Below are 447,565 nucleotides of genomic sequence, written 5' to 3' on the forward strand. Positions count from 1 at the left end.
GCCCGCGTAACGCCGGCTCCAGGTGGTGTCGGGGAAGACCTGGAAGCTCAGAGCCTAGCCCGTCGGGCCGCCGGTCAGCGTCATCCTGGCGATGACCGTCCCCGCGGTCCCGCCGTCAACTCCTGTGGGTTACATGCGTTGTTCGTAGCGTGTTCAGCCCCTGGTCGCCGGGGTGCCCGATGCTTCGCCGGGAGCGCGAGCGCGCTCCTCGCCTGTTCGATCCCCGACATGAGGAGCGGCCATCGTGCGCAAGCACCGGCGTAGCCAAGCCCCCGTCACCGCCGTCGTTCTGACCTTCCTGGCCTTCGGTCTGTCCGGTGCGCCGGCCTCGGCCCAGGCCCAGGCGGCCCCGGCAGCCCAGTCGACGGTTCGGATCAACGAGGTCGAGTCGAGCGACGGCAGTCCGGGTGACTGGGTCGAGATCGTCAACACCGGTTCCGCCGCCGTCGATGTGTCCGGCTGGCTGGTCAAGGACAACGACGACGACCACTCGTACAAGATCGCCAAGAAGACGACGCTGGGCGCCGGCGCCTTCCTGGCGCTGGACGTGGACCCGTCGTTCGGCCTGGGCAGCGAGGACTCGGCGCGGCTGTACAACGGCTCGACGCTGGTGGACTCGTACAGTTGGGACGACCACGCCGACACCACGTACGGCCGCTGCCCTGACGGCACCGGGGCGTTCACCACCACGACCGCCCCGACCAAGGGCAAGGCGAACGCCTGCGGTACGAGCGGCGGGGGCGGCGGCCAGCCGACCCACGGGTCCTGGCCGGGCGGCTCGGCCGTCACCGACGCCGACGGCTCGAACGTGTTCGGGGAGAACCTCAGCGGTCTGTCCTTCGAGAGCGCGGGCGTCCTGTGGGCGGTGAACAACGGCCCGGGGAAGCTCTACCGGCTCGTGCCCAACGGCGCGACCTGGCGCCCCGACACGACCGCCGGCTGGTCCAAGGGCAAGGCCCTGCACTACCCGGGCGGCAGCGGCGATCCCGACGCGGAGGCCGTGGTCAGCACCCCTGACGGGCTGTTCGTCGCCACCGAACGCGACAACGACAAGGACTCCACCAGCAAGCCCGAGATCCTGCGCTTCGACGGCTCCGCCACCTCGTCCTCGCTGAACGCGACCGCGGAGTGGAACCTCACGTCGGACCTGCCGTCCCTGCCCGAGAACGGCGGGTTCGAGGGCCTGTCATGGATCCCCGACTCGTTCCTGACCGCGCACGGCTTCCGTGACGCGCACATGGGCGCGGCCTACAACCCGGCGTCCTACCCGGGCCACGGCAGCGGCCTGTTCTTCGGCGGAGTCGAGGACAACAGCACGGTCTACGCGTACGCCCTCAACCAGTCCGGCGGCGGCTTCACCCGGATCGCGGCCTTCGCCAGCGGCCTGCCGGCCGTGATGGAGCTGGAGTTCGAGCCGGCCACCGGGCATCTGTGGGCGGTCTGCGACGACTCGTGCGAGGGCCGGAGTTCCGTGCTCGACATCAACGCCCAGGGCCAGTTCGCCGCGACCGCGGTGTACGACCGCCCCTCGGGGATGTCGAACTACAACAACGAGGGCTTCGCCATCGCCCCCCAGTCGGCCTGCGCCTCCGGCCACAAGCCGGTCATCTGGTCCGACGACGCCAACGACGGAGACCACGCGCTGCGCGCCGGCACCCTGAACTGCACCGCCTGACGCGTCGGTACGGGGGGCGGGGCGGTACGGGGGCGGTACACGGGGGCGGGGCGGCCGGTTTCCGCCCCGCCCCACCGGGCACCGGCATCACATGGACCGTAAAGAGGTGGAAAAGGCCCTGCTCGACGGCCTGAAGGTGGATGACAGCAGGCCCGAGCAACCGGTCCTCCTGGACGAGCACGGACAGACCATCGGCACGTGGCGGGAGAACCACCCCTACGACGAGAAGGTCTCCCGCAAGGACTACGACCGAAGCAAGCGCATCCTGCAGATCGAGATGCTCAAACTCCAGCGCTGGGCGAAGGAGAGCGGCGCGCGCATCGTGGTGGTGTGCGAGGGCCGGGACGCCGCGGGAAAGGGCGGCACCATCCAGCGCTTCACCGAACGGCTGAATCCGCGCGGGGCCCGGGTGGTGGCGCTCGACAAGCCGACCGACCGCGAGTCCGGCCAGTGGTATTTCCAGCGCTACGTGTCCCATCTGCCCGCGCGCGGAGAGATCGTCTTCTTCGACCGCTCCTGGTACAACCGCGCGGGCGTGGAGCGCGTCATGGGGTACTGCAGCCAGGAGCAGTACGAGCTGTTCCTCACGCAGTGCCCCGAGTTCGAGCGGATGCTCGTCGAAGAGGGCATCGTGCTGGTGAAGTTCTGGTTCTCCGTCTCCCGCAGCGAGCAGCGCACCCGCTTCGCCATCCGCCAGGTCGACCCGGTACGCCAGTGGAAGCTCTCCCCCACCGACGTGGCGTCACTGGACCTCTGGGACGCGTACACGACGGCGAAGGTCGACATGTTCCGCGCCACCGACACCGACCGCGCCCCCTGGACCGTGGTCAAGAGCAACGACAAACGCCGGGCCCGCCTCGAAGCCATGCGCAGCCTGCTGTTCCGCATCGACTACGCCAACAAGGACGCCGATGCGGTCGGCGAACCGGACCCCCGCATCATCGGCCCGGCCAACACCCTCCTGGAACCGGGCGAGGAAGACACCAGCCTCTCCCCCACGGTCCTCACGGAACGCACCGAGGGCCCGGGGGACCACCCCGAAGCGCCCGCCTGACCCGCCGGGCGCTCCGAGCGTGCGACCGACCCGACGGAACTTCCTGGTGCGTAAGGGACATTGATGGCAAGCAGACCTGCTGGGCCGACCGCCCAAGGGAATTCACCACGCGGGCGCGGCGCGGCGGGGACGCTCCGACGGTACGCGGCTGCGCCTCGGCGTACTTGTGTGCGCGTGGTGCGTCATTGCGCCCGCGCGATCGCCTCGTCGGGTCCCGAGCGCGACGACCTGCTGCTCCAGGCGAAGGGCGTCGTGGCGGCGGTGGCGGCCTGGATGCTGGCCAAGTGGCTGCTGCCGCCGGCGGTGACCACGTTCGCGCCGTTCACCGCCCTGCTGATATTGCAGGTCACGCTCTACAAGTCGTTCCGCGACTGCGTGCAGTATCTGACCGCGATGCTCTTCGGCACCGCGCTCGCCGCCGGCCTCGGGGAGACGGTCGGCGTGCACGCGTGGAGCCTCGCCGTCCTGATCCTCTGCGCCCTCGCGATCGGCAAGACGCAGCGGCTGGGCTACCAGGGGACGCAGGTGTCGGTGATCGGCATCTTCGCCTTCTCGGCGGGCCACGGCAGCATCGCGTACATCGGTCATCTGGTGGCGTCCGTGACGCTCGGCGCCGGCTGCGCCATCGTCATGCACCTGGCCATCGCCCCGGCCCGCCGCACCGGCCGCTCCGAGCAGGTCGTCGAGACGCTCTCCGCGCGAGCCCAGCACGTCCTCGTCACCATCGCGACGGCGACCGCTTCTGAGGAGAGCCTCGACGAGGAGGACCTTCAGGACTGGAACGACCAGTGCACGCGCATCTCGGCCGACGCCGCCCTGGCGCAGCATGTCATCGACGAGGAGACCGAGAACTCCCGGCTGAATCCGCGCCGTTCACTGCCCGACGCCCGTCGGCTGCTGACCCGCGCCCCGTCCGCCATCACCGTGGTCGACCGGGCTCTGTGGCACATCCAGTCCATCGTACGGAGCCTGTCGTACGCCGCGCGCACGGGCGACTACGACCTGCTGCCGCGCGAATTCCTCGACGCCTACGGGGACTTGCTACGCAGCTCGGCGGACATCCTGGACACGTTCATGCGGCAGCGGCACGATCCGGCCGACCTCGACGCCGCGCTGCGCGAGGCCGACGGCCAACGCGAGGCCCTGGAGAGCAGCAGCCACCGCCGCGGCTTGGAGTCGCCCGCGCAGAGCGCCTTGCGCGGCTCGCTCGTCACCGACATCGGCCGCCTGCTCCACGAGTTGCGCCGGACGGCGGGGCAGGACATGCCGACGGGGTCCGGCGGAAGGTGATTCCGCCGGACCCCGGTCGGTACTGAAGGGTGCCGTCACTCGGCAGGACAGGACCCTGTTTCCCGTTGCTCAACAACCGCGCAGGGTGCGGTTCTTAGAAGTAGTGTTTACGCCCACCGACCTTGCGTCCCGTCGAGCCAAGGATCCACAGGACCGCGCCGACCACCACAAGGATGCCGCCGACGGTCGTCAGCAGCGAGACACCGACCAGCAGGCCGATTATGAGCAGAATGACGCCAAGGACAATCATTTCAAATCCGATCTTCATATCTCTTCGGTACTCACAGATCCTCATTCCGACGGATCCGCAGCACCCTCTTCCCGCGTGGTCTCCGTGTGCCCCGCTCCCGGGCACCCATGCACGCGGACCCACATCCGTTTTTCGGCGTCTCGGAGGGCCGCCATCAGGGCCTGAACAGCACTGATCCCGGGAGCCAGTGCAAGGAGCGGCTGCCGGGACCGGTGGGTGGGGTTACTTGGGCTTGATCGCGTCCTTGGCCTTTTCCTTGGCCGAGCGCAGGTCGCCCTTCGACTCCTCGGCACGGCCCTCGGCGCGCATGGACTCGTTGCCCACAGCGCCTCCGACGACCTTCTTGACCTTGCCCTTGGCCTGCTCGCCCTTGCCCTGAGCCTTTTCGTCCGCAGCCACAATCACTCACACCCTGTCTTGCTCGAAGATGTTTCATCCAGGCGCCTCACCCCGAATTCCGCTCCTAAACCAGGAAAATTCGGGACCGGAAAGCGCGGGCGGGAATCATGGCGAACGGGACGCGCTCGCACGGGGCCATTCCGAGGGTGAGCGGCTCAGCCGGCCGTGGGGGTCAGCCGGTCGTGGGGGTCAGCCGGCCGCCGGGGTCAGCCGGGCGAGCGTCGTGATGATGCGCTCGGCGATGTCCGGCGGCCAGGGGAAGGCCGCGGCGACCGCACGCTGATGCGCGAGTCCGTGCAGCCCCAGCCACAGCGCGACCGCGTCGCTCGACGGGTCGGTGCTGGCGGACTCGCCGGCGGCGGCGCAGTCGGCGAGGGCGTCGACGAGGATCTTCATGGTTTCGTCGCCGAGCGCGGCCAGATCCGCCTCCGTCAGGGAGCTGTCGCTCAGGTCCGGCATCCAGAGGCCGCCGAACATCGTGCGGTAGCGCTCGGGGCGTAGCTGGGCGAAGTCCAGATACGTGTGGCACACGGCGTACAACCGCTGCCGGGGGTCGGTCCCGGCCTTCGCGACCGCGGCGCGCAGACCGTCCCGCAGCTCGGCGAACTCGCGCTGTACGACGGCGAGCATGATGGCCGGCTGGTCCGGGAAGTGCGGATAGATCGAAGGGGCGGCGATGCCGACCTTGCGGGCGACCGATCGCAGCGTGATGGCGCGTTCGTCGCCGGCCTCGTCGAGGAGTTCCACAGCGGCGGCGATGATGTCGTCGCGCAGCCGGCCGCCCTCGCCGCGGCGGTTGCGCGTACGGGCGGCCCGCTTCGGCGCGGCCTGGGCTGCTGTTCCGCTGGTGTCCATGGCGTCAGCTTACGCCGTGAAGCTTATCGTCGTAGCGCCACGGATGTTCCCGCCGTTCCGGGGAAGGCGTGGTTGCACACGGTCACAAGGACCGATGCCCTGTGTCGGGAGGTGCACCACCGGACGACCCGGGCAGAAGGTGAGGTGTGCGAGATGTTGGAGGCCATGGACAGCCATGACGAGACCGAGAGCCTCGGCGTGACGGACGGTACTGGTGGGACAGATGGTCTCGGCGGCGGCACGGAAAGCCCCGGCGCGACGAGCCGCACGACGACCGGCGTCCCCCGTACGTCCGAAACGCCACCCTCCCCGCAGACGGGTGATCTCCTCGCGGCCCTGACCCGCTCGCGGTCGAGCGTGGCCGAGCTGAAGCGACGCGTGGCCGAACTGGAGCAGGCGCACCTCCAGGTGACGGCCCTCAGCCAGGATCTGACCGAAGAGCTGGAGGAGACCAACCGCGGTGTCGTCGCGCTGTACAGCGAGGAACACCAGTTCGCGGTGACGCTCCAGCGCACCTTCCTCCCCGACTCGCTCCCCGACCTGCCCGGCGTGGAACTGGCCGTCCGCTACCTGCCGGCCGCCTCCCAGTCCGAGATCGGCGGCGACTTCTACGAGGCCGTCGAGACGCCGGACGGACTGCTGCTGGCCGTGGGGGACGTGGCCGGGCACAGCCTCCAGGCGGCGATCGTCATGGGCGAGCTGCGTCACGCACTGCGCGCGTACGCCAGCGAGGGCCATGCGCCGAACGTCCTGCTGTCACTGCTGGACAAGCTGCTGGTGCAGCACCGCCCCGGCTGGACAGCGACGCTCTGCATCGTCCTCGTCGAGCCCGGTGCGGGCCGGATCCACATCGCCAACGCGGGACATCTGCCGCCGCTGCTCATGACGTCGGACGGCGCGGCCCGCTACCTCCACGACCATGGCCCGCTGCTGGGGCTCGGGCTGCCCCACCCGACGCCCACGACCCAGCAGATCTCCCCCGGCGCCCGGCTGCTCATGGTCACCGACGGGCTCATCGAGGTGCCCGGCGACAGCATCGACCGCTCGCTCCAGGAGCTGAGCGAGGCGGTCGTCCAGGGCCCGCAGGACTCGCAGACGCTGTGCGACACCCTCCTGGAGACCTTCGCGGGACGGCAGATCGACGACATCGTCATCTTCACGGCCGTCGTCAAAGCCTGAGCCGGGACCCGCCCGGCCCACCTTTCAAGCACGGGCGTGCACCCCCATGCCCCCGGACACGACGAGGTCGTCACCGGTGATGTACCCGGCGGCGGCCGAGGCGAGGAAGGCCACGGCTTCGGCGACGTCGGCGGGAGCGCCTGCGCGGCCGAGTGGCACGTCGCGGCCCCAGGACTCGACCATCTCCTGCGAGACGCCCATCTTGCCGTAGGCGGGGGTGTTGATCAGTCCCGGGCTGACGGCGTTGACGCGGATGCGGCGGGGCGCGAGTTCGAGCGCGAGGGAGCGCATGAGGGGCAGCAGAGCGCCCTTGGCGGCCGTCATGGCGGCCCCGACCCCTTCGCCGGCGCCCACGGTGAACACGACCGAGGCGCCTTCGTTGAGGAGCGGGAGCGCCTTCTGCACGGTGAAGAAGGCGCCCTTGACGTTGACGTCGAACAGGGCGTCGAAGGCGGCCTCGTCGGTCGACTCGATCGGGCCGGGGCGCGAGATGCCCGCGTTGAGGTGGAGCAGGTCGAGGGAGCCGAATCGGCTGCGTACCTGCTCCATCGCGCGGTCGAGGTCCGGCAGGGACCGGGCGTCGGCCCTGACGACCGTGACGTCGTCCGGAAGTCCGGTACCGGTGCGGCCACTGTCGCCGGTGACGCCAGTGACGCCGGTGACGCCGGTGACCATGACGCGGTAGCCGCGGGAGTGGAGCAGTTCGGCGGTCGCCTTGCCGATGCCGCTGGTTCCGCCGGTGATCAGAGCCGTGAGCGGGGCTGCGGGTGCGGACATGATGCGTTCCTTCGCGTGCTTCAGAGAGACAGGGAGACAGAGAGACGGGGGGATTCCCCGGACGGCGGCGGCGAGCCGCGCTGCGACGACCGCCTTGTGGCAGCGTACGACTACGTGGCAGCGACTGCCAAACTGCGTGTGAGTGCCGCTCTGGCAGTGCTGAGCTAATCTGGGCGCATGACGCAGGAAGCCGAACCGGCGAAGGGCGCACCCGCGAAGGGCGCACCGGCCACGCTGTGGGACCGGACCCGGCAGCTCGCCTCCCGGGAGATCCTCGACACGGCACTGCGGCTGTTCACCGAGCAGGGGTACGACGAGACGACCATCGCCCAGATCGCCCGCGAGGCCGGGGTCTCCCAGCGCACCCTCTTCCGCTACTTCGGCACGAAGGAAGATCTGCTCGGCGGCGACCAGGAGTGGTTCCGGCAGGTCCTGACCGGCACGATCAGCGGACTGCCGGCCGACGTCGGCGTCTGGGCGGCCCTGCGTGCGGGAGTGGCCGCCGTACTGGCCCTGCACAACAGCCGCGAAGAGGCCCTGGAACGGTTCCGCCTCCTGCACAACACCGCCTCGCTGCGCGCCGGTTGGCTCGAAAAGCGGCTGCGGTTCCAGGAAGAGCTGCTGCCGCTCGTCGAGGCGCGCATGGACACCGCTACCGGCGGTACGAGCGCCGGCGGTACGGGCGCGACGGCGCGCGCGGTGATCGGGACCGCGTTCGCCTGCCTGGACGCGGCGTCGGTGACCTGGGTCGACCGCGACGGCAGGGGCGACATGATGGAGCTGTACGACGAGTGCGTCGCCGCGGTGCGCGGCTGACCGGTCGGCTGACGCGCCGCGCTAGGGCCTGTCTGACACATAGCGCCGTCCGCCCGCAGGGCGGGGCTTGCGGCGTCTGGTGCGTGCGATCGCAAGGCGGAGGTTCGTCCTCGTACTGGACATACGCCGACGAGCCCGCCGAGCCCGGCAACGCGGCGAGCGTGCGTGCCAGGCGTCGCAAGCCAGGCGGGATGTGTCAGACAGGCCCTGGGCGCGGTCCGGCAGGACCGGGTGGTCCGTCGGGTACAGGCCCGCCACGAAGCCGACGGCGACATCGACGCGGCACGAGCCCTGGTGGCCGGCGCGAAGGACGCGGAACTCTTCCTCTACCCGGGCGACAAGCACCTCTTCGCCGACGAGTCACTGGACTCGTACACCCCGGAACCCGCCGCCCTGCTGGAGGAACGGATCCACACATTCCTCGCGGCGACCGACCGGTAAGGCGGGTTTGCGGGGTCGCGGGGCAACTCGTGGTGGCGGCCGGGGCTCCGTGGCTTCGAACGGCCCTAGGCTACCGTCGTAGGATCACTGCCTGTGCCCGGCCCCCGCATGGATCGAGAAGCCCTTGACAGACAAGCCCGCGGTTGTCGCGGCCCACGGCGACGTCGACATCGACAGCCTCGGCCCTCTGGAGGACGAGCTGGGGAGCGCCGCCGCTTCGCATCGGACGGTCATCCTGGATGCCAGTGACGTCACGTTCTGCGACTCCAGCTTCCTGAATCTGCTGCTGCACATCCACCGGACGACCACCCTGCGGATCGCCGCTCCCTCCGAGCCGGTGCGGCGACTCCTCGAAGTGACCGGTGTGGACCGCGTGATGCATCTGCACCCCTCCACGGACGCGGCACGCGCGGCGACCGCGGGCACCGGTCTTCCCCTAACGCGGTGACACCGGACCCGCGGCCGATCGGTACGAACGGCTATATCAGGGCGGACGACGGCCGGGAGGGTCCGGCGCCGTCACACGCCTGACCGTCCCGGCCGCCGGCCGTCATCACACCGCCACCGTGGCTCAGGCGTTCATGAACTGCCCCGGCTCGAGGGCCCGGTCGGCGATCCGTACGTCCCCGATCGTGCCGTGGAAGACCTGGCTGACGGCGCCCGCCCACTGGTAACCGCCCAGCAGGAACGGCATGTTGAGGGTGGCGAGACCGACGGCGGGACTGGTCGGGTTGCGCCCTTCCTCGCAGCCGTTGACGTACAGCTTGCTGATCCGGCCGTCGTTGACGACGGCGACATGCCACCACTCGTCCTGCTGGAGCAGATGGCTCCAACCGGTGGTGGCACCCGTCTGGTTGAGCGGATAGGCGTTCCACTGGAGTTCGACGGAAGAGGACAGGCTGATGGTGAGGACGGGCTCCTCGGCCGTCGCCGACGGGCCGTTCTTCCCCGCCTCGGCCGCCGTGCCCCAGCGGCTGAGCATCGACGCCCAGCCGTTGCGGTTCGGGTCCCAGTCGGCCGGCACCTTGAAGAACAGCTCGAAGGTGAAACCGTGCCGGAAGGTCTCGCGGTTGATCGGGGCGCGGTCCAGCGTCTGGAGATACGCGCCGCTGACCGGGTTGCCCTGTCCCGCGAAGACCAGGGCGCCGTGTCCCGGCTGGTCGGGGTGGTGGTCGTCGGTCCAGGTCAGACTGTGCGCGGGGGTACCGGGGACAGTACGCGGCACGAGGTCGTTGCCGTGTCCCGTCAGATCCTTGATCGTCGTGTCGCCCGCGACGTCGCTGCCCGCGGCGGCGCCCTCGTCGAACCGCCAGTAGGCGAGCGTGCCGGGCACCAGCATCCGCCGGGCCGGGCGCGGCGCGCGCGGCGGTACGGGCGCGAAGCCGGCGAAGCGCTCGTCGAAGTCGATCGCCATGGAGAAGTGGTCGACGGCGGAGGTCAGTTCGATCTCCTGCGCGGCGAGGGCGTTCAGCTCGTCCTTCGCCGCCAGCTCCCGTATCCACGGCGAGAACGTGGCGATGTCGATCACACCGCGGTTGAGGTCGAAGCGGTAGGAGCGGATCATCCCGGCGCCGCCGTAGTACCGGTCCTGGTAGTTGGTGATGTGCAGATGCACGTCGTGGCCCGCGCTGTTCTTCAGCACGGTGTTCCCGGGCGGCCAGTAGTGCCCGTTGAGGGTGAGGAAGATCTGGTCGTTGTCCTTGATGAGCTTGTCCCACATCTGGTGCCCGTACTCGGACAGCGAGGCGTTGCCCTCCCCGTCGGAGTCGACGATCTCGTGCGTGGTCACGATGACCGGCAGCGTGGGGTTGTCGGCGATGACCTTGTTGGCCCAGGCGAAGCCCTTCTCCGAGAGCCGCCAGTCGAGGGAGAGGAGCATCCAGGACCGGCCGCCGGCCCGGAAGATGTGGCTGGTGTTGTAGCCGTCGGGGCTGGAGGAGTGGTAGCCGGGCGTCTTCCGCGCCCGCGCGGGGCTGAAGGTGTCGAGGTACGGGGTGGCGCCGCGCTGGTCGTCCGCGCCGACGTCGTGGTTGCCCGCCAGCACCCCGTACGAGGCGCCCGCACGGTCGAGCATGTCGAAGACCTTCGTCGCCGCTGAGTACTCCTCGGCGAGACCGTTGTTGGTCACATCGCCGAGGTGGGCGAGGAAGACGATGTTCTCGTCGTCGCCGCCGGCCCGGCTCTCGGGGTCGAGGACATAGCGGAAGGACGCCTCGACCGGGACCGGATGGATGCGGTCCTGGTCGAACATGTACTGGGTGTCGGGCATCACGACGACGGTGAAGCGCGCGTTCTCCGGGTCCGGACGCCACTTGCCGCGCGGCACGTGGGTCATCGTCGTCAGGCCGTACGGGTCCTCGTCGGACCGGCCACCGGCGGCGAACGCCGGTGCGGCGCCCAGCAGTCCGGCCGCCGCGGCGCCCGCCCCCACCGCGCCGGCGCCCCGCAGGAAGGTGCGCCGGCTCGAAGCGGCGCTGCTGTCCCCGTCGAGATCGGCCGTGCGGGGGCACCCGCAGGTGTCCGCGTGGTTGTCGACCGGTCTGGGTTTGCCGTCGCTGCCGACCGCAGGAGAGCCGTCCATGATTTCCGCTCCGCACGTTGAGATTTGGGGGATTCGAACGGCGTTACGGTACGGATCATGTCGGAACGGCGACATTGCCCATCGGCTGCCGACTGCCGAACACTCCCCCAACACCACAGCGGTCGGGGCGCCGGCCGGGTGCGGCGGGTCCGGGGCGGCCACCCGTGGTGACCGCCCCGGACCCCGTCCAAGGGTCAGGAGCCCTCGGCGGCCAGCTCCGTGCGGATTTCGCGGGCCGCCGCGACCAGGTTCTCCAGCGAGGCCCGGGTCTCGGGCCAGCCGCGGGTCTTCAGACCGCAGTCGGGGTTGACCCAGAGCCGGTCGGCCGGGATGCCCTCAAGTCCCTTGCGCAGCAGGGCCGCTGCCTCTTCGGCGCTCGGCACGCGCGGTGAGTGGATGTCGTACACGCCGGGGCCCGCCTCGCGCGGGTAGCCGTGCGCGGCGAGTTCGCCCGCGACCTGCATGTGCGAGCGGGCGGCTTCCAGGCTGATGACGTCGGCGTCGAGGTCGTCGATGGCCTGCACGATGTCGCCGAACTCGGCGTAGCACATGTGGGTGTGGATCTGGGTGGCCGGGCCGACGCCGCTGGTGGTGAGCCGGAAGGACTCGGTGGCCCAGTCCAGGTACGCGGCGTGGTCGGCCGCGCGCGGCGGCAGCGTTTCCCGCAGGGCCGGTTCGTCGACCTGGATGACCGAAGTACCGGCCGCCTCAAGGTCGTCGACCTCGTCGCGCAGGGCGAGGGCGACCTGGCGCGCGGTGTCGCCGAGCGGCTGGTCGTCGCGGACGAAGGACCAGGCCAGCATGGTGACGGGCCCGGTGAGCATGCCCTTGACCGGGCGGTCGGTGAGGGACTGCGCGTACGTCGTCCAGCGCACTGTCATCGGCTCGGGCCGTGAGATGTCGCCGGCCAGCACCGGCGGCCGGACGTACCGGGTGCCGTACGACTGCACCCAGCCGTGCCGCGTGGCCAGATAGCCGGTGAGCTGCTCGGCGAAGTACTGGACCATGTCGTTGCGTTCGGGCTCGCCGTGCACCAGGACGTCGAGCCCGGCCTTCTCCTGGAAGGACAGGACGTCCCTGATCTCGTCCTTGATGCGCTCCTCGTACCCGGCGGTGTCGATCCGGCCGGTCCGCAAGTCGGCCCGCGCGGTGCGCAATTCGCTGGTCTGCGGGAACGAGCCGATGGTCGTGGTCGGCAGCAGCGGGAGCCCGAGGTGCGCGCGCTGGGTGAGGGTCCGCTCGGGGTACGGCTGCGAGCGCCGCCCGTCGGCGTCGGTGATGGCAGCGGTACGGGCCCGCACGGCGGGGTCGCTGGTCAGTGCGGACCCGGCACGCGAGGCCAGATCGGCGCGGTTGGAGGCGAGTTCGGCCGCGATGGTGTCAGTGCCCTGCGCGAGGGCGCGCGCCAGGACGGCGATCTCCTGGGTCTTCTGCCGGGCGAACGCGAGCCAGCGGACGATCTGCGGATCGATGTCGCGTTCGGCGTCGGCGTCCAGCGGTACGTGCAGGAGCGAGCAGGACGACGAGACGTCGACCCGGTCGGCGAGACCGAGGAGCGTGCCGAGTGTGGCCAGCGACTTCTCGTAGTCGTTGATCCAGATGTTGCGGCCGTTGACGACGCCGGCGACCAGCCGCTTGCCGGGCAGTCCGCCGGCGGCTGCGAGGTCATCGAGGTTGGCGGCGCCCGACTCGGTGAAGTCGAGGGCGAGTCCTTCGACCGGCGCCTTGGCCAGGACCGGCAGCGCCTCGCCGAGCCGTCCGAAGTACGAGGCGACGAGCAGCTTCGGCCGGTCGGTCGCGGCTCCCAGGTCGCGGTAGGCGCGGGCGGCGGCGGCCAGCTCGGCGGGGGTGCGGTCCTGGACCAGCGCGGGCTCGTCGAGCTGCACCCACTCGGCGCCGGCCGCCCGCAGATCGGCCAGCACCTCGGCGTACACCGGCAGCAGCCGGTCCAGCAGGGTCAGCGGCTCGAAGTCGGCGGCGACGCCGGGCGCGGGCTTGGCGAGCAGCAGGTACGTGAGAGGGCCTACGAGGACCGGGCGTGCGGTGTGACCGAGCGCGACGGCCTCCGCCAGCTCGGTGACCTGCTTGCCGGAGTCGGCCGTGAAGACGGTGTCCGGGCCCAGCTCGGGCACGAGGTAGTGGTAGTTCGTGTCGAACCACTTGGTCATTTCTAGCGGGGCGATGTCCTGGTTGCCCCGGGCCATCGCGAAGTACCCGTCGAGCGCGTCGGCTTCGACCGCCGCGCGGTGCCGCTCGGGGACAGCGCCGACCATGACGCTGGTGTCCAGAACATGGTCGTAGTACGAGAAGTCACCGGACGGCACCTCGTGGATACCGGCCTCGGCCAACTGCTGCCAGTTCGAACGGCGCAGACCTGCCGCGGTCTCCCGGAGGGCGTCGGCGCTGACGCGGCCCTTCCAGTACCCCTCGACTGCCTTCTTCAGTTCACGGTTGCGACCCTGGCGGGGGTAGCCGTGGACGGTGGCGCGTGCTGCCGCGGCTGCGGGCTTCGCTGTCACGGAACTCTCCTTCGCGAGATGTGTCCTGGTGTCCCGGGGACGGGACCGCGGACGCGAAGGGACGGACCGACCGGGCGGCCCGCGAGGCTGCGCCGCCGCGAGTACCGCTCGATGTGTACGCCGACCCGCCCACGAGGTCACCGGGATGTCCGCGCGCGATCGGTCGCGCACGGGCGACGGGCAGGTCTTCGGACTCGCGGGCTCGTCTCGTGAAGGTCACGGGACACCTAATGGCCGTCGCTTCCCAGACCCGGCCGGGTCCAGTGCGTATGACGGCGGTCGTTCCCACTCACCGCTGCGGGGCAGTCCCGGATTCTCACCGGGTTCCCTCTTACGAAGCCCTCTCTGGCGGACAGGGCCAACCAGTCGCACGACCAGCCTAGAGGGAAGAACGGCCCGCGCGCACCCTTGCCCGTGATCCGGGCCGGGGTCGGGCACGCTCGGGTGGCCTGGTCCGTGTCCTCGGCCGTGCCCTAGTCCATGGCCTGGTCCGTCACCGGGGCCCCGTCCGGGGCCCTGTCCGGTGCCCCGTCCGGGGCCAGGACGCGGGTGAGCCAGTCGGTACGGGTCCGGCGGGCCGTGGCCGAGAGGTCGGCCTGCGGGTACAGCGCGTCGAATCCGTGGAAGCCACCCGCCCAGACATGCAGTTCGGCCTGACCCCCTGCCGCCCAGATCCCGGCGGCGTAGGCGGCGTCCTCGTCGCGGAAGACCTCGGCGGAGCCGGTGTCGATATAGGTGGTCGGCAGCCCCGAGAGGTCGTCCGCCAGGGCGGGTGAGACGTACGGGGAGACGTCAGCGCCGGTGAGATCGCCGAGGACGCAGCGCCAGCCGAACGCGTTCATCTCGCCGGTCCAGACGCCGGGGACACCGGAGTACTGGCGGCTGGAGACGGAGGTGTTGCGGTGGTCGAGCATGGGACCGATCAGGGCCTGGCCGGCGAGGGCCGGGGTGCCGAGGTCGCGCGCCAGCAGGGCGACACCTGCGGCGAGGCCGCCGCCGGCGCTGGCCCCCGCGACGACGATCCTGGCGGGGTCGACGCCCAGTTCGGCGGCGTGCCCGACGGTCCAGAGCAGCCCTTCGTAGCAGTCGTCGACCAGCGTCGTCCCGGTGGCCTCGGGTGCGAGCCGGTAGTCGACGGAAACCACGACGGCGCCGAGCGCGTCGAGCCACTCCAGCGGGATGTCGATCTGCGAGAAGCGGTCCCCCATGACCATCCCGCCGCCGTGCATCCAGTAGACACAGGGCGCGGCGGAGGGGTGATCACCACTCGCGGGGCTGAAGACCGAGAGCCGGATCGGGGTGCCGTCCTTGGCGGGCACGGTGACCTCCCGCCGGTCGACCTGCCGGTCGGCAAGGAGGGGTTCGACGGGCGCCGAGGAGAAGGGGCGTACCTGCGCGAGTATCTCCGGACTCAGCTCGGACATGAGGGGCATGTCGGCCAGCAGGCGACGCAGTTCGGGGTCCAGCTCAGGGCGTGCGGTGGTCATGGCGGGGCCTTTCGTAGGGCACGGGGGGGGAGGGCACAGGGCGCGGGCGGTGGCTACGGGTCAGAACGCGGCCTTGCCGCGCACCGGGACGTAGTCCGTGTAGGCGGACTCCTCGGCCAGCAGCCCGCCGATCCGCGCCACGATGGCCTGCGCGGCCTCACCGGAGAAGACCCGGTGGTGGTCCTCCTCGCTGGTCCAGCCCTCCGTGACATGGACGACGTCCGGGTCGGAGGCGGAGCGGGAGACGAGATAGACGACGCAGTACTCGCTGGCGCCGGGGCTGCCTTCGTCCAGACCGGTCAGCAGCAGGTCGACCAACTGGCCACCCGCTCCGGGCTTGGCGGTCAGGGTGGCGTTGAAACCGTACGTGGCATTCATGGTGGTCTTCTTCCGCGTTGTTGGAATGTGTAATTCCATTGAACGCGCTTGACCTGCGGAAACGTTAGACAGATGCTGGCGGGTATTTGCACGATCCTCTCGGATGTGAGACCCGTTGCTCGTGACGGCTCTTGCCGCCCGAGGACAGAGAAGGGCCACCACGCATGACCGAAAGCGAGCCGGCCGCCGCCCGTGTCCCCTGTCTCGTCTGCGGCAATCTGACACTGGCCGAGCGGGGCTTCTACGAGATCTGCCCGGTGTGCGGCTGGGAGGACGACGGCTCGGACCACAGCGATCCGGACCGGTACATCGGCGGCCCCAACCACGTCACGCTGCGCGAAGCCAGACAGAACTACGCGGCGTTCGGGGCGTCTGAGCAGCGCCGGGCGGGCCGGGTGCGGCGGCCGCTCCCCGAGGAAGTGCCCGGCGGGTGACGCGGCGGGTGACGGCGGAAGGGGGCCTTCCGCCCGCCGTCGTCACACCCGGGACTCCTCGTCGTAGAACGCCCGCGACAGCCGTACCCGCACCCGCCGGGCGAGGCCGGTTCTGCGGGTGACGCCGTTGCTGTCCGTCGCGGGGCCGAGCCGTAGCGGCTGCGGCTGTTCGCCCTGGGTCAGGGTGAACAGCTCGGCCGGCGAGAGCTGTTCGTGCACCTCGACGAACTCGCCGTGCGGCAGCCGCTTGACGATGCCGGTCTCCCTGCCGTTCAGCACCTTCTCCCGGTCGCGCTGCCGCAGCCCCAGGCAGACGCGTCTGGTGACGATGAAGACGATCACCGGCATCACGAAGAACGCCACCCGCACCGTCCAGGTGATGGTGTTGATGGAGAGATGGAAGTGGGTCGCCCACAGGTCGTTCCCGCCGCCGACGAGCAGGACGAGGTACTCGCTGATCCACGCGGCGCCGATGGCCGTACGGACCGGCCGGTTGCGCGGCCGGTCCAGCAGATGGTGTTCGCGGCGGTCGCCGGTTGTCCATGCCTCGACGAACGGATAGGCGCCGATGAACACCAGCATCAGCGGGAAGATCATCAGGGGCACGAACACACCGAGGACGAGTGTGTGTCCCCACGCGTTGATCTCCCAGCCCGGCATAATGCGGATCAGCCCCTCGGAGAAGCCGAGGTACCAGTCGGGCTGCGCACCGGTCGACACCTGGTCGGGGCGGTAAGGGCCGTACGACCAGACGGGGTTGATCGCCGCGACCGCCGCGATCACCGCGATCGTCCCGAAGACCAGGAAGAAGAAGCCGCCTGCCTTCGCCATGTACACCGGCATCAGCGGCGCTCCCACGACGTTCGTCTCCGTCCGTCCGGGGCCCGGGAATTGGGTGTGCTTGTGGTGGACGACGAGGATCAGATGGACGACGACGAGCGCGGCGATGATTCCCGGGAAGAGCAGCACATGCACGGAGTAGAAGCGCGACACGATGTCGTGTCCCGGGAACTCCCCGCCGAACAGGAACATCGACAGGTACGTGCCCACGACGGGCGTGGAGAGGACGGCGCCGTCCACGAACCGCATCCCCGTACCGGACAGCAGGTCGTCCGGCAGCGAGTAGCCGGTCAGCCCCTCGAAGAGCCCGATCACCAGCATCAGCCAGCCGAACAGCCAGTTGATCTCGCGGGGCTTGCGGAACGAGCCGGTGAAGAAGTGCCGCATCATGTGCACGAGCAGTGCGGCGAGGAAGACCAGGGCGGCCCAGTGGTGGATCTGCCGGATCAGCAGTCCGCCGCGCACGTCGAAGCTGATGTCCAGGGTGGAGGCGTACGCCTCCGACATCCTGATGCCGTTCAGCGGGGCGTAACTGCCGTGGTAGACCACCTCGTTCATCGACGGGTGGAAGAAGAGCGTCAGATAGACGCCCGTGAGGACGAGGATGATGAAGCTGTAGAGGCAGATCTCGCCCAGCATGAAGGACCAGTGGTCCGGGAAGACCTTGCGCAGATACGCCCTGCCCAGGCCGTAGACGCCGAGCCGGCCGTCCGCCCAGTCGGCCATGCGCTCACCCGCGGGTGCCTGTCGTGTCGTACTCATCCGTGTCCCCCAGAAACGGCCAGGATGGACAGTTCCGTCCGGACACATGACGGCGCGGGGGGTGCGGTTGTGACATCGGCGGGGTCCGATGTGGCGCAGGACACAGGGCCGTTGGCCGCGACGTACGGTGCGGTCCCAGCGACGTACGGTGCGGTCCCAGCGACGTACGGTGCGGTCCCAGCAGAGGGTCAGCCCGGAGTCACACCTTCCGTACGGAGACCCCTGCCGCGGTCAGCCCGTCGGTCTCGTCCTGCGGGGCGGACCGCTCGGTCACCACGGCGTGCAGCGCGGCGGCCGGGGCGACGAACGCCAGGGCCGTACGGGAGAGTTTGACGGCCTCGGCGACGGCGATGACCCGGCGGGCCGAGGTGATCGCGGCGCGTTTGATCGTCGCGTCGGCGAGATCGTACGCGGTCAGGCCGTCGGCGACGGTCAGGCCGCAGCAGCCGATGACGGCGGTGTCGAAGCGCAGGGCGGCGAGCGACGCCTCGGCCAGCGGTCCGGTCAGGGCCAGTTCACCGGGGCGCGGCTGACCGCCGGGCAGCAGCAGCGTCAACTGCGCACCGCCGGTGAGTTCGTTGGCCGCGTGCAGCGACAACGGCATGACGGTCAGCCGTCGGTGCTGAAGCGCGCGGGCCACTTCCAGGCAGGTGGTGCCGCTGTCGACGACGACCGACTCGCCGTCCGCGATCATCGAGGCGACCTCGGCGGCGATGAGCTGTTTGGCCTCAAGGCCTTCCTGGGTCCTGAGCGCGAAGGGCGGTTCCTCACCGCGCAGCAGCAGGCTTCGCGCTCCGCCGCGGTAGCGCTCCAGTACCCCTTGGTCGGCCAGCACCTCCAGATCGCGCCGGACGGTCATCTCCGAGGCGCCGGTGAGTTCAGCCAGCTCTGCGACACTGCGTCGGCCGGTCTCGCGCACCGCGTCGCTGATCTGCCTCAGTCGGTCTGTGCTCATACCCGGCATTGAACATCAGGCGCGTTCGAATCGCAATCTTGTGAACACTTTCCATGTTCGTTATGTTCGTAACCATGGACAGATCACTTCGGGCCGGCCGGCTGGCCACGTTCGCCTACTTCGTGCTCAACGGCTTCATCATGGGGATCTGGATCGTCCACATCCCCACCGTCGAGCAGCGGACCGGCGTCAGCCACGCACTGCTCGGCTGGCTCCTGCTGCTGCTCGGCGGCAGCGCCTTCGCCGGTATGCAGTTGGTGGGGCCGCTCACCGACCGGTTCGGCGCCCGCAGGGTCGTCCCGGTGAGCGCTGCCGTGTGCAGCGCGGCGCTGGTGCTGCCCGGCCTGGCCACCAACGCCTGGACGCTGGGCGGCGCGCTGGTGGTGCTGGGCTTCGGCAACGGCTGTCTGGACGTGAGCATGAACGCGCACGCGGTGCGGGTCGAGCGCGGCTACGGGCGGCCCATCATGTCCGCCTTCCACGCGCTGTTCTCCATCGGCGGTGTGATCGCCGCGCTCGTCGGCGCGCTCACCCTGCGCGCGGGCTGGAGCGCCGCGACGACGCTCGGCATCATGGCGCTGCTGGGCGTCGTCGCGGCCGCTCTCGTCGCCCCCGCGCTGCTGCGGCCCGAGCCGGCCGTCCATGAGGACGGCGCCGGCCCGGCGGCCTCGGCTGGCAAGCGCAAGACACCCCGGCGGATCTGGATCCTGGCCGTGCTCGCCTTCATGCTGATGCTCTGCGAAGGCGTGGCCAACGACTGGAGCACGCTCCAGCTCCATGACGTACTGGACGCGCCCGCCGCCACCGCCGCCTTCGCCTACGGGGCCTTCGCCACCGCCATGACCGTCGGCCGCCTGCTCACCGACCGGGTGGCCGCGCGGGTCGGAGCGGTCGCGGTGCTGCGCTGGGGCTCGGCCCTGGCCGCCGGCGGACTGACCCTGGCCGCGCTGTCCCCGGCCGTTCCCCCGGCGCTGGTCGGCTGGGCCCTCTTCGGAGCCGGTCTGTCGGGCTGCATCCCGCAGCTCTTCAGCGCCGCGGGCCACACCGACCCGGAAGCGGCCGGTACGAATGTCTCCCGTGTGGCAGGGCTCGGCTACCTCGGCATGCTCGCCGGACCTGCCGTGATCGGACCGCTGACCGCGTTCGTACCGCTCAACGTCACGTTCTTCCTGCCCGTGGCCTTCTGCGTACTGGCCTGCTTCACGGCCAGGATCCTCGACGCGAAGCCGTCGGCGCCGGCGGACGCGGCCGAGACCCCGGTCGCCAAGACGGCGGCGTCCCAGGAGGCATGAGCCGGCCCCGCGCCTGGCTATGCTCGACCCCATGCCGAGCCCTGCCGTGTCCTACTTCTCCGCCCCTGACGGTGTGCGCCTCGGCTACCGGGAACTGGGCGAGGGCAGGCCGCTGGTCCTGCTGCACGGCATCTCCCTGGACGGGACGATGTGGCTGCGCCACGGCCAGGCCGAGACGATCGCGGCGCACGGCTACCGGGTGATCCTGCCGGATTTCCGCGGGCACGGTACGAGCGCGAAGCCCCATGAGGCCGAGGCGTACCCCGCCGACGTGCTGACCGACGACGCCTTCGCGCTCCTCGACCACCTGGGTCTTGACGACTACGACCTCGGGGGCTATTCGCTGGGTGGCCGCATCGTGGCGCGGCTGCTGGTGCGCGGCGCCGCACCCCGGCGGGCGGTGGTCGCAGGCCAGGGACTGCGGCAGGTGCTGGGCTTCGGCGGCGGGGCGGGCTCGTTCATGCGGCGGGTCTACGCCGGGTCGGAGTCGTTCGCACCGGGTTCGCCGGAGGAGCGGGCCGCGCAGCGGCTGCTGGCGGGCGCCGGGGACCCCGTCGCTCTCGTCCATGTGCTGGATTCGATTGTCGCCACGCCCCTGGAACTGCTCGGCGGTGTGCACGTACCGACCCTCGTGCTGGTGGGCAGCGAGGACGAGCGGGCCGGTTCGGCGGACGAGCTGGCCGAGGCGCTCCCGTACGGGAAGCGGGCCGTGGTGCCCGGAAACCACGGGACGGCGACCGCCGTCCCTGAGTTCACCGCTTCGATCGTGGACTTCCTGACCGACCGCCGCTGATTCCCCTGTTCACCCAGTCCGTACACCGCCGGTCCTGGCGATAAACCTGATGCCTGGCGAGATCGCCGCATCGAAGTAACTCGACCTGCATCCCGGGCGAGTTGGACGTATGCCCCGTTACGGTTCCTTGGTGTCTGGACGGATTGCCGGCGATTCACCCCCTACCCCCTGCTATCTCCTCTTGTGCTCTCTCCGTCTTTTCTCGCCTGGCGCGCGTACGCCCATCACCGCCGTCGTAGAAGTCGTAAAGGAGCAGTCGCCCGATGACCGTAGAGACCAGTCAGGAAGCACCGGCGGAGCCGCCTCCGCAGTCCAGCCTGGGCACCGCCGCCGCGCGCAATCTCGCCACCACGACCAAGTCAGCGCCGCAGATGCAGGAGATCACCTCCCGCTGGCTGCTGCGGATGCTCCCCTGGGTCGAGACCAAGGGCGGCACGTACCGGGTGAACCGCCGGCTGAACTACACCGTCGGCGACGGGCAGATCGAGTTCGTCCAGGACGGCGCCGATGTCCGCGTGGTCCCCCGTGAGCTGTGCGAACTGGCCCTGCTGCGCGGCTTCGATGACGACGAGGTGCTGGCGGCGCTCGCCGGCCGGTGCGTCCAGCGTGACTTCCGCGCGGGCGAGGTGCTGGCCGAACGCGGCGCCCCCGCCGAGCAGCTCCATCTGATCGCCCACGGCCGGATCAAGCAGACCTCCGTCGGGAAGTACGGCGACGCGGTGACCGTCGCCACGCTCGCCGACGGCGGCAGGTTCGGTGAGAACGCCCTGCTGGACACCGAATTGACGTGGGACTCCACCGCCACCGCCGAGACCTCCGGCACCCTGCTCACCCTGTCCCGGGCCGACTTCGACGCCGTGCTGTCCTCGGCGCCGGGCCTCCGGTCCCATCTTCAGGAGTTCGGTTCGCTCTCCGACCGGCGGCAGAACCGGCACGGCGAGGCCGAGATCGCCATGTCGGCCGGTCACACCGGAGAGGCCCGACTCCCGGGCGCGTTCGTCGACTACGAACTCCACCCCCGCGAGTACGAACTCTCCGTCGCGCAGACGGTGCTGCGCGTCCACACGCGCGTCGCCGACCTCTACAACGGTCCGATGAACCAGACCGAGGAGCAACTGAGGCTCACGATCGAGGCGTTGCGCGAGCGCCAGGAGTACGAGCTGATCAACAACCGCGAATTCGGTCTGCTCCACAACGCCGCGTTCAAACAGCGCATCGAGACGCACTCCGGGCCGCCCACCCCCGACGACCTCGACGATCTGCTCTGCCGCCGCCGCGGCACCAAACTCTTCCTGGCCCACCCCAGGACGATCGCGGCGATCGGACGCGGGTTCAACGCCTGCGGGCTCTACCCGGACCACATCGACCTCGGCGGCCAGCGGGTGCCTGCCTGGCGCGGGGTCCCGATCCTGCCCTGCAACAAGATCCCCATCAGCAAGGAGAACACCAGCTCGATCCTCGCCATGCGCACCGGCGAGGAGAACCAGGGCGTCATCGGCCTGCGCCAGACCGGTCTGCCGGAGGAGTACGAGCCGGGCCTGTCCGTGCGGTTCACGGGCATCAACGAGCAGGCGATCATCTCGTACCTGGTCACGACCTACTACTCGGCGGCGATCCTCCTGCCCGACGCGCTCGGCGTGCTGGAGAACGTGCAGATCGCCCACCGGCCCGACTAGGGCGCCGCCCTGTCGGCGGCTTCGGCCCCATCGGCGCCGAAGCGCCACCAGCGAAACCCACCACCTCACCTAGGAGTTACGGATGTCCGATCCTGGGCTTTCCCCTCTGGAGCTGAGCCCCGTCCTGGAACGGCTCCTGTGCGGCCCGAGCGGTCTGGGCACGGCCGGTCTGCACTTAGGCCGCCGACGCGCGGAGCCACCGGCTCCTGCGGAGCCCGCCCCACCGACGGAGGGGGCGCCGGGGGCCACACCGGACAGCGCGTCGGACAGCACGTCAGTGTCGGACAGCGCGTCGGTGTTGGACAGCGCGGACAGCGCACCGGGGGCGGCAGCGGAGGCCGCTTCGGAGGGCACACCGATCCCGGGCCTCTACCACCACCCGGTGCCCGAGCCCGACGCGGCGCGGGTCGCGGAGGTCAGCCGCAGGATCAAGACCTGGGCGGTGGACGAGGTCCAGGCGTTCCCGCCCGAGTGGGAGGACCAGTTCGACGGCTTCTCCGTCGGCCGCTACATGGTCGCCTGCCATCCGGACGCGCCCACCGTCGACCACCTGATGATCGCCACCCGGCTGATGGTCGCGGAGAACGCGGTGGACGACTGCTACTGCGAGGACCACGGCGGCTCACCCGTGGGGCTGGGCAGCCGCCTCCTGATGGCGCACACGGCTCTCGACACCCTGCACACCACGAAGGAGTACGAACCGGCCTGGGCGCGGTCGCTGGAGTCGGACGGCCCCCGGCGCGCCTACCGCTCCGCCATGGCGTACTTCACCCAGAAGTCCACCGCCTCGCAGGCCGACCGGTACCGGCACGACATGGCCCGGCTGCATCTGGGCTACCTGGCGGAGGCCGCGTGGTCCGAGACGGACCACGTGCCCGAGGTGTGGGAGTACCTGGCGATGCGCCAGTTCAACAACTTCCGCCCCTGCCCCACCATCACCGACACCGTCGGCGGCTACGAACTGCCCGCCGACCTGCACGCCCAGCCGGCCATGCAGCGGGTCATCGCGCTCGCGGGCAACGCCACCACCATCGTCAACGACCTGTACTCGTACACCAAGGAACTCGACAGCCCCGGCCGGCATCTGAATCTGCCCGTGGTGATCGCCGAACAAGAAGGCATGTCCGACCAGGACGCCTATCTGAAGGCGGTCGAGGTCCACAACGAACTCATGCACGCCTTCGAATCCGAGGCCGCCGCCCTGGCGGCGGCCTGCCCCGTCCCGAACGTGCTGCGCTTCCTCCGGGGCGTGGCCGTGTGGGTCGACGGCAACCACTACTGGCACCGCACGAACACCTACCGCTACAGCCTGCCCGACTTCTGGTAAGGAGCGCATCTCACTGTGACCAGCACCGAACTCACCAACGGTACCTCTGTGTTCATCCCCACCCCCGCCTCTCCCTACCAGGGGGACATCGCCCGCTACTGGGACGGGGAGGCGCGGCCGGTGAATCTGCGCCTCGGCGACGTGGACGGGCTCTACCACCACCACTACGGCATCGGCGACGTCGACCACGCGGCCCTCGGGAAGCCGCACGAGAGCGGGTACGAGAAGCGGCTGATCGCCGAGCTGCACCGGCTGGAGTCGGCGCAGGCCGAGGTCCTCCTGGACCACCTCGGTCCCGTCGGGCGTGCCGACACACTCGTGGACGCCGGTTGCGGCCGGGGCGGTTCGATGGTGATGGCCCACCAGCGGTTCGGCTGCAACGTCGAGGGGGTCACGCTGTCGGCCAAGCAGGCGGACTTCGCCAACCGCCGCGCCCATGAACTCGGCATCGACGACCATGTCCGCGCGCGGGTGTGCAACATGCTCGACACGCCCTTCGAGACCGGGCAGGCGGCGGGCTCCTGGAACAACGAGTCGAGCATGTACGTCGACCTGGACGACCTGTTCGCCGAACACTCCCGCGTGCTCGGGGTGGGCGGCCGGTACGTGACCATCACCGGCTGCTGGAACCCGCGTTACGGCCAGCCGTCGAAGTGGGTCTCCCAGATCAACGCGCACTTCGAGTGCAACATCCACTCGCGCAGGGAGTATCTGAAGGCGATGGCCGACCACCGCCTCGTACCGCAGGCGGTCATCGACCTGACGCCTGAGACGCTGCCGTACTGGGAGCTGCGGGCCACGTCCGAGCTGGTCACCGGCATCGAGGAGGCGTTCATCAACTCGTACAGGGACGGCTCGTTCCAGTACGTCCTGATCGCGGCGGACCGCGTCTGACCGGCGCGTAGCACCGGCCGCCGTCCGGGAGGTCCGGGGTCCGGCACCCCGGGCTCCGGACCTTCCACCGGCGGACGGTGCCCGGTCGGCCGCGTCCGTACGGCGGGCTTCCTCAGCCGTCCGTGCCGGCGGGACCGGGGCGCAGCAGGTAGGTGTCCATGATCCAGCCGTGCCGGGCCCGCGCTTCGGCGCGTACCTGCTGGATGTGGTCGGAGACCTCGTCCAGCGGCCCGGCCACCAGGATCTCGTCGGGTGTGCCGATGTAGGCACCCCAGTAGATCCACAGGCCCCTGCCGGTCAGATGCCGGAACGTCTGGTGACCGTCGAGCATGACGACGATGTCGCCGTCGTCGTCGGGGAAGCCTTCGGCGAGGCGGCGGCCGGGGGTGATGTGGACGGGCCGGCCGACCTGGTTGAGGGGGACACGGTGGCGTGCGGCCAGGGCGGAGACGCTGCTGATGCCGGGGATCACCTCGTGGTCGAAGGGCACGTCGCCGCGGGCCTTGATGTCTTCGAGGATGCCGAGCGTGCTGTCGTACAGCGAGGGATCGCCCCACACCAGGAACGCCCCGCACTGACCGGGCGCGAGTTCGTCGCGGATGAGCCGTTCGCAGACGTCGGCGCGCCGCTCCCGCCAGTCGTGGACGGCCGTCGTGTAGCCGGCCCGTTCGTGCTGGGTGCGGTCACGCCAGGGGTCGTCGGCCTCGACGACGCGGTACGGGCCGGACGCGTGCGCGTCGAGCATGTCCCGGCGCAACTGGGTCAGGGCGTTCTTCTCCGGACCCTTGCCGAGTACGAAGAAGACCTGGGCCCTGCCGATGGCCTTCACGGCGGCGAGTGTCAGGTGGTCGGGGTCGCCTGCCCCGATGCCGATGACCAGGAGGTGCCGCGGCTCAGTGTCGCTCATGGGGCGATTGTCCTCGCTGTCCGCCTCAGCCGCCGAAGAAGTCACCCAGGGAAGCGGCGACGGCTTCCGGCGCCTCTTCGGCCATGTGGTGCCCGGAGTCGATGCCATGTCCGTGTACGTCGCCGGCCCAGCGCTTCCAGGGGTCCACCGGGTCGCCGTACAGGTCCTCCAGATCGTCACGTAGCGACCACAGGATCAGGGCGGGGCAGCGGAGCCGCGCACCGGCGGCGCGGTCGGCTTCCTCGTCGCGTCGGTCGATCGTGAGACCGGCGCGGTAGTCCTCCAGCATGGCCCGGACCACGGCGGGATTGCGGGTGGCCTGCCGCCACTCGTCGTAGTTCTCCTGCCCCATGGTCAGCGGATCGCCGCGGTACCAGCCGTCCGGGTCGGCGTTGATGACACGCTCCGGGATGTCCGGCTGGGCGAAGAAGAACCAGTGCCACCACCGCGTCGCGAACTGCACGCTGATGCGGGCGAGATGTTCGGAGAGGGGCACACCGTCCAGGAACGCCACGCGCGACACCGCTTCGGGGTGGTCGAGGGCGAGCCGGAACGCCACGTAGCTGCCGCGGTCGTGGCCGGCCAGTGCGAACCGTTCGTGGCCCAGCGCGCGCATCACGGCGACGAGGTCGTTCGCGACGGCGCGCTTGGAGTGGGCGGAGTGGTCCGCCGTCGGCGCCGGGCCCCGCGAGCGACCGTATCCGCGCAGGTCGGGGCAGACGACGGTGAAGCCGCGCCGGACCAGCAGCGGTGCGACGCGGTGCCAGGTCGCCGACGTCCGGGGGTGGCCGTGCAGCAGCAGCACCGGCGGGCCCTCCCCCGCGTGGCGGACGAAGATCGACGCGTCGTCGACCTGCCGGTGCTCAGCCGCGAAGTTGTCGAACATCGCCCCTCCTCTCGCACAAATGGCAGCCCCCTCACGTCCCGGTACCCGCGACGTCCGTGCACAGTCACCCTGGTCAGCGGGGGATGAGGTCAGCGCGGGCTGAGGCCGTGCACCGTCAGGCCGAGGAGGCGGTGCGCCTCGGCGACGGGGTCCTGGTGGTGCTCGGTGGCCAGGGCGATGCCGGTGACCAGCGTGACCAGGTCGGCGACCGTCACATCGGCCGGCACGGCGCCGGCCCGTGCGGCGTTGCGCAGCAGCGGGTCGACGGCCCCGCCGAGCTTCGCCGAGCAGACGTTGACGTGCTCGGCGTCGTCCGCCCCGTCCTGGACCAGCGCGTCGGCCATGCCCCGTGCGGAGGCGGAGTACGTGGTGAGGTCGCCCAGCCACTCCAGCAGTGCGGCCCGCGCGTCGGCCGCGTCGGCCAGCTCCGCCGCGCGGGCGCACAGGACTTCGACCCGCTCGCTGAACACCGCCTGCAGCATCGCGCGCCTGCCGGGGAAGTGCCGGCGCACGGTCGCTGAGCCCACTCCAGCGACGCGGGCGATCTGTTCGAGGGAGGCACCGCCGCCGTGCGCGGCGACCTCCGCCTCGGCGACGGCGAGGATGCGCGCGTAGTTGCGCCGGGCGTCGGCGCGCTGGACGGTCATGGCGTCATCTCCGGGGTTGCTAAGTGGCGGGGCCCTCCGTATCGTACCGGAAGGTAAGTGGCGGGCCTCGCCACTTAGCTGCGCTTCTTCACGACCCGAGGATCACCATGACGACACCATCCGCACCCGCCCTGGTCATCGGCGCCACCGGCCGGCAGGGCGGCGCCACCGCCCGCGCCCTGCTCGCTTCCGGCATTCCCGTCCGGGCGCTGGTCCGCGACCCCGCGACCGACCGGGCGAAGGCCGTCGAAGCGCTCGGCGCCGAACTGGTCACCGGCGACTTGGACGACCTCGGCTCGGTGACCCGCGCCGCCGAGGGGGCGCGCGCCGCCTTCTCGGTCCAGATGCCCGACATGAACGGGCGCGGCTTCGAGGGCGAGGTCGCCCAGGCGGCCAACCTGATCGAGGGCGCGCGGGCCGCGGGCGTACCGCAGTTCGTCCACACCTCCGTCTCGGGCGCCGGGCAGCACACGAGCTGGGTCAAGGACGACTGGGCCTGGATGGAGCCGTACTACACGGCGAAGTCCGGGATCCAGGACCGGGTGCGCGAGGCGGGCTTCGCGCACTGGACGCTGATCAAGCCGGGCTTCTTCATGGAGAACTTCCTGCCGTCCCTGGAGATCATGTTCCCGCGAGGAGTCGAGGGCGGCCTGGTGAGCCTGCTGAAGCCGGCGACCCGGCTGTCGCTGGTGGCGGTCGACGACATCGGCACGGCGGCAGCGGCGGCGATCGCGGAACCGGCACGGTTCGACGGGGTCGAACTGGAGCTGGCGAGCGACAGCCTGACGATGGCGGAGATCGCAAACGTGCTCTCCCGCGCCGCGGGGAGGGAACTGCCCGCGCCCGACATGACGAAGGAGGAGGCGCTCGCGGCGGGAATGCCCGACATGGGATTCGGGCAGTCCCACCTGAACGAGACCGCCCAGCCGGCGCACCCGGAGTTCGCGAGGGCCCTGGGCCTGCCGCTGACACCCTTCGAGACGTGGGTACGGACGAGTTGGCCGGCGTGACACCGACCGCATTCCCGTCCCTGCTGGGCGTGTTCGCCCACCCGGACGACGAATCCCTCCTGGCGGGCGGAGTGCTGGCCCAACACGCGGCCACCGGCGCGCGCACATCGGTCGTCACGACCACCTGGTCCCCGAACAGCCCCCGCGCCGCCGAACTGGCGTCCGCCTGCGCCATCCTGGGCGCCGGCCAACCCCACATGCTGGGCTACGCCGACGCCCGCAACGAAGCGTCGTCACCGGGCCGCCGACGGTTCGTCGACGCACCACTGGACGAGGTGATCGCCCAACTGGTCGAGCGGGTAAGGGCGTTCCGCCCGGAAATCGTGATCACCCACGACGCCCTGGGCCAACTAACAGCCCACCCGGACCACCGCCACACCCACCGGGCAACGCTGTTGGCGGTAGAGGCGTCAGCCCTCGCCCACCTCTACCCGGAAACAGGCGCACCCTGGCAACCGAAGGCCGTCTACGCAGCAACCCACCCGGCGTCCGGGGTGGCCGACTTGGGTCCGCTCCTGACGCAAGTAGGCAAAACGGTCATGACGGTGCCGGACGAATACGTGACGGCGACGGTGGACGTGACGGAGCGACTGAACGAAAAATGGCAAGCGATCCGCTCCCACCAAAGCCAGTTGAAAACCCCCCGCTCACTCCCCGCCCTCCTGTCCACCCTCGCGAAGGAGCCCCGCGACCGAATCCTGAGCACGGAGCACTACACCCGCATCAGCTTCACCCACCCCGGAGTCGGCCTGCGGCAACAACTCGACGGACACCCATGAGGGCAACGACGGCCGTATTCTGCGTCAGTGCCCGACTGACGGACCAACAGCTACACACCTGAGGAACGAGCCCTAATTGCCCGATATGCCGGATTCAACGAAGCTGGCGCGAACCTGGGCCCCGCACGACTAAAACCGCAGGCCACGAAGACTGCTCCCCGCCCACGCGGGGATGGTCCCGCGCGACCCGCAAAGGGCCGCACCCGGGACGTCTGCTCCCCGCCCACGCGGGGATGGTCCCGAGGCCAACCTCGCGGCACGCAAGCCCAAGACCTGCTCCCCGCCCACGCGGGGATGGTCCCGGTCGGCCGCGCGTGAGCCGCTGATCAGCCGGCTGCTCCCCGCCCACGCGGGGATGGTCCCACGATCTCAGGGGCTGCACGGTCGCTGTCTGCGTGCTCCCCGCCCACGCGGGGATGGTCCCCACGGCTTACACATTTTCCTGACCATCATCACGTGCTCCCCGCCCACGCGGGGATGGTCCCCCCTGACCTGCCGCCCCCGGAGCAGGTTGAGGGTGCTCCCCGCCCACGCGGGGATGGTCCCAGTGGCCCGTCGCTGGCGAGCCGCCCCTCGGCGTGCTCCCCGCCCACGCGGGGATGGTCCCGTCGGCCGACCAGACTGTGTCGATACCGAAGAGTGCTCCCCGCCCACGCGGGGATGGTCCCACGTGGCAAGGGCAGAGCAGCATGGGCAACTCGTGCTCCCCGCCCACGCGGGGATGGTCCCGTGTGCTTGGGCCAGAGCACCCACCCCGGCGGCTGCTCCCCGCCCACGCGGGGATGGTCCCGCGGTCGAGCAGGGCGTCTGGGACACCCTGCACTGCTCCCCGCCCACGCGGGGATGGTCCCTCGTCGGCCATGATTGCGTTGAAGGCCCGGTCCTGCTCCCCGCCCACGCGGGGATGGTCCCGCAAAGCACCGACTCTCCTTCTTCCGTGGCAACTGCTCCCCGCCCACGCGGGGATGGTCCCTCGCCCGGAGGGGCCACCTGCCCCGGCGCGGGGTGCTCCCCGCCCACGCGGGGATGGTCCCGAGGTCATGAAGTTCATCTCGCCGATCAAGGTGTGCCACGATTACGTCAGCGTGCTCCCCGCCCACGCGGGGATGGTCCCAAGGACTTCCAGTCGGGCACCGTGGAGACTTCGTGCTCCCCGCACGCGCGGGGATGGTCCCTCGGGAGCGGCTGCGTCCGCATGGACGGCGGTCTGCTCCCCGCACGTGCGGGGATGGTACCTGGGCGGCCTGGTTCTCCGCGGTGTACTGCGGCTGCTCCCCGCCCGCGCGGGGATGGTCCCATCGCCGCTAAGAACGGCCGTGGGCTACCGCCGTCCTCCGCCAGGGCGTCCAGGATCGGCCTGCCCCCGACCAGTCGGTCCGGGTGGAAGTTGAGCGTCACGCGCAGCGCCGGGTCCAGGGGGGCTCCGTAGGAGCACTCCGTGACGTGTCGCAGGGCCCGTTCGTACGGCGTCGAGGAGGCTGTCGAGGAGGTGGTCGAGGACGTTCGGGAACTCATCGGCGCAGTTTCGCGTACGCCCGGAACCCCGCGCACGCGCATTACCGCCTCGGTCCGGCGGCGATCTTGTACCGTTACGCGGCATGACGTCCTGGTTGCCACTGCACGCGCTCCCCCGGCTGATCGGCGCCGTGCTGTTCGGCGTCGTCGTGGGCGTGCTCGTCGGCATTCCGGCCGAGAACCCGGTCGGTCTCCTCACCGGCATCGCCGTGACCGAGACCGTCTTCGTCGTGACCGGCTGGTTCGTGCTGTGGCCGATGGACGCCGGCCGCACCCACCGCAACGCCCAGCGCGAGGACTTCAAGCCCGCGATCGAGGAACTCGTCGTCGTCGCGACGGCGCTGTGCGGGCTGGTCGGCATCGTCGTCCTGCTCCTCGCGGGGAAGTCGCGGCAGGGCAACGCCGCCGCCGCGCTCGCGCTCGCCGGCGTGTTCATGGCGTGGGCGGCGCTGCATCTGATGTACGCCTCGCGCTACGCGTACCTGTACTACAGCCCGTCCGACGGCGGCATCGACTTCAACTCCGACGAGCCGCCCGCGTACCGGGACTTCCTCTACTTCAGCTACAACCTGGGCATGACGTACCAAGTGTCCGACACCGGTGTGTCCGACTCGACGATCCGGGCGGTCGCGCTGCGGCACTGCCTGCTCTCGTACGTCTTCGGTACGAGCATCCTCGCCACCACCATCAACCTCGTCACCGGAATCGTCACCGGGTGAGTCTCGTCGTTCTTCCGTCCGTGCCTCGCAGCATGCTTCCCGCCCGCCCAGGCATACTCAGGCTCTGCGTGCGCACCGGCGTCCGCGATAAGCAGGAGGTGGGCGATGGTGTCGGCGTCGGGGACCGAACCCCGCAAAGTCACGATCAACGATGTCGCCAGATCCGCCGGGGTGTCCCGGCAGACCGTGTCGCGGGCCCTGAACGACAAGGGGGAGATCGACGGCTCGACCAAGCAGCGGGTGCTCGACGCGGCCCGTGCGCTCGGGTACCGGCCCAGCCGGTTCGCCCGCGGGCTCGTTCGGCAGGACACCACCACCATCGGGCTGGTCATTCCCGATCTGCTCAACCCGTTCTTCACCGAGGTCGCCGCCGCGGCGCTGGAGGCGGCCAGGGCCCGCGGCTGGCATGTCGTCGTGTACGACACCGCCGACCGGGCCGAGGAGGAGCTGGGCACGTTGCAGGTGATCAGCTCCCAGGTGGACGCGGTCGTCGGGTACTTCAGCCGCCCCGAGGACGAGCTGGAAATATTCACCCGCGGCATGCCGGTCGTGCTCATCGGCCGTGAGCACCACACCGCGCGGTTCAGCTCGATCTGGATCGACGGCGCCGAGGGCGTCCACGCCGCCGTCGCGCATCTGGTCGCCCAGGGGCACACGCACATCGGCATGCTCGACCACCACGGCCGCGCCGAGCCGAGCATCCGCCGCGAGTGGTTCACCACGGCGGCCAAGGCGTACGACATCGACGCCGGCAGAGTGGTGGGCGCCGACCAGTCGGCGGACGGCGGTGGTGCGGCGCTGGGGACCCTGCTCGCCACGTACCCCGACGTCACCGCGGTGTTCACGTTCAACGACATCATCGCCATCGGCGCGCTGCGCGAGGCGCGCAGGCTCGGCAGGAGTGTGCCGCGGGACCTGGCCGTGATCGGCTTCGACGGTCTGCAGCTCGGCGCGCTCGTGGAGCCGCCGCTCACCAGTGTCGCGCTCGACACACGCAAGCTCGGCGGGCTCGCCATCGAGCAGGTGGCACGGCTGCTGACCGGCGGGGATCCGCTCGGTACCGCCGGTCTCGTCGTACGGGCCGAGCTGCGACTCGCCGGGTCCGCTTAACCTGCTGGACTCGTGGGTGACTCGAAAGTCTTGACACTCGACCGCACGGGAGCGCAAAATTTCGAACACTTTCCACCACGTGAGCGTTCCCGTGAACGTTCACGGGAACGCTCACGGGCCAGGAGTACCTGCCTGAAGTACCTGCCCAGAAGGCATCCCGCCTTGAGGAGTCAACGTCGACCCGTCTAGCGCCTCCGCTAGTCGTTCTCTGGAACGGAAAATATGAGCAGCACAGTCACGCGCATCCGCCTCGCCGCCGTCGCGGCGGCAGCCGGTATCGCTCTCCTCGCCGGGTGCTCTTCGCCCGCTCCGTCGGACAAGGCGTCCGCGGCCTCCTGTGCGCCCGCCAAGGGCAAGGTCACACTCCAGTACTGGAACACCGTTCCCGGTATGGAGCAGGTCGTCGCCCTGTGGAACAAGAAGAACCCCGACATCCAGGTCCAGTCGAAGAACATCTCCAACGACCAGTACGGCACCATCGGCAACGCCCTCAAGGCGGGCAAGGCCCCGGACCTCGCCCAGGTCGGCTACGACGAACTGCCCGCCCTGCGCACCCAGAACGCGTTCGTGGACGCCTCCGCCTGCTCGGCGGCCAAGGACGCGCAGTCGAAGTTCGTGCCGTGGACCTGGTCGCAGGCCAGCTTCGACAACACCGGTGTGTTCGCCTTCCCGCAGGACACCGGACCGATGGCGCTCTACGTGCGCAGTGACCTCTTCAAGCAGCACGGCATCGCGATCCCGAAGACATGGGACGAGTACGCGGCTGCCGCCGAGAAGCTGCACAAGGCCGACCCCGCCCTCACCATGACGTTCTTCGACCCGAACAACGCCGAGTGGTTCAACGGGCTGCTGTGGCAGAACAGCGCGCACATGTACGACTACTCCGGTGACAAGTGGCACGTCACCGTCGAGTCCGCGCAGAGCAAGCAGGTCAGCGAGTACTGGCAGAAGCTGATCGACGACAAGGTCGTGCGCACCGACCTGGCCAACGGCTCGACGCAGATGTACGCCGCGTACCAGAAGGACCAGATCGCCAGTTACGTCGGCGCCGCCTGGGGTTACAGCATGTTCCGCGACAACCTGCCCAAGCAGGCGGGCAAGTGGTCGATCGTCCCGATGCCGACCTGGGGTTCGAACCCCGCGTCCGGCGACTGGGGCGGCTCCACCGTCGGGTTCATGAAGGGCAGCAAGCACCTGTACGAGTCGGTGAAGTTCAACTCCTGGCTGAACACCGACCCGGAGGCGCTGGCGCTGGAGAACAAGGTGGGCGGGCTCTACCCGGCGGCCACCGCCGGTACGAAGCTCCCCGCGCTCTCGCAGGGCGTCCCGTACTACAACAACGAGAAGATCTTCGACGTCTTCGCCGACTCGTCGAAGAACATCGACACCAGCTTCGCCTGGAGCCCCACGCAGAAGACGGTCAACCTGGCCCTCCAGGACGCGATGGCGAAGGCCGCGGCGGGCGACGGCACGCTCAGCGACGCCCTCGCCGCAGCCCAGGCCGCCGCGCTGAAGTCGATGAAGGATCAGGCGATCCCGGTTACCGCGGGCAAGTGACTGCCGCATGACTGACACCGCAACCCCAGCGACCGGCGTGCCGGCCGCACCCCGGGGCCGCCGCCGCCTCAACGGCGGCGGCCCGCGGGCGGGCACCATCGCCGCGTTCGTGACGCCGTTCTTCCTCCCGTTCGTGCTGTTCTACCTGGTGCCGGTCGGCTACGCGATCTGGCAGAGCCTGCGTGTGGTGCGCCGGACCGGCGGCCAGTACGGCACGTCGTACACGACCTTCGGCGGCTTCGAGCAGTACGGGAAGGTCTTCGAGAACACCGAGTTCTGGTCCAGCATCGGACGCATCGGACTGTTCGGCATCGTGCAGGTGCCGGTCATGCTGTTCGTGGCGCTGGTCATGGCGCTGCTGCTCGACACTCCCCTGCTGAGGCTCAAGGCGTTCTTCCGCATCACGGCGTTCACGCCGTACGCGGTGCCCGGTGTGATCGCCGCGATCATGTGGTCGTATCTCTACTCGCCGCAACTCAGCCCGCTCGTGGACCTGTTGAAGCACATCGGGCTGCAACCCGACTTCCTGGGACCCGGCGCCGTGCTATGGTCGGCGGCGAACGTGTCCACCTGGCTGTGGACCGGCTACAACATGCTGATCATGTTCTCGGCGCTCCAGGCGATCCCGCAGGAGCTGTACGAGGCAGCGAAGCTCGACGGGGCGAGCAACTGGACGATCGCGTGGCAGATCAAGGTCCCGATCATCGCCCCGTCCATCGTCCTCACCACGGTGTTCTCCATCATCGGCACCTTGCAGCTCTACGCCGAGCCGGCCGTGCTGCGGCAGATCTCCTCGAACATCTCCAGCACGTTCACCCCGAACATGCTCGCGTACGCCGTGGCGTCCGGAAACAACTACCAGCAGGCGGCGGCCATTTCCGTGGTCATCGCCGTCATCACCTTCGTCCTGAGTTTCGGCTTCATGCGACTGACCTCGAAGAAGGCCGGACTGTGAGCAACCAGACCCTGAACCGCGAAAGCCGCGTCAGCCGCACGGCCGTCATGGCTCTGATGTTCCTGCTGGCGATCTACTTCCTGCTGCCGGTCTACTTCCTGATCGTCGCGGCGACGAAACCGCAGGGCGACCTGGCCTCCACCAACGGTCTCGCATTCTCGCACTTCAACCTGTTCGACAATCTGAGCACCCTGTTCACCCGCAGCGACGGCATCTTCGGCCGGTGGGCGCTCAACACCGTGATCTACGCGGGACTCGGCGCCGCCGTCGGCACGCTGATCTCCGCACTGTGCGGCTACGCGCTCGCCAAGTTCCACTTCCGCGGGCGGGAGTTCCTGTTCTCGGTCATCCTCGGCGGTGTGCTCGTGCCCACCACGGCGCTCGCGCTGCCGCTGTTCCTGCTGTTCTCGGCGACCGGGATCGTCAACACCTACTTCGCGGTGTTCCTGCCCAGCATCGTCAGCCCGTTCGGTGTGTATCTGGCGCGTATCTTCGCCGCCGCCGCCGTCCCGCAGGAGATCCTGGAGTCCGCGCGGCTGGACGGTGCGGGCGAGTTCCGTACGTTCTTCTCGGTGGCGTTCAAGCTGATGACGCCGTCGCTGGTGACCATCTTCCTCTTCCAGTTCGTCGCCATCTGGAACAACTTCTTCCTGCCGATGGTGATGCTGCAGAAGGAGTCGCTGTTCCCGATCACCCTCGGCCTCTACGAGTGGAACGGCCAGACCGCCCGCGCGCCGCTGCTCCAGGAGTCCGTGATCACCGGCTCCCTGGTCTCGATCGTGCCGGTGATCATCGTGTTCATCCTCCTCCAGCGCTTCTGGCGTACCGGGCTCGCTTCCGGCTCCCTCAAGTAAGGTCCCCTTCCTCATGCAGAACTCCGCCGTTTTCGTGCCCCATTTCCATTGGGACCGGGAGTGGTACGAGCCGTTCCAGGTGTTCCGGCACCGGCTCGTCGCCGCCCTCGACACCGTGCTGGAGACGGCCGAGGCCGACCCGGACTTCCGGTTCACCGTCGACGGGCAGATGGCCGCTGTCGAGGACTATCTGGAGATGCGGCCGGAGAACACCGACCGGGTGAAGGCCCTGGTCGCGAACGGCCAACTCGCCGTCGGGCCCTGGCTGATCCTGCTCGACGAGTTCCTCTGCTCGGGCGAGACCATCGTGCGCAACCTGCAGATGGGCTGGGCGGCGGCGGCGAAGCTCGGCGGGTCGATGCCCGTCGGCTATCTGCCGGACATGTTCGGCCACGTCGCGCAGATGCCGCAGATCCTGGCGCGCGCCGGGATCGAGCACGCCGCGCTGTGGCGCGGGGTGCCGGGCTCCGTCGAGGGCCACGCGTTCCGCTGGCGCGCGCCCGACGGCTCGGAGGTGCGCACCGAGTTCCTCTTCGACGGGTACGACAACGGCCTCGACGTGCTGCTCGTGCCCGACCAGATCGGCCGGGCACTGGACGAGTACGCGCAGATGACGGCCGAGCGGTGGGGCGGCGACCCGCTGCTCGCGATGGCCGGCACCGACCACAACGCACCCGACCCGCGGCTCGCCGGCTGGCTGCGGAACGCGTCCAGTGAGCAGCGTCCCATCACCCTCGCGACCCTCGCGGAGTACATCAGCGAGCATGTGCGCGACGACGTCTCCGCCGTGGTCACCGGGGAGTTGCGCAGCCATGTGCGCGGCAACATCCTCCCCGGTGTGCTCTCCGTGCGGCTCGCACTCAAGCAGCGGATGGCCGTCGCCGAACGGACCGTCGACCACGCCGAGCGGATCAACGCGCTGTGGTCCGGGCGCGACGACTCGCCGTTCCTCGCGCTCGCCTGGCACAAGATCATCGAGTCGACGGCGCACGACTCGGTCGTCGGCTCCGGCACCGACGAGACCTCCGACCAGGTCGAGGCGCGGCTCGCGGAAGCCACCCACACCGCGCGTGCCGTACGGGACGCGGCCCTCGCCGAGCCCGCAGCCCGGGTGCCGAGCGACGGCTACCTGGTCGCCAACCCGCTGCCGTTCCCGCGCACGTCGCTGGCCGAGGTCGATGTCGCGGCGCCGCCGGAGGGCACCGGACTGGTCGCGACCGGCGCCGAAGGATCGGCGTATCCGGTGCAGTTGATCTCGACGGCGCCGACCGTGCTCAGCGACGAGCGCATGGACGCCTCGCAGCTCGAACGGGTGCTGCGCCGCATCCACCGCCGTGAACTCTTCGGCCGGCTGATCGACCGCTACGAACTCACCCCGGGAGCCCTGGTCTTCCACCTCGCCGAGGTGCCGGCCGGCGGGCCTTTCGACCTGCTGATCCTGCGCCGGGACGTGGCCGCCGCCGCTGCCGCGCACCCCGGCGAGTGGCGGGTGCTGACACTGGAGGAAGCCCGCGCGACCGCGCTGGTGCCGGTGCGCGTGCCCGCATCCGGGCTCACGAGTTTCCGGGTCGAACCGACCGCAGGAACCGCCGAGTTGGCGACGGATCTCACCCCGGCGACCGGCACGGACCGCACACTGTCGAACGGACAGGTCGCGGTGACGGTCGGAGCCGACGGCACGCTCGACGTGACCGGCGCCGACGGGACCGTACTGCGCGGAGTGGGCCGTCTCGTGGACGGCGGTGACCGGGGCGACAGCTACAACTACGCACCGCCGGGGGAGGATGTGCTCGTCTCCGAGCCGGTGGACGTCACGGTCGAACCGCTGGAGAGCGGCCCGCTGCGGTCGCGGCTGCGGATCACCCGGAGCTACGAGTGGCCGGCCGCGCTCTCCGCCGAGCGCGACGTGCGCGGCGACCGTACGGTCCGCACACCGGTGGAGACGCTGGTGGAGGTGCGGGTGGGTGAGCCGTTCGTACGGGTGTCCACGTCGTTCCTCAACCAGTCGGCCGATCACCGGCTGCGCTTCCACGTACCGCTGCCCGAACCGGTGGCCGGGTCGGCGTCCGCCGGGCAGTTCGCCGTCACCGAGCGCGGGCTGACCGCCGAGGGCGGCTGGGGCGAGTACCCGATCCCGACGTTTCCCGCGAGTTCGTTCGTCTCGGCCGGCGCGGCGAACGTCCTGCTGGACCACTCCACCGAGTACGAACTCGTCGGCGAAGGAAGCGAATTGGCCATCACGCTGCTGCGGGCGATCGGCTCCATCAGTGTCAACATCCATCCGCTGCGCGACGAGCCGGCGGCGAGCGAGATCCCCGCGCCCGGCGCGCAGGATCTCGGTGTGCGCATCGAGAACCGCTTCGCCGTCCTGCCGTCGGCGTCCGGCTGGCAGGGCGCACACGCGGTGGCCCTCGCCGAGGAGTTCCACAACGACGTGCTGGTCACCCGTGGGACCGGGGCGGCGGGCGGTCAACTGCCGCCCGCCGAGACGGGTGTGCGCGTCGAAGGGGCGGACGTTCTCGTGTCGAGCGTCCGCCGCCTCCCGGAAACCGGCATCGAGGTGCGGCTGGTCGCGATGAGTGACACCGGCTCGACCGCCCGGGTGACCGGCGCGTTCACCGAGGCCACCACCGTCGATCTGCTCGGCCGGCCGCTCGGCACGACACCGGTCAGCGACGCACTCGAACTCACCCTCGGGCCCTGGGAGATCAGAACAGTCGTGGTCCGGTGAGCCACGACAACGCGCGCACGGAATACTCCTGACCCTCCGCCACCTCCCTTTTCTTGAGAAAGAGTTGTGACCTCTTGGCCTCCGACGTTTCCGCCTATGTCTCGGACCTCGCCCCAGGACGGGGCGCCCTGCGCCCGGCGCGCTCGTGGCTGCACTCCGACGCCCCCTCCCGCTCGCTGAACGGGCAGTGGAGTTTCCGGCTGTCCCGGTCGGCGCCGGGTGACGGCGACTTCGCGGCGACGAGCTTCGACGACAGCGGCTGGGACAGCATCCCGGTGCCCGCGCACTGGGTGCTCCAGGGTGACGGGGCCTACGGCCGGCCGATCTACACGAACGTGCAGTTCCCGTTCCCGATCGATCCGCCGCACGTGCCGGACGAGAACCCCACCGGCGACTACCGCCGCCACTTCGACCTGCCAGGCGACTGGTCGGCGGCCGAGCGCGTCGTGCTGCGGTTCGACGGTGTCGAGTCGCTGTTCAAGGTGTGGGTGAACGGGGACGAGATCGGCAGCGCGAGCGGCAGCCGGCTCGCCCACGAATTCGATGTCACACCGTCCGTCCGGCCGGGCGACAACGTCATCGCCGTACGCGTCCACCAGTGGTCGGCGGCCAGCTATCTGGAAGACCAGGACCAATGGTGGCTGCCGGGCATCTTCCGCGATGTCACCCTGATCGCCCGCCCGGCCGCGGGTATCGAGGACCTGTGGCTGCGCGCCGGGTTCGACGAAGGACGCGGCCGGATCGAGCCGGAGATCACCGCCGACCCCGCCGCGTTCCCGGTCACCCTGCGCGCACCTGAACTCGGCGTCGAGCAGGTCTGGTCGACGGCGGCCGACGTGGCGCCGATCGACATCGCCGGTGTGGAGCCCTGGTCGGCCGAGCAACCGCGCCTGTACGACGTCACGGTGTCGACGGCGGCCGAGACCGTCACCACCCGCGTGGGGTTCCGCACGGTCGAGATCCGCGGCGACCAGTTCCTGGTCAACGGCCGCCGCGTGGTGTTCCACGGGATGAACCGCCACGAGACCCACCCGGAGCGCGGCCGTGTCTTCGACGAGGAGCACGCCCGCGCCGACCTGGCCCGGATGAAGCGGTTCAACGTCAACGCGATCCGCACCAGCCACTATCCGCCGCATCCGCGGCTGCTCGACCTCGCCGACGAACTCGGCTTCTGGGTCGTCCTCGAATGCGATCTGGAGACACACGGCTTCGACAAGGTCGGCTGGAGCGGCAACCCGAGCGACGACGTGGCCTGGCGTGCGGCGTACCTCGACCGTATCCGGCGGACCGTCGAACGCGACAAGAACCATCCCAGCGTCGTGATGTGGTCGCTGGGCAACGAGGCGGGCACCGGCAGCAATCTCGCCGCGATGTCCGCGTGGGTCCACGCACGCGACACCGGACGGCCCGTGCACTACGAGGGCGACTACACCGGCGAATACGCCGACGTCTACTCGCGGATGTACTCGTCCGTGCCGGAGACCGAGCAGATCGGCACCGACGGCTCGCGCACGCCCCTGCTGGGCTGCACTCCGGCGCAGGGCGCCCGGCAGCGCACCAAGCCGTTCCTGCTCTGCGAGTACGCCCACGCGATGGGCAACGGCCCCGGGGCACTGGACGATTACCAGGATCTCGTGCACACGTACCCGCGGCTGCACGGCGGTTTCGTCTGGGAGTGGCGCGACCACGGCATCCTGGCGAAGGCCCCGGACGGTACGCCGTACTACGCGTACGGCGGTGACTTCGCGGAGGTCGTGCACGACGGCAACTTCGTCATGGACGGCATGCTGCTGAGCGACGACGTACCGACGCCCGGTCTGTACGAGTACAAGGCGGTCGTCCAGCCGATCCGCTTCGCCTTCGAAGGCGACGACATCGTGCTGACCAATCTGCGGCATTGCGCCGACACGGCCGACCTGCGCTTCCGCTGGCGGGTCGAACACGACGGCGTGCTCGTGGACTCCGGGGATCTGGCGGTCCCCGCCGTCGCGGCGGGCACGTCGGCGCGGGTGCCGCTGTCCCCGGTATCCGTGGCGGACGGGGCGGAGACCTGGCTCACGGTCGACGCGGTGCTGGCGGCCGGCACCGCCTGGGCGGACGCGGGCCATGTGCTGGCGACGGCCCAGCTCGACCGGTCGACGCGCCGTCCCAGCAACGGCGTTCGCCCCACCGGTGTGCGGCCCGGCACCGAGTGGCGGCGGAGCGACGGCACCCTGACGCTCGGCATCGCCGAGTTCGTGAACGGCTCCCTCGTACGTCTCGCCGGACGCCCGGTGGCGGGTCCGCGGCTGGAGCTGTTCCGGGCTCCGACCGACAATGACGAAGGCACGTCGGGCGAGGTCGAGGAGAGCGACGCAGGTGTGGCCGGGGTCTCCAACGCCGAGCTGTGGCGCGCCGAAGGGCTCGACAGGCTGACCAGCCGCCTGGTGTCCGTGGAGAGCACCGCGAAAGGCCTGCGGACCGTCGCCAAGGTCTCGGCGGCGAACTCCGCCTCGTCGGTCGTCGTGGAGTCGGTCTGGTCGCTGGACGGCGACGGACTCGAACTCCGCGTGGAAATAGAGCCGTCGGGCGGCTGGTCGACGGTGTGGCCGCGGATCGGGATCCGGTTCGAGCTGCCGGACGGTACGGCCCCGGTGGACGGCGCCGAGTGGTTCGGGCTCGGCCCCTTCGAGTCGTACCCCGACAGCATGCGCGCGGCCCGTACCGGCCGCTTCGCCGCCTCGGTACGCGAGCTCTCGGTCGACTACGCGCGCCCCCAGGAGACCGGCCACCGCTCGCAGTTGCGCCGGCTCGCGCTGACCAGCGCCGGGCGTACGGTACTGCGCTTCGCGACGGTCCCGGACATCCAGGGCCGCCGTCCCGGCTTCACCGTCAGCCGGCACACCCCGCAGCAAATCGCCCTGGCCGACCACCCGTTCGAACTGCCCGTGTCGACCACGAGTCATCTGACGATCGACGCGGCCCAGCACGGACTCGGTTCGCGCGCGTGCGGCCCGGACGTACGACCGGAGTTCGCGCTGCGCCCCGAGTCCCGCACGATCAGGCTCCGTATCTCGGAGAGCTGAGCGCGGGGGGACGAAACCAGAAGCGTCCCGGACCGGACGGCCCTGAGGCAGTCCGGTCCGGGACAGCGGGGGTCCGGGACAGTGAGGGCGGTGCTCAGCCCTCGGTGCTCAGCCCTCGGTGCTCAGCCCTTCGTCAGCGGAAGGAGCGGTGCGGCTTCGGCAGGGTCACGCGAGCCGGGCCGTGCCAGGTCCGCTCTGCGGAGAAGAGCGGGTCGGCCGCGCGCCCGGTGACGACCGGCAGGGTGATTCCGCTGCCTGCCAGGTCGACGGTGATCTGGGCGCCGGTGGCCCGGTCGCTCTGGATGTCGGTGTCCGTGCCGACGAGCACCAGCGCGAGCCGGTGTCCTGCCTTGAAGACGTAGTCCTGCGGGAGTGTGTCCCAACGGACCGTCGTGGCGACACCCGGTGTCACCGGGGTCGGGTGGCTGAGCGAGTTCCGGTTCTGGGCGTCGACGTAGCCGCGCGCCACCACGTTGACGTCGGACGTCACCGTGTCGGTGACCACCTGCTTGTAGCAGGCGTCGTCCAGCGCCGTGCTCTCACCGTGGCAGTCCTCCGTGGTGAGGGTCTTCACCCCTTCCCTGCCGTTCAGGTAGTTGACCCGGGTGTCGGTGCCGTAGTCGACGAGGAGCGCGCCGAGGTTGGCCGTCGGCTTGTCCAGCGTGACCTTGAGGCTCACCTTCGGCGTACCGGACACCCGGGTGTCCCGCGTCAGCGGCGGTGTCGTATAGGCGAGGCGGTACGGTGCGGCGGCCGTCGGGTCGCTCACCGCCGTGGCCTCGTCCTGCGCGGTGTCGGTGTAGCTGCCGGTGCCGCTGGCCGATGCGAGGCCGAGCCCGCCGTCCGGCTGCGGACGCAGGGTCACCGCCTTGGCCTGCGGCGCCGGCCAGTCGGACTGGGTGGCCCAGGTGTCGGGGCCGACCTCCAGGTCCACCCGCGGCTTCTTCATGATGTCGTTGGGTATGCGCCACAGCCAGTGGTCGAACCACTGGTGCAGGGTGTCGACCCAGGCGTCGCGCCGGTAGTCGAACGGGTCGACATGGCCGTACTGCGACAGCCACACCTTGCGCGGGACGCCCTCCTCGGCCAGCCCCGACCACCAGGTCGAGAACTGGTTGGCCTTGACGTTGAGGTCGTTGAGGCCCTGCGTGGCGAACACGGACGCGTGCACCTTGCGCACGTCGCCGAGGGATCCGCCGCGGTAGTCCCGTTCCTTCCAGAAGGCGTTGTAGTTGCCGGTCGCGTCGTCCTGGCCGGTCACCAACTCCTGCTGCGTCGCGGCGCACTTGGCGGGCGGATCGGTGTCGACGGTGTCGGCGAGGCCGTCCTCCTGGTGCCGGGAGAACAGGGTGCCGCCCATGCGGCTGTAGTCGTACCAGGAGCTGATCGCCGAGATCGGCACGATCGTCTCCAGGCCCTCCACCCCGGTCGCGGCGACGCCGTTGGCCAGCGTGCCGTCGTAGGACTTGCCGATCATGCCCGTACGGCCCGTCGTCCAGCTCGCCTTGACCCGCTTGCCCTGCGCGTCGTACGCCGTGGCGCGGCCGTTCAACCAGTCCACGACGGCCTTGCCGCCGAGCACGTCGGAGGCGCCGCCGGAGGTCGGGCAGCCGTCGGACTTCGTCGTACCGTCCATGTCGACGTTCAGCACGGCGTAGCCGCGCGGCACGAAGTAGTTGTCGTAGTACAGCGGTGACTTGGTCTGGACCCCGGCGGCGTCGTAGACCTTGCGCTCCGACTCGTTGCCGCGGCCGAGATTGTCGTAGTACGGGCTCTCGTCCATGATGACGGGGACCTTGAGCCCCCGGCCGCTCTCCCTGGGGCGGACGATGTCCACCCTGATCAGGTCCTTCTTGCCGTCACCGTCGGAGTCGACGGTCGACTGCACCCGGACGTACTCCCTGATGGCGTCCTGGTACGAGAAGACGGGCTGCGTCCCGTCGGCGGTGACCTTGATGGAAGGTTTCTGCGCCGCGTGGGCGGCGGCGGGCAGTCCGGCAGCCGCGAGCGCGGCCGCGGCGGCGAGCGAGATGAGAGCTCTTCGGTGGGATGGGATCCGCATGCACTACCTCCTGGGGGGTTACGCGCGCAATCTCCCGCAGAAGATCACTCATCCACAAGCGACATTCACGCCACTCGCGGGGATTGACCTCCGCGAACCGCGAGGTAGGCTTGCCTAAGTTTTTCTCCGGTGAACTCGTAAGCGTTAACGTCAATCAACGCGTGAACCTTCAGCCTGCGACAACGGCTCGGGTAAGCGTGGACGGCGCTCAGTTGACCGTGGCGCGCCCCGGGCCGGGAACGGATCCGCCCGGTGGTACGGCACATACCCGAAGAGATACCCGAAGCGGCCCCCGAAGAGCAGGTGCCCCGGCGGCGCTCGCCCTTCTCCCGCCGGGTGCGGGGTCTCGCGATGGACACCGCGCCGCTGCGGATCGCGTCGTTCCGGCGGCTGTGGACGTCCACGGTCGTCACCTCGGTCGGCAGCCAACTGACGGCCGTCGCCGTCCCCTTGCAGATCTACGACGACACGCACTCGTCGGTCTGGGTGGGGGTCTCCGGCGTGGTGGCCCTGGTGCCGCTGGTGGTGTTCGCGCTGTGGGGCGGCGCCATCGCCGACATGATGGACCGGCGCAAGCTGCTGCTCCTCAGCAACTGCGGCATCGCCGCCACCTCGCTGCTGTTCTGGGCGCAGGCGGCGGCCGGACTGCACTCCGTGTGGGTCCTGATGGTCCTGCTCGGGCTCCAGCAGGGGCTGTTCGGGATCAACTCGCCGACCCGGACGGCCTCGGTCGCCCGGCTCGTACCGCCCGAGCAGTTGCCGTCGGCAACGGCGCTGACCTCGACCGTGACCCAACTCGGCCAGATCGTGGGCCCGATGCTGGCCGGAGTGCTGGTGCCGGTGGTCGGCCTGTCGAGTCTGTACCTGTGCGACACGATCGCGCTGTGCGCGACGCTCTGGGCGGTGTGGCAGCTTCCCCCGCTGCCGCCCCTGGGCGGTGTGGTCCGGCGGGCCGGGCTGCGGGACGTGGTCGAGGGGTTCCGGTATCTGTCGACGCAGCGGCTGCTGCTGGTGTCGTTCCTGGCCGATGTGATCGCGATGGTGTTCGGCATGCCGCGGGCGCTGTTCCCGCAGATGGCGCAGGTCGACTTCGGCGACCCGCCGGGCGGCGGCTACGCGCTCGGTGTGCTCTACGCCGCGATTCCGGCCGGCGCCCTGCTGGGCGGTCTGCTGTCCGGCACGTTCGCCCGGGTGCGCCGGCACGGGGCGATGGTGGTCGGCGCCGTGTGCGCCTGGGGGCTCGCGGTGGCCGCGTTCGGTCTGTCCGGGCCGCTGTGGCTGGCGGCGGTCGCGCTGGCCGTGGCGGGCGCGGCCGACATGGTCTCGATGGTCTTCCGCGGCTCCATCCTGCAGTTGGCGGCGACGGACGAGATGCGTGGCCGGATGCAGGGGGTGTTCACCGTGGTCGTCGCGGGCGGACCGCGACTGGCGGACGCCCTGCACGGCGTGACCGGCTCGTCGATCGGCCCGCGCGCGACCGTGACGGGCGGTGGGCTGCTGGTCGTGCTGGCCATGCTCGCGATGGCCGTGGCCGTACCGGCGTTCTGGCGCTACCGGCTGGCGGTGACACCCGCGGAGCCCCTGGAGAAGTGACCGGCCAGGATGGGAAGGCTGGATTTGCAAACTTACCTTTGGAAGGCTAGCCTTCCAAAATGTGACTGAGCCAGAGAAGTCCGCCGGCGAGAGCGCCGCGGTCCGCGCGACGGCGACACGACTGCGCGTCAGCGTCGGGGCGTTCAAACGCCGCGTCCACGAGACGGCGACCGACGGTGACCTGACGGGCCCGGAGCTGACGGCCGTCTCGCGGCTGGACCGAGGGGGTCCTTCGACCATCGCGGAGCTGGCCAGACGCGAGCAGATCAGCCCGCAGGCGATGGGCGCGACGATCGCTGGTCTTGAGCGGCGCGGTCTGGTCGTACGCGAGCCCGACGCCAACGACGGGCGCCGCTCGATCCTGACGCTCACCCCGGCCGGCCGGACCGCGATCCGGTCGGGCCGCAGCGCGATCGTGGACAAGATGGCCGTCGCGCTGGACGAGTCGTTCACCCGCGAGGAGATCGCCACCCTCGACGAGGCGGCGACGCTGATCGAGCGGCTCGCGGATCTGCTCTGACCGCCGACCTGCGCCCCGCCGGCCTCTCCGATCCCCTGGAGTTGTGATGTCTCCCGCCCGTCCCCCGGTCCCTCCAGCGCAGGCGCCGGCGGACGCCGCGCCCTGGGGTGACCGCCCCTTCTCGCGCAGATTCACCAGCCCGCTGTTCATCGGCTCGGCGCTCAACCCGGTCAACAGCTCGCTGATCGCGACGGCCCTGGTGCCCATCGCCCACGGGCTCGGCGTGTCGATCGGGCAGACGACCGCGCTGGTCACCGCGCTGTATCTGGCGAGCGCCATCGCCCAGCCCACCGCGGGCAAGGCCGCCGAGGTGTTCGGGCCGCGGCGGGTGTTCCTGGCCGGCATCGTGCTCGTCGCGGTGGGTGGTCTGGTCGGCGGCTTCGCCCAGAACCTGCTCACTCTGCTGGTCAGCCGGGTGCTGATCGGGCTCGGCACGTCGTGCGCGTATCCGACGGCGATGCTGCTGATCCGGCGCCGAGCCCGCGACGCGGGACTCGACCGGCCGCCCGGCGGTGTGCTGGGCGGGCTGCAGATCGCCGGTATCGCCACCGCGTCCCTCGGACTGCCCGTCGGCGGGGTCCTGGTCGGCGCCTTCGGCTGGCGCTCGGTCTTCTTCGTCAATGTGCCCGTCGCGGTGATCGCGCTGGTCGCGACCCTGGCCTGGGTGTCGCCCGACGGACCGCTCGACCGCTCGCGCAGCGCCCGTACCGTCGCCTCCAACCTCGATGTGACCGGCATCGGCGGCTTCGCGGCCGCGATGATCGCGCTGCTGCTGTTCCTCTTCGAACTGCCGACGGCGCACTGGTATCTGCTGGCCGTCTCGGTCGTGCTGTGGATCGCGCTCGTGGCCTGGGAGCTGCGCGCCCGCACGCCGTTCCTCGACATCCGGCTGCTCGCCGGGAATCTGGAGCTGACCAGGACATATCTGCGCTACGGGCTGGTGCTGCTCTGCGTCTACGTGGTCCTCTACGGCATCACGCAGTGGGTGGAGACCGTGCGCGGCCTGTCCGAGACGGCGTCCGGTCTGCTGCTCCTGCCCATGACGCTGGTCTCCGGACTGGTGATCTATCCGTTCTCCCGGCGCAATCTGGTCCGCAGCCCCGTCATCCTCGCGTCCCTGACCTGCCTGGTCGCCTCCGCCGGTGTGCTGATGCTCAGCGCGTCGGCCTGGATCGGCTGGATCGTCGTCATCACGCTCGTCTTCGGTGTGGCGATGGGCGCGGGCGCGGCGGGCAACCAGACCGCGCTCTACGCCCAGGCCCCGGCGGAGCAGCTCGGCACCGCCTCCGGGCTGCTGCGCACCTTCGGTTACGTCGGGTCCATCGCGTCCTCGGCCATCACGGGGATCGTCTTCCACACCCATGTCACGGACGGCGGGGTCCATCTGATCGGCTGGATCATGATCGGCGTCAGCCTCGTGCTGGTCGCGATGACCGTCACGGACCGCAAGCTGGGGACGGCGCGGACCAAGGGGTGACGGGACTTCGCCACGCTGGTGTCGGCCCGTAGCCGGGAGGCGGCCGTCGGTACCGCCTAGGCTCGGGCGCGCGCCCTGACGAGCCATCACGAGGTACGGAGACGGTCATGACCAGCATCGCCATCATCGGAGCGGGACGCGGTCTCGGGGCCGCCGTCGCCCGGCAGTTCGGCCGCGAGGGCTTCGGCGTCGCGCTGATCTCCCGTACGCGCGAACACGTGGACGCGCTCGCTGCCGACCTCGGAGCCGAAGGGGTGGAGGCGCGCGGCTTCGCCGCCGATGTGCGCGATCCGGCCGCTCTCGCCGCCGCCCTGGACGACGCCGCTTCGGCGCTGGGGCCGGTCGAGGTGCTCCAGTACAGCCCCCTTCCGCACCGGGACTTCATGAAGCCCGTCCTGGAGACGACCGCCGCCGATCTCCAGGGGCCGTTCGAGTTCTCCGTCCAGGGCCCGGTGACCGCCGTACGGCAGGTGCTGCCCGGGATGCTGGCAGGGGGCCGCGGCACGATCCTCTTCGTGAACGGCGGCACCGCCGTACGCCCTCACGCCGAGCGGGCCGGGACCTCCGTCGCGTTCGCCGCCGAAAGCGCGTACGCGCAGATGCTGCACGAGGCGCTGGCCGACCGGCAGGTGCATGTCGCGCAGCTCATCATCCCCGGCGCGATCACCCCCGGGGACCCGAGGAAGGACCCCGGTGTGCTCGCCGAGACCCTGTGGGCCGTCCACCGCGAGCGCACCGGCTTCCGCCACTTCGCCGATCCCATGGACGCCTGAGCCGCTGCCCCCGGCGCGCTCCTACGCCATGTCGTCGGCCATGGTGGACAGCAGGGCGAGCGCGTCGGCGGACCGGGAAGCGGGCTCGGCCTGGTAGATCACCAGGAGCTGGTCCTCGGCGCCTGCGACGACGAACTTGTCGTACCGCAGCTCCATCTCGCCGACCTGCGGGTGGTGGATGTGGTGGACGCCGCCGCCCGGCTGGGGGCGTACGTGATGACGCGACCAGAGCCGGCGGAACAGGTCGCTCTTCACGGACAGTTCGCCGACCAGCTCCGTCAGGCGCGGATCGTCGACGTCGGCGCCGGCCGCGGCGCGCAGGCTCGCGATCAGACCGCCGATGTTCAGTTCCGAGACGTTGAGGAGCGCCTGCGCCGCCGGGTCGAGGAGAGCGGCGCGCAGCAGGTTGGTGCCGGGGGTGTAGATCGGGGACAGTGCGACGGCCAGCCGGTTGGCGGCGAGCACGTCGAGGTAGCGGCCCTGAACGTAGGCCGGAGTCCGGTCCCACGAGGCGACCAGCCGGGCGACGGTCGGGCGCACCCGCTCGGTACGGCGCGGTGCGCGCCGTCGGCGGTGCGCCGGGTCGGCGAGGTCGTGCAGGTGCGCCGCCGCCTCGCGGTCGAGGCCGAGCGCCCGCGCGACGGCGTCCAGCACCTGGGCCGACGGGTGGCGGTCGCGGCCCTGTTCGAGCCGGGTGTAGTACTCGGTGCTGATACCGGCCAGCAGCGCCAGCTCGTCGCGGCGCAGGCCCGGCACGCGCCGGTGGCTGTTGACGGTGATCCCCACGTCCTCGGGGCGCACCTGTTCGCGCCTGGCGCGCAGAAACTCGCCGATCACATTGGCTGCCACCCCTCCACCATAGGTCGCCCCCGCCGCCGCGTGGGTGGCCCTGGCGGCACCCCCCTCAGCGGGGCGCTGGCTGCCGGGCACCCGGGCGGGCGACGCTCGGCGTATGACACGAAACTGGCTCATCACCGGCGTGAACACCGGCTTCGGCCGCCATCTGACCGAGCAGCTCCTCGCGCGCGGCGAGCGCGTGGCGGGCACCGTCCGCCGACCCGACTCGGTGGCCGACCTCACCGGCAAGTACGGCGACGCGTTCCATGCCGCCGTCCTCGATCTGACCGACACCGCGCGTATCCGGGAGGTGGTGGACGCGGCGCACGCCCGGTTCGGGCGGCTCGACGTGGTGGTCAGCAACGCCGGGTACGGCCTGATCGGCGCCGCCGAGGAGCTGAGCGACGAGCAGGTGCGCCATCAGATCGACACCAACCTGCTCGGCTCGATCCAGCTCATCCGTGCCGCGCTCCCCCATCTGCGCGCTGCGGGCGGCGGCCGGATCCTCCAGCTCTCCTCGGTGGGCGGCCAGGCCGCGTGGCCGGGCGGCTCGCTGTACCACGCCACGAAGTGGGGCATCGAGGGTTTCGCCGAGGCCCTGGCCGGTGAGGTCGCGCCGTTCGGCATCGGCGTCACGATCGTCGAACCGGGCGGTGCGCGCACCGAGTTCCGGTACGGCGGGGTGCGCACGGGTGCGCGGCTCGACGCGTACGACGTCTCCCCCACGGCGGCGGTCCACCGCATGCTGGAGGACAGGACGCGCCTGCCCGTCGGCGACCCCGCCCGGATGGCCACGCTCATGATCGACAGCGTCGACCAGGATCCCGCACCGCTGCGGCTGGCGCTCGGCAGCGACGCGTGGACGGCGATGACCACCGCGCTCGAAGGGCGGCTGGCCGCTTTGCGCCCGCAGCGTGAGTCGGCTGCTTCCACCGACTTCTGACCATCTGGCCTCAATCGTGGCGCATCATGCCTACAGGCTCGATCCCGACGGTGTGGAGGCTCCTTGATGGCGGACGCGGGCGGTACGGCGGCCGGTGCGGCGGAAGAACGGATACCCCGGCTGCGGCTCGACGAGCTGCTGGAGGAGCTGCAGGTCCGCATCAACGCCGTGCGCGGCACCCGGGACCGGGTGCACAGCCTGCTGGAGGCGGTCCTGTCCGTCGGGCGGGAGCTGGATCTGGCCCAGGTGCTGCGGGACATCGTCGAGGCGGCTGTGGTGCTGGTCGACGCCCAGTACGGCGCCCTGGGGGTGATCGGCGAGGAGCAGAGCCTGTCGGAGTTCATCACCGTGGGCATCGACGACGAGCGGCGGGCCAGGATCGGGGAGCTGCCCAGCGGCCACGGCCTGCTCGGCGAGCTGATCCGGCATCCCGTACCGCTGCGGCTGGCCGAGCTGGCCCACCACGAGTCGTCGTCCGGCTTCCCGCCGAACCATCCCCCGATGCGTTCGTTCCTCGGGGTGCCGATCCGGGTGCGTGACGAGGTCTTCGGGAATCTGTATCTCACGGAGAAGCGCAGCGCCAGGGAGTTCGACGCCGAGGACAAGTCGGTGCTGCGGACCCTGGCCGTGGCCGCCGGTGTGGCCATCGAGAACGCGCGGCTCTACGAGGCCGCGCGCAGCAGGGAGTTGTGGCTGTCGGCGAGTTCGGAGGTCACGAGCAGGCTGCTGTCGGGCGCGCCGCGCGCGCAGGTGCTTGAGCTGATCGTCGAGCGGGCGCGGGAGATCCTCTCCGCCGACGCGGGCATGGTCGCCGTGCCCGTCGAAGGCGGCGGTGGCCTGCGGACGGAACTGGCCGTGGGGCTCGACGCGTCGGCGCACGACGGCCTGTCGGGCAGCGGCCCGGCCACCGGGGAGGACGACTTCGTCGGGGCGGCGTTCGCCGGCACGGGACCGGTCGTGAGCAAGGACATCGCCGCCGATCCGCGGGTCAGGGGCGCTGCGGCCCGCTGGGCGGGGCTGGGTCCGGCGATGGCGGTGCCGCTGGGTACGGGGGCGGGCGTCCGGGGGGTGCTGGTGCTGGCCCGCGACGCTGGGCGCCCGGCGTTCGGGGCCGCGCAGTCCGCTCCGCTGCTCGGCTTCGCCGGACAGGCGGCGCTCGCGATGGAACTGGCCGAGCGGCGCAGCGACACCGAGCAGATCACCCTGCTGGAGGACCGCGACCGGATCGCGCGCGACCTGCACGACCTGGCGATCCAGCGGCTGTTCGCGACCGGTATGACGTTGCAGAGCGCCCAGAAGTTCGTCCAGCACCCGGAGGTCGCCGAGCGACTCGAACGTGCGGTGAACGATCTCGACGAGACCATCAAGATCATCAGGTCGACCATCTTCGGGCTGCGCGCGCACGAGCCGGGCCGATCGGGGGACGGCGTACGGAGCCGGCTCGCCGTCGTGGTGGAGCGGGCGGCGGTCTCGCTGGGCTTTCCGCCGGCGCTGCGGCTGGAGGGGCTGATCGAGACGGAGGTCTCGCCCACGGTCGCGGACCATATGATCGCGGTGCTGGTCGAGGCGTTGAGCAATGTGGCCCGGCATGCGCGGGCGCGGTCCGTCGACGTCCGTCTCACCGTCGCGGCGGGGATGTTGACGCTGAGCGTCACCGACGACGGGGTGGGCGTGGCCTCCGGAGCCGGCGCGGCGCGCGGCGGGCTGAAGAACATCGAGCAGCGGGCAACGGCGCTCGGCGGGACCTTCGTCCGGGACACCCCGGCCGGTGGCGGTACGCGTCTGGTGTGGCGGGTACCGGTACGGGGTGGTGCGTCCTGAGCGCGGAGCCGGTGGCGCCGGTCCCGACCGGGCTGCCGGAAAGGGCCGTTCGGCCCTCCTGCCGGAGCCGAAGAGCCGATGCGCCGGCGGGGGCGCCGGAGGAGATTGAGGACACGGACCCGAACTCCCCGCAGCACGCAAGCCCTTGAAAGGGATGTATCTCATGGCAGTTCACGAAAGCCCTCGGCCCGCAGGATTGCGCCTTCCCTCGGCGCGCAGGCACACGGCGGACACGACGACCGCAGCCGACCGGCCGCAGGCGATGTCGTGGGCGCTCGCCCGTACCGCCGCGGGTGCCCGCATCCTGCTCGGCTTCGTCTTCCTCTGGGCGTTCTTCGACAAGCTCTTCGGCTGGGGGTACGCGACGCCGTCCGCCGGCGCCTGGATCGACGGAGGCTCGCCCACCAAGGGCTTCCTCGGCGGCGTCTCGGCCGGACCGCTCCAGTCGGCCTTCCACGCGTGGGCGGGCCAGCCCTGGGCCGACTGGCTGTTCATGCTGGGCATGCTCGGCCTCGGTGTCGCCCTCACGTCCGGTGTCGCGCTGCGTATCACCGCCGTCGCCGGGACCGTGATGATGGCGCTCATGTGGGCGGCGGAATGGCCCCCGGCCAAGCACCTGGCGGACGGCTCACCCAGCATGTCGTCCAACCCGCTCGTCGACTACCACGTCATGTTCGCCGCGCTCATGATCGTCTTCGCGGTGGCGGCGGCGGGCCGCACCTGGGGGCTCGGCAAGGTCTGGCAGGAGCTGCCGTTCGTCCGTGACAACAGCCGCTGGCTGGTCTGACGCACCGCAGGTCCCCGCAAGCAGTCCCCCGAAGTACTCCCCAAGCACCGCGAAGGACGGCCATGACATCAGACGCACCGCAGGATCCCGTCCGGGTGTTCCTGCTCGACGATCATGAGGTCGTCCGGCGCGGCGTACGCGACCTGCTCGGCGCCGAGCCCGGTATCGAGGTCGTGGGCGAGGCGGGCAGCAGGGAGCAGGCCCTGGCCAGGGGGCCGGCGCTGCGCCCCGACGTGGCCGTGCTGGACGTGCGGCTACCGGACGGGAACGGGATCACGGTCTGCCGCGAACTGCGCTCCATGATGCCGGAGCTGGTGTGTCTGATGCTGACGTCGTTCGACGACGACGATGCGCTGCTGGACGCGATCATGGCGGGCGCCGCCGGATACGTACTGAAGGAGATCAAGGGCTCCGACCTGGTCACGGCGGTACGCACCGTCGCTTCGGGCCGGTCGATGCTCGACCCCGCGACCACCGCCCGGCTGATGAGCAGCATTCGCGGCGAAGCGGGGCCCGCGCAGTCCGAGTTCGCCGTGCTGGCCGAACTCACCCCGCGGGAGCGGGAGATCCTGGGGCTGATCGGCGAAGGGCTCACCAACGCCCAGATAGGCAAACGGCTTTATCTCTCCGAGAAGACGGTCAAGAACAACGTCTCCCGGCTGCTGGCGAAGCTCGGTGTCGAGCGGCGCATCCAGGCCGCCGTACTCGCCACCGCCGCCGACGGACCGGCGTCCGGTACGCGCACACGTGGCACGTACCGGACGCCGTAGGCGGGGCTGGTTCGCAGGGAGGGCTGGTTCGCAGCGCTGGTTCGCAGCGCTAGTGCGCAGCCCGGGTCAGTTCCAGGAGGTCAGTCCGGCGCCGTACGGGTAGAGCGGATTCCCGTACGTCGTCGGAACGGTTTGGCCCGCCTCTATCTTGGCGCGGATATCGGTGCGTTCAGCGGCTGTCGCCCCGAGGTCGTACGGCAGGTCCCAGCTCTCGTTGGCGTCCGCCAGGGTGTCGGCGCCGCCGGGCTTGAGCACCTGGTCGACGCTTCTGGGCATCTGCCAGGGCAGCTTGCCCCGCGGGGTGTAGTCGCCGAAGAGCAGGCTCGCCGTGGCAGGGCCGACCTCTTCACCGCCCCGGTAGGTGACCACGATGGCGTCCGCCACGTCGTTCCAGTCGCTCATGACGATGGGTCTCGGCAGCGTCAGCACGACCACCACCGGAATGCCCTGGGCCTTGAAGTTCTTGATCAGGGCGAGTTGGTCGGCGGGCAGATAGGGCTGGGTGTTGAGCCATGAGGTGGCGTGGGTGTAGGACGGCTCCCCCACCGCGACCACGGCCAGTTTCGGCGCGGGCCCGGTGTCCTGGTAGACGTTGACACCCGCTTTCGCCGCTCTGGCCTTGATGGCGTCCAGGGTGTTCAACGAGCCGTACTCCTGGTGGAAGTAGCTGGACCAGATGCAGCACGACGCGCCGTCGGTCGCCCTCGGTCCCGCGACGACGATGTTGTCTCCGGCGTTGAGCTTGACCGGCAGTACGCCGTTGTTCTTCAGGAGCGTGTTGGACTCGCGGGACGCCTGGTTGGCGAGCGCCGTGTAGCTCGGCTGGTGGAAGCGGTAGGGACCGTTCACCGGATCGCCGTACGGGTGCTCGAAGATGCCCAGTTGGAACTTGAGCGTGAGGATCCGGGTCACCGCGTCGTTGATCCTGGCGAGCGGCACCTGGGACTCGAAGCTCGCCATGGTGAAGTCAGCGGCGCCCGGGTCGGCGCCGCCCATCACGTCGGAGCCCGCGTTGGCCGCGTTGATCCAGTTGCCCGGCGGCAGCCAGTCCGTGGTGATCAGACCGGTGTAGCCGAGGTTCTGGCGCAGATACGCGAGGATCTTCGCGCTGTCGCCCGCGCCGGGGCCGCCCGGGTCGAGGAACGAACTCCCCGCGTAGCCGGGCATGATGTTGACGGCGCCCGCGTCCATCGCCGCACGGAACGGGATCATGTGGTACTTGATCGTCACCCCGTCGTAGACGATGCCGGCCTCGCCGCCCGCGCCTTCGCCGGGCCAGTGCTTGACCGTGGCGAGGACCGAACCGGGGTTCAGCTCGGGACCGCCCTGCAGACCCGCGACCAGGGCGCGGAGTTGGGCAGCGGCGACGTCGGCGTTCTCGCCGCCGCCCTCCTGGATGCGCGGGTAGATCACCTTCGTGCCGACCTCGGCGAGCGGCGAGAGCGTGCCGCGCGCGCCGACCTCCAGCTCCTCCTTGCGCTGCATGTCGCCGAGTTGGTAGTCGAGCGGATAGTCCTTGCCCGCCGCCAGGGCGCTCTGGAGCGGATACGTCGTCTGGTAGCCGGCGGTCGTGTCACCGGCGGAGACGGGCGGGATGCCGAGCCGGGTGGCCGCCGTCGACAGCAGGATGTTGTGCAGGTCGGCGGGCTGGGCGGGGCCGAAGTGCCAGCCGGACTGCGGGAACGTCTGGACGTTGTAGAACATTTGGTACGCCTTCTCCTCCAGCGTCATCCTGCCGAGGAGATCGTCGACCCGGGTGGCGACCGGCTGCCGCCAGTCCTCGTACGGCTCGACGGTGCCGTTCTTGTTCAGGTCGCGCGCGCCGTTGACGATGCCGACACCGTCGTCCGTCTTCTCGACGTCGGGCAGATAGACGCTGAACGAGCGGATGTTGGAGGTGGTCTTGGTACCGGAGCCGCTCACCGCGACGACGAACCACTTGTACGTCCAGCGGTCGGTGATGTCCCAGCTCGGCGTGTAGCTGGTGCCGGTGGGTTCGGCGACCTTGGTGTAGAGGTCGAGCAGCTTGCCGGACGCGGCGAAGTCGTAGTCGGTGCGGCTGATGTTGAGCCACACCTCGTAGTGGGCCGCGCCGCCGACGGCCGCCCAGGAGAGCGCTGGCCTGCGGGTGTTGGTCACCATCGCCTTGTCCGCCGGTGCGGACAGTGCGAACTGGTTGAGCGTGGCCGGTGCCTTGGTGGGCGCCGAGAGCAGCGGCGGGGTGGCGGTCGAGGTGTCGACCGTGCCGTAGACCTGGAACTCCCACAGGGAGTAGCCGTAGGCGGTCGCGCGGGCCGTGCCGTTGAACCGCACGTACCGGCCCTGTCCGGTGACCGGCAGTCTCTCGATGCCGCCCTTGCCCGTGGTGGTGGTGTAGATGGGGGTCCAGTTGGTGCCGTCGTCGGACACGTCGATGTGGTACCCGGTGCCGTACGCGGTCTCCCAGTTGACCACGATGCCGCTGATGGTTCCCCTGCCGCCGAGGTCGACCTGGAGCCACTGGTTGTCGCTGATCGCGCTGGACCAGCGGGTGGTGGTCCTGCCGTCGAGCGCGGCGGCCGGCGCGTTGCCGCCCTCGGAGGAGGATGCGGACACCGGCTTGTACGCGGAGATGACGGACCCGGAGAAGTCGCCGTCGTCACCGCCGGGGCCGCTGCCGGGTCCTGTGGTGTGCACGCTGAAGTCCCACAGGGAGTAGCCGTACGCGGTGGCGCGCGCGGTGCCGTTGACGCGCACGTAGCGGCCGGAGCCGCTCACGGCGAGGGTCTGCTTGCCGCCCGCGCCGGTGGTCGTGGTGTACACCGGCGTCCAGGTCGTGCCGTTGTCGGAGACCTGGATCTGGAAGCTTGTGGCGTACGCGGCTTCCCAGTTGAGGACGACCTCGCAGACGGTGGCGGTGGCGCCGAGGTCGACCTGGATCCACTGCGGGTCGCCGGGCGCGCTGGACCAGCGGGTGCCGGCGTTGCCGTCCACGGCGGCGGAGGCGGGGGTGCCGCCGTTCTCCGTCGAGGACGCGGTCGCCGGGTGGTTGAGGGCGGCGTCGGCCGTACCGCAGTCACCGGCCGAGGGGCCGCTGCCGCCGGAGCCGTAGACCTGGAACTCCCAGAGGGAGTAGCCGTATCCGGTGCCGCGCGCGGTGGCGTACAGCCGGACGTAGCGCCCGGAGCCGTGTGCGGTGAGCGTCTGCTTGCCGCCGGGTCCAGTCGTGGTGGTGTAGATGTCGGTCCAGTCGGTGCCGTTGCCGGACACCTGGATCTTGAACGACTTGGCGTAGGCGGCTTCCCAGTTGAGGGAGACGGACGTGATGTCGGCGGTGGCGCCGAGGTCGACCTGGATCCACTGCGGATCGGTGGCCGCGCTGGACCAGCGGGTGCCCGCGTCACCGTCCACGGCGGCGGAGGCGGGGGTGCCGGCGTTCTCCGTGGACGAGGCGGTGGCGGTCTTGCCTTGCGAGAGGAGGGTGTCGGCGGCCTGGGCCGTACCGGCGGTGGTGCCGACGGCGCCGCCGGTCGCGAGTGCCATGGCGAGGGCCATCGCGACCAGCGGTCTGCGCCGCCGGACGGAGCGGAGTAAACGGGACAAGCGGCTCATGTGCATCTCCATGGGCGGTGTGATGCCTGACCGCCCGTGAGACCGTCGCCGCGCTCTGTCCCGTCCGTTCCCGCACGGGCGCACGACAACGGCGTCACGGGCAGCCGCGGGTGGCTCCGGACCCTGTTCCCACAGTCCGGAGAAATGTCGGAGAGCGCTCTCTCGGGAGTTTCTTCTAATGACTGACCACTGTCAATCCCTGTGTCGACGAGCCTGTTGAGCCGCGCCCCGCTCAGCCGCGCGCGGGACGGACGAGCCAGCAGGCCGTCGCGGTGAAGGCGGCCGGTGGTAGCCAGTGCAGGGCTCCGTCGCGGAGTTCGGGGGGCGGGCCCGAGGTGACTGCGGTATCGAGGGTGAAGGCGGGGCCCGGTGGCAGGGGTACGCGGACGGGGGTGGCCGGCGGCCGGCCGAAGGCGTGCAGGACCGCGAGGACGCCGTCGCCTTCCGCGGTCGGCCGGACGAGCGCCTGCCACCCTTCGGGGCGGCGGTAGCCGGCGACGGGCGGTCCGTGGCGGTGCCAGCGGCCGGAGGCGAGCGCGGGGCGCGCCCGCTCGTAGAGTTCGAGGGCGCCCGCCACCAACTGCCACTGCTCGGGGCCGAGTTCGAGGAAGTCACCGGACAGGCAGAGCCTGCCGAGCAGCCCGGAGGCCAGCTTGTAGACCAGGGTGGAATCGCTGTCGCCGGTGCGGGGGACGGCCCAGACCAGTGAACGGGCGCCGGGCAGCAGCCGGTTGGTGTCGGCTGCGACGATCGGCAGGTGGTCGCTCTCCATCGCGTCGGAGAAGGAGGCGACGTCGCTGACGGACAGGGTGGCGGGCTCCAGGCGGTGGCCGCCGGACGCGCAGTGCTCGATCACCACGTCGGGCAGGCGCTCGCGCAGCCGGGCGTAGAAGTCGAGGGTGGCGGCGACCTGTTGGCGCAGGCCCTCGCCGACGGACTCGGCGCCGTCGCAGCCCGCGCCGAGCGGCTCGTTGTAGTCGATCTTCAGATAGCCGATGCCGTGGTCCGTGACGAGGGTGGTGATCCGGCCGAGCAGCAGCTCGGCCGTCTCGGGGCGGCGCAGGTCCCAGAAGCGGCGGCGTCCCGCGGTGACGGGCACACCGTCGCGGTGGAGCAGATGGTCGGTGAGCGAAAATGCGGTGGACTCCTCGTCGCAGGTCTCGGCCTCGACCCACAGTCCGAGCACCAGACCGTGGTCGCGTACCGCCTTCGCGGTGGCGGCGAGTCCGGCGGGGAACGCCGCCTGCTTGATCTCCGTCCAGTCGCCGTGGCCGCCGTCGTACCAGCCGGCGTCGGCCACCAGATATCTGACACAGGTGCCGGTCAGCCGCTCGGCCGTGGCCACCAGCCTGTCGTGGGTGGGACGACCCCAGGTGGTGGCGAACTCGTTCACCTGCGCGGGCAGTTCGCGTTCGGCTCCGCGGTCGTGCGGGCTGTGCGCGTCCTGCATCGCGACCAGCCGTTGGAAGCAGCCGTCGGCGGCCGAGGCGACGTCCTCCGGGGCCGCGGCGGTCGTCGTGGCCGGAGGAGTCGCTGCGGTCAGCCAGGCGCGCGGGGCGGTGAAGCCGTCGCCGGGGGCGAGGGCCTTGCGCCAGTGTCCGAAGTCGCCGTCGGCCAGACCACCGGCGACCGACAGCGCGCCGCCGTGCCGGAAGAGCTCGATCTGCCACGAGCCGGGCCAGCAGAGCTGCGCGCCCCGCACGGTGCCGGTCGCGCGGTCCTCGACGACGACGCTCGGCGCGAAGCCGCGTACCGGCATGGTGCCGAGCTGGCCGAACCGCTCGACGCCGAGCGCCTCGCGCGGCCAGCCCTCCAGATGCAGCTCCCGCAGGGTCTGGCTGACCAACTGCCCCTCGCTGGACCAGCCGCTGCGCAGCCGGTGCACGACGACATCGCCGGGTTCGCTCCCTTCGAGGTCGGCGGCGGCGCCGTCCAGGCAGAAGCTGCTGAGGAGTTGGAGGGTGAGCGGACGGTCGGTGCCGTTGACCACGCCGGTCTCGATCTCGACACACGACTCCCCCTGGCGCCAGCGCAGCACATGGGTGGCGCGTATCCCGTCCGGGGTGGCGAGTTCCACCGTGGCGGTGGTGGTGTCCGCGTGGACGTTCCTATGGTGCCCGGTCAGGGCGAGTTGCCGGGTCGTGGAGCGGTTGCGCAGTGTGACGCCGTCGGACCACTGCTCCACCGAGCGGTCGCCGGTGACCGAGAGCTGCACCAGCGGCGCCGTACCGGGCTCGGGCCGCCGCTCGTCGGCGGGTGCGGCGGGACCGGCGGGGGGAGCGGCGGCGGGGGCCAGCGTGAAGCCGACGGCGCCGGTTGCCTCGTCGTGGTCGTAGCGCGCGGTCATGTCGCCGCAGGGGACGGAGAACAGGTGCACGGTGGCCCCTTCCGATCGTCGGGACTCGCAGGTCAGAAGCGGCGGGGAGCGAAGCCGACGGTGTCCAGGTTCACGTACTCCCAGATACCGGCGGACACCGTCCGGTCGTCGTCCGGGTCGATCTGGACGGTGACGGTCGCACCGGCCGGGATCTCCACCGGTACGGTCACCATGGCGTATTCGGTGGGCAACGTGCGGTCGACGGCGGGCAGTTCGACATGGGCGACGGCCTTCGTGCCGTCGATGTAGAGGGACAGGTAGATGTCGCCGTTGACCGGGGTCTGGTAGCGCAGCATGAGCGAGGCGGCGGCCGGCACGTCGGCGTACGACACCGCGGGTGCGACCGGCGCGCCCGAGCGGATGAGGGAGGCGAGCATCCGGTCCTTCGCCCAGGGGTTCCCGTACGGCCGGGCCCTGGTACCGGCCGGCTGGGTGAACGTACCGCTGTGCGCTGCCCGTAGGGCGGTGCCGGGCGGAAAGGCGGTGGGTCCTGCCGCACCGGACGGGTGGACGGTGCCCGACGTGACGCGCCGTGGGCGGGGCAGCCGGCCGGACGGGTTCCAGAGGCGCTGGAATTCGGCGGACGCCTCGGGAAAGAGGTAGGTGTCGTACAGGTCGTGGTTGCCGTCGCTGGCGTACACGTTGAAGTACACGTTCCAGGCGACGTCGTTGGCGTTGAGCCAGTCGTACATCTGCCGGATGAAGTACGCGTTGTCGTTGCCGCCGTGCCCGGCGTTCTGCTGCCAGACGCCCCATTCGGGGACGGCGAGTCGTTTGCCGTGGTCGGCGGCGAGCCGCTGGATCTTGTCGATGCCCCAGTCGGGGTCGGTGCGCAGGTCCTGCCAGGCCCGCTCGCGCAGTTGCGCGGTCGGCGGGACGGTCGGGCTGTAGACGTTCCAGTCCTGGTCGTAGATGTCGATGCCGACGAGGTCGACGTACGGGTCGCCGGGATAGCAGGCGGCGAGGTCGACGCCGGACTGGCCGGGGACGGGGTTCCAGACGAAGGTGAAGTGCCCGCCGGGAACCGACCGGACGGCGGTGGCGAACTGCCGGAAAGCGGCGGCGAAGTCGCGCTCGCCCGCCCGCACTCCGTCGGGGTGGTTCAGGGGCGACCAGGGGTACCAGTTGCCGTTGAACTCGTGGCCGAAGCGGAGGACCGCGTTGTCCATGCCGGCCTGGACGAGGTTGGCGGCCAGCTCGGCGTAGTGGGTGTTGTACGTTCCCGCCGCGGCCTGGCCCAAGTCGCCCTGGCCGTCGGGGAACGGGTAGGCGGCCCACACCATCCGCCGTGCCCATGGGGTGTCCTGCCAGTACGACAGCCGTTCCGCGCCGGTCAGGGCCGCCCAACTGTCCCTGAGCAGGAAGTCCTCGGCGTAGTGGACCGGGCTGTTGATCCATTCGGCGAAGTCGCCGATCTGGCCGGGCTGCCGGTCCCAGTGGTAGACACCGATCCTGCGGGCCGACACATCGGTGTGCCCGTGCGGCCCGGTGCGCGGCGCGGCGAGCGCCTCGGACGGCAGCATGCCGGAGAGCGCGGTGAGTCCGGTGGTCGCGCCGGCCAGTGCGATGAACCGCCGCCGGTTGAGCGATCTCGTCACGATCAGTCCTTTCGGTAGCCGGTGGGTCAGGCGCCGGTGCCGCTGAACAGCTCCAGGTACTTCGCTGCGGAGTTCGGGAACTCGGTCGTCACCGGGTTGCCGTCGGGATCGACGCCCGGTGACAACTGGTGTGCGCCGTCGGATGCGTTGACGTCGAAGTACGACGCGTACGGGACGTTCGCCGCCACCAGGAAGTCGTGCATGTTCTGCACGAACGCGGGGTTGTCCAGGCCGCCGTGGGTGTCGCTGCGGTCGCAGACGCCCCACTCCGGGACGACCAGATACTTGCCGTGGCTGTCGGCGTAGGTCTTCCAGTAGGCCAGGCCGTGGTCGCCGCCGTAGATGTCGTTCGTCCAGGCGGTCTGCTGGGCGGCGGCGATCTGGGCGGCGGTCGAACCGGCGGGCCACGGATAGGTGTTGGCCGCCCATGACTGGTCGTAGACGTCGAGCCCGATGAAGTCCACGTAGGAGTCGCCGGGGTAGAGCTGGTCGGCGGGAATCTGCTGGTAGCCGATGGTGGGGTTCCAGATGAAGCGGAAGTCCGAGCCCGCCACCCCGCGCATCGATCCCACGATGGCCTGGAAGAAGGTCGCCCAGTGCGCGCTGTCGGAGGACGCCCGCCACGCGTACCAGCCGCCGTTGAACTCCCAGCCGATCCGCAGCCAGGCGCTGCCGAGTCCGGCGGCGACGAGGGATTCGCCGAGGGTGCGGAAGTAGCCGTCGTAGTCGCCCGCCGCACCGGCGGCGAGCGACACGGCCTGCCCCGCGCCGGTGCCCTTGGTCGGGCCGCTGAGGTCCCAGGGGCCCGGCAGCATGGGCACGGACAGGACGAGGTTGCGGCCGGCCCGCGCGCCGACCCACTTGCCCCACACGGGCAGTTCCCAGGTGGGGTTCATGATGTTGTCCCAGGTGTCGGTGGCCATGAAGTCCAGCGCCCATACGTCGGGTTCGCCGATCCAGGTGGCGTACGCGTCGACCTTGGCGGGTGCGTCGGGGGCGCCCCAGCGGTAGACGCCCAGATGCGGGACGCCGACGCGGGCGGCCGGGCGGGTCGCCGCCCCTGCGGGTGCTGACAGCATGCCGGTGGCGGCGAGTGACACCCCTGCGGCCAGACCGAGCGCGGCGCGCCTGCTGATCGGACGGGCGGCGGCTGCGGACGCGGCTGCGGCTCCGGCTGCGGCTGCGGAATGGGTGTGGGGGGAGGATGCGTCGTTCATCGTTCTCGGCCCTTTCTCGTACGGGAGGGGGACGGTCAGCCCTTGACGGCGCCGGTGAGGACGCCCTTCGTGAAGTACCGCTGCGCGAAGGGGTACACGGCGAGGATGGGGACGGTGGCGATGACCACCACGGCCATCTGGACGGTCTGCGACGGCGGCCTGGCCTGCTGCACGTCGGTGACCGTGGAGAGCTGGCCGCCTTGCAGCACGTACTCGTTGAGCACCTGGGACATCGGCCACTTGGTGCTGTCGTTGAGGTAGAGCATCGCGTTGAAGAAGTTGTTCCAGTACCCGACGGCGTAGAACAGCGCGATCACCGCGATCACCGCCTTGGAGAGCGGCAGGACGATCCGCAGCAGGATGCGCAGTTCGCCGGCTCCGTCGATCCGGGCTGACTCCATGAGTTCGGCCGGGATCTCCATGAAGAAGTTGCGCACCACGACGAGGTTGAAGGCGCTGACCATGCCGGGGAGCATCAACGACCAGTAGGAGTCGACGAGTCCGAGATTCCTGATCAGCAGGTACTGCGGGATGATCCCGGCGCCGAACAGCATCGTGACCAGGATCAGATAGAGCGCGACCTTCGACCCGGGCACGTCCTTGGTGCGGGACAGGCCGTAGGCGGTGGTCACGGTGAACAGCACCGACAGTGCCGTACCTCCGGCGGTCACCCCGATGGACACCAGCAGCGCGCGGGTCACCACGTTGCCGGAGAAGATGCTGCGGTAGGCGTCGAGCGAGAAGGCGGTCGGCAGCAGCCCGCCCGAGTTGGCGGCCGCCGGGGTGGCGAAGCTGGAGGCGACCACGTACACGAACGGGTAGAGCATCACCGTGACGATCGCCGCGATGACCACGGCCTTCATCAACTGGGTGAGCGGGGAGGGCTGTTCCATCCACACCGGGCGTTCGGTCCTGTTGCTGCTCATCTAGAAGACCCCTGCCGTTCCGAACCGTTTGGCGGTCTTGTTGGCGGCGACGACCAGGGCCGTACCGACCACGCCCTTGAAGATGCCGGCGGCGGTGGCGAGCCCCCAGTTCCCGCCGAGCACACCGTTGTAGTAGACGAAGGTGTCGACGACCTGGGCCGCGTCGTTGCCGACCGCGTTCTGCTGGAGGATGATCTGCTCGAAGCCGACGGAGAGCACATCGCCGATCCGCAGGATCAGCAGCAGTGCGATCACATTGGCGATGCCGGGCAGGGTGATGTGCCAGGTGCGCCGCCAGGGTCCCGCGCCGTCCACGACGGCCGCCTCGTACAGATCGGTATTGATGTTGGAGATCGCGGCGAAGAAGATGATCGTGCCCCAGCCGGTCTCCTTCCAGATCACCTGGGCGGTCAGCAGCCCTTTGAAGGTGCCGGCGTCGGTCATCAGATGCGACGTGCTCATCCCGATGTGCGAGACGAGCTGGTCGACGCCGCCGGTGTCACCGAGCACGTTCTGCCAGATCGAGATCACGATCACCCAGCCGATGAAGTGCGGCAGGTAGACGATCGACTGGACCAGCCGCTTGACGCGCGGCGAGATCAGGCTGTTGAGCAGCAGGGCGAGCGCGATCGGCGCGGGGAAGGCGAAGACCACCTGGAGCAGGCTGATGAGCAGGGTGTTCCTGATGGCGGTGATGGCCTGCTGGTCGGAGAAGAGGGCCTGGAAGTTGTCGAGGCCCACCCAGGGCGAGCCCTGGAAGCCGAGGAAGGGCGAGTAGTTCTGGAAGGCGGCGACGTTCCCCAGCAGGGGGACGTAGGCGAACACGACGAAGAACAGCACGCCCGGCAGGAGGAAGACGTACATCCATCGCTCACGCCAGATCCGCTTGTGCAACGGCCTTCTGCGAGGCGGCGGTCGGCCGGCCGGCCGCTCGGTGGTGGGGACGGGCGCGGGCCTGGCGCGGGCCGGCCGGTCGGTGCTGTGCAGGGTCACCGTCCGCCGCCCTACCGGCTCTTGGCCAGGGACTGCTGGAACTCCCCGCGGATCGCGTCGCCGCCCTGGCTCGCCCACCGGCCGCGTAGTTCTTTGAGCGCGCTGACCGGCTTGCGTCCGGTGACGATGCCGACGAAGGCGTCGTTGAGGTTCTGTTGCAGCGCCGGGCCCTTGGCGACCGAGGACTGCGAGATCAGGTTGACGGTGGGATCGGCGATGGTCCGCGGGATGAGCTTCTCGGCCTGCTTCTGCGCGGTGACCGACTTGTTGGGCGGCCCGGGGAGGTAGAGCACGGTCTCGGTCGGCTCGCAGAAGTACTGCCCCGCCAGCTCGGCGAGGCGGCCGGTGTTGGTGGACTTGACCGGGGCGCCGTGCGCCATGTCGTAGTTCCAGCCCTCGATGCCGTAGGTGAGGAAGGTGTTCTCCTCACTGCCGAAGGGCGCGCCGAGGTAGTTGAGGATGCGCAGCAGCTCCTTGACGCGCTCCTTGCCCTTGCCGGAGTTGCCGACCTTGGCGGGGATCGCGAACATCCCGAAGATGCCGCTGGACTGGTAGAGCGAGGCGACGCCGCCGTCGTGGCCCGGCGGGATGAGCGGCCCGAGGTCCGTGGACCAGTCCCGCACACCGGCGATCTGCGGCACGGAGCGTACGTAAGTGGTGTTCAGCGCGGCGCCCGACATGCCTATCTTGCCGGCGTTCCACAACGCCATCTGCTGGTCGTAGGTGTTGGCGGCGGCGTTGGGGTGGAAGGCACCGGCCTTCCACAGTTTGACGATGTACTCGGTGGCGGCCTCGAACTCGTCGGTCTCGACGTCCTTGGTGAGGCTGCCGTCCTTCTCCAGGCGCCAGTTGTTGGGGACGCCGAACATGTTGAGGATCGGGACCGACTGCCAGTAGACCTGGAGCGACGACAGCGCCCAGGTGTCCTTCTTGCCGTTGCCGTTGGGGTCGCTCCCGGTGAATCCGGTGAGCAGGGCGAAGAGTTCGTCGGCGTCCGCGGGCTGCTGCCGCATGCCGAGCTTCCGCATCCAGTCCAGCCGCAGGGTGGGGATGCCGCTCTGCAGCAGCGGGGTCGGCCGCGGCACGCCGTAGATACGGCCCTGGATCGAGGCGTTCTTCCAGGCGTAGGACGGGAACAGCGCCAGGTTGGGGTAGTCGCGGATCGCGTCGCCCGAGACGTACTCGGTCAGGTCGGTGAAGGCGCCCTGGAGCACCGACTGCGCTGCGGCGGGGGCCTGTCCGGTGGCGGTGTTGAGGTAGAAGAGGTCGGGGATGTCGCCGCCCGCGATGACGGTCGCGGTCTTCTGCGCGAGGTCGGCGGGGTTGACCAGGGTCGGTTTGACGTGCACGCCGAGCCGCTTGTCCAGCTCGCCGGCCCAGCGGTTGTCCGCCGGCGGCGGCGGTGTGTAGGTGATCTGGAACGTCGTCACCGTGCCGCCGCTGCCAGGCTTCTCGGTGACGGTCTTGTACGGCGCGGGGTAGCGGGTGAACGCGGCCGGTACGTCGGCGACGCTGCTGAGCACCTGCCCGGCGACCGGCTTCGGGTTCAGCCGCGTCGGCAGTTCGAGGCTTTTGACATCGCCTTTCGGTACGGCGTTCGTACCGCCGCCGGAACAGGCGGCGAGGGCGGCCATTCCCACCGCCGCGCCCGTCATGCCCAGTACCCGGCGTCTGCTGACGCCTTCCAGATCACGCCGGTCCGGTCCCGGTCCGCTCACTGCTGTCACCTCTTCCCGAAGGGGTTCGAACGTCGGCAGCGCGGGTGATGATGCGCTACATCAACGGCGGGCCTCAAAGTATGAGCCAGGCCACACAGGTGTCAACAGATGTGTACGATGACGTAACACTTCACTGAACCAGCAGCACGCTTGACCGGCCGTAACGGAATCCGTCGACCTCTGATATTGCGCAATATCATGTGAGAGAGTGTCCACGACCCGAGCAGTCTCGGCCGACCAGGGAGAGAGTCGTCGTCCATGGGAAACCCCCGATCGTCGCGCAGACCGACCCAGGCCGATGTCGCCCGCCTCGCCGCGGTGTCGCCCTCGGTGGTCTCCGCCGTGGTCAACGGCCGGCACGACGGCGCGGTGCGCGCCAGCGAGCAGACCGCGCAGCGCGTGTGGGACGCGGTCCGCACGCTCGGCTACACCCCGAACCTGGCGGCCCGCAGCCTGGCCGGCGGCCGCAACAACATCGTCGGTGTGTTCACGTACGAAGCGGTGTTCCCCACCGACCGGCTGAGCTTCTTCCACGACTCGCTGATCGGCATCGAAGAGGCCGCCGAGGAACTCGACTGCCATCTCCTGCTGTTCACCGGTTCGCGCGGGCGCGGACAGGACGACGGCAAGCGGCGCCGGTCGATCTACAAGGACGGTGTGAACACCCTCCAGGTCACCGACGGCGCCGTCCTGCTGGGCCAGGACGAGGACCGCGAGGAGCTGGCCGCGCTCGTCGACTCGGGCTTTCCTTTCGTCTACATCGGCCGCCGCGAGCTGAGTTCGGGCGAGATGTCGTACGTGACGGCCGACTACACGAGCGCCACCCGCGCCATGGTCGAGCGCTGCGCGGGGCTCGGCCACCGCCGGCTGGCCCTGCTGCGCAGCGCGGTCGCCTCCGAGGCCGTACTGGAGCGCGAGGCCGGGTACTTCGAAGCGTGCCGCTCCGACGCCCGCGTCGAGTCGGGCGCCGTCCACCTGGTGGACCCCGAAGGGGTCGGCACGGAATTGCTGGCGACGCTCGTCGACCAGGGCGTGACATGCGTGGTGACCGACGACTCGGACCACGCGGCAAGTGTGCGCGCCGGGGCGGGGCTGCTGGGTCTCCGGGTGCCGCAGGACCTGTCGGTGGTGGCGCTCGGCGACTTCGCGGGGAGCCGCCCGGACGACCCGACGATCACCTCGCTGCTCACCCCGCGCGAGGAGATGGGCGGGCAGGCGGTACGGCTGCTGGCCGACCTGCTCGCCAGGCCGCAGGACCAGACGCCCCGCAGGGCCGTCGCCGCCTGCGGTGTCCGCACAGGGGAGACCCTCCAGCCGCCGCCCGCCCGCCGATCCTGATGACCGCCCGCCGATCCTGATGAGGAGTGCCATGCGCGAAGACCGATGCGACGTCCTGGTGGTCGGCGGCGGACTCGGCGGTGTCGCCGCCGCGCTCGCCGCGGCCCGCCGGGGGTACGGAGTCGTCCTGACGGAGGCAACCGACTGGATCGGCGGCCAGCTCACCACCCAGGGGGTGCCGCCCGACGAGCACCCGTGGATCGAGGAGTTCGGCTGTACGAGCGGGTACCGCGCGCTGCGCGACGGCATTCGCGCTTACTACCGCCGCAACTACCCGCTGACCGCGACCGCCGCCGCCGACCCCCGGTTCAACCCGGGCAACGGGCGGGTCAGCCGGATCTGCCACGAGCCGCGGGTGGCCGTCGCGGTGCTGGAGGAGATGCTCGCCCCCTACCGGGCCGCGCGCCGTGTCCGGCTGCTGACCCGGCACGAGCCGGTGGCGGTGGGCCGGGACGGCGACCGGATCACCTCGGTGTCGCTCAGGGACGCCACGGGCGAGGTCGTCGAGATCGCCGCCGCGTACACCGTGGACGCCACGGAACTGGGCGAGTTGCTGGAACTCGGCGCGGTCGAGCATGTCACCGGAGCCGAGTCGGCGGCGGAGACCGGGGAGCCGCACGCGCTGGACGGCGAGGCGGAGCCGCTGGACCAGCAGGCGGTGAGCTGGTGCTTCGCGCTTGAGCACCGGCCCGGCGAGGAGCATGTGATCGACCGCCCGCGCGATTACGCCTTCTGGCGCGACCACCGGGCCGACTTCTGGCCGGGTCCCCAGCTCAACTGGGCCGAGATCAACCCCTGGGACCTGACCGAGCACCGCCGGGCGCTGTTCGAGGACTCCAGCGGCCGGCCCGACGGCTTCGGCCTGTGGGACTTCCGGCGCATCCTGGCCCGCGCCAACTTCGCCGAGTCCGCCGGGCTGGGTGATGTCACGCTCGTCAACTGGGCCCATATCGACTACTGGTTGGGCCCGGTCGTCGGCGTACAGCCCGAGGAGCGCGAACGGCATCTGGCAGCGGCGCGCCAGCTCAGCCGGTCCTTCCTGTACTGGATGCAGACCGAGGCGCCCAGGGCCGACGGCGGCACGGGCTATCCGGGGCTGCGGCTGCGCCCGGACGTCCTCGGCACCCCCGACGGGCTGGCGAAGGCTCCGTACGTACGTGAATCACGGCGCATCCAGGCCGAGTTCACCGTCACCGAGAACCACGTCGGCGCGCGGGCCCGCGAACCGCTCGTGGGCGCCGAGGCGTTCGCCGACACCGTCGGCATCGGCTCGTACCGCATCGACCTGCATCCCAGCACCGGCGGCAAGCGCGGCCCGCGCACCTTCGTCGACATCGAGACCTGGCCGTTCCAGATCCCGCTGGGCGCCCTGCTGCCGGTCCGGGTCGACAACCTGCTGCCGGCCGCGAAGAACATCGGCACCACCCACATCACCAACGGCTGCTACCGGCTGCACCCCATCGAGTGGAACATCGGCGAGGTGGCCGGCACCCTGGCGGCCCACTGCCTCGACACCGGGCTGATACCGCGTCAGATACGTGCGCGGGCGGACCGGTTGGCCGAGTTCCAGCGGCTGCTGGCCGCGGACGGGGTGGAGTTGGCGTGGCCGCGGGAGGTCAGGGGTCTGAAGCAGTACTACTGACCGGCCGGACGAGCGGTCCCCGGCCAACCTGGCCCTCATGGCCGGAGGCGGCGGCGGGGACCCGCCGCCAGGGACCTGGGCCGGCGCGTCGGCCGGGACCGCAGCCGGCTGTCGCACCAGCTCCGCCGCATGGAGCAGCGCGAACTGATCGACCACGAGGCAGACACGGATCGGGCGTGACGTCAGCGCCCGGTGTCCAGCAGCAGTTTGCCGGTGGTGGCCCGCGACGCGATGTCGGCGTGCGCCTGCCGCGCCTCGCCGAGCGGGTAGCGGCGGCTGATGTCGATGTGCAGCTCCCCGTCCCGGATCTTGTCGAACAGGTCCGCGGAGTGCTTCAGCAGCAGCTCCCGGGTGGGGATGTGGTCCGCGTACACGGCGTAGCTGAGCCGGATGCTCTTCGGCAGGTCGAACAGGTTCACCGTGGGGACGTCGCCGATCAGCGGCCCGTACCAGACGTGCGTGCCGACCCGGCGCAGGACGTCGAGCGACGGCTGGAAGGTGCTGGCGCCGCCCCCGTCGAAGACGGCGTGCACGCCTTCGCCGCCCGTCAGCCCGTTCACCCGGTCGGCGAAGTCGCCGCCCGACGAGATCAGCACCTCGTCGGCGCCCGCGGCCTTCGCTACCGGGACCTTCTCCTCGCGGGAGACCAGGCCGATCACCCGGACCCCGCGCAGCTTGAGCAACTGCACGACCGCCCGCCCGACGCCGCCGGCCGCCGCGTGCACGAGCGCCGTGTCGCCCGCGTTCAGCGGGGCGACCTCGTGGACGAAGTGGTGCGCGGTGAGGCCCTGCATCATCGTCGCGGCCGCGATATCGGTGCGGATGCCGTCCGGCAGCGGGACGGCGTTCGCGACCGGTACGACCAGGCGTTCGGCGTAACTCCCCCAGACGTAGACCCAGGCCACCCGGTCGCCGACGGCGAACTCCGTGACTCCCGCACCGAGGGCGGCGACCCGGCCGGCCCCCTCGACACCGGGGATGAAGGGGAGACGGCCGTGCGAGGCGCCCCGGCCGGCGGCCGCGGTGTCCATGAAGTTGACGCCGGCGTATGCGACATCGACCAGCACCTCACCGGGGCCGGGCACCGGGTCGGGCCACTCCCCCAGCTCCAGCTCGTCGGGTCCGCCGAGTTGTTCCACCACGATCGCACGCATATGCGGCACCTCCACTTGTCAGGTTTCTCAGCACTGCCACCGAACGTAGGCACACTTTTTTGGACCCGCAAGTCCAGAACACGTGGTACGTTCGAGGAGGTGGGACTGACGACGAAGGGCCGGGCCACTCGGCAGCGGATCATCGACGGGGCCGCAGCGATGCTGCGCGGTTATGCTCCCGGCGACATGACGCTCGACGACGTCCTGGCGGTCACCGGCACCAGCAAGGGCCAGCTCTTCCACTACTTTCCCGGGGGCAAGGAGGAGCTTCTGCTGGCCGTCGCGCGGGCCGAGGCGGACAAGGTCATCACCGACCAGCAGCCGCATCTCGGCGCGCTCACCTCCTGGGCGGCCTGGAGCGACTGGCGGGACGCGGTCGTGGCCCGCTACCGCGCGCAGGGGGCGAGCTGTCCGCTCGGCAGCCTGATGAACCAGGTCGGCGGCACCCCCGGCGCCGCCGAGGTGGTGACGACGCTGCTGCGTCAGTGGCAGGGCGACATCCGCCGGGGAATCACCGCGATGCAGGCGCGGGGCGAGGTGGATCCCGCGCTGGACGCCGATCGCATGGCGGCCGCCTTCATCGCCGGGATCCAGGGCGGTGTGCAGATGCTCCGGACGACCGGGAGCACCGCGCATCTGGAGGCGGCCATGGACGTACTCATCGAGCATCTGCGCCGCTGAGCCGCGGTCGTTGAGCCGCAGTCGTTGAGCCACGGTCGTTGAGCCGCCACCGTTGAGCCGCCACCGTTGAGCCGCCCGTCGCTGCGGCCCCGTCGCGCGGCCGCTACGCGGCCTGGACGGCGTGGAAGGTGTCCGGGTCGGCCGATTCCCAGTCCTGTCGCCAGGACGGCGGTGTGTCCGTGAGGAGTTGACGGGGCGTCAGCCAGTCGTAGAGGTCCGCGTAGCTCCGGGTGGTGTGGGCGTCCACGCGGTGCAGCAGCATATGGGGCCCCAGTTGGGCCGGTTCGGCCACGCCCATCGAGGCCATGATCTGCAGGGCGCTCTTGACGGTCGCCTCCTGGAAGCGGCGCACGCGCTGCGACTTGTCGCCCACGTCGACCGCGCGCCCCCGGCGCGGATCCTGCGTCGCGACACCGACGGGGCAGGTGTTGGTGTGGCAGCGCTGGGCCTGGATGCAGCCGACCGCGAACATCATCGCCCGCGCGGCGTTGGTGTAGTCCGCCCCTTGCAGCAGCCGTTTGACCACGTCACTGCCGGTGGCCACCTTGCCGCTCGCGCCGATCCGGATCCGTTCCCGCAGACCGGTGCCGACGAGGGCGTTGTGTACGGTCATCAGCCCCTCGGTCAGCGGCAGTCCGACGTTGTCGGCGAACTCCAGCGGCGCCGCGCCCGTACCGCCCTCCGCGCCGTCCACGATGATGAAGTCCGGTGTCACCTGCTCCGCCAGCATGGCCTTGCAGATGGCCAGGAACTCGTGGCGCGAGCCGACGCACAGCTTGAAGCCGACCGGTTTGCCGTCCGCCAGTTCACGCATCCGGGCGAGGAAGCGGACCAGTTCGCGCGGGGTGGAGAAGACCCGGTGGTACGGCGGCGAGGTGACCGTCTCGCCCTGCGGCACTCCGCGCACCTTCGCGATCTCCGCGTTGACCTTCTTGCCCGGCAGGACACCGCCGATGCCCGGCTTGGCACCCTGACTGAGCTTGAGTGAGACGCACTTGACGTTCTCGTGGCCGGCCTTCTCGGCGAACTGCTCCTCGTCGAAGCCGCCGTCCTCGGTACGGCAGCCGAAGTAGCCGGTGCCGATTTCCCAGACCAGATCGCCGCCCGGCCGCAGGTGGTACTCCGAAAGACCGCCTTCCCCCGTGTCATGGGCGAAGCCGCCCAGTGCGGCGCCCGTGTTGAGGGCGAGCAGCGCGTTGGGCGACAGCGAACCGAAGCTCATCGCCGAGACGTTCAGCAGCGCCATGTCGTACGGCTTCGTGCAGTCCGGGCCGCCGATCCGCACCCTGGGCGGGTCGGTGCGCACCGGGCGCGGGGCCATCGAGTGGATGAGGTATTCGCTGCCCACGTCGTTGAGCTGGCGCTCCGTACCGAAAGGCTCCTCGGCGTCGGTCCCCTTGGCCCGCTCGTAGACGATGCTGCGGGTGTCGCGGTCGAAGGGGCGGCCGTCGAAGTTGCGCTCGATGAAGTACTGCTGCAACTCGGGCCGCAGCCCCTCCAGCGCGAACCGCAGATGGCCCAGCACCGGATAGTTGCGCAGGATCGAGTGCCGGCGCTGGAGCAGGTCGTAAGCGGCCAGCAGCAGCGCGGCCACCAGCGGGACGCCGGCCGGCCACCACCACGGAGAGAGCAGCAGGGCGGCCAGCACCGCCGCGGCGGCCGTCACCCCCAGCAGAACAAGCGCAGATATTTTCGACACCCCAGCCACCTGTCCCCGTCCTGCGGACGCAATCCAGGAACGCGCGCCGAGAACGCCGACCGGGAGCGGTGGATCCCCCCGCCGAAGCGTTTGCGGGGGCCGACGGCACGGGGCACGGTGTGACAGATACGTCACAGCGGTGACTGTTGTGGCATTCCGTGGCGTTTGTGTCGAGTGGACAGGGGCAAGCGGCACTCCCCCGGTGCGACGACAGCGCCGGACCGAACACCTTCCCCATAGACCGAACACCTTCCCCGCAGACCGAACCCCTTCCCCACAGGAGGAACGAGTGACCGCTGAAGCGGCTGCCGCCACCGGCCGACCGGCCGGGCCCGGCACGGACCCCACCGACACCACGGGGGTACTCGATCCGGCCACGCTGCGCCAAGAGGTCGCCGCGCGGTTCACCGACCTCGTCGAGAGCGGTGGGCTCGTGGCGCCACTGCCCGGCGCCGGCAGGACCGGGGAGCGTTTTCGCGCGCTGTCGGACCTCGGCCGCGCGGACCTCTCGCTGGCCCGGCTGGGCGAAGGGCACCTCGACGCCGTGGCGATCCTCGACGAGCTGGACGGCCCGCGCCCCGGCCCCGGTGAGCGCTGGGGCGTCTGGGCGGCGCAGCCGCCGGGCCCCGGGCTGAGCGCCGAGCGGCGGCCGGACGGATGGCGGCTGTCCGGCCTCAAGCCGTACTGCTCCGGCGCGCACGTCTGCACGCACGCCCTGGTCACCGCCGACAGCGACGAGGGCCGGCGGCTGTTCGCCGTACGCGTGGCGGAGCGTGGGGTGAGTCCGGTGGCCGGCACCTGGCAGGCGGTCGGCATGGCCGGCAGCGACACCCCCGACGTCACCTTCTCCGACGTACCGGCCACCCCCGTCGGGGAGGTCGGGGAGTACGTCGAGCGGCCCGGCTTCCAGCACGGCGGGATCGGCGTCGCGGCCTGCTGGCTCGGCGGCGCGCGGGCCGTAGCGGACACACTGCTTGCCTCGGCGCGCAAGCGGACGCCGGACGCCCACACGGCGGCGCATCTGGGCTCCGTGGATGTGCTGCTCAGCACTGCCGAGACGGTACTGGCCCAGGCGGGCGACGACATCGACGCCGACCCGCTGGACGCCCTCGGCAACGCCCGGATGCGCAGCCTGCGCGTACGCGCCCTGGTCGAGCAGGTCTGTACGGACGTGCTCGGCCATGTGGGACGGGCGACCGGCGCCGGCCCGCTCTGCCACGACGCCCGGCACGCCAGGAACGTGGCGGACCTGACCGTCTACATCCGCCAGCACCACGCCGAGCGCAATCTGGCCGAGCTGGGCCACCTCGTGGCCGAGCGTGCGGAAGCCGGAGGCGACGGCACCACGCGCGAGGCGGGCCGGTGAGCGGCGCGCGGCAGGCGGCGGCCGACGCCATCGAGGCGCCCGGCACCCCGGAGGCGCGCTGGGCGTCCTGGGAGGGCCTCGACCGCCTCCCCGAGGCTCCGCTGCCCACCGCGGGACCCGTGGTGGTCGTGGCGGCGCATCCGGACGACGAGGTGCTCGGCTTCGGCGGCGCCCTGGCCACCCTCGCGGCGGCCGGCACCGAGGTCGTGCTGGTGTCGGTCACCGACGGCGAGGGGTCGCACCCACGCAGCCGCCGTACGGACTCGGCCCGGCTCGCCGAGACCAGGGAGGCCGAGCTGGCGGCAGCGCTGTCCGAGCTGGGCCTGCCCGCGCTAGCGACGCACCGGCTGCGCGTGCCCGACACGCAGGTCGACACGTACGAGCGGCGGGTGCGCTCGGCGCTCACCGAACTGCTCGGCGAGACGCACGCCGCCCGCTGTGTCGCGCCGTGGACCGGCGATCTGCACAGCGACCACGAGGCCGCGGGCCGCGCCGCCGTGGCCGCGTGCGCCGACGCGGACGTACCCCTGTGGCTCTATCCGGTGTGGCTGTGGCACTGGGCCGCGCCCGCCGACCCACGGGTGCCCTGGCACACCGCTGCCCGCATCACACTGACCGACGCGGCACACTCCCGCAAACTGCGCGCCGTCGAGCGGTTCACCAGCCAGATCGCTCCGCTCGGCGCGGGGCCCGGTGAGGAAGCGATCCTGCCTCCCGAGGAACTCGCCCACCACACAAGACCGTTCGAGGTGGTCTTCACATGAGCACGCCCGCAGGCTACTTCGAGGCGATGTACGAGAACGCGGCGGATCCCTGGGATCTCGCCGGCCGCTGGTACGAGCAGCGCAAGTACGCCATCACCCTTGCCGCGCTGCCCCGGCGGCGCTACCGCAGCGCCTTCGAGCCCGGCTGCTCGGTCGGTGTGCTGACCCGGCTGCTGGCCGACCGCTGCGAGCGCCTGCTGTCGACCGACCGGATTCCGGGCGCGGTCGCGACGGCGGCGGCGCGCTCCCGCGACCTTCCCGGGGTCGAGGTGCGCGAGTTGGCGGTCCCCGCAGGCTGGCCGGAGGGGACCTTCGACCTCGTCGTCCTGTCCGAGCTGCTGTACTACTTCGACGACACGGAACGGCAGGCCGTTCTCGACCAGTCGGTGGCGAGCCTGGAGCCCGGCGGCACCCTCGTCACCGTGCACTGGGACCATCACGTCCCCGAACACCGGTTCACCGGAACCGAGTTGGTCCCGCTGGTCGCCGCCACACCCGGCCTCCACCTGCTCACCGACCACCGCGATCCGGACTTCGTCCTCCAAGTGTTCGCCAAGCGGTACGCGGACGGCAGCCCCGTGAAGTCCCCTGCGGCGGACGAGGGACTGGTGTGAGCGGCCCGCCGGCTCCCCGCTCCGTCACCGCGTGCGCCGTCGTCGTACCCGCGCACGACGAGGCCGCTTCGCTGCCCGCCACACTGCGCACCGTACGGGCCGCCGCGAAGCACCCCGCGCTGGCCGGTGTGCGCGTACTGGTCGTGGTGACGGCGGACGACTGCCGCGACGACACCGCCGGCGCCGCTCGCCGAGGGGGCGCGCAGGTGGTCGAGGTCGCGCATCGCAACGTGGGCGCGGCGCGGGCCGCCGCGGCGGACGCGGCGCTCGGCCTGCTGGGTGCGGAGCCCGGTTCGGACGGCGGAGAGCACACCGGCGCCTCGGGGATCTGGCTCGCCACCACCGACGCCGACACGCTCGTGCCGCAGAACTGGCTGGCCCATCAGCTCCGGCACGCGCGCCGCGGCTGGGACTGCGTCGTCGGTACGGTACGGGTCGCCCCGCACCCCACCCTCGGCGCCGTGACCGTGGCGCGCCATGACGCGCGCTACTTCGCGGGGCGCCCGGTCGGCGCCGCGTGGGCGCATCCGCACGTCCACGGCGCGAATCTGGGCGTGGCGGCATCCGCGTACCTCCGGGCGGGCGGGTTCCCCGCCCTTCCGCACAGCGAGGACCACGCGCTGGTGGCGGCGCTGGAACGCACCGGCAGCACGATCCTGCGCACCGACGCGTGCCCCGTCCTCACCTCGGGCCGCGCCGATTTCCGCGCGCCGTACGGTTTCGGCGCCCTCCTCGGCAAGCTGGCGGCGCAGGAACCGACTTAGACGCTCAGTCAGAGACCGACGCGGTCGTCCCGGCATGTTGAGCATCCCGTCCGGCCTTTCTGAGTACGGGTACTCACGGCGCGGCAGCACCTCGACGGCGAGGGTAGGGGCACACCGAGCGACTGGAGAGAAACCATGGCCACGCCCCGCGTCAACCGGATCGCCTCCGCCCGCCGCCCCGGACGGGTCCGCGTCGTCGCGGCCGCCCTCGTGAGCGCCGCCGCGGTCGGCGTCCTCACCGGTTGCGCCGGCCTCGAATACAAGGAGGCCATCTGCAGCCACGGCGAGTACCCCACCCTGGCGGTAGGAAGTACGGGAGGAGCCTGCTTCTCGGACAAGGAAGAGCCCTCGGCGGGATACGCGCGCTACCCCGCAGGCAAGGTCCCCAAGCACGTCGACGACAAATGGGACGTGTACTGGAACACCCACACCCTCGACAAGGACGGCAAGATCATCACCGCCCCCGACGCGAGCTGACCGAACCGGTCACCCATGCGAAGTCGGCGAGTGTGAGGTGTTGGTGCCGACGGCACTTGCCCCGGTGTACCGGCGTGGGATTTACGCCCCTTCGGTCCGGGACACCGCGCCCGCCGGGCCGACCAGCGCCTCGATCGCGTCCTCGATCGCCGACCGCAGATCGTCGACGTCGGCCGTTGCCAGCGGTTCGACGGGGGCCATGGAGCGCAGCGCGATCACCCCGCTGAACAGGGCCAGTACCAGTTGCGCGCGCAGTTCCGTCTCGCGCCCCGAGCGCGGCGCCGTTCCTTCGGGGCCCGTGCCGCCCGCCGCGACGATCCGGGCGACCGCGTTGTCCATGGCCAGGGTGCGCAGTCCCTGGATCTCCGCGTCGACGCTGCTGTCGCGCAGCAGCAGGAGCATGGGGTGGCCGCCGAACTCGGACCAGGCGCCGGGGCGCAGACCGTCGAGGAAGTCGTCGACGATGCCCTCGGTCGAGGCCTCGCTGTCGGCCAGCGGGTCGGGGGACGCGGCCACGACCGCCTGGAACAGGCCCTGCTTGCCGCCGAAGTAGCGGTTGATCAGCATCAGGTTGACGCCGGCGTCCTCCGCGACGTCGCGTGTGGTCGTCCGGTCGTAGCCGAGGACGGCGAAGCGCCGTCTCGCCGATCGCAGCAGGGCCAGGCGGGTCGCTTCGGCGTCGCGCGGGCGGGGCTCCTTGGCGGGCGGCGTGGTGTGCATGTGACCATCCTCCCCCATGTAATCGCTTGATTGACTCACCGCGCCGCCGCTCGTAGGGTCTGTGCAGATGTAATCAAACGATTGCATCACTGATGAGAGCATCACTGTGAACGGGCAGGAAAACCGATGACCGAGACACCGGCAAGCCTCGAAAACCTCTCCCCGCCCGCGCGGGACAGCGAAGAGGGTTCGGGACTTGGCACAAACCTTCAGATCCTCGCCGTGGGTCTTGGCGCGCTCGCCGCCGCGCTCGCCCAGACCCTGATCATCCCGGTCCTGCCTGAGCTGACCGGCGACCTGCACACCTCGGTGGGCAACGCGCAGTGGCTGCTGACATCGACCCTGCTCGTCGCCGCCGTCTCGGTGCCGGTGCTGGGCAGGCTGGCCGACATGTTCGGCCGCCGTCTGGTGCTGCTGGTCAGCCTCGGCGGGCTCGCGCTCGGATCGGTGATCGACGCGCTCACGTCGAACTTCACCGTCATGCTCATAGGCCGCGCGGTGGCGGGCCTGTCGGCCGCCGCCATTCCGCTCGGCATCAGCCTGCTCGCCGTCGTCCTGCCGGAGCAGCGCCGCGGCTCGGCGACGGCGCTGGTGAGCGCGATGCTCGGGATCGGCAGCGCGCTCGGCCTGCCGCTGGCCGGGCTCATCGGGGACAACGCCGACTACCACATCCTGTACTGGATCGGTGCGGGCGGTGCGGTGGTCAGCGGGGCCCTCATCTTCGCCCTGGTCTCCGAGCCGCCGGCCGCCCGCGAGCGGCGGATCGACTGGCCGGGCATCATCCTGCTCACCCTCGGCCTTGTCTGCCTGATCCTCGGCATCTCGCAGGGCAGCGCCTGGGGCTGGAGTTCGCTGCGGATCATCGGGCTGTTCGTCCTCGCTGTCGCTTCGCTCGTCGCCCTGGCCACGGTGGAGTCCCGGGTCGCCAACCCGCTGATCGACATGTCGGCGCTGCGCCGCCCGCCGATCGCCCTGACCAACATCGCGTCGATGTTCGTCGGCTTCGCGCTGTTCGCGAGCTTCACCGGCACCACCTCGTACGTGCAGGCGCCTGAGGCGACCGGGTACGGCTTCGGCTCGTCGGTCCTCACCGCCGGGCTCTGCCTGCTGCCCAGCGGTCTGCTGATGCTCGTGCTGGCGCCCGTGGCCGCCAAGGTGATCGCGAGCTGGGGGCCCGCGCGCGTCCTGGCACTCGGCGGTGTGGTGATCGCCGCGGGGCTGGTGTTCCGTATGGTCTTCGTTGACTCGCTGTGGCAGGTCGTGGTGGGCAGCTCGATCATCGGGGCCGGTACGGGTGTCGGCTACGCCGCGCTGCCCGCGCTGATCAACACGCACACTCCCTCGTCGCAGCTCGCCGCGGCCAACGGGATCAACGCCCTCTCCCGCAGCCTGGGCTCCTCCCTGGCCAGCGCCGTCGGCGGCGCGATCCTGTCGGCCATCACACTGAACCTCGGCCCGGCCGAGCTGCCCTCCCTCAACGGCTACCGCGTCCTGTTCGCCATCTGCGCGGCTGCGGCCCTCACCGCCGCCGCCATCGGGCTCGTCGTCTCCCGGGAACCCGCGCCCGGCACCACCCTCAGGACCGCCGGGGCCTCGTCGCAGGACTGATGTGTCTATCCGCCTCGAACGCGGGCAGGCGAACAAGTAGCCAGCTCGTAGGTGTCCCACAAACGCACAGGCGGGTCGCACATCTCAAGGAGGTCCCCATGCTCAAGGCCATCGCAGACATGTTCAGGGCCGTCGGTGGTGCCATCGCCACGGTCGTGACCCTGCCTTTCCGTCTCGTCGCCCGGCTCTTCGGCGGCGCGTCGGACACGGCGCACGGACACCACTAGTTCGCTATACGGAACACTCGCTCGCGGTTGCCAGGGAATGGTTTCCACCATGTTTCCTGGCAATCGCTGCTTTCCGCTGCCCCGTTGACACTGCACTGCGGTAGTTCTACGCTCCGAGCGTTCGGCTTATGGAACGGCGACGCTCAGGAGGCAGTGCCACGTGAGGTCAGGTCTGATCGGCCGAAAGGCGAGAACGCTGGCGGTGGTGGCCGTCGTCGCGGGGGCCGCCGTGCTCGGCAACGCCGGTGCGGCGCCCGCGAGCCCCGTGGGCGCCGCACCGGCCGCCGCGCGGATCGGGGACCCGTTCGCCCCCGTCGACCCGCAGCATCCCGAAGACCAGCAGGACATGACCTGGAGCGACTACCAGGACGTGCCCGGCACGGACTGGGCGGATCCGGATCTGCGGCCCACCCGGCAGAAGCTGAGGATCGCGCTGGTCGCTGTCGACTTCCCGGACCAACCCTTTGTCATGACCCTGCCCAAAAAGAGCGATCCCTTCGGCAATCCGCAGATCGATCCCGTGGGGCGCGGCGACATCGCGACGTTCTACGCGGACTTCTACAACAAGCCCAGCGCGCTCAACCACGGCCACACCGTCAACCAGTACTGGATGGAGCAGACGAACGGCCGCATCGGCGTCGAGTTCGTCCCCCTCGGCCAGTACGAGGCGCCGCGCCCCTCGTACGAGTACGGGCTCAACGACATCGGCCAGGAGGGCACGGGCTGTCCGGGCGGCCACACCTGCGACGGCAGCATCGAGCGCGACATCGACCCGCTGTGGAAGGCGGACGTGGGCGCCGACCAGGCGAAGTCCTTCGACCGCGTGATGCGCATCTACGCCGGCTACGACGAGACGTCCGTCTGGCAGGAGTTCGGCGAGATGAAGTTCCAGACACCGGACGACGTCCCTGACGAGTGGGGCCCGCCGGACCCGGCGCTGCCCAACGCCGTACGCAGCCGCTACACCGGCTTCACCTCATGGAAGGCCGGCTCGCAGCTCTGGGGGAACTCCGGCATCCGGCAGGGCGAGAGCTCGGGGACCATCACCCACGAGATCACCCACACCTTCGACGTCGGCGACAACAACAACAATCCGTATGTGGAGCCCTTCCACCGGGCCGGCACAGGCCCCTTCGACGTGCTCGACCGCGGCTCCTTCAACGGTCCCGGCGGGCCGCACAACCGGTGGCAGGTACCGGCCACCGAAGGCGCGTCCATGCCGGCCGGGCAGACGGTCCGTACGAAGACCAAGCTCGGCTTCATCGACGACGAGCAGTTGCTGACGCTGTCCCCGCAGGCCCTCGCCGGCAACGGCCTCGCGGTGTTCGACGTGCGGGCCAGATCGGCCAAGGTGCAGAAGAACGCGCTGCAGGGCGTCCGGGTCGACCTGGGCACGGACAGGACCCCGGCCTGCGACGTCGCCAAGGATCCGTTCTGCGCGGGGCCCGGCTTCAGCGACTACACCATCGAGACCGTGCAGCGGATCGGCGCCGACTCCTTCACCCCCGACCACGGGGTGATGCTCACGAAGAACAAGCCCTTCGACGACGAGGGCGACAGTTGCGGCTACCTCTGCTTCAGTTGGATGATCGACGCCAATCCCCAGGACATCCGCATGGTCGACTTCACCAGGCCGGACGGTACGAAGGTGATGCGCTCGACCGGTGACTACCGCCAGCTCAACGACGGCCTGTTCCACGCGGGCACCGACTCGGGCAGCGCGTACGAATACACCGACAAGGCCAACCGGCTGCAGTTCTACGTCATCGGCAAGAAGACGACAGCGGCGGGCGAACTCTCCTACACCGTGGCGGTGCGCTCGCTCGACGGATCGGGGCCGCAGAAGCGCGGTGTGGCACTGACCCGCGGTACGCCGGGCGGCAAGGCGAGCGGCAAGGGCGCGGTCTGCACCTTCGGACTCGCCAACACCGGACACGCCGCACGGGGCGCTTCCGGGCCGGCGGCGGCGTACGAGAACGCGGACGTCTACCGGCTGTCGGCGAAGGCCGGGAGCAAGGGCTGGCGGGTGGCGCTGCCCAGCGCCCTGGCCACGGCGAAGGCCGGTGCGCGTACGACCGTGAACGTCGCGGTCGCGGCGGGCAAGGGCGCGGCCAAGAGCGGGAAGGTGACACTGACGGCGCGCTCGGAGAGCGACCCGCACAAGACGGCTACCGCGACCTGCACCGTACGGCGCTGACGGCGGCGTAAAGGCGTACGCGTGCGTATGACGCGGGCCCCCGAAACGGCCTGACCGTTTCCGGGGGCCCGCTTCCGCGTCTCGTGCCTCACACCGGCGGCAGCCGGCGCCGCACCGCCTCCACACTGTCGCCGCCGCTGGTGTTGAACGCGATGGCGGCCTTCGGCGCATGCCGCCGGACCAGGTTCACGACCTCCTCGAAGAAGGTCAGCAGGGGTTCCGGCTTGCGGATGCCGCCGCCGATGACCACCACGTCCCACTCCCGCTCGGACAGCGCCGCCACCACCGCGGCCTCGGCCGACGCGTCCGGTGCGAGCAGTGTCATGGCGGCGTCGATGCCGTGCTGGGCGAAGCGGGCGAGTTCGCCGTCCAGGACGGCGCGCAGGGCGTCGCCGTCCATGCCGGGCACCGTGTGCGGATCGAACCCCAGGATGAGAGCGGACGTCATACCCTCGAAGACGATCGGCCGCATGTGCCGGTTCCGGCCGGACCAGGGCTTCGGTCAGGAGCTTCGGTCAGGAGCTTCGGTCAGGAATCGAGAAGCACGCTCACCCGGGCAGCGACTAGCGTTCGTCGGTGTGCAGGCCGCCGCGACCGCGAAGCGGCGCCCGACAGATGGAGAGACGACACCCATGGCCAAGAGGACGAGCGCGCAGCCGCCCGCACCGCACGACGCCGACAGCCACGACCTGATCCGCGTGCACGGCGCGCGGGTGAACAACCTCAAGGACGTGAGCATCGAGATCCCGAAGCGCCGGCTGACGGTGTTTACCGGTGTGTCGGGGTCCGGCAAGAGTTCGCTGGTGTTCGGCACGATCGCCGCCGAGTCGCAGCGGCTGATCAACGAGACCTACAGCGCTTTCGTGCAGGGCTTCATGCCGACGCTGGCGCGGCCCGAGGTCGATGTGCTCGACGGGCTGACGACCGCGATCATCGTGGACCAGCAGCGGCTGGGCTCGGACCCCCGCTCCACGGTCGGCACGGCGACCGACGCCAACGCCATGCTGCGTATCCTCTTCAGCCGGCTCGGGCAGCCGCACATCGGCTCGCCCAACGCGTACTCCTTCAACGTCGCCTCGGTCCGTGCCACCGGTGCGATCACGGTCGAGCGCGGTACGGCCAAGACCGTACGGAAGACCTACACGCGGGCCGGCGGCATGTGTCCGCGCTGCGAGGGCAGGGGCGCCGTCTCCGACATCGATCTGGCCCAGCTCTTCGACGACTCGAAGTCGCTCGCCGAGGGCGCGATCACCGTCCCCGGCTACAGTATCGACGGCCACTGGACGCTGCGGCCCTTCACCGAGTCGGGCTTCCTCGACCCGGCCAAGCCGATCCGCGAGTACACCAAGAAGGAGATGCACGACTTCCTGTACCGCGAGCCGACGAAGGTGAAGATCAACGGCATCAACATCACCTACGAGGGGCTGATCCCCAAGGTGCAGAAGTCGTTCCTGTCCAAGGACAAGGAAGCGATGCAGCCGCACATCCGGGCGTTCGTGGACCGGGCGGTCACCTTCACCGCCTGCCCCGACTGCGCGGGAACGCGGCTCAGCGAGGCGGCCAGGTCGTCGCTGATCGGCGGAGTCAGCATCGCCGACGCGTGCGCGATGCAGCTCAGCGACCTGGCGGCCTGGGTGCGCGGGCTCGACGAGCCGTCGGTCGCGCCGCTGCTCACGGCGCTGCTGCGGACGCTGGAGTCGTTCGAGGAGATCGGTCTCGGCTATCTCGCGCTGGACCGGCCCGCGGGCACGCTGTCCGGCGGTGAGGCGCAGCGCGTCAAGATGATCCGCCATCTCGGCTCGTCGCTCACCGACACCACGTACGTCTTCGACGAGCCGACCATCGGTCTGCACCCGCATGACATCCAGCGGATGAACGGGCTGCTGCTGCGGCTGCGGGACAAGGGCAACACGGTGCTGGTCGTGGAGCACAAGCCGGAGACCATCGTGATCGCCGACCATGTGGTCGACCTCGGTCCCGGCGCGGGCAAGGCGGGCGGCAGTGTCTGCTTCGAGGGGACCGTGGAGGGGCTGCGGACCGGCGGCACCCTCACCGGCCGCCACTTCGACGACCGGGCGACCCTCAAGGAGGACGTGCGCAAGTCCACCGGGGTGCTGGAGATCCGCGGCGCGGCGGAGCACAACCTGCGGGACGTCGATGTCGACATCCCGCTCGGCGTGCTCACGGTCATCACCGGGGTTGCGGGCTCCGGCAAGAGTTCGCTGGTCCACGGCTCGGTGTCGGGGCGGGACGGGGTGGTCTCGATCGACCAGGGCGCGATCCGCGGTTCGCGGCGGAGCAACCCCGCCACGTACACGGGGCTGCTCGACCCGATCCGCAAGGCGTTCGCGAAGGCCAACGGCGTGAAGCCGGCGCTGTTCAGCGCCAACTCCGAAGGCGCGTGCCCCAACTGCAACGGCGCCGGGGTCATTTACACCGACCTGGCGATGATGGCCGGTGTCGCCACGGTGTGTGAGGAGTGCGAGGGGAAGCGGTTCCAGGCCGCCGTGCTCGAACACCACCTCGGCGGGCGCGACATCAGCGAGGTGCTCGCGATGTCGGTGGGCGAGGCCGAGGAGTTCTTCGGCGCCAGTGACGCGCGTACGCCTGCGGCCCACACGATCCTCGGCAGGCTCGCGGATGTCGGGCTCGGCTATCTCACCCTGGGCCAGCCGCTGACCACCCTGTCGGGCGGCGAGCGGCAGCGGCTGAAGCTGGCGACCCACATGGCCGAGAAGGGCGGCGTCTACGTGCTCGACGAGCCGACGGCGGGGCTGCATCTTGCCGATGTCGAGCAACTGCTCGGCCTGCTCGACCGGTTGGTGGACTCCGGGAAGTCGGTCATCGTGGTGGAGCACCACCAGGCGGTCATGGCGCACGCCGACTGGATCATCGATCTGGGTCCCGGCGCCGGACACGACGGCGGCCGGATCGTCTTCGAGGGCACCCCGGCCGACCTCGTGGCGGACCGCTCCACCCTCACCGGCGAGCATCTGGCGGCGTACGTCGGAAAGTGAGCGGGAGCGCCGGTCACACTCCTTCGCCGGGCTCCGTCAGAGCAGTGACGGCACCACGGAAACCCGAAGGGAAGACCATCATGCGAGCACGTCCCATCACGGCGGAAGTACCGGCACCGCCGCGGCTGGCCACCCGGCCCGAGGAGCTGCTGCCCGAGCTGGCGGAGGTGTCGGCGGCGCTGTTCCGGGCCACCGGCGGCCAGGCCGTGCCGCGCAGCACGATCGGGCTGGTGCACCTGCGCGCCGGCCAGATCGTCGGCAACACCTATCTGACCGTGCTGCACACCGGCCTGCTGCGGAAGGCCGGTGTGTCGGAGGAGCGGATCACGGCGGTGTCGTCGTGGCAGGACGCGACGTATTTCAGCGGCGCCGAGCGGGCCGCGCTGGCGCTGGTGGAAGCCGTGCTCCAGCCGTCCGCGCACGGCGAGCGGGTGCCCGACGAGTTGTACGCGCAGGTGTCCGAGTACTACGACGAGAAGGCGCTCGTCGCCTTGATCACCGTCATAGGACAGGTCAACTTCTTCATCCCGCTCGCCCTGATCGCCAAGCCCGTACCGGGCCGGTCGTTCGCCGACCCCTGGGTCTGACACCGGTCTCCCACCTGGCGGGTCGCGCCCTTCGCGTGGCGCCCGTCAGGTGTACGGCTGCCGGTCGCCGACGACCGACAACAGCCGCAGTTTCTCGTGGCTTTCGGTGCCGGGGGTCGCGGTGTAGACGAGCAGGGCCTGCGCCTGGTCTGCGTCGAAGAGGACCTGGCAGTGCAGTTCGAGGATGCCGAGATCGGGGTGCTGGATGCGTTTGCGGTCGTCGTCGCGGCGGATGCTGATCTCGTGGGCGCTCCACAGCCCGGCGAACTCCTCGCTCCGCGCCAGCAGGACGTCCACGATCTGCCCGGCGCGGGAGTCCGCACCCTGCCGGGAGTAGGCGGCCCGCAGTTCGGAGGCGAAGATCCGGCTGTGGGTCGGGTGGTCGGCCTCGGGGTAGATGCGCCGAGCGCCGGGATCGGTGAACCAGCGGTGGAAGAGGCTGCGGTCGAGCCCCGTGTACCTGGCCTCGTCGCCCAGCAGGGCGACGGCGGGCCGGGTCTGCACCAGGGTTTCCGCCAGCGAGGTGATGACCTGCGCCGGGGTGTCGTGGAGGCGGTCGAGGACCCGCATCATGCCCGGCGACACATGGTCGCCGCGCAGGCTCCGGGTGGGAGTGTTGTGTCCCGCCGTCCGGAAGAGGTGGTCGCGCTCGTCCAGGGACAGATGGAGCCCTCGGGCGATGGCCGCGAGCATCGGCTCGGAGGGTACGGGGCCGCGCTGCTGCTCGACGCGCGTGTAGTAGTCGACGGACATGCCGCACAGGGCGGCGACCTCCTCGCGGCGCAGCCCCCGGGTGCGCCGTCGGGGGCCACGGGGCAGGCCGACGTCCTCCGGTTGCAGCGCCTCACGGCGGGAGCGGAGGAAGTCGGCGAGTTGTGCTCGGTCCATGGCAGGATTCTCCCTCCGGTACGGCCCCGCGGACACCTCGGCTCAGAGCAGGGTGCCGCCGGACGCCTCGATGCGCTGCGCCGTGATCCAGCCGGTGCCGGGTGCGAGCAGGGCGGCGATCACCCCGCCGATGTCCGCCGGGTCACCCACCCTGCCCAGGGCGGTCTGCCCGGCGAGCTGCGCACGGAACTGCTCGTCGTCGCGCATCGCGCCCCCGCCGAAGTCGGTGCCGATCGGTCCCGGCGCCACCGCGTTGACGCTGATGCCGCGCCCGCCCAGCTCCTTCGCCAGATACGTGGTGTACGTCTCGATCGCGGTCTTGACCGACGCGTACACCGACCAGCCCTCCCCCACGAACCGGGTGAGACCCGTCGAGAGATTGATGATCCGCCCTCCGTCGGCGAGCAGCGGGAGCAGTTCCTGGGTGAGGAAGAAGACCCCCTTGAAGTGGACGTCCACCAGCAGGTCGAACGTCTCGGCCGTGGTACCGCCGACCGGTGTCACCGCGGCCACACCGGCGTTGTTGACCAGGAAGTCGAAGGTGTCCCGCTCCCAGGTGACGCTCAGCGCGTCCCGCACGGCGGCCGCGAAGTCCGGAAAGGTGCCGGACGCCGCTGTGTCCAGCTCCAGGGCGACGGCCTTGCGGCCCAGGGCGGTGACGGCGTCCACGACCGCCGCCGCCTCGTCCTTGTGCGACCGGTACGTCAGGATGACGTCGGTGCCGGCCTCGGCGAGCTGGAGGGCGGTGGCCCGGCCGAGCCCTCGGTTCCCGCCGGTGATCAGGGCAATGCTGTGCTCGCTCATCGAAGACTCCTCGTTACGTGGCAGGTGGATCGTCTGCAACGATCCCTCGCACGCGGAGGCGGATGAAGGCACAGCCGATCCAGGGACGGCCGGTCCCCCTGTCCCGGTGGCGGGCCCGGGACTCACCCGGTACTCACCCGTTCACCCGTTGCTCACCCGGTCGGTGCGAGTACGGCGGTACGGCCGCCCAGCGCGGCCGAGAACCGGTCGGTGACCTGGGCCAGTGCCTCGGCGGTGACCGGCTCGACGGTCAGGGAGCCGTCCTCGCCGACCGTGAGGTGCTTGTCGAGGGTGAACCAGCCGGGGGCGATGTGCCCGGCCCCCATGGAGCTGAGCACCGGGCGCAGCGCGTAGTCGATGGCGAGGACATGGGCCGTGGTGCCGCCGGTGGCCAGCGGCAGGACGGTCTTGTCGGCCAGCGCGTACTGCGGGAGCAGGTCGAGCAGCGACTTCAGCAGCCCCGAGTAGGCGGCCTTGTAGACGGGGGTGCCGATGACCACGCCGTCCGCCTCGGCGAACAGGGCCGTGGCGGCGACGATGGCCGGGTGCCCGAAGTCCGCGCCGAGCAGCGCTTCGGCGGGCAGGGTGCGTACGTCCAACGCGGTGACGTGGTGGCCCTGTTGGCGGAGCCGGTCGTCCAGGTGGCGCAGCAGGCGCGAGGTGCGGGAGGTGGCGGACGGGCTGCCCGATACGGACAGGATGGTGGCCATGGCAGGACCTTTCAGCGTCGGGGTTCGGGCGTGGGGACGGCGGCGGTGCTCACCACGCGCTGGTCTCCACCGCGATGAGCGGGACCAGTCCGGCCCGCAGTGTCTCCAGGAAGGTGACGGTCTCGGCGGCGACCGAGCGGTGCTGCAGGTCGTTCAGTACGTCGTGGTGGGCGCCCCGGACTACCGAAAGGCGGGCGCACTGCTGGGACTTGGCGGCGCGGACGAGTGCTTCGCTGTCGGCGAGCGGGTCGGCGTCGCCTATCAGGATCAGGGCGGGCACGGCGAGTTCGCTGTCGTAGGCGGCGGTGAGCAGGGCCTCGGGGACCGCTGTGCCGAGCGCGCCGCGCCGGACCTCGGCGTCGTCGGTGAGGGTGCCCCGGTGGGCGGGGCAGGAGGTGCGTACGTCGAGTTCGTCGTCCCAACCGCCCTCGCCGGAGGTGCTGTTGCGGCCGGGGAGCCCGGCGAGGACGACGGCGTCCGGCCGCCCGTCTGCCGCGGTCGCGTCCTGGCCGAGGAGCGCCGCGACGGCGACGGCGCCGGTGTCGGCTCCCACCACGACGACCGGGCGGACGACAGCGTCCTCGGTGGCCGTGTCCTCGACGGCCTCGGCGAGCCGCGCGCCGAAGCCGCGCAGCGAGCCGGTCAGCTCCCGGCTGTCCGGGGCGTCGACGACCCGTACGCGATAGGCGTCGGCGGCGAGCCGCTTGCCGAACCGGGCGTAGGTCGCCCTGGTCTCCCCCCGGCCGGGCACCACGATGACCGTGCCGCGGGTGCGCAGCCCCTCGGGGGCGTGGTGGTCGGTGTACTCGGTCATCTCATACTCCTGCGGGGTGGGGCACGGATGCGAGGTGGCGGCCGGGCTTTTCCGCCGGTGTCCAGCCCAGGGCCGGGGCCACCTCGGTCGCGATGAGTTCCAGGGCGCGGACCGCCGCTTCGTGGTCGGGGACGGCGGGGTTGAACTGGGTGATGAGGTCGGTCGCGACGGGCAGCACCTTCTCCTGCCGGAGCGCGGCGACGATCTCGTCGGGGTGGCCGTAGAACGAGTGGAAGCGGCGCAGTGCCTCGGCCACGTCGAGATCCTTGGGGAAGGCGCCGCTCTTCGCCATGCGCAGCGCCGCCCGGTGGACGTCGTCGCTGATGTGGCTGAGTGCGGTGCGGCGGTCCTTCGCCGGGAACACGAAGCGGGACAGCCCGATCCTGGGGCGTCTCGGCTGGTCCCAGGCGGCGAGGTACGCGTCGGCCCACGGCCGCTGGACCTCGTCGGTGGGCGCGTCGAAGCCGTACGCGGCGCGGTTGAGCAGCAGGTTCGAGCCGCCGGCCGCCGCGTACCCGGCGCCGCCGCCGCTGAAGACGCCCTGCCAGATCCGGTCGGTGAAGCCGGTAGGACGCGGTTGGATACGGAAGTCCGGTGTGCGCACCTCGTCGCCGGCCAGGGCGGTGCGCAGCAGGTCGAGGTGGTCGCTGGTCAACTCGCGCTTGCGGGCCACGTCCTTGCCGAACGCGGCGTACTCCTGGCTGTTGGCGCCGCTGCCCACGCCGATCTCGACGCGGCCCCCGCTGAGCGTGTCGACGGTGGCGACGTCCTCGGCGAGCCGGACGGGGTCCTCCAGCGGGAGGACCGTGATGGCGGTGCCGAGCCGAATGCGCTTGGTGCGCGCGGCGGCGTGGGCGAGGAAGGTCCACGGTGAGGACAGGCCGCCGCCGCCGAGCGGTACGTGGTGCTGGGCCACCCAGCCGACGTCGAAGCCGAGTTCGTCGGCGACGACGAAGAGGTCCTGGGCGTTGCGGTACGTCTGGGCGACGTCGTCGCCGCGGCCCTGGACGTGGGTGAGGAAGCAGAGCCGGAAACGCGGGGTCTCGGTGGTCATGGGATGCGTGCCTTTCGGACGGGTCCGGTCGGGTGCGGGCGCCGGTCGGGTGCGGGCGCCGGTCGGGTGCGGGCGCCGGTCGGGTGCGGGCCTCAGTCGTTGGCGAGCTGGGGCTCGCGGTCGTGCTGGTTGGCGGGGACCGGGAGGCCGAGGTTGCCGCGCAGCGTGTCGGCCTCGTACGCGGTGCGGAACAGGCCGCGCTTCTGCAGGAGCGGGACGACACCGTCCACGAAGAGGCTGATGTCGTCCTCGGTGCGGAAGGCCAGGTTGATGCCGTCGAAGGTGCCGGCGTCGAACCACTGCTCGATGGTGTCGGCGACGGTCTGCGGCGCGCCGACGAACGGGGAGCGACGGAACTGGCTCAGCCCCTCCGCTACTTGACGCAACGTCAGGTTCTCGGTCCGGGCGCGCTCGATGATCTTCGACGCGCCCGTCCTGCCGCCCTTCTCCGCGAGGTGGGCCACGTCGGGGAACGGCGCGTCCAGGTCGTGGCGGCTGAAGTCGTACGCGCCGAACGAGCGGCCCAGCAGCGCGAGATTGCGGTCGAAGTCGTTGTCCTCCTCGAAGATCTCCCGCTCGCGGATCCTCGCCTGCTCGTCGGTCGCGGCGACGACCGGGCCGCCGTGGATGAATATCTTGATGTGCTCGGGGTCCCTGCCGTACGCCGCTGTGCGCTTCTTGATGTCGGTGTAGTACGCCTGCGCCTGCTCCAGCGGCCCGCCGGGCGCGTAGATGCCCTCGGCGACCCGCGCCGCCAGGTCGCGGCCCTCCTCGGAGACCCCGGCCTGGAAGATCACCGGCTGGCCCTGCGGGGAGCGGGAGAGGTTGAGCGGGCCCGCCACACTGAAGTGCTCACCGACGTGGTCGAGCGCGTGCAGTTTGGCCGGGTCGAGGAAGACGCCCCGCTCCACGTCGGCGGGGAAGGCGCCGTCCTGGTAGGAGTCCCACAGCCCGCGGGCGACCTGGACGAACTCCAGGGCGCGGCCGTAGCGGGTGGTGTAGTCGAGATGCTCCTCAAGGCCGAAGTTCCTGGACGCGCCGGTGTCGAAGCTCGTCACCACGTTCCAGCCGGCCCTGCCGCCGCTGATGTGGTCCAGCGAGGCGAACCTGCGGGCGAGGTTGAACGGCGAGTTGTACGTCGAACTCGCCGTGCCCACCAGGCCGATGTGCTTGGTGTGGGTGGCGACGGCAGACAACAGGGTCAGCGGTTCGAGCCGGTTGAGGTAGTGCGCGGGGTAGGTGGCGTTGATGAACTGGCTGTCGACCACGAAGAGCGCGTCGAAGAGGGCGTGTTCGGCGGCCTGGGCCTGCCGGATGTAGTAGTTGATGTCGATGCTGGCGTTCTTGGCGACGCGCGGGTCCTTCCAGAGGCCGTGCTGGCCGGGGCCGCCGACGCCGTACGGGTGCAGTGCGAGATGGAGCTTGCGGGACATGGCTGTTCCTTCGCTGTGGTGGGCTGCCGGGGTTCGGGGCTGTGGCGGGTGCGGCTCGGTGCCGGGGTCAGGCGTGCAGCAGGGCGCGCAGGGCTTCGCGCTCGGCGCGGCCTGCGGCGGCGGTGTGCAGGGTCGGCGCCGAACTGACGAGCAGGCGGGTGTAGAGGTGTTGCGGTTCGTTGATGACGTCGCGGGCGGCGCCGACCTCGGCCAGCTCGCCCCGGTACAGCACCGCGATACGGTCCGCGATGCCGGCGACGGAACCGAGGTCGTGCGAGATGAAGACGAGGGCGACCCCGGCGGCCCTGAGTTCCTTGAGGATCCCCAGGATCTGCACGCGGTTCGCCGAGTCGAGGGCGCTGACCGGCTCGTCGAGGATGAGCAGCCGGGGTTCGGTGACCAACGCGCGCGCCACGGCGACCCGTTGGCGCTGCCCGCCGGAGAGTTCCCCCGGCAGCCGGCGGAGCAGTTCCTCGGGGAGTCCCACCCGGTCGAGTACCGCGCGGATCCGCTCCCCCGCCTCCTTGCGCGGCACACCCTGGATGATCAGCGGATCGGTCAGGGAGTCAGCGACGGTCAGGTCGGGGTCGAGGCTGCGCAGCGGGTCCTGGAAGACGTACTGGATCACCCCGCGGCGGCGCAGGGCGCGCCACTGCCGGTTTCCGTACGCGCTGACGTCCTCGCCGTCGATGACGATCGACCCCGCCGACGCGCGCACCAGGCCGAGCGCCGCGCGGGCGAAGGTGGACTTGCCCGAGCCCGTCTCGCCGATCACCCCGACGGTCTCGCCGGGTGCGACACTGAGCGAGACGCCGTTCAGGGCGCGCCTGCGCTTGCGGCGCAGGCCGTAGTGGACGTCGAGCCCGGTGACGTCCAGCACCGGTGCGGCGGGCCGCGGTTCGTCGGTCATGACGGCTCCTTCACCGTGCGGAACTTGTCCAGGCCGTACTGCTCGTGCTCGGCGATGAGCATCCGGGTGTACGCGTGCCGCGGCTGGTGGAGCACCGCTTCGGTCGGCCCCTGCTCGACCACCTCGCCCTGCCGCATGACGAGGACTTCGTCGCAGAGCTGGGCGACGACGGCGAGGTCGTGGGAGACGACGACGAGCGCCAGGCCCGCGCGTTCGCGCAGTTCGGCGAGCAGGTCGAGGATCTCGGCCTGGACGGTGACGTCGAGCGCGGTGGTGGCCTCGTCGGCGATGAGGAGCTGCGGGTCGGCGGCGATGGCGGCGGCGATGAGGACGCGCTGGAGCATGCCGCCGGACAGCTCGTACGTGTACTGGCCGCTGACCAGCTCGGGGTCGCTCAACTGGACCGCCCGCAGCAGCTCGACTGCGCCGTGCCGTGCTTCGCGCCGGGTCAGTCCCTTCTTGAGCCTGATGACTTCGGCGATCTGCGCGCCGACCCGGATGGACGGGTTGAGGTAGGACGCCGGGTCCTGGAAGACGGCGCTGATCGTGGTGCCCCGCAGGGCGGTCCACTGCTGCGGTGTGAGGGTGCCGATGTCGGTCCCGTTGATCGCGATCGAGCCGCCGGTGACCTCGAAGTGCGGCGGCAGGATGCCCAGGGTGGCGCGGCAGGTGATGGTCTTGCCGCTGCCCGACTCGCCGACGATGCCGACGGCCTTGCCGGGCGTCAGCTCGAAGCTCACCCCCTGGACGATCTCCCGGTCGCTGACGTGGTCGCTGACGCGTACGTCGCGCAGGGCGAGCACCGGCGGGGCGGGCGGCTCGGCGGTCTCGGGCGCCGGGAGCGGCCGGACGTCCTGCTGGGTGCGGTTCTTGGACAGCGTCGTCATCACGCACCTCCGGCGGGAGCGGGTTCGGTCTTGTCGAGTCGGTTGGCGCGGGCCTTGCGGTTGTTGACGAGCGCGCGGCCCGACTCGCCCGACACGTCGCGGATCGCGTCGGCCAGCAGGTTGCTGCCCCAGACCGTGATCATGATCAGCAGTGCGGGGGCGAAGGGCGCCCACGGCTGGTGGCTGAGGTAGCCGAGGTCGGAGGCGAGCAGACCGCCCCAGGTCGGTGCGGGCGGCTGGACGCCGATGCCGAGGAAGGTGAGGCTCGCGACGATCACGAACCCGACGCCGATGGTCTGGGCGAGCGCGACCGCGATCGGCGGCAGCACCTTGACCCAGACGTGCCGGCGCACCACCCAGCGGATGGAGGCGCCGGAGATGAGCGCGGCCTCCACGTACTGCGAGCGGGCCACCCCGAGCGTCGCGGCGCGGGACACCCGGTAGAACAGCGGTGACACCAGCGCGCCGGTGACGAGCATCGCCTGGGTGATGCCGTTGCCGAGCAGGGCGATCACGGCGACGGCGAACAGCAGGAACGGCAGGGCGACGAGGGTGTCGGCGAGCCGCAGCGTGAGCCATTCGAAGACCCGGCCGAGATACACCGACAGGATGCCGGGGACCGCGCCCACCGCCAGTGCCATCAGGGCCACTTCGACCGAGCCGAGGACGCTGACCCGGGAGCCGTCGAGCAGCCGGCTCAGCACGTCGCGGCCGAGGTAGTCCGTGCCCAGCCAGTGCGAACCGGAGGCGGCGGCCAGTGTGTTGTCACTGGTGGCCAGGGGGTCGTGCGGGGCGAGCAGCGGGCCGAAGACCGCCAGCAGGGCGATCACGGCGAGGATGACCAGGGCGATCCGGCCGGACGTGAGTGCGAGAACGCGGCGCACCATGGTTCACACTCCCCTCTGCGAAGCGGGCGTCACACGCGCCAGCACCACGTTGACGATCAGGTTGAACAGGACGACCAGGACGATCGACACCACGAGCACGCCCTGGACGGCGGGTACGTCACCGGCCTGGGCGGAGTCGTTGGCGAATCTGCCGAAGCCCTGGAGACCGAAGATCCACTCGGTCACGACGGAAGCACCCACCAGGGAGGGGAACTTGAGCCCCAGGGTGGCGAGCGCGGGACCCAGGCCGTTGCGCAGCACATGGCGGAAGAAGATCCGCCGGGGGCTCAACCCCCGTACCACCGCGCCGATCACGTAGTTCTCCTGGTAGGCGGCGATCAGACTGGTCCGCAACTGGCGGGCCACGTCGGCGATCACGTCGAAGCTCAGCGCGACGGCCGGCAGGGTGATGTGGGCGAGCCACGGGCCGAACCCCTGCTGGGCGGGGACGTAGCCGGCTGCGGGGAAGACATGGAGCCCGACGGCGAAGACCGCGACCAGCACGATGCCGACGACGAACGCGGGCATCACCGAGATGACGGTGACGAAGCCCGTGATCGTCCGGTCGATCCAGGTGGTACGGCGCAGCGCCGCCAGTGTGCCGAGCCCGAATCCGGCCAGTACGCCGATGATCAGCGCGAAGGTCGCCACCGACAGGCTCACACCGAGGCCGAGGCCGATGAGGGTGGAGATGTCGGCGCCGTTGGTCCAGCTCGACCCCAACTGGCCGTGCAGCACCCCGCTGAACCAGTCCCCGTACTGCACCAGGAACGGCCGGTCGAGCCCCCATTGGGCCTCGACCCGGGCGATCGCCTCGGGCGTCGCCTCCTCGCCCAACTGGATCCGGGCCGGGCTGAGGCCGCTCAGCGACCGCAGCGCGAAGGTCACGAAGGTCGCGACCAGGAAGACGGGTACGAAGATCGCGACCGACCTGGCGAGGGTGGCCAGGACCCGGCCCAGTGTGTGCCGCGTCCTGGCCGCGGCGGCGCCGCGACGGCGGGCGGGCGCGGCCTGTACCGCTGTCGTCGTCATGGGGTTGCCCCCTCTCATGAGTGATGGTGACGGATGGTCAGTTGCCGCCGATGGTCACGCCGTTCCAGTCGATGTGGGCCGGGTTCTTGGGCAGGTCGGAGATCGACTTGCTCTTGGCGATGAGGTTCGGTGACGAGTACGTGAAGACCAGCGCCTTGCTCGCCAGCCCCGCCCGGGTGGCCGCCTGGAGGACCTTCGGGTAGTCCGGCGCGTCCAGCGGGGTCTGCCGGACCTTGGCGATGGCCGCCTCGAAGCCGTCCGGCTCGTAGGGGGTGCTGAGGTTCAGCGGGCCGTTGGGTCCGAAGTGGGCGGTGAGGGTCTGCGCCGCGGAGTCCCGGCCGGTGGTGCCGTAGAGCGAGAACGTCAGGTCCTTGGCGAAGAACGGCGTCGCCCAGTTCTTGTCGACCTTGATCTTGACGGTCACCCCGACCTTGGCGAGCTGCGACTGGACGATCTCGGCGCTCGGGTCCTCGGCGGGGATGACCAGGTCGAGCTTGATGTCACCGGCCCGGTAGCCCGCTTCGGAGAGGAGCTTCTTCGACTTCGCCGGGTCGTAGGGGTAGTTGTCCGCCGACTGCGGGTCGTAGGCGACATAGCCCTTCGGGAACGGCTGGTTGGTCGCCTCGCCGTAGCCGAAGGTCAGCTTGTCGACGAACTCCTCGCGGTTGATCGCGTAACGCACGGCGTCGACGACCTTGGCGTTGTCGAACGGCGCCTTGTTGACGTTGAGGCTGATGTTCGACGCGTTGAACCCCGGCTGGACGAAGACGTCCAGCCCCGCCTTCTTCGCCGCGTCCGCCTGACTGGGTTCGATGTCGGCGAAGTTGTAGACGCCGGTCTGGAGTCCGGAGACGACGGTGGAGGCGTCGGGGGCGGACGTCAGCTCGACGTTGTCGATGTGGATGTTCTTCGCGTCCCAGTAGTCGGGGTTCTTCTTCAGCACGGCCTTGGTGCCGGGCACCAACTGGGTGACGATGAAGGGGCCCGCGCCGACCGGGGCCTGGTCGAGCTTCTTCGGCGCGGCCGCGGCCTTGGGGCTGGCGATCTGCAGCACCCGCTCGCCGAGCAACTGCGGTATCTGATAGTCGACTTGGCTCAGGTGGATGACCGTGTCGAGCCCCTGGGCCTCGACCGACTTGATCGAGGTCAGATCGCCGAAGAGCGCCGAGTCCTGCTGCTTCTTGGCCCGTTCGATGGCGGCCTTGACGGCGGCGCCGTCCACCGGCGTACCGTCGCTGAACTTCAGGCCGGGGCGCAGATGGAAGGTGACCTGGTCGCCCTCGGCGTTGTACTCCCAGCTCTTGGCGAGGTCGGGGACGGCCTTGCCCGTCTCGTCCGTCCGTGTCAACGAGGCATAGACGAGGGTGAGTTCGCGGAACTGGGCGCCGCTGCCCCCGACCACCGGGTCCCAGTGGGTGGGGAAGTACGAGGAGGTCCACTTGAGCGTGGAGGTGCCTGCGGTGCCTGCGGCGTCGCCGCCGCAGGCGCTGAGGGCCGGTACGAGCACGGCGGCGAACGCTGTCCCGAGGGCGGCGAGGCGCAGTCGGCCGGCCCCTCGGAGGGGGCGCGGGGCCAGTGGGCGGCGGGGCGTGGGTCGTCCGGACATCTCTTTGGCTTTCTTTGAGGGTCCCGGCCGCTGCCGGGAAGCGAGGGCCTGAATCGGAGTCCTGAATCAGGGGGTCTGAAACGGGGGCCTGGACACACCGGTGCGGCACACCGGATCACCCTGCGCGGGCATGCCGGCGACGGCTTCGTCGCACGTCGGACACACCGCACTCAGGGCATGAGGCGTCGGTGGTTTCGCGGGGTGGGCCGGAAGGCGGGAGAGGAAGGAGCCGCGAGCGGCGAGGCACGAGTGTGACGGCGAGCGAACGGACGCGGGGCGGCTACGCGGCGGGGCGGCCGGGTGCCGCGGGGGCGGTCAGATGCCTGTGGGCCGTGGGTGGCCGGCGGTCAGCGACAGAGAGCGCTGGAAGTGCGCCGCAGATCCACGTAGCGGCACACCACACCGGGGTGCGTCGTGAGCATGGTGCACATCCTGACGCGGACCGTCACCGCCTGTCAATGGACACCAATTGGTGTCTCATTGGCCGGGACGGCTGCCGAGGGCGGATCAGTGCCCGGCGGGGCCGGTGCGGGCGGTGGCGGGATGCACCGCAGCCTCCTGCGGATGCAGCCACAGCGGACCGTTGCCGGTGTCCACCCGGACCGCGTCAGGCGGCGGCCCGGACCCGTCCGTGAGCAGCCGGATCTCCGGCTCCGTCAGGCTCCGGTACCGCTCCAACGCCCTTACTGGGTCCGCCGGTTCGGGAGCCTTCAGCAGCCCAGGGGCGAGTTCGCCGAGGGCCGCCGCGTACGTGCCGAACGGCCGCAGTCCCGGGACCGCCCGGTAGCCGGCGGGGGCGCGGAACAGCAGGGTCGGCAGGGCGTAGCGGTGACCGCCGTCGGCGGTCTCCTTCGCCCCGCCGGGATGCGGCGAACCGTCAGGGGCGTCCCGTACGGCCAGCACCTCGGGAACCGGGCGGCGCGCCTCGGCGCGGTCGGCGGTGACCTGCGCCAGTACGTCTGCTGACGCGGCGTCAGCCGCCAGTCGCCGCAGGTCGAGGCCGGGCACACCGCGTACCGCCGCCTGGGCGAGCGCGCCGGTGTCCGCCGGTTCGCCCAGGACGAAGACGGTCTCCCGCAGCCGCCGCAGCGCCCGCTCCGCCACCTCGGCGCCCTGGCGTTCGGCGGCCTTGGCGACCAGCGAGGACGGCCAGGAACTCGCCGCGACCCGGCTCAGCCGGACGGCGCGCGGGGCCCCGGTGTGCCCGGCGACCTCCGCCACGTACCGCGCGTACCAGGCCGTCTCGGCGGCCGGATCGGGCGGCGGATCGTCGTCGTGGTCGAAGAGGACGGCGTACGCGCGCCGCCAGCGCACCCGGCCCGCCAGCGCCGCCCGCAGCGCGCGGAAGACGGGTTCGGAGCCCCAGGCCCACGGGCACAGCGGGTCGGTGTACTCGACCACCTCGACGGCGGGCGGCGGGTCCGGTCGGCCGGTCAGCGGGGCAGGCTCGCCGGTCATGTGACGCCGACTCCCGGCCGCCGCGCCACGGTGCCTGCCGGCACCAGCGCGGCCAGCGGCAGCGCGCCGAGCACCGCCGCCGCCTGCTCCTCGACCTGCCGCCACACCCCGGGCAGCGCGCCCGCCGCGCCGGGGTAGTCGAGCCCGGCCAGCGACTCGCCCCGCAGCGTGATGAGTTCACCGTCGACGGCGCGCACGACGTCCAGGAGGGTGATCTCCTCGGCCGGCCTGCCGAGCCAGTAGCCGCCCTCGCAGCCGCGCTGGCTGCGCACCAGGCCCGCCTTGCGCAACTCGCCCACCACGGATTTCAGGAACCGGAACGGAATGTCCTGCGAGGAGGCGATGGCCTCGCAGGTGAGCGGGCGGGCAGGCTCACACGCGAGCTCCAGAAGGGCTCGGGCGGCGTAGTCCGCCTTCGCGGAGATATGCATGTCCCCATCATGCCCGACGGCGCGGCGCCGGCCGAGGGGTCAGCCGGTCCGCGACCTACGTTGCGGCAACATTGCCGCAGGTGAAGGATAAAGGACACTTCTTGACATCCTTTTGGGGGCGGCTCTAACGTCCCCGCCATGAGCGAGCCGCCGACGACCCCGGGTGAGGGTTTCCACCCCCACTTCCACGACACCCAGGACCAGCACGCGGCGCCCCTGCGGAGCAGGCTGCACCACATCCGCGCCGACGCCCTCGACGGCGACACGGCGCAGACCGGCGGTATGCGCAGGTTCGCCGGTGTGAGCGGCAGGACAGCGGGGTCGGAAAAGCTGTGGATGGGCCAGACCCATGTGGCGCCAGCGACCTCGTCGTCCGACCACCACCACGGCGAGTCCGAGACCGCGATCTATGTGGTGTCGGGCCACCCGGAGTTCGTCTTCCTGGACGACTCGGGCGCCGAGCCGCAGGAAGTACGGCTGCGCACCTCCCCCGGCGACTACATCTTCGTACCGCCGTTCGTACCGCACCGCGAGGAGAACCCCGACCCGGCGGACGAGGCCGTTGTCGTGATCGCCCGCAGCACGCAGGAGGCGATCGTCGTCAACCTCCCGGGCCTGTACGCCCTGCCCGGAAACAGCGCCGGCAGACCCTAGACTCACCGGATGGCCAAGTACTTCGACGTCCACCCCGAGAACCCCCAGCGGCGCATCATCAGCAGTGTCGCCGACAGCATCCGGGCGGGCGCGCTCGTCGCGTATCCGACGGACTCCTGCTACGCGCTCGGGTGCCAGTTGGGCAGCCGTGACGGCATCAGCAGGATCCGGTCCATCCGCGACCTCGACGACCGTCACCACTTCACACTCGTGTGCCAGAACTTCGCGCAACTCGGCCAGTTCGTGCACATCGACAACGACGTGTTCCGTGCCATCAAGGCGGCGACGCCCGGCAGTTACACCTTCATCCTCCCCGCGACCCGGGAGGTGCCGCGCCAGTTGCTGCATCCGAAGAAGAAGACCGTCGGCGTCCGGATCCCCGACCATGTCGTCGCGCAGGCGCTCCTCGCCGATCTGGGTGAACCGCTGCTCTCCAGCACCCTGTTGCTGCCCGACGAGGAAGAACCGCTCACCCAGGGCTGGGAGATCAAGGAGCGGCTCGACCATGTGGTGGACGCCGTGGTCGACTCGGGCGACTGCGGTACCGAACCGACCACCGTCATCGACTTCTCCGGCGGCGAGCTGGAGATCGTACGGCGCGGCGCGGGCGACGTCTCGCGCTTCGAGTAGGACGGGCCGGTCAGCTCGGCGCGAGGATGATCCAGGTGCGGCCGGGGCTCAGCGGCAGCGTCCGGCCGTCGTGGCGGTAGGCCGTGCCCGACTTCTCCGACGGTCTGCTCCAACGGACGTCGTAGGAGCGGCCGTTCCTGAGCACCACGGCCGAGCCCTCGCCGACGGTCTGCGAGAACGGTACGAATCCGGTGCGGCTGTGGAACCGGGACTCCCTGATCTTCACGTGCTGGATGATCACGTTGTCCGCCGTCCAGGGTGAGCGCGCACCGTCCATGCTCACCCGGTAACCCGACCCGCTCCAGGTGAAGCTGAACCGCGCGCTGGGCATCCTCGCCGAGGCGGTCGTGTCGGGCGTGCCGCCGGCGGGGGTCGCCGCGGCGAAGGTCAGCCCGATGTCCTTCGCGGTCCCCGCGCCGTCGGTGAGCCCTTTGGTGTGCACGTACTCGTTGTGCGGCGCCGACCGGGTCGATCTGCGGAAGAAGGCGCCGGTGCCGGTCCTGGTGACCAGGTCCGACTTCTTGAGTACGGGCAGCAGCATGCTCTGGGCGCCCGAGAACGCGAGGGCCGGCCGGTCGTACTGGGCCAGCAGCTCCAGGTCCGTCTCCCGGGCGCTGCGCACCGGCCCGACCGTGCCGGGCAGGTGGTCGCTGTCGAAGACGGCCATCAGCCGGGAGAGGCCGCCTTCGACCTCGATCCCGTACACCAGGTCCGCGCTGTTGAGGCCGGTCGCGGGCCGGGCCGCGCGGACGTTGTCGATCTTCACGGCGAGCACCCGGCCCGCCGCGCCCGGCTCCCCCGTGAGCACCGAGCGCGATGCGCCCTCCTGCCGGTGGGCCGTGCCGTTCTCCGTCGGTGTGCAGCCGGCGGCCAGACCGGCGGCGAGCACCGCCGCCACACCCGCCGCGACGGCTCCGCGTCCGGTCATGGCGCTCCTCCCGTTCGATGGGGCTCCCACCGGGACCGTACCCGCCCCGCACGCCGATTCCCCGTCGCAGCGCGGTCAGACGGCGCCGAGTTCGGCGTCCCCCTCCGGCAGCGGTTCGAGCGCCTGCACGTCGACCGGACCCGCCGTGGCGCCCTTGAGCTTCGCGCCGAGCGCGACCAGCGCGGGCGCCCCGCTGTGCACTTCGAGCGCCTCGGCCGACGCCCAGTGCTCCACCATCACGAACGCGCCGGACGTGCCGCGGTGCATGGCGTACAGCAGGCAGCCGGGCTCCGCGTGCACGGCGGGTATCGCCTCCCGCAGCGCCTGTTCGACGTCGGCCTCCCGGCCCTCGGCGGGGGTGATCGTGGCGACCACGACGACGGTCTTGTCGCTCATACCGGTCCTCGATTCCTGCGGTTCGGGAACAATCAGCACAACAGTACGACCAGGCGTTCAGGACGTACGCAACCGCGTTGCAACGTTGCGGGGCGTTGGCTGGGACGATGAGTGACGAGCGGGTTCCGGACGAGCAGGCCGCGCGGGTGGAGGTGACGCCCGCTGCCGCCGAGTTGATCCGGCGGCTGCGGGCCGACCACGGGCCGCTGATGTTCCATCAGTCGGGCGGCTGCTGCGACGGCAGCGCCCCCATGTGCTACCCGGACGGCGAGTTCCGTACGGGCAACTCGGACGTGCTGCTGCAGTCCCTGCGGGTCGAGGGGGTGGCGGAGGCGGTCCCGTTCTGGATGTCGGTGAGCCAGTACGAGGCATGGAGCCACACGCGGCTCATTGTCGACGTGGTCCCCGGGCGGGGCAGCGGGTTCTCCCTGGAGGCTCCCGAAGGGGTGCGGTTCCTGATCCGGTCGCGGATGGTCGGCGCGTAACAGCCGCTCCGGGGCGGCCGCTTACGGCCGGACGCTGCTCACCAGCCCCGCGGTGGTCGAGATCCCGTCGGCGATGGTCGGCGCCATGCTCGTGCCGGCGAGGAAGAATCCGAGCAGGACGCAGACCACCGCGTGCGAGACCTTCAGTCCGCCGCTGCGCAGAAAGATCACAGCGAGGACGACGAGCAGCACCACCAGTGAGATCGAAATGGCCATCGACTACCTCCTCCGCCGCGTGACGATCGCGGCATTCGGCCGCCAGTGTGGCGGAGGAGGACGCCCGGACGGCCGACCGGCAGGCCTGCCGTACGGGTGATTGTTCCCGTCCACGGCTTCGGTTCGTCGCTCTTAGTTCGAGGCGGGCGGCCCGCTGCGGCGGCGCGGCTCCTACTGGGGCAGGTCGACCAGCTCGCCGATCGTCTCCTTGTGCCGGCCCGCCGAACCCAGGGCCACCGCGTCCGCCTTGGCGCGCTTGAGGTACAGATGCGCGGGGTGCTCCCAGGTCATGCCGATCCCGCCGTGCAACTGCACGCACTCCTCGGCGGCGTGCACGGCGACCCGGCCGCAGTACGCCTGGGCGACCGCGACGGCGAGCGCGGTCTCCGGGCTGCCGGTGGCCAGCGCGTCGGCCGCGTTGCGGGCGGCTGCGCGTGCGGAGACGACCTCGAGCCACAGTTGGGCCATCCGGTGCTTGAGCGCCTGGAAGGAGCCGACGGGACGGTTGAACTGGTGCCGTTCCTTGGTGTACTTGACGGTTTCCTCCAGACACCACTCGGCGATGCCGAGCTGTTCGGAGGCGAGCAGTCCCGCCCCGGCGAGCAGCCCGCGCCGTACGGCGGCCCGGCCCGTCGCCGCGTCGGCGATCCGGATACCGGCCGCCGGGTCGGGGGTGACGGCGGCGAGCGGCCGGGTCAGGTCGAGCGGCGTGAGCGGTTCGACCGCCACCCCCGGCCCCTCCGTCTCGGCCGCGTACAGCCCGTCCTCCCGCGGTACGAGGAGCACGTCGGCGCGTACGGCGTCGGCCACGCCTGTGACGGTGCCGGCTCCGGTCGGCCAGGGCCCGTCGGGCGGGGTGGTCAGCGGCAGCGCGAGGACGGCGACGCGGTGGCCGCCGGCGAGCGCGGTCAGCAGCCCGGCGACGTCCGTCGATTCCGTGTCGCAGCCGAGGAGCGTCTCGGTCGCCACGACCGAGCTGGTCAGATACGGCGCAGCGGTGACGGCGCGGCCCAGCTCCTCCAGCACGACGGCGGCCTCGCGGTGGCTCGCGCCCTGGCCGCCGAGCTTCTCGGGGACGAGCAGCCCGGCCGCGCCGATGCCGCCGGCCAGCGAGGACCACAGGTCGGCGTCGTACGGATCGCCCGACTCGGCGCGCAGCAGGGCGGCGGGCAGGTCGTACCGGTCGGCGAGCAACGCCCGTACGGCGGCGCGCAGATCGTCCTCGGTGTCCGTGTAGAGCAGGTTCATCGGGAGAGGTCCTTCCATGCGACGTCCTTGTCGTTGCGCGGCTCGGACGGCAGGCCGAGGACCCGTTCGGCGACGATGTTGAGCAGCACCTCGCTGGTGCCGCCCTCGATGGAGTTGCCCTTGGCCCGCAGATAGCGGTAGCCGGCGTCCCGTCCGGTGAAGTCCACCTGGTCGGGCCTGCGCAGCGTCCAGTCGGAGTACAGCAGCCCCTCGTCGCCGAGGAGTTCCACCTCCAGGCCGCTGATCTCCTGGTTGAGCCTGGCGAACGAGAGCTTCATGCCGCTGCCCTCGGGGCCCGGGTGCCCGGCGACGAGCTGCTGGCGCAGCCGCTCGCCGGTGAGGCGGGCGACCTCGGCCTCGACCCAGAGGGTGAGCAGCCGCTGGCGCAGCTCGTGGGTGCGCAGCTCGGGGCGCTCGCGCCAGGTGCGCGCCACGGGGCCGATCATGCCGCCCTCGCGCGGGATCCGGGAGCCGCCGATGGAGACCCGTTCGTTCATGAGCGTGGTCTGCGCGACCTGCCAGCCCTCGCCGATCTCGCCGAGCCGGTGCGCGTCGGGGATCCGTACGTCGGTGAGGAAGACCTCGTTGAACTCGGCCTCGCCGGTGATCTGGCGCAGCGGCCGCACCTCGACGCCCGGGTCGGTCATGTCGCAGATGAAGTAGCTGATGCCGCGGTGCTTGGGCAGCTCGGGGTCGGTGCGGGCGATGAGGATGGCCCAGCGGGCGACATGGGCGCTGGACGTCCAGACCTTCTGGCCGTTGACGACCCAGTCGTCGCCGTCCCGTACCGCCCGGGTGCCGAGCGCCGCGAGGTCGGAGCCCGCGCCGGGCTCGCTGAAGAGCTGGCACCACACCTCTTCGCCGATCCACAGGGGCCGCAGGAAGCGCTCCTTCTGCTCCTGGGTGCCGTAGCGCAGGACGGTCGGCGCCGCCATGCCGAGGCCGATGCCGATCCGCCGCGGGTCGTTGTCGGGTGCGCCCGCCGCTTCCAACTCGCTGTCGACCACGGCCTGCAGGGCGCGTGGCGCGTCCAGGCCGCCGAGCCCCACCGGGTAGTGCACCCAGGCGAGTCCGGCGTCGAAGCGGGCCCGCAGGAAGTCCTCGCGCGCCGTGCCGGCCGGCGGGTGGTCGGCCAGCAGGCGCGCGGTGCGCTCGCGCAGTCCCGCCGCGTCGGTCGCGTACCTCGCGTCGGTCATCGGGAGTCTCCTTCGGGGATGACGACCACACGTCCGGTGGTGGCGCCGTCGGCGACGCGCTGTACGGCGTCGGCCGCGCCCTTCAGCGGCACCCGCTCGCTGACGAGGGGTTTGACGACGCCCTGCGCGGCCAGTTCGGTCAGCCGCCGGTGGCAGCGCGGGATCGCGGCCGGGTCCTTCGCCGCGTACAGGCCCCAGTGCAGTCCGAGGATCGAGTAGTTCTTCACCATGGCGTGGTTGAGCGCGGGGGCCGGGATGTCGCCGCTGGTGAAGCCGACGATCACGATGCGGCCCTCGAAGGCGACGCACTTGGCGGATTTGGCGTAGGCGTCGCCGCCGACCGGGTCGTAGACGACGTCGGCGCCGCGGCCGCCGGTGGCGTCCTTCACCGCGGCGATGATGTCGTCGGTGTGCCGGTCGATCACGACGTCGCAGCCCAGCTCGCGAGCAACCGCGGCTTTCGCGGGGCCGCCGACGACGCCGATGACGGTGGCGCCCGCCGCCTTGCCGAGCTGGACGGCGGCGCTGCCGACACCGCCGGCCGCCGCGTGGACGAGCAGGGTCTCGCCCTTCTCCAGATGGGCGCGGCGGTGCAGGCCGAACCAGCCCGTCTGGTAGCCGATGTGCATCGCCGCCGCTTCGGCGTCGTCCAGGGCGGCGGGCGCGGGGAGCAGCCCCGCCGCGTCGGCGAGCGCGTACTCGCCCAGGCCGCCGTGCGGGAGGGCCGCCGTGGTGATGACCCGGCGGCCGTCCTCGGTCTCGCCGCAGATCTCCACGCCGGGGGTGAAGGGCAGCGGCGGTCGCACCTGGTAGTGGCCCCGGCAGAGCAGGGCATCGGGGAAGTTGATGTTCGCCGCACGGACCAGCACCCTGACCTGTCCCTCGGCCGGCTCGGGCCGCTCGACGTCTTCGAGTCGCATCACCTCGCCCGGCTCGCCGTTCCGGTGCACTCGCCATGCCTGCATCTCGGGGCCTCCACACACATTGGGCAGTACCGCGTCCACGGGCATACTAAGCGGTCGCTTGTGGGTGTGGGAACAGCCGCCACCGGACGGCTTCGGCCGGGTACGCGGCGCGTCAGTCGTGCAGTCCCGGGCCGACCGGCTCGGGGCCCGCGGGGAAGATCGGCATGGGCTTGATCTTGCGCAGATACGACTCGGCCTTGAGGATGGCCTCCCGCGCGGTGCGCTGCCCCATCAGCACGCACAGGGTGTACGCCACGTCCTCGAACCGCGCGCGGGTGGCGTCGTCCAGCGGATCGGCCAGTACCAGCCATTCCCACGCGCGGTATCGGCTCAGCAGGTCGGCGACCAGATGTCTGTCCGGCAGCAGCATGTCGACACCACTTCCAGCAGGCTGTGGGCAGGTCCGGAGGCGGTACCCGCGCACAGCGGAGCACCCGCCCCTCCCGGACATTCTGACCGCGACCCGGCGTCGGCGCGCGTCGAGAATTCCCCCCGGGCGGGGAATAGGGCGGCGCCCGCTCCGGCTGCCACCTCCATGAGCACTCTTGGACTGATCGGAAGCGGAAACATCGGCGGCACCCTCGCGCGGCTGGGCGTCGCGGCGGGACTTGACGTCGTCCTCAGCAACTCACGCGGCCCGGAGACGCTGTCCGCGCTGGTGGCGGAGCTGGGGCCGCGAGCGCGCGCGGCGACGGCCGCCGAAGCCGCCGAGGCGGGTGACTGGGTGGTGGTGACCGTGCCGCTGAAGAACTACCGCCAGGTGCCGGTCGCGCCGCTCGCCGGCAAAGTCGTCCTCGACACGGACAACTACTACCCGGAGCGCGACGGGCGGATCCCCGAACTGGACGCCGAGGAGGTGACCACCAGCGAACTGCTCCAGCGCCATCTCCCCGACGCGCAGGTCGTGAAGGCGTTCAACAACATCTACTTCAAGCACCTGGCGGCCCTGGCCCGACCCGCGGGCGACGCCGACCGTACGGCGCTGCCCATCGCAGGCGACTCGGCGCAGGCCAAGGAGTCGGCGACCCGGCTGATCGATCTGCTCGGCTACCACGCGCTGGACGCGGGCACGCTCGCGGACAGTTGGCGCTTCCAGCGCGACACCCCGGCGTATGTCGTTCCCTACGCGAAGAACCCGCAGGGCCTCGGCGTCTCCGGTGACGACCCGGGAGCCAGGGCCGACGCCGCGGCGCTGCGCGCGGCGCTCGACGCCGCCGTACGCCCGTCGCCCCAGGTGTGACGGACGGTCCTCGACGACCGGGAGCCGGCCGCCGTGACGTCATCGCGTCACGGCGGCCGGCTCCCGCCTGTGCGGGGTGTCAGCCGCGGGCGACCGCGATCTTGCCGGCCAGCCGCTCGCCCGACTCGTAGACCATGTAGGGCACTCCGCCCTCGGTGCCGAAACTCGGCGAGGCGCTGCGGCCGTTGTCGGGCGCTCCGCTCGACGAGTTGAAGAACACCCCCAGGTGGTCGCGGAGGGTGAAGTCGTTGCCGACCTCGGTGATCATCAGGTCGCCGCCGCTCTCCTTGTCCTTGTTGTAGACGACGTACGTGCTGCCGTCGCGCTCCAGCACGTGCGGGCCGCCCACGTTGACCGCGCCGACATCGGCGTGGCTGACGAGCGGCTTCTGGTCGAAGGTCCAGTTGCGCCCGTCGGCGGACCAGCCCCAGCAGATGTCCCGGTGGTTCGACGTGTTGTTGAGCATGAAGACCATCACGAAGTGGGCCTTCTTCGCGGGGAGTTCATGCGGGAAGACCCGGGCGTACGAGGTCTCGGTCGTACCGGACGGCATCATCGACGACGACAGGACCACCTTGTCGTAGGTGAAGTTGATGCCGTCCTTGGAGCGGGCGAGCCGGGTGGTGGTGTTCTCGCCGTGGAAGTACAGCCACATCTCCTTGGACGCCTCGATCCACATCACGTGCGGGGACGAGACATGGCTGACGGAGTAGTTCGGCGACCAGTTGTTGGAGACGATCGGGTTGTTCGGGTACTCCGTGAACGGGCCCTCCAGATGGTCGCCGTAGGCGAGGCAGATACCGCCGGGCGCGTCGTGCGGCGCGTAGTACAGGTAGTAGCGGCCGAGCGGCGCCGTCAGCCGGCCGGCCGTGCCGCGTATGCAGGGGAAGATGATCTCGCCGGTGGGGTTGTACTTGAGCTGAGAGGGCGTCAGAAGCGTTTTGACGTACTTGTAGTCGGGGAATCCGCCGGGCGCCGCGGCGACCGCGGGCGCGGCCTCCGGAGCGAGGGAGGACGCGGCGGCTGTGCCCGCCGTCGCGCCGACCGCGATGACGGCCGAGGTGGCGGCGGCGCCGCGCAGGAAGATCCGACGGCTGGGATTCTGCGGCTCGGACATGGAGAACTCCGTCCCTGGAGTGGGTGTCAGGACTGGCTGTCAGAGGTGCCGGGAGAGGGTCAGAGGTACAGGGCGGCGGTGACGCTGAAGCCGCCGAGGGCGACGAACCACACGTACGGAAGCGTGCGGGCCATCACCTTCTGCGGTGTGACGCCCGCGTACTGGGCGGCCCACACCGTCTGGGTACTGGTCGGGTCGGCGACGCCGAAGACCTGGTTGTACGAGGTGGTCAGGCCGAGCACGGCGATCGCCGGATAGACGCCGGCCGCGATGAGCACACCGGCGATACCGGCGCCGAGGCCGTACACGTTCAGCGGGCCCCGGTAGAGGCACAGCGGGACGAGGACGGTGAAGACCAGGACGAACACCAGCGGGTTCTGCGGGCTGACCGCCTTGACGAGCGGTTCCAACGCGTCGACGGCGCCCGGGAGTTTGACCGCTGCGAGCAGGATGCCGATGGCGACGAACAGCGCGATCGGCGCGGCGGCGATCTCGAAGCCCGCGTAGAGGGTGCGCAGCAGCCGCTTGTTCATGTCGCGCGGCCGGGTGGTGGTGACCAGCGCGAACAGCACACCGGCCAGCAGCGCCGGGATGATGGGTACGTCGAGGACGAGGGCGAGCACCAGCGGCACGATCGGGGTGAGCAGCGCGTACCAGGGCGCGTCGCCGAGCTGCTTGCGGCGGGAGGCCGCAGGGGCCGGCTTGGCGGAGACGGACTTGAGCGCCCAGGCGTGCTCGACACCCTTGCGGCGGGTCTCGATGAGCACGAACAGGATCGCGGCGACCAGCGCGAACGGGAACAGCTTGATCATGAAGCCGCGCACGGTGGGCACCGAGAGGTCGAGCGCGGTGGAGAAGAACTGCCAGATCGGCAGCTCGAACGGCATACCGGCGGCGATGCCCATCAGGATGGTGCCCGCCGCTGTGACCTTGGGAATCCCCACCGCTATCATCGCCGGGATCCCGATGATGCCCGCGAGCATCGCGGCGGGCGCCGACCCGGTGACCGTACCCACCAGCGTGGAGACGGCGAGCACCCCGAGGGCGACCACGACGGGTCGGTCCCCGCCGAACTCGACGATCTTGCGGACGAGTGTGCCGGCGATGCCCGTCTCGTCGAGCAGCTTGCCGAGCCAGGAGCCCAGCAGGATGGCGATCATGGTGGCGGCGAGCGCCGGTGCGCCTTCCTGGAGCACGGTCTGCAGCACACTGTTCTTGCCGCTCAGCGGCGCGCCGGAGACGAAGGCGATGACGACGGCCAGGATGACGAGTGCGAAGGCCGTGGGGAGTTTGCGGCTGAGCATCGCGGCGACTCCGGCCGCCATGATCAGCAGAATGACGACGCCCATGGCGTTACTTCTCTCTTCCGTGCGGTGAGCTTCCGTGCGCGGTGGCCGGCGGCGCCGCCGACTCGGCGAGCGCCGCCGTCAGCAGGAGCGGGGTCCGGCCGAGGCCGCAGACCTTGGCGGCGTAGGCGTGGGCGGCGATCTCGTCGGCCCCCGCGACATGCCCGTACACCCGGCGGCTGCCGAGGCGCAGGACGACATGGCCGAGCGCGCGCCGCAGCGCCGTCTTGGCCGGTCCGTGGTGGAGGTGTTCGTGGACGGCCTCGTGCGCGAGCGCCGCCGCCCTGACGGATCCGCGCGGGTACCAGTCGCGCCAGCCGAGCCGCTCGGCCAGGTCCTCGGCGGCGCCGATCGTGTCGGTGTACAGCTCGACCGTCTCGGGCCGCGAGCTGTAGCGCGCCAACAGCCCGATCTCCAGGCCACCTTCGCGCTCCACGATCCGCGCGGTGCACGGTACGGGGGCGAGCGAGGCGCCGAACTCGGCTGCGGCGTACGCCCATCGGCGCAGCAGCTCCGGGTCGCGCCCTTCGTGCGTGGGAGTGCCGGCGAGCAGTTGTACGCCGAACTCGACGTCGTCCAGCTCGGCGAGCCCGCGCAGCTTCCCCAGGCTGTCCAGGTCGGTGCGGGTGGCGGCGGTCATGTCCTCGCCTCCAGCACGGCGACGACCGGCTCGTCGGCGGCGCGCATGCGCAGTTCGCTGCGGGCCAGGGCGAGCAGCGGCTGCGGGTCGAGGACCCCCGACAGGTCGGCGATGCGGGAGCCGATCAGCAGCCGCAGCGCGGGGGCGCGTACGCCGCCGTCGCCGTACGACGTGGACTCGTCGACGAGCGTGGCGAGCACCTGGGCCGCGGAGCCGACGGTGGTGGTCTCGACGCGCGCGTCGGGCGCGTGCAGCCTGACGACGCCGTCGGCGTCGACGACCCGTACCGGACGGCGGGTCGCGCGGAACCTGCGGTGCACCTCGGTGCCGTACACGGTGTGCGAAGGGGTGCCTGCCAGCACCGTGACGTCCGCCGGGTCGGCCTTCAGGCTGGCGGCGGCCGCGCGCAGCCGCTCCTCGTCGTCGGCGCGGTGCGAGCGGTCCTGCGTGCGCAGTTCGGTCGCGCCGGTGGCGACGGCGCGCACGGTGTTGGTCTGCGGGTCGACCGTGACCTCCACCTCGACGCCGTCCGCCGCCGCGCCCTGCGCGATGACGGCCTGCTCGGCCTCGGCCCGTACGGCGAGGATCTGCTCCTGCCCGGCGCCCGGGATGATCCGCTCGATCTGCTCGCGGACCAGGGCGAGGGCGACCCCGATGGGGCTGATGACCTCGTTGTGCCGGGCGATCCTGCCTTCGTGCCCGGAGACGGCGGCCAGATGCGGGGTCACCGACGCGGCGCCCCCTCCCCCGCCGACCAGCACCGCGGTGTCCTTGTCGAGGCGGTAGTCGCTGATCATCGCGTCCACCACGGTCTTCACCTGCTCGGTGCCCGCGTCGAGCACGCGGGCCGCCGCCGTGGCGACGTCCACACCGAGCGCCGCGGCGAGCGGGGCCAGCGCCGCTTTCGCCACGTCCTGGTCGGAGCGGGCGAAGTCGCCCTCGGGGACCCGGCCGAGCGCGTTGGCGGCGCAGGTCATGGTGATCGCGTACCGGCCGCCGGCCGCGTCGATGACCGCGTAGTCGGCGGGGTCGCCCGCCAACGGGCTGACGGTGGCGAGCTTGGCGTCGCGCAGGTCGTCCGCCGTCGCGTAACAGGCGTACGGCAGGCCCGCGATGTGCGCGCTGCGCGGCCCGACGGCGGTGACCTTGCCGCCGTCGGTCCGCACCATCGACCCACCGCCGACGCCGACGGTCCGTACGTCGAGCGCGGAGAGGTACGAGGTCTTGCCGAGGATCGTCGCGTGCCGGACGGCCACCTTGCCGCGCCGTACGACGCTGATGTCGGTGGACGTGCCGCCGGTCTCCAGGAACAGCCCCTCGCTGATGCGCTCCTGCATCAGCGCGCCGGCGACCCCGGCCGCGGGCCCCGAGAGGACCGTGAGCAGCGGCCTGCGCCGCATCTCGTCCAGGGACATCACACCGCCGTCGCAGCGCATCACCATCAGCGGCGCTGTCACGCCCGCCTTGGTGATGGAGGCGTCGACCAGGTCGGCCGTGGCCAGCATCCGGGGCAGGATCGCCGCGTTGACCACGGCGGTACGGGTGCGCTTCTGCAGCCCGTACAGCGAGGTGATCTGGTGCGCGGCCGTCATCGGCAGCCCCCGGCCGGCGGCTGCCGCGAGTACGGCGTCCTCGCCCTCGGGCCTGTCGACGCTGAACGGCTGGCTGGCGACGAGGACTTCGGCGCCCTCCCTGACCACCTCGTCGACGGCGCGGCCCACTTCGGCGGCGTCGTCGGGGTCACCGACATGCGCGTAGGCGAGCGGCAGGTGCTTGCCCGGGGTGAGTTCGAGCTTGCGGAAGGCCGCGAGCCGGCGGGTGAGCGCCGCGCCGGGTCCTGTGCCGATGCCGATGAGTCCGACGGTGGCGACGTCGCCCTCCAGCAGGGCGTTGGTAGCCTGGGTCGTGCCGTGGGCCAGGAAGGCGACGTCCTCGGGGGCGTTTCCGGTCTGCTCCAGCAGGCGGTCGAGAGCTTCGACGATGCCGTGGGCGACCCCGTCCTCGTGGTGGTGGCTGGTGGGAACCTTCACCTGCCCCAGTAGTTCCAGGGTCGCGGCGTCTACGGCCACGGCGTCGGTGAAGGTTCCGCCCACGTCGATGCCGACGCGGATGCGGTGGGTGGTCATGGTCTGGGCACCTCCTTGTGCAGTGTTGGCGGGTACGCGGGCGGTGGGGCCGGGCGGGGCAGGTGGAGCTGCTCCCGTCCGGCCGGTACCGCCGTGGGTGCGCGGACTGTCAGTAGCCGCGTACGTCGGGCCAGTGGCGCTGGACCCCCGAGCGGTCGAGGACGGCGGCGAACTGCTCGAACCGCTTGTCCTCGGCCTGCACCTGACGGGGTTCCACGCCTTCGGTGAGGCAGTGCGCGGCCAGGGCACCGGCGACCTCGCCGATGTTCCATTCCACCGGGTGGAGCCGGTAGCAGCCGTTGGTGATGTGGGTGGTGCCGATGTTCTTGCCCGCGGGGAGCAGGTTGCGGACCCGGCGCGGCACGAGCGCGCCGAGCGGGATCTCGAACGGCACGGAGCCGATGTCGATGTAGTTGTCACCTCCGGTGGACGGGTGCAGATCGATGCGGTAGCCGCCGACGCCGACCGAGTCGCGGTACTTCGTGCCGCCGTGCGGGCCGACCAGGTCGATCGCGACGTCGTGCTCGGTGATGGTGGTGACGGCCTTGATCCGGCGCGATTCGCGGATGTACGGCGCCTTGGCGAGGCCGTCGGCGGTGCCGGTGACATCGGGCCGCAGCTTGAGGCCGGGGAATCCGGCGCCGCCGTCTGCGCGCGGTGCCTCGGTCTGCAGCCAGTACAGGACGGACAGCGAGAGCTGCCTGGCCTCGGCGACCGCCTGCGCCGTCGTCTCCTCGCCCGCGCCGATCAGCGGCTTGAGCCAGTAGTCGTTCAGCGGCCAGTTGACGAGGGTGATGTCGGAGTCGAAGGCGCCGGGACGGTGGAGTTTGCGGGCCAGCACCCGGCGGAAGCCGAACAGCTCCTTGTCGCCCGCGTCCGCCGACTGGTCGGCGGAGACGTCGAGCGGGTCAAGATCCGGATTGGGTACGAAGGTGCGCGGCACGGCCTCCAGCGTGCGCGGGTCGGGCGCGAGGAAGCCGAGCAGCGGCCCCGGCCAGAAGTCGGGCCGGTAGGAGCGCCAGAAGTCGTAGTCGGCGGGCTTGTCTGTCGTGTGGTCCTCGCCCTCGTGGTGGGAGAGCGCGAAGCAGACCGTGATGCCCTGCTGGTTGAGCGGGTCGGCGGTCTCGGGGGCGTGCGGCTCGCCGAACTCCTCGCGTGACTCGGCCCCGACGGCGTACTCGACCCCGGCCAGCTCCAGCAGCTCACCGGTCTCGGTCGCGTCGATCACGTACCGCGCGGTGACGGTCCGCCGGCTGCCGTCGCGCAGGCTCTCGACGGTGACGGACCGTACGGTGTCGTCCGCCGCCTCGGCGGCGACCGGGCGGTGCTCGGTGAGCAGGGTGAGCAGGCCGGAGGCGCGGTGCGGGGCGATCATCGCTTCGAGGACGGCGAGGGCGACGCGCGGCTCACCGCACAGCTTGCTGACCCGCCCGGCGCCCGGGTTGAGGTCGGTGAGGGCGAGCGCCTCCGAGCGCAGCGGGTACCACTGCCGGTAGTACGTCCTGATGGACTCGCGCAGCTTGCGGTACGAGGCGGTGGTGCCGAACTGCTCGACCCAGGGGTGTTCGTCCGGGGGGACGGCCTGTGAGGTGAGCTGGCCACCGATCCAGTCGGTCTCCTCGGTCAGGACGACGCTGCGCCCGGCGCGGCACGCGGCGAGTGCCGCTGCCACGCCGCCGAGTCCGCCACCGACGATGAGAATGTCCGGTTCGGGTGTCACGAGTCTCCTTGTGGTGCTGAGTGGTGCTGTGCGGTTCGTGTGCGGTTGGTGTACGGCCGGGCGCGAGGTCAGCCGTGCCCGGGGGGCGGGCCTGTGCTGGCGCCGGGTCTGAAGGCGCAGGGAACCAGGGGTTCGGCGGCTTCCTCACCGGCCACGAGCGCGGCGAGCATGCGTACCGCAGCCGCGCCGAGCTGGGGCCGCGGGACGTCGAAGCCGGTGGGCACCGGTTCGCCCGCGAGGTCGGGGGGCGGATTGCCGAGTACGGCCAGTGAGGCGTCCTGCGGGCAGTCGAGCCCCGCGGCAGCGGCGGCGGCGTGCAGCGCACGCCAGGCGCCGCCGGTGTCGGTCTCCTCTGCGACGAAGGCGGTCACCCCTTCGTCGAGCCAGCCGCGCAGCCGCTCGGCGGTCAGCTCGCTCTCGGGGGCGGCCGAGCGGAAGACGGCCTCGGGTCCGGCCGGCAGTCCGGCCGCCTCCAGGCCCTTCAGGAAGCCGTGTTCGCGGTCGGTCGACGCGGGCGCCTCGTCGTCCTCCCGTACGAGCACGATCCGCCGGTGGCCCAGCGCAGCGAGCCGGGTGACGACCTCGCTGCTGGCGCTGACGTAGTCGGCGCCGACCCAGGCCAGCCCTTCCAGCTCGTCCCTGCGGCCGACGTGGACCACCGGGAAACCGTCGCTGACCAGCCTGCGCAGCTCCTCGGCCGGGGCGTGCCGGCCGAGGAAGACGCAGCCGTCGGCCAGCCGGACCCGGCTCAGCGCGTCGGGCCCCGCGGCGCCCGCGCCGCCGGAGCTGGAGCCGGTGAACAGGACCAGGTCGTAGCCGCGTGCGGCGGCCTCCTGCTCGACACCGACCAGGAAGGGGTAGTACGAGTGCTGCACATCGGTGGGGAAGGTGGCGGTGAAGCTGAAGACCCCCAGCAGGTCGTTGCGGGCGGCGGCGAGCCGCCGCGCTGCCGGGTCGGGGACGTAGCCCAGACTGCGGGCCGCTTCGAGCACCTTCCGCCGGGTGTCGTCGGAGATCACGGCGCCCTGCTTCTTGCCGCCGAGCACCAGCGAGACCGTGGCCTGCGAGACACCGGCGAGCCGGGCGACCTCCGCCTGGCGCGGGCGTGACGTACGCCCCGCCGGCGCGGGTGCCCGACCTGGCCGGGATCGCTTCCTGGGTTCGTCCACCTTCGCTCCTCAGAGTTACTAATGCGCATTAGTAATGCGCATTAACGAGTACTGTGGGCCTACCGGCCGTGCGCGTCAAGAGGCTTGGCAGACTTTCTGGGAACTCGCGTCGCGGCCTTCTGCCACGGAGTATCTCGCCGTACGGTGTGACCTTTGCCCCGACGATCAAGGCGGTCCTGCCATGGCCCTCTTCGACCTGCCCCTCGACGGTCTCCGCGCGTACCGCAGCGCGTCCCGCGAACCTGCGGACTTCGACCGGTTCTGGGCGGACACCCTCGCCGAGACCCGGAGCCATGACCTCGCCGCCCGGTTCGAGCCGGTCGGTACGGCGCTGGCGACGGTGGACGTGTTCGATGTGACCTTCGCCGGGTTCGGCGGGCATCCGGTCAAGGGCTGGCTGATTCTGCCGGCCGGGACGAGCGAACCGCTGCCCGCCGTGGTGGAGTTCGTCGGGTACGGCGGCGGGCGCGGGCTGCCGCACACCCATCTGCTGTGGGCCTCGGCCGGCTTCGCGCACTTCGTGATGGACACCCGCGGCCAGGGCGCGGGCTGGGGCGGCGGGGACACCCCCGACCCGGTGGGCAGCGCCTCGGCCGTGCCCGGCTATCTCACCCGGGGCATCGACGATCCGCACGGCTTCTACTACCGCCGGGTGTTCGCCGACGCGGTGCGCGCCGTCGAGGCGGCCCGCTCGCATCCGCTGGTGGACGCCTCGCGGACCGCCGCCGCCGGGATCAGCCAGGGCGGCGGGATCACCCTCGCCGTCGCTGGGCTGGTGCCCGATCTGCTGGCCGTCGCGCCCGACGTGCCGTTCCTCTGCGACTTCCCCCGGGCGACCACGCTCACCGACCGCGAGCCGTACCGCGAGGTGGGCAGATACCTCAAGACCTTCCGCGGCCGGACGGAGCACGTCGCCCGTACGCTCAGCTACTTCGACGGGGTGCACTTCGCGGCACGCGGGCGGGCGCCCGCGCTGTTCTCGGTGGCTCTGGAGGACCAGACCTGCCCGCCGTCGACGGTCTTCGCCGCCTTCAACGCGTACGCGAGCGACGACAAGGCGATCGAGATCTACGACTTCAACGACCACGAGGGCGGCGGCCCCTACCAGCAGGCCAGCCAACTGAAATGGCTGCCAGGCCTGTTGAATCCCTGACTTGTGGAATCCCTGACGGCACAAGGGTGCGCCGGGCCGGGGCGGCTCAGCGGAGCACGACGCACCCGCGCCGGGCCAGGGCCTCGTCGAGCCGTGGCTGGGGCTCCAGGTCGTTCCAGCGCAGATCCAGTTTCTCCAGCGCGGGCAGCCGGTCCAGCCACTCCGGCAGCCGGCGGAGCCGGTTGGCCCGCAGGTCGAGCCGGCGCAGCAGCGGTAGCCCCGCCAGCGGTTCGGGCACCTGCGGGAGTTGGTTCTCCCGCAGGTCGAGCTGGCGCAGCTCGGTGAGTCCGGCGACGGAGTCCGGCAGCCGGTCGAGCGCGTTGCCGCGCAGCCACAGTTCGCGGAGCCGGTCGAGCCGGCCGACGCTGTCGGGCAGCGCCGTCAACCGGTTGTGCTGGGCGCGCAGTTCGACCAGTGAGGTCAGCTCTCCGATGGTGTCGGGAAGGGTGCGCAGGCGGTTCTCACCGATGTTGAGGTAGCGCAGCGCGGTGAGCCCGCCCAGCGCGGCCGGGAGTTCCGTCAGCCGGTTGTCGTGCAGATAGAGGTAGTCACTGAGGGCCGGAAGGTCGCCCAACTCGTCAGGTACAGAGGTGAGTTCGTTGTGCCCGAGGTCGAGGGTGCGCAGCTCGCGCAGCCGTGCGACGTCGGCGGAGACCTCCGTCAGCCGGTTGCCGGCGAGGATCAGGACCCGCAGTTCGGTGTCGTGCCACAGCGACGGCGGCACCTTCCCCAGGTCGCGCCGCCAGAGGTTGAGTGTGGTCGCCATGGCAGGCAACCTACCGGGTGGGTGCCGTCATCCGGTCGACGAGCCGCTCCGTCGCCGACCGGCGCGTGGTGACCCGTTCGGGTACCTCAGGCGTTGTGCTGCCGGTCCTCCCGGTGCTCCCTGTGGTCCGGCCTGCGCCCCGGCGGCTGGTCGGGGGCCGGGCGGGAGGGGGCGTGCGCGATGTGCCGGGTCTCCGGCGCCTTGCCCGAGACGGTGAGCGCCTCGCCGTGGTGCGAGATCTCCATCGGCGGCCCCGACACCAGCGTGTACGTGGCGGCGTCGTTCTTGATCTCCACCTTCAGCCGCCGCCCCCGCAGCTCCATCGTGAACGCCAGCCTGCTGAACCGCTCGGGCAGCCGGGGGGCGAACGCCAGCGACTCGCCGGTGTGCCGCATCCCGCCGAAGCCGGCGACCAGCGCCATCCACGTACCGGCGAGGGACGCGATGTGCAGTCCGTCCCGGGTGTTGCTCTCCAGGTCCTCCAGGTCCATCAGCGCGGCCTCGACCAAGTAGTCGTAGGCCAGGTGCAGATGGCCGACCTCGGCGGCGATGACCGCCTGGCTGCACGCCGAGAGTGACGAGTCCCGTACGGTGATCGGCTCGTAGTAGGCGAAGTTGCGGGCCTTGTGCTCCTCGGTGAAGAACTCACTGCACTTGTACATCGCCAGCACCAGGTCGGCCTGTTTGACCACCTGCTTGCGGTAGAGGTCGAAGTAGGGGAAGTGCAGCATCAGCGGGTAGTCCTCGGGGCGCATGGCCGCGAAGTCCCAGTACTGGTGGCCGGTGTAGCCGGCGGCCTGCTCGTGCACCCCCAGCTCCGCGTTGTACGGGACGTGCATCGCCTCGGCCGCGTCCCGCCAGGCGGCGCTCTCCTCGGCGTCCGCCCCCAACTCGGCGGCCTGGTGCGGATGCCGCTCCACGACGTCGGCCGCCGCCAGCAGGTTCGCCCGCGCCATCAGGTTGGTGTACGCGTTGTCGTCGGCGACGGCGCTGTACTCGTCGGGTCCTGTCACCCCGTCGATGTGGAAGGCGCCGTGCGGGTCGTGATGGCCGAGCGAACGCCACAACCGCGCCGTCTCCACCAGCAGTTCGACAGCGCACTCGCGCTCGAACCCCTCGTCCCCGGTGGCCGCCACATAGCGGATGGCGGCGTCGGCGATGTCGGCGTTCACATGGAAGGCGGCGGCGCCGGCCGGCCAGTAGGCGGAGCACTCGGAGCCCTCGATGGTCCGCCAGGGGAACGCGGCGCCCTGGAGGCCGAGTTGCACCGCTCGGTCCCGCGCGGCCGGCAGCGTGCTCTGCCGCCAGCGCAGCGCCTCGGCCACCGCGCTCGGCGCGGTGTAGGTGAGCAGCGGGAGGACGAAGGTCTCGGTGTCCCAGAAGGAGTGGCCGTCGTAGCCGGACCCGGTGAGCCCCTTCGCCGGGATGGCGCGCTGCTCGGCGCGCGCACCGGCTTGCAGGACGTGGAACAGCGCGAACCGTACGGCCTGCTGGATCTCCTCGTCACCGTCGACCTCGACGTCGGCGCGCTCCCAGAAGTCGTCCAGATAGGCGCGCTGTTCGTCGACGAGCCCCTGCCAGCCGGTGCTCGAAGCGCCGGCGAGCGCCGCGTCGACCTGGTCCCGCACGCCGGGCAGCGAGCGGATGCTCGACCAGCCGTAGGAGACCAGCTTCTCCATCCGCAGCTTCTGCCCCGCCTCCAGCACGGAGGTGACGGTGAGCCGGCTGACGTCGGCGCCGCTCTCGCTGCTGGTACGGGTCGGCGCGGGTCCTTCCACCACATGGTCGGCAGCGGCGGCGACCCGCAGCCCGCTCTTACGGGTGAGGTGGACCAGCCGCAGCCGGTTGCCGTCCGCCAGGTCCTCCTCGGCGTCGAGCGACGATTCGAGCGCCACGGCGGTGCGCGGGTCGCCCGCGGTGTGCGGGAGCTGTTCGTTGGCGACGAGCTCCGACTGGATGACGATCCGCACCTGCGAGTCGACCGCCTCGACCTCGTAGGCGACGGCGGCGATGGCGCGCTGGCTGAAGGAGACGAGCCGGGTGGAGCGCACCCGTACGACGCAGCCGGCCGGCGAGGCCCATTCGACGGTGCGGCGCAGCACACCGCCGCGCAGGTCGAGCACGCGCTCGTGGCTGATCAGCCTGCCGTAGCGCAAGTCGAACGGCTCGTCATTGACGAGCAGCCGGATGATCTTGCCGTTGGTGACGTTGATGACCGTCTGCCCGGACTCGGGGTAGCCGTATCCGGCCTCCGCGTACGGCAGCGGGTGCAATTCGTGGACCCCGTTGAGATACGAGCCGGGCAGCCCGTGCGGCTCCCCCTCGTCGAGGTTGCCTCGCCAGCCGACGTGCCCGTTGGAGAGGGCGAAGACGGACTCGCTCTGCGGCAGGACGTCCAGGTTGAGGCCCGTCTCGCGCAGGGCCCACGGCTCGACGGCGTACGAGGTGTGCGTGATCATCCCTGCGACTCCAGCTCGGCGAGGTCCTTGACGACGATGTCAGCGCCGTGGCTGCGCAGGGCGTCGGCCTGGCCCACCCGGTCGACGCCGACCACGTAGCCGAAATGGCCGGCCCGGCCGGCGTCCATGCCCGCGAGGGCGTCCTCGAACACGGCGGAGGCGGCCGCCGTCACGCCGAGGTCCTTGGCCGCCGCGAGGAACGTGTCGGGGCGCGGCTTGCCCGGCAGTCCGCGCTCGGTGGCGACGACGCCGTCGATCCGGACGTCGAACAGCGATTCGGCGTCGATGGAGCGCAGGATGTCCTGGCAGTTCGCGCTGGAGGAGACGACGGCGGTCTTCAGACCGCTCGCCCGGACGGCCTTGACGTAGCGCAGCGTGCCGTCGTACGCCTCGACCCCGTCCTTGCGGATCTTGGCGAGCAGCAGGTCGTTCTTGCGGTTGCCGAGGCCGTGCACGGTCTGCCGGTCGGGGCTGTCGTCGGCCTGCCCCTCGGGCAGTTCGATGCCGCGCGAGGCCAGGAAGGCGCGCACCCCGTCGGCGCGGGGTTTGCCGTCCACGTATTCGTCGTAGTCCGCGCCCTTGTCGAAGGGGCGGAAGCCGTCCCCGTCGCGCCGGCGCAGGAACTCGTCGAACATCTCCTTCCAGGCGGCCGCGTGCACGACGGCCGTCTTGGTGATCACACCGTCGAGGTCGAAGAGACACGCTTCGATCTCGTTCGGCAAACCGAGCTTCGTCATGCAGGGCACCTTCCCAGGGGCGGGACACTGCTGGTCCGGTCATCGTAGGCCGGGGCAGGTGGCCCGGCCCGTCAGCCCCGCCCGGCCGGGCGAAGCGACGGGTACGGACCGCGTCCAGTGTGATCGTCCTGTAACGGTTGCCCGGCGACGGCCTTACGACTCTTTCCGTCCGCCGCGGCCAACGGATACTGGCCTCATGCCGCGCGTTCTGCTGATCGAGGATGACCATGCCGTCCGACAGGGGGTGGAGCTGGCCCTGCGACGGCACGACCACGAGGTCATCGCGTCGGCGACGGGCGAGGAGGGCCTCGACCAGCTCCGCTCGTTCCGGCCCGACGTGGTGGTGCTCGACCTGATGCTGCCCGGTATCTCGGGCCTCGACGTGTGCCGCCGGATCCGGGCGCACAGCCAGATACCGATCATCATGGTCACCGCGCGGGGTGACGACATCGATGTCATCGTCGGCCTTGAGGCGGGCGCCGACGACTATGTGATCAAGCCGGTCCAGGCGCGGGTGCTCGAAGCGCGGATACGGGCGGTGCTCCGCCGGTTCACCGACCAGCCGCAGCAGCGGATCGAGACGCACGGGGACCTGACCATCGACCGCTCGGGCCTGGTGATCACCCTGCGCGGCGAGCAGGTCGCCCTCGCACCGTCCGAGCTGCGGCTGCTGCTGACGCTGTCGGCGGCGCCGGGGCAGGTGCTCAGCCGGCAGCAACTGCTGGAAGCGGTCTGGCAGCACAGCTACCACGGGGACGTCCGGCTGGTGGACGCCTGCGTCAAGCGGCTGCGGACCAAGATCGGCGAACCGCCGGGGCAGCCCCGCTACGTGCGGACCGTCCGCAGCTTCGGCTACCGCTTCCACTCCTCATGACGGCCTTCACCGCCCTGCGCGGTCTTCGTTTCCGGCTGCTGGCTGCGTTCGCGCTGGTCGCGGCCGTCAGCGCGGCGGCCACCGGCGCGCTGACCTTCCGCGAGGCCCGCACCGGTGTGCTCCAGCAGAGCCAGGACACGGTCGTCAAGCAGTTCCGGGACACCGTCGACGCCGAGGCGCCGCAGGTCACGATGCCGCTGACCGAGGAGCGGCTGGCCGAGCTGGTCACCGCGGTGTCCCGGGCGAACAGGTCGCAGCACTGGCGGGTGCTCGGCACGTACGGAGCGCTGCGGGCCAGCTCCGAACCGGGCGACGACTTCGAGGAGTTGACGCCCGAACTGCGCGAGTCGGCGCGCAGCCGCCCGGTCGCCGCCTTCCAGCGCGTCGCGCGGCAGGACGGGTCCGTGCTCGTGGTGGGGCTGCCGGTCACGTACAGCACGGCCGACCAGCCCACGTCCGGCGGTCCCGCTTCGGGTCTGACGCTGTACCTGGCCGTCTCGCAGAACACCGAACAGGCGTATGTGGACGCGCTGATCACGGCGATCGAGCGGGCAGCCGTACCGGCGCTCGGGCTGGCCGTGGTCCTCGCGCTGCTCGCGGCGCGCGGTGTGCTGCGGCCGGTACGCGCGCTGCGCCACGCCACCCGCAGTATGGCCGAGGGCCGGCTCGACACCCGGCTCGCCGTCAACGGCAGGGACGAACTGGCCGATCTGTCGGCCACGTTCAACGACACGGCAGCCGCGCTGGAGCAGTCCGTCTCGGAGCTGCGCCGGATGGAGGCGCAGGCGCGCCGCTTCGCCTCCGACGTCTCGCACGAACTGCGCACGCCGCTGGCCGCGATGTCGGCGGTCACCGACGTACTGGACGAGGACGCCGCGCAGTTGACGGGCGAGACGGCGGACGCGGTGCGGCTCGTCAGCGCGGAGACGACGAAACTGGTCCGGCTGGTGAACGACCTGATGGAGATATCCCGCTTCGACGCGGGGGCCGCCGAACTGGGCCTGGATGAGATCGATCTGGCGGAGTCCCTGCACCGTACGCTCGCCTCGCGCGGCTGGCTGGACGAGGTGGAGCTGGTGCTGCCGGCCGGCGGCACCCTGCGCGGGCTGGTCGATCCGCGCCGGATCGACGTGGTGGTGGCCAATCTCGTCGGCAACGCGCTCCGGCACGGCGCGCCTCCGGTGGAGCTGCGGCTCGCCGCAGCTCCGGACGGGCAGCGCGGCACGGCCGGCGCCCCGGTCGCGGTCATCGAGGTGGCCGACCGCGGCCCGGGGATCCCCGAGCGGGACATGCCGCATGTCTTCGAGCGCTTCTACAAGGCGGACACCACCCGCGCCCGCAGCGAGAGCAGCGGGCTCGGCCTCGCCATCACGCTGGAGAACGTACGTCTGCACGGCGGGACGGTGCGGGTGGCCGACCGGCCGGGCGGCGGGACGGTGTTCACCGTCCGGCTGCCGCTGGACGGCCCACCGCCCGGACGGCCGGCGGACCGTGGGGAGGATGTGCGGTGAGGGCGACCCTGACGAGCCCGGCAAGATCCAAACGACGAGCCCTGGGCCTGGCGCTCGGCGCCGCGACCGTACTCATGGCGTCGGGCTGCCGCATCCCGCCGTCCGGAGTCGTCCAGGCCGGTGAACCGGCGAACGGCCTGCGCGCGCTCGTCACGCTCTACTGGGTGGACAACGGATCGGCGGAGCGCGGCGCCCTGCACCCGGTCTCCCGCCCGAGCGACGGGGTGACCGGGGTGGCGGCGGCCGTCGCCGCACTCGCCGCCGGACCCACGGAGTCCGAGTGGCAGAGCGGCCTGGCCACGCGACTGCCGTTCCCGATGGCGGCGCCCCGGGTCACGGCCGAGGACGGCGCGGTGACCATCCAGCTCCAGCCGGGGTTTCCCCGGCTCACCGGCACGGCGATGGACCAGTTGGCGTGCACGGCGACGGCTGCCTGGCGCGGCGGCGGCCAGGCAGCCGCCGGTACGGACGTGCAGGTCACGGTCAGCTCACCCGCGGCGAAGGACACGGGGACGGAGGCGGAAGCGGGACCGGCGGCGACGGCCAAGGCGTCGGGATGGCGGGTCCGGTGGCACGGGGCCGACTGCCCGGCCGGTCCCGCGCCGACCCGCGCCGACCCCGCCCCGGCCCCACCCGCCGGTGGGACCGCGGGCGGAGTCGGCGGCGGGGGCGACGGTGTCGTTCCCCCGACCGCGCACCCGGCCGGCTGAGGTCCCGACAGCCCTGCTCAGCCTGCCAGTTCGCCCAGGAGCGCCCAGGTTCGGCGCCGGGCGGCCTCCCCCGCGACGTCGGTCCCCGAGAACACCACTTCGGTGGCTCCGGCGTCCCGGTAGCGCCGCACCTCGGCGGCGACCGTCTCCTCGTCGCCGATCACGGAGACGTCCGACGCCCGCTTGCCGCCGGAGAGTTCGATCACCCGGGCGTAGGACGGGATCGACTCGTAGAAGGCGAGTTGCTCCGTCACGGTCTCCCGTACCGATTCGACGTCGTCGGTGACCACACCGTGCACGAACGCCACGATCCTGGGTGCGGGACGTCCTGCCTCCGCCGCTGCCGCCGTCACGGCCGGGACGATGTGCTCGGCCAGCGCGCGCGGTCCGGCGAGATACGGCAGGATCCCGTCGGCCAGTTGACCGCTGACCCGCAGCGCCTGCGGGCCCATCGCGGCGACGAGCAGCGGCACACCGCCCTCGGCGCCCGGCACCCGCGCGGGCAGCGGTGTGACCGCCGTGAGCAGTTCGCCGTGGAAGTCCGCAGCGCCGGTCTCGGTCAACTGCCGCAGCACGGTGAGGAATTCACGCAGCCGCGCGATGGGCCGCTCGTGCGGGATGCCGAAGCCGCTCTCGACAAAACTCTTGGCACCGAGGGCGAGTCCGAGATGGTAGCGGCCGTGGGTGGCCGCCTGGGCGGTCTGCGCCTGGCTGGAGACGATCAGTGGATGGCGTCCGAAGATCGGGACGGCCGAGGTGCCCACCTGGAGGGCGGGCACCTCGCGCCCGACGATCGCGGCGAGCTGCGGAGAGTCGGCGCCGAAGGTCTGCCCGAACCAGGCCGACCGCAGCCCGGCGGCTGCGGCCTCCCCGGCGAGCTGAACGGTGGCGTCGACCTGGTTCTCGCTGTCGGCTTGGTGTAGTGCGACTCCGATAGTCATGCCGTGGAGAACCGGCGGTGGTTCACCGCGCATTCCAATTCGCCTGTGACAGCTTCATGTCGGTCGTGTGACACGTCGCCGGACGGGCTGCGGCTTACTCAACGGCCTTGCAGGGCCTTGACGTTGTTGCCGAAGGTCCAGTTCTTCGAACCGTCCCAGTTGAGCGACCACGTCATCAGGCCCTTGAGGGCGCCGTTGTACTTGTTCCACGCCTGCGCCACGAGGTTCGGGGCCATGTAGCCGCCGCCGGCCCCCGACTGGGCGGGAAGTCCCGGCACTTGCTTGTCGTAGGGCACCTTGACGGTGGTGCCCTGGACGACCAGGCCCTTGTTGAGGCAGTCCGTCTGCGCGGTGAATCCCGCGACCGTCCCCGCCTCGTACGAGTCGGCGGCGCAGCCGTACATGCTGCCGTTGTAGTACTGCATGTTCAGCCACCACAGCCGGCCGTTGTCCGCGTACTTCTTCACGATCGGCAGATACGCGCCCCAGATCGAGCCGTAGGTGATGCTGCCGCCGGTGACATAGGCCGTCTCCGGCGCCATGGTCAGCCCGAAGCCCGCCGGCATCTGCGCGAGCACACCGTCGATGATGCGGATCAGGTTGGACTGGGACGCGGAGAGCTGGTTGATGTTGCCGCTGCCGGTGAGGCCCGTCTCGATGTCGATGTCGATGCCGTCGAAGTTGTACTTCTTCAGAATCGGCACGACCGTGGCGACGAACCGGTCGGCCACGGCCGTGGAGCTGAGGTCGATCCCGGCGGTGGCACCGCCGATCGACATCAGTGTCGTCAGCCCGGCCGCCTTGGCCTGGCACATCTCGGCGGGCGTCGGCACCTTCACCGTGGCGTCCATCCCGTTCTCCCACAGCACCGTGCCGTCCGAACGGATCACCGGGAAGGCCAGGTTGGCCACGTTGTAGCCGTGTGCGGCGATCCTGCTGTCGGTGAGCGGGATCCAACCGAGCGGCGGGTGCACGCCGTTGGCGGCGCCGTCCCAGTTCTCCCAGTACCCCTGGAGCACCTTGCCCGCGGGCTTCGGTTTGAGGGCGCAGGTGTCTGCCTGGGCACCCGCCGGGGCCCGCCCAGGTCCGGGCGCGGGCGCGGCGGAGGCGGAGAGCTGGGGAAGTTGGACCGCGAAGGCGAGGGTCAGGCACGCTCCGAGCGTGCGCAGTTTCCGGCTGATCATGCGGTGCTCCCTTCTCGGCGCGGCTCACCGGAGGTAGCGGTGCGACGCCCGTGGGGGGTTGGGGACACACGTGAAAGGGTGCGCCACAGGCTAGATTGGTCCAGACCTTTCGTCAATGGGTTCGCGCCTGAAGGGAGTTGCACCGGACATCACGCAGGGGCCGACCGCCGTCAGGCCGGCGGGCCCTGTTCGACGCGGCGCAGTACCGGGCCGAGCTTGTCGAGTCCCGCGCCGCCCTGGAGCTGCCGTTCGTCCCACCAGGTGGCGCCCGCCTCGATCAGCGGCCCGAGCAGATCCTGCGCCTCGCCGGTCCCGGTGGGGCTCGCACCGCCGAGGACGATGTCGAAGGGGGCGTCCTGCGGGGCGGCGCGGTGCTCCCGTACGTACGCGACCAGGTCCCGCACCTGGTCGATCGGCGGCGCCTCGCCGTGCCGTGCCGTGGCGAACAGCGGTACGGCGCCGTCCCAGCGCGCGGCGCGCCGCATCGGCGGGCGGCTCGGCCAGAATCCGCCGATCCACACCGGCGGCCGGGGCCGCTGCACCGTGGCGGGCAGCAGCGTCACGTCCCGCACCTGGTGGTGTCTGCCCTGATGGGTGACCTGCTCGCCCGACCAGTAGTGGTCCAGCAGGTCGAGGCCCTCGTCCAGAAGCTCAGCGAGGACCACCGGATCGGTCGGCTCGCCGAAGCTCCCGTACTCGTCGTCGATCGGCCCGCCGAGCCCGGCGCCGAAGATCACCCGGCCGCCGCTGAGCGCGTCGAGGGTGGCGACCTGCCGGGCGAGCTGCTGCGGGCGCCGCCGGGCGACCGGGGTGACCAGAGTCCCCAGCTTGATCCGCGACGTCGACAGCGCGGCGGCCGTCAGCAGCATCCACGGGTCGGCGAAGGGCACGCCCCGGCGCAGCCGCTTGTCGTGCACCACGTGGTCCCAGACGAACAGCCCGTCCCAGCCCGCCTGCTCCGCCGCCGCGGCCAGCTTCGCCACGGTCCTGACGTCGGCGAAGTCCCCGAAGTTCGGAATGTTGATCGAGAAGCGCATCCGGGCATCCTGCCCGGCCGGTGCCGGAGTGGCAATCACCTTCAGGGCCGGTCGGGCGGGGTGTGCCTCTCATAATGGGAGGACCGAACTGCAGACGTTACCGAGAGGGGACGGTCTCCCGTGGCCGATGCGAGCGGCGAACGCCGACCGGCGGGCGAACTGGAAGCGAGCGTGCTGGCCGTGCTGTGGGCCGCCGAAGGGCCACTGACCGCCCGGCAGGTGCAGCGGGCCGTGCCCATGGCCCTGGCCAGGACCACGGTCGCCACGATCCTGTCCCGGCTCCACGAGAAGGGCACGGTCCTGCGCGAGCGCGCGGGCCGGGGTTACGCCTACTCCGCAGCGCAGGACGCGCCCGGTCTCACCGCGCGGCGCATGCACCGCGAACTCGACAAGGACACCGCGCGTGACGTGGTGCTCGCCCGTTTCGTCTCGCAGCTCAGCGCCGACGACGAGCAGGTGCTCAGGGCGCTGCTGGAGGCGGGCGACCAGTGATCGCCCTGCTCCTCGTCCCGCTGCTCGTGCCGTTCGCCGCGCCGGTCTTCGCGTACCGCGTCGTCGACCGGCTCCCACCGGTCGCCGCGCTGTGGACCCTGACCCTGACGAGCGTGGTGCTCGCCACGAGCTGCCTGGCCTCGCTCGGCGCGCTGCTGCTGCCCGGCGCGCTGCGTGTCCCCGTCCTCGCCCGGTTGGGCGAGCTGGTCCGCCCGCTGCACGTGGCGTCCAGCGCCGTCCTCGGCCCCACGGCGCTGCTCGGCCTCGGCGCCTTCGCCTTCGGGGCCCTCATGTGCTGCGCGGGTACGGTCGTACGCTCCGTACTGCGCCAGTGGCGGCTGCTGCGTACCGCCCGCTCGCAGGCCGCGACGCGCGGCCCCGCCGCCGGTGATCTGAGCGTCGTCGACGACGACAGGGCCGACGCGTACGCCCTGCCGGGCAGGCCGGGCAGGATCGTGGTCACCAGCGGCATGCTGCGCGTCCTCGCCCCTGCCGAGCGGGAGGCGCTGTTCGCCCATGAGCGGGCCCATCTGGCGGGCCGCCACCACTACTTCCTCGGCGCGGCGGAACTCGCGGCGCAGTGCCACCCGGCTCTGCGGAGGGTACGGGGCGCCATCGCGCTCGCCGCCGAGCGGACCGCCGACGAGGCCGCCGCGCTGGCCACCGGCGACCGGCGGCTGACGGCGCGGGCGATCGGCCGGGCGGCACTCGCCTCGCGCGCCACGCCGCCCGGCGCGCCGCCCGACCGGCCGGCCTTCACCGCCGCCGCTGCGACCGGACCTGTCCCCCGGCGCGTCGCCGCCCTGCTGCACCGGCCGACGGCACATGGCCGGCTGGCGCCCGCGATCGCCCTGGTCCTGCTCGTATGCGCCGGTGTCTCGTCCGGTGCGGCGGCAGCCGGGGCGATCAGTCTGCACACCAGCGTGGAAGTCGCCCAGGGCGAGGCCCGCGCGCACCACTGAACCGTCGCCGACGGCAGTGCGGTGTGGCCAGAGGGCGCGTGGTGTGACCCGAGGGGCCGTGGTGTGACCGAGCGCACAGGAACTGCCGGGGCCGTGCGGAGAGTAAGTGGTGTGAGGCATACAGAACAAGAGGATCCGATGCGGGCGCGCATCCGCGCGGGCGACCGCTCCGCGTTCGCCGAGCTGTACGAGGAGCACGCGCGGACGGTCTACAACCACGCCCTGCGGCTGACCGGCGACTGGTCGGTGGCCGAGGAGGTCATGTCCGAGACGTTCCTGGCCGCCTGGCGTACCCGGGAGCGGCTGGAGCCGGACGGCGGGTCGCTGAGACCGTGGCTGCTCGGCATCGCGACGCACAAGGTGCACAACGCCAACCGGAGCCGGCGCAGGCGGCTCGCCTTCCTGGCCCACCGCCCGCCGCCGCCCGCGGTGGCGGACTTCGCCGAGGAGACAGCGGGCCGGATCGACGACGCCCGTACGCTCGCGGCGGTGCAGAACGCGCTGGGCCGGTTGCGCCGCCAGGAGCGCGAGGTGCTGGCGTTGTGCGTCTGGGGGGGGCTGGACTACCCGCAGACCGCGCAGGCGCTCGGCATTCCGGTCGGCACCGTCAGGTCGCGGCTGTCACGCGCCCGCGCCAAGCTCAGCCGGCTCACCGAAGAGACCGCGAAGAACACGCAGAACACGGAACCGCGGCGCGACCGCGGAGAGGTAGCGAGTGAGGCCGTGTTCGCGGCCCTGCCCCTACGGGAGGAAACCCGATGAGCCCGACCACCCCGACCGGCCCCACCGACCCGACCAACTCCCATGCCCGGACCGCCGAACCGGAGTCGGACGTCGCCGTGTTGACCCGGCTGCTGCCCACGCTGCCCGAGCAGGACCTTCCGCCGGGGCGCCACCTCCACCACAGGAACGTACTGCTGCGGCGCATCGACGACGAACAGCACACCGCACGGCCGCGCCGCCGGCTGACCCGCCCCGCGGTGGCGCTGCCCGCCGTGGCAGTGGCACTCGCGGCGACGCTCGTCGTCACACTGGCGCCGCACAACGACACCGCACCCGCCGCCGGTTCGGACACCGGGCGCGGGGCCACCGTCCTGCTCGACCGGATCGCCGCCGCGTCCATGGCGACCGACACGAAAGCCGTGAAGGACAGCCAGTTCGTCTATGTCCGGAGCCTGGTCCGGTCGAACGAGGGCGTCCTCGACGGCCCGGTGAAGCTCACCCCTCCGTACCAGCAGGAGATGTGGCTGTCGCAGGACCCCACCCCCGTCACCAACATCGGCTGGACCCGGGAGTCCGGCAAGGGCGCGTTCATGCCGGGTGAGGACGTGCCGATCGAGGCGTCGGCCCCCGACGGTTCGGACGACACCGGCGCCGTACCGGCGGGCATCGACCGCCCCACGTACACATGGCTGGCGTCCCTGCCCACCGACCCCGACGCGCTGCTCGCCCTGCTCCGGGCCCAAGTGCGGCCCGCCGAAGGGGAGACCGAGGACCAGGCCGTGTTCCTCAGGACCGGCGATCTGCTGAGCCAGACGGTCATGCCGCCGGAGAACGCCGCCGCGTTCTACCGGGCCGTCGCGAAGATCCCCGGCGTGACGGAGATCCCCGACGCGGTCGACGCCGCGGGCCGCCACGGCATCGGCATCACCCTCCAGGACACCGGGACGGCGACGCGTGAGGAGTGGATCTTCGACGAGCGCAGTCTCGCCTTCCTCGGCTCACGCTCGTATCTGACCAAGGACCACAAGCCCGGCAAGGCCGACGTCCTGTTCGGCAGCCAGGCGATCCTGCGACGCGCGGTGGTCGACCAGCACGGCATGGAACCCGCCGCAAAGAACGGCTGACGCGGTCCGGCCAGTGCCGGTGGGGAATGAAGCGCCGTCAGCCGCCCCTGTCAAGCCAACAGGCACCGACGGGCGGCTGACCGGCGGTGACGGGGTGCTGAGGGCCTGGTGAACATCGGCGACGACAGTCGCGTCCCCGGGGGGCGGTCGCCTAGCGTCCTGACCGATCCCCCCTCGGAGGTGCCCATGTCAATCCGGCGAACCGTACTCGCCTCACTCGCCACCGCACTGGTGTGTGCCGCCGCACTGCTGGGCTCGCCCGCCCAGGCGCAGCCCCGCGCCGCGGCCCCGCGCGCGGCGGTCAGCGACGCCGATCTCGCCTACCGCTGGGCGCCGGTCCATTACCAGGACACCTCGTCCAAGTACTACACCGCCGACTACCTCGCGCCGGTGAACTACGACGGCGACTGGCAGACCCTGAACAACTGGGACGACCTCGACGCCAACACGGCGCACCTCACCGGCACCGTCTACTACTCGGTCGTGGAGACCAGCACCGACTGGTACCTGACGTACGCCTTCTTCCACCCGCGGGACTGGAAGGACTACCCGCTCAACCTCTTCTCCCACGAGAACGACATGGAGGGTCAGGTGGAGGTCGTGCACAAGGACGGCAGCGAGTACGGCACCCTGCGGGCGGTCGTCTCCCTCGCGCACGACAACTTCTACTCGTACGTCCCGGCCGGCAGCCCGTACACCGACGGCCGGGAGAACATCGACGGGAACCTGATCCTGCAGAGCTACGACGGCGCCCAGCACCCCACGAGCTTCCAGGAGGACCGCGGCCACGGCGCCTACGCCTGGAACGGCGGCGCGTTCCCCGGGGGCGACGGCATCGTGTACTACCCGAGCCGGGGCGCGGGCACCGTGCCGACCGGGGGCAACGACCGCAACGCCTCGTACCGGTTGGTCGACATCTTCGGCGCGGACGGCCTGTGGGCCCGTCGCAACAACACGGAGACGTACCGCGGTTGGGGCGCCTTCGCCGGTGACAACGGCCAGGACGACGCCGCCCACGCCCCCTGGGCCTGGGACGACACCACCGACGGCAGCGAGCTGCAGGCCGGGGCCATCGCCACCGACCCCGCGTACCTGATCTCCCGGTACTTCGGCAACACCGCCCCGCTGGACCTGAATTACACGCGCAACACCTACCGGCAGTAGGAGTCCCGGCGCGGAACCGCCGGCCCGGCCTGAACCGGGCCGGCGAACCGCGCGATGATGGGGCCGTGTCGAGCGCCCCGGACGAGATCGAACTGAGCCAGCACGAACTTCGCGAGATCACCGGCTACGCCGCCGCCTGCGCGGGCCGGGTCCTCTCCCTCTACGAGCAGGCCGTGCCCGCAGACCCGCGCCCTCGCGAAGCGATCGACGCGGCGCGCGCCTTCGCCGAGGGCGGCCGGCGCACGGCCGCTCTGCGGCGGTGCGGGTGGGCGGCGTTCAAGGCGGCGGGAGAGGCGGCGGCCTCGCCTGCGGCGGCCGAGGCGGCGCGCGCGGCGAGCCATGCGGCCGCCGCCGCGTACCTTCACCCCAAGGCGAGCGCCCATCAGGTGAAGCACATCCTCGGTGCGGCGGCGAACGCGGCGCGGGCGGCAGAGCTGGCCCCCGCGAGCGACGGGCGCGCCGCCGCGGAGACCCTCGACTGGGCCCGCCACCACGCCCCGCCGGCGGTCACCGCGGTCCTGTCCCGACTACCCGCCGCCCCGGCCGGCGGCGGTCGTGTGGGCCGGCTCGTCCGCGACCTCGACACCGCTCTCCGAGACTGAGCCGGGCGGTGAACAATCGAACTGCCGGGTCCATCGAGCAGAGTTCGCGTCAGGAGATCACTGTGCCCCTCGCCCTTCCTCCGCTGTTCCACGTCGGCATCGTGGTGCCGGACTTCGACCGCGCCGTCGCCGACTACGAGCGGCGGTGGGCCGCCACGACCGAGCGGGTCACCGATCTCAGCTTCACCGGCGCCCGGCTCCATGGGGAAGACGTCTCCTGTTCGGCCCGCTACGGCTTCATCAACACCGGAGCGTCCGAGATCGAGCTGATCCAGCCCCTGTCCGGCCGCTCGCCGTACGCGGAGTTCCTGGAGGCCAACGGCGAGGGCGTGCACCACCTCGCCTACGTCGTCGAGAGCGTCGACGCGTATCTCGACGCGCTGCGCGAGGCGGGCGAGGAACCGCGCGTGGTCTTCGACGCTGCCGTCGCGGACGTCACCCGCTTCGTCTACCTGGACGCTCTGGCGCACGGACCGGTCGTCGAGCTGATCGAGACCTATCTCCCGGGCGCCTGAATCGCCGCGCGACGCACGGTCGGCCGATCGATGTACCCGCACCGCACGTCCTCCTCCGTGCGGAGGAGCGGGCACGGGCCGAAGGGCGGGGAGTCGGTGCGGCGCGGGTGGTACCCGCGGACGAAATAACCCCGAGGCCGGGCCGTCGGGAGCCCGAGTACGTGTTTGGTGAGTGCTGCGGGGCGCACCGCCTCGTCGCCGTGCTCGCACACGGCCGACCAAGAGGAGCCACTCATGTCGAAACGCGCACTCACCCTCACCGCCGGGGCGGCTCTCACCGCCGTGCTGGCGCTCTCGGCGTGCGACACGAGCGCGAAGGAAGTCGCTGACGCGTCGCTGCGTACCTTGGTCTCGAAGCTGGGGGAAGCCTCGTTCGAGGAGGAGAACCACCCCATAGACGGGGAGTTGACGTGTGCCACCTCGAACGGGCGGTCCTACACGATCACGTGCACCGGGCGCGACACGTCGAAGAAGCCGGTACGTCTGGTGGTCAAGGCGGACAAGAAGAAGGACGTCTCGACCGGCAAGTCCGATCGCATAGAGGCCACGAGTGTGATCGGGACGGTCGACGGCAAGCGGGTGTTCAGCCGGAAGTGCCTCGGCTCAGCCTGCTGACACGCAGGGCCCGCGGCCTCGACGTCGGCCAGGGGGATGTCCCGTGGACATGCCTGGCCGACCCCGAGGGCCGCGAGTTCTGCGTCCTCGCCCTGTCCTGACCGGGCTACTTGGCGATGACGGCGACCGGTGCGTCCCACGCGTTGCGGTCGACGGTCAGGGTGACGCCGCCGTGGATCTCCTTGCTGTTGGCGATGTACTGGTGGGCGCGGCGGTGGCCGGTGTACAGCGACGTGCTCCAGCGCCAGTCGGTGGTCGTGGTCTTCTTCTTGTCCCACAGCGCGTACCAGAGGGCGTCGGGGAGATCGGTGCGGTCCTTGGCGGTCGCGACGGCCGCCGCGCTGGAGGACGTGAAACCGTAGTAGCCGGACCAGTACTTCTTCGCGTGCACGGCGCGGGTCCAGGCGCGGACGTAGGTGAGGACCGCGGTGTTGCAGGAGGCGTTGGCGGTGTCGTACGGCTCCATGTCGAGGTAGAGCGCACTGCCCGCCGTCATCTTGAGCGCGCTCGCCTTGGCGACGGCGTCGTTGCCGTCGCGGGTGCCCTGCGCCGCCGCCGTGGAGGCGACGATCCGGTCGGTGTTGCGGCTGGTCTGGCACGGCGGCTGCGCCGCCACGTACAGCGGTACGAGCTTCCAGCCGGAGGCGGAGACCGATTTAACCCAGGAAGCGGTCAGTTGCGGCTGGGCGCAGCCGCGGTTCTTCCCGCCGATGTAGACGGCGGCGGCGCCGTAGAACTTCGACGCCTTCCACGCCTTCATCGCGGCGAGCGAGGGCGCGGTGCAGGTGTCGAACGCCCGGCCCGCGTAGAGCGAGGGCGTGGGCAGCTTCATCGGGGCCGCCGTACCGGTGACGGCGTTGGCGGTGACCGCCCCGCCTGCTGCCAGCACGACGCCTGCGGCGCCCCACGCCAGCACGCGGTTGCGCTTGGACATACGGTGCTTGGACATTCTCTGTTCCCCCCACATGCCCGTCGGCAGACCCTGCTGCGACGGGCATCGATCCAGGGCCGTTCCGCACGGCCGATGGGGAGATCAGACCATTGACCCGCGGCGCGCGCCACAGCGGGTGGGCACAGCCGGGCAAACACCCGTGCGGCGCCGAACGGGTGGATTCGCGAGAACACGTTCGGAGGTGGGTCCCTCGCAGTGGGTTCCGGTGGTGATCTGACCGCCCGAGCCCTGACTGGAAGAGGTGCCACGGCATGCGACGTACGCCCCGCCGCCGACTGCTCGCCGCCACACTTTTCGTGGCATCCGTTGTGATTCCGATGACGGCGGCTCCCGCCACGACCGTCCAGGCCACGACCGCCCGAGCCACGACCGCCCAGGCCACGGCCGCCCGTACCACGACCGCCGAGGGGCACCCGGGGAGCCGGAGCCCTGCCGGTGGTCTCGGCCCCGTACTGACCGCCCGGCTGGACAAGGCGATCGAGGACGTCCGCCGGCAGGCGGACATTCCCGGGGTCGCGGTCGGCCTCTGGATGCCGGGCAAGGGGAGCTACGTCCGCGCGACCGGCGTCGCCGACACCGCCACCGGCGAGCCGATGACCGTCGGCCCGTACGTACGGATCGGCAGCGAGACCAAGACCTTCACGGTCACCGCGCTCCTCCAGCTCGTGGACGACCACCGGATCCGGCTGGACGACCCGATCTCCCGCTACGTCCACGGCGTGCCGAACGGTCACCACATCACGCTGCGCCAACTCGCCGAGATGCGCAGCGGCTTGTTCCCGTACACCTCCGACGCGGACTTCAACCAGGCCCTGTTGAGCGACCCGGAGCGCTACTTCACCCCGCACGAGGTGCTCGCGTACGGCTTCCGGCACCCGAACACCGCAGCTCCGGGTACGCAGTTCGAGTACTCCAACACCAACCTGGTGCTGCTCGGGCTCGTGATCGAGAAGGTCACAGGGCATCCGCTCGCCGACGTCATCGACCACCGGGTGCTGCGCCCCGCCGGCCTGCACGACACGCTGTTCCCGCGCGGCGCCGAGTTCCCCGAACCGCATCCGCACGGCTACACCGACCAGACCCTGAGCGGAGCGGTCGGCGACGCCACCGACTGGAACCCCAGTTGGGCCTGGGCGGCGGGGGCGATGATCTCGAACCTGCACGACCTGCGCCGCTGGGCGGACGTCGTCGCCACCGGAGAGCTGCTCAGCCCGCAGACCCAGGCACAGCGCCTCACGACACTACCGACCGGCTTCCCCGGCACCACGTACGGCCTCGGCATCTTCGAGACCAACGGCTGGATCGGACACAACGGCTCCATCCCGGGGTACGAGACGGTGACCGTCTATCTGCCCTCGCAGAAGGCCACTCTGGTGATCATGATCAACACGGACATCACCACTCAGGGCGCGGAGCCGTCCACCCTCCTCGCCCGCGCGATCACGGCGGTCGCCACCCCCGACAACGTCTACGACGGCTCGGTCGTCACCCGGTAGGACATCCGGAGCGGGTCGCGCCGCTCAGCGGGTCGCGCCGCTCAGGCCAGGACGCCCGCGGGGGTGCGTACGGCCCGACGCAACTGGGCGGCGTCCTGGCTCGGCGGGGCGCCGAACTGGCGGCGGTACTCCCGGCTGAACTGGGAGGGGTTGTCGTACCCGACCCGCTGGCCGACCCCCGTGACGTCGCCCGGGTGGGTGGCGAGCAGCAGCCGGGCCTCCTGCAACCGGATCTGCTTCTGGAACTGGATCGGGCTCATCGCCGTCACGGACTGGAAATTGCGGTAGAAGGCGGAGACGCCCATACCGGCCTGCCGCGCCACGTCCTCGACCCGGAAGGGCTGCGCGTAATGCTCTCGGATCCAGCGCACGGCCCGTGAGACATGGCTGAGACTGCTGTCGGCGAGACCGAGCTGGCGGACCGCCGCACCGTGCTCGCCGGTGATCAGGCGCCACAGGATCTCGCGCTTGATCAGCGGAGCCAGTACGGCCCGGTCGCGCGGCTCGTCCAGCAGCCGCAGCATCCGTACCACCGCGTCGAGCAGCGCGTCCGGGGCGTCGCTGACGGCGATCCCCGAGGGCGCGCCGCCGCCGACGGGGCGGGAGGTACGGAGGGTCTCCGCCGCCCCGGTCCCGAGCAGCAGCTCGGCGATGGCGGACGGTTCCAGGACGAGGCCGAACCCCAGCGCGGGCTGCTCGGGGTCGGCCTGGGTGAACTGTCCCGTGACAGGCAGGTCGACGGAAGCCACCAGATACTGCCCAGGCCCGTACTCGAACACCCGCTCCCCCAGGGCGAGCCGTTTGGCGCCCTGGACGATGACCGCCAGGACCGTACCGGACATCGAGGGCGCCGGCGGATCAGGGCGGTCGACCTTGGAGATGAGGACACCGTCGACGGCGGTGGTCCAGTCGGGCCGCGCGTGGCGGGCCAGCAGGGTGCGGTGCTCATCGAGGTTCATACTCCCATTGCAACACTATTGCGCCCCCTGGCCTCGATGGGCGAGAGAATTGTGCAAGAACGAGGCAGCATCATCTGCCTGCCGGCCGATCAGCTTGCCGGGCCCGAGGTCAGTCCGACCGGCCCGGGGCAGTTCCCTTCCTCCCCGACGACAGATGAGTTTGGCGGCAGCCGGGAGTCTGCATGAGCAGACGGGTCGAACGCGCGCCCGCAGGCGCGTCGCGCAGCGGCGCCGACCGGAGAGGACAGCGAACGTGACCATGCCCGAGGACGAAGAGCAGATCCGCGCCCTGATCGAGCGGTGGGCCGTTGCCGTGCACCAGAGCGACATGAGCGGTGTCCTGGCGGACCACTCCGACGACATCGTCATGTTCGACGTCCCACCGCCGTACGAGGGCGTCCACGGCATCGACGCCTACCGCGAGACATGGCCGCCCTTCTTCGAGTGGCAGGCGCAGGACGCCGTGTTCGAGATCGAGTCGCTGGACATCACCGCAGGGGACGAGGTGGCCTTCGCCCACGCCCTGCTGCGCTGCGGGACGCCGAAAGACCTCGCCGAGCAGCCGGCGAACCGGCTGCGGCTCACTCTCGGGCTGCGCAAGGAAGACGGCCGGTGGATCGTGGCTCACGAGCACCACTCGTTCCCCCACACCGGCGACGGGGAGACGGCAACCGCCCCCGCCGCCGAGCACGAGGTGCAGGCGGTCCACCAGCAGTGGTTCGACGGCACCGCCGCCAAGGACCTGGACGGGCTGATGTCCCACATCGCCGAGGACGTCGTCTCGTACGAGCACAGCGAGCCGCTTCAACACCTCGATCTGCGCAGCATCCGAGAAGAGTGCGAGCGCGGGCTCGAAGCGACGGCCGGAACCGTCGAGTGGGACGTCCCGGACCTCAGGATCCTGGTACGGGAGGACATCGCCGTCGCCTGGGGCCTCAACCGTATGCGGGCGGAGCAGCCTGACGGCGAGAGCGCCGAAAGCTGGTCACGGGGCACGCGGGTGTTCCAGCGGAGAGGCGGCGAGTGGCTGATGATCCACCAGCACGTCTCCTTCCCCTTCGACCCGGAGACCGGCCAGGCGAAAACCGATCTCCGCCCGTAGTCCGTCGTTCGTCGCCCGCAGTCCGTCGCCCGACGGGTCCGGTCAGCGCTCCATCATGCGCAGGCCGGCCTCGTCGTGGGTGGCGCCGGCGGCCGGGGGGAGGCTGGTGAGGGCGGCGAGTTGCGCCTCGCTGAGGTGGACCTCGTCGGCCGCGGTGTTCTCCTCCACCCTGGCCACCCGCTTGGTGCCGGGGATGGGTGCGATGTCCTCGCCCTGGGCCAGCAGCCAGGCCAGGGCGACTTGGGCCGGGGTGGCGCCGATCTCCCCCGCCACGGCGGCGACTTGGTCGGCCAGTCGCAGGTTGTGCCGGAAGTTCTCCTCGGTGAACCGGGGATTGCCGGCGCGGAAGTCGGTGGGGTCGAACGCGTCGGTGGAGCGGACCGTACCGGTCAGGAAGCCGCGTCCCAGCGGCGAGAAGGGTACGAAGCCGATGTTCAACTCGCGCAGCACCGGCAGGACTCGGGCCTCGGGGTCGCGGGTGAACAGCGAGTACTCGGACTGCACGGCGGTGACGGGGTGGACGGCGTGCGCGCGGCGGATGGTGTCGGGGCCCGCCTCGGACAGACCGATGTGCCGGATCTTGCCTTCGGTGACCAGGTCGGCCAGGGCGCCGACCGTGTCCTCGATCGGTGTGCCGGGGTCGACGCGGTGCTGGTAGTACAGGTCGATGTAGTCGGTGCCCAGCCGCGTGAGGGAGCCCTCAACCGCCTTGCGGATGCCGGCCGGACTGCTGTCCGTGCCGCCCTCGCGGCCGGTGTGGGAGATCAGGCCGAACTTGGTCGCCAGCACGACGCCCGCCCGGCGGCCCTTCAGGGCGCGGCCGACCAACTCCTCGTTGGTGTAAGGGCCGTAGACCTCGGCGGTGTCGAGGAAGGTGACGCCCAGTTCGAGAGCACGGTGGATGGTACGGACGGACTCGGCGTCGTCGCTTCCGGCGCCGGTGTAGCCGTGGGACATACCCATCGCGCCGAGGCCGATCCGGGCCACGTCCAGGTCACGCAGTGCGATGTGCTTCATTCGCTTCGCCTCTCCTCGTAGAACCGCTGCTACACCTCGGGGTCGCGCGCGATCCAGCCCGGCGAGTCGAGCCGGATCGCGGCGTCCCCGACGAGTGACCGGAGCGTTTTCTCGACCGCGGCGAGTGCGGCCGGGCCCACCTGCTTCTCCCACTCCGCACGCATCTCGTCGAAGATCGCTTCGCCCTCCCGCAGCATCGCGAGTCCGCGCTCGGTGACGCGCAGCCGCGTCCGCCGGCGGTCGGCCGGGTCCGGTTGGCGCGCCACGAAGTCGCGCTCCTCCAGCGCGGCGATCGTCTTCGCCGCCGCCTGTCTCGTCACCGACATCCGGCGGGCGAGTTCGGTGGCGCTGTCGGCGCCGGACAGGATCGAGTGGAGGGCGAAGTCGTGCACCGGCCGTACGTCCTCGTACCCGCGCTCGGCAAGCTCGGCGGTCGCTCGATCCGCCAGCGTTCGGAAGCCTGCGAGCAGGAGCAGCGCGAGATCAGCGCCTGATCTGGACATGCGGCCAGCATACGACCACCTTTGACAAGAGCAACCTGGTTGCCTATCTTGGTAAGCAACCAGGTTGCCTATTTAGGAGCTTCCCATGACCACCGTCACGCCCGCCGGCGCCACCCTTCCCGGCGTCACGCACCACCTCGCCGACCTCAACGGAACGCGCCTGCACTACGTCTCCGCCGGCACCGACGGCTCTCCGATCCTGCTGGTGCACGGCTGGCCGGAGACCTGGTGGGCGTTCCGCAAGCTGATCCCGCTGCTCGCGCCGACCCATCGGGTCTTCGCCGTCGACCTCCGCGGGTTCGGCGACTCCGGCAACGCCGACACCGAGTACGGCGAGGCGGCCTCGGCCGAGGACCTGCACCGTCTCGTCGCATACATCGGCGCGGGCCCCGTCCACCTCCTCTGCCAGGACATCAGCGGCGGCACCGGCTTCCGCTTCGCGGCGACGCACCCCGAGGACGTCATCAGCTTCACCGGGGTCGAGACGACCCTGGCCGGCTTCGGATTCGAGGCTCTCGCCGACGTGAACAACCACGGTTCCTGGCATGTCGGCTTCCTCGGCGCCCCGGGCATCGCCGGAATGCTCCTTCCTGGCCATGAGCGGGAGTTGCTGACCGACTGGGCCTTCCCGCTGATGAACGGGACGGCGGGCGCCATCGGCGAGGACGACGTCGACGAGTTCGTACGGAGCTACGCGCGCCCGAACGCCTGGCGGGGCACGGAGGGCCTGTACCGAGGCGTCCTCACCGACCGGGGCGCGACCAAGGCGCTGGCCGACGCGCACCCGATCACCGCGCCGGTACTGACCGTTGAGGCCGCCGGCCATGGCGGCATCACCGAGTCGACCTTCCGTCAGGTGAGCGCCGGCGAGGTCACCGCCGTACAACTCGACGGAGTCGGCCACCTCGTCGCGCAGGAAGCTCCTGACGCACTCGCGGCCGCCCTCCTGGAGTTCACGGGAAGCGTCGACGACGGGCGGGCCTGACCACCGGCCAGGACAGGTCACCTCGACGAGTGAGGCCGGACACACTCGCGCGTATCCGGGGCCGATGCGGGTACATGCCGGAACACATCACGCAATGACGCGCGAAGCGAAGCGATGCCGCGCGACCGAGCAGCAGCAATCGACGGGCGAATACCCGTCCCGCCGCTGGGCGCCGGCCCCGAAGTGACCATTGAACGTGAGGAAAGTGCCGTGCTGACACCCCACCCTCAGGACCTCCGAGTGGCCCTGGCTCGCTACGCCGACGCCCGCATCGCGGACGACCGCCACCCCACCGACGCCACCGCCCGCGCGGTCGAGGACGCCACGTACACCCTCTGCGTCATGACCGGCACCAAGGACATCCCGCAGGCCCTCAGCGCCGCCGACGCATGGCTCGGCCGGCAGAGCGCTTCGCTCCGCTCCAGCCGTCACGCGGTGCCCGCCCCGGGCAGCAGCCTGCAGACCACCTGACCGGAGAAGATCATCCGCGGTTCCGAGTGAGCGTGGGCGTTGCCTGTCACAGATGAGACGGCTGTTCTGTCTCTCCTTGTGCAACGCCCATGCGATCGGTGCGTACGAAGCCCGCGCCGCAAGGCGGCGGGCCGCACCGCGAAACGCTCCGGAAGGAACCCTGATGAAGATCGTCGTAATCGGTGGAACCGGCCTCATCGGCTCGAAGGTGGTCGCCCAGCTCGGCGAGAACGGTCACGAGGCGGTCCCCGCCTCGCCGAACACGGGGGTCAACACACTCACCGGTGAGGGGCTGGCCGGCGCTCTCGCCGGAGCCTCGGTCGTCGTCGACGTGTCGAACTCCCCGTCGTTCGACGACGACGCCGTCATGGAGTTCTTCCGCGTCTCCACCACCAACGTACTCAAGGCCGAGGCGGACGCCGGGGTGAGGCACCACGTCGCCCTCTCCGTCGTCGGTACCGACCGCCTGCAGCAGAGCGGCTACTTCCGCGCCAAGCAGCTCCAGGAAGACATGATCAAGGACGCGGGCCTGCCGTACACGATCGTGCACGCCACGCAGTTCTTCGAGTTCGCGAAGAGCCTCGCCGACTCGGCGACCGAAGGCGACACGGTCACCGTCGCGCCCATCCAGATCCAGCCCATCCACTCGGGCGACGTGGCTGCCGCCGTGAGCCGCGCGGCCGTCGGTGAACCCGTCAACGGCACGGTGGAGGCGGCCGGTCCCGACGTCTTCGAGCTGGCGGACTTCATCCGGCAGGGCCTCGCCGTCAAGAACGACCCCCGTACCGTGCTGACGGACCCGCACGGCCTCTACTGGGGCGCGGAACTCAAGCCGTCCGACCTCCTCCCCGGCCCCGGCGCGCACATCGCCGCGACCCGCTTCGCGCAGTGGAGTGCGCAGCAGCGGTAGCTGTATCGGAGCGTCGACGCGCCAGGCCGCCCGGCCGGGATCACACCGGCCGGGCGGCGAGTGCCACACGTCTTCCGTGGCCCGCGGGTGGTGCTACCTCTTGCGCGCCTTGCTCACCAGGAACGCCACCCCGACGATGACGACCAAGGCGATGGCAATGATCCAGAAGGACGGGGTGCCCTGCCCGGCTCCCTTGGCCAGGAAGTGACCGTATGGCATGTTCTTCTCCTGTCGCTCGTCACTGTTTGTCGGTATCCGGTTGTCTAGTTCAGGACACTGCTCGCGGCCTTCTCGCCCAGTTCGCCCGCGCCGTATCCGACGCCGAAGCAGGTGGCGCCGACCGCCAGCCCGCCCACGCCCGCCGTCGGTGCGCTGACGGCGGCGGCGACCGCGCCGCACGCGGCCTCGGCGGCGGCGCCTGCCGCCATGCCGACGGCCGAGGCCAGCGCGTCCTTGTAGTTGCCCTCGGACACGTCCTTGGCGATGCTGGCGATGTCGTAGAGGTCGAAGGCCTTGCCGACCCCGTCGAAGAAGGCCAGCCCGGTCGGGTCGATCCGGTTGACCGGGTCGGCGCCGGCGTAGAGGTAGGCGTTGTCCTCCTTGCCCGAGGGGTCGGGCTGGGAGAACCGGCCGAGGTTGGGGTCGTAGTAGCGGGCGCCCGTCTTGTACAGCCCCGACGGGTCCAGGTAGGTGCCGGTGTAGCGGTAGGGCTGCGACGTGCCGGTGTTGGTGCGCGGCTCGCCGTAGGGACCGTAGGAGTACGTGGCGGTGCGCTTGCCCGTCGCGTCGACCAGGCCGATGACGGAGCCCTGGACGTCGGTCAGGTAGTACTGGCTGCTCCCCCCGGTCCTCATGGCCACCAGAGTGCCCGAGGGTTCGCGGACGAAACCGGTACTGGCGCCGGCCGCGCTCTGGTTGCTCAGCCCGACCGCCGCGTTGGTGAAGGTGGTCGTGTCGCGGGTCAGGCGCTGGGTGTTGTCGGTGCCGGCGTAGGTCTGGTTCGTGGTCGCGCCGGACTGGGTGTAGGCGCCGAGCTGGGTGAAGGGGGTCCACGTCCCGCCAGTGCGGGTACCGGTGGGGCTGGCGGCGCTCGTCTCGTTGCCGGCGCCGTCGTAGGAGAAGCCGGTGTTGCCGTTGAAGGAGGTCAGCTCGCCCGCGTCGTTGTACTCCGCCTTCTGGGTGGCGTCGTCGCAGCTCGCGGGCAGACTGGTGCCGGATGAGCGGCCGGTGCGGTTGCCCGCCTTGTCGTAGCAGTAGGCCCAACCGGCGGTCGTGGTACCGCTCTTGGTCTCCACGGCCTTGGTGAGACGGCCGGCGGTGTCGTAGGTGTAGGCGGTGGCGGCACCGTCCGCTGTGCGCTTGCGGATCTTGTCGGTGTCCTTGCCCGCGCTCGCGTAGTCGTACGAGATCGAGGACAGGGTCGTCGTACCCGACACGGCCTCGATCTTCGTGGCCCGGCCTGAGTCGTCGGGGGTGACGGTCTGGGTGGTGCCACCGGGGAAGGTGGTCTTGGTGCGCTCACCGTTGTTGTTGTAGGCGTACGTGGTCTTCGCGCCGCCCGGTTCGGTGACGGAGGTGAGCTGGTTGGCGTCGTCGTAGCCGTAGGTCACCGTGCCGCCGGAGTCGGTCGCGGTGGCCAGGTTGCCGGTGGCGTCGTAGGTGATCGACGTGGCCGGGGTGCCGGGCAGGGTGCGGGTGCGTTCCCGGTTCTGCTCGTCGTAGCCGAACGTCGACGTGCCGGCCGGGGTGGTACGGGTCTTGAGGTTGCCGTCGGCGTCGTAGGTGTAGGCGGCGGTGGTCGAACCGGCGGTCTGGGTCTTGACCCGGTCGCGGTTGTCGTAGGTGTAGGTGGTGGTGATGCCGCGGCCGTCGGTCACCGTCTTCTGGCGGCCGAGGTCGTCGAAGGTGTACGTGCTCGGCTTGAGCGGGCTCGGCGGGGTGACCTTCGTCAGGTTGCCCGCGGAGTCGTACGCGTAACTGGTCTTCTTCTCCCGCGGGTCGGTGGCGGTGCAGCGCTGGCCGGGCAGGCCGCCGCACGTCATCGTCCCCGTCTTGGGGTTGTAGGTGTACGTCCACTTCGCGGCGGTGCCGCCGGAGGTGGAGTCCTGGGAGGTGAGCAGGTTGCCGGAGGTGTCGTAGCCGTTGGTGGTCTTCTCCGCCGAGGCGGAGGTCGCCGTCTCGGGGAAGTAGCCGCTGCCCTTCTTCACCCAGGTCGCCGTGGCGGAGGCGCCGGTCGGGATGGCGACGGAGGCCGGGTTGAAGGCCGAGTCGTACGTGTAGCTGGTGACGTTGCCGTCCTGGGGCGAGGCGCCCATCGCGTCGGTGGCGGTGGCGATGTCGTTGTCCGGGCCCCAGGACTTCGAGCGCTTGTGCCCGAGGGGATCCTCGGTCTTCTTGGTGCGCCAGTAGCCGTCGACCGTCTTGAGGGTGTTCTTCCCCCGCGGGTCGGTGATCTGGACGAAGCCTTCGGTTTCGGTGTTCTCCGGGCCCAACAGCCAAGTGAACACGGTGGTGTTGCCCGCCCCGGTGGCGTTGTTGACCACGCGGGTGAGGGAGGCGACCTTGGCGCTGTCCCAGGTGAACTTCGTCTGCCGCCCCTCCGCCGTCGTCACCTTGGTGAGGCGGTTGGAGGAGTCGTAGTCGAACGTGGTGGTCCTGGAGTCGGCGTCGGTGAAGGTCTTGATCAGGTCACCGGAGTAGGTGTAGCCGATCGACCGGCCGGTGTTGTCGGCGACCTTGGTGATGTGGGTGCCGTCGTTGGTGAAGGTCAGTGTGCGCCCCGACGCCGCGGTGATCTTGGAGGTGAAGCTGCCGGAGTAGGTGACCGTGGTGGCGTTGCCGTTCTTGTCCTCCACCTTCGACACCCGCGCGGCCCCGGTGGTGCCGGAGCGGGTGAAGGTGGTCTTCTCCCCGTTGCGGCGGCTCGTGAGGGTGAAGGACTTCTTGTCCGAGGCTTCGGTCAGGTCCTGCTTGTAGCCCTTGGCGGGGGTGAAGCCCGAGCCGTCGCGGGCGAAGACGGCGACGGTGCCGGACGGGCCCTCGACGGAGACTCCGTCGGGAGTGGGTTCCTCCACGTGCAGGTCGGCGCCCGAAGTGGCGTTCCAGCCGACGCTGTTGAGGCTGTTGAAGGTGTTGCCGTAGGACAGTCCCGGGCCGCCGTCGGCGATGTCGAAACCCCCGACGGTCAGGAGCAGGTTGCCGTTGCCGTAGTTGACCTGGGCGCTGACACCGTCGGAGAGCTGGGCGGAGAAGAAGTCGGACCAGGGGACCTGGCCGATGCCGAGGGCGTAGAAGCCGGGGTCGGCCGCGGCGGACTCCACCACCGGCCGGCCGGCGGTTCCCACCGCCTTCAGCGGGGTGCTCGCCGTCGCCCTCGTCACCCCCAGCGGCGAGGGCTTCGGCTTGGCCGTCGCGCTCGGCGCGGCCGGCGCCTCGACCGCACGCGGAGCCGCGACGGGCCGGGCGTTCGCGGGCAGGGCGGCGGTCATGGTGGCCGTCGCGGTGACCACGGTCAGGACGGACAGCGGCAGCCAGTGTCTGCGGCGCCGCATTGCGGGCATGCGAGGATGCATGAAGGTCTCTCCGATGCGTGAGATGGCGAAGGAGCAGGACCTACTGGGGCGGCACCCCTGCACGGGTGCCGCCCCGCCCTGTTCCTCGCGGGAAGTGATGTGAAAGACGGCGTACGGAAAGCCTGGTGACGGATCGTCAGCAGCGCTTGGACGTACGGGTGCTGAGCGGCGCGGGGTACCCCGGGATGTTGATCGTCCCGTCGGCGGAGGTGCACTCGTCGCCCGTGTCGGCCGCGTCGCTCCAGAACTCCTGCGCGTGGGTGTTGATCACCACGCGCTCACCGACCAGGGCGCCGCGCTCGTACGCCCACACGCCGACCGTCAGGTTGAAGTTGGTGTTCTGGTCCAGGAAGGACTTCCAGGCCCAGACGTAGCCGTAGTTCCTGTCGCAGCTCGGTGAGTAGAACTGCTTGACCGAGGCGATCGTCTCCGTACCCCGGTAGATGTACTCCGTCGTACCGATCTGGGCGGCGTCCGCACACACCTCCGCCGCCTTCGCCGCGGCACTGAGCGGATTGCCGGCCTCCGTACCCGCCGCCCCCGCCGCGGCGTTCGCGGCCCGCTGCTGCGGCGTCGGCGCCGGTCCTGTGCCCGCCGAAGCCACCCCCGTCCCCAGCAACGACAACGTTGCCCCGGCGACCATCGCCGCCACTGTCATGCGCGCACGTCTCACGTGCACAACCCCCTTGAACAGCGTGCGCCCGGTCACCCCGGAACGGGCCCGGGTAACGCACACATTGGAAGGCGCACCGGCCGGTGCGCCTTCCAATCCTCTCCGCAAGCCCCGCCGGAACGGCAAATTCCATCGGGATCACTACACCCTGTACATCTTATGACGCAACGTCACCCCACGGATTCGACGAACGCCCCCCTTTGCATCAGCGGCAAAAACGAAGCCTCGCCTCGCATCCCCAAGCCGCCAACGCGCATGGCTGACCAATGCGCAAGACGGGCCGTCAGGTGTGATGTACGCAACATGCATGACACTCCGCCAGGCGGGCACTCGTAGCAGTTTGCTCACGCCTCACGGCGTGAAGAGCACCTTGACCGCGCCGTCCTGCTTCTGCTGGAACATCTTGTACGCCTCCGGCGCCTGACTCAGCGGCAGCCGGTGCGTGGCGAAGTCGTCCACACCCAGCGGATCGCTGTCCGTGAGCAGGGGGAGGATGTCGTCCACCCAGCGCCATACGTTGGCCTGGCCCATGCGGAGCTGGATCTGCTTGTCGAACATGGTCAGCAGCGGCAGCGGGTCGGCCGCGCCTCCGTAGACGCCGGAGAGGGAGATGGTGCCGCCGCGGCGGACCAGGTCGATGGCCAGGTAGAGCGCGGAGAGGCGGTCCACGCCGGCGCGCTGCATCAGCTTGGCGGCGAACGCGTCGGGGAGCAGCGAGGTCAGTTGCTGCATGCCCTTGGCGATCGGAGCACCGTGCGCCTCCATCCCGACGGCGTCGATGACGGAGTCGGGCCCGCGCCCGCCGGTGAGGTCCCGTACGGCGTCGGTGATCTTGTCGCCGTACTCGTTGAGGTCGAGCGTGTGGACGCCGCGGGCCCGGGCGCGCCGGAGCCGCTCAGGTACCAGGTCGATGCCGATGACCTTTTCCGCGCCGCGGTGCAGCGCGATGCGGGTGCTCATGTCTCCGATCGGCCCGAGGCCCAGGACGGCCACCGTGCCGCCCGGCGGCACCGCCGCGTACTCCACCGCCTGCCACGCGGTCGGCAGGACGTCGGACAGGTAGACGAACCGGTCGTCCGAGGGGCCCGGAGGTACGGCGATGGGCAGCGTGTTCCCGAAGGGGACGCGCAGGTACTCGGCCTGGCCGCCGGGCACGTGGCCGTAGAGCTTGGTGTATCCGAAGAGGGAGGCGCCGGTGCCGTGTTCATGGACCTGGGTCGTCTCGCACTGGGACTGGAGCCCCTGCTCGCACATGAAGCAGGTGCCGCACGAGACGTTGAAGGGCACGACCACGCGGTCGCCCACCCGCACCGCCGTGACCTCGGCGCCGACTTCTTCGACGATCCCCATCGGCTCGTGGCCCAGAATGTCGCCGGCGTCGAGGAACGGGCCGAAGACCTCGTACAGGTGCAGATCAGAGCCGCACAGACCGGTGGTCGTCACCTTGACGATCACATCTGTCGGGTCCTGGATGACGGGATCGGGAACCGTCTCCACCCGCACGTCGCCCTTGCCCTGCCAGGTCAGTGCCCTCATCGTGCCTCCGTCGTCGCGTGGTCCCGCGGCCGTTTCGCGCTCGGCCCGGCGTTTTCTCCGTCTGGCCCGTCCTACCGGCTTCATGTCGGTACGACGTCCCGACGACACGTCGGAGGAGGTGGAACAGATGTGCGGCGCGGAGGTCAGGTGCCGCTCGTGTGCAGTCCGGCGAGTGCCGCGTCGATGATCGGCTGCCGGTATTCCGGGGTGCCGGGGATCTTCGCGATGGCCACCACGAGATCGAGGATCTGGTCGAGGTCGAGATCGGCGGCGATCTGGCCTGCGTCCTGGGCGGCGGAGAGCAGCGGCCGGCCCGCCGCGAGCAACCGGCCCCGGCTGTCGAAGACGGGATCGGTTCTGTCGGTGTGCTCCAGCAGCCCGAGGACGACCGGCCGCTTGGTGGTGACGTACTGGAAGAACCGGCGCAGCCAGGTCGTGAGCCTGTCCCCCGGGCTGTCGCCGTCGACCGTCGCGGCGGCGGCGCAGACCTCGTCGACCTCGTCGACGAGCAGCGCCTCCAGGAGTTCGTGGCGGGTCGCGAAGTTCCGGTACAGGGTCGCCGGGCCGACCCCGGACCGCCGGGCGATCTCGGCCATTGACGTCTCGACCGACGTCTTGGCTCCGGTGGCGGCGAAGGCGGTGCGTGCCGCGTCGAGGATCCGCTGGCGGTTGCGGGCGGCGTCGGCCCGTTTGGAGGGCGGCTGGTCAGTCATTCACGCGTCCTTGCATAACGGCCTTGCGTAAGTGGACAGGGTCTCCGTATATTGATGCGGACAGCCTCTCCGTTTCCACCGTAGACTCTATCGAACCTGTTCAAGGATCCGCCATGAGCGCAGCGAACACCCCCGGGCCGACGGCGACGACCGGCCCACCGCGTCCCGTTCACCGCCGGCTGGTGCTGGCGATCTGCTGTCTCAGCGTGTGCGTGACCGGCATCGACCTCACCATCGTCAACGTGGCGCTCCCGTCGATCAGCAAGGACCTGCACGCGTCGGACAGCAGCCTGCAGTGGACGGTCGACGCCTACTCCCTGGTCATGGCCTGCCTGCTCCTGCTGTCCGGCTCGATGGCCGACCGCTTCGGCCGCAAGCGGATGTTCCAGCTCGGGCTGTCGCTGTTCGCCTTCAGTTCGCTGCTCTGCGGCCTGGCGCCCACCGCCGGCTGGCTGATCGCCTTCCGCGGCCTGCAAGCGGTGGGCGGCTCGATGCTCAACCCCGTCGCGATGTCGATCATCGTCAGCGTCTTCACCGACCCCCGGGAACGGGCACGGGCGGTCGGCGTATGGGGCTCGGCGATCGGCGCCACCGTCGCGGCCGGGCCCGTGCTCGGCGGCCTGCTGGTCAGCGGTATCGGCTGGCGGTCGGTGTTCTGGGTCAACGCCCCGATCGGGATCGCCGCCATCCTGCTCACCCGGAGATTCGTCCCCGAGTCCAAGGCCGCCCGCGCCCGCGCCTTCGACCCGCCCGGCCAGGCGCTGATCGTCGTCCTGTTCGCGTCGATCATCGCCGCGACGATCGAGGGCCCCCGCATCGGCTGGGCAGACCCCTGGATCGTCGGGCTGTACGTACTCGCGGCCGTGGCCCTCGCCGGGATCCTCGTCGTCGAGCCCCGGCGCTCCGAGCCACTGATCGACCTGCGGTTCTTCCGCAGCCCTCCGTTCTCCGGCGCGAACACCATCTCCGTGGTGATGTCGGCCGGTCTCGGCGGGTTCCTGTTCCTCAACACCCTCTATCTCCAGGACGCTCGCCACCTCAGCCCCCTGCACGCCGGACTGATGATCATCCCGCTGGCCGTGGGCCAAGCGGTCGCCGCCAACCTCTCCGGGCGGCTCCTCGCTTCCCAGGGCGCCCGCCTCCCCCTCACCCTGGGCGGCGCGCTCCTCGCCGTCGGCGGCTTCCTCCTCGTCCCCCTGACCGCGCACACCGCGAGCGGCTACCTGCTGGCCGCCTACGCCCTCTTCGGCCTCGGCGCGGGCATGATCACCCCACCGATCACCAACACCGCCGTCTCCGGATTGCCACCCGACCAGGTCGGCGTCGCCGGCGCACTCGCCGCCAGCGCCCGCCAGTTCGGCATCTCCATAGGCGTCGCCGTCACCGGCTCGCTCGTGGCGGGCACCGGCGCCGACTTCATCAACTCAAGCCGCACCGCCTGGGCCGTCCTCGGAAGCTGCGGCCTCGTCGCACTCGCGCTCGGCGCCGTCTCCACCAGCACCTGGGCCAAAACCGCCGCAACCCGCAACGGCCGACGCCTCACCACCCCGCCGATCCCCGAACGCGGCGTCACCGAACCGCCTCCGGTTCCTGGGCCTCCGATTGGTGGGCCTCCGGTTGGTGGGAGGTGGCGGCCATGACCCTGTCGATGGTGAGGATGGGCAGGACCACTGACGACCCGCATGAGGTGAAACACGCGCTTGAAGCACGTGACGCACAGCGGGGGCTCCTCAGCCGTTTGCTCAGACCGGAAGTTGGGTGATGCCGAGGGCGAAGTCCAGGTTCCCCACTCCGTTGTTGGCGAGGCCCACCGTGACCAAGCCCGCTCCTTCCAGCCAGTGCGCCATCTTCAGGCCGCCGACGTCCAGCGGGCGCAGTCCGAGGCTCTCGACGAACGCCTCCACGCGTGCTTTGGCCCGTGCGTTGTCGCCGGCGATGAAGACGTCGGGCCGCCCCTTCTCCAGGACATGGCGGAAGACGGTGTTGAACGCCTTTACCACACTGGCACCGGCAGGGGCCGCCTTGGCGACTTCCTGCGCGATCGAGGTCTCCTCGCGGTGGGCCAGCCCGTCGAACGTGGCATTGAAGGGATTGCTGATGTCGACGATGACTTTGCCCGCGAGGGCGTCTCCGTACTGGGTGACCACGGGCACGACTCCGTCGTACAGCAGGGCCACGATGACGATGTCCCCGGCCGGGGCGGTGCCCCATTCTCCTGCCGTGGCGCCGCCGCCGAGGGCCTTGGCCAGGTCGGCGGCCTTGGACTGATCGCGGCCCATGACCTCGACGGTGTTGCCGCCCGCTGTTGCCCGCGCGCCGATGGTGCGGGCCATGTTCCCGGTGCCGATGATGCTGATGCTGATGCTGATGCTGCTCATGATGTGTCCTGCCCTGGTGGTGTGATGTCCGGTTCAGATGGCGGTGGTGCCGCCGTCGGCGACGAGTTCCATGCCGTTGACGTAGCTGGAGTCGTCGGAGGCGAGGAAGAGGGCGGCGGTGGCGATTTCGTCGGGGCGGCCCATCTGGCCGCGGGGGATGAGGGATTCGAACTGGCGCTTGGTCGCCTCGTCGAAGAGTTCTGCCTGCTTGGCGGTGGCGACCTGGCCCGGCGTCAGGACGTTGACGCGGATGCGGCGGTCCTTCAGCTCGTTGAGCCAGACCCGGGCCCAGGCCTGCTGGACGGCCTTGCTGCCGGCGTAGACGCTCCAGCCGGGGAAGGCGCCGAGGGAGGCGTTGGAGCCGGTCATGAGGATGGAGCCGCCGTCGTTGAAGAGCGGGAGGGCCTTCTGGACGGTGAACAGCGTGCCGCGGGCGTTGAGCCAGAACGCTTCGTGGAAGTGGGCCTCGGTGATCTCGCCGAGCAGGGCGGGCTCGCCCATGCCGGCGCTGGCCCACAGCACGTCGATGCTTCCCTTCTCCCGCTTGACCGTGTCGTACAGGCGGTCCAGGTCGTCCAGGTCGGCGGCGTCACCCTGGACGCCGGTGACGTTGCGGCCGATCTGCTGCACGGCCTCGTCCAGCGCGTCCTGGCGGCGGCCGGTGAGGAAGACGTGCGCTCCCTCGTCGACGAACAGCTTCGCGCCGGCCAGCGCCATGCCGGTGGTGCCGCCGGTGATGACCGCTACCTTGCCGTCGAGCTTTCCCATGGTCGCTCCCTTGGGTCGGTGGTGCCGTGTGCACCTGGGGTGACGGCTTTAAGTACACCGCCCTGTGTGCTTACGGTACGGGGCGGGCGACCGGGACGCAAACTATGTACACCGGTCGTTACCAGGCTGAGGTAGGCTGGGCTCATGACAGAGTTGGAGAAGGGCCCCACGGGCCGGCGCCGCGGCCGGGGCGCCCGGGAGCGCATCCTCGGCGCGTCCCAGCAACTGTTCCGCGAGCAGGGCATCAACCGCACCGGCATGGACCAGCTCTGCGCGGCGGCCCAGGTGTCCAAGCGCACGGCCTACCAGCACTTCGCCGGCAAGGACGAACTCGTCGCCGAGTACCTGCGCCGATTCGACCCCTCCGTGCTGTCCGGCGTGTTCGACCGCACCGACCTCACGCCCCGCGAACGGCTCCTCGCCGCCTTCGACGTCCCCTCCACCACTCCCCTGTGCCCCTACATCGGCGCCGCCGTCGAGCTTCACAATCCCGAGCACCCGGCGTCCCAGTACGCACGCGACTACAAGACGGCCGTCGCCGCACGGCTCGCCGACACGGCCCGCGAAGCCGGCGCCGCCGACCCTGAACAGCTCGGCGAGCAGCTCGCACTGCTCATCGACGGCGCCGCGGCCCGCACCCGGGTCCTCAACGCGGACGCCTTCCCCACCGCCGCCGCCATCGCCGCGGTCCTCATCGACAACGCCATCCCCGCCATCCCCGCCGCAGCCGGCGACGACGACCGGCGGCGGGAGGACGTGCCGAGTTGACTCGGCACTCCGCGGCGGGGCTTGGCGCGCTGCGCGAGCCACGCGGGCAAACGGTTCGCGGGGGCGGCTCGCCTGCCGACATCGGCTGCTGTGATTCGCCAGGTGCCTCACGACTCCGGCCCGCACACCCGGACTGAGCACAAGGGTCGCGATTCCTGGTTTATCCGCCTGTTTCCGGGAACCCATGATGGTCCAGGACCGAAGAGAGGCGCCATGGCGGACAACGGACAGGGCCGAGAAAATCCGGTGGACAAGCATCCGCAGCCGGAGTTTCCCCAGCAGGACCAGCAGCACCCAGGCTGGAGCGGCCCCATGGATCCGCCGCCGGACCATGGCGAAGAGTCCTACGAGGGGCACGGGACGCTGAAGGATCTCAAGACGGTCGTCACAGGCGGTGACTCGGGCATCGGCCGTGCCGTGGCTCTGGCGTACGCCCGGGAGGGCGCCGACGTACTGATCACCTACCTGCCGGAGGAACTCGACGAGGCCCGCGAAACCGCGCGCCTGGTCGAGGAAGCCGGGCGCAAGGCGGTGGCGGTGGAGTGCGACATCCGCGAGGAGAGTGCCTGCCGGGCGCTCATCGAACGGGCGGTCGACGAGTTCGGCCGGATCGACATCCTCGTGAACAACGCCGCCTACCAGATGTCCCAGCCCGAAGGCATCAGCGCCATCTCGACCGAACAGTTCGACCGCGTCGTGCGCACCAACCTGTACGGGATGTTCTGGCTCTCCAAGATGGCGCTGCCTCACATTCCACGGGGAGGCTGCATCATCAACTCGACGTCGGTACAGGCGTACAAGCCCAGCCCGCACCTGCTGGACTACGCGATGACCAAGGGCGCCATCGTCACCTTCACCCAGGGCCTGGCCCAGATGGTCGCCGAGGACGGCATCCGGGTCAACGCGGTGGCCCCCGGCCCGGTCTGGACTCCCCTCATCCCGGCGACCATGCCCGACACCGCCTCGTTCGGCAAGCAGGCGCCGTTGGGCCGCCCGGCCCAGCCGGCGGAAATGGCACCGGCCTATGTCTTCCTCGCATCGCCTCAAGCCAGCTACATCACGGCGGAAATCCTCAACGCCACTGGCGGCACGCCCCTTCCCTAGCGTGATCGCCTCTACGAAGAAACCTGGTCGGGCCCGGACAGTACGTTCCGACTGCGTCCACCGGCCTGCACATTCCCGCCGGTAATTTCCGGCAAAGCTCCGACAAGAATGGACGACGAAACCACCATGGCCGCTTCAGCACCGAAGTACACCGTTCCAGGAATGTCCATCAAGGAGGGCGGCGACGTCATCCAACTGCTTCATCTGCGTCTGCACGCCCTGAACGACCTGGCCCTCACCCTCAAGCACATTCACTGGAACGTGGTCGGTCCGCACTTCATCGCGGTACACGAAATGCTCGACCCGCAGGTCGAAGCAGTGCGCGCCATGGTCGACGAGACGGCGGAGCGCATCTCCACCCTGGGAGGATCACCCCACGGGACACCGGGCGCACTCGTGAGCGAGCGGACCTGGGACGACTACGCGGTGGGCCGGGCCGGCGCCATCGAGCACCTCGGGGCGCTCGATCTCGTGTACACGGGCATCATCGAAGAACACCGCAGCGTGGCAGAGGCCACCGACGAACCCGACCCCGTCACGCAAGACATGCTTATCGGTCAGCTACGACAGCTTGAACTGTTCCAGTGGTTCGTACGCGCCCACCTGGAGACCGCCGGCGGCGCGCTCAGCACAACGGGCGCGACCACTGAGCGCAAGGCGGCAGCGCAAGCCGGCAAGAAGGCCAGCCGAAAGCGCTGACCCCGTCACTACGATGCCGAGACCGGCTGGCCGCCTTCTCTGACGTGGACCGGAATGCCGCCCGCAAGGGTGCTCAGGTCGTTGTGCAGGGCGGCCGACCGGGCACCCTGAGCGGTGGTGGTGACGTCGATGCCTGAAGCGTCGTTGGCGGGACCCAAGGTGTAGATGGGGAAGCCGGCGACGGTGGTCTTCTGGCTCATCGTGTCCACCGCCCCCAGAAGGGTGCGCTCGGAGTAGCGGCTGCGGTAGACGTCCAGACGGCCGAGGTCGATGCCGGGGTGGGCCTTCTTGGCCGCCTCGGCCATCCGGTGACCCGCGGCCGGGTCGGTGAAGCACAGCGCGACGCGTCCGACCGGGTAGTCGACCACCAGATTGCCGTACGTGGCCGCGTACTCGGGGTACGAGTGCGGGTCGAGGGCGACGGCGAGGGCCAGGGCTTCAGGGGTTGTCTTCGCGGCCTTCGGCCGGTTCTGCCACGTGTCGCCGGACGGACAGGGGGCGGATGTCGTGGCGGACGGGACGGCGGCCCGAACGTCCGGCGTGGAAGTGTGCGGCGCGGCGCCGATACCTGCCCGACCGTGCTGTGCCGCGGGATCCGCACACCCCGCGATCAGGGCGACCGCGGCGGCGGTCGTACAGGCGACGAAAGCGGCTGAGCGGCGTAGGGCGTTCATGTCGTTCTCCTCTTCGGCACACGGCGAGACGGCCGTCCGTCTCTCCCCCCGGTGCCGGTGCAATGCCAGTTCGACGCGCCCGCCTTCCTCCCGGTTCCCCTGTCCACCAGATAGCGGACCGCATCGAGCCGGATCCCGGTCTGCTGCTGCCAGTTCGCTGTAGCCGCGGCGCGCCCCTGCCACAGCGCCACCTCTCCGACACGAACCACCTCAGCCGTTCAGGCTTCATTGTCAGCGAACCTGTTTGATCCTGGCCGGAGTTCCGTCCGGGGCGAACGAGTCGTGGAAGGTGAACGCGTGCGGCGCGGCGCCGTGGTCGTGGAGGTGCTCCAGTCTGGAAACCCCGTCCCGCCAGGTGGGTATCGCGTCGTCGGAGACCCACCAGCACACGTAATTCGGGTTTCCTGTCCGCTCGAACCAGTCGTAACGCCTGTTCAGCGCCTCACGGTGCAGACCGGTGTAGATGGCGTCGAAGGCGGGGCGCAGGCCGGTCCAGAGTGAGAGCGTCGTGGCCAGGGCGGTGGTTTCCACCGCACGGCCCTTGCCGTACCAGGTCGGTACGGCGAACTCTCCCCAGGCACCCCAGTCCGCCTCGAAGAGCACGCCCCGGTCGCTGTCTGCCGGTTCAGCACGCGCGAGGTATCCGGGGTGCCGGCCGATCTTCCCGTAGACGGCCTCACCGATGTCGTAGAACTCATGCGTGAGAGGTCCGGGATCGGCGAGAGGGGACTTCAGGACGCCGAATGTGTACAGCGCAAGGTGGGGCATGGGTCTCCCTGGTCGGGGGTGCCTGGTGTGGACCCCGTTCGGTGGCTTACGCACGGGCGAGGATTCATGGGGTGTGACCCACTCATCCCGTCGCGGGTGGCTCAGCCCGAAGGAACTCCCGCGCGACCGTGGGCGATCGCCGAGGACCAGGTGAAGGTAGCTGCCTCTGCGGGCCATGTCGAAGTTGCGATTTCCGTGTCCACGTGGCCTCTTGCGCCGGTCATTGCGGGGGGGGGCCGGCGCGGTGACGGGGCGCGGCAGGCTGTGGGGTGTCACCCGGCGGACCTGCCTGGGGCTCAAACGCCGTCAACGCTGCGGCCGCCCCGCCCCGTTCATGTCGTCGACCGCGCGTCGCCCCCCCCCCCCCCCAGGGATTCTCGCCAACGTGCCCGACCCGAAAGGGGCGTGCTCGCTATTTCCGGTCGGTGGCGCAGAGTTCCTGGTCCATCAGGGTGCGTTGTGCTTTTTCGGTGGAGAGGTCGGCCGCGCCGTCGCCGGTCGTCTCCAGTACGACCACGCGTCGGCCGTCGGCGCTGATGCCGTCGCGGGTGGTGTAGCCGGGGAGGTCGCCTCCGTGACCGTAGTAGGCGCCGCCGCAGGACAGCGAGATCTTCATCAGGCCCAGTCCATAGCCCGCGTCGGGCCCCAGGACGTCCAGGTCGGGGGCGCGTACGGTCGTCTTCATCTCGGCCAGCTCCGCCGGGCGCAGCACCTTGCCGCCCAGGAGCGCGGTGTAGAAGCTGGTGAGATCGGCGGTCGTGCTGATCATGTTGCCGGCGGCGTCGGCCGCCGAGGGGTTAAGGCCCGTGACGTCGATGGTGGGGCCGGTCTCGTAGAAGTTGGAGTAGCCGTGCAGGTGGGCGCCGGAGATGCGGGGGTCGGTCGTCGGGACGACGGTGTGGCTCAGGTGGAGGGGCTGGAGGATGCGCCGGGTTACCTCCTGCTGCCAACTGTGGCCGGTGGCCTTCTCGATGATCATGCCCGCGAGAATGTAGTTGGTGTTGGAGTACTCCCAGCCGGCGCCCGGTGCGAAGTCCGGCTTGTGGCGCATCGCTATCGCGACGAGTTGCTCGGGCGTCCAGGTGGTGTAGCGGTCGGCCTGGTATCCGTCCACACTGCTGACCTCGGGGAAGTCGCCCAGGTAGTCGAAGAGTCCGCTGGTGTGCTGCAGTAGCTGTCGTACGGTGATTTTGGTGCCGTCGTTGCCGTTTCCTGAGACCACTGCGGGCAGCCAGTGGTCGACGGTGTCGTCCAGCGACAGGCGTCCCTCGCCGACGAGTTGGAGTATCACGGTGGCGACGTACGTCTTGGTGGCGCTGCCGATCCGGAAGCGGTCGTCGGGGCGCACGGCGGTTCCGGTGGCCTTGTTGGCCGTACCGGCGGTGGCGTAGCGGGTTCCGTGCGGCCCCGTCGACTGGGCCAGGACTCCGACCGACCCGGTCCGCAGGATCGTGTTCACGTTGTCCTGCAGTGTGTTGTGACTCGTGTTCGAGGCGACCGCGGTTCGGTCCGGGGCGCCTGCCGGTGCCTGCTGCGTGGTACCGGCAGCCTGCCACGCGAGCCCTACGCCGGCCAGTGAGGCCACCAGTGTCGCTGCGGCGATGCGGGAGATGGTCCTGGTGCTGTGCATCATGGTGGGCAAGTTCCTTAAGCGGTGGGGGTATTCGGGATGTGGAACCACTACTGCGGGTTGCTGATCACATTAGGAGCAAGTGATCACGTCCCACCATGAGGTCTACGGGTCGATCATGGGTGGTGCTACCCCCCGGACGCGTGTGCGGCGGTCCCCACAACGGAGCGCCGACCACGGCAGATACCACTGACACCACCGCGCGGCGGCGGCCGGCGCCGCAGCTCTGCGGGTCAGGCGTGCAGGGTGACTTCGTAGGTCGCCAGGTGCTGTGCCGTGAGTCCCGTCGGCGCTGAATTGTGCTGTTCCCGGATACCGGACGGCCCTCCCCCGGCTGTGACTGCGTCCATCTGTTCACGGGTCTCCCACAGCGAGATGATGACGACCTTGCCGGTCTCGGCGTCAGTGAGCAGGTAATAACCTTGGAACCCGGGCATCTGGCGGGCGCCGGGCATCTGCTGCTCGGCACGGCGGACGGTACCGTCGAAGCCCTCGGCCCCTGCCTGGGCTGTGATCACACGCGCGAACATCGCTCTCCCTCGGGTCTGCGGCGTGTCGCCGCGGCGGCGAACGGGCCCGCGATTTCGCATTTCGACGATCAGGGAAGCAGCGGTGCCCGCGGCACGCCCAGGCTACGCAGCAGGCATGCCGCAGCCTCGTAGGCGGCGCGGTGGTGGCGTGCGGATGCCGCGCTGTCCGTCGGACATGGGCGATGAGCAGGGGGAGATCACAGAGCCGCGTCACCGGAGCCGACGCCGTCCGGGCGAGCAGGGCAGCACTGCTCACGTCAGCCGCCCCTCGGCCTCGCCGGCATGCCGTTCGAGCCAGTCGATGACGCGCCGGTTGACGTCGAGGCGGTGTGAGGGCGGGCCGTCGAGCGTGAACAGATGCGAACCGCCCGGGTAGAGCACCAACCGGGTCGGTACGCCCTGCTCGCGCAGCGCGGTGTGCCACTGCTGGGCTTGGCCCACCGGGCAGCGGATGTCCGCAGCACCATGGAGGATCAGCGTCGGCGTCCGTACCTGATCAACCCGCGTCAGCGGCGACATCGCGGCATAGCGGGCCGGGTCGGCCCACGCCGGGGTGCCGAGTTCGTAGGCGCTGATGAAGTGCCCCTCGTCCGACGTGCCGACCATGCTGGCCAGGTCGCTGACCAGTCCGCCGGCGACTGCCGCGGCGAAGCGGGAGTCGCGGCTGGTCAGGTAACAGGTCATGAACCCGCCGTAGCTGTAGCCGGTCACGGCGAGTCGCTTCGGGTCGGCGATCCCCTCGGCCACGAGCGTGTCGAGCGGTTCGAGGAAGTCTTTCGCGTCGGCCGTCCCCCAGGCGCCGATCGTCGCGTTGTAGAACCGCTCGCCGTAGCCGTCGCTGCCGCGGGGGTTGAGCAGCAGGACCGACCAGCCGCGGGCGACGAGATCCTGGTGGTAGAGGTGGACGTCGTCGGCGGCGGCGTTCCAGGCGTTGTGCGGGCCGCCGTGAATATCCAGCAGCAGCGGCTGCCGGCCGCCCGAGGCGTCCGGCTCTCGCATCAGCCAGCCTTGGACCACGGTGCCGTCGGAGATCGTGAACTCCCGCTCCACCCGCCGACGCATCGTCAAACCGGCCTGACGCGCGCCGTGGGACGAACGGACCGCCTCGGCCGTCGAACGGATGTCGACGGTGGCGATCTCGCCGAAGGAAGTCGGGCTGCTCACCACGACCGCCGCCCTCGACCCGCGCACTGACAGGCCCGACACGTTGCGGCCCTCCCCGCCCAGGATCAGTCGGGGCTCGCCGCCGCCGACGCCCACGGCGTACAGGTGGGAGCAGCCGCGATCCCGCACACAGAACAGCACGGTGCGCCCGGCGTCGGTCAAGACCGGCAGCGCCCCGGGGTAGGCCGGGGCGCCGGGCATGACGTTACGGTCCAGCGGCGCGGCCAGGTCCGTCACTTCGTCGATGTCGCCGCCGGTACGTTCACCGGCGCGGAGTGGGACGCGCAGCAGCCCGGCATGACCTACCGGCGCGCCGCGATGGCCGACGACCAGGAGCGCACCGCCGTCCGCGGTCCAGATGAGCGGGCCGGCCACCGAGTCGGCCGGCCCGACCGCGACCGGCGTGGCGTTTGCCACGCGCAGGTCCAGTACGTGGGCGGGGGTGCGCAGCGTCATGTCGCGGTCCGGGGCCATGCCGGCGGCGAAGGCCAGCCTCGTTCCGTCCAGTGACCACGCCGGCTCGCCCGCGTTCCAGTCCCCATCGGTCACCTGACGGCACTGCCGCGTACCGAGATCGAGCACGTGGACGTGTCGGCGGACGGAACGCAGCAGCCCGGTGCCGTCGGACTGGTAGTCCAACCGGTCGGCGACCACCGGAGCTGTGCCGTGTCCGGCCGCTGTTGCCTCGTCCTCACCCGTCCCTGCGGCCTCGACCGGGCGGGGCGTTTCGACGGGGCCGGTGAAGTCGACGGGGCCGGTGACGTCGACCGGGGCGGTGAAGGCGAGCTGGGTGCCGGTCGGGCTCCACCGCGGCGCGCCGGCCCCGAGTGGGAGCCGCGTGAGCTGCTCGGGTTCGCCGCCGTCGGTGGGCAGCAGCCACAACTGCCCCGGGTCGCCGGCTTGTGCGCGTACGAAGACCAACCGGGTCCCGTCCGGGGACCACTGGGGCGAGGTGTCGTCGCTGCCGCTGGTGAGTTGCCGCGCTGCGCCGTCGACTGCCCCGACGAGCCAGAGCCGGCGAATCGTCCGGTCGTTGTCGGCGTCGGCCGAGCGCAGCACGTAGGCGATCTGCGTGCCGTCCGGGGACAGCGCCGGCTGCTCGGGAACCTCGATGCCGGTGAGATCGGCGATGCCGAGCTGCCCCCGGCTTACGCCTGCCGCCACGGCCCGCTCCTCCTCGTCGAAGGTGCCGTCATGAGTGGGGTCCTTCCGTACGGGTGCGGTCAGGACCGGCCTGGGAGGCAGACGTCCTGGCGGTCGCTCCTGCCAGGTCGGCGGCGAAATGACAGGCTGCCCGGTTGCTGTGCTCGCTGGTGGGTTCGACCGTGCGGCAGATGTCGCGGTCGGGACGGGTGAGCGGCCCGATCGGGCACCGCGGGTGGTAGCGGCAGCCCGCGGGTGGGTGGTGCGGGTCGGCCGGTTCGGCCTGGGCGGCCTCGACCGGTGCGGGGTCCTGGTCGTCACCGGGGAGTGGACCGAGCACCGACAGGTTGGCGTGGCCGGGGTCGGGCACCGCGGCCAGCAGGTCGCGGGTGTAGGGGTGCTGGGGATCGTTCAGGACGTCGGCGGTCGGGCCGTGCTCGACTATCTGGCCGAGGTACATGACGGCGATGCTCGTCGCGACGTAGCGCACCACGGCCAGGTTGTGCGAGATGAACAGCATGGAGGTCCCCGTCTCGCGCTGCAGGTCGCGTACGAGGTTGAGCACGGCGCCCTGGACCGAGACGTCGAGCGCGGAGGTGATCTCGTCGGCGATCACGACCTCGGGGGCAGCGCCCAGCGCGCGAGCCAGGGCCACTCGCTGACGCTGTCCCCCGGACAGTTGTGCGGGATAGTCGCGGGCGCGGGCGGGCTCCAGTCCGACCATTTCGAGGAGTCGGGCTATCTCGCGGCGCCGGTCCACCGGCTCGCCGCCGGGTCGGCGCCGCGGGACGGTCTCGGCGATGGTCGCCCCGACGGTCATGCGCGGGTCGAGCGACGAGTAGGGGTCCTGGAAGATCATCTGCAGGGGCCGGCGGCTGCGGCCGCGGTGGCGCATCGGTCGGCCGTCGAGCAGAATCCGGCCGCTGTGCACCGGGGTCAGGCCGACCGCGGCTCGGGCCAGGGTGGATTTGCCCGAGCCGGACTCCCCGACCAGGCCGACGACCTGGCTGTCCGGGATGGTCAAGCTCACCCGGTCCACCGCGGTCACCCCGCGCCGAGTCTGGCCGTAGCGGACGGTGACGTCCTCGAAGCGGAGTTCACTCATGCCCGGTCTCCTGCCGTGTTGGCGGCGTGCCGACGGTCGGGGCGCTCGTCGCCGTTGCCGCTCGGAATCGGTTCCCCGGCGTGCCAGCAGGCCACCCGTCGGCCCGCCTCGTCGGTGGCCAGTGGCGGGTCGGCCCGGGTGCAGTGTGCGTCGGCCAGCGGGCAGCGCGGCGCGAACGCGCACCCCTGCGGCACGTCGGTCGGTAGCACGGGGCGGCCGGGGATCACCACGAGCGGCCGGTCCAGGTCGGTGTGCATGTCAGGGACGGCCGCGACAAGGGCACGCGTGTAGGGGTGGCGGGCGGCGGTGGTGAGTTCGGCGGCGGGCAGGTCTTCCACGATCCGGCCGGCGTACATGACCATGATGCGGTCGCAGAGCTGGCTGACGACGGTGATGTCGTGGCTGATGAACACGATCGCGGTGTCCTGGGCGGCGCGTACGGATTGCAGCAGCTCCAGTACCTGGCGTTGCACCGTGACGTCGAGGGCGGTCGTCGGTTCGTCGGCGACGATCAGGGCCGGCCGGCCGGTCAGCCCCATGCCGATCATGGCGCGCTGGCGCATGCCGCCGGAGAACTCGTGGGGGTACTGCCGCGCGCGCCGTTCGGCGGCGGGCACCCGCACCGCCCGCAACCTGTCCACAGCTCGGGCATGCGCTTGGCGTCTGGTCATGCCGTGGTGGTGGCGGGCGGCCTCGGCCAACTGCGGCCCGATCCGCTGGGTCGGGTTGAAGGAACTCGTCGGGTCCTGGAACACCATGCCCAGGGAGGTGCCCAGCAGGTGGCGGTGCGTGCGGGGCGGGCCGGTGAGCAGGTCGGCGCCCAGGAACCGCAGCCGTTCAGCGTCGACCCTGCCGGGTTCTTCGATGAGCCGGGCGACGGCGAGTGCGGTCAGGGACTTGCCGGAGCCCGATTCCCCGACCACTCCGACGGCCTCCCCGCGGTGCACGGTGAAGCTCACCCCCCGGACCGGGCGTACCGGCCCCTGACTGCCGCCGAAGGTGACCGACAGGTCGTGGACGTCGAGCACGATCTCGGGGGTGACCGGTGCCGGCCGGGTCGCCGGGTGGGGCAGGCCGGGCTTCTGTCGGACCGGCGGAATGCGGCTGGTCGTCGTGTTCAGCCCCATCGCCTTGGCCGCTGCCTCGCCGAACAGGTTGAACGCGAGTCCGGCGACGATGACCGCGATGCCGGGGGCCAGCGCGGCCACGGGTTGCGAGTAGATGCCGGTGAGCCCGTCGTTGAGCAGCTTGCCCCAGTCGTAGTGCGGGTCCTGCACGCCGAGGCCGAGGAACGACAGGCTGGCGAAGGACAGCAGCGCGCTGCCGGCCCCGATGGTCGCGTTCACGATCAGCGGTTCGGCGATGTTGGGCAGGACGTGCCGATACAGCACGCGTAGCCGTCCGACGCCGGCCACGCGGGCGGCGGCCACGAAGTCCTGTTCGCTCACGCCGGCCACCAGCGTCTGGACCAGCCGGGCGAACCACGGTGCGCCGGCGAAGCCGATCGCCAGCACCGCCCCTTTCATACCGACGCCGAAGATCACGGCGAAGAACAGCGCCAGCAGCAGTGCCGGGAACGCGACGGCAAGGTTCACCACCGCGGCGAACAGGCGTGCGGTGCGGCGCCCGGCCAGACTCGGTGCCGCGCCGAGGGCCAGGCCGGCCAGGACAGCGATCGCCGTCGCCAGGAGGGCCAGCTCGACGGAGAGCCGGGTGGCGACCAGCACCCGGAAGAACAGGTCGCGCCCCAGGTTGTCGGTGCCCACCCAGTGCGCGGAGGACGGGCCTTGCAGGATGTTGCTGGTGTCGATCGCGTTCGCCCGGTGCGTCCACACGATCGGGGCGATGATCGCGAGGACGAGCACCGCGGCCAACAGCAGGCCCGCACCGGCGGCGACGGGCGTGCGCAGGACAGTCAGCCGGCGCGACGCGGCGTCGCCGCGCGGGCGGCGGGGCCGGCCGACGGGGGTACCGATCGTGGATGTCGCTGCCATCGGTCAGCTCTCCCGGATTGTCGAGCGCGGGTCGAGCAGCGCCAGCGCCACATCGACGGCCAGGTTCACGGCGAGGACACCGATGCCGTACGCCAGCACGATCGCCTGTACGACCGGGTAGTCCTTGGCCAGGATGGAGTGAACGATCTCGCTGCCCAACCCTGGCCAGGCGAAGACGTTCTCGACCAGCACCGTGCCGGCGACCAGGGCGCCGAGCAGCAGTCCGGCCAGGGTGAGCACGGCGGTGAGCGCGTTCGGGAGGGCGTGCCGAAGGTAGATGGTGATCGCGGGGAGCCGCTTGGCCCGCGCCGTGCGTACGAAGTCGGCCTGCAGCACCCGGACCATTTCCACCCGGAGGATCCGCGACAGGATCGCCGCGGGTCCGATCGCGAGCGAGAGCACCGGCATGATGAACGAGTCGACGCCGGACTTGCCCGCGACGGGCAGCCAGCCCAGCCGGACACCGAACACGTAGACGAGCAGCACGCCGAGCAGGAAATCCGGGATGGCGCCCAGCACGACGCTGGTCGAGGTGAACGCCAGCTCGGTGCGGTGAGCGCGGCCGCCGCGGGTCAGTACGCCCATCAACACTCCGAGCGGGACAGCCAGTGCGACAGCGACCGCGAACGCCAGCACCGCGAGCTCCAGCGTGGCCGGTATCCGCGTACCGATCACCTGTGAGACGGGCATCTGCAAGGTGATCGACGTGCCGAGGTCGCCGCTGAACACGCCGCGCAGATAGTGCGTGTACTGCTGCCACAACGAATCGTTCAAGCCCAGTGCCTGGCGGCGCGCGCTCACCAGGGCGGCCGGGGCTGTCGGGCCGAGCGCCGCCCGCACCGGATCGCCCGGGATCAGATGGATGATCAGGAACGACGCGGTGATCAGTAGCCACACCGAGGCGACCAGCCGGCCGGCGCGGCGCGCCGCGAACCTGACCCATGGGTTGTCCATGACGCCCGAGACCGCTCGCGGTGGTATCGCGCTGACGTTGACTGCCACGTGTTCCTCTCCCACTTCTCGGTCTTCGCTGTCCGGCGGGCGACGCTCGCTCGCGGTGCTACCGGGCGAGCATGCGGATGCTGGTGGGGATCAGCGACAGGCTCTGGCCGAACCGGGCTCCGCTGCCGAAGGTTTTGACGATCTGGTTGGCGAACGGGATGACATCGGCGGCGCTGACCGCTTTCGCCTCCGCCTTGAGCCAGTCGGCGCAGCCCGCCGTACCGGATACGGCCGACGCCTTCGTGACGGCCGAGCTGTAGGCGGCGTTGGTGATGCCGGCGAAGTTGTTGCCGTTCGGTGGGGTGGGGCCGGAGAGGAAAGGCACAAGCTGATCAGGGCTGCTGACCCCGACCGGCTCCCAGGCGATGTCCCAGTCGCCGGTGCTGAACAGGGTGGTGCCGATCGCGGTCGAGTCCTGCGGTTTCGCGGTGACCTTCACCCCGAGCTGCTTCCATACGGAGACGGCGAGTTCGGCGGCGGCCGACCCGGCGGAGCCCGCCGCGGTGTCGTAGACGAAGGTCAGTGACAGGCTCTTTCCGTCCTTCGACCGGACGCCGCCTGAACCCTTCGTCCATCCGGCGTGATCCAGCAACTGCCCGGCCCTGGCGAGGTCATGGGCCGGGAGTGCGGCTCGGACCGACTGCCCGGGGCAGGCGACCGGCGGGCTCGCCGCGAGCGTCGTCGCCGGTGCACCGGTTCCCGCGGTGAGGACCTTCTGGAGTTGGGCCAGATCCAGCGCCTGGGTCAACGCCAGCCGGACGGACCGGTCGGCGGCTTCGTGGCCCTTGGACTGGTTGAACCACATTTCGCCGATGAGGTTCGTCTGGTCGCTGGAGAACAGATGGGCCGCGCCCAGTCGTTGAGCATCGGCGCCGTAGATCGTCGCCGCGTTCAGCCCTCCGGAGAGCAGCAGGTTCGCGGCGGTGGTCACGTTCGGGATGATCTTGAAGACGACCTTGGCCGGTAGCCCCCGGGTCGCGGTGCCGGCGCCGCCGGGACCCCAGGTGTAGTCGCCGCGCTTGGTGTAGGTGTACTGATCGCCGGGCGAGGCTTGGCTGAGCTGGTACGGCCCCGTGCCCTCGGTCCGGTGCGCGAGCGTGGCACGGTTCTTCATGCCCGCCGCGCAGACCATCGGAAGGTTGGCAAGTCCGTTGAGCAGGAACGGCGAAGCGGTGGGCGTGGTCAAGGTGACCGTTGCCGCGCCGGCGTCGGCCGTGGCATGCGCGCCGGTGGGCAAGTACAGCCCGAGGAAAGGGCTCTTGGACTTCGGGTCGGCGACGTAGTTGATGTTCGCCGCCGCGTCGGCGGCGGTGAAGGCGGAGCCGTCGGAGCAGGTGACCGCCTTGTGCAGGGTCAACACCGCCTGGTTACCCGTCACTTTCCAACTACGCGCGAGGCCGGAGACGATCGTGCCGGTGGCGGTCTCGTTGACCAGCGGGTCGTAGGCGAACGGGCTGATCTCCGTCACGTTGCCGGTGAGTGCCCCCTGCGGATCGAGGTTGCCGGGATCGGCTGTCAGCGCCGCGGTGAATGTCGCCCCGTCGACCGGCTTCGCGCCGGCGGAGGAGTCGGTCTTGGTGTTACCGCTGCATCCCGTGAGGACGAGTGCGCCGATACACGCCCCGGCGGCCGCTGCAATCAGTCTCATACCGCTCTCCCGTTCGTTGATTGCGTGAGGTGGAGGCGGGTCGCCGCCAGTTGCTGGTGGTACTTCTCGACGCTGCGCAGCTTGATCGATTCGTAGCCGCGGATACCGTCGGGCAGGTTCGCGAGCTGGACGACCAGGTGGGCGTTGTCCGGTCCGAGACCGGTCAGGGCCGCCTCGATGACGTCGCGGTACTCGGTGACGAGTCCGCGCTCGACCCGTCTGACCTCGGTGTGGCCGAAGGGGTCCAGCCATGTTCCGCGCAGTCGGCGCAAGATGACGAGCGCGCGGAAAGCGGGGGTGAACCAGGCGCCGAGGCTGAGCTTGCGACGCAGGCCGAGCGCCCGCAGCAGTGGCGGGTGCAGCCGGTAGGCAACGGCGATGTCCGGGCCGAACTGCGCCGCGAGAGCCTCGCGGACGTCCGGCGCGAGAGCGAGCCGGGCGATCTCGTACTCGTCCTTGTAGGCCATCAGCTTGTACAGATGTCGGGCGACTGCCTCGGCGACAAGGGTGGATCCCGGCGTGTGCTCGGCCTCGGCCCGCCGGACCCGCTCGACGAACTCCGCGTAGGTCCGGGCGTAGCGGGGGCTCTGGTAGGCGACCAGATCCGGAACCCGGACGGTGATCAGCCGCGACAACTCGCTTCCCGGCGGCGCGCCGACGAGCCGCACCAGCGTCTGCGTCGAAGGCGTGAGCGGCGGCGCGGCGACGGTGTCGGCGGCGGTGGCGGTGGCGGTGCCGGCGGCGGCGGTGGGGAGCGGTCCGGTAGCGACGCCGAAGGCGCCGGGGTCGCTGATGAGCTGGCGCCCGCGCCGGAACGCCTGGATGTTCGTCTCGACCTGGGCGGCGTTGAGTTCGACGGCCTGCTCGATCGCCTCGGCCGGGATCGGGACGAGCCCGGACTGGTAGGCCGCGCCCACCAGCAGCAGGTTGGCGAACTGGTCGTGCCCGAACAGGGCGACGGAGACGGCACGGGCGTCGAAGAAGACGTTCCTCGTGGCGTCGGTGCGCGCGCTGATCAGCTCGGTGAGCGCGGGGACCTCGGGGAAGGCCGCGGTGACGTCGGCGACCATCGTGCCGGTCGGCACTTTGGCGGTGGCTACGACCGCGACGGTCCGGCCGGGGTCGGTCGCACCCAGATGCGCGGGGTCGGCGGCGACGAGCAGGTCGGCGCCGAGGTAGAGGTCGACCTCGCCGGCGGCGGCCTTGTTCGCGCCGTGCAGCGCGGCGCGGCTGACCTTGATGTCGGACACGACCGCGCCGCCTTTCTGGGCCAGCCCGGTCTGGTCGAGTGACTGGACGTGCAGACCGGCCGCCGTGGCGGCGGCGCCGAGGATCTGGGCGGCGGTGACCACGCCGGAGCCTCCGATGCCCAGAATCCGCGTGGTGTGCTGCCCCTGCGCGGACAGTGGTGATCCCGGCGGGGCCGGCAGCGACGCCTGATCCACCCCGGACCGCGCTCGGGTGTCCGGCCGGACGGCGGACGGCATGGTCGTCGCGGTGGTGGCGCGTCGGGCCGATCGAGGCGTGCGCGGGGTGACGGTCATGAACGACGGGCAATCGCCCTTGAGACAGGAGAAGTCCTTGTTGCAGGAGGACTGGTCGATGCGGGTCTTGCGGCCGAACTGGGTGTCCACCGGCTGGACCGACAGGCAGTTGGACTGGACCCCGCAGTCGCCGCAGCCTTCGCAGATCCGTTCGTTGATCAGGACCCGTTGCGCCGGGTCCGGCGCGAGGCCGCGCTTGCGTTTGCGGCGAAGCTCGGTCGCGCACTCCTGGTCGTGGATGAGCATGGTGACGCCGCCGATCGCGGCAAGCGTCTCCTGCGCCTGCACCAGACGGTCGCGGTGCCACACCTCGACGCCGCGCGGCAGCGCCCGACGCTGCCGGCTCGGACGGCGGTAGGAGCGGGGGTTGTCGGTGGTGATGATGATCTTCTTGACGCCCTCGGCGGTCATGGCGTGCGCGATCTCGGCGACGCTCATCTGTCCTTCGGCTTGCTGACCGCCGGTCATGGCGACGGCGGAGTTGTACAGCAGCTTGTAGGTGATGTGGGCCCCGGCGGCGACCGCGGCGCGTACGGCGAGGCTGCCGGAGTGGTGGAAGGTGCCGTCGCCGATGTTCTGCAGCAGGTGGGTGCGGGTGAGGAACGGTGCCATGCCCAGCCATTGGGCGCCTTCGCCGCCCATCTGGGTCAGTCCGGTGATCTCCCCCACGAGGTCGGGGTCCATGAGCAGCGCCAGGCCGTGGCAGCCGATACCGGCGCCGACCAGGGACCCGGCCGGTGTCTTGGTGGAGCTGTTGTGCGGACATCCTGAGCAGAAGTACGGGGTACGGACGGCCAACGGCAGCAACGTCCGTGGCGCGGGCGAGCGGTTGCCGTCGCGCCACGCGGCGACGCCGGGCGCGTCGAGGTGGGCGAGGATGCGGTCGGCGAGCGCGGCAGCGATCGGCTCGGGGCCGAGTTCGCCGTGGGCCGGGAGCAGCGCGCTGCCGTCGGGCGCCTGTTTGCCGGTGATCTGCGGGGGGTCGGGCCGGTGGTAGAGCAGCTCTTTGACCGCGGTCTCCAGGAAGGGCCGCTTCTCCTCGATGACGACGATCTCGGTCAGCCCGGAGGCGAACCGGGTGATGATGTCGGGTTCGAGCGGCCAGATCATGCCCAGGTGCAGGAGGCGGATGCCGCGCCGGGAAAGCTCGTCGGCGTCCAGGCCGAGCATGCGCAGGCTCTGGCGGAGGTCGGCGTAGGACTTGCCTGCCGCGATGATCCCGATCCGGGCGTCGCCGGTGGCCCCGGTGATGGTGTTGAGGGCGTTGAGCCGGGCGTAGCGGCGGGCGAGTTCGAGGCGGGGCCCGTTGCGGCTGCGTTCGAGTTCCAGCAGGGCGGGTCCGGCGAGTTTCGCGGTGACGGTGTGGGTGAAGGGAACGCCGTCGATCTCGAAGCTCGGGGGTGTGCGGGTCAGCCGGTCCGGGTCGACCCGGACGGGGCCTGAGCCGTCGGCGACGTTGGTGACGATCTTCAACGCCGCCCACAGGCCGCTGGCGCGGGACAGAGCGACCGCGTGCAGGCCGAAGTCGAGGACCTCCTGCGGGTCGGTCGGGTACAGGGTGGGGATGCCCAGGTCGGCGAGCAGCATCTCCGAAGCACCGGGCAACGTCGAGGACTTGGCGGTCGGGTCGTCGCCGACGAGGGCCACCGCGCCGCCGGCGCGGTGGGTGCCGCACAGGTTGGCGTGCCGCAGCGCGTCGGCGGCGCGGTCCGCGCCGGGTGACTTGCCGTACCAGAACCCGGTCACGCCCTCGACGCGCTTGTCGCCGCGGGTCGAGGCGAGCTGGGTGCCCTCGACGGCGGTCGCGGCCAGCTCTTCGTTGACGGCCGGGCGGAAGACGATGTCGTGCTCGTCGAGGAGCCCGGCGTGTCTGCCGAGTTCGAGGTCGTAGCCGCCGAGCGGGGAACCCTCGTAGCCGGAGATGTAGAGCGCGCCGCGGTGGCCCGCGCGCGTGTCGGCGCGGCGTACGTCCAGCGCCAGCCGGGTCAGGGCCTGCACACCGCTGAGGTGGACGGTGCCCGATTCGGCGAGGTACCGGTCGGCGAGGGAGCGCAGGTCCGGTGAGCTGCTACGCGCAGGCCGGGAAGGGCGGTGTCGTGCGGCGGGCGCCGCCGCGGGGGAAGGTGGCTCGTGATCGGTCATGACGGCGGGCCTGCCGTGCGTCGGGCAGCCTGGTCGCCGACCCGCAGGTAGTCGGTTCCGTCCGCCAGCCGGTAGTGGACGACCGGCAGCCACCCCGGGCGACCCGGGACCTGGGTGAGGTAGGACTCCGGGGCGAACGGGACGAGGGGGGCCTCAAGCCGGTCGGTGCCCAGTGACGTGGCCAGGACCCCGCTGGGCCGTGCGGTCAGAACCAGCTCGCCGCCGCGATCGTGTACGTCGAAGCTCATCAGCGCGCGATCGTAGGTGCCGATGATGTCGGCAGATCCGCGGGATACCGGCTGCGTCGGCGGTCGCAGCGGCGCCGGCATGGTGATACCCGCGTGTTCGGCGAGCAGTTCGCCGAACAGGTCCTCGTAGAGCTGGTGGGAGTCGTTGCCGTTGGTGAGGAGCGCGACAGCGACCGGCACCGCGCCGGGCACGACCCGCAGGTACGCGGTCTGACCCAGCGTCTGCCCGTCGTGGCCGAACACCGGTCGGCCCCAGTCGTTCAGCATCCAGCCCAGGCCCACGTGCGATCCCGTCGTCCAGGGTTCGACCAGGGATGCCTGGGGCTCCCGCATGGCCCGTGCGGACCCGGCCGACAAGACGCGTGCCCCGGACGGGCCGACGCCGTCGGCGAGGTGCATGCGGGCGAAGGTGATCAGGTCTTTCGCACGCGCGTGGATCAGGCCGGCCGGCCCGATCGCGCGCGGCAGCCCCCACTGGTCGGTGACCTCGGCGCCGAAGTGCCCGACCGCGCTGCCCCACAGCAGCGCTTGCTCGGGGAGGGTTCCCGCCCTGCTGAGGCCGAGCGGTTCGAGCAGGCGTTCGTGGAGCACCGCGTCCCAGGTGTCGCCGCGCAGAACTTCCACCAGGCGCCCCAGTACCACGAATCCGGAGTTGCTGTAGCTCTGCGTCTCGCCCAGGGGGTGGCTTGCGGGCAGGTCGGCCATCTGGGTGACGTAGCGGGCGACAGCGTCGTCACCGCGGCCGGTGTCGGCGAAGAAGTCTCCTGCGATGCCGCTGGTGTGGTTGAGCAGATGACGGGCGGTCACCCCGGTGGTGATCTGTTCGTCGCGTACGCGAAAGTCGGGCAGGTAGGTGCTGACCGGAGTGTCCAGGTCCAGGCGGCCCTCGTCGACGAGTTGCATGGCCAGGGTGGCGGTCCAGACCTTGGTGATGCTGCCGATCTGGAACACACTGTCGCTGCCGGCAGGTGCGCCGGTACGCAGGTTGAGCACGCCGGTCGCGGCGAGCGCCGTGTCGTCACCGACGGCGAGGGCGAGGCTGGCTCCGACGACGTGGTGTCGGTCGGCCAGGGCGGTAAGTCGCTGGTGCAGCGCGGCGGCATCCATCATGACGCCGGGACGAAGATGCCGACCTGGTCGACGACGATGCGGGCCACGGTGTCGTCCGGGCCCAGCTCGGCGGTGACATCGATGCCCGGCAGGGTCGGACAGCGGAACGAGGTGCCGCCGCTGGGGGTCAGGACGAGGTCTCCGAGGATGCTGGAGGTGGCGGCAAGCTCGTCGCCGCGGCGATGGATGACCAGTGTGGTGGGGCCCATCTCGTACTTCCCGGCCATCGCCTCCAGCAGTGTCACCGCCACCGGCTCGGGGCGGCGGACGAAGACTGCCGGGGCGACCGCGGGTTCGAGCGTGGCGGCCAGACCGGTGATCTCGCCGTTCGCGTCTTGGGTGAAGACCAGCGGGCAGAGGCTCTCGTCCGCGATGAACTCCAGGTCCCATGCGTCGTGGCCGCGGTGGATCAGCCGGATCCGATCTGCGGGCACGTCGTGGAAGTCCGGAACGAGCCGGTCGCCGTCGACACGTACCGTCAACTCGCCGTAGGCCGGGTGGAGGTAGCTGCCGGCGAACTCGGCGAGGGCGCGGGAGACGGGTGCGGCGGAAGCGCGCGCCTCGCGATGGGCGCGGGCATCGTCGTGGCCGGCGCTGAGCGCGGTCTGCAGGTGATGAATGCGCTCGCCCCAGCCCGCGTCGGTGTCGCCGTGGAGCTGATCGATGATCGCGTACATCAGCGGCAGCCGGAGGTAGCTGCTGTCCATGTTGGTCAGGACAGCGATACCGATCCCGGACCCGGGAACGAGACAGACGTCGGAAGAGAAGCCGACGATGTTGCCGCCGTGATGGACGATCCGGCGCCCGCGGTAGCTCTCGACCTGGCAGCCCAGGCCGTATCCGAGGGAGGTGATCTCGTCGAACATCTCGATACTGATGCCGCCGAGCATGGCCGGTCGGTGCAACTGGTCCACGGCCGCCGCGGTCAGCACATCGGGGCGCCGACCCAGGCGGGCCAGGAGCCACTGGGCCAGGTCGGCGACGGTGGACACCAGACCGCCGGCCGGGCCGGCCTTCTCCGCGGTCGCCCGCGCCGGCAGCGCCTGCCGGACGAACCCTTCCTCGGCGGTCTTGTAGGGCTGAGCGAGCTGCGTGATGGCCGGATCCTGCACGGAGAAGACCGTGCTGGTCATCTCCAACGGCGCCAACAAGCGAGCGGTGACTGTGTCCTGCCACGAGGCGCCGGTCACCGCTTCGACGAGATGCCCGGCGGCTATGTAGCCCAGGTTGTTGTAGTCCCACTCGGTCCGCAACGGCCGCGACAACGGCAAATGCCGCAGCCGGCGGGTGATCTCCTCCAGCGACATCGGATTGTCGCCGAACCAGACCAGGTCATGGCGGGGCAGACCGGTGCGGTGGCTCAGCAGGTCGCGCGGCGTGACCAGTTCCGTGGCGTGCCGGTCGTGCATCTCGAACCAGGGCAGCACCTCGCGGACCGGGCCGTCGAGGTCGAGCAGCCCCGCGTCGGCGAGCAGGCAGACCGTGGCTGCGGTGAACGCCTTGGTGTCGGAGGCCAGCGGGAAGTGCGTGTCGGCGGTGACCGGTTCACCGCTGTCGAGGTCGGCGCGGCCGAATCCTTCGCACAACGTCACGGCGTTGTCCTGGACCACAGCGACGGCCACGCCCGGGACGGCGAATCGCTCCTGCTCGGCGACGACGAGCGCACGGATCGTGTCGATATCGCCCATCAGCGTGCCGTACCGGGGCGCCGGCAGCCGCGGTGGCAGCGAGTAACGTAGTCGGTCATGCGGACACGCTAGAGCCACCTCCACACCGCCGTCTTAGTGCCGAAGCGCAAACTCGGCGGTGCAGTTTGGTGGCCAGGCACCACGCCAGGTCGTGCCAGGCACGAGAGTGTGCCGGGGGAAGGAAGGTGGCGTTGTGCCGTTGGTGCATGATCTTGTGACTCGCCTCGGCTCCGACCTGGTCAGCGCACCTGTCGCGCCGGCCGGTCTCGCCGTCGAGTTCACCACCGTGGTGATCTACGACCCTCTGGAGGAGCCGGCCTTCCAGGCCGGTGAACTCGTGCTCGCCGTCGGTGTGAGCGCGGCCTCCGCACTGGCCGTCAAGCTGGTGGCGGCCCGGCCCACCGCGCTGCTCCTGCGCCATGACGGCCAGTTGGGACAGGCCCTGCTGGCCGAAGCGCTCAGCGCCGACGTGGCACTGCTCGTGGTGCCGAGCCGGTGCGGTTGGTCGAGCGTGCATGCCATCGCGACGTCGCTGCCCGCACGGGTCCCGACCGGCCGGAGCGGATCCACGACTGGATCGGCGGCCAGCTCCGTGACCGGCTCCGAGGTGATCAGCGACCTGTTCTCGGCGGCCAACGCGCTCGCCGACGCTCTCGGCGCGCCGATCACCGTCGAGGACAACCAATCGCGGCTGCTCGCGTACTCCGCCCGGCAGGGTGAGGTGGACGTGGCCCGAGCGGCGACGATCCTCGGTCACCAGGTTCCGGACACGTTCCGCGACCACGTACGCCGACTCGGCGTCGGCAAGCGAATGCTGACCGAAACCGAGCCCTTCTTCCTGGCCTCCTCCCTTCCGGAGATCAACTCCCGCACCGTGGTCCCGTTGCGCGCGCACGACGAAGTGCTCGGCTCGATCTGGGCCGTCACCGACACCCCCCTCGACGCGCGCCGCACCGCGACTCTGGCCGAGGCGGCCCGCTCCATCGCCGTCCGGTTGGCGCACCACCGGCTCGTCACCGATCTCCAACGTCAGCAGCAGGCCGCGACGATGACGCTGCTGCTGCGCGGGGATACGGCGGCGGTCGAGGCCGGGCGGCGGATCGGCATGCACGGCGCCGCCTACCGGTTGGCCGCCGTCGCTGCCACCCAACTCGACGGGTCCAGCAGCGACGCGCTGCTGGACCGCTGCGCGAGCGCGCTCGTTCGACAGCTCGCGCTCACCCCCACGGTCGGCGCGACCGCGCGCATCCACGACGTGGTCTACGCGGTGATCCCAGGACCTGCGGATCCCGCCGAGAGCCTGCGGTCCATACGCGGCCTGCTGCTGGCGGCCCGGACGGCGGCGCGACCGGACAACCCTGAACAGATCGCGATCGGCATCAGCGGGCCGGTGCTCAATCTGTCCGAACTGGCCGAGGCCCGGGAGGAGGCGGACCGGGTTCTGCAGGTCCTGGCCACTGCCCGCACCCGCGACGGCTGCGCCGAGGTCGGTGAGGTCGGGCTCGCGGTGAGCGTGCTCCGCCTGGTCGACCTGGAGTCCGGCCGCCGCGCGGGCCGGCGCAGCATCATCGACGACATCGATGACTACGACAGGGCGCACGCAGTGACCTACGGCCCCACCCTGCGGGTGTACTTGGCCTCCTTCGGCGACCCGAGCGTCGCCTCCAAGGCCCTCCACATCCACACGAACACGCTGCGCTACCGGCTGCGCCGACTGCACGAGATCTTCGGTCTGGACCTCACCGACGCCGACACCCGATTCGCCCTGATGGTGGACATCCGGCTCAAGACCCCCCTACAGGGAGAGCCGGGCCCACGCCGACGCACGGAGTCTCCCGGATAGCCGGAATCACCGGAGCCGGAATCACCGGAGCCGGAGTGACCGGACAGCCGGGTCAGCGCCCTCGGCGCAACCGCCGGCCCGGTCGGGCCGACAGCACGCGCCCGTCGGCCAACACCGGCTCACCGTTGACCAGGACGTGCCGCATCCCGGTGGCGTACTGGCGCGGGTCTTCGTAGCGGGCAAGGTCACGTACTGCGGCCGGATCGAAGATGATCAGATCGGCGAATCCGCCCGGGACCAGCCGACCGCGATCGGTCAGCCGCAACGTGTCCGCAGGCAGCGAGGTCATCTTGCGGATCGCCTCGGCGAGCGGAAACAGGCCCAGATCGCGGCTGTAGTGGCCGAGGACCCGGGCGAAACTGCCGTAGGCCCGCGGATGCGTCAGCTCGTCGGTCGCCGACCCTGGACCGACGGCCTCGGCGTCCGAGCAGATCGACACCCACGGCTGGACCAGGCCGAGTTGGACGTTGCGCTCGGACATCACGAAGTAGCACACCTGCTGGGTCGGATCCACGCGCACGATATCCAGCAGCGCGGCGGCCGCCCCGGCGGCCCCGCGGGCCGCGGCCACCTCGACCAGCGTCTGCCCGGCCGCCGGCGTGCCGTCGGCCAGATCGCGCAGGAAGACGATGCCGCGCCCCCGCTCAGCCCCGACGAACAGGTTCTCGAAGTCGCCGGAGTCCGCCTCCAGCTCAGCGACGATCTGGGCTGTGACGGCCGGATCGGCCAGCCGGGCCAGCAGCGCGGCCGGCCCGCCCGCGTGATGACGCGGCGGGATCGCCGCCGCCAGATCGGTGCAGGCGGCGACGTACGGATACATGTCGGCGCTGACCTGCTGGCCGCCGGCCCTGGCCGCGTCGATCCGCTCGATCGCCGACGTCATCTTGTGGTGATTGTGGGTACCGCCGGCCTTCAGGTGGTAGGCCTGCACGCGGCACTGCGCCGCCGTCCCGATACCGATCAGCTCGTCCAGGCATTCGAGGAAGCGGTCACCCTCGGAGCGCAGGTGAGAGATGTAGAGGCCGTCGTGCCGCCCGACCACCGTCGCCAGTCGGGTCAGCTCTGCCGTGGTCGCGTAGTTCTCCGGCGCGTAGATCAGCGACGTCGCGATACCGAGCGCGCCGTCGGCCATCTCGTCCTCGACGAGCTTGCTCAGCATGCTCAACTCGTCCTCGGCCAGCGGCCGATCGTCACCTCCCGCAGCCAGCATCCGCAGATTCTGCCCGCCGATGAACGAGGCGACGTTCACGCTTGTGCCCTGGGCCTCGATGTGGTCCAGGCCGTCGCCCAGCCGGGGGAAGTCCAGCCGCGCACCGGACCGCATGGGCACCATGTCGAGCAGTTCCGGACTCGCCGGGCCCAGCGACACGCCCTCGCCGAAGACCTCGGTCGTCACCCCCTGCACCAGATCCGACTGGCAGCTCCCGTCGAGCTGGATCGCTTCCCACGCATGGCTGAGCACGTTGATCAACCCGGGAGCGACGACGAGACCGGTCGCGTCGATCTCGGGGCAGTCGGCGACAGGAATGTCGCCGACCGCCACGATCCGGTCCCCGGCGATTGCGACGTCGGCCGGTCGCGGCTCCCCGCCCAGCCCGTCGTGGACCAGCCCATGACGGATCACCCGCGACAGGTTCATCGCGCGTCCCGCGGGAAGGGGACGTTCACCGAGTGCTCGTGGCGGCGCGGCGGGGCTGTCGACAACGGCGGGGCTGTCATGTCGGACTCCTCAGTGGCAGGTTGCTGGCGAGAGGTTGAGGGGAGTCAGTGTTCAAGGGCGATGTGAGTCCGGCGCGGGTCGATGGCCGCGGCCAGTGCCGCATCGGTCAAGCTGCCCGTCCGGAACAGTTCGGCGCCGACCTGGGCCAACGCCGGCGCCATCTGGATGCCGTAACCTCCCTGGCCGACGAAGCTGAACAAGGCAGGCTCGTCCGGATGCGGGCCGACGACCGGGGCCCGGTCCGGGGCGAAGGTCCGCAGTCCCGCCCAACTGGTGTGCACGCTGCGCAATCCCAGCCTGGTCACGGCATTCACCCGCTCCAGCACCGAGGCTACATCGAGCGGATCGGGCTTGACATCGCCGGGCGGCACCTCCGTCTCGTCGCACGGCGACAGCAGCAGCGCCCCGCCCTCGGGCTTGAAATACCAGCCCTCAGCGGCGTCTGCCACGACCGGCCAATCAGCCGGAATCGGGCGCGGGGAGCGGGCGATCACCACCGTGCGCCGCCGCGGGGACAGCCCATGCCCGGCACCGGCACACATCTCGGCCACCTCGTCCCCCCACGCCCCCGCAGCGTTGACCACCACGTCGGCAACCCACCTCCGGCCGTCCGAAGTCCGCGCCTGCCACTGCGACTTGACCCGGTCGGCCCCCACCAGCCGGGCTCCCGTCGTGATCTGCCCGCCGCGTTGACGAAGTACCGTCGCATAGTAGGCGTGCAGAGCGCTGACATCGATATCCCGCGCGTCTGGGTCAAACGCGCACGCGATCATGCCGTCCGCCCGCAGCATCGGACACAGCACCCGCGCCTGGTCGGCACTCAACGTGGTCATCGTCGGCTGGGCGGCGACGAGAGCCGCCAGAGCGGCGGCACTCGACTCGTCCCACGCGGTGAACAGCCCACCCCGGGGGGTCAACGGCGCGGGGACCCCGGGCAGCGTCGACAGCCGCACGAACTCCGCTTCACTGCGCTGGGTCAGCTCCCGCACAACTGCTGGACCGTACCCGGCCAGAAACAGCGCAGCCGACCGCCCCGTACTGTGCACAGCCAGCGACCGCTCAGCCTCGACGAGCACCACATCGTGATCGCGAGCGAGTTCACAGCCCAACGACACACCGGCCATCCCCCCACCCACGACAAGAACCCGCTGACGTGTCATGCCAAGATTCTGTAAGCCACCGCACCCGCAAGGCTTGTGCGTGAAGCGAAAATCGCGGCGCCCCGCATCAGCACTCCCAACAAGCGACCACCCCCGACCGGGCAGGCACGACGGCCCCGTCAGCGCACCCGTCCGAGCTGATCGCGGGGAACGAACGGGCTCCCGCGAACTGCTCGACCTCACGGTCGAGTTGTCCCGACGCCTCTTCTGAACTGCCAGAAGCCGGGCCCACCCCCGCGGGCGCGGGGAGCAGGAGGTCGCCCCCTGGACCGGCACGGTGAAGTCGGGTCCATCCCCGCGCGCGCGGGGAGCAGCCGAACGGCAGCCGCCTGTTCGCAAGCTCGGTGGGGTCATCCCCGCGCGCGCGGGGAGCAGAACGCCCGCACCCTGCCCCGCGTGGCCGGGCAGGGTCCATCCCCGCAGGCGCGGGGAGCAGTGGGCTTCGAGGTCTGCTTCGCCGGTCAGGTCGGGTCCATCCCCGCGGGCGCGGGGAGCAGGGCCGCGCGGCCACGGCTGACGAGATTCCGGAGGGTCCATCCCCGCGCGCGGGGAGCAGCATGTCGACGATGTTCGCCCATCTGGTTCGGCCGGTCCATCCCCGCGCGCGGGGAGCAGCTCCGCGACAACGCCGGGGTCAAGATCGAAGCGGGTCCATCCCCGCACGCTCGGGGAGCAGACAGCGGCCTGCACCCGTTCGCCCGGCTCCTTGGGGTCCATCCCCGCACGCGCGGGGAGCAGGCGTCGCGCACCCATGCCGGCCGGATGTGGAAGGGTCCAGCCCCGCACGCGCGGGGAGCAGGTGGCGCGCCAACGCCGGGCCGGGGGCTTGTTGGGTCCATCCCCGCACGCGCGGGGAGCAGTCGAGAAAAGAACTGCGACACACGCGGCGGGAGGGTCCATCCCCGCACGCGCGGGGAGCAGACCCAATGGTTATGGGGTGGTGACTGCGGATTGGGTCCATCCCCGCACGCGCGGGGAGCAGATCTGCGCGGCGGCGTGCATGGAGGCCTCGTCCTGGTGACCGCAGAGCAGATGCGCCGCCTCGTGCAGGAGGATGTGCTGTTGGTGGAACGGGGTGGTGTCGGCCGCGTACATCACGTGGTCGGCGGCTGCCGCGGTGAGCAGGAGTCCGCACGGGAGGTCCGGCCGCGCGTGGACGGGTGAGAGTTCGACCGTTCGACCGCGTCGCGCCCCGACGGCGCGGACGAACGTGGCGGCGTCGAAGGGATCGGGCAGGCGCAGGCCGTCCACGCGGCGGCGGCAGTCCCGCCACATGTCCCGCCGGACGCGCCCCGTCCCGGAGCGGTCGGCCGTCACGGCGGAGATCCTCCGCCCCGCTCCCTGCGGGCTATCACGTCGATCATGTCGCTGATGGTTCCGACCGCCTCGGGTGACAGGTTCACCGCGCGCAGCGCCATGCTCCGCACGCTCGCGTCCCGCAGGGCGCCGAGGAGTTCGAGTTCCTCCGCGATCGCGGACGCCTGGGCGCCGTCGAAGAAGTAGGTGACCGGCACCTCGAAGAACTGGGCGAGCGCTTCGAGATGACGCTTGGTCGGATTGTCGCGCCGACCGGTCCGCAACTGCCACAGATACGTCGCCGAGAAGCTTTCGCCCGTGGCCTCGCGGCACGCCTTGGCCACTTCTTCGTGGCTGTAGGGCTCGCGGTTGGGACGGCGTACGACACGGAAGAGCGCGTCGATCTTCCCGGCAAGCGTGTGCGGCTGCGCCGCCTCCGTCTCCGGCACGCCGCACCTCCGCTCCGGTCATCGGCAGCTCAAGCGTCCTGTCGCTTCGCCTCCATTCATTCTAGCTGTGCCGGTAGGGCGCAGGGATCCAGCGTCCCCTGCGCCCTGAAGCCCCTGCGCCCTGAAGAGAGGCCGGTCCGATCAGGCGCCCATGTCCTCAGGCGCGGCCCATGTGGTGTTCGAGTCGCAGAAGATCACGCTGAGCGAGCTGTCGCTCGTGGTGATCGTGGGGGGCAGCAGGCCGGCTGATTCGTCGGCCGCGCTCATGGTCTGGAGCTGCAGTACAGGGGGCATGGTGTCCTCCGGACAGCGGGGATGGGTGAACGAGCGTCGGCAGCCTACATGTACCCAATGACCGACGTCATTCACTTCAGTTGACGAGTTCTCCGTCATGGGCCATCGTGGTGGCGCACCAGCCGACTCGTCTCAGGAAGAGGGCAGATGCGGACCCCCTACACCTTCACGGTCGCGGACCCCGACTTCTACGAACCTCTGGACGCCACCCCGCCGGACGGCGGGGAACTGCGTCCCACCTCCGTACGAGCGGGCTGGCACGGCACGCCCTCGGGGATCTGGACCATGTGGCGGCACGACGACCTCACGGTCGCGCCGGCCGGCTGGAAGGTCCATGTCTCCGCGCGGCCGGGGCGCCTCACCCACGTCCTGGACGTGGTGGCCGGCATCTGCTGCGACCAGGATGTCGCCTTCAAGCACCTGTCCACCCGCCTCTTCTACGGCTGGACCCACCAGAAGCACGCGTCCCGCCCGCAGAGCGGCAAGTTCTGCGCCGCCTATCCCGGGGACCCCGAGGCCGCCCGCCGACTGATGGAGTCCCTCAGCGAGGCACTGGCGGACGAGGAGGGTCCTTACATCCTCAGCGACCGGCGGTTCGGCACCTCCCGCACGGTGCACTACCGGTACGGATCCTTTCTGCGCCGGCAGCAGGTGCGCGCCGACGGCACACCGATGCTGCTGGTTCCCGACGGCGCCGGGCGGCTGGTCGAGGACAGGCGCGGGGTGTCGTTCCACCTGCCCCCCGGCGTCGAGGACCCCTTCCTGGCGGAAACCCCCGCACTCGCGGGCGGGACCAGTTTCGGTGGCTACACCTTCGAGGCCGCGCTGCGCCACAGCAACGGCGGCGGCGCCTACCGCGGCCGCCATGAGGCCACCGGGAGGAAGGTCTTCATCAAGGAGGCCAGGGCGCACACCGGTATCGGCGCCGGCGGCGCCAACGCACAACAGCGGCTGCGCGCCGAGTGGGAGACGCTGCGGGAACTGCACGCCGCCGTCCCGGGCCTCGCGCCGGAGCCGCTCGCGTACTTCTCCGAATGGGAACACGACTTCCTGGTCACCGAGTTCGTCGAGGGTGAGTCGCTGAACGGCTGGACGGTGACGCACAACCCACTGATCCGCCGCGACGCGGAAGCCGCCGAATTCGCCGACTACTACCGCCGCTGCGAGGCGATCCTGGAACGTACCGACGAGGTCATGGACCGGCTGCACCGAGCCGGTTATCTCTTCGTCGATGTCAGCCCCGGCAACCTGCTGGTCTCGGACGACGACGAGGTCCGGCTGATCGACTTCGAATCCGCGCACCGCGTCGGCACCCCGTTCGTCGCCTCCGGCACCCCCGGATACACCCCGCCGGCCGCCCTCGTGGGCGACGACCCTGCCATCTACGACGCCTACGGGCTCAGCGCCCTGGCCCTGTTGATGCTGTGCCCCCTGCACCAGGTGGTCCAGCGTGCTCCGGCCGCCCTCAGCTACATACGCCACGGTCTGAAGCTGCGCGGCTGCGACATCCCGCCGGACCTGTGGCGGCGCGCCACGCGCTTCCACCACGACGACACCGACGCCGGGGGCCACGCCCCGGCCGGCGGACCGCTCGCCCTTCCCTCACCGGAGCGCGTCGTCGACGCCCCCGAGGAGAGCCTCGCAGCGCTGCGCGACCGCGTCGCCGACGCTCTGATCGCGATGGCCGATCCCGGGCATCCGCGCCGGGTGTTCCCCACCGTCCCCGAGGGCCATCTGGCCAACACCCTGTGTCTGGCCTACGGCACGGCCGGCGTGGTGCATGCCCTGCGCAGGTCGGGCAGGGCGCTGCCCGACACCGTCCTCGAACGGCTGCGCACGGACACGCTGCGTACCGCTGACACCCTCGGCCCCGGGCTGCAGACCGGACTCGCCGGCATCGCGTGGGTGCTCGCCGACTGCGGACACACACAGGAGGCCGTCGATCTGCTCGACACGGCCGACAGCCACCCGTTGACCAGGACGGACGTCACTCTCGCCGGTGGCGGGGCGGGCGTCGCTCTCGCCCGTCTCGCGCTGTACGGGCACACCGGTGACGCCCGCCACCTGGAACGGGCGGCCGAACTGGCCGACGGCATGTCCGGGGCGCCGCACACGCTGACACCCCGGCTGGGGCCCGACAACGCCACCGGACTCTGGCACGGCAGGACCGGTGTGGCGCTCATGCTCCAGCAACTGGCCGCTGTCACCGGCGACAAGAGCTACCTCGACCAAGGCCTGCCGCTGCTGCACGCCGAGTTGGACCGGGAGTGCGACCCGACAGCCGTCCACATGTCGTTCCCCGTCTCCACCACCGATGTGCGCCGCATGCCGTATCTGTACTGCGGCTCCGCCGGCGTGCTGCACGTCGCGACCCGCTACCTCCGGGACACGGACGACGAGCGGCTGGCCGGGGCGACACCACGCCTGTTGAAAGCGCTCACCACCAACTACACCGGTATGAGCGGCCTGTGCCAGGGGCTCTCCGGACTCGCGCTCACGCTCGCCGAACACGCCGAGCTGACCGGGTCCCAGGAGAGCCGGCGTCTCGCGGTCGAAGCGGCGGCCGGGCTGTTCGCCCACGCCGTGCCGCATCCCACCGGCGTGCGCTTCCTCGGCGACCAGATGCTGCGGATGAGCGCGGACCTGTGGAGCGGAAGCGCCGGTGTACTGCTCGCCCTCGACGAAGTCCTCGCCCCCGCGCCCGATCCGCTGTTCACCGTGGACGCCGTCGCGGCCTCCCGAGCCTGACCTGCCCCCCCGCACTCCCGGCCGTCACAAGGCGACCGGGTTCGTCCCACCGCACACACCAGAGGAGTTCACCATGCAGCAGGTACTCAACCTCCAGGAGCTGGAGACCGAACACACCGTGGACGAGAACGGCGTGATCATCGCGAGCGATTTCAGCACGTTCGCGTGTGACAGCAACGTCAGCGTTGTCGTCTGCTGACACGCGCTCCGGCCCGGCCGGGCCACGGCGGCGGCCCACCCCAGGACGGGTGAGCCGCCGCCGGCTTCGCCGCCCCCGCCCTGAGAGGGACCATGACACTCCGCTGTCCGGACGACGTTCACGATGCGCGCCCCGGCGCCCGCAGCACCGTGGCACATCTGCTCGCCCACGGCCCCGCCGGACCCGCTCGCCGGTCGCTGCTCCGTGAACTCGGCGCGGGAGAACCGGAGTGGGCGGCGCCCCTGTCCGCCCTGCCGGACGCCGCCCTGCGCGAACTGGCCCGCACCGGCCTGTGTTCACCGGCTCCGGTACCCGCCGCCGGCTCCCGGTGGCTGCGGGAATCCGCCGCGCTGACACCGGAGCAGACCGCCGCCAGCCAGTACGCCGCTGTGCTGGGCGCCCCCTTCTCCCCGACCCTGCTGACCGCGGTCAGCGGCCGGCCGCTCCGGCACGTTCTCGCCGTCCTCGACGAGCTCGTCGCACTGGGCGTCGTACGCGAGGACGAGTCAGGGGCACCGCTCTTCCGCTTCCGCCACCCGCTGACCCGCGTACTGACCTACGCGCGCGTCCCGCCCGGCCGTCGCATCACCGTCCACGCGGCGGCGGCCGACGCTCTCGCCCGGATCGGCGCCCCGCTCCCCCAGCAGGCAGCCCACCTCGCCCGATGCGCACCTCCCGGCGACACCGAGGCGGCGAGTCTGCTGTGCCGCGCCGCCCACCAGATCCTGGACACGCGGCCCGAGGACGCAGCCGACTGGCTCCGCGCCGCGCTGCGCATCCAGCCCGCCGACGAGGACGGCGCCGCCACGGTCCTGCGTATCCGGATCCTGTTGTGCGTCGCCGCGTCACGGTCCGGCCGGCGGGCCGAAGTACAGCGCCTGATGCCTCTGGTGCTGGCTTCGCCCGCCCTGCCCCCGGCCGGACGCGGCCGGCTCGTCGCCATGTACGCGCGCATGGAGGACAGCCTCGGCCGGCAGCGCGAGGCACGCGCACTGCTCGACACCGAACTGTCCGGCGCCGGAACACCCACCACCGGCCGGACGACGGTGTGCCCCTCCGTGACCGACACCCTGCGACTGCGGTCGGCGGCGCTGAGCGCGGCCACCGGCGACCTGCCCGCCGTACGCGCCCAGTTCGCCGCCGTCTCGGCCGGTCCTGCCGCCGGCGACATGGTCCGGCGCATGACCACGGCGGCGACCTGGGCACTGGGTACGGTCCTCTCCTCCGACAGTTCCGACCGGGAGGACGCGGTCGCCGACGCCACCCGAAAGGCCGACCTGCTCGCCGACGCGGCCTTGCAGGACGTCCTGGACGCGGCCGTCCGGCTCGGCCTGGCACAGAACTCGACGGGTCGTCACACAAGCGCCTCGCACCTGCTGTCCCGGGCACTGCGGTGCGCCCGCTCCGGCGGACGCACCGCCGACCTGCCCCGGTTGCTGCTCGGCCACGCCTGGGCCGAGGCCGCGCTCGGCAGACTCGCCACCGCGTCGGCATCGGCGGCCGAGGCGGAGGAGACCGCCCGACTGCTGGACTGCGTCGAACTCGCCCACCAGGCACGGCTGGTACGCGGCTGGGTCGTGCTGTGGGCGTCGGGCCACGAGGCGGCTGAGCCACTGGTACGCGACCTGCCGTACCGGAGCGACCTTCCCGACGGGATCCGGCGCTCGGCCACGGCGCTGCTGGCAACGCTCCATCTTGAAGCGGGGCGACCGGAGGAGAGCCTGCAGCTCATGCTGTCCGCCACCGCCGACACCCCCGTACTGACCGACCCCACGACACGACCGGCCCGCTGGTGGTCACTCGCGTCCCGCGCCGCGACAGCTTCCGGCCACCTCACCGCCGCGCGCAGGTGGGCGTCGACGGCTCGTGCCGCCGCTGATGCCTCGCGGCTCCCCGCCGACCGTGCCGCCGTACTCCTGGCCGAAGCGGCGCTCGCCCCCGATCGGGACGCGATCCCGTTGCTGACGGACGTGGTCGAACAGCACGCGCACGACGGGTCCCTGCTGCTGGAATGCCGTGTCCGCCTGCTGCTGGCCCGACGGCTGATCGGCACGGACCGCCTGTCGGAGGCCGCCTTCCACACCGGGCTCACGAAGCGCCGCGCCGAGCAGTGCGGTGCGGAGTACCTACGGCACCTGGCCGTCGACGTCCAGCGTGCGATCGGCGCCCGTCATCCGCGCGTGTCAGGTGACACGGACGGCGAGGACGCCCCGGAGACCGGTCTCTCGCAGCGCGAGCGCCAGATCCTGCGCATGGTCTGCCGCGGCCTGTCCAACCGGGACATCGCGGGCGCCCTGTTCGTCTCCGTCAAGACCGTCGAAGCCCATCTCACCCGTGTCTTCCGTAAGACGGGCACCCGGTCGCGAGCGGCACTGGTGGCCAGGTTCGCGACGGCGCGACCGGCCTTGGCCCGGTCCGACAGCCGGGGTCCTTCCGACCTCGGCCTGCGATCCGCGCCCCGAAGCTGATCGGCGTCCCGCTCTGCTCGGGCCGCCCGCTCCAGTCCTCACCCCGGCCGCTCCGCCGGGTCCGGCACGGTGGCGAGTACGGGGCGCGGGCGCGGAACGTGTGGCGCCGTGCCGTCCCAGTGGCCCACAAGCGCGGCATAGCCGGGCTCCGTGCCCAGCAGTTCGGCGTGCGTGCCGCAGACCACCCGGGTGCCGTCGAGCAGCAGTACGCGTCGCCCGCGCAGGGCTGACGCGAGGCGGTGGGCGACGACGACGAGCGTGCCGGGCCTGGCGGCGAAGGCCGCCTCCACCACTGCCTCACTCGCCATGTCGAGATGGCAGGTGGCCTCGTCGAGCAGGACAACGGGCGCGCTCGACAGATAAGTACGCGCGGCTGCGACGAGTTGGCGCTCGCCACTGGACAGCGAGGCCGCCGGATTGTCCAGCAGTACGTCGTAGCCGCCGAGCCGGTCCACCACGGGCCCGAGACCCACCGCGAGTGCCGCGGCGTCAACGGCCGCCGTATCCGCTTCGGGGGCGAGATAGCGGAGGTTGTCGCGGAGGGTTCCGCGGAAGACGTACGCCTCCTGCGGCAGCAGCGCGACGACGCCCGGACGCTCGGTCTCGGGGAGGTCGTCGACCCGCCGCCCTCCGATCAGGACCTCGCCGCCGGACGGCCGTTCCAGACCGGCGAGCAGCCCGGCCAGGGTCGACTTGCCGACACCGCTCGCTCCGACCACGACGAGATGGTCGCCCTCCGCGATGGTCAACCGCACATCCTTCAGTACCGGTTCGGCGTGCGGCCCGTAGGCGAACGTCAGATTCTCGACCCGCACGGCGTGGCCCGTCGGCGCGTCCGCGCGTACCTTGTCCGGCGCCGGGTCGCCGGACGGTACCGTCACGGCGGCCAACCGTTCCAGTACGACATGGAGTTGGCTCCACAGTCCGGCCACCGTGCCGGTCAGCATCTGCAGGGCGGGCACCAGGCTGCCGCTGACGTACAGCGTCGCTCCGACCACCTCACCGGCGCTGGCCGTCCCGCCGGTGACCCATACCGGGCCCACCAACAGAATCAGAAGGAGCGGCAGTTGGCCGCCGAGCAGGACGATGGGAACGCGCGCCGCGGCTGCCCAGGCCACCGCGACGGACGCCTGGGCGCTGGCCCGGACGCTGCGCTCGGCGCTCGCGCAGGCGAATTCCGTCGCGCCGATGGCAGCGATGTCCCGGCCGGCGGCCAGCACGGCCCCGGTGGACGCTGCCACGTCCTCCTCGGCGATGACCGCCGTTCTCCTGCGCCGGCTCACGGCCCTCATGGAGATGAGGAAGGCGACGAGCGCGGCGACGAGCGGCAGTACGACCACGGCGGCGAGCACCGGGGCGAGCGCGGCAAGACCTATGAGCGTGGCGACCAGGGTGACCGCGAGCGGACGGGCTGTCCGCATCAGCGCGCCCACGACGAGTCGCACCGTGTCGACCTGGCTCGTCATCCGCGACACACCGGCCGCGTCCGCGACACTGCCGTCCCGGACGGCCTGGCTGAGTGTCGCGCCGACCACGGTGGTCACGAGCGCGTCCCGCATCGGCTCGATACAGGCGGCGAGCGGGTCGAAGAGCGCACGCTCCGCCACGGCCCTGGCGACGTACAACAGGGCGAGAAGCCCGATCCACATCAGCCCCTCGGCGGGTTCACCCGCGAGGAACCCCCGGTCCAGCGCTGCGGCAAGCGTCCAGCCCGACGCCAGGGCAGGGCCTGCCTCCAGCACCGACCAGCAGGCGATCCGCCGCAGGGGGCGGCCTGAGCCGCGCAGCGACCGCGCGGACAACTGTGCCGCGGGGCTGCGGAGCGCCCTCGCGCGCAGTCTCGTGCTCACACCGGTGAAGGCCACGGCACCTCCCGCTCGGTCGCCGGATCACCGTCGGCCGAGAAGACCGCGCGGTAGTCGGGGTCGTGCCACAACTCGCGGTGCGGTCCCACCGCGCGGATCCGTCCTTCGTGCAGCCAGGCGACGGCGTCGCAGCGTGCGGCCGTGGTGACGCGGTGCGCCACGACGAGCCGGGTCCGCCCGGACAGCGCGCCGGTCACCGCCTCACTCACCTCGGCCTCGGTGACCGTGTCGAGCCCGGAGGTCGCGTCGTCGAGTACGTACACCCGGGCGGGCCTGACCAGCGCCCGCGCCAGTCCGAGCCGCTGTCGTTCCCCGCCGGACAGGGGCGCGTGGGCCGACGGCGTGTCGTAACCGGCGGGCAGCCTGCGGATGAAGCCGTCGGCCCGTGCCGCCCTGGCGGCCTGCTCCACCGCCCGGCGGCTCACCTCCGGTCTGCCGTAGGCGATCACGTCATGGACGCTCTCCCCGATCAGCGCCGGGCGCTCGAAGGCGTACGTCACGGCGTTCCGCAGTTCGTCGAAGGTCAGGTCCCGCACGGGGACTCCGTCGAGTACGACGTCTCCCTCGTCGGGGTCGCCCAGTCGGCCGAGCAGCCCCGCCAGCACGCTCTTGCCCGCGCCGGTCCTGCCGACCAGGGCCGTCGACCGGCCTGCGGGCAGGGCCAGGTGTGCCCGGTCGAGGACCAGGGAGCCGCTGGCGGAGCGGACGGTGACGTCCTTCAGCAGGACGGTCCCCGGCCCCGTCGTCCCGGTGACCGGGCCGGCAGCGGGCAGGGGATGGGCGAGGGCGCCGGCGATCCGGCCGGCGGCCGCGCGGGCCTGCGCGAGCGACAGCAGGGCGTCCACCTGCTGGAGTGCGCCGATGGCGAGTTTGACGTAGCCGGCCACGGCCAGGAGCTCTCCCGGGGACAACCGGCCCTGTGCGACGCCGAGTCCCGCCACGGCGAGTGCCAGCGCCTCGGTGAGCGACACCAGGAGCCCGAACTGCCATACCGTCGACTTCTGCAGGCGCCACATCGCGTGTCCGGCGGCCGACACGGCACCCAACGGGGCCAGGACGCGTTCGGTCTCCGTGGCCAGTGTTCCCGAGGCCCGGATCGTCCTCGCCCCGGCCAGCGCGCCGAGCAGCCGGGTCGCGAGGTCCGACTGCGCACCCAGATAGGCGCTCTGCGCCTCGGTGACCCGGCCGACGAACCGCCGGGCTATCAGCACCGACAGGGGCACGCCCAGGGTGAAGGCAGCCGCGGTCCGCAGGTCGATCGCCCAGAGCGCGCCGAAGCCGGCGAGCGCCCCCGCCAGTGAGACCGCGGACTGCGCAGCCGCTGCGGGCAGCGCGCCGGCCTGCGGTGCGGCCTGGGTGATCTGGGTGACCGCCTCCCCGGGGGAAAGCGGCGAACGTGGCTGGAGCGCGAGCAGTTGCCTGATGATCCTTCCGCGCAGCAGGCGCGTTCCGCGCCCTGTTCCGGCGGCTCCCAGCGGGCCCATCACCGCGTCGCACAGCGCGACGGCGGCGACGGCCGCGCCCCAGAGGAGCGCCCGGCTCCCGTGCCCGGCGCTGTCGCCTTCGAGCACCGCGTTGACGGCCTCAGAGAGCAGCGCAGGGACGGCGATCGAGATCCCGACGCGAGTGACCATCACCAGCACGAGCAGCGTCAACGGCCGCCGCGTGTCGTGTGCGACGTCCTTGAGCAGCCGCCCGCCTTGGGTGGCGGGGTCACGCCGTTCGAGGGTGGTCACCGCTCGCCTCCCCGGTGCGCGCGGACAGCACGCGTGCGGCGTACCGCAGCGTACTCAGCAGGGAGGGCATGCCGGCGGAGACCGGTGTGCCGTCATGTGCGGAGACCGCGGGTGCCATCGGGACGACATGATGACCGTCCTGCTCCAGCAGTTCCAGGTTGCGGCGGACCGACGGGCGGGCCAGGGCGCCTTCGGGGATCGCGGGGGCGAAGAAGGTGGGTGCGGAGGTGCAGATGACCGTCGTCAGGGCCAGGCTGTCGGTCATCCCCGCAGCGCACTTGGCGATGAAGTTGGTGGTCGCGGGAGCCACGATGACCAGGTCGGCCCACGCGGCCAGCTCCTTGTGCGGCACCACGCCCTGCGACGTGTCCCAGTCGGGGCCTTCGACCGGCGACTGGGCGACGGCGGCCAGCGCCTGACGGGACACCAGGGACGCCGCTGAGTGGGTCAGGCACACCCGCACCGACCAGCCGTACCGCGTCCGCGCCAGCATGACCCACTCGGGCAGAGCGGTGACGGAGATGCCGCCGGCCGCGACGAACAACAGGTGCCCGCGTGGCAGGACGAGCGGTGGCAGCCCGTCGCGTCGTGCGCCGCGTAGCTGTGGCGTGGGGTCGGTTGTCACCGTTGCTCTCCGCTCTTCTCCGGTCCGGTGACCGGTGCGCTCCCCCTGGCCGCACCGGTCGCCGGCCTCACGTCAGGTCAGTTGGTGACGTTGCAACTGATGGCACAGGTGCTGCCGCCGTTGCAGGTGTGTCCCTCGCAGAGGATCAGCGACTGCTCCTGGGCCTCCTCGCCCGTCAGCAGTTGCAGGGCATCGAGGTCGCTCTCCATGTCTTCTCCTTCTGGGGTGGTTCTCGGTCGGTGGGCGTGGGTGCCCGGTCAGCCGGTCAGCCGGTCAGCCGGTCACTGAACAGGTGCCGCCGGGAGAGCAGGAAACCCCGCAGGTCACGGTGCAGGCGATGGCGGTTTCCTCGGCCTCGGCCGGCAGTAGTTGCAGCGCTTCGAGCTCTGTTTCCATGAGTGGTCTCCGTTCCGGTGGAGGGCACCGCGGACGCGGTGTCCGGTTCGACGGGCCGGCCGCTCCCTGCGGCTCAGCGGGGGGTGTGAGCGGATTCGGCAGGCAGGTCGGCCATCCACGGCCGTGGTCCGCCGTGCGTGAGGCGCAGCAGGAAGGAGACGGCGCCGGCCAGGCCGGTCTGCGCGTCGGGGCGTACCGTCGTTCCGGACTCGTCCGGTACGACGAACAGCCCGTCGCGGAGCACGGCGCGCAGCCGCAGGACCGAGGCCAGGTCGCAGGCCCAGTCCCGGTAGGGACCTTCGGGTACGGCGTCGGCGAGGTCGAGGAGGAAGTCCCCGTCGCCCGCGATTCCGTGGCAGGCAGCGGTCGAGGCGGTCGAGCGGACGGCATGCACCGCCGCACCGGCCTGCTCCGCGAGGCGCAGGTGGGCGCTGTCGCCCGTCGCACGCCACAGGCGCAGCAGAAACGTGCCGATCCCCGACGCGCCGGAACACCAGTGGTACAGCAGGCCGGTCCCTGGCTCGTGATCCAGGTCGGAGCGCCAGCGCGCCCCCCACGGGCCCAGTTCGGCTTCCGCCGCGAGGGTGGCGCCTGCGGCGACGGCCAGCTCCGTGTACTCCTGGCGCCCGGTCGCCTGGCCCGCCCCGAGCAGGAAGGAAGCCACACCGGCCACGCCGTGCCCGAAACCGAGGTGCCGGATACCGGCGAGGACCGAGTCGAAGTCCTGGGGTACGGGCCAGACCGTCCGGCCGCGCACGGTCTCGGCGTGAGCGGTCAACCCGTCGGCGCAGGTGATGACGCGTTCGAGGAAGGCGGGCTCGCCGGTCGCCTGCCAGAAGTGCAACTGGGCCAGGCCCGCCCCGGCGGCGCCGTGGCACACATCGGGGTTGGGCCACTGTACGGGCACGGCCAGCGCCAGGTCGGCCGCCCTGCGGGCCATCGCCGGATCGTCCAGGCGGCGGGCCGCGTCGTACAGCGCCCAGGCCGTCCCCGCTCGGCCGAAGTACAGGCCTGGCAGCAAGCGCGGCACGTCTTCGCGCCGTTCGTCGGTCCACTGCGCCAACCACCGCAGGGAATGCCGCAGTTCGTCGCGGTCGAGGAGTTCGGATGCCCGGCCCAGCACGGCCAGCACGCCCGCCGAACCGTGCTGGACGGCACACGGGTCGGTGGTGTCTCCGAAGGAGCCGCTTTTCCAGAGCCGTTCACCGGGGTGCGGACGGAGTGCGTGGACCAGGTAGGTGAGGCCGTCGTCCAGGAGTCTGGGTACGTCGGGAAGGGGAGCGCGGACGGGTTCGACCGCTGGGCGGTCAGGTGACGCGGCGGTTGCCTCTGCTGTCGGCGTCCGACCGGTCAGGTATTCACTCAACCGCTCTTCGTTCCAGCGCAGTTCGGGGTCTGCCACCATCAGGCCGAGGATCGCGGGCGCCAGTGCCGGCACGGCCGGGCGCTCCGGGCGCATCAGGGCCAGCAGGGCGCTGACGCGCTCCTCCGGTGAGCGGGCGGCGCGGCTGTCCTCGGCCCCGTCAGCCGTGTCGTCGTCAGCCGTGTCGTCGTCAGCCGTGTCGTCGTCCGTCGTGTCGTCGTCCGCGACGAAGGCCGGTGCCACACCGGTGGCGAGGTAGCACAGGATGGCTCCCAGTGCGAACAGGTCGACGGCGGGCCCGTGGGCGGGTCCGATGCGCGGCGCCGCACACTGTTCCGGCGCTCCGAACCCCGGTGTGTAGGCACGATAAGTCCACTCGTCCGGACTTCTCGCCCACTCGGGGTCGATCAGCCAGAGCCGCTCGTCGTCGCCCACCATGATGTTGTTCGGGCTGAAGTCCTGCAGGACCAGGCCGCGTCGGTGCACTTCACCCAGCAGCCGGGCCAGCCGCGCCGCCATGGAGAGCGCCGTCGCCGGGTCCACACCGGGCGCGGCGTCGGCGTACCGGTTCCGGACCCACCGGGCGAGCGTCTCTCCGCTGATCAGCGTCTCCACCAGGAAGGCGTGACCGTCCTTCTCGAACTGATCGACGACATCGGGGCAGAGCCCGTTCAGCGCGGTCAGCATGGCGGCTTCCCTGCGGAGCTGATCCCGTGCGTCACTGCCCGTCAGCCCTCCCGCGACGTGGGCACGGGCCTGCTTGACGATCACCTCGGCCCCGGTGTGTTCGTCAAGCGCGCGGTACACACCGCCCCGTGCCGAGTGCCGAACCGCTTCCTTCACCACGAACCGGTCGGCCAGCAGCACCGACGAGGGCGCCGCCGGCGGCGCCGGAGCACGACCGGGCGTGCCTGCCAGGGGCAGTTCGGCCCAGGCCGGCGGACAGAACCACGGCTTGCGCGGATCGGGTACGGCGGCCCCGCCGGGCTCCCGCAACCGGGCCTCGAAGGAACCGTCGTTGGTGAGCACGGGAACGCCCCGGAAGGCGCCGTACCGGTAGTGCACGAGACTGCCCTTGCGCAGCGGCCGGTCGGAGAGGATCGCCGGTCCGGGCAGTCCGGCGGTCGCGGCGTCGATACGGTGGGCCAGCTCGCGCAGGTGGGCGTCGTCGTCGGGGTACGCGGTGAGGAACTTGCCGCACTGCGCGCGGTCGTAGGACGCCGAGGTCATCTCCTCGACGAGTTCAAGACTGCGGGCGTATTTGAACGAGCAGCCGCCCGCCGCGAGGATCCGCGCGGCCCGGTCGAGGACGTGCGGCGCGGACAGCGCGGTCGCCGAGACGTGGAGCTTCCACCCCTGGACGCGCTCGCCCGCCGAGGGCCGCGTCACCCGGCACCAGAAGTCCTCTTCCTCGACCGCCCATCCGGTCGCACCGACATCGTCGAGAGCCGCTCGCACCACACGCCGGAGGGAAAGGGACGACACGGCGCGGCCTCCTGTCTTCTGCTTCGGCGGTCCCGGGGAGACCGGGCCGTCCCACAGTGGCCCTCGGCGCGGGAGACGAGCATTGGGGAAACCCCTACATTGCGGCGTGCGACGCTTCGACCCCGAGACGTCTCAGTGGGCCGGCCGCCACCTCTACAAGATCCGGTACCGCGACGCCACGCAGAAGCAGACCGAGGAGTCCGGCTTCACCAGCAGGACGCCGCCATCGAGCGGCTCACCGAACAGCGCCACCTCGCCGACGGCTCGCCCCGTCACGTTCGAGAGCCGGCGGATGAGCAACTTCGACTACAAGGTCGAGTTCCACGGGGACAATCCTGTGGCAGGCGTCGTACCCGTCGCGGCCTCGGGGTGGCTTCAGGCGGTCTTGTCACGAGAGGCGGGGAGCGGGTGCATGCCGTAGCGGGCCCACAGGGTGCGCTGTACGAGGAGGGTGAGGGTGCCGGCGATGAGCATGCCCGCCAGGTTGACCCCGAGTTGCTCGAACGACGCGCCGACCTCGTGCCAGTGTGCCAGCGCGACGGCCACGGCGATGTTGCCCGCCGCGGGAACGGTGGTGACGGAGATGAAGACGCCGATCAATGCGGACGATTTCCCGGCTGTCAGGGAGAGGATCCCCGCTACGCCCGCGAGTACGGCGACGATGAACGACCACTTGTCCGGGTGGATGATGAAGTCGGTCAGGGGACGGTCGTCCAGCATGCCCGGCGTGATCCAGCCCAGCAGCCGGCTGACGGACGCGCATGCCAGCGTGATCGCGATGGCCACGGTGAAGCCGATCACGAGTGCCCGCACGGCAGCGCCGATCAGCCGCCGGTCGCCTCGCAGCAGTCCGAAGCAGATGGCCGCCACGGGGCCGAACTCCGGTCCGAGGACCATCGCTCCGACGATGAGGATGGGCTGGTCCAGCAGTGCGCCGATGGCCGCGATCTGTGTCGCGAGGGCGAGGAATGCCAGGAAGCCCCAGGTGACGCGGGTATCGGTGGCGGTCCGGGCGGCCAGTTCCTTCCAGACGACCGCGTCGTCCGGGTCTCCGGGGGCCACGTCCTCGGCCACCTCGGACGCGGTGGAGATGGACAGGTCCAGTTGTTCGACGGTGATGGCGCCGGTGTCCTTGAGGCCGAGGGCACTCAGTTGGTCGAGCACGCCGTTGGCGGCCTCCCGTGCGACGTCGAACTCCACGAAGTCGCCCTTGGGCGCGTGGGCGGCACCAAGTATCTTGACCACGTTGACGATCGCCGGATGGTCGTCGGCGATCCGCAGCACCTCGTCGGTACTGACGGCAGGACTGATCACACGTACATGCAGCACGCGGGCCATTGTGCCGTCACTGTTGCCGGTGCCGGACGCCGGTACGGCGCAACGCCACCTGGCAGAGGATCTGCAACGGGTCGTACGGTCGGACGGACTCAGGCGCGGTCGGGCGGGGTCTGGTAGACGTCGGGGATGCCGTCGTGGTCGGCGTCGACGGTCTCGGCCTCGCACAGCCGGCGGTACACGCCGTTGCGCCAGCGCAGTACGACGGCGGCCAGGACGGCCGCGGTCAGCGAGCCGAGCAGGATGGCGGTCTTGATGTGGTTCTCGCGGTCGGTACCCGGGTCGAAGGCGAGTTCGCCGATCAGGAGCGAGACGGTGAAGCCGACCCCGGCGAGCAGCGAGACGCCCAGGACGTCCCACCAGGACAGCTCGCTGTCCAAGGAGGCGTGGGTGAAACGCGCCAGCAGATAGGTCGAGGCGAACACCCCGACGAGTTTGCCGACGACGAGACCGAGGCCGACACCGAGTCCCGCAGGGTCGGTGAAGGTCGCTCCCAGGCCGCCGGAGAGTGAGACCCCTGCCGAGACCAGGGCGAACAGCGGAACCGCGACCCCGGCCGACACCGGCCGCCAATGGTGCTCGAACCGCTCGGAGAGGCTGACCTGTTCCCCGGAGCCGGCCAGCGCGGGGACGGCGAAGCCGAGCAGCACCCCGGCGATCGTCGCGTGCACTCCGGAGGCGTGCATCAGGGCCCAGGCCACGATTCCCAGTGGTCCCAGCAGCCACCAGTGGGTGACGCGCCGACGGGCCAGGAGGCCGAAGACGGCGATCACCGCGAACGAGCCGAGCAGCGGCCACAGGCTGATGTGGTCGCTGAACGCCACGGCGATCACCACCACCGCGAGAAGGTCGTCCACGACCGCCAGCGTCAGCAGGAACGACCGCAGCCCTGCGGGCAGGTGGGTGCTGATGATGGCCAGCACCGCCACGGCGAACGCGATGTCGGTCGCCATCGGCACCGCCCAGCCCTCCAGCGTCCCCTCGCTCATCACCGTGTTGACGATGACGTAGACGACGACGGGACCGATCATCCCGCCGACCGCGGCGATGATCGGAAGGGCCGCCCGGCTCGGGGAGCGCAGGTCGCCGGCGACGAACTCCCGTTTGAGCTCAAGGCCCACGACGAAGAAGAAGATCGCCAGCAGGCCGTCCGACGCCCACTGGGCCACGCTCAGATGCAGGTGCAACCCGTCCGGCCCGAACGTCGCGTGGGTGAAGGAGGCGTAACCGGCCTTCCACGACGAGTTCGCCCACAGCAGCGCGACCACGGCACCGGCCAGGAGCAGCAGACCGCCGACGGTCTCGCTGCGCAGCGCGGACGCCGTGGCCTGCGCACTGCGCCAGCTACTGGGACGGGCGAAGAGCCGTGTCACGGACCGGCGCGGGGGAAGCGGGCTGGCGGGCATGGATGACTCCCGAGGGGAAGAGGGCAGGCAGAAGCACTCGCCGACCAGACTTCCCGGCACACCACGATCAACCTAACGCATCCTTGGCGCTTCACCCCTGTCGAACGCCGCACGGTCCTGGTCGTCGACCGGATGGCGTTCGGGCCGCATCAAGAGGCAGGCCGGAGGACATAATCGAAAACGTAGCGGGACTTCGCGCAGGCAGCGCACGGAAGGGGATGTTCGGTGGGGGTTGGCGGCAAGGCGCTGGGCAAGGTCGAGGTACGGCTCAAGTGGGACCCGAGTCCGCTGGGCGAGCCGGCCCGTCATCTGGACATCGTCGCCGCGACGTATTCCACGGACGCCCCCTTCGGCACGCCGGTCTACCTCGTGCACTACGACAGCCGCTCGCCCGACGGCACCATCAACATGAGCCGGCACAGCCAGACGGGTCAGGGCTTCGGGTTCGTCGAGGAGATGTCCTTCGAGTTCGACCGCCTGTCCGATGCCTACACAAGGGTGGTCGTCGGCGTGGTCATCCACCAGGAACCGGTTCCCAGGACCTTCGGCGACATGTCGAACGCCGGGGTGGTGATTCTTGAGGGCTACGAGGAGTTGCTCACCGACGACTTCTCCGGCGTGGCCGGCGCGACCGCGACCACGCTCGCCGAGTTCACCCGTACCGACTCGGGCGAGTGGAGAATGCACGAGATGATCCGGGGATCCGACCGCGACCCGGCAGGCTTCATGACCGAGATGGGCAGCGTCCGCCACACCTGACGGCCGGCGACGCGATCGACCGCCGGCCAACACCGGCCCTTCGCGATCTGTGCGGGCCACGCACGACACGTCCCTCCGCACTTCATCAGGCTGCCGTGTCCGGCGGCCGATGCCGAGAGCCGAACGGCCCTGCCCGTTCACGGAGCCGGGCCCCAGGATCGAGTCGCCGCTGCTCGTGTTTGCGAGTCCCAAGATTCACGAGACACGCGGGGGCATCGAACAACGCCGGTGGGAGTGTCGGTCGGCTCAGGCAGGCTGTCCGTCACCGGCCTGAGCCAACCATCTTGGCAACGCGGGGCGTTGTGATGCGCGGGGTGTCCGTACCCGTGCCTGGTCGCTTACGGGGCGGGGATTTCCCTGACCAGGCGCGAGGTCCAGTCGCACCAGATCCTGCCGGGCAGGAAGGGGCCACCGACCTCGTCGAGGTGATCCTCGACGTAGGGGATGGAGGCGTCGCAGACCTCGATGGCGTAGTCGAAGAAGCTGGTCGAGTCGGCGTCGGCCTGGAAGCTCCAGCGCCCGTTGTAGGGGGCCTGACGCTTGATGATCCGCGTGAGCACATGGGGCCGTTCGTCGGTCGCGCCGCTGACGAGGTCGCGGGCGTGCTCGATGTCGTCGCTCTTCGTCAGCTTGATGACGAAGGTCTCCCTGGTGTTGTCCGTCATCTCGAAGTATGCCGGGCCCTCTGCGGCAGCTCGGGTCGGCGGCTGCTGCTGGGGAGTGCTGGCCTGAGAGGGCTGTGCTGCGGCCAAGGCGAGCATTCCGACGGCGGCCAGGCCTGCCGCTTTGGTGATTACACGTCGCATGAGGGTCCTCTCCTCGATATTGGTCGTCGCGCCCATCACGACGACTACGCCGAGTATTCAACCAGTAACTTGGAGTGATTCAGGCGATGTCGGTGTTCGGGTCGCGGAGGACGCTCACCGTCGTGACGCGTGCCGCCGCCGGACCGGCCGGGGGGATCAGCAGCGGCTTCGGAACGGAGTCCTGGCTCATTGCCGTACCCACCCGTGGGCAGGAACGCGGGTGGGCAGGACCGTCGTGCATCACCCCCGTAACAAAGTGATCTGTTTCCTTGTGCGGGCCGTGTCCACTCCCGTGCAGTGGGCTGATGCACTTTCCGACGGCAGCCGGTCGGCCCTTCCGCCACCTGCGCAGGTGGCATGTCGTGCCGGTCTCCCTCGTAGCGGTGGTGGTGATGGCGTTTCTCGTCCTGCTGCCGTCCGAAAGCGTGCGCTCGGTGCCCAACAGCCCCTGCCGGGCGGCAGATTCGACGCGCGTTGACACACCAGCGACTCCCGACCTCGACGGGGACGGCTTTGCCGATCTGGTGTACGAGAACGCCGACACGGAGAACTTCGACGTGATCGTCGTGCCCGGCTCCGAGCACGGTCCGGACCATGACCGTACGACCGTCCTCACCCGCGACGAGCTCGGTGTGCCGGATCGCATCCAGACGGGCGACGACCCGTGGCAGCCCACGGTCGCCGACCTGGACGGGGACGGCCACGCCGATTTCGTCGTCAGCGGCGCCGCCAGTGTGCTGTGGGGAGGCCCCAAGGGCCCGCGGGCCGAGATCCTCTCGGAGTGGAAGACCTATCTGGGCACCCGCAACTTCACGCTGCTGCACCAGATCCTGGATCAGCTCCGCGAGATCACCGACCCCTACGCCCGGTAGTCCCCGGCCGCGCCGAGCCGTCCGCCCCTGGATCCCGCACCCCCGGAGCCGACCGTACCCACAGGCTAGGACTGCACTGTTACGTAGTCAGCTTCATTGACCAACTCGTCAATGATCCTGACTCGGTCGGCGCGCGAGGGGCGCGGCGGCGGGCGTACGGAACGTCAGGATTCCGTACGCCCGGCCGACGCCGTGAGCAGAGCGAGGGGTGTCGCCGCTGCCCACGCCTGGGGGGAGTTGGCATGCGGGTAGGGGACGGCGCTTCGCGCCTCCTCGCGTCCGTAGCCGGAGATGACCTCGGGCAGCCGATGACCGTGCTGGGCCGCGACGCCAAGCAGGCCCCGGGTCACTGCAGCCGCCTCCGCGTGCAGGCCGCTGCGCGCCATCCCCAGGACGATGACCGCGTTGTCGTGCGGCCAGATGCTGCCGCGGTGATACGACAGGGGGTGGTACGATGTCTGGCCAGCCGCCAGGGTGCGGATGCCCCAGCCGGAGAAGAAATCGGGTTCCAGCAGGCGCCGGCCCACCGTTCGGGCGTCGTCGGTGTCCAGGATGCCCGACCACAGCAGATGCCCGGCGTCCGAGGCGAGCGCGTCGGCCTGCCGCCCGTCGCCGTCCAGGGCGAGCGCGGGGAAGTTCCGGGCCGGCATCCAGAAGTCGCCGCGGAACCGCTCGCGCAGCCGGGTCGCCGCGGACTCCAGTCCGTCCGCGTACATCGTGTCCTGCCATACCGTTCGCGCCAGAGCCGCGGTGCGGCGGAGCGCGTCGTAGGCGTAACCCTGCACTTCCGCCGCGGCGATGGCACCCGATGCCTGAGTTCCGTCGGCGAAGCAGACGGCGCCGGCGGAGTCCTTCCAGTTCTGGTTGAGGAGACCCTTCTCGTCGGCCTCGTAGACGAGATAGCCGGCGCTGTCGAGCCCGCCGTCGCGGAACATCCACTCCACGGCCGCGCGGGCGTGGCGCTCCAGTTGGAGGGCGAGTGCGGTGTCAGCCGTCCGGTCGACGTAGGCGTGGAGCAGCACGAGAAAGAGCGGGGTGCTGTCGACGGAGCCGTAGTACCGGCCGTAGGGGACCTGGCCGAAGTGGGCGAGTTCACCGTGCCGTAGTTCGTGGACGATCTTCCCGGGCTCGGCGATCCGGCCGGCGTCGTACGCCGTCGCCTGTGTCGCCGCGAGGGCGAGGAGTGTGGCGTGGGCGAGCCGCGGCCGGTAGGGCAGGGCGAAGTACGAGGTCAGCAGCGAGTCGCGGCCGAACAGCGTCAGAAACCACGGCACACCCGCTCCCGGCACGTGCAGGGTCTCACCGTCCGGGCCGGTGGCCGGGACACTCAGCCGGGCGAGGTCGGTCAGTCCTTGGGAGCAGGCACGGGCCAGGTCCGGGTGGGCGCCGGGTGCGATGAGCGCTTCCTCGTCGGCCGGCTCCCCCGCGGCGGGGCGGTCTCGGTCGTGGCCGGCCGTGGTTGGGGCGGGTGCCCGGCCGTCCGTACGGCCGGTGCCGCCCGCCCGGGGCGCGACGGTCACGGTGAGGTCCGCGCTGCCGTGTCCGGGGAGTGTGAGCTGCCAGCTCAGCAGCCTGGACGTGCCCTCGGGCGTTGGCGCCGTGATGACGGGTGCGGGCTGTGCCGTGATCGTTGTGGCCGCGTGCCATGCCTCGCGCCGGTAGGCGAAGGTGACGCCGTCGGGGCCGTCGCTGACCGTTCGGGCGGCTCCCGGTTTCGGGTAGGTCCGGCGGTCGGTGCGCAGCTCGAACTGGTCGGCGAAGTCGGCGTCGACACCGAGGGTGATGAGCGTGTCCGTGGTGTGGGCGACATTGCTCAGCACATGGATCCGCTCCGTCAGGATCCCCTCGCGCAGGGTCTGTTGCCGGAAGAGGGTGCAACGGGGCGGCTCGTCCCGGGTGCCGGCCGGCGTCAGGACGACGGGGGTGTCCTCGTCCTGTCCTGCCGCCACCAGTGTTCGCGGCGCGGCGCCGTCGACGCTGAGCTCCCAGCGGCTGAGATGTCTGGCGTCGTGGACGAACAGCCCGTCGGGTGAGGTCCCGTGGCCGCCGTGCGCGTCCCCCTGGGCATCGAGCACGGCGAACGTGCCCGCGTGGACCAGCAGCCGCCCGTGTTGTGTCATCGGTCTTCCTCCGTTGAGCGGCCCAGCAGATCGAGGACGACGGCGGCTGTCCAGCCGAAACTGGTCGTGCCGCGCGCCTGGCCGGTACGCGGGTCCACGTACTCGGCGAATCCCGACGCGGCGGACGAGGCGAGGACGGCCCGGGTCAGTGTGTCCGCGCTGTCGACGGCGCCGTACTGGCGCAGTCCGCGCTCGATGACCCAGTTGATGTTGAACCAGGCGGGGCCGCGCCAGTAGCGTGCCGGGTCGTACGCCTGCCCCCGCAGGTCGTAGCTGGGGACGAGCGCGGTGGTGGAACCGAGCCCGAAGTGCTCCCCGGCCGCGGTACGTTGCAGCGCCTCCGCGATGCCGTCGGGCAGTCCCGGGACCAGCAGAGGCAGCAGGCCCGTCACACTCTTCGCGTCGATCAGGCCGCCTGCCCGCACGTCGTAGCAGAGGAACAGCTCGTCCTGCGGGCTCCACAACCGGTTCACCAGGGCCCTCGTCAGCTCTTCGGCGCGCACCCGGTGGGGACGCGGGTCTTCGCCGAGCGCCCCGGCGATGGCCGAGAGTGCGTGTTCGGAGGCGATGAGCAGCGCGTTGAAGCCCGGATCTTCGACCGCGAACGGGTGCGGTGTTCCGGCGTCCCGGTAGCCGTTGTTCCGGTAGGCCGCCGCGAGACGGACGTAGCGCCCGTAGTCCAGGTCCGTCGGCCGGTCCGCCGCATCCGAGTGGACGAGGTCGGCGCGGCGGAACGAGGAGGCGGGAGCCGGCTCGACGCGGGACAACGGACCGTCCCAGCAAGGGCTGTTGTCCATACCGGGCTCCCACGGATGGATCACCGACACCAGACCGTGCCGCCCGATGTCCCGGTTCTCCACGAGATAGGCGTGCCACGCCGTCAGCTTGGGGTAGATCCGGCGCAGGAAGCCCCGTCGGCGCGAGGCGTCCGGGTCGGCCTCGTGGACGAGCCAGGCGGCCAGGGCGTGCACCGGGGGTTGCACGATGCCCGAGGTCTCGACCCCGCGCGGCGCCCCCGCTTCGGCACCTGCCGTGGACGAGCGCCAGAAGTCCGGGCTCGGGAAGTACGAGTCGAGGGGGACCGAGGAGTTGAAGACGATGTGCGGGACGCGACCGTCGTACCACTGCGCGCCCAGCAGCGTCTCCAGCTCCAACTGGGCCCTGCGCGGGGAGAGATGGCGTAGCCCGATCGCGATGAAGGCGGAGTCCCAGCTCCACTGGTGCGGGTAGAGCGTGGCCGAGGGAACGGTCGAGGCACCTGTCCAGTTGGTGAACAGGACACGGGCCGCGTCGTTGCGCAGCGTGCGCCGTTCGGCACCGGTGAGTGGATGTGCGGGGGGTGTCATGAGGGTGCCGGAGAGGGTCGTCGTCACGCGCCGGACCTGTGGAGGAAGGCGGGAACGGAGCGGACGGCCTCGACGGGGTCGCCGGTCAGCCTGCATTCGGCGGCGAGGTAGCCGTCGTAGCCGGCGGTGTGCAGAGCGCCGAGCCAGGCCGGCCAGTCGAGGTGCCCGGCGCCGGGCTGGAACCGGTTGGAGTCGCTGACCTGCGCGTGCCCGATGTAGGGCGCGGCGGCGATGATCGCGGCAGCGGGATCGCTCTCCTCGATGTTCATGTGATAGCTGTCGATGCCGATCTTCACCGAGTCGAGGCCGACGGCACGGATCAACTCGGCTGCCTGCTCCAGCCGGTTGACCATGTGGTCCTCGTACCGGTTGAGCGGTTCGAGAAACAGGGACACGCCCTCGCGCCGCGCGTGCTCGCCGAGTTCGGTGAGTCCCTCCAGCAGCACCGTACGCTCCTCCTCGGCGCCGCGCGGCGGCTGGAACGGCGGCAGACGCGTGGAGAACATCCCGTAGGACGCGGGTGTCTGGGCGCCGAGTCCGCCCAACTCGGCGATCACGGTGAGCTGGGACTTCATCTGGACGATCGCGTCGCGGCGCAGGTCCGCGTCGAAGGCACCGAAGAAGTGGAGCATGTCCACGCAGACGGTCGGCATGACCACACCGTCGGCGCGGGCCCGGCGCAGCTCGGGCAGCCGGCTCTCGAAGTGGAGATTGCCTCGGGCGCGCAGCTCGACGGCGTCGAACCCGGCGGCCGTCGCGAACTCCCACTTCTCCTGGAGGGTGTCCCCGGGCAGCAACTGCTCCTGGCAAGCGGTCTTGAGCATCAGAGATCAGGGCCTTTCAGAATCTCAGAATTCCAGGATGACCTGGAGGGCGTCGGCGGGACGCTCGTCCAGCAGGACATAGGCTTCGGCCGCTTCGTCGGCCGGTACGACATGGCTGACGAGTGAGGTCACGTCGACGCGGCCTTCGGCGACGAGTGCCAGGAATGTGCGCTGGAGACGCTCCACGGTCCAGCGGCCGGAGAGCTGCGGTGGCACACCACCGATCTGGGAGCAGATCAGTTGTACGCGGTTGTGGTGGAACTCGTCACCGAGGCGCAGGCCGACGGCGTCCCCCTGGTAGAACCCGGAGGCGACGACGCGGCCGCCGACGGTAACGGAGCGCACCGCCTCGTGCAGGGCCGGGTACACACCGCTGATCTCGATGGCGACGTCAGCGCCGCGCCCCTCGGTGGCGGCGCGGATCGACTCGGCGACGCGCCCGGTGACGGCGTTCAGGGTGGTGGTCGCGCCGTACCGGCGTGCGGTGTCGAGCCGCCCGTCCAGCGCGTCGACCGCTGTCACGCGACCGCCGTTGAGCTGGGCGAGCCGGGTGGTGAGCAGTCCGATGACGCCCTGGCCGAAGACGGCGACGTCCTCGCCGACGTGGATGTCGGAGGCCAGGACCGCGTTGTACGCGATGGCGCCGACCCGGGCGAAGGTGCCGGCGAGCGGGTCGAGGCCCGCCGGGAGCGTGTGCCCGGCCATCCGTTCCGCCGGGACGATGCCTTCGCTGCGGTGGCCCCAGATGCCCCAGACCATGTCGCCGACGGCCGGCAGTCCCGGTGCGCCGGCGACGTCGTCCGAGATCTCGGTCACCTCGCCGATCTCCGAGTAGCCCCAGCCGGCGACCGGATACTCGATGCCGGCGGCGCCGTCCCGGAAGATCCGTGCCTCCGGGTCCCAGGTGCGGGTCAGATAGGGGTTGGTGCCGCGGTACGCGGTGAGTTCGGTGCCCGCCGACACACCCGAGTAGCGCGTACGCACCCGGAGATGGCCCCGGGGCAAGGGGGCGCTGTCGTGCTCGGCGACTTCGACCTGTCGCGGGCCGGTGAACTGGACGACGCGTTCCACGGGGGGCTCCGAGAAGTTGACGCTGAGGGCTCGGCTGGGCTGCCGTACCACTTGACTTAGGTCGAAGATATCCCAGAGTTATGTCTTGTCAACACGCAAAAGTGATGCTGTGATGCGTGCATACGAAGCATAAGTAGCGTGAGGATGAGCCATGCGTACGTGGATCCGTCGGTCGACGAAGACCGCAGCGGGCGCGCTGGCGGCGGTGCTGGGCGTCGGCGTACTCGCCGGCTGCTCGACAGACACCGGCGCGGCCAAACCGGACAACAAGATCACCGTGTGGTCACAGGAGAACCTGCCGCCGCAGATGGCGGTGACGAAGAAGATCGTCGCCTCGTTCGAGAAGCGGACCGGCATCAAGGTCAAAGTGGTCGGGGTGGACGAGAACCAGCTCCCGCAGTTGATCATGTCCGCCGCGGCGGCCGGCACCCTGCCCGATGTCATCGGTGCCGTCCCGATCGGCCAGGTCTGGCAGATGTACACCAACGGTCTGCTGAACACCAAGATCAGCGGCCAGATCGTCGACAGCCTCAACCGCACGACATTCGACGCCAACGCGCTGCGGCTGACCAGCGACAGGACGACACAGCTCGCCGTGCCCTCCGACGCCTGGCTGCAGATTCTCGTCTACCGCAAGGACATGCTGGCCAAGGCGGGGCTGCCGGTGCCCGACACCTACCCCAAGCTGCTCAAGGCGGCACAGACCCTCAAGACTCCGAGCCGGTCAGGGATCTCGGTCGCCACCGACCCCAGCGACGTGTTCACCCAGCAGAGCTTCGAGGATCTCGCGCTCGCCAACGGCTGCGAGCTGGTGAACAGCGCCGGCGACGTCACCCTGGACTCCCCCGCCTGCCGGGACACCTTCGGCGTGTACAACAAGCTCGGCAGTACCTACGGCGCACCCGGCACCCAGACCGTCGACTCGACCCGCGCCACCTACTTCGCCGGCAAGTCCGGGATGGTGCTGTGGTCGACGTTCCTGCTCGACGAACTCGCGGGGCTGCGGAACGACGCACTGCCGAGCTGCGCGCAGTGCAAGAGCGACAAGCAGTTCCTGTCCGACAACAGCGGTGTCGTCACGGCCCTCTCCGGCTCCGCGGGCAAGGAACCGGCCCAGTTCGGCGAGGTCGCCTCGTGGGTCGCGACGAAGACGGCCGAGACCGCGGCGTCGACCACGTTCATCCGGTACATGATGGACCAGGGGCTCCAGGACTGGATCGGCATGGCTCCCGAGGGCCAGATCCCCGTACGGCACGGCACCGTGTCCGACCCCGACAAGTTCCTGACCGCCTGGCGGCACAGCACGATCGGCGTCGACGACCGCAAGCCGCTCGACCAGGTCTTCCCCGCCCAGCTCCTGGACCAACTCGTGGCCGGCGTCAGCAACATGCAGCGCTGGGGCTTCAAACAAGGCCAGGGCGCCCTCGTCGGCGCCACCAACGGCCAGCTACCCGTGCCGAAGGCGATCAGCGCCATGACCGGCGGCCAGATCTCCCCCGACCAGGCCGCCAAGGAAGCCGGCGACGACGTCTCCGCACTGCAGAAATCCCTCCAGTAAAAGGCCGTCGGCCGCCCCCGTCGAGGAACCCACATGAGCTCATATCCGCAGGCCGCGAAGAAGCGGCCTCCACTCACCGCCGGCCGCCGGGAGAACCGCGCAGGTCTGGCCTTCGTCACACCGACCTTCGTCGTCGTGCTGATCGTCGTCGTCATCCCGATCCTCTGGACGGTCCTGCTGGCCTTCCAGAACGCCAAACTGGTCGACATCCAGGGCATGGGGGTGTTCGGCAACTGGTCCTTCCACAACTTCGTCGAGGTGTTCACCTCCCCCGGCTTCTGGTCGAGCCTGGTCACCACACTCGTCTACACCGTCGGCGGCACCCTGGGCTCCGTCGTACTCGGACTGATCGCCGCCCTCGCGCTGCGCAAGCCGTTCCGCGGGCGTGGCCTGGTGCGCAGCACCATGCTCCTGCCCTACGTCGCCCCCGTCGTCGCCGTCGCCTTCGTCTGGCAGGTCGCGCTCAGCCCCCAGTACGGCATCGTCAACCACTGGGGCGGCGAACTGCTCGGCTGGGACAACCCCATCGCGTTCCTCTCCACCCGCAGCTACGAAGTGAACCTGTTCGGCGCGCACTTCGGGATACCGCTGGCGCTGCTGACCGTCATCGCCTTCGAGACCTGGCGGTACTTCCCGTTCGCCTTCCTCTTCCTCCTCGCCCGGCTCCAAGCCGTACCGGACGGACTCGAAGAGGCGGCCCGCATGGACGGCGCCACCCCCACCCAGCGGTTCCGGTACATCCTGCTCCCCCAACTGATGCCGGTCATCGCACTGCTGAGCGTGCTGCGCTTCATCATGACCTTCAACAAGTTCGACGACGTCTACCTGCTCACCGGCGGGGGCTCCGGCACCGACGTCGTGGCCGTGCGCGTGTACGACTTCCTGACCGCGAACTTCGACGTCGGCGCGGCAGCCGCACAGGCCCTGGTGCTCGCGGTCGTGCTCATGGTCCTGCTCGGCATCTATTTCAAGTTCTTCGCCAAGAAGGTTCAGGAGGAGGCGTGATGACCCGCACTCAGTTCGAGGAACGCCTCTTCGGCGTCCTGCGATGGGTCACCATCGTCTGCCTGGCGCTGATCACGCTCGTGCCCTTCTACTACATGCTGCTGCTGTCGGTGAAGCCCATCGACGCGCTCCTGCTGGACCCCGGTTCCCTGTGGGCCTCCGGCAAGGACTTCACCCTCGACACCTACAGGAACGTCCTGAAGTCCACCGACGACGGCGGCCAGGGCTTCCTGCGGATGATGCTCAACTCGGCGCTGGTGTCGCTCGGTACGGTAGCGCTCACCCTGGCCGCCGCCGTCCCGGGCGCGTACGCCATCAGCCGGCTGAAGTTCTTCGGCAGCCGCCACGTCAGCGCACTGTTCCTGGCGGTCTACCTCTTCCCCGCCACACTCCTCGCCGTTCCGCTGTTCGTGATGTTCGCGAAGATCGGACTCTCCGGGAGCCTGGTCGGACTGGCGATCGTCTACATCGCCCAGACCGTGCCCGTCTCGATCTACATGCTGAAGAACTACTTCATCACCATCCCCGTGAGCATCGAGGAGGCCGCCGCTCTCGACGGTGCGTCACGCTGGCAGACCGTACGCCGAGTGGTACTGCCGCTCGCGCTGCCGTCGTTGATGGCCACCGGCCTCTACGTCTTCATGATCGCCTGGAACGAATTCCTCTTCGCCCTGCTCTTCCTGGCCGCCGACCCCGACAAGTGGACGGTCTCCCTGGGACTGCAGCAACTGGCGAACGGCATCGAGGTCCCCAAGACGGTTCTGATGGCGGGGTCGGTGGTCCTGACCCTCCCCGTGGTACTCCTGTTCTACGCGGCGGAGCGGCTGCTGACCGAGGGCCTCACCAGCGGTGCGGACAAGGGCTAGTGATGAGAGCGGGAGCAGGGACGACGATGCCGGTGAACCGGGCGAGTGCGGGGCATCTGCTGCGGCTGATCCGCACGGGTGAAGCAGTGACACGCGGCGAACTCCAGCATGTGACGGGGCTGTCCCGGTCCACCGTCAGCAACAGGCTCGACCAGCTCTTCGCCGCCGGATGGCTGCGGGACGCGGCGGCAGGCGCCTCGACCGGCGGACGGCCCTCCGCGCGGCTGGAGTTCGACTCCTCGCACGCCGTGGTCCTCGCCGTCGACCTGGAGACCCGGCACAGCCGGGCCGCGGTGCTCGCACTCGACGGCACCCTCCTCGCCGACCGCTCGGAGCCCTTGCTCATCTCGGACGGCCCCGACCGGGTGCTCGACACCGTCGCGAGCTGGTTCCCCTCCCTGCTGGAGAAGGCGGGCACCGACGCCTCCCGCGTCTGCGGGATCGGTCTGTCCGTACCCGGCCCCGTGGACTGGACGACGGGACAGCTCGTCCAGCCCCCGATCATGCCGGGCTGGGACCAGTACCCGGTCCCCGTCCGGATGCAGGAGGCGTACGCCCGCCACGTCCCGACCCCCGGGACGCCGGTACCCGTACTCGTCGACAACGACGCCAACCTCATGGCCTACGCCGAACAACGCCTCTTCTACCCCGACTGCTCGGCGTTCGTGCTGGTCAAGGTATCCACAGGCATCGGCGCCGGCGTCGTCGTCGACGGAGAGCCCTACCGAGGCATCGACGGCGGCGCCGGCGACATCGGCCACATCCGGCTGCACGACAGGACCGAGGCGCTGTGCATGTGCGGGTCCTACGGCTGCCTCGCCGCCGTGGCCAGCGGCCGTGCGATCGCCGAGCAGTTGGCCTCCGCCGGCATTCCGACGACATCGGGCTCCGACGTACGGGAGCACCTGGCGGCGGGCCGGCCGGACGCCGTCAGGCTGGCCCGCGAGGCGGGCCAGCGGGTCGGAGAAGTACTGGTCACCGTCGTGACCCTGCTCAACCCAGGGGTCCTGGTCCTCGCGGGCGACCTGGCCGGCACCCCGTTCCTGACCGGTGTGCGCGAACTCCTCTACCAGCGCGCGATGCCGCGAACGACCGCCCATCTCAACGTGGTGACGTCCCGCCTCGGCGACCAGGCGGCGCTCAGTGGCGCGGCCGCCATGGTGGTCGAGCACCTCTACGCGCCGGACAGGGCCGACATCCGGCTGGCCGCACTCAACAGCGGCTGACACCTCCCGCCGACCGGCCGCTCCCCCGGCACCCGTACACACCAGTACCCCCATGGAGCCCCCATGCCACTCGACCCGCCGTCCGAACCCCCGCCCGGCCCGCACACCGCCGACCAGCCACCCGTACGCGTGGGCCTGGCAGGCGCCGGCCCCTGGGCCCGGACGATGCACGCCCGGATGCTCGCCGCAGGACCGGAAACCCGGCTCGCCGGCGTATGGGCGAGGCGCCCCGAGGCCGCCGCCGAGACCGCCGCACCGTACGACGCCCCGGTCGCCGCCTCGTTCGAAGAACTCCTCGACCTCAGCGACGCGATCGCCTTCGCCGTACCACCCGCCGTCCAGACCGAGTTGGCGGTACGCGCGGCACGGGCCGGCAAACCGCTGCTGCTGGAGAAGCCGCTGGGCCCCGATCTGGCGTCAGCACGCACAGTCGCCGACGCGGTGGCGGAACACGGAGTCGTCTCCCAGCTCGTCCTGACGAAGCGCTACCACCCGGTAACACGAGAGTTCCTCCGACTCGCCGCCCACACGGAAGTGACAGGGGCCCGCTCCTGCTACCTCCACGGCGCCTTCCTCGGCGGGGAGTTCGCCACACCGTGGCGCCTGGAACAAGGCGCCCTGCTCGATCTCGGGCCCCATCTGCTGGACCTGCTCGACGCCGCTGTCGGTCCGATCGCGTCCGTACACGCGACCGGAGACTCACGCCGCTGGATCGAACTGACCTGTGAACACACCAACGGTGCGATCAGCCAGGCCTCCCTCTCCGGCACCGTCCGCCTCCCCACGGCCCGCACACGCATCGAGCTCTACGGACCCGGCCAAGAGATCGTCTACGACACGGCGGAACTCGACCACGAGGAGTGCTGGCCCGTACTGCGCCGCGAATTCGCGTCCGCCGTCCGCTCGGGCGTTCCCACCCCGATGGACGCCGCTCACGGCCTGCACATCCAAGAACTCCTGGAAATGGCCGCGGCCGCACCTTCTCGTTGAGTCACGGGCCGGTGGTGAGTCCGTCGAACGCGTTCGCGGGCCCGAAGGCGAAGACCTTCTCGGTCGCGTGAGCTGCCCTGAAGTCGCGAACCACGAGTCCTTCCGGTCGAAGCACACGCGATCGGTCATGTGCGGTAAAGCTCGGTGAGAAGCTCCAGCACGGGGCGGGTGGCCGGGTGCGGGTCGTCGCGCCACCAGACCAGTCGTACGGCGATCGGTTCGGCGTCGCGCACCGGCAGGTAGACGATGCCGGGCCTTGGATACTGGTCAACGACGGACTGCGCGGTAACTCCCACGCAGCGGCCGGTGGCGATGACCGTGAGCCAGTCGTCGATGTCGCGGCTCTCCTGTGTCACCGGGCGCGCGTCCGCGGGCCACAGTTCCGCCTGGGTCGAGCCGGTGCGCTGGTCAACGAGCAGGACGCGGCTGCTGAGATCGGCCAGACGCACCGAGCGGCGCCGCGCCAGGGGGTCGGAGGCGGCCATCGCGCACCAGCGTGTTTCCAGACCCACGATGGCGCCCTCGAAGCGGCGGTCCTCCAGCGGCCTGCGCATCACCGCAAGGTCCGCGGTGCCTTCGGCCAGGCCGGCGCTCGGGGAGTTGATGCGCAGCAGGTGCAGTCGCGTTTCCGGGTGCGCTTCCCGCCACCGGTGCTGAAAGGCGGGTGTGAGCCGGCCGAGTGCCGACCAGGGGTGGCCGATACGCAGTTCGACGTGGCCCGATGTCGCTTCCTGAACCAGGTTGTCGACGTCGGTCAGCACGCGCCGGGCGTGCGCCACGACACGGAGTCCGATCGGGGTGGGCGACGTTTCGCGGGACGTACGCCTCAGCAGCCGTACGCCGAGGCGCTTCTCCAGCGTCGCAAGTGTGCGGGAGACCGCGGCCTGTGAGACACCCAGAGCGATCGCGGCGTCGGTGAACGTGCCCTCGTCCACGATCGCGACGAGGCAGCGCAACTGGCGCAGCTCGACATCCATAACCGAATCGTATAGCGGGCGGACTCCATGCATTTTGCGCATGGTCAGGCGCGGCACAGGATCGACGCATGCCAGCAGCCCCCACCCGCCCGGCCGACCGCGCCGCCCTGCCCGCGAAGCACGGCTCCGTGCCCATGGCCGGGGTCTGCACGATGCTCGGCAGCGGCCTTTCGACCCAGCTCGGCGCCGCGGTCGGGTCGCTGGCCTTCCCCGTGCTCGGCCCTGTCGGCGTCGTCGCGGTCCGCCAGTACGTCGCGGCGGCGGTGCTGCTCATCCTCGGTCGGCCCCGCCTTCGGTCCTTCACCCGGCGCCAGTGGGGGCTGGTGCTGCTGCTCGCGGCCGACTTCGGTGTGACGAACCTGTCGCTCTACACCGCGATCGACCGGGTCGGTCTCGGCCTGGCGGTGACCCTGGAGTTCCTCGGCCCCCTCACGATCGCGCTGGCCGGCTCGCGCAGACGCGTCGACCTGGGCTGCGCCGTACTCGCCCTGGCGGGAGTCGTCGCACTGATGCGCCCGCGCCCCACCGCCGATTACCTCGGCATGGGGCTCGGTCTGCTCGCCGCCGCCGGCTGGGCCGCTTACATCCTTCTCAACCGCTCCATCGGGCAGCGCATCCCCGGGGCACAGGGCACGGCCGCCGCAGCGGTGCTGTCCGCCCTGGTCTTCCTGCCCGTCGGAGCCGGCGTCGCGGTACACCACACACCTTCCGCCGAGGCGCTCGGTGCGGCTGTCGCGGCCGGATTCCTCTCTTCCGCTCTGCCGTTCCTCACGGACCTGTTCACACTGCGCCGCGTTCCCGCAGAGGCATTCGGATTGTTCATGAGCGTCAACCCGGTACTCGCCGCAGCCGTCGGTGCGCTCGTTCTGGGACAGCGACTCGACGTGGCCGCCTGGCTGAGCATCGCGGCGATCATCGCGGCCAACGCCATCAGCATCCTCGTACCGCCGAGACACACGTGACGCGGCGACGGTGCTTGACGCACGCCGAAGCAACGCCCGTAGCAAAATCACACCACTGCCGCAAAGGAGCCTTCCATGCCCGGTATCACGCTGACCGATCATCTCTTCGCCCTCCCCCTCGACCATGACCGGCCGGACGGCGAGCACATCGAGATCTACGCTCGCGAGGTCGTGGCCGCCGGACGCGAGCGCGAGGGGCTTCCCTGGCTGCTGTTCTTGCAAGGCGGCCCCGGCATGCGGCCGCCGCGGCCGGTCGGTCGGGACTCCTGGCTGGACCGCGCACTCGACGACTACCGCGTCCTCCTGCTCGACCAGCGCGGCACGGGCCGCTCCAGTCCGGTCACCCGTCAAACGCTCCCGGCCCGCGGCGAGCCCGCCGCTCAGGCCGACTACCTCACCCATTTCCGCGCCGACGCCATCGTCCGCGACGCCGAACTGATCAGGCGCGAACTCACCGACGAACCGTGGTCGGTGCTCGGCCAGAGCTTCGGCGGCATGTGCACCGTCACCTACCTCTCGTACGCGCCCGAGGGCCTGCGCGAGGCAATCATCACCGGCGGTCTCCCCGGTCTGCGCATTACCGCCGACGACGCCTACCGCGCCGCCTATCCGCGCGTGCGACGCAAGAACACCGCCTACCACCGCCAGTACCCGCAGGACGCCGCCTCGGTCCGCCGCATCGCCGCGCACCTGATCGAACACCCTGCGCCGATGCCGGACGGATCCCTGCTCACCGTCGAGGCCTTCCAGTCGCTCGGGATGATGCTCGGCATGAGCGACGGCGCGGACGCGCTGCACTACCTGCTCGAAGACACCTGGGCCGGAGCGGAGCTGTCCGACAGCTTCCTCGCCCGCTCCACGGCTCTCCTCAGCTACGCCCAACTGCCGCTGAACCCGCTCATGCATGAACTCACCTACGCCCAGCGCGGCACCGGCGCCACGAACTGGGCGGCTCAGCGGGTACGCGGCGAGTTCCCCCAGTTCGACGCGCGCACGGCGTTGGCAGGGGACGACCCGGTGCTGTTCACCGGCGAGATGACCTACCCCTGCCACTTCGACCAACCCTGTCTCGCACCCCTGCGCGAGTCCGCCGAGATGCTGTTCGCCCGCGCGGACTGGCCCGACCTCTACGATCCTCAGCGCTTGGCCGCGAACGACGTCCCCGTGGCCGCCGCCGTCTACCTCGACGACATGTACGTCGACGCCGCTTACTCGCTGCAGACCGTCGAGGCCATCAGAGGGCTGCGGCTGTGGGCGACCAACGAGTACGAGCACGACGGGCTCCGCGTCAGTGGCGGACGCGTCCTCGACCGCCTGCTCCGCATGCTGCGCGGGCAGATCTGACGCGGAGCGCCGACCGGCACTCGCCGGCTGGCCGGCTGGCCGGCTGGCCGGCTGGCCGGCTGCTGGCTGCTGGCTGCTGGCTGTTCAGCACACGGTGAGCAGGCCGTTCTCCTGCACGACGTCCAGGGACAGCGTGCGGTAGCCGACCGTTTCGAACAGCACGGTCAGACGCTGGTCCTCCTCGCTCATCACCGAGCCCTCCCCCCAGTGCTCGTGCCGGACCAGAGTGCCCGGCTGGAAGGAGTGCCGCCCGTCGGCCCGGGAAGAGTCGCGGGGCGCGGGGATCGGGCCGCCGGTGCCCGACAGGACCGCCGGGCCGCCGCCGCCACCCTGCTGGGCCAGCTCCGCCGCTACGCACCGGTCGCAGGATCCGCATCCTTCGGCCCGGTCCTGCGCCTGGCCGAAGTAGCCGAGCAGGAACTGGCGGCGGCAGCCGGTGCTCTCCGCGTAGCCCCGCATCATGTCCACCCGCGATCGTTCCAACTGCTGGTGGGCATCGGCGAGTTCGACAGCCTGTTGCGCGGCGCGGGCCGCGGTCTTGGCACCGGTCGGCTCCAAGTCGCCGTCGTCGGTGGTGCGGACGGCGTCGACCTGCTCCAGGAGGTTGACGACCGCGGTCAGCCGGCTGGCTGTCAGGTGGGTCTCGTCCCGCAGATCGCTGGGCGGTACGGGCCCGTCGTGGCTCTCCAGGGTGCTCGCCACCTGGGTGACGGTGTCCGGGTCAGGGCGGCCCGCAGCGAAGAAGCGCTGCATGCCGAGATCCTTCGGCCGGTAGGCGAGTATCGCGCGCGAGGGCTCACCGTCACGCCCGGCCCGGCCGATCTCCTGGTAGTAAGCGTCCAGTGACCCGGGGACGGAGGCATGGAGGACAAAACGTACGTCCGGCTTGTCGATCCCCATGCCGAACGCGGAGGTCGCCACGACCACGTCCAGCGAGCCCGCCATGAACCGGTCGTGCACCGCGCCGCGTTCGGCCCCGGGAAGCCCGGCGTGGTAGGCCGCCACATCCAATCCCAACGCACCGAGTTCTTCCGCGTACTCCTCCGCCTCCCGGCGCGTCGCCGCGTAGACCAGGCCCGGTTTGGGCTCCGCCGCAGCCCGCTCGATCACCGCCCGCTTCTTGGCCGCGGCGTCCTGGAAGGCGATGACCTCCAGATGGATGTTGGGACGGTCGAAACCGGTGACGACCTCGCGTACGTCGCGCATGCCGAGCTGGGCGACGATGTCAGCCCGTACGGGGGCGGCGGCGCTCGCGGTCAGGGCGAGCACGGGAGGCCGCCCGAGACGGTCGATGACCTGCCCCAGCCGCAGATATTCAGGACGGAAATCATGACCCCAGGACGACACGCACTGCGCCTCGTCCACCACGAACAGAGCCGGCTCCGCCGCCGCGAGCTGCTCTATCACGTCGTCCTTCGCAAGCTGTTCCGGCGCCAAGAAGAGGAAGTCGACACCGCCCGCGCTGATCCGGTCCCACACCGCCGCGTTCGCACTGCCGCTCTGCGTCGAGTTCACCGCCGCAGCGTCCGGGCCCTCCCGACGCAACAGCCCCTGCACCTGGTCCCGCTGAAGGGCGATCAGAGGCGACACCACAACGGTCGGACCCGGCATCAGCAGACCGGGCACCTGGTAGACGGCCGACTTGCCCGCTCCGGTCGGCATCACCACCAGCGTGTCCCGCCGCTCCATCACCGCTTCCATCGCCAGCAACTGCTCCGGGCGCAACCGCTCCCAGCCGAATACCTTCCGCGCGCTGCGCCGCAGCCGCCGCGATGACGAAATGACCATGATGCTCCTCGAACTCGGACCCCGACGCAGACCGCGACAGCAGCCACGGGTGACATCCCCTCTGCCCCCGCGATCACGCGTTAGCCCCCCGGAAGCCGACCGGTCGGAATCCCTCGACGACGCCCGGTTTTCCCGACCCCGCGCCTCCGCCTCAGGACGAGCTCGACCGCGTCCGACGGCGTAAGGATCGCGACGTCACGCACCTCCACCACCAGGTACGCCGACCGCGGGAGTCCGCCTCAGGAGTCCGCCTCAGGAGTCCGCCTCACAACTTCAGCGCAGCCAGCGGAGAGCCGCGTCGGCGCAGTCCTCCGGGGTGGTGTCGAAGGCGATGGCGGCGTCGGGAGCGTGTCGGCGGACCGTGTTGATCAGTCTCTCGAAGAACATCAGCAACGGCTCGTACGTCCGGATGCCACCCCCGATCACCACGCAGGTGTACTCCTGGCCCGCCAGGGCTTCGACGATCGTCTGCTCCGGGGCGGCGTCGAGGTCGACCAGACACCAGTCGGCCTCGATCCCCATCTCGACGAATCGGGCCCGCCCTCGTGCGATCCCGGCCAGGACCGGCTCCGGGTCCCACCCCGTGAGTTTCGCGGGATCCAGGCCGACGACGAGTACCCGCCGCGTTGCCACCATTTCACCTCGTACCAGACAGTCGATCGTCCGTTCTCTGATACCCCATGATGCCGCCACTTCGGAATCTTCTGACGATTGCGGCAGTTCCCTGCCCGCCGCGGCCTGACCACTCAACCCGGTGAGCCTTCCCGGTCACCGCGCACGCCGCGGGCCGGGACGTGACGGAGCCCGGGAGCATGTCCAGCTCCCGGGCTCCAGCTTGCCACCCATTTGCGCACACCGGCGGCGTTTAAGAGCCGCGGGTCATGTTGAGACCGACGTGTTCTGCCTTTGAACTACAGCGCCACGGAAGAGGCGCCGAGGGGACTTGAACCCCCATCCGTCGGTGTTCGCCCACGTTCGGTCGATCCGGTGTTCGGCGGCGAATACTGAGACTGGAGCGAGAATCTGAGTTTGACCGGGGCCGCCTCTGCCAGGCTTGGGCCACCCCCGCACGTGGTGCGGGGAGAGGGATTCGAACCCCCAACTGACACCCCTTCATCAGCTTCAACATCAGTTTCAGCTTGCGCTCATCGCGCACCCTCCGCTCGCGACGGAGGGCGTATGTGGGGCTACCGGAAGAGGTAGCCGAACACCGCGTCGCCGACCCGCTGGTCGGTGACCTCGGTGCTGTTCGCCTCCTCGCGGGCGAACTTGACGGACTGCTGGAGCTTCTCGACGCGGTCGAGCAGCTCGTTGACCCGGCGGGCGGGCAGCGCGCCGGAGAACTTCACCGTGGTCCAGTAACCGACCGGGACGTCCTCGTAGTACACCTCGACCTGCGCCGGGTGCTTCTCCGTGGCCTCCGCCTTCACGTGGTTGCGCGGGACCTTCTTCGTACGGATGGTCCGCACCGGGTCCGTCTTCCACGAGTCCGTCGAGGGGTCCAGGTTCCACGACTCGGAGGCGTCGAGCACCGGCAGCTTGCGCACGAAGGTGTGCAGGTCCGTGAGCTGCTTCTCCAGGAACAGCAGGTACGGGACGGGCACCTGGGGCAGCAGCACCGTACCGTCGACCACCACGTCCGCGACCGCGGACCGGTTCGCCCAGTCCTTCGTCGCGGTCACGTCGAAGAGCCGCGTCAGCGTCCCGGCCGTCGCCCGCAGCGCGTCCTCGGCCTTGATCTGCACCCGCGTCGACTCGGGCGGCAACTGCTCGCCCTCCTCGTCCTTGGGCTGATAGGTCCGGGAGATGCCGGCCAGCAGGGCGGGCTTCTGCACGTCCTGGTGAGCCTGGGTGAGCTCCTGGAGGGCCTTGGACTTGACGCCCTTTTCGACGGCGATGATCTGATTCAGCTTCGGCACACCGCGAATCTAACAACCCCGCGCCGCACGCACATCCGAATTAACGCCCGCCCCATCCCCTCCGGCCGAGAGGGCAAGGCGGCGGGTTGTACAAGCGCTGCGCCGCCCGCCTCTTGTTCCGACATCGCGCGCACGCTTCGCCTGTTCAAGCAGACGCCCGGGGGACCAAACCCCGGCTTCGCAGCTCGGACACAGGGGACTGTGCGCCATGACGTGCTGGATCACTCCGCATGGTTCAGCGCTTCCTTCTGCAGTTGCACCGCAGCCAGCAGGCTCAGTTTCGGCTCTGCCTGGCGCAGCGCCTTCACCGCCGCAACCGAGGCGATGTCTCCGGTGAAGCCGACGGCTGCCCACCGGGAGCGGACCCAGCGGGCCCGCATCTGGCCCTCGGTGGCTGCGGCGGTGGACTCAACGAGCGCGGCGGCGCGTTCCAGACCTGGGCGCTCCTCGGGCGATGCCTCGGCCAACGCCTGACGGAGGGCTGTCGCGATCACGTCCGCGTCCCGGATGACCGGCACGACGTTGTGCTTTTTGCTGAGTCCCGCGATGGCTGCCATGTGGATCAGCGTGACGGCCGTGCTTGCCGTATGGCAAGGCACTTGAGGATCTCCAGAGGCTGAGCGCGAGCGATGCCTCGCGCTCGACGACCGCTCGACGACCGGGATCAGAGCGTTGAACGACAAGCTGAGCCGTCCCCGGTCCGGCCGGCACCGTGAGTTCACTCCCACGCGGGTCTTCGCGGCGGCTGTCCTCAGGCGCGAGCACCGCGATCCGGGCGCTGTGCGTCGCCGTCCGCTACACGGTGAGCACGCCACTGGGCGACGTACCGGCCTGATGGTCGGCACCGACCTGGTATCGGCCCGGCTACTTCGCGGCGAGCACGTCGACAGACACGATCTCAGGGCTCCGAGCGAGCAGATCGGGAGTCGCTTCGCCCAGCGCCTTGGCGATTTCCCCGGCGAGGTGTGCCTGTCGGCCGTCCTCGGTCTCGAAGGTGTCGAAGATGCCGAACCCGCTCGGTCCCGTACGGAACGCGTACCAGGTCACCGTCCCGGACTCCTGCGTCGCGAGCGCGCGGCCGGCCTTGAGGAACGAGGCGAGTTCGTCTTCCTTGCCGGGCTTCGCTTCCATCTGTACGAGCAGTCCGACCGTAACGGTCATGGTGTCCACCTCGAAAGTCGTCGAAAATCGCCGGTTGACGGAGCATCCGCAGCAGGCGCTGGTACCGCCGCGAGGTGCCCTGCGCCAGGGTGCTGACAGCAGTATGGATCCGCACCGCCCGCTGTCGTTCCCTGTCCCATGAGTGTTCGCGCGCGTCCCTCGGACGGCGGTGCCGCCGCCGTCGGCGCCGACGGTGGAGCCGGTGGGGTAGCGGGATGCGCGCCGGTTCCGCCGGGTAAGCGGCCGTCCGGGATGTTTGTTCTAGTCCGTATAGGATTCTTCGCTGAAAGCCGGGAGACAAGTGATCGTGCCCGGAAGGGCGCGGGCTCTTGCCGCCTGACGAGAAGGAGATTCGGTGCGGGACAGGACGGACTCGATACGGGACGACCGGCCGGGGCGCGGGCTGTCGTGGCCGTGGTTCCTGGTAGTGGTGATCGTGTACGCGGGCATCATCCAGGGGCTGGGCCACCTGATCGGCGTGGACACCAGCTACTCCGACAGCCAGTTCCCCACCGCTGAGTCCCTGGTGCGCAACGCACTGATCCCCATCGGCGCCTCTATCGTGTTCGCCGCTGCCGTCGTCACCTGGCTCGGCTGGTGGGGCGAGGTCCTGCACTACCGTGCGCCCGTGCGGCGCTGGGTGCGCTGGGTACCGCTCTCGATGATCGCCGTCGCCCTGGTCGGCCTCAACTACGGACACCTCGCCGACCAGAGCGCTTCGCTTGTGGCGTGCCTGCTGCTCCTCGGGGTGTTCGTCGGCGTCGGCGAAGAACTCATGTTCCGGGGCATCGGCGTCCATGTCTTCCGCCGAGCCGGACTCGCCGAGAACAAGGTCGCCCTGTATTCCTCGCTCGTCTTCGGTCTCGTGCACGTCAGCAACGCCTTCGGCCAGGGCGCGCAGGCACTCGCGCAGGCCCTCGTCGTGTCCACCTCGGGCTACTTCTTCTACCTGTGCCTCCGCGTCGGCGGTGTCATCCTGCTGCCGATGCTCGTCCACGGACTCTGGGACACCAGCCTGATCTCCAACCTCGTCGGAGACGAACCTCAGGCGTCCTTGGGCATGGTCCTCGTCATCCTCCTCCAAGTCGTCCTCATCGTCGTGTTGCTCGTCAAGCGCCGCACGATCGAGACCGCGTCCCCGGCGATCCCGAACTGACCGCGGCACCCCCCGGACAAGCGGTGGTCGAGCACAGCCAGAAGCCAATGCTACGCAATTGGCTGGGCTGCGGGCCAAATAGCTTCCAACGCCATTTCCTGGCAGTAAGCTCATCGTGGCGGGCCCGAGAATTCTCGGGTCCGCCACGAATCACCCTGTGGACGAAGGAAAATAGAATGCCTAGACTCGGCTGGTCTCTGGAACAGCGCGCAAAAATGAAAGGTTGGTTTATATTCGTTTCGATATTCGCAGTACTGGGAGTTATTCTGTCCATTTTCCTAATTTCCGCAGGGAATGCGGGAGGTTGGGGTTTGCTTGGCCTGGTGGTGCTCCCATGTGCCGCAGCGTTTATTTATCTCAGAGGCATGAGGAAAGAGCAACCGTAATCGTTGAACGAATGAAACGCTACCCCAGGACAGGCTCACGAAAAGAGGTCTGGGGGCTGCGAGTGATATGCGCGAGCGGCAGGGTCGGAATGATGTTCATGGTGGCACCGGTGCACAATGAGACCCAGTTATGCAGGCCGCATGACCAATGGAACTCAACGACTCGCGTATGCGTTATTGGCGATCTGAGGTCCGGCTGCCGCCCAATGCGCCATCACCGCCGGCTGGTCCCGGCACGGGCGCCTTACCGCGGACCGGAAAGGCGCCCCCCTCTACGGCAGCGCGGGCTGGTGTGCACCGTCGAGTACAGGCTGAGCGATTACGTCGTCCAGGCCGAACTCCCGGATCACCGTGTCCTGGTCATCTCTCCGCCCCAGGAGCCTGCCACGGACCATCCGCCGGACTACCCGGAAAGCTGGCTGGTCATCCGTCGCCACCCTGACGACCTCACCGCCCCCCAAGTCATTTACAACTCCGAGCCTGGGGGGTGGACGCCCGCTTCGGCGGAAGCACTTCCACCGCGCCGGCTACATATGCGAAGTCACCTACGGCCTCGGGGTTTCAGTGGGGTCGGGGGGAGGTCGGGGGCCGGGAGGCGGGGGGCGGCGTAGCCGTGGACCTCGCCGAAGCGGGTGCCGGACATCCAGTCTTCGCGGGCCTGTTTGATCTCGTCGTTCGTTCGCGCGACGAAGTTCCACCACATCACGATCTCCTCCTCGAACGGCTCGCCGCCCAGGAGCATCAGGCCCGCGTCCGTCATGGCGCGCAGGGGGAGTTCGGAGCGGCCGCAGCCCAGGTAGAGCATCGAGCCCGGGAGTACGGGGACGCCGTCGACCGCCGCTTCGCCGGACATGGCGAGGACCGCGTACTCGAAGTCCGGGTCGAGGGGCAGTCGCAGTCCTGCGCCCGCGGTGAGGGACAGGTCGGCGGCGGTGAGCGGGGTGTAGGTGGTGCCCGGGGATGTGGCGCCGTCCAGGTCGCCGAGGATGACCGTAGCCGTCAGGCCGGGGGCCGTGACCTCGGGCAGGGCGGCGTGGTGTTCGAAGTGCGGTTCGGTGGCGCGGTGTTCGTCGGGGAGCGCGACCCAGAGCTGGGCGCCGTGCAGCAGGCGGGCGTGTTGGCGGGGGCTCTCCTCGGAGTGGGAGATCGCCCGGCCGGATGTCATCAGGCCCAGCTCGCGCGGGCGGACGGTCTGCAGGCTGCCGAGGCTGTCGCGGTGCAGGACCTCGCCGTCGTGCAGCCAGCTCACCGTTTGCAGGCCCATGTGCGGGTGGGGCGGCACCTGCATGCCGGGCTCGTCCGCGATGTCGTCGGGGCCGTAGTGGTCCACGAAGGCGAACGCCCCCACCATGCGGCGGCCCAGGTTGGGCAGCAGCCTGCGGACCTCGGTGGACTCCCCCAGTCGCACGCGGCGCGGGCTCAGCAGTTCACGTACCGGCTCGGCGACCACAAACCCGCGTCCCCCGGAGACGGCGAGGGCGGCCCGACGATCGAGATTGCTCATGGGGCCCAACCTAAGCCCGCCGCGCGCGGGCCGACAGTCTCCGGCGGCGACCGGTAGTGGAATGTTCAACCAAAGGGCGGTGTTATGGCGGGCAGGAAGATCGTGAGGAGGACACGTGGAGACCACCTACTACGAGTACGGAACGGCCGCCGAGCGCTGGGACCGTGCGCGGTTGTTCTTCGACGCGAAGGAGTACGGCACCGCCGCGCGCATCCTCGGCGGGCTCGTCGAGGAGGCCCCTGAGCAGGTCGGACCCCGGCTGCTGCTGGCTCGCGCGTACTACCACTCGGCGCGCCTGGTGAAGGCCGAGACCGAGCTGCGGGCCGTGCTGGAGCGCGATCCGGTGGAGCACTACGCCCGGCTCATGCTGGGCCGCACCCTGGAGCGCCAGGGCCGGGACGACGAGGCGGCCACGCACCTCCGGCTGGCCGACGCGCTGGCGGGTACGTTCACCGCCACCGCCTGACGCAGTCCTAGCGCAGTCGTGCCAGTCGCTTGCGCGCCGGGCCCAGGGCCCGGCCGCGGGCCGGTACGTCCGCCCACGGGTCCGTGCGCGCCTGCTCCAGGACGTCCGCCACCGTCCAGCGGCGGGCGGTGACGGCGGGGTCCTTGAGCTGGTCCCAACTGATCGGCGTGGCGACGGGCGCCTCCTGCCTGGCACGTACGGAGAAGGGGGCGACCGCCGTCTGCGCGTAGCCGTTGCGCTGGATGTCGAGGTAGAGCCGGCCCTCGCGCGCCTCGGTGCGCACCTCCGTGGTGAGCCGGTCCGGGTCGCGGGCCGCCAGGGTCGCTGCGACCTCGGCTGCGAAGTCCCGTACGTCGTCGAAGCCGGCGCGGCGGTCCAGCGGTACGACGACGTGCAGGCCCTTGGAGCCGGTGGTCATCAGCATGCTCGGCAGTTTCAACTCACCGAGCAGGTCGCCCAGTTGGAACGCCGCTCTGCGTACCGCCTCGAAGTCGTCGGCGGCCGGGTCGAGATCGAAGACCAGCCGGTCGGGCGCGTCGGGGCGGTCGGCGCGGGACTGCCAGCGGTGGAAGGTGAGACATGCCTGCCCTGCCAGGTACAGCAGCGTCGCCTCGTTGTCGCAGACCGGGTGGGCCACCGTGCCGCCCCTCTTGGTGACTTCGGCCCTGCGGATCCAGTCCGGATAGCTGTCCGGGGCGTTCTTCCGCATGAAGCGCGGGCCGCCCACCCCGTCCGGGTGGCACTCCAGCATCAGCGGCCTGCCCTTGAGCTGCGGCACCATCCAGCGCGCGACGCTCCGGTAGTACTCCAGCACGTCGGCCTTGGTGAGGCCGAGTTCGGGAAACAGCACCTTGTCGGGGCGGTTGACCTCGACGGTCCGCCGTCCCGACCGTACGCGCAGGGCGTCGCCGCTCATCGCCGGCCCGCTTCCCTGATCGCCGCTTTCCTCATCGGCGCTTTCCTCATCGCAGGTCCGCTTCCCTCGTCGCCGCTTTCCTCCGTCACCGGGTCCGCTCTGCTCAGCCCGTCCACTTCCAGTCGGCGACCTCCGGCAGGTCCGTGCCGTGCTCGCGGATCCAGGCGTGGTGCCTGGTCCGCACGTCCGCCATCGCCTGACGGACCGCCACCGCCCTTACGCCCAGGCCGGGTACGCGGTCGATCACGTCCATCACCAGCCGGTAGCGGTCCAGGTCGTTGCGTACCACCATGTCGAAGGGGGTGGTCGTCGTCCCCTCCTCCTTGTAGCCGCGCACATGCAGGTTGCTGTGGCCGGTACGGCGGTAGGCCAGCCGGTGGATCAGCCACGGGTAGCCGTGGTACGCGAAGATCACCGGCCGGTCGGTGGTGAAGACCGCGTCGTACTCGGAGTCCGTCATCCCGTGCGGATGCTCGTCGTGCGGCAGCAGCCGCGCCATGTCGACCACGTTGACCAACCGGACGGCCAGCTCAGGCAGATGGGTGCGCAGCAGGTCCGCCGCCGCCATCGCCTCCTGGGTCGGTACGTCCCCGGCGCAGGCCAGCACCACGTCCGGCTCGCGGGTGCCGTCCTCGGTGCCCGCCCAGTCCCAGACGCCGGCGCCGCGCGCGCAGTGGGCACGGGCCTGGTCGAGGGTGAGCCAGTCGAAGCTGGGCTGCTTGCCCGCGACGATGACATTGACGTAGTCCCGGCTGCGCAGCGCGTGATCGGCCACGGACAGCAGGGTGTTGGTGTCCGGCGGCAGGTAGACGCGGACGACCTCGGGGCTCTTGTTCAGGATGTGGTCGACGAAGCCGGGGTCCTGGTGCGAGAAGCCGTTGTGGTCCTGGCGCCAGACGTGCGACGTGAGCAGGTAGTTGAGCGAGGCGATGGGGCGCCGCCAGGGCAGTCGGCGCGAGGTGCGCAGCCACTTGATGTGCTGGTTGACCATCGAGTCCACGATGTGGGCGAACGCCTCGTAGCTGGAGAAGAGGCCATGACGCCCCGTCAGCAGGTAACCCTCCAGCCAGCCTTGGCACATGTGCTCGGAGAGCACCTCCATGACCCGGCCGTCGTGCGCCAGATGCTCGTCGGTGTCGAGTGTGCGGGCCTGCCAGGCCTTGCCGGTGGCCTCGTACAGCGCTTCGAGCCGGTTCGACGCGGTCTCGTCAGGGCCGACGACGCGGAAGTCCCTGCGGCCCGCGGTGGCTTCCATGATCGCTTCCAGCATGCCGCCCAGCACCCTGGTGGGTTCGTTGAGTACGGTGCCGGGCTTGTCGACCTGGACCGCGTACCGCTCAAGCGCCGGGATGGGCAGTTCCCGCAGCAGCAGACCGCCGTTGGCGTGCGGTGTCGCGCCCAGTCTGCGGGCGCCGTCCGGCACGCACTCCAGCACCTCGGGGCGCGGCGCGCCCGTCGCGTCGAAGAGTTCGTCGGGACGGTACGAGCGCAGCCACTCCTCCAACTGCGCCAGATGCGCCGGGTTGGTGCGCACCCCGCTGAGCGGCACCTGGTGCGCGCGCCAGGTGCCCTCGACCGGAAGCCCGTCGACCTCGCGCGGCCCGGTCCAGCCCTTGGGCGTACGCAGCACGATCATCGGCCAGTTGGCACGCTCGGTGGTGCGGCCCTCGCGCGCCTCGTGCTGGATCTGCGCGATGCGGTCGACGGCGCGGTCCATCGCCTCGGCCATCGCCCGGTGGACGGCGAGCGGCTCGTCGCCCGTGACATGGAGCGGCTCGTGGCCGTATCCCCGCAGCAGCGAGTCGAGTTCGGCCTCGGGCAGCCGGGCGAGTACGGCCGGATTGGCGATCTTGTACCCGTTGAGATGGAGGACGGGCAGGACGGCCCCGTCGTGCACCGGGTCGAGGAACTTGTTCGAGTGCCAGGAAGCGGCGAGCGGCCCGGTCTCCGCCTCGCCGTCCCCGATCACGCAGGTCACCAGCAGGTCGGGGTTGTCCAGCGCGGCGCCGTAGGCGTGGGCGAGCGAGTAGCCCAGCTCCCCGCCCTCGTGGATGGAGCCGGGGGTCTCGGGGGCGACATGGCTCGGCACACCGCCGGGGAAGGAGAACTGCCGGAACAGCCGCGCCATCCCCTCCCCGTCCCTGCTGACGTCCGGGTACGTCTCCGAATACGTGCCCTCCAGCCAGGAGTTGGCCAGCACGGCGGGTCCGCCGTGCCCCGGCCCCCACACGCACAGGGCGTCGATGTCACGCGCCTTGACGATCCGGTTGAGGTGCGTGTGGACGAGGTTCAGGCCGGGCGACGTGCCCCAGTGGCCGAGCAGCCGGGGCTTGATGTGCTCGGCGGCCAGCGGTTCCAGCAGCAGTGGGTTGGCCATCAGGTAGATCTGGCCGACGGCCAGGTAGTTGGCGGCGCGCCAATGCGCGTCGAGCGCCGCCAGTTCTCTCTCGTCGAGCCCCGCCCACGCCTCGTCGGTGTGCACCTCGTACATGCTGGTCTCCTCGCCCCGCGCCTGTCCCGGCCGCCGGTCAGCTCTGGTCGGGTTCGGCGCCGTGCCACACCGTGGTCACGTTGCAGAACTCGCGGATGCCGTGTCCCGACAGCTCACGCCCGTAGCCGGAGCGCTTGACGCCGCCGAAGGGGAAGGCGGGGTGGGATGCCGTCATACCGTTGAAGAACACACCGCCGGCCTGGAGGTCGCTGACGAAGCGCTCCACTTCCGCGTCGTCGCGTGTCCAGACGTTCGAACTGAGCCCGAACGGGGTGTCGTTGGCGATCGCCACGGCCGCGTCGAGATCGGCGGCCCGGTAGAGCGTGGCGACCGGGCCGAAGGTCTCCTCGCGGTGGATCCGCATGTCCTCGGTGATGTCGGCGAGCACGGTCGGCTCGAAGTACCAGCCCCGGTCGAACCCGGCCGGCCGGCCGCCGCCGCACAGGACCGTGGCGCCCTTGGCGACCGCGTCGTCGACCAGCTCCGCCAGATCCGTACGGCCCTGTTCGCTGGAGAGCGGACCGACGTCGGTGGACTCCTCCATCGGGTCGCCGACGGTCAGGGCCCGCACCCCCGCGGTGAACCGGGCGGCGAAGTCGTCGTACACGTCGGCGTGCGCGATGAAGCGCTTGGCGGCGATACAGGACTGGCCGTTGTTCTGGACCCGCGCCGTCACCGCCGTCTTCGCCGCCCGCTCGATGTCGGCCGACGGCATGACCACGTACGGGTCGCTGCCGCCCAGCTCCAGCACCGTCTTCTTGACCTCGTCACCCGCGACGGCGGCGACGGACCGGCCGGCCGGCTCACTGCCGGTGAGCGTGGCGGCGGCGACCCGGTCGTCGCGCAGGATCGACTCGATCGCGCCGGAGCCGACCAGCAGCGTCTGGAAGCAGCCGTCGGGGAAGCCCGCCCTCAGGAACAGCTCCTCCAGGTACAGGGCCGTCTGCGGAACGTTCGACGCGTGCTTGAGCAGTCCCACGTTGCCCGCCATCAAGGCGGGGGCGGCGAACCGTACGACCTGCCAGAGCGGGAAGTTCCACGGCATCACGGCGAGGACGACACCCAGCGGCCGGTAGTGGACGCGCGCGTACGAGCCGCCGGAGTCCTTCACGTCGGCGTCCGACGGATGTTCGTCGGCGAGCAGCTTCTCGGCGTTCGCCGCGTACCAGCGCATCGACTTCGCGCACTTCAGCGCCTCGGCGCGGGCCTGCGCGACGGGCTTGCCCATCTCGGTCGTCATGGTGCGGGCGATGTCGGGCGCGTCCTGCTCCAGCAGCTCGGCCGCGCGGTTCAGCAGCCGCGCCCGCTCGTCGAACCGGCTGTCGCGATAGACCCGCGCGGTGCTGTGGGCCGTCGCGATACGGCGCTCGATCTCCTCGGCCGTCAGCGGTTCGAACGTCCGGAGCGTCTCTCCGCTGGCGGGATTCACCGTGGCGATGGGCATGGGGCGATTCCTCTCGATTCGACAGTCAGACCTTTCCGCGACCTGCGGGGCCTCGCAACACGGGACGCCGGCCCGCCGGGCGCCGGTCGGTCCTGCGCCGCATCCTGCGCCGCTCGTCCTCGTCGGTGCCGCCCCAGACGCCGGTGGTACGGCCGGTGTTCAGCGCCCATTCGAGGCACTGCGCCTCCACCGGGCAGCCGTGGCACACCTCCTTGGCGCGCTTGGCCTGCGCGGCGGCGGGCCCGGACTCCCCCACCGGGAAGAACAGCTCGGGATCGGCGTCGGTGCAGGCGGCGTGCCGCAGCCACTCCCAGGTGTCGGGGTCAGGGACGAAGCCGGTGAGGCCGGCGTCGGTCTGGCTGTGGCCTGTCGGCATACGGGTGGTCATGCGGTTCAGTCCTCTCCTCGCGCTACGGGCTTTCTGATCGCGTACCCGTTGGCGCGCGGCGAAACGGTAAACGGCCCGCTGTCTGCGTCCGCGTCCGTAACCGCACCGCGCCGGCGTTCCGCGGCAGCACCGCGCCGCCCGGCCCGGCGGTCCGGGACAGGCGGCGCGGTGAGCGGTGGTTCGCAGGACGGAGAGCAGCCGCGGGCGTCAGTGGATGATCTTCTCCACCAGCAGCCGCACCCCTGCGGCGATCGACTCCGCGTCGATGCCCGCGGCCCGTAGCTGCTCGTCCGGCGTCGCCGAGCCCGGCATGTTGCCGACCGCGAGCCGCACGAACCGCTTGGGCGCGGGCCGGCCGTCCGAGAACGCCTCGGCCACGGCGTCCCCGATACCGCCCTCCGGGTGATGGTCCTCGACCGTGATCAGACAACCGGTGTCCTCGGCCGCCGCCTGGAGCGTCCGCTCGTCGACCGGCTTGACCGAGTACAGGTCAATGACCCGGACGGGGATGTTCTCCCCGGCGAGGAGATCGGCCGCCTTCAGGCACTCGTGGACGGTGGCTCCTGCGCCCACGAGCGTCACCTGGTCGGCGTCCGAGCTGCGCAGCACCTTGCTGCCGCCGACGGGGAACCGCTCGTCGGGCCCGTAGATGACGGGGGTCTCGCCGCGCAGCGTACGCAGATAGCGGATCCCCGCCAGTGAGTGCATCGTCGCGGCGAGCTGGGCCGTCTGGTTGGCGTCGCACGGGTGGAGGACCGTGCTGCCGTGGATGGCGCGGAACAGCGCCAGGTCTTCGAGGCCCATCTGGGACGGCCCGTCCTGGCCGATCGAGACGCCGGCGTGCGAGCCGACGACGTTGATCGAGGCGCGGCTGACGGCGGCCATCCGCAGGAAGTCGGCCGCGCGGGTGAGGAAAGCGGCGAAGGTCGACGCGTACGGGACGTGGCCGAGGGCCTGCATCCCGACGGCGGCGGCGATGAGCTGCTGCTCGGCGATGTAGCACTCGAAGAACCGCTCGGGGTGCTCGTCGGCGAAGAACTTGGCGCGGTCGGAGTCGCTGACCTCGCCGTCCAGGGCGACGATGTCGCCGTGCGCGTGGCCGAGCGCGGCGAGCGCCTTGCCGTAGGCGTCCCGGGTGGCGACCTCCTCGCCGAGGTCGAACGCGGGCAGCTTACCGCTGCCCTGCTGACCGGCGTCAGGGGCGGACTTCTCCGTCGCGGCCTGTTTGCCCTGTTCGCCGGGCTTGGCGGGCTTGGCGGGCTTGGCGGGCTTGTTGGCGTGCACCCGGATCGAGCGGCGGCCGCCCAGTTCGGCGATGGCGCTCTCCGCGTCGGGCAGCGGCTTGCCGTGCTTGCCCTCCTGGTCCTCGACGGCCGCGACGCCCTTGCCCTTGAGGGTGCGCGCGATGATCGCGGTGGGCCGGCCGGTGGTGGCGAGGGCCTCCGCGTACGCCTTCTCGACGGCCTCGATGTCATGGCCGTCGATCTCCACGGTGTGCCAGCCGAAGGCGCGCAGCCTGCGACCGTACGCGTCGAGGTCGTGCTCGTGGCGGGTGGGGCCGCGCTGGCCGAGCCTGTTCACGTCGATGATCAGGGTCAGCGCGTCGAGTCCCTGGTCGGACGCGTGCTCGACGGCCTCCCAGATGGAGCCCTCGGCCATCTCGCTGTCACCGGACAGCACCCATACGCGGAACGGGCTGCGCCCCAGGCGCTTGCCGGCGAGCGCCATGCCGACGCCGACGGGCAGGCCCTGGCCGAGCGATCCGGTGGCGACGTCGACCCACGGCAGCCGGGGTGTCGGGTGGCCTTCAAGCCGGCTGTCCAGCGTGCGATAGGTGGCGAACTCGTCCTCGTCGATGGCGCCCGCCGCCAGATACATCGAGTAGAGCAGCGGGGACGCGTGCCCCTTGGAGAAGATCAGCCGGTCGTTGCCCGGGTCGTCCGGGTGGTCGAAGTCGTAGTGCAGATGGTTGGCCAGCAGCACCGCCATCAGATCGGCCGCCGACATCGAGGACGTCGGGTGCCCTGATCCCGCCGTATCGGCGACACGTACCGAGTCGACCCTTAACTGCTGGCCGAGTTCGGTCAGTTGTCCGCTCTTCATGCCTATCGCTCCTTGCTGGGTGCACCGGGCACCCTGGCGAGTTCGGGGGAGGACGACTCCAGGGGCACCGTCCAGGACCGGACGAGGCCGAGTTGCACGGCCTGCCGGGGCAGCACCGCGTCGAGTGCCCAATCGGCGGCCACCCGCACCCGGTTGCCCGGCATGGCCGCCAGGTGGTAGCCGCGGGTGACGGCGCCGGCCAGCGGTCCTGCCAGCGGCACACCGAGGGGGTTGGCGGCGGCCTTGACCCCGCCGAGGTCGACGACGAAGCCCAAGTCGTTGTGCTTGTAGGCCCGTCGCTGCCCGATGCCGATCGAGGCGGCCACGTTGGCGCCCGCGACCTTGCCCTGCCGTCCGGCGTGCTGGGCCGTCATCGGGGTGATCTCGCCCGGCTTGGTGAGATCGGGCACGGCGGCAGCGTCGCCGCAGGCGAACACCTCAGGATGGCCGGGCACGTTGAGGTACGGGTCGACGACGAGCCGGCCCTTCTCGACGGGCAGGCCGATGTCGGAGACCAGCGGGTCGGGGCGTACGCCGACACACCAGATGAGCGTGTGCGTCTCGATGAACTCGCCGTCGACGAGGGTGATTCCGGCCGGTGTCACCTCCTGTACTGAAGTACCGGTCCGCACGTCGACGCCGCGGCTGCGCAGCACCCGGTCGGCGGTGGCGGAGAGATGGCGGTCCAGCTCGGGCAGCACCCGCGGCGCGATGTCGAGGAGCAGCCAGCGCGGCGGCCTGCTCAGCCGCCAGGCGGGCTGCTGGCGCACCAGCGCGTCGGTGAGCAGTTGGCCCTGGGCGGCGACCTCGGTGCCGGTGTAACCGGCGCCCACCACCACGAAGGTGGCGCGGGCCGCGGCCTCGGCGCTGCCCCGTACGGTGGCCAGCTCGATCTGCCGGGTCACGTGGTCCCGCAGGTACAGCGCCTCAGGTATGCCGCGGAAGCCGTGGGCGTACTCGGCGACGCCGGGGATCGGCAGCAGCTTGTTGACGCTGCCGACGGCCAGGACGAGCCGGTCGTACGACAGCTCGCCGCGCCCGCCCTCCGGGTCCGTGTAGGCGACCGTACGGGAGTCCAGGTGGACGCTGTCGGCCTCCCCGAGCACGAGCCGTACCCGGGGCAGGGTCCCCGGCAGCGAGACCGTCACCCTCCGTGGCTCCAGGATCCCCGCTGCCACCTGCGGCAGCAGCGGCAGGTAGAGGAAGTAGTCGGTCGGGTTGAGCAGGACGATCTCGGCCTGGCCGCGTACCCGCCGGGACAGTACCCGGGCGGTCTGGTAGCCGGCGAACCCCGCTCCCACGATGACAATGCGTTCTCGGCTCACGTTCGACTCCGGACGGTGACTTTGGGGTCGTACGGATGGACCCACCAGGTGCCCAGTCGGATGAGCCCCAAACACCGGATTTGTCCCGGCCCGGGGCGGCCGGCCTGTCGGTTGACAGGCCGATGATTGGTGGGAGGGTGGATTCAGCGGGTGCGAAGCCCCGCGCCGGCTCGTCTCCCCCAGGCCGTGTCCACCAGGCCGTGTCCACCAGGCCGTGTTCCTGGATCCGGTGGACGCGGTTGCTTGCCGACCGCCTCGGCGGGTAGCGGCACTGGCACGTCCGTACGGCGGTTGCCGTGCGGACGGCTGAGACGAACGATGCGAGGAGAGCGACGTGAGCGGCGACAGCAGTGAGATGGCCGACGATGTCTACCAGCCCGACGGTTCCGAAGTCATGGACGACGAGGGCATTCTCGACACCGAGGACACGCTCGTCGACCGCGGCTCCGACCCTTTCGACGAGGGCTGGTCGCCTCCGGAGCGCCCGCTCGGCGTGGAGCACACCGGTACGACTGCGGCGGAGCAGCACGAGGGCGAGACGCTCGACCAGCGACTCGCCGAGGAGATCCCGGACCGCACGGACGACGAGGACCCCGACTGGGACGGCATCGGCGATCTGACGCCCGGCGAGGGCGAGGCCCTGGACGACGAGGTCGGGGACGCCAGGGCGGGCCGCCTGGTGGCGCCCGACGAGGGCGCGCACGAAGACGCGGAGAAGGACATGATCGCCAGCGATGTCGGCATCGACGGCGCGGCCGCCTCGGCGGAGGAGGCCGCGATCCATCTCGTACCGGACTCCGACGACGAGTGAGCACGGACGAGTGAGCACGGACGACTGAGCAGCGCCGCGGTTGCGCGACGACCGGCCCGCTTCGCGCGGGCCGGTCGCGTGCTGCCGGAGCGGGTGTCAGCCCCGGACGGGTGTCAACCCCCGGGACGGGTGTCAGCCCCGGGACTCGGTCAGACGAGCGCCGCGGCCGGTTCGCGCGCGGGGAACGGCGCGAGCACCGGAAGGAACTCCCGGTCGGGGCCGGGGTGCCGCTGGGCCGCGCCGACCAGGGTGAGCGGGATCGTGGGCACCCGCGGGACGCTCTGCGGAGCCTCCACACTGCGGGTGAACCAGATGACTTTGCCCTCGGCGGTGGCGCAGGTGCCCCAACTGTCGCTGACAGCGGCGACGCGGGCGAGCCCGCCGCCGCCCGCCGTCAGCAGCCGGGGCATCCTCGGCCCGTTGTCCTCGACGGACGTCGTGAGATGGCGTCCGGTCCAACGCAGTTCCACAATGCACCTGTTGTCGTCGCCGACATGGCGGTGGACATTGGTCAGCAGTTCGTCGATGCCCTGGGAGACGGGTGCGACGTGCAGGTCGAGTTTCCAATAACGAAGGTGAGCGGCGACGATGCGCCGGATCTGCGATACGCGCTCCGCGGAGGCGTGCAATTCCACCTCGTAGTGCCGGTCGAGTGGAACTGTCATGTTTGAGGCTCCTCACAGAGAGGCCCACATGCTTCACGGCGTTGTACCAACGGCGTAGCAACGACCCCCGAACACGAAGCGTGAGCAACAGCCACTTCTGGGTCACCAACAGACTGACCCCGTTGCGCCGGATGCGCAACACAAGCGGCTGTCGCCCCGCCGCAGGACCCGTCAGCGGTGGCTTTCCAGCCGCAGCGTGACTTCCTCCTCCTGGTCGCCGGCCGCCGTGCCCACGACCCGCACTGAGAAGGCCGAGGCGAGCGCGGCGCGCAGCGCGTCCACCGCCTTGTGGCCGCCCTGGAGGGTGGCGGTGACGGGCGAGGACAGCTCGGCGGGCGCCGCTTCGCCGCGTACGTCAGCCACGTCGAAGGTCGCCGTCCACACGGCCTGCCGGTCGGCCGGCACGTCCTGGGGTACGTCGTCGGCGGCGCGGTCGGAGGCGAAGGCCGTGCCGAGGACGGCGAACACCGTCTGGGCGTCCTCCTTGACCTGCCCGCCGAGTTGCACCGCGACCGCGGTCGCCGACTGTTCAGCGTTGTTCATGGGGGTTGTTCCTCTCTGGGCCGAAGCTGTACGTGGAAGCCTGGGAAGGGATCGCTCCCAGGCTCTCCCCCGGGCCGTCGGAGTGCGACCGGAACCGGTCGGCCGGACGAAGCGCCGGCGGCCCGGGTACCCGCTGGGCACCGGGCCAACCACCGGCCCTGCCACTGGGCCCCTCGACGGGCTCCCGCATCTGTGTGCCCGTCAGGGCCGGGGGTACACGGTCGGCATGACCGTCGCCAAGACCAGCGTCCTCGTCCTCGACTGTGCCGAACCCGCCGACCTCGCCGAGTTCTACGCCACCTTCTTCGAAGCGGAGATCAGGATCGGCGCCGATCCGGACTTCGTGGAAATCGTCGGCCACACCGGCGTCCATCTGGCGATCCGCCGGGATCACGGCTACGCGCCGGCGAGCTGGCCCCGGCCCGAGACCTCTCAACAGGCCCATCTGCGGATCCTCGTGGCCCGCGAGGACATCGACGAGGCGGAGCGCGAGGCGATCAGCCTCGGCGCGCGCCCGCTGGACACCAAGGACAACGGCGGCCCGCGCGACACGCGCGTCTACTCGGACCCGGCGGGGCACTCCTTCACGCTGGCCGTCCAGCCGTAGCGCCGGTCCTGCCGTAACCGCCTGTCCTGCCACAACCCCTGCCCTGTCCTGTCATCACCCCTGTCCTGCCATAACCCCTGTCATGTGTCATGACGATGTCCGGCGCCCCGCGGTGGCGGGGCGCCGGACCGAGCCGAGCCGGCGCGGGGCTCAACCGCCGAACTGCTGGATGAACGCCTCGCAGAACGCCTTCAGATCGTCGGGCCTGCGGCTGGTGATCAGCGGGCTGGGCCCCGCCGTGCACACCTTGACCTGCTCGTCCACCCACGTGCCGCCGGCGTTGCGGATGTCGGTCCGCAGGCTCGGCCAGGACGTCAGCGTCCTGTCGCGTACGACATCGGCCTCGATGAGCGTCCACGGGGCGTGGCAGATGGCCGCCACCGGCTTGCCCGCGTCGAAGAACGCCTTCACGAAGGCCACCGCCGCCGGATCCGTCCGCAGCTCGTCGGGGTTGGCGACGCCGCCGGGCAGCACCAGGCCGTCGTAGTCCTCGACGGCGCTCTGCGCCACCGTGCGGTCGACGGGGAAGGTGTCCGCCTTGTCGAGGTGGTTGAACGCCTGCACCTGGCCGGAATCCGTCGAGATCAGCTCGCGCTCACCGCCCGCGTCCCCCACCGCCTTCCAGGGTTCGGTCAGCTCGACCTGCTCCACGCCCTCGGGAGCAACGAGAAATGCCACTCGCATCCGGATCACGTCCTTTCTCGTCATGCACGGGTGTGTTCGTCTGCCCGACGACGGGTCCCCGACACCGGACGGTGCGCGGGCCTCCCCGGCCGGCCCCGCACGATTCTTGCCGGAATGTGCTGGGCGGGCATGTCGAGGGGCGCCGGGGACGCCGGGACACGCCGACGGACGGACGCGTACGGCGTGAGCGCGCAGGGGGTGCACTGTGGCGTCACGGGGGTGACGGGCGGTACCGTGCCGATGACATGACGAGGGTGTGACGGAAGTCCGGTGAGAATCCGGCACGGTCGCGCCACTGTGGACCCGCGGTTCGCCGCGGGGAAGTCAGACCCGCCACCTTCGTCTCAGGCACCACGATCGGGACGCGTGTTCCCCAGGAGGTTCGGCCATGGCACAGTCTGCCGCCCCCACCACCGGCTCCGCAGCCGTCGCACCCATCTCGCTCAAGGCGATAGCGCCCTGGGCGGTCTTCTTCGGCGTACTGATGCTGTTCCTGCTGTACTTCGTCGGCGCCGAGCAGGGCGCCACCTCGGTCTTCTCCGGCACGGACATCCACGAGTGGGTCCATGACGGACGCCATCTCCTCGGCTTCCCCTGCCACTGAGAGACCGAGGAAATCCGTTCATGAACTCCATATCCGTCAGGGCCCTGTTGGTGCGCGGCATGCTCGCGGGGCTCGCCGCAGGCGTGCTCGCGCTCGTCGTCGCCTATCTGCTCGGTGAGCCGAGGGTCGACTCGGCCATCGCGTTCGAGGACGCGCACAGCCACGAGCACGAGATGGAAGTCGTCAGCCGCTCGCTCCAGTCCACCGCGGGGCTCGCCACGGGTGTGCTGGTCTTCGGCGTCGCCGTCGGCGGTATCGCCGCGCTCGCGTTCTGTGTCGCGCTCGGCCGGATCGGCGCCTTCGGGCCCCGGGCCACGGCGATGCTGCTCGCGGGCGGGGCGCTGCTCACCGTCTACGTCGTGCCGTTCCTCAAGTACCCGGCCAATCCGCCGTCGGTCGGCGATGCGGGCACCATCGGCAAGCGCAGTACGCTGTATGTGCTGATGATCGTGCTGAGTGTGCTGCTGGCCGTGGCGGCCGTCATCTTCGGCAAGCGGCTCGCGCCGCGGTTCGGCAACTGGAACGCGACGGTCGCGGCCGTCGTCGGCTTCGGTGTGATCGTCGGGCTCGCTTACGCGTTCCTGCCGGCCATCAACGAAGTGCCCAAGGACTTCCCGGCGCCGCTGCTCTGGCAGTTCAGGGTGGCCTCGCTGGCCATCCAGATCACGCTGTGGAGCGCGTTCGGGCTGATCTTCGGCCATCTCGCCCAGCGGCTCCTCGCTCCGGAGACCGTCCCGGCGGCGCGCCGGAGCAGTCCGGACGACCGGGTCGGCGCCCCGGTGAACTGAACCCCGACCACCGTCAGAAACCCGCCGGGACCTTTCCCGGCGGGTTTCTCCGTGAGGAGAAGCAATGGAGTACGTACGTCTGGGCCGGACCGGTCTCGAAGTGTCCAGGATCGTCCTCGGCTGCATGAGTTTCGGTGATCCGCAGTCAGGATCCCACCCCTGGTCCCTGCCGATCGAGGAGTCGAGGCCGCTGGTCCGGCAGGCCGTCGAGGCGGGCATCACCACCTTCGACACGGCCAACGTCTACTCGCTCGGGTCGAGCGAGGAGATCGTCGGGCAGTTGCTGGGCGAGTTCGCCAAGCGCGAGGAGGTCGTGATCGCCACCAAGGTGAACGGCCGGATGCACGCGGGTCCCAAGGGCGCCGGCCTGTCGCGTGCGGCCATCCTCAGCCAGGCGGAGGCGAGTCTGCGGCGGCTGGGCACCGACTACATCGATCTGTACCAGATCCACCGCTACGACCCGAACACGCCCATCGAGGAGACGATGGAGGCGCTGCACGATCTCGTACGCGCCGGGAAGGTGCGCTACATCGGGGCGTCCTCGATGTGGACGTGGCAGTTCGCGAACGCCCAGCACACCGCCGAACTGCACGGCTGGACGCCGTTCGTGTCGATGCAGGACCAGTACAACCTGCTGATGCGCGAGGAGGAGCGGGAGATGCTGCCGTTCTGTCTCAACCAGGGCGTCGGGGTGCTGCCGTGGAGCCCGCTGGCCCGTGGCCGGCTGACCCGCGACTGGGAGGACGACAGCACGTCGCGTGCGCGCAGCGACCAGTTCGGCTCCACCCTCTACCGGCAGGCGGAGGACTCCGACCGGGCGACGGTGCGGGCCGTGGCCGAACTCGCCGCCGAGCGCGGCGTGTCACGCGCGCAGATCGCGCTGGCCTGGCTGCTGCACCAGTCGGCGGTCACCGCGCCGATCGTCGGCGTCACGAAGGAGCGGCACCTCAGCGACGCGGTGGCCGCGGTGGAACTGCGGCTGGACGACGACGAGATCGGCCGGCTCGCCAAGCACTATGCGCCGCGCGCCCCCGAGGGCTTCTGACCGCCCCCCGCGGGGCGGCACACGGCCCAGGCCAGCGCGAGGGCCAGCAGATCCTCGGCCACGGCGCCCGGCCAGTCGCTCCCCGCCCTGTCGTGCGCCGTCCGGCGCCACCACGCCCCGGCGAAGGACCCGCCCACGGCGCCCGCGGCGCCCACCGCCGCGGCGAGGGCCGGGGGCGGGCCGCCGGGCCCGCGCCCGGCGAGCGCAGCGGCTGCCAGCCCGCCGAACAGGATCCGGGGCACCAGGCCGGCCGGGGCGAGTCTGCTCGGGGTCTGCGGGAGCTTGTCGCCCACCAGCTCGCCCACGGCGCCTGCGGCGGCGAGCGCCGTGGCCCGCCGGGAGGCGAGGAGAGCAGCCGGGCGCGACGTCTCCCCCGGCTCGGTCGTCAGCGCCACCGCCGCCGTGCCGAGCTGGCTGCGCAGCCCGGACACCGCTCCCACCAGTACTTCGCGGATCATGCGACACGTCCCCTCTCATAGGTGTGTGATGCGGGTGCATGGTGCACGAGTTCTATGTGGCGGTATGACCCGATTTTTCGGGGTACTCGCTCACCATGAACACGATGAACTGGGATCTTGCGTCCTCCCCCGGCGTGACGGCCATTCTCGTGCCCATCGTGGGCCTGATCGTGGTCGGAGTGCTGATCGGCGCCTTCCTGTGGGGACGCAGGATCAGAGACCATGAGTCCGTACCGCCCCGGCCCGACGAGCAGACGAAGCTCCCGGACGACGGCCCCGTCCGGGAGATCCTGGAGAACCGCGAACCGGACGCGGTACCGGAGTCCGACGAGCGGCTGATGCCCGGCGAGCTGAAGGGCAACGGCACGATCGGTTCGCGGTCCGCGCCGCTCAAGAAGACCCCGAAGTGGAACGAGGACTCCGGCGGCAGCTTCGGCAGCGGCGGGTTCCGCTGAGCGAACCACCCGCCACCGCACCGGCCCCGGGTCCCCGGGCCGCGCGGTCACGGCGACCCGTCGTCGTCCGCGACGATCCCGTCCAGGATCTCGTCCCTGATCCGCGAGCACGAGCCGCTGATCAGCCGGGACACATGCATCTGCGACATGCCCAGCTCCTCGGCGATCATGCTCTGGGTCATCCCGCAGAAGAACCGCAGATACAGGATCCGCCGGTCCCTGTCCGGCAGCGAGCCGAGTCCGGGCCGTACGGCCTCGCGGTCGACGACCACGTCCAGCGCGGGGTCGGGGCCGCCCAGCGTGTCGGCGAGCGAATGCGCGGCGTCGTCGCCCTGGCCGCGGAACTCCGCGTCGAGCGAGAGGGCCGCGAAGCTGTCGATGGCGCGCGTGCCGTCGATGACCTCCTGCTCCGTCAGCCCGGTGTGCGCGGCGATCTCGGCGGCCGTCGGCATCCGCCCGCCGACGCTCTGCGCCAGCTCCTGCCGTGCGACCCGGACCCGGGCCCGCAGCTCCTGGACCCGCCGGGGCACGTGCACGCTCCACATGTAGTCCCGGAAGTGGCGCTTGATCTCGCCGTCGATGGTGGGGATCGCGTAGCTCTCGAACGGCTTGCCGCGCGCCGGGTCGTACCGGCGCACCGCCTTGACGAGCCCCAGCGAGGCGACCTGCGTCAGATCCTCCAGGGACTCGCCCCGGTTGCGGTAGCGGCACGCCACGCGGTGCGCCAGCGGCAGCCACGCGGTGGCGACCTCCTGCCGGACGCGGACCTTCTCCGCACCCTCGGGAAGCCGCGCCAGCCGCCGGAAGGCGTCCGCCGTATCGGGGGAATCGTCATGCGGATGATTCGAGGTGACTTTTACACGCACACGAGAAGGCATTCACATACCCTCCTGTCGGAGCACGCCGAAATGTTTGCCCGAAGCGCGCCGATCCAAAACGCGGCCGGGATCCGTCCCATGATTAATCTTGGCAGGTCGGGGCACTCGGCGCGTATGTCAGAGACTTTTCCCCAGGGAACAGCGGGCCGAGCCGAACCGGAATTGCCGACGAGCCGGGGAGAAATCTCGGCCGCCGTCATCGGACTGCTCCGCAATTCGGGGGCGGCGCCCTCGGCGGAGGCCGTGTCCGCCGCCGATCCCTACGGAGACGATCTGCAACTCGCGCTCTATCTCTGCTACGAACTGCATTACCGGGGATTCGCCGGTGTCGCGGCCGAGCGCGAGTGGGATCCCGCGCTGCTCACCGTCCGGGCGGCGCTGGAGGAGCGGTTCCTGGCGGCCCTGCGCCGGGACGCGACCCGCCACGACGACCTCGGCGAGGCGCTGGCGGAGATCCTGGTGGAGCCCGTGGACGGCACGGGCGTCTCGCACTTCCTGCGCGACAAGGGCGAGCTGTGGCAGCTCCGCGAGTACGCGGCGCAGCGCTCGCTCTACCACCTCAAGGAGGCCGATCCGCACATCTGGGTGCTGCCGCGCCTCCGGGGCCGGGCCAAGGCCGGCATGGCGGCGATCGAGTTCGACGAGTACGGCGGCGGCCGGGCCGAGCGGATGCACCAGCGGCTCTACGCCGACCTGATGAGCGATCTGGACCTGGACCCGGCGTACGGGCGCTACCTGGAGGCCGGTACGGCCGAGATCCTGGCCACGGTCAACCTGATGTCGCTGCTCGGGCTGCACCGGGCCCTGCGCGGCGCGCTCGTCGGCCACTTCGCCACGATCGAGATCACCTCGTCGCCCGGCTCGCGCCGTATCGCCGAGGCGATGGAGCGCGCCGGGGCCGGGCCGGCGGCGGTGTTCTTCCACAGTGAGCATGTGGAGGCCGACGCGGTGCACGAACAGGTCGTACGGCACGAGGTCGTCGAAGGGCTGCTGGCGGACGAGCCGCATCTCGCCCCCGACATCGCGTTCGGCATCGACGCCACCGTCTACCTGGAGGACCGGCTCGGCGAGCGGCTGCTGTCCGCCTGGCGGGCGGGCGGCACGTCGCTGCGTACCGCACTGGAGTGAGCGCGCCCGCGCGCCCGCTGCCCGACGTCCCACGTCCGACGTCCCACGTCCGAGGAAGAGTTGGTGGTCAGTCATGACGTACGACCCCGCAGGCGAGCGGCCCCGTCCCGTCAGTGTCCAGCGCAAGGGCCCCACCCTGGTGGAAGGCCCGGTGGAGGTGCTGCTGGAGGACGGTACGACGGTCAGGTCCGACCGGTTCCGCGTGGCGCTGTGCGCCTGCGGGCGCAGCAGGCGCTACCCCTGGTGCGACACCAGTCACCGCAGGTGACAGCCGGTGCCGGAGCGTGATGCGAGTACGCTTCTCGGCGTCACCTCGTTGATCACACATGCTCCGGAGCCCTCGCATGACCACAGGCAGACCCAAGGACCAGGTCGACACCAGCAAGCCGCATCCGGCGCGTGTGTACGACTGGCTGCTCGGCGGCAAGGACAACTACCAGGTCGACCGGCAGGTCGGCGAGAAGCTGCCCCAGGAGGCGCGGGAGAACGCGGCGCGCAACCGGGCGTTCATGCACCGGGCCGCCGCCTGGCTCGCGGGTGAGGGCGTCGACCAGTTCCTGGACATCGGGACCGGCATTCCGACCGAGCCGAATCTGCACCAGATAGTCCAGAAGATCAACCCGGCCGCCCGGATCGTCTACGCGGACAACGACCCGATCGTCCTGCGGCATGCCGAGGCGCTGCTGATCAGCACCCCCGAGGGCGGCACCGACTACATCCAGGCCGATGTGCGCGACGCGGCCGCGATCCTCGAACACGCCCGCACCTTCCTGGACTTCAGCCGTCCCGTCGCGCTGTCGATGATCGCGCTGATGCACTTCATCACCGACGAGGAAGACCCGTACGCGATCACGCGCAGCCTCGTGGACGCGCTGCCCTCCGGCAGTTATCTGACGCTGTCGCACGGCACCACCGACGAGCACCCGGAGCTGGCCAGTTCGGTCAGGACGACCTACCGGGAGGGCGCGATCCCGCTGCGGATGCGCAGCCGCGCCGAGGTCGAGCCGTTCTTCGCCGGACTCGACCTCGTGAAGCCGGGCCTGGTGACGGCGACGCAGTGGTACAAGGACACCCCGGCCCCCGAGGAGGAGCTGAGCGGCTTCTACGTCGGGGTGGCCCGCGTCCGCTGAGCCTGCGGAGTACCCCGCGTCCGCTGAGCCCGCGTCCGCCGAGGAGGGGAGTGGCAGGTGACCGTCACCGCGGCTTCCCTGCTGCCCGTCAACACCACGCTGGGCGTCCTGCTCGCCGTGCTGCTGCTGGCGGCGGTCGTGGTGGCGGCGCGGTTCCACCTCGGGCCGGGCTCCGGGGCCGGCCGCTCGCGTGAGATCGCGGTCGCCGGGTTACGGGCCGCCGTCCAGCTCGCCGCCGTCTCGTTCCTCATCACCTGGGTGATGCGCTCGCTGCTGGGTCTGATCGCGTTCCTGCTGGTGATGTTCGCGGCGGCCATACGTACGGCGGGCCGCCGGATCACCGCCGACAGCTCCTGGTGGCGGACGTCGGCGCCGATCGCCGCCGGGGTCGCCCCGGTGGTGGCCGCGCTCCTGCTGACCGGGCTCGTGCCCGTCAAGGGCATCGCGCTCATCCCGATCACCGGCATCCTGCTGGGCGGCGCGCTGACCGCGACCGTCCTGGCCGGCCGGCGGGCCCTGGACGAGCTGGCGCTGCGGCACGGCGAGGTGGAGGCGGCCATGGCCCTCGGTTTCCTCGACCGGGACGCGCGCCTGGAGATCGCCCGCCCCGCCGCCTCGGACGCGCTGCTGCCGGGTCTCGACCAGACCCGTACGGTCGGTCTCGTGACGCTGCCCGGCGCGTTCGTCGGGATGCTGCTGGGCGGGGCGACTCCCGTCATGGCGGGGGCCGTTCAGCTCTTCGTCCTCATCGCGCTGATGGCGGTGCAGTCCGTGGCCGTGACGGTGACGATCGAACTGGTCGCACGCGGCCGTCTGCATCGGCCCGCCAAGAGCTGAGCCGCCGGGACCGGGTGGGGAAAAGCCCGGCGGGAAGGGCCGGAAATGGGCGAAGATGGCGGCTGTGGCCACCGTTGTCGAGCTGACTCATTACCCCGTGAAGGGCTGCGCGGGCGTCCCGCTGGACGACGCCCTCGTGACGCCCGCCGGGCTCGCGCACGACCGCAGCTTCCTGGTTGTCGACGACGAGGGCGTGTTCCGGACGCAGCGGCGCGATCCCGGGATGGCGCTGATCCGCCCGTACGTGAGCGCCGGCGGTGAGCGGCTCACGCTGCGCGCCGAAGGGGCCGGCGACATGGTCGTCGATGTGGATCTCACGGCGCCGCGCAGGACGGTCGAGATGTTCGGCACCCCGTATCAGGGGATCGACCAGGGCGGCGCGGTCGCCGACTGGCTCTCCGCCGTGCTGGGCGTGGCGTGCCGGCTGGTGCGCGTACCGCCCGAGCACGACCGGGTGACCGACGGGCAGACGCCGGGGACCTCCGGGTACGCGGACAGCTCGGCCGTCCACGTCGTCTCCCGGGCCTCCCTCGACCTGCTCAACGCACGGATGGCGGAGCGGGGCGCCCCGCCGCTGCCGATGGACCGGTTCCGGCCGAATGTCGTCGTCGACGGCTGGGACGAGCCGCATGTGGAGGACCTGGTACGGCGGGTCGAGGTGGGCGACGCGGAGCTTGGCTACACGAAGCTGGCCGTCCGCTGCGTGGTCACCACCGTCGACCAGCGGGAGGGGGCGAAGGCGGGCCCTGAGCCGCTGCGTACGCTGGCCGGCTACCGGCGGGCCGCCGGGGGCGGGGTGGCCTTCGGCAGCAAGTTCGCGGTGGTGCGGCCGGGCAAGCTGTCGGTCGGCGACGTGCTGACCGTGTCCGACTGGGGCCCGACCGAGCTGTAGATATCGCTGCCTGAGCTACGTGGCGGGCGACACGCCCGGGGTGACAATCGCTCCGCGGCCGAGCCCGGCCAGCAGCCGCTCCAGGACCAGACCCGCTTCCTCGCGGGCTTTGACATGGTCCTCGGCGCCCGCGATGTAGAGGCTGGCCTCCGAGATCAGCGCCGCCAGCATCCGCGTGAGCGGGGCGACCGGCAGGTCGTCGACATTGCCCTCGCGGATGGCCTCGGTCAGTGCCTCGGCCAGCAGTATGTAGCCGTGCTCCTCGACCAGCGCGTCCCACGCGCTGTGCCCCAGTACGGCCGGTCCCTCGATCAGCACGATCCGCTGGAACTGGGCGTCGTTGCAGGCGTCCAGGAAGGACTGGAAGCCGCTGCGCAGCAGGTGCCAGGCGTCGCCGGGGTGCTGCTCGGCGCGCGCGGTCTCCTGTTCGACCAGCCGCTGCGCCATCTCCTGGGCGCACTCCGCCATGACGGCGCGGAACAGGTCGGCCTTGTCCTTGAAGTGGTGGTAGAGCGCGCCCCGGGTGACGTCGGCGGCGGTCACGATGTCCTCGGTGCCGGTCGCGGCGAATCCGCGATCGGCGAAGAGTTCACGCGCGGCGCGCAGCAGCGCGCGCCGGGTGTCCGCGACGTGCTCCGCGCGACGGCTCCGCCTCTTCCCCGCTGGCATACCTACATCCTGTCTCATACAGTCTGTATGTTAGTAGAGGACTTCTTCCAACCCCGGGGGCCCGGGGGAACTGGAGACAGCGATCATGGGACTTCCGCTCAATCTGGCCGTCAAGAACGGCACGTATCTCATCAAGCAGAAGATCCTCCGGCGGAAGAAGTTCCCGCTGGTCGTGGAGATCGAACCCCTTTTCGCGTGCAACCTCGGCTGCGCGGGCTGCGGCAAGATCCAGCACCCGGCCAGCGTGCTCAAGCAGCGCATGCCGGTCGAGCAGGTCATGAAGGCCGTCAAGGAGGCCGGTGCCCCGACGGTCTCGCTGGCCGGCGGTGAGCCGCTGATGCACCCGCAGATCGACGAGATGACGCGCCAGCTCCTGGCGAAGGGCAAGTTCGTGGTGCTCTGCACCAACGCCGTGCTGCTGCCCAAGCACCTGCACAAGTTCAAGCCGCACCGCAACTTCGCGTGGATGGTGCACATCGACGGGCTGCGCGAGCGGCACGACGAATCGGTCAGCAAGGCCGGGGTGTTCGACCAGGCGATCGAGGCGATCAAGCAGGCGAAGGCGGCCGGGTTCAAGGTCTACACGAACTCGACCTTCTTCAACAACGACAGCCCGCAGGACGTCATCGACGTACTCCAGTACCTCAACGACGACCTCAAGGTCGACCGGATGCAGATCTCGCCCGGATACGCCTACGAGAAGGCCCCGGACCAGGACCGCTTCCTCGGTGTCGAGCAGACCCGCGCCATGTTCAAGAAGGCGTTCGGCGACGGCAGGCGCAAGGGCTGGCGGCTCAACCACTCGGCGCTGTACCTGGACTTCCTCGAAGGCAAGCTCGACTTCGAGTGCACCCCGTGGGCGATCCCCTCGTACTCCCTGAAGGGGTGGCAGAAGCCCTGCTACCTGATGGCGGACGGGTATGTCGAGACGTACCAGGAGCTGCTGGACACCACCGAGTGGGACAACTACGGCCGGGGCAAGGACCCGCGCTGCGACAACTGCATGGCGCACTGCGGCTTCGAACCCACGGCCGTGATGGCCACGATGGGCTCCCTCAAGGAGAGCCTGCGCGCCGTCACGACCACCTGACCGGGCCGCTCACCCGGTACGGGTCAGGCCGGCCGGTGCTCCCCCAGCCAGGCCAGCGCTTCGGCGCCGGCCGTGCCGAGGACCGAGATATGTCCGTCGGCCGGGCTCAGCCGCAGTTCAGCCGTCGGGCAGTGGGCCGCCAGCCACTGCCCGTGTGTGCTGGGCGCGATCCGGTCCTCGCCGCCGTGCGGCAGCAGGACCGGCACCTCGATCAGCGCCGGGTCGAAGCCCCACGGGGTCACGTACGCCAGGTCGTCGTCGATCAGCGCGCCGGGTCCCGCCGCCACGGCGGGGCCGACGACGTCCCCGAACCAGGACCACGCACCGGCGAGCGCCGCGTGGTCGGCGGGCGTGAACATCTCCGGGTCGTACGTGGCGTCCGCCTCGTGGGCCTCCTTCGCGGCCCGCCCGGCGGCGGCAGCGCCCAGGGACGCACGGCCCGGGTCGGCCATGCCGGCGAACCAGTCGAGCCCTTCGGCGCCGAAGGGCGCCAGGCCCGCGACGCTGACCGCAGCGAACACCCGGTCAGGCAGCAGGGCGGCGCAGGCCAGGGCGTGCGGTCCGCCGCCGGAGTGGCCCAGCACCGCGAACCGTTCGATGCCGAGCGCGTCGGTGACGGCCGCGACATCGGCGGCCACTGACGCCACGTTCCGGCCCGGGAGCGGGGTCGAGCCGCCGTAGCCGGGGCGGTCGTACGACACCCAGCGCACGCCGAGCCGGTCGGCGGCGGGGAAGAGCGGCGCGGGCGGCGCGCCGATGTTCGGGGTGCCATGGTGCCAGAAGACGACCAGCGGGTCGGACGCGCCGTCCGTACCGGCGGGCTCGCCCGTACCGGCGGCCGGCTCGCCCGTACCGGAGTCGTAGATGTGCGCCGTACGGCCGTCGGGCAGCTCCAGATCGGTCTCGTTCATACCCAGCACCGTACGGTGTGACCTGGCGGCCGGGTCTGCGGTGGTTGACAGCGCCGTTCGGCGGAGCCAATGATCACCGAGCCTCCTGACTCCGTCCGACGGGAAGAACACCATGGCCGACACCGAGGACACGAAGGACACCGAGGACACCGGCATGCGGCCGCGGACGGCGGCGGCCGGGCAGCGGACGGCGGTGTGGATCGGGTCCGTCGACTCCGACGAGCCCCACCTGCTCTTCGAGACGGCCGAACTGCTGCTTGAGGCGCCCAACTGGTCGCACGACGGGCGCAGTCTCCTGCTCAACGGCGCCGGACGGCTGTGGCGGCTCGACGTCGAGAACCCTTCGGGTCTGGTGGAGATCCCGCTCGACGGGGTGCCGGACATCAACAACGACCATGTGCTCTCCCCCGACGGCCGGACCGTCTACGTGTCGGGCATGGACGGGCATCTGTACGCGGCGCCCGCCGCCGGGGGCACGGGCGTCCGGCTGACCGCCGACGACGGGACGCTGCACTTCCTGCACGGCGTCAGCCCCGACGGTCGGACCCTCGCCTATGTCGAGATCCCGCGCGGGGTGGCCGGCTCGCCCGGCAGGCTGGCGCTGATGCCGGCGGCCGGCGGGCCCGGCAAGGCCGTCGACACCGGGGAGGGCCATCTCGACGGACCTGAGTACTCCCCCGACGGCGCGTGGATCTACTGCAACACGGAGAGCTTCACCGAGGCCCCCGGGCACGCGCAGATCGCCCGCCTGCCCGCCGCCGGGAGTGTGCTGCGGCGGGTGCGCACCTCCGACACGGTCGACTGGTTCCCGCACCTGTCACCGGACGGACGGCACGCCGCGTACGTGTCGTTCCCGCCCGGCACGCTGGGGCATCCGGCGGACCTCGACGTCACCGTGCAACTGGTGAGGACCGACGCCTGGGCCCTGCCGGTGCGCACGTTCCCGGTGTTCGGCGGGCAGGGCACGATGAACGTCAACAGTTGGTCCCCGGACAGCACCCGCTTCGCCTTCGTCTCGTACCCGCTCGGCGACCGGAACGGATGATCCGGTCAGGACCCGGTCGTCCGCACCGTCCGGGCGGGCCGGAAGCCGAGGTCGTCGATGGCGAAGGTGGGATGGCTGCGGCGGCGCACGGTCGCTCCGCAGCCCCGCTCCGACTCGGCCCAGCCGCCGCCTCGGAAGATGCGGTACGAGCCGTAGATCTCCGCGTCGTACAGGTCCCAGCACCACTCCCAGACATTGCCCAGCATGTCGTGCAGCCCCCACGCGTTGGGCGCCTTGCCGCCGACGTCATGTGCCCGGCCGCCGGAATTGCCGTCGTACCAGGCGATGTTGTCGATCTCCCCGTACCGGTAACCGCCGGTGCCCGCCTTGCAGGCGTACTGCCACTCCGCCTCGGTCGGCAGCCGGTAGCCGTCGGACGTCCGGTCCCAGGCCACGTCGTCGCTCCCCGCGGCGCGGGAGTACGCGGGGTTCAGCCCTGACAGCTCGGAGAGCCGGTTGCACATGTCGATCGCGTCGAGCCAACTGACGTTCGTCACGGGCGAGTCGGCGGACGCGGTCGGGTCGGGGTCCGCTCCGGTGACGGCCCGGTGGAGCGCCGTCGTGACCGGGTGGCGGCCGAGCAGGAAGGGCGCGACGTCGGCCCGCCAACAGGTGCCCCGCCGGTCGTCCCTGAGGTCGACCGTGCCGCCGGGCACGGGAATCATCGCGGGGACGGGGGGAGCTTCGGCCGGCGAACGCACGTCGCGCGCCTCTCTGTTCGGGAAGATCGCGGAATCCTTGGACTCGCACGATACGGGCCCGCGAGGTCGGTCGGCATCCGGGAACCGGTGCCGGGTCCGGCCATCGGCAGGGCGCCGGTGGCTCACCAGGTCGTGGCGAGCCAGGCGGCCACCCCGGCGAGTACGACGAGTCCCGCGTTGAGGCCGGTCTCCTTGACCTCGCCCCGGGACAGGTGCAGGCCCGCTGCCAGCACCTGGAGGACGAGCAGGCCGATCGCGGCCGCCATCGCGAGCACCGGCGCCGTCCCGGTCAGCGGCGGCAGCACGAGGCCGGCGACGCCGAGGATCTCGATCACACCGATGCCGCGGACCAGCCACATCGGCACCGTGTCGACCCAGCCCATCATGGGCGCCAGCCGCTCCTTGGACTGCGCGACCTTCTTGGCACCCGCGTACAGGAAGAAGACTCCCAACACCGCGGTGACGATCCAGTAGGCGATTTCCATTGCCGTCCTCCGTCATGGTTACGACTTGTAAGTAGGCACATGGTCGGTGACTATGGACCGGCTTACAAAAGGCACACCGGTGTGCGTGGCGGACAAGGGGCGACCATGTCGAAGTACCGCAACACCTGCCTCATCCGCGGCGACGGCGGCCGGGCGATCCGCGGCATCCTGGACCGCATCGGCGACAAGTGGACGCTGCTGGTGGTGGCCACGCTCGACGGCGAGCGCATGCGCTTCACGGAACTCCAGCAGCGGATCCCCGGGATCTCGCAGCGGATGCTCACGCGTACGGTGCGGCATCTGGAGCGGGACGGCCTCGTGGCCCGTACGGTGTTCCCCGAGGTGCCGCCCCGGGTCGAGTACGAACTCACCGCCACGGGACGGACCTTGATCGAGCCGGCGGTGGCGCTGGCGGAGTGGGCCGTCGACAAGAACCCCCAGATCGAGCGGAGCCAGGCCGCCTACGACGCGCGGCAGCCCTGACGCCCTGGATGCCGATCACCGCGGGCGACGCCGACGTACTCCTGCCTGACGCGTACGCCTCGGGGCGGGGGGCCGCCTCGGGGATCCCTGGGGGTTAACCCCCAGCCAAGTCCGGGGCCCACCCGGTTCGTTCGGGCGACGCGGGGGCCGTAGGTTCTGGGGTGGAATCAAGGCACCGTTCAACACCCCCTCCGGAGGCATCCCGTGACCGCGCCGGCGCACCGCCCGACCCGTACCGCCCACGGGCACGTCGCGGCCTTCGTGCGCTTCGTCGTGTGCGGCGGCGGAGTCGGACTCGCCTCCAGCGCGGCGCTCGTGGTGCTGAGCGGGCGGATGTCGATGGTCGTCGCGAACGCGCTGATCAGTGTGGTCTCCACCGTGCTGGCGACCGAGCTGCACAGCCGGATCTCCTTCCGCAGCGAGCGGCGGGGCTGGAGCGTCCATCTGCAGTCCGGTCTGACGGTCGCCGTGAGCTACGCGTTCACCACGGGCGCTCTGCTCGTCCTGCACGCGATGCAGTCCGCGCCGTCCGCTGTGGTCGAGCAGAGCGTCTATCTGTCGGCTTCGGCGCTGGCGGGGGTCGGCAGGTTCGCCCTGCTGCGGGTCGTGGTCTTCGCCGAGCGGGCGGCCAAGAACGACACCGTGCTCAGCAAGTCGTCCGTGGCCATGACCGCCTGAAGTACCGCTCCCCCGCTACCGGTTACCCCTTTTGGCCACTCACCGTCCGCAGGCAGTCGGCGGCCACCTCGGCGACCGCCGTGCGCGCCTGCGCCAGATAGGGGCGCGGGTCGTGCGCGTCGGGGGACGCGGCGAGCGCGGCGCGTACGGCGCCGGTGAACGCGACGTTGAGCATCGTGCCGAAGTTGATCTTGGTCATACCCGCACGCACCGCCGCCGTCAGCACATCGGCGGGGACGCCGGAAGAGCCGTGCAGGACCAGCGGCACCGGCACCGCCGCGCTGATCCGCGCGACGAGGTCGAGGTCGATCTTGGCCGTACGGTCCGTCATGGCGTGGGTGCTGCCGACGGCGACGGCGAGCGCGTCGACCCCGGTGGCTTCGACGAACTCCCTGGCCTGCTGCGGGTCGGTGCGCACGCCCGGGGTGTGCGCCGAGCCCTTCTTGCCGCCGATCTCCCCCAACTCCGCCTCGATGTAAAGGCCGTTGGCATGGGCCCAGTCGGCCGCCTCACGCGTCGCCCGTACGTTCTCCTCGTCGCTGCGGCGTGACGCGTCGAACATCACGGAGCTGGCGCCGCATTCGGCCGTACGGAACAGCAGGGCCGCGTCCTCGACATGGTCGAGGTGGAGGGAGAGCGACGCGCTGCTCGCCCGCGCTATCGCGGCGGCGGCAGCGGCGAGCGGAGCGACGTCGCCGTGGTGGCGCGCCGCGTTCTCGCTGATCTGGAGGATGGCCGGCAGTCCCGTCGCCTCGGCGGCGATGGCGACCGCCTCCGCGTGCTCGACGGCGATCACGTTGAAGGCGGCGACGCCGGTGTGCGCGGTGTGCGCGGCGGTGACGAGGGCGGAGGTGGTGGTCAGCACGGTGTGATGCTCCTGCGTACGGCAGCGCCGGGATGCGATGCGGTGAGGTCCGGTGCGGCGGTGGTTTCGGGGGATCGTCGCTTCGGCCCCCGGGTGGGGATGGCGGCCGGGCGCCCGGCGCGGTCCTGGGGACCACCGGGCGCCGGCCGCCGGCCGGGGTGTTACGGGCGGGCGTCCAGGACGACGGACCTGGTCAGATTGCGCGGGCGGTCCGGGTCGAGCCCCTTGGCGCGCGCGATGGCCTCGGCGAGGCGCTGCACCCGTACCAGGTCGACCTGCGGGTCCTGCGGGTGGTCGACGAAGGTGGCGCCGGTGGGGGCGACGTCCTTCGCCAACTCGCCGGTGTCCCGGCCGAAGTGCCAGACGAGGCGGTTCGGCGCGGCGATGCTGATCGGGCCGTGCCGGTACTCCATGCTCGGGTACGACTCCGTCCACGCCTGCGCGGCCTCGCGCATCTTCAGCCCCGCTTCCCGCGCGACACCGTGGGCCCAGCCGTCGCCGAGGAAGGTGATCTGCTCGGCGGTCAGCCACTCCTCGGCGAGTTGCTCGTCCAGTACGCTCTGCGCCGCGGCGGCCAGCGGTTCGACGTCCTCGCCGAGCGAGGCGCGCAGGGTGGCGAGGGCGGTCGTCGCGAACACCGTCTGGACGACGGAGCGTTCGTCGGCGAAGCCCAGGTCCACGATGTGGTCGGCGGCGTTCACGACGGGCGTGTCCAGATCCGCGGTGAGGGCAACGGTGGGGCAGATCTCCCGTGCGCGCCGCAGGACGTCGAGGACTTCGGTCGTGGTGCCGGAGCGGGTGATCGCGACGAGGCGGTCGTAGCTGCGGTCCTCGGGATAGGCGGAGGCCGTGAAGTAGTCGGTCTCCCCGTAGCCTCCCGTTTCCCGGAGGACGGCGTACGCCTCAGCCATGAACCATGACGTGCCGCAGCCGATGACCGCGACGCGCTCACCGCGCGCGGGCAGGCCGGCGGCGGACTTGGCCACGTCAGCGGCCTTGCGCCAGGCGTCCGGCTGGCGGGCGATCTCGTCGCTGGTGAGAGACATGTGCGTAACTCCTCGGTGCGGACTCGGTGGTGGGGTGTGCGGGTGTGCGGTCCTGCCGCCTCATTGGCTTCCCTGATGGGCGGCGAAGTACCGGACGAGGTCGGGTGCGGGTGGCGGTACGGGGGTGTGCGCGCCGGATGCGCGCAGCGAGGCGGTGGCGGCGGCGCCCGCGGCGACGGCTTCGCGTGCGGCGACGGGTGATGTCCGGGTCGGGCCGCCCTCGGCGGCGAACCGGAGGAATTCCGCGACGAGTTGGTCGTCGGCGCCGCCGTGTGTCGAGTTGCCGCCGGTAACGGTCTCGGTGTGGTCGGCGTCGGACCGGTAGCCGTGGCGGCGGCTGTTCCACACCTTGACGGTCGGGTTGTCGTCGTCGAGGCCGTCCCCGAAGTTCTCCAGCCGCCCCTCGTCGCCGATGACGGTGTAGTTGCGCCAGTAGTCGGGGGTGAAGTGGCACTGCTGGTAGCTGGCGAGGACGCCGTTGTCGAGGCGGGTGAGCATCATGGAGATGTCCTCCACGTCCACGACGGGGTTGAGCCCGGTCAGCGCCGACGGCGGCCAGATGCCGGGGTCGAACCAGTCCGGCATGCGCGCCGGGTCCTCGTCGGCCGAGCCGGTGTCCGGCGTACGGCGCGGGTTCGTGCCGTACACGGCCAGGTCGCCCATGGCGACGACCTCACGCGAGTAGCCGCCGGCCAGCCAGTGGATCACATCGAGGTCGTGGGCCCCCTTCTGCAGCAACAGCCCGGTGGTCCTGGCGCGTTCGGCATGCCAGTCCTTGAAGTAGAAGTCGCCGCCGTGGCCGACGAAGTGCCGGCACCACACGGAGCGGACCTGGCCGATGAGCCCTTCGTCGATCATCTCCCGCATTCGGCGCAGCACGGGCAGATGGCGGAGGTTGTGGCCGACGTAGAGCCGGGTGCCGGTGTCGAAGGCGCCGCGCAGCAGCCGGTCGCAGTCGTCCAGGGTGATGGCCAGCGGCTTCTCCACGAAGACCGGCACACCGGCGGCGAGGAAGAACAGGCTGGGTTCGACGTGCCGGTCGTCGGGGGTGAGGACGAAGACCGCGTCGAGCCCGTCGTCCACCATGTCGTGGTAGTCGGTGTGCACGGTGACATCGGCGCCGAAGAGGTCGACGGCGTCGGCCCTGCCGCGCGGCGAGGGGTCGGCGCAGGACACCACCCGTGCGACGCCCGGCCGGTTGGCGCCGGCCGCCAGCGGGGCCCGCTGGCCGATCCCGACGACGCCCACGCGCAGTTCACTCATCGTTTCTCGCAGCCTTCCGGTCGGATGAAGGGGACGTGCAAGGGACTTCGGGGGAACTTCAGTGGCCCAGGGTGGCGCGCAGCGACGGCTGGAGCAGTTCTTCGTGCGCGCGCACCATGTCGTCGCACAGGTCCCAGATCTGTTCGACGGTGAGGGTGGCGGCGGTGGCCGGGTCGGTCATGGCGGCGTGCCGGATGTGCCGCGGGTCGTCCTCGACGGCGGCCCGTACGACGAGGTCGTTCATGCTCAGATACGTACGGTTGAGCGCGGCGCACTGCGCGGGGAGGGCTCCGACGCGGGTGGGCTGGACGCCGAGGCTGTCGACGAGGCAGGGCACTTCGACGGTGCCTTCGGCGGGCAGGTTGTCGATCAGGCCGCGGTTGGGGACGTTGCCGTAGACGGTGCGCGGGGTGCCGGTGGTGATGCTGTGGATGACCTGCGGCGCGTACTCCATCGTGGCCTCGACGGGCAGGGGTTCGCCGGCTGCGAGGGCGCGGCGGGTCTCCTCGTACGCCGCGACGTTCTCGTCCACGATGCCGAGGTAGGCGCCGACCGGCAGCCGCAGCCGGTCGATCTCGCTGTCGTGGTGCAGGTACCAGGGCACGTACTCGCTGGAGTGCTCGCTGGTCTCGGTCGGGTAGTACCCGAGCCGCCGGTACATGTCGACGCGTACCCTGCGGCGCAGTTGGTCGTCCTCGGCGATGAGGGCGTCGAGCCGGGGGTAGAGGTCGGTGCCCTGGTGCTCGAAACGCAGCACCCACGCCTGGTGGTTGACGCCTGCCGCGTGGTAACTGATCTCCTCGTAGGGCACCTTGATCAGGTCGGCGAGGTCGCGCATGGTCCAGTACACCGAGTGGCACAGGCCCACGACGCGGGTGAGGCCGGTCGCCGCGGTGAGGTACTGGACGTTCATCGCCATCGGGTTGGTGTAGTTGAGCAGCCAGGCGTCCGGGCAGACGGCGGCGATGTCCTCGCCGAGCGCCTTGAGCACGGGGAAGGTGCGCAGGGCGCGGAAGATGCCGCCGATGCCGATGGTGTCGCCGATGGTCTGGCGCAGCCCGTACCGGGCGGGCACCTCGAAGTCGGTCCTGGTCGACTCGCCCATGCCGACCTGGATGATGTTGATGACGAAGTCGGCGCCTTCGAGCGCTTCCCGCCGGTCGGCGTGGGCGGTGATGCGCGGGGTGGCGCTCCGGTCGGCCGCGATGACGCGCGCCGCGCCGTGCGCGGTCGCCAGCCGCTCGGCGTCGATGTCGTGCAACGCGATGTGCACGTCCTTCAGTTCGGGGAACGCGAAGATGTCCGCGAGGAGCCCCTGGGTGAAGACGACGCTTCCGGCGCCGATGAACACGATTTTCTTGGCGGTCATCACTGGCTCTTTCCGTTGAGGGCGGCGGCTGCGACAGCCTCGTCCCAGGTGGGCTGCGCGGCGGTGCCGCCGTGGGCGCGGGTGGACAGGGAGCCGCAGACGGCGGCGAGTTCGAGGGCCCGGTCCGGCGGCTCGCCCGCGAGGACGGCCGCGATGTACCCGGCGTCGAAGCTGTCGCCGGCGCCGACGGTGTCCCGTGGCAGCGCGGGGACGCCCCGGGTGCTCCGTACGGTGCTGCCGTCGTGCGCGAGGGCGCCGTCGGCGCCGTTCTTGACGACGACGAGCGGCCCCTGGGCGGCGAGTTGGCGGGCCGCTGACTCCGGTGTGCCGTGCGGCTGTCCGGCGAGCGCCAGCGCCTCCTGCGCGTTGGGCAGCAGGAAGTCGAGGAGGGGCAGGACTGCGGCGATCCCGGTGGGGTCCCACTGCCCCGACGGGTCGTCGTTGGTGTCCAGCGACGTGGTGGCGCCGTGGGCGCGGGCGGTGCGCAGGATGCCGGGCAGGGCGGCGGCGAGTTTCGGCAGCAGGAAGTAGGAGGCCGCGTGCACATGCCGGCTGGTGGTGAGCAACTCCTCGGATATGTCGTCGGGTCCGGTGGCGGCGAGGGTCCCGGAGGCCGTGATGATGGCGCGGTCGTCGGCGCGTGCGATCACGGCGGTGAGCGGGGTCGGCAGGTCCGGGTCGGTGCGCAGCGCCGCGGTGTCGACGCCGCGCGCCTCCAGGGCGGCGCGTACGAAGCGTCCCGCGTCGTCGTCGCCGATCCGGCCGGCGATGGCGACGCTCAGTCCGAGCCTCGCCGCTCCGCAGGCCATGATCGCGGCGGAGCCGCCGAGGGTGAGTACGCCGGTGGGGACGAGTTGTTCGCGCTGCCCGAAGGCGAGCGGCTCGTCGAGGGGACCGAGCACGACATCGGGATTGACGTCTCCGATGACGAGAAGGTCGAAGGTGTGCGGCATGGGGCTTCCTGGCGAGGGGGCATGGGGCATGGGCCTGCGCGGTCTCTGCGGCTCCTCAGCCCTTGAGACCGCTGGAGGTGATGGACTGGATGAACGACTTCTGCGCGCCGAGGAAGGCGAGCAGGACGGGAAGTACGGTGATCACGTTGCCCGCCATGACGGCGGCCCACTGGGTGTGGTGCAGCCCCTGGAAGGTGGTCAGGCCCAGTTGGAGGGTGTACTGGGTGTCGTGGTTGATGGCGATCAGCGGCCAGGTCAGATCGTTCCAGGTGGTGAGGAACGTGAGGACGGCGACGGTACTCAGGGCAGGACGGGACAGCGGCAGCACGATACGGAACAGCACCCGCAGCCGTGAACAGCCGTCGATCCAGGCGGCTTCCTCCAACTCCCTGGGCAGCGAGAGGAAGAACTGCCGCAGCAGGAACACCGCGAACGGGGTCACCAGCGAGGGCACGATCAGGGCGCCCAGCGAGTCGATCAGACCGAGCCGCTTCATGACCAGGAAGGTCGGGATCATGGTCAGTTGGAAGGGGACGGCCGTCGTGGCGAGCATCAGGACCAGCAGGGAGCGCGAGCCGGCGAACCGCATCCGGGCGAAGGCGTAGCCGCCGAGCGAGCCGAGGACGAGGTTGGAGACGACCGCTGTCGCCGAGACGATCAGCGAGTTGGCGAACCAGCGGGGGAACATGGCGTTGCCGAGCACGTAGCGGTAGCCGCCGAGGTGGATACCGGAAGGCCACAGCGCGGGCGGGAACTTGTTGATCTCGGCGTTGGTCATCACGGAGCTGAGCAGCAGCCAGAACAGCGGCAGCGCGAAGATGACGGCGAGCGGCGCGAGCAGCAGATGCCAGGGGCTGAAGGGGAGCAGCCGCCGGCGCGGGCGGTCCTCGGCCGGCGGTGGTGCGGTGTGCGGCCGCACCGTCTCGGCGGGGGTGGTGGTCGCGGTCATCGGGCTGCTCCCTCAATGGTGTCGGACCTGCGGCGCCGGGCCAGCCGCATGACGCCCCCGACCAACAGCAGCGCCAGCGCGAGGACATACGCGGCGGACGCCCCGTAACCGGCGGTGAAGTTCTTGAACGCCTGCTCCCAGATGAAGTAGACGATGACGGTGGTCGAGCCGAGCGGTCCGCCCTTGGTGGTGACATACACCAGGTCGAACACCTGGAGCGCCATGAGGGTCTGCCACATCACCAGGAACACACTGACGGGGGTGAGCGTCGGCAGGACGACATGGCGCAGCAGGTGCCATCTCCCGGCGCCGTCCAGTTTGGCTGCCTCGATGAGGGTCGGCGGTACGTCCTGGAGCGCGGCGAGGTAGATCACCACGCAGAATCCGGTGCCGCTCCACAGCGAGATCAGCACCAGGACGGGCAGGGCCTGTCCCGGGTCGGTGAGGAAGCCCTGCGACGGCAACCCCACCGCGTGCAGGACCGAGTTGGCCGCGCCGAACTGCGGGTCCAGGATGAAGGAGAACAGCACGCCCTGCGCCGTCTCCGAGATGATGAAGGGGACGAAGATCAGGGTGCGGTACAGACCCACCAGCCGGATGCGCCGGTTCAGCGCGAGCGCGAGCAGCAGACCGAAGACGATGCTCAGCGGCACGTAGAGCACGGTGTACAGCAGGGTGTTCTCGACGGCCTGGCTGAAGTGCGGATCCTCGGTCAGCGCACGGTAGTTGTCGAGTCCGACCCAGCGGCTCGGCGTCACCAGGTCGTCGGCCTGGAACGACAGCAGCAGCGACCAGATGACCGGCACCACACTCAGGCCGAGGATCACGATGATCGCGGGCAGGACGAAACCGTACGCGGTGGCGGACTCGCGGCGGCGCCTGCTGCGCCGGGCGCGCAGTTGCCGTTCCTGGTCCGGCAGGGTGAACGGGGCGGGCAGGGATGTCATGGGAAGGCTCCTCAGCGGGGTATGACGAGAGCGGCCCTGGCATCGCCGGCGCAGCGGCGCATCGCCTGGGCCGGGGTGCTCTTGCCGAGCAGCACGGACACGACGGCCTGGCCCAGCGCGATCGACACCTGCGGGTAGGCGGGGTGTACGGGGCGGACGCGCGCCGTTTCGAGCGCCTTGGTGAACACGTCGAGCCCTTCGGTGTCCGCCGCCTGCGCCTGCCAGGCCGGCATGGCCTCACTGCGCCTGCTGAGCGGCAGGCTGCCGGCCTGGACGTCCCACTGGACGTCCTGCTCCGGCTGGGCCAGCCAGGACACGAAGGTGCGCGCCGCTTCGGCCCGCGCTTCTCCGTTGTCGAAGACCGTCCAGGTGTCGGGGCCCGAGATGGTGATGGGCTTGCCGCTGTAGCTGGGCAGCGGTACGACCGCGTAGTCGACCTTCGCCTCGCGGATGTCGGGAAGCTGCCACGGGCCCGTGACGACCATGCCCATCCGGCCGGAGGCGAAGACCTGGTACATCTGCTCGGTGCCGGGCTTCGGGTCGATGTAGACGCTGCGGGACTTCGCCAGCGCCTCGACCGTACCGAGGGCGCGTACCCCCGCCTCCTCGAAGCCGATGCTGCGGCCGTCGTCGGCGATGACATCGCCGCCGAGGTCCCACACCATCGGCCAGATCCGCCACACGGTGTCCTCGTCCCCGACACCCGGCCAGCCCGTGCCGAACGTGCCCCGGGAGGAGTTGGTCAGCCGGTGCGCCGTCTCCTCGAAGTCCTGCCACGTCCAGCCCGCTTCGGGCAGCGGGACGCCGGCCTCGCGGAAGAGCTTCTTGTTGCAGACCACGGCGAGGGTGTCGAGGAGCGCGGGCGAGGCGCGGACCCGTCCGTTGATGGTGACGGCTTCCCTGGCCGACGCCCAGTAGTTGTTCCAGGGCGTACGGCCCGAGTGCACCATGTCCGTCAGGTCGACCACTTGGGGACTCCGCGCCACCCCGGCGAGGTCGGAGCCGAAGATGTAGGCGATGTCGGGATAGGCACCGGACGCCAGCGCGGCGCTGACCTTCTGCAGCATCGCGTCCGACAGCACTCCCCCGCCCAGGTCGACGCGGATGTGCGGATGGGAGCGGGTGAACCGCTGCGTCAGGGCCTTGATGGCCTTGAGCCCGGTGTCGCTCTGGCCGTGCCACATCTCGATCGTGACGCGCCCGTCGGCGCCGACACCGTCGTCGGAACCGCCGCCGCAGGCGGACAGGGCGGTCGCTGCCGCCGCGCCCGCGCCGGCGCGCAGCACCGTCCGGCGCGAGTGACGGGTGAGGGCGTGCTGGCCAAGAGCCACTGGACCTCCAGGGAAGCGTCGAAAGGCGTGCGTGGGTGCGGGAGTCGGCGGGCGGTGGGCATCAGTGGGTACCGCACAGCCGCCGCGGGGCGCGCGCCGTGTCGAGTCGATCGCCGGAGGAGGCGGACCTTCATCATCGGACTCCGACTGAACGAGGGCACGTCCCCGCCTCGGGTGTCCACACCCTGGCGACTTTGTCCGGGCTCACGGCGTCACACCGTCTACCGGCTGGGCGTACCTCTGACGCCGAACGCTGTTGCGACGTCGGCAGCAGTAAATCGAGCAGTATTCGTCATGTCAAGAGATCGAATCTGCGCAAAACTGCGCACGGGCTTGCGCGGTACGGCGGTGGTGAGCCCGCGGTGGACGGCCAACAGCAGACCAGCGCACCGGAAAGCGCTCACCGGTCGGATCTGGTTATGCTGCGGGCATGCTGAGAACTGAGCGCCATGCGCGCATCCTTGAGCATGTCTCCGCGGAAGGCAGCGTGAGCGTCGAGGATCTGTCCCGGGTGCTGCGCGTATCGGGAGCCACGGTGCGCCGCGATCTCCAGCATCTGGACGGTCTGAATCTGCTGCGCAGGACCCATGGCGGCGCCGCCGTCGGGAACATCGGCCTCGAAGCGCCGCTGCAGTACCGCAGCGAGCGCCGCAGACCGGAGAAGCTGGCGATCGCCCAGGCCGCGGCGGCGCTGGTCCCCGCCGGTGCGGTCGTCGGGATGACCGGCGGTTCGACGGCGACGGAGATCGCCCGGATCCTCGCCGGGCGCGGCCCTGTCACCATCGTGACCAACGCGGTCAACATCGCCGCCGAGTTGATCCTGCACAAGGACGTCACGCTCGTCGTCGTCGGGGGCCTCGCGCGCAGCGAGAGTTACGAACTCGTCGGCCCGATCGCGGAGCGGACGCTCACCGAGTACCACACCGATGTGACGTTCCTGGGGGTGGACGGGATCGGCGCGGCGCACGGCTGCACGACGCACGACCAGCTCGAAGCCGCGACCGACCGGGCCTTCACCGCCAGCAGCAGCCTCACCGTCGTGGTGGCGGACAGCTCGAAGATCGGGAAGGTGACGCTGGCGAGGATCTGCCCGCTGTCGGCCGTGGGGCATCTGGTCACCGACGGGGACGCGGCGAAGGAGGAGCTGGCGAAGATCGCGGCGGCGGGTGTTCCTGTGACGACCGTCTGAACCGGCGGGTAACCTACGGGCGTCAGCGCCGCCTACATCTCTGGAGCTTCCGTGGCCGCACCCTCGCTCTCCCCCCGGCTGCTGGCCGGGCTGCTCGCCGGAGCCGGCGTGCTGCACCTGGCCCGGCCCGCCCTGTTCGAGGCAATGGTGCCCCGCTCACTGCCCGGCACCGGGCGCACCTGGACCTGTGCGAGCGGCGCCGTGGAACTGGCCCTCGCGACGAGCGTCGCCCTGCCGCGTACCCGCCGGTTCGGTGGACTGCTCGCCGCCGGGTTCTTCGCCGCCGTCTTCCCGGCGAACGTGAAGATGGCGTACGACTGGCGGCACAAGCCGGCGCCGCTCAAGGCCGCGGCGTACGCCCGACTGCCGCTCCAGGCCCCGCTGATCGGCTGGGCCCTGCGGGTGAGCGGCAGTCGGGACGGCGTCAGGACCTTCCGGGTCAGGAGCGCCAGTCGACCTTGAAGACCCAGACGTGCTCACCCGCGTCGCGCGCCGCCTTCGGTACGTCCACGACCAGTGAGCCGCCCGCCGTACGCCAGGTCAGCGGACGGTGGTACCCGAGCAGGGTGACGCGGTCGCCGGGCCTGATCGGCACCGGAGCCTCGACCGTCAGCGTGGCGCCCGGCCGTACCAGCGAGTGGATGTAGAACGCGTCGTTCGGCTTGACGGTGAAGCGCAGGTCGTCGCCGAGCTGCGGCATCCTCGCCCAGTACGTACTGCCGTAGATCGCCTCGCCGTTGACCTTGAGCCATGCCCCGGTCTCGCGGAGCCGGCGCTCCATGATCCCGGGGATCGTGCCGTCGGCGCGCGGGCCGATGTCGAGCAGGAAGTTGCCGTTCTTCGACACGATGTCGACGAGGGAGTGGACGACCTCCTCCGTCGTCATGTACTTGTCGTCTGGGGTCTCGGCGTTGTAGCCGTACGAGCGCGGGTCGAGGCCCCTGCTCGCCTCCCACTTCGCCGTGACGACGGTGTCGTACGTGGTGTATTCGGGCGTGGTGAAGTCGTGCGGACCGATGCCGGAGCGGTCGTTGACGGTCACCTCGACGGGCCTGGCCCGGTTCTTGGCGTGGTTGAAGTACTCCGCCAGCACATGGCGGCTGTCGTTGTCGCCGCCGATGTCGCACCAGATGACCTCGGGGCCGTAGTTCTCGATCAACTCCAGCATCTGCGGGGCCTGGAGGCCCTGGACGTAGTCCTTGCCGGCCGTATAACCGGTGTAGGGCAGCGGTTCGAGGGTGTACGGGTTGCGCGGCGCGTGCCCCTGCCAGGGGTTGTCCGGGTTGAACCACTCCGGCATCGAGAAGTACAACCCCCGGTGCAGCTCGGGCGCGTAGCGGCGCGACGCGTCGAAGAGTTCCCTGACGATGTCTCTCTTCGGGCCCATCTTCACCGAGTTGCGGTCGGAGAGCTTGGTGTCCCAGAGCGCGAAACCCTCATGGTGCTTGGACGTCAGGACGTGGTACTGGGCCCCCGCCTCGCGGAAGAGTTCCACCCAGGAGCGCGGGTCGAACTTCTCCGCGCGGAACCGCGGGATGAAGTCGTCGTACGCGAACGCCTCGCCGTAGGTGTCGCGGTGGTGTGCGTACGTGGGGTTGGCGGGGTCCTGCATCTGCGCCCAGTACCACTCCGCGTACTGCACGCCGACGGGCGCCCAGGCGGGAACGGAGTAGACGCCCCAGTGGATGAAGATGCCGAACTTGGCGTCCTGGAACCAGTACGGCGCCTGGTGCGAGTTGAGGGAGTCGTCGGTGGGCCGGTAGTCGGCCACACCGAGGGTGAGATCGCGCGCGGTGCGGGCCGCGCTCCGGCCGTGGCTGGTGGCGAGGACATGGCCGCCGCGTACGGTGCCGGGGGCGGTGCCAGGTGCGGACCTGATGCCGATCCTGACCCGGGCCTGGTCGCCCGGCGCGAGCCTGGTGACCTTCGCGGGGGCGACGGTGCGGGCGCCGGGGACGTCCACCGAAAGGGTGAGCGCGTCCGAGGCGATTATCCCGACGCTGCCCGCGTTGACGATCGTCGCCTCGACGCTCTGGGCGCCGTCGCCGAGCAGGGACGCCGTCGAGTGGGCGTCGCGCAGGGACACCGCCCGGCCCTCGGCGGCCGGTTGCAGGGAGAGCGCGAAGATGTGCAGCGACGCGCTGTTCTCGGTCGCCGCGTGGGTGACCGGCAGGGTGACGGCCACCGCCTCCCTGGCCGGGTCCAGGGCGAGTTCGGAGACACCGATGACGACCTGGTGCTGGTCCTTGGCACCGGTCGGGTCGTAGCGGTACGGGGAGGTCAGCGCACCGCTGCCGGCGTACCAGTCGGCGCCGCCGAGCCCGGCGCCGCCGGTGGTGCCGTCGGCGTAGTGGACGGTGGCCTGGCCCGAGGTGGCGCCGTAGCTGCACGAGGTGAGGAAGAGGGCGGACAGATAGCGGCCCGGGGGCAGGTCGAGCCGCTGCCCCATCGCGACGATGTTGTTCTTGACGCCGGCGCCCGAGCCGGGGAATACGTACGTGACGCCGTCGATCTCCTGCTCCCCCGGCGGCAGTTCCTCGCCGGGGAAGGTGTATCCGGAGCCGTCGAAGTTCCCGCCGGGCGCGCTCGCCGTGTCGATGCCGTCGTTGTCGTACCAGCGCTCCAGCGGCACCGGAACTGCGGCGGGCACCGTGCCCCAGTGGCTGTCGTCCACCGGGTGTCTCCCCTCGGCCGGCGGCCTCGCGGCGAGCGGGCTTGCCTCGGCTGTGGCCGGAACGATCATCGCGGCGCCGAGTGCCGCTCCCGCAGTCATTCCGATGACATGTCGCCTGGGAAGTTCGGTCATGACATCCGATGATTGGAGCGTGACGAGAACCTGTCAATGCTTTACGCACGAGGGAAGCGAACCGCTCCCCCGGACCCATCCGATGAATGACCGGGAACCGGACCGGGCAGGATTCGAGAAGCGCGGGCCGGGGAGCCGCCCTAGATTCATGCCATGACCTCCATCGATTCCGTCATTCTCGACGCGGCCGACCCTGCCGCCGCCGACCACTTCTACAAGACCGCCTTCGGCCTGGACAGCCAGGTGCGCCTACGGGCGGCCGAGCCGCCGACGACCGGCTTCCGCGGCTTCACGCTGTCCCTCACCGTCGCCCAGCCGGCGGATGCCGACGCCCTCATCGACGCGGCCCTCGGCGCCGGCGCCACGGCCGTCAAACCGGCCGCGAAGTCGTTCTGGGGGTACGGCGGCGTCGTACAGGCCCCCGACGGGGCGCTCTGGAAGATCGCGACGGCGACGAAGAAGGACAAGGGCCCGGCGAGCCGCGAGATCGAGCGGTTCGTGCTCCTGCTGGGCTGCGCGGACGTGACCGCGACGAAGCAGTTCTACGTCGACCAGGGGCTCACGGTGGGCAAGAGCTTCGGCAAGAAGTACGTCGAGTTCGCGCTGCCGTCGAGCCCCGTCCTGCTCGCCCTCTACGGCCGCAAGGCCCTGGCCAAGGACGCGGGCGTCCCCGCCGAAGGGACCGGATCGCACCGGCTGGCCATCGCCGCCGACGTCGGCCCGTTCACCGATCCGGACGGCTTCGCGTGGGAGCCGGTGCCTCACTGAGACCGTGGCAGAACCAACCGGCCGGCATCCCCGCGATGCCGGCCTTTTTGCGTCCTGCTGAGGCCTGTCACCCACCTGGCGACCCGTCAGCCAGGCACGATGCAACATGCTTTTAATATTAAATCCAAGTTCGAACCGTTGCCTTGACTCGACATCGGCTGGCACATTGCGTTCGCGGACAACGTTTTCCGCCCGCTTTTCTCGCACGGTTCTCAGGCCCGTGGCGCAGCGTCGCGCCGCGTGCGGCATTGCACGACACCCCGCAGACCAGCGGAGCCGGCCCTCCCCGGCCCCGCGACGGACAACGGCCCGGCACACGCCGGACCGTGAAAGGCGATGTCGGTAGATGACCAGCAGCGAAAGCTCAAGACTCTCCCGCCGAACGCTTCTTCGCACCACCGCGGCGGCCGGCGCCGGTGCGGCGGCGACAGTGATGCACCCGGGCTCCGCCTCCGCGGCCCCCGCGATCCCCCCAGGACACGACCAGCCGGGCACAGCGAAGCAGAACAAAGGGCCCATCCCGACCCCGGCGAAGTACTTCGGCACGCCGATCGGGACCGACGGCTATCTGGCCCAATGGAAGGACATGGTCCCGTACTTCGAGCTGATCGGGGCCCGCAGCGACCGGGTGAAGTACGAGGAGATCGGCAAGACCACCCGGGGCTACCCGTACGTCCTGCTGACCATCAGCTCGCCGAAGAACCTGGCCAATCTCGACAAGCTGGTCGCCAACAACGCCAGACTCGCCGATCCCCGTGGCCTTTCGGAGGCCGAGTCGAAGCAACTGGCCACCAAGAGCGTGCCGTTCTACTACGTGCAGGCGGGTATCCACTCGACCGAGGTCGGCAACTCCCAGGCCGCCATCGAATGGGCGTACCGGCTGGCCACGGAGAAGTCCGACTACATCGAGAAGATCCTCGACAACCTCGTCATCCTGCTCCAGCCGTGTCAGAACCCGGACGGACTCGTCCTCGTCAACGACTACTTCGCCGCCACGGCCGGCACCAGCTACTCGCGCACCTATCCCGACCTGTACAACAAGTACACCGGCCACGACGACAACCGCGACTGGATCATGCTGACCCAGGTCGAGAGCAAGTACAACGTCTCGATCCTGAACAAGTACCGGCCCCATGTCTTCCAGGACTCGCACGGCGCGAGCAGCGGCTCTCCGCGGCTGTTCACACCGCCGTACCTGTCGCCGTACGACCCCAACATCGACACCATCCTGGTGCAGCAGACCGACACGGTGGGTCTGGCGATGCAGCGGGGCATGACCGTCGCCGGTATGAAGGGCAACGGCTGGGGCTCGGAGTACGACTACTGGTCCCCGTCCCGGCAGTACTGCGTCTACCACGGCGCGGCGCGCATCCTCACCGAGGCGGCGTCGGCGTCCAACCTCGCGTATCCGCAGGTGGGTTCGAAGCCGCTCGGCCAGCAGACCACGGACATCAACTTCATCGAGCCGTACGACTCGAACACCTGGACCCTGCGCAATATCATCGACTGGGTCTCCCAGGCCTTCTACTCGGGTCTGGAGAACGTCGCGTACGACACCTACAACTGGCTGTACAACTCCTACCGCGTCGGGCTCAAGGCGGTCACCCGGACCAGCCCGTACGCCTATGTCATCCCGGCGGGGCAGCGCGACCCGCAAGCGGTGCGGGACGCGCTGGAGATCTTCCATCTCGGCGCGGTGGAGATCAGCCAGGCGCAGACCTCGTTCAGCGCCGACGGCAAGCAGTACCCGGCGGGCTCGTACATCATCTATCTGCAGCAGCCGTACGCCGGGTTCGCCAAGACGCTGCTGGAGGTGCAGGAGTACCCGCAGTTGCTGCAGTACCCCGGCGGCCCGCCGCAACGGCCGTACGACACCACGGCGCAGACCCTGCCGATGCTGCTCGGCTTCGAGGCCGACCTCATTGCGACGTCCTTCACGACGAGGACGAAGCGGCTCAGCTCCGTCAAGCCGCCGGCGGTCACCACACCGTCCGCGCCGCCGCGCACCGGGGCGTACGCGATCGGCCCCGAGTCGTACGGGGTGTTCCGGATCGTCGCCGCGCTGCAGAAGAAGAAGATCCCCACGTTCCGCGCCGCCGCCCAATTCACCGACGGCGGGCGCACGTTCCCGGCCGGCACGTTCCTCGTACCGCCGTCCTCCGCGGCGCGTGAGCTGCTGCAGGCGCAGTCGAAGGCCACCGGCATCCCGGTGGCCACCCTCCGCACGGTGCCTGCCGTGGCGGGCGTCCAGCTCAAGCAGAACACCAGGATCGGCCTGCTCAAGCCGCCGGACAACATGCCGTCCGGCTGGCTGATGTGGACGTTCGAGCAGTACGGGGTGGAGTACTCCGTCGTGTCGGCGAGCGACTACGCGCATCTCGCCGACACGTACGACGCCATCATCATGCCGGAGGGGGTCAGCAAGAACTCCATCGTCAACGGCCTGAACCCGAAGAACTACCCGGCCGACTGGGCCTGGGCGTTCGGTGTCGGCACGGCCGGCTGGACCCAGCTCCACGACTTCGTGACCGGCGGCGGCACCCTCGTCAGCTTCGGCAGCGGGACCTCCACGGCCACGTCGCTGCTCGGCCTGCCGCTCACCTCCGCGCTGCCCGGCGGCTCTTCCTCGGACTTCTACTGCCCGGGGTCGCTGCTGAGCCAGGAGTTCGACACCGACAACCCGGTGGCGTGGGGCCTGCCGGCCAAGAACCCGGTGTGGTTCGTGTCGGACGACGCGTACAAGCTGTCCGACACGACCACGTACCCGGTGGACGTGGTGGCCAAGTACCCCGACAGCGGCGAGCAGTTGCAGAGCGGCTGGCTGATCGGCGGCGAAAGCCTCAACGGGGCGGTCAACGGACTGTCCTGGACGGTCGGCAAGGGGTACGTCGTCACCTTCGGCAGCGAGATCGGCTTCCGCACCTGGAACCGGTCCGAGCAGCGGGTGCTCTTCAACGCCGCTTACCACGGGCCTTCGACGAAGCTCACCGCCGGCCAGTTCCAGCGCCTCGGGACGTAACTCGCCCGGTGGGGGCGGGTGTTGCCCGCCCCCACCCGCAGAGAGGAAGGCACCGGTTGAACGCCGACAACTCCGTCAACGCGGTGGACGCCGTCGAGGCTGACGGTCCGATGGTGGAACTGCGCGGGGTGCACAAATCGTACGGCGACGTCGAAGTCCTCAAAGGCGTCGACCTGGCCGTGGCGCGCGGTGAGGTGGTCACGGTCATCGGCCCGTCCGGTGGTGGCAAGAGCACCCTGCTGCGCTGCGTCAACCTGCTGGAGCCGGTGACCTCGGGGCAGGTGCTGCTGGAGAACGAGGACCTGACCGGCCCTGGCGTCGACCTCAACAAGGTGCGCCGACGTATCGGCATGGTGTTCCAGCAGTTCAACCTCTTCCCGCACCTGTCCGCCGTCGACAACCTCACCCTGGCGCCGCGCAAGCTGCTCCAGACACCCAAGGAACAGGCCCGCGAGCGGGCGGCCACGCTGCTGGCCCGGGTAGGGCTGGCCGACAAGGCCGACGCGTACCCCCGGCAGTTGTCGGGCGGGCAGCAGCAACGGGTCGCCATCGCCCGCGCGTTGATGATGGACCCGCACGTGATGCTGTTCGACGAGGTGACATCGGCACTGGACCCGGAGCTGGTCAGCGAGGTGCTCGACGTCATGCGGGACCTCGCCGGGTCCGGGATGACGATGCTGTGTGTCACCCATGAGATGGGTTTCGCCCGGGAACTCGGCGACCGCCTGGTGTTCGTGGACGGCGGTGTGATCGCGGAGCAGGGGCGCCCTGCCGATGTGCTGGACCGGCCGCAGCACGCCCGGACGAGCCAGTTCCTGCGCAAGGTCCTCAGATAGCGCGCACCCCCCGCACACTCCTCAACACCCAACAGCCTCATACCCAAGAGCCTTACACCCAGCAGAAGGAAGCTAAGCCGTGAGATCGAAATTCGGCATGGTCGTCGGTGCCGCGATGGCCCTGGTCCTCGCCGCCGGCTGTTCCTCTTCGTCCGACGACTCATCGAACTCCGCCAAGGACGGGGGCGGTTCAAGCGCCACCTCCGGCAGCCCCGTGGATGTGGGGGCGCCGCTGCCCGCCGAGGTGAAGAGCAAGGGCAAGCTGACCGTCGGCGTCAAGTGCGACTACCCGCCGTTCGGTTACATCGACGAGTCGTCGAAGAACGCGGGCTTCGAGATCGACATCGCCCACCAGATGGCGGCGTACGCGTTCGGTGACCCCGACGCGCTGACCCTGACCTGTGTGACCGGCTCCAACCGCGTGTCGTTCCTTGCCTCCAAGCGCATCGATCTGATCGAGGCGACGATGAACTACACGGCGGAGCGCGCCAAGACCATCGACTTCTCCACTCCCTACTTCGACAGCGGTGTGAAACTGCTGGTGCCGAAGGACTCCCCGATCAACTCCTTCGACCAGTTGGCCGGAAAGAAAGTCATCAGCATCTCCGGTGCCACCGCCAGTCTGTGGCTGACCCAGTGCATGAAGGACGTCAAGCAGACGCTGTTCACGGAGACCAGCCAGGCGCTGACCGCCCTGAACCAGAAGCGCGGTGCCGCCTTCGCCCAGGACGACACACTGCTGCTCGATCTGGCGGCGAAGAACTCCAGCCTCAAGGTCGTCGGCGACGCGAAGGCCGACAGCCCGTGGGGCATGGGCGTCCGCAAGGGCGACGCGGAGATGCTCGCGTGGGTCAACGGCGCACTGGCCCACATGCAGCAGGCCGACTTCTTCTGGACCGAGTTCCAGAAGACCGTCACCGACCCGTCCGTACAGCAGCAGTTCGCGAAGTACCTGCCGCGGCCGGGCAAGAAGCTGACCTACCCGACCGGCTCCACCATGCAGTGCTGACCATGCCCGAGACCTCCGGTTACCACTTCGACGCGGGCTTCGTCGTCGACCATCTCGGCGAGCTGGGCACCGGCCTGCTGCGGACGCTGGCCATCAGCGCCATCGGCATAGCCGGCGCCCTGCTCGTCGGCGTGCTGCTCGGTGCGGTCAGCGCACTGCGGATCCCGGTCGCCCGGCAACTCGTCACGGTGTACGTCGAGGTGTTCCGCAACACGCCGCTCCTGGTGCAGATCTTCTTCCTGTTCTTCGCGCTGCCCGACATCGGGCTGCGACTCGACGGTTTCACCGTCGGCTGGCTGTCCCTGGTCCTGTGGGGCGGCGCGTACAACGTGGAGAACTTCCGGGCCGGCTTCGAGGCGGTCGAAGGCGGCTACGCCGACGCCGGACGGGCCCTCGGCTTCCCGAGGCTGGCCGCCTTCCGGCATGTCACACTGCCGCTCGGCGCCCGTATCGCCGTGCCGTCGGTCACCAACATCCTCATCTCCGTCTTCAAGAACTCGTCGTTCATGGTGGCGATCAGCTACCCGGAACTCACCGAGACGGCGGTCAACATCGTCGCCGTCACCTTCCGGACCTTGGAGATGTTCCTGGCCATCGGCGTCGTCTACCTGGGTCTTGTCTGGCTCATGTCACTGGGCGCCGGGGCCGTCGAACGCCGCTTCGCGATACCGGGAGAACACTGATGCCCCCATGGGTCGGACCTGTCGCCAGTTACGTCGCCAGTGGGCTGCGCGAGACCGCGCTGCTGGCGCTGGTCAGCATCGCCGCCAGTCTGGTGATCGGCACCCTGCTGGGCACCGTACTGACCCTGCCCAGCAAGCCGGTCAGGGCGGTGGCGCGGGCTTACGTGGAAATCTGGCGCGGCCTGCCGATCATCATCATCCTGTACTTCATCTTCTTCGTCCTGCCCGTCATCGGGCTGCTGGTGAACACCTTCGTCGCCGCCGCGGTGGGTCTGTCGCTGTGGGGCAGCGCCAACATGGCCGAAGTCGTGCGCGGCGCCGTCCAGTCGGTGCCGCGCGGGCAGGCCGAGGCGGCGTCGGCGCTGGGCTTCTCCTGGACGGGCCGCATGCGGCACGTGCTGCTGCCGCAGGCGGCCCGGCGGGCGATACCGCCGGTGATCGGACTCGTCGTCAACCTCACCCAACAGACCTCGCTGGCCGCGGTGATCGGGGTGCTGGACATCCTCGAAGCGTCACAACGCTCCATCGAACGGCTCACGTTGTCCGGCGGCTCGTCGCACGCGGTGCCGATCCTCGGCGCCGTACTCGCCGTCTTCTTCGTCATCTGCCTACCATTGACGCTGCTGTCCCGCTGGTACGAACGCAGACTCCGGTAACGCACCCGGGAAGCAGCGTCCTCGGAACCGACACCGTCACGGATAACAAGGGGGGTGCCGGCGACGATGACCGTCCCGCGCCACACACTGCTGAAGGCTGCCTACGACCATCTGCGGGCCGCCATCCTCGACGGCACCCTCCCCCCGGGCTCCCGCGTCACCGTCCGCCCCCTCGCCGAACAACTCGGCCTGAGCCCGACCCCCATCAAGGCGGCCCTGGCAGCGCTCGAACGCGAAGGCTTCCTCCTGGCCGTCCCGCACCGCGGCTACTTCGTCCCCGAAGTCAGCACCGACGACCTGCTGGAGCTGTACGAGCTGCGCGAGGCCCTGGACGGCATAGCGGCCCGCCGCACGGCGGGCGCACCGGACCACGACCGCATCGCGGCCCAACTGCGCCGGCTGCTGACCAGGCAACGCAAGGCGATCGAGGCCGACAACCTGCACGCGTACGGCGAGTTGGACCTGGCCTTCCACCGCCTGATCTGGGAAGGCTCAGGCAGCCGCCGCCTGATCCCCATCGCGGAGAACCTGATAGCCCAGGTCCGCCTGGGCAACCGGCTGTCGGCCCAGGCCCCGGGCCGCCTCCCGGTCGCGGTGGACGAACACGAGGCCATCCTGGAAGCCATCCTGCGCGGCGACCCCAAAGCAGCGGAACAACACATCCGCCACCACGTCCACGAGGCGGGCCAGGCACTACGCCGCTACCTGGAACTCCAGTCGACCCAGGACGGCCACTGACCACGGCCGGGGTTACACCGTGAATCCGTCCAGGGTGGTGTACTGGCCTGACAGCTTGGTCACCACGATGGTGTGGGTGCCCGAGGCGAGCGAACTGGTTTTGTAGAGCGGGACGTTCGCGTGGCGTGTGCCGTCGCTCGGGAGGGTGGTGACCGTCTGCTGGGGGCCGCCGTCGATGGTGACGGCGATGGTTCCCTGGTCGGTGTACTGCTCGCCGTACACCGTGACGGTCGTACCGGTGAAGGCGAGGGACGCGGTCGAGCCGTTGGCTGTCGCGTAGTGGATGTCGCCGCGGTAGTCGCCGTACGAGCGGCCGGACGCGTAGCTGAAGCCGGTGTAGGTGATTCTGCTGTCGTCGTCGTTGAGGCGGATCGAGCCGGGGACCTGCGGGGTGACGGAGATCTGCCCCGCTGTGGTGCCGGCCGGGATGGGGACGATCATGAAGCCGCTCGACAGGTGCGTCACGTTGCTGACCGGGGTGGTGCCGATGTACACCGGCGTTGTCGGGCCGAAGCCCTCGCCTGCGACGAGGACCTGGGTCGCGTTGGCCGTGGGTGACACGTAGAAGATGCTCGCGGGGACGGAGAGGACCGGGGTGAAGGAGCCGGAGCCCGCGCCTGCCGCGCGGAGCAGGGCGTTGGGGATGTCGGTCGGCTTGGGGGTCGCCGGGATGGTGGTGTTCCCGCTCGCGTGCGTGTCGACGGGCTGGGCGCACGGGTAGGACTGGACGCCGGCGGAGAAGTAGTTGCCGGTGATCCAGAAGTGGCCCGTCGGACTGCAGCCACCCTGGGAGCTGGCGCCCGCGCCGAAGGCCACGTTCCCCTGCCAGTTGACCCATTCCGAGCCTGCGTCGTCGTAGTACGTGAAGTTGGTCGACGGGCCGTCGTACGCGATGTTGCCGGTGACCTGGAGGCCGTTGGCCAGGGTCCGCACCGGGTCGATCGTCTTCCCGTCCGCCTGGTACACGTACTGCGCCTGGTGACCCTCGACGTAGATGGCGCCGCCGTCGCTGCGGACGGACAGGTAGTCGTGGAAGACGTTGTCGCTGATGGTGTTCGAGCTGTTGATGTTCGTGCTGTTCTGCGGGGTGCTCGCCTGGTCGACGTGGCCTTGGACGACCCCGGCCGTGATGCCGGTGTAGGGCAGGTCGTAGAGGTTGTTCCGGGTGATGGTCGTGTGCTGCGAGAACAGCAGGGTGATGCCGCTGGCCGAGGAGTAGTCGGTGCCGATGTGATGGATCACGTTGTCCGCCACGGTGGTACCGGTCAGGATCTCGTTGGTGCCGATCGCGGTGGTGTCATTCGCGCCGTTGGGGGTGCAGTTCTGCTTGATCCCTGCGGCTTCGGACGGGTCGGTCGGCAGCGGGTCGTAGGTGCAGCCGAGGAGGATCGCGGTGGAGGCGATGTCGGTGAACTCGTTTCCCTGGATGAGGGTGTTGGCCGCTCCGTACATCACGTTCAGTCCTGCGCCGCCGAGTTCGGCGAAGCGGTTGCCGGTGAACGTGATGTTCTTGGACGCGGTGAACGAGACGTTCGCCAGGGGCTGGGTCAGTGCTCCCCAGGGGCAGCTTCCGGCGGGCGTCGAGAACCCGCACATGCCTTGGTTGTTGGCGCCGGTCATCCGCAGATTGCTCTGCACGTCGGAGAACCCGGCGCTGGTGGAGGGGGCGTTCCAGGTCGCGTACGAGAACTGAAGTCCGCCGAAGGTGATGTCGTGCACGGGCGCGGCGAGCGTACCCGCGCCGCGCACCAGGGTTTCGAGGCGCGGCAGTTCCACGTCGAGGGCCGACATCTGCCGGCCTGCGGAAGGCTTGTAGAAGAGCGTGCCGCCGGCGCCGTCCAGGAACCACTGCCCGGAGCCGAGCAGGGTCTGCGCGTTCTCGATGAGCGCGGGCATCGTGTTGGTCGACATGGACGGCAGGCCGCCGCTGCCCTGCGCGAAGGACGCGCGCGCGGTCACGTTGGTCCAGCACGGCTGGCTCATCTTCAGCGCTCCGGTCGAGGCGGAGAAGCTCGCCACTCGGCATCTCGACTCGGTCCAGGGCCCGTTGCCGCCGGGGTAGTCGAACTCGACTCCCGCCACCTGGCTCGCGGTCAGCGAGCCGAACCACGCCATCGCGGCCTGGTCGCCGGAGATCGTGTAGCCCGTCGACGATCCGGTCCACGAGCCCCGGAACCCCAGACTCGCCGGGGTCGCCTGCGCGATCGGGGCCGCGTGGCCGCCCACGTACAACTGGCGGCTGTCGCTGCCGCTGGGTACGGGCGCTGACCACACCCCGCTCGTTCCGCGCTGCGTCCATCCGGTGACCTGCGAGGCTCCCGAGATCACCGGATGCGCCCCCGGCGCTGCCCGCCACACCACGGGGTGGCCGGGTGTGCCCGAGTCCGCCGGGCCGAGGGACCAGGTGCTCGACAGGCGGTACACACCGTCGGCCAGCAGGACGCCGACGTCGGCGGACGGCTCCGCGGCGAGTGCGGTGCGAACCGCCTGCTGGGCTCCGGACAGCGAACACGGGGACGAGGAGGAACAGGTCGAACCCGCCCCGGACGGCGCCGCGTAGAGCGTCACGGAGGATGCGGCGGAGAGTATGGGGGAGGGTGTGGGGGCGGGCGCGGCGGTGGCGGGCGTGGCGGTGGCGGACTGCACGACGGGCGCCGCCAGCATCAGACCGAGGGCTGCCGCGATCGGGCCGCCGCGGCGCAGCAGCCTCCGCGTGATCGAACCTTGTGGTGACACGGGCGGGTCCTTCCCAGGCGTGGCGTCCGCCGGAAGACCAGCCTGCGTCTGGACGTCTGCTGCCGGCGAGCGAGGTGGGGGGCGAAATGGAGGCGCTGACCGTCTCTTACATCCGATGTCTGGTGCATATTCGATCCGGCCGCACTCTCTGTCAAGGGACCGCACACCGACAATCCATGTGCGTGCAGCCGATTCATCGGGTCTCTGAGCCGGTCAGCTCCCCCGCCGAGCGAATCCCGGCCTCGCGCAGTGCGCTGCCGTCGCGGGCGGTGAGGCGGAAGATGCGGGCCTCCCCCGGGTCCAGGAGAGGGACCAAGGCGCGTACGAGAACGCGGGACACGGCCTGCTGCTCGGGGGCGCTCGGGTGTACGGCTGACAACGCGCGGCCGCAGGTGCCGGGGCGGCCGGGAGCGGTGGCCCCGGTACCGTCATGTCGGGCGTCGGTCCAGGCCACGACGTACCTGGTGACGTACCTGGTGCTTCGCAGCGCCGGGAACAGCCGGTGCCGCCGGCACGGTTGCACCGACCGAGGGACCAGCGCCGGTAGGCCCGCCGTGCACTCGGACGAAGACGTATTTCTGCAGGAGGACTGTTTTTCATGACTGACCGGCCCTTGACGCTCATGGCGGTACACGCCCACCCCGACGACGAGGCCACCGGAACCGGAGGGGTCCTCGCGCGCTATGCGGCGGAAGGCATCCGCACGGTTCTCGTGACGTGTACCGACGGCGGCTGCGGTGACGGACCAGGGGGTGTCAAGCCGGGCGATCCCGGACATGATCCGGCGGCCGTCGTCGCGATGCGCCGCCGGGAGCTGGAGGCGAGCTGCGAGGTCCTGAAGATCAGCGATCTGGAGACGCTCGACTACGCCGACTCCGGGATGATGGGCTGGCCGACCAACGACGCCCCCGGCTCGTTCTGGCAGACCCCCGTGGCGGAAGGCGCGGCCCGGCTGGCGGACCTCATGCGCCGCTACCGGCCCGATGTGGTCGTCACCTACGACGAGAACGGCTTCTACGGCCACCCCGACCACATCCAGGCCCACCGCATCACGATGGCGGCGCTGGAGATGATCGAGGAGACACCCAAGGTGTACTGGACGACGATGCCGCGCTCGGCGATGCAGCGGTTCGGGGAGACCCTGCGTGAACTCGGGGAGGACATGCCTGAGCCGGACCCGGCCGAGACCGCCGCGATGGCCGAGATCGGCCTCCCGGACGACGAGATCACCACCTGGGTGGACACCACGGCGTTCAGCGGTCAGAAGTTCGACGCACTGGCCGCGCACGCCAGTCAGGGCGAGAACATCTTCTTCCTCAAGATGGGCAAGGAGATGTTCGGCGAACTGATGGGCACGGAGACGTTCGTACGCGTCAAGGACGCCACCGACGCGCCCGTACCCGAGACGGACCTCTTCGCCGGCCTGCGCTGACCCGCCCGGTCCCACCTGCGAGACGCGGGTTCGGAGCAGCCGTCCGAGCGGCGGCTGCTCCGAACCATCAGTCTTGACAAATGAGTTGACGGCCGGTCAGTTGACGCTCAGGACCGCCGTGTTGTTCGTGAGGTCCGGGTCGAAGTCGTAGGGGTACGTGCCGAACTCGCCATACCCGGGGTGCAGGCTCACAGCGCCGGTCGCGCCGGGCACCACGGTGTCGACGCGCACGGAGAAAGCGAACGTGCGCTGTGCGTCTTCCCGCACCCAGTACGGCAGGTCGCAGTCGTAGCGCGGGGCGCCCGTCCGGTGCGGGTAGTAACCGCCGCCGAGGGTGTGCGGGTAGCAGTCGTCGGGCACGCCGGTGACCTTGGCGCCCTGGGGCACGATCAGCCGCACACTGGCGACCGGATCACCGGAACCGAGGTTGCCGAACCAGGCCGGGCCGTTGTTCTTGAACGTCAGCTCGGCCGTGACCGTCTCCCCCGCGGCGCCGGAGACGGCGTCGCCGGTCACGGAGAAGTCCGCGGTGTTCTCCGCGTTGAGCTGGAGGACCGTGTAGTCGTTGCCGGTGTCGATGTCCTGGGCGCCGTCGCCCGGCTCGACACCGATGTCGAGCCGCTCCCTGAGCGCGTGCGGGGCGAGCCGTACCGTCAGCGGCTCGGGCAGCTCGAAGGAGTCGCCGGGCGCCAGCACCTGGTCGAACACGCAGATCACGTGGCTCGTCGGCGCGTAGTCGCCGTCGTCCCCCGTGGGGTAGGCGCAGTCGTCGTAGCGGGTCAGGTCCGTCAGACCGTACGAGGCGTACAGCGTGACGGTGAACCCGTTCGCGTTCGCGTTGCCCTTGTTGGTGATCTCGACCGGGATCGTCCGCTCGTCGCCGGGCTGACCGTCCTCGATGTCCCCGACGGGCTCGATGGCGAGGTCGGGCCCTTCGCCGACGGTGAGGGTGGTGTCGAAGCTGTCGTGCGGCGCGGTGAGCGTGCCGTGGGGGCCGCCGGTGGCCGTCGCCTCGTAGGTGATCCTGCCCCGCGCGCCGGTCTCGGCGCCGTCCGCCGCGCGTACGGTGAGGAACACCTGGTCCTCGTAGTCGCCACCGATCGCCGGCACCACGGGGATGTCGCACACCGCGCTCGTACCGCTCGGCGCGCAGTTGTCGGGCCAGGTCACATCGGCGACGCCGGCGAGGTCGGAGATGTCGACGGTGAGCTTCCCGTCGGTCACCGTGAAGTTCTCGTTGTCGTGGTAGATGCCGACGCCGAGAGTGCGGGACTCCGGCTGGCCGCCGCCGGTGCCGAGCGGCAGCGTCTGCTCGTACGGCTCGTTGATCCACAACTGGTCCGACTGCGGCGGATCGTCGGCGGCGAACGCCGGCCCGGCCGGCCCTGCGGCCAGCAGCCCGGCCGCCAGCGCGACGACGGCGCCGGATCTGAGACGTACCGGGCGTCCAGCAGAGAACAGTCTCATTGCTACCCCCCAAGGTGAGATGACACGACTGACGCACCGCCAACTCCGGTGCGTCGGAAGGATCATGGCATGGCGGTCCGGCCCGCCGCGCGGCGGTTTTTCGCCCCTTCGGGCGGCGCGTAGGCTCTCCCTCGGCCTGATGTGACGAGGCATCACCACTCACCTCCCTCCATCTCCCCTCACCGCAGGAGTTCTCGTGGCTCACCCTGCCATCGGCAGCGCGCATTCCCTCTTCAAGGTCATAGAGACCGGCGACGCGGCGCTCGCCGCCGAGGTCGTCGGCGCGGACTTCCGCAACCGGGAGGCGTTCAACTCCCCTGTCGCCTGCGCGATCCCCGGTCCTGCCGGTGTGCTCGCCTCCGGGGCCTGGATGCGCTCGGCATTCGACGGCCTGCGCTTCCCCGTCCTCGACACGGGCGTCGACGAGGAGCGCGGGCACGTGTTCGTCCGGGTGCGCATGCAGGGACGGCAGACCGGACCGTTCGTGCTCTTCCGCGACGAGAAGCTGGACAAGATCGTCCCGCCGACCGGCCGCGAGATCGACTACGAGCAGATCCACCTACTGACGGTGCGCGACGGGAAGGTGGTCAACCACGAGGCCGTCCGCGACGACCTGACCATGCTCGGCCAGCTCGGCGTCTTCCCGCCGACCCCCGCCATGGCCGCGCGACTCGCCGCGTGGAAACTCACCGGCCGCGACCGACGCGCGGCGGCCGAGGTCTCGGCGCTCTCGGCGCGCGCCGCCGAGACCGCGAAGTAGCTGAAGCACCGGACCAAGGCCGGTCGGACGGCCGCCAGTTCCTAGCGGGGGTCGGGGGCGGCCGGCTCCGGATCGGCGTCGAACGCGTCGAGCGCCGCGTCGCCGGTCGCCCGCGCCCCCCGCTCGCGGGTGCGGAGCGTGTCGAGGGCGATGTCGACGAGCATGTCCTCCTGGCCGCCGACGAGATGGCGGCTGCCCGCTTCGAGGAGCAGGGTGCGTACGTCGACGCCGTGGCGGGCTGCGGCGGTCTCGGCGTGGCGGAGGAAGCTGGAGTAGACGCCCGCGTAGCCGAGGGTGAGGGTTTCGCGGTCCACCCGCACCGGGCGGTCCTGGAGCGGGCGGACGAGGTCGTCGGCCGCGTCCTGGAGGGCGAACAGGTCGCAGCCGTGTGTCCATCCCTCCAGCGTGGCGACGGCGATGAACGGCTCGACCGGGCAGTTGCCCGCTCCCGCGCCGTGGCCGGCCAGTGAGGCGTCGACACGGGTCGCGCCCTCTTCCGCCGCGGCCAGTGAGTTGGCGACCGACAGCGAGAGGTTCTCGTGCGCGTGGATGCCGATCTCGGTGCCGGGGTCGAGGACGGCGCGGTAGGCGCGTACCCGCTCGCGTACCCCGCTCGTCGTGAGGCGGCCCCCGGAGTCCGTCACGTACACGCAGTGCGCACCGTAGGACTCCATCAGGGCGGCCTGCTGCGCGAGTTGGGCCGCCGGTGTCAGGTGGCTCATCATCAGGAAGCCGGAGACGTCCATGCCGAGTTCCCGGGCGGTGGCGATGTGCTGGGCCGAGACGTCGGCCTCCGTGCAGTGGGTGGCGATCCGCACCGAGCGGACACCCAGCCGGTACGCGCGCTTCAGGTCCTTGATCGTGCCGATGCCCGGCAGCAGCAGGGTGGTCAGCCGGGCGGTACGCAGGTTCGCCGCCACCGCCTCGATCCACTCCTGGTCGGTGTTGCTGCCGGGGCCGTACGTGAGGCTGCCGCCCGCGAGGCCGTCGCCGTGGGCGACTTCGACGGCGTCCACCCCCGCCGCGTCGAGCGCGGCGGCGATCTCCGCGGCCTTCGCGGGGTCGAGCCGGTGGCGGGTGGCGTGCATGCCGTCCCGCAGTGTGACGTCCTGGATGAAGAGTCGCCTGCTCATCGGGTGGCCTCCAGGGCGCGGGCCGCGATCCGCTCGCCGACGCGCAGGGCGGCCGAGGTCATGATGTCGAGGTTGCCCGCGTACGGGGGGAGGTAGTGGCCGGCGCCCTCGACTTCGAGGAAGACGCTGACCTGGTGGGTCACCGGACGGTCGCCGACGAGCGTGCGCGGGTGCCCGGTGACGGCCGTGATCTGCACCGGCTGCTTGAGGCGGTAGCCGGGGACGTACGCCGCGACGCTCCCGACCATGGACTCGACGGCATCCGCGATACGGGTGTGCAGGCCGGGGTCCGGCGCGTCGACCAGGCAGAACACCGTGTCCCGCATGATGAGTGCCGGTTCGGCGGGGTTGAGGACGATCACCGCCTTGCCGCGGCCCGCGCCTCCGACGGACTCGATGGCGGCGGCTGTCGTCTCGGTGAACTCGTCGATGTTGGCGCGGGTTCCGGGCCCTGCCGACCTCGACGCGATCGACGCGACGATCTCGGCGTACGGTACGGGCGTGACCTGCGCGACCGCCGCCACGACCGGGATCGTCGCCTGGCCGCCGCAGGTGACCATGTTGAGGTCGGGCGCGTCCAGATGCCGTTCGAGATTCACCGCGGGCACGACGAACGGTCCGGTGGCGGCCGGGGTGAGGTCGACCAGCCGCTTGCCGTACGGGGCGAGCGCGCGGGCGTTGGCGCGGTGGGCGGTCGCCGAGGTGGCGTCGAAGACGATCCGGATGTCCGCGAAGCCGGGCAGGGCGATGAGGCCCGCGACGCCCTCGGCTGTCGTCGGCACGCCGAGCCTGGCTGCCCGTGCGAGGCCGTCGGACGCGGGATCGATGCCCACCATCGCGGCCATCTCCAGATGCTCGGCGAGCCGGAGCACCTTGATCATGAGGTCGGTCCCGATGTTGCCCGAGCCGATGACGGCGACCTTGGTCCTGTTCATGACGGGCCTCCTGTGAAGATGACGCCGACGTCGCCGATCCCGCTGATGTGGGCGTGGAAGGCGTCCCCCGGCTCGACCGGCACCATGGGCCCGAGCGCGCCGGACAGGACGATGTCCCCGGCCCGCAGCGGCCTGCCCCGGTCGCGCGCCGTCGTGGCCAGCCAGGCGACGGCCGCCAGCGGGTTGCCGAGGCACGCGCTTCCCGAGCCGGTCGAGACCACGTCGTCGCCGCGCCGCAGGGTCATCGCGCAGCCGGTCAGGTCGAGGCCGTCGAGCCCGCGGGGCCGGTCGCCGAGCACGAACAGGCCGGAGGACGCGTTGTCGGCGACGGTGTCGACGATGTCGATGTCCCACCCGGCGATCCGGCTGTCGACGATCTCCAGTGCGGCGACGATGGACTCGGTGGCGGCCGCCACGTCGGCGATGCCGATCTGCCCGCCGCCGGTCTCGGCGCCGCCGGTCTCCGCACCGCCGGTCTCCGCGCCGCCGGTTTCCGCGCCGCCGATCTGCCCGCCGCCGGTCTCCGCGCCGCCGATCTGCGTGCCGTCCAGGTCGTGCCCCAGGATGAACGCGATCTCCGCCTCGATCTTCGGCTGGAGGGTGCGGGTGATGTCGACGGGCACCCCGGCAGGGCACTTCATGTCGGTCAGCAGGACACCGAAGTCGGGCTGTGCCACACCGAGTTGGGCCTGTACGGCCGGGTTGGTGAGGCCGATCTTGTGACCGACGACGCGGGCGCCCGCCGCGACCTGGCGCGCGACCCACGCGGACTGGACGGCGTAGGCCGTGTCGACGTCACCGGCCGGCAGTAGGTGCCGTACCGGCGGGCAGGGATACTGGCGAGCCCTGGCCACGGTGAGCCGTTCGAGCGCCTCGGCGGGGCGGGTGCCGAACGCGTCCGTGTGCGCCGCCATGTCAGCCGACCTCGAAGGTGGTCCCGATGCCCATGCCCGTGATCCACTCGGGCACCGGCTCGTAACTGGTCCACACGAGCGGCTTCCGTACGGCGGCCAGGCCCGTCAGCCAGGTGCGGATCTCGTGCCCGCCGCTGCCGGCGCTCTTCTCCAGGCTCTCGTCGCCCAGATCCGCGATCGAGGCGAGGTCGCCCGAGGTGAGCCGCTCCAGGAACCACCCGTCCCAGGTGGAGTTGACGGGGCGGGTGGGGTCGCCGCCCATGGCCCGGACGCGCGGCTCGCGCGCCGAGGCGAACGCGTGGGCGTCCTTGCGGCCGTGGATCATCGCTTCGCGGCGTTCGCCGACCACCGAGGGGTCGCGCGGGTCGTTGGACGGCAGCCAGTGCGACAGTCCGCCGCTGGCCACGAGGAGGACCCGGCCGGGGAACGCGGACCCGCGGATCGCGGAGCCGAGCGCCTCACCGATGAGGACGCAGCGCCGCATGCCGGGCAGCGGCGGGGCGGCGGTGTTGACGACCAGCGGCACCAGCGGGATGTCGGCTCCGCCGGTGGCCATCTCGTAACTCTGCACGACACCGTGGTCGAGGGTGAGCGCGTACGACAGCGCCACGTCGAACCCGGCCTCGTCCAGGCCGTCGCGTATCGACCACGCCAGCTCCGAGGCGACCGGCAAAGGGCCCGCCCTGCTGCCGAAGTCGCCGAATCCGTCGGCCTCTTCGACGCCGAGGACGAACGGCGGCATCACGTCGTAGAAGTTCGCGTGGAAGTGGTCGGGGCCGATCGCGACGACGGCGTCGGGCGCCAGCCGGGCGACGGCCTCGGTCACCCGGGCGGCCTCGGCGAGGAACGTCCCCCCGGGTTGCGACGGCTCCTGCGGCGGCAGCAGGGTCGCGAACGGGGAGTGGGACATGGCGACGAGGCCGATGATCTCGCTCATGCCGGGTCCTTTCCGTGGATGAGGAAGTCGCGGTGGGCGCGCAGGTATTCGTCGGGCTTCTCCCACTGCGGCCAGTGGCCCGCGTCCGCGATCACGTGCAGCCGGGCGTCGGGCAGCCACTCCAGCAGCATGGCGGCCTCGTCGAGCCCGCCCGTCGGGTCGTGTTCGGTCCACAGGAGCAGCGTGGGGGCGGTGACGTGGCCGACCCACGCCGGGTCCCAGGCGAAGTCCTTGCGGATCTCCGGGTCCTGCAGGACGAGTGTGTTGGTCATGGCCCGCAGAAAGCCGGGCCGGCCGTAGACCGCGCGCCGCAGGTTGACCAGCTCGTCCGTCACCATCTCCTTGTGGTGGAACAGGAATTCGACACGACGGCGCACCGTCTCGTCGCTCGGGTCCCGCACGGCGGCCAGGGTGCTGTCGCGCATCTTGGCCATCACGTCCGGCTTGTTGGCGATGTTGCCGGGGGTGTTCAACACCAGCCGGGCCACCCGGTCCGGGTGGTGCGCGGCCGTCCACGCGACGACCCAGCCGCCGAGCGACTCACCCGACAGGTGCGCCGCTTCGATGCCCAACGCGTCCATCGTGCCGAGCAGATGGCCGGACAGCACGTCGATCGTGTACGGCCGGTCCGGCAGCCCGGACCAGCCGTGGCCGACCATGTCGTACGCGGTGACGCGGAAGTCCGCGGCCAGTTCCGCGATGTCGCGGGCGTACGCCTCAAGGTGTCCGCCGGTGCCGTGCAGCAGGACCAGGTCGGGGCCCGAGCCGGCGCGCAGTACCCGGGTGCGGACACCGTCCACCTCGACATGGCGCAATTCGTGGTCCACATCGCCGAGTTCGCCCCAGATGCTGATGTGCGCGGGCAGCTCGCTCATGATGTGTCCTCCCCGAACCGGGCGCGGGCCTCTTCGACGGTCACCAGTCCGGCGCTCTGCCGGCGGCCGACGCCCAACAGGCCCAGCAGGCGGGAGTTCTCGATGGTCAGGAACTCGACCGGGTGCTCGGTCGAGTCGTTGTAGTGGCGGTGCCAGGTCCACGGCGGGGTGTAGACGAAGTCCCCGGCCGACCAGGAGGCGGTCTCGTCCTCGATCTCGCTGTGGCCGTCGCCCGAGATCACGAAGTGCACCGTCTCGTGGTGGTGGCGTTGCATGTCCGAGCTGAGCCCCGGCGGGATGGTCTGCCGGAAGATCTCGAAGGTGGCGGTCGGCAGCTTGCCCGCGATCGACAGGGTGGTCGGGTTGTGCACCTGGTCGGCGGGAAGCGTCTCCAGCTCCGCGGCCCGTACGACGACGGGGTGCGCCGTGCTCGGCCTGACGGTGCTGGAGATCGCGCCGAGGAAGTCGGCCATGGTGAAGTGGGGTCCTGACTGGGCCATCAGATCGTTTCCGTCCTTCCGCCGTCCACTGTGAGAACGGTTCCGTTGACGTAGCTCGCGGCGTCGGAGGCCAGGAAGGCCACGGCTGCCCCGATCTCCTCGGGGTGCCCGGCCCGCCCCGCGGGGACGCTCGCCGCGTCGGCCGCTTCGAGATCGGCGTAGTCGGTGCCGGTCGCCCTGGCGCGGCCGTCCAGGATCTGCGTACGGCGTTCGGTCGCTGTAGCGCCCGGTGCGACGCAGTTGACGGTGACGCCCTCGGCCGCGAACTCCCGGGAGAGCAGCTTGGCGGCGGCCGTGAGCGCGGACCGCAGGACGACGGACACCGCGAGGTCCTGCTGCGGCTGCCGCACCGCCGTGGAGGTCACGAAGACCGCCCGGCCGAAGCCCCTGGCGGCCATGGGCGGGAGCGCGAGCCGGGCCAGCCGCAGCGGTCCGAGGACGAGCAGTTCGTACGACTCCCGCCACTGCTCGTCCGTGACGTCCAGGACCCGGCCGGGCGGCGGCCCGCCCGCGTTGAGCACCAGCACGTCGAGAGCGCCGTACAGGCATTCCGTCTCCTTCAGCGCCGCCTGCGCCGCGCCGGGGTCGGACACGTCGTTCACCAGGGTGTGGACAGGGGCGCCGGTCTGCTCGCGGAGCCGGGCGGCCGCGGCGTCGAGCGCGTCGGCGCGGCGGCCGGTGATGACGACGCGGTGGCCGGCGCCGGCCAGTTGGGCGGCGGTCGCGTAGCCGATGCCGGCGGCGCCGCCGCCGACGAGAGCGGTCCGAGTGGTGATGGCGGCCTCCCGTATCCGAATGCCTTTCCGCTGAACGCGGTTGGCGCTAGCGTGCCCCCTGTGAACGCGCGGAGCCAACGATGAGTCCCGCTCAGCGGGACGGCGACAGCAGCGCCGGAGCGATGGGCGGCCTCGACCGCGCCGCGGCGATTTTTGACGCCTTCGACGCCACGCACCGCGAACTGACCCTCGGGGCCCTGGTCGCGCGGTGCTGCATGCCGCGGTCGACCACGCACCGCACCGCCGACCGGATGATCCGTATGGGCTGGCTGGACAAACCGGCGGACCGCTACCGGATCGGCAAACGCCTCTTCGAGATCTCCAGCCTCGCCCCGATCCGGCACGAACTGCGCGAGGCTGTCCTGCCGTTCCTCCAGGATCTGCACCACGCGACCAGGATCACCGTGCAGCTCGGGGTGCTCGCCGAAGCGCAGATCCTGGTCGTCGAGAAGATCACCGGACACCTCGCGATGCCCATGCTGTCGCAGGCCGGTGGCACCATCCCCGCCTACTGCTCGGCGCTGGGCCGCGCGATCCTCGCGTACGCGGACGCCGCGACCGTCGACTCGGTCCTCGAAGCGCGGCTGCCCGCGCGGACACCGCGCACGCTGACCAGCGCCGTCGCCATCAGACGCGAGCTGGCCGAGATCCCGGCCCGCGGCTGGGCGGTGGAGCGGGAGGAGGGCAACATCGGGGTGAGCTGTGTGGCAGCCCCGGTCTTCGGGCCGCTCGGGGAGGTGGTCGCGGCGCTGTCCGTCACCGGCCCGAACCGGCTCGTACGGGCCGACCGGATCGGTCCCGCGGTCCGGCTGGCGGCGGCCGCCGCGTCGAGGGCGTACTCGACCCGCCGCTGACCCCCGCCGCTGACTCCCGCCAAGGCCCGCCGCCGAGGCCCGCCGCTGACGCCTGCCGAGGGAACCGTCCCGGTGAGCGGGACGGTTGTTTGCGCAACTCCCGTGGCGGACCCACGCTGTGACCAATCACACCGACGACATGGCGGTGCGGCGACCTCAAGGAGACGATGGTGACTCTCGGCGGTGGCTACATGCTCCCCTCGCGCGACGGCCGTTCGATCGCGGCGATCGGGCTCGGCATCACGGTGAAGACCGACGGCAAGTCGACGCACGACGCCTACTCGCTCTTCGAATACGCGGTCCCGCCGGAGACCGCGGGTCCGCCCCCGCACATCCACACCCGCGAGGACGAGTCCTTCATCTGCCTCTCCGGACGGCTCGACGTCCATCTCGGCGGCGAGGACTTCGTACTGGAGCACGGCGACTACCTGTTCCTGCCGCGCGACGTGGTGCACACCTTCCGCAACTCCTCCAAGGAGGAGTCGCGGGTCATCTCCGTGGTCTCACCGGCAGGTCTTGAGGGGTACTACCAGGCGCTCGCGGACATGCCTCCCGGTCCCAAGGACATCTCCGTCATGAAGCGGATCATGGGCGACTTCGGCATCGAGCTGCGACTGCCCCCCGAGGTCCAGTAGCCATGAGGATCGCGATCATCGGCGCCGGCGTCGCCGGCCTCGCCACCGCCAAGGTGCTCACGCAGGCCGGGCACGAGGTCCGGGTCTTCGACAAGTCCCCTGACGTCGGCGGAGTCTGGAGCCGTACGCGGCGCTACCCCGGCGTGACCACGCAGAGCCCCAAGACGCAGTACTCGCTCTCGGACTTCCCGATGCCCAAGGACTACCCCGAGTGGCCCACCGGCGCGCAGATCCAGGCGTATCTCGCCGCGTACGCCGCCGAGTTCGGCCTCGAAGGCAGCCTGCGGCTCGACACCGAGGTGACGGCCGCCGAGCAGGCCGCCGACGGCCGGTGGACGATCGAGACCCGGAGCCCCGAGGGCGCGGAACCGGGCGAGACCTTCGACCGTCTCGTCGTGGCCAACGGCGTGTTCTGCGAGCCGGCCGTACCGTCCTACCCGGGCACGGCGGAGTTCACGGCAGCCGGCGGACGCCTCTGCGCGGGCTCCGAGTTCCACGACGCCGAGGAGGCTCGCGGCAAGCACGCTCTCGTCGTGGGCTACGGCAAGTCGGCGTGCGATGTCGCCGTGCCGATCAGCAAGGTGGCGGCGGACACGCACGTGATCGCCCGGCAACTGCTGTGGAAGGTGCCGCGGAAGATCGCCGGGTTCCTCAACTTCAAGATGCTGCTGCTGACCCGCCTCGGCGAGGCCCTGTTCCGCTACATCCGGCTGCGCGGTTTCGAGAGGTTCCTGCACGGCCCCGGCAACGGTCTGCGCCGCAGGATGCTCAACTCCATCGGCTCGGTGTCGGTACGGCAGTTCAAGCTCGGAAAGCTCGGTCTGACACCGCAGGGCGACATGGAGGACATCGTCCGCGGCGCGATCGGGCTGGTGACGGAGGGATTCTTCGAGGGCGTCGCCGACGGCACCATCTCCGTCCACCGCGACCGGACCATCACCCGTCTCCTCGCCGAAGGCGGCTCCCCGTACGCCGAGTTGAGCGACGGTACGACGCTCAGGGCCGACCTCGTCGTCTGCGCCACCGGCTACACCCAGGGCGTCCCGTTCCTCACCGCCGACGTGCAGAAACGGCTGCTGGACGAGCGCGGGAACTTCATGCTCTACCGGCAGATCCTGCCCGTAGACGTGCCCGGCCTGTACTTCAACGGCTACAACTCCTCGTTCTTCAGCCCGTTGAACGCGGAGATGGCCGCGGTCTGGATCGCCGCAGACCTGGCGGGCGCGGTACACCTCCCCGACCCCCCAGCAGTCCGCCAGGCGGTCGTCGACCAACTCGCCTTCCTGGACGCGGCCTTGAACAAGCACCACTGCCGGGGCACGAAGATCATCCCGTTCTCGATGCACAACGTGGACGAGGTACTGAGCGACCTGGACCTGAACATCAAACCACTGTCCCGGGCGTCCCACTGGCTCAACCCGATCGACCCGGCGGCGTACCGGGACGTCACACCAACGCTCCTGAAACGCCTGGCATCCGGTCGGCAGCAGCCTGGAACGACGGCCGCCGCCGACCGTGCACGACAATCCACTGACGGGGCGTCAGCCCCGGTACGTCTCCAGTAGGCGGAGCCAGATCTCGCTGATGGTGGGGTAGGCAGGGACCGCGTGCCAGAGGCGGTTGATGGGGACCTCGCCGGCTACCGCGATCGTCGCCGAGTGGAGCATCTCGCCCACCGCTGGGCCCGCGAAGGTCACGCCGCGGAGGATTTCCTCGTCCAGGTCGACGATCATGCGGGCGTGGCCGGTGTAGCCGTCCGCGTAGAGGCCCGCGCCTGCTACGCCGCTCATGTCGTAGTCGACCGCGCGGACGCGGTGGCCCGCCGCTTCGGCTTCGGCGAGGGTGAGGCCCACCGAGGCGATCTCCGGGTCGGTGAAGACGACTTGGGTGACGGCCGCGTGGTCGGCGGTGGCCGAGTGGGCGCCCCAGCGGTCGGTTTCCAGGAGGGGGACGTGCTGGGCCCTGGCGGCGATGGCGGCGCCGGCGATACGGGCCTGGTACTTGCCCTGGTGGGTCAGCAGGGCGCGGTGGTTGACGTCGCCGACCGCGTAGAGCCAGTCGCTGCCCTTGGCGCGGCAACTGTCGTCGACCTCGATCCAGTCGCCGGGCTTGAGGCCGACCGTCTCCATGCCGAGGTCGTCGGTGCGCGGGGCGCGGCCGGTGGCGAAGAGGATTTCGTCCGCCTCGATACGTTCGCCGCTGTCCAGCACCGCGGTGACGGGGCCGCTGCCGCCGTCCCGTTCCACCTGGGTGACGGAGGTGTTCGTACGGACCGACACGCCGGCCTCGGTCAGGGACTCGGCGAGCAGCTTGCCGGCGAAGGGCTCCATGTTCGGCAGCAGCCCGTCGCCGCGTACCAGGAGGGTGACCTCGGAGCCGAGCGCCCGCCATGCCGTGGTCATCTCCACGCCGACCACTCCGCCGCCCACGACCACGAGCCGGTCGGGGACATGCTGGGAGCTGGTCGCCTCGCGGCTGGTCCAGGGTTTCGCGCCAGCCAGGCCCGGCAGGTCGGGCAGGACCGCGCGGCTGCCGACGCACACGGCGACGGCGTGCCGGGCGGTGAGCACCTGCTCATCGCCCTCCGGCGTCGTGACCACGACCTTCTTCGGTCCGGCGAGGCGCCCGTGGCCCCGGTAGAGGGCGGTGCCGGTGCTCTCGACCCACGCGACCTGGCCGTCGTCCTTCCAGTCGGACGTGTATTCGTTCCGGTGGGCGAGTACGGCGGCGGCGTCGAGCGGGCCCTGCACGGACTGCCTGAGGCCCGGCACCCTGCGCGCCTCCGCGCGGGCGATCGCCGGGCGGAGCAGTGCCTTGCTCGGCATACAGGCCCAGTACGAGCATTCGCCGCCGACCAGCTCGCTCTCGACGATCGCCGCGCTCAGCCCATTGGCCCTGGCGCGGTCGGCCACGTTCTCCCCGACCGGTCCCGCACCCAGCACCACAACGTCGTAATCCATGGCATCCGTCATGGGGTCAGTCTGGTCCGGGCGGGCCCGCATGGCCACACGATCTTCGGGAACGGTCCAGGAATACGGCTCAGGAATACGGCGGTGGCAGCAGCCGTTGTGCGAGGCGGCTCCCACCGGTGAATCAGGAAGAGGTAGCAGGCAATGGCCACAGTGGAACTCACGAAGGAAAACTTCGACCAGACCGTGTCGGAGAACGACTTCATTCTGATCGACTTCTGGGCTTCCTGGTGCGGACCGTGCCGCCAGTTCGCCCCCGTCTACGAGTCGGCGTCGGAGCGCCACGGAGACCTCGTCTTCGCGAAGGTCGACACGGAGGCCCAGCAGGAGCTGGCCGCCGCGTTCGAGATCCGCTCCATCCCGACGCTGATGATCGTCCGTGACAACGTCGCGGTGTTCGCCCAGCCGGGTGCGCTGCCAGAGACGGCCCTGGAGGACGTGATCGGCCAGGCCCGCGCGCTGGACATGGACGAGGTCCGCAAGTCCGTCGCGAAGGCCGAGGCCGAGGGCGACAACAAGCACGTCGAGAACCAGGGCTGAGCCTGACCGCCAGTAGCCCTTGCCCTCGGCGGTCCCGTCAGCGCTCCAGTACCAGCGCCAGGCCCTGGCCCACCCCGATGCAGAGGGCTGCCAGGCCGGTGCCCGCACCGGCCGCGGCAAGCTGATGGGCCACGGCTCCCGCCAGCCGGGCGCCTGACGCGCCGAGCGGATGGCCGATGGCGATGGCGCCGCCGCGCGGGTTGACGAGCCGCGGGTCGAGTTCGGGCCATTCGGCGAGGCAGCCGAGCGACTGGGCGGCGAACGCCTCGTTGAGTTCGAAGGTGGTCAGGTCGGCGAACGACCGGCCGGCCTTCGTGAGCGCCCGCTGGACGGCTTCGACCGGGCCGAGCCCGAAGAGCTGCGGCTCGATGCCGGTGACGGCGGACGCACTGATCCGGGCCAGGGGTTCGCGGCCCGTCTCGCGCAGCCCGTCCTCGTCCACGATGAGCAGGGCCGCCGCGCCGTCGTTGAGCGGGGACGCGTTGCCGGCCGTCACCGTACCGCCGCCCTCGGTGCGGAAGGCCGGCTTGAGCTTGGCCAGGGCCTCCATCGACGTACTGTCGCGGATGCACTCGTCGCGGGCGAGTTCCACGCCCGGGTACGGGACGACCTCGCCCTCGTAGAGTCCGGCGGCCCACGCCTCGGCGGCCTTGCGGTGGCTGGCGAGCGCGAAGGCGTCCTGCTCCTCGCGGGTGATGCCGTGTTTGTCGGCGATCTGCTCGGCGCCCTCGCCGAGCGCCACGGTCCACTCGGCCGGCATGGCCGGGTTGGTCATCCGCCAGCCGAGCGTCGTGGAGTGCAACTGCTGGTGCCCGGCGGGAAACGCGCGCTCCGGCTTCCGCAGCACCCAGGGCGCGCGGGACATCGACTCGACGCCGCCCGCCAGGACGACGGAGGCGTCGCCGAGCGCGACGGCGCGCGCCGCCTGGATGACCGCCTCAAGTCCGGACCCGCAGAGCCGGTTGACCGTCACACCCGGCACGGAGACCGGCAGACCGGCCAGCAGGACGGCCATCCGCGCGACGTCCCTGTTGTCCTCGCCCGCGCCGTTCGCGTCCCCGAAGATCACGTCGTCGATCCTGGCCGGATCGAGCGCCGGGGTGCGTTCGACCAGCGAGCGCACCACCTGGGCCGCGAGATCGTCGGGACGTACGGAGGCGAGCGCCCCGCCGAACCTGCCGATCGGGGTGCGGACGGCGTCGACGACGTAGACATCCCGGATGGTGGTCATCGGATCTGCGGACCCCTTCGACGCGGCGGCTCTGCCGGGAAACCCGGCCGGGCGGCCGTGCGAACGGTCGTTCACAGCGGCCAGCGCGAGTCTCCGCCCGTCGGCGGGCCACTGTCAACGCGCCTTCAGGACGGCCTCGGGATCAGCTCGGGCTCGCGTCCACCACCCGCGCCGACAGGCCGTAGTCCACTTCCTGGCCGTCGATCAGCAGCGCCTCCACGGTGTGGGTCTGCGGATCGATGTCGGCCTCCATGCCGTTGCCCGCGTAACGCGGGTAGCCGGAGGCACCGATGTCGCCGGTCGCCTCCACGACGGCCGAGCGCAACGCCTGCGCGTCGTCGGGCGGTCCTTCGGAGCCGTCGGCGTGCTCGGCGTGTTCTGCGACCAACAGGATCTCGAAGCGCTGCGGAACGATAGTCATGCGGGTGACGCTAGCCCCTTCCCCGCCCCGTTCGGCGGGTACGGCGCGCGGGCCGGTGCGCGGACCGGTACGACCGGCGCGTGGACACGCCCCGGATCGTCCGGCATCGTCCCGGATCGTCGGGGTGACCCGCCCGGCGGCGGGCCGCACGCAGGTCCTAACGTCTTGCGGATGACGCCCTTTCCCAGCGCCCAGGACCATGCCGACAGCGACTTCCCCGGCCGCGGCGGCCCCACCGCCACGACGGAGGCCGAGCCCCGCGAGGTGGGTCCGGTACGCACCGAGTACGCGCCCGCCCACGACGGCGACCCCGACCCCGGCGAGATCGTCTGGACCTGGGTGCCGTACGAGGAGAACGACGGACGCGGCAAGGACCGGCCGGTCCTGGTCGTCGCCCGTGAGCGCGGCGGCACGCTGCTCGCCGTCCAGCTCTCCAGCAAGAGCCACAACCAGGACCGCGACTGGGTGCCGATCGGGGTCGGCCCGTGGGACCGCGCGGGCCGCGACTCGTGGGTGGCGATCGACCGGGTCATGCGGCTCCACGAGGCAGGCATGCGGCGCGAGGCCTGCGCCCTCGACAGGGGCCGCTTCAACCTCGTCGTGAACCGGCTGAAGGAGCGCTACGGCTGGACCTGAGCGGTCCGGAGCCCAGCGGCAGGCGCCGGGGTGAGGTCCGCCGCCCCCGGCGTGGCAGGACCGCGCGCCGCTGGCAGACCGGCCTCTGCCGCCCGCCGCCCGCCGCAAGGGCGTAGGCGCGGCCGGGCCCGGTGTGCGCCGGGCCGCCCTGCGCGTAGCGCCAGCGCTGCCCCGGCACGGGCCAGGTCCGGCGGCCAGGTCCGGCGTTCAGACCCTGCGGTCACGCCAGCACCTCGCGGAACGCCGACAGCGTCGTACCCGCCTTCGTACGGTCCAGCACCGCGAAGACCGTCTCGTCGAAGTGCCCGGCGAACCGCCCCTCCCCGGTGAGCAGCGCCCGGAAGGTCTCGGCCACCTGGGCGGGGTCGTTCTGGAAGACCCCGCAGCCCCAGGCGCCCAGCACCAACCGCCGGTATCCGCACTCCGCCGCCGTCTCCAGGACCCGCGCGGCCCTGGAGGCCAGCGCGGCGGGGACGCGGTGGCTCTCGTCGGGGACGCGCCGCGCGATCACTCCGGCGTTCGGCGCGGGCGACGTGAGGAAGCCGGCCTGGAACGGGGCGGCAAGCAGCCGGCCGCTGTCGTCGCGGAAGACCGGCACTCCGGGCGAGTGGATCACCCGGTCGGTGTAGAACGGGTCCCGGTCTTCGCGGTGGTGTGCGTAGAACTCGGGCGCGCGCAGCAGCGTGGCGTAGAGCGCGGAGGCCCGGCAGAGTGCTTCCTCCTGGGCCTGTGCGCCGTTCAGATAGCCGCCGCCGGGGTTACGCGCGGAGGCGAAGTTCAGCACGGCCACCGGGCCGGGCGCCGCCGCCGTCAGCCGCGCGGCGGCCGCCAGGCTGCTCTCGCCCGTCACCTCGACGGCCCCCTTTCGGCCACCGTCCAGGGCGACGGTGACCGGCTCGGGCCCGTACATCCGGGTGGCGGCGAGCGCGGCGTCGAGCGCCGGGCGTATCAGCACGTCAGAGCCGTCGGGGCCGCGGTAGCTGCCTGCCCCGACGATCTCCTCGGTCTCCTTTGCGATCCCCCGCAGTCGCGCACTCATGTGCGGGATCATGCGTGAGCGATCACCTCCGGGGCAACCGGATTTCTGACGATTCGGTGACTCAAGGGCACTCTTGTGCGAACTGGCAGGAGTGGCCTTAGGTTGGACCGGAGCGCTTCGTCCCGACCCCGGGACGAAGTCGGTCACGGTCTTCGACAGGAGGATCCGGCCATGCCATCCGACCGTTTGATCGACGCGGAACAACCGCTCGGCGAGGACGACGCCGAGGCGCTGTTGCGCGGCATATGTTTCAAGACCGGGCCACCGCGCACCGTGGGTGTGGAACTGGAATGGCTCGTACACGATCTGCGCGACCCGCGAAACCCCGTCCCTGTCCACCGCCTCGAAGCCGCCTTCGACGGCCTGCGGACCCTGCCGCTGACCTCGGCACTGACCTTCGAACCCGGCGGCCAACTGGAGCTCAGCTCCCAGCCCGCCGCCTCCCTGATGGAGTGCGTCGCCACCACGTCGGCCGACCTGGATCTCGTCCGCCCGGCGCTGCGTACGGCGGGCCTCGCACTCGCCGGTTTCGGACAGGACCCCTGGCATCTTCCGCAGCGCATGCTGCACGCGCCCCGCTACGACGCGATGGAGGCGTATCTCGACCGGATCGGCACCGCCGGCCGGGCGATGATGCGCACCACCGCGTCCGTCCAGGTGTGCCTGGACGCGGGGCACGAGGAGCCGGGTCCGCTCGGCTACGCGCGACGCTGGCAGCTCGCCCATCTGCTCGGGGCGGTGCTGGTCGCGGCCTTCGCCAATTCGCCGATGCGCGAGGGGAGGCGGACCGGCTGGCGCTCCACCCGGCAGGCGATGTGGGCCGAGCTCGACCCGGCCCGCACGGCCGCGCCTTCGCTGCGGCTCGAACCGCGGGCCGCGTGGGCCGCGCACGCCCTGGACGCGCCGGTGATGTGTGTCCAGACGCCGGAGGGCCCCTGGCACGTGCCGGACGGGGTCTCGTTCCGTGACTGGATCAGATCGGGGCTGCCGCGCCCGCCGCTGCGCGCCGATCTCGACTACCACGTCACCACGCTCTTCCCGCCGGCCAGACCGCGCGGCCATCTGGAGCTGCGGATGATCGACGCGCAGCCGGGTGAGGACGGGTGGCTGGTGCCGCTCGCCGTCACGACCGCGCTGTTCGACGATCCGGAAGCGGCCGAGAGCGTGTACCGCGCCGTCAAGCCGCTGGCCGACGCCGCGGGCCCCGGGCCCGCGCCCGGCAACCCGCTGTGGGTCAGAGCGGCCCGTGACGGACTCGCGGACCCCGAACTGCACGCGACGGCCGTCACCTGTTTCGCGCTCGCCCAGGAGGCGCTGCCGCGCGTCGGGGCCAGTACCGCGATCCAGGAGGCCGTCGCCGCCTTCACCGAACGCTTCGTGGTGCGGGGCCGATGTCCCGCCGACGAGCTGCGCGTCTCCGGAAGCGTCCCCGAACGCGTCTCGGAACGCGTCTTCGAACCTGAGAAGGATCTCCGCTCATGACCGACCGAACCGCCGGGACCCCGCAAGCTCCGCGGGCCCCGCGAGCGACCATCACCGAGATATCCGCCGACTCCGCCGAGGCGCTGCGCCGCCGCGCCGTCGAGTCGCTGACCACCGCACGTGCCCGTACGGCCCTGCTGACCTCCTGCGTCGACGACCACGACCTGACGGCGCAGCACTCGCCGCTGATGTCGCCCCTGGTGTGGGACCTGGCGCACATCGGCAACCAGGAGGAGCAGTGGCTGCTGCGCACCGTCGGCGGCGGTGACGCGCTGCGCCCCGAGATCGACTCCGTCTACGACGCCTTCGAGCACCCGCGCTCCGAGCGGCCCACGCTGCCGCTGCTGGCGCCCGCCGAGGCGCGCGCCTACGCCTCCGACGTACGGGGGCGGGTGCTCGACATCATCGAGCGCGCGCCGCTGAACGGGGGCGGCGGCGCGCTGCTGGACGCCGGTTTCGCCTTCGGGATGATCGCGCAGCACGAGCAGCAGCACGACGAGACCATGCTCATCACGCACCAGCTCCGCACGGGCCCTGCGGCGCTGACCGCGCCCGAGCCGCCCGCCGGTGGCACGGCGGGGCTGCCCGCCGAGGTGCTGGTGCCGGCCGGGCGCTTCACGATGGGCACCACGGCCGAGCCGTGGGCGCTGGACAACGAACGCCCGGCGCACCAGCGGCTCGTGCCGGCGTTCTTCATCGACACCGTGCCGGTGACCAACGGCGACTATCTGCGCTTCGTCGAGGACGGCGGCTACACCGACGAGCGGTGGTGGGCCCCGGAGGGCTGGGCCCAGATCCGCGAGCACTCCATCGGCGCGCCGCAGTTCTGGCGGCGCGAGGCAGGCCAGTGGCTGCGCCGCCGCTTCGGCGCGGTCGAGCCGGTGCCGATGGACGAGCCGGTGCTGCATGTGAGCTGGTACGAGGCCGACGCGTACGCCCGCTGGGCGGGGCGCAGGCTGCCCAGCGAGGAGGAGTGGGAGAAGGCGGCGCGCTGGGACCCGGCCACCGGGCGCTCGCTGCGTTTCCCGTGGGGCGACGAGGAGCCGACGCCGGACCACGCCAACCTGGGCCAGCGCCATCTGCGCCCCGCGCCGGCCGGCAGCTATCCGCGCGGGGCTTCGCCGCTCGGGGTGCGCCAGCTCATCGGGGACGTCTGGGAGTGGACGTCGAGCGACTTCCTGCCGTACCCGGGCTTCGTCGCGTTCCCGTACCGGGAGTACTCGGAAGTGTTCTTCGGCAGCGCGCACAAGGTGCTGCGCGGTGGTTCGTTCGCGGTGGACGCCGTCGCCTGCCGGGGCACGTTCCGCAACTGGGACCTGCCGGTCAGGCGGCAGATCTTCGCCGGGTTCCGCACGGCGCGGGACGCGGCTCCAGGGGAGGGCGCCTGATGTGCCGCCATCTCGCCCGGCTCGGCCCGCCGGCGGCGCTGGGCGAGGTGCTGGTGGCACCGGCCCACGCGCTGTACCGGCAGTCGTGGGAGCCGCGCAGGCAGCGGCACGGCACGGTGAACGCCGACGGGTTCGGGGTCGGCTGGTACGCGGAAGGCGATCCGGCGCCGGCCCGCTACCGGCGGGCCGGGCCGATCTGGGCCGATCTCGGCTTCACCGATCTGGCCAGGGTGGTCCGTACGACCGCGCTGCTCGCCGCCGTACGGGACGCGACGGAGCCGGGCGCCGACGGAGAGGCGGCGGCCGCGCCCTTCGCCTCCGGGCCCTGGCTGTTCAGCCACAACGGGGCGGTCAAGGGCTGGCCGGGGAGTCTGGCGGCGCTCGCCGCCGGGCTGCCCGCCGAGGAGCTGCTGTCGCTGGCGGCCCGCACCGATTCCGCACTCGTGTGGGCGCTGATCCTGCACCGGCTGCGGCGCGGCGACTCGCTCGGCGAGGCGCTGGCCGACACCGTGGCCGAGGTGGCCGCCGCCGCGCCGGCGTCCCGGCTCAATCTGCTGCTCACCGACGGCGGCACGATCGCGGCGACCGCCTGGGGCGACACGCTCTGGACGCTCGTCGGGCCCGACGAGGGTGTGGTGGTCGCCTCCGAGCCGTACGACGACGATCCGCGCTGGCGCGAGATCCCCGACCGGACGCTGGTCGTCGCCACCCGCACCGACCTGACGCTGACCCCCCTCAAGGAGCCCCCCGCGTGAGCCCCTTCCACCTGACCCGCACCCTGCCCGAGGACGCCACGGACGCCGCGCTGCGCGCCGATGTGCGCGCGGGCCTGACCCGTACGCCCAAGACACTGCCGCCCAAGTGGTTCTACGACGCGCGCGGCAGCGAACTGTTCGAGGAGATCACCCGGCTGCCCGAGTACTACCCGACCCGCGCGGAGCGGGAGATCCTGCTGGCCAGGGCCGGGGAGATCGCGGCGGCGAGCGGCGCGAGCACCCTGGTCGAGCTGGGTTCCGGCTCGTCCGAGAAGACCCGCCACCTGCTCGACGCGCTGAAGGGACTGCACAGTTACGTGCCGGTCGACGTGAGCGGGAGCGCGCTGACCGGGGCGGCGGAGGCGCTGATCGCCGACCGCCCCGACCTGCGGGTGCACGCGCTGATCGCCGACTTCACCGCCGGTCTGGAGCTGCCCGCCACACCGGGGCCGCGGCTGGTCGCCTTCCTCGGCGGCACCGTCGGCAATCTGCTGCCCGCCGAGCGCGCCGGGTTCCTCGCGTCGGTGCGCGCGCTGCTGGAACCGGGCGACACGCTGCTGCTCGGTACGGACCTGGTGAAGGACGAGTCCACGCTGGTCAGCGCCTACGACGACGCGGCCGGTGTGACGGCGGCCTTCAACAAGAACGTCCTGACGGTCATGGACCGCGAGCTGGGCGCCGACTTCGACCCCGCCGACTTCGAGCATGTGGCGCGCTGGGACCGGGAGCAGGAGTGGATCGAGATGCGGCTGCGGGCGCGCCGCGCCCTCACCGTGAAGATCCCCGAGCTGGATCTGCTGGTCCACTTCGAGGCCGGTGAGGAGGTCCGTACGGAGGTGTCGGCGAAGTTCCGTCAGGACGGCGTACGCGCGGAGCTGGCCGCGGCGGGGATGGAGCTGACGCACTGGTGGACCGATGAGGCGGGACGGTTCGCGCTGTCGCTCGCGACGGTGAGCTGACCCGCGAGGGCGAGCGTGCGGCGGTCGGTGTGCAGACCGGCGGGGATCAGCGGCAGGACCGTGATCTCCGCCGTGAGCCCGCCGGCCGTCGCGATCCGCCACAGCGAGGCGGTCAGGGTGTCGTCGCCGACGAACGCCGGCGCACCGGAGCGGTGTCCTTCAGGCCCCCGGTAGGTGATCCGGACGGGCCGTACGGGCACCCCCGCGTTCAGCGCGGCCTGGAACACCGCCGGGGTGAAGCGGCCGCGGCCGCCGCCGCACCAGGTGCACGCCTCGGGGAAGACGATCACCCGTGAGCCGTCGGTGAGCGCCCCGGCGAGGGTGCGTACGGTCGCGGGCAGCGCCCGCAGCCGCTCGCGCTCGACGAAGAGGGTGCCGCCGCGCGCCGCCACCCCGCCGAGGACGGGCCAGTGCCGTATCTCGCTCTTGGCCAGCATCCGGCCGGGCAGGACGGCCGCGATCAGCGGGATGTCGAGCCAGGAGATGTGGTTGGCGACCACCAGCACCCCGCTCCCCCGCCCCGGCGGGTCCGGGCGCCCGGCTCCGACGATCCGCACCCGCAGGCCGAACGCTCTGAGCAGGGCGCGCGCCCAGTGCCGGGTGAGCCGGTCACGGGGCGCCGCGCCGAGCGTGGCGATCAGCGGCGCCGCCAGGACGCCGGCGAGCAGGACGGTCAGCCCCGTCAGCACCCGGCCCGCCGCCACCGCCGTACGGGCGGCGGGGCCGTGGTGCGTGCCGCAGCCGCGCGGGGTGCAGGGCGCGGTGGGCAGCCAGCCGCTCATGCCGCCGGTACGAGCGACAGGAAGTGCCGCAGGTAGCGCGGGTCGGTACGGCGCATCGACAGCAGGACGTAGAGGTCGGCGACGCCGAACTCGGGGTCGTGCGCGGGCGCGCCGCACACCCAGGCGCCGAGCCGCAGATAGCCGCGCAGCAGGGGCGGCAGCTCGGTCCTGGGGGCGGGGCGCCCGGTGTCCTGCGGGGTCCACGGGCGCAGCGGGGTGACCCGGTACTCCTCGGGTGCGAGGTGCTTGTCGCGTACGGTGCGCCAGGTCGAAGCGGCGAGCGCGCCGCCGTCGGCGAGCGGGACCGAGCAGCAGCCGGCGAGCCAGGTGTGGCCGCTGCCGGTCATGTAGCGGGCGAGTCCGGCCCAGATGAGGCTGATGACGGCGCCGGTGCGGTGCGCGGGGTGGACGCAGGAGCGGCCGACCTCGACGAGGTCGTCGCGGATCGGGCCGAGCCGGGAGAGGTCGAACTCGCTGTCGGAGTAGAGCCGTCCGGCGGCGCGTGCGCGGTCGGGGGGCAGCAGCCGGTACGTGCCGACGACTTCGCCGGTGCGCTCCTCGCGTACCAGCAGGTGGTCGCAGTACGCGTCGAACGCGTCGCTGTCGTGGCCGGGTTCGGAGCTGTCGAGTTTGGCGCCCAGTTCGCCGGCGAAGACCTGGTGGCGCAGCCGCTGGGCGGCGCGTACGTCGGCCAGGTCGCGGGCGAGGGAGACCACGTAGCGGAGTTCGGCGGCGGGCCGGCCGGGGACGACCGGGGCGGGTGCGGCGGGTGCGGTCGCCGGGGGTGCGGCGGGTGCGGTGGGGAGGAGCGGGGCGGGGACGGCGGCGGGCATGGGTGTCTCCTGTGCCGGTGGGAAAGGCGGCGACCGGGCCCGCCGCGTGCTGCGGCGGTCCGGCACCTCGTTTCTTCCGTCACCGGCTGGATTTGACATGACCACACGGCGGAAAGCGGATGTGGGACGGCTGAATGCCGGGGGTGGTGCACCGGCGCGCGCCTCCGCCGGCGCGTCCGACCCGTGCGGCCCACCGGTGGTCCGCACCCGGTGATGCCACCCGTGCGCCCCCGGATCAGCCGGAGGTGAGCGCCGTGGTGATCAGCTCCGACGCCGCCTTGGCGGCCTTCTTCGGGTCCTGGCCCTCCAGCACGTCGGTCATGTACGGCTTGATCGGGTTCTTGGCCTCGACGCTGGCCCACTGCGGCGAGTTGGGGGTGGCCCGGCCGCGCGCGGCGCCGACGGCCATCGCCGCCGTACTCTCGTCGCCGCTGATGACCCCGGCGAGGGTCGTCTTGTTGGGGACGTAGCTCATGGTCCGCGCGAGGTCCGTCTGCCACTTCTCGCCGGCGAGCGCCTCGACCACGTCGGTGGCCGCCGTGCCGTGGCTGGTGTTCTTCGGGACGATCAGGTCGGATCCGCCGGTGAACACGGCGCCGGGCGCGTCGGCCGTCTTGCCGGGGATCGGGAAGAAGCCCAGCTTGCCCTTGAGGTCGGGGTTCTTCTCCTCGATGATCCGGGCCGAGCTGGGGGTGGAGATGATCTGGGCGACATCGCCCTTGGCGAAGACGTCGGCCTGCGGCGGCGTGGCCTCGTCGGAGTTCTTCGGCCCGTCGCCCAGGGCCTGCAACTGCTTGTAGAAGGCCATGCCCCGCAGCGCCGCGGGGGTGTCGAGGGTGCCGCGCCAGTTGCTGCTGCCGTCCTCGACGGCCAGCTCGCCGCCCTCGTCCCAGATGAAGCCGGCCAGGCTGTACCAGTCCTGGCCCGCGAGGTAGATGCCCTGCGTCTCACCGGTGTTGAGCGCGGTGGTGTCGGCGATCCATTCGTCCCGGGTCTTGGGCAGTTTGTCGATGCCGGCCGCCTCGAACAGGTCCTTGTTGTAGATCACGATGCGGTTGGCGGCGTACCAGGGGATGCCGTACTGGTCCCCTTCGATCCGGCCCGGCTGGGCGAGGCCGGGCAGCCAGTCCTCGCTGCCGAGGTCGCGTACCGACTCCAGGGTCAGCCCGCGCAGGTGCGAGGTCTCGGCGTACTGGGCGACCTGGGTGTTGCCGACCTCGATGACGTCCGGCGGGTCCTCGCTGTCCAGCGCCGCCAGGACCTTGTCACCGATCCCTGTCCACTCCTGGATCTTGACGTCGAGGGTGACCTTGGGGTGCGACTTCTCGTACGAGGTCACGAAGCGCTTGAGGAACGCGTCGGACACGCTGTCCTTCATCAGCCAGACCGTGACGGTCGGCGAGTCGTCCTTGCCTCCCCCCGGCAGCGAGCCGCAACCGCTGAGGGCGACGGCGGACACCAGCGCCGCGGAACAGACAAGACAGCGGTTCTTCACGTAGGTCACCTTCTGCGTGATGGCACGGGAGCGTGGCGCAACGAGGAAACCCGACATGGGGGGAGCGAACATTGTTCGCACGGGTGTGCCGATTTTGGTATGTACCAATGGGTCGGTCAAGTCCCGGCCCCGGACACCGGGGTGCGGGCGCCGTCCGGCACCCGCACCCCGGCCCCTCGTGACTACCTCTGACGACCCGTCAGCCGCCGTTCGGCACCGTGTCCTGGAACACCGTCCCCGCGCTGCGGTACGCGTTGACCTTGGCGCTGACCTGCGCGGGAGTCAGTACCTGGTCCTTGACGTGCAGGACGTAGTCGACCTTCTGGTCGTAGGCGCGCGGGGTCGAACTGGACTGGCCGCCGAAGTCGATCAGCCATTGGTTGAAGTTGATCGACATGGGCCGCTCGGGCAGGTACTGGGCGTCGTGCGTGCCGAAGAGCTGGCCGTCGATGTAGTACGTGATCGCGTTGTTGTCGATGGTGAGCACCAGGTCGTGCCAGCCGTTGTAGCTCGACCGGCCCTCGGTGTGCTGGTTGACCGCGACCCAGGGGTCGGGATTGTAGGTCTCCCATGAGGTGGTGTAGAGGATGTTGGACGACTCGCCCCAGCCGCCGTTGGGCAGGTACTCGAAGTCGTACTCCGCGTAGTCGTCAGCCATCGGCGCCTTGAGGTCGTTGATGGTGAAGAAGGTCTGGACGAGATGGTCGCCGTCGGGACCCGACTTCGGTGTGTCCGCGAACTTGACCCGGGCGGCGTAGGTCCCGTTCTTGAACTTCGTTGCCTGGGTGAGGACTTCGGTCTGTTCGGTGGTGCCGCCCGTGCCGGCGGTCGAGGTCTCCAGATTCATGATCGAGTTCGTCCCCTCCTTGGCGAAGGTGACGTTGTCGGGGGCCCAGGTGGCACCCGGGATGCCGGGTCCGCCCGAGTTGGCGCGCACACTCCAGCCGTGGCCGCTGATCGACGGGTCGGTGTACGAGGTGTAGTTGAAGTCGTCGAAGAGCGTCGCCCCGCCGGTGGGCGGATCGGTCGGCGGGTCGGTGGGCGGATCGGTGGGGCCGCCGGGGTCGTTGCCCGCGGGGGCGGTGCCCCAGACGAGTGCGCCGCCCACGGTCGCCGTGGCCTTGGTCCAGTCGCCGTACGAGGTCTGTGCGGGACCGAAGGAGTAGTCGTCGTTCTGGTTGAGCGACGCCCAGTTGGAGCGGTAGAAGCGCAACTGCATGTCGCTGGTGTCGGCGCCGGGCGCGAGGGTGCCGGCGCCCGCCGTGAAGCCGATCTCCAGATAGCGGTCGGCCGTCGCCGTCGGGTGGGCGAGGGTCCCGAAGGTGCCGGTGATGTTGCCGCAGCCCTTGACCGCCCAGGAGCAGGCGAAGGTGTACGAGGCGCCGGCGTCGGCCTTGAAGTAGTAGCGGACCTTGACGGTGCTGAGCGAGAGCGCCGAGCCCGAGGTGTTGACCACCTTGAACCACGGCTCCACCTGGTCGGATCCGGTGGAACTCTGGCGGTACTGCACCTTGACGGTGGGCGTGGCCGCCGAGGCGGGCAGGGCGGTGAGGGCGGCGCAGCCGAGGCCGGCCGCCGCGCCGAGCGCGACGGCGGTCCTGAAGCGTGCGGTGGCGGTCCTGCGTCTGTTCATCGACCGGTTTCCTCTCCTGACAGGGATGGTGCGGGGAGGTGGTGCGGTGGGCGGCCGGGCACATGGAGTGCGTCGAGCCGGGTTCGGTGGTGTGCGAGGCGGTCCTGGAATCCCGGCCAGTCGCGGTGGGCGGACCAGGCCGTCTCGGCGAGCGCGCACAGCCGGGGGAAGGCGAGATATTCGGCGTGCGCCTCGGTGGGGACGTACTCGGCCCACAACTGCGCCTGGGTGCCGAGGACATGGGCGGCGGCCTCGGGCTCCCAACCGGGCGGCGCGGGTTCGAGTGCGTACACGTCCCGCAGGGTGACGACCCCGCCGGGCTGGCCCGGCGGTTCGCCGGGGCGCTCGCTCTGCGGGTAGTCGAGGAAGGTGGACCGGTGCGGGGCCATGATGATGTCCTGGCCGCGCCGTGCGGCGGTCAGGCCGTGCGACTCCTCCAGCCACGGGGCCGCGGTGAAGCCGTCGGGCAGATCGCTGCCGGTGTCGGTCCAGCCGAGCGGGCGCCGGCCGTTCGCTGTGAGGTGCGCGCCGACCCGGCCGAGCAGCCAGCCGCGCAACGCCTCGGGATCGGCGAGTCCTTCGTCCGCGACCCTGCGGTGGGCGGCGGGCGACTGCCGCCACTCGACCATGGGGCACTCGTCGCCGCCGAGGTGCACGTAGCGCGAGGGGAAGGTGTCCATCACCTCGTCGAGCACGGTGCGGAAGAAGTCGACGACCTCGTCGTGGACGCCGAAGATGTTCTCGCTGACGCCCCAGCGGTCCCATACGGGGAGCCGGCGTCCTGGGACGTTGCCCAGCTCGGGGTAGGCGGCGAGCGCGGCCCGCGCGTGGCCGGGCAGCTCTATCTCCGGTACGACGGTGACGCCGCGCTCCGCCGCGTAGCCGACGAGGCCGGCCAGTTCCTGCCGGGTGTAGGCGCCGCCGTGCGGCAGACCGCCGATCTCGGTGAGTTTCGGGTAGCCGGCGACCGGCATCCGCCAGCCCTGATCGTCCGTCAGATGCAGGTGCAGCACGTTGAGTTTGTGCAGCGCGAGCAGGTCGGTGAACCGGTGCAGGAAGGAGATCGGCCGGAAGCGCCGGGCGACGTCGAGCATCACACCGCGCCAGGCGAACCGCGGCACGTCGGTGATCTGGACGCAGGGCAGCGTCCAGGGCGTACCGCGTACCGGGGTGTCCGACAGCGCCTGGGGCGGCAGGAGTTGGCGGATCGTCTGGATGCCGCGCAGCAGCCCGGCGGGGCGCGCGGCGCGCAGCAGGACGGCGTCGGTGCCGACGGTGAGGCCGTACCCCTCGTCGCCGAGGCCGCCGAGCGCCGGGTCGACGACGAGCACGACGCGGCCGTCGTCGGAGGCGGGCAGGGGCAGTCCGGTGGCGGGTGCGAGCAGGGTGCGCAGCAGGGTGGCGGCGGCGGTGGCACCGCCGGGCGCGGCCCGTACGGCGGTGTGGGCGTCGAGGGTGAACCTCCCGGGCAGTGTGCCCAGATGGGTGGGGCGTGGGACCAGTGGGGGTGCGGTCATCTCGGTGTTTCCCCTATCCCTTGACGGCGCCGCTGGTCATCCCGGTGGCGACCCTGCCCTGGAGCACCAGGAAGAGGGCCAGCACGGGCAGGGCGAAGAGGGTGGAGGCGGCCATGGTGGCGCCCCAGTCGGTGCCGAACACGTTGGAGAAGGACGACAGCCACACCGGCAGGGTGCGGTCGTCCTGGTTCTTGATGATGAGCATGTTGGCGAAGGCGAACTCGTTCCAGGCGGTGATGAAGCCGAAGAGCGAGGTGGCCAGCAGCCCGGGGGCGAGCAGCGGGAGGGTGATCCGGCGGAAGGCGTCGGCGCGGGTGCAGCCGTCGACCTGGGCCGCCTCCTCCAGCTCAACCGGGATGGCGGTGAGGAAGCCGCGCAGCGTGACGATGGTGAAGGGCAGTGTGATCATGAAGTAGATCAGCGTGAGCATGGACAGCTTGTCGAGCATGTCGGTGTCCCTGGCGATGATGTACATCGGGATCAACAGGGCTTCCCAGGGCGCGACCTGCGCGATGAAGACCATCAGGATGAAGCCTCTGCGGCCCCGCCAGCGCAGCCGGGCGACGGCGAAGGCCGCGCCGAGGGCGACGATCAGCGCGAGGACCACGCAGCAGCCGGTCACCAGGAGGCTGTTGCGCCAGAACAGCCAGAACCCGTCGGCGTGCACGGCCTTGTCGAAGTGGTCGAGGGTCAGTGAGGTGGGCAGGAAGACGGGGGTCTCGGACTGGATGTCGACGGTCGGCTTGAACGCGGTCAGCACCATCCAGTAGACGGGGAAGACCGAGCAGACGAAGACCAGCAGCGCCACCGCGTTGAGCGGCAGCCGGCGGGTGCGGCGGCGGATCATGCTTCTTCTGCCTCCTGCCGGAACATCTGCCGGAAGTAGACGACGAGGACGGCGACGAGCAGCAGCACGGTGATGGTGGAGGCGGCGGCCGACAGGTCGTAGCGGTGCAGGGACTGGGCGACCCGGTAGGCGTAGACGGGCAGGGTGGTCGTGGCGTCGCCGGGGCCGCCCTTGCTGATGGCCCAGATCTGGGCGAAGCAGCGGAAGACCCAGATGACTTCGAGGCACAGCACGAGCCCGAACAGGGGCCGCAGCATGGGCAGGGTGACGGAGCGGAAGATCCGGGCGGCGCCGGCGCCGTCGATGCGGGCCGACTCGTACAGCTCGGCGGGGACGGTCAGCAGCGCCGCGTGCAGGGTGATGGCGGCGAACGGCACGGACTGCCAGACGACGAGGGTGACCAGGATGGTGAAGGTCGCGCTGCCGTCGGCGAACCAGGAGTAGTTCTCGTACGAGTCGAAGCCGAGCTGGACCAGCAGCCAGTTGACCACGCCGAGCCGGGAGGCGAACAGCCACTGGAAGACGGTGGTGGTGGCGATGACGGGGCTGGCCCAGGCGAGGACCAGGCCGCACATCACCAGCAGCCGCATCTTCCGCCCGAGGTGCTGGAGCAGCAGCGCGACTCCGGTGGCCAGCACCATGATCAGGACGACATTGATCCCGGTCCACCAGAAGGTCCGCCGCACCACCTCCCAGAACTCGTCGTCGTCCAGGATCTCCCGGTAGTTGGCGAGCCCGGCGAACGAGGCGCCGCCCCTGATGAGTTCGCCGAGGCCGTAGTGCTGGAAGGAGATGACCAGGTTGCGGACGAGCGGATACGCGAGGAGGTAGCCGGCGCCGAGCACGGTGGGGGCGATCAGCAGATACGGCCAGAGCGCCCCGCGTGCGGCCCTGGGGGCCGCCGTCATGAGCCGAGCGTCTTGGTGATGCTGGTCGAGGCGGTCTTCGCCGCCTCGGCGGGGTCGCTGCCGGTGAGCACCGCCGTCATGTACTGCTTGATCGGGTTGGTGGCCTCGACGGCCGCCCACTGGGGCGAGTTGGGGGTGGCCCTGCCGCGTGCGGCGCCCGCCGCCATCGCGGCCGTGCCCGGGTCGCCCTGGACGGCCTTGGCGAGCGAGGTCCTGTTGGGGACGTAGCTCATGGTCCTGGCCATGTCGGTCTGCCACTTGTCGCCGGTGAGTGCCTTGACGACCTGGTAGGCGGCGTCGTGGTGGGCCGACGCCTCGGGGATGACGAGGTCGGAGCCGCCGGTGAAGACGGAGCCGGGGGTGCCGGCGTCCTTGCCCGGTATCGGGAAGAAGCCGATCTTCCCCTTGAGCGCGGGGTTGGTCTCCTCGATGAGCTTGGCCCCGCCGGGTACGGAGATGATCTGGGCGACGTCGCCCTTGGCGAACACCTCGGCCTGCGGCGGTTTGGCCTCGTCGGAGTCCTTGGGGCCCTTGCCGAGCGCCTGGAGGCGCCGGTAGAAGTCCATGCCGGCCAGCGCCTGGGGGGTGTCCAGGGTGCCCTGCCAGCTCCCGCCGGTACGGGTGGCGAGGTCGCCGCCCTCGTCCCAGATGAAGCCCGCCAGGGTGTACCAGTTCTGCCCCGGCAGGTAAATCCCTTGCGTGGCACCCTTGTTGAGCTTCGCCGTGGCGGCGAGCCAGTCGGCCTGGGTGGTGGGCGGCGCGGTGACGCCGGCCCGGGTGAAGAGGTCCTTGTTGTAGACGACGACCCGGTTCGCCGCGTACCAGGGGATGCCGTACTGCTTGCCGTCGATCTTCCCGGGGCCCGCGAGCCCCGGCAGCCAGTCGGCGCCTGACAGGTCCTCGGTGCGGTCCGTCAGGTCCTCGACGCCGCCGCTGGCCGCGTACTGGGCCACCTGGGTGTTGCCGACCTCCATGACGTCGGGGGCGTCCTTGCTGGCCAGGGCTGCGGTGATCTTCTCGCCTATGCCGTCCCACTCCTGGATCTGGATGTCCAGGTCGATGTCCTTGTGGGCCTTGGCGAAGTCCTGCTCGAAGCGGTTGAGGAAGGCGTCGGTGACGCTGTCCTTCATGATCCAGACGGTGAGTTTCTGCGGTCCCGCGGACGTGCCGGAGGACGAACTGCAGGCGCTGAGTGCCAGGGCCGCAGCGAGTGCTGCGGAACCGGCGATGAAGCGGATCTTCACGGACCACCCCGATGGGATACTGACCAATTGGTCAAGTGGTAAAGCGCGTGACCAGAAGGTGGCATGGACCAATGTTGCCGTCAAGACCCTTGAAAACATTGACCTTCGTCGTCACATGGGCGGTACGTGCCGGTTACCATGACACTTACCAGTTGACCAGTTAGGATCGCCGTAGCGCGGCACAGCCCGCCAGAAGTAGGAGAGGTCAAATCCATGGGGAGTGGCTCGTCGGGTGGTGGCGTGCTCAAGCGGGAGCGGGTACGGGAGCACCTGCTCGGCCTGATCGAGGCGGGCCGCCCGGGGGACGCCATCCCGTCCGAACGTACGCTCTGTGCCGAACTCGGCGTGTCACGGCCCACGTTGCGGATGGCCGTGGACGAACTCGTCGCCACGGGGCAGCTCGTCAGGGAGCACGGCCGCGGCATGTTCGTCGCGCCCGCCAAGATCACCCAGGAACTCACCTCGGACGACACCGCGTTCGTCGTCCCGCGCGCGTCGGGCGCCTGGTCGAGCCGGATCCTGGAGCGCGCCGCGATCCAGGCGGGCGCCAGGATCGGCCGCAAGCTGCGGGTGTCCCCCGCCGCCGAGCTGATCTACATCGCCCGGCTGCGCCTGGTCGACGGCGCGCCCATCGCGATCGAGCACCTGCACATCCCCGCCGAGCTGGCCCCCGCGCTCACCCCGCAGGAGCTGGAGGCCGGCGATCTCTACGACCATCTGCGCGAGCACCACCAGTTGTACGTGCACGAGGCCACCCAGTCGATCGAGCCGACCGTGGTCAACGAGGCGGAGGCGGCCGTGCTCGACGTACCGGTGCTCTCCCCCGCGCTGCTCATCGAGCGGCTGACCCTGGACACCTCGGGCCGGCCCGTGGAGTACGTGCACTCGCTCTACCGCGGCGACCGCTACCGGATCGTCTCGCGGCTCGCGCTCGGCAGCCCCGCCCCGCGCGCCCGTACCGGCGGCCACCATCCGGGCATCCCGCCGGGCGACTTCGCGCACGACGGGATCATCACGTCGTCCACCACGGGAGACGCCTACTGACCCGCGGTGCGCGGGTCAGCAGGCGTCATCCCGTCCAGGAGAGCCGGTCAGGTCAGTCCTGCGGCTGCTTGGCGGGGTCCGGTCCGTCCCCGCTCACCGGGCCGCCTTCGTCGGGCACGACCAGCTCCGACAGGGTGAGTCCCGACTCGCCGGACACCGCGGCCAGTTCCGAGCCGAGGGACTCGGGGGCGACCACGGTGTGCTTGCGGCCCAGCGGGCCCGTCAGCAGCGAGGAGACGGCGGCGACCACGCAGGCGGCCACCGCGAACCAGAAGGCGATGACGAGGCCCTGGTGGAAGGGGCCCGAGATCAGATGCGGGAAGAACTCCTTGCCGGTGACCTTCGCGCCGCCGTCGGGCAGCTTGGACAACTGGTCCCCGAGCAGTTCCTTGAACGGGTTGTAGCCGAGGAACGCGGCGAACAGCACGGCGATCGGCGGCAGATGGGAGACGTTCTGCGCGACGCTCTCCGGCACCCCCTGGGCGAGCAGCCCGTCGTGCATCGCGCTCGGCAGGTTGCTGGACAGGCCGACGATCATCAGGCTGAAGAAGATGCCGATGGACAGCACGGACGACGAGTTCTGGAAGGTCGCCGTCATCCCCGCGCCCACCCCGCGCGACCTGGCGGGCAGCGCGTTCATGATCTCGGCGCGGTTCGGGGAGGAGAACAGACCCGAGCCGAGGCCGTTGACGAACAGCAGGACCGCGAAGATCCAGTAGTTGAAGTCGGTCGGCAGCTCCATCAGGGCCACGAACCCGGCGCCGGTGATCAGCGCGCCGACGACGGTGAACATCCGGGCCCCGAAGCGGTCGGAGAGCCAGCCGGAGAGCGGCGCCGACAGCAGGAAGCCGACGGTCAGCGGGATCATGTAGATGCCCGCCCACAGCGGGGTCTTCTCGAAGCTGTAGCCGTGCAGCGGCAGCCAGATCCCCTGGAGCCACATGATCAGCATGAACTGCAGACCACCGCGGCCGAGCGCCATCAGCAGGCTGGCGATGTTGCCCGCGGTGAAGGCGCGCAGCTTGAACAGCGAGAGCCGGAAGAGCGGCTCCGCCACCTTCATCTCGATCCAGACGAAGATGCCGAGCACCGCGAGGCCGCCGATCAGGGCGGCGAGCACCATCGGGTTCAGCCAGCCCATGGTGGACGAGCCGTAGGGCTGGATGCCGTACGTGATGCCGACGAGCACGGCGATCAGGCCGACGGCGAAGGTGATGTTCCCCCACCAGTCCATCTTGGCCTTGAAGCGCGCGCCCGTGTCGTGCAGCTTCATGTACGCCCAGATGGTGCCGAAGATCCCGAAGGGCACGGAGACCAGGAAGATCAGCTTCCAGCTCACCGGCGCCAGCACGCCGCCGAGGATCAGACCGATGAACGAGCCCGCGATGGCGGCGATGGAGTTGATGCCGAGCGCCGTGCCCCGCTGGTGCGTGGGGAAGGCGTCGGTCAGGATCGCCGTCGAGTTGGCGAAGAGCAGTGCGCCGCCGATGCCCTGGGCGATGCGCCAGCCGATCAGCCACAGGGCGCCGGCGCTGCCGTCGAAGTAGGTCAGCGAGAGGGCGATCGAACAGAGGGTGAAGACGGCGAAGCCCATGTTGTACATGCGGACCCGACCGAACATGTCGCCGAGCCTGCCGAACGTCACCACGAGCACGGCCGTGACGACCATGAACCCCATCAGCATCCAGAGCAGATAGCTGGTGTTCGCCGAGTCCAGCGGATCCAGATGGATACCGCGGAAGATGTCAGGCAGTGCGATCAGGACGATCGACTGGTTGATCATCACCATCAGGACACCGAGGGTGGTGTTCGACAGCGCGATCCACTTGTAGTGCTCTCCTGGGCCGTCGGTCCGCGGTGACTTCGCGGCGCTCTGGTGAGTTATGCCCACAATTGCCGTTGCTCCTTCACGTACGCCCTGCCCCCCGCTGACCGCAGATGCAGACCGATGGTCAATGCATGCAATCTATCCCTTGCGTGTGACTTACATATGTCCGGGAGATAGGAACATCCGATCGGACGGGGTTCGACCGGCCTGGGCAGGCCGAATCCGCAGGCCGAACCCATGACGCAGATCACACGACGGTGTCCGCATCGCGGACCACCGGGGTGTACGGCACGGTGGAGTGGACACCCGTCACACCCGTACCGCGCGACGAAGTGGAGTCCAGCCCATGTCTGAGCACACCTACCGGGTCACCGAGATCGTCGGCACCTCCCCCGAAGGCGTCGACAAGGCCATCCGCAACGGCATCAGCCGCGCCTCGCAGACGCTGCGCGGCCTCGACTGGTTCGAGGTGACGGAGGTACGCGGCCACATCGTCGACGGCGAGATCGACCACTACCAGGTGGGGCTCAAGGTCGGCTTCCGCCTCGACGACGGCGAGTGAGGCCGCTCCCGGCCCGGCGGGGAATCCCCCCGGGCCGGGAGCGTTGGACTGAGGGTGAGCATCACGGCCGGCATCCCGTTCTCCGTACTGGACCGCTCCCGGACCCGGCAGGGCAGGGACGGTCCGCAGGTGCTGCGCGACACCGTGCGGTTCGCCGGGCGGATCGAGGAGCTGGGCTACCACCGGTTCTGGGTCTCCGAGCACCACAGCGTGCCGGGCGTCGCCGGTTCGGCGCCCACCGTGCTCGCCGCGGCCGTGGCGGCGGCCACAGCCACGATCCGGGTCGGCACCGGCGGGGTGATGCTGCCCAACCACCAGCCGCTCGTCGTCGCCGAGCAGTTCGGCGTGCTGGAGTCGCTGTTCCCCGGCCGGATCGACATGGGCCTCGGCCGGTCCGTCGGGTTCACCGACGGGATACGCAAGGCGCTCGGCCGGGACAAGCAGGACGCGGACGACTTCCCCCGGCACCTCGCCGAGCTGCTGGGCTACTTCACCGGCGAGCAGAGCGCCCATCCGCAGGTGCACGCCCACCCGGCGGAGGGGCTGCGGCTGCCCGCGTTCGTGCTGGCCACCGGAAAGGGCGCGCAGGTGGCCGCTGATGCCGGGCTGCCGCTGGTCATCGCCGCCGTACGGGGCGAGGACGCCATGGTCCGGGCCATCGAGGGGTACCGCGCGCGGTTCCGGCCGTCCGCCTGGGGCGAGCGGCCGTACGTGGTGGTCTCGGGCACCGTCGCGGTCGGCGCGACGACGGAGGAGGCCCGCCGGCTGCTGCTCCCCGAGGCGTGGTCGACGGCGTACTCCCGCACCCATGGCGCGTTCCCGCCGCTCGTCCCCGTCGAGACGGTGCTGAACACCCCGATGAGCGAGCGGGAGCGCACGCTCTTCGAGGAGGCGCGGCGCGGTCAGCTCCACGGCACGGCCGACGAGGTGTCCGCGGCGCTCGACAAGCTGCTGGCGCGCACCGGGGCCGACGAGTTCCTGGTCACGACCAGCACGTACGACGGCGACGCGCTGCTCGACTCGTACCGCCGGCTGGCGGAGCTGCGCGAGCTGCGTTAGCGGGCGGGCGTCAGCGGGCGACCTTGCGGTTGGCGCGCAGCCACTCCTTGTTCATCGACGTGATCGACATCAGCGGGATCCCCTTGGGGCAGGCCGTGGCGCATTCGCCGGCCAGGGTGCAGCCGCCGAAGCCCTCGTCGTCCATGGTCGCGACCATGTCGAGCACCCGGGTCTCACGCTCGGGCGCGCCCTGCGGGAGTACGTTGAGGTGGTTGATCTTCGCCGAGGTGAAGAGCATCGCCGAGCCGTTGGGGCAGGCGGCCACACACGCGCCGCAGCCGATGCACTCGGCGTGCTCGAAGGCGAAGTCCGCGTCCGGCTTGGGCACTTGCGTGGCGTGCGCCTCGGGCGCGGCACCGGTGGGCGCGGTGATGTACCCGCCGGAGCCGATGATCCGGTCGAAGGCCGAGCGGTCCACCACGAGGTCCTTGACGACGGGGAAGGCCCCGGCCCGCCAGGGTTCGACGTCGATGGTGTCGCCGTCCTTGAAGTGGCGCATGTGCAGTTGGCAGGTGGTGGTGCGCTCGGGGCCGTGGGCGTCGCCGTTGATGACGACGCCGCAGGCGCCGCAGATGCCCTCGCGGCAGTCGTGGTCGAAGGCGACCGGCTGGTCGCCCTTGAGGATGAGTTCCTCGTTGAGGGTGTCGAGCATCTCCAGGAACGACATGTCCTCGGAGATGTCGTCGATGGCGTAGGTGACCATCGCGCCGGGCGCCGCCGCGTCGCGCTGACGCCAGACGCGCAGGGTGAGCTTCATGCGTAGCTCCGCTGAGTGGGGTGGACGTACTCGAAGACGAGGTCTTCCTTGTGCAGGACGGGCGCCGCGCCGGTGCCGTGGTACTCCCAGGCGGCCGCGTACGAGAACTCCTCGTCGCGGCGGGCCGCCTCACCGCTCTCGGTCTGCGACTCCTCGCGGAAGTGGCCGCCGCAGGACTCGGCGCGGTGCAGCGCGTCGAGGCAGATCAGTTCGGCCAGTTCCAGGTAGTCGACGATGCGGTTGGCCTTCTCCAGCGACTGGTTCAGCTCCTCGCCGGTGCCCGGCACCTTGATCCGGCGCCAGAACTCCTCGCGGATCTGCGGGATCCGGTCGAGCGCCTTACGCAGCCCGTCCTCCGTGCGGGCCATCCCGCAGTATTCCCAGAGCAGTTCGCCGATCTCCTTGTGGAAGGAGTCGGGGGTGCGGTCGCCGTCGACGGCGAGCAGCAGCCGCAGCCGGTCCTCGGTGTCGGCGACGGCCTCCTCGACGGCCGGGTGCGTGTGGTCGACGGGGTCGAGGTGCGGGTTGCGCGCCAAGTAGTCGTTGAGCGTGGCGGGCAGGACGAAGTAGCCGTCGGCGAGGCCCTGCATCAGCGCTGAGGCGCCGAGCCGGTTGGCACCGTGGTCGGAGAAGTTGGCCTCGCCGATCGCGAACAGCCCCGGCAGCGTGGTCTGGAGGTCGTAGTCGACCCACAGGCCGCCCATCGTGTAGTGGATGGCCGGGTAGATGCGCATGGGCACCTCGTACGGGTTCTCGGCGGTGATCCGCTCGTACATCTCGAAGAGGTTGCCGTACTTCTCCTCGACGGCCTTGCGGCCGAGCCTGCCGATGGCGTCGGCGAAGTCGAGGTACACGCCCTGGGCGCCGGGACCGACGCCGCGGCCCTCGTCGCAGACGTTCTTCGCGGCGCGTGAGGCGATGTCGCGCGGGACGAGATTGCCGAAGGACGGGTAGATCCGCTCCAGGTAGTAGTCGCGCTCGTCCTCCGGGATCTCGGCGGGCGGCCGGGCGTCGCCGCGCGCCTTGGGCACCCAGATCCGGCCGTCGTTGCGCAGCGACTCGCTCATCAGGGTCAGCTTGGACTGGTGGTCGCCCGAGCGCGGGATGCAGGTGGGGTGGATCTGGGTGAAGCAGGGGTTGGCGAAGTAGGCGCCGCGCCGGTGGGCCCGCCAGACGGCGGTGGCGTTGCTGTTCTTGGCGTTGGTCGAGAGGTAGAAGACATTGCCGTAGCCGCCGGAGGCGAGCACGACGGCGTCGGCGAAGTACGTGGAGACCTTGCCGGTGATCAGGTCCCGGGCGACGATGCCCCGTGCCCGGCCGTCCACGACGATCAGGTCGAGCATCTCGGTGCGCGGATGCATCTCGACCCCGCCGGCGGCGATCTGCCGGGACAGCGCCTGGTAGGCGCCGAGGAGCAGTTGCTGGCCTGTCTGGCCGCGCGCGTAGAACGTACGGGAGACCTGGACGCCGCCGAAGGAGCGGGTGTCGAGCAGGCCGCCGTACTCGCGCGCGAAGGGCACGCCCTGGGCGACGCACTGGTCGATGATCTCGACGGAGACCTCGGCGAGCCGGTGCACGTTGGACTCGCGTGAGCGGAAGTCGCCGCCCTTGACGGTGTCGTAGAACAGCCGCTGGATCGAGTCGCCGTCGTTGCGGTAGTTCTTGGCCGCGTTGATGCCGCCCTGGGCGGCGATGGAGTGGGCCCGGCGCGGGGAGTCCTGGTAGCAGAACTGGACGACGTGGTAGCCCTGTTCGGCGAGGGTGGCGCCGGCGGCTCCGCCGGCCAGGCCGGTGCCGACGACGATCACGGTGTGCTTGCGGCGGTTGGCGGGGTTGACGAGCTTGGCCTCGAAGCGGCGCCGGTTCCAGCGCTCGGCCACCGGGCCCTCGGGGGCCTTGGTGTCCGTGATCGGCTCTCCGGTGGTGTACTCGGTGTAGTCGTTGGGTTCGCTCGGTGCGTTCATTTCAGTTCACCAGTCCGGTCATCACGGAGACGGGCACGACGATGAAGCCGGCGGTCAGCACCAGCGCCAGCAGGTTGGCCGCGGCCTTGAGCACGCGCTCCCTGGTGGGGCTGCCGACGCCGAGCGTCTGCGCCGCGCTCCAGAAGCCGTGCTGGATGTGCAGCCCGAGGGCGAGCATCGCGACGATGTAGATGACGTCGTTCCACCAGCGGGAGAAGGTGTCCACGACGTTCTCGTACGGGTGGCCCTCCTGGAAGCCGCCGGAGTGCACGGTCCCCGTCGTCAGGTCGAGAATGTGCCAGACGATGAACAGGGCGAGGATGATCCCGCCCCAGCGCATGGTGCGGGTGGCGTAGCTCGCGCGCTGCCGCTTGTGCGCGTACTTCACCGGCCGCGCCGCGAGGTCGCGGCGGCTGAGCTGGTAGGCGCAGACGCCGTGCAGGACGACGGCGGCGACGAGTGCCACGCGGAGGATCCACAGGGCCCAGGAGTAGTGCAGCACCGGCTCGCCCATGGTGCGCAGCCAGTGGGCGTAGCCGTTGAAGCTGTCGAGGCCGAAGAAGATCTTGAGGTTGCCGTACATGTGGGCGACCAGGTAGCCGAGCATGACAAGCCCGCTCACTGCCATGATCGTCTTCTTGCCGACCGTCGATCCCCACAGGGTGCGGGGCAGGGACGGGCGTTTGTCCGTCCGCGTTGCCAGAGCCATGTGCATGACGCTAAGCGCCACAGATCGAGAGGTCCAAGACATGGTGCGGCTTATGTCGATAGGCGGGGCCTATCATGTCATCGTGCAGTTCCATCAGCTTCACTACTTCGTGGCCGTCGCCGAGACCCGGCACTTCACGCACGCGGCCGAGCGGGTGCATGTCGCGCAGCCCTCGCTGTCCCAGCAGATCAAGTCGCTGGAGAACGAGCTGGGGGCCGAGCTGTTCAGCCGGGCGCGCGGCAATGTCTCCCTCACCGAGGCCGGCGAGGCGCTGCTCCCGCTGGCCCGGCGCATCCTCGCCGACGCCGAGACCGCACGGCGCGAGGTGCAGGAACTGGTCCAGTTGCGGCGCGGCCGGATCAGGCTCGGCGCGCCGCCCAGCCTGTGCACGGGGCTGCTGCCCGAGGTGCTGCGCGCCTTCCACGACCTGCACCCCGGTATCGAGCTGCTGATCGAGGAGAGCGGCTCGCACGACCTGGTACGCGACCTGGCGCGCGGCGCGCTCGATCTGGCGCTGGTGGTGCTGCCGCTGCCGACGCCCTCACCGGCGCTGAGCACCGTCGAACTGCTCCAGGAGGACCTGGTCGTGGTCTCGTCGGCGGCGAGCCCCGCGCCGCGCAGGCCGGTGCGTATCGCGGATCTGCAGGGCCAGCCGCTGGTGATGTTCCGGCACGGCTACGACCTGCGCGAGCTGACCGTCGCCGCCTGCCGGGCTGCCGGGTTCGAGCCGTCGTTCACCGTCGAGGGCGGCGAGATGGACGCCGTCCTGGGCTTCGTACGGGCGGGCCTCGGGGTCGCCGTCGTACCGAGCATGGTCGCGACCCGCGCGGGCCGCGACCTGCGCGTCACTCCCCTGGCCAGACCGGGCCTGCGCCGCACGATCGCCCTCGCCCACCGTACGGACGTGGCACCGCCGCGCGCCGCGCGGGAACTCCAACGGGTGCTGCTGTCAACCCAGGCGGCCCGCCCGGCCGGGACCGAAGCGGACGGCGCCTGGGGCCTGTCTGACACATAGCGCCGTCCGCCCGCAGGGCGGGGCTTGCGGCGTCTGGTGCGTGCGATCGCAAGGCGGAGGGTCGTCCTCGTACTGGAGATACGCCGACAAGCCCGCCGAGCCCGACGAGCCCGCCGAGCCCGACAACGCGGCGAGCGTGCGTGCCAGGCGTCGCAAGCCAGGCGGGATGTGTCAGACAGGCCCTAGACCGCGTCCACCAGCAGCAGCCTGTGCAGTTGGCTCGGTGGGCCCGGCCGCGCGTAGTACCAGCCCTGTGCCGTGTCGCAGCCCAGCCGGCGCAGGTGGTCGGCCTGGGCGCCCGTTTCGACGCCCTCCACCGTCACCGCCAGATCCAGGCTGTGCGCGAGCGAGACGATGCCCTCGACGATCTTGAGGTCGACCACGTCGGCCGGGTGCTGCTGCATGCCCTGCGTGAAGGAACGATCCAGCTTGAGGACGCTCACCGGCAGCCGGCGCAGGTTCGCCAGGTTCGAGTAGCCGGTGCCGAAGTCGTCCAGCGCTATCTCCACGCCCATCTCGGCGAGTTGGCGCAGCGGCTTGAGCAGGTCCTCGTCGGCGCCGATCAGCGCCGACTCGGTGACCTCCAGGCAGAGCGCGCCCGGCGGCAGGCCGACGCGTTCCAGGATGTCGACCGTGTCGGCGACGAGCCCGGGGTGGTGCAACTGGGTCGGCGAGAGGTTGACGTTGACGGTCAGCAGCCCCGGCGCCGCGCCCTCGGGGCGGTCGTCCTGCCACAGCATCGCCTGGCGTACGGACTGCTCCAGCACCCAGCGGCCGAGCGGCACGATCAGCCCCGTGCGCTCGGCGAGCGCGATGAAGCGGTCGGGGGCGAGCACGCCGTGCTGCGGGTGGTGCCAGCGCACCAGCGCCTCCGCGCCGTGCACGGTGGCGTCGTCGAGCCGTACCAGCGGCTGGTACTCGATGAAGAACTCGTCGCGCTCCAGCGCGGCCGGCAGCGCCGTGGTCAGGCCGTGCCGGGTGATGGCGCGGGCGTCGGCCTCCGGGTCGGCCAGCTCGAAGCGGTTGCCGCCCGCCGCCTTGGCCCGGTACATCGTGATGTCAGCGCTGCGCAGCACCGCCGCCGCCGTGTGGTCGGCGGCGAGTCCCTCCACCACGCCGATGCTGCCCCGGACGGTGAACTCCCTGCCGTCGAGCCGGATCGGGGTGGCGAGCGCGCCGAGGATCCGGGAGGCCAGGTCGGCGACCTCGGTCTGGGTGTCGGGCCCGGTGGTCAGCGCCACGAACTCGTCGCCGCCGAGCCGCGCGACCATCTCGCCCGGCGCCGTGGCGCAGCTCTGCAGCCGGTCGGCGACCTCGACCAGCAGCCGGTCGCCCGACGAGTGGCCGAGGCTGTCGTTGATGGCCTTGAAGCCGTCGAGATCGAGGTAGCAGAGTCCGAAGCGCGCGTTGTCGGGCGCCGCGAGGGTCTTGTCGAGCCGTTCGAAGAACAGCGTCCGGTTGGGCAGTCCGGTCAGCGCGTCGTGCGTCGCCTCGTAGCGCAGCCGCAGATTGAGCAGCCTGCGCTCGGTGGTGTCCTCCAGCAGCGCGAGCTGGTACTGCGGCTGCCCCTCGGCGTCCCGCAGCAGCGAGAACGTCAGATTGGTCCACAGGACCGTGCCGTCGTTGCGGTAGAAGGGCTTCTCCGCCCGGAAGTGCTCGCGCTCGCCGCGCACCAGTTCGCCGTGCAGCCGCCAGACCTGCGGGCGGTCCTCGGGGTGGACCCACTGGTTGACGTTGCGGCTGCGCACATGGTGTTCGAGCCCGCCGAACATCTTGGTGAGGGTGTCGTTGACCTCCAGCACATTGCCTTCGAGGTCGGCGATGACGATGCCGATGGCCGCGCCCTCGAAGACGGCCAGGAACCGGGCCTGGGTGGCGTGCAGCGCCTCCTCTGCGCTGCTGCGCGCCGAGAGGGCCGAGCGGGCGATGGCCTCCTGCTCGGCGAGGGTGCGCTCGCGCAGCGCCTGGGCGAAGCCGCCGGCCAGCGCGTGCTGCAGCCGGGCGCAGCGTGCCCTGCCCTCCTCGGCGCCGAGTTCGTCCGTGCCGCAGTAGAGGACCAGGTACGAGTCGACGACGCCGAGCGTACGGGCGAGCGCCTCGGGGTCGGTGCAGCGCAGCGCCACCAGGGCGGTGCCCACCCGCTGCGCCGGCGCGTTGTCGAAGTGGCGCGCGTGCAGCGCCAGGTTCAACTCCCGGGCCAGCGGCAGCAGGAGCTTCTCGAACTCGGGGCGGGTCAGCGACGTGGCCGCCGACGGGAAGACCGCCCGGCTCCAGATCGTCGCGAACCGGCGGAGTCTGTCTTCCAGGCCGTCCGGGTCCGCTGCGGAGCCCGACGCCTGCGACGGCACCATCACGCCGTGCGCCCCACCCCGGCGAAGCCCGCGAAGGCGAACGGATCCGCCTGGGCCACGGGGGTGTCGGGCCGCCACTCGGGCATCGCGACCAGCCCGGGTTCGACCAAGTCGAAGCCGTCGAAGAAGCGCGCGATCTCCGCCCGGCCGCGCATCACCAGCGGATTGCGGATGGTGCGGTAGACGCCGACGGCGCCGTCCGTCTGCTCCTCGGGGACGGGGATGCCCTCGTACGAGGCGTGCGTGAGGATCAGCAGGCTGCCGGGGGCGAGCGCGTCCCGCAGCTCGGCGACGGCCTCGTACGGCTTGTCGGCGTCCTCCAGGAAGTGCAGGACGGCGACGAGGAGCAGCGCGACCGGCCGCTCCAGGTCCAGCAGCCGGGCCTCGGCGCCCGCCAGGATCTCCTGCGGCTTGCGGAGGTCGGCGGCCAGCACGACAGCGTTGTCGTTGTCGGCGAGCACCGCCTCGCTGTGGGCGACGGCGACCGGGTCGTGGTCGACGTACAGCACGCGTGCGGCGGGCTCGGCGGCCTGCGCTACCTCGTGCACATTTCCGAAGGTGGGAATGCCGGAGCCGATGTCGAGGAACTGGGTGATGCCGTCGTCCAGGGCGAAATTCACGGCGCGGCGCAGGAATGCGCGGTTCGCCTTCATGATCGCCGGAAGACCCGGCACGAAGCCGATTGCCTTCCGCGCGGCTTCCCTGTCCACCTCGAAATTGTGCGAACCGCCCAAATAGTAGTCGTAAATGCGGGAAACGCTCGGCATCGATATGTCGATGCCTCGCGGGGCCCAGGCGGGACGCTCCATCGATGTCTCCAACAAGTCGCCACGGTTGCGGCCGGGACGCGGCCGGTTGTTCGAAGCGAGGCTACTGATCGACCGCCAAGAGAGCGAGCCCAAACGGAAATTAGAGATCCGTTCTTGGTCACACACCGGTGGCACATGCGGCCGGTCCGCCCTCGTGCCGGGGGGCAGGAGGGCGGACCAGTGGGCCGAAGGCGCGACGTGGGGACTACTTGGGCGCTCCGACCGGCTTGGCGTCGGGCGATGCGGCGAACCAAGTGCCGCCCACGCCCTGACCATTGACATCACCGGGCTTCTTGTCACCGGCAAAGGTATAGACGGGCCAGCAGTCGACACTCTGCTGCTTGAGTCCGTCGGGACGGTTGAAGGTCACGAATCCCTTCTTGATGATCCCCTTCGTGTCCTTAATGTCGAGGGGGGCGACAACCGGCCACTTGTCGAGGCAGGCCCCGGTGCAGGCGGACTTCATCGGCCAGGCCGAGTCCTTGGTGAACCGGTAGACCGTCATTCCGCGCGCGTCCACCATGATGTCGCCGAGTTTCGGGTCCTTGCGGACGGAGAGTCCCGGCAGGTCGGCGGTGGCGGCGGCCGGTGCGGCCTTCTTGCCGTCGGGGGCGGCTGCGAACCACGTTCCGCCGACGCCCTGCCCGGTCGCGTCACCGGGGTTGGCGTCCTTCGCGTAGCGGTACATCGGCCAGCCGGCGATGGTCAGTTGCTTGGTGCCGTCGGCCCTGGTGACCTCGCCGATCAGCGAGGGGTCGACGCCGGGGGCCGCCTCGGCGCCGTCGGCGGCGACGATCGGCCAGGCGGTCGCGCAGGCGCCCTCGCAGTTCGACTTGGGCGGGCTCGCGGTGTCCTTGTCGAACCGGTAGAGCGTGAATCCCGCGCTGTCCGTGACGACCTTGCCGAGCTTCCCGCTGTCCCAGACGGCGAGTTGACCTGCGGGCTTGGCCGCCTCCGCCTTGGTGTCGGCGCCGTATCCGCTGTCCGTCCCGTAGCCGCCCGCAGCGGGCTGGGCGGCCCCGACGGACTGGCCGTTGGTCTGCGTGCCCTTTTCCTGACCGCACGCCGTCGTCAGCGCCAATACGGCCACCGCGGCCACCACGAGCGAGGCGTTCCGCCTGCTGTTCATGTCAACTCCCGTTTTCTGCAAGCTAGTTGAAGCGCCCGGGTGCGCCGTTCATGGCCCTAGGTACGGGCGGCGGGGTGCTCAGCGTTCAAAGCGGCCGAAAAAAACTTGTGAATCGAGAATGCGTGCCCACCAAATCCCCCTATCTGGGGGAATCCAGCGGACTACCGGCGCGCCGCGAGAAATCCGAGTCCAATATCTCGCCCGTGTACGGATCCCACGCCGGACGGCTGCTGGCTGCCTCGGCGCTCCTCTGGCTGCTCGCGGCTCCGGTGCCCGCCACCGCCGATAGCTGCGCCTATGCCTCGCTCGGCCCCGGCGGGTGGACGGCGGTCGCCCACGCCGGCGACAACGACTGCTGGCCGACGCCCACCCCCACCCCGCCGCCCGAACCGCCACCGCCGCCACCGCCCCCGCCACCACCGCCGCCGCCTCCGCCGAAACCGCCGAAGCCGAAGCCGCCGGCTCCGCCGCCGAAGCCGACCCCGCCGCCCCCGCGGGTGACGCCCCAGCCACCGCCGCCGCGCCCCGCGCCCCGGCCGCCGAGGCCGACGCCACCGCCCCCGGCGCCGCCACCGGCTCCCGAACCGGCTGCCCCGCCGCCGCCGAAGCCGAAGCCGACCCCGTCACCGACCCCGTCCGTCACCCCCTCGCCGTCCCCGGTGGCGCTGCCCGCCTACCACAAGGCAGTACGCAAGCAGCCGAGGAAGGGCACATCGCCCGTCCTGATGATGCTGATGATCACGGCTCCGGCCGTACTCGCCGTGGCCGTACTGCGGCCACGTGCCCGCTGAACCATGGAGACCCCATGCAGGAATGGCTCGTTCTGAGCATCGCGATGGCCGCCGCGTGCGTCGTCGTCCTCACCATCGTCATCATCAACAACCGCCGTATCGGAGAGGACGACGATCCCACCGAGACCCCCGACGTCATGGACTACATGACGATGATGATCGGCGTGATCTACGCGATCGTGCTGGGTCTGGCGATCGCCGGCGTCTGGGAGGCGCGTGGCAGCGCCCAGGAGAACGTGCGCCAGGAGGCCCAGTCCCTGCACGAGGTGCAGCAGCGCGTGCAGGTCTATCCGCCCGAGGTACGCGACCGGATCCGCGGCGACATCGACACGTACGTCCAGTACGTCGTGAAGACCGAATGGCCGCACATGTCCGAGCACGAGGCCCTGAGCAAGCGGGGCACGACGCTCTTCGACCAGATCCGCCGCGATGTCACGCAGTACGCGCCGAAGACCGACCTGGAGGGACAGGCGTACCAGCCGCTCGTCGACGCGGTGGCGGCGGCGGACGACGCCAGAGGGGCGCGCGGGGAGAACGCGGGCGCGACCATGCCGGGGGTCGTCTGGTTCGGGCTGATCATCGGAGCCGTGGTCACGGTGGGGCTGATCTTCCTGCTGCAGATCCGGCGCACGTTCCGGGAGTTGCTGCTGGCAGGGCTGTTCAGCGTGCTGATCGCCTTCCTGCTCTTCCTCATCTGGGACTTCGACGCCCCCTACGGCCGCGGCATCGCGGCGACGGCGGGGCCGTTCCTCGATCTGTTCCCCGGCATCAAGTCCTGATCCGTCCTCATCCCGCCCGTACACGTCAGGTCCGGCACGGATGTCCGCCGCCCGGGGGACATCCGTGCCCCATTCGCCCGACAGCGTTCGCGGGTGTGATAGTGCGCTCCTAGCGTTTCGGGCATCGAGGTGCATTCCACGCCATGTGCGGAAATCGGTTCCGCGACTGCTCCTCGGGGACCCGGAGGACTCACCATGCGCGTGATACGTGCCGCATCCGCCGCTCTGCTGGGAGCGGCGGCGCTCGCCCTCACCGCCCCCGTCGCCACCGCGGCGCCCGAAGGCAACATCACGCCGTTCGGCTTCTCCGTCACCCCGTCGACGATCGCGGCGGGCGGCAAGGTGACGCTCTCGGTCACCGACTGCGACGAGAGCGCGACGGCGTCCTCCGCCGTCTTCGACAACGTGACGATCCCCAAGGGCCGGACGGCGACGGCCACCGTCGACTTCGACGCCAAGCGCGGCGCCGTCTACAAGGTGACCTTCACCTGCGACGGCAGCTCGGGCACGACCAACCTGACCATCGCGGGCGCCGGCCCTTCGCCGCGGCCCACACCGACGGTCAGCGCGGCCACGATCGCGCCGACCGCCGGGGTCAGGGGCGGTCTCGGCGGCAGCGTCGGCGGGGTGTCCACGGCGCAGATCGTCGCGGGCACGGCGCTGGTGATGGCCGCGGCCACCGGCACCATCTACGTGGCGCGCCGGCGCGCCGAGGGGCGCGGTCACTGACCGCGCAGCCGACCGCACGACAGCCCGTCGCCCCGGGTCCTGAACCAGGACCCGGGGCGACGGGCGTTCGGGGAGTACGGGAAGCGGGTCAGACGGCCGAGCCGCTCATCCGGCGCCGGCGTGCGATGAACAGCGAACCGCCGACGGCCGCCGTCGCGACGAGGCTCGCGCCGATCGCCATCTCCGTCGAGCTCGGTCCGACGCTGCCGCCGAGGCCGCCCAGCGCGCCCCGCCCGGAGAGGACGGTGAACTGCTGCGACACCGTGTTGGGGTTGTCGTTGCACTTCACGGTGAGGCTGTACCGGCCGGGGGTGGCGTTGTTGTAGATCCGCGCCGTGGTGCTGACGTGCCCGGACTCCACCGACGGCAGCTTGGCCTTCGGGAAGGCGTTGGACGAGACCCAGCCGCCGTGGCCGCAGCCGTCGGCGGAGATCTGGATCGTGCCGCCCGGGTGGACCGCCGACGGGTTGACCATGACGTTGGAAGGACCGTTGTTGGCGGCGGCCAGTGGGGCGGAGAGCGCCACGGCCGCGCAGGCGGTAGCGGTCACCGCGAGAGCGCGTGAAGCACGCATCGTTGAACCTCCAGTGGAAGACGCCCCAAAGCGGTGCTCCGGGAAATTCGACGAGTACGCCTTCCATGACGAACCATCACCGGACGCCACATCCGTCGCATGTCGGCACTGGTCCACCCCGGTGAGCCGACACGCCGTCAGACGGCCTCGCGCCGTGGCCCAGCCGCAGGTCACGGCCCATCAGAAGTTTTATGTGCCGAATACTCTGATGGGTCACCGCGGGCCCGGGGGCCACCCGTTCGCCCGCCAGTGATCGCCGCGGCGGCACCGCGCGCTTAGCGTGCCGTACAGGTGCCGACGAAGGGAGAACCATGGGCCAGGACCACAGCGGCCCGGAGTCCAGGAAACGGGCGCCCTGGGGCGTGCTGGCTCTCGTGATGCTCACCGGGATCGCGCTGATGCGCAACGGCGTCGACGTACCGCTGGGACCCCCGCAGCCCGCCTCCGCCGCCTCGCTGGACGGTCTGCACCGGGACCCGGCCGCCGCAGCCGTGCCCGCGACCCGGGTGAAGCCGCTGCCGTACGCCCCGATGTCCCGGGTGCGGATCCCCGAGATCAAGGTGGACGCGCCCGTGATGGAGGTGGGTACGGACGCCGACGGCTGGATCGAGGCCCCGCCGCCGCAGGACCCGAACATGGCCGGCTGGTACCAGAACGGGATCGCACCGGGCCAGCGCGGCACGTCGGTGGTCGTGGGCCATGTCGACAACGAGTCGGGGCCCGCCGTCTTCTACGGCCTCGGGGCCCTCAAGAAGGGCGAGCACGTCGAGGTGAAGCGGTTCGACGACAAGGTCGCCGTGTTCAAGATCTACGGGGTCGAGGTCTTCGCCAAGAAGGACTTCCCCGGCGCCCGGGTGTACGGCGACACCGGGTACCCGGAGCTGCGGGTGATCACCTGCGGCGGTGGCTACTCGAAGGCCGGCGGCTACGACGGCAACGTCGTGGTCTTCGCCCGGCTGGTCAGCACCCGCTGACCAGCCGGGTCAGGGGGCCGGCGGATCAGGGGTGCGGCAGCACCGCGCTGTAGCCCGCGTCGACGAGTTCGGGCAGATAGCGGCGGAGCGCCGCCACGCTCTGGTCGCGCTTGCCGCCCCCGTCGTGCGAGAGCACCACCACGCCCGGCTTGGCGCCGCCGAGCACGGTACGCACGATCTTGTCGGTGCCGGGCCGGGTCCAGTCGAGGGTGTCGACGGTCCAGGCGAGCGGCTCCATGCCCAGGGCGGCGCCGAGTGCGAAGGCCTGCTTGTTCCAGGCTCCGTAGGGCGCGCGGAACCAGGACGGCGCGGTGCCGGTGGTCTTCTCGATCAGCTCGCTGGTCCGCTCCATCTCGCTCTTGATCTTCGCGGGGGTGAGGGTGGGCAGCTCGGGGTGGGTCCAGGTGTGGTTGCCGATGAGGTGGCCCTCGTCCGCCGCACGGCGCAGCACGTCGGGGTAGTACGAGGCCATCTCGCCGCAGACGAAGAACATGGCGTGCACGTCGTGCTCGCGCAGCACGGTCAGGATCTCGGGGGTCCAGGTGGGGTCGGGGCCGTCGTCGAAGGTGAGCACGACGGACCGGCCGAGGCCGGTCAGTTCCAGGAAGGGCTCCTTGCGCACGGGCGGCGCCGGGGCGCGGTAGCCGGGCGGGTTCTCGGCGGTCATGGGGCGCAGCCGGTAGGCGGACGGTTTGAGCTTCGCCGCCGCCTGCGGCCCGGCGGCCGGCGGGGGCGCGGCCGGGTGGCCGGGGGTCTGGGCCTGTCCCGCGCTGATGACCCTCGCGGTGACGGCGGCGGCTCCGAAGCAGGCGGCGATCCGCAGGACGCGTCGGCGGCCCGGGATCATCTGGTCCTTTTTCATGACCAATGGCTCGCACGGTGCCCGCTCACGGGGGCTGACCAACACGGGTGTCGGGGTGAAAGCACCCGATGGAACCAGCCTGACCGGCGCTTGAGTCCGGCCGAAGGGGAGACCGGAGGTGGACACTCCGGCGGGAGCGGATAGCCTGCGTGCCGTGACTGACCAGCAGCCCACCCAGTTCGAACGCGGTACCGACGGTCCGAAAGTGATCGTCGTGGGCGTGGACGGATCCCAGTCGTCGTTCCGTGCCGCCTCCTACGCCGGGGGCCTCGCCCGCCGGCAGAAGGCGCTGCTCGCCATCGTCTACGTACAGCCCGTGCTGCCGGCCGGAGCGTCGCTCGGCGCGCCGGTCGCCGACACCACCGGGCAGATCGCCGAGGAACTGATCGAGGAACTGCGGCAGTCCACCGAGCGGGTCAAGGACATATGGGATGTGCGCTGGGAGTTCCACACCTTCCGCGGCGATCCGTTCAACGGCCTGGTCACGGCGGCCGACGAACTGAAGGCGGACGCGGTGGTCGTGGGCGCTTCGGAGTCGGCGGGGCACCGGATCGTCGGATCGGTCGCGGTACGGCTGGTGAAGGCGGGCCGGTGGCCGGTCACGGTCGTCCCGTAACCGGCCGGTCGGCCTGCGCGGCGGCCCGTACGGCGGCCGCCGCAGGGGCGGGTCAGTGGCCCATCGTGAGTCCGTCGGCCGCGGCGCCGCGGCTGAGCACCGCCTCGCTGATCGCGGACTGCGCCTCGCGGTAGTCACCGCGCCCGGGTGAGCGGTCGAGCGCGGCGGGCAGGTTGACCACGCGGCCCGCGTTCGTGTCCATCCACTCGGGGATGAACTCGGCCTTCTTCACGGTCCAGCGCGCGCCCTCGGCCGCCGGTGGCGCGAAGGTGAACCGGCCGATGGAGCCTTGGTCGCCGCGCGGGTCCTGCTGGTCCTGGTAGTTGACCATCGAGCCGGCGATCTGGTCGCCCATGCCGTAGATCACCCAGGTGCCGTTGACCTTCTCGTACGCCTGCGGGACGTGCGCGTGCGTGCCGAGGATCAGATCGATGTCGGGCCTGCCGTCCGTGGTGGCCGCGGTGAGCGCCTTGGCGAGGCTCAACTGCTGTGCGTCGGGGGCCGGTTCCCACTCGGTGCCCCAGTGCATGCTGACCACCACCACATCGGCCCCGGCCTCGCGGGCGGCGCGCGCGTCGTCGATGATCTTCCGCTGGTCGATCAGCCCGACCGCCCACGGCTGGCCGTCCGGGAGCGGGATGTCGTTCGTGCCGTAGGTGTAGGCGAGTTGGGCGACCTTCGCGCCGCCCGCCGTCATCATGGCCGGGCGCCTGGCCTCGGCCGCCGAGCGGGCGGAGCCCGCGTGCTTGACGCCGGCCTTGTCGAGCGCGTCGAGGGTGCGGCGCACGCCCTGCGAGCCGTCGTCGAGCGTGTGGTTCGAGGCGGTCGAGCAGGAGTCGTAGCCGGTGTCCCGCAGGGCGCGGGCGATCTCGGGCGGGGACTTGAAGGACGGGTAGCCGGTGTACGGGCCGCCGTCGGCGCCGTACACGGTCTCCATGTGGCAGATCGCCACGTCGGCGCCCGAGACGATCGGCCGTACCGCCGAGAGCATCGGCCGGAAGTCGTAACCGGCGCCGTTCGCGTCGGCGTTCGCCTGCCGGATGACCGAGTCGTGCGGCAGGACGTCACCGGAGGCGACGAGGGTGAAGCCGCGCCGGGGGACGGCGCCGCCCGCCGCTGACGGCGGTGGTGAGCCCGCGTGGGGCGATTCGGGAGGAGGGGCCTTGGCGGGGGCCCCGCAGGCCGCCACGGCGGACCCGAGGAGGAGCGCGGCGACCGCCGCCGCTCCCTGTTGTGTGCGCTTCGTCATGAGGCACTCCACTGCATGAGGGATATAAACGTAATAAATCCCTATAGGCATATAAAAGGACTTCAAGGAGCCGGGCCGGACGAGTCGCCGGAATGGTCGAACGCCGCGCCTACGAGCCCCCGCCGGACCGTTCACCGCACCACTCGTCGCAGTGAGCGACCGCTCGTCGCACGTCCTTGTGAGCTGTCTGTCACTCGCCGCCCGGATGCGTTCATATACGCGCCAGACGGGAGACAGGAGCGTGCATGATGACCACCGCCACCGCGACAGCGGCCAGCAGGACCGACGAGCGGGCGCTGACGCAGTTGCAGCGCGAACACGGCCCCGCACTGCTGCACTTCCTGCTGGGTCTGACCTACGGGGACCGGCAGCGCGCCGAGGATCTGCTCCAGGAGACCCTGGTGCGCGCCTGGCTCCACCCCGAGGCGTTCGACGCGCCGTACGACTCGATGCGGCCGTGGCTGTTCACGGTCGGCCGACGGCTGGCGATCGACGCCCGCAGGTCCCGGCTCGTCCGGCCGCCGGAGGTCAGTGACGGGCTGCTGGCGGCGACGCCCGACCCGCAGGACCGCACCGAGAGCGCGGCCGCCGTCCTGGACGTACGGCAGGCGGTGCAGGCGCTCAGCCCCGAGCACCGGGCCGTGCTGGTGCAGATCTACTTCCGCGGCCTGAGTGTCGGCGAGGCGGCGGCCGTCCTGGACATACCCCCTGGCACGGTCAAGTCCCGCTCGTACTACGCGCTGCGCGCCCTCGGCCGGGCGCTGCCCGGCTACAGCAGGTCGTCCTCGTCGAACAGCGCGAGCAGTGACGGCGTGTCGGCCACCTCCAGATAGGCGGCGGCGCAGGCGTCACAGCCGTCGAGATGCTCCGCGACGCGCCGGTCCTCGTCCGGCGCGAGCGCCCCGAGGACATAGGCGCCGAGGAGTTTGCGCACATGTGCGCCACCACCGGCCCCATCCGTCACAATCCGCTCCTGTCCGCCGCCCGATCCCGCACTTCTGGCCACGCGGAGCAGCCGCCGCCGGTTCAATGCTCCGTGAAGCGATACGCGCGGAGGGGAAGGAAGGCGAAGAGCGATGCGTCCGGAATGTACCGAAGGGGCCGGTGGGGGTGGCCTGCTGGTGCCGATGGCGTGGATGTACGCGGAGTACATCGCCGACGAACTGCTGCGCACCGGCCGGCTGATGCCGCCGACGACGCTCGAATACCGGGCGGGACGTGACGCGCTGGCCCTGACCATCTTCCTCTCGGACAGCTCGGCCGACGGCCCGCGGGTGGCGGCCAGGATGGAGGAGTGGCGCTCGCTGACCGCGTACGGCACGTCCTGGCGTGAGTGGGTGTGCGAGCGGCTCGACAGGCTGACGGCGGCCGCTTTCGAGGCGGGCACCGGCAGTCCCGACCCCGATCTGGAACTGGCGGGCGCCGCCTGGCGGTGGCTGGAGGAGACGGAACTGCTGGCGCCCGACCTCGACGGGGTGGCGCCGGCCGGCGGCCGGGAGGCGTTCAGGGCGGCCGAGCAGGAGGGACCGCAGGTGTGGACCCCGGCCTGGCAACTGGGGCTGCCGCTGGGCCATCTGGCGATCCACCTGTTCTGACGGCCCCCGGGCCACCGTCGTTGACGGGTGATCAGCCGTGGACGCCCGCGCGGTACTTGGGAATCCGTACGGTGATCTTCATGCCGGCGCCCACGCCCGTCTCGATGACCAGCCCGTACGTGTCGCCGTAGACCTGGCGCAGCCGCTCGTCCACGTTGAGCAGCCCTGTCCCGGTCGATGCGCCGCCCTCGCCGCGCAGGATCTGCCGCAGCCGGTCGGGTTCCATGCCGGTGCCGTCGTCCTCGATGACCACTTCGGCCTCGGACCCGGCGTCGAGTGCGCTGATGGTGATCCGGCTGCCGGTGACGGCCCCTTCGAGGCCGTGCTTCACCGCGTTCTCGACGAGCGGCTGCAAGCACAGGAACGGCATCGCCACCGGCAGGACCTCCGGCGCGATCTGGAGCCGCACCGACAGCCGCTCGCCGAACCTGGCCCGCACGAGCGCCAGATACTGGTCGATGGAGTGCAACTCCTCGGCGAGCGTGGTGAAGTCGCCGTGCCTGCGGAAGGAGTAGCGGGTGAAGTCGGCGAACTCGAGCAGCAGTTCCCTGGCGCGCGCCGGGTCGGTGCGGACGAACGAGGCGATGGCGGCGAGCGAGTTGAAGATGAAGTGCGGGGAGATCTGGGCCCGCAGCGCCTTGATCTCGGCCTCGATGAGCTGGGTGCGCGAGCGGTCGAGTTCGGCCAGCTCCAGTTGGACGGAGACCCAGCGCGCCACCTCGCCCGCCGCCCTGGCGAGCACGGCCGACTCGCGGGGCGCGTAGGCGACGAGCGTGCCGAGCACCCGGTGGTCGACGGTCAAAGGCGCCGCGACGGCCCAGCGCATCGTGCAGTCGAGGTCGGCGCACCCGTCGGTGAACGCCGTACCGCGCCCGCTGTCGAGCAGCCCCTTGACCCGGTCCATCACCTCGGCGCCGTGGTGCTCCCCCGTGCCGTCCCAGACCAGCACCCGGTCCCGGTCGGTGAGGCACAGCGCGTCGGTGCCCAGCAGCGAGCGCAGTCTGCGGGCCGCCTTGCGCGCGCTCTCCTCGGTGAGCCCGGCGCGCAGCGGCGGCGCGGCGAGCGAGGCGGTGTGCAGCGTCTCGAAGGTCGCGTGCTCGACGGGGTTCCCGACGTCGCTGCTGCGCTCGGGGCGGGCGGTACGCCGGCCCAGCACGAAGCCGCCCGCCAGCAGCAGCGGGCCGAGCACGATCAGCGCGGCGAGCGCGGCCCCGCTCATCGCGCGCCTCCCTCAGGCCGGGTCCGCAGGGTCTCCGGCAGGTGGAAGCGGGCCATGGCAGCGCTGGTGCCCGGCGGGATCCGGTGCCGGGTGGCCAGCGAGACCAGGATCATGGCGAGGAAGCCGACCGGCACCGACCAGACGGCGGGCCAGGCGAGCAGGGCGTGCGCCCAGCCGTCCGGTACGGTCCCGCTGACCGTGACCACGGTCGCGACGAAGGCGAGTCCGCCGCCGAGCAGCAGCCCGGCGACGGCGCCGGGCGGGGTCAGTCCGCGCCACCAGATGCCGAGCACGAGCAGCGGGCAGAAGGACGAGGCGGAGACGGCGAACGCCATGCCGACCGAGTCGGCGACCGGGATGCCGGTGACCATCAGCGAGCCGCCGAGGGGTACGGCCATGGCGAGCGGGGTGGCCAGCCGGAAGTGGCGGACGCCGCGCGAGGGCAGCACGTCCTGGGTGAGCACACCGGCCACCGCCATGGTCAGTCCTGAGGCGGTGGAGAGGAAGGCGGCGAAGGCGCCGCCCGCGACGAGCGCGCCGAGCAGTTCGCCGCCGAGCCCGCCGACGGCCCGGCCCGGCATCAGCAGCACGGCGGCGTCGGAGTCGGTGCCGAGGGGCAGTTCGGGCACGTAGAGCCGGCCCAGTGCGCCGTAGACGGGCGGCAGCAGGTAGAACGCGCCGATCAGCGCGAGCACGACGACGGTGGTGCGGCGGGCGGCCCGGCCGTTGGGGCTGGTGTAGAAGCGGACGACGACGTGCGGCAGCCCCATCGTGCCGAGGAAGGTGGCGACGATCAGCCCGTAGGTGGCGTACAGCGGGTGGTCGGCGCGGCCGTCGATCCCCGCCGCCGCCAGGTCGACGCGCGGCCGTCCTTCGCCCTGCCAGGCGAGCAGCAGGAAGGCGGCGGGCACCAGCAGCGCGGTCAGCTTGAGCCAGTACTGGAACGCCTGGACGAAGGTGATGCTGCGCATCCCGCCCGCCGCGACGGCGATCACCACGACCAGCGCGACGAGCAGTCCGCCGCACCAGTCGGGGGCGCCGGTGAGGATCTTCAGCGTCAGCCCGGCCCCCTGGAGCTGCGGTACGAGGTAGAGCCAGCCGGCGCCGACCACGAACACGCTGACCAGACGGCGCACTTGGGCCGACTCCAGCCTGCCTTCGGCGAAGTCGGGGAGGGTGTAGGCGCCCGAGCGGCGCAGCGGGGCGGCGACGAAGACGAGCAGCACGAGATAGCCGGCGGTGTAGCCGACCGGGTACCAGAGCATGTCGGGGCCGTGCAGCAGGACGAGTCCCGCGATGCCGAGGAAGGAGGCTGCGGAGAGGTATTCGCCGCTGATCGCCGCCGCGTTGAGCGCGGGGCGCACGGTGCGGGAGGCGACGTAGAAGTCGGAGGTGGTACGGGAGATGCGCAGCCCGAAGCCGCCGACGAGGACCGTGGCGACCACGACGGCGGTCACGGCCGCGACCGTGTAGCCCTGGCTCACGGCGGCGGCCGGCCCTCCACGAGCCGGGCGAAGTCGCGTTCGTTGCGCTCGGCGCGCCGTACGTACCACCAGCCGAGCAGGGTGAGCAGCGGGTACGCGCCGAAGCCGAGCACGGCCCACACCACGGTCCGCTGGCTCAGCGCCGCGAAGGCGAGCGGCAGCGTGCCCGCGACCAGCGCGAGAACGGCGAACGCGGTCATGCCGGCGCGCAGTTGACTGCGCATCAGGGAGCGTACGTAGGCGTCGCCGAGCGCGGTCTGCTCGTCGATCTCCGCCTGGGCGCGGTAGCGGGGCAGCGGCCGTACCCTGCGGGGTTCGCCGGTGACGACCTCGCGCCGGGGCGCGGCCTGCCGGGGCACCTCCGCCGTCATGGCGTCCCCTCCCCCGTCGTCACCACCGCACTGTAGTGTCCGGGCCCGGAGTGTACGGGCGGCGCCGACGCCCGGGGAAGATCGCGCGCGCCGGTCAGCGGGCGGTCCTGCGCATCAGCAGGTCCCGCAGGGCGCGCGCGTGCCGTCTGCTGACGGCGAGTTCGGCCGCGCCGACGCGTACGCTCATCGCCCCGGCGTCCAGCCGCAGTTCGTCGATCCTGGCGAGCGCGACCAGATGGCGGCGGTGGATCCGGACGAAGCCGCGGCTGCGCCAGCGCTCCTCCAGCGTGGTCAGCGGGACCCGGACCAGATGGCTGCCTGTGTCGGTGTGCAGCCGGGCGTAGTCGCCCTGCGCCTCGGCGTACGCGATGTCCTCGACGGACACGAACCGGATGACGCCGCCGAGTTCGACGGGGATCTGGTCGCTGTGGGCGGCGGCCAGCGGGGTCCGCTCCCCCACCAGTTCGGCGACGCGCCGCACGGCTTCGGCGAGCCGTTCCCTGCGGACCGGTTTGAGCACGTAGTCGACGGCCTTCAGGTCGAACGCCTGGACGGCGAAGCCCTCGTGGGCGGTGACGAAGACGATCAGCGGCGGCTCGGCGAAGCCGGCCAGCAGCCGGGCCACGTCGAGACCGGTGAGCCCCGCCATGTGGATGTCGAGGAAGACCACGTCGACGGCCGCGTCCTCGCCGGGACCCGCTTCGAGCGCGGCCCCGATCAGCCGCAGCGCCTCGGTCGCGCTCGTCGCGCCCTCGGCCGCGGTGATCCGGGGATCGGCGCGGAGCAGATACAGCAGCTCTTCGAGGGCCGGTTCTTCGTCGTCCACAGCCAGTACGCGCAACATGACGCCGGAGTGTAGGCGGCCGGGCACCGGCTTGAGTGATTTGCCGCCGCGCTCCGTACCACACGGCATGCGGACCCTGGATCTCCATCGCGATGTCGGCGCCTACGCACTCGGTGTGCTGGATGCCGCCGACGCCTTCCGCTTCGAGGATCACCTGATGGAGTGTCCGAGCTGCGCCCTGCGCCTTGACGGGTTCGGTGAGGTGCGGACGCAGCTCGACGCGTACGCGCGGCAGACCCCGGCGGGCGTCGCGCCGGTCGCCGTCGCCGGGCAGGAGCTGCTGTACCGGCTGCTGGAGCGGGCCGACGCGGTGCGCGGCAGGGGCAAGGCGCGCCGGCTGCTGCTGGTGGCGGCCGCCGCCGTGCTGGCGGTGGGCGGTCCGCTGGGCGCGCTGGCGGCGGCGCCGGGCGGCGGCCACGCCGGGAGCCTGCGCTGGGCGGCGGCCGACGGCGGTACGGGGACGGCGGCCGTGGTGACGGCGGCGGCGAAGGCATGGGGAACGGATGTCGCATTCGAGCTGAGCCGTCCCGCGGCGCCGGGGAGCTGCGCGCTGGTCGCCGTGGGGCGGGACGGGTCGCGGGAGACGGTGACGACCTGGGCGGCGCCGGCGGGGCAGCCGAAACCGCTGGTCACCCGGGGCGCCGCCGCGCTCCAGCCGGACCAGATCGACCACTTCGAGGTACGGGCCTCCGACGGCAGACGGCTGGTGACGCTCACGGAGCGCGGCACGGTACACGGCACCGGCCACGGTGCGGGACCGCCGTGAGCGCGCGGGCCCGCCGGGCGGCTTGTCCTACTTGAGCAGCCGGGACAGCCGCCGGTCGGCGAGCGGTTTGCCGCCCGTCTGGCAGGTGGGGCAGTACTGCAGCGACGAGTCGCTGAAGGACACCTCCCTGATGGTGTCGCCGCAGACCGGGCACGCCTGCCCCGCGCGGCCGTGCACCCGCAGACCGCTCTTCTTCTCCGCCTTGAGCCGCCCCGCCGCCACCCCGCGCGACCGTTCGACCGCCTCGGTCAGCGTGGTGCGCATCGCCTCGTAGAGGGTGCTGATCTCGTCCTCGGTGAGGTTGTGCACGGGCTTGAAGGGCGACATCTTCGCCGCGTGCAGGATCTCGTCGCTGTACGCGTTGCCGATCCCGGCGATCAGCCGCTGGTCGCGCAGCGCCCCCTTGAGCTGCCGCCGCTCCCCCGCGAGCAACCGGGCGAAGGCGTCGCGGTCGAAGGAGTCGTCGAGCGGTTCGGGGCCGAGCGTCGCGATGGCCGGCACGTCCGCCAGGTCGCGTACGAGATGCACGGCGAGGCGCTTGGTCGTGCCCGCCTCCGTCAGGTCGAAGCCGTCCCCCTCGGCCAGCACGGTCCGCAGCGCGAGCGGGCCCTTGCCCGGCCGGGGCGGCGCGGGCGGGAAGGAGTCCTTCCAGCGCAGCCATCCGGCGCGGGCCAGATGAATCGCGAGATGCAGTCCCGCTTCGCCCGCGACGATGTCAAGATATTTACCCCGCCGCCCGACGGCGGTGACACTCTCGCCCTCCAGGGCGGTGAGCGGCGGATCATAGGTCTTGAGGACATTGACCGTCAGAGGCAGCACGCGCACGATCCGCTTGCCCACCAGATGGCCGTCGAGGAATTCTCGCAGCGCTTCGACTTCGGGTACTTCCGGCATGCTTCAAGCGTGCCGCACGCCCCGAGCGGTTGCCCGGCGAGCCGGTGAAAGGAAGACCACAGGTGCTTGTACGCGATCGCCACGCCACCGTGCGGCCTGCGCTGCTCATCGACAGGACGGTCGCACGCCCGCGGGCCGCCGTCCTGCTGCTGCACGGGGGCCGCGCCGACGGCGAGGAACCGCCGCCCCGGCTGAATCTGCCGGGGGCCCGGCTGCGGCCCTTCACCAGGGCCGTGCTGCGGGCGACCGAGGGGCAGGACGTGCTGGTGGGCCGGGTGCGCTACCGCTACCGGGGCTGGAACGGCAGCCGCGCCGACGCGGCGCGCGACGCGCGCAGGGCGCTGGACGAGCTGGCGCTGCTCGCGGGCAGCGTGCCCGTGGTGCTGGTCGGCCACTCGATGGGCGCGCGTGCGGCGCTGTCGGCGGCCGGGCACGACCTGGTGACGGGCGTGGTCGGGCTCGCGCCGTGGTGCCCGCCCGACGAACCGGTCGACGCGCTGACCGGCCGCCGGGTGGTGCTGCTGCACGGCGAGGGCGACCGGGTGACCGATCCGCGCGGCAGCGTCGCGCTGGTGGCGCGCGCCCGCGCGGTGGGCGCCGAGGCCGGCGCCGTGCTGCTCGCGCACGGCGACCACGCGATGCTGCGCAGGGCCGGGGTCTGGCACGCGCTCGCCACGAGCTGTGTCACGGCGCTGCTCGGCCTCGGCCCGTTCCCCGACGTGGTGCGGCGCGCCCTGCTGGGCGGTGAGGGCCCCGTCCAGACCGTGTAGCGGCTCTCTGTGGCGTGGACCTCAGAGCGAGTAGACGCGCCGCGCCGTACCGCCGAAGACCGCCGCGCGCTCGTCGTCGCTGAGCGCGTCGGTCACGGTGCCCGCCGCCTCCAGCACCTCGGTGTACGAGGCGGCGAGCCGGCACACCGGCCAGTCGGAGCCGAACATCAGCCGGTCGGGGCCGAAGGCCTCGATCACGGTGTCCGCGTACGGCCGCAGCCCGTTCGCCGTCCAGGTGCCCCAGTCGGCCTCGGTGACGAGACCGGAGAGCTTGCACACGGTGTTGGGCCGGGCGGCCAGGGTCCTGACGTGGTGCGCCCAGGGCTCGATGGATCCCGCCGCGATCGGCGGCTTGCCCGCGTGGTCGAGTACGAACGTGAGTCCCGGCAGCAGGTCGGCGACCCGGGCGGCTGCGGGCAACTGGTGCGGCAGGACGACCAGGTCGTAGACGAGCCCCGCCGCCGCGACGGCCGCGAGGCCGCGCTTGACCTCGGGGCGCAGCACCCACTCGGGGTCGGGCTCGCCCTGGATCTGGTGGCGGATCCCGGTCAGCTTCGCGCCGCCGGGCCGGGCGCGCAGCGCGGCGAGCGTGTCGGTGATGTCCGGTGCGGTCAGATCGGTCCAGCCGACGACGCCGGCCACCAGGTCGCTGGTCCCGGCGGCGGCCAGGAACTCGGGGGTCTCGGCGGCGACGGTGACGGTCTGGACGAGTACGGTCGCGCTCACCCCCGCCGCGCGCGCCTCGGGTTCGAGGTCGGCGAGGGAGAAGTCCCGCCGGATGGGGGCCATTTCGGGCCCTTCGAGCCACTCCTGGCCGCGTACGGACAGGTCCCAGATGTGGTGGTGCGCGTCCACGATGTCCGGCGGGTTCATCACGCGGCTCCGTCCTCGGTGAGCAGCCCTTCGGCGCGCAGTTCGGCCCACAGGTCGTCGGGGATGCGCCGGCCGAACTGCTCGGCGGCGTCCCGTGCCTCGTCGGCGGAGCGGGCGCCGACGAGCACGCTCGCGACGGCCGGGTGGCGCAGCGGGTAGTGCAGGGCAGCGGCGCGCAGCGGCACGCCGTGGCGGCGGGTCACGGTGTCGATCCGCTGGGCCCGCTCGACCAGTTCCTGCGGCGCGGTGGTGTAGTCGTACGTCGCTCCGGGGCGCGGGTCGGCGAGCAGCCCCGAGTTGAAGACCCCGCCGGCGACGACGCTCTTGCCGCGCGCGGCTGCCTCGGGGAGCAGCGCGGTGAGCGCGCTGTTGTCGAGGAGGGTGAAGCGGCCGGCGCACAGGACGACGTCGACGTCCGTCTCGCGCAGGAAGCGGGTGAGCATCGCCGTCTGGTTCATGCCGGCGCCTATCGCCCCGACGAGCCCTTCGGCGCGCAGCTTCTCCAGCGCCGGGTACGCCTCGTCGAAGGCCGCTTCCTCGTGGTCGTCCGGGTCGTGCAGGTAGACGATGTCGATGCGGTCGAGGCCGAGCCGCTCCAGGCTGTCGTCGATGCTCCGGCGTATCCCGTCGGCGCTGAAGTCCCAGACGCGGCGGTGCGTGGCGGGGACGGCGAAGCCGTTGGCGAGGTCGTCGGAGGCGGGCGCCGGCGTCCCTGCGGGGACGGGCTCCAGCAGCCTGCCCGCCTTGGTGGAGACGGTGTACTCGTCCCTGGGCCTGGCGCGCAGCGCCTCGCCCGTACGGCGCTCCGAGAGCCCGGTGCCGTAGTGCGGCGCGGTGTCGAAGTAGCGGATGCCCGCGTCCCAGGCCGCGTCGATCGCGGCCCGAGCGTGCTCGGGCGCCACCGGGGTGTAGAGATTGCCGATCCCGGCGGCTCCGAAGGACAGTTCGGTCACCTTGACCGGACCGCTTCCGAGCGTGGTGTGCCGCATACCGCTGCCGCCTCCTGAGGGTTCCGTCGCCGACCGCTCTGTCGTCGATCACCGCGCCGTCAATCAGGACGAATATTCATCGGATGACTGGACGGCGTCAACACCTGTGAGGAAGCTGTTTCCGGGCTCTTGCGGTTGAGCAGTCCGATCTATCGGCTCTGCCGGCCCGACTCTACCGGGTGACCTGGAGCAGCTCGGCCAGTTCGGCGTGCAGCGATCCGGCGAGCGCGCCCAGGTCGGGGACGGCTTTGCCGTCGGCGACCAGGCCCACATGCACCCGGCCGCCGTACGAGGACAGCCCGACGGCCAGCGACTGGCCGCGCGCGAGCGGCGCCAGGGGGTAGATCTCGCTGAGCGGGCAGCCGCCGAGCGTGAGCGCGGAGCGCGGCAGCGGCACGCTCGTGACGAGGATGTCGAAGAGGAACCGGGCGGCGCTGCCGGCCAGGGGCGCGCCGAGCCGGTGGGCCAGCGGCGGGAGCTGCCCGGCGAGTACGGCGACGGCGCCCGCGCCGCGCGAGGGGCCCTCGGCCTTGTTGCGCTCCATCTCCCTGCGCACGGAGCGCAGCCGGGCCAGCGGGTCGGCCTCGGTGACGGGCAGCCCCAGCAGGTATGCGGAGAGGCTGTTCGCCGAGCCGGCGGGGCTGCCGGGGCGGCGCCTGGAGACCGGCACCAGGGCGCGCGGCGGGGCCGTGGGCAGCGGTTCGCCCCGGCCGAGCATCCAGCGGCGCAGCGCCCCCGCCACGGTCGCCAGCAGGACGTCGTTGGCGCTGCCGCCCGTCGCCCTGCGCACGCGCAGCACGTCGTCGAGGTCGAGCACGGCGGTGCCGAGCTGCCGGGTGCCGCTGGATCCGGCGGTGAGCGCGGAGACGCCGTACGGGTCGAACCTGCCCGCCCGTACGACGGACGCGCCGATCCCGACGGCCCTGCCCAGGTCGGTGAAGCGCTCCCTGGCCAGCGCGGCGACCCGGCCGGGGCCCGGCAGCCAGGACCGGGGCGGCACGGGCCGGGCCCGCCGTACTCCCGCCGTCCGCACGTCGGCGATCTGGTCGAAGATCCCGGCGCCGATGGCGACGGCCCGCATCCCGTCGGCGAGCGCGTGGTGCAGCTTGACCAGGACGGCGAAGGGCCGCTCGGCCGCGCCGTCGGCCGGCGGCGTCAGCACGTACATCTCCCAGGGCGGCACCCCGCGCTCCAGCGGCCGCTCCATCAGCTCGCCGGCGAGCCGGGTTGCCTCGGTGGCGAAGTCGCCTTCCGGCAGGGTCAGCGGCCGTACGTGCCGGGTGACGTCGAAGTCCCGGTCGACGGCCCAGGCGGCGGCGCCCACCGGGAGCAGCACGTCGCGTACCCGCATGCGCAGCCGGGGGACGGCGGCGGCGCGCGCGGTGAGCAGGTCGCGCACGGTGGCAGCGCCGGGGCCGGGCTCGAACAGCGCGAGGGCGCCGAGGTGCATGGGGTGCCCGGCGGACTCCAGATGCCAGAAGGCCAGGTCGAGCGGGGTCAGCCGCTCGGCGACCGGATCGCCCGCCGGGTCGGCGGTGCGCGCCGGGTCGGGACCTGCGGCCGGCGCCGCGGTGGTGGCGGGTTCCGCGCTCGGTTCGGCGATCTGCTCAGTGCTCAACTCGGCGGTCAAGAAGTTCCCCATGTCCTGGAAGGTCGGTGCGGAATGGCGAATTCGCACCACACGCATTTGCCGCTGCCGCGGGACTCCACACCCCATTGGTCGGCCAGCCCGTCCACGAGCATGAGCCCGCGGCCCGAGACTCCCGAGTCGGTGGCCTCGCGCCTGCGCGGCAGCACGCTCGACCGGTCCTCGACCTCGATCCGCAGCCGCCGCTCGGAGTTGGTGAGCACGCGTACGGTCACGACGGCGCCGCCGTCGGTGTGCATCAGCGCGTTGGTGATCAGCTCGTCGGCGGTCAGTTCGATGTCGTCCGAGCGCTCCCTGGCCGCCCAGGCGCCCACGGCGGCCCTGATCATCTGGCGGGCGGACCTGAGCGCCTCGGGGTCGTTCTGGGCGACATGCTGCTGGAGCCTGCCGCCGGTCTCCGGCGTGTAGGCGCCCCTGCGGCGCAGCAGCAGTACGGCGACGTCGTCCTCGCCGCCGCGCTCCTCCACCAGGTCGCAGAGCTGGTCGGCCAGCACCTGGAGGTCGTGCGGCCCGTCGCGGACGAGCGCGGCGAGCAGTTGCATGCCGTCGTCGAGGTCGGCGCCGGGCTGCTCCACGAGTCCGTCGGTGTACAGCAGCATGGTCTGGCCGGGGTCGAGTTCGAGGGTCTTGACCGGGTAGTCGAGCTGGCCGAAGAGGGCCGAGAGGCCCAGCGGCATACCGCCGGGCACCGGGAGGCGGCGGCAGCTCCCGTCGGTGTCGCGCAGCAGCGGGTCGACGTGTCCTGCCCTGACGAGCTGCACGACGCCGGTGGTCAGGTCGGCCTCGGCGTAGGTGCAGGTGGCGAAGCGGTCGGTGTCGAGTTCGTGCAGGAAGACCGAGGCGCGCGCCATCACGGTGGCGGGCGGGTGGCCCTCGGCGGCGTACGCGCGCAGCACGATGCGGAGCTGGCCCATGACGGCGGCTGCGTGCGTGTCGTGGCCCTGTACGTCCCCGATGACGGCGCCGATCCGGCCGCCGGGCAGCGGGATCACGTCGTACCAGTCACCGCCGATGTCCCTGCCGAGCCGGGCCGAGCGGTAGCGGACCGCGATCTGGGCGCCGGGCACGGCGGGGATCCGGCGCGGCAGCATGGCCTGCTGGAGCCCCTCGGCGAGGTCGTGCTCCTGCTCGAAGAGCATGGCGCGCTGGAGGCTCTGCGCGATGCTGCTGCCGAGGGCCACCAGCAGGTTGCGGTCCTCGGCGTTGAAGCCGTTCTTGTCGCCGTAGAGCAGCCCGAGCGCCCCGATGGGGCGGCCCTGCGCGATCAGCGGGAGATAGGCGGCGGCTGTGATGCCCAGACCGCTGATGTGCGGCCACAGCACCGGGTAGTACGCGGCGAACTCCTCGGCCGACTCGATGAAGCGGGGGCTGAGCGTGCGCACCGCCTCGCTCATCGGGTACTGGTCGTCGATCCGGGTGATCCGGGTGCCGGGCACGAACGAGCCCTCCGGGCCCTCGGCGACGAGATGGATGCGGCCGGACTCCAGCAGCCCCATGACCAGGCTGGTGGCGCCGAGGTGTTCCAGGCCGTGCGACTCGGTCAGTACGTCGATGACGTCCCGCACGGTCCGCGCGTGCGCCAGCGCCGCCGTGGTGCTCTCGACGACGCTGGTCTGCACCCGGCGGACCGCGTCGAGTTCGAGCCGCGCCGTGGAGTCGGCCAGCTCCTGGGCGGCGTCCCTGACGATGCCGATGACGCGGTGCGGGCGGTCGTCGGCGTCGCGCCGGATGCAGCCCTGGGTGTGCGCCCAGTGCACGGAGCCGTCCCTGTGGGTGATCCGCATGTAGGCGCCGTAGGCCTCGCTGCCGTCCTTCAGCGCCTGTTTCACCACGCCGGCGAGCCGGCCGGCCTCCTCGGCCGACACGCGCACGGCGAGTCCGCCGGGCGTGCCGTCGAACTCGTCGGGCCGCAGGTCGAAGACTTCGAGGGCCGGCCCGTCCAGATGCATCAGTTCTCTGTCGAGGTCCCAGTCGAAGGTGCCCATGCGGTTGAGCGCCAGGCTCAGGTCCGGGTGGGCGGGCCAGTCGTCGGGGAGCGACAGGGGACCTGCTGCCCGATCAACCATGGGGACACTCTGTCATCATTTGTCGGAATCTTCGAGTGGTCGGGGCGGGGGTCGGGTCAGCCCTGGAACGTCACGGAGGTGGCCGAGTCCCCGTCCGGCTGGGGCGCGTCCGGCATCGGCGGCAGATCGCCGTCGGGGCCGGGCGGGGTGTCCTGGTCGGAGGGGCCCGGCGGGATGTCGGGCGTGACGACGTCGCCGGACGGGTCGGCCGGGGGCTGCGTGGACGGCTCCACCGGGGACGGCGTCGGCGGCTCGGCGGGCGAGGGGGTGACCGGGGCGTCGCCCGACGGCTCGGGCTCGGGCGGTTTCACGGCGCCCGGGTCGGTGATGTCGGCGTTCGGCGCGTACGGCGGCCGTACGACGGGCGGGCCGTCCTGGTCGCCGTCGCTGCCCACGGGCCGCTGGAGCCAGGTGTCGTTGAGCGCGTTGACGACGACGAGGCTGGTGAGGGCCTGCGGGGCGCGGGTGATGACCACGACCCGCTCGGGCCGGTAGCCGGACCAGGGCTTGCCCCGGTGGGTCACGCCGCCCTGCATGGCGACGGCGGGCCGCAGCGGGTTTCCGCAGGCGCAGCGGACCCTGGGCAGTCCGTGGTCGTCCACCAGGACGGCGGTGCCCGCCTGGAGCACGGACTGGAAGGAGGTGGCGGCGCCGCTGTGGTAGCCGTGGCTGGTCACCCGGGTGTCGGCGCGCAGGGTCACCGGGGTGAGGCCGCGCAGGAACGAGGGGACGGACGCGTCGCCGATGGCGGCGCCCTGGGCGAAGGCGCGGGCCTTGCCGTGGTTCTCGGTGAGGAAGCGGACCTGGCGCTCCACGTCGCAGGCGGACTTGGCTTCGATGCCGCCGTAGAGGCCCGGCGTGGAACCGGGGAGCGAGCGGGCGGCGCGGGTGGCGGCGTCGGGGTCGGTGCGGGCGCCCGTCGAGGGCTTGGCGCTCGGCGCGGCACCCTTGGGCAGCCGCACGGCGGTGGAGGCGGTGAACGGGTCAGGTCCGCGCGAAGCGACCGGCTGCAGGAAGAGTTTTTTGGCGTCCGACGCGTCCTGGCCGCTGACGTCACCGCCGCATCCTGCGGTGACCACGATGCCCACGGACAGTGCCACCAGCGCGGCATACCGACGACGGATGGGTGAACGCACCAGATTCTCCCGTTTCTTCCTCCGGATATGTCTTCCCATATCTGCCGGATCGTCAGCGCGCCCGCAAGCCGGGCCGGATCGGCCGCCGGGCGGTCTTGAACGCGTTCAGGGTGAGGCATAAGCTCGTACCAGGAATTGAACATGTTCAAGACCGAGGGTGGTGGAGGGTGTCCGTGCTGGTCAGCCTGGTGGTGATGGTCGGCATGCTGGTGACAGTGCCGCCGGGGCTGCGACTCGTCGAACAGCCCGGCACGCCCGGCGGCGCCCGGCCATCCGGTCCCGCCGCGCTACGCCGCCTGTGGCCGGCGCCGGCCGCGCCGGGCGCCCTGGCCCGGAGGGCGGCGTCCCATGGCGTCGGCAAGGCGCTCGGTCTCGCGCCCTGTTCGATCCTGGCCCCGCGACGACTCAAGGAGAGCACCGAATGAACACCCCGGTCACCGGCCCGAGCCCCTTCAGCTACCCCGAGGTCGGCGCCACCCGGCTAGGCCCGCTCCCCGACGGCTACCACCATCTGCACCGCACGGTCAGGATCGGCAGGGGCCGCGCCGTCTTCGAGGCGGCCGGAGCCGCCGTGACGACCTGGCGGATGCACCGGGGCTCCGGCGCCCGGGTACGGGCCGAGCGGGCCTGGGCCGAGCAGGGCACGGCGGTCGAGGTGTCCGTCGGGGTGGGGCCGCTGCGGCTGCGCGCCCCCTGCCAGGTCGTCTGGGCCGTCTACGAGAAGGACCGCACGGGCTTCGGCTACGGCACCCTCACCGGGCACCCGGAGCGCGGCGAGGAGTCGTTCGTCGTCGACCTGCGCGACGACGGCTCGGTGTGGTTCACCGTCATGGCCTTCAGCCGGGCGGGCCGCTGGTACACCCGCGTCGGCGGGCCCGTGGTGCCGCTGCTCCAGCGGTGGTACGTGGGACACCTGGGCAGGACGCTGCGCCGGCTCGCCGGGGCCTGAGCGGAGCCGCCGGTCAGGCCAGCAGCGTGCGGCCCAGCCAGTCGGACTCGCCGCGCGCACCGGGCAGCGCGTAGAAGTAGCCGCCGCCGTAGGGCCTGATGTAGTCCACCAGGGGCTCCCCCGCGAGCTTCTTCTGCACGGCGGCGAACTGCCGGTCGAGGTCCTGCTGGAAGCAGCAGAACACCAGCCCGGTGTCGAGGTCGCCGTTGTCCCGTATCCCCCGGTCGTAGTTGTAGCCGCGGCGCAGCAGCCGGGTCCCGGCCGTGCCGGGGGTACGGGGGTTGGCCAGCCGGATGTGCGCGTCCAGCGGGATGCTGCTGCCCTGCGGGTCCTTGGCGTACTGCGGGGCGTCCTTCTCGTGCCGGCCGTCCAGCGGGGCGCCGGTGTCCCGGGCGCGGCCCATCATCCGCTCCTGCTCGTGGAGCGAGACCCGGTCCCAGAACTCCACCAGCATCCGGATCAGCCGGACCACCTGGTAGCTGCCGCCTACCGCCCAGTCCGGTTCGCCGGCGTCCGCGCCGACCCAGACGAGCTGGTCCATCAGCCGGGCGTCGTGGGCGTCCGGGTTGGCGGTACCGTCCTTGAACCCCATCAGGTTGCGCGGGGTGCCCGAGGGGCGCGGCGGGGAGACGAAGCCCGCCGTCCGCCAGCGGATCTGCATACCGCCCCGGGTGTGCCGGGCGATGTCGCGCAGCGCGTGCACCACCGTGTCGGGGTTGTCGGCGCACAGTTGCAGCATCAGGTCGCCGTGGCACCAGGCGTCTTCGAGGTCGTCGTCGGGGAAGACGTCCATCGCGCGCAGCCTGCGCGGCTTGCGGGCGCCGAGGCCGTACCTGCCGTCGAAGAGCGAGGCGCCGACCGCGAGGGTGCCGGTCAGTCCGTCGGCGGGTACGACAGGGCCGAGGACGCCCGAGTCGGGCAGCGGGGCCGAGATGCCCAGCGGCTCGGGGACCCCGCCCGCCGTCAGGAAGTGCAGCCGCTCGCTGACCGTGCGCAGCAGCTCCGCCAGATCCGCGCGGCTGCGGGCGGTCACGTCGAAGGACGTGAAGACGGCGTGCCGCTGGAGCGGGGTGAGGATGCCTGCCTGGTGGACGCCGTGGAAGGGCACCACGCGGTCCGCGGGGGCGGCGTCAGGGCCCGGCGAGCCCTGGCCGCCGTCGGTCGCGCGGGCGACGGCTACCCTGCCGCCCGCCCCCGCGGCCGCGCCCGCCGCGCCCGCCACCGCCGCGCGGCGCAGGAAGGACCGCCGCGCCACGCCTGCGCCGGGCCGCCGGCCGGGGATGCCGTCGCCGGTCATGAGGTCCTCCGAATGTCGAAGATGACGGCCACCGGGGCCAGTTGCTCGGCCAGGTCGCCGAAGTCGCCGTTGATCCGCTCGCGTTCGGCGCGGGTGAGGGCGCCGGGTGGGCGCAGGCCGCCGTGCTTCTCCAAGGTGTCCAGATCCTGCCGCGCCGTGGCCAACGCACTGTCGAGCAGCGGGAGCTGGGGGTCGCGGGACGCCAGCAGCGGGCGCAGCACCGCGAGCAGTTCGACCGTGCCGTCGAGCCCGGCGCGCGCCGTGGCCAGTGAGGTGCCGCTGCCGAAGTCGGACCGTCCGGTGAGGTCGGACTGGCTGCTGTCCTCGGTGATCTCGTGGGCGCGCAGACCGGTGTCGAGAGGGTCCATCCGGGTGTCGGCCCACTCGGCGCGCAGCGCCCTGATGTCCTTGGCCAGTTGTCCTGCCGGGCCGCGCAGGCTCTTCGCCCGCTCACCGTGCCACAGCCCGTACTCGACCCGGTGGAAGCCGGTGAAGTCCTTGTCGTGGACGCCGCCCGGCAGGCCCGCGTCCGTGCCGTCCACGGCGCCGCCCAGCTCGCCGAAGGCTCCGTAGGCGCCGCCGAGCCGGGTGAAGGCCAGATGGGCGGGGAGCCAGGCGGTACGGGCGGCGGGCAGGTCGCCGTCGTCGACGGCGGCCCGCAGGGTGTCGATCTTGCGCACGACGTCGCCGAAGCCCGCGGAGACCCACTTCTGGTAGGCGAGCGTCGGCGGGATGAGGTCGTGCTGGTTGACGGGCTGCACGGCGGGGCCGCCCTTGGCGGCGCCCTTGCTGATCCGTACGGTGCGCCCGGTGACGGCGTCGGTGTCCTCCACCAGGCAGCGGAAGGCGTAGCTGCCCCGGCCCAGCGACACCTCGATGGGCCGGGTCGTGCCGGGCGCGAGCCCGTCGACCTCACCGAGCAGCGCGCCCGAACCGTCCGTCAGATAGACCTCGGCCGCTTCGGTCGCGCCGTTGTGCACGTCGAAGACCTGGAGGCCGGTGACGGGAGTGCGCCAGCCCTGTCCGCAGCGGTCCGCGGCCGAGGAGGCCTCGACGGCGGTGTGCGGCAGGCCGTCGGCCAGGTTCACGGTGGAGGCGGCGGGCCGCGAATCGCCTCCGGTGAGCGTGCGGGCCACCGCGCCCGCCACGACGGCCACCACCGCGAGGGCGACGAGGAGGACCAGGCCCCGCCCGCGCCGCGACGGCCCGGCGGGCCGGCTGGAAGAGATGCGGGGAATGTACACGGATTCGGATGCTAGTTCCGGGGGCCGGGATCGCGGCGGACGTCCTGAGAAGTTCGCCGAAAGTTCAGGTGCCCTGACGGCGGAACGCCCCGCACCGCCGTGGTCGGCGGTACGGGGCGTCGGTGCGGCGGCCGGCCGGACGCCGGCCGGGCGGCTCAGTCGATGCCGGGCAGGATGTGCGGCTCCGCGAGGTCGTCCTCGTAGCCGGCCAGCCGGATCGGGGCCGACCTGGCCCACACCTCAAGATTGCCGATCTTCTCGGGCCTGCGGGCCCGTCCGGTGGATTCCGGCGGTCGCTGTTCGTGCTTCGTCAGATCTGGTGTCACCGCGCACTCCTCTGCGTCGCGCAACTCTGGGACAGGACAGTTCCGTCGCGGTGGCGCCGTTACTCGGACGGGACCGCGGCCTTGGTAGTGGGCCTGTCCCGCGAGCGTCCGCGGGGATGGTGGTTCCCCTGTTGGCCGTCTCTTCGCCCCAGATTAACCAGATGAGCGGCTGCCCGCTCTATAGGGATCGCATTCGAGTGAGATTTCAGGCCACTCGGCGGTCACCATTTGGCGGGTGCGTAGTCCTTGAGGAAGAGGCCGTAGAGGTCTTCGCCGCCCTCACCGCGCACGATCGGGTCGTACACCCGCGCCGCGCCGTCGATCAGGTCGAGCGGGGCGTGGAAGCCCTCGTCGGCGAGGCGCATCTTGTCGGGGTGCGGGCGCTCGTCGGTGATCCAGCCGGTGTCGACGGCGGTCATCAGGATGTTGTCCGTCTCGAACATCTCCTGCGCGCTGGTGCGGGTGAGCATGTTCAGCGCGGCCTTGGCCATGTTGGTGTGCGGGTGGCCCGCGCCCTTGTAGCCGCGGCTGAAGACACCCTCCATCGCGGAGACGTTGACCACGTACGCGCGCCCGGCGGCGGCCGCGGCCATGGCCGCGCGCAGCCGGCTGATCAGGATGAAGGGCGCCGTGGAGTTGCAGAGCTGCACTTCGAGCAGTTCGACGGCGTCCACGTCGGAGACGGTCTGGACCCAACTGTTGGTGTGGTGCAGGTCGGGTACGAGCCCGCCCGCGTCGATGGCGGTGCCCGCCTCGATCCTGGCGAGGGTGGCGGAGCCGCCGACGAGGGCGAGCCCTGTGACGTCGGCCGCGCCGAGCGCCTCGGCGCCCGCGGCGGGCAGCACGGCCTGGGCGCCGCTGCCGAACGCCCCGATGACCTCGGACGGGGGGAGTTCACCCGCGGGCAGCGGCGCGGACTCGGCCGCGAGGAGTTCGCTGTAGGCGCCGGGCGAGCGGCGCACGGTCTGGGCCGCGTTGTTGATGAGGATGTCCAGCGGGCCTTCGGCGGCGACGGAGTCGGCGAGGGCGACGACCTGCGCCGGATCCCTGAGGTCGATCCCGACGATCTTCAGCCGGTGGATCCAGTCGGCGCTGTCCTCCATCGCCTTGAAGCGGCGGATCGCGTCGACGGGGAAGCGCGTCGTGATGGTGGTGTGCGCGCCGTCGCGCAGCAGCCGCAGCGCGATGTACATCCCGATCTTGGCCCGGCCGCCGGTGAGCAGCGCGCGCTTTCCCGTGAGGTCGGTACGGGCGTCGCGGCGGGCCCGGTTCTCGGCGGCGCAGGGCTGGCAGAGCTGGTGGTAGAAGGCGTCGACCTCGACGTAGCGGGTCTTGCAGATGTAGCAGGAGCGGGCCCGCTGGAGGAGTCCCGCGATCTCGCCCGCGGCGCGCGAGGACGGCAGCAGCCCCTGGGTCTCGTCGTCGATGCGCTCGGCCGAGCCGGTGGCGGTCGACTCGGTGACCGCCTTGTCGTGGGCGGTCTTGGCGGCCCTGCGCTCCTGGCGGCGGCGCTGCTTCACCGTCCGGTAGACACCGGCGGTGGCGCGCCGGACGGCGACGGCGTCGGGGTGGTCGATCTCCAGCTTGTCCAGCTCTTCGAGCACGCCGAGGCAGACCGCGAGCCGTTCGGGGTCGATACCGGGACCGTACACCTGGGTCCCGTCGGACGCCGGGCTCTCCTCGAACGCCGGGCCGTCGTCGAACGCCGCGCTCCCGTCGGACGCCGGGCTCCCGTCGGACGCCGGGCTCCCGTCGGACGCCGGGCTCCCGCCGTCGTACGCCGGGCTGTCCTGTGTGACCGTCATCGCCGCTGCCGTTCCTCGATCGCTCGTGCGCCGGAGTCCCCGATGCGCCCCTTTGTGGGATTTTGCGACTATCCCCGCAGGTGAGGAGCATACCGACGCGGGGAAGGCCGGCAAAATCCCGTCATTCTATCCGAGCGCCCCGACCGCCCGCGCGGGTCGCCCGCCCGGGTCCGCCGCGCGACCGGCAACACCCCGTGGATAACGTTGTACACATTGGGCAGGGGGCGGGCCGCGGGGGCCGGCCTCGGAGGGGAATAGCGGTGAGCGTCAGCCTCAAGGACGTCGCGGAACACGCGGGCGTCTCCATCAAGACCGTCTCGAACGTGGTCAACAACTACCGGCACGTCACCCCGGCAATGCGGACCAAGGTCCAGCACGCCATCGACGAGCTGGGCTACCGGCCGAACCTGACGGCCCGCCATCTGCGCAAGGGCCGCACCGGCATCATCGCGCTGGCCGTCCCCGAGCTGGGCAACCCGTACTTCGCCGAGCTGGCGGGCGCGGTCATCGACGCGGCGGCCGAGCACGACTACACCGTGCTGCTCGACCACACGAGCGGCAGGCGCGAACAGGAGATCCTGGTCAGCCAGGGGTTCCGGGCCCGGGTCATCGACGGGCTGATCCTCAGCCCCATCGAGCTGGAGCCCGAGGACCTGCTCGGCCGCGACCACGACGCGCCGCTGGTGCTGCTCGGCGAGCGGGAGTACGGGCTGCCCTACGACCACATCGCGATCGACAACGTCGCCGCCGCGCGGGCGGCCGTGCGCCATCTGCTGGACCTCGGCCGGTCCAGGATCGCCTTCCTCGGCGCCCGTACCGACCGGGTGAACGAGCCGTCCCATCTGCGGGTGGACGGCTGGCGCGCCGAGCTGACGGCGGCCGGGCTGCCCGCCCCCGACGCACTGGTGGCGGCGACCGGCGGCTGGGACCACGCGGACGGCGCCGCCGCGATGGCGCGGCTGCTGGACTCGGGCGAACTGCCCGACGCCGTCTTCGCGTACAACGACCTGATCGCCATCGGCGCGATGCGGGTGCTCTCCGAGCGGGGGCTGCGGATCCCCGAGGACGTGGCCGTGGTGGGCTTCGACGACATCACCGAGGGCCGCTACGGTCTGGTCACGCTGACCACGATCTCCCCGGACAAGCAGACCATCGCGCGGCTCGCCGTGCGCTCGGTGGTGGAGGGGCTGCTCGGCACGGAGGAAGGGACAGGCCCCGGCGGCGGGCGCGAACTGCGCGCCGAGTTCCGGCTGGTGGAGCGGGAGAGCACGCTGGGCAGGCGCTGAGCGGCCGGGCCTGTCGTGTGGATCTTGCCGGGCCCGCGTGGCCTGGCAAGATCCAGACGACAGGTACTAGGGAGTGTCCGCGAAGTATCGCCGTCCGCCCGTGGGGCCGGCCACCGCGAGCCGGACGAGACTTCGCGGACACGACCTAGGCCACCACATATCCCGCGCTACGCCACCACTTGGCCCTTGCCGAGCGCGACGATGCCGTTCTTCGACACCGTGTACAGCGCGGAGTCCCGCTCAGGATTGACGCCGATGGCCGCGCCGGGCGGCACGTCCACGTTCTTGTCGAGGATCGTGCCGCGCACCACGGCGCCCCTGCCCACCCGTACGTTGTCGTGCAGCACCGACCCCTGCACCACCGCGCCCTCCTCGATCACCACACCGGGCGACAGGACCGAGCGGGTCACCTGGCCCCTGATGACGCAGCCGGGGCCGACGATCGAGTCGCTGGCGATGCCGCCGGCGACGAACCGGGCGGGCGGCAGCAGGTCGTTGTGGGTGTAGATGGGCCAGCGTCTGTTGTCGAGGTTGAACATCGGCTGCGGCGAGATGAGGTCCATGTGCGCGTCGTAGTACGTGTCGAGCGTGCCGACGTCGCGCCAGTAGCCGTGCTCCCTCGGGGTCTCCCCCGGTACGTGGTTGTCGCTGAAGTCGTAGACCTGGGCCTGGCCGCGCTCGGTGAGCATCGGCAGGATGGAACCCCCCATGTCATGGACCGAGTCCGCGTCCTCCGCGTCCCGGTACAGCGCGTCGATGAGCACCTTGGTGGTGAACAGGTAGTTGCCCATCGAGGCGAAGACATGGCCGGGGTCGCCGGGCAGTCCCGGCGGATCGGTGGGCTTCTCCAGGAACTGCTCGACCTGGAGGCCGTCGGAGGCCGGGGTGATGATCCCGAACGACGAGGCCTCGGCGCGCGGCACCCGGATCCCGGCGACGGTGACCCCGGCGCCGTTCTCGATGTGCTGGGCGAGCATCTGGCGCGGGTCCATCCGGTACACGTGGTCGGCGCCGAACACCGCGATGTAGTCCGGCCGCTCGTCGTGGACGAGGTTCAGGGACTGCAGGATCGCGTCGGCGCTGCCGAGGTACCAGTGCGGTCCGAGCCGCTGCTGGGCCGGTACGGGCGTGACGTAGTTGCCCAGCAGGCTCGACATCCGCCAGGTCGTGGAGACGTGCCGGTCCAGCGAGTGCGATTTGTACTGCGTGAGCACGCAGATACGCATGATGTCGGCGTTCACCAGACTGGACAGCACGAAGTCCACCAGCCGGTACGTGCCGCCGAACGTCACCGCAGGTTTGGCCCGGTCGGCGGTGAGCGGCATCAGGCGTTTGCCCTCGCCGCCCGCCAGTACGATCCCGAGCACGGAAGGTCCACCACGCATCGCCGCTCCCATTGTTCGCGATCCCGTTTATGAGGCTATGAGGACTGGAGCAGGTCCTGGTACACGCCGTACGTACGGCGTGCCACCTGGTCCCAGCCGAATTCCCGCACGGCCCTTTCCCTGCCTGCTGCCCCCATCCGGCCCGCCGACTCCGGATCGTCGAGGACCCGGTTGAGGGCTTCGGTCAGCGCCGACTCGAAAGCCTCCGGCGACTTCTCGTCGTACGGCACGAGCAGGCCCGTACGTCCGTCGTCGACGACCTCGGGAATCCCGCCCACCGCTGAGGCGACCACGGCGGTGCCGCAGGCCATCGCCTCCAGGTTGACGATGCCCAGCGGCTCGTAGACCGAGGGGCAGGCGAAGACGGCCGCGTGGGTGAGGAGCTGGACCACCTCGGGTCGCGGCAGCATCTCCGGGATCCAGAACACCCCGTCGCGCTTGCTGCCCAGCTCACCGACCAGCTCGCGGAACTCCCGTTCGATCTCGGGCGTGTCCGGGGCACCCGCGCACAGCACCAGTTGGGCGCCGGGGTCCAGCGCGCGGGCGGCGCGCAGCAAATGGGGCACCCCCTTCTGGCGGGTGATGCGGCCGACGAACAGCACGTAGGGCCGGTCCTTGTCGATGCCGAACCTGTCGAGGACCGTGGTGCCGTGGTCGGGCCGGTAGAGCGCGGTGTCGATGCCGTTGTGGATGACATGCACCCGGGCGGGATCGAGGGCGGGGTAGCAGCCGAGGATGTCGGCGCGCATGCCGCTGGACACGGCGACGACCGCGTCCGCCGCTTCGACCGCCGTACGCTCGGCCCAGCCGGAGAGCGCGTAGCCGCCGCCGAGCTGCTCGGCCTTCCAGGGCCGCAGCGGCTCCAGCGAGTGCGCGGTCACCACGTGCGGGATGCCGTAGAGCAGTTTGGCGACATGGCCGGCGAGATTCGCGTACCAGGTGTGCGAATGGACCAGTTCCCGCCCTTCGGCGGCCGCGGCCATCGCGAGGTCCACCGAGAAGGTGCGCAGCGCGTCGTTGGCCCCGTCGAGGGAAGCGGCCGCGCGGTGCCGGGTCACGCCGGGCGCCTCGGCGGCGGGCGCGGTGTCGCCCGAGCCCCAGCAGTGCACCTGGAGATCGGTGAGCGCGCGCAGTTCGCGGGCCAGGAACTCCACATGGACGCCGGCTCCGCCGTACACGTCCGGCGGGTACTCCCGTGTGAGCAGCCCGACCTTCACGCCATGCCCCCGTCGTCGTCCAGTGATCGTCAGCCCTGCCATGGTCACCCGGAAACGTCCTGTACGGAAGAGCGTGCGGGTGGCTGGTTGAAGACACAGTCGCCGCAGAGGCCTCCGCCGGGGCAGCGGTAGTAGAGGCAGCAGCTCCGCCGCCGGAACCCGCCGTGCCCGCTGAGGGCCCCGGTCGTACGCAGGTCGGGGTGGTCGAAGAGGGCCGCGCCGTACGCGCCGGCCAGCGCGGCGGCCTCGGGGCGGCCGTGCGCCGCCGCCCAGTCGGCGAGTTCCCTTACGGCCCCGGCGAGCGCCGATCCGGCGTTGCCCCACAGCAGCCGTGCGGCGACAGGACCGTCGGCGCGTACCGCGGCGGCGAGCGGTTCGAGATGGCCGGACTGGACGGTCGCGCGTACGGCTTCCGGGGTCGCGGGCAGCGCGGGGCCCGCGTCGAGCCACAGGTCGTCCGGCGAGGTCAGCCGGGGGTCCCAGTACAGCGAGCGGGCGTCGAGGTCGGGCACGGCGCCGGTCAGCACGGCGCTGCCGAGGGCGACCGACCAGAGCCGGGCGGCGAGGCCGAGCTGGGCCACCGAGGCGGCGACCCGGCGCTCGGGTGCGCGCAGCCGCTCCGCCACCCGGTCGATCCGCAGAGTGAGCGGCGCGGTGTCGCCTCCGTACACCCGGGCCGGTGGAATGTGTGCGCCTTCGCGGGGTGGCTCGGTGCGCAGCGCGAAGAAGCCGCCCACCGTGGCGACCAGCGCCAGGTCCACCGGACCGGTCCCGCCCACTCCACTCCACCCCCGCCTCGCGCCCCGGACGACCCTCTCTCGACCATCTCTGGGGGGACGCCCGGTCCCATCCTGTACTACGACGGCAGTACGCCCGATTGACCTCTTCAGGACGACGCAGAATCCGTATCGACAAGAGATCGTGGAAGACATGAGTGCCTTTGCGCTGAGCGTGCTTCTCTCGCTGGTCTCCGCGGTCGCCTATGCGGCCGGGGCGATCCTCCAGGAGCGCGTCGCCGCCGACACCCCGGCCCGCCCCTACGCACCCCTGCACCACGGCGTGTGGTGGGCCGCCGTGGGCCTGAACGGGGTCGGCGCGCTGCTGCATGTGGTGGCGCTCGCCTACGGGCCGCTCAGCCTGGTCCAGCCGCTCGGCGCGCTGACCATCGTGTTCGCGCTGCCGATGGCCGCGCTGTTCGTGGGCCGCAAGGCCGGACACACCGCCTGGCGCGGCGCGCTGATGGCGACGGTCGGTCTCGCGGGGCTGCTCGCCCTGACGGAGGGCAGCGACTCGCACTCCCTGGACGGCGGGCAGCGGCTGATGCTGGCGCTGGTGACCTTCGGCGCCGTGGCCGCGGTCTTCGTGGCGGCGCAGGTCGTGCACCGCCCGGCCGTGCGGAGCGTGCTGCTGGCCGCCGCCGCGGGGGTGGCGTTCGGGATCGCTTCCGTCTTCACCAAGACCGTCGCCGAGGACTGGCGGTCGGCGGCGGCAGGTGTGCAGGTGCCGAGCCTGGCGGCCATCGCCGTGCTCGCCGCTGCCGGGCTGCTGCTCTCCCAGGCCTCCTACCGGGGGGCCGGGCTCGCCGCGCCGCTGGCCGTGGTGACCGTGATCAACCCCGTGGTGGCGGCGGCCGTCGGGATCACCCTGTTCGGCGAGGGGTTCCGGTACGGCGTGACGGGCACGGTGCTGGCGCTGGGCTCCGGGGTCGTCGCCGCGGGCGGGCTGATCCTGCTCACCACGGACCGGATCGGTGCCTCGCGGGGTTCGGCGTCCCGGTCGTCGTCAGAGGACCGGCCGCCCCGTGCGGTGGGCCCGCCTCCGGACGGGGCCGCCGTACCCACCGGGGTGCGTCCGGACCGTGCCGACCCTGAGCGGGGCGGTTCAGAGCTTGACGCCGTGGGAGCGCAGGAACGACAGGGGGTCGATGTCGCTTCCGTAGCCCGGCCCCGTACGCATCTCGAAGTGGAGATGCGGTCCCGTCACGTTGCCAGTGGCTCCTGATCTGGCGATCCGCTGGCCCTCGCTCACCCGCTGCCCGTCGCGCACGTTGAGCGCCGACAGATGCGCGTACTGGCTGTACTTCCCGTCGGGATGCCGGATCACGACCTGGTAGCCGTACGACTCGGCCCAGCCCGCCGAGACGACCTCGCCGGCGCCGACGGCCTTCACCGACGTGCCGGTGGGGACCAGGAAGTCCACGCCCGTGTGATAGCCGCTGGACCAGGAGCCGCCCGATGTGCGGTACTGCGTGCCGACCGATGCGTGCACCGGGGCGGTGAAGCCGCTCGACTTCGCCTTCGGCTTCTCCGTGTGCGCCGCGGGCTTGGCCTTCTGCGCCGGCTTCTCCGCCGCCTTCGACTTCTGAACGCTCTTGGGTTGCTCGGCCGCCTTGGGCTTCGCCGCCGGGACCGGCTCGGCCCTGTCCTTCGCCTTGGCCTTCGGGGCGGCGGTCTTCGGGGGCGCGCTCTTCGGGGCGGCGGTCCTGCCCTCCGCCGGGACGCGCAGCACCAGCCGCTGCCCGGGGAAGATCAGGTCCGGGTCGCTGCCGACGACGCCGCGATTCTCCTCGTAGAGCCGCTGCCAGCCGCCGAGCACCTGCTCATCGACGGCGATCTCCGAGAGCGAGTCGCCGCGGGCCACGGTGTAGCCCTCGCGGTGGGTCGGCACATGCGTGGGTGAGGCGGTCTTCTTCGGCTCGGCCTTGGGCTTGGCCTCACTCTTCGGCTCGGCCTCCGCCTTCGGCCTGGTCTCGCTCTTCGGGACCGACCGGGGCTTGGCCGCGTTCTTGTTCCCGATCTCGCCCTTCTCGCCGCCCTGCGCCTGCTTGCCGCCGGTCGAGATGTCCGGCGCGTCTCCCCCGCGGGTCAGCCCCGCGCGGACCGAGCAGGCGGGCCACGCTCCGGGGCCCTGCCCCTTGAGCACCTTCTCGGCGACGGCGATCTGCTGGTCCTTCGTGGCGAGATCGGCGCGCGCCGCGTAGGCACGGCCGCCGTACGCCTCCCAGGTGGACTGGGTGAACTGGAGGCCGCCGTAGTAGCCGTTACCGGTGTTGATGTGCCAGTTGTTGGTCGACTCGCATGCGGCGACCTTCTCCCAGACGTCGACCGGGGCCGCGTGCGCGGCGACAGCGCCGATGAGGGGAAGCGCCATTCCGGCGCCGCCCGCCGTGACGGTCAGCGACGCGCGGTTGATGCGGCTCGGCTGATATCTGCGGTGCCGACCGGTTACGGCCATGAGTTCACTCCCCCGACTGACAGGTAGGACATGTCGCAATCGGCCAACTTAGGCGCGGCGTACGGACCGTGACAAGGGCTCACTCTCCGTCTGGCTCTTTCTCGCCACTCGGCGTGCCGTGTCCGGCATCCGCGCGCCCGCCCCGCCCCTGCTGCCATTGACAGCGCCCGCCCGGTCCGGGGAGTCTGGGCCATGCGAGCCGGAGAGCGCTCTCCGAGGGGTGGGAGAAGGGGTTGGGTATGACTGACGAAGAGATCGACCATCTGCTGGAGAAACTGGACCTCGCGCAGAAGGTGCGCCTGCTGACCGGCGCGAGCAACTGGCGGACCCATGCCGAGCCGGCCGTCGGACTGCGCCCTCTCGCCTTCTCCGACGGCCCCGCGGGGGTGCGCGGCGACGCCTGGGACGAGCGGGACACCTCGCTCGTCCTGCCTTCGCCGACGGCGGTCGGCGCGGCCTGGGACGACGAACTGGCCACCGCGCTCGGTGCGCTGCTCGCCGCCGAAGCGCGGCGCAAAAGCATCGACGTACTGCTGGCGCCGACGCTCAATCTGCACCGCTCGCCGCTGGGCGGGCGGCACTTCGAGTGCTTCTCCGAGGACCCGCTGCTGACCGGGCGCACCGGCGCCGCGCTCATCAGGGGCATCCAGTCGGGCGGCGTCGCGGCCACCCCGAAGCACTTCGTGGCCAACGACTCGGAGACGGATCGGCTCACGGTCGACGTACAGGTCGACGAACGGACCCTGCGCGAAGTGTATTTGGCGCCTTTCGAGGCGGCGGTCGAAGCCGGCACCTGGGCCATGATGTCCTCATACAACCAGGTCAACGGGGTGACGATGGCGGCGGGGCCGCTGCTGCGGCGGCCGCTGAAGAGCGAGTGGGGCTTCGCGGGGCCCGTGGTCTCCGACTGGGGCGCCGTGCGCTCCCTGCTCGACACGGCGCGCTCCGCACAGGACTTGGCGATGGGCGGCCCTGACAGCCCGTGGTCCGCTGGGCTGCTCGAAGCGGCGGGCAAGGGACTTGTCCCGCCGGAGGCCGTCGACGACAAGGTGCGCAGACTGCTGCGGCTGGCCGACCGGGTGGGCGCGCTCACCCCTGGCCGGAACGAGCCCCCGCTGGTCTGGCACCCGGTGAGCGCGCCGTCCGACCAGCGCGCGCTGCTGCGCCGCGCGGTGGCCGCCGGGTCCGTACTGCTGCGCAACGAGGGCGAGTTGCTGCCGCTCGACCCGGCGCGGCTGCGCTCGGTCGCCGTGGTCGGACCGCATGCCGCGTCGGTCCGCATCCAGGGCGGCGGCAGCGCCGAGGTGTTCCCCGACTCGGTCGTCTCGCCGCTGGAGGGCATCGTCCACGCGCTGCGCGGCACGGCCGAGGTGAGCCATACGCCGGGACTGCCGGCCGGCCGGCTGCCCCGGCCGCTGGAGCGGGCGTTCGTACGGGACCCGCGCGACGGCGAACCGGGTGTCCTGGTACGGCTGCTGGACGAGGCAGGCGGCGAACTCCACGCCGAGCACCGGCTGTCGGGCCGGATCGTGGAGCCCGGCCTGGTGCCGCCCGGCGCGCACACGGTCGAGATCCGGGCGCTGCTCCGCCCGGACGAGAGCGGCAGGTGGACCTTCGCCGTCGGCGGCTGGGGGCTGATCTCACTGTCGGTCGCCGGCGAGACCCTGCTCACCGGGACCTTTCCGCTGGACTCCGACGATCCGACCCGGGTCCATGTGGCGCCGCCCTACCGCAGCGCGAGCGCCGAACTGACCGCGGGCGACGAGGTGGAGGTGGTCGCCAGGCGCCGGCTCGATCCCGGCTCGGGGGTGGCCACGATCCTGGCGGCGGCCCGGCCCGCGGGGGACGCGGCGCACGCACTCGCCGCCGCCGTGGCGGCGGCCAGGGCCGCCGATGTCGCCGTGGTCGTCGTCGGTACGACGGAGGAGAGCGAGTCCGAGGGGCGCGACCGCGAGACGCTCGCCCTGCCGGACGGCCAGGACGAGCTGATCAGGGCCGTGGCCGAGGCCAACGAACGCACGGTGGTGATCGTCAACTCCGGCGGGCCCGTGCTGCTTCCGGACACCGGAAGCCGGGCGCCGGCGCTGCTGCTGGCCTGGTTCCCCGGCCAGGAGGCGGGGCACGGTCTCGCCGACGTGCTGTTCGGCCGGGCCGAGCCGGGCGGCCGGCTGCCCACCACCTGGCCGGCCGCCCAGCACGACGTACCGGTGCTCCGCACGGAGCCCGAGCAGGGCCGGCTCAGCTACCGGGAGGGGCCGCACATCGGGTACGCGGCCTGGCTGCGCGCCGGCACCCCGCCCGCCCACTGGTTCGGGCACGGCCTCGGGTACACGACCTGGGCGTACGAGTCGATGGAGACGCCTGTCGCCGTGGCCGAGGGGAACGGGTTCGAGGTGCGGGTGACGCTGCGCAACACCGGGCGGCGGCGCGGACGCGAGGTCGTACAGCTCTATCTGGCCAGGCCCGACTCGGCGGTCGAGCGGCCGATGCGGCGGCTCGTCGGGTACACGGCGGTGACCGCGGGGCCCGGCGAGGAGGCCGTCGCCGTCGTCCACGTGCCGGCCAGGGCGCTGGCGCACTGGTCGGTGGAGCGGCAGCGCTGGGAGAGCGAGCCGGGCGAGTTCCTTCTGCTCGGTGGCCGCTCGGCCGGGGACCTGCCGCTCACCGGCGTGGTGTCCGCTTCGGCGCCCCTCCCCGCTGTCACCAGGGGCGACCACGGAGAGCGCTCTCCTCTAATGCTATAAATGCGGTCATGACGGAAGACGTGCGCTCGACCGGCGCACCCACCCTGGAGGATGTGGCGCGGACGGCTGGTGTCTCCCGCGCCACGGTCTCGCGTGTCATCAACGGTGTCCGGAATGTCGACCCGACGATAGCGGACGCGGTCCGCAAAGCCGTGGCCAGCACCGGCTACACGCCCAACCGGGCGGCCCGTTCCCTGGTGACGCGGCGGGCCGACACGATCGCGCTGGTCGTCTCGGGGGCGGGGGCCGATCCCGATCCTGACGACCCCACGGGTGGCAGCAGCATCTACCGGGACAGCGAGGGGAGCGACGCCGACCTGGGGGCGCCGGACGGCGGCAGCGACTCGTTCACCGCCGAGGTCTTCTCCGACCCGTTCTTCGGCCGGGTGGTGACCGGTGTCGTCAACTACCTGAGGCCGCGCGGGATGTTCCCCGTGCTGATGTTCGCGGAGACGGCGCGCGCCCGGGAGGAGATCGTCTCGTACATGCGCCAGGGCAGCGCCGACGGCGCGCTCGTCGTGTCGACGCACGCCGAGGACCCGCTGCCCGCCATGATCACCGAGGCGGGGCTGCCCGCCGTGCTGTACGCGCGTCCGGCCAGGCCGGTGCGGATCAGTTACGTCGACCTCGCGCACCAGGACGGTTCGCGGATCGCGGCCGAGCATCTCGTCAAGCGCGGCTGCCGCAGGATCGCCACCATCACGGGCCCGCTCGACGTGCCGGCGGGGCAGGACAGGCTCGCCGGGTTCCGCACCACGATGACGCGCCAGGGCCATCCGTACATCCCCATCGCCGAGGGCCGGTTCACCCAGGAGAGCGGCGAGGCGGCCATGGAGCGGCTGCTGGCCGAACACCCCGATCTGGACGGCGTGTTCGCCGCCAACGACCTGATGGCCGTGGGCGCCTGCCATGTGCTGCGCGAGCACGGCAAGCGGGTGCCGGAGGATGTCGCGGTGATCGGCTTCGACGACAGCAGCGCCGCTGCCGCCTGCCGGCCGCCGCTGACGACGGTGCGCCAGCCCGTGGAGGACATGGCGGCTGAGATGGGACGGCTGCTGCTCGACCGGCTCGCCCGCCCCGACCGTCCTGTCACCTCGGTGATATTCGAACCCACCCTGGTGATACGGCAGTCGGCCTGAGTCAGGTCGCGGAGGTCAGCCGGGGATCGGTTCGCCCGACGCCTCCCCCGCGGTCGCGGGAGCGCGCCGCCAGCGCCTCGGTACGCCCACGGCGCCGCTCTGCGGGACGCTCTCGTCCGGCGTACGGGGACGGCTGCCGCCGCGCGCCAGGAAGGCGGCCAGCGGCAGCGTCGCGGCCCCCACCGTCACCGCGTCGGGGCCGAGTTCGCCGATGTCGATGGTGGTGCGCCCGGCGGCGTGGCTGAGCGCGTACTGCGCGGCGTGCCGGCGGATGGCGGGCAGGATGTGCGGGCCGACCAGCAGCCCCGCCCAGCCGCCGAGCAGGATCCGGTCGGGCAGGAAGAGGTTGATCAGATCGGCGAGTGCCGCGCCCAGGCACTCGGCGGTGTCGTCGAGGAGGGAGACGGCGAGCGGATCGGGCACCGCGCCCTCGGTGTCGGGGAACGCGGCGTCCAGCAGGGCCGCCAGGGCGCTCTCGTCGTCGGTGTCGTCCGGGAGCGGACCTCCCAGCTCGTGCCAGCGCTCGCGCATCGCCTCGGCGCCCGCGTACGCCTCCAGACAGCCGATGGAGCCGCAGCGGCAGCGGCGGCCCCTCATGTGCACGGTGGTGTGGCCCCATTCGAGGGCCGTGCCGCGTCTGCTCTCCTCGACCAGCGCGCCGCCGTGTATGACGCTCGCGCCGACGCCGGAGCCGATCAGCGCGATGGCGGCGGTGCCGGCGCCCCTGCCGCCGCCGAACCACATCTCGGCCTGGCCCAGCGTCTTGGCGCCGTTGTCGATGAACAGCGGTACCTCGGGCGGGACTTCGACGGCCTCGCGGAGCAGCCGCTCGAACGGTACGGCGCTCCAGCCGATGGTCTGGCCGTGCACGACCGCGCCTTCGGGGCCGCCGCGCTCGATGATGCCGGGCACCCCGATGCCGATACCGAGGAGCTGGTGCGGATCGGCGCCCGCGTCCCTGATGACATCGGCGACGCCGGTGCGCACATGCGCGACGATGCGGTCGACGTCGTAGCCGTGCTGGGCCAGCAGCCGGTCGGTCCTGGCGAGTTCGGTGAGCGACAGGTCGAACAGCTCGACCCGCACCCGGGTTTCGCCGATGTCGATGCCGATGAGCAGTCCGCCGGCGGGGGCGACACGCAGCAGGGTACGGGGGCGGCCGCCGTCGGAATCGACCACTCCGGCCTCCTCCAGGAGACCCTCGGCGGCGAGTTCGGCGACGACGTTGCTGATGGATCCTGAACTCAAGCCGGTCGCGGATCCGAGCTCCTGGCGGCTCAGCGGGCCATCGAAATACAACCGTTGCACAACCCGGGCGCGGTTGCCGCGTCGCAGGTCACGCACTGTTCTTCTGTTGCGTTCCGCCATGTTGCTCCTTCCCTGGACGCAACATACCCCCGTCGCAGCCCTTGACGCGACCTTCTCTCACCTCTTAAATCACGGCATAAATTAAGTCATGGAGACCGTTCGACTCTCGAACGATGCCACCCCCGGAAAGGGGCCACCTCACATGCGCAAGATCAGAGCCGCAGCAGCCGTCACCGTCGTCACCGCCCTCGCGGCAGCAGCCACGGGCTGCGGCGGAGGCTCGTCGGACAGCGGCGACAACTCCGCACCGAAGACGCTCACCTACTGGGCGTCCAACCAGGGCCCCAACATCGACGCCGACAAGAAGATCCTGACCCCGGAGCTGGCGAAGTTCCAGAAGCAGACGGGTATCAAGGTCAAGCTCGAAGTCGTCCCGTGGTCCGACCTGCTCAACCGCATCCTCGCGGCCACCACGTCGGGTGACGGCCCCGACGTGCTCAACATCGGCAACACCTGGTCGGCCTCTCTCCAGGCGAGCGGCGCCCTGCTGCCGTGGAACGCGAAGAACTTCGACGCGATCGGCGGCAAGGACCGCTTCGTCACGTCGGCGGTCGGCTCGTCCGGCGCCGAGGGCAAGGACCCGTCGGCCGTACCGCTGTACTCGCTGGCGTACGCGCTGTACTACAACAAGCAGATGTTCGCCGACGCGGGGATCAGCAAGCCCCCGACGACGTGGGACGAACTGATCGCCGACGGAAAGAAGATCCACGCCAAGGACGCCAACAAGTGGGGCCTCGGCGCTGAGGGTGGCAACCTCTCCAACAACATCCACCAGGCGTTCGCCCTCGGGCAGCAGCACGGTGCCGACTTCTTCGACAAGTCCGGCCAGCCGACGTTCACCTCCGACGGCGCGGTGGCCGCCGTGAAGCAGTACGTCGACTTCATGGCCAAGGACAAGATCATCGCTCCGGGCAACGCGGAGTACGCGCAGAACCAGTCGCTCACGGACTTCGCCAAGGGCAAGACCGCGATGGTGCTGTGGCAGGCCGCGGCCACGAGCTTCGCCTCCCAGGGCATGAAGCCCGACGACTGGGGCGCGGCCCCGGTGCCGGTCCAGTCCGGCGTTCCCGGCACGGGCACGAACGTCAACTCCATGGTCGCCGGTATCAACATCGCGGTGTTCAACAACACCAAGAACGTCGACGGCGCCAAGAAGTTCGTGAAGTTCATGACGAGCGACGCCGAGCAGGTGTACCTCAACAAGAGCTACGGCTCGATCCCGCCCGTCAAGGCCGCCCAGGCCGACCCGGCGTTCTCGGCGCCCGACCTCCAGGTCCTGCGTGACACGCTCGCCAAGAGCGCCGCGCCGCTCCCCCAGGTCGCTGCCGAGTCGCAGTTCGAGACCACCGTCGGCACGGCCATCAAGGGCCTGTGGGCGGACGCCGCGGGCGGAAAGCCGGTGACCACCGAGTCCGTCAAGGCAGCCCTGACCAAGGCCCAGCAGCAGATGACGCAGTGAGGCTCTCTCCATGACCGCCACCGTGACACCCCCCAGTGCGCAGGCGGGCAGCAAGGAGACTTCGGGCAGTGGGGGTGCGCGCAGACGACTGCCGCGCATCCCCGACCGGATCCGCCGCGGCGGTCTGCCCTATCTGCTCCTGCTGCCGGCGATCCTGCTCGAACTGCTCATCCATCTGATCCCGATGGCCGTCGGGATCGTGGTCAGCTTCCGCAAGCTGACCCTCTTCTTCATCCGCAACTGGGGCCAGGCTCCCTGGTCCGGTTTCGACAACTACAAGGTCGCCGTCGACTTCGACGCGCCGATCGGCCAGGCGCTGCTCCACTCGTTCTGGGTGACCTGCGCCTTCACGATCCTGTCCGTGGGACTGTGCTGGCTGTTCGGCACGGTCGCGGCGATCATGCTCCAGGAGACCTTCCGGGGCCGCGGACTGCTGCGGGCGATCTTCCTGATCCCGTACGCGCTGCCCGCGTACGCCGCGATCATCACCTGGGCCTTCATGTTCCAGCACGACAACGGCCTGGTGAACCATGTGCTGCACGACCAGCTCGGGCTCACCGACAAGCCGTCGTTCTGGCTGATCGGCAACAACAGCTTCATCGCGCTGGTCGTCGTGTCGGTCTGGAAGGGCTGGCCCTTCGCCTTCCTGATCATCATGGCGGGGCTGCAGAACATCCCGCGCGACCTGTACGAGGCGGCGTCCATCGACGGCGCCGGCATGTGGCAGCAGATCCGCAAGATCACCCTGCCGTCGCTGCGTCCGGTCAACCAGGTGCTGGTGCTGGTGCTGTTCCTGTGGACGTTCAACGACTTCAACACGCCGTTCGTGCTGTTCGGCAAATCGGCGCCGGAAGCGGCGGATCTGATCTCGATCCACATCTACCAGTCGTCGTTCGTGACCTGGAACTTCGGTTCGGGATCCGCGATGTCGGTGCTGCTCCTGCTGTTCCTGCTGGTCGTCACCGCGATCTATCTGCTGCTCACGTCACGAGGGAGGAAGAGCGCCGATGTCTAGTCACAGCAAGTCTCCGATGGCTTCGCCGCAGTCCTTCCTCTGGACGCGCCGTATCGTGCTGACCCTGCTGGCCGGCTTCGTGCTGCTGCCCGTCTTCGTGATGGTCAGCAGCTCGCTCAAGCCGCTCCAGGACGTCAACGGCAAGTTCCAGTGGATCCCGAGCGGGCTCACCATCCGGCCGTACTTCGACATCTGGAAGACCGTCCCGCTCGCCAAGTACTTCGCCAACTCGCTGATCGTGGCGGGTACGGCGACGGTGGCCTCCGTGATCATCGCGGTGTTCGCCGCGTACGCCGTGAGCCGCTACCGGTTCGCGGGCAAGCGGGTCTTCACCGTCACGGTGCTGTCGACCCAGATGTTCCCCGGCATCCTCTTCCTGCTGCCGCTGTACCTGATCTTCGTCAACATCGGCAACAGCACCGGCATCACGCTGAACGGCTCGCGCGGCGGTCTGATCCTCACGTATCTGACCTTCTCGCTGCCGTTCTCCATCTGGATGCTGATCGGGTACTTCGACTCCATCCCGAAGGACCTGGACGAGGCGGCGCTGGTGGACGGCAACGGCCCGCTCGGCGCGCTCTTCCGCGTCGTCGTGCCCGCCGCCATCCCCGGCATCGTGGCCGTCGCCGTGTACGCGTTCATGACGGCCTGGGGCGAAGTCCTCTTCGCCTCCGTCATGACCAACGACAACACCAGAACGCTCGCCATCGGACTGCAGGGGTACTCCACGCAGAACGATGTGTACTGGAACCAGATCATGGCCGCCTCGCTCGTCGTGAGCGTGCCCGTCGTCATCGGGTTCCTGCTCCTCCAGCGCTATCTCGTCGCCGGACTGACCGCGGGTGCAGTGAAGTGACCGATTCAGAAAGGAAGTCAGTGAACCAGCTCAGCGCCCTTCCGGCCGACTTCACGTGGGGCGTCGCCACCGCCGCGTACCAGATCGAGGGAGCGGTGGCCGAGGACGGCCGCGCCCCCTCCATCTGGGACACGTTCTCCCACACGCCGGGCACCATCGACGGCGGGGACACCGGCGATGTGGCCTGCGACCACTACCACCGCGTGCCCGAGGACATCGGGCTGATGAAGCAGCTCGGTGTCGACGCGTACCGCTTCTCGCTCGCCTGGCCGCGGATCGTGCCGGACGGCAACGGCGCGGTGAACAAGGCCGGTCTCGACTTCTACGACCGGCTGGTCGACGGTCTGCTGGAAGCGGGCATCAGCCCGTTCGCGACGCTCTACCACTGGGACCTGCCGCAGGCGTCCCAGGACAGGGGCGGCTGGCCGGCCCGCGAGACCGCCGAGCACTTCGCGCGGTACGCGGGCATCGTCGCCGAGCGCCTCGGCGACCGGGTCAAGGACTGGGCGACCCTCAACGAGCCGCTGTGCTCGTCGTGGATCGGCCACCTCGAAGGCACGATGGCGCCCGGCGTACGGGACCTGACGGCCGCCGTGCACACCTCGTACCATCTGCACCTCGGCCACGGCCTCGCGGTGCAGGCGATACGCGCCGTCTCCTCCGACGCGCGGATCGGCATCGTCAACAACCTCAGCCCGATCGAGCCGGCCACCGACAGCGAGGCGGACCGCGCGGCGGCCGTCCGCGCCGACGGACACACCAACCGCTGGTGGCTGGACCCGATCCACGGCCGCGGCTACCCGCAGGACATGGTCGACCTGTACGGCGTCGACCTGCCGGTGCGCGACGGCGACCTGGAGACCATCGCAGCGCCGCTGGACTGGCTGGGAGTGAACTACTACTTCCGCCAGATCGTCCGCGACGACCCGACGGGCATCGCCCCGTTCGCCAAGCAGGTCGAGGTACCCGGCGCCCGGCTGACGGCCATGCCGTGGGAGGTGCACGCCGACGGCCTTGAGCAGCTCCTGCTGCGGGTGACCGAGGAGTACGGCGCGCAGCGCATCTTCGTCACCGAGAACGGCTCCGCCTACCCGGACGTCGTCCAGCCCGACGGCACGGTCGACGACCCGGAGCGCGTGCGGTACCTGGAGGAGCACCTGGCGGCCTGTGCGCGGGCCGTCGAGAAGGGCGCCCCGCTCGCCGGGTACTTCGCCTGGTCGCTGCTGGACAACTTCGAGTGGGCGTACGGCTACGACAAGCGCTTCGGCCTTGTCCACGTCGACTACGACACGCAGGTCCGCACGATCAAGAGCAGCGGCTACCGCTACGCGGACATCGTCCGGCAGACGTCGGGCCGGGGCAGCCAGGCCGCGTAGAGCCGCCTCGGCAGCAGTCCGCGCCGGACAGGACCGGAGCCACCGCCCTTTCGGGGAGGGCGGTGGCTCCTGTGTGTCCGGGGGCGGCCCGGGTGTGCGTCAGACGCCGGCGGCCAGGGTGATCTCCGTGCCCGACACCGCGACGACCGAAGCGGCGGCCTCGGCGGCGAACTCCAGCATCGGGCGGGCCGCTTCGCCCGTCGGCACCGCCCCGCCGGCGGCGAGCCGGCTCAGCAGCGCCGCCATGAACGCGTCGCCCGCGCCGATCGTGTTGACCACCTCGACGGGGACGGCGGGCACCGAGACCGGCTCCCCCGAGCCGGTGTACGCGGTGCTGCCGTCGGCGCCTCGGGTGAGGACCACCAGCCGTCCCTCAGCCGCGAGTTCGCGGCAGGTCTCCTCGGGGTCGGCCGCAGGCCAGAGCGCGGCGACGTCCTCGTCGCTCGCCTTCACGACCTGGGCCAGTTCGCACAGCTCCCGCAGCATGGCCAGACTGCTCGCCCGGTCGAGGCCGCGGTCCTCCCGTACGTTGGGGTCGACCACCAGGACCGAGTGCTCGGCCGCCGCCGCTGCCGTGGCCGCCACCGCTGTCGCGGCCGGTTCGACGACGGCGGCGAGTCCGCCCACGTACACCGCGCCGAACAGGCCGACGTCGCCGGCGTGCGCGGGGATCCGGAAGGTGGCGGTGTCCCGCAGATGGAAGTGGTACCCGGTGCCGTCGGGGCCGGGGTCCGCGACCGCGAGCGCCGTCGGCAGCGGGGAGCGCGCGCACAGATCGAGCCGTACGCCCGCGGAGACGAGCCGCTGTTCGAGCGTACGGGCGAACGCGTCGGCCCCCAGCGCACCGGCGAACCAGCTCGGCGTACCCAGCCGGGCCAGACCGTCGGCGACGTTGGCCGGGGCGCCGCCCGGCTGGGCCCGGTAGGTGCCCGGTTCGCCGGGCGCGGGCACCAGGTCGATCAGCGCCTCCCCGAGCACCAGGACGGCCCCGGGGCCCGGCGCGGGCCCCGCGTCCTGGGTCATGGCTCCACCACGATCTTCCGGCCCTGTCCCGCCTTGAACTTCTCCAGCGCCTGCGGGTACTCGTCGAGCGGCAGCCGGTCGCTGATGAAGACGGCCGGGTCGAGCACACCGGACGCGAACAGCGCGGCCGCCCGCTCGTAGCTGTGCAGCACCGCCATCGAGCCGGTGATGGTGATCTCGTGGTTGTAGATCTTGTACGGCTCGATGAGCGCGGTCGTCGCGTAGTCGGAGACCCCGAACTGCAGGAACGTTCCCCCCTTGGCGACCCTGCCGAGACCGTCCTGGATGGCGCCCGCGTTGCCGGTCGCGTCGATGACGAAGTCCCAGCCGCGCACCGTCTCCAGCTCGTCGGCCGTCGCGGCCGACCGGGAGACCCCGAGCTTGGTCGCCGTGGCCAGCCGGTCCGGGTTGATGTCGAGGATGTCGACGGAGGCGGCCCCGGTGCGCTTGGCCAGCTCCAGCATCATCAGGCCCATCGTGCCCGAGCCGTAGATCAGCACCTCCGCGCCGAGCGTGCTGCTCAGCACGTCGTAGCCGCGCACCGCGCAGGACAGCGGTTCGATGAGCGCCGCGTCCTTCACGTTGATGTGGTCGGGCAGCTTGACGCAGTTCGCCACGGGCGCGAGCGCGTACTCCGCGGCCCCGCCGGGTTTACTGACGCCTATCGCGTTCCAGCGTTCGCAGAGGTTGCCCCGGCCGATCCGGCAGTAGTGGCACTCGTGGCAGTACAGCGAAGGGTCGACGGCGACGAGGTCGCCGATGGACAGTTCCGTGACGTCGGAGCCGAGTTCCACGATCTCCCCGGCGAACTCGTGCCCGGGGACGATCGGCAGGGTCGGCGCGAACTCGCCCTGCAGGATGTGCAGATCGGTGCCGCACAGGCCGCATGCCGCGACCTTCACGACGACGTCCCTGGGTCCCGGGGTCGGATCGGGAACCGTCGTCACGGAAACCTTGCCGACGGACTCGACGATCGCAGCCCTCATTTGACAGCTCCAAGAGAAAGGCCCTGGACGAGTTTGTCCTGGGCGGCGAAACCGGCGGCGAGCACCGGCAGGGACACGACCACGGAAGCGGCGCAGAGCTGGGCGAGGAACAGCCCCTGGCTCGTGACGAATCCGGTCAGGAAGACGGGCGCTGTCTCCGCCTTCACACTGGTCAGCACCCGGGCGAACAGCAGCTCGTTCCAACTGAAGATGAAGCAGATCAGCGAGGTGGCCGCGATACCGGGCGCGGCGACCGGCGCCACCACCCGGGTCAGGATGGTGACCAGCCGCGCCCCGTCGACCTGTGCGGCCTCGATGATGGAGACCGGCACGTCCGCGAGGAAGGACTGCATCATCCAGACCGCGATCGGCAGATTCATCGAGGTGTAGAGGATGACGAGCAGCCAGATGTTGTCGAGCATCCCCGCGTTCTTCGCGAAGAGGTACACGGGCAGCAGCCCGGCGACCATCGGCAGCATCTTGGTGGAGAGGAAGAAGAACATCACGTCCGTCCACTTCTCCACCCGCTTGATGGACAGCGCGTACGCCGCAGGAAGCGCGAGTACGAGCACGAACAGCGTCGAGAACAGCGACGCCATCAGCGAGTTGATCAGCGGCGGCCAGGGGCTGGGCCCCCCGCCGGAGCCGAAGAAGATCCGGTAGCTGTCGAGGGTGAGCGGCGCTCCGATCGACGGCGGGTTGGTGGCGGCGTCGGGTTCCGAGTGGAACGACGTCACCAGCATCCAGATGGCCGGCAGGCAGAAGACGACGCCGACGACCCACGCCAGCAGGCCGAGCGAGGCGGAGCGCCGCCTGGCCTTGCGTTCGACGGGGGCCTTGGTGCGCCGGCGCTCGGTGGCGGCCGGCGGGACGTCCGTTGCGGTCAGGGTGCTCATGCGCGGTTCGCCTCCTCACTGAAGAGGGACGAGACCACGCGCAGGGCGAAGGTCGCGACGATGATGGTGCCGATCACCACGACGACTCCTGCGGCGGACGCCAGTCCGTATTCGTGAGCCTGGTAGAAGGTCTGGTAGATCGTGTACGGGAGGTTGGCGGTACCGAGCCCGCCCGCCGTGATGGTGAACACCGCGTCGAAGTTCTGCACGATGTTGATCGAGCCGAGCAGGATGCCCAGTTCGAGGTAGCGGCGCAGATGCGGCAGGGTCAGGAACCGGAACATCTGCCAGTTGCTGGCGCCGTCGAGCCGCGCCGCCTCCATGATGTCGAGCGGCCGGCTCTGCAGCCCGGCGAGCAGGATGAGCATCATGAACGGGGTCCACTGCCAGACGAGCGCGACCTCGACCGCCGTCAGCGGCATCTCCGAGATCCAGTCGGGCTGCCCGGGGTTGTCGACGCCGAACAGGCCGGTGAACCAGGCCCAGCCGCCGTTGAGCAGACCGTACTCGGGGTTGTAGAGGACGTGCTTCCACAGCAGCGCCGCCGAGACGGGCACCAGCAGGAACGGGGTGATGAGCAGGGTGCGGACGAAGCCGCGCCCCATGAACTTCCGGTCGAGCAGCAGCGCGAGGAGCAGCCCGAGGATGACGCTGGCCAGCACGACGGTGACGGTCAGCTCGATCGTGGTGAACACCGAGTCCCGCAGGTCGGCGTCGGAGAACACCGAGCCGTAGTTGGAGAACCCGGTGAAGCTGCGCGAGTCGGGGGCGAGCGAGTTCCAGTCGAAGAGGGAGATCAGCAGCGTTGCCACGAAGGGCAGTTGGGTGACCGCGATGAGGAAGATCAGCGCGGGCAGCAGCGGGGCGCGGGTCGCCCAGGCTCGCGCCCGGGTGCCCGGCCCCCGGCCGGCCGTGCGGGGCGCAGGGGAGTGCGCCTGGCCGGCCGGGGACAGCGACGGTGTTCCGACAGAGGTACTCACTGCTGCTCCTTGCCGACCTTCTCGGCGAGCGACTGCGAGTTGTCCAGTGCCTGGTCGACCGATTGCTTACCGGCGATCGCGGAGCTGATCTCCTGCGAGACCTTGGTGCCCAGGTCGATGAATTCCGGGATGTCGACGAACTGGATGCCGACGGTGGGCCGGGGCTGGGTGCCCGGGTTGTTGGGGTCGACGCCGGCGATGGACTTCTGGGTGATGTCGGCGAACGCTCCCGCGTCCTTCAGGTAGTCCTGGTTGGCGTACGTCGAAGCGCGCTTGCCCGCGGGCACGTTGGGCCAGCCGATCTTCTTGCCGACCAGCTCCTCGTACTTCTTGCTGGACGCCCAGGAGATGAACTTCCAGGCGTTGTCAGGGTTCTTGGACGCCTTCTGCACACCCCAGGCCCAGGTGTAGAGCCAGCCGGAGCTCTTGGTCTTGTCGACCGGCGCGGGCACGTAGCCGATCTTGCCCTTGACCGGGGAGTTGGCCGCTTCGAGCGAACCGGCGCCGGACGTGGCGTCGTACCACATGGCCGACTTGCCCTGCGTCATGTTGTTGAGGCACTCGGCGAAGCCGGCCTGCGGCGCGCCCGCCTCACCGTGCTTGCGGACCAGGTCCACGTAGAACTGGGTGGCCTTCTTGAACTCCGGGGAGTCCAGCTTGGCGTTCCAGTCCTTGTCGAACCAGGTGCCGCCCATGGTGTTGACGACGGTCGTCAGCGGCGCGATCACCTCGCCCCAGCCGGGCAGACCGCGCAGGCAGATGCCCTTCAGGCCGGGCTTGGCGCCGTCGGCCTTCTCCGCGAGATCGGCCACCTGGTCCCAGGTGGGGTTCGGCGGCATCGTGAGCTTCTTCTGGTCGAAGATGTCCTTGCGGTACATGAGCATCGACGACTCGCCGTAGAAGGGCTCGGCGTAGAGCTTGCCGTCCTTCGCGGTGAGCGACTCCTGAAGGGGCTTGAGTATGTCGCCCTGGTCGAACGCCTTGTCCTTGGCGACATAGTCGTCGAGCGACGTCAGCCAGCCGTTCTTCGCGTAGAAGGGCACCTCGAAGTTGCTGATGGTGGCGACGTCGTACTGGCCGGCCTGGTTGGAGAAGTCCTGGGTGAACTTGTCCCGCGCGTCGTTCTCCGGCAGCACGGTGAAGTTGACCTTGATCCCGGTCTCCTTCGTGAAGTTGCTCGCCGTCAGCTTCTGCAACTCCACCATCTGCGGGTTGTTGACCATGAGGACATTGATGGTGTCGCCGCCGCCGGAGGACGTGCCGCCGCCGCCCGCGCCGCTGCACCCCGCGAGGAGCGCGGCCAGGGCGGCGCCTGCGCCCACCCGCACATAGAGTCCACGTCGTCGTTCCTGGAGGGGCATGGAATTCTCCTGATCATTCGATGGGGCAGGAATAGGGGCGTACTCGGCCGGCCCCCCGGCCGCACAAGGCCGGGGAACGGGAGTCACATCTCATGGGGCACAGCGGTTCAGACGCGGATGACCTGCGGGCCGAGCAGCGAGTAGCGCTGCGCCTCGGCCGACGGCAGTCCAGCGTCGGTCACGATGGTCTCGAAGTCGCCGACCTCGGCGAAGCGGCAGAAGCTCACCGCGCCGAACTTGGTGTGGATACCGGCGAAGACCCGGCGGCGCGCGCTGCGCATCACCTGTGCCTTCACCTCGCTGACGGCCGGATCCGGTGTGGTCAGGCCGTATTCACGGGAAATTCCGTTGGCACCGACGAAGGCGAGGTCGATGACGAATTCGGAGAGCATACGGGTCGCCCAGTGATCGACGGTTGCCATGGTGGAACCGCGTACCCGGCCACCGAGGAGCAACACGGCGATCTTTTCGGCGTCCGCGAGCGTCGTCGCCACGGCGAGGGAGGCCGTCACGACGGTCAACTGCCGGTCTTTCGGGAGCGCTTCGGCCACGAGTTGGGGGGTGAACCCCTCGTCCACGAAGACCGTCTCCGCGTCGCCGAGCAGATCGGCCGCGGCGGCCGCGATGCGGGACTTCTGCGGTACGAGCCGGGTGGTGCGCACCGCGAGCGTGGTCTCGAAGCCGGCGCTCTCCACCGGGTAGGCGCCGCCGTGCGTACGCCGTACGAGACCGTGCTCCTCCAGCACGTGGAGATCGCGCCGGACCGTCTCCTTGGCCACCTGAAGCTTCGCGGCCAGTGCGGTGACTTCCACTGACCCGTCGCGTCGGGCGATCTCAAGAATTTCTCGTCGGCGTTCGTCGGTGTCCACGACACACTTCCCTGCTCTGGCTCCGCTGTCCTTCAGCACCCGTTCGGGCTCATGCGTCGTTTGTACAAGCAATAACCCCACTGCGACCAGGCTATTCGCCGGACCGACTGTGCCCGTTCATGCCCGTTCCGCAGGATGAACCGGTGCAGGTCACACCGCCGACGAGGGGTGGTGTAGCGCAGATCACTGCCCGCTTCACGCCCGAAGCATGCCCGATCGGAGCCCGAAGCGGAATCTGTCGCTCGACCGGCAAACCGGTTGCGGGCCCATCGGGCCTCTGCTGTACTCCCGGCAACAGCCGTCGACCCTGGAGCTGATCATGCGCGGAACGTCACTGCCCATCCAGAAGGTTCTTTTCGCCTATCTAGAGGACATGACGTTCGTTGAGTACGTTGAATTTGGGCATTCTGGCGCATGTCGACGCCGGTAAGACGAGCCTGACCGAGCGGCTGCTGCACGCGGCCGGGGTTATCGACGAGGTCGGAAGCGTCGACGGGGGCAGTACGCAGACCGATTCGCTGGCGCTGGAGCGGCAGCGGGGCATCACGATCAAGTCGGCGGTGGTCTCGTTCGTCGTGGACGGGGTCACGGTCAACCTGATCGACACCCCCGGGCATCCGGACTTCATCGCCGAGGTCGAGCGGGTGCTGAGCGTCCTGGACGGCGCGGTACTGGTCGTCTCGGCGGTCGAGGGCGTGCAGGCGCAGACCCGGGTGCTGATGCGGGCATTGAAGCGGCTGCGGATCCCGACGCTGGTCTTCGTCAACAAGATCGACCGGGCAGGCGCCGACCCGGCCCGGGTGCTGCGCCAGATCAGCGAGAAGCTGACGCCCGCCGTCCTGGCGACGGGCTCGGTGCACGGTGCGGGCGCCCGCACCGCCGGCGTACGGCCGTACGGCTCCGGTGACGCGGGGTTCGTGGCGCGGTTGGCGGAGGTGCTGGCCGAGCGGGACGACGCGCTGCTGGCGGCGTATGTGGCCGACGAGCGGGCGCTGCCGTACGGGCGGCTGCGCGGTGAGCTGGCCGCGCAGAGCGGGCGCGGTGAGGTGCACCCGGTGTTCTTCGGCTCCGCCATCACCGGCGCGGGCCTGCCCGCGTTGATGTCCGGCATCACCGAACTGCTCCCCACCACCCGGGCGGACCCGGACGGGCCGTTGTCCGGGACGGTGTTCAAGGTGGAGCGCGGTCCGGCCGGGGAGAAGATCGCGTACGTGCGGCTGTTCTCCGGCACCCTGCGCACCCGCGACCGGATCGCGCCCGGCGGCGGCGCCGAGGGCAAGGTCACCGCCCTGACCGTCTTCGACCGGGGCACCGACCGGCGCACCGACACCCTCACCGCCGGACACATCGGGCGCCTCTGGGGCCTGCCCACCGTCCGTATCGACGACCCCCTCGGTGACCCGCCCACCGGCCCCCGCACCGCCCACTTCGCCCCGCCCACCCTGGAAACCGTCGTCAGCGCCCGCCGGCCGGCCGACAAGGGAACCCTGCATGTCGCCCTCACCCAACTCGCCGAACAGGACCCGCTGATCAACCTCCGCCAGGACGACCTCCGCCAGGAGACCGCCGTCTCCCTCTACGGCGAGGTCCAGAAGGAAGTCATCGAGGCCACCCTGGCGAACGACTTCGGGGTGGAGGTGGTCTTCCGGGAGACGACGACCATCTGTATCGAACGCCCCGACGGCAGCGGCGCGGCGGTCGAGTTCAACGGGAAGGACCCCAACCCGTTCCTCGCCACGGTCGGGCTGCGTATCGACCCGGCGCCGCCGGACAGCGGTGTCGAGTTCCGGCTGGAGGTCGAACTCGGCTCCATGCCCTACTCGTTCATCAAGGCGGTGGAGGAGACCGTACGGGAGACACTGCGCCAGGGCCTGCACGGCTGGGAGGTCCCGGACTGCACCGTGACCATGACCCACTCCGGGTACTCGGCGCGGCAGAGCCACGCCCACGCGGTCTTCGACAAGAGCATGTCGAGCACGTCGGGCGACTTCCGCAATCTGACCCCGCTCGTGCTGATGGACGCGCTGAAGCAGGCGGGCACGACGGTGCACGAGCCGATGCACCACTTCCACCTCGACGTGCCGGCCGACACCTTCGGAGTGGTCCTGCCGCTCCTGGCGCGGCTGCGGGCGGTACCGGGCTCCCCCGTACCGCACGGCGCCTCGTATCTGCTGGACGGCGAGATCCCGGCCGCGCATGTGCATGAGCTGGAGCAGCGGCTGCCGGGGCTGACCAGCGGCGAGGGCGTACTGGAATCGGCGTTCGGCAGCTACCGGCCGGTCGCCGGCGCCGTGCCCGACCGGGCCAGGACCGACCACGACCCGCTGCACCGCAAGGAGTACCTGCTCAACGTGGTCCGCCGGGCGGGCGTCGGCGCGAGCCGGCCGAGCGGCTGATCTTCGCCGCGCGCCGCCCCCCGACGGCGCGGACGAGTCCACGGCGGGCCACGGATGGCCGTGACCCGCCGTGGGCGCCGCGCCGCGCCGACAGCGGGGAGAAGACGGCGCGGAACGGGTCCTGGAAGTTCGGACGCGTCCGGGAGAGCGCTCTCCGAGATCGGGTCAGTCTTGCGCCGATGCTGAGAGGGTGTCAATAGTTCGTGAACGATCCCCGCGGCAGGCCCGGTTGCCGTGCGCCGCTCGCGCCTGGCCGGGGAAACCGGCACGATGCGACAGGCCCGGAATGCGGAACCTCCCGGGCGGCTTGACGATTGAAGTACAGCCATGGCACGACCGACAGACACCAGGAGCACAGGCATGAGTGGTACTGCCCAGATCGGCGTCACCGGGCTCGCGGTGATGGGCCGCAACCTCGCCAGGAACTTCGCCCGCAACGGCCTCACCGTCGCCCTGCACAACCGTACGGCGGCGAAGACCCGCGCGCTGGTCGAGGAGTTCGGCGACGAGGGCACCTTCGTCCCCGCCGAGTCGGCTGCGGACTTCGTCGCCGCGCTCGAACGCCCCCGCCGCCTCGTGATCATGGTGAAGGCCGGCGAGCCGACGGACGCCGTGATCCAGGAGTTCGCCCCGCTGCTGGAGGAGGGCGACGTCATCATCGACGGCGGCAACGCCCACTTCGCCGACACCAGGCGCCGCGAGAAGGAACTGCGCGAGCAGGGCATCCACTTCGTCGGCGTCGGCATCTCCGGCGGCGAGGAGGGCGCGCTGCACGGCCCGAGCATCATGCCCGGCGGTTCCGCCGAGTCGTACAAGTCGCTCGGACCGCTGCTGGAGAAGATCGCCGCCAAGGCGCCCGACGGCGCCCGTACGGTCGCGCACATCGGCCCGGACGGCGCCGGGCACTTCGTGAAGATGGTGCACAACGGCATCGAGTACGCCGACATGCAGCTCATCGCCGAGGCGTACCACCTGCTGCGCGCGGTCGCCGGCTACTCCCCCGCGAAGATCGCCGAGACGTTCCGGACCTGGAACACCGGCCGGCTCGACTCGTACCTGATCGAGATCACGGCCGAGGTGCTGGCGCACACGGACGCGGAGACGGGCAAGCCGTTCGTCGACATCGTCACCGACCAGGCCGAGCAGAAGGGCACGGGCCGCTGGACCGTGCAGATCGCACTCGACCTCGGGGTGCCGGTCTCCGGCATCGCCGAGGCCGTCTTCGCCCGCTCCCTCTCGGGCCACGCGGCACTGCGTGAGGCGTCACGCTCGCTGCCGGGCCCGACGGCCACGCCGCTGGGCGAGGAGGCGGCGGCGCGCTTCGCCGACCAGGTCGAGCAGGCGCTCTACGCGTCCAAGATCGTGTCGTACACGCAGGGCTTCCACCAGATCCGGGCGGGCAGCGACGAGTACGGCTGGGACATCGACCTCGGTTCGGTCGCCGCCATCTGGCGGGCGGGGTGCATCATCCGGGCGGCGTTCCTGGACCGGATCCGCGAGGCGTTCGACACGCAGCGCGACCTGCCGAGCCTGCTGTCCGACAAGCAGTTCGCCGAGGAGATCGGCGCGGCGCAGGACGACTGGCGCGCGGTGATCACGGCCGCCGTGCAGCAGGGCGTGCCGACGCCGGGCTTCGCCGCCGCGCTGTCGTACTACGACGCGCTGCGCGCCGAGCGGCTGCCCGCAGCGCTGACCCAGGGTCAGCGCGACTTCTTCGGCGCGCACACGTACACGCGCACCGACCGGAAGGGCTCGTTCCACACGCTGTGGGGCGGCGACCGTTCCGAGGTCTCGACGGACTGACCGGGCTCACCGGGCCGATTGAACGGACCGGGCTGCACACACGACTGCGGGCGGACCGGGCTTGCTCAGCCCGGTCCGCCCGCGGTCGTGTCGTCAGCCGAGCGGTCCAGGCGCGGGTTCCGGCTCCGGTACGGGGTCGGGACCCGGCGGGCTCGGTACCGGGCTCGGCGGCGGCGCCGGTACCGGCGTGGGGCCGGGACCCGGCAGCGGCCCCGGCTCGGGTCCGGGCGGACCCGGGGTCGGCGTGGGCGACGGCGGTACGGGATCCGGGTACGGGCTGGTCATGCCTGACCTCCAAGAAGTGCGGAGACGTGCGTTCCCAATGTCTCCCGGTGCACGTGCCCGCGCGCGCCGGAAGCAGTCATGATCCGCGGCGCGTAACAGGAGAGCGCCGGCCTGCCGGCCCCGGCGCACCGGCCTCACCAGAGCTGGGCGTTGGCCTTCAACTGCGCCTTGGCCTCGGCCACGAGGCCGGGGTCGGCCGGCGGTGCCTCGTCGGGGTGGCGCTCCGCCCATTTGGCGGCGTACGGGCACAGCGGCACGACGGGTACGCCCTCGCGCGCCGCCATCGCGTAGAACTCCCTGACCAGGGCCCCGGCGACGCCCTTGCCCTCGTGCCCCTCGTCCACCACGGTGTGTACGGCGACCAGGGCGGGCGGGGTGCCGTCCAGGGTGAAATAGGCGACGACACCGGCGGCCTCGCCGTCCTCGTACGCCTCCAGGCGGCCCTGCTGCCGGTTGTCGCGGATGTCGACGTGGTCTGTCATGGCGGGTCAGGCTCCTTGGATCGAGCGGATGCCCGCCAGGGTACGTCCGGCGGCCGACCCGGAGGGGCGGGTCTGTTCGAGCCCTGCGCCGTCTCCTGGGTCGTGTCCTACACGGGGCCGATGTCGCCGCCCGCCGCGTCCTCGCCTGGCTCCGCCTCGGCCCGCTCGGCCGCCTGCGCCGCGAGGCGCTTGCGGATGACCGCCGTCGCGGCGCCGGCTCCGACGACGAAGGCGACGGGGACCATCCAAGGCTGGTCGAACCGGTGCCCCGTGGCGTGGTCGAGCGAATAGCGGCCGGCGCCCATGAGCCCGATACAGGCCGCGGTCCAGCCGAGGAAGCCGGGGTGTTCGAGACCGCCGTCCTGGTTGAAGAAGCCGTTCGGGGCGTGCACGGACACGGCTGCCGCCATGCCGCCCGCGGCGGCGGCGCCGGCCGCCGGGGTGGCCAGGCCCAGTGCCAGCAGCGCGCCGCCGCCCGCCTCGCCGAGCCCCGCTGCGATCGCGCTCTCCTTGCCCGGTGTGAAGCCCATGGACTCCATGCCCTGCGCGGTGCCCTCGATCCCGGGGCCGCCGAACCAGCCGAACAGTTTCTGGGTGCCGTGCGCCACGAGCACGGCGCCCGCTCCGATCCGCAGGGCGAGCAGTCCGACGTCGCGTCGGTTCACACAGGTCATCTCGGGACTCCGGGGGTGCGGGGTGGTCGGGCATGTTCCCTTCCACCGTGGGGTGCGCGGTGTCACCGGGGAGAGCGTTGTTGGGCCGTACGGGTCCGCCGCGCCGTTGTGTGCGTGCGCCCGAACCGGGCACCCGAGCGGCGTGACCAAAAAACAGAAACTCACCCTTGCCTACCGGCCGGCCGGTTTCGTGCTCGGCTGGGTCGGCGGCGCGCTGGCGCGACCGCTGTTCCGCTCGGCCTGGAAGGCGCTGCGCCACGAGGACGACGCGCCCGACGCACTCGACCGCGACCGCGGCTGGGGCGAGGTGCTGCTCGCCGCCGCTGTGGAGGGCATGATCTTCGCCGTCGTGCGGACGGCCGTCGACCGCTCGGGTGCCAAGGCCATCGAGCGTGCGACGGGCACCTGGCCGAGCAACAATGAAGGACGCAAGGAGTAGTCGGCGCGATGCCGCCCCGGCGCGGCAGGGGACGGGCTCGGTACGTCGCGGTACGGCGGTGACGGCTCCGGCAAGGGAGGCATGCCATGGCACGGGCCGAGGACCGGGAAGCCGTGCGGGATCTGCTGAAGACCCACGGCCGCACCTACGCCGAGGAGGCGGACATCCGCCTCAAGGACACCCCCCAGCCGCTGTACCGGCTGCTGGTGCTCGCGAATCTGCTGAGCGCCCGCATCCGCAGCGACATCGCGCTCGCCACCGCACGCGCGCTGGCCGACGCGGGGCTGCGCGGGCCGCGGCAGATGGCGAAGGCGAGCTGGCAGCAGCGGGTGGACGCGCTGGGCCGGGGCGGCTACCGCCGCTACGACGAACGTACGTCGACCCAGCTCGGCGAGGGCGCCGAGCTGCTGCTCGACGAGTACGGCGGCGATCTGCGGCGGCTGCGTACGGCCGCCGACGGGGACGTCGACGAGCTGCGCTCGGGGCTGCTGCGGACGCCGGGGCTCGGCCCGGTCGGCGCCGACATCTTTCTGCGCGAGGTGCAGGGAGTGTGGCCCGAGGTCGCCCCGTATCTGGACGCGAAGGCCCAGGAAGGCGCGCGGCGCGCCGGTCTGCCGGACGACCCGGAGGCGCTGGCACGGCTGGCCGACGACACGGACACCGATCCGGCGACGTTCGCCGCGGCGCTGGTACGGGTTGGGCTCGAACCGTCGAAGGCGTGACGGCGAAGGCGTGACGGCGAAGGCGTGACGGCGCCCGAGACAGCCGATGGCCCCGCACACACGGCTCTGTGGGTGCGGGGCCATCGGCTGTCTTGGGTCTTGGGGCGGCGGGCTCGCGGCCCGCGACCGTCAGTTCTGGGGCGGGCGGCCGCCGGAGTCTCCGGAGCCGAGCTGGTCGTCGATCTTCTGCTGGGCGGAGTCGACCTGGCCGGTGTACTTGTTGCCGGTCTTCTTGTCGACCGCGTCGCCGGCCTTATCCACGCCCTTGCGGGCCGTGTCCTCATGCCCCTTGACGAGGCCCTTCAGCTTGTCGAGCATCGACATGGCTAGCTCCTCACTCGGAATACCTCCCACCACGATCCACGCTGCCGGGCCATCCCGCATCCGCAGCGAACGGACGCGGGCAACGGGCCCGGCGGAGGTCGGTGGCGGAGATCAGCGGCGGTGATCAGCGGCAGTGATCAGCGCGAGTAGGCGACGCCGTGCCGGGTGCAGGGGTCGGTCACCCTGCTGCCCTCCGCTTCGGCGGGCAGCGCGGCGACGGCCTGGAGCGCGGCGCTGACGAGCGTCGTGAGCAGATCGATGTCGGCGCCCGTGTCGAGCCGTACGGTGACCCAGCCCGAGCCGGTCCTCATCCGCAGCGCGCTGGAGTTCTTCAGCGCCGGACGCAGCTTGGCGATCATAGGATTGGTGAGATGCACATCGGCCTCGTTCTCGCCGTGGAAGTGCACGATCTCCTGGGTGCCCGTGCGTACGCACAGGTCCGTGCCGCAGTAAGCCCGGCCGACGCTGAGACCCGGCCAGGTCATCAGCCGTTCGCCGGCATGTCTGGCAGCGTTCATACCCATCAGCGTGCCGTACCGAAGCCTGTTGGCACAGGGAAAACGGATAACAGATCGGACGGCTCGTCCGACGGCATTTGTTCGCCACGCGTTCAGTCCGCCGTTCGGCGACGCGTTCACCCCTTCGTGATCTGCTCGGAAGGGCGACGGCAGAGATTCCCTGGACGAGAGAGGCTGCCCATGGCTGCGAAATCGGTCGACGAGCTGATGGATCTCCTGCACGCGTGTCAGGGCGCCTGGGACACACCGGACCGCAGCGGGGATCCGGTGGATCTGCACGATCACGCGCTGCAGACGGCGGCGCTGCTGCGCCGCGGTCGCCCCGCCGACAAGGAGCTCCAGGTGGCCGGGCTCGTCCATGACCTGGGACATCTGCTGCTGCCCGGTGACGACGCCGGGCACGCGGACCGGGCGGCCGACGCCGTGCGCCCACTGCTCGGCGAGCGGGTGGCCAGGCTCGTACAACTGCATGTGCCGGCCAAGCGCTATCTGGCCGCCGTGGAGCCGGGCCGGCCGCTGTCGGCGCAGAGCGCCCGCACTCTCGCGGCGCAGGGCGGCCCGATGAGCCATGACGAGGCGTCCCGCTTCGCGCTCGACCCGCTGGCCGAGGACGCGGTACGGCTGCGCCAGGCCGACGACGAGGGCAAGACGGTGGGTCTTGACGCGGGGGTACTGGAGGACTGGCGGCCTGTGCTCGAATCGGTGGCGGCGGCGCACGGCCGGCAGCTCCAGTACGGGACGGGCCCGCGCTGAGGCCGGTGGACCGACATCTTTCGGTGGCCGACACGCCACCGGACAGGCGGCCGAACGGCCCAAGCTCGGTGTGATGCGCCGTCAGGTCGCGGATGCGATGCCGGTTTTTCTCCCTTTTGATGGTTCATGACCCCGGTCGGGGATCGCCGAGCCACGAAGGAAAACCGCCATGGACGACACCCTGCCCGCGCGCACCGGCAGCCCGGAGGCAGGTCTGACCGTGCCCGTGGTGGTCAGGGGCGCACCGTCGCGGCGCCCGGCGGACACGGCTCCGCCGCAGTGGCACCGGGGCATCACCCTGCTGGCGGTCATCAGCCTGTTCATCGGTACGCGCGGTGGCTGGACCCGGGCGATGGTGACGCATCCGCCGGTGGCCGTCGTCATCTCCGTCTGCTACCTGGGCATCCTGGTCTGCGGCGTGCTCGCGCTGGCCGTGCGGGGCCGCCGCGCCCTGACCCGGGTGGACGCGGGTGTGCTGGTACTCGCCGTGACCCTGGCGATCTGCGGCTACGTGCTGCGCAGCGAGGGTACGGACGAGGGGGTGCTGACCGCGCAGGCGGCGCTGGAGATCCTGCGCGGCCATACGATCTACGACCGCCCCTGGCCGTGGCTGTTCGGCGGTCCGCGCGTCGGCCTCACGAAGACCATGTCCGGCGGCGCCGATCTCACGTACGCCTATCCCCCGCTGGCCGCGCTGCTCACCGCGCCCGTGCGCACCCTCGTACCCTTCACCTCGGCCGCCACCGGGGTGACGACGGCCGCCCTGCTCGCCGGTACGGTCACGCTGTGGCGGCTGCTCCCCGCGCCGTGGCGGTCGGCGGCCACCGCTGTCTGCCTGGGCTTCGGCCTGCTGCCCGGTTATGCCCGTTCCGGCTATCCGGCGATCCTCGCCCTGGCGCTGCTCGTCCCGGTGGTGGTCCGCTGGCAGACGACGGGCGCGGGCGGCCGGCTCGGGCGGTACGGGGTGCTGCGCGCGTGCTGTCTCGGCGCCGCGTGCGCGAGCCAGCAACTGGCCTGGTTCCTGCTGCCGTTCCTGCTGGTCGGCCTGCACGCGGTGCGCCGCGGTGAGCTGGGCGGCCGGGCGGCGCTCGGGCTGCTGGCCCGCTACTGCGGTCTCGCCGCGCTGACCTGGCTGCTGATCAACGCGTACTTCATGGTGCTCGACCTCCCCGCCTGGTTCGACGGCACGCTGCTGCCGCTCACGCAGGGGGCGATCCTGCACGGCCAGGGCGTCATGGGCATCTCGTACTACCTCACCGGCGGCAGTTCGCGGCTGGACTTCTACTCGTACGCGGCGTTCCTGCTGCTCCTCGGGCTGCTCGCCGCCGCCGTGCTGTTCGTGCGCAGGCTGGGGCCCGCGCTGACCGTGCTGCCGTGGCTGGCGTTCTACGCGGCGACCCGTTCCCAGGACGGCTACTTCCTGCTGATGACCCCGCTGTGGCTGGCCGCCGCCGCGACGGTCCCCGCTGCCGCGTTCGCGACGGCGTGGCAGCCCGCGCTGCCGCGGATCAGCGGTATCAGGGGGAAGAGGGGCTTCCGGGCGCGGGTGGTTGTGACGGTGGCGCTGCTCGTCCCCTCCGCGGTGTGTGTGGGCGTCGCGGCGCTAAGTCCCGCGCCGCTGCGGATGAGCGCCGAACCCCGGTTCGCGGTACGTCCCGGGCTGTCGCGGCCGGTCGTCACCCGGGTGGTGGTGCGGGCGGTGAACAGCTCGGGCAGCGTGCTGGAGCCGCACTTCGCCAGCCGGTACGGCCAGGGCGCCTCGGCCTGGTGGACCGTACGGTCGGGGCCCGCGCGGCTCGCTCCGGGCGCCGCCGGGTCGTACGTCCTGACGCCCCCCGGCGGCTTCAGGGAGCTGCCGGGCGGCGGGCATCCCCGTCTCCGTCTGATCGCGGTCACCGGCACGCCGATGACGATCAGCTCACTGCGGCTCCCGACCCCGTGAACCGGTCCGGGCCGCCCGCCGGCTCCCCTGTCAGGCAGATGCGTCGGCGCGCAGGCCGAGGGCCGCGCGGCCCGCGTAGCGCGCCTGGTCGCCCAGTTCCTCCTCGATGCGGATGAGCTGGTTGTACTTGGCGGTGCGGTCGGAGCGGGAGAGCGAGCCGGTCTTGATCTGGCCGCAGCCGGTGGCCACGGCGAGGTCGGCGATCGTGGTGTCCTCCGTCTCGCCCGAGCGGTGCGACATGACGACGGTGTAGCCGGCGCGGTGGGCGGTGGCGACGGTGGCCAGGGTCTCGGTGAGGGTGCCGATCTGATTGACCTTCACCAGGATCGAGTTGGCGACGCCGTCCCTGATCCCCTCGCGCAGCAGGGTCTCGTTGGTGCAGAAGACGTCGTCGCCGGTGAGCTGGCAGCGGTCCCCGAGTCGCGCCGAGAGCAGCCGCCAGCCGTCGTGGTCGTTCTCGGCCATCGGGTCCTCGATGGAGGCGACGGGGTAGCGGTCGACGAGCGAGACCAGGTAGTCGGCGTGCTCCTCGGTGCTGCGGCGCACGCCCTCGCCCGCGTAGTCGTAGACCCCGTCGCGGAAGAACTCGGACGTGGCGGGGTCCATCACGACGGTGATGTCGGTGCCGGGCTTGTAGCCGGTGCGCTCGACGGCCCGTACGACGAAGTCCAGCGCCTCGTCGGCGGTCCGCAGATCCGGGGCGAAGCCGCCCTCGTCGCCGACGCCCGTGCTGTGGCCCGCGGCGATGAGGTCGCGGCGCAGGGTGTGGAAGACCTCCGAGCCCATCCGGACCGCCTCGGCGAAGGTGGCGGCGCCGATGGGCGCGATCATGAACTCCTGGAAGTCGAGCGGATTGTCCGCGTGCGCGCCGCCGTTGACGATGTTCATCATCGGCACGGGCAGCAGGCGCGCGTCGACCCCGCCGACGTAGCGGTAGAGCGGCAGCCGATGGGCCTGCGCTGCGGCCTTGGCGGTGGCGAGGGAGACGCCCAGGATCGCGTTGGCGCCCAGTCTCACCTTGTCGGGGGTGCCGTCCAGGTCGATCAGCGTGGCGTCCACCGCTGCCTGGTCCTCGGCTTCGAGGCTGACGACCGCGTCGGCGATGACCTCGCTGACGGCGTCGACGGCACGCCGGACGCCCTTCCCGTGGAAGCGGGTCGGGTCGTCGTCGCGCAGTTCGACGGCTTCCCGGGCGCCGGTCGAGGCGCCGGACGGCACGGCGGCCCGGCCGGTCGAACCGTCGCTGAGTTCGACGTCGACCTCGACGGTCGGGTTGCCCCGGCTGTCGATGATCTCGCGCGCCGCGATGCGGGTGATGGCGGTCATGGTGCTGCTCCTCACGTTCGGCAGATACGACGGTTGGTAAGTTCCCACCCGAAACAAAGTGAGTTCTGAAAGGGAACGTACTATGGGTGGATGAGGATGCACAACGCTGACGAGACCTGCGGCATCGCGCAGGCCGCGGTCGTGACGGGTGACTGGTGGAATGTGCTGGTGCTGCGTGAGATCGCGCGCGGGCATGTGCGGTTCGACGCGCTCGCCACCGAACTCGGCCTCTCCCGCAAGGTCCTCACGGAGCGGCTCGGCAGGCTCGTCGCCCGCGGGGTGCTGCGCCGCACGCTCTACCAACGGCGCCCGGTCCGCTACGAGTACCTGCTCACGGAGTCCGGCCTCGCACTGCTGCCCCTGCTCGTGGCCATGCAGGAGTGGGGCGACCGCTGGGTGCTCGGCGACGGGAGCACCACCGCCACGGCGGCGGCGGACGGCGCCGAGCACACGCGGGTGCACGGCCTCGTCGGCACCCGGCTGCCGGCGGACCTCCAACTGCCGGGCGCCGACGGCAAGATGCACGATGCTGTCGCACCGGAGGCCGCTTCGACCGTCCTCTTCACCTATCCCGGCACCGGGGTGGAGTGGGGCGACGAGCCGATCCCCGGCGCGCCCGGCTGCACCCTGGAGAACCGGCTGTTCCGCGACGCCTGGCCGCGATTCCGCGCCGCCGACGCGGCCGTGCACGGCGTCAGCACCCAACTCCCCCACGAACAGGCGGCGTTCGCGCGCGCCGAGGCGGTGCCGTATCCGCTGCTCTCCGACACCGAACAGCGGCTGGCGGCGGCGCTGCGCCTGCCGGTCTTCCGGGGCGCGGGCCGGCTACGCCTGAAGCGTCTCGTCCTCGTCGTGGACGCCGAACGGACCGTACGGCACGCGCTGTTCCCGGTGGACGACATACCGGAGGCGGTCGACCGGGCGCAGCGCTGGGCGGTCGCGGCGCAGGTACGGTGACGCCAACGAAAGCCGCCCCGCCGACGGCGCCGGCAGGGCGGTAGTGTGCGCGATGCACTGTGCGAGCTTGCGCCACCGCATAGTGCGCGGCGGGCCGGTCAGATGGACTGCGCCCCCACTGACGCGAAGAAGTGAGCCGCGCCGAGAGCACACGGGATGCAAGCGAAGACGACGATGGCGCGAATTGCGTTGGCAATCTTGCGGATACCACTCACGTTATGTGCTCGCTCTGTTCGGTTCCGTTATTGATTGCGCTATGTCTATTCGAGAGCAGACGCGAGCACAAAACGTCCTCCCTCACCCGATATAACCAATATGTTCCTATGGATTATGACGGAGGCATAAATAACGGTCGGAGATTTGCGGTGCTTTGTAACAGCGGTGTACGGACAACGGCGTTTCGTAAAGCTTCGATCACAACCCGCCGGTAACTCACCTCGCGACGCGGCCCCTTCCAGTCAATCCACGGTCGCCGCCTGTCGTACGACCCTCACGCTGTGTCATGCTCTGCTCAATGGCGCGGCGCATCGCCGACGAGGGGAGCGCGCTGGTGGACTGCCGGATTCTCGGACCTGTCGAGATCGCGCACGGCCCCCGCGTACTCTCCCTGGGCTCCACGAAGGAGGCCCATCTCCTCGCCGCGCTCGCCTACGAAGTCGGCCGACCGGTCGGTCTCGACACACTGATCCGGCGGGTGTGGGCCGACGATCCGCCCGGCAGGCCGCTCAGCAGCCTTTACGCCAACACCACCCGGCTTCGGCGGCACATGGCGGAGGTCCAGGCCGGTGAAGGCCCGGTGCCCACCGTCAAGCGGCGCTCGCACACGTACACACTGGAGGCGGCGCCGGAGAGTGTGGACTGGCACCGCTTCCAGCGTCTGGTGGCCGAGGCCCGTGCCGTACCGGAGGCGGAGGACGACCGGGCGCTCGACCTCTTCCGGCAGGCGGACGCGCTGTGGCGCGGCGAACCGCTGGCCGGGCTGGTCGGCCCGTGGGCGGAAGGCGTACGGAGCGCGCTGTCCGAGAAACGTGCCGACGTCGCGAGCGGCCGGATCGCGGTGGAACTGCGGCTCGGCCACTTCTCCGAAGTCATCGGCGAACTCACCGAGTTGGTGGCCGAACGGCCGACCGACGAGGTGCTCGTCGGACAGCTCATGATCGCCAGCCATGGCCGCGGCCTGCACGCCGACGCGCTGCGGCTGTACGCGAATCTGCGCCGCCGGCTGCGCGACGAACTCGGCTCGGACCCCGGGCCCGAGCTGGCCGGCACCCACCAACTGATCCTGTCTCACGCACCGGTCAGCGCGCTGATCCCGTCGGGCCGGAGGCCCGCTTCGTCGGTTCCCGTGCCGCAGCTCATCCCCCAGCACGCCCAACTGGTCGGCCGGGACGAGGAGATGCACACCCTCATGGCCCGGCTTGAGGCCGCTGCCGACTCCGGGTCGGCTGCTCTCCAGTCCATCTCGGGTATGGCGGGTGTCGGCAAGTCACTGATGGCGTGGAGTGCCGCTGAGCGGCTGGCTGAGCGCTTTCCCGACGGCCAGCTCCATCTCGATCTGTGTGCCCACGCCCTCACCCAGGAGCCGGTGGCCCCGCTGGCCGCTCTGAACCGGCTGATGCGCGCCCTGGGCGCCCCGCCCGCCAACCTGCCGGACACCGTGGACGAGTTGTCCGCGCTGTGGCGCGCCACGATGAGCCGGCGGCGGATGGTCATCGTCCTCGACGACGCCTCGGGCCCCGACCAGATATGGCCGCTGCTGCCCGGCAACTCGCCCTCCCTGGTGCTCATCACCAGCCGCCGCCGGCTGTCGGGGCTGCCGGGCGTGCGCCCGCTCGCGCTCGACGTCCTGCCGGCGCGGCAAGCCGTCGCGCTCTTCCGGCAGTTGATCGGGGACGAGCGCGCCGATGTGCCGGAAGAGGTCGCCACGGTCGTCTCGCTCTGCGGTCATCTTCCACTGGCGGTCGAGATCGCGGCGAGCCGGCTGAACTCGCGGCCCGGCTGGAGCCTGGCCTATCTGATCCAGCGGTTGTCGAGGGAACACGCGCGTATCGAGGAACTGCACGACACCGACCGCGAGATAGCCGCCGTCTTCTACGTCTCGTACGCCACGCTCACCGGTGAGGAACGCGCCGTGTTCCGCGCGCTGAGCCTGCATCTCATGGCGGAGTTCGGCCCGTACAGTGCCGCAGCGCTGACCGGCCTTCCGCTGCACCGCGTGGAGCGGGTGATCGACACACTCGTGGACGCGCATCTGCTCCAGGCTCCGGCGCCCGAGCGCTACCGCTATCACGACCTGCTGGGCGAGTTCGCGCTCAGTCTTGAGTCGGCCGAGGACTCGGCCGCCGACCGCGACGCCGCGCTGCGCCGTCTCGTCGACTTCTACATCGCCGCCGTCGAGGCTGCCGACCGGCTCACCCACCCCGAGGGGACCCGGCGCGAACCCCCGGTCGAGCGGGCCTTCCAGGGATGTGTCCCACCGTGGCGGGACGCGCAGGAGGCCGAGGACTGGCTGGCGGCCGAACAGCTCGCGCTGATCAACGCCGCCCGGTACGCCCGTAGACACGGCCTCCAGGAGCGGGCCGCCGTTCTGGCGTACGTCATGGCCGGGTTCCTGCAAGCGGGCGGCTTCTGGGCCGAGGCGGAGCACATCCACCGGGAGGGCGTGCGGCACTGGAGCAAGAGCGGCGAACCGGCCGCCGAGGCCCGTGCCCGCATCGACCTGGGTACGGTCTACGCCGGATCCGGACGCTACAAGCAGGCGATGAGCATGCTCCGCACCGCCCTCACCGTCGCCACGGCCACGGGCGACACCACCGCCGAACTGGAGGCGCTGCTCCAACTCGGCACGGTGCACTGGCATCTGGGCCGGCCCGACGCCGCGTTGGAGGTGCAGCGCCAGGTGCTCGCGCTGAGCGAGCAGGCGGGCGACCGGCGGCAGGCGGCCCGCTGCCGGAACAACATCGGCATCACCACGCTGTACCTCGGCAGATACGGCCATGCGCGGCTCGCGCTGGAAGAGGCGCTGAACGAATTCCGGTTGGCGGGTGACCGGGTGTTCGAGTGGCGCGCGCTCAACAATCTGGCGGACTTATACATCCGGATGGGCGACAAGGCCGTCGCGCGGAATCATCTCGCCGAGGCCCGGAAGATCAAACTGCCGAACATCCACAAGTCAGATCTCGCCGTCATCGACATCACCCAGGCGAGCGCGCTCGAACTGCCGGGCCAACTGGACGACTGCCTAAGCCTGTTACGGCAGGCACTGGAGTCGTCACGAGAGCTGGGCGACCTGCGCAACCAGGTCATCTGCCTCAACGAGATGGGCCGGGCCTACCGCGAGTCGGGGCAGCCGGACGCGGCGCTCGGCCCGCACCGCAGCGCGCTCGACCTCGCACGGCACATCGGCAGCGCCATCGAGGAGGTGCAGTCGCTGCTGTTCCTCGGCATGGCCGAACGGCTGCTCGGCCGCCGCTCGGCGGCCATCGGCCATCTGGGGACGGCTGTTGAACTCGCGCGACAGGCACACCTGCCCGTCGAAGCGGCGCAAGCCGGCGCGGAACTCGAACAGGCCGAGGCGGCGCTCCCGCCCGGTGGCTGACGCGGGGCTTCTCAGCCGGTTCGCCGCCAGCCGAGGGCCGGGCCGAGACGGGTGGCGATGTCGGTGAGGATCTGGACGTAGTCGTCGTGGTCGAAGGTGAAGGGCAGCGCGAACGCCACTTCGTCGATCTCCCGGAAGGCGGCGTGCGCGTAGAGCTGTTCGGCGATCTCCGCCGATGTGCCGACGAGGTCGCGGGCGAACAGCATGCGCGCCGGACCCTGCGGTGCGGCCGTGCGCGGCGTCCGCTTGCGAGCGAACTCCTCGTACTTCGCGCGCTGTTCGGGCGAGGCGGAGTCGGTGGGGATGACGACGAGCCCCTGCGAGACGCGGGCGCTGTCGCCGTCGGGGTGGTGGGCGCGGAAGGTGCGGACGTGCCCGAGCTGGATGTCGGCGAAGTCCTCGGACTCCTCCGCCTTCACCACACTGCTGGTGAGGAAGTTCATGCCGTGCTCACCGGCCCACTGCGCCGAGCGCGTGCTGGCGCCGCCGTACCACAGGCGCCGCCCGAGACCGGCGGACTGGGGCTGGACCCGGTCGGAGAAGACCTCGAAGCCCTCGGTCCCGGCCGAGTCGGTGGCGGGTACGCCCCGTACGAAGTCCAGCAGCCGGCGCACCCGCTCGTAGCTGAAGTCCTCGGTGTCGGCGGTGTCCGGGTAGAGGGCCTGCTTGACCCGGTCGTAGTGCATGGGCGGGCCGACGCTGACGCCCGGGTTGAGCCGGCCGCCGGACAGCAGGTCGACCGTCGCCAGGTCTTCGGCGAGCCGCAGCGGATTCTCCCAGCCGAGCGGGATGACGGCGGTGCCCAGTTCGATACGGCTGGTGCGCTGCGAGGCGGCCGCCAGGACGGCGACGGGCGAGGAGATGCCGTACTGCAGATGGCGGTGGCGCACCCACGCGCTGTCGAACCCGAGCTGCTCGCCGAGCTGGATGATCTCCAGCGTCGACTCGTGGCCGCGCCGGGGGTCGGCCTCGTCGAACAGTCCGATGGTCAAGAACCCCAGTCTCCGCAACGGCTCCGACGGCAGCGGCACGGGCTCCTCCAACGTCCAGGTCAGGGCAGGGTCCCCACCATCCTGCCAGGCCCCGCCGTACACCGGCGCTCTGCCCCTGACGCCCGTGCGGGTGGTACAGGCCCCTTGGCCCGTACCACCCGCACCGCCGTATCAGGTCGTGCCACCCGCGTCAGCTCACGCGGTCGCCAGCGTCAGGCCGAAGGTGTTCAGGATCTCGTTGATGGGCTGGTGCCAGGTCTGGCCGCCGCTCGTGCAGTTGCCGAAGCCGCCGGACGTCACGCCCTGGGCCTGGTCACCGCTGATGAACGAGCCGCCGGAGTCGCCGGGTTCGGCGCAGACGCTGGTGCCGGTCATCTGGGTGACGGCGCCCTGCGCGTAGTTCACGGTCTCGTTCGTGCCGAGGACGTTGCCGCAGTGCCAGTGCGACGTGGATCCCGATCGGCATATCGAGGCGCCGATCGGGGCCTCGGCCGAGCCGCGCACCAGTTGGTCGGGGACGGTGCCCCAGCCGAGGACGACGGGGACGGTCCACCAGCCGTTGCCGACGCTCACCCAGGCGTAGTCGTTGCCGGGGAACGAGGAGCCCTGGAAGGAGCCGATGGCCGAGCCGTCCCAGCCGCTGACGCCCGCGCCGGCCTGGCCGCAGTGTCCGGCCGTCACGAAGCCGCCGTTGACGGAGAAGCCGATCGAGCAGCGGACGTTGCCCGTGTAGTACGGGTCACCGCCCACGGTGCCGGCGGCGAAGGTCGTGGGCGCCTGGGCCGTCTCCTTGACCGTGACGGGCCCGGTCTTCCTGGCCTTCGCGAGGAACGCCTGGACGTCGCTGTCGGACTTGTGCGCGGCGACGACGTCGACGACGACCCCGTTGGCCCGGGGGTCGACGCGCCAGGCGGCCACGCCGGACGGCGCGGAGAGGGCGTCGATCTTCGCCTTGGCAGCGTCGAGTTGGCGGGCGCTGCGGGTGACGAGCTTCACCGTGGCGCCGGTGGCCCGTACCGCGTCGGCGCGCTGCTCGCCGGTGACGGCGACGGTCAGCCGGCCGGTCTTCGCGTCGAACCACGAGCCGCCGTACGCCGATCCTGCGGCGGTCTTGGCCTTGCCCTGGGTGGCTGTCGCCGTCTTCTCCGCGGCGAGGCGCGCCTTCGCCTGCGGCGCGGTGAGGCCCAAGTCCCGCTGCATGGCGGCGAGCAGGCCGCCCGAAGCCGGGGCTTCGGAGGTGACGGCGGAAGAGGTGGAGGGGGAATCCGCGGCGGCGGCGGGTACGAGCCCGGCGGTCGCCCAGGTACCTAGGAGGAGGAGTGCGGACAGTCCTGTGCGGACAACTGTCGTGCGTCTCAAGGGTTCAACCCTTCTGGTGTTCCAGAGATGTGGGGGTGGAACAGCAGGCATCGCTGAGCGCTCCGTGGAGGATGCCGTTCCGGACGATAGCCCAGACACATGATCAGGTCCATGCCAATTCCATCGTTGTCAAAAGTCTGCGCCAATCCCGGGTCAGGACCGCAGCCGGCCGGACCACCGCCCGGGAACATGGATTCATCGGACTAATGCCTGCGTGAAGCCTTGTAATCGTTAATTAGTAGATTTAGCTTGACCGATGGCTCAGACGCCCCCAGGACACGCATCCGAGCGCGCAACCGACCAGGCGCACCGCGTAGACATGAGCAGGAGACATCGCCCGTGACCTCTTCCCAGCCACTCCCCTCGTCCCCCAGTCGTCGGACCAGTCGTCGGACCTTTCTTGCCGCAGCGGGGGCCGGATCACTGGCCGCCTTCGCCGGGCTGCCGGCGTTCAGCGCGGCAGCCGCTGAGCCCGACCGGCCCTCCGGCGACCCGCGGGTCCCCGCCGACCGGGCCGTCACGCTCTGGTACCCGGCGCCCGCCGACCCGGCGCGCATGATCCAGGAGGGACTGCCGATCGGCAACGGACGGCTGGGAGCGCTGGTCGGCGGCGGCCCCGCCGAGGAGACGCTGTACGTCACCGACGGCACCCTGTGGACCGGCGGCCTCAACGACGCCCTCGACGCCGACGGCCAGTTCCCTTACGAGCGCGTCCAGTTCGGCTCGTTCACCCAGCTCGCCCATCTGACGGTCGCCGTGCCCGGCCACACGCCCGAATCGGTCACCGACTACCGCCGTACGCTCGACCTGAGCAACGGGCTCGTCACGGCCTCCTACCGGCAGGGCGGCGCCACGTACCGCCGCGAGGTGTACGCCAGCCACCCGGACGACGTCGTCGTGGTCCGCATGACACAGAGCGGCACGGGCCGTTACACCGGCAGCGTCCTGCTGGCCGGCACCCACGGCGAGAGCGTCACGACCGACACATCCGCCACCGCGGCGAGCCTGGCGGCGACGCTCGACAACGGGCTGCGGTACGCCGGGGCCGTCACGGCGACGAGCAGCTCCGGCCGGGTGACGGTGTCCGGCGGCCGGCTGGTCTTCACCGACTGCGCCGATCTGACCGTGGTCTTCAGCGGCGGCACGAACTACTCCCCCGACGCGGCCCACGACTACCGCGACCCCTCCCTGCGGCCCGAGGCCCTGGCGCTGCGGAAGGCGCGTACGGCCCTGCGGCACGCGCCCGCGCTGCTGCGCGCCACCCATGTGGCCGACTACCGGCGGCTGTTCGACACGATGTCCCTCTCCCTCGGCGTCTCCGACGCGGGCCGGCGCGGTCTCGACACCTGGCGGCGCCTCACGGCGCGCGCGGCGCAGGGCGCGGCGCCCGACCCGGAACTGGAAGCCTCGTACCTCCAGTTCGGCCGGTATCTGATGATCTGCGGATCGCGCGACAGCGTCCCGCTCAATCTCCAGGGCCTGTGGCTGGACGGCAACGACCCGGACTGGATGGGCGATTACCACACCGACATCAACGTACAGATGAACTACTGGATGGCGGACCGGGCCGGTCTCTCCTCGTGCTTCGACGCGTTCACCGACTACTGCGTCTCCCAACTCCCTTCGTGGACGGAGGTAACGGCCAGGACCTTCAACGACCCGCGCAACCGGTTCCGCAACTCCTCGGGCAAGCTGGCGGGCTGGGCCGTCGCGTTCTCCACCAACATCTACGGCGGCTCGGGCTGGTGGTGGCATCCGGCGGCCAACGCCTGGCTGTGCAACACCCTCTTCGAGCACTACGAGTACACCCAGGACACCCGGACGCTGGCCCGGATCTACCCGCTGCTCAAGGGGGCCTGCGCGTTCTGGGAGGCCCGGCTGATCACGACGACGGTCGACGACCCCGAGGCGCCGTCCGGCACGCGCGAGGTCCTCGTCGACGACAAGGACTGGTCGCCCGAGCAGGGGCCGCAGGACGCCATCGGCAACACCTACTCCCAGGAGCTGGTGCACGCCCTGTTCGGCAACTACCGCACGGCGGCGGGGATCCTGGGCAAGGACCGGAAGTACAGCGAGGTGATCGGCGGGCTGCGCGAGCGGCTCTACCTGCCGCGCGTCAGCCCCACCACGGGCTGGCTGGAGGAGTGGATGTCGCCGGACAACCTCGGCGAGACCGAGCACCGCCACCTCTCGCCCCTGATAGGCCTGTTCCCCGGCGACCGCATCCGCCCCGACGCGTCCCCCGACACGATCCTGGCGGGTGCGCGCCAACTGCTCACCGCGCGCGGCATGGACAGCTACGGCTGGGCCAACGCGTGGCGTGCGCTGTGCTGGGCGCGGCTGAAGGACGCGGAGACCGCGTACCGTCTGATCGCCACCAACCTGCGTCCCTCGACCGACAACTCCAACGGCACGGCGGCCAACTTCTTCGACATCTACCAGGTCGAGGCCAATCGGAGCATCTTCCAGATCGACGCCAACTTCGGTACGCCTTCGGCCATGTTGGAGATGCTGGTCTATTCGAGGCCGGGCCACGTCGAGCTGCTTCCCGCACTGCCGAAGGCGTGGGCGGCGTCCGGGCATGTGACGGGTGTGGGCGTACGCGGCGGCTTCACCGTGGACCTGCGGTGGCGCGACGGGCGGGTGGAGGAGGCCGTGCTCCGCAGCGTCGGCGGCCGCAGCACGACCGTGACGGCGGGAAAGGCGTCCCGTACGGTGCGGCTGGCCGAGGGAGCGTCCGTCACGCTGCGGAACTTCGGCTGACGAGCCGACCGGCTGAGGGCGGACGGCTGACCGGCGAACGGCGGACGGCTGACCGGCTGACCGGCTGACCGCCACCGGGCCTCGGCCGAGGGGCGGTTCCGGAAACCTCCGGGACCGCCCCCGATCAGCGCAGGGGGCCTACTCGGCGACGCGCACCGCGCCCGAAGGGCAGAGCATGCCCGCCTGACGTGCCGCTGCGAGGTCGTCGCCGCCGGGGTCGGCGGCCAGTACCGTCACCACACCGTCGTCGTCCTGGTCGAATACCTCGGGCGCCGTCATGGCGCACAGGCCCGCGCCTACGCAGACCCCGCGGTCGGCTGTCACACGCATGGCTGCTCCTTTCGCCGCGGTCACCAGGTGACCGGGAGTTCGTTCACACCCTGGATCGTCGTACCCGGCCGCAGGGTCAACTGATCGACCGGCACCGCGAGACGCAGGTTCGGCAGCCGCGCGAACAACGCGGCGAGGATGACTTCGAGTTCGAGCCTGGCCAGGTTCTGGCCGAGGCACTGGTGCACCCCGTAGCCGAACGACAGGTGGTGGCGCGCGTCGCGCCGTACGTCGAAGGTGTCGGGCTCGGCGAAGACCGAACCGTCCCTGTTGGCGATGGAGTTGGTGACGATGACGCCGTCACCCGCCTTGATGTGCGCCCCGTCGATCTCGATGTCGGCCGTCGCGACGCGTCCCCCGGCGATGTCGGCGATGGCCAGATAGCGCAGCAGCTCCTCGACCGCGCCCGGCACCAGCGCCGGGTCGGCGCGCAACGCGGCGTACTGCTCGGGGTGTTCGAGCAGGGTGACGACGCTGAGCGAGGTCATCGACGCCGTCGTCTCGTGTCCCGCCACCAGCAGCAGGATGGCGGTCGCCACCAGCTCGTCGCGGTCGATCGTGCCTTTGTCGAGCTGCTCGGTGATCAGGGTGTTCAGCAGCCCGGGTCCCGGGTTGCCGCGCAGGGTGTCCACCAGGCCGTTGAGGTAGCCCTCCAGGTCGTCCCGCGCGGCGCTCGACTCCGCCGCGTCCGTGGACTGGATCAGCCGCCTGCTGGCGTCCTGGAAGAAATCGTGGTCGGCGTAGGGCACGCCGAGCAGCCGGCAGATCACCATGGACGGCACGGGCAGCGCGAACTTGGCGACGAGGTCGGCGGGCGGCCCCCCGGCGATCATCTCGTCCAGGAAGCCGTGCACGATCTGTTCGACGTCGGCCCGCATGCCCTTGATGCGCCGGACCGTGAAGTCGCTGATGGTCATGCGCCGCTTCGGCCCGTGCTCGGGCGGGTCCAGGCTGATGAAGGCCTGGGTGCGGTCCCGGATGCTCACCAGCCGCTCGGAGGTCGCGGGGAAGGACAGGTGCGTCCGGTCGGACGACAGCCGCGGGTCGGACAGCAGCGTGCGCGCCGTGTCGTACCCGGTCACCAGCCAGGCCTGCCGGCCGTCGTAGAGGGTCACTCGCTGTAGCGAGCCCTCCCGGCTCCGGAGGTCGTTGTACTGGTCGGGCAGGTGGTACGGGCAGGTGCGGTCGCTGGGGAAGGCGGGGGCGCCGGATGGGGGCGTCGCAACGGTCTCGGTCATCGTTCCCTCGCTGTTCTCGACGCTTAAAGAACGGTCAGTTCTCTAATCGGAGGCTAGGCTGAATGACCTGATGTTCACAACGGGTGATCGATAAATGGCTGGGAGTTATGCCTTCCATCAACGGGGACGCGCTGGACCTGCCGGTCGGCGACCATCGAAGAAACCCTCGCCGCAGGGGCGAGGCGCTGGAGAAGGCCATCCTGACGGCCGCCCTCGAAGAACTCGCCGAGGTCGGTTACGCCAGACTGACGATGGAGCGCGTGGCCGCGCGGGCCCGTACCGGCAAGGCCGCGCTGTACCGCCGGTGGCCCGGTCGGGCCGAACTCGTCGTGGACGCCTGCGCGGCCAACCGGCTGTCCGAAGCCGACGTTCCCGATACCGGTGTACTACGCACCGATGTCCTCGCGGCGCTACGGCAACTCTCCGCCAAGTTGGCCACCTCGCACGGCGACATACTCCGCGGCCTGCTCACCGAGATCATGCACGACCCCGAATTCGCCCGGCTTGTGCGCGAACGGGTGCACACCGCGGGCCCCGGGCCGATCCAGGGAGTCCTGTGGCGGGCCGTCAGACGCGGCGAACTCGCGCCGTGGGTACCCGCGTCCCGGCGCGCCGGGGTGGCGGTCGACCTGCTCCGCAACCACTACCTGCTGTACGGGGCCCCGATCCCGGAGAGCGTCATCACCGAGATAGTCGACGACGTCTACCTGCCGCTGCTGCTCGCGCCGCCGACTGCCCCGCCGACCGCCCCGGGGAACACGTAAGAGCCGGACACCGCTCACATTGCACAGAGAAACTGATCAGAAGGCAAGGTAACGAACACCGTTGATGTTCCGTTTGTTCGAAGATACGGTGTGAGATCGCTGAGCTTGATCTCCCGGGGGCCTGCCTTGTCACGCATACTCGCCGCCGACGGCGTCGCGGCCGCACCCTCCGCGACGCTGTCGGTATGGCGTTCGCCGCTCTACCGGGGCGCGACCGTCGCGTTGTTCCTGTCCGGTCTCGGCGCCTCGGCCGCCGCCCCGCAGATCACCCTGTTCCTCGTGGACGACCTGCATGTCTCGCTGACCACGGCAGGTCTCTACTACCTCACGAGCATCACAGCCCCGGTCGCCGGCTACCTCATCGGCGCCCGCTCGGACCGTACGGGCAAACGGCTCGGCCTGTTCCGGCTGTGCGCCCTGGCGGGGTTCATCGGCTGGTCCGCCATGGCCCTGTCGACCCAGGTGTGGATGCCGTTCGTGATCAGCGCCGTGGTGCTGGCCTTCGCCGGCGCCGCCGGGTCGCAGTTGTTCGCCGCGGTCCACGACGATCTGCGGGCGACCGCCAGCCCGGTCGGCGACGGGATCGTCTCCATCGTGCGGATGGCGCTGACCGCCGGCTGGATCGTGGGTCCGGTTGCGGGCTCACTGCTGGCCACAGCGGCCGGACCGCGCGCGATGCTGGTGGCGACCGGGGTGTGCACCCTGGCGCAGATCGCCCCCATGGGGTTCGCGCGCACCCGCCCGGCGCCGGCCGGGCCGCCCACCGGAGCCACCCCCGAGGCGCCGGAGGTGCAGGTCGAGACACCGGTCGTACGCCCGGGGCAGCGCGTCGCGACGCGGGCCATGCTGCCGCTGCTCGCCTTCACCGGGCTCTACGTGCTGGTCTACGCGGGCGAGCCGATCAAGTACGGCTACCTGACGATCTACATGCACAACGACCTGCGGCTGCCGACGGCCGTCAGCGGCGCGGTGATCGGCATCCAGCCGCTGATCGAGCTGATCCTGATGCCGGTGGCCGTGATCGTCGCCCGCAGGATCGGCATGATGCGCCTGATGGTCTTCGGCGCGGCCTTCGGCGTCGGCGCGAACCTCTGCTTCGCCCTGACCGGCGGCGCGTTCGGCATGTTCGCCGGGCAGATCCTCATGGGCGGCGTATGGGGCGTCTTCGCGGGTCTCGGAATCATCGTCGCCCAGCGCCTGCTGCCCGAGGCCGTCGCGACCGCCTCGGCCGTCTTCATGAGTTCGACCGCCATCGCCAGCGCCCTCGGCGGGCTGACCGGCAGCCTCGGCGTGGCGGTGCTCGGTCTGCCCCACGTGTTCCTCGCGCCGGCCCTGTACGGCATCGTGGCGACCGTCGGCATCGCCGCGATGAGCCGCTCGCGGCACGCCGTCGGCCAGGGCCTGATCCGAACGACAGGCCCGAGGACCTGATCCGAACGACGCGCCCTGGGACCCGTACCGCGCAACGGCGCGCGACCGGCGGGCCCTTCCGGCGCCGCGCAGCCTGCGAGATCGTAGACCGTCCCCCGCACCTCACATCACGAAGCCGTGAAGGGAAATTCCTGTGCCGTCCTCTCCGCCCTATCTCGACCCCGCTCTGCCCGTCGCCGAGCGGGTCGACGACCTTGTCGGCCGTATGACGCTGCCCGAGAAGATCGGCCAGATGCTGCAGTTGAACGCCAAGGAGGGCGTGCACGTCGTCGCGGACATGCATGTGGGCTCCCTCGTCCACGCCTCGCCCGAGCGCGTCGTCGAGGCGGCCGAACTCACCGAGCAGTCGCGGCTGCGCATCCCGCTGCTGGTGGCCGAGGACTGCATCCACGGCCACTCCTTCTGGGAGGGCGCGACGATCTACCCCACGCAGCTCGGCCTGGCCGCGACCTGGGACCCGGACCTGGTCGAGCAGGTCGGCCGGGCGACGGCGGTGGAGGCGGCCGCGACCGGTGTGCACTGGACGTTCTCGCCCGTCCTGTGCATCGCACGCGACCTGAGATGGGGCCGGATCAGCGAGACCTTCGGCGAAGACCCCTTCCTCATCGGTGAGTTGGCCTCCGCCATGGTCCGGGGCTACCAGGGCGAAGGGCTGGACGACCCGACGGCGATCCTCGCCTGCGCCAAGCACTTCGCGGGCTACTCCGAGACCCAGGGCGGCCGGGACGCCAGCGAGGCCGACATCTCGCGGCGCAAGCTGCGCTCCTGGTTCCTGCCGCCCTTCGAGCGCGTGGCCCGCGAGGGCTGCCGTACGTTCATGCTCGGCTACCAGTCGATGGACGGTGTGCCGATCACGGTCAACAACTGGCTGCTGAACGACGTGTTGCGCGGTGAGTGGGGATACACGGGCACGCTCATCACCGACTGGGACAACGTGGGCCGCATGGTGTGGGAGCAGCGCATCCACGCCGACTACGCCCAGGCCGCCGCCGCGACGGTCCGCGCGGGCAACGACATGGTGATGACGACGCCGAAGTTCTTCGACGGGGCGCGGGAGGCCGTCGAGCAGGGCGCGCTCGACGAGGCGGAGATCGACCAGGCGGTACGCCGGATACTCACCCTCAAGTTCGAACTCGGGCTGTTCGAGGACCCGCGCAGGCCCGACCGCGCCCGGCAGGCCGAGGTGATCGGCAGCGCGGGCCACGCCGCGCTGAACCTGGAGACGGCGCGTCGCTCGCTCGTCCTGCTCACCAACGACGGCACGCTGCCGCTGGCGGGCGGATTCGCCGCGGGCGCCGACGGCCGGGCCGTCGCCAGCCGGGCCGTAGGCGGCACGGAGAGCGCGCCGCGTACGGTCGCCGTCATCGGCCCGAACGCCGACGACGCCCAGACCCAGCTCGGCGACTGGGCCGGCTCGTCCGGCCAGGCCGACTGGCTCCCCGACGGCCAGCCGCGCGCGATGATCACGACCGTGCTGGAGGGGCTGCGCGCGCATGTCCCCGAGGGCTGGGACGTGACGTACGCCCAGGGCGCCGACATCCTGACCGTCGACGCCGACCCGGAGGGCGCGTTCTTCCCCGACGGGCAGCCCCGCCCCAAGGTCGTCGTCCCCGCCGAACCGTCCGGGACGCTGATCGCCGAAGCCGTGGCGCGCGCGGAGGCGGCGGACTATGTCGTCGCCGTCGTGGGCGACCGTATCGAACTGGTCGGTGAGGGCCGGTCGACGGCGACGCTTGACCTGGTCGGGGCCCAGGTCGCGCTCCTCGACGCGCTCACGGCGACCGGCAAGCCGCTGGTGGTCGTGGTCATCAGCTCCAAGCCGCTCGTCCTGCCGCCGTCCGCCCGCGACGCGGCGGCGATCGTGCACGCCTTCAACCCCGGCATGCTCGGCGGGCAGGCGGTCGCCGAGCTGGTCCTCGGCCTCGTCGAGCCGACGGGCCGGCTGCCGATCTCCTTCGCCCGGCACGCCGGCCAGCAGCCGACGTACTACAACCAGGTACGCGGCCAGCACGGCACCCGGTACGCGGACCTGACGCAGCGTCCGGCCTTCGTCTTCGGCGAGGGCCTGAGCTACACGACGGTCGAGTACCGGGACCTGGAGATCCGCACCACGGAACTGACGGCGGACGACTCGGTGCACGCCCGGCTCACGGTCGCCAACACCGGCACGCGCCCCGTCCTGGAGACCGTGCAGGCGTACATCAGCGACACCGTCACCTCGGTGACCTGGGCGGAGAAGGAGCTGAAGGCGTACCAGCAGGTGTCCCTGGCGCCGGGCGAGTCACGCGAGGTCCTGATCGACCTGCCGGTCGCCGCGTGCACGCTCGTGGACGCGGCGGGCGAACGCGTCGTGGAGCCGGGCGCGTTCGAGCTGCTGGTCGGCCCTTCGTCCCGCGACGAGTCGCTGCTGCGGGCGGGCTTCACCGTCAAGGACTGACGGCCGACGCGCGTGCAGGGCCGGTTCCGGGCGCCCCGGAACCGGCCCTGGTTCCGCGCGGGACCGTGACTCCGCGCGGGGCCGTGTCGGCGTTTCGGCCATGCCGCGCCGCCGGCCGCCCCGCGCCGGACCAGGGATCCCACTCGCGCGGCTCCCCCATACGCAGGTTCGCGGGCTCCCGAGCACGACCGAATGACGTGTGTTCGAAATTCCCGCCGGGTCGTTGGTCCTCGTGACTCTGTCGCAGCGACCGTCTCAGGGGGGAACGATGACCTCGGCCATCACACAGGAGCAGCCGCCTCAGCCACCGGACGGCACGTCACCGGACGACGGGCCGGAAGAGGCCGGTGTTCGAGAGGAGGAGTTCCTCTACCGCGACGAGTCCCGGCTCCAGGCGGGATCGCTGCTGACGACCCGCACGATGGCTCGGCGGCTGCCCGCGCTCGCGGTGCGTTCCCTGAAGATGGCATGGCGGGTGGACCGCGGCGCGACCGTCGGGCTGCTGGTGTGCCAGATCGGTACGGGCGTGCTCGCGGCCCTCGGCCTGCTGGCCGTCACGGGCACGATCACCGCGCTGATCTCCTCGGGGGCCATCACCGACCGGCTGTGGGACGCCGCCCCGCAACTGTCCGTCATCGCCGTGGCGACCGGACTGCGCGCGCTGCTGGGCATCGTCGTGGTCTGGCTGACGGGGCGGCTGCGCCCGGTTCTCGCACGGGCGGCGGAGCTGACGATGGTCGAGGCCGCCCTCGGCGCGGAACTCGCCGCCAACAACGAGCCCGGGTACAACGACGCCTACGACATCGCCGACCGCGGCGCCCAGGTCACGCCCGACCTGGTGGAAGAGGCCCAGGACGTGCTGGCGGCGACCGCGACACTGGCGGCGGGCGCGACCGTCCTGACCGTCCTGCACCCGCTGCTCCTGCCGCTGCTCTTCCTGGCGTGCCTGCCGCAGGCCGCCGCGTACGTCCGGTCGGCGCGGGTGATCTACCTGGCGGGCCTGGAGACGTCCGGACGGCGGCGGATGCTGGGCAAACTGCGCTGGCACATGGCGTACATGGAGTCCAGCGAGGAGATGCGCGCCTGCCTGGCAGGACCGTTCCTGATCGGCCGCTACCGCAAACTGGCCGCGTCGGTGAACGCGGCCGAGCGCGGGGCGGCGAACACGGGTGCCTGGATGGGGCTGGCCGGTGCGCTGGCCGGCGGGGTGGCGTCGATCGCGGTGTGGGCGGCGCTGCTGTGGCTCCTCGCCTCCGGCCGTATGAGCCTGGCGGCCGGCGGGGGCGCCGTCTTCGCGCTCCAGACGGCGACGAGTTCCGTGCGCGGCATCATCAACGGCGGGGCGCGCCTGGTGCGCACCGGCTGGTACGTGCAGGACTGGCAGAACTTCCTCGACAACGCGCACGGCCAGGCCATGACCGACTCCCGCGGCACCGCCGCCCTCCCCGCCGTCCCGGAGCGCTTCGAGGTCCGCGACGTCACGTACCGCTACGACGGCGCCCCGAAGGACAGCCTCAGCGGAGTCTCCCTCCAAGTGCGGCGCGGCGAGATCGTGGCCCTGGTCGGGGAGAACGGCTCAGGCAAGTCCACCCTCTCCCGCCTGCTGTGCGGCCTGCTGCTGCCCACCGAGGGCGAGGTGGCCTGGGACCACGCCGCCACGACGGAGCTGGATCCCTGGCAGGCGTGGCAGCACGTCGCCCTGGTCCCGCAGAAGTACACCTACCTCCCGCTGACGATGCGCGACAACATCACCTTCGGCCAGGGCGACACGAGCGACGCCGCGCTGCTCGCCGCGTGCGAGGCGTCCGGCGCTGCCGAGATGCTGCCCAACCTCCGCTCGGGCCTCAACACCCTGCTGACCAGCGAGTGGTTCGGCGGCCAGCAGCTCTCCGGCGGCCAGTGGCAGCGTCTGGTCCTCACCCGCGCCTTCCACCGGCAGGCGGCGCTCCTGGTGATGGACGAACCCACGGCAGCCCTCGACGCCCGTGCGGAGCACCGGATCTTCTCCGGCCTCCGCGAACTGGCCAAGGACCGCGCCGTCCTGCTGATCACACACCGGCTCACCAACGTGGCCGTCGCCGACAGGATCGTGGTCCTGGACGAGGGCCGCATCGTCCAGGAGGGCACCTACGCCGACCTCACCCGGTCCCCCGGACTCTTCAAGTCCTTGTGGGAGTTGCAGCGCCGGATGAGCGAAGGAATCGCCGAATGACCGGCACCCGCTGGACGCCTGCCGCCGCGAGATCACCGGGCAACTGGCCCTGCGGGACCTGGCTTTCTCCCGGACAGTGTGCGGACACTGCCTAGGCGGCGGAGCGTTCCTCGAGTGTGCGGCGGCGCAGGCCGACCTGCTGGAGCGCTTCTGGCTTGTAGGCCATGTCGAGCTGGCTGACGTCGGTGCCGGGAGCGACGACGGCGTCGATCTCGTCCAGCAGGGCGTCGTCCAGCGTGGTGCCGGCGCCGGCGAGCAGGTCGTCCAAGTGCTCCATGGTGCGCGGGCCGATGATGGCCGAGGTGACCCCGGGGTGGGAGACGGCGAACGCCATCGCCAGGTGGGTGAGTTTGATGCCGGAGCGTTCGGCGAGTGGGATGAGCTGCTCGACCGCGTCGAGGCGGCGCTCGTCGGTGTAGTGCTTGAAGAGTCCGCCGCGGTGGGTGTCGGCCTGCTGTCCCTTGCGGTAGCGGCCGGTGAGCATGCCCTGGGCGAGCGGGCTCCAGACGAGGGTTCCGATGCCGTACTTCTGTGCGACGGGCAGGATCTCGCGTTCGATGCCGCGGTCGAGGATGGAGTACGCGGGCTGTTCGGTGCGCAGGCGCTGCAGTCCGCGGGACTCGGCGATCCACTGGGCTTCGACGATGGCGGAGGCCGGGAAGGCCGACGAGCCGACGGCGCGGACCTTGCCGCTGCGCACCAGGTCGGTGAGGGCCGACAGGGTCTCCTCAAGGTCGACCGTGGGGTCGAGGCGGTGGAGCTGGTAGAGGTCGATGTGGTCGGTGCCCAGGCGGCGCAGCGAGTCTTCGACGGCTGTCATGATCCAGCGCCGGGAGTTGCCGCGCCGGTTGGGATCGTCGCCCATGGCGCCGTTGAGCTTCGTGGCGAGGACGACGTTGTCGCGGCGGCCTTTGAGTGCCTTGCCGACGATCTCCTCCGACTCGCCGCGGGAGTACACGTCGGCGGTGTCGATGAAGTTGATGCCGGAGTCGAGGGCCTTGTGGATGATGCGGATGGAGTCGTCGTGGTCGGGGTTGCCGATGGCACCGAACATCATGGCCCCCAGGCAGTAGGGGCTGACCTGGATGCCGGTGCGGCCCAGGGTGCGGTACTTCATGGCTGTCCTCCGGGGCTGCTGTTAGGATCGGTAAAGCGGAACGCCTTACCACTTAGACGATACGGAACACTTTCTCAGTTAGCAACCGGAGGGACCCATGAGCACGCCCCGGCCCGAGCGGGCCCGTCGGGTGCGCGCAGACGCGCAGCGCAGTGTCGACGCACTGGTGGAGGCAGCTCGTGAGGTGTTCCTCGAAGCGGGGGTGGATGCCCCCGTGCGCCAGATCGCGGGCCGTGCCGGGGTCGGTCTCGCCACGTTCTACCGGCACTTCCCCGAACGCTCGGACCTGGTCTCGGCCGTCTTCCGGCACGAGGTGGACGCCTGCGCCGACGAGGCGGCCGTCCTGGCCGCGACCCAGGAGCCCTTCGAGGCCCTGGCCCGCTGGCTGCACCGGTTCACCGGGTTCGTCGGAACCAAACGCGGGCTGTCCGCGGCCCTGCACTCGGGCAACCCGGCCTTCGAGCCGCTGCCCGCCTATTTCCAACAGAGATTCGAGCCCGCCCTGCGCCAACTCCTCGAAGCGGCCGCAGCCGCCGGGGAGGTCCGCGCCGACATCGCCCCGCTGGACCTGCTGTACGCCATTTCCCGGATCTGCACAGGAGGCGTGGACCGCACCGCCGACGAACGGATGGTCACACTGCTCGTCGACGGACTCCGCTACGGAGCCCGACGCGACCACTGAACGGCACCTGCCGCGATCCGTCCCGAAAACGGCCGAGGGCCGGGTTCGGAATTCTCCGAAACCGGCCCTCTCCTACGACTGTCTCCAGTCGGGACGACAGGATTTGAACCTGCGACCCCTTGACCCCCAGTCAAGTGCGCTACCAAGCTGCGCCACGTCCCGATGCGTGCCGTGTACGGATGTCGCCGTGCGGTCACGCAGCGCCAACGTTACCGCACTTCGGGGAGGGCTTGTCCAACGCGGTGCCAGGGCCTGATCCACGCGACCGGCCCTAGTCCGTGCCCGGGAGGCGGGCGGCTGCCAGGTCGCCGCTTGTCACCGCGTAGTACTGGAGGTCCTGCGACTGGGCCGGGGGGCCGACCGGGTAGCGGGTTGTCACCTCCGTCGACTTGCGGGCGTCGCGTACGACGGCCGCCGAGCTGTGGCCCGGCCGCAGGGGCAGCAGTGTCGTGTTGACGCCTGTCGGCAGGTCGAAGCTCTGGTGGTCGTTGCCTACGACGGTGTCGACCCGCGCGGGCGCCGGGAGGAAGCTCAGCACCTCCACCTCGTCGCGCGGCTGCGCGGTCCCGGCGCGGGGGCGCATCAGTCGCTGCCCGGCGGCTCCCGGCGGGACGGCGGCGGCGAACTGGACGCGGGAGGTGATGTAGAGCCGGTCGCGGACGAGTTGGGGCCATGTGCCCGTCTTGAACCGGGTCAGGTAGTACGAGGAGATGTCGAGGTAGGCGTAGCCGTTGTGGAGCGACGGGGCGAACTGGCTGCCTTCCGAGTAGTCGTTCCAGGTGGTGAGCTGGACCCAGTCGGCGCCGTCGTCGATGGCATGGCCCCAGGTGGCGCGGAGGTTGGCGGTGTTGCCCGCCTCGTCGTAGACGCCCTGGTTGGGCCGGGCGTCCTGGACGGAGACGGGCTGCATCCACACCTTGCCGAGCCGGTGCGCGAGGGCGGTGTCGGCGCTCGCGCCCGCCTGGGCGGTGTAGCTGCGGTTGCCCCACTCGGAGAATCCGTAGCTGATGGGCGCGTAACGCTCCGCGTTGGCGCGGAGGTTCAGGAACAGCGGGACCAGCGCGGTCCTGGTGCCGTGCTGGCCGTCCAGCCGCGCCATCATCTGCGACCACCAGCCGGGGTCCACGGCCTCGGCCTTGAACGGGGAGACCACGAGCCGGCCGTCGGCCAGCCGGTGCGCCGCCGGCGAGGCGGCGAGCTTCGCCAGGGCGTCGGCCAGGGTCGCCGGGTCGGTGTGCAGGGACGTCATGTCCGGCATCAGCATGATCCGGAACGCCGGGTCGACCTCGTGCGCGGCCTTGAGCAGCAGGTTGACCCGGTCCCAGTTCGGCCCCGACAGCGAGAGGATGTCGACGCTGAATCCGTCGATCCCGGCGTCCCGCGCGGTGCGCACTTCCTGTTCCAGGTTGGCCAGTTGCCAGTCGCCCTGCTGCTCGGCGACGGGCAGCGGGCGGTCGCGCAGCAGGCCGCCGTACGCGGCGTGCTTGCCGTTCTCGCCTCGCACGGTGAGGTAGTTGCGGCTGTAGTAGTCGCTCTGCGCCGGCTGGTTGTCGAGCGAGAGCGGGTACGGCGTGAAGTAGTGCGCGAAGACCAGGTGCGGGCTGTCGCGCAGTTCGGCGGCGGCCGGCAGGTCGAACGGCAGCGCGTCGCTCGCCCTCGGCGGTGGCACGCTCGCGCCGCCCGGGGTCTCCTGCCCGCCGTTCGTGTCCCCGGCCATGCCCACCCCGGCCCAGGCGCCGAGCAGCAGCACGCCGAGTAAGGCGCCGAGCACCGCGCGGCGCTTGCGGCGCGCGGGGTGGCGGCGGTGTGAGGCGGGCCCCGCTGTCGGCTCGGCCATCGTCCGTCCTCCCCGAAGATCGTCCCGTAATACGGGTATTGCGCAGTAGTAGAGCCGATCCGCGGCCCGGGGGCAACCGGCCCCGGGTGTCCCCGGGGCCCGTCCTGTCCCGCTAGGTCCTGTCCGGCCGATCTTCGCGGATCAGCCCGCGGCGTCTGGTGCGGTGCATCGCAAGGCGGAGGATCATCCCCGTACTGGTTGTACGGGGATCGGTCCGACAACGCGGCGAGGTGCCGTGCCAGGCGTCGTGGGCCGCGAAGATCGGCCGGACAGGGCCTAAGGGGTGGTCGTGCCGAGGCGATCAGTGCGGTGACCGGCGACGTACGACTTGAGGGTGTCCGCGCGCATCGCGTCCCACAAAGTGCGGTCCTTGGCCTCGTCCAGGAGGACGACGGACTGTCCGTCGATCGTGTCGGTCCCGGTCACCGGAGCGTTCATGAAGACCATTCCGGCGGGCCTGATGTCCCGGGAGCCCCACAGCAGATCGCGCAGATCGCCGTTGCCGAGCCGGTCGTCCACACTGACGCTGTCGGTGAGGTTGTTCAGCACCTCGCCGGTCTTCAGCGGGTTGGTGAGGTTGCCCGGGGTGAGGACCTTGCTGAGCACGGCGCGCAGGAAGTTCTGCTGCCGGTGGGTGCGGTCGAGGTCGCCGCGGGCCAGGCTGTGCCGCTCCCGTACGTAGACCAGGCCCTGGGTGCCGTTCATGTGCCGGCGCACCCCGTCGACCGTGAGGTCGACGCCGCCCACCGAGTCGGTGAGCTTCTTGAAGCCGTCCCAGTCGATGACGGCCAGATGGTCCACCTTGACGTCGGTGAGCCGCTGCACGGTGTCGATGAGCAGCGGCGGGCCGCCCCAGGAGAACGCCGCGTTGAGCTTGGCCTTGCCGTGGCCGGGGATGTCGACCCAGGAGTCCCTGGGCAGCGAGACGACGTAGGCGTTGGAGCGGTCCTCGGGCAGATGGACCAGCATCATCGTGTCGCTGCGCTGCGCCCCGTACGTCCACTGCGGGGCCTTGGCGTCCTTTCCTGTCGTGGGCAGGTCGGAGCGGCTGTCGACCCCGACGAGCAGGAAGGTCTCGCCGCCCGCGCTCTCCTTGGGCTGCGCGGAGGCCGGGACCTTGGTGGGGAAGGCGTTCGGGATGCGCTCCACCCGGCCGGTGTAGTGCCCGACGGCCCACCAGCCGGCGCCGGCCAGCAGCAGGACGCCCACGCCGACCAGCGCCAGGCCGCCCAGCAGGAATTTACGCCGCTTCGTACGGTGCTCGGGCGCGGACGGCGGCGGCGTTCCCGCCGTAGTATCCGCTGTGGAATCCGGCGCCGCGGCCGGTTCCGCCGGGTCGAGCGGCCCGGCGGATCTCCTGTCGGCTGACTCGTTCATGATCTTGTTTTCTTCCCCCCTGCCGCCTCGGCGGCAACTCCAGTGGGCACCGATGTGATGTAACGGACGTCAACCGATAGGAACGATTCCGTAAACAGCGGTGCATGCGCACAAGTTTGTCGTACTGTTCCCTGTTGCGACACCTGTTCGTCGATCGGGGAATCGACTCACGGTGTGTAGCACGTCAACACGTGCCGGGGGGGTACATGTGGCATGTCCATCCATCTGAGACAAGCGCGCCCGGAACCAGAACCGGGCCGGGGGCGGTCCCGCGCGGGATGCGTCACAAGGCGGGCTGGTATCTGCCCGTCGCGCTGCTGACCGACCTGGTCGGAGCGGCCGTGCCGGTGGCACTGCTGCTCTACCGGAGCGGTGAGCCCTACGCGCTGCGGAGCGCCTTCGTGGCCGCGCTGGCCTGGACGGTCGTCCAGCTCTGCCGGCTCAGGTACGCGGCGCGCACACTCGGCGAGTCGCGCGGCGCGCTGCCCGTGCTGCACGACTGGCTGATCCTGGTCGGCACACTGGCCGTGGCACGGGCCGCCTTCGAGCTGCATCACGCGCCGTTGCGCTGCCTGCTGGCACTGCTACCGGCGTTGTTCCTCACCCTTGCCTGCCGCAAACTGACGTACCGTCACCTGGCGCGGGCCCGCAGAAAGGCGCAGGTGGTGACGCGGGTGCTGATGATCGGCGAGCCGTCGGCCGCCGACGATCTCGCGGAGCACCTCGCGGCTCGCACCGACCATCCGTACATCGTGGTCGGGGTCGTCTCGATCGGCGACGGCGAGCTGGCGACGGGGGCCCGGCTGTCCTGCCGGCTGCCCTCGGGCACACCGGCCGAGCCGGCCGACGACAGCGGTCCTGTGCTGGCCGCCGTCCGCGAACTGCCCGCCGACGTGGTGCTGATCGCGCCGGGGGCCGGGATGTCGGGCGAGCGGCTGCGGCGGCTCTCCTGGGCGCTGCACGACGCGGGTGTCGAGATGGCCCTGGCGCCAGGACTGCTGGAGATCTCCGTCAAGCGGCTGGAGACCACGTCGGCGGCGGGCCTCGCGCTGCTGCGGGTCGTGCCGCCACTGCGGCGCGGACTCCAGCCGGCCCTGAAGACTGTCATGGACCGCACAGCGGCGGCGCTGGGGCTGCTGGCCCTGTCACCGCTCTTCGTGGTCGTGGCGCTCGCCGTGGGACTGACGTCGGCCGGCCCGGTCTTCTACCGGCAGCGGCGGATCGGGCAGGCGTGTGTGCCGTTCGTGATGTGGAAGTTCCGCACCATGCATGTGGACGCGGACCTGCGCAGGGCCGAGCTGGCGTCGGTCAACGAGATCGACGGGCCGATGTTCAAGATCCGCAGGGACCCCCGGGTCACCCGGGTGGGCAGGCTGCTGCGCCGGGCGTCACTGGACGAACTGCCCCAGCTCATCAATGTGGTGCGCGGCGAGATGTCCCTGGTGGGGCCCCGTCCGCCGCTGGCCGACGAGGTCACGCACTACACCGAGACCGAACTGCGGCGGCTCGCGGTACGGCCGGGGATGACCGGGCTGTGGCAGATCAGCGGACGGTCGGACCTCTCCTGGGACGAGACCGTCCAGCTCGATCTCAGCTACGTCGACAACTGGTCCTTCACCAGCGACGTCGATGTCATGGCCCGTACGCTCCGCGCCGTCGTCGACGGTCGCGGAGCGTACTGAGAGGGGCGGGACATGACTTCACGTGCGCTGCCAGTCGGCGTAGGTGGCGGCGATGCCGTCCCGCAGCGGGATGCCCGGCTTCCAGCCGAGCGCGGAGAGCCGGGAGATGTCCAGGAGCTTGCGGGGCGTGCCGTCGGGCTTGGTGGTGTCCCACCTGAGAGTGCCCTGATACCCCGTCACCTCCGCTACGGTCTCGGCCAGTTCGCGGATGGTGAGGTCGGCGCCGCAGCCGATGTTGACGGGTCCGTCGGCGTCGTAGGAGCGGAGCAGCACGGTGCAGGCGGCGGCGAGGTCGTCGACATGCAGGAACTCCCGGCGCGGTGTGCCGGAGCCCCACAGCACCACCTCGTCCCTGCCCTCGGTGCGCGCCTCGTGGAAGCGCCGGATCATCGCGGGCAGGACGTGCGAGGTCTCCAGGTCGAAGTTGTCGCCGGGGCCGTACAGGTTGGTCGGCATCGCCGAGATGTACCGGGCGCCGTACTGCCGCCGGTACGACTGGATCTGGATGATGCCGGCGATCTTCGCCAGCGCGTACGCCTCGTTGGTCGGTTCGAGCGGGCCGGTGAGCAGCGCGTCCTCGCTGATCGGCTGCGCCGCGTGCTTGGGGTAGATGCAGGACGAGCCGAGGAAGAGCAGCCGTTCGACGCCCGCCTGGTGGGCGCCGGCGATGACACTGAGCTGGATCTGCAGGTTGTCCTCGATGAACTGGACCGGGTACGTGCTGTTCGCCATGATGCCGCCGACCTTGGCCGCCGCCATGACGACGGCGTCGGGTCTGGCGTCCTTCAGCCACGCGGCTGTTCCGGCGGCGTCGAGCAGGTCCAACTGGTCGCGGGTCCGGGTCAGTACCTCGTAGCCCTCGGAGGTCAGGTTCCGCGCGACGGCGGAGCCCACGAGGCCTCGGTGGCCGGCGACGAATATCCGGGCGCCGGCCGGCAGGAGCGGTTCAGTCATGTCAGTCATGAGCCGGATCATGCCAGGAAATCACTACATATACCCAGGGGGCATCGGTCATGAGCAAGTCCGCGCTGATCACGGGCGTGACGGGACAGGACGGTTCGTATCTGGCGGAGCTGCTGCTCGCCAAGGGATACACGGTCCACGGTCTGGTCCGGCGGTCGTCGAGCTTCAACACCGAACGCATCGACCACATTTACCAGGACCCGCAGCAGGCGAACCGCTCGTTCGTGCTGCACCACGCGGATCTGTCGGACGGTGTGGCGCTGGTGAACCTGCTGCGGGAGATAGGCCCGGACGAGGTGTACAACCTCGGTGCCCAGTCCCATGTGCGGGTCTCCTTCGACGCGCCGCTGTACACCGGTGATGTGACCGGCCTCGGTGCGCTGCGGCTGCTGGAGGCCATCAGGGCGAGCGGGGTGCAGACCCGGATCTACCAGGCGTCCTCGTCGGAGATGTTCGGTGCCACTCCCCCGCCGCAGAACGAGGACACCCCGTTCCATCCGCGCAGCCCGTACGGTGCCGCGAAGGTCTTCGCCTACTGGACGACGGTCAACTACCGCGAGGCGTACGGGATGTTCGCCGTCAACGGGATCCTGTTCAACCACGAGTCGCCGCGCCGCGGTGAGACGTTCGTGACCCGCAAGGTGACCCGCGCGGTCGCCCGGATCAAGGCGGGTCTGCAGGACCGGCTCTATCTGGGCAATCTCGACGCCGTGCGCGACTGGGGATTCGCGCCCGAGTACGTCGAGGCGATGTGGCGGATGCTCCAGCACACCGAGCCGACCGACTACGTGGTGGCCACCGGAGTCCCGGCCACGGTACGGGAGTTCGTTGAGACGGCGTTCACGCACGCGGGTCTGGACTGGGACCGGTATGTACGGTATGACCCCAAGTACGAGCGGCCCAGCGAGGTCGACTCACTCATCGGAGACGCCGGCAAGGCGCGGGAGCTGCTCGGCTGGAAGCCGACGGTGCTCGTCGACGAACTGGCCCGGATCATGGTCGACGCCGATCTCCGCCAACTGGACGACCAGTTGGCGGGCACAGCGGTCCGCATCGACCGCTGAGCGACCGCGGAGGGGGCGGTCGCGGCACAGTACCCGCGCGGGGGCGGCGCGGGTGAGCAGGGCGAACCACACGCACAACAGAACTCCGGCCGTAGGCCGGGCTATCCCGCCTGGGGGGTACATGCGTAGAACCTGGGGGCTTTCGGCGGCCCTCATCCTGTCCGTCACCGCCGGCATGGGGGTGACCGCCGTGCCGCAAGCAGCGGCGGTGACACCTCCGGTGGCGTTCACCGCCGACGATCTGCCCACCTGGCAGACCAACGGCATCGTCTGGGCACTCGCCCAGGCGGACGACACCGTCTTCGTCGGCGGCACCTTCTCGCAGGTGCGCCCGCCGGACGGCGTGAGCGGCGCCGCGCAGAGCGCGGTCAACTTCGTGGCGATGAACGCCGCGACGGGCGCGCCCACTTCCTGCACACTCTCGTTCACCATCGGCAGCGGTACGGCGACGGTACGCGCGCTCGCCGTCTCGCCCGACAAGCAGACGCTGTACGCGGGGGGTTACTTCGGCGCCGTCAACGGCACTCCGGTGAGCAGTCTCGCGGCGATCGACATCGCCACCTGCACCCCGAAGGCGGCCTTCCACCCGAGCTTCGCCGCGACGGTACGGGCGCTGTCCGTCACCGACGACACGGTGTTCGCCGGCGGCGACTTCGGCACCGTCCAGGGCCAGACCCGGCAGCGGTTCGCGGCCGTCGACAGCACGAGCGGCGCACTGCGGCCGTTCACCGCCGACGCCGACGCACCGGGGCGGGCCGTCGCCGTCACCCCGGACGGCGACCATGTCGTGGTCGGCGGTGACTTCACCACCGTCAACGGGGCGGACTCGCACGCGCTCGCCGTGGTGGACTCCACCACCGGCGCCAACGTGCAGACGTATCCGAACAACTTCGTGCCGGTGAACTCGGTCGTCAAGGCCATCGGGACCGACGCGACCGGCTTCTACACCGGCAACGAGGGCACCGGCGGCGGCGTCTTCGACGGCCGGATCGCGGTGGATCTCAGCAACTTCGGCCAGCGATGGCGCGACACGTGCCTCGGCGCCACCCAGGCGGTCGAGTCGTACCAGACGGTGCTCTACAGCGCCTCGCACGCCCACGACTGCTCCAGCATGGGCGAGTTCCCCGACGGGCCGCGCAACCATCTGCTCGCCGAGCCGACCAGCACCCCCAGTCTGCTCGGCTGGTTCCCGAACACCAACGACGGTCTGGGCGAGGGCATCGGCCCGCGCGCCCTGGCCATCTCGGGGTCGGGGGCGACCAAGTACCTGTGGGTCGGCGGCGAGTTCACCACGGTCAACGCGGCTCCCGCGCAGGGTCTGACCCGGTTCGCCTCAGGGCCCGACACCGGGGTGCCGGCCGTGCCGCAGGCGAGCGCTTCGAGCGTCAAACCCGTTGAGGTGCAGGTGCGGTGGCGCTCCAGCACCGACACCGACGACAGCACGCTGACGTACAAGGTCTACCGCAACGGCTCGTCGACACCGATCCGTACCGTGGACGGCGACTCGCTCCCGTGGTCCCGGCCGCAGTTGTCCTTCACCGACACCACGGTGACATCGGGGCAGACGTACACCTACCGGGTCACGGCGACGGACGCGGCCGGCAACGCGAGCGGGCTCTCCCCGACCGTGTCCGTGACCGTACCGACCTCGGCCGAGGCCTATCCGGCCGCCGTGCTCGACGACGGCGCCTCGCTGTACTGGCGCTACGACGAGGCGTCCGGCGCGTTCGCCGGGGACTCGTCCGCGTCGAACAACAGCGGTGTCTACCTCAACGCACCGGCCCTGCGGCAGACGCCCGCAGCGGTCAACGGACCCAGCACGGCGCTCGGCCTCAACGGCACCAACGAGCAGGTCTACAGCGACCGGCCGACGACCGTGACCGGGCCCTACAGTCTGGAGACCTGGTTCAAGACCACCACGACCAGCGGTGGCAAGCTGATCGGCTTCGGCAACAACACCACGGCCAACAGCGGCAACTACGACAAGCACATCTACCTGACCAACGCCGGTAATCTGGTGTTCGGTGTGTACACGGGCTCGACCCAGACGGTCGTGTCGCCCGGCACCTACAACGACGGCACCTGGCACCACGTGGTGGGAACACAGGGCCCCGGCGGGATGTCGCTCTACGTCGACGGCGCGCTGGTCGGCTCCAACGGCGTCACCACCAACCAGTCGTACACGGGCTACTGGCACGTCGGCGCGGACAATCTGAACAGTTGGCCCAGCCAGCCGACGAGCACCTTCTTCGCCGGCCAGATCGACGAGACCGCCGTCTACCCGTCGGTGCTCTCGCCGACGCAGGTGGCCAACCACCACACGCTGGCGTCCGCTCCGGCCGACACCGTCACCACCGTCCAGGCGGCGGAGGACAGTTACGTCAACGCCGGTGCGCCCAGCACCAATTACGGTACGTCGAGTTCGCTGGCCGTACGCGGCACCTCCGCGTACACCAGCTACCTGCGCTTCACCCTGCCCGCCGCACCCAGCGGCACGGTACTGAAGAGCGCGCGGCTCGCGGTCAAGACGAGCACCATGGCCGGCGCCGAGTCGGCGGACAGCCAGTCCGTCGTACCGGTCACCGGGGCCTGGACCGAGACGGGCGTGACGTACAACAACCGGCCCGCCCTCGGCGCGGGCACGCTGGGCACGCTCAGCGGGGCCTCTGCCGCGTCGAGCGTCTACTCGACGGCGCTGAGCACCTCGGCGCTGTCGGCGGCGCTCGGCAGTTCGTACAGCCTCGCGCTGACGAGCACGGGCACCGACCCGCTGTGGCTGTGGTCGAGCGAGGCCACGGCGAACGAGGGCACACCGCAACTGGTGCTGACCTTCGGCGCGCCGTGACAGGCCGCTGACCGCAGCGCGATGACGGGGTGCGGGGCCCGGGAACACACCGGGCCCCGCACCCGCCCGCGTCACCTGTACTGCCTGCCCGTACTACCTGCACTGCCCGTACTACCTGCACTGCCCGTACTGCTGTAACACCCGTACCGCCCGTGCCACAGGAGCCACTTGATGCGTCCGTTCTCCCGGCGTCCGGCAGCCGCCGCCGCGCTGGCCGCCGCCCTTCTCGCGCTGACCGCCTGCAGTTCGTCGCACGACAGCGAGGACGCCGCCGCGCCACCGTCGAGGACGCCGACCGGCAGCGCTCCTTCGGCAGCGGTCACGCCCTCCCCTGAACCGCCCGACGCGCAGGCCGGGCAGAGCGCAACGCCTTCCCCGTCCCTGGGGCCCGTGCTGCCCGACGCCCAACTGACGCCGGTCACCGGCTCGTTCACCAAGAAGGAGAAGCACTACCTCAGCGGCAAGGTGCCGAAGAACATGGACCCGGCGGCCGTGCTGCAGACCGGTCAGGAAGCCTGCCAGCGGGTCGCGCTCACCGCGAAGCACAGCCGCGACGACGCCGTGGGGGCGGTGATCGCAGGTGACATCCCGGACGCCGCCGATGCCATCAACCAGCTCTGCCCCGACCAGAAGCCGGTGCTCGCCGCCGCCAAGACCGGCTTCCCCGACGGCAAGCACGAAAAGCCGGCGGCCGGCACCTACCGGGCGCTGACCACGGACCCGTCGTGCACCTGGCGTGCGCTCGGCGCCGGCGGCAAACCGCTGGCCTCGGGCCCGGCGACCGGCTCCAAGGGCAAGGTGACGGCCAAGATCCCGGCGGGCACGAAGGAGTTCATCTCCTCGGGCTGCTACGCCTGGCTGCCCGCGTAGGGCCTGACAGGGCTGACAGGGCTGACAGGGCCTGATCCAACCGCCAGACCCTGCGGCCCGCTCAGAGCTTCGCGTACGTCTCCAGCAGGGTGTCGAGCACGGCGTCCATCGAGAACGACTCCGCCGCCAGCTTCCGCGCAGCCGCCGATGCGGCCGTCGCCGTGTCCGGGTCCAGCAGTTCCAGTACGGCGGCGGCGAGCCCCGACGCCTCGGCCACCACCCGGCCCGCACCGGCCGTACGGATGTCGCCCGCCAGCCCGTTGGACGTCGTGACGACCGACGGCACACCCACCGACAGCGCCTCCAGCACGGACATCGGGAACGGCTCGTCCACCGACGGCAGGACGTACACATGCGCGCGCCGCAGCTCGGCGAGCATCTCCTCGCCCGACAGCGGCCCCGGGCAGCGCACCTTCCCGCCGAGCCCCAGCTCGGCGATCAGCGCCTGGACGGCGGCCAGTTCACCCTCGTCGGGGCCCGCGACCACGAACTCGGCATCGGGCAGCGCCCGCAGGATCTCCGGGACAGCGGCGACGAAGTCGCGAGGCCGTTTGCGGGCCTGCAGCCGGGCCGCGTAGAGGACGCGCGGCGGCCCTTCGGGGGCGGTCCGCGCCTGCTGCGCCGGTACGCCGTTGACCAGCCGGACCGCGTGCTCCAGCGCGGGCGGTCCGGCCACCGCCTCCAGGCCACGTCGTTCGTGGTCCGTCAGGTACAGCAGGGCCGAAGCCCCGTGCAGCAGCCTGCGGACGGCGAGCGCGTCCAGCGCCTTGGCGAGCAGCCGGTCGCTCGGGTCGACCATGCCGTGCGTCTGGAGGACCAGCGGCCGCCGGTGCCGCAGCGCGGCGAGTGCGACGGGCAGGGTCACCAGATCGCGGGCCAGGTGTACGTGCACGACGTCGGCGTCGCGTACGAGCCGTCCAGCGGCGGCCAGCAGCCCGGGTGAGGTGATGCCGCTGAAACCCACCGGGAGGATTCTGCGGGCCTGGTGGAGCTGGGCGGCCACGCCCTCGACCGAGGAGGGCAGCGGCTCCTCGAAGCCGTCGCCGAGAGCCAGCAGCCGCGCGTCGTGGCCGCGGGCCCGCAGTCCCTTGGAGAGGTTGAGCGCGACCCGTACCGGGCCGCCGAAGGCGTGGGTGGGGCTGTGCAGCGTGACGGCGTGCAGCACCCTCATACCGGCTCCTCGACCGGTCGGCGGCCGGCCGCGGTGTGCAGGGTGAGCGGGGGCAGGTCGTTGTGCAGGACCGTACCGGCGGCGACGACGGAGTGCGCGCCGACGGTGACCCCGGCCAGTACGACGGCGCGTGCGGCGACCCAGGCGCCGTCCTCGACGACGATCGGGGCGTTGCGGTAGCGGAAGTCGGCGGCGCGGTGGTCGTGGCTGCCGGTGCACAGCAGCGCTTCCTGCGAGACGCAGACGTGCGCGCCGATGGTGACAGGCTCCAGGTTGAGCAGCCAGGCCCCCTCGCCGATCCAACTGTGGTCGCCGATGGTCAGCTTCCACGGCCACAGGATCCGCACCCGGTGCCGGATCAGGACGCCCTCGCCGATTCGCGCGCCGAAGGCCCGCAGCAGGGCGACCCGCAGCCGGGCCGGGCAGAACCACACCATGAACACCGTGTTGAGCACGGCGAACCACAGCGCCTGGACCAGTTTTCCACGGCCCTTGTCGTATCCGGCCAGCGTGAAGGCCCTGAGATCCCGCATCCGTCCACCCCCCACGGGCGCCTCCCCTGGCGACCCGGACGCTCAGCCTAGTGGTTGACGCAAGGTGACAGCGAGGTGGAGGCACAGCAGGCTCCAGATGGAGGCACGGCAGGCTCTAGACTCCTCGTCGGGGGAACGTGGGGAACTTTTCGAGGGGGGCGGGGGCCTGTATGGCGACAGACGTGAACGAGGCCACCGGGCCGCCCGTTCCGGTGACGGCCGACGCGCCGTCGCCGGTGGTCTCGCCGCGCACCCTGCTCTCCCGTGCGCTCTCGGTGCCGCTGGTCCTCGGCCTCTCCCTGGTCCTGCCGGTGGTGGTCGCCTCTCAGCCGGGCGGCGGGGTCCACGACGCCGCGTACTGGCTCCAGCTCACCCTGACCATGTACGCCGGGGCCCGGCTGTGCGCCATGGTGATGACCACCAGGCGCAAGCTGCTCCAGGGGTCGTTCTGGCTCTTCGTCTACATGGCGATGGGGGTGGCCCCGCTGGCTCAGCTCGTGCTCGGCCAGGAGCCCACCCCCGTGGTGGGCCCCCGCTCGGATCTGACCGAGGCCGTCGCGCTGATCCTGATCGGCTGTGTGGCCTTCGACGTGGGCGCGCTGCTGGCGCGGCACCGTCCCGGCGGTACGGGGCGGGGGGTGACCAGGCCGGCCCTGGTGCACCGGCGGCGGCTGTACCTGCTCGTGGTGGCGGCGTTCGTGTGCAGCGCCGCTTTCGTCGTCAAGCTCGGCGGCCCCGCGGTCTTCTTCAGCAGCCGGCAGGAGATCATCGCCGGGATCGCCGACGCGGGGCTCTCGCAGGCCGACTCGCAGGCGGGCCAGGCGCTGCTGCGCGGCTTCGGCACCGTACCCGCGCTGCTGGCGCTGCTGGTGTACACGCGGTGGCTGGTCACCTCGCGGCGGGCCCGCCGCTCGGCTCCCGTCATCGCCACCTGGCTGGCGCTCTGCGCGCTCAACCTGGTGGTCAACAACCCGATATCCAATCCGCGTTACTGGTTCCTGACCGTGCTGTTCTCGCTGCTGTTCACGGTCTTCCCGGTGAGTGCGGCGATGTACCGGGCGGCGCTGAGCCTGGGTGTCGTGGTGGCGCTGGTGGTCTTCCCGTTCGCCGACCGCTTCCGCTACGACGCGAAGAACTACCGGCCGGTGGAGACGACGTCGCTGCTCCAGCCGCTGGCGCTCAAGGACTACGACCAGGTCGGCATGTTCGCCAACACGATCACCTTCGTGCGCTCGGGGCACGGCCACAGTTTCGGCCGCCAGATGGCCGGTTCCGTGTTCTTCGCCGTGCCGCGCTCCGCCTGGCCGGGCAAGCCGCGCGACACGGGCGTGATGGTCGGCCAGTGGATGGGCACGGTCAACACCAATCTCTCCTCGCCGGTGTGGGCCGAGCTGTGGATCGACTTCGGCCCGCTGGGCATGTCTCTCGGGCTGCTCGGCATGGGGTACGCGGCGGCCAGGGTCGACGGCAGGTACGCCCGCAGGGCGACCCGGCGCGCGCCGCCGGGGAGTCTGATCGCGCTGGTGGTGCCGTTGGTGGCCGGCTACTCGTTCATCCTGCTGCGCGGGCCGCTGCTCCAGGCGTCGGGGCGGATCGCCATCGCCGTGCTCTGTGTCGCACTCGTCATGACGTACCGTCAGGACAAGGAAGCGGCGCTGCGCTGATCGTCGGCGAGCCGGTCCGGTTCGGTACGCAGTCGGCTGACCCGGATCCAGGCGGCGAGGGCCTTCAGGGCGGAGCCCGCGGCCAGGCCCCAGGCGGCGCCGAGCGCCCCGTCGACGGCGTAACCGCCGAGCATCAGCACGACGGTGAGCAGTGAGAAGACGATCTGCAGGGGCAGGGTGGCGCGCGGGCTGAGCACCCGCAGGGTGACCAGGGCGCAGGTGCCGAGGGCCATGAAGGCGTACTGGGTGCCGGTGGCGGGGAACATCTCGGACGCCGACTGCCAGGTGGCGCCGAGGAGTTGGTGCCCGACCCGGTCGGGCAGCGCGTACAGCACGGCCGCCCAGCCGAGTCCGACGACGGAGAGCACACCGCCCAGCACCGCGGCCGAGCGTGCGGTGGCCCGCCGGCTGCCGAGCCGGCCGAGCACCGGCGGGCCGAAGGCGTTGACGGAGTTGAACAGGACGTTGAGCGGCCCGAAGACGGTGGTGGCGCCGCGCAGCGCGCCGACCGTCAACGGGCTGGCGAACAGGCCGAGTCCGAGCACCGCGAGCTGGCTGGACGCGTTGCCGACGGCGAACTCGACGACAAACCGCATCCCGAGGTGGCCGCGCCGCAGATAGCGGCGTACGTGCGTGGTGGCGCCGGCCACGAGGGGCCGCAGCAGCAGGAGTCCCACCAGCAGCGCGGGCAGCGCGGAGAAGCCCCACACGGCGACGAGCCGGGCGGGCGCCGCGTGGTGCGGCTGGAGCAGCAGGGCCGGTACGACGCACACCAGCCGCAGGACGTCGGCGGCGAGCGCGCGGTGCGGCTGGCGCAGCGCGGAGAACGAGTAGCGCAGTCCGTCCTGGACGAGCACGACGGGCAGGACGAGACCGAGCGCCAGGAAGGCGCCGCCCGCCCGGCCGCCGGTCACCGCGCCGCCCGCCACCAGCAGCGCGCCGGCGACCAGGGAGGCGCAGGCGGTGAAGACGGCGGCGGAGCGGCAGGCCGAGGCGAGCGTCCCGTCGTCGTCACCGCGCTCCAGGACGACGGCCTGGCCCACGTACGACATGTTGAGGCCGAGCAGCACGGTGAAGGTCAGGTAGACCATCGAGAAGGCAGCGAAGCCGGCCGCCGTGGAGACCCGGGCCGCCATCACGAGCACCAGGATGTTGGTCAGGCTGGAGGCCGCCTGGTCGAGTACCGAAGCCGCGACGACGGCCGAGCGTCTCACCGCAGATCGCCGGCGCGTACGGTGCGCAGTCCCACCGTGTCGCTGCCGTCCCCCATCGGGGGCTGCTGCGGCTCCTGGGCCGGTCCGGCCGGCGGCGGCGGGCCGCTTCCCGGGCCCCTGGCGCTGCGGTGCCCCGAGCTGCCGCCCTTGCCCGCCCTGCGGCGCGGTTTGGTGTGCACGACGGCGCCGAGCACCGTACCGCCAGCGCCGCTGATGAGTTCGCGGATCCTGGCGAGGTCGGCGCGGTGCACGGACGCCGGGTCGCAGACGACGAGGACGCCGTCCACCCGGTCGGCCAGTGCGAGCGCGTCGGCGTAGGCGAGGACCGGCGGTGCGAGGACGACGACGGTCGCGTTCGGCGAGTCGGCCTCGTCGATCAGCCGGGTCATCCGCGAGGAGGTCAGCGCGCGGGCCACGTTGCGCACGCGCTCGCCGGGTACCAGGTCGAAGGAGCCCGACTCGCCCGCGTCGACGGAGAGTTGCCGGGTGCCCGGCCAGCCCGCCTCGTCCGGGTCGGTCGGCAGGCTCCAGCTCGGCCGCGCCGCCGCGTTGACCCGCAGCCGTCCGGCGAGCGAGGGGGTGCGCAGATCGGCCTCGATGAGCAGTACGTCCTTGCCGGTCTCGGCGAAGGAGGCGGCCAGGTTGGCGGCGACGGCCGCCGCCGCGTCGCTGCTGCCCCGCGGGGCCACCACGAGCAGCCTGCGCCGGTCGGCGAACCGCTGGTCGTAGGCGAGCCGGAAGGCCACCGAGCGGTACTCCTCGGCGATCCGCGAGTCCGCCTGGTCGGCGAGGAGCGGCCCTGACCCGGCGCGCGGCAATGTGCCGAGGACGGGGGCCCGTACGGCTCGGACGATGTCGCTCGCCGAGCGCGGCGAGGGGTCGAACACCAGCCGGACCCAGGCGCCGAGCAGGCCGAGCGCCACCCCGACGGCGCCGCCGAGTCCGACGGAGAGCGGCAGTCCGAGCCCCTGGGAAGAGGCGGGCGCGGTGGCGACGGCGATGACGTCGCCGGGCGTCATGTCGAGCGACTTGAGGCTGCTGATGTTGCTCTGCAAGTCGTTGATCTTGTTGAGCAGGTTGGCCCGGACCGTGTACGCGGAGTCCGAGGCTGCCGTGTCCTCGGGCAGCTCGTTGATCTCCTTGGTCAGTTCGTCCTGCTGCTTGCCGAGCGGGTTCAGCTCGTCGGTGTAGTTCTTGACCATGCTGTCCCTGATCCCGGCCCACTGCTTCTTGCGCAGGTCCAGATAGGCCTTGGTCAGGGCGTTGGCACGGCGGGCCGCCTCGGTGGGCGTGCTCGCCGTGTACGTGAAGTGCAGCACCATGGTCTGGGGCGGGTTGGTGACCTGGATCCCCGAGCGCAGCTCGCCCGATCCCCCGGTGATGCCGAGCCGGGCGGCCGCCAGGTCGAGGACGCTGCCGCTGATCGCGGTCTGCCGCTCGGAGCCCATGTCGACGCTCTTGTCCACCGAGACGGCGGAGTTGAACGGGTCGGTGCTGGGCGCGCGCAGTCTGACGTCGCTGGACGCCGCGTACGACTCGGCGGACGTCACGCCCAGCCAGGCGCCGCCGACCAGGCCGATGCCGACGCCGCCGCCGATGAGCCAGCGGTAGCGCAGAAGCTGCCGGAACTGGTCCCTGAGCGGATTCGGTTCGTCGTCACCCGCAGCGGAGACATGCATGTCCGTCACGTCAGTGGACCCCCCATGGCCTCGTCGATGAGTGCGTCGATCCGGGCGAGGCCGTCGGCCCGCGACAGATGAGCCGTCACATGGCGTGGTCCCGCCGCCCCCAGAGCGTCGGCGCCCGCCGGATCTTCGGCGAGTCTACGCACCGCCTTCAGCAGATCGTCCGGGTCCTCGGGCGGTACGAGCACCCCGGCGCCGGAACGCAGCACCTCGCGGGCCGTGCCGCCCTCGGCCGCGACCGAGGCGACGACGGGCCGCCCCGAGGCGAAGTACGAGGTCAGCTTGGACGGCACGCTCATGTCGAGCACCGAGGCCCGCTGCGTGACGGCGAGGACGTCGGCCGCAGCGAGGATGTCCGGAAACTCATCATCCCCGGCGGGCGGCAGGAAGTCCAGGTTGGGTATGCCGTCGGCGGCCCTGCCCAGCGCCTCGCGCTGGCTGCCGTCGCCCATCAGGACCACCCGCACCGCCGGATCGCGCCTGGCCGTCTCGACCAGCACGTCGAGCCCCTGCTTCAGGCCCATGTTGCCGGAGTGCAGCAGGACCGTCTCGCCGTCGGCCCAGCCGAGCCGCTCGCGGGTCTCGGCGCGTGCGCGCGAGGGTCCTGGCACGTGCGACCAGTTGGGCACGACCCTGATGCGGCCCGGGTCGACGCCCATGGCCCGGACGGGTTCGACGAAGGTCTCGTGGATGACGCCGACCAGCCGGCCGCGCCGCAGGGCGTACGACTCGGCGCGCCGCACGACGGCGGCGGCGCGGTCGCCGCCGCGGATTCCGCTCTGGGCGGCGGCAGCCCCCATCAGGTCCTGTACGACGGGTATGTACGGCACCCGCCAGCGGGCGGCGAGCCGCGCACCGAGCACCCCGCCGGCGAGGCTGGGCAACTGGGCCAGTACGGCGTCGGGCCGGCCCATCCGGGGCGGCGCCGCCGTACCGTGCAGCAGGATCGTCCCCTCGAACAAGGCGCGCCTGACGGCGGTCTGCCGGGGCGGCACGGTGTGCCTGCGCCGGTGCACGACGACCCCCCGCAGATGTTCCGTACGGCGCCAGACGCCCGCGTACGCCGGGTCCAGGGACCAGGAAGGGTAGTGCGGCATTCCGGTCAGTACGTGCGTCTCGTGCCCGCTGCCTGCCCAATGCTCGGCGATCTGTGTAGCGTACGGGCCGATGCCCGCGTGCTCGGGCGCGTAGTTGGTGGACACCAGCAGCAGCCGGCGCGCACCCCCGCCCGGCGCGCCGGTATCGCGATGTGCTTTCACGAAGCGGTCTCTTCCCCCCAGAGGTGAACCTGATCTCGCCCTCATTGTTCACCCTTACGGAAGGGAATGTGCACGCTATCGTCAGTAGCTTCAGCCGCGCCCGGGGGGGTGCGGCCCGTGGGGGGTTCATTTCATGGCACACAGCAGGACGAACGACATGCCCTATCGCGTCGGCTACGCGCCCGGTGCTTACGATCTTTTCCACATCGGGCACCTCAACATCCTGAGACATGCCCGCAGCCGGTGCGACTACCTGGTCGCCGGGGTCGTCTCGGACGAGATGGCCGAGCTGGCCAAGGGGCGCCGGCCGATGATTCCGCTTGTCGAGCGGCTGGAGATCGTCCGGAGCGTGAAGTACGTGGACGCCGCCTTCGTCGAGACGGTCCCCGACAAGGTGGAGACCTGGCGCCAGGTCCGGTTCGACGTCCTGTTCAAGGGCGACGACTGGCGGGGCACGGCGAAGGGCGACAGGCTGGAGCGGGACTTCGCCGAGGTCGGCGTCGAGATCGTCTACTTCCCGTACACCGTGCACACGTCGAGCACCCAGTTGCGCCGGGCACTCGACGTACTGGCCGAGCCGGAGCCGCAGTTCAGCGCGGAACTGCGGTCAGTTCCCGGAACCACTTCGTGAGGAAGGCCAGCAGGAACAGCACGGAAGCGACACCCAGGGCCGTATAGGCCCAGCGGAACCAGCTCCCGCCGCCCAGCAGCAGGAAGACCAGGCAGAACATGCCGTGGTCGACCGGCAGCAGGGCGACGGCGCGCAGGGTGGACGGCGCGGGCGCCGCAGCGCCCGGCGCGGGACGCGGCTTGAGCTTCTCGGTGAGCAGGCCGCCGAAGAACGTCACGACGGCGGAGAACTGGAAGCCGAGCGGCACCAGCAGCCAGGCCTCCTCCGGTATCCCGTAGTGCTCGGGGTACCGGAAGAAGGAGATCAGTACGGCGGTGTGCAGCGCGGTGATCTTCGCGCAGTCCACCACGTGGTCCAGCCACTCCCCCGCGGCGCTGCCGCTGCCGCGCAGCCGGGCGAGCTGCCCGTCGGCCGAGTCGAAGGCGAAGCCGACGGCGAGCGCGGCCCAGACGGCGATGCCGAGGTCCCAGGACGGCCGGCCCACGGCCAGCGCGATCACCGCGGTGAAGCTGAACGCCGCGCTGACCAGCGTGACTTGATTGGGCGTCAGACCGATGCCGTGCGATCCGGCCGCCAGGTAGCGGCCCACCGGCCTGTTCACGAAGCGGGAGTAGAGCGAGACTCCCTTGGCCGACTTCTGGGCCGTTCTCAGTTCCAGCAGTGCCGTACCGACGTTCCCCATGTCCCCCCCAGGTCATTTGTGTGCACGTCTCGTGAACATCATCGCAGTTGCCCTGCCCCCCGCAAGGCCCGGTACCGGCCGGGCGGAGGGACAATCGGAGGATGGACGACGATCTGCGGGAGACACGGGACCGGGACCCGGCCGGGCGCGCGCGCAACGCGCGGCCACGGGACGGCCTGGGGCGGCCACTGCCGTACGGGACACCGGGGGTCGAACGGCAACCGGAAGGGCTCGTCCGCACGCCCGAGGAGACGGTCACCGAGGCCCAGCGGCTGCTGGCGGCGGGGATGCCCTTCCACGCGCACGAGGTCTTCGAGGACGCGTGGAAGTCGGGCCCGGACGGGGAACGGGCGCTGTGGAAGGGGCTGGCCCAGCTCGCCGTGGGGCTGACGCACGCCGCGCGCGGCAACAGCACGGGCGGCGTGCGGCTGCTGCTGCGCGGCGCCGCCCAGATCGAGGGGTACGGCGCCGGCGCCGCGCCGGGCAGCGCCGCGGCGTACACGATCGACGTGCCCGGACTGATCGGCTGGGCGCGGGAGCTGGCCACGCGGGTCTCGGGGGGCGGCGGCCCGGTGGACGCCGCCGCCCTCGCGCCCCGGCTGCGCGGCTAGGGCCCGGGGCTGCGCGGCTAGGCCCTGTCCGGCCTAGTCGGCGGTCACCAGGATCACTTCGAGGGTGCGCGGGCCGTGCACGCCCTCGACCCGGTCCAGTTCGATGTCGCTGGTGGCCGAGGGGCCTGAGATCCAGGTCAGCGGGCGGGTCGGGTCGAGCCGGGGCATGGCGCGCGGCACCGAAGCGACGACCTGGTCCGGCACTCGTACGACGCAGATGTGGTGGTCGGGGACGAGGGTGATCCGCCGGCGTCCCTGGTCGGGCGAGCCGTCGAGGACGATCGTGCCGGTCTCGGCGACGGCCACGGCGCAGCCGGTGACGACGCTGTCGACGTCGTCCAGCCGCTGGGCCGTCTCGTCGGCGCTGTCCGGCACCTGGCTGGTGTCGGACTCCGCCAGCCAGTCCGCGGGGAGCAGGGGCGGTACGGCGACGGTGCGCGCGCCGCGTTCGGCGAGCAGCCGGGCGATGACGGCGGGTAGTCCCGCCCGGTCGGTGCGGTGGACGAGCGCGCGGTAGTCGGCGAGGTTCTCGGCGAGCAGTTCCACGATCCGCTCGTCGGGGGTGTGGGTGTCGAGGTAGTCGCGCGCGGCCTCGGGGGCTTCCGGCGCTTCGGCGACCGCGCTGCGGATCCGGGCGAGGATCCGCTCGCGCGAGCCGGAGGCGGCGCTCGCGGGCCGGGGGCTTTCCGGCTGGCGGCTTTCCGGTGCGGTGGTCATGATCCGGTGTCCTTCCGGCCGTTCTCGCGGTTCTTCTTCCACCAGTCGCGGAACGACTCGGCGGGCATCTCCGGCAGGTCCCGGGTGTTGGTCCAGGCACTCGCGCCGGGCAGCTTCGCGGGGTGGAGCTTGCGGGTCCTGTTGGCGGCGCGTTCCCCCGCCGCCATCACCCGGGGGTGGTCGAAGACCCAGCCCGCCGCCTTCATCGCGGCCTTCTCCAGCCGGTGCCCCTTGCCGCCCTGGTCGGCGACGCGCTCGCGCAGGTGCACCAGCACCTCGGGGATGTCGATGGCGACCGGGCACACGTCGTAGCAGGCTCCGCAGAGCGAGGAGGCGAACGGCAGCGAGGCGTCGATGTCGCTCTGCGTACCGCGCAGTTGGGGGCTGAGGATCGCGCCGATCGGGCCCGGGTACACCGAGCCGTAGGCGTGGCCGCCGGCCCGCTCGTACACCGGGCAGACGTTCAGGCACGCCGAGCAGCGGATGCAGCGCAGCGCCTGCCTGCCGACCTCGTCGGCGAGTGTCTGGGTGCGTCCGTTGTCGAGGAGCACCAGATGGAAGACCTGCGGGCCGTCGGTGTCGTGCGTACCGGTCCACATGCTGGTGTACGGGTTCATCCGTTCGGCGGTCGACGAGCGGGGCAGCGTCTGCAGGAAGACTTCGAGGTCCCGCCAGGTCGGTACGACTTTCTCGATACCGACGACGGAGATCAGGGTCTCCGGGAGCGTCAGGCACATCCGGCCGTTGCCCTCGGACTCGAAGACCGCCATCGTGCCGGTCTCGGCGACCATGAAGTTGGCGCCGGAGATGCCGACCTTCGCGCGCAGGAACTTCTCGCGCAGATGGAGCCGGGCGGCCTCGGCCAGTTCGGCGGGGGTGTCGGAGAGCCCGTCGGGGGCGGCGCGGCCCCAGTTGCCCATCTCCTTGGTGAAGATGTCCCGGATCTCGCCGCGGTTGCGGTGGATGGCGGGGACGAGGATGTGCGAGGGCCGGTCGTGGCCCAACTGGACGATCAGCTCGGCCAGATCGGTCTCGTACGCGGAGATGCCCTCCTCGGCGAGGGCTTCGTTGAGGCCGATCTCCTGCGTGGCCATCGACTTGACCTTGACGACCTCGGTCTCGCCTGTCGCCTTGACCAGTTCGGCGACGATCCGGTTCGCCTCGGCGGCATCGGCCGCCCAGTGCACCACGCCGCCCGCCGCCGTGACGGACTCCTCCAACTGGACGAGATAGCGGTCCAGATGGCGCAGGGTGTGGTCCTTGATCTGCTTCCCCGCCTCCCTGAGCTGCGCCCAGTCGGCCAACTCGGCGACGGCGGTGGCCCGTTTGTCGCGGATGGTGTGGGTGGCGTGGCGCAGATTGCCGCGCAGGGTCTCGTTGGCGACCGCTTCCCTCGCCGCCGCGGGGAAGGCGGGCATCCCGACAAATGTGCCGCTCATGACCAGGGCTCCTCTTCGGTCGACGCAAGGATCTCCGCGAGATGCAGGGCGCGCAGCGGGGCGTCGGCGCGGCTCAGTACGCCGCCGATGTGCATCAGACAGGAGTTGTCGGCGCCGCAGAGCACTTCTGCGCCGGTCTCGACGGCGTGCCGCACCTTGTCCTGACCCATCGCGGCGGAAACATCGGAGTTCTTCACCGCGAAGGTGCCGCCGAAGCCGCAGCATTCCTCGGCGCCCTCCAGCTCGCGCAGCTCCAGGCCCTTGACCGCGCGCAGCAGGGCGCGGGGCCGTTCGCCGAGTCCCAGCATCCGCAGTCCGTGGCAGGACGGGTGGTAGGTGACGGTGTGTGGGAAATACGCCCCGACGTCGGTCACGCCGACCACGTCGACCAGGAACTCGGTAAGTTCGTAGGTGCGCGCGGCGAGCGCGGCGGCGGCCGCGTCACCGATCTTCGGATAGTGGTTCCTGACCATGGCGGCGCAGGAGCCCGAAGGCGTCACCACGTAGTCGTAGCCGTCGAAGGTCCGCGCCATCCGGCGTACCAGCGGCTCGGTCTCGCGGCGGTAGCCCGTGTTGAACTGCGGCTGGCCGCAGCAGGTCTGGGCCTCGGGGAAGTCCACCTCGACGCCCAGGCGCTCCAGGAGCCGCACGGTCGCGATGCCGGTGGACGGATACACGGCGTCATTGACGCAGGTGACAAAGAGAGCGGCACGCATGAGCGGAGCATATGCCGCCGGTGGCGGCCCCGGTAAGAGCGGTGCGCGGACCCCTTCCCCTCAGACATCCGATGAATAGGGCTACGTGATCTGTCAGGTCGCGGAATTTTGCTTTCGCCTTCATTTTTTGCGCAGATTCATAGACTTCCTGCGCTACTGCTCCTAGCCTTTTCGCGTCCGCAGAGTCCCCCACGAGCCGCAAGGACGTATGTCTGTGACACCTCCCCCTAGACGCCGCCTGTTCCGCCGCGGCATATCCGCATCTGTCTCACTGGCCCTCGCCGTGGCCGGGACGGCCACGGCGGTGGTCCTGTCCACCGCGCCCGCCGCCCAGGCGGCGGGGGTCCCCGCCCCCTCGCCGGTCGGCGTGCCCGGCCGCGGCGCGACGGTCCCGTTCAAGGAGCAGGAGGCGGAGTACGCAGCCACCAACGGCTCCCTGATCGGACCTGACCGCCTCTACGGCCACCTCCCCTCGGAAGCCTCGGGCCGCCAGGCGGTCACGCTCGACGCGACCGGCGAGTACGTGGAGTTCACCCTCACGGCGCCGGCGAACGCGATGTCGTTCCGCTACTCGCTGCCGGACACCTCGAACGGTGCGGGACGTGACGCCAGCATCGACCTGAAGGTCAACGGCAATCAGCTCAAGAGCGTGCCGGTGACCTCCAAGTACAGTTGGTACTACGGCGGTTACCCGTTCAACAACAACCCGGGCGACACCAACCCGCACCACTTCTACGACGAGACCCGCACGATGTTCGGGTCGACCCTGCCGGCCGGCACCAAGGTCAGGCTGCAGGTCTCGTCCACGGCGCAGTCGCCCACCTTCACCATCGACCTCGCCGACTTCGAGACGGTGGCGGCGCCCATCGCCAAGCCGTCAGGGGCGCTCGACGTGGTCGCCGACTTCGGCGCCGACCCGACGGGGGCAGCCGACTCGACGGCCAAGATCCAGGCGGCGGTCGACGCGGGCAAGGCCCAGGGCAAGGCGGTCTACCTCCCGCAGGGCACCTTCCAGGTACGCGACCACATCGTCGTCGACCAGGTGACGCTGGCGGGTGCGGGCCCCTGGTACAGCGTGCTGACCGGGCGCGACCCGTCCAACCGGGCCAAGGCCGTCGGGGTGTACGGCAAGTACGCCAACGCGGGCGGCAGCAAGAACGTCACCCTGAAGAACTTCGCCATCCTGGGCGACATCCGGGAGCGCGAGGACAACGACCAGGTCAACGCCATCGGCGGGGCCATGTCCGACTCCACGGTCGACAACGTGTGGATGCAGCACACGAAGGTCGGGGCGTGGATGGACGGCCCGATGAACAACTTCACCATCAAGAACAGCCGCATCCTCGACCAGACCGCCGACGGCGTCAATTTCCACATGGGCGTCACCAACTCGACCGTCACCAACACCTTCGTACGCAACACCGGTGACGACGGTCTGGCCATGTGGGCGGAGAACGTCCCGAACGTCAACAACAAGTTCACGTTCAACACGGTGATCCTGCCGATCCTGGCGAACAACATCGTCACCTACGGCGGCAAGGACATCACGATCTCCGACAACGTGATGGCCGACACCATCACCAACGGTGGCGGGCTGCACATCGCCAACCGCTATCCGGGGGTCAACTCCGGTCAGGGCACGGCCGTCTCCGGCACCACGACGGCGGCGCGCAACACCCTGATCAGAACCGGCAACAACGACTTCAACTGGCAGTTCGGCGTCGGCGCCGTCTGGTTCAGCGGTCTCAACGAGCCGGTCAACGGCAACATCAACATCACCGACAGCGAGATCCTGGACAGCTCGTACGCCGCGATCCACCTGATCGAGGGCGCGACGAACGGGCTGCACTTCAACAACATCAGGATCGACGGGGCGGGAACCTACGCGCTGCAGATCCAGGCGCCGGGCACGGCCTCGTTCACCAACGTCAAGGCCACGCACATCGCCCAGTCCAACCCGATCCACAACTGCATCGGCTCGGGCTTCCAGATCACCCAGGGGACCGGCAACTCCGGCTGGTACGCCAACCCGCCGGTCTGCACGGGCACCTGGCCCACCCCGATCTGGACCAACGGCGGCGTCGCACAGGGCGGCAACCCGCCCACCGACCCGCCGACGGACCCGCCCACCGACCCGCCGACCGACCCGACGGACCCGCCCACCGACCCGGGCGACCAGGGCAACATCGCGCAGGGCCGGCCGATCGCCGAGACCAGCCACGCCGACGTGTACGGCGTGGGCAACGCGGTCGACGGCAACGCCAACACCTACTGGGAGAGCAGGAACAACGCCTTCCCGCAGTCGGCCACGGTCGACCTCGGCGCGAACAAGGCCGTCAAGCGGCTGGTCCTGAAGCTGCCGCCGGCGGCTGCGTGGGCCACCCGTACGCAGACCCTGAGCGTGCTCGGCTCCACCGACAACAACACCTTCACCTCGCTGAAGGGCTCGGCGGGCTACACGTTCAACCCGTCGAGCGGCAACACGGCGACCGTCACCCTGCCCGGCACGTCCGCCCGCTACATACGGGTGACATTCACCGGCAACACGGGCTGGCCCGCCGCACAGCTCTCCGAGCTGGAGGCGTACACGAGCTGACCGCCACCACTCGGTGACACGCGTGCGGGCCCGGCCGCGAAGGTCGGGCCCGCACTGCCGTGTCCGGCCGGGCGGCGGCCGAATGTCCGGGCGGTCCGCTCAGCGGGCCAGGACGGCGCTGATCGTCTTGCCGCCGCCGGGCCCCGGCAGCACGGTGACCTTCTGGGCCAGACTCTTGATCATCGGCCAGCCGAAGCCGCCGTCGCGCCCGGTGAGATCCGGGACCCGGTCCTCGGGCGCGGCCGGGCTGGGGTCGTCCACCGCGATCTGCAGCGAGCGCCGGTCGGCGCGCAGCCGCATCGAGGTGACCGCCCCCGCGTGCCGCAGCGCGTTGGTCACCAGCTCGGAGACGACCAGCACCAGATTCTGGGCCGTTCGGGTGGAAGGTGTCGGATCGAGCTCGGCCAGGAAACCGTAGGCGGCATCGCGTGCCTCGGCCGCGAGCAGCGGCCGGGTGTCGCGTTCCGCGGACGGCAGATGCCGGTCGTCGCTCGCGTGCGGATGGTGCATCGTGGCTCACCCCGGAGATATGGGCTGTGGCTCTGGCCTGTCCTTTCCCCGCCTACCCCGGAGAGCGCCGCCGAACAGTGCCGGAGTGAAGCCAGTGGCGATCGAGGCATTCCCCTAGGGCCTGATCCACACGACAGGCCCTAGGCCGGACAGAACCTGGCGGGGGCTGCGGCGGCTGCCGTGTGAGAAGCGCCTCAGCGGGCAGAGCAGTGGCATGGAAGGCCACCTTCCCGAGGAGCGGGTCCCGCCGGGGTCCGGGGACGACGACCCCGGAGTTTCGGCGGAGACCGTCGCTGACATCTCGGTGCGGGCGGCTGTCGCCCTGGACCCGCAGCTCCTGCCGCACCGGCTGCGGGTGCTGTACGTGGTCGGGGAGCGCCCCGGAATCAATCTGACCGGTCTGGCCAAGGCCGTCGGTCTCACGCTCCCCCGGGCCAGCCGGCTCTGCGGGCGGCTGGCGTCGACGGGCCTGCTGACCCGTACGGCGGTGGCGAGGGACCGGCGGGGTATCGAGCTGGCGCTCACCCCGGAAGGCGCCGCCGAGCTGGCCGGTCATCTCGCGGGACGGGCGGCCGAGCTGGCGGCGGTCATGCGGCTGATGTCGGTGGAGGAGCGCCGCGACCTGCTCGCGGGGCTGCGGTCCTTCGTCGTCTCACTGGGCGACGTCAGACGCGGCAGGCCCTGACGCGCCGGGTGCGGCCAGGGCCGCCTCGACCGTCTCGTACACCGGCAGGGCGCTGCCCAGGCCGATGACCTGGAAGAGCCGTGCGACGAAGGCCGAGGGCCTGGCGACCCGCAGCCGTGCGCCCAGCTCGCTGCGCGCTTTGAGCAGCACGTTCACCGTCGTGGAGTCGGCGAAGCCGACGCCGGACAGATCGAGCACGACGGGCCCGGGACAGCTCTCGCCCGCCTCGGTGAGCGCTCCGGCCAGCGGCGCGATGTTGTCCAGGTCCAGGTCACCGCTGACGGTGAGAACGACCGCGTCACCGGCGTGGCCGGCAACCAGTCCCATGACTTGGCCTGCACTGTCGGGAGGGAGCACGGAGATCCTTCGAGCTGACGGTGGGACGGTGTGGCGCGGACCCCACGATAGAAGCGATAGTTGTCATTTGACAACATTCTCTGGTGAGCAACAATCTGTTCACTGTCTCCGCACGACGCTCCGCGCGGAGAGTAACGTGCATGGGGCGGGAGATGGGGCCGAATGGAGCTATGCGGTGTCCGCGACCTCGTTCTGCGCCGCTCCGGGTCCCTCCTGGGCCGTGCCCAGCCGGGTGCGGGCCGCGGCGCGGAACGCGGCGAGCCCTTCGGCGAGCATCATGATGTCGGAGGGGTCCATCTGCGCCAGTACGGCCTCGACCTCACGGGAGCGGAAGGCCCGGTACTCGTCGAGCACCAGATGGCCGCGCCTGGTGAGCCTCAGTTCCACCTCCCGGCGGCTCGTCGGACTCTGCGAGCGCTGGACCAGGCCCATGGCCTCCATCCGGTCGCAGAGCCTGCTCAGCGAGGAGGGGCGCGAGCCGAGCACCTCGCTCAGCGTTCTGAGGTTGGCACCCTCGTGCTCCTCGATGACGAGAAGGGCTCTTAGCTGGGAAGGCGATACGGGCCCCGAGGGCGCGGCGTCCTGGCCTCGCCCCCACAGCACCTCAAGCAGCTCGGAGGCGGCGCAGGCGGCCTCGGCAACCTGCTCACGCTGGCGCGACTGACCGGTGAAGCGGGACATCGATCCACTCTTTCATCCGGCACGGGCCTTTGTCAGCCCGGACGGATCCGCCCCTGGACGAAGAAGGCCTGAACAAAAGTGACTGTACTCGCGGATGTGGAGAGAGCGGTGCGCACGGCGGCGCCGCACGCCCTGGTGGAGGCCGTACGCGGGGTGCTCGAAGCCGCGTACGGGGCGACATCCGTACAACTGCACCTGGTCGACTACGGGCTCACGGTGCTCCAGCCGGTCGGCGGCGGCACTTTCGTCGGCCGCCCCGACGAGGCCCTGTCGCTGAACAACACGCCCGAGGGGCGCGCCTTCGGCAGCCAGGAGCCGAGCGAGCGCGAGGTCAGGCACACGGACGCCGTCGACCACCATCTGCCGGTCACCGTGCGCGGCGAGCGGCTGGGGATCCTGACCGTACGGCTGCCCGCCGACCGCTCGACGGCGGCGACCACCGAGGAGCTGACCCAGGTCGCCGAGCTGTTCGGTCACGAGATCCTGGTGGCCGAGCGCGACACGGACCTCTACCGGCGCGCGCGCCGGGTGAACCGGCTGACGCTGGCCGCCGAGATGCAGTGGGAGCTGCTGCCCGCGCGGGCCTGCGCGGCGCAGGAGTACGCCCTGGGCGCCCAACTGGAGCCGGCGTACGCGATCCACGGCGACAACTTCGACTGGTCGGCGGACGCCGAGACGCTGACCCTCGCGGTGACCAACGGGATGGGTGAGGGCATCCAGGCCTCGCTGCTCACCAACCTCGCGGTCAACGCCCTGCGCAACGCCCGCAGGGCCGGGATCGGCATCGCCGACCAGGCGGCGCTGGCCGATCAGGCCCTGTACGAGCAGCACAGGGGCGCCTCCCACGTCTCGACGCTGCTGCTGCGCTTCGAGCTGGCCACGGGCCAGGTCGAGGCGGTGGACGCCGGCTCCCCGCAGCTCTGGCGCCAGCGCGGCAAGAACGTGGAGCGCGTCGAGCTGGAGGCGCAGCTTCCGCTCGGCATGTTCGAGGAGTCGGACTATGTGGCGCAGACGTTCCAGGTCGAGCCGGGCGACCGGCTGCTGTTCGTGAGCGACGGCGTCTACGCGGCGGTCTCGCCGCGCGGTGAGCTGTACGGGGACCGGGCGCTGAGCCGGGCCGTCAACTCCACGAGTCTGCTGCCCGCGCCGATGGTGCCGCGCGCCGTACTGCGGGAGCTGGCGCTGCACCGCGACGCCGAGTCCCTCGACGACGCGCTGGTGCTGTGCCTGGACTGGTTCGGCAGGAAGGACGACGGTACGAGCGGCGGACGCCCGTACGGCGGCCCTGGGGCGCTCGACGGCTGACCGGGCCCGGACGTGGGCCCACAGGGAGCGGCTCAGGGCTTGCGGCGGCGCTCCAGGTCGAAGACGGCCTGGACGCGCTTGCCCACCGGGACGCGCTCGGCGCTCAGCCGGTCGCTCAGCGCGTGGACGATCTCCATGCCGTGGCCGCCGAGCCTGCTGGGGTCCTGCTCGTAGCGGCGCGGCAGGGTGGCGCTGCTGTCGTACACCGTGACCGTGACCTGCCGGTCCGTGCCTTCGAGCTCAAGGAGGTACGGGCCGTGGCTGTGCCGCTCGGCGTTGGTGACCAGTTCGCTGACGACCAGCAGCAGATCGTCATGGGTGCGGCCGCCGAGTTCGGCGAGCCACTCCGCCTCCAACTGCTGGAGGAATCGCACCGTGAGCTGCCGGGCCTCGGCTATGCATCCCGGTTCGCCACTGAATTGAGCCGCTCGTCGCAAAGGCTGCACAGAATCCGCCGCGGTGGGCGCGTACTCCGCGCCGATAGTGATCTGTTCGTTCATTCGCTCCTGCCCTGCCCGGCACCGGTGAGAGTGGTCGGGGACCCCCTGCTCCGGTTGCCCTTCTGCCCTCGCACGCCGCGGGTATGCCCCCGGCTTTCGTGAAGGGGTTCACTGGCGGCCCGGCAGCCGGACCACGGTGACGAAGAACTCGTCGATCTGCCGGACGGCCGCGATGAACTGGTCGAGGTCGACCGGCTTCGTCACGTACGCGTTGGCATGCAGTTTGTAGCTGCGCAGGATGTCTTCCTCGGCGGACGACGTGGTCAGCACGACCACCGGGATCAGCGCCAGCTCGGGGTCCGTCTTGATCTTCTCCAGGACCTGGCGCCCGTCGTACCTCGGCAGGTTGAGGTCGAGCAGGATGAGGTCGGGGCGCACCGCGTCCGTGTGGTCGCCCCGCCGGTACAGGAAGTCCAGGGCCTCTTCGCCGTCGCGCACCACATGCAGCGTGTTGCGGATCTTGTTGTCCTCGAACGCCTCGCGCGTCATCAGCTCGTCGCCGGCGTCGTCCTCGACCAGGAGTACCTCGATGGACTGCATGCGGGTGTTCACGTGGCGGCTCCCGGCAGGGTGGTGGCAAGTGCGGTGGTGGTGCTGCGGTCGGGCTGGACGGGGACGGTGAAGTGGATGCGCGTGCCGCCCTCCTGCACGGACTCCAGCCAGATCCTGCCGCCGTGGAACTCGACGATCTTCCGGCACAGCGCGAGACCGATGCCCGTCCCCTCGTACTCGTCCCTGGCGTGCAGCCGCTGGAAGATGACGAAGACCTTCTCGGCGAACTCCGGAGCGACCCCGATGCCGTTGTCGGTGACGCTCAGATGCCAGTCGTCCTCCTCGCGGACACAGCCGACGGTGATCACGGACGGCTCGTCGGCCCTGCGGAACTTTATCGCGTTGCCGACGAGGTTCTGCCAGAGCATCGCGAGCGTGGTCGGGTCACCGCTCACCTCAGGCAGCGGCTCCTCCCTGACGACGGTGACCTCCGCCTCCTCGATGATCAGGCCGAGGTTGCCGAGCGCCCGGTCGAGGGCCTTGTCCAGCGGCACCATCTGCCACGCGTCGAGCACCCGGCCGACCCGGGAGAACGTGAGCAGGTCGTTGATGAGGACCTGCATCCGCTTGGCGCCGTCGACGGCGAAGTCGATGTACTGCTTGCCGCGGCCGTCGAGCTGGTCGCCGTACCGCTTCTCCAGGAGCTGGCAGAACGAGGCGACCTTGCGCAGCGGCTCCTGGAGGTCGTGCGAGGCGACGTAGGCGAACTGCTCCAGCTCCGAGTTGGAGCGGCGCAGTTCCTCGGCCTGTTCGCCGAGCAGCGTCTCGCGCGCCCGGGTGACGGCGAGTTCGTCGGCGAGCCGGCCGCGCATGTCCTCGACGGCGGCGCCGACGGCCCGTACGTCGGCGGGCCCGAGGACGGCGATACGCCGGTCGAAGGCGCCCGCGCGCACCCCGTCGGACGCGGCGCGCAGCGCGCTCAGCGGGCGGCCGACCATCCGGTGCACGACGAGGCCGAGGCCGAGGACGGCGACGACGAAGACGCCCAGCATCGTGAGGAACAGCGCGTCGCTGACCCCGCGTGCGTGGTTGAGTTCCGCGCGTGCGGTGTCCCTGGCCGCGTCGAGGTGGTCCTCCTGCTGGGTGAACCGGCGCCGCAGCGCGTCGAACGCGGACTTGCTCCGGGTGAGCTGCTCGGCCGAAGCGGCTTCGGCGCCCCGGGTCCGCACGGAGGTGATCAGCGGCTCGGCCACCTGGCTGCGCCAGTCGGCCGCCGCCTTGGTGATGCCGGCGAGATCGGCCTCGGACCGCGGGTCGCCCGCCACGAAGCGTGCGACGTTGGCGGTGAACCGCCGCTCGTCAGCGCGGCCCTGCTGGTAGGGCTGGAGGAACGAGGGTTCGGCGGTCAGCGCGAAGCCGCGCACGCCGGTCTCCTGGTCGAGCAGGGACTTCTGCAACTGGAAGACGGCGGAGCGGGCGGGCTGGATGTGGTCCACGAGCTGGGCGGTGCGCTCGTTCGTACGGGACAGCAGCACGCTGCCGACAATGGCGCAGCCGGAGACGACCAGGACCATGGCGGCGAGGATCAGCCAGACCCAGCCCTGGACGGAGAGCCGCGTGCGCGCGGTGCTCCACAGGCTCATAGGGCATCGTCCCAGCCGAGGTGGAGCACGGCCACGTCGTCGGCGAGTCCCCCGTAAGGCGCGGCCCCGCGGGCCGCCCCTTCGACCAGGGCGTCCACGAAGGCCTGTGCGGGCAGCGCGCCGTGCCGGCGGGCCAGCTCCAGCAGGCCGTCCTCGCCGAGCCGGGTGGTGGGGCTCGTGCGCCCCTCGAAGAGGCCGTCGGTGAACAGGACCACCGACCCGTCGGGCGGCAGCGGCAGCACCGCCTCGGTCCAGCGGCCCATGCCGGGCATCAGTCCGAGCGCCATGCCCACGTGCGGTTCCTCCCAGTTCACCGAAGTCCCGTGCCGGACGAGCAGCCCCGGGTGGCCGGCGCGGACGACCCGCACCTCGTGGCGGCCCGGGGGGAAGACGAGCGAGCTGACCGTGGCGAAAAGATGGTGGTCGGTGCGTTCGGCGACCAGAATCTCCTCCAGCAGCCGGACCTGTTCCAGCGGCTGGGTGCCGCACAGGACGGCGGTGCGCCAGGCGACCCGCAGGCACACCCCGAGGGCGGCCTCGGCCGCGCCGTGGCCCGACACGTCGCCGATGACGGCGTGCACGGCCCCGTCGGACGTCTGCACGACGTCGTAGAAGTCCCCGCTGAGCAGTCCGTGGACGCGGCCCGGCTCGTACCGGGCGATCGCCCCGAAGTCCTCGCCGCGCAGCAGCGGCACCGGCAGCAGACCGCGTTCGAGCCGGGCGTTCTCCTGGGCCATCAGTTCGTTGGCCCGCAGCGCCGCGGTGGCCCGCTCGACCTGCTTGCGCTGGAGGGCGTACCGGACGGCTCTGCTGAGGGTCTCCGGGTCGAGTCTGCCCTTGACGAGGTAGTCCTGGGCGCCGGTCGCCACGGCCTGCAGCCCGGTCTCGCCCTCGGCCATGCCGGTCAGGACGACGATGGCGGCGTCCGGCGCGCTGCGCACGATACGGGTGACGGCGTCCACCCCGTGGACGTCCGGCAGATGGAGGTCGAGCAGCACGCAGACCGGCTGGGGGCAGGTCAGCAGGAACCCCTGGGCCTCCGCCAGCGTCTTGCACCAGGTGAGGGTGGACTCCAGGTCGCTGTCGGCGAGCATCTCCTCGACGAGCAGCGCGTCGCCGGCGTCGTCCTCGACCAGCAGCAGCACGGCGTCCACGGCCCGCACGGAGCCACGTACGACGGCGGCGTCCTGCGCCGGCACGCCGGGCGGCGCCACGTTACGGCGGCGCTGTCCGGGACGCGCCGAGACGCCCATGGGCAGCTCGGCCACACTCCACCCCCTCAGCAGACGACGTCGGCGGTAGACGTCGTTTCGGCCGGAAGCATATGCGACAACCGGAGCATCATTCCGGCCACGGTCCGAGAACGACCCGGGCCGCCGGTACCGCCACGAGTTGTCGCAAAGCGGCAGGACCGGGAGCCGGATTCGAGCACACTGGCACCGTGCGACGCTCACGGCCGGTCGGGGACCGAACGCTTGATCCGGCACCACGAGGGCAGACGCACGGCAGAGAGCCCAGCCGCGTACGGGGGTGCAGGCCCAATGACAACGGTTGACGACGGAGCCGACAATGCCGTCGCCGGAGCACTGAGATGGTTCGACGCCCTCCCGGTCAGCGCCGCCGAGGCACGCGCGCTGACCGGCGAGTTTCTGGCGCATTATGAGCCACCGGTCTCCCAGCGCACGCTCGGGGACATCCTGCTGGTCGTCTCCGAGCTGGTGACCAACGCCGTCCGGCACGCCGGGGGCGTGACCGCCATGCGGATCACCGCGGGGGACGGCGTGGTCGAGGTGGCGGTACGGGACGCGAGCGCGACCGTACCGACGGTCAGGGACCACGGGTCCGGCGGCCGGGAGCCCGACTGGCTGCCCGGTGGCTACGGCTGGCCCCTGGTGCGGCGGCTGGCCGACGTGGCCGTCGTCCCGCTCCCCGAGGGGGGCAAGTTCATCCGGGCGACGCTGGCCTGGTGAGCGCGCAGGGCCGTACCCGTCCGAGGCCGCAGGGCCGTACCCGTTGCCTCCCGGGCCGCGGCTCGCCTTTTCCTCGCTCGCCACAAGTGAATACGGCAGTCCCGGCGGGCGGTTATGGCAACGCGAGATCGCGGAACACCGGAAACGGAATTCAGGCGTTTCCGAGCTTGAACCCCACACCGCGTACGGTGATGATCCAGCCGCTTCCGCCGAGTTTCCCGCGCAGGCTGCTGACGTGGGTGTCCACGGTCCGCCGGGACCACGAGTCGCCCCACACCTGTTGCAGCAGCCGTTTGCGGGAGATCACGGTGTCGGGGTGCGAGGCGAGCAGGCAGAGCAGGTCGAACTCCTTGCGGGTCAGCCCCACGTCCTGCCCGTCCACGCTGACTTCGCGGGAATTCACGTCGATGTGCAGCGGCCCGTGGTCTATCGCGTGCCCCAGTCTGCGCTGGGTGCTCACCCGTCTCATGACCGCGTCGATACGGGCCATCAACTCGCGGAAGCCGTACGGCTTCACCAGATAGTCGTCGGCGCCCGCCTGCAGTCCCAGCACCCGGTCAAGTTCGGAGCCGCGTGCGGTGACGACGATCATCGGGACGCAACTGACCGAGCGGATGGCCTTGCACACCTCCAGGCCGTCCAGGTCCGGCAGTTCGAGGTCGAGCAGGACGAGGTCCACACTCTCGTGCGCCTCCAGGGCCAGGCTGCCCCGGTCCACCGCCGCCACCTCGTGGCCGTGTCTGCGCAGCCCTTCCTCCAGCGCGCAGGCGTCGGCGGAGTCGCTCTCGACGATCAGAATGCGCCAGCCGCCGGAGGAAGGCGTTCCCGCCTGCAACGGACCCGGCAGGAGTTCGGTGACCGATCGCTGCACCGACGATCGTTGCGTCATGCTCTCCCCCGGCAGGTCAAGTTCGTCGTACGAAGCGAAACTTGACACAAAGATACAAATCATGGTGCTGAATTCAAAGACTCTTCCAGTGAATTCACTGTTGCAGTCATATGAAGCGGCATTAAGCCATCGAGAACCGCCGGAACTACCTTTCCGCAATTCGGTCGTCGGCGTCCAGCAGCCGCCGGAGCAGGCTCGTCAGCGTCTCCCGCTCGGCCTGGCTGAAACAGCCGAGGAAGGAGTCCTGGGACTCCTGGGCCACCCGCCACAGCCGGCGCTGGAGCGCGACGCCCTCGTCGGTCAGCTCGACCACCTGCCGGCGCCGGTCGGCCCTGTCCCGGGTGCGGCGCACCAGACCCCGCTCCTCGATCGCGTCCAGATAGCTCCCCAGGTGGCTGCGCTGGAACCCGAGCCGGTCGGCCAGCACGTGCTGGGGCAGCGGGCCGAAGTCCGAGAGCGCGGTCAGGGCCGCGAAGTGCGGCAGCCGGAGACCGTTCCTGCCCACCGCCTCCACCAGGGCGTCGTGGCCGATACGCGCCGCGTGGCCGGCGAGGTACGACGGCAGCGCCAGCAGGCTCGGCGGGCGCAGCACCGCTTCGGCCTGGCCGACCGCGCCGCCCGGGGCGGATTCAGGGGTTTCGCTCATGCGTTCACGATACCGGAATATAGTGGCTGGACGTAAGGATGACATCATGGAATCATTCCGTGGTGATACCAGTTCGGCGCTCGCTCCCTCCGTGTTCCCGCACGCTCCCGGACCGGACGGCGGCGCCCCTTCACGGAGGACCGCTCCATGACCGACACACCCACCCGGACCGGGGCCCCGGCCACCGGTGCGCGCGGCGGCACCGCGGCGCCGTTCGCCGCCCTGCTCCTCGCCGTCCTGTCCTTCTCGCTGATGCAGACGATGGTCGTGCCGGCGCTGCCCGACCTCCAGCGCGAGTTCGACGCCTCCACGACCGGCGTCTCCTGGGTGCTCAGCTCGTTCCTGCTCACCGCTTCGGTGGCCACGGCGCTGCTGGGGCGGGTCGGTGACATGTTCGGCAAGCGCCGGGTGCTGATAGCCAGCCTCGCCGTCTTCGCCGCGGGCACCCTGCTCGCCGCCCTGTCCAACTCGCTGCCCCTGCTGATCACGGCCCGCGCGGTGCAGGGTGTCGGCTCCGCCGCCTTCCCGCTGGCGTTCGGCATCGTGCGCGACCAGTTCCCGCGCGAGCGGGTGCCCGTCGCGATCGGCCTGATCTCCTCGACGTTCGGCATCGGCTTCGGTGTCGGCCTGGTCATCCCAGGACCGATCGTCGACGCCCTGAACTGGCACTGGATCTTCTGGCTCGGTCTTGTCGTGATCCTGCTCGGCATCGCGGCCGTCGCCGCGTTCATCCAGGAGTCCGCCGTCCGCTCCCCCGGCCGTATCGACTGGACCGGCGTGGTCCTGCTCAGCGCCGGTGTGGTGGCGCTGCTGCTCGCCATCAGTGAGGGCAAGTCGTGGGGCTGGGCGTCGGGCGGGGTCGTCGGGCTGTTCGTCGGCGCCGTCGTGCTGCTCGTGGTGTTCGTGTACGTCGAGACCAAGGTGCGCGAGCCGCTCATCGACATCGAGCTGCTGCGCAGGCCCGCCGTGCTGACCAGCCACATCACCGCGCTCATCATCGGTTTCGGGATGTACGGCGCGTTCACCCTGGTGCCGCTGCTCGCCCAGACGCCGTCGAAGGTCGGCTACGGCTTCGACGCGTCCGTCACCGAGTCCGGTCTGTTCATGGTGCCGATGGCGGTGACCATGCTGATCGCCAGCCCGCTCGCCGGACGGATCGGCGCGGCCGTGGGCTGGAAGCTGCCGCTGGTGCTGGCGTGCCTGATCGGGGTCGTCGGCTTCGTCATCTACGCGGGGGCGCACGACACCGAGTGGGCGATGTACGCGGGCTCGGCGGTGCTGGGCATCGGTGTCGGCTTCGCCTTCGCCGCCCTGGCCAATCTCGTGGTCAGCGCGGTCGACCGGAGCCAGACCGGTGAGGCGACCGGCATCAACACCATCATGCGGACCATCGGCGGCTCGCTGGGCGCCCAGATCGCCGCCTCACTGGTCGCGTCCAAGACGATCGCCGGCACCCGGATCCCGGCCGAGTCCGGCTACACCACCGCGTTCGTGATGTCCGCCATCGCGCTCGGGGTCGCCACCCTCGCCGCCCTCGCCGGCCCCGGCAGGCTCTGGCGCAAGGCCGCCGCGCCCGCACCCGCCCCAGCCCCCGGCGACGGCCGGACCGCCGCCTAGGAGTTCGCACACATGCCTGACTACGGACACGACCTCCTCTTCGGCGCCGTCCTGGTGCCGGCGGCGGGACACAGCGACGACGCGGTGGCGCTGGCCCGGGTCGCCGACCGCACCGGACTCGACCTGGTGAGCGTGCCGGACCATCCGTACCGGCCGGAACTGCTCGACGCCTGGGTGGCGCTGGCGGTCATCGCCGCCTCCACCACCCGGGTGCGGGTCTTCCCCAACGTGGCGAACCTCCCGCTGCGACCGCCCGCCGTGCTGGCGCGCACCGCCGCGGGCCTCGACCTGATCAGCGGCGGCCGGGTCGAACTGGGCCTCGGCGCCGGGTCGTACTGGGACGCCATCGCCGCCGACGGCGGGCCGCGCCGCAGTCCTGGCGAGGCGGTCCGTGCGACCCGTGAGGCCATCGAGGTCATCCGGGCGCTGTGGACCCCGGGCGGCCGGGCCCAGGTCGAAGGCAAGCACTACGGACTCGACGGCGCCGCCCCGGGCCCCGCGCCCGCGCACCCCATCGGGATCTGGGTCGGCGCCGTCGGTCCGCGCATGCTGAAGCTGGTCGGCGCGTCGGCCGACGGCTGGCTGCCCAGCGTCCCGCACGTACCGCCGGGCCGCCTCGCCGAAGGCCACGGCATCGTCGACGAAGCGGCGCTCGCGGCGGGGCGCGAGCCAGCCGCTGTGCGGCGGCTGTACAACCTCTCACCGGGGCCCGGCGGCTTCCCCCGGGGCGCGCCGGACGCCTGGCCCGAGCAGTTGGCGGCGCTCACCCTGGAGCACGGCACGAGCGCGTTCCTGCTGCCGGCCGGGCAGCCCGCCCTGCTCCAGGTGTTCGCCGCCGAGGTGGCACCCGCCACCCGGGAGCTGGTCGCCGCGGAACGCGGCAGGGCGGCAGAGCTACCGGATCCGCAGCCCGCCGTGATCGGTGCGGCGGGCGGCGCCGGTGACCGGTCGGTGCCCGTGGCTGCCTCCCCGGCTGCGGGCACCCTCGCCCGCGACCGGAGCCGGGCCGGCGGTTCCGGGGACCGGCTGTCGGTACGGGCCACCCCGGACCCCGGGGTGCGCAGGTCCGCGGAGCGGCTGTGGGACGAGTCGACGCGCCCCACAGGTCCGCCCGCAGAGCCGGGTCGGCGCTATCCGCGCCGCGAGCAGGAACCGGCCCGCAACCTGGTCGCCGCGCACGACCAGCTACGCGCCGATCTCGACCAACTCGGCGCCGTGGTAAGGGAGGTGCTGGCCGACACGCGCGACGTGGGCGAGGCGCGCTCCGAGATCCAGAAGCTGAGCCTGCGGCAGAACATCTGGACGCTCGGCGCGTACTGCGCCTCGTACTGCCGGGTGACCACCCTGCACCACACCCGCGAGGACCAGGACCTCTTCCCGTATCTGCGCCGCTCCGACCCCCGGCTCGGCGCGGTGCTCGACCGGCTCACCGAGGAACATCACGCCATACAGGGCGTGATCGAGCGGATCGACCGCGAACTGGTCGCCTTCGCAGGCGAGGAGCAGGACCGCGCGGGCCTGCGCGCGGCCATGGACCTCCTCACGGACACCCTCCTGTCGCATCTCGCGTACGAGGAGAGTGAACTGATCGAGCCCATGGCACGCTTCGGCACCGGCTGGTGAACTGCCGTCTCTGCTACCCGGGTTCCTGTCCCGTCGCCAGCGGGCGGGACAGGTCCGCCGACCAGGCGGACCAGGAGCCCGGGTAGAGGGCAGCGCCGGTGATCCCGGCGCGCTCCAGGGCCAGCAGGTCATGGCAGGCGGTGACCCCGCTGCCGCAGTAGACGATGACCTCCGACCCCTCGCTCACCCCCAACGCCTCGTAGCGCTCCCGTAGTTGCTCGGGCGTCGCGAACGTCCCGTCCTGCGTGATGTTCGCGCTCCAGGGCGCGCTCCGGGCCCCGGGGACATGGCCGGAGCGGATGTCCGACGGCAGGACCGTCTCGCCCGAATACCGGTCGGCCGCGCGGGCGTCGAGGACGACGGCGCTGCCCGCCGCGACCTCGTCGGCGCTGCGCAGCGCCTCCTTGGGCCACTCCACCGGGGTCAGCCGCGCCTCGGGGAGCGTCACCCCACCGGTCTCGGTCGCGCCGGTCCAGCCGGCCAGTCCGCCGTCCAGCAGGGCGGCGGCCCTGCCGGTGCGGCGCAGCAGCCACACCAGCCGGGCCGCGTACGGGCCGCCGTCGGCGTCGTACGCCACCACCGTCGTACCGTCGCCGATTCCGAGCGCGCCGAGCGCCCGTGCGAAGTCGGCCGGATCGGGCAGCGGATGGCGCCCCTCGGTCCCGCTGGGCGGCGCCGACAGGACGGTGTCCACATCGACCCAGACAGCGCCGGGCAGATGGCCGGCGAGATAGGCGTCGTAGCCGCTGCGGCCGTCCAGGAACCAGCGCACATCGGCCAGGACGAGGTTTGCGCGGTGCTCGCGCACCCAGGCGGCGTCGACCACCGGAGGGAGCGCCGAGTCGTTGATGTCGTCGTCAGGCACCGGCTGCCACCGTTCCTGAGCCAAGTCCTTTGACCTGGGGCAGCACTTCGGACGCGGTCAGCTCACTGGCCGCCTGCACCTCGGCGTACGGGATGCCGCCGACGTCGATGGCGAGCAGATGCAGGTCGTGCCCCCACAGCTCGTGCAGCCGGCCCAGCTTGTCGACGACCTCGGCCGGACTGCCGCAGATGGCGGGCCCGTTGGCGCCGATATAGGTGTCGAAGTCCGGCGGGGTGGAGAAGTGGGTGTTGCCGGGCTTCTTCACGGTCAGGTAGTTGTTCATGTACGAGGCCCACACCGAGCGGGCCCGCTGGGACGACTCGGCGACGAAGACATGGCTGGCGGCGCCGAGCCGGCCGGGCGGGTCGGTGCGCCCGCTCTCGGCCCACTGCGTGCGGTAGGCGTCGAAGACCGGTGCGAACGTGCCCGGTTCGCGTGCGGTGGTGCCCACGACCAGCGGCAGTCCGTGCTCCACGGCGAGATGGACGGACTCCAGGCCGACGCCGCCGCTGATCCAGAACGGCGGCCGGGGCTGCAACGGCCGCGGCTGGACGGTGACCTCGTTCAGCGCGGGACGGAACTCGCCCTGCCAGGTGACCCGTTCCTCGGTCCACAGCCGCAGCAGCAGTTCGGTGTTCTCGCGCTTGCGCGCCGCCTTCGACTCGGGGGACTGGTCGAAGACCGCGTACGGCTCGGGGAAGAAGGAGCCGCCCGCCATGAGTTCGAGCCGGCCGCCCGACAGCAGGTCCACCAGCGCGTAGTCCTCGGCGACCAGGATCGGGTCGCGGTTGGCGACGAGCGTGGTGCCCGTGGCGAGCCTGATCGTGGAGGTGTGCTCCGCTATCGCGGCCAGCACCAGCGCGGGTGAGGAGATCACGTCCCGCTCGCCGAAGTGGTGTTCACCGACGGTGTACCAGGCGAATCCCGCCTGCTCCGCCTCGGCGGCAGCGCGCACCACGTCCCGCAGTCGCTGCTGCTGGGTGAGGGTCTCACCGGTGAGCGGGTCCGGGAGAAGGCTGCCGAACGTGATGAGCCCTAGCTCCATGGGGTGTCCTCCGTTGCGCTGTGGTTGCTTCGGTCGCCGGGCACGGCGGCCAGCAGTTCTTTGGTGTAGGGGTGGCTCGGCGAGCGCAGCAGCTCGTCGGCGGGGCCGCTCTCCACGATCCGGCCGTCGCGCATGACGGCGATCCGGTCGCTGACCTGGGCGACGACGGCCAGGTCGTGGGAGATGAAGAGATAGCTCAGACCGTGCCGCTCCTGGAGGCCGACGAGCAGTTCCAGGATGCGGGCCTGGACGGTGACGTCGAGCGCGGAGACCGGCTCGTCGCAGACCAGGAGTTCGGGCCCGAGGGCGAGCGCGCGGGCGATGGCGACCCGTTGGCGCTGGCCGCCGGAGAGTTCGGCGGCCTTGCGGCGCTCGGTACCGGTCGGCAGGGCCACGTCGTCCAGCAACCGCCGTACGGTGCCGGCCCACTCGTCCTTCGTGCCGATGCTGTGGTTGCGCAGCGGCTCGGTGAGCAGTTCCCCGACGGTGAAGCGGGGGTTCAGCGAGGCGTACGGGTTCTGGTAGACGAACTGGATACGGCGGTGCAGTGCGCGGCGCGCCGCTCCCCGGGCGGCGGTGACATCGGCGCCGTCCAGCAGGACCGTGCCGCTGTCGGCCCGCTCCAGGCCGAGGATCATGCGCGCCGTGGTCGACTTGCCGGAGCCCGACTCGCCGACGAGGCCCAGGGTTTCGCCCCGGTCCAGCTCGAAGTCGACCCCGTCGACGGCGATGCGGGAGCGGCGGCGGGCCAGGGCCGCACCCCGTACGGGGAAGGCCCGGGTCAGTCCGGTCACCCGCAGGAGCGGGGCGGCCGTGGGGTCGGGCCGAATGTCCGCGGGCGCGGTGACAGCGGCACGGGTACGGTGCGGGGCGCGGCCCGCGATGGTGGGTGCGTCGGCCAGCAGCCGCCGTGTGTAGGGGTGTTGGGGATCGGTGAGCACCTGCTCGGCCGGGCCCGCCTCGACCACCCGGGCCTGCGACATCACCACCACGTGCTGGGCGCGGTCGGCCACGACCGCCAAGTCGTGGGTGACCAGGAGCATCGCGGTCCCGGTGGTGGTCACGACCGCCTGGAGGTGGTCGAGGATTGCCGCTGCACCGTGACGTCGAGCGCCGAGGTGGGTTCGTCGGCGACCAGCAGGCGCGGGCGTGCGGCGGTGGCGACGGCGATGAGGACCCGCTGGCGCATCCCCCCGGACAGCTCGTGCGGGTACTGGCGGGCCCGCTGCGCCGGGTCGGGCAGCCCGGCTTCGGCGAGCAGGTCGACGGCGCGTGCGTCGGCGTCCCTGCGGGTCGCCAGACCGTGCACCCGCAGCACCTCGGCGACCTGGCTGCCGACCGGTTTGACGGGGTCGAGGGAGACACCGGGGTCCTGCGGGACCAGCCCGACGCGCCGCCCCCGTACCTCGCGCCAGGCCCGCTCGCCCAGCCCGGTCAGCTCCTCGCCCTGGAGGCGTACGGAGCCGCCCAGGACCCGGCCGCCGGCGGGCAGCAGACCGATCAGCGCGTGGGCGGTGCTGCTCTTGCCCGAGCCCGACTCGCCGACCACGGCGGTGATCTGTCCCGCCGCCGCCGTGAGGTCGAGTCCTTCGACGGCGACATGGGTGCCGCCCTCGGTGCGGTAGCCGATCCGCAGTCCTTCGACGGCCAGCAGCGGGGTGTCGGCGGCGGTACCGGTCGGCGCCGCTGTGCGGGGAGCCGGGTTGGTCACGTTCACCGGTTTCTCCCTTCGGCTTCCAGTACCCGCGAGAGCCGGTTGGCCGCGAGTACGACGACGGTCACGGTGAGACTGGGCAGGGTGGTGAGCCACCAGGAGGTGGCCAGGTAGTTGCGTCCGTCGGCGACCAGGGACCCCCACTCGGGGGCGGGCGGCGGCTCCCCGTACCCGAGGAAGCTGAGGCTGGAGATGGCGAGGACGACCAGCCCGAAGTCGAGTGCGGCCAGGGCCAGTACGGGTCCGATCGCGGCCGGCAGGATGTAGCGCGGCAGGATGCGCCACCACCGGGTGCCGCAGAGGATCGCCGCTTCGACGTACGGCGCCGTCCGCACCCGCAGGACCTCGGCCCGCATGACGCGGGCGAAGGCGGCGACGCTGGTGACACCGATCGCGACGGCGACCTGCGCGGTGCCGAAGCCGAGCGCGGTGATGATGGTGAGCGACAGCAGCACCGGCGGCACCGACAGCATGACTTCGACGATCCGCATGATGACGGTGTCCGTCCAGTGGCCGAAGAAGCCGGCGACCAGGCCCAGCACCACGCCGCCCACCAGGGCGATCAGGATGGCGGCGACGGTGGCGCGCAGCGACAGGGCGGCGCCGTGCACCACCCGTGCGTAGATGTCGCGGCCCAACTGGTCGGTGCCGAAGAGGTGTTCGGCGCTCGGTGACTGGAACCGCTCGGCGGGGACGCCGGTGAGGGGGCTGCGGCTGGTGAACCACTCGGGCACCAGGGCCCAGCCGAGCACCAGCAGCAGCACCAGGACGGAGAGGGTGACGCCGGGGGAACGCAGCGGGGCGGTCAGGATCCGTCGGATCCTGGCGGGCTCCTCGGCGCCGTGCCGCTCGGCCGGGACCGGCGCGGGTTCGGCGGTGACGGGGGTCTTCGTCAGGTTCGTCAGGTTCGTCATGTGGTCACCAGCCGTCCCGTCGAGCGGATTCGCGGATCGAGCACGGGATAGACCAGGTCGATCAGCAGGTTCACCACCGCGAAGGCGAGGGCGGCGACGACCACGACGCCCTGGACGACGGGCAGGTCCTGCGACGAGACGGCGGCCTGGGTGATGCGGCCCATCCCGGGACGCGAGAAGACCGTCTCGACCACGACGGCGCCGCCGATCAGATAGCCGACGAGCAGCCCGACCACGGTCACCGCGGGGATGGCCGCGTTGCGCAGCCCGTGCCCGAACAGCAGCCGGGCCCTGCCGGCGCCGGTGGCCCGCACGGTGTCGGCGTACGGCTCCTGGAGGGTGGTGTGCAGGCTCTTGCCGAGCACCTGCGCCACCAGCGCTGCCCCCGGGATCGCGAGGGTGAAGGCGGGCAGGATCATGCTCTGCACACCGGTGTTGCCGAGTGAGGGGAACAGGTGCCATTGGAAGGAAAGCAGTTGGATCAGGATGAGCCCCACCCAGAAGGACGGCAGCGACACCGCGAACGAGGGGATGGATCGCAGCAGTTGGCGCAGGGCGGGGCTCGCGGTCAGGTTGGCGGTCACCCCGGTGAGGGTGCCGAGCACCAGCGCGAGTGCCAGTGCGAGGCTGCCGATCTGGAGGGTCGGCGGGATCGCTTCGGTGATCATGTGGGAGACCGGCTGGCCGCTCTGCAGGGACGAGCCGAAGTCGCCGTGCAGCGCGTCGCCGAGCGCCGAGCCGTACTGGACGATCAGCGGTCGGTCGAAGCCGAGGTCGGCGCGGGTCCGGGCGATCTGCTGGGGCGTAAGACCGGCGAACCCGCCGCGCCCGCTCAGCATCAGCGCCACCGGGTCGCCGGGCAGCAGCCGCAGCGCGACGAAGGTGAGCGTGAACGCGGCCCAGACGACGAACAGCGCGCGCAGTGTCCGGGTGACCGCGTACAGGGCCGTGTTCACTGTCGGACCCTCCCTCAGCCGAGCCAGGCGTCGTGCAGGTCGAGCCGGTTGGAGGCGTCCAGTTTCAGGCCCTTGACCTTGTCGGACACCCCGTGGACGTTGGCTCCCTCGTACAGCGGGACGGTGTCGGCGTGGTCGAGGATCCACCCGACGGCGTTGTTGACCGCGGTCTGCCGGGCGGCTTCGCTCGTCGCCGAGACCTCCTGCTCCAGATAGCTGTCGAGCTTGCTGGGCGGCAGATGCCAGAGGTTGTCGCCCTTGGTGTAGAAGATGTTGCGCAGCACGTCAGGGTCGGCGCGGGTGACGCCGACGGCGGTGAGGTCGAACTGCCCCTTCTGCTGCTGCTCGACATAGACGGCGGGTGCGACGGGCTTCAGCTTGACGTCGACGCCGATCTTGCGGAGCTGCTGCTGCACGGCTTCGTCGACGGGCGGCATGGGCGCGGGGATCAGCCAGTTGAGCGCGAGCGGCTTGCCGTCCTTGACCCGGATGCCGTCCTTGCCTTCCCGCCACCCCGCGCTGTCCAGCAGTGACTTGGCGCCCGCCGCGTCGTAGCGCAGCTTGTCGGAGAAGTCCTTGTAGTACGGGGTGCCCGAGGAGAGCGCGCTGGTGGCCGGCTTGTAGGAGCTGCTGAAGACGGAGTCCACCAGGCCCTGCCGGTCGATGCCCTTGAGCAGCGCCTCGCGTACCTTGAAGTCGGCGAGGATCCCCTTGTGGTTGAGGGAGAGCGGCGGTACGAGCCCGGGGCTCGGCGCCGACAGGATGCTGAAGCCGTTGCCCTTGAACTGGGCCTCGTCCGTGGGCAGAAGGGCCTTGGCGACGCCGACCTGTCCCGAGCTGAGCGCGCCGGTGCGGGCGCCGCCCTCGGGGATGAAGGAGAACTTCACCTCGTCGAAGTGGCCCGCGCCCTTGTTCGTGGCGATGGCCGAGGGCCAGGCGTAGTCCTTGCGCTTCTTCAGGACCACTTCCTGGTTGGTGGTGTAGTGGTCGAGGACGTAGGGGCCCGAGCCGGTGAACTTGCCGCGGCAGCGGTCGGCGGCCGACGCGGTGAAGGTCGACGGCGACAGGATGCCCAGGCCGACGGTCGATGTGGCCTGGAGGAACTGGGCGTTGGGCGTCGCGAACTTCACGGTGACCCGGTGCGGGTCGGTCACGGTGGTGCCCTTGTAGCCGATCAGATAGCTGGGGGCGCCGTTCGCCGGCAGCTTCACCAGATTGTCGAAGGTGGCCTTCACGGCCGCCCCGTCGACGGGCTTGCCGTCGCTGAAGGTGGCGCCGTCGCGCAGGACGAAGGTGAACGCGCTGCCGTCGGCGCTGGTGGTGAAGGACTTGGCCAGCCAGGGCACGATCTTGCCGGTCTTCGGGTCCTGCGAGGTGAGGCCGTCGACCACGGACCGCGAGATGTCCACGGCGCCGAGCTGGCCGGTCTGCTGCGGGTCGAGGCAGCTCGGGTCCGCCTCGCTGCCCACCAGCAGGGTGCCGCCGTCACGCGGTGCGCCGTCGCTCCTGCCCCCCGAGTCGGTCCCCTCGCCCGAACAGGCCGCGACGGGCAGAACGACCGCGAGCAGTGCGATCGCGAGACGGAGCCGTGGACGCGAGCCGGTGGTTCGTGTGGACATCTGAGGACCTCTCCGAAAAGTGCTGTGGTGCGGACGTGCGGGGGGTGGCAAGTGAAGGGGTGGCAAGTAACAGGGGACGGGGGCGCGTTGAGCGGGGCCGCGGCCCGGGGGCGCGCCGGCGGCGGGCGGTCAGCCCTTGGCGACCGCCTCGCGGACGGCGGGCACGATCTCCTCCGCCCAGCGCCCGAGGCCGACCTGGCCCGAGGGGTCGCCGGAGGAGAAGTAGACGAATCCCGAGGCGCCGTGGTCCAGCACGGCCTCGGTCAGTTCGGTGATCCACTGGTCGACCGAGCCGCCGAGCCAGCGGCCCGACGGGTCGCGCGGGACGTTGACGGGGGCGTCGGTGATGCGGGCGGGCAGATTGAAGATGGTGGTGACGTCGGCGGGGTCGCGTCCCGCGGACCGGGCGGCCTCGTCGATCAGCGGCCGCGACTGGCGGTAGCGCTCGCTGTGCCAGTCGGCGGCGTTGCCCGGGATCCAGCCGTCGGCCGAACGCCCCGTGACGGCGAGGGACTTGGGCCCCACGGAGCCGGTCCAGATCAGCGGCGCCGGAACCGGCGCCGGGTCCAGTGCGAGCACCTGCGTGAACTCGCCGTCCAGGGTGACGGGTCGTACGCCGCCGGACAGCGACCTGACCAGACCGATGGCCTCCTCCAGGGCGCGTACGGCGGCGGCGGGGTCGAGCCGGGTGGCGCCGAAGCGCGCGATGTCGTCCCAGTACCCGCCGGCGCCGAGGCCGAGGACGACCCGCCCGCCGCTGAGCGCGGACAGCGTCGACAGGGTGCGGGCCAGCAACGGCACAGGCCGCGTCGGCAGGTTGGTGACGGTGGTGACACCCGTGATGTTCCTGGTCCTGCCGAGGAGCAGTCCGAGGGCGCCGTAGGCCTCCAGCCGGTCGCCGTAGTACGGGTGGTCGGACAGGGCGAAGAAGTCGAGTCCCGCGCGGTCGGCGTACTCGACCCTGCGCACGACCTCCGGCGCTTCGGCGACGGCGATTCCCGGGCCGATTCCGAACCACAGCTTGCGTGCGAGCCGTTCTGGCATGGCTGGTGCCTACTCTTTCCTTGGTACTGATCACGGGAGAGCGCGCCCGGCGCCGGACATGACGGGGCACCGGCGGGTCCGGCGCCGGGCGGGTTTTCAGGCGCGTACGGCCTCGACGACGCTGCAGTGGCCGCCGGGCACGATGCGGGACAGCTTGAGGCCGGAGTCGGCCAGCAGGGACTCGAACTCGGCGGCGGTGCGCTGCTGCCCGCCAGCCACCACCAGCATGTCCAGGTCCATCAGGGAGACCGTGGGCGAGGGGCGCGGCCGGTCCGGCAGCACCGCCTCCACCAGCAGGACATGCCCGCCCTCGGTGAGCGCGTCCCGTGCGTTGCCGAGGATGCGCCGCGACTGCTCGTCGTCCCAGTCGTGGATGATGTTGGACAGGATCACCGCGTCGGCGCCTGCGGGGACGGAGTCGAAGAAGTCGCCGGCGACGAGTTCGGCGCGGTCGTCCACACCGGCGTCGCGCAGCGGCTGCCCCGCGCCCGCGATGACCTCCGGCCGGTCGTAGAGGACGCCCCGGGTGCCGGGCGCCGACGCCAGTACGGCGGCCAGCAGGGCGCCGCGCCCGCCGCCCGCGTCCACGACGGTGCCGAACCGGCCGAAGTCGTACGCGGCTACGACGGGCGCGATGATCTGCCGGGACGCCTCGGTCATGGCGCGGTCGAAGACGCCGAGCACATCGGGGTGGTCGTGCAGGTAGTCCCAGACGGGCTTGCCGAGCACATCGGCGAACGCGGTGTTGCCGGTCCGTACGGCGTCGGTGAGGCCGGCCCAGGCGTGCCGTTCGGCGGGCAGCCCGGTCCAGATGGCGAAGTTGCGCAGGCTGGTCGGGGAGTCGGCGCGCAGGGTGCCGCCGAGTTCGGTCAACTCGAAGACACTGCCGTCGTGTTCGGTGAACAGGCCGATGTCGGCCCCGGCCCGCAGCAGTCGGTAGAGGCTGGGGGCGTGGGTGTCGGTCGCCGCGGCGATCTCGGACACCGGTCGGGGTCCTGCGGCCAGGACGTCGGCGACGCCGAGTTCGGCGGTCGCGCTGACCGCCTGGGCGAGCCAGCCGGCGGTGATGATCTGCAACACCTGTGCGGGCAGCGGCAGTTCGTTGGTGCCTGGGGGCATGGCGGGGCTTCCTCCTTGGTACCGGGGGTGGCCGGTGGTTTCGGTCCTGGACGCACCGACAGGCCCAGATGAAGTGTGTTCCGGGTGGCTGGGCGGTTCAAGGCGCGCCGGTGTCAGGTCTTTGTGCTCTACGTCAGATCTCTGCAGGTTCCGAGGTCAGTGGCCCGGAGCGCCCTGCGGGCCCTGTCCTTCGTGCCATACCAGCTCGAAGACGAACCGGTTGATCCGCCAGCCTTCGGCGGTGCGGACGGCGTCGGCCTCGTAGTGGCCGCCGATGGTGAAGTGGGTGCCGGGTTCGGCGGCCGTGCGTACGTGTACGGCGGTCAGATGGGCCCGGATCCTGGCCCGGTCGCCCGCGAGGTCGACGGTGTAGTTGGAGGCGGTGTGGTGGGTGCGTTCGAAGGTGGTGCGGGCCAGCTCCTGGAACTCGGCGAGCCCCGCCGTCCCCTTGTACTCGCCCATGGGGAAGGTGAGATGGACGTCGTCGGTGAAGACCGAGCCGAACCAGTCGTCGCGGTGCCGGTCCCGGTCGAGGTGGGTGACGTAGCGGTCGGCGAGAGCGGTGAGTTCGGCCCGGTCGGTGAGGTCGCGCAACTGGGCCCGCAGCGCGGCGACGGTCTCTTCGGTGGTGGTGACGGCACTCATGCCGGTACTGCCTCTCGGTGGTGGTGGTCGTGGTTGTGGTGGTGGTTGTGGTCTGGCTGCGGTTGCGGTGGGCTTGCGGTCGTGGGGTGCCTGCGGTCGTCAGCTCCTGGGGGCGGCGCCGGCCCGCCAGCTACGCGGTCCTTCGAACATGGCGGCGCGCTCCGGTCTGCGCCAGCCGGCCGACGAGCGCCGGCGTACCGGACCGCTGCCTGGTCCCGCTGCGGTGAGACGGGTGAGGAGCGCTGCGGTGAGCGCGGCGAGTTCCTCAGGACGGGGGTTGCCGCGCTGTACGCGCAGGATGTGCTGGTCCATCGCGATCACCTCAAGAGGGTTGTCACTGGGGCGGGTTGCCGTGCTTGCGGCGCGGCAGGTCGGAGTCCTTGGCCAGCAGCATCGCCACGGCGCGGGCCAGGACACGGCGGGTCTCACGGGGGTCGATGACGTCGTCGACGAGCCCGCGCTCGGCCGCGTAGAAGGGGTGGACGAGTTCGGCGCGGTATTCGTCGATCTTCTGGCGCCTGGTGTGCTCGGGGTCGTCGGCGGCGGCGATCTCCCGGCGGAAGACGACGTTGGCCGCGCCTTCGGCGCCCATCACGGCGATCTCGTTGCCCGGCCAGGCCAGCGCGATGTCGGCGCCGATGGACCGGGAGTCCATGACGATGTAGGCGCCGCCGTACGCCTTGCGGAGCACCACCGAGATCCGGGGCACGGTCGCGTTGCAGTACGCGTACAGCAGTTTCGCGCCGTGCCGGATGATGCCGTCGTGCTCCTGGCCGACGCCGGGCAGGAAGCCGGGAACGTCGACCAGGGTGATCAGCGGGATGTTGAACGCGTCGCAGAACTGGACGAATCTGGCCCCCTTCTCGCTGGCCTTGATGTCGAGGACCCCGGCGAGCGCGGCCGGCTGGTTGGCGACGACACCGACGACATGTCCGTCGAGCCGGGCGAGCGCGCAGACCAGGTTGGGCGCCCAGCCCTCGTGCACCTCCATGGAGTCGCCGTCGTCGACGAGTTCCTCGATCACGGGGCGTACGTCGTAGGCGCGGCTGCCGTCGGCCGGCACCAGCTCGGTCAGCGCGGGCGAGGTCCGGTCGGCGGGGTCGTCGGCCGGTTCGTACGGCGGCATCTCCCGGTTGTTGGCGGGCAGCAGGGTCAGCAGATGGCGCACCTCGGCGATGCAGGTCTCCTCGTCGTCGTACGCGAAGTGCGCGACGCCGGAGGTCCGCGCGTGCACGTCGGCGCCGCCGAGGCCGTTCTGGGTGATCTCCTCGCCGGTGACGGCCTTGACCACGTCCGGGCCCGTGATGAACATCTGCGAGGTGTCGCGGACCATGAAGACGAAGTCGGTCAGCGCCGGGCTGTAGGCCGCGCCGCCGGCGCACGGGCCGAGCATCACGCTGATCTGCGGGATCACCCCGGAAGCCCGGGTGTTGCGCTGAAAGATGCCGCCGTACCCGGCGAGCGCGGAGACACCTTCCTGGATACGGGCGCCCGCGCCGTCGTTCAGGGAGACCAGCGGGGCACCGGCCGAGATGGCCATGTCCATGATCTTGTGGATCTTCGCCGCGTGCGCCTCGCCGAGCGCGCCGCCGAAGATCCGGAAGTCGTGCGCGTACACGAAGACCGTCCGGCCCTCGACCGTGCCCCAGCCGGTGATCACACCGTCGGTGTACGGCTTCTTCGCCTCAAGGCCGAACCCCGTCGCCCGGTGCCGGCGGAAGGTCTCCACCTCGGTGAAGGTGCCTTTGTCCAGGAGGAGTTCGAGGCGCTCCCGTACGGTCAGCTTCCCTTTGGCATGCTGCCGTTCCGTGGCCGCGGCGCCGGGTCCTTCGTACGCCTCCTTCCTGCGCGCTGCCAGATCGGCGAGCGGTCCCGCGACGTCGGGGCTGGGCTGAGCGGTCGCCATGGCGCTCCGTCCTTCGGGTGGGCTCGGTCGGGTCGGCTCAGTCGGGCCGACTCATTCGGGGTCGGACCGGTCGGGCAGGCAGCCGCCCAGGAAGTCCAGCGCCCGCAGGTGGTAGGCGCGGGCGGCCAGTCCGAGGCTGATGTTGTGCCCGGAGCCTGGCTGCCGTTCCGTACGGACCCGGGACGCCCCGGTCAGCGCTGCGGCGAGATCGGCGAGGTCGTCGTCGCCGTGCAGCCAGGACCGTTCGTGTTCGGCGAAGGTGAAGCGGGCCGGTACCCGCACCTGGGGCGCCAGCGCGCCGAACTGCTCGGGCCAGCGGGCCAGTTCGGCCGCCTCCCGGACCGGGACCGGCGCCGCTGGTATCCGGTCGCGGCGGAAGGTGCCCGCCGGGTAGAGCCGGAGCGGGCCCCACAGCCGGGTGGTCTGCATCTGGCCGCCGCCGAAGGGGAGTTGCCCCGGCAGCAGGGCGCTGCGATGTCCGCAGCCCGAGATGTCGAGACCCCGCAGGTCGCGGAGGCCGCCGGCGGCGAGGTGCAGGGCGAGCTTGCCGCCGAAGGAGTGGGCCAGCAGCAGGAGTCCGGCACCGGTCGGATGGCGCGCGGCGAACGCGCCGAGCGCGGCCCGCACCATGGCCGCCTGATCGGTGAGGGACAGCCCTTCCGGCAGATGCGCGGCGGAGCGCCCGTAGCCGGGGCGGTCCAGCGCCAGGACGGTGTACCCGCGGCTCGCCCCGAGCGTCAGCAGCGAGAGGGAGGGGTGGGCCTGCCCGTCGAAGTAGCCCGAGGTGAGGCCGCCGCCGTGCAGGGCGACGATGACGGCGTGCGGCGCGGTGGCCGGTTCGGCGAGCAGCGCCGAGAGGGGCGCTTCGGCGCCGTTGAGGGTGATGCGGCGCACCCCTGACGACAGTTCGGGGGTGGCGGCCTGCCTGGTGGGGTTCATCCGGCGCTCCCTGTGGTGGCCCGCTCGATGCCGGCGCCGAGCGGCCCGGCCAACTCCGCTGCCGCCGGCTCGCCGTGTGTCCGTTTGACGCGCAGCAGCAGGTCGTCGGGGTCGAGTCGGTAGTCCTGGGTGCCGACCGTCTCCAGCACCACGGTGGCGACCGCGCAGCCCAGCCGGGCAGCGGCTGCGGGCGGCAGCGACCAGGAGAGCCCGGCGAGGTAGCCGGCGCGGAAGGCGTCGCCCACACCGGTGGGTTCGGCCGGTGCGTCGGCGGGCACGGCCCGGATCCGCAGGGGCGCTTCCCCGGTGCGCAGCAGCTCGACCCCTTCGGCGCCCCGGGTGACGACCCAGGTGCCGACGTGTGCCAGCACCTGCTCGTCGGTCCAGCCGGTGCGTTCGCGCAGCAGGCCCGCCTCGTACGCGTTGGTGAAGAGGTGGGTCGCTCCGTCGACCAGCCGGCGGGTGGCGGCCCGGTCGACCCGGGCGAGTTGCTGCGAGGGGTCGGCGGCGAAGGGCAGGGCGGCGGCGCGCGCCTCCGCGGTGTGCCGGAGCATCGCCTCGGGATCGTCCGGTGCGATCAGCACCAGCTCCGGTCGGCCGGTGCCGGCCACGGTCCTGGTCAGTGAGATGTGCCGCGCCTCGGCCATCGCCCCGGCGTAGAACGTGGCGATCTGGTTGTGGTCGGCGTCGGTGGTGCACACGAAGCGGGCCGTGTGCAAGGTGTCGCTGACCCGTACGGGGGTGATGTCCACGCCCTGTCCGGCCAGCCATGCCCCGTACTCGGCGAAGTCGGCGCCGGCGGACCCGGCCAGCACCGGAGCCAGGCCGAGCCGGGCGAGGCCGAGGGCGATGTTGGCGCCCACCCCGCCGCGCCTGATCTCCAGAGTGTCGGCGAGGAACGACAGCGAGACGCTTGCCAGTTGGCCGGTGAGCAACTGCTCGGCGAACCGGCCCGGGTAGGCCATCAGATGGTCGGTGGCGATGGACCCGGTGACCAGCACCCGGTGGCCGCGAGGCGCCCGGCTCGTGGGACGTGCCATCACACGTCCTCCGTCTGCGGGGCCGCCGGGGCGGGCGGTCCGAACCAGCGGTGCAGGGCGGCGGTCAGTCCCTTGCCGCCCCGCTCCGTCGACACCCAGCCGGCGTGGCCGTCGGGACGTATCAACAGGGCGCTCAGGCCGTGCAGTTCGTCGTCCTGGTCGTCGAGTGGCTTCGGGGTCGCGGTGGTGACGGCCACCCGGTCGGCCCAGGGTGCGGCAGCGGCTCGTACCGCAGCTTCGTCGGCGAGGTCGAGCAGGACACCGCGCGCGGGACGCAGCAACCGGGTGGTGCTGGTCTCCCCCGCGGGCCCGACCAGCACGCGGTGCGCGACGCGTCTGCCGACCAGCGGGTGGTCGGCGCCGAGGTCGTAGCGGACGTCCAACCCGCTGACGACACCGGCGAGATGGCGTTTGACGTCGTCGTACTCGATGAGTTCGGCGAACAGGGCGCGCAGCGGGTCGGACTCCCGGCCGCCGAGGAACACCGTTCCCTGGGCGCGGGTGTTCACCAGCAGTCGGGCGCCGACCGGGTGGCGCTCGTCGTGGTAGGTGTCCAGCAGGGCGCCGGGCGCTGTGCCGCGGCTGACTGCGGCGAGCTTCCAGCCGAGATTGCCGGCGTCCAGGATGCCGGTGCTCATCCCCTGGCCCCCGGCGGGCAGATGGACATGGGCCGCGTCCCCCGCCAGCAGGACGCGCCCGCGCCGGTACGCGGCCGCCTGGCGGGTCGCGTCCGTGAACGAACTCACCCATCGCGTACCGGCGTCGGCGATGTCCTCGCCGGTGAGCCGCAGCCATGCCGCCGCCACTTCGGCGAACGTCACGGGCGCCGCGTCCGCGCGCGGCGGGGCGCCGTCCGGGCAGACGATGATGCGGTCCACCCCGTCGCCGAGCGGCGCCGCCATCACCATGCCGTGTTCCAGGCGTTCGCCGAGCGGCCGGGGGCGCAGCGAGCGGCCCACCACGTCTGCGAGGTACATCACACGGGACGCCGGTGTGCCGGGGAAGTCGATTCCGGCCGCCGTGCGCACGTGACTGTGGCCGCCGTCGGCGCCCACCAGATACCCGGCGCGCAGCCGGCGCGGGCCTTCCGGGGTCCGTACGGTGATGTCCACCGCGGCGTCGTCCGGCCCTGCTCCCGCGTGCAGTTGGCTGAACTCCCAGCCGCGGTGGATCTCCGCTCCGAGGTCGGCTGCCCAGCTCTCCAGCACCGACTCGGTCAGCGACTGGGGTATGCCGCGGGCGCCGAAGTGGGCGCCCGGCAGCACGGTGTAGTCGAACCGCACACCGCCGAAGTGGCCGACCGGGCTGATGTCGAGGCTGTCGCCCTGCCCGAACCGGGGCAGCAGGCCCCGCTGGTCGAACGCCTCCATGGCGCGGGCCGTGAAGCCCAGCCCCCGGGACTGCCCCGTGGGTGCGGTCAGCCGCTCCACGACCGTCACGCGGGCTCCGCCCAGGCACAGTTCACCGGCGAGTGTCAGCCCGGTCGGTCCGCCGCCGACGACGATGACGTCCGTGACGTCCGTGACGTCCGTGCCGCCGGTGCCTGCTGCGTCCGGCGCGGTCCCTGCCTCGGGTGCCATGCCGGGTCAGCCTTTCGCGGAGCGGGAGTGGGTCACCCGGTAGGTGTTGGCCTGCCGGTTGGTGACCAGCGAGCGGGCCCGGTGCCTGCCGTCCCTGATGTCGGCCGGCCTGTCCTCCTCGGGCAGCGTGTGGAAGGCGTCGTACAGCTCCTTGCTCTCCCACTGGGCGTAGTTGACGACGAAGCTGCCGTCCACACCGCGGAAGTAGGTGTGCGACCGGTACCCGGGCACGGTGGTGATCCACTCGTCGGGCTTGGCGA

At 70.9% G+C, this 447,565-nt stretch carries 405 protein-coding genes, 1 tRNA gene, 3 pseudogenes, 1 CRISPR repeat array and 1 riboswitch (2 of these 411 cut by a window edge); of the genes and pseudogenes, 173 read left to right on the forward strand and 236 right to left on the reverse strand.

Annotation, left to right across the window (positions count from 1 at the left end):
* The 4 genes from ACZ63I_RS16860 to ACZ63I_RS16875 all read left to right on the forward strand — a co-directional run.
* On the forward strand, positions 1-10 hold the final stretch of the coding sequence (locus ACZ63I_RS16860; RefSeq protein WP_469339340.1) for an ABC transporter ATP-binding protein. The gene continues 1,979 nt to the left of window position 1, outside the view; 10 of the gene's 1,989 nt are visible here — the last part of the coding sequence; its start codon lies beyond the left edge, outside the window; the stop codon is at positions 8-10.
* 234 nt (positions 11-244) lie between these two features.
* Positions 245-1,675 carry a lamin tail domain-containing protein gene (locus tag ACZ63I_RS16865; RefSeq protein ID WP_469339342.1) on the forward strand — a complete coding sequence of 477 codons (1,431 nt, stop codon included), beginning with the start codon at positions 245-247 and terminating at the stop codon, positions 1,673-1,675.
* A gap of 91 nt (positions 1,676-1,766) precedes the next feature.
* Positions 1,767-2,729, forward strand: coding sequence for a polyphosphate kinase 2 (ppk2, locus tag ACZ63I_RS16870; protein WP_469339344.1), 963 nt, complete (start codon positions 1,767-1,769; stop codon positions 2,727-2,729).
* 174 nt (positions 2,730-2,903) lie between these two features.
* On the forward strand, positions 2,904-4,019 hold the full coding sequence (locus ACZ63I_RS16875) for an FUSC family protein (protein WP_469339345.1): 1,116 nt from the start codon (positions 2,904-2,906) through the stop codon (positions 4,017-4,019).
* Positions 4,020-4,113: 94 nt separating this feature from the next.
* Here ACZ63I_RS16875 and ACZ63I_RS16880 read toward each other — a convergent pair whose 3' ends face one another.
* The 3 genes from ACZ63I_RS16880 to ACZ63I_RS16890 all read right to left on the reverse strand — a co-directional run bounded on the left by ACZ63I_RS16880 (position 4,114) and on the right by ACZ63I_RS16890 (position 5,523).
* Complete coding sequence (locus tag ACZ63I_RS16880; protein ID WP_107070236.1) at positions 4,114-4,269, reverse strand: DUF6131 family protein; 156 nt, start codon at positions 4,267-4,269, stop codon at positions 4,114-4,116.
* A gap of 222 nt (positions 4,270-4,491) precedes the next feature.
* Positions 4,492-4,668: a CsbD family protein gene (locus ACZ63I_RS16885; protein ID WP_078863838.1), complete on the reverse strand. Its 177-nt coding sequence runs from the start codon at positions 4,666-4,668 to the stop codon at positions 4,492-4,494.
* Positions 4,669-4,857: 189 nt separating this feature from the next.
* Positions 4,858-5,523, reverse strand: a complete 666-nt coding sequence (locus ACZ63I_RS16890; protein ID WP_469339347.1) for a TetR/AcrR family transcriptional regulator — start codon at positions 5,521-5,523, stop codon at positions 4,858-4,860.
* A gap of 153 nt (positions 5,524-5,676) precedes the next feature.
* On the opposite strand from ACZ63I_RS16890, the gene ACZ63I_RS16895 reads away from it, so the two are divergent.
* Positions 5,677-6,702: a PP2C family protein-serine/threonine phosphatase gene (locus tag ACZ63I_RS16895; RefSeq protein WP_469339349.1), complete on the forward strand. Its 1,026-nt coding sequence runs from the start codon at positions 5,677-5,679 to the stop codon at positions 6,700-6,702.
* A 24-nt stretch (positions 6,703-6,726) separates the two neighbouring features.
* On the opposite strand, the gene ACZ63I_RS16900 is transcribed toward ACZ63I_RS16895, so the two are convergent.
* The gene (locus ACZ63I_RS16900; RefSeq protein ID WP_469339350.1) at positions 6,727-7,479 is read right to left on the reverse strand and encodes an SDR family oxidoreductase; all 753 of its coding nucleotides are present in this window, start codon (positions 7,477-7,479) and stop codon (positions 6,727-6,729) included.
* Between the two features lie 177 nt (positions 7,480-7,656).
* On the opposite strand from ACZ63I_RS16900, the gene ACZ63I_RS16905 reads away from it, so the two are divergent.
* The 3 genes from ACZ63I_RS16905 (at position 7,657) to ACZ63I_RS16915 (ending at position 9,184) form a co-directional block, all read left to right on the forward strand.
* Positions 7,657-8,295: a TetR/AcrR family transcriptional regulator gene (locus ACZ63I_RS16905; RefSeq protein ID WP_469339351.1), complete on the forward strand. Its 639-nt coding sequence runs from the start codon at positions 7,657-7,659 to the stop codon at positions 8,293-8,295.
* Positions 8,296-8,460: 165 nt separating this feature from the next.
* Complete coding sequence (locus ACZ63I_RS16910) at positions 8,461-8,736, forward strand: hypothetical protein (RefSeq protein WP_469339352.1); 276 nt, start codon at positions 8,461-8,463, stop codon at positions 8,734-8,736.
* Positions 8,737-8,860: 124 nt separating this feature from the next.
* Complete coding sequence (locus tag ACZ63I_RS16915) at positions 8,861-9,184, forward strand: STAS domain-containing protein (protein ID WP_469339354.1); 324 nt, start codon at positions 8,861-8,863, stop codon at positions 9,182-9,184.
* 123 nt (positions 9,185-9,307) lie between these two features.
* Here ACZ63I_RS16915 and ACZ63I_RS16920 read toward each other — a convergent pair whose 3' ends face one another.
* From ACZ63I_RS16920 to ACZ63I_RS16935, 4 genes are all read right to left on the reverse strand, one after another.
* Positions 9,308-11,317: a LamG-like jellyroll fold domain-containing protein gene (locus ACZ63I_RS16920; RefSeq protein ID WP_469339355.1), complete on the reverse strand. Its 2,010-nt coding sequence runs from the start codon at positions 11,315-11,317 to the stop codon at positions 9,308-9,310.
* 194 nt (positions 11,318-11,511) lie between these two features.
* A complete protein-coding gene (metE, locus tag ACZ63I_RS16925; RefSeq protein WP_469339357.1) occupies positions 11,512-13,836 on the reverse strand; it encodes a 5-methyltetrahydropteroyltriglutamate--homocysteine S-methyltransferase in 2,325 nt (774 codons plus the stop codon).
* Between the two features lie 162 nt (positions 13,837-13,998).
* Positions 13,999-14,218: riboswitch (cobalamin riboswitch) on the reverse strand.
* A 91-nt stretch (positions 14,219-14,309) separates the two neighbouring features.
* Entirely contained in the window at positions 14,310-15,323 is a 1,014-nt protein-coding gene (locus ACZ63I_RS16930) for an alpha/beta hydrolase fold domain-containing protein (protein ID WP_469339358.1), read from the reverse strand.
* Positions 15,324-15,383: 60 nt separating this feature from the next.
* Positions 15,384-15,701 carry a putative quinol monooxygenase gene (locus ACZ63I_RS16935; protein WP_469339360.1) on the reverse strand — a complete coding sequence of 106 codons (318 nt, stop codon included), beginning with the start codon at positions 15,699-15,701 and terminating at the stop codon, positions 15,384-15,386.
* Positions 15,702-15,865: 164 nt separating this feature from the next.
* Between ACZ63I_RS16935 and ACZ63I_RS16940 the strand changes: the two genes are divergently transcribed.
* Positions 15,866-16,135 (forward strand): CPCC family cysteine-rich protein, encoded by a 270-nt coding sequence (locus tag ACZ63I_RS16940; protein ID WP_469339362.1) that lies wholly within the window; start codon positions 15,866-15,868, stop codon positions 16,133-16,135.
* Between the two features lie 42 nt (positions 16,136-16,177).
* On the opposite strand, the gene qcrB is transcribed toward ACZ63I_RS16940, so the two are convergent.
* Together qcrB and ACZ63I_RS16950 are read right to left on the reverse strand one after the other, a co-directional pair.
* On the reverse strand, positions 16,178-17,737 hold the full coding sequence (gene qcrB, locus ACZ63I_RS16945) for a cytochrome bc1 complex cytochrome b subunit (protein WP_469339364.1): 1,560 nt from the start codon (positions 17,735-17,737) through the stop codon (positions 16,178-16,180).
* 199 nt (positions 17,738-17,936) lie between these two features.
* Positions 17,937-18,692 carry a DeoR/GlpR family DNA-binding transcription regulator gene (locus tag ACZ63I_RS16950; RefSeq protein WP_469339365.1) on the reverse strand — a complete coding sequence of 252 codons (756 nt, stop codon included), beginning with the start codon at positions 18,690-18,692 and terminating at the stop codon, positions 17,937-17,939.
* Positions 18,693-18,766: 74 nt separating this feature from the next.
* On the opposite strand from ACZ63I_RS16950, the gene ACZ63I_RS16955 reads away from it, so the two are divergent.
* From ACZ63I_RS16955 to ACZ63I_RS16975, 5 genes are all read left to right on the forward strand, one after another.
* Positions 18,767-19,984 carry an MFS transporter gene (locus tag ACZ63I_RS16955; protein WP_469339367.1) on the forward strand — a complete coding sequence of 406 codons (1,218 nt, stop codon included), beginning with the start codon at positions 18,767-18,769 and terminating at the stop codon, positions 19,982-19,984.
* 31 nt (positions 19,985-20,015) lie between these two features.
* Complete coding sequence (locus tag ACZ63I_RS16960) at positions 20,016-20,777, forward strand: alpha/beta fold hydrolase (RefSeq protein WP_469339368.1); 762 nt, start codon at positions 20,016-20,018, stop codon at positions 20,775-20,777.
* A 263-nt stretch (positions 20,778-21,040) separates the two neighbouring features.
* On the forward strand, positions 21,041-22,453 hold the full coding sequence (locus ACZ63I_RS16965; RefSeq protein WP_469339369.1) for a family 2B encapsulin nanocompartment shell protein: 1,413 nt from the start codon (positions 21,041-21,043) through the stop codon (positions 22,451-22,453).
* An 82-nt stretch (positions 22,454-22,535) separates the two neighbouring features.
* Positions 22,536-23,780 (forward strand): family 2 encapsulin nanocompartment cargo protein terpene cyclase, encoded by a 1,245-nt coding sequence (locus ACZ63I_RS16970; RefSeq protein ID WP_469339370.1) that lies wholly within the window; start codon positions 22,536-22,538, stop codon positions 23,778-23,780.
* A 15-nt stretch (positions 23,781-23,795) separates the two neighbouring features.
* Complete coding sequence (locus tag ACZ63I_RS16975) at positions 23,796-24,674, forward strand: geranyl diphosphate 2-C-methyltransferase (protein ID WP_469339372.1); 879 nt, start codon at positions 23,796-23,798, stop codon at positions 24,672-24,674.
* Between the two features lie 112 nt (positions 24,675-24,786).
* Here ACZ63I_RS16975 and cobF read toward each other — a convergent pair whose 3' ends face one another.
* From cobF to ACZ63I_RS16990, 3 genes are all read right to left on the reverse strand, one after another.
* Positions 24,787-25,581, reverse strand: a complete 795-nt coding sequence (gene cobF, locus ACZ63I_RS16980; RefSeq protein ID WP_469339374.1) for a precorrin-6A synthase (deacetylating) — start codon at positions 25,579-25,581, stop codon at positions 24,787-24,789.
* A gap of 25 nt (positions 25,582-25,606) precedes the next feature.
* On the reverse strand, positions 25,607-26,467 hold the full coding sequence (locus ACZ63I_RS16985) for an alpha/beta fold hydrolase (protein WP_469339376.1): 861 nt from the start codon (positions 26,465-26,467) through the stop codon (positions 25,607-25,609).
* 89 nt (positions 26,468-26,556) lie between these two features.
* Positions 26,557-27,114, reverse strand: a complete 558-nt coding sequence (locus tag ACZ63I_RS16990; RefSeq protein WP_469339377.1) for a TetR/AcrR family transcriptional regulator — start codon at positions 27,112-27,114, stop codon at positions 26,557-26,559.
* A 107-nt stretch (positions 27,115-27,221) separates the two neighbouring features.
* Here ACZ63I_RS16990 and ACZ63I_RS16995 point away from each other — a divergent pair, with 107 nt between their 5' ends.
* The 9 genes from ACZ63I_RS16995 (at position 27,222) to ACZ63I_RS17035 (ending at position 41,409) form a co-directional block, all read left to right on the forward strand.
* Positions 27,222-28,124, forward strand: a complete 903-nt coding sequence (locus ACZ63I_RS16995) for an NmrA family NAD(P)-binding protein (RefSeq protein WP_469339379.1) — start codon at positions 27,222-27,224, stop codon at positions 28,122-28,124.
* Positions 28,097-28,903, forward strand: coding sequence for a PIG-L deacetylase family protein (locus ACZ63I_RS17000; RefSeq protein ID WP_469339381.1), 807 nt, complete (start codon positions 28,097-28,099; stop codon positions 28,901-28,903). Before ACZ63I_RS16995 ends, ACZ63I_RS17000 begins: the two co-directional genes overlap by 28 nt.
* A gap of 151 nt (positions 28,904-29,054) precedes the next feature.
* Positions 29,055-30,200: a CRISPR direct-repeat array (repeat unit 29 nt; unit sequence GTGCTCCCCGCCCACGCGGGGATGGTCCC).
* Between the two features lie 301 nt (positions 30,201-30,501).
* Positions 30,502-31,137, forward strand: coding sequence for a DUF1345 domain-containing protein (locus ACZ63I_RS17005; RefSeq protein ID WP_469339383.1), 636 nt, complete (start codon positions 30,502-30,504; stop codon positions 31,135-31,137).
* Positions 31,138-31,242: 105 nt separating this feature from the next.
* Positions 31,243-32,247 carry a LacI family DNA-binding transcriptional regulator gene (locus ACZ63I_RS17010; protein ID WP_469339385.1) on the forward strand — a complete coding sequence of 335 codons (1,005 nt, stop codon included), beginning with the start codon at positions 31,243-31,245 and terminating at the stop codon, positions 32,245-32,247.
* A gap of 222 nt (positions 32,248-32,469) precedes the next feature.
* The gene (locus ACZ63I_RS17015) at positions 32,470-33,804 is read left to right on the forward strand and encodes an ABC transporter substrate-binding protein (RefSeq protein WP_469339386.1); all 1,335 of its coding nucleotides are present in this window, start codon (positions 32,470-32,472) and stop codon (positions 33,802-33,804) included.
* Between the two features lie 7 nt (positions 33,805-33,811).
* A complete protein-coding gene (locus tag ACZ63I_RS17020) occupies positions 33,812-34,759 on the forward strand; it encodes a carbohydrate ABC transporter permease (RefSeq protein WP_469339387.1) in 948 nt (315 codons plus the stop codon).
* Between the two features lie 47 nt (positions 34,760-34,806).
* The gene (locus ACZ63I_RS17025; protein WP_469339943.1) at positions 34,807-35,613 is read left to right on the forward strand and encodes a carbohydrate ABC transporter permease; all 807 of its coding nucleotides are present in this window, start codon (positions 34,807-34,809) and stop codon (positions 35,611-35,613) included.
* A gap of 13 nt (positions 35,614-35,626) precedes the next feature.
* Positions 35,627-38,344 carry a glycoside hydrolase family 38 N-terminal domain-containing protein gene (locus tag ACZ63I_RS17030; protein ID WP_469339389.1) on the forward strand — a complete coding sequence of 906 codons (2,718 nt, stop codon included), beginning with the start codon at positions 35,627-35,629 and terminating at the stop codon, positions 38,342-38,344.
* Between the two features lie 74 nt (positions 38,345-38,418).
* Positions 38,419-41,409, forward strand: a complete 2,991-nt coding sequence (locus tag ACZ63I_RS17035; RefSeq protein ID WP_469339391.1) for a glycoside hydrolase family 2 TIM barrel-domain containing protein — start codon at positions 38,419-38,421, stop codon at positions 41,407-41,409.
* A gap of 133 nt (positions 41,410-41,542) precedes the next feature.
* On the opposite strand, the gene ACZ63I_RS17040 is transcribed toward ACZ63I_RS17035, so the two are convergent.
* On the reverse strand, positions 41,543-43,471 hold the full coding sequence (locus ACZ63I_RS17040) for a Xaa-Pro dipeptidyl-peptidase (protein ID WP_469339393.1): 1,929 nt from the start codon (positions 43,469-43,471) through the stop codon (positions 41,543-41,545).
* 303 nt (positions 43,472-43,774) lie between these two features.
* On the opposite strand from ACZ63I_RS17040, the gene ACZ63I_RS17045 reads away from it, so the two are divergent.
* The 4 genes from ACZ63I_RS17045 (at position 43,775) to ACZ63I_RS17060 (ending at position 47,834) form a co-directional block, all read left to right on the forward strand.
* Positions 43,775-45,064: an MFS transporter gene (locus tag ACZ63I_RS17045; RefSeq protein WP_469339945.1), complete on the forward strand. Its 1,290-nt coding sequence runs from the start codon at positions 43,775-43,777 to the stop codon at positions 45,062-45,064.
* Between the two features lie 61 nt (positions 45,065-45,125).
* On the forward strand, positions 45,126-45,584 hold the full coding sequence (locus ACZ63I_RS17050) for a MarR family winged helix-turn-helix transcriptional regulator (RefSeq protein ID WP_469339394.1): 459 nt from the start codon (positions 45,126-45,128) through the stop codon (positions 45,582-45,584).
* Positions 45,585-45,630: 46 nt separating this feature from the next.
* Positions 45,631-47,061: an MFS transporter gene (locus ACZ63I_RS17055; RefSeq protein WP_469339396.1), complete on the forward strand. Its 1,431-nt coding sequence runs from the start codon at positions 45,631-45,633 to the stop codon at positions 47,059-47,061.
* A 107-nt stretch (positions 47,062-47,168) separates the two neighbouring features.
* The gene (locus tag ACZ63I_RS17060; RefSeq protein ID WP_469339398.1) at positions 47,169-47,834 is read left to right on the forward strand and encodes an SDR family NAD(P)-dependent oxidoreductase; all 666 of its coding nucleotides are present in this window, start codon (positions 47,169-47,171) and stop codon (positions 47,832-47,834) included.
* 21 nt (positions 47,835-47,855) lie between these two features.
* Here the strand turns inward: ACZ63I_RS17060 and ACZ63I_RS17065 are convergent, their stop codons facing one another.
* Positions 47,856-48,683 carry a helix-turn-helix domain-containing protein gene (locus tag ACZ63I_RS17065; protein ID WP_469339399.1) on the reverse strand — a complete coding sequence of 276 codons (828 nt, stop codon included), beginning with the start codon at positions 48,681-48,683 and terminating at the stop codon, positions 47,856-47,858.
* A gap of 103 nt (positions 48,684-48,786) precedes the next feature.
* On the opposite strand from ACZ63I_RS17065, the gene ACZ63I_RS17070 reads away from it, so the two are divergent.
* The 4 genes from ACZ63I_RS17070 (at position 48,787) to ACZ63I_RS17085 (ending at position 52,992) form a co-directional block, all read left to right on the forward strand.
* Positions 48,787-49,614 carry an SDR family oxidoreductase gene (locus ACZ63I_RS17070; protein WP_469339401.1) on the forward strand — a complete coding sequence of 276 codons (828 nt, stop codon included), beginning with the start codon at positions 48,787-48,789 and terminating at the stop codon, positions 49,612-49,614.
* A 66-nt stretch (positions 49,615-49,680) separates the two neighbouring features.
* The gene (locus ACZ63I_RS17075; RefSeq protein ID WP_469339402.1) at positions 49,681-51,435 is read left to right on the forward strand and encodes a sensor histidine kinase; all 1,755 of its coding nucleotides are present in this window, start codon (positions 49,681-49,683) and stop codon (positions 51,433-51,435) included.
* Positions 51,436-51,598: 163 nt separating this feature from the next.
* A complete protein-coding gene (locus ACZ63I_RS17080) occupies positions 51,599-52,222 on the forward strand; it encodes a hypothetical protein (RefSeq protein WP_469339404.1) in 624 nt (207 codons plus the stop codon).
* 62 nt (positions 52,223-52,284) lie between these two features.
* Positions 52,285-52,992, forward strand: coding sequence for a response regulator (locus tag ACZ63I_RS17085; RefSeq protein WP_469339406.1), 708 nt, complete (start codon positions 52,285-52,287; stop codon positions 52,990-52,992).
* A gap of 66 nt (positions 52,993-53,058) precedes the next feature.
* Here the strand turns inward: ACZ63I_RS17085 and ACZ63I_RS17090 are convergent, their stop codons facing one another.
* The 7 genes from ACZ63I_RS17090 to ACZ63I_RS17120 form a co-directional block, all read right to left on the reverse strand.
* Complete coding sequence (locus tag ACZ63I_RS17090) at positions 53,059-56,583, reverse strand: discoidin domain-containing protein (RefSeq protein ID WP_469339407.1); 3,525 nt, start codon at positions 56,581-56,583, stop codon at positions 53,059-53,061.
* A 232-nt stretch (positions 56,584-56,815) separates the two neighbouring features.
* The gene (locus tag ACZ63I_RS17095) at positions 56,816-58,960 is read right to left on the reverse strand and encodes a glycoside hydrolase family 36 protein (protein WP_469339409.1); all 2,145 of its coding nucleotides are present in this window, start codon (positions 58,958-58,960) and stop codon (positions 56,816-56,818) included.
* Positions 58,961-58,992: 32 nt separating this feature from the next.
* Positions 58,993-60,558, reverse strand: coding sequence for a glycosyl hydrolase (locus ACZ63I_RS17100; RefSeq protein WP_469339410.1), 1,566 nt, complete (start codon positions 60,556-60,558; stop codon positions 58,993-58,995).
* Between the two features lie 26 nt (positions 60,559-60,584).
* The gene (locus ACZ63I_RS17105; protein WP_469339411.1) at positions 60,585-61,775 is read right to left on the reverse strand and encodes a glycosyl hydrolase; all 1,191 of its coding nucleotides are present in this window, start codon (positions 61,773-61,775) and stop codon (positions 60,585-60,587) included.
* A 35-nt stretch (positions 61,776-61,810) separates the two neighbouring features.
* Positions 61,811-62,701 (reverse strand): carbohydrate ABC transporter permease, encoded by an 891-nt coding sequence (locus ACZ63I_RS17110; protein WP_469339413.1) that lies wholly within the window; start codon positions 62,699-62,701, stop codon positions 61,811-61,813.
* Entirely contained in the window at positions 62,702-63,565 is an 864-nt protein-coding gene (locus ACZ63I_RS17115) for an ABC transporter permease (RefSeq protein WP_469339415.1), read from the reverse strand.
* Positions 63,566-63,705: 140 nt separating this feature from the next.
* A complete protein-coding gene (locus ACZ63I_RS17120; RefSeq protein ID WP_469339417.1) occupies positions 63,706-65,412 on the reverse strand; it encodes an extracellular solute-binding protein in 1,707 nt (568 codons plus the stop codon).
* 258 nt (positions 65,413-65,670) lie between these two features.
* Between ACZ63I_RS17120 and ACZ63I_RS17125 the strand changes: the two genes are divergently transcribed.
* Positions 65,671-66,750 carry a LacI family DNA-binding transcriptional regulator gene (locus ACZ63I_RS17125; protein WP_469339418.1) on the forward strand — a complete coding sequence of 360 codons (1,080 nt, stop codon included), beginning with the start codon at positions 65,671-65,673 and terminating at the stop codon, positions 66,748-66,750.
* A gap of 31 nt (positions 66,751-66,781) precedes the next feature.
* A complete protein-coding gene (locus tag ACZ63I_RS17130) occupies positions 66,782-68,392 on the forward strand; it encodes an FAD-dependent oxidoreductase (RefSeq protein WP_469339420.1) in 1,611 nt (536 codons plus the stop codon).
* A 182-nt stretch (positions 68,393-68,574) separates the two neighbouring features.
* On the opposite strand, the gene ACZ63I_RS17135 is transcribed toward ACZ63I_RS17130, so the two are convergent.
* Positions 68,575-69,546 carry a quinone oxidoreductase family protein gene (locus ACZ63I_RS17135; RefSeq protein WP_469339422.1) on the reverse strand — a complete coding sequence of 324 codons (972 nt, stop codon included), beginning with the start codon at positions 69,544-69,546 and terminating at the stop codon, positions 68,575-68,577.
* A 99-nt stretch (positions 69,547-69,645) separates the two neighbouring features.
* Between ACZ63I_RS17135 and ACZ63I_RS17140 the strand changes: the two genes are divergently transcribed.
* Positions 69,646-70,227 (forward strand): TetR/AcrR family transcriptional regulator, encoded by a 582-nt coding sequence (locus ACZ63I_RS17140; RefSeq protein WP_469339424.1) that lies wholly within the window; start codon positions 69,646-69,648, stop codon positions 70,225-70,227.
* A gap of 103 nt (positions 70,228-70,330) precedes the next feature.
* On the opposite strand, the gene ACZ63I_RS17145 is transcribed toward ACZ63I_RS17140, so the two are convergent.
* Complete coding sequence (locus tag ACZ63I_RS17145) at positions 70,331-71,926, reverse strand: FMN-binding glutamate synthase family protein (RefSeq protein ID WP_469339426.1); 1,596 nt, start codon at positions 71,924-71,926, stop codon at positions 70,331-70,333.
* Between the two features lie 289 nt (positions 71,927-72,215).
* Here ACZ63I_RS17145 and ACZ63I_RS17150 point away from each other — a divergent pair, with 289 nt between their 5' ends.
* The 5 genes from ACZ63I_RS17150 to ACZ63I_RS17170 all read left to right on the forward strand — a co-directional run bounded on the left by ACZ63I_RS17150 (position 72,216) and on the right by ACZ63I_RS17170 (position 75,911).
* Positions 72,216-73,292: an acyl-CoA dehydrogenase gene (locus tag ACZ63I_RS17150; RefSeq protein WP_469339427.1), complete on the forward strand. Its 1,077-nt coding sequence runs from the start codon at positions 72,216-72,218 to the stop codon at positions 73,290-73,292.
* Entirely contained in the window at positions 73,289-74,056 is a 768-nt protein-coding gene (locus tag ACZ63I_RS17155; RefSeq protein WP_469339429.1) for a PIG-L deacetylase family protein, read from the forward strand. The genes ACZ63I_RS17150 and ACZ63I_RS17155 overlap by 4 nt, the downstream gene beginning before the upstream one ends.
* Positions 74,053-74,670, forward strand: coding sequence for a class I SAM-dependent DNA methyltransferase (locus ACZ63I_RS17160; protein ID WP_469339431.1), 618 nt, complete (start codon positions 74,053-74,055; stop codon positions 74,668-74,670). The genes ACZ63I_RS17155 and ACZ63I_RS17160 overlap by 4 nt, the downstream gene beginning before the upstream one ends.
* Positions 74,667-75,434, forward strand: coding sequence for a glycosyltransferase family 2 protein (locus tag ACZ63I_RS17165; RefSeq protein WP_469339433.1), 768 nt, complete (start codon positions 74,667-74,669; stop codon positions 75,432-75,434). The genes ACZ63I_RS17160 and ACZ63I_RS17165 overlap by 4 nt, the downstream gene beginning before the upstream one ends.
* A gap of 135 nt (positions 75,435-75,569) precedes the next feature.
* On the forward strand, positions 75,570-75,911 hold the full coding sequence (locus ACZ63I_RS17170; protein WP_469339435.1) for an SCO0607 family lipoprotein: 342 nt from the start codon (positions 75,570-75,572) through the stop codon (positions 75,909-75,911).
* Between the two features lie 81 nt (positions 75,912-75,992).
* On the opposite strand, the gene ACZ63I_RS17175 is transcribed toward ACZ63I_RS17170, so the two are convergent.
* The gene (locus ACZ63I_RS17175) at positions 75,993-76,631 is read right to left on the reverse strand and encodes a TetR/AcrR family transcriptional regulator (protein ID WP_469339437.1); all 639 of its coding nucleotides are present in this window, start codon (positions 76,629-76,631) and stop codon (positions 75,993-75,995) included.
* Positions 76,632-76,757: 126 nt separating this feature from the next.
* Between ACZ63I_RS17175 and ACZ63I_RS17180 the strand changes: the two genes are divergently transcribed.
* The 3 genes from ACZ63I_RS17180 (at position 76,758) to ACZ63I_RS17190 (ending at position 80,663) form a co-directional block, all read left to right on the forward strand.
* A complete protein-coding gene (locus tag ACZ63I_RS17180; protein WP_469339438.1) occupies positions 76,758-78,239 on the forward strand; it encodes an MFS transporter in 1,482 nt (493 codons plus the stop codon).
* A gap of 98 nt (positions 78,240-78,337) precedes the next feature.
* Positions 78,338-78,466 (forward strand): LPFR motif small protein, encoded by a 129-nt coding sequence (locus tag ACZ63I_RS17185; RefSeq protein WP_469339440.1) that lies wholly within the window; start codon positions 78,338-78,340, stop codon positions 78,464-78,466.
* A 160-nt stretch (positions 78,467-78,626) separates the two neighbouring features.
* On the forward strand, positions 78,627-80,663 hold the full coding sequence (locus ACZ63I_RS17190) for a metallopeptidase domain-containing protein (RefSeq protein ID WP_469339442.1): 2,037 nt from the start codon (positions 78,627-78,629) through the stop codon (positions 80,661-80,663).
* 88 nt (positions 80,664-80,751) lie between these two features.
* On the opposite strand, the gene ACZ63I_RS17195 is transcribed toward ACZ63I_RS17190, so the two are convergent.
* A complete protein-coding gene (locus ACZ63I_RS17195) occupies positions 80,752-81,111 on the reverse strand; it encodes a hypothetical protein (RefSeq protein WP_469339443.1) in 360 nt (119 codons plus the stop codon).
* A gap of 184 nt (positions 81,112-81,295) precedes the next feature.
* Here ACZ63I_RS17195 and ACZ63I_RS17200 point away from each other — a divergent pair, with 184 nt between their 5' ends.
* Together ACZ63I_RS17200 and ACZ63I_RS17205 are read left to right on the forward strand one after the other, a co-directional pair.
* A complete protein-coding gene (locus tag ACZ63I_RS17200) occupies positions 81,296-83,680 on the forward strand; it encodes an ATP-binding cassette domain-containing protein (RefSeq protein ID WP_469339445.1) in 2,385 nt (794 codons plus the stop codon).
* A gap of 80 nt (positions 83,681-83,760) precedes the next feature.
* Positions 83,761-84,267, forward strand: a complete 507-nt coding sequence (locus ACZ63I_RS17205) for a carboxymuconolactone decarboxylase family protein (RefSeq protein ID WP_469339447.1) — start codon at positions 83,761-83,763, stop codon at positions 84,265-84,267.
* Between the two features lie 45 nt (positions 84,268-84,312).
* Here ACZ63I_RS17205 and ACZ63I_RS17210 read toward each other — a convergent pair whose 3' ends face one another.
* The 13 genes from ACZ63I_RS17210 to ACZ63I_RS17270 form a co-directional block, all read right to left on the reverse strand.
* A complete protein-coding gene (locus ACZ63I_RS17210) occupies positions 84,313-85,155 on the reverse strand; it encodes a helix-turn-helix transcriptional regulator (protein WP_469339449.1) in 843 nt (280 codons plus the stop codon).
* Between the two features lie 42 nt (positions 85,156-85,197).
* Complete coding sequence (locus ACZ63I_RS17215; RefSeq protein ID WP_469339451.1) at positions 85,198-85,959, reverse strand: SDR family NAD(P)-dependent oxidoreductase; 762 nt, start codon at positions 85,957-85,959, stop codon at positions 85,198-85,200.
* Positions 85,960-86,111: 152 nt separating this feature from the next.
* Complete coding sequence (ssuE, locus tag ACZ63I_RS17220) at positions 86,112-86,669, reverse strand: NADPH-dependent FMN reductase (RefSeq protein WP_469339452.1); 558 nt, start codon at positions 86,667-86,669, stop codon at positions 86,112-86,114.
* Between the two features lie 49 nt (positions 86,670-86,718).
* Positions 86,719-87,483, reverse strand: a complete 765-nt coding sequence (locus ACZ63I_RS17225; protein ID WP_469339454.1) for an alpha/beta hydrolase — start codon at positions 87,481-87,483, stop codon at positions 86,719-86,721.
* A 1-nt stretch (position 87,484) separates the two neighbouring features.
* Positions 87,485-88,537 carry an LLM class flavin-dependent oxidoreductase gene (locus tag ACZ63I_RS17230; protein WP_469339456.1) on the reverse strand — a complete coding sequence of 351 codons (1,053 nt, stop codon included), beginning with the start codon at positions 88,535-88,537 and terminating at the stop codon, positions 87,485-87,487.
* Between the two features lie 92 nt (positions 88,538-88,629).
* A complete protein-coding gene (locus ACZ63I_RS17235) occupies positions 88,630-89,970 on the reverse strand; it encodes an LLM class flavin-dependent oxidoreductase (RefSeq protein ID WP_469339457.1) in 1,341 nt (446 codons plus the stop codon).
* A gap of 67 nt (positions 89,971-90,037) precedes the next feature.
* The gene (locus ACZ63I_RS17240; RefSeq protein ID WP_469339459.1) at positions 90,038-90,880 is read right to left on the reverse strand and encodes an ABC transporter ATP-binding protein; all 843 of its coding nucleotides are present in this window, start codon (positions 90,878-90,880) and stop codon (positions 90,038-90,040) included.
* A complete protein-coding gene (locus ACZ63I_RS17245; RefSeq protein ID WP_469339460.1) occupies positions 90,877-91,767 on the reverse strand; it encodes an ABC transporter ATP-binding protein in 891 nt (296 codons plus the stop codon). The genes ACZ63I_RS17240 and ACZ63I_RS17245 overlap by 4 nt, the downstream gene beginning before the upstream one ends.
* Complete coding sequence (locus ACZ63I_RS17250) at positions 91,767-92,654, reverse strand: ABC transporter permease (protein WP_469339462.1); 888 nt, start codon at positions 92,652-92,654, stop codon at positions 91,767-91,769. The genes ACZ63I_RS17245 and ACZ63I_RS17250 overlap by 1 nt, the downstream gene beginning before the upstream one ends.
* Before the next feature lie 3 nt (positions 92,655-92,657).
* Complete coding sequence (locus ACZ63I_RS17255; RefSeq protein ID WP_469339464.1) at positions 92,658-93,686, reverse strand: ABC transporter permease; 1,029 nt, start codon at positions 93,684-93,686, stop codon at positions 92,658-92,660.
* A 37-nt stretch (positions 93,687-93,723) separates the two neighbouring features.
* Positions 93,724-95,292, reverse strand: coding sequence for an ABC transporter substrate-binding protein (locus ACZ63I_RS17260; RefSeq protein ID WP_469339465.1), 1,569 nt, complete (start codon positions 95,290-95,292; stop codon positions 93,724-93,726).
* A 507-nt stretch (positions 95,293-95,799) separates the two neighbouring features.
* Positions 95,800-96,750: a DsbA family oxidoreductase gene (locus ACZ63I_RS17265; RefSeq protein WP_469339466.1), complete on the reverse strand. Its 951-nt coding sequence runs from the start codon at positions 96,748-96,750 to the stop codon at positions 95,800-95,802.
* On the reverse strand, positions 96,747-97,181 hold the full coding sequence (locus ACZ63I_RS17270) for an RrF2 family transcriptional regulator (RefSeq protein ID WP_469339468.1): 435 nt from the start codon (positions 97,179-97,181) through the stop codon (positions 96,747-96,749). Before ACZ63I_RS17270 ends, ACZ63I_RS17265 begins: the two co-directional genes overlap by 4 nt.
* Positions 97,182-97,319: 138 nt before the next feature.
* Here ACZ63I_RS17270 and ACZ63I_RS17275 point away from each other — a divergent pair, with 138 nt between their 5' ends.
* Together ACZ63I_RS17275 and ACZ63I_RS17280 are read left to right on the forward strand one after the other, a co-directional pair.
* The gene (locus tag ACZ63I_RS17275; protein WP_469339470.1) at positions 97,320-97,835 is read left to right on the forward strand and encodes a cupin domain-containing protein; all 516 of its coding nucleotides are present in this window, start codon (positions 97,320-97,322) and stop codon (positions 97,833-97,835) included.
* A 9-nt stretch (positions 97,836-97,844) separates the two neighbouring features.
* Positions 97,845-98,465: an L-threonylcarbamoyladenylate synthase gene (locus ACZ63I_RS17280; RefSeq protein ID WP_469339472.1), complete on the forward strand. Its 621-nt coding sequence runs from the start codon at positions 97,845-97,847 to the stop codon at positions 98,463-98,465.
* A 10-nt stretch (positions 98,466-98,475) separates the two neighbouring features.
* On the opposite strand, the gene ACZ63I_RS17285 is transcribed toward ACZ63I_RS17280, so the two are convergent.
* Positions 98,476-99,393, reverse strand: a complete 918-nt coding sequence (locus ACZ63I_RS17285) for a DUF3048 domain-containing protein (RefSeq protein WP_469339473.1) — start codon at positions 99,391-99,393, stop codon at positions 98,476-98,478.
* Between the two features lie 75 nt (positions 99,394-99,468).
* The gene (locus ACZ63I_RS17290) at positions 99,469-99,789 is read right to left on the reverse strand and encodes a putative quinol monooxygenase (RefSeq protein ID WP_469339475.1); all 321 of its coding nucleotides are present in this window, start codon (positions 99,787-99,789) and stop codon (positions 99,469-99,471) included.
* Between the two features lie 107 nt (positions 99,790-99,896).
* Between ACZ63I_RS17290 and ACZ63I_RS17295 the strand changes: the two genes are divergently transcribed.
* Positions 99,897-100,274: a DUF779 domain-containing protein gene (locus ACZ63I_RS17295; RefSeq protein WP_469339476.1), complete on the forward strand. Its 378-nt coding sequence runs from the start codon at positions 99,897-99,899 to the stop codon at positions 100,272-100,274.
* Positions 100,275-100,295: 21 nt separating this feature from the next.
* On the opposite strand, the gene ACZ63I_RS17300 is transcribed toward ACZ63I_RS17295, so the two are convergent.
* The 5 genes from ACZ63I_RS17300 to ACZ63I_RS17320 all read right to left on the reverse strand — a co-directional run bounded on the left by ACZ63I_RS17300 (position 100,296) and on the right by ACZ63I_RS17320 (position 104,269).
* Complete coding sequence (locus ACZ63I_RS17300; RefSeq protein WP_041994067.1) at positions 100,296-100,490, reverse strand: hypothetical protein; 195 nt, start codon at positions 100,488-100,490, stop codon at positions 100,296-100,298.
* Positions 100,491-100,661: 171 nt separating this feature from the next.
* Positions 100,662-101,756, reverse strand: a complete 1,095-nt coding sequence (locus ACZ63I_RS17305; protein WP_469339479.1) for an acyl-CoA dehydrogenase family protein — start codon at positions 101,754-101,756, stop codon at positions 100,662-100,664.
* Positions 101,735-102,934, reverse strand: a complete 1,200-nt coding sequence (locus ACZ63I_RS17310; RefSeq protein WP_469339481.1) for an acyl-CoA dehydrogenase family protein — start codon at positions 102,932-102,934, stop codon at positions 101,735-101,737. The genes ACZ63I_RS17305 and ACZ63I_RS17310 overlap by 22 nt, the downstream gene beginning before the upstream one ends.
* Positions 102,931-103,899, reverse strand: a complete 969-nt coding sequence (locus tag ACZ63I_RS17315; protein WP_469339482.1) for an NADPH:quinone oxidoreductase family protein — start codon at positions 103,897-103,899, stop codon at positions 102,931-102,933. Before ACZ63I_RS17315 ends, ACZ63I_RS17310 begins: the two co-directional genes overlap by 4 nt.
* 112 nt (positions 103,900-104,011) lie before the next feature.
* Entirely contained in the window at positions 104,012-104,269 is a 258-nt protein-coding gene (locus ACZ63I_RS17320; RefSeq protein ID WP_469339484.1) for a DUF5133 domain-containing protein, read from the reverse strand.
* A 165-nt stretch (positions 104,270-104,434) separates the two neighbouring features.
* Here ACZ63I_RS17320 and ACZ63I_RS17325 point away from each other — a divergent pair, with 165 nt between their 5' ends.
* Positions 104,435-105,139 carry an NADPH-dependent F420 reductase gene (locus ACZ63I_RS17325; RefSeq protein WP_469339486.1) on the forward strand — a complete coding sequence of 235 codons (705 nt, stop codon included), beginning with the start codon at positions 104,435-104,437 and terminating at the stop codon, positions 105,137-105,139.
* A gap of 79 nt (positions 105,140-105,218) precedes the next feature.
* Here the strand turns inward: ACZ63I_RS17325 and ACZ63I_RS17330 are convergent, their stop codons facing one another.
* The 6 genes from ACZ63I_RS17330 to ACZ63I_RS17355 form a co-directional block, all read right to left on the reverse strand.
* Complete coding sequence (locus ACZ63I_RS17330; RefSeq protein WP_469339488.1) at positions 105,219-106,256, reverse strand: hypothetical protein; 1,038 nt, start codon at positions 106,254-106,256, stop codon at positions 105,219-105,221.
* Between the two features lie 59 nt (positions 106,257-106,315).
* On the reverse strand, positions 106,316-107,605 hold the full coding sequence (locus ACZ63I_RS17335) for a TRAP transporter large permease (RefSeq protein WP_469339490.1): 1,290 nt from the start codon (positions 107,603-107,605) through the stop codon (positions 106,316-106,318).
* Positions 107,606-107,609: 4 nt separating this feature from the next.
* Positions 107,610-108,242 (reverse strand): hypothetical protein, encoded by a 633-nt coding sequence (locus ACZ63I_RS17340; protein WP_469339492.1) that lies wholly within the window; start codon positions 108,240-108,242, stop codon positions 107,610-107,612.
* Positions 108,239-110,368 (reverse strand): hydantoinase/oxoprolinase family protein, encoded by a 2,130-nt coding sequence (locus ACZ63I_RS17345; protein ID WP_469339494.1) that lies wholly within the window; start codon positions 110,366-110,368, stop codon positions 108,239-108,241. The genes ACZ63I_RS17340 and ACZ63I_RS17345 overlap by 4 nt, the downstream gene beginning before the upstream one ends.
* A gap of 109 nt (positions 110,369-110,477) precedes the next feature.
* Positions 110,478-112,088 (reverse strand): FAD-dependent oxidoreductase, encoded by a 1,611-nt coding sequence (locus tag ACZ63I_RS17350; RefSeq protein WP_469339495.1) that lies wholly within the window; start codon positions 112,086-112,088, stop codon positions 110,478-110,480.
* Between the two features lie 68 nt (positions 112,089-112,156).
* Positions 112,157-113,257 (reverse strand): LacI family DNA-binding transcriptional regulator, encoded by a 1,101-nt coding sequence (locus ACZ63I_RS17355; RefSeq protein ID WP_469339497.1) that lies wholly within the window; start codon positions 113,255-113,257, stop codon positions 112,157-112,159.
* A 181-nt stretch (positions 113,258-113,438) separates the two neighbouring features.
* On the opposite strand from ACZ63I_RS17355, the gene ACZ63I_RS17360 reads away from it, so the two are divergent.
* Complete coding sequence (locus ACZ63I_RS17360) at positions 113,439-114,410, forward strand: acetylxylan esterase (RefSeq protein ID WP_469339498.1); 972 nt, start codon at positions 113,439-113,441, stop codon at positions 114,408-114,410.
* Positions 114,411-114,456: 46 nt separating this feature from the next.
* On the opposite strand, the gene ACZ63I_RS17365 is transcribed toward ACZ63I_RS17360, so the two are convergent.
* The 3 genes from ACZ63I_RS17365 to ACZ63I_RS17375 all read right to left on the reverse strand — a co-directional run bounded on the left by ACZ63I_RS17365 (position 114,457) and on the right by ACZ63I_RS17375 (position 118,372).
* Complete coding sequence (locus tag ACZ63I_RS17365) at positions 114,457-115,176, reverse strand: leucine-rich repeat domain-containing protein (protein WP_469339500.1); 720 nt, start codon at positions 115,174-115,176, stop codon at positions 114,457-114,459.
* A gap of 86 nt (positions 115,177-115,262) precedes the next feature.
* Positions 115,263-117,635, reverse strand: coding sequence for a glycoside hydrolase family 65 protein (locus ACZ63I_RS17370; RefSeq protein ID WP_469339502.1), 2,373 nt, complete (start codon positions 117,633-117,635; stop codon positions 115,263-115,265).
* Entirely contained in the window at positions 117,632-118,372 is a 741-nt protein-coding gene (locus tag ACZ63I_RS17375) for a beta-phosphoglucomutase family hydrolase (protein WP_469339503.1), read from the reverse strand. The genes ACZ63I_RS17370 and ACZ63I_RS17375 overlap by 4 nt, the downstream gene beginning before the upstream one ends.
* Positions 118,373-118,568: 196 nt before the next feature.
* On the opposite strand from ACZ63I_RS17375, the gene ACZ63I_RS17380 reads away from it, so the two are divergent.
* From ACZ63I_RS17380 to ACZ63I_RS17390, 3 genes are read left to right on the forward strand one after another with little or no spacing between them, the layout of a single operon-like run.
* Positions 118,569-119,246 (forward strand): response regulator, encoded by a 678-nt coding sequence (locus ACZ63I_RS17380; protein WP_469339504.1) that lies wholly within the window; start codon positions 118,569-118,571, stop codon positions 119,244-119,246.
* Positions 119,243-120,757 carry an ATP-binding protein gene (locus tag ACZ63I_RS17385; RefSeq protein WP_469339506.1) on the forward strand — a complete coding sequence of 505 codons (1,515 nt, stop codon included), beginning with the start codon at positions 119,243-119,245 and terminating at the stop codon, positions 120,755-120,757. The genes ACZ63I_RS17380 and ACZ63I_RS17385 overlap by 4 nt, the downstream gene beginning before the upstream one ends.
* Positions 120,754-121,467, forward strand: coding sequence for a hypothetical protein (locus ACZ63I_RS17390; protein WP_469339508.1), 714 nt, complete (start codon positions 120,754-120,756; stop codon positions 121,465-121,467). The genes ACZ63I_RS17385 and ACZ63I_RS17390 overlap by 4 nt, the downstream gene beginning before the upstream one ends.
* A 17-nt stretch (positions 121,468-121,484) precedes the next feature.
* Here ACZ63I_RS17390 and ACZ63I_RS17395 read toward each other — a convergent pair whose 3' ends face one another.
* The 3 genes from ACZ63I_RS17395 to ACZ63I_RS17405 all read right to left on the reverse strand — a co-directional run bounded on the left by ACZ63I_RS17395 (position 121,485) and on the right by ACZ63I_RS17405 (position 124,629).
* On the reverse strand, positions 121,485-122,408 hold the full coding sequence (locus tag ACZ63I_RS17395) for an LLM class F420-dependent oxidoreductase (protein ID WP_469339510.1): 924 nt from the start codon (positions 122,406-122,408) through the stop codon (positions 121,485-121,487).
* A gap of 98 nt (positions 122,409-122,506) precedes the next feature.
* A complete protein-coding gene (locus ACZ63I_RS17400; RefSeq protein ID WP_469339511.1) occupies positions 122,507-123,592 on the reverse strand; it encodes a chitinase in 1,086 nt (361 codons plus the stop codon).
* 170 nt (positions 123,593-123,762) lie between these two features.
* Positions 123,763-124,629: an LLM class flavin-dependent oxidoreductase gene (locus ACZ63I_RS17405; RefSeq protein ID WP_469339513.1), complete on the reverse strand. Its 867-nt coding sequence runs from the start codon at positions 124,627-124,629 to the stop codon at positions 123,763-123,765.
* Positions 124,630-124,749: 120 nt separating this feature from the next.
* On the opposite strand from ACZ63I_RS17405, the gene ACZ63I_RS17410 reads away from it, so the two are divergent.
* The 9 genes and pseudogenes from ACZ63I_RS17410 to ACZ63I_RS17450 form a co-directional block, all read left to right on the forward strand.
* Positions 124,750-125,121 carry a BlaI/MecI/CopY family transcriptional regulator gene (locus tag ACZ63I_RS17410; protein ID WP_469339514.1) on the forward strand — a complete coding sequence of 124 codons (372 nt, stop codon included), beginning with the start codon at positions 124,750-124,752 and terminating at the stop codon, positions 125,119-125,121.
* The gene (locus ACZ63I_RS17415) at positions 125,118-126,083 is read left to right on the forward strand and encodes a M56 family metallopeptidase (protein WP_469339516.1); all 966 of its coding nucleotides are present in this window, start codon (positions 125,118-125,120) and stop codon (positions 126,081-126,083) included. Before ACZ63I_RS17410 ends, ACZ63I_RS17415 begins: the two co-directional genes overlap by 4 nt.
* A gap of 138 nt (positions 126,084-126,221) precedes the next feature.
* Positions 126,222-126,845: an RNA polymerase sigma factor gene (locus tag ACZ63I_RS17420; protein WP_469339518.1), complete on the forward strand. Its 624-nt coding sequence runs from the start codon at positions 126,222-126,224 to the stop codon at positions 126,843-126,845.
* Positions 126,842-127,930 (forward strand): CU044_5270 family protein, encoded by a 1,089-nt coding sequence (locus tag ACZ63I_RS17425; RefSeq protein ID WP_469339519.1) that lies wholly within the window; start codon positions 126,842-126,844, stop codon positions 127,928-127,930. The genes ACZ63I_RS17420 and ACZ63I_RS17425 overlap by 4 nt, the downstream gene beginning before the upstream one ends.
* Positions 127,931-128,116: 186 nt before the next feature.
* Positions 128,117-129,094 carry a hypothetical protein gene (locus ACZ63I_RS17430; RefSeq protein WP_469339521.1) on the forward strand — a complete coding sequence of 326 codons (978 nt, stop codon included), beginning with the start codon at positions 128,117-128,119 and terminating at the stop codon, positions 129,092-129,094.
* A gap of 65 nt (positions 129,095-129,159) precedes the next feature.
* Positions 129,160-129,696: a putative immunity protein gene (locus tag ACZ63I_RS17435; protein WP_469339523.1), complete on the forward strand. Its 537-nt coding sequence runs from the start codon at positions 129,160-129,162 to the stop codon at positions 129,694-129,696.
* An 8-nt stretch (positions 129,697-129,704) separates the two neighbouring features.
* On the forward strand, positions 129,705-130,211 hold the full coding sequence (locus tag ACZ63I_RS17440) for a VOC family protein (protein WP_469339525.1): 507 nt from the start codon (positions 129,705-129,707) through the stop codon (positions 130,209-130,211).
* 234 nt (positions 130,212-130,445) lie between these two features.
* Positions 130,446-130,826 (forward strand): hypothetical protein, encoded by a 381-nt coding sequence (locus tag ACZ63I_RS17445; RefSeq protein ID WP_469339994.1) that lies wholly within the window; start codon positions 130,446-130,448, stop codon positions 130,824-130,826.
* Positions 130,802-130,927 (forward strand): annotated as a pseudogene (locus tag ACZ63I_RS17450) (VOC family protein); the annotation flags it as partial. The gene ACZ63I_RS17445 and the pseudogene ACZ63I_RS17450, both read left to right, overlap by 25 nt.
* Before the next feature lie 5 nt (positions 130,928-130,932).
* On the opposite strand, the gene ACZ63I_RS17455 reads toward ACZ63I_RS17450, so the two are convergent.
* Positions 130,933-131,775, reverse strand: coding sequence for a glycoside hydrolase domain-containing protein (locus ACZ63I_RS17455; RefSeq protein ID WP_469339527.1), 843 nt, complete (start codon positions 131,773-131,775; stop codon positions 130,933-130,935).
* A gap of 254 nt (positions 131,776-132,029) precedes the next feature.
* On the opposite strand from ACZ63I_RS17455, the gene ACZ63I_RS17460 reads away from it, so the two are divergent.
* Complete coding sequence (locus ACZ63I_RS17460) at positions 132,030-133,274, forward strand: serine hydrolase domain-containing protein (RefSeq protein WP_469339528.1); 1,245 nt, start codon at positions 132,030-132,032, stop codon at positions 133,272-133,274.
* Between the two features lie 41 nt (positions 133,275-133,315).
* On the opposite strand, the gene ACZ63I_RS17465 is transcribed toward ACZ63I_RS17460, so the two are convergent.
* A complete protein-coding gene (locus ACZ63I_RS17465; RefSeq protein WP_469339529.1) occupies positions 133,316-134,233 on the reverse strand; it encodes an AraC family transcriptional regulator in 918 nt (305 codons plus the stop codon).
* Positions 134,234-134,492: 259 nt separating this feature from the next.
* On the opposite strand from ACZ63I_RS17465, the pseudogene ACZ63I_RS17470 reads away from it, so the two are divergent.
* Both ACZ63I_RS17470 and ACZ63I_RS17475 read left to right on the forward strand, forming a co-directional pair.
* Positions 134,493-134,882, forward strand: a pseudogene (locus tag ACZ63I_RS17470) (YybH family protein); the annotation flags it as partial.
* A gap of 45 nt (positions 134,883-134,927) precedes the next feature.
* Entirely contained in the window at positions 134,928-135,335 is a 408-nt protein-coding gene (locus ACZ63I_RS17475) for a YybH family protein (RefSeq protein WP_469339947.1), read from the forward strand.
* A 42-nt stretch (positions 135,336-135,377) separates the two neighbouring features.
* Here the strand turns inward: ACZ63I_RS17475 and ACZ63I_RS17480 are convergent, their stop codons facing one another.
* Together ACZ63I_RS17480 and ACZ63I_RS17485 are read right to left on the reverse strand one after the other, a co-directional pair.
* Positions 135,378-136,352 carry an aldo/keto reductase gene (locus tag ACZ63I_RS17480; protein WP_469339531.1) on the reverse strand — a complete coding sequence of 325 codons (975 nt, stop codon included), beginning with the start codon at positions 136,350-136,352 and terminating at the stop codon, positions 135,378-135,380.
* 29 nt (positions 136,353-136,381) lie between these two features.
* The gene (locus ACZ63I_RS17485) at positions 136,382-136,855 is read right to left on the reverse strand and encodes a MarR family winged helix-turn-helix transcriptional regulator (RefSeq protein ID WP_469339533.1); all 474 of its coding nucleotides are present in this window, start codon (positions 136,853-136,855) and stop codon (positions 136,382-136,384) included.
* A gap of 85 nt (positions 136,856-136,940) precedes the next feature.
* Here ACZ63I_RS17485 and ACZ63I_RS17490 point away from each other — a divergent pair, with 85 nt between their 5' ends.
* The 3 genes from ACZ63I_RS17490 (at position 136,941) to ACZ63I_RS17500 (ending at position 139,221) form a co-directional block, all read left to right on the forward strand.
* Positions 136,941-137,840 carry an alpha/beta fold hydrolase gene (locus ACZ63I_RS17490; protein ID WP_469339535.1) on the forward strand — a complete coding sequence of 300 codons (900 nt, stop codon included), beginning with the start codon at positions 136,941-136,943 and terminating at the stop codon, positions 137,838-137,840.
* A gap of 210 nt (positions 137,841-138,050) precedes the next feature.
* Entirely contained in the window at positions 138,051-138,311 is a 261-nt protein-coding gene (locus ACZ63I_RS17495; RefSeq protein WP_469339536.1) for a DUF5133 domain-containing protein, read from the forward strand.
* Positions 138,312-138,474: 163 nt separating this feature from the next.
* Positions 138,475-139,221, forward strand: coding sequence for an SDR family oxidoreductase (locus ACZ63I_RS17500; RefSeq protein ID WP_469339538.1), 747 nt, complete (start codon positions 138,475-138,477; stop codon positions 139,219-139,221).
* A 93-nt stretch (positions 139,222-139,314) separates the two neighbouring features.
* On the opposite strand, the gene ACZ63I_RS17505 is transcribed toward ACZ63I_RS17500, so the two are convergent.
* The 5 genes from ACZ63I_RS17505 to ACZ63I_RS17525 form a co-directional block, all read right to left on the reverse strand.
* Positions 139,315-139,440 carry a hypothetical protein gene (locus tag ACZ63I_RS17505; protein WP_469339540.1) on the reverse strand — a complete coding sequence of 42 codons (126 nt, stop codon included), beginning with the start codon at positions 139,438-139,440 and terminating at the stop codon, positions 139,315-139,317.
* 44 nt (positions 139,441-139,484) lie between these two features.
* Positions 139,485-142,781: an RHS repeat-associated core domain-containing protein gene (locus ACZ63I_RS17510; protein ID WP_469339541.1), complete on the reverse strand. Its 3,297-nt coding sequence runs from the start codon at positions 142,779-142,781 to the stop codon at positions 139,485-139,487.
* Positions 142,782-142,929: 148 nt separating this feature from the next.
* Complete coding sequence (locus ACZ63I_RS17515) at positions 142,930-143,466, reverse strand: hypothetical protein (protein WP_469339543.1); 537 nt, start codon at positions 143,464-143,466, stop codon at positions 142,930-142,932.
* 351 nt (positions 143,467-143,817) lie between these two features.
* Entirely contained in the window at positions 143,818-145,002 is a 1,185-nt protein-coding gene (locus ACZ63I_RS17520) for a zinc-dependent alcohol dehydrogenase (RefSeq protein WP_469339544.1), read from the reverse strand.
* A gap of 143 nt (positions 145,003-145,145) precedes the next feature.
* The gene (locus ACZ63I_RS17525; RefSeq protein WP_469339546.1) at positions 145,146-145,715 is read right to left on the reverse strand and encodes a TetR/AcrR family transcriptional regulator; all 570 of its coding nucleotides are present in this window, start codon (positions 145,713-145,715) and stop codon (positions 145,146-145,148) included.
* Between the two features lie 113 nt (positions 145,716-145,828).
* Here ACZ63I_RS17525 and ACZ63I_RS17530 point away from each other — a divergent pair, with 113 nt between their 5' ends.
* A complete protein-coding gene (locus ACZ63I_RS17530) occupies positions 145,829-147,355 on the forward strand; it encodes an MFS transporter (protein ID WP_469339548.1) in 1,527 nt (508 codons plus the stop codon).
* A gap of 102 nt (positions 147,356-147,457) precedes the next feature.
* On the opposite strand, the gene ACZ63I_RS17535 is transcribed toward ACZ63I_RS17530, so the two are convergent.
* Positions 147,458-148,093 carry an NADPH-dependent F420 reductase gene (locus tag ACZ63I_RS17535; RefSeq protein ID WP_469339550.1) on the reverse strand — a complete coding sequence of 212 codons (636 nt, stop codon included), beginning with the start codon at positions 148,091-148,093 and terminating at the stop codon, positions 147,458-147,460.
* Positions 148,094-148,126: 33 nt separating this feature from the next.
* Positions 148,127-148,861 (reverse strand): SDR family NAD(P)-dependent oxidoreductase, encoded by a 735-nt coding sequence (locus ACZ63I_RS17540; RefSeq protein WP_469339551.1) that lies wholly within the window; start codon positions 148,859-148,861, stop codon positions 148,127-148,129.
* A gap of 144 nt (positions 148,862-149,005) precedes the next feature.
* Here ACZ63I_RS17540 and ACZ63I_RS17545 point away from each other — a divergent pair, with 144 nt between their 5' ends.
* From ACZ63I_RS17545 to ACZ63I_RS17555, 3 genes are all read left to right on the forward strand, one after another.
* The gene (locus tag ACZ63I_RS17545) at positions 149,006-149,629 is read left to right on the forward strand and encodes a TetR/AcrR family transcriptional regulator (RefSeq protein WP_469339552.1); all 624 of its coding nucleotides are present in this window, start codon (positions 149,006-149,008) and stop codon (positions 149,627-149,629) included.
* A 213-nt stretch (positions 149,630-149,842) separates the two neighbouring features.
* Positions 149,843-150,733 (forward strand): SDR family oxidoreductase, encoded by an 891-nt coding sequence (locus ACZ63I_RS17550; protein WP_469339553.1) that lies wholly within the window; start codon positions 149,843-149,845, stop codon positions 150,731-150,733.
* 108 nt (positions 150,734-150,841) lie between these two features.
* Positions 150,842-151,432 (forward strand): Dps family protein, encoded by a 591-nt coding sequence (locus ACZ63I_RS17555; protein WP_469339555.1) that lies wholly within the window; start codon positions 150,842-150,844, stop codon positions 151,430-151,432.
* 8 nt (positions 151,433-151,440) lie between these two features.
* On the opposite strand, the gene ACZ63I_RS17560 is transcribed toward ACZ63I_RS17555, so the two are convergent.
* The 12 genes from ACZ63I_RS17560 to ACZ63I_RS17615 form a co-directional block, all read right to left on the reverse strand.
* Positions 151,441-152,106: a hypothetical protein gene (locus ACZ63I_RS17560; RefSeq protein WP_469339556.1), complete on the reverse strand. Its 666-nt coding sequence runs from the start codon at positions 152,104-152,106 to the stop codon at positions 151,441-151,443.
* Between the two features lie 231 nt (positions 152,107-152,337).
* Positions 152,338-152,874, reverse strand: coding sequence for a DUF3291 domain-containing protein (locus ACZ63I_RS17565; protein WP_469339558.1), 537 nt, complete (start codon positions 152,872-152,874; stop codon positions 152,338-152,340).
* A 412-nt stretch (positions 152,875-153,286) separates the two neighbouring features.
* Positions 153,287-154,507, reverse strand: coding sequence for a serine hydrolase domain-containing protein (locus tag ACZ63I_RS17570; RefSeq protein ID WP_469339559.1), 1,221 nt, complete (start codon positions 154,505-154,507; stop codon positions 153,287-153,289).
* A gap of 230 nt (positions 154,508-154,737) precedes the next feature.
* Complete coding sequence (locus ACZ63I_RS17575; protein WP_469339560.1) at positions 154,738-155,022, reverse strand: antibiotic biosynthesis monooxygenase family protein; 285 nt, start codon at positions 155,020-155,022, stop codon at positions 154,738-154,740.
* Between the two features lie 264 nt (positions 155,023-155,286).
* On the reverse strand, positions 155,287-157,362 hold the full coding sequence (locus ACZ63I_RS17580) for a S9 family peptidase (RefSeq protein WP_469339562.1): 2,076 nt from the start codon (positions 157,360-157,362) through the stop codon (positions 155,287-155,289).
* Between the two features lie 28 nt (positions 157,363-157,390).
* Positions 157,391-158,446 carry an ABC transporter ATP-binding protein gene (locus ACZ63I_RS17585; RefSeq protein ID WP_469339563.1) on the reverse strand — a complete coding sequence of 352 codons (1,056 nt, stop codon included), beginning with the start codon at positions 158,444-158,446 and terminating at the stop codon, positions 157,391-157,393.
* Positions 158,443-160,440 (reverse strand): dipeptide/oligopeptide/nickel ABC transporter permease/ATP-binding protein, encoded by a 1,998-nt coding sequence (locus ACZ63I_RS17590; protein ID WP_469339565.1) that lies wholly within the window; start codon positions 160,438-160,440, stop codon positions 158,443-158,445. The genes ACZ63I_RS17585 and ACZ63I_RS17590 overlap by 4 nt, the downstream gene beginning before the upstream one ends.
* A gap of 3 nt (positions 160,441-160,443) precedes the next feature.
* Positions 160,444-161,442: an ABC transporter permease gene (locus ACZ63I_RS17595; RefSeq protein WP_469339567.1), complete on the reverse strand. Its 999-nt coding sequence runs from the start codon at positions 161,440-161,442 to the stop codon at positions 160,444-160,446.
* A 58-nt stretch (positions 161,443-161,500) separates the two neighbouring features.
* On the reverse strand, positions 161,501-163,090 hold the full coding sequence (locus ACZ63I_RS17600) for an ABC transporter substrate-binding protein (protein WP_469339569.1): 1,590 nt from the start codon (positions 163,088-163,090) through the stop codon (positions 161,501-161,503).
* Positions 163,087-166,776 carry an indolepyruvate ferredoxin oxidoreductase family protein gene (locus ACZ63I_RS17605; protein WP_469339571.1) on the reverse strand — a complete coding sequence of 1,230 codons (3,690 nt, stop codon included), beginning with the start codon at positions 166,774-166,776 and terminating at the stop codon, positions 163,087-163,089. The genes ACZ63I_RS17600 and ACZ63I_RS17605 overlap by 4 nt, the downstream gene beginning before the upstream one ends.
* Entirely contained in the window at positions 166,773-168,134 is a 1,362-nt protein-coding gene (locus ACZ63I_RS17610) for a serine hydrolase domain-containing protein (protein ID WP_469339573.1), read from the reverse strand. Before ACZ63I_RS17610 ends, ACZ63I_RS17605 begins: the two co-directional genes overlap by 4 nt.
* The gene (locus tag ACZ63I_RS17615) at positions 168,131-169,822 is read right to left on the reverse strand and encodes a serine hydrolase (protein WP_469339575.1); all 1,692 of its coding nucleotides are present in this window, start codon (positions 169,820-169,822) and stop codon (positions 168,131-168,133) included. Before ACZ63I_RS17615 ends, ACZ63I_RS17610 begins: the two co-directional genes overlap by 4 nt.
* Before the next feature lie 202 nt (positions 169,823-170,024).
* Here ACZ63I_RS17615 and ACZ63I_RS17620 point away from each other — a divergent pair, with 202 nt between their 5' ends.
* Entirely contained in the window at positions 170,025-171,665 is a 1,641-nt protein-coding gene (locus ACZ63I_RS17620; RefSeq protein WP_469339577.1) for a PucR family transcriptional regulator, read from the forward strand.
* 52 nt (positions 171,666-171,717) lie between these two features.
* On the opposite strand, the gene ACZ63I_RS17625 is transcribed toward ACZ63I_RS17620, so the two are convergent.
* From ACZ63I_RS17625 to ACZ63I_RS17645, 5 genes are all read right to left on the reverse strand, one after another.
* Positions 171,718-173,304, reverse strand: a complete 1,587-nt coding sequence (locus ACZ63I_RS17625) for an N-acyl-D-amino-acid deacylase family protein (protein ID WP_469339579.1) — start codon at positions 173,302-173,304, stop codon at positions 171,718-171,720.
* A gap of 125 nt (positions 173,305-173,429) precedes the next feature.
* Positions 173,430-174,545 (reverse strand): NAD(P)/FAD-dependent oxidoreductase, encoded by a 1,116-nt coding sequence (locus tag ACZ63I_RS17630; RefSeq protein WP_469339580.1) that lies wholly within the window; start codon positions 174,543-174,545, stop codon positions 173,430-173,432.
* Between the two features lie 930 nt (positions 174,546-175,475).
* The gene (locus ACZ63I_RS17635) at positions 175,476-175,862 is read right to left on the reverse strand and encodes a hypothetical protein (RefSeq protein WP_469339581.1); all 387 of its coding nucleotides are present in this window, start codon (positions 175,860-175,862) and stop codon (positions 175,476-175,478) included.
* The gene (locus tag ACZ63I_RS17640) at positions 175,859-176,290 is read right to left on the reverse strand and encodes an XRE family transcriptional regulator (RefSeq protein ID WP_469339583.1); all 432 of its coding nucleotides are present in this window, start codon (positions 176,288-176,290) and stop codon (positions 175,859-175,861) included. The genes ACZ63I_RS17635 and ACZ63I_RS17640 overlap by 4 nt, the downstream gene beginning before the upstream one ends.
* Before the next feature lie 141 nt (positions 176,291-176,431).
* Positions 176,432-176,584, reverse strand: coding sequence for a hypothetical protein (locus tag ACZ63I_RS17645; protein ID WP_469339584.1), 153 nt, complete (start codon positions 176,582-176,584; stop codon positions 176,432-176,434).
* Between the two features lie 147 nt (positions 176,585-176,731).
* Here ACZ63I_RS17645 and lanKC point away from each other — a divergent pair, with 147 nt between their 5' ends.
* The 3 genes from lanKC (at position 176,732) to ACZ63I_RS17660 (ending at position 181,999) form a co-directional block, all read left to right on the forward strand.
* On the forward strand, positions 176,732-179,332 hold the full coding sequence (gene lanKC, locus ACZ63I_RS17650) for a class III lanthionine synthetase LanKC (protein WP_469339586.1): 2,601 nt from the start codon (positions 176,732-176,734) through the stop codon (positions 179,330-179,332).
* 73 nt (positions 179,333-179,405) lie between these two features.
* Positions 179,406-179,531 (forward strand): SapB/AmfS family lanthipeptide, encoded by a 126-nt coding sequence (locus ACZ63I_RS17655; RefSeq protein ID WP_107070269.1) that lies wholly within the window; start codon positions 179,406-179,408, stop codon positions 179,529-179,531.
* A 149-nt stretch (positions 179,532-179,680) separates the two neighbouring features.
* Positions 179,681-181,999: a helix-turn-helix transcriptional regulator gene (locus ACZ63I_RS17660; protein WP_469339588.1), complete on the forward strand. Its 2,319-nt coding sequence runs from the start codon at positions 179,681-179,683 to the stop codon at positions 181,997-181,999.
* A gap of 38 nt (positions 182,000-182,037) precedes the next feature.
* Here ACZ63I_RS17660 and ACZ63I_RS17665 read toward each other — a convergent pair whose 3' ends face one another.
* From ACZ63I_RS17665 to ACZ63I_RS17690, 6 genes are all read right to left on the reverse strand, one after another.
* Positions 182,038-183,864 carry an ATP-binding cassette domain-containing protein gene (locus ACZ63I_RS17665; protein ID WP_469339590.1) on the reverse strand — a complete coding sequence of 609 codons (1,827 nt, stop codon included), beginning with the start codon at positions 183,862-183,864 and terminating at the stop codon, positions 182,038-182,040.
* On the reverse strand, positions 183,846-185,600 hold the full coding sequence (locus tag ACZ63I_RS17670; RefSeq protein ID WP_469339591.1) for an ABC transporter ATP-binding protein: 1,755 nt from the start codon (positions 185,598-185,600) through the stop codon (positions 183,846-183,848). Before ACZ63I_RS17670 ends, ACZ63I_RS17665 begins: the two co-directional genes overlap by 19 nt.
* A complete protein-coding gene (locus ACZ63I_RS17675) occupies positions 185,578-186,225 on the reverse strand; it encodes a flavoprotein (RefSeq protein ID WP_469339592.1) in 648 nt (215 codons plus the stop codon). Before ACZ63I_RS17675 ends, ACZ63I_RS17670 begins: the two co-directional genes overlap by 23 nt.
* 77 nt (positions 186,226-186,302) lie before the next feature.
* Positions 186,303-186,434, reverse strand: coding sequence for an ALQxL family class IV lanthipeptide (locus tag ACZ63I_RS17680; RefSeq protein WP_198533492.1), 132 nt, complete (start codon positions 186,432-186,434; stop codon positions 186,303-186,305).
* 64 nt (positions 186,435-186,498) lie between these two features.
* Positions 186,499-186,621: a hypothetical protein gene (locus ACZ63I_RS17685; protein WP_277816784.1), complete on the reverse strand. Its 123-nt coding sequence runs from the start codon at positions 186,619-186,621 to the stop codon at positions 186,499-186,501.
* Positions 186,622-186,694: 73 nt separating this feature from the next.
* Positions 186,695-189,469: a class III lanthionine synthetase LanKC N-terminal domain-containing protein gene (locus ACZ63I_RS17690; protein ID WP_469339594.1), complete on the reverse strand. Its 2,775-nt coding sequence runs from the start codon at positions 189,467-189,469 to the stop codon at positions 186,695-186,697.
* Positions 189,470-189,575: 106 nt separating this feature from the next.
* Between ACZ63I_RS17690 and ACZ63I_RS17695 the strand changes: the two genes are divergently transcribed.
* Complete coding sequence (locus tag ACZ63I_RS17695; protein ID WP_469339596.1) at positions 189,576-189,890, forward strand: hypothetical protein; 315 nt, start codon at positions 189,576-189,578, stop codon at positions 189,888-189,890.
* Here the strand turns inward: ACZ63I_RS17695 and ACZ63I_RS17700 are convergent.
* Positions 189,845-190,798: a DUF389 domain-containing protein gene (locus tag ACZ63I_RS17700; RefSeq protein ID WP_469339598.1), complete on the reverse strand. Its 954-nt coding sequence runs from the start codon at positions 190,796-190,798 to the stop codon at positions 189,845-189,847. The genes ACZ63I_RS17695 and ACZ63I_RS17700 overlap by 46 nt on opposite strands.
* A 98-nt stretch (positions 190,799-190,896) precedes the next feature.
* Entirely contained in the window at positions 190,897-192,210 is a 1,314-nt protein-coding gene (nhaA, locus tag ACZ63I_RS17705) for a Na+/H+ antiporter NhaA (RefSeq protein WP_469339600.1), read from the reverse strand.
* Positions 192,211-192,435: 225 nt separating this feature from the next.
* Here nhaA and ACZ63I_RS17710 point away from each other — a divergent pair, with 225 nt between their 5' ends.
* Positions 192,436-192,969 carry a TerD family protein gene (locus ACZ63I_RS17710; RefSeq protein ID WP_469339602.1) on the forward strand — a complete coding sequence of 178 codons (534 nt, stop codon included), beginning with the start codon at positions 192,436-192,438 and terminating at the stop codon, positions 192,967-192,969.
* Between the two features lie 338 nt (positions 192,970-193,307).
* Here the strand turns inward: ACZ63I_RS17710 and ACZ63I_RS17715 are convergent, their stop codons facing one another.
* Positions 193,308-193,775, reverse strand: a complete 468-nt coding sequence (locus ACZ63I_RS17715) for a BP74-related protein (RefSeq protein WP_469339603.1) — start codon at positions 193,773-193,775, stop codon at positions 193,308-193,310.
* A 305-nt stretch (positions 193,776-194,080) separates the two neighbouring features.
* Between ACZ63I_RS17715 and ACZ63I_RS17720 the strand changes: the two genes are divergently transcribed.
* Entirely contained in the window at positions 194,081-194,647 is a 567-nt protein-coding gene (locus ACZ63I_RS17720) for an FG-GAP repeat domain-containing protein (RefSeq protein ID WP_469339605.1), read from the forward strand.
* A gap of 164 nt (positions 194,648-194,811) precedes the next feature.
* Here the strand turns inward: ACZ63I_RS17720 and ACZ63I_RS17725 are convergent, their stop codons facing one another.
* Genes ACZ63I_RS17725 through ACZ63I_RS17740 form a run of 4 tightly spaced genes read right to left on the reverse strand, consistent with a single transcriptional unit; the run spans position 194,812 to position 200,008 of the window.
* Positions 194,812-196,767 (reverse strand): amylo-alpha-1,6-glucosidase, encoded by a 1,956-nt coding sequence (locus ACZ63I_RS17725; protein WP_469339606.1) that lies wholly within the window; start codon positions 196,765-196,767, stop codon positions 194,812-194,814.
* Positions 196,764-198,113, reverse strand: a complete 1,350-nt coding sequence (locus tag ACZ63I_RS17730) for an MGH1-like glycoside hydrolase domain-containing protein (RefSeq protein ID WP_469339948.1) — start codon at positions 198,111-198,113, stop codon at positions 196,764-196,766. Before ACZ63I_RS17730 ends, ACZ63I_RS17725 begins: the two co-directional genes overlap by 4 nt.
* A gap of 23 nt (positions 198,114-198,136) precedes the next feature.
* The gene (locus ACZ63I_RS17735; RefSeq protein ID WP_469339608.1) at positions 198,137-198,937 is read right to left on the reverse strand and encodes a sugar phosphate isomerase/epimerase family protein; all 801 of its coding nucleotides are present in this window, start codon (positions 198,935-198,937) and stop codon (positions 198,137-198,139) included.
* A gap of 24 nt (positions 198,938-198,961) precedes the next feature.
* Entirely contained in the window at positions 198,962-200,008 is a 1,047-nt protein-coding gene (locus ACZ63I_RS17740; RefSeq protein ID WP_469339610.1) for a zinc-dependent alcohol dehydrogenase, read from the reverse strand.
* 151 nt (positions 200,009-200,159) lie between these two features.
* Between ACZ63I_RS17740 and ACZ63I_RS17745 the strand changes: the two genes are divergently transcribed.
* The 5 genes from ACZ63I_RS17745 (at position 200,160) to ACZ63I_RS17765 (ending at position 205,653) form a co-directional block, all read left to right on the forward strand.
* Positions 200,160-201,566: an ABC transporter substrate-binding protein gene (locus tag ACZ63I_RS17745; protein ID WP_469339611.1), complete on the forward strand. Its 1,407-nt coding sequence runs from the start codon at positions 200,160-200,162 to the stop codon at positions 201,564-201,566.
* Positions 201,567-201,599: 33 nt separating this feature from the next.
* Positions 201,600-202,571 (forward strand): carbohydrate ABC transporter permease, encoded by a 972-nt coding sequence (locus ACZ63I_RS17750; RefSeq protein WP_469339612.1) that lies wholly within the window; start codon positions 201,600-201,602, stop codon positions 202,569-202,571.
* Positions 202,571-203,437, forward strand: a complete 867-nt coding sequence (locus ACZ63I_RS17755) for a carbohydrate ABC transporter permease (RefSeq protein WP_469339614.1) — start codon at positions 202,571-202,573, stop codon at positions 203,435-203,437. The genes ACZ63I_RS17750 and ACZ63I_RS17755 overlap by 1 nt, the downstream gene beginning before the upstream one ends.
* 26 nt (positions 203,438-203,463) lie before the next feature.
* Positions 203,464-204,663, forward strand: a complete 1,200-nt coding sequence (locus ACZ63I_RS17760; RefSeq protein WP_469339950.1) for an ROK family transcriptional regulator — start codon at positions 203,464-203,466, stop codon at positions 204,661-204,663.
* A gap of 63 nt (positions 204,664-204,726) precedes the next feature.
* Positions 204,727-205,653 carry a Gfo/Idh/MocA family protein gene (locus tag ACZ63I_RS17765; RefSeq protein WP_469339616.1) on the forward strand — a complete coding sequence of 309 codons (927 nt, stop codon included), beginning with the start codon at positions 204,727-204,729 and terminating at the stop codon, positions 205,651-205,653.
* Between the two features lie 125 nt (positions 205,654-205,778).
* Here the strand turns inward: ACZ63I_RS17765 and ACZ63I_RS17770 are convergent, their stop codons facing one another.
* On the reverse strand, positions 205,779-206,630 hold the full coding sequence (locus ACZ63I_RS17770) for a LysR family transcriptional regulator (protein ID WP_469339618.1): 852 nt from the start codon (positions 206,628-206,630) through the stop codon (positions 205,779-205,781).
* A 68-nt stretch (positions 206,631-206,698) separates the two neighbouring features.
* Here ACZ63I_RS17770 and ACZ63I_RS17775 point away from each other — a divergent pair, with 68 nt between their 5' ends.
* Complete coding sequence (locus ACZ63I_RS17775; protein WP_469339619.1) at positions 206,699-207,592, forward strand: EamA family transporter; 894 nt, start codon at positions 206,699-206,701, stop codon at positions 207,590-207,592.
* 75 nt (positions 207,593-207,667) lie between these two features.
* Positions 207,668-208,936 (forward strand): alpha/beta fold hydrolase, encoded by a 1,269-nt coding sequence (locus tag ACZ63I_RS17780; protein WP_469339620.1) that lies wholly within the window; start codon positions 207,668-207,670, stop codon positions 208,934-208,936.
* A gap of 84 nt (positions 208,937-209,020) precedes the next feature.
* Here ACZ63I_RS17780 and ACZ63I_RS17785 read toward each other — a convergent pair whose 3' ends face one another.
* The 5 genes from ACZ63I_RS17785 to ACZ63I_RS17805 form a co-directional block, all read right to left on the reverse strand.
* Entirely contained in the window at positions 209,021-210,724 is a 1,704-nt protein-coding gene (locus ACZ63I_RS17785; RefSeq protein WP_469339621.1) for a RecQ family ATP-dependent DNA helicase, read from the reverse strand.
* Positions 210,725-210,997: 273 nt separating this feature from the next.
* A complete protein-coding gene (locus ACZ63I_RS17790; protein ID WP_469339623.1) occupies positions 210,998-211,357 on the reverse strand; it encodes a hypothetical protein in 360 nt (119 codons plus the stop codon).
* Positions 211,358-211,911: 554 nt separating this feature from the next.
* Complete coding sequence (locus ACZ63I_RS17795) at positions 211,912-212,643, reverse strand: DUF7873 family protein (protein WP_250966525.1); 732 nt, start codon at positions 212,641-212,643, stop codon at positions 211,912-211,914.
* 221 nt (positions 212,644-212,864) lie between these two features.
* Positions 212,865-213,200: a hypothetical protein gene (locus tag ACZ63I_RS17800; protein ID WP_469339625.1), complete on the reverse strand. Its 336-nt coding sequence runs from the start codon at positions 213,198-213,200 to the stop codon at positions 212,865-212,867.
* A gap of 307 nt (positions 213,201-213,507) precedes the next feature.
* Positions 213,508-213,804: a putative quinol monooxygenase gene (locus ACZ63I_RS17805; protein WP_469339626.1), complete on the reverse strand. Its 297-nt coding sequence runs from the start codon at positions 213,802-213,804 to the stop codon at positions 213,508-213,510.
* A gap of 355 nt (positions 213,805-214,159) precedes the next feature.
* Here ACZ63I_RS17805 and ACZ63I_RS17810 point away from each other — a divergent pair, with 355 nt between their 5' ends.
* Positions 214,160-214,960 carry a CPBP family intramembrane glutamic endopeptidase gene (locus ACZ63I_RS17810; protein ID WP_469339628.1) on the forward strand — a complete coding sequence of 267 codons (801 nt, stop codon included), beginning with the start codon at positions 214,160-214,162 and terminating at the stop codon, positions 214,958-214,960.
* A 927-nt stretch (positions 214,961-215,887) separates the two neighbouring features.
* Here the strand turns inward: ACZ63I_RS17810 and ACZ63I_RS17815 are convergent.
* Positions 215,888-216,850 (reverse strand): pirin family protein, encoded by a 963-nt coding sequence (locus ACZ63I_RS17815; protein WP_469339630.1) that lies wholly within the window; start codon positions 216,848-216,850, stop codon positions 215,888-215,890.
* Positions 216,851-216,965: 115 nt separating this feature from the next.
* Between ACZ63I_RS17815 and ACZ63I_RS17820 the strand changes: the two genes are divergently transcribed.
* The gene (locus ACZ63I_RS17820; RefSeq protein WP_469339631.1) at positions 216,966-217,316 is read left to right on the forward strand and encodes a tetratricopeptide repeat protein; all 351 of its coding nucleotides are present in this window, start codon (positions 216,966-216,968) and stop codon (positions 217,314-217,316) included.
* A gap of 7 nt (positions 217,317-217,323) precedes the next feature.
* On the opposite strand, the gene ligD is transcribed toward ACZ63I_RS17820, so the two are convergent.
* The 6 genes from ligD to ACZ63I_RS17850 form a co-directional block, all read right to left on the reverse strand.
* Positions 217,324-218,232, reverse strand: a complete 909-nt coding sequence (gene ligD / locus ACZ63I_RS17825; RefSeq protein WP_469339632.1) for a non-homologous end-joining DNA ligase — start codon at positions 218,230-218,232, stop codon at positions 217,324-217,326.
* 103 nt (positions 218,233-218,335) lie between these two features.
* Positions 218,336-220,723, reverse strand: coding sequence for a phosphoketolase family protein (locus ACZ63I_RS17830; RefSeq protein WP_469339634.1), 2,388 nt, complete (start codon positions 220,721-220,723; stop codon positions 218,336-218,338).
* A 37-nt stretch (positions 220,724-220,760) separates the two neighbouring features.
* Positions 220,761-222,167, reverse strand: a complete 1,407-nt coding sequence (locus ACZ63I_RS17835) for an NADP-dependent succinic semialdehyde dehydrogenase (RefSeq protein WP_469339635.1) — start codon at positions 222,165-222,167, stop codon at positions 220,761-220,763.
* 25 nt (positions 222,168-222,192) lie between these two features.
* Complete coding sequence (locus tag ACZ63I_RS17840; RefSeq protein ID WP_469339952.1) at positions 222,193-222,543, reverse strand: WhiB family transcriptional regulator; 351 nt, start codon at positions 222,541-222,543, stop codon at positions 222,193-222,195.
* Between the two features lie 219 nt (positions 222,544-222,762).
* Positions 222,763-224,658, reverse strand: a complete 1,896-nt coding sequence (locus tag ACZ63I_RS17845) for a transketolase (RefSeq protein WP_469339636.1) — start codon at positions 224,656-224,658, stop codon at positions 222,763-222,765.
* A 2-nt stretch (positions 224,659-224,660) separates the two neighbouring features.
* A complete protein-coding gene (locus ACZ63I_RS17850) occupies positions 224,661-225,983 on the reverse strand; it encodes an NAD(P)/FAD-dependent oxidoreductase (protein ID WP_469339637.1) in 1,323 nt (440 codons plus the stop codon).
* A 355-nt stretch (positions 225,984-226,338) separates the two neighbouring features.
* On the opposite strand from ACZ63I_RS17850, the gene ACZ63I_RS17855 reads away from it, so the two are divergent.
* Entirely contained in the window at positions 226,339-226,794 is a 456-nt protein-coding gene (locus ACZ63I_RS17855) for a DUF5709 domain-containing protein (protein ID WP_469339954.1), read from the forward strand.
* A gap of 149 nt (positions 226,795-226,943) precedes the next feature.
* On the opposite strand, the gene ACZ63I_RS17860 is transcribed toward ACZ63I_RS17855, so the two are convergent.
* Positions 226,944-227,459, reverse strand: coding sequence for an ATP-binding protein (locus tag ACZ63I_RS17860; protein ID WP_041993869.1), 516 nt, complete (start codon positions 227,457-227,459; stop codon positions 226,944-226,946).
* A gap of 171 nt (positions 227,460-227,630) precedes the next feature.
* A complete protein-coding gene (locus tag ACZ63I_RS17865) occupies positions 227,631-228,002 on the reverse strand; it encodes a hypothetical protein (protein ID WP_469339639.1) in 372 nt (123 codons plus the stop codon).
* 226 nt (positions 228,003-228,228) lie between these two features.
* On the opposite strand from ACZ63I_RS17865, the gene ACZ63I_RS17870 reads away from it, so the two are divergent.
* Positions 228,229-228,609, forward strand: coding sequence for a VOC family protein (locus tag ACZ63I_RS17870; RefSeq protein WP_469339641.1), 381 nt, complete (start codon positions 228,229-228,231; stop codon positions 228,607-228,609).
* Positions 228,610-228,759: 150 nt separating this feature from the next.
* Here the strand turns inward: ACZ63I_RS17870 and ACZ63I_RS17875 are convergent, their stop codons facing one another.
* Positions 228,760-229,293: a type 1 glutamine amidotransferase domain-containing protein gene (locus ACZ63I_RS17875; protein WP_469339955.1), complete on the reverse strand. Its 534-nt coding sequence runs from the start codon at positions 229,291-229,293 to the stop codon at positions 228,760-228,762.
* A 388-nt stretch (positions 229,294-229,681) separates the two neighbouring features.
* Between ACZ63I_RS17875 and ACZ63I_RS17880 the strand changes: the two genes are divergently transcribed.
* The 3 genes from ACZ63I_RS17880 to ACZ63I_RS17890 all read left to right on the forward strand — a co-directional run bounded on the left by ACZ63I_RS17880 (position 229,682) and on the right by ACZ63I_RS17890 (position 231,730).
* Positions 229,682-229,897 carry a CbtB domain-containing protein gene (locus ACZ63I_RS17880; RefSeq protein ID WP_469339642.1) on the forward strand — a complete coding sequence of 72 codons (216 nt, stop codon included), beginning with the start codon at positions 229,682-229,684 and terminating at the stop codon, positions 229,895-229,897.
* Positions 229,898-229,917: 20 nt separating this feature from the next.
* Positions 229,918-230,685 (forward strand): CbtA family protein, encoded by a 768-nt coding sequence (locus ACZ63I_RS17885; RefSeq protein WP_469339643.1) that lies wholly within the window; start codon positions 229,918-229,920, stop codon positions 230,683-230,685.
* Between the two features lie 64 nt (positions 230,686-230,749).
* Positions 230,750-231,730, forward strand: coding sequence for an aldo/keto reductase (locus tag ACZ63I_RS17890; protein ID WP_469339644.1), 981 nt, complete (start codon positions 230,750-230,752; stop codon positions 231,728-231,730).
* Here ACZ63I_RS17890 and ACZ63I_RS17895 read toward each other — a convergent pair.
* The gene (locus tag ACZ63I_RS17895) at positions 231,700-232,188 is read right to left on the reverse strand and encodes a DUF4126 family protein (RefSeq protein ID WP_469339645.1); all 489 of its coding nucleotides are present in this window, start codon (positions 232,186-232,188) and stop codon (positions 231,700-231,702) included. The two genes, ACZ63I_RS17890 and ACZ63I_RS17895, sit on opposite strands and share 31 nt — an antisense overlap.
* Positions 232,189-232,292: 104 nt before the next feature.
* Here ACZ63I_RS17895 and ACZ63I_RS17900 point away from each other — a divergent pair, with 104 nt between their 5' ends.
* Complete coding sequence (locus ACZ63I_RS17900; RefSeq protein WP_469339647.1) at positions 232,293-232,643, forward strand: DUF6479 family protein; 351 nt, start codon at positions 232,293-232,295, stop codon at positions 232,641-232,643.
* Positions 232,644-232,690: 47 nt separating this feature from the next.
* Here the strand turns inward: ACZ63I_RS17900 and ACZ63I_RS17905 are convergent, their stop codons facing one another.
* Positions 232,691-233,521, reverse strand: a complete 831-nt coding sequence (locus ACZ63I_RS17905; RefSeq protein WP_469339649.1) for a SigB/SigF/SigG family RNA polymerase sigma factor — start codon at positions 233,519-233,521, stop codon at positions 232,691-232,693.
* A 114-nt stretch (positions 233,522-233,635) separates the two neighbouring features.
* Here ACZ63I_RS17905 and ACZ63I_RS17910 point away from each other — a divergent pair, with 114 nt between their 5' ends.
* The 5 genes from ACZ63I_RS17910 to ACZ63I_RS17930 all read left to right on the forward strand — a co-directional run bounded on the left by ACZ63I_RS17910 (position 233,636) and on the right by ACZ63I_RS17930 (position 237,508).
* A complete protein-coding gene (locus ACZ63I_RS17910; RefSeq protein ID WP_469339651.1) occupies positions 233,636-234,649 on the forward strand; it encodes an iron-containing redox enzyme family protein in 1,014 nt (337 codons plus the stop codon).
* Between the two features lie 73 nt (positions 234,650-234,722).
* Positions 234,723-234,917 (forward strand): CDGSH iron-sulfur domain-containing protein, encoded by a 195-nt coding sequence (locus tag ACZ63I_RS17915; protein ID WP_469339652.1) that lies wholly within the window; start codon positions 234,723-234,725, stop codon positions 234,915-234,917.
* A gap of 76 nt (positions 234,918-234,993) precedes the next feature.
* The gene (locus ACZ63I_RS17920) at positions 234,994-235,779 is read left to right on the forward strand and encodes an SAM-dependent methyltransferase (RefSeq protein WP_469339654.1); all 786 of its coding nucleotides are present in this window, start codon (positions 234,994-234,996) and stop codon (positions 235,777-235,779) included.
* Between the two features lie 57 nt (positions 235,780-235,836).
* A complete protein-coding gene (locus ACZ63I_RS17925; protein WP_469339655.1) occupies positions 235,837-236,616 on the forward strand; it encodes an ABC transporter permease in 780 nt (259 codons plus the stop codon).
* Positions 236,617-236,680: 64 nt separating this feature from the next.
* Complete coding sequence (locus ACZ63I_RS17930) at positions 236,681-237,508, forward strand: MOSC domain-containing protein (protein ID WP_469339657.1); 828 nt, start codon at positions 236,681-236,683, stop codon at positions 237,506-237,508.
* A gap of 15 nt (positions 237,509-237,523) precedes the next feature.
* Here ACZ63I_RS17930 and ACZ63I_RS17935 read toward each other — a convergent pair whose 3' ends face one another.
* Positions 237,524-238,177, reverse strand: coding sequence for a TetR/AcrR family transcriptional regulator (locus ACZ63I_RS17935; RefSeq protein WP_469339658.1), 654 nt, complete (start codon positions 238,175-238,177; stop codon positions 237,524-237,526).
* Between the two features lie 85 nt (positions 238,178-238,262).
* On the opposite strand from ACZ63I_RS17935, the gene hpnH reads away from it, so the two are divergent.
* Positions 238,263-239,267 carry an adenosyl-hopene transferase HpnH gene (gene hpnH / locus ACZ63I_RS17940; RefSeq protein WP_469339660.1) on the forward strand — a complete coding sequence of 335 codons (1,005 nt, stop codon included), beginning with the start codon at positions 238,263-238,265 and terminating at the stop codon, positions 239,265-239,267.
* A gap of 23 nt (positions 239,268-239,290) precedes the next feature.
* On the opposite strand, the gene ACZ63I_RS17945 is transcribed toward hpnH, so the two are convergent.
* Positions 239,291-240,178 (reverse strand): alpha/beta fold hydrolase, encoded by an 888-nt coding sequence (locus ACZ63I_RS17945; RefSeq protein ID WP_469339662.1) that lies wholly within the window; start codon positions 240,176-240,178, stop codon positions 239,291-239,293.
* A 112-nt stretch (positions 240,179-240,290) separates the two neighbouring features.
* Here ACZ63I_RS17945 and ACZ63I_RS17950 point away from each other — a divergent pair, with 112 nt between their 5' ends.
* A complete protein-coding gene (locus tag ACZ63I_RS17950; protein WP_469339663.1) occupies positions 240,291-241,223 on the forward strand; it encodes a TolB family protein in 933 nt (310 codons plus the stop codon).
* A gap of 5 nt (positions 241,224-241,228) precedes the next feature.
* Here the strand turns inward: ACZ63I_RS17950 and ACZ63I_RS17955 are convergent, their stop codons facing one another.
* Positions 241,229-241,888: a formylglycine-generating enzyme family protein gene (locus ACZ63I_RS17955; RefSeq protein ID WP_469339665.1), complete on the reverse strand. Its 660-nt coding sequence runs from the start codon at positions 241,886-241,888 to the stop codon at positions 241,229-241,231.
* A gap of 158 nt (positions 241,889-242,046) precedes the next feature.
* Complete coding sequence (locus ACZ63I_RS17960) at positions 242,047-242,409, reverse strand: DoxX family protein (RefSeq protein ID WP_469339666.1); 363 nt, start codon at positions 242,407-242,409, stop codon at positions 242,047-242,049.
* A gap of 105 nt (positions 242,410-242,514) precedes the next feature.
* Here ACZ63I_RS17960 and ACZ63I_RS17965 point away from each other — a divergent pair, with 105 nt between their 5' ends.
* Both ACZ63I_RS17965 and ACZ63I_RS17970 read left to right on the forward strand, forming a co-directional pair.
* Complete coding sequence (locus ACZ63I_RS17965; RefSeq protein WP_041993819.1) at positions 242,515-242,892, forward strand: winged helix-turn-helix transcriptional regulator; 378 nt, start codon at positions 242,515-242,517, stop codon at positions 242,890-242,892.
* Between the two features lie 204 nt (positions 242,893-243,096).
* Positions 243,097-243,570, forward strand: coding sequence for a GtrA domain-containing protein (locus ACZ63I_RS17970; RefSeq protein ID WP_469339667.1), 474 nt, complete (start codon positions 243,097-243,099; stop codon positions 243,568-243,570).
* A 22-nt stretch (positions 243,571-243,592) separates the two neighbouring features.
* On the opposite strand, the gene ACZ63I_RS17975 is transcribed toward ACZ63I_RS17970, so the two are convergent.
* The 8 genes from ACZ63I_RS17975 to ACZ63I_RS18010 all read right to left on the reverse strand — a co-directional run bounded on the left by ACZ63I_RS17975 (position 243,593) and on the right by ACZ63I_RS18010 (position 252,293).
* Positions 243,593-244,435: a class II fructose-bisphosphate aldolase gene (locus tag ACZ63I_RS17975; protein WP_469339669.1), complete on the reverse strand. Its 843-nt coding sequence runs from the start codon at positions 244,433-244,435 to the stop codon at positions 243,593-243,595.
* Positions 244,436-244,596: 161 nt separating this feature from the next.
* Positions 244,597-245,481: an SIS domain-containing protein gene (locus tag ACZ63I_RS17980; RefSeq protein WP_469339670.1), complete on the reverse strand. Its 885-nt coding sequence runs from the start codon at positions 245,479-245,481 to the stop codon at positions 244,597-244,599.
* A 60-nt stretch (positions 245,482-245,541) separates the two neighbouring features.
* Positions 245,542-246,744: a Gfo/Idh/MocA family protein gene (locus ACZ63I_RS17985; protein WP_469339672.1), complete on the reverse strand. Its 1,203-nt coding sequence runs from the start codon at positions 246,742-246,744 to the stop codon at positions 245,542-245,544.
* Between the two features lie 58 nt (positions 246,745-246,802).
* Positions 246,803-248,113, reverse strand: a complete 1,311-nt coding sequence (gene melA, locus ACZ63I_RS17990) for an alpha-galactosidase (RefSeq protein ID WP_469339674.1) — start codon at positions 248,111-248,113, stop codon at positions 246,803-246,805.
* The gene (locus ACZ63I_RS17995; RefSeq protein WP_469339676.1) at positions 248,113-249,066 is read right to left on the reverse strand and encodes a carbohydrate kinase family protein; all 954 of its coding nucleotides are present in this window, start codon (positions 249,064-249,066) and stop codon (positions 248,113-248,115) included. The genes melA and ACZ63I_RS17995 overlap by 1 nt, the downstream gene beginning before the upstream one ends.
* 55 nt (positions 249,067-249,121) lie before the next feature.
* Positions 249,122-250,015 carry a carbohydrate ABC transporter permease gene (locus ACZ63I_RS18000; protein WP_469339678.1) on the reverse strand — a complete coding sequence of 298 codons (894 nt, stop codon included), beginning with the start codon at positions 250,013-250,015 and terminating at the stop codon, positions 249,122-249,124.
* Complete coding sequence (locus ACZ63I_RS18005; protein WP_469339680.1) at positions 250,012-250,962, reverse strand: carbohydrate ABC transporter permease; 951 nt, start codon at positions 250,960-250,962, stop codon at positions 250,012-250,014. Before ACZ63I_RS18005 ends, ACZ63I_RS18000 begins: the two co-directional genes overlap by 4 nt.
* A gap of 11 nt (positions 250,963-250,973) precedes the next feature.
* Positions 250,974-252,293 (reverse strand): ABC transporter substrate-binding protein, encoded by a 1,320-nt coding sequence (locus ACZ63I_RS18010; RefSeq protein WP_469339682.1) that lies wholly within the window; start codon positions 252,291-252,293, stop codon positions 250,974-250,976.
* Positions 252,294-252,723: 430 nt separating this feature from the next.
* Here ACZ63I_RS18010 and ACZ63I_RS18015 point away from each other — a divergent pair, with 430 nt between their 5' ends.
* A complete protein-coding gene (locus ACZ63I_RS18015) occupies positions 252,724-253,482 on the forward strand; it encodes a DeoR/GlpR family DNA-binding transcription regulator (RefSeq protein ID WP_469339683.1) in 759 nt (252 codons plus the stop codon).
* A 51-nt stretch (positions 253,483-253,533) separates the two neighbouring features.
* On the forward strand, positions 253,534-253,944 hold the full coding sequence (locus ACZ63I_RS18020) for a DoxX family protein (protein WP_469339685.1): 411 nt from the start codon (positions 253,534-253,536) through the stop codon (positions 253,942-253,944).
* Here ACZ63I_RS18020 and ACZ63I_RS18025 read toward each other — a convergent pair.
* On the reverse strand, positions 253,922-256,288 hold the full coding sequence (locus ACZ63I_RS18025; RefSeq protein WP_469339687.1) for an alpha-L-fucosidase: 2,367 nt from the start codon (positions 256,286-256,288) through the stop codon (positions 253,922-253,924). The two genes, ACZ63I_RS18020 and ACZ63I_RS18025, sit on opposite strands and share 23 nt — an antisense overlap.
* A 153-nt stretch (positions 256,289-256,441) precedes the next feature.
* Between ACZ63I_RS18025 and ACZ63I_RS18030 the strand changes: the two genes are divergently transcribed.
* From ACZ63I_RS18030 to ACZ63I_RS18060, 7 genes are all read left to right on the forward strand, one after another.
* Entirely contained in the window at positions 256,442-257,056 is a 615-nt protein-coding gene (locus ACZ63I_RS18030) for a VOC family protein (protein ID WP_469339689.1), read from the forward strand.
* Between the two features lie 346 nt (positions 257,057-257,402).
* Positions 257,403-260,075, forward strand: coding sequence for a M14 family zinc carboxypeptidase (locus tag ACZ63I_RS18035; RefSeq protein ID WP_469339691.1), 2,673 nt, complete (start codon positions 257,403-257,405; stop codon positions 260,073-260,075).
* A gap of 110 nt (positions 260,076-260,185) precedes the next feature.
* Positions 260,186-260,911, forward strand: coding sequence for an amino acid ABC transporter ATP-binding protein (locus ACZ63I_RS18040; RefSeq protein WP_469339958.1), 726 nt, complete (start codon positions 260,186-260,188; stop codon positions 260,909-260,911).
* 79 nt (positions 260,912-260,990) lie between these two features.
* Positions 260,991-261,920, forward strand: a complete 930-nt coding sequence (locus ACZ63I_RS18045) for a transporter substrate-binding domain-containing protein (protein ID WP_469339693.1) — start codon at positions 260,991-260,993, stop codon at positions 261,918-261,920.
* A 2-nt stretch (positions 261,921-261,922) separates the two neighbouring features.
* Positions 261,923-262,603, forward strand: coding sequence for an amino acid ABC transporter permease (locus ACZ63I_RS18050; RefSeq protein WP_469339695.1), 681 nt, complete (start codon positions 261,923-261,925; stop codon positions 262,601-262,603).
* Entirely contained in the window at positions 262,603-263,259 is a 657-nt protein-coding gene (locus tag ACZ63I_RS18055) for an amino acid ABC transporter permease (RefSeq protein WP_469339697.1), read from the forward strand. The genes ACZ63I_RS18050 and ACZ63I_RS18055 overlap by 1 nt, the downstream gene beginning before the upstream one ends.
* Positions 263,260-263,325: 66 nt before the next feature.
* A complete protein-coding gene (locus ACZ63I_RS18060) occupies positions 263,326-263,997 on the forward strand; it encodes a GntR family transcriptional regulator (RefSeq protein ID WP_469339698.1) in 672 nt (223 codons plus the stop codon).
* A gap of 12 nt (positions 263,998-264,009) precedes the next feature.
* Here the strand turns inward: ACZ63I_RS18060 and ACZ63I_RS18065 are convergent, their stop codons facing one another.
* The gene (locus tag ACZ63I_RS18065) at positions 264,010-266,733 is read right to left on the reverse strand and encodes a hypothetical protein (protein WP_469339700.1); all 2,724 of its coding nucleotides are present in this window, start codon (positions 266,731-266,733) and stop codon (positions 264,010-264,012) included.
* A 193-nt stretch (positions 266,734-266,926) separates the two neighbouring features.
* Positions 266,927-267,073 (reverse strand): hypothetical protein, encoded by a 147-nt coding sequence (locus tag ACZ63I_RS18070; protein WP_469339701.1) that lies wholly within the window; start codon positions 267,071-267,073, stop codon positions 266,927-266,929.
* Positions 267,074-267,331: 258 nt separating this feature from the next.
* On the opposite strand from ACZ63I_RS18070, the gene ACZ63I_RS18075 reads away from it, so the two are divergent.
* Complete coding sequence (locus ACZ63I_RS18075; RefSeq protein ID WP_469339703.1) at positions 267,332-268,165, forward strand: PIG-L family deacetylase; 834 nt, start codon at positions 267,332-267,334, stop codon at positions 268,163-268,165.
* 96 nt (positions 268,166-268,261) lie between these two features.
* Here the strand turns inward: ACZ63I_RS18075 and ACZ63I_RS18080 are convergent, their stop codons facing one another.
* Positions 268,262-269,632, reverse strand: coding sequence for a COG1361 family protein (locus ACZ63I_RS18080; RefSeq protein WP_469339705.1), 1,371 nt, complete (start codon positions 269,630-269,632; stop codon positions 268,262-268,264).
* A 196-nt stretch (positions 269,633-269,828) separates the two neighbouring features.
* Here ACZ63I_RS18080 and ACZ63I_RS18085 point away from each other — a divergent pair, with 196 nt between their 5' ends.
* Positions 269,829-270,392 carry an ester cyclase gene (locus ACZ63I_RS18085; RefSeq protein ID WP_469339707.1) on the forward strand — a complete coding sequence of 188 codons (564 nt, stop codon included), beginning with the start codon at positions 269,829-269,831 and terminating at the stop codon, positions 270,390-270,392.
* A 41-nt stretch (positions 270,393-270,433) separates the two neighbouring features.
* Here ACZ63I_RS18085 and dmpG read toward each other — a convergent pair whose 3' ends face one another.
* The 7 genes from dmpG to ACZ63I_RS18120 are packed head-to-tail and all read right to left on the reverse strand — an operon-like array spanning position 270,434 to position 276,540.
* A complete protein-coding gene (gene dmpG / locus ACZ63I_RS18090) occupies positions 270,434-271,525 on the reverse strand; it encodes a 4-hydroxy-2-oxovalerate aldolase (RefSeq protein ID WP_469339708.1) in 1,092 nt (363 codons plus the stop codon).
* The gene (locus ACZ63I_RS18095; protein ID WP_469339710.1) at positions 271,522-272,460 is read right to left on the reverse strand and encodes an acetaldehyde dehydrogenase (acetylating); all 939 of its coding nucleotides are present in this window, start codon (positions 272,458-272,460) and stop codon (positions 271,522-271,524) included. The genes dmpG and ACZ63I_RS18095 overlap by 4 nt, the downstream gene beginning before the upstream one ends.
* Positions 272,457-273,374 carry a 2-keto-4-pentenoate hydratase gene (locus ACZ63I_RS18100; protein ID WP_469339712.1) on the reverse strand — a complete coding sequence of 306 codons (918 nt, stop codon included), beginning with the start codon at positions 273,372-273,374 and terminating at the stop codon, positions 272,457-272,459. The genes ACZ63I_RS18095 and ACZ63I_RS18100 overlap by 4 nt, the downstream gene beginning before the upstream one ends.
* Position 273,375: 1 nt before the next feature.
* Positions 273,376-274,311, reverse strand: coding sequence for a DODA-type extradiol aromatic ring-opening family dioxygenase (locus ACZ63I_RS18105; protein ID WP_469339714.1), 936 nt, complete (start codon positions 274,309-274,311; stop codon positions 273,376-273,378).
* Positions 274,308-275,186, reverse strand: coding sequence for an alpha/beta fold hydrolase (locus tag ACZ63I_RS18110; protein WP_469339715.1), 879 nt, complete (start codon positions 275,184-275,186; stop codon positions 274,308-274,310). The genes ACZ63I_RS18105 and ACZ63I_RS18110 overlap by 4 nt, the downstream gene beginning before the upstream one ends.
* Complete coding sequence (locus ACZ63I_RS18115) at positions 275,183-275,686, reverse strand: cupin domain-containing protein (RefSeq protein WP_469339716.1); 504 nt, start codon at positions 275,684-275,686, stop codon at positions 275,183-275,185. The genes ACZ63I_RS18110 and ACZ63I_RS18115 overlap by 4 nt, the downstream gene beginning before the upstream one ends.
* Positions 275,686-276,540 (reverse strand): SDR family oxidoreductase, encoded by an 855-nt coding sequence (locus ACZ63I_RS18120; RefSeq protein ID WP_469339718.1) that lies wholly within the window; start codon positions 276,538-276,540, stop codon positions 275,686-275,688. The genes ACZ63I_RS18115 and ACZ63I_RS18120 overlap by 1 nt, the downstream gene beginning before the upstream one ends.
* Before the next feature lie 2 nt (positions 276,541-276,542).
* Here ACZ63I_RS18120 and ACZ63I_RS18125 point away from each other — a divergent pair, with 2 nt between their 5' ends.
* The 3 genes from ACZ63I_RS18125 to ACZ63I_RS18135 all read left to right on the forward strand — a co-directional run bounded on the left by ACZ63I_RS18125 (position 276,543) and on the right by ACZ63I_RS18135 (position 279,516).
* Positions 276,543-277,316: an IclR family transcriptional regulator gene (locus ACZ63I_RS18125; RefSeq protein ID WP_469339719.1), complete on the forward strand. Its 774-nt coding sequence runs from the start codon at positions 276,543-276,545 to the stop codon at positions 277,314-277,316.
* Positions 277,317-277,486: 170 nt separating this feature from the next.
* The gene (locus ACZ63I_RS18130; protein WP_469339720.1) at positions 277,487-277,951 is read left to right on the forward strand and encodes a cupin domain-containing protein; all 465 of its coding nucleotides are present in this window, start codon (positions 277,487-277,489) and stop codon (positions 277,949-277,951) included.
* 2 nt (positions 277,952-277,953) lie between these two features.
* Complete coding sequence (locus ACZ63I_RS18135) at positions 277,954-279,516, forward strand: flavin-containing monooxygenase (RefSeq protein WP_469339722.1); 1,563 nt, start codon at positions 277,954-277,956, stop codon at positions 279,514-279,516.
* Here ACZ63I_RS18135 and ACZ63I_RS18140 read toward each other — a convergent pair.
* On the reverse strand, positions 279,493-280,923 hold the full coding sequence (locus tag ACZ63I_RS18140; RefSeq protein ID WP_469339725.1) for a dihydrolipoyl dehydrogenase family protein: 1,431 nt from the start codon (positions 280,921-280,923) through the stop codon (positions 279,493-279,495). The two genes, ACZ63I_RS18135 and ACZ63I_RS18140, sit on opposite strands and share 24 nt — an antisense overlap.
* Before the next feature lie 141 nt (positions 280,924-281,064).
* On the opposite strand from ACZ63I_RS18140, the gene trxA reads away from it, so the two are divergent.
* Positions 281,065-281,460, forward strand: a complete 396-nt coding sequence (gene trxA / locus ACZ63I_RS18145) for a thioredoxin (protein WP_041993750.1) — start codon at positions 281,065-281,067, stop codon at positions 281,458-281,460.
* 37 nt (positions 281,461-281,497) lie between these two features.
* Here trxA and ACZ63I_RS18150 read toward each other — a convergent pair whose 3' ends face one another.
* Positions 281,498-282,691 (reverse strand): thiolase family protein, encoded by a 1,194-nt coding sequence (locus ACZ63I_RS18150; protein ID WP_469339726.1) that lies wholly within the window; start codon positions 282,689-282,691, stop codon positions 281,498-281,500.
* 142 nt (positions 282,692-282,833) lie between these two features.
* The gene (locus ACZ63I_RS18155; protein ID WP_469339728.1) at positions 282,834-283,112 is read right to left on the reverse strand and encodes a hypothetical protein; all 279 of its coding nucleotides are present in this window, start codon (positions 283,110-283,112) and stop codon (positions 282,834-282,836) included.
* Positions 283,113-283,283: 171 nt separating this feature from the next.
* Here ACZ63I_RS18155 and ACZ63I_RS18160 point away from each other — a divergent pair, with 171 nt between their 5' ends.
* A complete protein-coding gene (locus tag ACZ63I_RS18160) occupies positions 283,284-283,748 on the forward strand; it encodes a type II toxin-antitoxin system PemK/MazF family toxin (protein WP_469339729.1) in 465 nt (154 codons plus the stop codon).
* 220 nt (positions 283,749-283,968) lie between these two features.
* On the opposite strand, the gene ACZ63I_RS18165 is transcribed toward ACZ63I_RS18160, so the two are convergent.
* A complete protein-coding gene (locus tag ACZ63I_RS18165) occupies positions 283,969-284,787 on the reverse strand; it encodes a TIGR02452 family protein (protein WP_469339730.1) in 819 nt (272 codons plus the stop codon).
* A 171-nt stretch (positions 284,788-284,958) separates the two neighbouring features.
* Here ACZ63I_RS18165 and egtA point away from each other — a divergent pair, with 171 nt between their 5' ends.
* From egtA to egtD, 4 genes are read left to right on the forward strand one after another with little or no spacing between them, the layout of a single operon-like run.
* Positions 284,959-286,269, forward strand: a complete 1,311-nt coding sequence (egtA, locus tag ACZ63I_RS18170; RefSeq protein ID WP_469339731.1) for an ergothioneine biosynthesis glutamate--cysteine ligase EgtA — start codon at positions 284,959-284,961, stop codon at positions 286,267-286,269.
* The gene (gene egtB, locus ACZ63I_RS18175) at positions 286,266-287,657 is read left to right on the forward strand and encodes an ergothioneine biosynthesis protein EgtB (RefSeq protein ID WP_469339733.1); all 1,392 of its coding nucleotides are present in this window, start codon (positions 286,266-286,268) and stop codon (positions 287,655-287,657) included. Before egtA ends, egtB begins: the two co-directional genes overlap by 4 nt.
* A complete protein-coding gene (gene egtC / locus ACZ63I_RS18180) occupies positions 287,657-288,412 on the forward strand; it encodes an ergothioneine biosynthesis protein EgtC (protein ID WP_469339734.1) in 756 nt (251 codons plus the stop codon). Before egtB ends, egtC begins: the two co-directional genes overlap by 1 nt.
* Positions 288,409-289,371: an L-histidine N(alpha)-methyltransferase gene (gene egtD, locus ACZ63I_RS18185; protein ID WP_469339735.1), complete on the forward strand. Its 963-nt coding sequence runs from the start codon at positions 288,409-288,411 to the stop codon at positions 289,369-289,371. Before egtC ends, egtD begins: the two co-directional genes overlap by 4 nt.
* Here egtD and ACZ63I_RS18190 read toward each other — a convergent pair.
* From ACZ63I_RS18190 to ACZ63I_RS18225, 8 genes are all read right to left on the reverse strand, one after another.
* Complete coding sequence (locus tag ACZ63I_RS18190; protein ID WP_469339737.1) at positions 289,266-290,153, reverse strand: lysophospholipid acyltransferase family protein; 888 nt, start codon at positions 290,151-290,153, stop codon at positions 289,266-289,268. The two genes, egtD and ACZ63I_RS18190, sit on opposite strands and share 106 nt — an antisense overlap.
* Positions 290,150-290,986 (reverse strand): GNAT family N-acetyltransferase, encoded by an 837-nt coding sequence (locus tag ACZ63I_RS18195; RefSeq protein WP_469339739.1) that lies wholly within the window; start codon positions 290,984-290,986, stop codon positions 290,150-290,152. Before ACZ63I_RS18195 ends, ACZ63I_RS18190 begins: the two co-directional genes overlap by 4 nt.
* 235 nt (positions 290,987-291,221) lie before the next feature.
* On the reverse strand, positions 291,222-292,481 hold the full coding sequence (locus ACZ63I_RS18200) for an extracellular solute-binding protein (protein WP_469339960.1): 1,260 nt from the start codon (positions 292,479-292,481) through the stop codon (positions 291,222-291,224).
* 199 nt (positions 292,482-292,680) lie between these two features.
* Positions 292,681-294,114: a cellulose binding domain-containing protein gene (locus ACZ63I_RS18205; RefSeq protein ID WP_469339740.1), complete on the reverse strand. Its 1,434-nt coding sequence runs from the start codon at positions 294,112-294,114 to the stop codon at positions 292,681-292,683.
* Positions 294,111-295,631: a beta-N-acetylhexosaminidase gene (locus tag ACZ63I_RS18210; RefSeq protein ID WP_469339741.1), complete on the reverse strand. Its 1,521-nt coding sequence runs from the start codon at positions 295,629-295,631 to the stop codon at positions 294,111-294,113. Before ACZ63I_RS18210 ends, ACZ63I_RS18205 begins: the two co-directional genes overlap by 4 nt.
* Before the next feature lie 13 nt (positions 295,632-295,644).
* A complete protein-coding gene (locus ACZ63I_RS18215) occupies positions 295,645-296,478 on the reverse strand; it encodes a carbohydrate ABC transporter permease (protein ID WP_469339743.1) in 834 nt (277 codons plus the stop codon).
* Positions 296,475-297,386, reverse strand: a complete 912-nt coding sequence (locus ACZ63I_RS18220) for a carbohydrate ABC transporter permease (protein WP_469339744.1) — start codon at positions 297,384-297,386, stop codon at positions 296,475-296,477. The genes ACZ63I_RS18215 and ACZ63I_RS18220 overlap by 4 nt, the downstream gene beginning before the upstream one ends.
* Positions 297,383-298,615 (reverse strand): extracellular solute-binding protein, encoded by a 1,233-nt coding sequence (locus tag ACZ63I_RS18225; protein ID WP_469339962.1) that lies wholly within the window; start codon positions 298,613-298,615, stop codon positions 297,383-297,385. The genes ACZ63I_RS18220 and ACZ63I_RS18225 overlap by 4 nt, the downstream gene beginning before the upstream one ends.
* Between ACZ63I_RS18225 and ACZ63I_RS18230 the strand changes: the two genes are divergently transcribed.
* Together ACZ63I_RS18230 and ACZ63I_RS18235 are read left to right on the forward strand one after the other, a co-directional pair.
* Positions 298,500-298,772 (forward strand): hypothetical protein, encoded by a 273-nt coding sequence (locus ACZ63I_RS18230; protein ID WP_469339995.1) that lies wholly within the window; start codon positions 298,500-298,502, stop codon positions 298,770-298,772. The two genes, ACZ63I_RS18225 and ACZ63I_RS18230, sit on opposite strands and share 116 nt — an antisense overlap.
* Before the next feature lie 71 nt (positions 298,773-298,843).
* Positions 298,844-299,674, forward strand: a complete 831-nt coding sequence (locus ACZ63I_RS18235; protein WP_469339746.1) for a GntR family transcriptional regulator — start codon at positions 298,844-298,846, stop codon at positions 299,672-299,674.
* Between the two features lie 52 nt (positions 299,675-299,726).
* Here the strand turns inward: ACZ63I_RS18235 and ACZ63I_RS18240 are convergent, their stop codons facing one another.
* The gene (locus ACZ63I_RS18240; RefSeq protein ID WP_469339747.1) at positions 299,727-301,565 is read right to left on the reverse strand and encodes an MFS transporter; all 1,839 of its coding nucleotides are present in this window, start codon (positions 301,563-301,565) and stop codon (positions 299,727-299,729) included.
* A gap of 283 nt (positions 301,566-301,848) precedes the next feature.
* On the opposite strand from ACZ63I_RS18240, the gene ACZ63I_RS18245 reads away from it, so the two are divergent.
* Together ACZ63I_RS18245 and ACZ63I_RS18250 are read left to right on the forward strand one after the other, a co-directional pair.
* Positions 301,849-302,064 carry a dodecin gene (locus tag ACZ63I_RS18245; RefSeq protein WP_469339749.1) on the forward strand — a complete coding sequence of 72 codons (216 nt, stop codon included), beginning with the start codon at positions 301,849-301,851 and terminating at the stop codon, positions 302,062-302,064.
* Between the two features lie 54 nt (positions 302,065-302,118).
* Positions 302,119-303,123 carry an LLM class flavin-dependent oxidoreductase gene (locus ACZ63I_RS18250; RefSeq protein WP_469339750.1) on the forward strand — a complete coding sequence of 335 codons (1,005 nt, stop codon included), beginning with the start codon at positions 302,119-302,121 and terminating at the stop codon, positions 303,121-303,123.
* Positions 303,124-303,133: 10 nt separating this feature from the next.
* Here ACZ63I_RS18250 and ACZ63I_RS18255 read toward each other — a convergent pair whose 3' ends face one another.
* Genes ACZ63I_RS18255 through ACZ63I_RS18265 form a run of 3 tightly spaced genes read right to left on the reverse strand, consistent with a single transcriptional unit; the run spans position 303,134 to position 306,553 of the window.
* Positions 303,134-303,880 (reverse strand): succinate dehydrogenase/fumarate reductase iron-sulfur subunit, encoded by a 747-nt coding sequence (locus tag ACZ63I_RS18255; RefSeq protein ID WP_469339751.1) that lies wholly within the window; start codon positions 303,878-303,880, stop codon positions 303,134-303,136.
* A complete protein-coding gene (locus ACZ63I_RS18260; protein WP_469339753.1) occupies positions 303,877-305,844 on the reverse strand; it encodes a fumarate reductase/succinate dehydrogenase flavoprotein subunit in 1,968 nt (655 codons plus the stop codon). The genes ACZ63I_RS18255 and ACZ63I_RS18260 overlap by 4 nt, the downstream gene beginning before the upstream one ends.
* A gap of 1 nt (position 305,845) precedes the next feature.
* Entirely contained in the window at positions 305,846-306,553 is a 708-nt protein-coding gene (locus tag ACZ63I_RS18265) for a succinate dehydrogenase cytochrome b subunit (RefSeq protein WP_469339754.1), read from the reverse strand.
* Positions 306,554-306,635: 82 nt separating this feature from the next.
* Here ACZ63I_RS18265 and ACZ63I_RS18270 point away from each other — a divergent pair, with 82 nt between their 5' ends.
* Entirely contained in the window at positions 306,636-307,568 is a 933-nt protein-coding gene (locus tag ACZ63I_RS18270) for a LysR family transcriptional regulator (RefSeq protein WP_469339755.1), read from the forward strand.
* 182 nt (positions 307,569-307,750) lie between these two features.
* On the opposite strand, the gene ACZ63I_RS18275 is transcribed toward ACZ63I_RS18270, so the two are convergent.
* From ACZ63I_RS18275 to ACZ63I_RS18290, 4 genes are all read right to left on the reverse strand, one after another.
* Positions 307,751-309,919 (reverse strand): putative bifunctional diguanylate cyclase/phosphodiesterase, encoded by a 2,169-nt coding sequence (locus ACZ63I_RS18275; RefSeq protein WP_469339964.1) that lies wholly within the window; start codon positions 309,917-309,919, stop codon positions 307,751-307,753.
* A complete protein-coding gene (locus tag ACZ63I_RS18280; protein WP_469339966.1) occupies positions 309,919-310,728 on the reverse strand; it encodes an SAM-dependent methyltransferase in 810 nt (269 codons plus the stop codon). The genes ACZ63I_RS18275 and ACZ63I_RS18280 overlap by 1 nt, the downstream gene beginning before the upstream one ends.
* Before the next feature lie 205 nt (positions 310,729-310,933).
* On the reverse strand, positions 310,934-311,857 hold the full coding sequence (locus tag ACZ63I_RS18285) for an SCO0930 family lipoprotein (protein WP_469339757.1): 924 nt from the start codon (positions 311,855-311,857) through the stop codon (positions 310,934-310,936).
* Between the two features lie 295 nt (positions 311,858-312,152).
* A complete protein-coding gene (locus ACZ63I_RS18290; protein WP_469339758.1) occupies positions 312,153-312,500 on the reverse strand; it encodes a hypothetical protein in 348 nt (115 codons plus the stop codon).
* A 16-nt stretch (positions 312,501-312,516) separates the two neighbouring features.
* Between ACZ63I_RS18290 and ACZ63I_RS18295 the strand changes: the two genes are divergently transcribed.
* The 3 genes from ACZ63I_RS18295 to ACZ63I_RS18305 all read left to right on the forward strand — a co-directional run bounded on the left by ACZ63I_RS18295 (position 312,517) and on the right by ACZ63I_RS18305 (position 314,156).
* Positions 312,517-312,648 carry a hypothetical protein gene (locus ACZ63I_RS18295; RefSeq protein ID WP_469339759.1) on the forward strand — a complete coding sequence of 44 codons (132 nt, stop codon included), beginning with the start codon at positions 312,517-312,519 and terminating at the stop codon, positions 312,646-312,648.
* 14 nt (positions 312,649-312,662) lie between these two features.
* Positions 312,663-313,427 (forward strand): bestrophin-like domain, encoded by a 765-nt coding sequence (locus tag ACZ63I_RS18300; RefSeq protein ID WP_469339760.1) that lies wholly within the window; start codon positions 312,663-312,665, stop codon positions 313,425-313,427.
* A 195-nt stretch (positions 313,428-313,622) separates the two neighbouring features.
* Positions 313,623-314,156, forward strand: coding sequence for a hypothetical protein (locus ACZ63I_RS18305; RefSeq protein ID WP_469339761.1), 534 nt, complete (start codon positions 313,623-313,625; stop codon positions 314,154-314,156).
* An 88-nt stretch (positions 314,157-314,244) separates the two neighbouring features.
* Here the strand turns inward: ACZ63I_RS18305 and ACZ63I_RS18310 are convergent, their stop codons facing one another.
* Positions 314,245-314,730, reverse strand: coding sequence for a hypothetical protein (locus ACZ63I_RS18310; protein WP_469339763.1), 486 nt, complete (start codon positions 314,728-314,730; stop codon positions 314,245-314,247).
* Between the two features lie 311 nt (positions 314,731-315,041).
* Between ACZ63I_RS18310 and ACZ63I_RS18315 the strand changes: the two genes are divergently transcribed.
* Positions 315,042-315,704: a class F sortase gene (locus ACZ63I_RS18315; RefSeq protein WP_041993669.1), complete on the forward strand. Its 663-nt coding sequence runs from the start codon at positions 315,042-315,044 to the stop codon at positions 315,702-315,704.
* A 25-nt stretch (positions 315,705-315,729) separates the two neighbouring features.
* Here the strand turns inward: ACZ63I_RS18315 and ACZ63I_RS18320 are convergent, their stop codons facing one another.
* Positions 315,730-316,566 (reverse strand): polysaccharide deacetylase family protein, encoded by an 837-nt coding sequence (locus tag ACZ63I_RS18320; protein WP_469339765.1) that lies wholly within the window; start codon positions 316,564-316,566, stop codon positions 315,730-315,732.
* A gap of 154 nt (positions 316,567-316,720) precedes the next feature.
* Between ACZ63I_RS18320 and ACZ63I_RS18325 the strand changes: the two genes are divergently transcribed.
* A complete protein-coding gene (locus ACZ63I_RS18325; protein WP_041993662.1) occupies positions 316,721-317,182 on the forward strand; it encodes a universal stress protein in 462 nt (153 codons plus the stop codon).
* 52 nt (positions 317,183-317,234) lie between these two features.
* On the opposite strand, the gene ACZ63I_RS18330 is transcribed toward ACZ63I_RS18325, so the two are convergent.
* A complete protein-coding gene (locus tag ACZ63I_RS18330; RefSeq protein ID WP_469339767.1) occupies positions 317,235-318,431 on the reverse strand; it encodes a CapA family protein in 1,197 nt (398 codons plus the stop codon).
* 248 nt (positions 318,432-318,679) lie between these two features.
* On the opposite strand from ACZ63I_RS18330, the gene ACZ63I_RS18335 reads away from it, so the two are divergent.
* Complete coding sequence (locus ACZ63I_RS18335; protein WP_469339768.1) at positions 318,680-319,264, forward strand: sigma-70 family RNA polymerase sigma factor; 585 nt, start codon at positions 318,680-318,682, stop codon at positions 319,262-319,264.
* Here the strand turns inward: ACZ63I_RS18335 and ACZ63I_RS18340 are convergent.
* Positions 319,201-319,395 carry a zf-HC2 domain-containing protein gene (locus ACZ63I_RS18340; RefSeq protein WP_469339770.1) on the reverse strand — a complete coding sequence of 65 codons (195 nt, stop codon included), beginning with the start codon at positions 319,393-319,395 and terminating at the stop codon, positions 319,201-319,203. The genes ACZ63I_RS18335 and ACZ63I_RS18340 overlap by 64 nt on opposite strands.
* Positions 319,396-319,507: 112 nt before the next feature.
* Here ACZ63I_RS18340 and ACZ63I_RS18345 point away from each other — a divergent pair, with 112 nt between their 5' ends.
* Positions 319,508-320,026, forward strand: coding sequence for a hypothetical protein (locus tag ACZ63I_RS18345; protein WP_469339771.1), 519 nt, complete (start codon positions 319,508-319,510; stop codon positions 320,024-320,026).
* Between the two features lie 31 nt (positions 320,027-320,057).
* On the opposite strand, the gene ACZ63I_RS18350 is transcribed toward ACZ63I_RS18345, so the two are convergent.
* The 4 genes from ACZ63I_RS18350 to ACZ63I_RS18365 form a co-directional block, all read right to left on the reverse strand.
* The gene (locus ACZ63I_RS18350; protein ID WP_469339772.1) at positions 320,058-321,245 is read right to left on the reverse strand and encodes a sensor histidine kinase; all 1,188 of its coding nucleotides are present in this window, start codon (positions 321,243-321,245) and stop codon (positions 320,058-320,060) included.
* The gene (locus tag ACZ63I_RS18355) at positions 321,242-322,729 is read right to left on the reverse strand and encodes a sodium/solute symporter (RefSeq protein WP_469339773.1); all 1,488 of its coding nucleotides are present in this window, start codon (positions 322,727-322,729) and stop codon (positions 321,242-321,244) included. Before ACZ63I_RS18355 ends, ACZ63I_RS18350 begins: the two co-directional genes overlap by 4 nt.
* The gene (locus ACZ63I_RS18360; protein ID WP_469339775.1) at positions 322,726-323,100 is read right to left on the reverse strand and encodes a hypothetical protein; all 375 of its coding nucleotides are present in this window, start codon (positions 323,098-323,100) and stop codon (positions 322,726-322,728) included. The genes ACZ63I_RS18355 and ACZ63I_RS18360 overlap by 4 nt, the downstream gene beginning before the upstream one ends.
* Before the next feature lie 94 nt (positions 323,101-323,194).
* Entirely contained in the window at positions 323,195-323,944 is a 750-nt protein-coding gene (locus ACZ63I_RS18365; RefSeq protein ID WP_469339776.1) for a LytR/AlgR family response regulator transcription factor, read from the reverse strand.
* 67 nt (positions 323,945-324,011) lie between these two features.
* On the opposite strand from ACZ63I_RS18365, the gene ACZ63I_RS18370 reads away from it, so the two are divergent.
* Positions 324,012-324,710 (forward strand): anti-sigma factor family protein, encoded by a 699-nt coding sequence (locus ACZ63I_RS18370; protein ID WP_469339777.1) that lies wholly within the window; start codon positions 324,012-324,014, stop codon positions 324,708-324,710.
* A gap of 27 nt (positions 324,711-324,737) precedes the next feature.
* On the opposite strand, the gene ACZ63I_RS18375 is transcribed toward ACZ63I_RS18370, so the two are convergent.
* Positions 324,738-325,604, reverse strand: coding sequence for an Fpg/Nei family DNA glycosylase (locus tag ACZ63I_RS18375; RefSeq protein ID WP_469339779.1), 867 nt, complete (start codon positions 325,602-325,604; stop codon positions 324,738-324,740).
* Between the two features lie 62 nt (positions 325,605-325,666).
* On the opposite strand from ACZ63I_RS18375, the gene ACZ63I_RS18380 reads away from it, so the two are divergent.
* The gene (locus tag ACZ63I_RS18380; protein WP_469339781.1) at positions 325,667-326,374 is read left to right on the forward strand and encodes an alpha/beta hydrolase; all 708 of its coding nucleotides are present in this window, start codon (positions 325,667-325,669) and stop codon (positions 326,372-326,374) included.
* A 21-nt stretch (positions 326,375-326,395) separates the two neighbouring features.
* Here ACZ63I_RS18380 and ACZ63I_RS18385 read toward each other — a convergent pair whose 3' ends face one another.
* The 5 genes from ACZ63I_RS18385 to ACZ63I_RS18405 form a co-directional block, all read right to left on the reverse strand.
* Positions 326,396-327,247 (reverse strand): amidohydrolase family protein, encoded by an 852-nt coding sequence (locus ACZ63I_RS18385; protein ID WP_469339783.1) that lies wholly within the window; start codon positions 327,245-327,247, stop codon positions 326,396-326,398.
* Entirely contained in the window at positions 327,247-328,236 is a 990-nt protein-coding gene (locus ACZ63I_RS18390) for an aldo/keto reductase (RefSeq protein WP_469339784.1), read from the reverse strand. The genes ACZ63I_RS18385 and ACZ63I_RS18390 overlap by 1 nt, the downstream gene beginning before the upstream one ends.
* A 172-nt stretch (positions 328,237-328,408) precedes the next feature.
* The gene (locus ACZ63I_RS18395; protein WP_469339785.1) at positions 328,409-329,878 is read right to left on the reverse strand and encodes a wax ester/triacylglycerol synthase family O-acyltransferase; all 1,470 of its coding nucleotides are present in this window, start codon (positions 329,876-329,878) and stop codon (positions 328,409-328,411) included.
* The gene (locus tag ACZ63I_RS18400; protein ID WP_469339787.1) at positions 329,863-331,950 is read right to left on the reverse strand and encodes a SpoIIE family protein phosphatase; all 2,088 of its coding nucleotides are present in this window, start codon (positions 331,948-331,950) and stop codon (positions 329,863-329,865) included. Before ACZ63I_RS18400 ends, ACZ63I_RS18395 begins: the two co-directional genes overlap by 16 nt.
* 56 nt (positions 331,951-332,006) lie before the next feature.
* The gene (locus ACZ63I_RS18405; RefSeq protein WP_469339788.1) at positions 332,007-333,050 is read right to left on the reverse strand and encodes a DUF6777 domain-containing protein; all 1,044 of its coding nucleotides are present in this window, start codon (positions 333,048-333,050) and stop codon (positions 332,007-332,009) included.
* A gap of 209 nt (positions 333,051-333,259) precedes the next feature.
* Between ACZ63I_RS18405 and ACZ63I_RS18410 the strand changes: the two genes are divergently transcribed.
* Both ACZ63I_RS18410 and ACZ63I_RS18415 read left to right on the forward strand, forming a co-directional pair.
* On the forward strand, positions 333,260-333,511 hold the full coding sequence (locus tag ACZ63I_RS18410; protein WP_469339790.1) for a hypothetical protein: 252 nt from the start codon (positions 333,260-333,262) through the stop codon (positions 333,509-333,511).
* Positions 333,508-334,035 carry a DUF1990 family protein gene (locus tag ACZ63I_RS18415; RefSeq protein ID WP_469339791.1) on the forward strand — a complete coding sequence of 176 codons (528 nt, stop codon included), beginning with the start codon at positions 333,508-333,510 and terminating at the stop codon, positions 334,033-334,035. The genes ACZ63I_RS18410 and ACZ63I_RS18415 overlap by 4 nt, the downstream gene beginning before the upstream one ends.
* A 13-nt stretch (positions 334,036-334,048) precedes the next feature.
* Here the strand turns inward: ACZ63I_RS18415 and efeB are convergent, their stop codons facing one another.
* The 4 genes from efeB to ACZ63I_RS18435 form a co-directional block, all read right to left on the reverse strand.
* Complete coding sequence (efeB, locus tag ACZ63I_RS18420; RefSeq protein ID WP_469339792.1) at positions 334,049-335,332, reverse strand: iron uptake transporter deferrochelatase/peroxidase subunit; 1,284 nt, start codon at positions 335,330-335,332, stop codon at positions 334,049-334,051.
* Positions 335,329-336,576: an EfeM/EfeO family lipoprotein gene (locus tag ACZ63I_RS18425; protein ID WP_469339793.1), complete on the reverse strand. Its 1,248-nt coding sequence runs from the start codon at positions 336,574-336,576 to the stop codon at positions 335,329-335,331. The genes efeB and ACZ63I_RS18425 overlap by 4 nt, the downstream gene beginning before the upstream one ends.
* 155 nt (positions 336,577-336,731) lie before the next feature.
* On the reverse strand, positions 336,732-336,902 hold the full coding sequence (locus ACZ63I_RS18430; protein WP_469339795.1) for a hypothetical protein: 171 nt from the start codon (positions 336,900-336,902) through the stop codon (positions 336,732-336,734).
* 221 nt (positions 336,903-337,123) lie between these two features.
* Complete coding sequence (locus ACZ63I_RS18435) at positions 337,124-338,707, reverse strand: SDR family NAD(P)-dependent oxidoreductase (protein ID WP_469339796.1); 1,584 nt, start codon at positions 338,705-338,707, stop codon at positions 337,124-337,126.
* Positions 338,708-338,967: 260 nt separating this feature from the next.
* Here ACZ63I_RS18435 and ACZ63I_RS18440 point away from each other — a divergent pair, with 260 nt between their 5' ends.
* Entirely contained in the window at positions 338,968-339,993 is a 1,026-nt protein-coding gene (locus ACZ63I_RS18440; protein WP_469339798.1) for a LacI family DNA-binding transcriptional regulator, read from the forward strand.
* A 167-nt stretch (positions 339,994-340,160) separates the two neighbouring features.
* Here the strand turns inward: ACZ63I_RS18440 and glgC are convergent, their stop codons facing one another.
* Genes glgC through ACZ63I_RS18455 form a run of 3 tightly spaced genes read right to left on the reverse strand, consistent with a single transcriptional unit; the run spans position 340,161 to position 343,356 of the window.
* Positions 340,161-341,378: a glucose-1-phosphate adenylyltransferase gene (gene glgC / locus ACZ63I_RS18445; RefSeq protein WP_469339799.1), complete on the reverse strand. Its 1,218-nt coding sequence runs from the start codon at positions 341,376-341,378 to the stop codon at positions 340,161-340,163.
* A gap of 35 nt (positions 341,379-341,413) precedes the next feature.
* Positions 341,414-342,595, reverse strand: coding sequence for a glycogen synthase (glgA, locus tag ACZ63I_RS18450; protein WP_469339801.1), 1,182 nt, complete (start codon positions 342,593-342,595; stop codon positions 341,414-341,416).
* A 44-nt stretch (positions 342,596-342,639) separates the two neighbouring features.
* Complete coding sequence (locus ACZ63I_RS18455) at positions 342,640-343,356, reverse strand: (2Fe-2S)-binding protein (RefSeq protein WP_469339967.1); 717 nt, start codon at positions 343,354-343,356, stop codon at positions 342,640-342,642.
* Between the two features lie 169 nt (positions 343,357-343,525).
* On the opposite strand from ACZ63I_RS18455, the gene ACZ63I_RS18460 reads away from it, so the two are divergent.
* Positions 343,526-344,596, forward strand: a complete 1,071-nt coding sequence (locus ACZ63I_RS18460; RefSeq protein ID WP_469339802.1) for a DMT family transporter — start codon at positions 343,526-343,528, stop codon at positions 344,594-344,596.
* Here the strand turns inward: ACZ63I_RS18460 and ACZ63I_RS18465 are convergent.
* Positions 344,477-345,829, reverse strand: a complete 1,353-nt coding sequence (locus ACZ63I_RS18465) for a transglycosylase family protein (protein ID WP_469339804.1) — start codon at positions 345,827-345,829, stop codon at positions 344,477-344,479. The two genes, ACZ63I_RS18460 and ACZ63I_RS18465, sit on opposite strands and share 120 nt — an antisense overlap.
* A gap of 239 nt (positions 345,830-346,068) precedes the next feature.
* On the opposite strand from ACZ63I_RS18465, the gene ACZ63I_RS18470 reads away from it, so the two are divergent.
* Positions 346,069-348,573, forward strand: coding sequence for a glycoside hydrolase family 3 C-terminal domain-containing protein (locus ACZ63I_RS18470; RefSeq protein WP_469339806.1), 2,505 nt, complete (start codon positions 346,069-346,071; stop codon positions 348,571-348,573).
* Positions 348,574-348,581: 8 nt separating this feature from the next.
* Entirely contained in the window at positions 348,582-349,712 is a 1,131-nt protein-coding gene (locus tag ACZ63I_RS18475) for a LacI family DNA-binding transcriptional regulator (protein ID WP_469339807.1), read from the forward strand.
* 15 nt (positions 349,713-349,727) lie between these two features.
* Here the strand turns inward: ACZ63I_RS18475 and ACZ63I_RS18480 are convergent, their stop codons facing one another.
* The gene (locus ACZ63I_RS18480; RefSeq protein WP_469339809.1) at positions 349,728-351,080 is read right to left on the reverse strand and encodes an ROK family transcriptional regulator; all 1,353 of its coding nucleotides are present in this window, start codon (positions 351,078-351,080) and stop codon (positions 349,728-349,730) included.
* Between the two features lie 142 nt (positions 351,081-351,222).
* Between ACZ63I_RS18480 and ACZ63I_RS18485 the strand changes: the two genes are divergently transcribed.
* The 4 genes from ACZ63I_RS18485 to ACZ63I_RS18500 are packed head-to-tail and all read left to right on the forward strand — an operon-like array spanning position 351,223 to position 355,786.
* Entirely contained in the window at positions 351,223-352,539 is a 1,317-nt protein-coding gene (locus ACZ63I_RS18485; protein ID WP_469339811.1) for an ABC transporter substrate-binding protein, read from the forward strand.
* Positions 352,540-352,549: 10 nt separating this feature from the next.
* The gene (locus tag ACZ63I_RS18490) at positions 352,550-353,554 is read left to right on the forward strand and encodes a carbohydrate ABC transporter permease (protein ID WP_041993576.1); all 1,005 of its coding nucleotides are present in this window, start codon (positions 352,550-352,552) and stop codon (positions 353,552-353,554) included.
* Entirely contained in the window at positions 353,547-354,410 is an 864-nt protein-coding gene (locus tag ACZ63I_RS18495) for a carbohydrate ABC transporter permease (RefSeq protein WP_469339812.1), read from the forward strand. The genes ACZ63I_RS18490 and ACZ63I_RS18495 overlap by 8 nt, the downstream gene beginning before the upstream one ends.
* Before the next feature lie 20 nt (positions 354,411-354,430).
* Complete coding sequence (locus ACZ63I_RS18500) at positions 354,431-355,786, forward strand: GH1 family beta-glucosidase (protein ID WP_469339814.1); 1,356 nt, start codon at positions 354,431-354,433, stop codon at positions 355,784-355,786.
* Positions 355,787-355,885: 99 nt separating this feature from the next.
* On the opposite strand, the gene ACZ63I_RS18505 is transcribed toward ACZ63I_RS18500, so the two are convergent.
* The 6 genes from ACZ63I_RS18505 to ACZ63I_RS18530 all read right to left on the reverse strand — a co-directional run bounded on the left by ACZ63I_RS18505 (position 355,886) and on the right by ACZ63I_RS18530 (position 361,901).
* Positions 355,886-356,809 carry a PfkB family carbohydrate kinase gene (locus ACZ63I_RS18505; RefSeq protein WP_469339815.1) on the reverse strand — a complete coding sequence of 308 codons (924 nt, stop codon included), beginning with the start codon at positions 356,807-356,809 and terminating at the stop codon, positions 355,886-355,888.
* Positions 356,806-357,795, reverse strand: coding sequence for a zinc-dependent alcohol dehydrogenase family protein (locus ACZ63I_RS18510; protein WP_469339817.1), 990 nt, complete (start codon positions 357,793-357,795; stop codon positions 356,806-356,808). Before ACZ63I_RS18510 ends, ACZ63I_RS18505 begins: the two co-directional genes overlap by 4 nt.
* Positions 357,792-358,691 carry a carbohydrate ABC transporter permease gene (locus ACZ63I_RS18515; RefSeq protein WP_469339819.1) on the reverse strand — a complete coding sequence of 300 codons (900 nt, stop codon included), beginning with the start codon at positions 358,689-358,691 and terminating at the stop codon, positions 357,792-357,794. The genes ACZ63I_RS18510 and ACZ63I_RS18515 overlap by 4 nt, the downstream gene beginning before the upstream one ends.
* A complete protein-coding gene (locus ACZ63I_RS18520) occupies positions 358,688-359,644 on the reverse strand; it encodes a carbohydrate ABC transporter permease (protein ID WP_469339969.1) in 957 nt (318 codons plus the stop codon). Before ACZ63I_RS18520 ends, ACZ63I_RS18515 begins: the two co-directional genes overlap by 4 nt.
* A 23-nt stretch (positions 359,645-359,667) precedes the next feature.
* Entirely contained in the window at positions 359,668-361,032 is a 1,365-nt protein-coding gene (locus tag ACZ63I_RS18525) for an ABC transporter substrate-binding protein (protein WP_469339821.1), read from the reverse strand.
* Positions 361,033-361,139: 107 nt separating this feature from the next.
* Positions 361,140-361,901: a DeoR/GlpR family DNA-binding transcription regulator gene (locus ACZ63I_RS18530; protein WP_469339822.1), complete on the reverse strand. Its 762-nt coding sequence runs from the start codon at positions 361,899-361,901 to the stop codon at positions 361,140-361,142.
* A gap of 383 nt (positions 361,902-362,284) precedes the next feature.
* Between ACZ63I_RS18530 and ACZ63I_RS18535 the strand changes: the two genes are divergently transcribed.
* Complete coding sequence (locus ACZ63I_RS18535; protein WP_469339823.1) at positions 362,285-364,297, forward strand: GTP-binding protein; 2,013 nt, start codon at positions 362,285-362,287, stop codon at positions 364,295-364,297.
* A gap of 360 nt (positions 364,298-364,657) precedes the next feature.
* Entirely contained in the window at positions 364,658-366,100 is a 1,443-nt protein-coding gene (gndA, locus tag ACZ63I_RS18540; protein ID WP_469339825.1) for an NADP-dependent phosphogluconate dehydrogenase, read from the forward strand.
* 419 nt (positions 366,101-366,519) lie between these two features.
* On the opposite strand, the gene ACZ63I_RS18545 is transcribed toward gndA, so the two are convergent.
* Together ACZ63I_RS18545 and ACZ63I_RS18550 are read right to left on the reverse strand one after the other, a co-directional pair.
* Positions 366,520-366,867, reverse strand: a complete 348-nt coding sequence (locus ACZ63I_RS18545; protein ID WP_469339826.1) for a GNAT family N-acetyltransferase — start codon at positions 366,865-366,867, stop codon at positions 366,520-366,522.
* A 107-nt stretch (positions 366,868-366,974) separates the two neighbouring features.
* On the reverse strand, positions 366,975-367,541 hold the full coding sequence (locus tag ACZ63I_RS18550; RefSeq protein WP_469339827.1) for a DoxX family protein: 567 nt from the start codon (positions 367,539-367,541) through the stop codon (positions 366,975-366,977).
* 142 nt (positions 367,542-367,683) lie between these two features.
* Between ACZ63I_RS18550 and ACZ63I_RS18555 the strand changes: the two genes are divergently transcribed.
* Both ACZ63I_RS18555 and ACZ63I_RS18560 read left to right on the forward strand, forming a co-directional pair.
* Positions 367,684-367,980: a DUF4235 domain-containing protein gene (locus ACZ63I_RS18555; RefSeq protein WP_041993533.1), complete on the forward strand. Its 297-nt coding sequence runs from the start codon at positions 367,684-367,686 to the stop codon at positions 367,978-367,980.
* A gap of 86 nt (positions 367,981-368,066) precedes the next feature.
* Positions 368,067-368,702, forward strand: a complete 636-nt coding sequence (locus ACZ63I_RS18560; RefSeq protein ID WP_469339829.1) for an HhH-GDP family DNA glycosylase — start codon at positions 368,067-368,069, stop codon at positions 368,700-368,702.
* A gap of 129 nt (positions 368,703-368,831) precedes the next feature.
* Here the strand turns inward: ACZ63I_RS18560 and ACZ63I_RS18565 are convergent, their stop codons facing one another.
* Positions 368,832-369,026, reverse strand: coding sequence for an antitoxin (locus ACZ63I_RS18565; RefSeq protein ID WP_469339830.1), 195 nt, complete (start codon positions 369,024-369,026; stop codon positions 368,832-368,834).
* Between the two features lie 137 nt (positions 369,027-369,163).
* Positions 369,164-369,544, reverse strand: coding sequence for a luciferase domain-containing protein (locus ACZ63I_RS18570; protein ID WP_469339832.1), 381 nt, complete (start codon positions 369,542-369,544; stop codon positions 369,164-369,166).
* A 180-nt stretch (positions 369,545-369,724) separates the two neighbouring features.
* Here ACZ63I_RS18570 and ACZ63I_RS18575 point away from each other — a divergent pair, with 180 nt between their 5' ends.
* Both ACZ63I_RS18575 and ACZ63I_RS18580 read left to right on the forward strand, forming a co-directional pair.
* A complete protein-coding gene (locus ACZ63I_RS18575) occupies positions 369,725-370,297 on the forward strand; it encodes an HD domain-containing protein (RefSeq protein ID WP_469339833.1) in 573 nt (190 codons plus the stop codon).
* A 169-nt stretch (positions 370,298-370,466) separates the two neighbouring features.
* Positions 370,467-372,239, forward strand: coding sequence for a hypothetical protein (locus tag ACZ63I_RS18580; RefSeq protein WP_469339834.1), 1,773 nt, complete (start codon positions 370,467-370,469; stop codon positions 372,237-372,239).
* Positions 372,240-372,269: 30 nt separating this feature from the next.
* Here ACZ63I_RS18580 and eno read toward each other — a convergent pair whose 3' ends face one another.
* Positions 372,270-373,565: a phosphopyruvate hydratase gene (eno, locus tag ACZ63I_RS18585; RefSeq protein WP_469339836.1), complete on the reverse strand. Its 1,296-nt coding sequence runs from the start codon at positions 373,563-373,565 to the stop codon at positions 372,270-372,272.
* Positions 373,566-373,655: 90 nt separating this feature from the next.
* Here eno and ACZ63I_RS18590 point away from each other — a divergent pair, with 90 nt between their 5' ends.
* Positions 373,656-374,522, forward strand: coding sequence for a winged helix-turn-helix transcriptional regulator (locus ACZ63I_RS18590; protein WP_469339837.1), 867 nt, complete (start codon positions 373,656-373,658; stop codon positions 374,520-374,522).
* Positions 374,523-375,036: 514 nt separating this feature from the next.
* Positions 375,037-378,120 (forward strand): AfsR/SARP family transcriptional regulator, encoded by a 3,084-nt coding sequence (locus tag ACZ63I_RS18595; protein ID WP_469339838.1) that lies wholly within the window; start codon positions 375,037-375,039, stop codon positions 378,118-378,120.
* A gap of 11 nt (positions 378,121-378,131) precedes the next feature.
* Here the strand turns inward: ACZ63I_RS18595 and ACZ63I_RS18600 are convergent, their stop codons facing one another.
* The gene (locus ACZ63I_RS18600; protein WP_469339840.1) at positions 378,132-379,151 is read right to left on the reverse strand and encodes an LLM class flavin-dependent oxidoreductase; all 1,020 of its coding nucleotides are present in this window, start codon (positions 379,149-379,151) and stop codon (positions 378,132-378,134) included.
* Between the two features lie 156 nt (positions 379,152-379,307).
* Complete coding sequence (locus tag ACZ63I_RS18605) at positions 379,308-380,471, reverse strand: S1 family peptidase (RefSeq protein ID WP_469339841.1); 1,164 nt, start codon at positions 380,469-380,471, stop codon at positions 379,308-379,310.
* Between the two features lie 339 nt (positions 380,472-380,810).
* Here ACZ63I_RS18605 and ACZ63I_RS18610 point away from each other — a divergent pair, with 339 nt between their 5' ends.
* Positions 380,811-383,234, forward strand: a complete 2,424-nt coding sequence (locus ACZ63I_RS18610; protein ID WP_469339843.1) for a glycoside hydrolase family 95 protein — start codon at positions 380,811-380,813, stop codon at positions 383,232-383,234.
* A gap of 138 nt (positions 383,235-383,372) precedes the next feature.
* On the opposite strand, the gene ACZ63I_RS18615 is transcribed toward ACZ63I_RS18610, so the two are convergent.
* Positions 383,373-383,564 (reverse strand): ferredoxin, encoded by a 192-nt coding sequence (locus ACZ63I_RS18615; RefSeq protein ID WP_041993502.1) that lies wholly within the window; start codon positions 383,562-383,564, stop codon positions 383,373-383,375.
* Between the two features lie 20 nt (positions 383,565-383,584).
* Complete coding sequence (locus ACZ63I_RS18620) at positions 383,585-384,802, reverse strand: cytochrome P450 (RefSeq protein ID WP_469339845.1); 1,218 nt, start codon at positions 384,800-384,802, stop codon at positions 383,585-383,587.
* Positions 384,803-384,909: 107 nt separating this feature from the next.
* Between ACZ63I_RS18620 and ACZ63I_RS18625 the strand changes: the two genes are divergently transcribed.
* The 4 genes from ACZ63I_RS18625 to ACZ63I_RS18640 all read left to right on the forward strand — a co-directional run bounded on the left by ACZ63I_RS18625 (position 384,910) and on the right by ACZ63I_RS18640 (position 391,646).
* Complete coding sequence (locus ACZ63I_RS18625; RefSeq protein ID WP_469339846.1) at positions 384,910-385,566, forward strand: TetR/AcrR family transcriptional regulator; 657 nt, start codon at positions 384,910-384,912, stop codon at positions 385,564-385,566.
* A 126-nt stretch (positions 385,567-385,692) separates the two neighbouring features.
* Positions 385,693-386,997, forward strand: a complete 1,305-nt coding sequence (locus ACZ63I_RS18630) for an MFS transporter (RefSeq protein WP_469339847.1) — start codon at positions 385,693-385,695, stop codon at positions 386,995-386,997.
* A gap of 133 nt (positions 386,998-387,130) precedes the next feature.
* A complete protein-coding gene (locus ACZ63I_RS18635) occupies positions 387,131-389,434 on the forward strand; it encodes an exo-beta-d-1,3/1,6-glucosidase (RefSeq protein WP_469339849.1) in 2,304 nt (767 codons plus the stop codon).
* Positions 389,435-389,702: 268 nt separating this feature from the next.
* Positions 389,703-391,646, forward strand: coding sequence for an ATP-binding cassette domain-containing protein (locus tag ACZ63I_RS18640; RefSeq protein ID WP_469339850.1), 1,944 nt, complete (start codon positions 389,703-389,705; stop codon positions 391,644-391,646).
* A gap of 91 nt (positions 391,647-391,737) precedes the next feature.
* Here ACZ63I_RS18640 and ACZ63I_RS18645 read toward each other — a convergent pair whose 3' ends face one another.
* The gene (locus ACZ63I_RS18645; RefSeq protein WP_469339851.1) at positions 391,738-392,763 is read right to left on the reverse strand and encodes an aldo/keto reductase; all 1,026 of its coding nucleotides are present in this window, start codon (positions 392,761-392,763) and stop codon (positions 391,738-391,740) included.
* Between the two features lie 97 nt (positions 392,764-392,860).
* Between ACZ63I_RS18645 and ACZ63I_RS18650 the strand changes: the two genes are divergently transcribed.
* The gene (locus ACZ63I_RS18650; protein WP_469339853.1) at positions 392,861-393,445 is read left to right on the forward strand and encodes a TetR/AcrR family transcriptional regulator; all 585 of its coding nucleotides are present in this window, start codon (positions 392,861-392,863) and stop codon (positions 393,443-393,445) included.
* 88 nt (positions 393,446-393,533) lie between these two features.
* Here ACZ63I_RS18650 and ACZ63I_RS18655 read toward each other — a convergent pair.
* The 3 genes from ACZ63I_RS18655 to ACZ63I_RS18665 form a co-directional block, all read right to left on the reverse strand.
* A tRNA-Pro gene (locus ACZ63I_RS18655) sits at positions 393,534-393,607 on the reverse strand.
* 109 nt (positions 393,608-393,716) lie between these two features.
* Positions 393,717-395,282: a glycoside hydrolase family 71 protein gene (locus tag ACZ63I_RS18660; protein ID WP_469339854.1), complete on the reverse strand. Its 1,566-nt coding sequence runs from the start codon at positions 395,280-395,282 to the stop codon at positions 393,717-393,719.
* Positions 395,283-395,558: 276 nt separating this feature from the next.
* The gene (locus ACZ63I_RS18665) at positions 395,559-396,659 is read right to left on the reverse strand and encodes an LCP family protein (RefSeq protein WP_469339855.1); all 1,101 of its coding nucleotides are present in this window, start codon (positions 396,657-396,659) and stop codon (positions 395,559-395,561) included.
* A 278-nt stretch (positions 396,660-396,937) separates the two neighbouring features.
* On the opposite strand from ACZ63I_RS18665, the gene ACZ63I_RS18670 reads away from it, so the two are divergent.
* On the forward strand, positions 396,938-398,341 hold the full coding sequence (locus ACZ63I_RS18670; RefSeq protein ID WP_469339857.1) for a sugar transferase: 1,404 nt from the start codon (positions 396,938-396,940) through the stop codon (positions 398,339-398,341).
* Between the two features lie 18 nt (positions 398,342-398,359).
* On the opposite strand, the gene ACZ63I_RS18675 is transcribed toward ACZ63I_RS18670, so the two are convergent.
* Positions 398,360-399,304, reverse strand: coding sequence for a GDP-L-fucose synthase family protein (locus ACZ63I_RS18675; protein WP_469339858.1), 945 nt, complete (start codon positions 399,302-399,304; stop codon positions 398,360-398,362).
* A gap of 50 nt (positions 399,305-399,354) precedes the next feature.
* Between ACZ63I_RS18675 and gmd the strand changes: the two genes are divergently transcribed.
* The 3 genes from gmd to ACZ63I_RS18690 all read left to right on the forward strand — a co-directional run bounded on the left by gmd (position 399,355) and on the right by ACZ63I_RS18690 (position 404,083).
* Entirely contained in the window at positions 399,355-400,368 is a 1,014-nt protein-coding gene (gene gmd / locus ACZ63I_RS18680) for a GDP-mannose 4,6-dehydratase (protein ID WP_469339860.1), read from the forward strand.
* A 121-nt stretch (positions 400,369-400,489) separates the two neighbouring features.
* A complete protein-coding gene (locus ACZ63I_RS18685) occupies positions 400,490-403,213 on the forward strand; it encodes a CBM96 family carbohydrate-binding protein (RefSeq protein WP_469339862.1) in 2,724 nt (907 codons plus the stop codon).
* A 171-nt stretch (positions 403,214-403,384) separates the two neighbouring features.
* A complete protein-coding gene (locus ACZ63I_RS18690) occupies positions 403,385-404,083 on the forward strand; it encodes a hypothetical protein (RefSeq protein WP_469339863.1) in 699 nt (232 codons plus the stop codon).
* Positions 404,084-404,144: 61 nt separating this feature from the next.
* Here ACZ63I_RS18690 and ACZ63I_RS18695 read toward each other — a convergent pair whose 3' ends face one another.
* Entirely contained in the window at positions 404,145-405,254 is a 1,110-nt protein-coding gene (locus ACZ63I_RS18695; RefSeq protein ID WP_469339864.1) for a glycosyltransferase, read from the reverse strand.
* Positions 405,251-405,787 (reverse strand): WcaF family extracellular polysaccharide biosynthesis acetyltransferase, encoded by a 537-nt coding sequence (locus tag ACZ63I_RS18700; RefSeq protein WP_469339866.1) that lies wholly within the window; start codon positions 405,785-405,787, stop codon positions 405,251-405,253. Before ACZ63I_RS18700 ends, ACZ63I_RS18695 begins: the two co-directional genes overlap by 4 nt.
* Positions 405,788-405,957: 170 nt before the next feature.
* Here ACZ63I_RS18700 and ACZ63I_RS18705 point away from each other — a divergent pair, with 170 nt between their 5' ends.
* Positions 405,958-407,451, forward strand: coding sequence for a hypothetical protein (locus ACZ63I_RS18705; protein WP_469339867.1), 1,494 nt, complete (start codon positions 405,958-405,960; stop codon positions 407,449-407,451).
* On the opposite strand, the gene ACZ63I_RS18710 is transcribed toward ACZ63I_RS18705, so the two are convergent.
* From ACZ63I_RS18710 to ACZ63I_RS18720, 3 genes are read right to left on the reverse strand one after another with little or no spacing between them, the layout of a single operon-like run.
* A complete protein-coding gene (locus ACZ63I_RS18710) occupies positions 407,424-408,665 on the reverse strand; it encodes an MATE family efflux transporter (RefSeq protein WP_469339868.1) in 1,242 nt (413 codons plus the stop codon). The genes ACZ63I_RS18705 and ACZ63I_RS18710 overlap by 28 nt on opposite strands.
* Positions 408,662-410,344 (reverse strand): lipopolysaccharide biosynthesis protein, encoded by a 1,683-nt coding sequence (locus tag ACZ63I_RS18715; protein ID WP_469339983.1) that lies wholly within the window; start codon positions 410,342-410,344, stop codon positions 408,662-408,664. The genes ACZ63I_RS18710 and ACZ63I_RS18715 overlap by 4 nt, the downstream gene beginning before the upstream one ends.
* Before the next feature lie 5 nt (positions 410,345-410,349).
* Positions 410,350-411,555, reverse strand: coding sequence for a glycosyltransferase family 4 protein (locus tag ACZ63I_RS18720; RefSeq protein WP_469339988.1), 1,206 nt, complete (start codon positions 411,553-411,555; stop codon positions 410,350-410,352).
* Positions 411,556-411,766: 211 nt separating this feature from the next.
* Between ACZ63I_RS18720 and ACZ63I_RS18725 the strand changes: the two genes are divergently transcribed.
* Positions 411,767-412,240, forward strand: coding sequence for an FAD synthase family protein (locus tag ACZ63I_RS18725; RefSeq protein ID WP_469339870.1), 474 nt, complete (start codon positions 411,767-411,769; stop codon positions 412,238-412,240).
* On the opposite strand, the gene ACZ63I_RS18730 is transcribed toward ACZ63I_RS18725, so the two are convergent.
* Complete coding sequence (locus ACZ63I_RS18730) at positions 412,200-412,922, reverse strand: CDP-alcohol phosphatidyltransferase family protein (RefSeq protein WP_469339871.1); 723 nt, start codon at positions 412,920-412,922, stop codon at positions 412,200-412,202. The genes ACZ63I_RS18725 and ACZ63I_RS18730 overlap by 41 nt on opposite strands.
* Before the next feature lie 113 nt (positions 412,923-413,035).
* On the opposite strand from ACZ63I_RS18730, the gene ACZ63I_RS18735 reads away from it, so the two are divergent.
* Positions 413,036-413,533, forward strand: a complete 498-nt coding sequence (locus tag ACZ63I_RS18735; RefSeq protein WP_469339990.1) for a DUF309 domain-containing protein — start codon at positions 413,036-413,038, stop codon at positions 413,531-413,533.
* 33 nt (positions 413,534-413,566) lie between these two features.
* On the opposite strand, the gene ACZ63I_RS18740 is transcribed toward ACZ63I_RS18735, so the two are convergent.
* The 3 genes from ACZ63I_RS18740 to ACZ63I_RS18750 are packed head-to-tail and all read right to left on the reverse strand — an operon-like array spanning position 413,567 to position 416,405.
* Positions 413,567-414,250, reverse strand: coding sequence for a LutC/YkgG family protein (locus ACZ63I_RS18740; RefSeq protein ID WP_469339873.1), 684 nt, complete (start codon positions 414,248-414,250; stop codon positions 413,567-413,569).
* Positions 414,247-415,689, reverse strand: a complete 1,443-nt coding sequence (locus ACZ63I_RS18745; RefSeq protein WP_469339875.1) for a LutB/LldF family L-lactate oxidation iron-sulfur protein — start codon at positions 415,687-415,689, stop codon at positions 414,247-414,249. The genes ACZ63I_RS18740 and ACZ63I_RS18745 overlap by 4 nt, the downstream gene beginning before the upstream one ends.
* The gene (locus ACZ63I_RS18750; protein ID WP_469339877.1) at positions 415,686-416,405 is read right to left on the reverse strand and encodes a (Fe-S)-binding protein; all 720 of its coding nucleotides are present in this window, start codon (positions 416,403-416,405) and stop codon (positions 415,686-415,688) included. The genes ACZ63I_RS18745 and ACZ63I_RS18750 overlap by 4 nt, the downstream gene beginning before the upstream one ends.
* Positions 416,406-416,619: 214 nt before the next feature.
* Here ACZ63I_RS18750 and ACZ63I_RS18755 point away from each other — a divergent pair, with 214 nt between their 5' ends.
* Positions 416,620-419,001, forward strand: coding sequence for a galactose-binding domain-containing protein (locus tag ACZ63I_RS18755; protein WP_469339878.1), 2,382 nt, complete (start codon positions 416,620-416,622; stop codon positions 418,999-419,001).
* Positions 419,002-419,100: 99 nt separating this feature from the next.
* On the opposite strand, the gene ACZ63I_RS18760 is transcribed toward ACZ63I_RS18755, so the two are convergent.
* Entirely contained in the window at positions 419,101-419,511 is a 411-nt protein-coding gene (locus ACZ63I_RS18760; protein WP_469339880.1) for an ATP-binding protein, read from the reverse strand.
* 214 nt (positions 419,512-419,725) lie between these two features.
* Between ACZ63I_RS18760 and ACZ63I_RS18765 the strand changes: the two genes are divergently transcribed.
* Positions 419,726-420,196, forward strand: a complete 471-nt coding sequence (locus ACZ63I_RS18765; protein ID WP_469339881.1) for a MarR family winged helix-turn-helix transcriptional regulator — start codon at positions 419,726-419,728, stop codon at positions 420,194-420,196.
* Here ACZ63I_RS18765 and ACZ63I_RS18770 read toward each other — a convergent pair.
* Together ACZ63I_RS18770 and ACZ63I_RS18775 are read right to left on the reverse strand one after the other, a co-directional pair.
* Positions 420,164-420,523 (reverse strand): STAS domain-containing protein, encoded by a 360-nt coding sequence (locus tag ACZ63I_RS18770; RefSeq protein ID WP_469339883.1) that lies wholly within the window; start codon positions 420,521-420,523, stop codon positions 420,164-420,166. The two genes, ACZ63I_RS18765 and ACZ63I_RS18770, sit on opposite strands and share 33 nt — an antisense overlap.
* 198 nt (positions 420,524-420,721) lie before the next feature.
* Positions 420,722-421,234, reverse strand: a complete 513-nt coding sequence (locus ACZ63I_RS18775; RefSeq protein WP_469339884.1) for a MarR family winged helix-turn-helix transcriptional regulator — start codon at positions 421,232-421,234, stop codon at positions 420,722-420,724.
* Positions 421,235-421,312: 78 nt separating this feature from the next.
* On the opposite strand from ACZ63I_RS18775, the gene ACZ63I_RS18780 reads away from it, so the two are divergent.
* Positions 421,313-422,539, forward strand: a complete 1,227-nt coding sequence (locus ACZ63I_RS18780; RefSeq protein WP_469339886.1) for a PP2C family protein-serine/threonine phosphatase — start codon at positions 421,313-421,315, stop codon at positions 422,537-422,539.
* 32 nt (positions 422,540-422,571) lie between these two features.
* Here ACZ63I_RS18780 and ACZ63I_RS18785 read toward each other — a convergent pair whose 3' ends face one another.
* From ACZ63I_RS18785 to ACZ63I_RS18800, 4 genes are all read right to left on the reverse strand, one after another.
* Complete coding sequence (locus tag ACZ63I_RS18785) at positions 422,572-423,039, reverse strand: ATP-binding protein (RefSeq protein ID WP_469339887.1); 468 nt, start codon at positions 423,037-423,039, stop codon at positions 422,572-422,574.
* Positions 423,040-423,147: 108 nt separating this feature from the next.
* On the reverse strand, positions 423,148-423,591 hold the full coding sequence (locus ACZ63I_RS18790; protein ID WP_469339889.1) for a response regulator: 444 nt from the start codon (positions 423,589-423,591) through the stop codon (positions 423,148-423,150).
* Positions 423,588-425,174 (reverse strand): sensor histidine kinase, encoded by a 1,587-nt coding sequence (locus ACZ63I_RS18795; RefSeq protein ID WP_469339891.1) that lies wholly within the window; start codon positions 425,172-425,174, stop codon positions 423,588-423,590. Before ACZ63I_RS18795 ends, ACZ63I_RS18790 begins: the two co-directional genes overlap by 4 nt.
* Positions 425,171-426,427, reverse strand: a complete 1,257-nt coding sequence (locus tag ACZ63I_RS18800) for a PP2C family protein-serine/threonine phosphatase (RefSeq protein WP_469339992.1) — start codon at positions 426,425-426,427, stop codon at positions 425,171-425,173. The genes ACZ63I_RS18795 and ACZ63I_RS18800 overlap by 4 nt, the downstream gene beginning before the upstream one ends.
* 288 nt (positions 426,428-426,715) lie before the next feature.
* Between ACZ63I_RS18800 and ACZ63I_RS18805 the strand changes: the two genes are divergently transcribed.
* Positions 426,716-427,144, forward strand: coding sequence for an ATP-binding protein (locus ACZ63I_RS18805; RefSeq protein WP_469339892.1), 429 nt, complete (start codon positions 426,716-426,718; stop codon positions 427,142-427,144).
* Positions 427,145-427,295: 151 nt separating this feature from the next.
* On the opposite strand, the gene ACZ63I_RS18810 is transcribed toward ACZ63I_RS18805, so the two are convergent.
* Together ACZ63I_RS18810 and ACZ63I_RS18815 are read right to left on the reverse strand one after the other, a co-directional pair.
* Positions 427,296-428,033, reverse strand: coding sequence for a response regulator transcription factor (locus tag ACZ63I_RS18810; protein WP_469339894.1), 738 nt, complete (start codon positions 428,031-428,033; stop codon positions 427,296-427,298).
* 145 nt (positions 428,034-428,178) lie between these two features.
* Positions 428,179-428,679, reverse strand: coding sequence for a MarR family winged helix-turn-helix transcriptional regulator (locus ACZ63I_RS18815; protein ID WP_469339896.1), 501 nt, complete (start codon positions 428,677-428,679; stop codon positions 428,179-428,181).
* A 147-nt stretch (positions 428,680-428,826) separates the two neighbouring features.
* Between ACZ63I_RS18815 and ACZ63I_RS18820 the strand changes: the two genes are divergently transcribed.
* Complete coding sequence (locus ACZ63I_RS18820; RefSeq protein ID WP_469339898.1) at positions 428,827-430,296, forward strand: MFS transporter; 1,470 nt, start codon at positions 428,827-428,829, stop codon at positions 430,294-430,296.
* A gap of 12 nt (positions 430,297-430,308) precedes the next feature.
* The gene (locus tag ACZ63I_RS18825; protein ID WP_469339899.1) at positions 430,309-431,919 is read left to right on the forward strand and encodes an LLM class flavin-dependent oxidoreductase; all 1,611 of its coding nucleotides are present in this window, start codon (positions 430,309-430,311) and stop codon (positions 431,917-431,919) included.
* Positions 431,920-431,932: 13 nt separating this feature from the next.
* On the opposite strand, the gene ACZ63I_RS18830 is transcribed toward ACZ63I_RS18825, so the two are convergent.
* The 15 genes and pseudogenes from ACZ63I_RS18830 to ACZ63I_RS18900 all read right to left on the reverse strand — a co-directional run.
* Entirely contained in the window at positions 431,933-432,784 is an 852-nt protein-coding gene (locus tag ACZ63I_RS18830; protein ID WP_469339901.1) for a sulfurtransferase, read from the reverse strand.
* Positions 432,777-433,829 (reverse strand): LLM class flavin-dependent oxidoreductase, encoded by a 1,053-nt coding sequence (locus tag ACZ63I_RS18835; RefSeq protein ID WP_469339902.1) that lies wholly within the window; start codon positions 433,827-433,829, stop codon positions 432,777-432,779. Before ACZ63I_RS18835 ends, ACZ63I_RS18830 begins: the two co-directional genes overlap by 8 nt.
* A pseudogene (locus ACZ63I_RS18840) lies at positions 433,820-435,540 on the reverse strand (dipeptide ABC transporter ATP-binding protein). The gene ACZ63I_RS18835 and the pseudogene ACZ63I_RS18840 overlap by 10 nt, the downstream one beginning before the upstream one ends.
* A 2-nt stretch (positions 435,541-435,542) precedes the next feature.
* Positions 435,543-436,457, reverse strand: a complete 915-nt coding sequence (locus ACZ63I_RS18845) for an ABC transporter permease (protein ID WP_469339904.1) — start codon at positions 436,455-436,457, stop codon at positions 435,543-435,545.
* Positions 436,454-437,413: an ABC transporter permease gene (locus tag ACZ63I_RS18850; RefSeq protein WP_469339906.1), complete on the reverse strand. Its 960-nt coding sequence runs from the start codon at positions 437,411-437,413 to the stop codon at positions 436,454-436,456. Before ACZ63I_RS18850 ends, ACZ63I_RS18845 begins: the two co-directional genes overlap by 4 nt.
* A 14-nt stretch (positions 437,414-437,427) precedes the next feature.
* A complete protein-coding gene (locus tag ACZ63I_RS18855) occupies positions 437,428-439,032 on the reverse strand; it encodes an ABC transporter substrate-binding protein (RefSeq protein WP_469339908.1) in 1,605 nt (534 codons plus the stop codon).
* Between the two features lie 129 nt (positions 439,033-439,161).
* On the reverse strand, positions 439,162-440,076 hold the full coding sequence (locus ACZ63I_RS18860; protein ID WP_469339910.1) for an LLM class flavin-dependent oxidoreductase: 915 nt from the start codon (positions 440,074-440,076) through the stop codon (positions 439,162-439,164).
* Positions 440,077-440,172: 96 nt separating this feature from the next.
* The gene (locus ACZ63I_RS18865) at positions 440,173-441,195 is read right to left on the reverse strand and encodes a methyltransferase (RefSeq protein WP_469339912.1); all 1,023 of its coding nucleotides are present in this window, start codon (positions 441,193-441,195) and stop codon (positions 440,173-440,175) included.
* Between the two features lie 156 nt (positions 441,196-441,351).
* Complete coding sequence (locus tag ACZ63I_RS18870) at positions 441,352-441,840, reverse strand: nuclear transport factor 2 family protein (protein WP_469339914.1); 489 nt, start codon at positions 441,838-441,840, stop codon at positions 441,352-441,354.
* Between the two features lie 99 nt (positions 441,841-441,939).
* Positions 441,940-442,152: an acyl-CoA carboxylase epsilon subunit gene (locus ACZ63I_RS18875; RefSeq protein ID WP_469339915.1), complete on the reverse strand. Its 213-nt coding sequence runs from the start codon at positions 442,150-442,152 to the stop codon at positions 441,940-441,942.
* Between the two features lie 22 nt (positions 442,153-442,174).
* Positions 442,175-443,746 (reverse strand): acyl-CoA carboxylase subunit beta, encoded by a 1,572-nt coding sequence (locus ACZ63I_RS18880; RefSeq protein WP_469339917.1) that lies wholly within the window; start codon positions 443,744-443,746, stop codon positions 442,175-442,177.
* Positions 443,747-443,797: 51 nt separating this feature from the next.
* Entirely contained in the window at positions 443,798-444,685 is an 888-nt protein-coding gene (locus ACZ63I_RS18885) for an alpha/beta hydrolase (protein ID WP_469339919.1), read from the reverse strand.
* The gene (locus ACZ63I_RS18890; RefSeq protein ID WP_469339921.1) at positions 444,682-445,725 is read right to left on the reverse strand and encodes a carbohydrate kinase family protein; all 1,044 of its coding nucleotides are present in this window, start codon (positions 445,723-445,725) and stop codon (positions 444,682-444,684) included. The genes ACZ63I_RS18885 and ACZ63I_RS18890 overlap by 4 nt, the downstream gene beginning before the upstream one ends.
* Positions 445,725-447,305, reverse strand: a complete 1,581-nt coding sequence (locus ACZ63I_RS18895) for an FAD-dependent monooxygenase (protein WP_469339923.1) — start codon at positions 447,303-447,305, stop codon at positions 445,725-445,727. The genes ACZ63I_RS18890 and ACZ63I_RS18895 overlap by 1 nt, the downstream gene beginning before the upstream one ends.
* A gap of 6 nt (positions 447,306-447,311) precedes the next feature.
* A protein-coding gene (locus ACZ63I_RS18900) for an antibiotic biosynthesis monooxygenase (protein WP_469339925.1) crosses the window boundary here: on the reverse strand, positions 447,312-447,565 show its 3' portion. It continues 427 nt past the right edge of the window; only the last 254 of its 681 coding nucleotides appear in the window; its start codon lies off the right edge, out of view; the stop codon is at positions 447,312-447,314.

The sequence above is a fragment of the Streptomyces sp. NPDC087906 genome (genome assembly GCF_055584925.1).

Excerpts from the sequence above, each read along its gene's own strand:
- egtA (WP_469339731.1), top strand. The coding sequence starts at position 284,959 with ATGCCATCCGACCGTTTGATCGACGCGGAACAACCGCTCGGCGAGGAC.
- ppk2 (WP_469339344.1), top strand. The coding sequence starts at position 1,767 with ATGGACCGTAAAGAGGTGGAAAAGGCCCTGCTCGACGGCCTGAAGGTG.
- ACZ63I_RS18280 (WP_469339966.1), bottom strand. The coding sequence starts at position 310,728 with ATGGAGCGTCCCGCCTGGGCCCCGCGAGGCATCGACATATCGATGCCG.
- ACZ63I_RS18685 (WP_469339862.1), top strand. The coding sequence starts at position 400,490 with ATGCGTAGAACCTGGGGGCTTTCGGCGGCCCTCATCCTGTCCGTCACC.
- ACZ63I_RS17070 (WP_469339401.1), top strand. The coding sequence starts at position 48,787 with ATGACACGAAACTGGCTCATCACCGGCGTGAACACCGGCTTCGGCCGC.
- ACZ63I_RS18220 (WP_469339744.1), bottom strand. The coding sequence starts at position 297,386 with ATGACGGCGGCCCCCAGGGCCGCACGCGGGGCGCTCTGGCCGTATCTG.
- ACZ63I_RS18625 (WP_469339846.1), top strand. The coding sequence starts at position 384,910 with ATGCCTTCCATCAACGGGGACGCGCTGGACCTGCCGGTCGGCGACCAT.
- ACZ63I_RS17310 (WP_469339481.1), bottom strand. The coding sequence starts at position 102,934 with ATGACCGACGCGAGGTACGCGACCGACGCGGCGGGACTGCGCGAGCGC.
- ACZ63I_RS17465 (WP_469339529.1), bottom strand. The coding sequence starts at position 134,233 with ATGAACCTCGATGAGCACCGCACCCTGCTGGCCCGCCACGCGCGGCCC.
- ACZ63I_RS18345 (WP_469339771.1), top strand. The coding sequence starts at position 319,508 with ATGCGTCCGGAATGTACCGAAGGGGCCGGTGGGGGTGGCCTGCTGGTG.
- ACZ63I_RS18595 (WP_469339838.1), top strand. The coding sequence starts at position 375,037 with ATGGCGCGGCGCATCGCCGACGAGGGGAGCGCGCTGGTGGACTGCCGG.
- ACZ63I_RS18075 (WP_469339703.1), top strand. The coding sequence starts at position 267,332 with ATGACTGACCGGCCCTTGACGCTCATGGCGGTACACGCCCACCCCGAC.
- ACZ63I_RS18470 (WP_469339806.1), top strand. The coding sequence starts at position 346,069 with ATGACTGACGAAGAGATCGACCATCTGCTGGAGAAACTGGACCTCGCG.
- ACZ63I_RS17860 (WP_041993869.1), bottom strand. The coding sequence starts at position 227,459 with ATGACAGTTCCACTCGACCGGCACTACGAGGTGGAATTGCACGCCTCC.
- ACZ63I_RS17605 (WP_469339571.1), bottom strand. The coding sequence starts at position 166,776 with ATGACCGATCACGAGCCACCTTCCCCCGCGGCGGCGCCCGCCGCACGA.
- ACZ63I_RS18700 (WP_469339866.1), bottom strand. The coding sequence starts at position 405,787 with ATGCGGGATCTCAGGGCCTTCACGCTGGCCGGATACGACAAGGGCCGT.
- ACZ63I_RS18305 (WP_469339761.1), top strand. The coding sequence starts at position 313,623 with ATGCGCGTGATACGTGCCGCATCCGCCGCTCTGCTGGGAGCGGCGGCG.
- ACZ63I_RS18490 (WP_041993576.1), top strand. The coding sequence starts at position 352,550 with ATGACCGCCACCGTGACACCCCCCAGTGCGCAGGCGGGCAGCAAGGAG.
- ACZ63I_RS17625 (WP_469339579.1), bottom strand. The coding sequence starts at position 173,304 with ATGAACCTGTCGCGGGTGATCCGTCATGGGCTGGTCCACGACGGGCTG.
- ACZ63I_RS16930 (WP_469339358.1), bottom strand. The coding sequence starts at position 15,323 with ATGACCACCGCACGCCCTGAGCTGGACCCCGAACTGCGTCGCCTGCTG.
- ACZ63I_RS18810 (WP_469339894.1), bottom strand. The coding sequence starts at position 428,033 with ATGACGCAACGATCGTCGGTGCAGCGATCGGTCACCGAACTCCTGCCG.
- ACZ63I_RS18375 (WP_469339779.1), bottom strand. The coding sequence starts at position 325,604 with ATGCCGGAAGTACCCGAAGTCGAAGCGCTGCGAGAATTCCTCGACGGC.
- ACZ63I_RS18745 (WP_469339875.1), bottom strand. The coding sequence starts at position 415,689 with ATGAGCGGCACATTTGTCGGGATGCCCGCCTTCCCCGCGGCGGCGAGG.
- ACZ63I_RS18785 (WP_469339887.1), bottom strand. The coding sequence starts at position 423,039 with ATGAACGAACAGATCACTATCGGCGCGGAGTACGCGCCCACCGCGGCG.
- ACZ63I_RS18095 (WP_469339710.1), bottom strand. The coding sequence starts at position 272,460 with ATGAACAGGACCAAGGTCGCCGTCATCGGCTCGGGCAACATCGGGACC.
- ACZ63I_RS18870 (WP_469339914.1), bottom strand. The coding sequence starts at position 441,840 with ATGAGTGCCGTCACCACCACCGAAGAGACCGTCGCCGCGCTGCGGGCC.
- ACZ63I_RS18765 (WP_469339881.1), top strand. The coding sequence starts at position 419,726 with ATGGAAGGCCACCTTCCCGAGGAGCGGGTCCCGCCGGGGTCCGGGGAC.
- hpnH (WP_469339660.1), top strand. The coding sequence starts at position 238,263 with ATGGGACTTCCGCTCAATCTGGCCGTCAAGAACGGCACGTATCTCATC.
- ACZ63I_RS17775 (WP_469339619.1), top strand. The coding sequence starts at position 206,699 with ATGCCAGCAGCCCCCACCCGCCCGGCCGACCGCGCCGCCCTGCCCGCG.
- ACZ63I_RS17545 (WP_469339552.1), top strand. The coding sequence starts at position 149,006 with ATGACAGAGTTGGAGAAGGGCCCCACGGGCCGGCGCCGCGGCCGGGGC.
- ACZ63I_RS18460 (WP_469339802.1), top strand. The coding sequence starts at position 343,526 with ATGAGTGCCTTTGCGCTGAGCGTGCTTCTCTCGCTGGTCTCCGCGGTC.
- ACZ63I_RS17855 (WP_469339954.1), top strand. The coding sequence starts at position 226,339 with ATGGCCGACGATGTCTACCAGCCCGACGGTTCCGAAGTCATGGACGAC.
- ACZ63I_RS17360 (WP_469339498.1), top strand. The coding sequence starts at position 113,439 with ATGGCCCTCTTCGACCTGCCCCTCGACGGTCTCCGCGCGTACCGCAGC.
- ACZ63I_RS16900 (WP_469339350.1), bottom strand. The coding sequence starts at position 7,479 with ATGTCCGCACCCGCAGCCCCGCTCACGGCTCTGATCACCGGCGGAACC.
- ACZ63I_RS17870 (WP_469339641.1), top strand. The coding sequence starts at position 228,229 with ATGACCGTCGCCAAGACCAGCGTCCTCGTCCTCGACTGTGCCGAACCC.
- ACZ63I_RS17935 (WP_469339658.1), bottom strand. The coding sequence starts at position 238,177 with ATGCCAGCGGGGAAGAGGCGGAGCCGTCGCGCGGAGCACGTCGCGGAC.
- ACZ63I_RS17520 (WP_469339544.1), bottom strand. The coding sequence starts at position 145,002 with ATGAGGGCACTGACCTGGCAGGGCAAGGGCGACGTGCGGGTGGAGACG.
- ACZ63I_RS17335 (WP_469339490.1), bottom strand. The coding sequence starts at position 107,605 with ATGGGCGTCGTCATTCTGCTGATCATGGCGGCCGGAGTCGCCGCGATG.
- ACZ63I_RS17445 (WP_469339994.1), top strand. The coding sequence starts at position 130,446 with ATGTCGAAACGCGCACTCACCCTCACCGCCGGGGCGGCTCTCACCGCC.
- ACZ63I_RS17160 (WP_469339431.1), top strand. The coding sequence starts at position 74,053 with ATGAGCACGCCCGCAGGCTACTTCGAGGCGATGTACGAGAACGCGGCG.
- ACZ63I_RS18565 (WP_469339830.1), bottom strand. The coding sequence starts at position 369,026 with ATGTCGATGCTCGACAAGCTGAAGGGCCTCGTCAAGGGGCATGAGGAC.
- ACZ63I_RS17330 (WP_469339488.1), bottom strand. The coding sequence starts at position 106,256 with ATGTCCGAGCCGCAGAATCCCAGCCGTCGGATCTTCCTGCGCGGCGCC.
- ACZ63I_RS18855 (WP_469339908.1), bottom strand. The coding sequence starts at position 439,032 with ATGTCCACACGAACCACCGGCTCGCGTCCACGGCTCCGTCTCGCGATC.
- ACZ63I_RS17255 (WP_469339464.1), bottom strand. The coding sequence starts at position 93,686 with ATGACGACGACAGCGGTACAGGCCGCGCCCGCCCGCCGTCGCGGCGCC.
- ACZ63I_RS16880 (WP_107070236.1), bottom strand. The coding sequence starts at position 4,269 with ATGATTGTCCTTGGCGTCATTCTGCTCATAATCGGCCTGCTGGTCGGT.
- ACZ63I_RS18190 (WP_469339737.1), bottom strand. The coding sequence starts at position 290,153 with ATGAGCGGCTGGCTGCCCACCGCGCCCTGCACCCCGCGCGGCTGCGGC.
- ACZ63I_RS17370 (WP_469339502.1), bottom strand. The coding sequence starts at position 117,635 with ATGATCACGCACACCTCGTACGCCGTCGAGCCGTGGGCCCTGCGCGAG.
- ACZ63I_RS18560 (WP_469339829.1), top strand. The coding sequence starts at position 368,067 with ATGGCACGGGCCGAGGACCGGGAAGCCGTGCGGGATCTGCTGAAGACC.
- ACZ63I_RS16990 (WP_469339377.1), bottom strand. The coding sequence starts at position 27,114 with ATGACCGTCCAGCGCGCCGACGCCCGGCGCAACTACGCGCGCATCCTC.
- ACZ63I_RS18105 (WP_469339714.1), bottom strand. The coding sequence starts at position 274,311 with ATGAGCGAGATCATCGGCCTCGTCGCCATGTCCCACTCCCCGTTCGCG.
- ACZ63I_RS18210 (WP_469339741.1), bottom strand. The coding sequence starts at position 295,631 with ATGACCGCACCCCCACTGGTCCCACGCCCCACCCATCTGGGCACACTG.
- ACZ63I_RS18505 (WP_469339815.1), bottom strand. The coding sequence starts at position 356,809 with ATGACCCAGGACGCGGGGCCCGCGCCGGGCCCCGGGGCCGTCCTGGTG.
- ACZ63I_RS18670 (WP_469339857.1), top strand. The coding sequence starts at position 396,938 with ATGCGTCACAAGGCGGGCTGGTATCTGCCCGTCGCGCTGCTGACCGAC.
- ACZ63I_RS17215 (WP_469339451.1), bottom strand. The coding sequence starts at position 85,959 with ATGAGCGAGCACAGCATTGCCCTGATCACCGGCGGGAACCGAGGGCTC.
- efeB (WP_469339792.1), bottom strand. The coding sequence starts at position 335,332 with ATGACCGGCGACGGCATCCCCGGCCGGCGGCCCGGCGCAGGCGTGGCG.
- ACZ63I_RS17750 (WP_469339612.1), top strand. The coding sequence starts at position 201,600 with ATGAGCTCATATCCGCAGGCCGCGAAGAAGCGGCCTCCACTCACCGCC.
- ACZ63I_RS18235 (WP_469339746.1), top strand. The coding sequence starts at position 298,844 with ATGGGGAGTGGCTCGTCGGGTGGTGGCGTGCTCAAGCGGGAGCGGGTA.
- ACZ63I_RS18545 (WP_469339826.1), bottom strand. The coding sequence starts at position 366,867 with ATGACAGACCACGTCGACATCCGCGACAACCGGCAGCAGGGCCGCCTG.
- ACZ63I_RS18580 (WP_469339834.1), top strand. The coding sequence starts at position 370,467 with ATGGACGACACCCTGCCCGCGCGCACCGGCAGCCCGGAGGCAGGTCTG.
- trxA (WP_041993750.1), top strand. The coding sequence starts at position 281,065 with ATGGCCACAGTGGAACTCACGAAGGAAAACTTCGACCAGACCGTGTCG.
- ACZ63I_RS18360 (WP_469339775.1), bottom strand. The coding sequence starts at position 323,100 with ATGACGGCGGAGGTGCCCCGGCAGGCCGCGCCCCGGCGCGAGGTCGTC.
- ACZ63I_RS17020 (WP_469339387.1), top strand. The coding sequence starts at position 33,812 with ATGACTGACACCGCAACCCCAGCGACCGGCGTGCCGGCCGCACCCCGG.
- ACZ63I_RS18365 (WP_469339776.1), bottom strand. The coding sequence starts at position 323,944 with ATGTTGCGCGTACTGGCTGTGGACGACGAAGAACCGGCCCTCGAAGAG.
- ACZ63I_RS16905 (WP_469339351.1), top strand. The coding sequence starts at position 7,657 with ATGACGCAGGAAGCCGAACCGGCGAAGGGCGCACCCGCGAAGGGCGCA.
- ACZ63I_RS17655 (WP_107070269.1), top strand. The coding sequence starts at position 179,406 with ATGCAGCAGGTACTCAACCTCCAGGAGCTGGAGACCGAACACACCGTG.
- ACZ63I_RS18705 (WP_469339867.1), top strand. The coding sequence starts at position 405,958 with ATGGCGACAGACGTGAACGAGGCCACCGGGCCGCCCGTTCCGGTGACG.
- ACZ63I_RS17950 (WP_469339663.1), top strand. The coding sequence starts at position 240,291 with ATGGCCGACACCGAGGACACGAAGGACACCGAGGACACCGGCATGCGG.
- ACZ63I_RS17905 (WP_469339649.1), bottom strand. The coding sequence starts at position 233,521 with ATGCCTTCTCGTGTGCGTGTAAAAGTCACCTCGAATCATCCGCATGAC.
- ACZ63I_RS16955 (WP_469339367.1), top strand. The coding sequence starts at position 18,767 with ATGGACAGATCACTTCGGGCCGGCCGGCTGGCCACGTTCGCCTACTTC.
- ACZ63I_RS18590 (WP_469339837.1), top strand. The coding sequence starts at position 373,656 with ATGAGGATGCACAACGCTGACGAGACCTGCGGCATCGCGCAGGCCGCG.
- ACZ63I_RS17785 (WP_469339621.1), bottom strand. The coding sequence starts at position 210,724 with ATGGTCATTTCGTCATCGCGGCGGCTGCGGCGCAGCGCGCGGAAGGTA.
- ACZ63I_RS18055 (WP_469339697.1), top strand. The coding sequence starts at position 262,603 with ATGCCCCCATGGGTCGGACCTGTCGCCAGTTACGTCGCCAGTGGGCTG.
- ACZ63I_RS17685 (WP_277816784.1), bottom strand. The coding sequence starts at position 186,621 with ATGGAAACAGAGCTCGAAGCGCTGCAACTACTGCCGGCCGAGGCCGAG.
- eno (WP_469339836.1), bottom strand. The coding sequence starts at position 373,565 with ATGACCGCCATCACCCGCATCGCGGCGCGCGAGATCATCGACAGCCGG.
- ACZ63I_RS17780 (WP_469339620.1), top strand. The coding sequence starts at position 207,668 with ATGCCCGGTATCACGCTGACCGATCATCTCTTCGCCCTCCCCCTCGAC.
- ACZ63I_RS17630 (WP_469339580.1), bottom strand. The coding sequence starts at position 174,545 with ATGACACGTCAGCGGGTTCTTGTCGTGGGTGGGGGGATGGCCGGTGTG.
- ACZ63I_RS17030 (WP_469339389.1), top strand. The coding sequence starts at position 35,627 with ATGCAGAACTCCGCCGTTTTCGTGCCCCATTTCCATTGGGACCGGGAG.
- ACZ63I_RS18260 (WP_469339753.1), bottom strand. The coding sequence starts at position 305,844 with ATGAACGCACCGAGCGAACCCAACGACTACACCGAGTACACCACCGGA.
- ACZ63I_RS17730 (WP_469339948.1), bottom strand. The coding sequence starts at position 198,113 with ATGACACCCCCCGCACATCCACTCACCGGTGCCGAACGGCGCACGCTG.
- ACZ63I_RS16970 (WP_469339370.1), top strand. The coding sequence starts at position 22,536 with ATGTCCGATCCTGGGCTTTCCCCTCTGGAGCTGAGCCCCGTCCTGGAA.
- ACZ63I_RS18395 (WP_469339785.1), bottom strand. The coding sequence starts at position 329,878 with ATGGGGAACTTCTTGACCGCCGAGTTGAGCACTGAGCAGATCGCCGAA.
- ACZ63I_RS17550 (WP_469339553.1), top strand. The coding sequence starts at position 149,843 with ATGGCGGACAACGGACAGGGCCGAGAAAATCCGGTGGACAAGCATCCG.
- ACZ63I_RS18195 (WP_469339739.1), bottom strand. The coding sequence starts at position 290,986 with ATGCCCGCCGCCGTCCCCGCCCCGCTCCTCCCCACCGCACCCGCCGCA.
- ACZ63I_RS16935 (WP_469339360.1), bottom strand. The coding sequence starts at position 15,701 with ATGAATGCCACGTACGGTTTCAACGCCACCCTGACCGCCAAGCCCGGA.
- ACZ63I_RS17345 (WP_469339494.1), bottom strand. The coding sequence starts at position 110,368 with ATGACCACCCACCGCATCCGCGTCGGCATCGACGTGGGCGGAACCTTC.
- ACZ63I_RS16950 (WP_469339365.1), bottom strand. The coding sequence starts at position 18,692 with ATGAGCACAGACCGACTGAGGCAGATCAGCGACGCGGTGCGCGAGACC.
- ACZ63I_RS18255 (WP_469339751.1), bottom strand. The coding sequence starts at position 303,880 with ATGAAGCTCACCCTGCGCGTCTGGCGTCAGCGCGACGCGGCGGCGCCC.
- ACZ63I_RS18615 (WP_041993502.1), bottom strand. The coding sequence starts at position 383,564 with ATGCGTGTGACAGCCGACCGCGGGGTCTGCGTAGGCGCGGGCCTGTGC.
- ACZ63I_RS17060 (WP_469339398.1), top strand. The coding sequence starts at position 47,169 with ATGACCAGCATCGCCATCATCGGAGCGGGACGCGGTCTCGGGGCCGCC.
- ACZ63I_RS18510 (WP_469339817.1), bottom strand. The coding sequence starts at position 357,795 with ATGAGGGCTGCGATCGTCGAGTCCGTCGGCAAGGTTTCCGTGACGACG.
- ACZ63I_RS18400 (WP_469339787.1), bottom strand. The coding sequence starts at position 331,950 with ATGGTTGATCGGGCAGCAGGTCCCCTGTCGCTCCCCGACGACTGGCCC.
- ACZ63I_RS17260 (WP_469339465.1), bottom strand. The coding sequence starts at position 95,292 with ATGTCCGGACGACCCACGCCCCGCCGCCCACTGGCCCCGCGCCCCCTC.
- ACZ63I_RS17980 (WP_469339670.1), bottom strand. The coding sequence starts at position 245,481 with ATGTCTCTCACCAGCGACGAGATCGCCCGCCAGCCGGACGCCTGGCGC.
- ACZ63I_RS17920 (WP_469339654.1), top strand. The coding sequence starts at position 234,994 with ATGACCACAGGCAGACCCAAGGACCAGGTCGACACCAGCAAGCCGCAT.
- ACZ63I_RS17865 (WP_469339639.1), bottom strand. The coding sequence starts at position 228,002 with ATGAACAACGCTGAACAGTCGGCGACCGCGGTCGCGGTGCAACTCGGC.
- ACZ63I_RS17985 (WP_469339672.1), bottom strand. The coding sequence starts at position 246,744 with ATGAGTGAACTGCGCGTGGGCGTCGTCGGGATCGGCCAGCGGGCCCCG.
- ACZ63I_RS17830 (WP_469339634.1), bottom strand. The coding sequence starts at position 220,723 with ATGTACGAGGTGCACACCGACGAGGCGTGGGCGGGGCTCGACGAGAGA.
- ACZ63I_RS18350 (WP_469339772.1), bottom strand. The coding sequence starts at position 321,245 with ATGAGCGGGGCCGCGCTCGCCGCGCTGATCGTGCTCGGCCCGCTGCTG.
- ACZ63I_RS18310 (WP_469339763.1), bottom strand. The coding sequence starts at position 314,730 with ATGCGTGCTTCACGCGCTCTCGCGGTGACCGCTACCGCCTGCGCGGCC.
- ACZ63I_RS18265 (WP_469339754.1), bottom strand. The coding sequence starts at position 306,553 with ATGGCTCTGGCAACGCGGACGGACAAACGCCCGTCCCTGCCCCGCACC.
- ACZ63I_RS16960 (WP_469339368.1), top strand. The coding sequence starts at position 20,016 with ATGCCGAGCCCTGCCGTGTCCTACTTCTCCGCCCCTGACGGTGTGCGC.
- ACZ63I_RS18165 (WP_469339730.1), bottom strand. The coding sequence starts at position 284,787 with ATGAGTGCGCGACTGCGGGGGATCGCAAAGGAGACCGAGGAGATCGTC.
- ACZ63I_RS18885 (WP_469339919.1), bottom strand. The coding sequence starts at position 444,685 with ATGAACCCCACCAGGCAGGCCGCCACCCCCGAACTGTCGTCAGGGGTG.
- ACZ63I_RS18275 (WP_469339964.1), bottom strand. The coding sequence starts at position 309,919 with ATGGTGCCGTCGCAGGCGTCGGGCTCCGCAGCGGACCCGGACGGCCTG.
- ACZ63I_RS18715 (WP_469339983.1), bottom strand. The coding sequence starts at position 410,344 with ATGCATGTCTCCGCTGCGGGTGACGACGAACCGAATCCGCTCAGGGAC.
- ACZ63I_RS18760 (WP_469339880.1), bottom strand. The coding sequence starts at position 419,511 with ATGCACCATCCGCACGCGAGCGACGACCGGCATCTGCCGTCCGCGGAA.
- ACZ63I_RS17565 (WP_469339558.1), bottom strand. The coding sequence starts at position 152,874 with ATGCCCCACCTTGCGCTGTACACATTCGGCGTCCTGAAGTCCCCTCTC.
- ACZ63I_RS18665 (WP_469339855.1), bottom strand. The coding sequence starts at position 396,659 with ATGAACGAGTCAGCCGACAGGAGATCCGCCGGGCCGCTCGACCCGGCG.
- ACZ63I_RS18125 (WP_469339719.1), top strand. The coding sequence starts at position 276,543 with ATGAGTCCCGCTCAGCGGGACGGCGACAGCAGCGCCGGAGCGATGGGC.
- ACZ63I_RS18650 (WP_469339853.1), top strand. The coding sequence starts at position 392,861 with ATGAGCACGCCCCGGCCCGAGCGGGCCCGTCGGGTGCGCGCAGACGCG.
- ACZ63I_RS18435 (WP_469339796.1), bottom strand. The coding sequence starts at position 338,707 with ATGACGGTCACACAGGACAGCCCGGCGTACGACGGCGGGAGCCCGGCG.
- ACZ63I_RS17800 (WP_469339625.1), bottom strand. The coding sequence starts at position 213,200 with ATGGCAGCCATCGCGGGACTCAGCAAAAAGCACAACGTCGTGCCGGTC.
- ACZ63I_RS18205 (WP_469339740.1), bottom strand. The coding sequence starts at position 294,114 with ATGAACAGACGCAGGACCGCCACCGCACGCTTCAGGACCGCCGTCGCG.
- ACZ63I_RS18550 (WP_469339827.1), bottom strand. The coding sequence starts at position 367,541 with ATGACCTGTGTGAACCGACGCGACGTCGGACTGCTCGCCCTGCGGATC.
- ACZ63I_RS17885 (WP_469339643.1), top strand. The coding sequence starts at position 229,918 with ATGAACTCCATATCCGTCAGGGCCCTGTTGGTGCGCGGCATGCTCGCG.
- ACZ63I_RS17955 (WP_469339665.1), bottom strand. The coding sequence starts at position 241,888 with ATGATTCCCGTGCCCGGCGGCACGGTCGACCTCAGGGACGACCGGCGG.
- ACZ63I_RS17010 (WP_469339385.1), top strand. The coding sequence starts at position 31,243 with ATGGTGTCGGCGTCGGGGACCGAACCCCGCAAAGTCACGATCAACGAT.
- ACZ63I_RS18415 (WP_469339791.1), top strand. The coding sequence starts at position 333,508 with ATGAACACCCCGGTCACCGGCCCGAGCCCCTTCAGCTACCCCGAGGTC.
- ACZ63I_RS17680 (WP_198533492.1), bottom strand. The coding sequence starts at position 186,434 with ATGGAGAGCGACCTCGATGCCCTGCAACTGCTGACGGGCGAGGAGGCC.
- ACZ63I_RS17235 (WP_469339457.1), bottom strand. The coding sequence starts at position 89,970 with ATGTCCCGCAAGCTCCATCTCGCACTGCACCCGTACGGCGTCGGCGGC.
- ACZ63I_RS17715 (WP_469339603.1), bottom strand. The coding sequence starts at position 193,775 with ATGCGACGTGTAATCACCAAAGCGGCAGGCCTGGCCGCCGTCGGAATG.
- ACZ63I_RS17090 (WP_469339407.1), bottom strand. The coding sequence starts at position 56,583 with ATGAGCCGCTTGTCCCGTTTACTCCGCTCCGTCCGGCGGCGCAGACCG.
- ACZ63I_RS17195 (WP_469339443.1), bottom strand. The coding sequence starts at position 81,111 with ATGACGTCCGCTCTCATCCTGGGGTTCGATCCGCACACGGTGCCCGGC.
- ACZ63I_RS17055 (WP_469339396.1), top strand. The coding sequence starts at position 45,631 with ATGTCTCCCGCCCGTCCCCCGGTCCCTCCAGCGCAGGCGCCGGCGGAC.
- ACZ63I_RS18100 (WP_469339712.1), bottom strand. The coding sequence starts at position 273,374 with ATGGCGGCGCACACGGACGCGTTCGGCACCCGCCCCGCCGAGGCGCTC.
- ACZ63I_RS18575 (WP_469339833.1), top strand. The coding sequence starts at position 369,725 with ATGGCTGCGAAATCGGTCGACGAGCTGATGGATCTCCTGCACGCGTGT.
- ACZ63I_RS17205 (WP_469339447.1), top strand. The coding sequence starts at position 83,761 with ATGCGAGCACGTCCCATCACGGCGGAAGTACCGGCACCGCCGCGGCTG.
- ACZ63I_RS17840 (WP_469339952.1), bottom strand. The coding sequence starts at position 222,543 with ATGCCGACAGGCCACAGCCAGACCGACGCCGGCCTCACCGGCTTCGTC.
- ACZ63I_RS17305 (WP_469339479.1), bottom strand. The coding sequence starts at position 101,756 with ATGGAAGGACCTCTCCCGATGAACCTGCTCTACACGGACACCGAGGAC.
- ACZ63I_RS17460 (WP_469339528.1), top strand. The coding sequence starts at position 132,030 with ATGCGACGTACGCCCCGCCGCCGACTGCTCGCCGCCACACTTTTCGTG.
- ACZ63I_RS18690 (WP_469339863.1), top strand. The coding sequence starts at position 403,385 with ATGCGTCCGTTCTCCCGGCGTCCGGCAGCCGCCGCCGCGCTGGCCGCC.
- ACZ63I_RS18660 (WP_469339854.1), bottom strand. The coding sequence starts at position 395,282 with ATGGCCGAGCCGACAGCGGGGCCCGCCTCACACCGCCGCCACCCCGCG.
- ACZ63I_RS18800 (WP_469339992.1), bottom strand. The coding sequence starts at position 426,427 with ATGGGCGTCTCGGCGCGTCCCGGACAGCGCCGCCGTAACGTGGCGCCG.
- ACZ63I_RS18040 (WP_469339958.1), top strand. The coding sequence starts at position 260,186 with ATGGTGGAACTGCGCGGGGTGCACAAATCGTACGGCGACGTCGAAGTC.
- ACZ63I_RS18835 (WP_469339902.1), bottom strand. The coding sequence starts at position 433,829 with ATGGAGCTAGGGCTCATCACGTTCGGCAGCCTTCTCCCGGACCCGCTC.
- ACZ63I_RS17725 (WP_469339606.1), bottom strand. The coding sequence starts at position 196,767 with ATGACACAACACGGGCGGCTGCTGGTCCACGCGGGCACGTTCGCCGTG.
- ACZ63I_RS16995 (WP_469339379.1), top strand. The coding sequence starts at position 27,222 with ATGACGACACCATCCGCACCCGCCCTGGTCATCGGCGCCACCGGCCGG.
- cobF (WP_469339374.1), bottom strand. The coding sequence starts at position 25,581 with ATGAGCGACACTGAGCCGCGGCACCTCCTGGTCATCGGCATCGGGGCA.
- ACZ63I_RS18570 (WP_469339832.1), bottom strand. The coding sequence starts at position 369,544 with ATGAACGCTGCCAGACATGCCGGCGAACGGCTGATGACCTGGCCGGGT.
- ACZ63I_RS17240 (WP_469339459.1), bottom strand. The coding sequence starts at position 90,880 with ATGACCGACGAACCGCGGCCCGCCGCACCGGTGCTGGACGTCACCGGG.
- ACZ63I_RS17430 (WP_469339521.1), top strand. The coding sequence starts at position 128,117 with ATGTCAATCCGGCGAACCGTACTCGCCTCACTCGCCACCGCACTGGTG.
- ACZ63I_RS17455 (WP_469339527.1), bottom strand. The coding sequence starts at position 131,775 with ATGTCCAAGCACCGTATGTCCAAGCGCAACCGCGTGCTGGCGTGGGGC.
- ACZ63I_RS17340 (WP_469339492.1), bottom strand. The coding sequence starts at position 108,242 with ATGACCGCCGCCACCCGCACCGACCTGGACAGCCTGGGGAAGCTGCGC.
- ACZ63I_RS18890 (WP_469339921.1), bottom strand. The coding sequence starts at position 445,725 with ATGGCACGTCCCACGAGCCGGGCGCCTCGCGGCCACCGGGTGCTGGTC.
- ACZ63I_RS17760 (WP_469339950.1), top strand. The coding sequence starts at position 203,464 with ATGCCGGTGAACCGGGCGAGTGCGGGGCATCTGCTGCGGCTGATCCGC.
- ACZ63I_RS18110 (WP_469339715.1), bottom strand. The coding sequence starts at position 275,186 with ATGAGCGAGCTGCCCGCGCACATCAGCATCTGGGGCGAACTCGGCGAT.
- ACZ63I_RS17315 (WP_469339482.1), bottom strand. The coding sequence starts at position 103,899 with ATGCAGGCATGGCGAGTGCACCGGAACGGCGAGCCGGGCGAGGTGATG.
- ACZ63I_RS18135 (WP_469339722.1), top strand. The coding sequence starts at position 277,954 with ATGAGGATCGCGATCATCGGCGCCGGCGTCGCCGGCCTCGCCACCGCC.
- ACZ63I_RS17585 (WP_469339563.1), bottom strand. The coding sequence starts at position 158,446 with ATGAGTGAACTCCGCTTCGAGGACGTCACCGTCCGCTACGGCCAGACT.
- ACZ63I_RS18815 (WP_469339896.1), bottom strand. The coding sequence starts at position 428,679 with ATGAGCGAAACCCCTGAATCCGCCCCGGGCGGCGCGGTCGGCCAGGCC.
- ACZ63I_RS18080 (WP_469339705.1), bottom strand. The coding sequence starts at position 269,632 with ATGAGACTGTTCTCTGCTGGACGCCCGGTACGTCTCAGATCCGGCGCC.
- ACZ63I_RS17200 (WP_469339445.1), top strand. The coding sequence starts at position 81,296 with ATGGCCAAGAGGACGAGCGCGCAGCCGCCCGCACCGCACGACGCCGAC.
- ACZ63I_RS17900 (WP_469339647.1), top strand. The coding sequence starts at position 232,293 with ATGAACTGGGATCTTGCGTCCTCCCCCGGCGTGACGGCCATTCTCGTG.
- ACZ63I_RS17230 (WP_469339456.1), bottom strand. The coding sequence starts at position 88,537 with ATGACCACCGAGACCCCGCGTTTCCGGCTCTGCTTCCTCACCCACGTC.
- ACZ63I_RS18865 (WP_469339912.1), bottom strand. The coding sequence starts at position 441,195 with ATGCCCCCAGGCACCAACGAACTGCCGCTGCCCGCACAGGTGTTGCAG.
- ACZ63I_RS17080 (WP_469339404.1), top strand. The coding sequence starts at position 51,599 with ATGGCAGTTCACGAAAGCCCTCGGCCCGCAGGATTGCGCCTTCCCTCG.
- ACZ63I_RS17025 (WP_469339943.1), top strand. The coding sequence starts at position 34,807 with ATGGCTCTGATGTTCCTGCTGGCGATCTACTTCCTGCTGCCGGTCTAC.
- ACZ63I_RS17225 (WP_469339454.1), bottom strand. The coding sequence starts at position 87,483 with ATGACCGAGTACACCGACCACCACGCCCCCGAGGGGCTGCGCACCCGC.
- ACZ63I_RS17425 (WP_469339519.1), top strand. The coding sequence starts at position 126,842 with ATGAGCCCGACCACCCCGACCGGCCCCACCGACCCGACCAACTCCCAT.
- ACZ63I_RS18880 (WP_469339917.1), bottom strand. The coding sequence starts at position 443,746 with ATGGCGACCGCTCAGCCCAGCCCCGACGTCGCGGGACCGCTCGCCGAT.
- ligD (WP_469339632.1), bottom strand. The coding sequence starts at position 218,232 with ATGAGCGGCGACGCCCTGCGCGTACGGTCGGGACGGCGGACCGTCGAG.
- ACZ63I_RS17915 (WP_469339652.1), top strand. The coding sequence starts at position 234,723 with ATGACGTACGACCCCGCAGGCGAGCGGCCCCGTCCCGTCAGTGTCCAG.
- ACZ63I_RS18140 (WP_469339725.1), bottom strand. The coding sequence starts at position 280,923 with ATGACGGATGCCATGGATTACGACGTTGTGGTGCTGGGTGCGGGACCG.
- ACZ63I_RS18730 (WP_469339871.1), bottom strand. The coding sequence starts at position 412,922 with ATGGGGAACGTCGGTACGGCACTGCTGGAACTGAGAACGGCCCAGAAG.
- ACZ63I_RS18485 (WP_469339811.1), top strand. The coding sequence starts at position 351,223 with ATGCGCAAGATCAGAGCCGCAGCAGCCGTCACCGTCGTCACCGCCCTC.
- ACZ63I_RS17590 (WP_469339565.1), bottom strand. The coding sequence starts at position 160,440 with ATGGCAGCGACATCCACGATCGGTACCCCCGTCGGCCGGCCCCGCCGC.
- egtB (WP_469339733.1), top strand. The coding sequence starts at position 286,266 with ATGACCGACCGAACCGCCGGGACCCCGCAAGCTCCGCGGGCCCCGCGA.
- nhaA (WP_469339600.1), bottom strand. The coding sequence starts at position 192,210 with ATGCCCGCCAGCCCGCTTCCCCCGCGCCGGTCCGTGACACGGCTCTTC.
- ACZ63I_RS17600 (WP_469339569.1), bottom strand. The coding sequence starts at position 163,090 with ATGAGACTGATTGCAGCGGCCGCCGGGGCGTGTATCGGCGCACTCGTC.
- ACZ63I_RS18155 (WP_469339728.1), bottom strand. The coding sequence starts at position 283,112 with ATGACTATCGTTCCGCAGCGCTTCGAGATCCTGTTGGTCGCAGAACAC.
- ACZ63I_RS18465 (WP_469339804.1), bottom strand. The coding sequence starts at position 345,829 with ATGGCCGTAACCGGTCGGCACCGCAGATATCAGCCGAGCCGCATCAAC.
- ACZ63I_RS18725 (WP_469339870.1), top strand. The coding sequence starts at position 411,767 with ATGCCCTATCGCGTCGGCTACGCGCCCGGTGCTTACGATCTTTTCCAC.
- egtC (WP_469339734.1), top strand. The coding sequence starts at position 287,657 with ATGTGCCGCCATCTCGCCCGGCTCGGCCCGCCGGCGGCGCTGGGCGAG.
- ACZ63I_RS17270 (WP_469339468.1), bottom strand. The coding sequence starts at position 97,181 with ATGCATATCTCCGCGAAGGCGGACTACGCCGCCCGAGCCCTTCTGGAG.
- ACZ63I_RS17570 (WP_469339559.1), bottom strand. The coding sequence starts at position 154,507 with ATGATGCACAGCACCAGGACCATCTCCCGCATCGCCGCAGCGACACTG.
- ACZ63I_RS17405 (WP_469339513.1), bottom strand. The coding sequence starts at position 124,629 with ATGCGCTTCTCGATCAACATTCCGAACTTCGGGGACTTCGCCGACGTC.
- ACZ63I_RS18315 (WP_041993669.1), top strand. The coding sequence starts at position 315,042 with ATGGGCCAGGACCACAGCGGCCCGGAGTCCAGGAAACGGGCGCCCTGG.
- ACZ63I_RS18770 (WP_469339883.1), bottom strand. The coding sequence starts at position 420,523 with ATGGGACTGGTTGCCGGCCACGCCGGTGACGCGGTCGTTCTCACCGTC.
- ACZ63I_RS18820 (WP_469339898.1), top strand. The coding sequence starts at position 428,827 with ATGACCGACACACCCACCCGGACCGGGGCCCCGGCCACCGGTGCGCGC.
- ACZ63I_RS17615 (WP_469339575.1), bottom strand. The coding sequence starts at position 169,822 with ATGGGCGATATCGACACGATCCGTGCGCTCGTCGTCGCCGAGCAGGAG.
- dmpG (WP_469339708.1), bottom strand. The coding sequence starts at position 271,525 with ATGAGCAGGCGACTCTTCATCCAGGACGTCACACTGCGGGACGGCATG.
- ACZ63I_RS18160 (WP_469339729.1), top strand. The coding sequence starts at position 283,284 with ATGACGCCCTTTCCCAGCGCCCAGGACCATGCCGACAGCGACTTCCCC.
- gmd (WP_469339860.1), top strand. The coding sequence starts at position 399,355 with ATGAGCAAGTCCGCGCTGATCACGGGCGTGACGGGACAGGACGGTTCG.
- ACZ63I_RS17115 (WP_469339415.1), bottom strand. The coding sequence starts at position 63,565 with ATGTACGTCTTCCTCCTGCCGGGCGTGCTGTTCTTCGTCGTGTTCGCC.
- ACZ63I_RS18775 (WP_469339884.1), bottom strand. The coding sequence starts at position 421,234 with ATGTCCCGCTTCACCGGTCAGTCGCGCCAGCGTGAGCAGGTTGCCGAG.
- ACZ63I_RS17540 (WP_469339551.1), bottom strand. The coding sequence starts at position 148,861 with ATGGGAAAGCTCGACGGCAAGGTAGCGGTCATCACCGGCGGCACCACC.
- glgC (WP_469339799.1), bottom strand. The coding sequence starts at position 341,378 with ATGCGTGGTGGACCTTCCGTGCTCGGGATCGTACTGGCGGGCGGCGAG.
- ACZ63I_RS18215 (WP_469339743.1), bottom strand. The coding sequence starts at position 296,478 with ATGATCCGCCGCCGCACCCGCCGGCTGCCGCTCAACGCGGTGGCGCTG.
- ACZ63I_RS18000 (WP_469339678.1), bottom strand. The coding sequence starts at position 250,015 with ATGACCGCGACCACCACCCCCGCCGAGACGGTGCGGCCGCACACCGCA.
- ACZ63I_RS17645 (WP_469339584.1), bottom strand. The coding sequence starts at position 176,584 with ATGCCCCCTGTACTGCAGCTCCAGACCATGAGCGCGGCCGACGAATCA.
- ACZ63I_RS18150 (WP_469339726.1), bottom strand. The coding sequence starts at position 282,691 with ATGACCACCATCCGGGATGTCTACGTCGTCGACGCCGTCCGCACCCCG.
- ACZ63I_RS18845 (WP_469339904.1), bottom strand. The coding sequence starts at position 436,457 with ATGACGAACCTGACGAACCTGACGAAGACCCCCGTCACCGCCGAACCC.
- ACZ63I_RS18115 (WP_469339716.1), bottom strand. The coding sequence starts at position 275,686 with ATGGCCCAGTCAGGACCCCACTTCACCATGGCCGACTTCCTCGGCGCG.
- ACZ63I_RS17125 (WP_469339418.1), top strand. The coding sequence starts at position 65,671 with ATGGGAAACCCCCGATCGTCGCGCAGACCGACCCAGGCCGATGTCGCC.
- ACZ63I_RS17175 (WP_469339437.1), bottom strand. The coding sequence starts at position 76,631 with ATGCACACCACGCCGCCCGCCAAGGAGCCCCGCCCGCGCGACGCCGAA.
- ACZ63I_RS17325 (WP_469339486.1), top strand. The coding sequence starts at position 104,435 with ATGAGCACTCTTGGACTGATCGGAAGCGGAAACATCGGCGGCACCCTC.
- ACZ63I_RS18015 (WP_469339683.1), top strand. The coding sequence starts at position 252,724 with ATGCTGAGAACTGAGCGCCATGCGCGCATCCTTGAGCATGTCTCCGCG.
- ACZ63I_RS17075 (WP_469339402.1), top strand. The coding sequence starts at position 49,681 with ATGGCGGACGCGGGCGGTACGGCGGCCGGTGCGGCGGAAGAACGGATA.
- ACZ63I_RS17375 (WP_469339503.1), bottom strand. The coding sequence starts at position 118,372 with ATGACGAAGCTCGGTTTGCCGAACGAGATCGAAGCGTGTCTCTTCGAC.
- ACZ63I_RS18390 (WP_469339784.1), bottom strand. The coding sequence starts at position 328,236 with ATGCGGCACACCACGCTCGGAAGCGGTCCGGTCAAGGTGACCGAACTG.
- ACZ63I_RS17530 (WP_469339548.1), top strand. The coding sequence starts at position 145,829 with ATGAGCGCAGCGAACACCCCCGGGCCGACGGCGACGACCGGCCCACCG.
- ACZ63I_RS16895 (WP_469339349.1), top strand. The coding sequence starts at position 5,677 with ATGTTGGAGGCCATGGACAGCCATGACGAGACCGAGAGCCTCGGCGTG.
- ACZ63I_RS17275 (WP_469339470.1), top strand. The coding sequence starts at position 97,320 with ATGAGCGAGCCGCCGACGACCCCGGGTGAGGGTTTCCACCCCCACTTC.
- ACZ63I_RS17320 (WP_469339484.1), bottom strand. The coding sequence starts at position 104,269 with ATGCTGCTGCCGGACAGACATCTGGTCGCCGACCTGCTGAGCCGATAC.
- ACZ63I_RS18875 (WP_469339915.1), bottom strand. The coding sequence starts at position 442,152 with ATGGACCAGCACATCCTGCGCGTACAGCGCGGCAACCCCCGTCCTGAG.
- ACZ63I_RS17535 (WP_469339550.1), bottom strand. The coding sequence starts at position 148,093 with ATGAGCAGCATCAGCATCAGCATCAGCATCATCGGCACCGGGAACATG.
- ACZ63I_RS17735 (WP_469339608.1), bottom strand. The coding sequence starts at position 198,937 with ATGCTCAAGACCGCTTGCCAGGAGCAGTTGCTGCCCGGGGACACCCTC.
- ACZ63I_RS18805 (WP_469339892.1), top strand. The coding sequence starts at position 426,716 with ATGACAACGGTTGACGACGGAGCCGACAATGCCGTCGCCGGAGCACTG.
- lanKC (WP_469339586.1), top strand. The coding sequence starts at position 176,732 with ATGCGGACCCCCTACACCTTCACGGTCGCGGACCCCGACTTCTACGAA.
- ACZ63I_RS18060 (WP_469339698.1), top strand. The coding sequence starts at position 263,326 with ATGACCGTCCCGCGCCACACACTGCTGAAGGCTGCCTACGACCATCTG.
- ACZ63I_RS17835 (WP_469339635.1), bottom strand. The coding sequence starts at position 222,167 with ATGCCCATCGCCACGGTGAATCCCGCCAGCGGAGAGACGCTCCGGACG.
- ACZ63I_RS17485 (WP_469339533.1), bottom strand. The coding sequence starts at position 136,855 with ATGTCCAGATCAGGCGCTGATCTCGCGCTGCTCCTGCTCGCAGGCTTC.
- ACZ63I_RS17875 (WP_469339955.1), bottom strand. The coding sequence starts at position 229,293 with ATGCGAGTGGCATTTCTCGTTGCTCCCGAGGGCGTGGAGCAGGTCGAG.
- ACZ63I_RS17180 (WP_469339438.1), top strand. The coding sequence starts at position 76,758 with ATGACCGAGACACCGGCAAGCCTCGAAAACCTCTCCCCGCCCGCGCGG.
- ACZ63I_RS17560 (WP_469339556.1), bottom strand. The coding sequence starts at position 152,106 with ATGAACGCCCTACGCCGCTCAGCCGCTTTCGTCGCCTGTACGACCGCC.
- ACZ63I_RS17895 (WP_469339645.1), bottom strand. The coding sequence starts at position 232,188 with ATGATCCGCGAAGTACTGGTGGGAGCGGTGTCCGGGCTGCGCAGCCAG.
- ACZ63I_RS16940 (WP_469339362.1), top strand. The coding sequence starts at position 15,866 with ATGACCGAAAGCGAGCCGGCCGCCGCCCGTGTCCCCTGTCTCGTCTGC.
- ACZ63I_RS17770 (WP_469339618.1), bottom strand. The coding sequence starts at position 206,630 with ATGGATGTCGAGCTGCGCCAGTTGCGCTGCCTCGTCGCGATCGTGGAC.
- ACZ63I_RS17365 (WP_469339500.1), bottom strand. The coding sequence starts at position 115,176 with ATGGCGACCACACTCAACCTCTGGCGGCGCGACCTGGGGAAGGTGCCG.
- ACZ63I_RS18385 (WP_469339783.1), bottom strand. The coding sequence starts at position 327,247 with ATGAACCCGCCGGACATCGTGGACGCGCACCACCACATCTGGGACCTG.
- ACZ63I_RS18300 (WP_469339760.1), top strand. The coding sequence starts at position 312,663 with ATGCAGGAATGGCTCGTTCTGAGCATCGCGATGGCCGCCGCGTGCGTC.
- ACZ63I_RS17500 (WP_469339538.1), top strand. The coding sequence starts at position 138,475 with ATGAAGATCGTCGTAATCGGTGGAACCGGCCTCATCGGCTCGAAGGTG.
- ACZ63I_RS17805 (WP_469339626.1), bottom strand. The coding sequence starts at position 213,804 with ATGACCGTTACGGTCGGACTGCTCGTACAGATGGAAGCGAAGCCCGGC.
- ACZ63I_RS17385 (WP_469339506.1), top strand. The coding sequence starts at position 119,243 with ATGACGGCCTTCACCGCCCTGCGCGGTCTTCGTTTCCGGCTGCTGGCT.
- ACZ63I_RS17040 (WP_469339393.1), bottom strand. The coding sequence starts at position 43,471 with ATGCGGATCCCATCCCACCGAAGAGCTCTCATCTCGCTCGCCGCCGCG.
- ACZ63I_RS17380 (WP_469339504.1), top strand. The coding sequence starts at position 118,569 with ATGCCGCGCGTTCTGCTGATCGAGGATGACCATGCCGTCCGACAGGGG.
- ACZ63I_RS18515 (WP_469339819.1), bottom strand. The coding sequence starts at position 358,691 with ATGAGCACCCTGACCGCAACGGACGTCCCGCCGGCCGCCACCGAGCGC.
- ACZ63I_RS17400 (WP_469339511.1), bottom strand. The coding sequence starts at position 123,592 with ATGATCAGCCGGAAACTGCGCACGCTCGGAGCGTGCCTGACCCTCGCC.
- ACZ63I_RS18320 (WP_469339765.1), bottom strand. The coding sequence starts at position 316,566 with ATGAAAAAGGACCAGATGATCCCGGGCCGCCGACGCGTCCTGCGGATC.
- ACZ63I_RS17965 (WP_041993819.1), top strand. The coding sequence starts at position 242,515 with ATGTCGAAGTACCGCAACACCTGCCTCATCCGCGGCGACGGCGGCCGG.
- qcrB (WP_469339364.1), bottom strand. The coding sequence starts at position 17,737 with ATGAGTACGACACGACAGGCACCCGCGGGTGAGCGCATGGCCGACTGG.
- ACZ63I_RS17945 (WP_469339662.1), bottom strand. The coding sequence starts at position 240,178 with ATGAACGAGACCGATCTGGAGCTGCCCGACGGCCGTACGGCGCACATC.
- ACZ63I_RS18030 (WP_469339689.1), top strand. The coding sequence starts at position 256,442 with ATGACCTCCATCGATTCCGTCATTCTCGACGCGGCCGACCCTGCCGCC.
- ACZ63I_RS18480 (WP_469339809.1), bottom strand. The coding sequence starts at position 351,080 with ATGGCGGAACGCAACAGAAGAACAGTGCGTGACCTGCGACGCGGCAAC.
- ACZ63I_RS16985 (WP_469339376.1), bottom strand. The coding sequence starts at position 26,467 with ATGTTCGACAACTTCGCGGCTGAGCACCGGCAGGTCGACGACGCGTCG.
- ACZ63I_RS17995 (WP_469339676.1), bottom strand. The coding sequence starts at position 249,066 with ATGCCGCACACCTTCGACCTTCTCGTCATCGGAGACGTCAATCCCGAT.
- gndA (WP_469339825.1), top strand. The coding sequence starts at position 364,658 with ATGAGTGGTACTGCCCAGATCGGCGTCACCGGGCTCGCGGTGATGGGC.
- ACZ63I_RS18525 (WP_469339821.1), bottom strand. The coding sequence starts at position 361,032 with ATGCCCCTCCAGGAACGACGACGTGGACTCTATGTGCGGGTGGGCGCA.
- ACZ63I_RS18005 (WP_469339680.1), bottom strand. The coding sequence starts at position 250,962 with ATGACATCCCTGCCCGCCCCGTTCACCCTGCCGGACCAGGAACGGCAA.
- ACZ63I_RS18675 (WP_469339858.1), bottom strand. The coding sequence starts at position 399,304 with ATGACTGACATGACTGAACCGCTCCTGCCGGCCGGCGCCCGGATATTC.
- ACZ63I_RS17005 (WP_469339383.1), top strand. The coding sequence starts at position 30,502 with ATGACGTCCTGGTTGCCACTGCACGCGCTCCCCCGGCTGATCGGCGCC.
- ACZ63I_RS18640 (WP_469339850.1), top strand. The coding sequence starts at position 389,703 with ATGACCTCGGCCATCACACAGGAGCAGCCGCCTCAGCCACCGGACGGC.
- ACZ63I_RS17210 (WP_469339449.1), bottom strand. The coding sequence starts at position 85,155 with ATGGACCGAGCACAACTCGCCGACTTCCTCCGCTCCCGCCGTGAGGCG.
- ACZ63I_RS17015 (WP_469339386.1), top strand. The coding sequence starts at position 32,470 with ATGAGCAGCACAGTCACGCGCATCCGCCTCGCCGCCGTCGCGGCGGCA.
- ACZ63I_RS17505 (WP_469339540.1), bottom strand. The coding sequence starts at position 139,440 with ATGCCATACGGTCACTTCCTGGCCAAGGGAGCCGGGCAGGGCACCCCG.
- ACZ63I_RS18025 (WP_469339687.1), bottom strand. The coding sequence starts at position 256,288 with ATGACCGAACTTCCCAGGCGACATGTCATCGGAATGACTGCGGGAGCG.
- ACZ63I_RS18035 (WP_469339691.1), top strand. The coding sequence starts at position 257,403 with ATGACCAGCAGCGAAAGCTCAAGACTCTCCCGCCGAACGCTTCTTCGC.
- ACZ63I_RS17295 (WP_469339476.1), top strand. The coding sequence starts at position 99,897 with ATGAGTGACGAGCGGGTTCCGGACGAGCAGGCCGCGCGGGTGGAGGTG.
- ACZ63I_RS17555 (WP_469339555.1), top strand. The coding sequence starts at position 150,842 with ATGGACGACGAAACCACCATGGCCGCTTCAGCACCGAAGTACACCGTT.
- ACZ63I_RS17510 (WP_469339541.1), bottom strand. The coding sequence starts at position 142,781 with ATGCCCGCAATGCGGCGCCGCAGACACTGGCTGCCGCTGTCCGTCCTG.
- ACZ63I_RS18795 (WP_469339891.1), bottom strand. The coding sequence starts at position 425,174 with ATGAGCCTGTGGAGCACCGCGCGCACGCGGCTCTCCGTCCAGGGCTGG.
- ACZ63I_RS16920 (WP_469339355.1), bottom strand. The coding sequence starts at position 11,317 with ATGGACGGCTCTCCTGCGGTCGGCAGCGACGGCAAACCCAGACCGGTC.
- ACZ63I_RS17185 (WP_469339440.1), top strand. The coding sequence starts at position 78,338 with ATGCTCAAGGCCATCGCAGACATGTTCAGGGCCGTCGGTGGTGCCATC.
- ACZ63I_RS17420 (WP_469339518.1), top strand. The coding sequence starts at position 126,222 with ATGCGGGCGCGCATCCGCGCGGGCGACCGCTCCGCGTTCGCCGAGCTG.
- ACZ63I_RS18245 (WP_469339749.1), top strand. The coding sequence starts at position 301,849 with ATGTCTGAGCACACCTACCGGGTCACCGAGATCGTCGGCACCTCCCCC.
- ACZ63I_RS17290 (WP_469339475.1), bottom strand. The coding sequence starts at position 99,789 with ATGAGCGACAAGACCGTCGTCGTGGTCGCCACGATCACCCCCGCCGAG.
- ACZ63I_RS16965 (WP_469339369.1), top strand. The coding sequence starts at position 21,041 with ATGACCGTAGAGACCAGTCAGGAAGCACCGGCGGAGCCGCCTCCGCAG.
- ACZ63I_RS17300 (WP_041994067.1), bottom strand. The coding sequence starts at position 100,490 with ATGGCCATTTCGATCTCACTGGTGGTGCTGCTCGTCGTCCTCGCTGTG.
- ACZ63I_RS17395 (WP_469339510.1), bottom strand. The coding sequence starts at position 122,408 with ATGACTATCGGAGTCGCACTACACCAAGCCGACAGCGAGAACCAGGTC.
- ACZ63I_RS18645 (WP_469339851.1), bottom strand. The coding sequence starts at position 392,763 with ATGAAGTACCGCACCCTGGGCCGCACCGGCATCCAGGTCAGCCCCTAC.
- ACZ63I_RS17845 (WP_469339636.1), bottom strand. The coding sequence starts at position 224,658 with ATGAAGAGCGGACAACTGACCGAACTCGGCCAGCAGTTAAGGGTCGAC.
- ACZ63I_RS17085 (WP_469339406.1), top strand. The coding sequence starts at position 52,285 with ATGACATCAGACGCACCGCAGGATCCCGTCCGGGTGTTCCTGCTCGAC.
- ACZ63I_RS17960 (WP_469339666.1), bottom strand. The coding sequence starts at position 242,409 with ATGGAAATCGCCTACTGGATCGTCACCGCGGTGTTGGGAGTCTTCTTC.
- ACZ63I_RS17765 (WP_469339616.1), top strand. The coding sequence starts at position 204,727 with ATGCCACTCGACCCGCCGTCCGAACCCCCGCCCGGCCCGCACACCGCC.
- ACZ63I_RS18750 (WP_469339877.1), bottom strand. The coding sequence starts at position 416,405 with ATGCGTGCCGCTCTCTTTGTCACCTGCGTCAATGACGCCGTGTATCCG.
- ACZ63I_RS17720 (WP_469339605.1), top strand. The coding sequence starts at position 194,081 with ATGCACTTTCCGACGGCAGCCGGTCGGCCCTTCCGCCACCTGCGCAGG.
- ACZ63I_RS18895 (WP_469339923.1), bottom strand. The coding sequence starts at position 447,305 with ATGGCACCCGAGGCAGGGACCGCGCCGGACGCAGCAGGCACCGGCGGC.
- ACZ63I_RS18740 (WP_469339873.1), bottom strand. The coding sequence starts at position 414,250 with ATGACCACCGCACCGGAAAGCCGCCAGCCGGAAAGCCCCCGGCCCGCG.
- ACZ63I_RS18620 (WP_469339845.1), bottom strand. The coding sequence starts at position 384,802 with ATGACCGAGACCGTTGCGACGCCCCCATCCGGCGCCCCCGCCTTCCCC.
- ssuE (WP_469339452.1), bottom strand. The coding sequence starts at position 86,669 with ATGGCCACCATCCTGTCCGTATCGGGCAGCCCGTCCGCCACCTCCCGC.
- ACZ63I_RS17480 (WP_469339531.1), bottom strand. The coding sequence starts at position 136,352 with ATGAAGCACATCGCACTGCGTGACCTGGACGTGGCCCGGATCGGCCTC.
- ACZ63I_RS17890 (WP_469339644.1), top strand. The coding sequence starts at position 230,750 with ATGGAGTACGTACGTCTGGGCCGGACCGGTCTCGAAGTGTCCAGGATC.
- ACZ63I_RS18335 (WP_469339768.1), top strand. The coding sequence starts at position 318,680 with ATGACCACCGCCACCGCGACAGCGGCCAGCAGGACCGACGAGCGGGCG.
- ACZ63I_RS17285 (WP_469339473.1), bottom strand. The coding sequence starts at position 99,393 with ATGACCGGACGCGGAGCCGTCGCGGCGGGTGTGGCGGCGGTGCTCGCC.
- ACZ63I_RS18825 (WP_469339899.1), top strand. The coding sequence starts at position 430,309 with ATGCCTGACTACGGACACGACCTCCTCTTCGGCGCCGTCCTGGTGCCG.
- ACZ63I_RS17490 (WP_469339535.1), top strand. The coding sequence starts at position 136,941 with ATGACCACCGTCACGCCCGCCGGCGCCACCCTTCCCGGCGTCACGCAC.
- ACZ63I_RS17250 (WP_469339462.1), bottom strand. The coding sequence starts at position 92,654 with ATGGTGCGCCGCGTTCTCGCACTCACGTCCGGCCGGATCGCCCTGGTC.
- melA (WP_469339674.1), bottom strand. The coding sequence starts at position 248,113 with ATGACCGCCAAGAAAATCGTGTTCATCGGCGCCGGAAGCGTCGTCTTC.
- ACZ63I_RS18330 (WP_469339767.1), bottom strand. The coding sequence starts at position 318,431 with ATGACGAAGCGCACACAACAGGGAGCGGCGGCGGTCGCCGCGCTCCTC.
- ACZ63I_RS18495 (WP_469339812.1), top strand. The coding sequence starts at position 353,547 with ATGTCTAGTCACAGCAAGTCTCCGATGGCTTCGCCGCAGTCCTTCCTC.
- ACZ63I_RS17755 (WP_469339614.1), top strand. The coding sequence starts at position 202,571 with ATGACCCGCACTCAGTTCGAGGAACGCCTCTTCGGCGTCCTGCGATGG.
- ACZ63I_RS18285 (WP_469339757.1), bottom strand. The coding sequence starts at position 311,857 with ATGAACAGCAGGCGGAACGCCTCGCTCGTGGTGGCCGCGGTGGCCGTA.
- ACZ63I_RS17265 (WP_469339466.1), bottom strand. The coding sequence starts at position 96,750 with ATGACCGGCGAGCCTGCCCCGCTGACCGGCCGACCGGACCCGCCGCCC.
- ACZ63I_RS17105 (WP_469339411.1), bottom strand. The coding sequence starts at position 61,775 with ATGAACGACGCATCCTCCCCCCACACCCATTCCGCAGCCGCAGCCGGA.
- ACZ63I_RS17910 (WP_469339651.1), top strand. The coding sequence starts at position 233,636 with ATGTCAGAGACTTTTCCCCAGGGAACAGCGGGCCGAGCCGAACCGGAA.
- ACZ63I_RS17745 (WP_469339611.1), top strand. The coding sequence starts at position 200,160 with ATGCGTACGTGGATCCGTCGGTCGACGAAGACCGCAGCGGGCGCGCTG.
- ACZ63I_RS17110 (WP_469339413.1), bottom strand. The coding sequence starts at position 62,701 with ATGAGCAGCAACAGGACCGAACGCCCGGTGTGGATGGAACAGCCCTCC.
- ACZ63I_RS17880 (WP_469339642.1), top strand. The coding sequence starts at position 229,682 with ATGGCACAGTCTGCCGCCCCCACCACCGGCTCCGCAGCCGTCGCACCC.
- ACZ63I_RS18475 (WP_469339807.1), top strand. The coding sequence starts at position 348,582 with ATGACGGAAGACGTGCGCTCGACCGGCGCACCCACCCTGGAGGATGTG.
- ACZ63I_RS17135 (WP_469339422.1), bottom strand. The coding sequence starts at position 69,546 with ATGCGTGCGATCGTGGTGGAACAACTCGGCGGACCCGACGAGCTGGAG.
- ACZ63I_RS17130 (WP_469339420.1), top strand. The coding sequence starts at position 66,782 with ATGCGCGAAGACCGATGCGACGTCCTGGTGGTCGGCGGCGGACTCGGC.
- ACZ63I_RS18370 (WP_469339777.1), top strand. The coding sequence starts at position 324,012 with ATGCGGACCCTGGATCTCCATCGCGATGTCGGCGCCTACGCACTCGGT.
- ACZ63I_RS17525 (WP_469339546.1), bottom strand. The coding sequence starts at position 145,715 with ATGACTGACCAGCCGCCCTCCAAACGGGCCGACGCCGCCCGCAACCGC.
- ACZ63I_RS18050 (WP_469339695.1), top strand. The coding sequence starts at position 261,923 with ATGCCCGAGACCTCCGGTTACCACTTCGACGCGGGCTTCGTCGTCGAC.
- ACZ63I_RS16890 (WP_469339347.1), bottom strand. The coding sequence starts at position 5,523 with ATGGACACCAGCGGAACAGCAGCCCAGGCCGCGCCGAAGCGGGCCGCC.
- ACZ63I_RS17170 (WP_469339435.1), top strand. The coding sequence starts at position 75,570 with ATGGCCACGCCCCGCGTCAACCGGATCGCCTCCGCCCGCCGCCCCGGA.
- ACZ63I_RS17245 (WP_469339460.1), bottom strand. The coding sequence starts at position 91,767 with ATGACGACGCTGTCCAAGAACCGCACCCAGCAGGACGTCCGGCCGCTC.
- ACZ63I_RS17815 (WP_469339630.1), bottom strand. The coding sequence starts at position 216,850 with ATGAGCAATCTCGATCGTCGGGCCGCCCTCGCCGTCTCCGGGGGACGC.
- ACZ63I_RS18695 (WP_469339864.1), bottom strand. The coding sequence starts at position 405,254 with ATGAGGGTGCTGCACGCCGTCACGCTGCACAGCCCCACCCACGCCTTC.
- ACZ63I_RS17610 (WP_469339573.1), bottom strand. The coding sequence starts at position 168,134 with ATGATGGATGCCGCCGCGCTGCACCAGCGACTTACCGCCCTGGCCGAC.
- ACZ63I_RS18860 (WP_469339910.1), bottom strand. The coding sequence starts at position 440,076 with ATGCCAGAACGGCTCGCACGCAAGCTGTGGTTCGGAATCGGCCCGGGA.
- ACZ63I_RS17280 (WP_469339472.1), top strand. The coding sequence starts at position 97,845 with ATGGCCAAGTACTTCGACGTCCACCCCGAGAACCCCCAGCGGCGCATC.